The organism is Thermomonospora cellulosilytica, assembly GCF_014138835.1.
Taxonomy (GTDB): domain Bacteria; phylum Actinomycetota; class Actinomycetes; order Streptosporangiales; family Streptosporangiaceae; genus Thermomonospora; species Thermomonospora amylolytica.
In genome coordinates this window covers 4,983,867-5,429,917 of record NZ_JACJII010000001.1, presented here as the reverse complement: position 1 = coordinate 5,429,917, position 446,051 = coordinate 4,983,867, and the positions used below count along the sequence as shown (strand labels likewise).

At 73.0% G+C, this 446,051-nt stretch carries 462 protein-coding genes, 1 tRNA gene, 3 rRNA genes, 1 pseudogene and 1 riboswitch (2 of these 468 cut by a window edge); of the genes and pseudogenes, 298 read left to right on the top strand and 169 right to left on the bottom strand.

The features are described from left to right. The 3 genes from HNR21_RS25615 to HNR21_RS25605 form a co-directional block, all read left to right on the top strand. A protein-coding gene (locus tag HNR21_RS25615; RefSeq protein WP_312881265.1) for a SpoIIE family protein phosphatase crosses the window boundary here: on the top strand, positions 1-1,897 show its 3' portion. It extends 236 nt beyond the left edge of the window; the window shows 1,897 of its 2,133 coding nt (coding positions 237-2,133); its start codon lies off the left edge, out of view; the stop codon is at positions 1,895-1,897. A gap of 69 nt (positions 1,898-1,966) precedes the next feature. Then, positions 1,967-2,287 carry an STAS domain-containing protein gene (locus HNR21_RS25610; RefSeq protein ID WP_119732023.1) on the top strand — a complete coding sequence of 107 codons (321 nt, stop codon included), beginning with the start codon at positions 1,967-1,969 and terminating at the stop codon, positions 2,285-2,287. A 7-nt stretch (positions 2,288-2,294) separates the two neighbouring features. Next, complete coding sequence (locus tag HNR21_RS25605) at positions 2,295-2,663, top strand: ATP-binding protein (protein WP_119730014.1); 369 nt, start codon at positions 2,295-2,297, stop codon at positions 2,661-2,663. Between the two features lie 110 nt (positions 2,664-2,773). Here the strand turns inward: HNR21_RS25605 and HNR21_RS25600 are convergent, their stop codons facing one another. Beyond that, a complete protein-coding gene (locus tag HNR21_RS25600; protein ID WP_119730015.1) occupies positions 2,774-4,123 on the bottom strand; it encodes a class II 3-deoxy-7-phosphoheptulonate synthase in 1,350 nt (449 codons plus the stop codon). 64 nt (positions 4,124-4,187) lie between these two features. Beyond that, the gene (locus HNR21_RS25595; protein WP_119730016.1) at positions 4,188-5,240 is read right to left on the bottom strand and encodes a sigma-70 family RNA polymerase sigma factor; all 1,053 of its coding nucleotides are present in this window, start codon (positions 5,238-5,240) and stop codon (positions 4,188-4,190) included. Between the two features lie 131 nt (positions 5,241-5,371). Between HNR21_RS25595 and trxA the strand changes: the two genes are divergently transcribed. The 7 genes from trxA to HNR21_RS25560 all read left to right on the top strand — a co-directional run bounded on the left by trxA (position 5,372) and on the right by HNR21_RS25560 (position 17,642). Then, on the top strand, positions 5,372-5,725 hold the full coding sequence (trxA, locus tag HNR21_RS25590) for a thioredoxin (RefSeq protein WP_182707209.1): 354 nt from the start codon (positions 5,372-5,374) through the stop codon (positions 5,723-5,725). 42 nt (positions 5,726-5,767) lie between these two features. Next, positions 5,768-6,607 carry a putative RNA methyltransferase gene (locus HNR21_RS25585; RefSeq protein WP_182707208.1) on the top strand — a complete coding sequence of 280 codons (840 nt, stop codon included), beginning with the start codon at positions 5,768-5,770 and terminating at the stop codon, positions 6,605-6,607. Positions 6,608-7,824: 1,217 nt separating this feature from the next. Then, a 16S ribosomal RNA gene (locus tag HNR21_RS25580) occupies positions 7,825-9,341 on the top strand. Positions 9,342-9,789: 448 nt separating this feature from the next. Then, a 23S ribosomal RNA gene (locus tag HNR21_RS25575) occupies positions 9,790-12,906 on the top strand. 192 nt (positions 12,907-13,098) lie between these two features. Next, positions 13,099-13,215: ribosomal RNA gene (gene rrf, locus HNR21_RS25570) — 5S ribosomal RNA — on the top strand. The 16S, 23S and 5S rRNA genes sit together here, the layout of an rRNA operon. A gap of 1,339 nt (positions 13,216-14,554) precedes the next feature. Next, a complete protein-coding gene (locus HNR21_RS35570; RefSeq protein ID WP_312881264.1) occupies positions 14,555-16,012 on the top strand; it encodes a hypothetical protein in 1,458 nt (485 codons plus the stop codon). Between the two features lie 463 nt (positions 16,013-16,475). Next, positions 16,476-17,642 carry an alkaline phosphatase PhoX gene (locus HNR21_RS25560; protein WP_182707207.1) on the top strand — a complete coding sequence of 389 codons (1,167 nt, stop codon included), beginning with the start codon at positions 16,476-16,478 and terminating at the stop codon, positions 17,640-17,642. 42 nt (positions 17,643-17,684) lie between these two features. On the opposite strand, the gene HNR21_RS25555 is transcribed toward HNR21_RS25560, so the two are convergent. Then, entirely contained in the window at positions 17,685-18,623 is a 939-nt protein-coding gene (locus HNR21_RS25555; RefSeq protein ID WP_182707206.1) for an MBL fold metallo-hydrolase, read from the bottom strand. Between the two features lie 77 nt (positions 18,624-18,700). Continuing rightward, the gene (locus tag HNR21_RS25550; RefSeq protein WP_182707205.1) at positions 18,701-20,104 is read right to left on the bottom strand and encodes a DUF1015 domain-containing protein; all 1,404 of its coding nucleotides are present in this window, start codon (positions 20,102-20,104) and stop codon (positions 18,701-18,703) included. 171 nt (positions 20,105-20,275) lie between these two features. On the opposite strand from HNR21_RS25550, the gene HNR21_RS25545 reads away from it, so the two are divergent. From HNR21_RS25545 to HNR21_RS25535, 3 genes are all read left to right on the top strand, one after another. Beyond that, complete coding sequence (locus HNR21_RS25545) at positions 20,276-20,638, top strand: tetratricopeptide repeat protein (RefSeq protein ID WP_119730753.1); 363 nt, start codon at positions 20,276-20,278, stop codon at positions 20,636-20,638. Positions 20,639-20,756: 118 nt separating this feature from the next. Further along, positions 20,757-21,761, top strand: a complete 1,005-nt coding sequence (locus tag HNR21_RS25540) for an HAD-IIA family hydrolase (protein ID WP_182707204.1) — start codon at positions 20,757-20,759, stop codon at positions 21,759-21,761. A 99-nt stretch (positions 21,762-21,860) separates the two neighbouring features. Continuing rightward, positions 21,861-22,922, top strand: a complete 1,062-nt coding sequence (locus HNR21_RS25535; RefSeq protein WP_182707203.1) for a glycerophosphodiester phosphodiesterase family protein — start codon at positions 21,861-21,863, stop codon at positions 22,920-22,922. A 16-nt stretch (positions 22,923-22,938) separates the two neighbouring features. Here HNR21_RS25535 and HNR21_RS25530 read toward each other — a convergent pair whose 3' ends face one another. Then, entirely contained in the window at positions 22,939-23,280 is a 342-nt protein-coding gene (locus tag HNR21_RS25530; RefSeq protein WP_119730750.1) for an SCP2 sterol-binding domain-containing protein, read from the bottom strand. Positions 23,281-23,368: 88 nt separating this feature from the next. On the opposite strand from HNR21_RS25530, the gene HNR21_RS25525 reads away from it, so the two are divergent. The 13 genes from HNR21_RS25525 (at position 23,369) to HNR21_RS25465 (ending at position 38,629) form a co-directional block, all read left to right on the top strand. Further along, a complete protein-coding gene (locus tag HNR21_RS25525) occupies positions 23,369-23,785 on the top strand; it encodes a hypothetical protein (RefSeq protein WP_182707202.1) in 417 nt (138 codons plus the stop codon). A 25-nt stretch (positions 23,786-23,810) separates the two neighbouring features. Then, entirely contained in the window at positions 23,811-24,617 is an 807-nt protein-coding gene (locus HNR21_RS25520; RefSeq protein ID WP_182707201.1) for a TlyA family RNA methyltransferase, read from the top strand. Between the two features lie 70 nt (positions 24,618-24,687). Continuing rightward, the gene (locus HNR21_RS25515) at positions 24,688-25,614 is read left to right on the top strand and encodes an NAD kinase (RefSeq protein ID WP_119730748.1); all 927 of its coding nucleotides are present in this window, start codon (positions 24,688-24,690) and stop codon (positions 25,612-25,614) included. 45 nt (positions 25,615-25,659) lie between these two features. Then, positions 25,660-27,372: a DNA repair protein RecN gene (gene recN, locus HNR21_RS25510; protein WP_182708832.1), complete on the top strand. Its 1,713-nt coding sequence runs from the start codon at positions 25,660-25,662 to the stop codon at positions 27,370-27,372. Between the two features lie 102 nt (positions 27,373-27,474). Then, positions 27,475-28,710: a putative cytokinetic ring protein SteA gene (steA, locus tag HNR21_RS25505; RefSeq protein WP_182707200.1), complete on the top strand. Its 1,236-nt coding sequence runs from the start codon at positions 27,475-27,477 to the stop codon at positions 28,708-28,710. After that, positions 28,707-29,669: a copper transporter gene (locus HNR21_RS25500; RefSeq protein WP_119730746.1), complete on the top strand. Its 963-nt coding sequence runs from the start codon at positions 28,707-28,709 to the stop codon at positions 29,667-29,669. The genes steA and HNR21_RS25500 overlap by 4 nt, the downstream gene beginning before the upstream one ends. Next, positions 29,666-30,562 carry a hypothetical protein gene (locus tag HNR21_RS25495; protein ID WP_182707199.1) on the top strand — a complete coding sequence of 299 codons (897 nt, stop codon included), beginning with the start codon at positions 29,666-29,668 and terminating at the stop codon, positions 30,560-30,562. The genes HNR21_RS25500 and HNR21_RS25495 overlap by 4 nt, the downstream gene beginning before the upstream one ends. Continuing rightward, positions 30,562-32,172 carry a murein biosynthesis integral membrane protein MurJ gene (gene murJ / locus HNR21_RS25490; protein WP_312881263.1) on the top strand — a complete coding sequence of 537 codons (1,611 nt, stop codon included), beginning with the start codon at positions 30,562-30,564 and terminating at the stop codon, positions 32,170-32,172. The genes HNR21_RS25495 and murJ overlap by 1 nt, the downstream gene beginning before the upstream one ends. 4 nt (positions 32,173-32,176) lie before the next feature. Continuing rightward, the gene (locus HNR21_RS25485; protein WP_182708830.1) at positions 32,177-33,325 is read left to right on the top strand and encodes a glycosyltransferase family 4 protein; all 1,149 of its coding nucleotides are present in this window, start codon (positions 32,177-32,179) and stop codon (positions 33,323-33,325) included. A gap of 186 nt (positions 33,326-33,511) precedes the next feature. Further along, the gene (locus HNR21_RS25480; protein WP_182707198.1) at positions 33,512-35,713 is read left to right on the top strand and encodes an acyl-CoA dehydrogenase family protein; all 2,202 of its coding nucleotides are present in this window, start codon (positions 33,512-33,514) and stop codon (positions 35,711-35,713) included. A 121-nt stretch (positions 35,714-35,834) separates the two neighbouring features. Next, positions 35,835-36,362 carry a hypothetical protein gene (locus HNR21_RS25475; protein WP_312881261.1) on the top strand — a complete coding sequence of 176 codons (528 nt, stop codon included), beginning with the start codon at positions 35,835-35,837 and terminating at the stop codon, positions 36,360-36,362. Positions 36,363-36,364: 2 nt separating this feature from the next. Continuing rightward, positions 36,365-37,228 (top strand): AAA family ATPase, encoded by an 864-nt coding sequence (locus HNR21_RS25470; RefSeq protein WP_220501030.1) that lies wholly within the window; start codon positions 36,365-36,367, stop codon positions 37,226-37,228. Positions 37,229-37,234: 6 nt separating this feature from the next. Beyond that, positions 37,235-38,629 (top strand): vWA domain-containing protein, encoded by a 1,395-nt coding sequence (locus tag HNR21_RS25465; RefSeq protein WP_119730743.1) that lies wholly within the window; start codon positions 37,235-37,237, stop codon positions 38,627-38,629. Here HNR21_RS25465 and HNR21_RS25460 read toward each other — a convergent pair. Next, positions 38,597-40,009: an MFS transporter gene (locus HNR21_RS25460; protein WP_182707196.1), complete on the bottom strand. Its 1,413-nt coding sequence runs from the start codon at positions 40,007-40,009 to the stop codon at positions 38,597-38,599. The two genes, HNR21_RS25465 and HNR21_RS25460, sit on opposite strands and share 33 nt — an antisense overlap. 90 nt (positions 40,010-40,099) lie before the next feature. Here HNR21_RS25460 and HNR21_RS25455 point away from each other — a divergent pair, with 90 nt between their 5' ends. Continuing rightward, positions 40,100-40,597 (top strand): winged helix-turn-helix transcriptional regulator, encoded by a 498-nt coding sequence (locus tag HNR21_RS25455; protein ID WP_182707195.1) that lies wholly within the window; start codon positions 40,100-40,102, stop codon positions 40,595-40,597. A 6-nt stretch (positions 40,598-40,603) separates the two neighbouring features. Here the strand turns inward: HNR21_RS25455 and HNR21_RS25450 are convergent, their stop codons facing one another. Both HNR21_RS25450 and HNR21_RS25445 read right to left on the bottom strand, forming a co-directional pair. After that, positions 40,604-41,173, bottom strand: coding sequence for a TetR/AcrR family transcriptional regulator (locus HNR21_RS25450; RefSeq protein ID WP_182707194.1), 570 nt, complete (start codon positions 41,171-41,173; stop codon positions 40,604-40,606). Positions 41,174-41,267: 94 nt separating this feature from the next. Continuing rightward, a complete protein-coding gene (locus HNR21_RS25445) occupies positions 41,268-41,621 on the bottom strand; it encodes an SPW repeat protein (RefSeq protein ID WP_119730739.1) in 354 nt (117 codons plus the stop codon). Positions 41,622-41,825: 204 nt separating this feature from the next. On the opposite strand from HNR21_RS25445, the gene HNR21_RS25440 reads away from it, so the two are divergent. The 7 genes from HNR21_RS25440 (at position 41,826) to HNR21_RS25410 (ending at position 51,790) form a co-directional block, all read left to right on the top strand. Beyond that, positions 41,826-43,463, top strand: a complete 1,638-nt coding sequence (locus HNR21_RS25440; RefSeq protein ID WP_182707193.1) for an adenylate/guanylate cyclase domain-containing protein — start codon at positions 41,826-41,828, stop codon at positions 43,461-43,463. Positions 43,464-43,601: 138 nt separating this feature from the next. Continuing rightward, positions 43,602-44,888 (top strand): ABC transporter substrate-binding protein, encoded by a 1,287-nt coding sequence (locus HNR21_RS25435; RefSeq protein WP_182707192.1) that lies wholly within the window; start codon positions 43,602-43,604, stop codon positions 44,886-44,888. A gap of 69 nt (positions 44,889-44,957) precedes the next feature. Beyond that, positions 44,958-45,944 (top strand): carbohydrate ABC transporter permease, encoded by a 987-nt coding sequence (locus HNR21_RS25430; protein WP_182707191.1) that lies wholly within the window; start codon positions 44,958-44,960, stop codon positions 45,942-45,944. Positions 45,945-45,946: 2 nt separating this feature from the next. Next, on the top strand, positions 45,947-46,795 hold the full coding sequence (locus HNR21_RS25425) for a carbohydrate ABC transporter permease (RefSeq protein WP_182707190.1): 849 nt from the start codon (positions 45,947-45,949) through the stop codon (positions 46,793-46,795). Between the two features lie 62 nt (positions 46,796-46,857). Beyond that, a complete protein-coding gene (yicI, locus tag HNR21_RS25420) occupies positions 46,858-49,194 on the top strand; it encodes an alpha-xylosidase (protein WP_182707189.1) in 2,337 nt (778 codons plus the stop codon). Then, positions 49,191-50,594, top strand: coding sequence for a GH1 family beta-glucosidase (locus HNR21_RS25415; RefSeq protein WP_182707188.1), 1,404 nt, complete (start codon positions 49,191-49,193; stop codon positions 50,592-50,594). Before yicI ends, HNR21_RS25415 begins: the two co-directional genes overlap by 4 nt. Further along, the gene (locus HNR21_RS25410) at positions 50,591-51,790 is read left to right on the top strand and encodes an MFS transporter (RefSeq protein ID WP_182707187.1); all 1,200 of its coding nucleotides are present in this window, start codon (positions 50,591-50,593) and stop codon (positions 51,788-51,790) included. The genes HNR21_RS25415 and HNR21_RS25410 overlap by 4 nt, the downstream gene beginning before the upstream one ends. Here the strand turns inward: HNR21_RS25410 and HNR21_RS25405 are convergent. Then, positions 51,757-52,770 carry a LacI family DNA-binding transcriptional regulator gene (locus tag HNR21_RS25405; RefSeq protein ID WP_182707186.1) on the bottom strand — a complete coding sequence of 338 codons (1,014 nt, stop codon included), beginning with the start codon at positions 52,768-52,770 and terminating at the stop codon, positions 51,757-51,759. The two genes, HNR21_RS25410 and HNR21_RS25405, sit on opposite strands and share 34 nt — an antisense overlap. A gap of 215 nt (positions 52,771-52,985) precedes the next feature. On the opposite strand from HNR21_RS25405, the gene HNR21_RS25400 reads away from it, so the two are divergent. From HNR21_RS25400 to HNR21_RS25380, 5 genes are all read left to right on the top strand, one after another. After that, positions 52,986-55,976, top strand: coding sequence for a glycoside hydrolase family 3 protein (locus HNR21_RS25400; RefSeq protein ID WP_182707185.1), 2,991 nt, complete (start codon positions 52,986-52,988; stop codon positions 55,974-55,976). Positions 55,977-56,123: 147 nt separating this feature from the next. Next, the gene (locus HNR21_RS25395; RefSeq protein WP_182707184.1) at positions 56,124-57,059 is read left to right on the top strand and encodes an SMP-30/gluconolactonase/LRE family protein; all 936 of its coding nucleotides are present in this window, start codon (positions 56,124-56,126) and stop codon (positions 57,057-57,059) included. 88 nt (positions 57,060-57,147) lie between these two features. After that, positions 57,148-58,290 (top strand): xylose isomerase, encoded by a 1,143-nt coding sequence (xylA, locus tag HNR21_RS25390; RefSeq protein ID WP_182707183.1) that lies wholly within the window; start codon positions 57,148-57,150, stop codon positions 58,288-58,290. Between the two features lie 2 nt (positions 58,291-58,292). Further along, positions 58,293-59,678 carry a xylulokinase gene (xylB, locus tag HNR21_RS25385; protein WP_182707182.1) on the top strand — a complete coding sequence of 462 codons (1,386 nt, stop codon included), beginning with the start codon at positions 58,293-58,295 and terminating at the stop codon, positions 59,676-59,678. 32 nt (positions 59,679-59,710) lie between these two features. After that, entirely contained in the window at positions 59,711-61,348 is a 1,638-nt protein-coding gene (locus tag HNR21_RS25380; protein ID WP_182707181.1) for a RecQ family ATP-dependent DNA helicase, read from the top strand. A 24-nt stretch (positions 61,349-61,372) separates the two neighbouring features. On the opposite strand, the gene HNR21_RS25375 is transcribed toward HNR21_RS25380, so the two are convergent. The 5 genes from HNR21_RS25375 to HNR21_RS25355 form a co-directional block, all read right to left on the bottom strand. Beyond that, a complete protein-coding gene (locus HNR21_RS25375) occupies positions 61,373-62,527 on the bottom strand; it encodes a DUF2637 domain-containing protein (RefSeq protein WP_220500293.1) in 1,155 nt (384 codons plus the stop codon). Between the two features lie 158 nt (positions 62,528-62,685). Further along, positions 62,686-63,468: a hypothetical protein gene (locus HNR21_RS25370; RefSeq protein WP_312881258.1), complete on the bottom strand. Its 783-nt coding sequence runs from the start codon at positions 63,466-63,468 to the stop codon at positions 62,686-62,688. A 92-nt stretch (positions 63,469-63,560) separates the two neighbouring features. After that, positions 63,561-64,220, bottom strand: a complete 660-nt coding sequence (locus tag HNR21_RS25365) for an AAA family ATPase (RefSeq protein WP_182707179.1) — start codon at positions 64,218-64,220, stop codon at positions 63,561-63,563. 48 nt (positions 64,221-64,268) lie between these two features. Next, positions 64,269-64,436, bottom strand: coding sequence for a tryptophan-rich sensory protein (locus HNR21_RS25360; protein ID WP_182707178.1), 168 nt, complete (start codon positions 64,434-64,436; stop codon positions 64,269-64,271). 30 nt (positions 64,437-64,466) lie between these two features. Beyond that, positions 64,467-65,132, bottom strand: coding sequence for an MBL fold metallo-hydrolase (locus HNR21_RS25355; RefSeq protein ID WP_119730722.1), 666 nt, complete (start codon positions 65,130-65,132; stop codon positions 64,467-64,469). Positions 65,133-65,283: 151 nt separating this feature from the next. Between HNR21_RS25355 and HNR21_RS25350 the strand changes: the two genes are divergently transcribed. Together HNR21_RS25350 and HNR21_RS25345 are read left to right on the top strand one after the other, a co-directional pair. Continuing rightward, positions 65,284-65,745 (top strand): hypothetical protein, encoded by a 462-nt coding sequence (locus HNR21_RS25350; protein ID WP_182707177.1) that lies wholly within the window; start codon positions 65,284-65,286, stop codon positions 65,743-65,745. Between the two features lie 46 nt (positions 65,746-65,791). Next, a complete protein-coding gene (locus HNR21_RS25345; RefSeq protein ID WP_220500154.1) occupies positions 65,792-67,045 on the top strand; it encodes an IS30 family transposase in 1,254 nt (417 codons plus the stop codon). Between the two features lie 66 nt (positions 67,046-67,111). Here HNR21_RS25345 and HNR21_RS25340 read toward each other — a convergent pair whose 3' ends face one another. Beyond that, positions 67,112-70,537 (bottom strand): phosphodiester glycosidase family protein, encoded by a 3,426-nt coding sequence (locus HNR21_RS25340; RefSeq protein WP_220500292.1) that lies wholly within the window; start codon positions 70,535-70,537, stop codon positions 67,112-67,114. A gap of 217 nt (positions 70,538-70,754) precedes the next feature. Here HNR21_RS25340 and uvrA point away from each other — a divergent pair, with 217 nt between their 5' ends. The 3 genes from uvrA (at position 70,755) to HNR21_RS25325 (ending at position 74,795) form a co-directional block, all read left to right on the top strand. Then, complete coding sequence (uvrA, locus tag HNR21_RS25335) at positions 70,755-73,646, top strand: excinuclease ABC subunit UvrA (protein ID WP_220500291.1); 2,892 nt, start codon at positions 70,755-70,757, stop codon at positions 73,644-73,646. A gap of 66 nt (positions 73,647-73,712) precedes the next feature. After that, entirely contained in the window at positions 73,713-74,144 is a 432-nt protein-coding gene (locus HNR21_RS25330; RefSeq protein ID WP_182707176.1) for a Rieske (2Fe-2S) protein, read from the top strand. A gap of 144 nt (positions 74,145-74,288) precedes the next feature. Then, the gene (locus HNR21_RS25325; RefSeq protein ID WP_182707175.1) at positions 74,289-74,795 is read left to right on the top strand and encodes a Rieske (2Fe-2S) protein; all 507 of its coding nucleotides are present in this window, start codon (positions 74,289-74,291) and stop codon (positions 74,793-74,795) included. Here the strand turns inward: HNR21_RS25325 and HNR21_RS25320 are convergent. Both HNR21_RS25320 and HNR21_RS25315 read right to left on the bottom strand, forming a co-directional pair. Next, the gene (locus tag HNR21_RS25320; RefSeq protein ID WP_233358735.1) at positions 74,782-75,834 is read right to left on the bottom strand and encodes a mechanosensitive ion channel family protein; all 1,053 of its coding nucleotides are present in this window, start codon (positions 75,832-75,834) and stop codon (positions 74,782-74,784) included. The genes HNR21_RS25325 and HNR21_RS25320 overlap by 14 nt on opposite strands. Before the next feature lie 78 nt (positions 75,835-75,912). Beyond that, positions 75,913-76,407 carry a hypothetical protein gene (locus tag HNR21_RS25315; protein WP_182707174.1) on the bottom strand — a complete coding sequence of 165 codons (495 nt, stop codon included), beginning with the start codon at positions 76,405-76,407 and terminating at the stop codon, positions 75,913-75,915. A 159-nt stretch (positions 76,408-76,566) separates the two neighbouring features. On the opposite strand from HNR21_RS25315, the gene uvrC reads away from it, so the two are divergent. From uvrC to HNR21_RS25270, 9 genes are all read left to right on the top strand, one after another. Further along, the gene (uvrC, locus tag HNR21_RS25310) at positions 76,567-78,621 is read left to right on the top strand and encodes an excinuclease ABC subunit UvrC (RefSeq protein ID WP_182707173.1); all 2,055 of its coding nucleotides are present in this window, start codon (positions 76,567-76,569) and stop codon (positions 78,619-78,621) included. Then, positions 78,618-79,502 carry an RNase adapter RapZ gene (rapZ, locus tag HNR21_RS25305; protein ID WP_119730716.1) on the top strand — a complete coding sequence of 295 codons (885 nt, stop codon included), beginning with the start codon at positions 78,618-78,620 and terminating at the stop codon, positions 79,500-79,502. The genes uvrC and rapZ overlap by 4 nt, the downstream gene beginning before the upstream one ends. A 226-nt stretch (positions 79,503-79,728) precedes the next feature. Then, positions 79,729-80,709, top strand: a complete 981-nt coding sequence (locus HNR21_RS25300) for a gluconeogenesis factor YvcK family protein (RefSeq protein ID WP_312881255.1) — start codon at positions 79,729-79,731, stop codon at positions 80,707-80,709. A gap of 63 nt (positions 80,710-80,772) precedes the next feature. Next, positions 80,773-81,753 carry a DNA-binding protein WhiA gene (gene whiA / locus HNR21_RS25295; RefSeq protein ID WP_119730715.1) on the top strand — a complete coding sequence of 327 codons (981 nt, stop codon included), beginning with the start codon at positions 80,773-80,775 and terminating at the stop codon, positions 81,751-81,753. A gap of 479 nt (positions 81,754-82,232) precedes the next feature. Next, a complete protein-coding gene (gene gap / locus HNR21_RS25290) occupies positions 82,233-83,237 on the top strand; it encodes a type I glyceraldehyde-3-phosphate dehydrogenase (RefSeq protein ID WP_182707172.1) in 1,005 nt (334 codons plus the stop codon). Between the two features lie 123 nt (positions 83,238-83,360). Beyond that, the gene (locus HNR21_RS25285) at positions 83,361-84,620 is read left to right on the top strand and encodes a phosphoglycerate kinase (protein ID WP_182707171.1); all 1,260 of its coding nucleotides are present in this window, start codon (positions 83,361-83,363) and stop codon (positions 84,618-84,620) included. Between the two features lie 6 nt (positions 84,621-84,626). Beyond that, on the top strand, positions 84,627-85,424 hold the full coding sequence (tpiA, locus tag HNR21_RS25280) for a triose-phosphate isomerase (RefSeq protein WP_182707170.1): 798 nt from the start codon (positions 84,627-84,629) through the stop codon (positions 85,422-85,424). Between the two features lie 171 nt (positions 85,425-85,595). Further along, the gene (gene secG, locus HNR21_RS25275) at positions 85,596-85,838 is read left to right on the top strand and encodes a preprotein translocase subunit SecG (protein WP_119730711.1); all 243 of its coding nucleotides are present in this window, start codon (positions 85,596-85,598) and stop codon (positions 85,836-85,838) included. Positions 85,839-85,916: 78 nt separating this feature from the next. Then, positions 85,917-86,291 carry an RNA polymerase-binding protein RbpA gene (locus HNR21_RS25270; protein ID WP_119730710.1) on the top strand — a complete coding sequence of 125 codons (375 nt, stop codon included), beginning with the start codon at positions 85,917-85,919 and terminating at the stop codon, positions 86,289-86,291. Positions 86,292-86,356: 65 nt separating this feature from the next. Here the strand turns inward: HNR21_RS25270 and HNR21_RS25265 are convergent, their stop codons facing one another. From HNR21_RS25265 to HNR21_RS25255, 3 genes are all read right to left on the bottom strand, one after another. Continuing rightward, entirely contained in the window at positions 86,357-87,652 is a 1,296-nt protein-coding gene (locus HNR21_RS25265; protein ID WP_182707169.1) for an acyltransferase family protein, read from the bottom strand. A 66-nt stretch (positions 87,653-87,718) separates the two neighbouring features. Beyond that, the gene (locus tag HNR21_RS25260) at positions 87,719-88,243 is read right to left on the bottom strand and encodes a helix-turn-helix domain-containing protein (protein ID WP_182707168.1); all 525 of its coding nucleotides are present in this window, start codon (positions 88,241-88,243) and stop codon (positions 87,719-87,721) included. Beyond that, positions 88,240-89,100, bottom strand: coding sequence for a M23 family metallopeptidase (locus HNR21_RS25255; protein WP_182707167.1), 861 nt, complete (start codon positions 89,098-89,100; stop codon positions 88,240-88,242). Before HNR21_RS25255 ends, HNR21_RS25260 begins: the two co-directional genes overlap by 4 nt. Positions 89,101-89,176: 76 nt before the next feature. Further along, positions 89,177-89,261, top strand: a riboswitch (ZMP/ZTP riboswitch). Between the two features lie 68 nt (positions 89,262-89,329). On the opposite strand from HNR21_RS25255, the gene glyA reads away from it, so the two are divergent. Both glyA and HNR21_RS25245 read left to right on the top strand, forming a co-directional pair. Continuing rightward, positions 89,330-90,601, top strand: coding sequence for a serine hydroxymethyltransferase (glyA, locus tag HNR21_RS25250; protein ID WP_182707166.1), 1,272 nt, complete (start codon positions 89,330-89,332; stop codon positions 90,599-90,601). A gap of 104 nt (positions 90,602-90,705) precedes the next feature. Beyond that, the gene (locus HNR21_RS25245; protein WP_182707165.1) at positions 90,706-92,520 is read left to right on the top strand and encodes a SpoIIE family protein phosphatase; all 1,815 of its coding nucleotides are present in this window, start codon (positions 90,706-90,708) and stop codon (positions 92,518-92,520) included. On the opposite strand, the gene HNR21_RS25240 is transcribed toward HNR21_RS25245, so the two are convergent. Both HNR21_RS25240 and HNR21_RS25235 read right to left on the bottom strand, forming a co-directional pair. Next, a complete protein-coding gene (locus tag HNR21_RS25240) occupies positions 92,517-93,326 on the bottom strand; it encodes a class I SAM-dependent methyltransferase (protein ID WP_312881253.1) in 810 nt (269 codons plus the stop codon). The two genes, HNR21_RS25245 and HNR21_RS25240, sit on opposite strands and share 4 nt — an antisense overlap. A 28-nt stretch (positions 93,327-93,354) precedes the next feature. After that, entirely contained in the window at positions 93,355-94,437 is a 1,083-nt protein-coding gene (locus tag HNR21_RS25235; protein WP_182707163.1) for a GNAT family N-acetyltransferase, read from the bottom strand. A gap of 263 nt (positions 94,438-94,700) precedes the next feature. Between HNR21_RS25235 and HNR21_RS25230 the strand changes: the two genes are divergently transcribed. Genes HNR21_RS25230 through HNR21_RS25205 form a run of 6 tightly spaced genes read left to right on the top strand, consistent with a single transcriptional unit; the run spans position 94,701 to position 100,333 of the window. Next, positions 94,701-95,549: an STAS domain-containing protein gene (locus HNR21_RS25230; RefSeq protein WP_119730703.1), complete on the top strand. Its 849-nt coding sequence runs from the start codon at positions 94,701-94,703 to the stop codon at positions 95,547-95,549. Continuing rightward, positions 95,549-95,938, top strand: coding sequence for an STAS domain-containing protein (locus HNR21_RS25225; protein ID WP_182707162.1), 390 nt, complete (start codon positions 95,549-95,551; stop codon positions 95,936-95,938). The genes HNR21_RS25230 and HNR21_RS25225 overlap by 1 nt, the downstream gene beginning before the upstream one ends. After that, the gene (locus HNR21_RS25220; RefSeq protein ID WP_119730701.1) at positions 95,935-96,339 is read left to right on the top strand and encodes an anti-sigma regulatory factor; all 405 of its coding nucleotides are present in this window, start codon (positions 95,935-95,937) and stop codon (positions 96,337-96,339) included. Before HNR21_RS25225 ends, HNR21_RS25220 begins: the two co-directional genes overlap by 4 nt. Further along, the gene (locus HNR21_RS25215; protein ID WP_182707161.1) at positions 96,327-97,370 is read left to right on the top strand and encodes an anti-sigma regulatory factor; all 1,044 of its coding nucleotides are present in this window, start codon (positions 96,327-96,329) and stop codon (positions 97,368-97,370) included. The genes HNR21_RS25220 and HNR21_RS25215 overlap by 13 nt, the downstream gene beginning before the upstream one ends. 3 nt (positions 97,371-97,373) lie before the next feature. Beyond that, on the top strand, positions 97,374-98,738 hold the full coding sequence (locus tag HNR21_RS36445) for an ATP-binding protein (protein WP_182707160.1): 1,365 nt from the start codon (positions 97,374-97,376) through the stop codon (positions 98,736-98,738). Beyond that, the gene (locus HNR21_RS25205) at positions 98,735-100,333 is read left to right on the top strand and encodes a fused response regulator/phosphatase (RefSeq protein ID WP_182707159.1); all 1,599 of its coding nucleotides are present in this window, start codon (positions 98,735-98,737) and stop codon (positions 100,331-100,333) included. Before HNR21_RS36445 ends, HNR21_RS25205 begins: the two co-directional genes overlap by 4 nt. A 17-nt stretch (positions 100,334-100,350) precedes the next feature. Here the strand turns inward: HNR21_RS25205 and pgl are convergent, their stop codons facing one another. The 7 genes from pgl to tkt form a co-directional block, all read right to left on the bottom strand. Beyond that, on the bottom strand, positions 100,351-101,130 hold the full coding sequence (pgl, locus tag HNR21_RS25200; protein WP_119730698.1) for a 6-phosphogluconolactonase: 780 nt from the start codon (positions 101,128-101,130) through the stop codon (positions 100,351-100,353). Then, entirely contained in the window at positions 101,127-102,053 is a 927-nt protein-coding gene (gene opcA, locus HNR21_RS25195) for a glucose-6-phosphate dehydrogenase assembly protein OpcA (RefSeq protein WP_182707158.1), read from the bottom strand. The genes pgl and opcA overlap by 4 nt, the downstream gene beginning before the upstream one ends. Before the next feature lie 19 nt (positions 102,054-102,072). Continuing rightward, positions 102,073-103,599 (bottom strand): glucose-6-phosphate dehydrogenase, encoded by a 1,527-nt coding sequence (gene zwf / locus HNR21_RS25190; RefSeq protein ID WP_182707157.1) that lies wholly within the window; start codon positions 103,597-103,599, stop codon positions 102,073-102,075. Between the two features lie 136 nt (positions 103,600-103,735). Beyond that, the gene (locus HNR21_RS25185) at positions 103,736-105,394 is read right to left on the bottom strand and encodes a phosphoheptose isomerase (protein WP_182707156.1); all 1,659 of its coding nucleotides are present in this window, start codon (positions 105,392-105,394) and stop codon (positions 103,736-103,738) included. A gap of 115 nt (positions 105,395-105,509) precedes the next feature. Beyond that, the gene (locus HNR21_RS25180; protein WP_182708826.1) at positions 105,510-107,120 is read right to left on the bottom strand and encodes a phosphoglucose isomerase-related protein; all 1,611 of its coding nucleotides are present in this window, start codon (positions 107,118-107,120) and stop codon (positions 105,510-105,512) included. A gap of 35 nt (positions 107,121-107,155) precedes the next feature. Continuing rightward, the gene (tal, locus tag HNR21_RS25175) at positions 107,156-108,271 is read right to left on the bottom strand and encodes a transaldolase (protein WP_182707155.1); all 1,116 of its coding nucleotides are present in this window, start codon (positions 108,269-108,271) and stop codon (positions 107,156-107,158) included. A gap of 30 nt (positions 108,272-108,301) precedes the next feature. Then, positions 108,302-110,407 (bottom strand): transketolase, encoded by a 2,106-nt coding sequence (gene tkt / locus HNR21_RS25170; RefSeq protein WP_182708825.1) that lies wholly within the window; start codon positions 110,405-110,407, stop codon positions 108,302-108,304. Between the two features lie 591 nt (positions 110,408-110,998). Here tkt and HNR21_RS25165 point away from each other — a divergent pair. The 3 genes from HNR21_RS25165 to HNR21_RS25155 all read left to right on the top strand — a co-directional run bounded on the left by HNR21_RS25165 (position 110,999) and on the right by HNR21_RS25155 (position 114,282). Continuing rightward, positions 110,999-111,919, top strand: a complete 921-nt coding sequence (locus tag HNR21_RS25165; protein ID WP_233359213.1) for a heme o synthase — start codon at positions 110,999-111,001, stop codon at positions 111,917-111,919. Positions 111,920-112,044: 125 nt separating this feature from the next. Further along, positions 112,045-113,241: a PrsW family intramembrane metalloprotease gene (locus tag HNR21_RS25160; RefSeq protein WP_182707154.1), complete on the top strand. Its 1,197-nt coding sequence runs from the start codon at positions 112,045-112,047 to the stop codon at positions 113,239-113,241. Between the two features lie 42 nt (positions 113,242-113,283). Next, positions 113,284-114,282, top strand: coding sequence for a COX15/CtaA family protein (locus tag HNR21_RS25155; RefSeq protein ID WP_182707153.1), 999 nt, complete (start codon positions 113,284-113,286; stop codon positions 114,280-114,282). 264 nt (positions 114,283-114,546) lie between these two features. Here the strand turns inward: HNR21_RS25155 and HNR21_RS25150 are convergent, their stop codons facing one another. The 4 genes from HNR21_RS25150 to HNR21_RS25135 all read right to left on the bottom strand — a co-directional run bounded on the left by HNR21_RS25150 (position 114,547) and on the right by HNR21_RS25135 (position 118,592). Further along, positions 114,547-115,698, bottom strand: a complete 1,152-nt coding sequence (locus tag HNR21_RS25150) for an RNA-guided endonuclease InsQ/TnpB family protein (protein ID WP_182707152.1) — start codon at positions 115,696-115,698, stop codon at positions 114,547-114,549. A gap of 241 nt (positions 115,699-115,939) precedes the next feature. Further along, positions 115,940-116,866 carry an EamA family transporter gene (locus tag HNR21_RS25145; protein ID WP_376766602.1) on the bottom strand — a complete coding sequence of 309 codons (927 nt, stop codon included), beginning with the start codon at positions 116,864-116,866 and terminating at the stop codon, positions 115,940-115,942. A gap of 2 nt (positions 116,867-116,868) precedes the next feature. Continuing rightward, a complete protein-coding gene (locus HNR21_RS25140; protein WP_182708823.1) occupies positions 116,869-117,594 on the bottom strand; it encodes an ABC transporter permease in 726 nt (241 codons plus the stop codon). A 71-nt stretch (positions 117,595-117,665) separates the two neighbouring features. Further along, positions 117,666-118,592 (bottom strand): ABC transporter ATP-binding protein, encoded by a 927-nt coding sequence (locus HNR21_RS25135; RefSeq protein WP_182707151.1) that lies wholly within the window; start codon positions 118,590-118,592, stop codon positions 117,666-117,668. Positions 118,593-118,727: 135 nt separating this feature from the next. Between HNR21_RS25135 and HNR21_RS25130 the strand changes: the two genes are divergently transcribed. The 10 genes from HNR21_RS25130 to HNR21_RS25085 all read left to right on the top strand — a co-directional run bounded on the left by HNR21_RS25130 (position 118,728) and on the right by HNR21_RS25085 (position 127,773). Beyond that, positions 118,728-120,185, top strand: coding sequence for an amino acid permease (locus tag HNR21_RS25130; protein ID WP_182707150.1), 1,458 nt, complete (start codon positions 118,728-118,730; stop codon positions 120,183-120,185). Continuing rightward, positions 120,182-121,066 (top strand): universal stress protein, encoded by an 885-nt coding sequence (locus tag HNR21_RS25125; protein WP_312881250.1) that lies wholly within the window; start codon positions 120,182-120,184, stop codon positions 121,064-121,066. The genes HNR21_RS25130 and HNR21_RS25125 overlap by 4 nt, the downstream gene beginning before the upstream one ends. A 108-nt stretch (positions 121,067-121,174) precedes the next feature. Next, positions 121,175-121,963, top strand: coding sequence for a helix-turn-helix transcriptional regulator (locus tag HNR21_RS25120; RefSeq protein WP_376766601.1), 789 nt, complete (start codon positions 121,175-121,177; stop codon positions 121,961-121,963). Continuing rightward, on the top strand, positions 121,960-123,372 hold the full coding sequence (gene sufB / locus HNR21_RS25115; RefSeq protein ID WP_119730686.1) for a Fe-S cluster assembly protein SufB: 1,413 nt from the start codon (positions 121,960-121,962) through the stop codon (positions 123,370-123,372). Before HNR21_RS25120 ends, sufB begins: the two co-directional genes overlap by 4 nt. Further along, on the top strand, positions 123,372-124,505 hold the full coding sequence (gene sufD, locus HNR21_RS25110) for a Fe-S cluster assembly protein SufD (RefSeq protein ID WP_182707148.1): 1,134 nt from the start codon (positions 123,372-123,374) through the stop codon (positions 124,503-124,505). Before sufB ends, sufD begins: the two co-directional genes overlap by 1 nt. Further along, a complete protein-coding gene (locus tag HNR21_RS25105; protein WP_182707147.1) occupies positions 124,502-124,846 on the top strand; it encodes a non-heme iron oxygenase ferredoxin subunit in 345 nt (114 codons plus the stop codon). The genes sufD and HNR21_RS25105 overlap by 4 nt, the downstream gene beginning before the upstream one ends. Before the next feature lie 20 nt (positions 124,847-124,866). Further along, a complete protein-coding gene (gene sufC / locus HNR21_RS25100) occupies positions 124,867-125,634 on the top strand; it encodes a Fe-S cluster assembly ATPase SufC (protein WP_182707146.1) in 768 nt (255 codons plus the stop codon). Continuing rightward, positions 125,631-126,896: a cysteine desulfurase gene (locus HNR21_RS25095; RefSeq protein ID WP_182707145.1), complete on the top strand. Its 1,266-nt coding sequence runs from the start codon at positions 125,631-125,633 to the stop codon at positions 126,894-126,896. The genes sufC and HNR21_RS25095 overlap by 4 nt, the downstream gene beginning before the upstream one ends. Before the next feature lie 50 nt (positions 126,897-126,946). Next, entirely contained in the window at positions 126,947-127,405 is a 459-nt protein-coding gene (gene sufU / locus HNR21_RS25090; RefSeq protein ID WP_119730681.1) for a Fe-S cluster assembly sulfur transfer protein SufU, read from the top strand. Next, a complete protein-coding gene (locus tag HNR21_RS25085; RefSeq protein WP_119730680.1) occupies positions 127,402-127,773 on the top strand; it encodes a metal-sulfur cluster assembly factor in 372 nt (123 codons plus the stop codon). Before sufU ends, HNR21_RS25085 begins: the two co-directional genes overlap by 4 nt. Before the next feature lie 28 nt (positions 127,774-127,801). Here the strand turns inward: HNR21_RS25085 and HNR21_RS25080 are convergent, their stop codons facing one another. After that, a complete protein-coding gene (locus tag HNR21_RS25080; RefSeq protein ID WP_182707144.1) occupies positions 127,802-128,404 on the bottom strand; it encodes a hypothetical protein in 603 nt (200 codons plus the stop codon). A 141-nt stretch (positions 128,405-128,545) separates the two neighbouring features. Between HNR21_RS25080 and HNR21_RS25075 the strand changes: the two genes are divergently transcribed. Continuing rightward, positions 128,546-129,739, top strand: a complete 1,194-nt coding sequence (locus HNR21_RS25075) for a sensor histidine kinase (RefSeq protein ID WP_312881248.1) — start codon at positions 128,546-128,548, stop codon at positions 129,737-129,739. Beyond that, positions 129,736-130,407, top strand: a complete 672-nt coding sequence (locus HNR21_RS25070; RefSeq protein ID WP_119730679.1) for a response regulator — start codon at positions 129,736-129,738, stop codon at positions 130,405-130,407. Before HNR21_RS25075 ends, HNR21_RS25070 begins: the two co-directional genes overlap by 4 nt. Before the next feature lie 11 nt (positions 130,408-130,418). Here the strand turns inward: HNR21_RS25070 and HNR21_RS25065 are convergent, their stop codons facing one another. Both HNR21_RS25065 and HNR21_RS25060 read right to left on the bottom strand, forming a co-directional pair. Beyond that, on the bottom strand, positions 130,419-131,543 hold the full coding sequence (locus HNR21_RS25065; RefSeq protein WP_119730678.1) for an EAL domain-containing protein: 1,125 nt from the start codon (positions 131,541-131,543) through the stop codon (positions 130,419-130,421). Positions 131,544-131,623: 80 nt separating this feature from the next. Next, on the bottom strand, positions 131,624-132,019 hold the full coding sequence (locus tag HNR21_RS25060; protein ID WP_119730677.1) for an ABC transporter permease: 396 nt from the start codon (positions 132,017-132,019) through the stop codon (positions 131,624-131,626). Between the two features lie 93 nt (positions 132,020-132,112). Between HNR21_RS25060 and HNR21_RS25055 the strand changes: the two genes are divergently transcribed. The 3 genes from HNR21_RS25055 to HNR21_RS25045 are packed head-to-tail and all read left to right on the top strand — an operon-like array spanning position 132,113 to position 134,161. Further along, positions 132,113-132,754 (top strand): AIM24 family protein, encoded by a 642-nt coding sequence (locus tag HNR21_RS25055; RefSeq protein ID WP_233358729.1) that lies wholly within the window; start codon positions 132,113-132,115, stop codon positions 132,752-132,754. Position 132,755: 1 nt separating this feature from the next. Continuing rightward, positions 132,756-133,406, top strand: coding sequence for an AIM24 family protein (locus tag HNR21_RS25050; protein WP_119730675.1), 651 nt, complete (start codon positions 132,756-132,758; stop codon positions 133,404-133,406). Positions 133,407-133,411: 5 nt separating this feature from the next. Further along, positions 133,412-134,161, top strand: a complete 750-nt coding sequence (locus HNR21_RS25045; protein WP_182707142.1) for an AIM24 family protein — start codon at positions 133,412-133,414, stop codon at positions 134,159-134,161. On the opposite strand, the gene HNR21_RS25040 is transcribed toward HNR21_RS25045, so the two are convergent. Continuing rightward, positions 134,127-135,179: a DUF2330 domain-containing protein gene (locus HNR21_RS25040; protein ID WP_182707141.1), complete on the bottom strand. Its 1,053-nt coding sequence runs from the start codon at positions 135,177-135,179 to the stop codon at positions 134,127-134,129. The genes HNR21_RS25045 and HNR21_RS25040 overlap by 35 nt on opposite strands. Before the next feature lie 77 nt (positions 135,180-135,256). Here HNR21_RS25040 and HNR21_RS36130 point away from each other — a divergent pair, with 77 nt between their 5' ends. The 6 genes from HNR21_RS36130 to HNR21_RS25015 all read left to right on the top strand — a co-directional run bounded on the left by HNR21_RS36130 (position 135,257) and on the right by HNR21_RS25015 (position 141,094). After that, positions 135,257-135,385, top strand: coding sequence for a hypothetical protein (locus HNR21_RS36130; RefSeq protein ID WP_281402065.1), 129 nt, complete (start codon positions 135,257-135,259; stop codon positions 135,383-135,385). Between the two features lie 224 nt (positions 135,386-135,609). Further along, positions 135,610-137,208 (top strand): ABC-F family ATP-binding cassette domain-containing protein, encoded by a 1,599-nt coding sequence (locus tag HNR21_RS25035; RefSeq protein ID WP_182707140.1) that lies wholly within the window; start codon positions 135,610-135,612, stop codon positions 137,206-137,208. Positions 137,209-137,323: 115 nt separating this feature from the next. Continuing rightward, the gene (locus tag HNR21_RS35560; protein ID WP_012852589.1) at positions 137,324-137,536 is read left to right on the top strand and encodes a helix-turn-helix domain-containing protein; all 213 of its coding nucleotides are present in this window, start codon (positions 137,324-137,326) and stop codon (positions 137,534-137,536) included. Positions 137,537-137,727: 191 nt separating this feature from the next. After that, the gene (locus HNR21_RS25025) at positions 137,728-138,519 is read left to right on the top strand and encodes an enoyl-CoA hydratase/isomerase family protein (RefSeq protein ID WP_220501015.1); all 792 of its coding nucleotides are present in this window, start codon (positions 137,728-137,730) and stop codon (positions 138,517-138,519) included. Positions 138,520-138,798: 279 nt separating this feature from the next. Then, positions 138,799-140,721: an ABC transporter ATP-binding protein gene (locus HNR21_RS25020; RefSeq protein ID WP_376766631.1), complete on the top strand. Its 1,923-nt coding sequence runs from the start codon at positions 138,799-138,801 to the stop codon at positions 140,719-140,721. 199 nt (positions 140,722-140,920) lie between these two features. Further along, complete coding sequence (locus HNR21_RS25015; RefSeq protein ID WP_157996050.1) at positions 140,921-141,094, top strand: hypothetical protein; 174 nt, start codon at positions 140,921-140,923, stop codon at positions 141,092-141,094. On the opposite strand, the gene HNR21_RS25010 is transcribed toward HNR21_RS25015, so the two are convergent. Beyond that, positions 141,078-142,022 carry a sulfotransferase family protein gene (locus HNR21_RS25010; protein ID WP_182707137.1) on the bottom strand — a complete coding sequence of 315 codons (945 nt, stop codon included), beginning with the start codon at positions 142,020-142,022 and terminating at the stop codon, positions 141,078-141,080. The two genes, HNR21_RS25015 and HNR21_RS25010, sit on opposite strands and share 17 nt — an antisense overlap. Before the next feature lie 161 nt (positions 142,023-142,183). On the opposite strand from HNR21_RS25010, the gene HNR21_RS25005 reads away from it, so the two are divergent. From HNR21_RS25005 to HNR21_RS24995, 3 genes are all read left to right on the top strand, one after another. After that, on the top strand, positions 142,184-142,963 hold the full coding sequence (locus HNR21_RS25005) for an SIR2 family NAD-dependent protein deacylase (RefSeq protein WP_182707136.1): 780 nt from the start codon (positions 142,184-142,186) through the stop codon (positions 142,961-142,963). A 67-nt stretch (positions 142,964-143,030) separates the two neighbouring features. Then, the gene (locus tag HNR21_RS25000) at positions 143,031-143,897 is read left to right on the top strand and encodes a DUF1444 domain-containing protein (RefSeq protein WP_119730670.1); all 867 of its coding nucleotides are present in this window, start codon (positions 143,031-143,033) and stop codon (positions 143,895-143,897) included. A gap of 19 nt (positions 143,898-143,916) precedes the next feature. Next, positions 143,917-145,038 (top strand): glycerate kinase, encoded by a 1,122-nt coding sequence (locus tag HNR21_RS24995; RefSeq protein WP_220500290.1) that lies wholly within the window; start codon positions 143,917-143,919, stop codon positions 145,036-145,038. 6 nt (positions 145,039-145,044) lie between these two features. Here the strand turns inward: HNR21_RS24995 and HNR21_RS24990 are convergent, their stop codons facing one another. Further along, entirely contained in the window at positions 145,045-146,517 is a 1,473-nt protein-coding gene (locus HNR21_RS24990) for an MFS transporter (protein ID WP_182707134.1), read from the bottom strand. 140 nt (positions 146,518-146,657) lie between these two features. Between HNR21_RS24990 and HNR21_RS24985 the strand changes: the two genes are divergently transcribed. Continuing rightward, positions 146,658-147,086 carry a CBS domain-containing protein gene (locus HNR21_RS24985; protein WP_182707133.1) on the top strand — a complete coding sequence of 143 codons (429 nt, stop codon included), beginning with the start codon at positions 146,658-146,660 and terminating at the stop codon, positions 147,084-147,086. A 3-nt stretch (positions 147,087-147,089) separates the two neighbouring features. Here HNR21_RS24985 and yczR read toward each other — a convergent pair whose 3' ends face one another. Next, on the bottom strand, positions 147,090-148,544 hold the full coding sequence (yczR, locus tag HNR21_RS24980; RefSeq protein WP_182707132.1) for a MocR-like transcription factor YczR: 1,455 nt from the start codon (positions 148,542-148,544) through the stop codon (positions 147,090-147,092). Positions 148,545-148,649: 105 nt separating this feature from the next. On the opposite strand from yczR, the gene yczE reads away from it, so the two are divergent. Then, positions 148,650-149,414: a membrane protein YczE gene (yczE, locus tag HNR21_RS24975; protein ID WP_246442327.1), complete on the top strand. Its 765-nt coding sequence runs from the start codon at positions 148,650-148,652 to the stop codon at positions 149,412-149,414. Positions 149,415-149,435: 21 nt separating this feature from the next. Here yczE and HNR21_RS24970 read toward each other — a convergent pair whose 3' ends face one another. The 3 genes from HNR21_RS24970 to fdhD form a co-directional block, all read right to left on the bottom strand. Continuing rightward, positions 149,436-150,371 (bottom strand): alpha/beta fold hydrolase, encoded by a 936-nt coding sequence (locus HNR21_RS24970; RefSeq protein ID WP_182707131.1) that lies wholly within the window; start codon positions 150,369-150,371, stop codon positions 149,436-149,438. 91 nt (positions 150,372-150,462) lie between these two features. Next, positions 150,463-151,398, bottom strand: coding sequence for a metal-dependent hydrolase (locus HNR21_RS24965; protein WP_182707130.1), 936 nt, complete (start codon positions 151,396-151,398; stop codon positions 150,463-150,465). 166 nt (positions 151,399-151,564) lie between these two features. Further along, on the bottom strand, positions 151,565-152,377 hold the full coding sequence (gene fdhD, locus HNR21_RS24960) for a formate dehydrogenase accessory sulfurtransferase FdhD (protein WP_182707129.1): 813 nt from the start codon (positions 152,375-152,377) through the stop codon (positions 151,565-151,567). Positions 152,378-152,495: 118 nt separating this feature from the next. On the opposite strand from fdhD, the gene HNR21_RS24955 reads away from it, so the two are divergent. Together HNR21_RS24955 and HNR21_RS24950 are read left to right on the top strand one after the other, a co-directional pair. Further along, positions 152,496-153,455, top strand: a complete 960-nt coding sequence (locus tag HNR21_RS24955; protein ID WP_182707128.1) for an anti-sigma factor RsbA family regulatory protein — start codon at positions 152,496-152,498, stop codon at positions 153,453-153,455. Between the two features lie 172 nt (positions 153,456-153,627). After that, a complete protein-coding gene (locus tag HNR21_RS24950) occupies positions 153,628-154,245 on the top strand; it encodes a DUF4333 domain-containing protein (RefSeq protein ID WP_182707127.1) in 618 nt (205 codons plus the stop codon). Between the two features lie 6 nt (positions 154,246-154,251). Here HNR21_RS24950 and HNR21_RS24945 read toward each other — a convergent pair whose 3' ends face one another. The 6 genes from HNR21_RS24945 to HNR21_RS24920 form a co-directional block, all read right to left on the bottom strand. Beyond that, positions 154,252-155,610, bottom strand: a complete 1,359-nt coding sequence (locus HNR21_RS24945) for a sensor histidine kinase (protein WP_182707126.1) — start codon at positions 155,608-155,610, stop codon at positions 154,252-154,254. Continuing rightward, a complete protein-coding gene (locus HNR21_RS24940) occupies positions 155,607-156,314 on the bottom strand; it encodes a response regulator transcription factor (RefSeq protein WP_182707125.1) in 708 nt (235 codons plus the stop codon). Before HNR21_RS24940 ends, HNR21_RS24945 begins: the two co-directional genes overlap by 4 nt. Positions 156,315-156,327: 13 nt before the next feature. Continuing rightward, complete coding sequence (locus HNR21_RS24935; RefSeq protein WP_182707124.1) at positions 156,328-156,783, bottom strand: DUF5666 domain-containing protein; 456 nt, start codon at positions 156,781-156,783, stop codon at positions 156,328-156,330. A 67-nt stretch (positions 156,784-156,850) separates the two neighbouring features. Next, positions 156,851-157,387: a universal stress protein gene (locus HNR21_RS24930; RefSeq protein ID WP_182707123.1), complete on the bottom strand. Its 537-nt coding sequence runs from the start codon at positions 157,385-157,387 to the stop codon at positions 156,851-156,853. A gap of 109 nt (positions 157,388-157,496) precedes the next feature. Beyond that, complete coding sequence (locus HNR21_RS24925; RefSeq protein WP_182707122.1) at positions 157,497-158,678, bottom strand: zinc-dependent alcohol dehydrogenase; 1,182 nt, start codon at positions 158,676-158,678, stop codon at positions 157,497-157,499. Between the two features lie 15 nt (positions 158,679-158,693). Next, positions 158,694-159,299: a flavodoxin family protein gene (locus tag HNR21_RS24920; RefSeq protein WP_182707121.1), complete on the bottom strand. Its 606-nt coding sequence runs from the start codon at positions 159,297-159,299 to the stop codon at positions 158,694-158,696. 147 nt (positions 159,300-159,446) lie between these two features. Here HNR21_RS24920 and HNR21_RS24915 point away from each other — a divergent pair, with 147 nt between their 5' ends. Together HNR21_RS24915 and HNR21_RS24910 are read left to right on the top strand one after the other, a co-directional pair. Next, on the top strand, positions 159,447-160,313 hold the full coding sequence (locus HNR21_RS24915) for a glycosyltransferase family 2 protein (protein WP_376766600.1): 867 nt from the start codon (positions 159,447-159,449) through the stop codon (positions 160,311-160,313). Positions 160,314-160,344: 31 nt separating this feature from the next. Next, on the top strand, positions 160,345-161,241 hold the full coding sequence (locus HNR21_RS24910) for a glycosyltransferase family 2 protein (RefSeq protein ID WP_312881240.1): 897 nt from the start codon (positions 160,345-160,347) through the stop codon (positions 161,239-161,241). Here HNR21_RS24910 and HNR21_RS24905 read toward each other — a convergent pair. The 5 genes from HNR21_RS24905 to HNR21_RS24885 are packed head-to-tail and all read right to left on the bottom strand — an operon-like array spanning position 161,229 to position 167,326. Next, entirely contained in the window at positions 161,229-162,197 is a 969-nt protein-coding gene (locus HNR21_RS24905; protein WP_182707120.1) for a glycosyltransferase family 9 protein, read from the bottom strand. The genes HNR21_RS24910 and HNR21_RS24905 overlap by 13 nt on opposite strands. Further along, positions 162,191-163,138: a glycosyltransferase gene (locus HNR21_RS24900; protein ID WP_220500289.1), complete on the bottom strand. Its 948-nt coding sequence runs from the start codon at positions 163,136-163,138 to the stop codon at positions 162,191-162,193. Before HNR21_RS24900 ends, HNR21_RS24905 begins: the two co-directional genes overlap by 7 nt. A gap of 8 nt (positions 163,139-163,146) precedes the next feature. Then, entirely contained in the window at positions 163,147-164,205 is a 1,059-nt protein-coding gene (locus HNR21_RS24895; RefSeq protein WP_312881238.1) for a glycosyltransferase family 9 protein, read from the bottom strand. Continuing rightward, positions 164,196-165,704 carry an HAD-IIIA family hydrolase gene (locus HNR21_RS24890; protein ID WP_182707118.1) on the bottom strand — a complete coding sequence of 503 codons (1,509 nt, stop codon included), beginning with the start codon at positions 165,702-165,704 and terminating at the stop codon, positions 164,196-164,198. The genes HNR21_RS24895 and HNR21_RS24890 overlap by 10 nt, the downstream gene beginning before the upstream one ends. Then, positions 165,701-167,326 (bottom strand): carbamoyltransferase family protein, encoded by a 1,626-nt coding sequence (locus HNR21_RS24885; protein WP_182707117.1) that lies wholly within the window; start codon positions 167,324-167,326, stop codon positions 165,701-165,703. Before HNR21_RS24885 ends, HNR21_RS24890 begins: the two co-directional genes overlap by 4 nt. Before the next feature lie 286 nt (positions 167,327-167,612). On the opposite strand from HNR21_RS24885, the gene HNR21_RS24880 reads away from it, so the two are divergent. The 4 genes from HNR21_RS24880 to HNR21_RS24865 are packed head-to-tail and all read left to right on the top strand — an operon-like array spanning position 167,613 to position 171,892. Beyond that, on the top strand, positions 167,613-168,860 hold the full coding sequence (locus HNR21_RS24880) for a glycosyltransferase (RefSeq protein WP_182707116.1): 1,248 nt from the start codon (positions 167,613-167,615) through the stop codon (positions 168,858-168,860). Beyond that, positions 168,857-169,438: a D-sedoheptulose-7-phosphate isomerase gene (locus HNR21_RS24875; RefSeq protein WP_182707115.1), complete on the top strand. Its 582-nt coding sequence runs from the start codon at positions 168,857-168,859 to the stop codon at positions 169,436-169,438. The genes HNR21_RS24880 and HNR21_RS24875 overlap by 4 nt, the downstream gene beginning before the upstream one ends. Then, entirely contained in the window at positions 169,435-170,838 is a 1,404-nt protein-coding gene (gene rfaE2, locus HNR21_RS24870) for a D-glycero-beta-D-manno-heptose 1-phosphate adenylyltransferase (RefSeq protein WP_182707114.1), read from the top strand. Before HNR21_RS24875 ends, rfaE2 begins: the two co-directional genes overlap by 4 nt. 55 nt (positions 170,839-170,893) lie before the next feature. Next, positions 170,894-171,892, top strand: coding sequence for a UDP-glucuronic acid decarboxylase family protein (locus HNR21_RS24865; RefSeq protein WP_182707113.1), 999 nt, complete (start codon positions 170,894-170,896; stop codon positions 171,890-171,892). A gap of 27 nt (positions 171,893-171,919) precedes the next feature. Here HNR21_RS24865 and HNR21_RS24860 read toward each other — a convergent pair whose 3' ends face one another. Together HNR21_RS24860 and HNR21_RS24855 are read right to left on the bottom strand one after the other, a co-directional pair. Further along, positions 171,920-172,153 (bottom strand): EF-hand domain-containing protein, encoded by a 234-nt coding sequence (locus HNR21_RS24860; protein WP_267898961.1) that lies wholly within the window; start codon positions 172,151-172,153, stop codon positions 171,920-171,922. 31 nt (positions 172,154-172,184) lie between these two features. Continuing rightward, complete coding sequence (locus HNR21_RS24855; protein WP_312881237.1) at positions 172,185-172,904, bottom strand: Crp/Fnr family transcriptional regulator; 720 nt, start codon at positions 172,902-172,904, stop codon at positions 172,185-172,187. Positions 172,905-173,034: 130 nt separating this feature from the next. Here HNR21_RS24855 and HNR21_RS24850 point away from each other — a divergent pair, with 130 nt between their 5' ends. Further along, positions 173,035-173,526, top strand: a complete 492-nt coding sequence (locus HNR21_RS24850) for a metallophosphoesterase family protein (RefSeq protein ID WP_182708817.1) — start codon at positions 173,035-173,037, stop codon at positions 173,524-173,526. An 81-nt stretch (positions 173,527-173,607) separates the two neighbouring features. Then, on the top strand, positions 173,608-174,030 hold the full coding sequence (locus HNR21_RS24845; RefSeq protein ID WP_182707112.1) for a DUF732 domain-containing protein: 423 nt from the start codon (positions 173,608-173,610) through the stop codon (positions 174,028-174,030). A gap of 31 nt (positions 174,031-174,061) precedes the next feature. Here the strand turns inward: HNR21_RS24845 and HNR21_RS24840 are convergent. Both HNR21_RS24840 and HNR21_RS24835 read right to left on the bottom strand, forming a co-directional pair. Further along, positions 174,062-174,157, bottom strand: a tRNA-Sec gene (locus HNR21_RS24840). 36 nt (positions 174,158-174,193) lie between these two features. Then, positions 174,194-176,044, bottom strand: a complete 1,851-nt coding sequence (locus tag HNR21_RS24835) for an AMP-dependent synthetase/ligase (protein ID WP_182707111.1) — start codon at positions 176,042-176,044, stop codon at positions 174,194-174,196. A 186-nt stretch (positions 176,045-176,230) separates the two neighbouring features. On the opposite strand from HNR21_RS24835, the gene selD reads away from it, so the two are divergent. Beyond that, positions 176,231-177,226 (top strand): selenide, water dikinase SelD, encoded by a 996-nt coding sequence (selD, locus tag HNR21_RS24830; RefSeq protein ID WP_182707110.1) that lies wholly within the window; start codon positions 176,231-176,233, stop codon positions 177,224-177,226. Positions 177,227-177,300: 74 nt separating this feature from the next. Continuing rightward, positions 177,301-177,567, top strand: coding sequence for a GlsB/YeaQ/YmgE family stress response membrane protein (locus tag HNR21_RS24825; RefSeq protein WP_182707109.1), 267 nt, complete (start codon positions 177,301-177,303; stop codon positions 177,565-177,567). Here HNR21_RS24825 and HNR21_RS24820 read toward each other — a convergent pair. Continuing rightward, complete coding sequence (locus HNR21_RS24820; RefSeq protein ID WP_182707108.1) at positions 177,564-179,021, bottom strand: AMP-binding protein; 1,458 nt, start codon at positions 179,019-179,021, stop codon at positions 177,564-177,566. The two genes, HNR21_RS24825 and HNR21_RS24820, sit on opposite strands and share 4 nt — an antisense overlap. A gap of 109 nt (positions 179,022-179,130) precedes the next feature. Beyond that, positions 179,131-180,579, bottom strand: a complete 1,449-nt coding sequence (locus HNR21_RS24815) for an MFS transporter (protein WP_182707107.1) — start codon at positions 180,577-180,579, stop codon at positions 179,131-179,133. A 176-nt stretch (positions 180,580-180,755) separates the two neighbouring features. On the opposite strand from HNR21_RS24815, the gene selA reads away from it, so the two are divergent. The 4 genes from selA (at position 180,756) to HNR21_RS24795 (ending at position 186,178) form a co-directional block, all read left to right on the top strand. Further along, on the top strand, positions 180,756-182,048 hold the full coding sequence (gene selA / locus HNR21_RS24810) for an L-seryl-tRNA(Sec) selenium transferase (protein ID WP_182707106.1): 1,293 nt from the start codon (positions 180,756-180,758) through the stop codon (positions 182,046-182,048). Further along, on the top strand, positions 182,048-183,805 hold the full coding sequence (gene selB / locus HNR21_RS24805; protein WP_182707105.1) for a selenocysteine-specific translation elongation factor: 1,758 nt from the start codon (positions 182,048-182,050) through the stop codon (positions 183,803-183,805). Before selA ends, selB begins: the two co-directional genes overlap by 1 nt. Before the next feature lie 94 nt (positions 183,806-183,899). Further along, positions 183,900-185,093 (top strand): RtcB family protein, encoded by a 1,194-nt coding sequence (locus tag HNR21_RS24800; RefSeq protein ID WP_182707104.1) that lies wholly within the window; start codon positions 183,900-183,902, stop codon positions 185,091-185,093. 2 nt (positions 185,094-185,095) lie between these two features. Next, positions 185,096-186,178 carry a TfoX/Sxy family protein gene (locus tag HNR21_RS24795; protein ID WP_182707103.1) on the top strand — a complete coding sequence of 361 codons (1,083 nt, stop codon included), beginning with the start codon at positions 185,096-185,098 and terminating at the stop codon, positions 186,176-186,178. On the opposite strand, the gene HNR21_RS24790 is transcribed toward HNR21_RS24795, so the two are convergent. After that, entirely contained in the window at positions 186,135-186,953 is an 819-nt protein-coding gene (locus HNR21_RS24790) for an alpha/beta hydrolase (RefSeq protein WP_182707102.1), read from the bottom strand. The genes HNR21_RS24795 and HNR21_RS24790 overlap by 44 nt on opposite strands. A gap of 112 nt (positions 186,954-187,065) precedes the next feature. On the opposite strand from HNR21_RS24790, the gene moaA reads away from it, so the two are divergent. Next, positions 187,066-188,055, top strand: a complete 990-nt coding sequence (gene moaA / locus HNR21_RS24785; protein ID WP_312881232.1) for a GTP 3',8-cyclase MoaA — start codon at positions 187,066-187,068, stop codon at positions 188,053-188,055. Continuing rightward, a complete protein-coding gene (locus tag HNR21_RS36440) occupies positions 188,052-188,879 on the top strand; it encodes an NTP transferase domain-containing protein (RefSeq protein WP_312881231.1) in 828 nt (275 codons plus the stop codon). Before moaA ends, HNR21_RS36440 begins: the two co-directional genes overlap by 4 nt. Positions 188,880-188,907: 28 nt before the next feature. Here HNR21_RS36440 and HNR21_RS24775 read toward each other — a convergent pair whose 3' ends face one another. Further along, complete coding sequence (locus HNR21_RS24775; RefSeq protein WP_119730635.1) at positions 188,908-189,138, bottom strand: hypothetical protein; 231 nt, start codon at positions 189,136-189,138, stop codon at positions 188,908-188,910. Positions 189,139-189,255: 117 nt separating this feature from the next. Here HNR21_RS24775 and HNR21_RS24770 point away from each other — a divergent pair, with 117 nt between their 5' ends. Continuing rightward, entirely contained in the window at positions 189,256-189,810 is a 555-nt protein-coding gene (locus tag HNR21_RS24770; protein ID WP_312881230.1) for a hypothetical protein, read from the top strand. Positions 189,811-189,832: 22 nt separating this feature from the next. Here the strand turns inward: HNR21_RS24770 and polA are convergent, their stop codons facing one another. After that, entirely contained in the window at positions 189,833-192,481 is a 2,649-nt protein-coding gene (polA, locus tag HNR21_RS24765) for a DNA polymerase I (protein ID WP_182707101.1), read from the bottom strand. A 148-nt stretch (positions 192,482-192,629) separates the two neighbouring features. Between polA and HNR21_RS24760 the strand changes: the two genes are divergently transcribed. The 3 genes from HNR21_RS24760 to HNR21_RS24750 all read left to right on the top strand — a co-directional run bounded on the left by HNR21_RS24760 (position 192,630) and on the right by HNR21_RS24750 (position 195,745). After that, positions 192,630-193,031, top strand: a complete 402-nt coding sequence (locus HNR21_RS24760) for a DUF2267 domain-containing protein (protein ID WP_119730632.1) — start codon at positions 192,630-192,632, stop codon at positions 193,029-193,031. A gap of 121 nt (positions 193,032-193,152) precedes the next feature. Then, positions 193,153-194,286 carry a polysaccharide pyruvyl transferase family protein gene (locus HNR21_RS24755; protein ID WP_182707100.1) on the top strand — a complete coding sequence of 378 codons (1,134 nt, stop codon included), beginning with the start codon at positions 193,153-193,155 and terminating at the stop codon, positions 194,284-194,286. A gap of 22 nt (positions 194,287-194,308) precedes the next feature. Next, a complete protein-coding gene (locus HNR21_RS24750; RefSeq protein ID WP_182707099.1) occupies positions 194,309-195,745 on the top strand; it encodes an FAD-dependent oxidoreductase in 1,437 nt (478 codons plus the stop codon). 240 nt (positions 195,746-195,985) lie between these two features. Here HNR21_RS24750 and HNR21_RS24745 read toward each other — a convergent pair whose 3' ends face one another. Beyond that, entirely contained in the window at positions 195,986-196,336 is a 351-nt protein-coding gene (locus HNR21_RS24745; RefSeq protein ID WP_233358720.1) for a DUF3099 domain-containing protein, read from the bottom strand. A gap of 51 nt (positions 196,337-196,387) precedes the next feature. Between HNR21_RS24745 and HNR21_RS24740 the strand changes: the two genes are divergently transcribed. Beyond that, positions 196,388-196,600: a dodecin gene (locus HNR21_RS24740; RefSeq protein WP_119730630.1), complete on the top strand. Its 213-nt coding sequence runs from the start codon at positions 196,388-196,390 to the stop codon at positions 196,598-196,600. Positions 196,601-196,664: 64 nt separating this feature from the next. On the opposite strand, the gene HNR21_RS24735 is transcribed toward HNR21_RS24740, so the two are convergent. Beyond that, positions 196,665-198,056 (bottom strand): metallopeptidase TldD-related protein, encoded by a 1,392-nt coding sequence (locus tag HNR21_RS24735; RefSeq protein ID WP_182707098.1) that lies wholly within the window; start codon positions 198,054-198,056, stop codon positions 196,665-196,667. Next, on the bottom strand, positions 198,053-199,564 hold the full coding sequence (locus HNR21_RS24730) for a TldD/PmbA family protein (protein WP_312881227.1): 1,512 nt from the start codon (positions 199,562-199,564) through the stop codon (positions 198,053-198,055). Before HNR21_RS24730 ends, HNR21_RS24735 begins: the two co-directional genes overlap by 4 nt. A 186-nt stretch (positions 199,565-199,750) precedes the next feature. Here HNR21_RS24730 and fabG point away from each other — a divergent pair, with 186 nt between their 5' ends. Then, on the top strand, positions 199,751-200,455 hold the full coding sequence (gene fabG / locus HNR21_RS24725) for a 3-oxoacyl-[acyl-carrier-protein] reductase (RefSeq protein WP_119730628.1): 705 nt from the start codon (positions 199,751-199,753) through the stop codon (positions 200,453-200,455). Between the two features lies 1 nt (position 200,456). Then, on the top strand, positions 200,457-201,236 hold the full coding sequence (gene fabI / locus HNR21_RS24720; RefSeq protein ID WP_182707096.1) for an enoyl-ACP reductase FabI: 780 nt from the start codon (positions 200,457-200,459) through the stop codon (positions 201,234-201,236). Positions 201,237-201,335: 99 nt separating this feature from the next. Here the strand turns inward: fabI and HNR21_RS24715 are convergent, their stop codons facing one another. From HNR21_RS24715 to HNR21_RS24700, 4 genes are all read right to left on the bottom strand, one after another. Further along, the gene (locus HNR21_RS24715) at positions 201,336-201,974 is read right to left on the bottom strand and encodes a hypothetical protein (RefSeq protein ID WP_182707095.1); all 639 of its coding nucleotides are present in this window, start codon (positions 201,972-201,974) and stop codon (positions 201,336-201,338) included. 108 nt (positions 201,975-202,082) lie between these two features. Beyond that, positions 202,083-203,807: a helix-hairpin-helix domain-containing protein gene (locus HNR21_RS36125; protein WP_281402063.1), complete on the bottom strand. Its 1,725-nt coding sequence runs from the start codon at positions 203,805-203,807 to the stop codon at positions 202,083-202,085. Continuing rightward, complete coding sequence (locus tag HNR21_RS24705) at positions 203,800-204,738, bottom strand: aldo/keto reductase (RefSeq protein WP_119730624.1); 939 nt, start codon at positions 204,736-204,738, stop codon at positions 203,800-203,802. The genes HNR21_RS36125 and HNR21_RS24705 overlap by 8 nt, the downstream gene beginning before the upstream one ends. A gap of 78 nt (positions 204,739-204,816) precedes the next feature. Next, complete coding sequence (locus tag HNR21_RS24700; RefSeq protein WP_182707093.1) at positions 204,817-205,788, bottom strand: magnesium and cobalt transport protein CorA; 972 nt, start codon at positions 205,786-205,788, stop codon at positions 204,817-204,819. A gap of 70 nt (positions 205,789-205,858) precedes the next feature. Between HNR21_RS24700 and HNR21_RS24695 the strand changes: the two genes are divergently transcribed. The 5 genes from HNR21_RS24695 to mshC all read left to right on the top strand — a co-directional run bounded on the left by HNR21_RS24695 (position 205,859) and on the right by mshC (position 210,231). Further along, on the top strand, positions 205,859-206,554 hold the full coding sequence (locus HNR21_RS24695) for an Rv2135c family putative phosphatase (RefSeq protein ID WP_182707092.1): 696 nt from the start codon (positions 205,859-205,861) through the stop codon (positions 206,552-206,554). Between the two features lie 56 nt (positions 206,555-206,610). Next, positions 206,611-207,171 carry an Rv2134c family protein gene (locus HNR21_RS24690; RefSeq protein WP_119730621.1) on the top strand — a complete coding sequence of 187 codons (561 nt, stop codon included), beginning with the start codon at positions 206,611-206,613 and terminating at the stop codon, positions 207,169-207,171. A gap of 163 nt (positions 207,172-207,334) precedes the next feature. After that, positions 207,335-208,111 carry an SCO1664 family protein gene (locus tag HNR21_RS24685; protein ID WP_119730620.1) on the top strand — a complete coding sequence of 259 codons (777 nt, stop codon included), beginning with the start codon at positions 207,335-207,337 and terminating at the stop codon, positions 208,109-208,111. Between the two features lie 33 nt (positions 208,112-208,144). Further along, positions 208,145-208,936 (top strand): NRDE family protein, encoded by a 792-nt coding sequence (locus tag HNR21_RS24680; RefSeq protein WP_182707091.1) that lies wholly within the window; start codon positions 208,145-208,147, stop codon positions 208,934-208,936. Positions 208,937-208,983: 47 nt separating this feature from the next. After that, the gene (mshC, locus tag HNR21_RS24675; RefSeq protein WP_182707090.1) at positions 208,984-210,231 is read left to right on the top strand and encodes a cysteine--1-D-myo-inosityl 2-amino-2-deoxy-alpha-D-glucopyranoside ligase; all 1,248 of its coding nucleotides are present in this window, start codon (positions 208,984-208,986) and stop codon (positions 210,229-210,231) included. Between the two features lie 53 nt (positions 210,232-210,284). Here mshC and HNR21_RS24670 read toward each other — a convergent pair whose 3' ends face one another. The 3 genes from HNR21_RS24670 to HNR21_RS24660 form a co-directional block, all read right to left on the bottom strand. Next, complete coding sequence (locus HNR21_RS24670) at positions 210,285-210,830, bottom strand: TrmH family RNA methyltransferase (RefSeq protein WP_182707089.1); 546 nt, start codon at positions 210,828-210,830, stop codon at positions 210,285-210,287. Between the two features lie 133 nt (positions 210,831-210,963). Then, on the bottom strand, positions 210,964-211,824 hold the full coding sequence (locus HNR21_RS24665) for a PAC2 family protein (protein WP_119730616.1): 861 nt from the start codon (positions 211,822-211,824) through the stop codon (positions 210,964-210,966). 186 nt (positions 211,825-212,010) lie between these two features. Continuing rightward, complete coding sequence (locus HNR21_RS24660; protein ID WP_119730615.1) at positions 212,011-212,469, bottom strand: universal stress protein; 459 nt, start codon at positions 212,467-212,469, stop codon at positions 212,011-212,013. Positions 212,470-212,603: 134 nt separating this feature from the next. On the opposite strand from HNR21_RS24660, the gene metH reads away from it, so the two are divergent. From metH to HNR21_RS24620, 8 genes are all read left to right on the top strand, one after another. Further along, entirely contained in the window at positions 212,604-216,083 is a 3,480-nt protein-coding gene (metH, locus tag HNR21_RS24655) for a methionine synthase (RefSeq protein ID WP_182707088.1), read from the top strand. Positions 216,084-216,131: 48 nt separating this feature from the next. Beyond that, the gene (locus HNR21_RS24650) at positions 216,132-216,797 is read left to right on the top strand and encodes an HAD family hydrolase (RefSeq protein ID WP_312881226.1); all 666 of its coding nucleotides are present in this window, start codon (positions 216,132-216,134) and stop codon (positions 216,795-216,797) included. A gap of 129 nt (positions 216,798-216,926) precedes the next feature. Further along, on the top strand, positions 216,927-217,358 hold the full coding sequence (locus tag HNR21_RS36120) for a hypothetical protein (RefSeq protein ID WP_182707087.1): 432 nt from the start codon (positions 216,927-216,929) through the stop codon (positions 217,356-217,358). A gap of 386 nt (positions 217,359-217,744) precedes the next feature. Next, the gene (locus tag HNR21_RS24640) at positions 217,745-218,764 is read left to right on the top strand and encodes an ABC transporter permease (RefSeq protein ID WP_182707086.1); all 1,020 of its coding nucleotides are present in this window, start codon (positions 217,745-217,747) and stop codon (positions 218,762-218,764) included. Positions 218,765-218,799: 35 nt separating this feature from the next. Next, entirely contained in the window at positions 218,800-220,542 is a 1,743-nt protein-coding gene (locus tag HNR21_RS24635) for an ABC transporter substrate-binding protein (RefSeq protein WP_182707085.1), read from the top strand. 90 nt (positions 220,543-220,632) lie between these two features. Then, positions 220,633-221,643, top strand: coding sequence for an ABC transporter permease (locus tag HNR21_RS24630; protein WP_182707084.1), 1,011 nt, complete (start codon positions 220,633-220,635; stop codon positions 221,641-221,643). After that, positions 221,643-222,731 (top strand): ABC transporter ATP-binding protein, encoded by a 1,089-nt coding sequence (locus HNR21_RS24625; RefSeq protein ID WP_182707083.1) that lies wholly within the window; start codon positions 221,643-221,645, stop codon positions 222,729-222,731. The genes HNR21_RS24630 and HNR21_RS24625 overlap by 1 nt, the downstream gene beginning before the upstream one ends. A 32-nt stretch (positions 222,732-222,763) precedes the next feature. After that, positions 222,764-223,909, top strand: a complete 1,146-nt coding sequence (locus tag HNR21_RS24620) for an ABC transporter ATP-binding protein (protein WP_446697336.1) — start codon at positions 222,764-222,766, stop codon at positions 223,907-223,909. Between the two features lie 52 nt (positions 223,910-223,961). Here the strand turns inward: HNR21_RS24620 and HNR21_RS24615 are convergent, their stop codons facing one another. From HNR21_RS24615 to HNR21_RS24590, 6 genes are all read right to left on the bottom strand, one after another. Further along, positions 223,962-224,405 carry a VOC family protein gene (locus tag HNR21_RS24615; protein WP_182707081.1) on the bottom strand — a complete coding sequence of 148 codons (444 nt, stop codon included), beginning with the start codon at positions 224,403-224,405 and terminating at the stop codon, positions 223,962-223,964. Positions 224,406-224,510: 105 nt separating this feature from the next. Further along, a complete protein-coding gene (locus HNR21_RS24610; protein WP_182707080.1) occupies positions 224,511-227,012 on the bottom strand; it encodes an ABC transporter permease in 2,502 nt (833 codons plus the stop codon). A 2-nt stretch (positions 227,013-227,014) separates the two neighbouring features. Continuing rightward, positions 227,015-227,806: an ABC transporter ATP-binding protein gene (locus HNR21_RS24605; RefSeq protein WP_233358718.1), complete on the bottom strand. Its 792-nt coding sequence runs from the start codon at positions 227,804-227,806 to the stop codon at positions 227,015-227,017. 237 nt (positions 227,807-228,043) lie between these two features. After that, positions 228,044-228,730 carry a response regulator gene (locus HNR21_RS24600; protein WP_119730604.1) on the bottom strand — a complete coding sequence of 229 codons (687 nt, stop codon included), beginning with the start codon at positions 228,728-228,730 and terminating at the stop codon, positions 228,044-228,046. Between the two features lie 71 nt (positions 228,731-228,801). Continuing rightward, the gene (locus tag HNR21_RS24595; protein WP_182707079.1) at positions 228,802-230,019 is read right to left on the bottom strand and encodes a sensor histidine kinase; all 1,218 of its coding nucleotides are present in this window, start codon (positions 230,017-230,019) and stop codon (positions 228,802-228,804) included. Positions 230,020-230,110: 91 nt separating this feature from the next. After that, the gene (locus HNR21_RS24590) at positions 230,111-231,055 is read right to left on the bottom strand and encodes a RecB family exonuclease (protein WP_119730602.1); all 945 of its coding nucleotides are present in this window, start codon (positions 231,053-231,055) and stop codon (positions 230,111-230,113) included. Positions 231,056-231,183: 128 nt separating this feature from the next. Between HNR21_RS24590 and HNR21_RS24585 the strand changes: the two genes are divergently transcribed. The 5 genes from HNR21_RS24585 to HNR21_RS24565 all read left to right on the top strand — a co-directional run bounded on the left by HNR21_RS24585 (position 231,184) and on the right by HNR21_RS24565 (position 237,610). Next, entirely contained in the window at positions 231,184-232,260 is a 1,077-nt protein-coding gene (locus tag HNR21_RS24585) for a site-2 protease family protein (RefSeq protein WP_119730601.1), read from the top strand. Positions 232,261-232,327: 67 nt separating this feature from the next. Further along, a complete protein-coding gene (locus tag HNR21_RS24580; protein ID WP_220500285.1) occupies positions 232,328-233,257 on the top strand; it encodes a tRNA (adenine-N1)-methyltransferase in 930 nt (309 codons plus the stop codon). A gap of 386 nt (positions 233,258-233,643) precedes the next feature. After that, positions 233,644-235,362 carry a proteasome ATPase gene (arc, locus tag HNR21_RS24575; RefSeq protein WP_182707078.1) on the top strand — a complete coding sequence of 573 codons (1,719 nt, stop codon included), beginning with the start codon at positions 233,644-233,646 and terminating at the stop codon, positions 235,360-235,362. Positions 235,363-235,624: 262 nt separating this feature from the next. Then, complete coding sequence (gene dop, locus HNR21_RS24570; protein ID WP_119730599.1) at positions 235,625-237,142, top strand: depupylase/deamidase Dop; 1,518 nt, start codon at positions 235,625-235,627, stop codon at positions 237,140-237,142. 258 nt (positions 237,143-237,400) lie between these two features. Next, on the top strand, positions 237,401-237,610 hold the full coding sequence (locus HNR21_RS24565; RefSeq protein WP_103939355.1) for a ubiquitin-like protein Pup: 210 nt from the start codon (positions 237,401-237,403) through the stop codon (positions 237,608-237,610). A 117-nt stretch (positions 237,611-237,727) separates the two neighbouring features. On the opposite strand, the gene HNR21_RS24560 is transcribed toward HNR21_RS24565, so the two are convergent. Beyond that, complete coding sequence (locus HNR21_RS24560; protein WP_182707077.1) at positions 237,728-239,182, bottom strand: hypothetical protein; 1,455 nt, start codon at positions 239,180-239,182, stop codon at positions 237,728-237,730. A 314-nt stretch (positions 239,183-239,496) separates the two neighbouring features. On the opposite strand from HNR21_RS24560, the gene prcB reads away from it, so the two are divergent. The 6 genes from prcB to HNR21_RS24530 all read left to right on the top strand — a co-directional run bounded on the left by prcB (position 239,497) and on the right by HNR21_RS24530 (position 244,832). After that, entirely contained in the window at positions 239,497-240,306 is an 810-nt protein-coding gene (prcB, locus tag HNR21_RS24555) for a proteasome subunit beta (RefSeq protein WP_233359207.1), read from the top strand. A 21-nt stretch (positions 240,307-240,327) separates the two neighbouring features. Beyond that, a complete protein-coding gene (gene prcA, locus HNR21_RS24550; protein ID WP_119730597.1) occupies positions 240,328-241,014 on the top strand; it encodes a proteasome subunit alpha in 687 nt (228 codons plus the stop codon). 184 nt (positions 241,015-241,198) lie between these two features. After that, the gene (pafA, locus tag HNR21_RS24545) at positions 241,199-242,557 is read left to right on the top strand and encodes a Pup--protein ligase (protein ID WP_119730596.1); all 1,359 of its coding nucleotides are present in this window, start codon (positions 241,199-241,201) and stop codon (positions 242,555-242,557) included. Between the two features lie 75 nt (positions 242,558-242,632). Next, on the top strand, positions 242,633-243,562 hold the full coding sequence (locus HNR21_RS24540; protein ID WP_182707076.1) for an FKBP-type peptidyl-prolyl cis-trans isomerase: 930 nt from the start codon (positions 242,633-242,635) through the stop codon (positions 243,560-243,562). A gap of 106 nt (positions 243,563-243,668) precedes the next feature. Continuing rightward, positions 243,669-244,334, top strand: a complete 666-nt coding sequence (locus HNR21_RS24535; protein ID WP_182707075.1) for a helix-turn-helix transcriptional regulator — start codon at positions 243,669-243,671, stop codon at positions 244,332-244,334. A 15-nt stretch (positions 244,335-244,349) separates the two neighbouring features. Continuing rightward, on the top strand, positions 244,350-244,832 hold the full coding sequence (locus HNR21_RS24530; protein WP_182707074.1) for a DUF3291 domain-containing protein: 483 nt from the start codon (positions 244,350-244,352) through the stop codon (positions 244,830-244,832). Between the two features lie 3 nt (positions 244,833-244,835). Here HNR21_RS24530 and HNR21_RS24525 read toward each other — a convergent pair whose 3' ends face one another. Next, a complete protein-coding gene (locus HNR21_RS24525; protein ID WP_182707073.1) occupies positions 244,836-245,930 on the bottom strand; it encodes a DUF3866 family protein in 1,095 nt (364 codons plus the stop codon). Between the two features lie 76 nt (positions 245,931-246,006). Here HNR21_RS24525 and HNR21_RS24520 point away from each other — a divergent pair, with 76 nt between their 5' ends. The 7 genes from HNR21_RS24520 to HNR21_RS24490 all read left to right on the top strand — a co-directional run bounded on the left by HNR21_RS24520 (position 246,007) and on the right by HNR21_RS24490 (position 252,663). Further along, positions 246,007-246,972 (top strand): helix-turn-helix transcriptional regulator, encoded by a 966-nt coding sequence (locus HNR21_RS24520; protein ID WP_233358717.1) that lies wholly within the window; start codon positions 246,007-246,009, stop codon positions 246,970-246,972. 14 nt (positions 246,973-246,986) lie between these two features. Further along, positions 246,987-247,964, top strand: a complete 978-nt coding sequence (locus HNR21_RS24515; protein WP_182707072.1) for a helix-turn-helix transcriptional regulator — start codon at positions 246,987-246,989, stop codon at positions 247,962-247,964. Positions 247,965-248,015: 51 nt separating this feature from the next. Next, positions 248,016-248,237: a hypothetical protein gene (locus HNR21_RS24510; protein ID WP_233358716.1), complete on the top strand. Its 222-nt coding sequence runs from the start codon at positions 248,016-248,018 to the stop codon at positions 248,235-248,237. A 25-nt stretch (positions 248,238-248,262) separates the two neighbouring features. After that, the gene (tatA, locus tag HNR21_RS24505) at positions 248,263-248,562 is read left to right on the top strand and encodes a Sec-independent protein translocase subunit TatA (protein ID WP_182707071.1); all 300 of its coding nucleotides are present in this window, start codon (positions 248,263-248,265) and stop codon (positions 248,560-248,562) included. Positions 248,563-248,669: 107 nt separating this feature from the next. Then, on the top strand, positions 248,670-249,497 hold the full coding sequence (tatC, locus tag HNR21_RS24500) for a twin-arginine translocase subunit TatC (RefSeq protein ID WP_198679232.1): 828 nt from the start codon (positions 248,670-248,672) through the stop codon (positions 249,495-249,497). Positions 249,498-249,566: 69 nt separating this feature from the next. Beyond that, complete coding sequence (locus tag HNR21_RS24495) at positions 249,567-252,323, top strand: DEAD/DEAH box helicase (RefSeq protein ID WP_182707070.1); 2,757 nt, start codon at positions 249,567-249,569, stop codon at positions 252,321-252,323. 151 nt (positions 252,324-252,474) lie between these two features. After that, complete coding sequence (locus tag HNR21_RS24490) at positions 252,475-252,663, top strand: hypothetical protein (protein ID WP_182707069.1); 189 nt, start codon at positions 252,475-252,477, stop codon at positions 252,661-252,663. 114 nt (positions 252,664-252,777) lie between these two features. On the opposite strand, the gene HNR21_RS24485 is transcribed toward HNR21_RS24490, so the two are convergent. Together HNR21_RS24485 and HNR21_RS24480 are read right to left on the bottom strand one after the other, a co-directional pair. After that, a complete protein-coding gene (locus HNR21_RS24485; RefSeq protein ID WP_182707068.1) occupies positions 252,778-253,593 on the bottom strand; it encodes a hypothetical protein in 816 nt (271 codons plus the stop codon). Between the two features lie 172 nt (positions 253,594-253,765). Then, on the bottom strand, positions 253,766-254,695 hold the full coding sequence (locus HNR21_RS24480) for a 5'-3' exonuclease (protein WP_182707067.1): 930 nt from the start codon (positions 254,693-254,695) through the stop codon (positions 253,766-253,768). A gap of 100 nt (positions 254,696-254,795) precedes the next feature. On the opposite strand from HNR21_RS24480, the gene HNR21_RS24475 reads away from it, so the two are divergent. The 5 genes from HNR21_RS24475 (at position 254,796) to HNR21_RS24455 (ending at position 261,142) form a co-directional block, all read left to right on the top strand. Beyond that, the gene (locus tag HNR21_RS24475; RefSeq protein ID WP_182707066.1) at positions 254,796-255,917 is read left to right on the top strand and encodes a M24 family metallopeptidase; all 1,122 of its coding nucleotides are present in this window, start codon (positions 254,796-254,798) and stop codon (positions 255,915-255,917) included. Positions 255,918-256,124: 207 nt separating this feature from the next. After that, the gene (locus HNR21_RS24470) at positions 256,125-257,354 is read left to right on the top strand and encodes an ABC transporter ATP-binding protein (RefSeq protein ID WP_119730584.1); all 1,230 of its coding nucleotides are present in this window, start codon (positions 256,125-256,127) and stop codon (positions 257,352-257,354) included. Then, positions 257,351-258,676 carry an ABC transporter substrate-binding protein gene (locus tag HNR21_RS24465; protein ID WP_182707065.1) on the top strand — a complete coding sequence of 442 codons (1,326 nt, stop codon included), beginning with the start codon at positions 257,351-257,353 and terminating at the stop codon, positions 258,674-258,676. Before HNR21_RS24470 ends, HNR21_RS24465 begins: the two co-directional genes overlap by 4 nt. Before the next feature lie 116 nt (positions 258,677-258,792). Further along, a complete protein-coding gene (locus HNR21_RS24460) occupies positions 258,793-260,229 on the top strand; it encodes a carbohydrate ABC transporter permease (protein ID WP_182707064.1) in 1,437 nt (478 codons plus the stop codon). 7 nt (positions 260,230-260,236) lie between these two features. Next, positions 260,237-261,142, top strand: coding sequence for a carbohydrate ABC transporter permease (locus HNR21_RS24455; protein ID WP_119730581.1), 906 nt, complete (start codon positions 260,237-260,239; stop codon positions 261,140-261,142). A gap of 95 nt (positions 261,143-261,237) precedes the next feature. On the opposite strand, the gene HNR21_RS24450 is transcribed toward HNR21_RS24455, so the two are convergent. The 3 genes from HNR21_RS24450 to HNR21_RS24440 form a co-directional block, all read right to left on the bottom strand. Next, positions 261,238-262,962, bottom strand: coding sequence for a zinc finger domain-containing protein (locus HNR21_RS24450; protein ID WP_182707063.1), 1,725 nt, complete (start codon positions 262,960-262,962; stop codon positions 261,238-261,240). Between the two features lie 53 nt (positions 262,963-263,015). Next, a complete protein-coding gene (locus HNR21_RS24445; protein WP_182707062.1) occupies positions 263,016-263,774 on the bottom strand; it encodes a hypothetical protein in 759 nt (252 codons plus the stop codon). A 112-nt stretch (positions 263,775-263,886) separates the two neighbouring features. After that, a complete protein-coding gene (locus HNR21_RS24440; RefSeq protein WP_182707061.1) occupies positions 263,887-264,348 on the bottom strand; it encodes a hypothetical protein in 462 nt (153 codons plus the stop codon). A gap of 242 nt (positions 264,349-264,590) precedes the next feature. On the opposite strand from HNR21_RS24440, the gene HNR21_RS24435 reads away from it, so the two are divergent. From HNR21_RS24435 to HNR21_RS24370, 15 genes are all read left to right on the top strand, one after another. After that, the gene (locus HNR21_RS24435) at positions 264,591-265,046 is read left to right on the top strand and encodes a helix-turn-helix domain-containing protein (protein ID WP_182707060.1); all 456 of its coding nucleotides are present in this window, start codon (positions 264,591-264,593) and stop codon (positions 265,044-265,046) included. Between the two features lie 62 nt (positions 265,047-265,108). Continuing rightward, a complete protein-coding gene (locus HNR21_RS24430; RefSeq protein ID WP_182707059.1) occupies positions 265,109-265,600 on the top strand; it encodes a hypothetical protein in 492 nt (163 codons plus the stop codon). Further along, the gene (locus HNR21_RS24425) at positions 265,597-266,571 is read left to right on the top strand and encodes a YqaJ viral recombinase family nuclease (RefSeq protein ID WP_182707058.1); all 975 of its coding nucleotides are present in this window, start codon (positions 265,597-265,599) and stop codon (positions 266,569-266,571) included. Before HNR21_RS24430 ends, HNR21_RS24425 begins: the two co-directional genes overlap by 4 nt. Continuing rightward, positions 266,568-267,506 (top strand): recombinase RecT, encoded by a 939-nt coding sequence (locus HNR21_RS24420; RefSeq protein ID WP_182707057.1) that lies wholly within the window; start codon positions 266,568-266,570, stop codon positions 267,504-267,506. Before HNR21_RS24425 ends, HNR21_RS24420 begins: the two co-directional genes overlap by 4 nt. Beyond that, a complete protein-coding gene (locus HNR21_RS24415; RefSeq protein WP_182707056.1) occupies positions 267,503-268,291 on the top strand; it encodes a hypothetical protein in 789 nt (262 codons plus the stop codon). The genes HNR21_RS24420 and HNR21_RS24415 overlap by 4 nt, the downstream gene beginning before the upstream one ends. Further along, a complete protein-coding gene (locus HNR21_RS24410; RefSeq protein WP_182707055.1) occupies positions 268,291-268,551 on the top strand; it encodes a hypothetical protein in 261 nt (86 codons plus the stop codon). The genes HNR21_RS24415 and HNR21_RS24410 overlap by 1 nt, the downstream gene beginning before the upstream one ends. 75 nt (positions 268,552-268,626) lie before the next feature. Next, on the top strand, positions 268,627-269,190 hold the full coding sequence (locus HNR21_RS24405) for a hypothetical protein (RefSeq protein ID WP_182707054.1): 564 nt from the start codon (positions 268,627-268,629) through the stop codon (positions 269,188-269,190). A 2-nt stretch (positions 269,191-269,192) separates the two neighbouring features. Beyond that, positions 269,193-269,546 (top strand): hypothetical protein, encoded by a 354-nt coding sequence (locus tag HNR21_RS24400; protein ID WP_182707053.1) that lies wholly within the window; start codon positions 269,193-269,195, stop codon positions 269,544-269,546. Next, complete coding sequence (locus tag HNR21_RS24395) at positions 269,543-269,932, top strand: DUF732 domain-containing protein (RefSeq protein ID WP_182707052.1); 390 nt, start codon at positions 269,543-269,545, stop codon at positions 269,930-269,932. The genes HNR21_RS24400 and HNR21_RS24395 overlap by 4 nt, the downstream gene beginning before the upstream one ends. Next, on the top strand, positions 269,929-270,090 hold the full coding sequence (locus HNR21_RS24390) for a hypothetical protein (protein WP_182707051.1): 162 nt from the start codon (positions 269,929-269,931) through the stop codon (positions 270,088-270,090). Before HNR21_RS24395 ends, HNR21_RS24390 begins: the two co-directional genes overlap by 4 nt. A 7-nt stretch (positions 270,091-270,097) precedes the next feature. Then, positions 270,098-270,430, top strand: a complete 333-nt coding sequence (locus HNR21_RS24385; RefSeq protein WP_182707050.1) for a hypothetical protein — start codon at positions 270,098-270,100, stop codon at positions 270,428-270,430. Beyond that, complete coding sequence (locus HNR21_RS24380) at positions 270,427-270,795, top strand: hypothetical protein (protein WP_182707049.1); 369 nt, start codon at positions 270,427-270,429, stop codon at positions 270,793-270,795. Before HNR21_RS24385 ends, HNR21_RS24380 begins: the two co-directional genes overlap by 4 nt. Next, positions 270,788-270,922, top strand: coding sequence for a hypothetical protein (locus HNR21_RS36115; RefSeq protein WP_281402062.1), 135 nt, complete (start codon positions 270,788-270,790; stop codon positions 270,920-270,922). The genes HNR21_RS24380 and HNR21_RS36115 overlap by 8 nt, the downstream gene beginning before the upstream one ends. A 321-nt stretch (positions 270,923-271,243) precedes the next feature. Further along, positions 271,244-271,531: a WhiB family transcriptional regulator gene (locus tag HNR21_RS24375; protein WP_182708812.1), complete on the top strand. Its 288-nt coding sequence runs from the start codon at positions 271,244-271,246 to the stop codon at positions 271,529-271,531. After that, on the top strand, positions 271,524-271,850 hold the full coding sequence (locus HNR21_RS24370; protein WP_182707048.1) for a hypothetical protein: 327 nt from the start codon (positions 271,524-271,526) through the stop codon (positions 271,848-271,850). The genes HNR21_RS24375 and HNR21_RS24370 overlap by 8 nt, the downstream gene beginning before the upstream one ends. Before the next feature lie 48 nt (positions 271,851-271,898). Here HNR21_RS24370 and HNR21_RS24365 read toward each other — a convergent pair whose 3' ends face one another. Then, positions 271,899-272,288 (bottom strand): hypothetical protein, encoded by a 390-nt coding sequence (locus tag HNR21_RS24365; protein ID WP_182707047.1) that lies wholly within the window; start codon positions 272,286-272,288, stop codon positions 271,899-271,901. Between the two features lie 15 nt (positions 272,289-272,303). On the opposite strand from HNR21_RS24365, the gene HNR21_RS24360 reads away from it, so the two are divergent. The 15 genes from HNR21_RS24360 to HNR21_RS24290 all read left to right on the top strand — a co-directional run bounded on the left by HNR21_RS24360 (position 272,304) and on the right by HNR21_RS24290 (position 279,420). Continuing rightward, on the top strand, positions 272,304-272,615 hold the full coding sequence (locus HNR21_RS24360; RefSeq protein ID WP_182707046.1) for a hypothetical protein: 312 nt from the start codon (positions 272,304-272,306) through the stop codon (positions 272,613-272,615). After that, entirely contained in the window at positions 272,612-273,079 is a 468-nt protein-coding gene (locus HNR21_RS24355; RefSeq protein ID WP_182707045.1) for a hypothetical protein, read from the top strand. Before HNR21_RS24360 ends, HNR21_RS24355 begins: the two co-directional genes overlap by 4 nt. After that, on the top strand, positions 273,076-273,543 hold the full coding sequence (locus HNR21_RS24350; protein ID WP_182707044.1) for a hypothetical protein: 468 nt from the start codon (positions 273,076-273,078) through the stop codon (positions 273,541-273,543). The genes HNR21_RS24355 and HNR21_RS24350 overlap by 4 nt, the downstream gene beginning before the upstream one ends. A gap of 46 nt (positions 273,544-273,589) precedes the next feature. Further along, on the top strand, positions 273,590-273,832 hold the full coding sequence (locus HNR21_RS24345; RefSeq protein WP_182707043.1) for a hypothetical protein: 243 nt from the start codon (positions 273,590-273,592) through the stop codon (positions 273,830-273,832). A 108-nt stretch (positions 273,833-273,940) separates the two neighbouring features. Further along, the gene (locus HNR21_RS24340) at positions 273,941-274,231 is read left to right on the top strand and encodes a helix-turn-helix domain-containing protein (RefSeq protein ID WP_182707042.1); all 291 of its coding nucleotides are present in this window, start codon (positions 273,941-273,943) and stop codon (positions 274,229-274,231) included. Continuing rightward, positions 274,224-274,589 carry a hypothetical protein gene (locus tag HNR21_RS24335; protein ID WP_182707041.1) on the top strand — a complete coding sequence of 122 codons (366 nt, stop codon included), beginning with the start codon at positions 274,224-274,226 and terminating at the stop codon, positions 274,587-274,589. Before HNR21_RS24340 ends, HNR21_RS24335 begins: the two co-directional genes overlap by 8 nt. A 13-nt stretch (positions 274,590-274,602) precedes the next feature. Beyond that, positions 274,603-275,331, top strand: coding sequence for an Lsr2 family DNA-binding protein (locus tag HNR21_RS24330; protein WP_182707040.1), 729 nt, complete (start codon positions 274,603-274,605; stop codon positions 275,329-275,331). A gap of 33 nt (positions 275,332-275,364) precedes the next feature. Then, positions 275,365-275,874: a RusA family crossover junction endodeoxyribonuclease gene (locus HNR21_RS24325; RefSeq protein WP_182707039.1), complete on the top strand. Its 510-nt coding sequence runs from the start codon at positions 275,365-275,367 to the stop codon at positions 275,872-275,874. Positions 275,875-275,992: 118 nt separating this feature from the next. After that, complete coding sequence (locus HNR21_RS24320; protein WP_182707038.1) at positions 275,993-276,547, top strand: hypothetical protein; 555 nt, start codon at positions 275,993-275,995, stop codon at positions 276,545-276,547. 259 nt (positions 276,548-276,806) lie between these two features. Continuing rightward, positions 276,807-277,253, top strand: a complete 447-nt coding sequence (locus tag HNR21_RS24315; RefSeq protein ID WP_182707037.1) for a hypothetical protein — start codon at positions 276,807-276,809, stop codon at positions 277,251-277,253. After that, positions 277,250-277,621 (top strand): hypothetical protein, encoded by a 372-nt coding sequence (locus HNR21_RS24310; RefSeq protein WP_182707036.1) that lies wholly within the window; start codon positions 277,250-277,252, stop codon positions 277,619-277,621. The genes HNR21_RS24315 and HNR21_RS24310 overlap by 4 nt, the downstream gene beginning before the upstream one ends. Continuing rightward, complete coding sequence (locus HNR21_RS24305) at positions 277,618-277,794, top strand: hypothetical protein (RefSeq protein WP_182707035.1); 177 nt, start codon at positions 277,618-277,620, stop codon at positions 277,792-277,794. The genes HNR21_RS24310 and HNR21_RS24305 overlap by 4 nt, the downstream gene beginning before the upstream one ends. 212 nt (positions 277,795-278,006) lie before the next feature. Next, positions 278,007-278,540: a hypothetical protein gene (locus HNR21_RS24300; protein ID WP_182707034.1), complete on the top strand. Its 534-nt coding sequence runs from the start codon at positions 278,007-278,009 to the stop codon at positions 278,538-278,540. 252 nt (positions 278,541-278,792) lie between these two features. After that, positions 278,793-279,146: a hypothetical protein gene (locus tag HNR21_RS24295; RefSeq protein ID WP_182707033.1), complete on the top strand. Its 354-nt coding sequence runs from the start codon at positions 278,793-278,795 to the stop codon at positions 279,144-279,146. Beyond that, positions 279,127-279,420, top strand: coding sequence for a hypothetical protein (locus HNR21_RS24290; RefSeq protein WP_182707032.1), 294 nt, complete (start codon positions 279,127-279,129; stop codon positions 279,418-279,420). The genes HNR21_RS24295 and HNR21_RS24290 overlap by 20 nt, the downstream gene beginning before the upstream one ends. Positions 279,421-279,481: 61 nt before the next feature. On the opposite strand, the gene HNR21_RS24285 is transcribed toward HNR21_RS24290, so the two are convergent. The 4 genes from HNR21_RS24285 to HNR21_RS24270 form a co-directional block, all read right to left on the bottom strand. Continuing rightward, complete coding sequence (locus HNR21_RS24285) at positions 279,482-279,724, bottom strand: hypothetical protein (RefSeq protein WP_182707031.1); 243 nt, start codon at positions 279,722-279,724, stop codon at positions 279,482-279,484. Between the two features lie 42 nt (positions 279,725-279,766). Further along, a complete protein-coding gene (locus HNR21_RS24280; RefSeq protein ID WP_182707030.1) occupies positions 279,767-280,207 on the bottom strand; it encodes a hypothetical protein in 441 nt (146 codons plus the stop codon). Beyond that, a complete protein-coding gene (locus HNR21_RS24275) occupies positions 280,204-280,476 on the bottom strand; it encodes a hypothetical protein (protein WP_182707029.1) in 273 nt (90 codons plus the stop codon). Before HNR21_RS24275 ends, HNR21_RS24280 begins: the two co-directional genes overlap by 4 nt. A 125-nt stretch (positions 280,477-280,601) precedes the next feature. Next, positions 280,602-281,132: a hypothetical protein gene (locus tag HNR21_RS24270; protein ID WP_182707028.1), complete on the bottom strand. Its 531-nt coding sequence runs from the start codon at positions 281,130-281,132 to the stop codon at positions 280,602-280,604. A 257-nt stretch (positions 281,133-281,389) separates the two neighbouring features. On the opposite strand from HNR21_RS24270, the gene HNR21_RS24265 reads away from it, so the two are divergent. From HNR21_RS24265 to HNR21_RS24175, 20 genes are all read left to right on the top strand, one after another. Continuing rightward, the gene (locus HNR21_RS24265; protein WP_182707027.1) at positions 281,390-281,761 is read left to right on the top strand and encodes a hypothetical protein; all 372 of its coding nucleotides are present in this window, start codon (positions 281,390-281,392) and stop codon (positions 281,759-281,761) included. 404 nt (positions 281,762-282,165) lie between these two features. Then, positions 282,166-282,552, top strand: a complete 387-nt coding sequence (locus HNR21_RS24260) for a hypothetical protein (RefSeq protein WP_182707026.1) — start codon at positions 282,166-282,168, stop codon at positions 282,550-282,552. Positions 282,553-282,971: 419 nt separating this feature from the next. Continuing rightward, the gene (locus tag HNR21_RS24255; protein WP_182707025.1) at positions 282,972-283,322 is read left to right on the top strand and encodes a hypothetical protein; all 351 of its coding nucleotides are present in this window, start codon (positions 282,972-282,974) and stop codon (positions 283,320-283,322) included. Between the two features lie 74 nt (positions 283,323-283,396). Next, positions 283,397-284,398, top strand: coding sequence for a hypothetical protein (locus tag HNR21_RS24250; RefSeq protein ID WP_182707024.1), 1,002 nt, complete (start codon positions 283,397-283,399; stop codon positions 284,396-284,398). Positions 284,399-284,413: 15 nt separating this feature from the next. After that, entirely contained in the window at positions 284,414-285,214 is an 801-nt protein-coding gene (locus HNR21_RS24245; RefSeq protein WP_312881217.1) for a GP88 family protein, read from the top strand. 4 nt (positions 285,215-285,218) lie between these two features. Then, complete coding sequence (locus HNR21_RS24240) at positions 285,219-286,151, top strand: ParB/RepB/Spo0J family partition protein (protein WP_182707023.1); 933 nt, start codon at positions 285,219-285,221, stop codon at positions 286,149-286,151. Beyond that, positions 286,148-286,579, top strand: coding sequence for a cupin domain-containing protein (locus tag HNR21_RS35535; RefSeq protein WP_182707022.1), 432 nt, complete (start codon positions 286,148-286,150; stop codon positions 286,577-286,579). The genes HNR21_RS24240 and HNR21_RS35535 overlap by 4 nt, the downstream gene beginning before the upstream one ends. A 15-nt stretch (positions 286,580-286,594) precedes the next feature. Beyond that, positions 286,595-287,383 carry a phosphoadenosine phosphosulfate reductase domain-containing protein gene (locus HNR21_RS24230; RefSeq protein WP_182707021.1) on the top strand — a complete coding sequence of 263 codons (789 nt, stop codon included), beginning with the start codon at positions 286,595-286,597 and terminating at the stop codon, positions 287,381-287,383. Continuing rightward, positions 287,383-287,970 (top strand): class II glutamine amidotransferase, encoded by a 588-nt coding sequence (locus tag HNR21_RS24225; protein ID WP_182707020.1) that lies wholly within the window; start codon positions 287,383-287,385, stop codon positions 287,968-287,970. The genes HNR21_RS24230 and HNR21_RS24225 overlap by 1 nt, the downstream gene beginning before the upstream one ends. Then, on the top strand, positions 287,967-289,355 hold the full coding sequence (locus tag HNR21_RS24220; protein ID WP_182707019.1) for a phosphoadenosine phosphosulfate reductase domain-containing protein: 1,389 nt from the start codon (positions 287,967-287,969) through the stop codon (positions 289,353-289,355). The genes HNR21_RS24225 and HNR21_RS24220 overlap by 4 nt, the downstream gene beginning before the upstream one ends. Continuing rightward, on the top strand, positions 289,352-290,749 hold the full coding sequence (locus tag HNR21_RS24215) for a phosphoadenosine phosphosulfate reductase domain-containing protein (protein ID WP_182707018.1): 1,398 nt from the start codon (positions 289,352-289,354) through the stop codon (positions 290,747-290,749). Before HNR21_RS24220 ends, HNR21_RS24215 begins: the two co-directional genes overlap by 4 nt. Next, a complete protein-coding gene (locus HNR21_RS24210) occupies positions 290,746-292,152 on the top strand; it encodes a phosphoadenosine phosphosulfate reductase domain-containing protein (RefSeq protein ID WP_182707017.1) in 1,407 nt (468 codons plus the stop codon). The genes HNR21_RS24215 and HNR21_RS24210 overlap by 4 nt, the downstream gene beginning before the upstream one ends. A gap of 59 nt (positions 292,153-292,211) precedes the next feature. Beyond that, positions 292,212-292,772 carry an LAGLIDADG family homing endonuclease gene (locus tag HNR21_RS34775; RefSeq protein ID WP_220500283.1) on the top strand — a complete coding sequence of 187 codons (561 nt, stop codon included), beginning with the start codon at positions 292,212-292,214 and terminating at the stop codon, positions 292,770-292,772. Next, positions 292,681-293,184 (top strand): ParB N-terminal domain-containing protein, encoded by a 504-nt coding sequence (locus HNR21_RS24205; protein WP_220500282.1) that lies wholly within the window; start codon positions 292,681-292,683, stop codon positions 293,182-293,184. Before HNR21_RS34775 ends, HNR21_RS24205 begins: the two co-directional genes overlap by 92 nt. Continuing rightward, positions 293,184-294,605 (top strand): aldehyde dehydrogenase family protein, encoded by a 1,422-nt coding sequence (locus HNR21_RS24200; protein WP_182707016.1) that lies wholly within the window; start codon positions 293,184-293,186, stop codon positions 294,603-294,605. Before HNR21_RS24205 ends, HNR21_RS24200 begins: the two co-directional genes overlap by 1 nt. A gap of 72 nt (positions 294,606-294,677) precedes the next feature. Continuing rightward, positions 294,678-295,136, top strand: a complete 459-nt coding sequence (locus HNR21_RS24195; RefSeq protein ID WP_182707015.1) for a hypothetical protein — start codon at positions 294,678-294,680, stop codon at positions 295,134-295,136. Continuing rightward, positions 295,117-296,742: a hypothetical protein gene (locus HNR21_RS24190; RefSeq protein WP_182707014.1), complete on the top strand. Its 1,626-nt coding sequence runs from the start codon at positions 295,117-295,119 to the stop codon at positions 296,740-296,742. The genes HNR21_RS24195 and HNR21_RS24190 overlap by 20 nt, the downstream gene beginning before the upstream one ends. Positions 296,743-296,848: 106 nt before the next feature. Further along, positions 296,849-297,229: a hypothetical protein gene (locus HNR21_RS24185; RefSeq protein ID WP_182707013.1), complete on the top strand. Its 381-nt coding sequence runs from the start codon at positions 296,849-296,851 to the stop codon at positions 297,227-297,229. Between the two features lie 82 nt (positions 297,230-297,311). Further along, a complete protein-coding gene (locus HNR21_RS24180; protein WP_182707012.1) occupies positions 297,312-297,671 on the top strand; it encodes a hypothetical protein in 360 nt (119 codons plus the stop codon). Positions 297,672-297,767: 96 nt separating this feature from the next. Then, a complete protein-coding gene (locus HNR21_RS24175; protein ID WP_182707011.1) occupies positions 297,768-298,073 on the top strand; it encodes a hypothetical protein in 306 nt (101 codons plus the stop codon). Here the strand turns inward: HNR21_RS24175 and HNR21_RS24170 are convergent. Then, entirely contained in the window at positions 298,063-299,715 is a 1,653-nt protein-coding gene (locus tag HNR21_RS24170) for a pentapeptide repeat-containing protein (RefSeq protein ID WP_182707010.1), read from the bottom strand. The two genes, HNR21_RS24175 and HNR21_RS24170, sit on opposite strands and share 11 nt — an antisense overlap. Before the next feature lie 222 nt (positions 299,716-299,937). Between HNR21_RS24170 and HNR21_RS24165 the strand changes: the two genes are divergently transcribed. From HNR21_RS24165 to HNR21_RS24120, 10 genes are all read left to right on the top strand, one after another. Beyond that, the gene (locus HNR21_RS24165; protein ID WP_182707009.1) at positions 299,938-300,264 is read left to right on the top strand and encodes a DUF1360 domain-containing protein; all 327 of its coding nucleotides are present in this window, start codon (positions 299,938-299,940) and stop codon (positions 300,262-300,264) included. Beyond that, positions 300,261-301,619 (top strand): hypothetical protein, encoded by a 1,359-nt coding sequence (locus HNR21_RS24160; RefSeq protein WP_182707008.1) that lies wholly within the window; start codon positions 300,261-300,263, stop codon positions 301,617-301,619. Before HNR21_RS24165 ends, HNR21_RS24160 begins: the two co-directional genes overlap by 4 nt. Further along, positions 301,616-301,843 (top strand): hypothetical protein, encoded by a 228-nt coding sequence (locus HNR21_RS24155; RefSeq protein ID WP_182707007.1) that lies wholly within the window; start codon positions 301,616-301,618, stop codon positions 301,841-301,843. The genes HNR21_RS24160 and HNR21_RS24155 overlap by 4 nt, the downstream gene beginning before the upstream one ends. After that, complete coding sequence (locus tag HNR21_RS24150) at positions 301,836-305,642, top strand: phage minor head protein (RefSeq protein WP_182707006.1); 3,807 nt, start codon at positions 301,836-301,838, stop codon at positions 305,640-305,642. Before HNR21_RS24155 ends, HNR21_RS24150 begins: the two co-directional genes overlap by 8 nt. A 1-nt stretch (position 305,643) precedes the next feature. Next, the gene (locus HNR21_RS24145; protein ID WP_182707005.1) at positions 305,644-305,835 is read left to right on the top strand and encodes a hypothetical protein; all 192 of its coding nucleotides are present in this window, start codon (positions 305,644-305,646) and stop codon (positions 305,833-305,835) included. Between the two features lie 128 nt (positions 305,836-305,963). Beyond that, positions 305,964-307,304 (top strand): PIN domain-containing protein, encoded by a 1,341-nt coding sequence (locus tag HNR21_RS24140; RefSeq protein WP_182707004.1) that lies wholly within the window; start codon positions 305,964-305,966, stop codon positions 307,302-307,304. Positions 307,305-307,882: 578 nt separating this feature from the next. Then, entirely contained in the window at positions 307,883-308,023 is a 141-nt protein-coding gene (locus tag HNR21_RS24135; RefSeq protein WP_182707003.1) for a hypothetical protein, read from the top strand. Between the two features lie 665 nt (positions 308,024-308,688). Beyond that, positions 308,689-310,383 carry a major capsid protein gene (locus HNR21_RS24130; protein WP_182707002.1) on the top strand — a complete coding sequence of 565 codons (1,695 nt, stop codon included), beginning with the start codon at positions 308,689-308,691 and terminating at the stop codon, positions 310,381-310,383. Between the two features lie 80 nt (positions 310,384-310,463). Beyond that, positions 310,464-311,321: a cupin gene (locus HNR21_RS24125; RefSeq protein ID WP_182707001.1), complete on the top strand. Its 858-nt coding sequence runs from the start codon at positions 310,464-310,466 to the stop codon at positions 311,319-311,321. Between the two features lie 16 nt (positions 311,322-311,337). Then, positions 311,338-311,694, top strand: coding sequence for a hypothetical protein (locus HNR21_RS24120; RefSeq protein ID WP_182707000.1), 357 nt, complete (start codon positions 311,338-311,340; stop codon positions 311,692-311,694). Between the two features lie 160 nt (positions 311,695-311,854). Here the strand turns inward: HNR21_RS24120 and HNR21_RS24115 are convergent, their stop codons facing one another. Next, positions 311,855-312,241, bottom strand: a complete 387-nt coding sequence (locus tag HNR21_RS24115) for a DUF6221 family protein (RefSeq protein WP_182706999.1) — start codon at positions 312,239-312,241, stop codon at positions 311,855-311,857. Further along, a complete protein-coding gene (locus HNR21_RS24110) occupies positions 312,234-312,425 on the bottom strand; it encodes a helix-turn-helix domain-containing protein (protein ID WP_182706998.1) in 192 nt (63 codons plus the stop codon). The genes HNR21_RS24115 and HNR21_RS24110 overlap by 8 nt, the downstream gene beginning before the upstream one ends. A 352-nt stretch (positions 312,426-312,777) precedes the next feature. Here HNR21_RS24110 and HNR21_RS24105 point away from each other — a divergent pair, with 352 nt between their 5' ends. The 4 genes from HNR21_RS24105 to HNR21_RS24090 all read left to right on the top strand — a co-directional run bounded on the left by HNR21_RS24105 (position 312,778) and on the right by HNR21_RS24090 (position 315,501). After that, entirely contained in the window at positions 312,778-313,359 is a 582-nt protein-coding gene (locus HNR21_RS24105; RefSeq protein ID WP_182706997.1) for a hypothetical protein, read from the top strand. Between the two features lie 5 nt (positions 313,360-313,364). Further along, positions 313,365-314,087, top strand: a complete 723-nt coding sequence (locus HNR21_RS24100; RefSeq protein WP_182706996.1) for a hypothetical protein — start codon at positions 313,365-313,367, stop codon at positions 314,085-314,087. Positions 314,088-314,164: 77 nt separating this feature from the next. Beyond that, positions 314,165-314,962, top strand: a complete 798-nt coding sequence (locus tag HNR21_RS24095) for a hypothetical protein (protein ID WP_182706995.1) — start codon at positions 314,165-314,167, stop codon at positions 314,960-314,962. Beyond that, the gene (locus HNR21_RS24090; protein ID WP_182706994.1) at positions 314,953-315,501 is read left to right on the top strand and encodes a hypothetical protein; all 549 of its coding nucleotides are present in this window, start codon (positions 314,953-314,955) and stop codon (positions 315,499-315,501) included. The genes HNR21_RS24095 and HNR21_RS24090 overlap by 10 nt, the downstream gene beginning before the upstream one ends. Positions 315,502-315,564: 63 nt before the next feature. On the opposite strand, the gene HNR21_RS24085 is transcribed toward HNR21_RS24090, so the two are convergent. After that, the gene (locus tag HNR21_RS24085) at positions 315,565-316,122 is read right to left on the bottom strand and encodes a hypothetical protein (RefSeq protein WP_182706993.1); all 558 of its coding nucleotides are present in this window, start codon (positions 316,120-316,122) and stop codon (positions 315,565-315,567) included. Further along, complete coding sequence (locus HNR21_RS24080; protein WP_312881211.1) at positions 316,119-318,044, bottom strand: DEAD/DEAH box helicase family protein; 1,926 nt, start codon at positions 318,042-318,044, stop codon at positions 316,119-316,121. The genes HNR21_RS24085 and HNR21_RS24080 overlap by 4 nt, the downstream gene beginning before the upstream one ends. A 427-nt stretch (positions 318,045-318,471) precedes the next feature. Here HNR21_RS24080 and HNR21_RS24075 point away from each other — a divergent pair, with 427 nt between their 5' ends. Beyond that, positions 318,472-318,984: a hypothetical protein gene (locus HNR21_RS24075; protein ID WP_182706991.1), complete on the top strand. Its 513-nt coding sequence runs from the start codon at positions 318,472-318,474 to the stop codon at positions 318,982-318,984. Between the two features lie 376 nt (positions 318,985-319,360). Here the strand turns inward: HNR21_RS24075 and HNR21_RS24070 are convergent, their stop codons facing one another. The 3 genes from HNR21_RS24070 to HNR21_RS24060 all read right to left on the bottom strand — a co-directional run bounded on the left by HNR21_RS24070 (position 319,361) and on the right by HNR21_RS24060 (position 321,512). Further along, a complete protein-coding gene (locus HNR21_RS24070; RefSeq protein WP_182706990.1) occupies positions 319,361-320,155 on the bottom strand; it encodes a protein kinase domain-containing protein in 795 nt (264 codons plus the stop codon). A gap of 146 nt (positions 320,156-320,301) precedes the next feature. Further along, positions 320,302-320,754: a hypothetical protein gene (locus HNR21_RS24065; RefSeq protein WP_220500281.1), complete on the bottom strand. Its 453-nt coding sequence runs from the start codon at positions 320,752-320,754 to the stop codon at positions 320,302-320,304. A 29-nt stretch (positions 320,755-320,783) separates the two neighbouring features. Further along, positions 320,784-321,512 (bottom strand): phytanoyl-CoA dioxygenase family protein, encoded by a 729-nt coding sequence (locus HNR21_RS24060; RefSeq protein ID WP_182706989.1) that lies wholly within the window; start codon positions 321,510-321,512, stop codon positions 320,784-320,786. Between the two features lie 176 nt (positions 321,513-321,688). Between HNR21_RS24060 and HNR21_RS24055 the strand changes: the two genes are divergently transcribed. The 4 genes from HNR21_RS24055 (at position 321,689) to HNR21_RS24040 (ending at position 324,566) form a co-directional block, all read left to right on the top strand. Next, positions 321,689-323,083, top strand: coding sequence for a helix-turn-helix domain-containing protein (locus HNR21_RS24055; RefSeq protein WP_220500280.1), 1,395 nt, complete (start codon positions 321,689-321,691; stop codon positions 323,081-323,083). A gap of 42 nt (positions 323,084-323,125) precedes the next feature. Then, the gene (locus HNR21_RS24050; RefSeq protein ID WP_182706988.1) at positions 323,126-323,506 is read left to right on the top strand and encodes a hypothetical protein; all 381 of its coding nucleotides are present in this window, start codon (positions 323,126-323,128) and stop codon (positions 323,504-323,506) included. A 1-nt stretch (position 323,507) separates the two neighbouring features. Next, entirely contained in the window at positions 323,508-323,924 is a 417-nt protein-coding gene (locus tag HNR21_RS24045) for an HK97 gp10 family phage protein (protein ID WP_182706987.1), read from the top strand. A gap of 93 nt (positions 323,925-324,017) precedes the next feature. Then, a complete protein-coding gene (locus HNR21_RS24040; RefSeq protein ID WP_182706986.1) occupies positions 324,018-324,566 on the top strand; it encodes a class IV adenylate cyclase in 549 nt (182 codons plus the stop codon). Positions 324,567-324,581: 15 nt separating this feature from the next. On the opposite strand, the gene HNR21_RS24035 is transcribed toward HNR21_RS24040, so the two are convergent. From HNR21_RS24035 to HNR21_RS24020, 4 genes are read right to left on the bottom strand one after another with little or no spacing between them, the layout of a single operon-like run. Beyond that, positions 324,582-325,388, bottom strand: coding sequence for an aminoglycoside phosphotransferase (locus tag HNR21_RS24035; protein WP_182706985.1), 807 nt, complete (start codon positions 325,386-325,388; stop codon positions 324,582-324,584). Positions 325,389-325,426: 38 nt separating this feature from the next. Beyond that, positions 325,427-326,272 carry an endonuclease/exonuclease/phosphatase family protein gene (locus HNR21_RS24030; protein WP_182706984.1) on the bottom strand — a complete coding sequence of 282 codons (846 nt, stop codon included), beginning with the start codon at positions 326,270-326,272 and terminating at the stop codon, positions 325,427-325,429. Then, entirely contained in the window at positions 326,269-326,883 is a 615-nt protein-coding gene (tmk, locus tag HNR21_RS24025) for a dTMP kinase (protein ID WP_182706983.1), read from the bottom strand. The genes HNR21_RS24030 and tmk overlap by 4 nt, the downstream gene beginning before the upstream one ends. Beyond that, on the bottom strand, positions 326,880-328,037 hold the full coding sequence (locus HNR21_RS24020) for a radical SAM protein (RefSeq protein ID WP_220500279.1): 1,158 nt from the start codon (positions 328,035-328,037) through the stop codon (positions 326,880-326,882). Before HNR21_RS24020 ends, tmk begins: the two co-directional genes overlap by 4 nt. Positions 328,038-328,258: 221 nt before the next feature. Here HNR21_RS24020 and HNR21_RS24015 point away from each other — a divergent pair, with 221 nt between their 5' ends. The 13 genes from HNR21_RS24015 to HNR21_RS23955 all read left to right on the top strand — a co-directional run bounded on the left by HNR21_RS24015 (position 328,259) and on the right by HNR21_RS23955 (position 337,736). Next, the gene (locus HNR21_RS24015) at positions 328,259-329,488 is read left to right on the top strand and encodes a helix-turn-helix domain-containing protein (RefSeq protein WP_182706981.1); all 1,230 of its coding nucleotides are present in this window, start codon (positions 328,259-328,261) and stop codon (positions 329,486-329,488) included. 136 nt (positions 329,489-329,624) lie between these two features. Beyond that, on the top strand, positions 329,625-329,864 hold the full coding sequence (locus HNR21_RS24010) for a hypothetical protein (protein ID WP_182706980.1): 240 nt from the start codon (positions 329,625-329,627) through the stop codon (positions 329,862-329,864). Between the two features lie 62 nt (positions 329,865-329,926). After that, on the top strand, positions 329,927-330,331 hold the full coding sequence (locus tag HNR21_RS24005; protein WP_182706979.1) for a hypothetical protein: 405 nt from the start codon (positions 329,927-329,929) through the stop codon (positions 330,329-330,331). Next, positions 330,328-330,660, top strand: a complete 333-nt coding sequence (locus HNR21_RS24000) for a hypothetical protein (protein WP_182706978.1) — start codon at positions 330,328-330,330, stop codon at positions 330,658-330,660. The genes HNR21_RS24005 and HNR21_RS24000 overlap by 4 nt, the downstream gene beginning before the upstream one ends. Then, complete coding sequence (locus tag HNR21_RS23995) at positions 330,654-330,932, top strand: hypothetical protein (RefSeq protein ID WP_182706977.1); 279 nt, start codon at positions 330,654-330,656, stop codon at positions 330,930-330,932. The genes HNR21_RS24000 and HNR21_RS23995 overlap by 7 nt, the downstream gene beginning before the upstream one ends. Next, on the top strand, positions 330,929-331,513 hold the full coding sequence (locus HNR21_RS23990) for a hypothetical protein (protein ID WP_182706976.1): 585 nt from the start codon (positions 330,929-330,931) through the stop codon (positions 331,511-331,513). The genes HNR21_RS23995 and HNR21_RS23990 overlap by 4 nt, the downstream gene beginning before the upstream one ends. 9 nt (positions 331,514-331,522) lie before the next feature. Then, positions 331,523-332,317 carry an SAM-dependent methyltransferase gene (locus tag HNR21_RS23985; RefSeq protein ID WP_182706975.1) on the top strand — a complete coding sequence of 265 codons (795 nt, stop codon included), beginning with the start codon at positions 331,523-331,525 and terminating at the stop codon, positions 332,315-332,317. A 32-nt stretch (positions 332,318-332,349) separates the two neighbouring features. Next, a complete protein-coding gene (locus tag HNR21_RS23980; protein WP_182706974.1) occupies positions 332,350-333,222 on the top strand; it encodes an endonuclease/exonuclease/phosphatase family protein in 873 nt (290 codons plus the stop codon). An 11-nt stretch (positions 333,223-333,233) separates the two neighbouring features. Further along, on the top strand, positions 333,234-334,085 hold the full coding sequence (locus HNR21_RS23975; protein WP_312881210.1) for an SAM-dependent methyltransferase: 852 nt from the start codon (positions 333,234-333,236) through the stop codon (positions 334,083-334,085). After that, positions 334,082-334,996: a CPBP family glutamic-type intramembrane protease gene (locus HNR21_RS23970; RefSeq protein ID WP_182706973.1), complete on the top strand. Its 915-nt coding sequence runs from the start codon at positions 334,082-334,084 to the stop codon at positions 334,994-334,996. The genes HNR21_RS23975 and HNR21_RS23970 overlap by 4 nt, the downstream gene beginning before the upstream one ends. Further along, positions 334,993-335,784 (top strand): hypothetical protein, encoded by a 792-nt coding sequence (locus HNR21_RS23965; protein WP_182706972.1) that lies wholly within the window; start codon positions 334,993-334,995, stop codon positions 335,782-335,784. The genes HNR21_RS23970 and HNR21_RS23965 overlap by 4 nt, the downstream gene beginning before the upstream one ends. Positions 335,785-336,630: 846 nt before the next feature. Next, entirely contained in the window at positions 336,631-337,101 is a 471-nt protein-coding gene (locus HNR21_RS23960; RefSeq protein WP_182706971.1) for a hypothetical protein, read from the top strand. Next, complete coding sequence (locus HNR21_RS23955; RefSeq protein ID WP_182706970.1) at positions 337,098-337,736, top strand: hypothetical protein; 639 nt, start codon at positions 337,098-337,100, stop codon at positions 337,734-337,736. The genes HNR21_RS23960 and HNR21_RS23955 overlap by 4 nt, the downstream gene beginning before the upstream one ends. Here HNR21_RS23955 and HNR21_RS23950 read toward each other — a convergent pair. Continuing rightward, positions 337,712-337,939: a hypothetical protein gene (locus HNR21_RS23950; protein WP_182706969.1), complete on the bottom strand. Its 228-nt coding sequence runs from the start codon at positions 337,937-337,939 to the stop codon at positions 337,712-337,714. The genes HNR21_RS23955 and HNR21_RS23950 overlap by 25 nt on opposite strands. Before the next feature lie 347 nt (positions 337,940-338,286). Here HNR21_RS23950 and HNR21_RS23945 point away from each other — a divergent pair, with 347 nt between their 5' ends. The 16 genes from HNR21_RS23945 to HNR21_RS23860 all read left to right on the top strand — a co-directional run bounded on the left by HNR21_RS23945 (position 338,287) and on the right by HNR21_RS23860 (position 352,641). Beyond that, positions 338,287-343,197, top strand: a complete 4,911-nt coding sequence (locus HNR21_RS23945; protein ID WP_182706968.1) for a hypothetical protein — start codon at positions 338,287-338,289, stop codon at positions 343,195-343,197. Positions 343,198-343,209: 12 nt separating this feature from the next. Further along, positions 343,210-344,556 carry a hypothetical protein gene (locus tag HNR21_RS23940; RefSeq protein ID WP_182706967.1) on the top strand — a complete coding sequence of 449 codons (1,347 nt, stop codon included), beginning with the start codon at positions 343,210-343,212 and terminating at the stop codon, positions 344,554-344,556. Positions 344,557-344,559: 3 nt separating this feature from the next. Continuing rightward, positions 344,560-345,618 (top strand): hypothetical protein, encoded by a 1,059-nt coding sequence (locus tag HNR21_RS23935; protein ID WP_182706966.1) that lies wholly within the window; start codon positions 344,560-344,562, stop codon positions 345,616-345,618. Between the two features lie 27 nt (positions 345,619-345,645). Then, positions 345,646-345,846 (top strand): hypothetical protein, encoded by a 201-nt coding sequence (locus HNR21_RS23930; RefSeq protein ID WP_182706965.1) that lies wholly within the window; start codon positions 345,646-345,648, stop codon positions 345,844-345,846. 103 nt (positions 345,847-345,949) lie between these two features. Next, complete coding sequence (locus tag HNR21_RS23925; protein WP_182706964.1) at positions 345,950-347,035, top strand: hypothetical protein; 1,086 nt, start codon at positions 345,950-345,952, stop codon at positions 347,033-347,035. A gap of 8 nt (positions 347,036-347,043) precedes the next feature. Next, the gene (locus HNR21_RS23920) at positions 347,044-347,385 is read left to right on the top strand and encodes a hypothetical protein (protein ID WP_182706963.1); all 342 of its coding nucleotides are present in this window, start codon (positions 347,044-347,046) and stop codon (positions 347,383-347,385) included. 10 nt (positions 347,386-347,395) lie between these two features. Next, on the top strand, positions 347,396-347,989 hold the full coding sequence (locus HNR21_RS23915) for a hypothetical protein (RefSeq protein WP_182706962.1): 594 nt from the start codon (positions 347,396-347,398) through the stop codon (positions 347,987-347,989). Continuing rightward, the gene (locus HNR21_RS23910) at positions 347,986-348,333 is read left to right on the top strand and encodes a hypothetical protein (protein ID WP_182706961.1); all 348 of its coding nucleotides are present in this window, start codon (positions 347,986-347,988) and stop codon (positions 348,331-348,333) included. Before HNR21_RS23915 ends, HNR21_RS23910 begins: the two co-directional genes overlap by 4 nt. A gap of 169 nt (positions 348,334-348,502) precedes the next feature. Continuing rightward, on the top strand, positions 348,503-349,594 hold the full coding sequence (locus tag HNR21_RS23905) for a hypothetical protein (protein ID WP_182706960.1): 1,092 nt from the start codon (positions 348,503-348,505) through the stop codon (positions 349,592-349,594). Positions 349,595-349,599: 5 nt separating this feature from the next. Further along, a complete protein-coding gene (locus HNR21_RS23900) occupies positions 349,600-349,896 on the top strand; it encodes a hypothetical protein (protein ID WP_182706959.1) in 297 nt (98 codons plus the stop codon). A gap of 141 nt (positions 349,897-350,037) precedes the next feature. Continuing rightward, complete coding sequence (locus HNR21_RS23895; RefSeq protein ID WP_182706958.1) at positions 350,038-350,412, top strand: hypothetical protein; 375 nt, start codon at positions 350,038-350,040, stop codon at positions 350,410-350,412. Positions 350,413-350,433: 21 nt separating this feature from the next. Then, positions 350,434-350,577 carry a hypothetical protein gene (locus HNR21_RS23890; RefSeq protein ID WP_182706957.1) on the top strand — a complete coding sequence of 48 codons (144 nt, stop codon included), beginning with the start codon at positions 350,434-350,436 and terminating at the stop codon, positions 350,575-350,577. Beyond that, on the top strand, positions 350,577-351,338 hold the full coding sequence (locus HNR21_RS35530) for a peptidoglycan-binding protein (RefSeq protein ID WP_246442315.1): 762 nt from the start codon (positions 350,577-350,579) through the stop codon (positions 351,336-351,338). Before HNR21_RS23890 ends, HNR21_RS35530 begins: the two co-directional genes overlap by 1 nt. Beyond that, positions 351,335-351,970: a RyR domain-containing protein gene (locus tag HNR21_RS34770; protein WP_220500278.1), complete on the top strand. Its 636-nt coding sequence runs from the start codon at positions 351,335-351,337 to the stop codon at positions 351,968-351,970. Before HNR21_RS35530 ends, HNR21_RS34770 begins: the two co-directional genes overlap by 4 nt. 75 nt (positions 351,971-352,045) lie before the next feature. Then, positions 352,046-352,237, top strand: coding sequence for a hypothetical protein (locus tag HNR21_RS23865; RefSeq protein WP_182706956.1), 192 nt, complete (start codon positions 352,046-352,048; stop codon positions 352,235-352,237). Positions 352,238-352,248: 11 nt separating this feature from the next. Then, positions 352,249-352,641: a hypothetical protein gene (locus tag HNR21_RS23860; protein ID WP_182706955.1), complete on the top strand. Its 393-nt coding sequence runs from the start codon at positions 352,249-352,251 to the stop codon at positions 352,639-352,641. 358 nt (positions 352,642-352,999) lie between these two features. On the opposite strand, the gene HNR21_RS23855 is transcribed toward HNR21_RS23860, so the two are convergent. Then, positions 353,000-353,173 (bottom strand): hypothetical protein, encoded by a 174-nt coding sequence (locus HNR21_RS23855; RefSeq protein ID WP_182706954.1) that lies wholly within the window; start codon positions 353,171-353,173, stop codon positions 353,000-353,002. Between the two features lie 130 nt (positions 353,174-353,303). Between HNR21_RS23855 and HNR21_RS23850 the strand changes: the two genes are divergently transcribed. Beyond that, positions 353,304-353,597: a hypothetical protein gene (locus HNR21_RS23850; RefSeq protein ID WP_182706953.1), complete on the top strand. Its 294-nt coding sequence runs from the start codon at positions 353,304-353,306 to the stop codon at positions 353,595-353,597. Here HNR21_RS23850 and HNR21_RS23845 read toward each other — a convergent pair. The 23 genes from HNR21_RS23845 to HNR21_RS23735 all read right to left on the bottom strand — a co-directional run bounded on the left by HNR21_RS23845 (position 353,594) and on the right by HNR21_RS23735 (position 367,057). Then, positions 353,594-353,809, bottom strand: a complete 216-nt coding sequence (locus tag HNR21_RS23845; RefSeq protein ID WP_220500277.1) for a hypothetical protein — start codon at positions 353,807-353,809, stop codon at positions 353,594-353,596. The two genes, HNR21_RS23850 and HNR21_RS23845, sit on opposite strands and share 4 nt — an antisense overlap. A gap of 122 nt (positions 353,810-353,931) precedes the next feature. Next, the gene (locus HNR21_RS23840) at positions 353,932-354,129 is read right to left on the bottom strand and encodes a hypothetical protein (RefSeq protein WP_182706951.1); all 198 of its coding nucleotides are present in this window, start codon (positions 354,127-354,129) and stop codon (positions 353,932-353,934) included. A 306-nt stretch (positions 354,130-354,435) separates the two neighbouring features. Beyond that, positions 354,436-354,978 (bottom strand): hypothetical protein, encoded by a 543-nt coding sequence (locus HNR21_RS23835; RefSeq protein ID WP_182706950.1) that lies wholly within the window; start codon positions 354,976-354,978, stop codon positions 354,436-354,438. 179 nt (positions 354,979-355,157) lie between these two features. Further along, on the bottom strand, positions 355,158-355,361 hold the full coding sequence (locus HNR21_RS23830) for a hypothetical protein (protein WP_182706949.1): 204 nt from the start codon (positions 355,359-355,361) through the stop codon (positions 355,158-355,160). A 409-nt stretch (positions 355,362-355,770) separates the two neighbouring features. Continuing rightward, complete coding sequence (locus HNR21_RS23825; RefSeq protein ID WP_182706948.1) at positions 355,771-356,577, bottom strand: hypothetical protein; 807 nt, start codon at positions 356,575-356,577, stop codon at positions 355,771-355,773. A 71-nt stretch (positions 356,578-356,648) separates the two neighbouring features. Next, positions 356,649-357,077 (bottom strand): hypothetical protein, encoded by a 429-nt coding sequence (locus HNR21_RS23820; protein WP_182706947.1) that lies wholly within the window; start codon positions 357,075-357,077, stop codon positions 356,649-356,651. Positions 357,078-357,137: 60 nt separating this feature from the next. Then, entirely contained in the window at positions 357,138-357,611 is a 474-nt protein-coding gene (locus HNR21_RS23815; RefSeq protein ID WP_182706946.1) for a hypothetical protein, read from the bottom strand. Positions 357,612-357,698: 87 nt separating this feature from the next. Next, positions 357,699-358,034 carry a hypothetical protein gene (locus HNR21_RS23810; protein WP_182706945.1) on the bottom strand — a complete coding sequence of 112 codons (336 nt, stop codon included), beginning with the start codon at positions 358,032-358,034 and terminating at the stop codon, positions 357,699-357,701. An 80-nt stretch (positions 358,035-358,114) separates the two neighbouring features. Then, a complete protein-coding gene (locus HNR21_RS23805) occupies positions 358,115-358,393 on the bottom strand; it encodes a hypothetical protein (protein WP_182706944.1) in 279 nt (92 codons plus the stop codon). 30 nt (positions 358,394-358,423) lie between these two features. Further along, positions 358,424-358,633 carry a hypothetical protein gene (locus tag HNR21_RS23800; protein WP_182706943.1) on the bottom strand — a complete coding sequence of 70 codons (210 nt, stop codon included), beginning with the start codon at positions 358,631-358,633 and terminating at the stop codon, positions 358,424-358,426. Between the two features lie 114 nt (positions 358,634-358,747). Continuing rightward, complete coding sequence (locus tag HNR21_RS23795; protein ID WP_182706942.1) at positions 358,748-360,511, bottom strand: vWA domain-containing protein; 1,764 nt, start codon at positions 360,509-360,511, stop codon at positions 358,748-358,750. Positions 360,512-360,629: 118 nt separating this feature from the next. Then, positions 360,630-361,844 carry an AAA family ATPase gene (locus HNR21_RS23790; protein ID WP_182706941.1) on the bottom strand — a complete coding sequence of 405 codons (1,215 nt, stop codon included), beginning with the start codon at positions 361,842-361,844 and terminating at the stop codon, positions 360,630-360,632. A gap of 87 nt (positions 361,845-361,931) precedes the next feature. Next, entirely contained in the window at positions 361,932-362,387 is a 456-nt protein-coding gene (locus HNR21_RS23785; protein ID WP_182706940.1) for a hypothetical protein, read from the bottom strand. 11 nt (positions 362,388-362,398) lie between these two features. Then, positions 362,399-362,587 carry a hypothetical protein gene (locus HNR21_RS23780; protein WP_182706939.1) on the bottom strand — a complete coding sequence of 63 codons (189 nt, stop codon included), beginning with the start codon at positions 362,585-362,587 and terminating at the stop codon, positions 362,399-362,401. Between the two features lie 59 nt (positions 362,588-362,646). Next, positions 362,647-362,880, bottom strand: coding sequence for a DUF7848 domain-containing protein (locus HNR21_RS23775; protein ID WP_182706938.1), 234 nt, complete (start codon positions 362,878-362,880; stop codon positions 362,647-362,649). Positions 362,881-362,950: 70 nt separating this feature from the next. Continuing rightward, positions 362,951-363,169, bottom strand: a complete 219-nt coding sequence (locus HNR21_RS23770; RefSeq protein WP_182706937.1) for a hypothetical protein — start codon at positions 363,167-363,169, stop codon at positions 362,951-362,953. Further along, positions 363,169-363,618 carry a hypothetical protein gene (locus HNR21_RS23765; protein ID WP_182706936.1) on the bottom strand — a complete coding sequence of 150 codons (450 nt, stop codon included), beginning with the start codon at positions 363,616-363,618 and terminating at the stop codon, positions 363,169-363,171. The genes HNR21_RS23770 and HNR21_RS23765 overlap by 1 nt, the downstream gene beginning before the upstream one ends. A 30-nt stretch (positions 363,619-363,648) precedes the next feature. After that, entirely contained in the window at positions 363,649-364,014 is a 366-nt protein-coding gene (locus HNR21_RS23760) for a DUF6011 domain-containing protein (protein WP_182706935.1), read from the bottom strand. A gap of 127 nt (positions 364,015-364,141) precedes the next feature. Next, positions 364,142-364,366 (bottom strand): hypothetical protein, encoded by a 225-nt coding sequence (locus HNR21_RS23755; RefSeq protein ID WP_182706934.1) that lies wholly within the window; start codon positions 364,364-364,366, stop codon positions 364,142-364,144. A gap of 38 nt (positions 364,367-364,404) precedes the next feature. Beyond that, positions 364,405-364,644, bottom strand: a complete 240-nt coding sequence (locus HNR21_RS23750; protein WP_182706933.1) for a hypothetical protein — start codon at positions 364,642-364,644, stop codon at positions 364,405-364,407. 104 nt (positions 364,645-364,748) lie between these two features. Next, the gene (locus HNR21_RS23745; protein WP_182706932.1) at positions 364,749-365,447 is read right to left on the bottom strand and encodes a hypothetical protein; all 699 of its coding nucleotides are present in this window, start codon (positions 365,445-365,447) and stop codon (positions 364,749-364,751) included. Further along, positions 365,426-366,124, bottom strand: coding sequence for a hypothetical protein (locus HNR21_RS23740; protein WP_182706931.1), 699 nt, complete (start codon positions 366,122-366,124; stop codon positions 365,426-365,428). Before HNR21_RS23740 ends, HNR21_RS23745 begins: the two co-directional genes overlap by 22 nt. 87 nt (positions 366,125-366,211) lie before the next feature. Next, complete coding sequence (locus tag HNR21_RS23735) at positions 366,212-367,057, bottom strand: ArdC family protein (RefSeq protein WP_182706930.1); 846 nt, start codon at positions 367,055-367,057, stop codon at positions 366,212-366,214. A 256-nt stretch (positions 367,058-367,313) separates the two neighbouring features. Here HNR21_RS23735 and HNR21_RS23730 point away from each other — a divergent pair, with 256 nt between their 5' ends. Both HNR21_RS23730 and HNR21_RS23725 read left to right on the top strand, forming a co-directional pair. Further along, positions 367,314-367,532: a hypothetical protein gene (locus HNR21_RS23730; RefSeq protein WP_182706929.1), complete on the top strand. Its 219-nt coding sequence runs from the start codon at positions 367,314-367,316 to the stop codon at positions 367,530-367,532. 215 nt (positions 367,533-367,747) lie between these two features. Beyond that, positions 367,748-368,299, top strand: a complete 552-nt coding sequence (locus tag HNR21_RS23725) for a PASTA domain-containing protein (RefSeq protein ID WP_182706928.1) — start codon at positions 367,748-367,750, stop codon at positions 368,297-368,299. Positions 368,300-368,407: 108 nt separating this feature from the next. Here the strand turns inward: HNR21_RS23725 and HNR21_RS23720 are convergent, their stop codons facing one another. The 8 genes from HNR21_RS23720 to HNR21_RS23685 all read right to left on the bottom strand — a co-directional run bounded on the left by HNR21_RS23720 (position 368,408) and on the right by HNR21_RS23685 (position 376,223). Beyond that, complete coding sequence (locus tag HNR21_RS23720) at positions 368,408-369,907, bottom strand: hypothetical protein (protein WP_182706927.1); 1,500 nt, start codon at positions 369,905-369,907, stop codon at positions 368,408-368,410. Positions 369,908-370,210: 303 nt separating this feature from the next. Continuing rightward, positions 370,211-372,388: a helicase HerA domain-containing protein gene (locus tag HNR21_RS23715; protein ID WP_182706926.1), complete on the bottom strand. Its 2,178-nt coding sequence runs from the start codon at positions 372,386-372,388 to the stop codon at positions 370,211-370,213. Then, entirely contained in the window at positions 372,388-373,869 is a 1,482-nt protein-coding gene (locus tag HNR21_RS23710; protein WP_182706925.1) for a hypothetical protein, read from the bottom strand. The genes HNR21_RS23715 and HNR21_RS23710 overlap by 1 nt, the downstream gene beginning before the upstream one ends. 66 nt (positions 373,870-373,935) lie before the next feature. Next, positions 373,936-374,295 carry a hypothetical protein gene (locus HNR21_RS23705; RefSeq protein ID WP_182706924.1) on the bottom strand — a complete coding sequence of 120 codons (360 nt, stop codon included), beginning with the start codon at positions 374,293-374,295 and terminating at the stop codon, positions 373,936-373,938. Beyond that, on the bottom strand, positions 374,288-374,716 hold the full coding sequence (locus HNR21_RS23700; RefSeq protein ID WP_182706923.1) for a DUF6907 domain-containing protein: 429 nt from the start codon (positions 374,714-374,716) through the stop codon (positions 374,288-374,290). The genes HNR21_RS23705 and HNR21_RS23700 overlap by 8 nt, the downstream gene beginning before the upstream one ends. An 81-nt stretch (positions 374,717-374,797) precedes the next feature. Continuing rightward, on the bottom strand, positions 374,798-375,121 hold the full coding sequence (locus tag HNR21_RS23695; protein WP_182706922.1) for a hypothetical protein: 324 nt from the start codon (positions 375,119-375,121) through the stop codon (positions 374,798-374,800). After that, positions 375,118-375,519: a hypothetical protein gene (locus HNR21_RS23690; RefSeq protein ID WP_182706921.1), complete on the bottom strand. Its 402-nt coding sequence runs from the start codon at positions 375,517-375,519 to the stop codon at positions 375,118-375,120. The genes HNR21_RS23695 and HNR21_RS23690 overlap by 4 nt, the downstream gene beginning before the upstream one ends. After that, positions 375,516-376,223 (bottom strand): hypothetical protein, encoded by a 708-nt coding sequence (locus HNR21_RS23685; RefSeq protein WP_182706920.1) that lies wholly within the window; start codon positions 376,221-376,223, stop codon positions 375,516-375,518. Before HNR21_RS23685 ends, HNR21_RS23690 begins: the two co-directional genes overlap by 4 nt. Positions 376,224-376,511: 288 nt before the next feature. On the opposite strand from HNR21_RS23685, the gene HNR21_RS23680 reads away from it, so the two are divergent. The 9 genes from HNR21_RS23680 to HNR21_RS23640 all read left to right on the top strand — a co-directional run bounded on the left by HNR21_RS23680 (position 376,512) and on the right by HNR21_RS23640 (position 382,497). After that, positions 376,512-376,844 carry a hypothetical protein gene (locus tag HNR21_RS23680; RefSeq protein ID WP_182706919.1) on the top strand — a complete coding sequence of 111 codons (333 nt, stop codon included), beginning with the start codon at positions 376,512-376,514 and terminating at the stop codon, positions 376,842-376,844. Positions 376,845-376,969: 125 nt separating this feature from the next. Next, positions 376,970-377,716 carry an endonuclease domain-containing protein gene (locus HNR21_RS23675; RefSeq protein ID WP_182706918.1) on the top strand — a complete coding sequence of 249 codons (747 nt, stop codon included), beginning with the start codon at positions 376,970-376,972 and terminating at the stop codon, positions 377,714-377,716. Between the two features lie 111 nt (positions 377,717-377,827). Beyond that, on the top strand, positions 377,828-378,808 hold the full coding sequence (locus HNR21_RS23670) for a helix-turn-helix domain-containing protein (protein WP_182706917.1): 981 nt from the start codon (positions 377,828-377,830) through the stop codon (positions 378,806-378,808). Between the two features lie 613 nt (positions 378,809-379,421). After that, a complete protein-coding gene (locus tag HNR21_RS23665; protein ID WP_182706916.1) occupies positions 379,422-379,718 on the top strand; it encodes a hypothetical protein in 297 nt (98 codons plus the stop codon). Positions 379,719-379,957: 239 nt separating this feature from the next. Further along, the gene (locus HNR21_RS23660; RefSeq protein WP_182706915.1) at positions 379,958-380,692 is read left to right on the top strand and encodes a hypothetical protein; all 735 of its coding nucleotides are present in this window, start codon (positions 379,958-379,960) and stop codon (positions 380,690-380,692) included. After that, a complete protein-coding gene (locus HNR21_RS23655; RefSeq protein WP_182706914.1) occupies positions 380,692-381,117 on the top strand; it encodes a DUF6248 family natural product biosynthesis protein in 426 nt (141 codons plus the stop codon). The genes HNR21_RS23660 and HNR21_RS23655 overlap by 1 nt, the downstream gene beginning before the upstream one ends. Next, the gene (locus tag HNR21_RS23650; protein WP_182706913.1) at positions 381,111-381,413 is read left to right on the top strand and encodes a hypothetical protein; all 303 of its coding nucleotides are present in this window, start codon (positions 381,111-381,113) and stop codon (positions 381,411-381,413) included. The genes HNR21_RS23655 and HNR21_RS23650 overlap by 7 nt, the downstream gene beginning before the upstream one ends. Then, positions 381,410-382,081 carry a hypothetical protein gene (locus HNR21_RS23645; RefSeq protein WP_220500276.1) on the top strand — a complete coding sequence of 224 codons (672 nt, stop codon included), beginning with the start codon at positions 381,410-381,412 and terminating at the stop codon, positions 382,079-382,081. The genes HNR21_RS23650 and HNR21_RS23645 overlap by 4 nt, the downstream gene beginning before the upstream one ends. 29 nt (positions 382,082-382,110) lie before the next feature. Continuing rightward, on the top strand, positions 382,111-382,497 hold the full coding sequence (locus tag HNR21_RS23640) for a hypothetical protein (protein WP_182706912.1): 387 nt from the start codon (positions 382,111-382,113) through the stop codon (positions 382,495-382,497). Between the two features lie 33 nt (positions 382,498-382,530). Here the strand turns inward: HNR21_RS23640 and HNR21_RS23635 are convergent, their stop codons facing one another. Next, the gene (locus HNR21_RS23635) at positions 382,531-383,121 is read right to left on the bottom strand and encodes a Uma2 family endonuclease (protein ID WP_182706911.1); all 591 of its coding nucleotides are present in this window, start codon (positions 383,119-383,121) and stop codon (positions 382,531-382,533) included. A gap of 135 nt (positions 383,122-383,256) precedes the next feature. Between HNR21_RS23635 and HNR21_RS23630 the strand changes: the two genes are divergently transcribed. After that, the gene (locus tag HNR21_RS23630) at positions 383,257-383,610 is read left to right on the top strand and encodes a hypothetical protein (protein WP_182706910.1); all 354 of its coding nucleotides are present in this window, start codon (positions 383,257-383,259) and stop codon (positions 383,608-383,610) included. 52 nt (positions 383,611-383,662) lie between these two features. After that, the gene (locus tag HNR21_RS23625; protein WP_182706909.1) at positions 383,663-383,977 is read left to right on the top strand and encodes a DUF8825 domain-containing protein; all 315 of its coding nucleotides are present in this window, start codon (positions 383,663-383,665) and stop codon (positions 383,975-383,977) included. Positions 383,978-384,082: 105 nt separating this feature from the next. Here the strand turns inward: HNR21_RS23625 and HNR21_RS23620 are convergent, their stop codons facing one another. Then, on the bottom strand, positions 384,083-384,451 hold the full coding sequence (locus HNR21_RS23620) for a hypothetical protein (RefSeq protein WP_182706908.1): 369 nt from the start codon (positions 384,449-384,451) through the stop codon (positions 384,083-384,085). 127 nt (positions 384,452-384,578) lie between these two features. Here HNR21_RS23620 and HNR21_RS35525 point away from each other — a divergent pair. Further along, positions 384,579-384,692: pseudogene (locus HNR21_RS35525) on the top strand (carbohydrate ABC transporter permease); the annotation flags it as partial. A gap of 361 nt (positions 384,693-385,053) precedes the next feature. Then, the gene (locus tag HNR21_RS23615) at positions 385,054-386,151 is read left to right on the top strand and encodes an NAD(P)-dependent alcohol dehydrogenase (protein WP_182706907.1); all 1,098 of its coding nucleotides are present in this window, start codon (positions 385,054-385,056) and stop codon (positions 386,149-386,151) included. A 78-nt stretch (positions 386,152-386,229) separates the two neighbouring features. Here HNR21_RS23615 and fmdA read toward each other — a convergent pair whose 3' ends face one another. From fmdA to HNR21_RS23595, 4 genes are all read right to left on the bottom strand, one after another. Next, positions 386,230-387,477, bottom strand: a complete 1,248-nt coding sequence (gene fmdA / locus HNR21_RS23610) for a formamidase (RefSeq protein WP_182706906.1) — start codon at positions 387,475-387,477, stop codon at positions 386,230-386,232. Positions 387,478-387,519: 42 nt separating this feature from the next. Continuing rightward, entirely contained in the window at positions 387,520-388,155 is a 636-nt protein-coding gene (locus HNR21_RS23605) for an AmiS/UreI family transporter (protein WP_182706905.1), read from the bottom strand. Positions 388,156-388,169: 14 nt separating this feature from the next. Then, positions 388,170-388,451 carry an FmdB family zinc ribbon protein gene (locus HNR21_RS23600; protein WP_119730577.1) on the bottom strand — a complete coding sequence of 94 codons (282 nt, stop codon included), beginning with the start codon at positions 388,449-388,451 and terminating at the stop codon, positions 388,170-388,172. Positions 388,452-388,739: 288 nt separating this feature from the next. Next, entirely contained in the window at positions 388,740-389,348 is a 609-nt protein-coding gene (locus HNR21_RS23595; protein WP_246442311.1) for a group II truncated hemoglobin, read from the bottom strand. 64 nt (positions 389,349-389,412) lie between these two features. Between HNR21_RS23595 and HNR21_RS23590 the strand changes: the two genes are divergently transcribed. Together HNR21_RS23590 and HNR21_RS23585 are read left to right on the top strand one after the other, a co-directional pair. Further along, positions 389,413-389,625 carry a hypothetical protein gene (locus HNR21_RS23590; RefSeq protein WP_119730575.1) on the top strand — a complete coding sequence of 71 codons (213 nt, stop codon included), beginning with the start codon at positions 389,413-389,415 and terminating at the stop codon, positions 389,623-389,625. 95 nt (positions 389,626-389,720) lie between these two features. Then, entirely contained in the window at positions 389,721-390,005 is a 285-nt protein-coding gene (locus tag HNR21_RS23585; protein ID WP_182706904.1) for a tail fiber domain-containing protein, read from the top strand. A 129-nt stretch (positions 390,006-390,134) separates the two neighbouring features. Here the strand turns inward: HNR21_RS23585 and HNR21_RS23580 are convergent, their stop codons facing one another. From HNR21_RS23580 to HNR21_RS23565, 4 genes are all read right to left on the bottom strand, one after another. Beyond that, entirely contained in the window at positions 390,135-390,851 is a 717-nt protein-coding gene (locus HNR21_RS23580) for a peptidoglycan-binding protein (RefSeq protein WP_182706903.1), read from the bottom strand. Continuing rightward, positions 390,851-391,006 carry a hypothetical protein gene (locus HNR21_RS23575; RefSeq protein WP_182706902.1) on the bottom strand — a complete coding sequence of 52 codons (156 nt, stop codon included), beginning with the start codon at positions 391,004-391,006 and terminating at the stop codon, positions 390,851-390,853. Before HNR21_RS23575 ends, HNR21_RS23580 begins: the two co-directional genes overlap by 1 nt. Before the next feature lie 466 nt (positions 391,007-391,472). Next, a complete protein-coding gene (locus tag HNR21_RS23570; RefSeq protein WP_376766599.1) occupies positions 391,473-391,955 on the bottom strand; it encodes an MscL family protein in 483 nt (160 codons plus the stop codon). A gap of 100 nt (positions 391,956-392,055) precedes the next feature. After that, entirely contained in the window at positions 392,056-393,291 is a 1,236-nt protein-coding gene (locus tag HNR21_RS23565) for an ABC transporter ATP-binding protein (RefSeq protein WP_182706901.1), read from the bottom strand. 244 nt (positions 393,292-393,535) lie between these two features. Between HNR21_RS23565 and HNR21_RS23560 the strand changes: the two genes are divergently transcribed. Then, on the top strand, positions 393,536-394,576 hold the full coding sequence (locus tag HNR21_RS23560; RefSeq protein WP_119732086.1) for a LacI family DNA-binding transcriptional regulator: 1,041 nt from the start codon (positions 393,536-393,538) through the stop codon (positions 394,574-394,576). Between the two features lie 9 nt (positions 394,577-394,585). Next, positions 394,586-395,026, top strand: coding sequence for an Lrp/AsnC family transcriptional regulator (locus tag HNR21_RS23555; protein ID WP_119730572.1), 441 nt, complete (start codon positions 394,586-394,588; stop codon positions 395,024-395,026). A 6-nt stretch (positions 395,027-395,032) separates the two neighbouring features. On the opposite strand, the gene HNR21_RS23550 is transcribed toward HNR21_RS23555, so the two are convergent. Continuing rightward, positions 395,033-395,941: a TIGR03619 family F420-dependent LLM class oxidoreductase gene (locus tag HNR21_RS23550; protein ID WP_182706900.1), complete on the bottom strand. Its 909-nt coding sequence runs from the start codon at positions 395,939-395,941 to the stop codon at positions 395,033-395,035. Between the two features lie 380 nt (positions 395,942-396,321). On the opposite strand from HNR21_RS23550, the gene trhA reads away from it, so the two are divergent. Next, positions 396,322-396,990 (top strand): PAQR family membrane homeostasis protein TrhA, encoded by a 669-nt coding sequence (gene trhA / locus HNR21_RS23545; RefSeq protein ID WP_182706899.1) that lies wholly within the window; start codon positions 396,322-396,324, stop codon positions 396,988-396,990. Positions 396,991-397,092: 102 nt separating this feature from the next. Continuing rightward, entirely contained in the window at positions 397,093-397,512 is a 420-nt protein-coding gene (locus tag HNR21_RS23540; protein ID WP_182706898.1) for a YchJ family protein, read from the top strand. Positions 397,513-397,600: 88 nt separating this feature from the next. Here the strand turns inward: HNR21_RS23540 and HNR21_RS23535 are convergent, their stop codons facing one another. From HNR21_RS23535 to HNR21_RS23520, 4 genes are all read right to left on the bottom strand, one after another. After that, positions 397,601-398,140 carry an FHA domain-containing protein gene (locus tag HNR21_RS23535; RefSeq protein WP_119730569.1) on the bottom strand — a complete coding sequence of 180 codons (540 nt, stop codon included), beginning with the start codon at positions 398,138-398,140 and terminating at the stop codon, positions 397,601-397,603. 167 nt (positions 398,141-398,307) lie between these two features. Next, positions 398,308-399,492 carry an acyl-CoA dehydrogenase family protein gene (locus HNR21_RS23530; RefSeq protein ID WP_182706897.1) on the bottom strand — a complete coding sequence of 395 codons (1,185 nt, stop codon included), beginning with the start codon at positions 399,490-399,492 and terminating at the stop codon, positions 398,308-398,310. A gap of 147 nt (positions 399,493-399,639) precedes the next feature. Continuing rightward, on the bottom strand, positions 399,640-400,716 hold the full coding sequence (locus HNR21_RS23525; protein ID WP_182706896.1) for a DUF3616 domain-containing protein: 1,077 nt from the start codon (positions 400,714-400,716) through the stop codon (positions 399,640-399,642). A 99-nt stretch (positions 400,717-400,815) separates the two neighbouring features. Then, complete coding sequence (locus HNR21_RS23520; protein ID WP_182706895.1) at positions 400,816-402,210, bottom strand: KamA family radical SAM protein; 1,395 nt, start codon at positions 402,208-402,210, stop codon at positions 400,816-400,818. A 140-nt stretch (positions 402,211-402,350) separates the two neighbouring features. Here HNR21_RS23520 and kdd point away from each other — a divergent pair, with 140 nt between their 5' ends. From kdd to HNR21_RS23480, 8 genes are all read left to right on the top strand, one after another. Continuing rightward, entirely contained in the window at positions 402,351-403,412 is a 1,062-nt protein-coding gene (kdd, locus tag HNR21_RS23515; RefSeq protein ID WP_182706894.1) for an L-erythro-3,5-diaminohexanoate dehydrogenase, read from the top strand. Between the two features lie 112 nt (positions 403,413-403,524). Beyond that, positions 403,525-404,871, top strand: coding sequence for a DUF2252 domain-containing protein (locus HNR21_RS23510; protein ID WP_246442309.1), 1,347 nt, complete (start codon positions 403,525-403,527; stop codon positions 404,869-404,871). 263 nt (positions 404,872-405,134) lie between these two features. Further along, positions 405,135-406,808 carry a sodium:solute symporter family protein gene (locus HNR21_RS23505; RefSeq protein ID WP_182706893.1) on the top strand — a complete coding sequence of 558 codons (1,674 nt, stop codon included), beginning with the start codon at positions 405,135-405,137 and terminating at the stop codon, positions 406,806-406,808. Positions 406,809-406,823: 15 nt separating this feature from the next. Then, positions 406,824-407,117: a hypothetical protein gene (locus tag HNR21_RS23500; RefSeq protein ID WP_182706892.1), complete on the top strand. Its 294-nt coding sequence runs from the start codon at positions 406,824-406,826 to the stop codon at positions 407,115-407,117. 134 nt (positions 407,118-407,251) lie between these two features. Beyond that, on the top strand, positions 407,252-407,956 hold the full coding sequence (locus HNR21_RS23495) for a CPBP family intramembrane glutamic endopeptidase (protein ID WP_182706891.1): 705 nt from the start codon (positions 407,252-407,254) through the stop codon (positions 407,954-407,956). A gap of 211 nt (positions 407,957-408,167) precedes the next feature. Then, positions 408,168-410,087, top strand: coding sequence for a heavy-metal-associated domain-containing protein (locus HNR21_RS23490; RefSeq protein WP_182706890.1), 1,920 nt, complete (start codon positions 408,168-408,170; stop codon positions 410,085-410,087). A gap of 121 nt (positions 410,088-410,208) precedes the next feature. Then, entirely contained in the window at positions 410,209-411,180 is a 972-nt protein-coding gene (locus HNR21_RS23485) for a TIGR03885 family FMN-dependent LLM class oxidoreductase (RefSeq protein WP_182706889.1), read from the top strand. Then, positions 411,177-412,838, top strand: coding sequence for an alpha-amylase family protein (locus HNR21_RS23480; RefSeq protein ID WP_182706888.1), 1,662 nt, complete (start codon positions 411,177-411,179; stop codon positions 412,836-412,838). The genes HNR21_RS23485 and HNR21_RS23480 overlap by 4 nt, the downstream gene beginning before the upstream one ends. Before the next feature lie 75 nt (positions 412,839-412,913). On the opposite strand, the gene HNR21_RS36435 is transcribed toward HNR21_RS23480, so the two are convergent. Further along, positions 412,914-414,776: a substrate-binding domain-containing protein gene (locus tag HNR21_RS36435; RefSeq protein ID WP_182706887.1), complete on the bottom strand. Its 1,863-nt coding sequence runs from the start codon at positions 414,774-414,776 to the stop codon at positions 412,914-412,916. Between the two features lie 229 nt (positions 414,777-415,005). Here HNR21_RS36435 and HNR21_RS23470 point away from each other — a divergent pair, with 229 nt between their 5' ends. Further along, positions 415,006-415,422 carry a luciferase domain-containing protein gene (locus HNR21_RS23470; RefSeq protein ID WP_182706886.1) on the top strand — a complete coding sequence of 139 codons (417 nt, stop codon included), beginning with the start codon at positions 415,006-415,008 and terminating at the stop codon, positions 415,420-415,422. Here the strand turns inward: HNR21_RS23470 and HNR21_RS23465 are convergent, their stop codons facing one another. Continuing rightward, positions 415,423-417,966: a DUF4132 domain-containing protein gene (locus tag HNR21_RS23465; RefSeq protein ID WP_182706885.1), complete on the bottom strand. Its 2,544-nt coding sequence runs from the start codon at positions 417,964-417,966 to the stop codon at positions 415,423-415,425. Positions 417,967-418,211: 245 nt separating this feature from the next. Here HNR21_RS23465 and kamD point away from each other — a divergent pair, with 245 nt between their 5' ends. From kamD to HNR21_RS23435, 6 genes are all read left to right on the top strand, one after another. Beyond that, positions 418,212-419,807, top strand: coding sequence for a lysine 5,6-aminomutase subunit alpha (gene kamD, locus HNR21_RS23460; RefSeq protein ID WP_182706884.1), 1,596 nt, complete (start codon positions 418,212-418,214; stop codon positions 419,805-419,807). Beyond that, positions 419,804-420,565, top strand: coding sequence for a lysine 5,6-aminomutase subunit beta (gene kamE / locus HNR21_RS23455; protein ID WP_119730558.1), 762 nt, complete (start codon positions 419,804-419,806; stop codon positions 420,563-420,565). The genes kamD and kamE overlap by 4 nt, the downstream gene beginning before the upstream one ends. Further along, on the top strand, positions 420,562-420,948 hold the full coding sequence (gene kal / locus HNR21_RS23450) for a 3-aminobutyryl-CoA ammonia lyase (RefSeq protein ID WP_182706883.1): 387 nt from the start codon (positions 420,562-420,564) through the stop codon (positions 420,946-420,948). The genes kamE and kal overlap by 4 nt, the downstream gene beginning before the upstream one ends. Positions 420,949-421,013: 65 nt before the next feature. Next, positions 421,014-422,627, top strand: coding sequence for an apolipoprotein N-acyltransferase (gene lnt / locus HNR21_RS23445; RefSeq protein ID WP_312881205.1), 1,614 nt, complete (start codon positions 421,014-421,016; stop codon positions 422,625-422,627). 4 nt (positions 422,628-422,631) lie between these two features. After that, the gene (locus HNR21_RS23440) at positions 422,632-423,390 is read left to right on the top strand and encodes a polyprenol monophosphomannose synthase (protein WP_119730556.1); all 759 of its coding nucleotides are present in this window, start codon (positions 422,632-422,634) and stop codon (positions 423,388-423,390) included. Positions 423,391-423,475: 85 nt separating this feature from the next. Further along, entirely contained in the window at positions 423,476-423,970 is a 495-nt protein-coding gene (locus HNR21_RS23435; protein WP_119730555.1) for an FxsA family protein, read from the top strand. A gap of 41 nt (positions 423,971-424,011) precedes the next feature. Here HNR21_RS23435 and HNR21_RS23430 read toward each other — a convergent pair whose 3' ends face one another. The 5 genes from HNR21_RS23430 to HNR21_RS23410 all read right to left on the bottom strand — a co-directional run bounded on the left by HNR21_RS23430 (position 424,012) and on the right by HNR21_RS23410 (position 426,690). Then, positions 424,012-424,470: an SRPBCC family protein gene (locus HNR21_RS23430; protein WP_182706882.1), complete on the bottom strand. Its 459-nt coding sequence runs from the start codon at positions 424,468-424,470 to the stop codon at positions 424,012-424,014. Further along, positions 424,467-424,700, bottom strand: coding sequence for a hypothetical protein (locus HNR21_RS23425; protein WP_220500275.1), 234 nt, complete (start codon positions 424,698-424,700; stop codon positions 424,467-424,469). The genes HNR21_RS23430 and HNR21_RS23425 overlap by 4 nt, the downstream gene beginning before the upstream one ends. Before the next feature lie 256 nt (positions 424,701-424,956). Beyond that, positions 424,957-425,301, bottom strand: a complete 345-nt coding sequence (locus HNR21_RS23420; protein WP_119732081.1) for an RNA polymerase-binding protein RbpA — start codon at positions 425,299-425,301, stop codon at positions 424,957-424,959. Positions 425,302-425,443: 142 nt separating this feature from the next. Next, positions 425,444-426,067, bottom strand: coding sequence for an ATP-dependent Clp protease proteolytic subunit (locus HNR21_RS23415; protein WP_182706880.1), 624 nt, complete (start codon positions 426,065-426,067; stop codon positions 425,444-425,446). Further along, on the bottom strand, positions 426,064-426,690 hold the full coding sequence (locus tag HNR21_RS23410) for a ClpP family protease (RefSeq protein WP_119730550.1): 627 nt from the start codon (positions 426,688-426,690) through the stop codon (positions 426,064-426,066). The genes HNR21_RS23415 and HNR21_RS23410 overlap by 4 nt, the downstream gene beginning before the upstream one ends. An 88-nt stretch (positions 426,691-426,778) precedes the next feature. On the opposite strand from HNR21_RS23410, the gene HNR21_RS23405 reads away from it, so the two are divergent. After that, the gene (locus HNR21_RS23405) at positions 426,779-427,060 is read left to right on the top strand and encodes a type II toxin-antitoxin system Phd/YefM family antitoxin (RefSeq protein ID WP_182706879.1); all 282 of its coding nucleotides are present in this window, start codon (positions 426,779-426,781) and stop codon (positions 427,058-427,060) included. Between the two features lie 39 nt (positions 427,061-427,099). On the opposite strand, the gene HNR21_RS23400 is transcribed toward HNR21_RS23405, so the two are convergent. Next, entirely contained in the window at positions 427,100-428,251 is a 1,152-nt protein-coding gene (locus tag HNR21_RS23400) for a sensor histidine kinase (RefSeq protein ID WP_182706878.1), read from the bottom strand. A gap of 212 nt (positions 428,252-428,463) precedes the next feature. Here HNR21_RS23400 and HNR21_RS23395 point away from each other — a divergent pair, with 212 nt between their 5' ends. The 5 genes from HNR21_RS23395 (at position 428,464) to HNR21_RS23375 (ending at position 433,762) form a co-directional block, all read left to right on the top strand. After that, entirely contained in the window at positions 428,464-429,084 is a 621-nt protein-coding gene (locus HNR21_RS23395) for an L-threonylcarbamoyladenylate synthase (protein ID WP_119730547.1), read from the top strand. Positions 429,085-429,295: 211 nt separating this feature from the next. After that, positions 429,296-430,150 (top strand): tryptophan 2,3-dioxygenase, encoded by an 855-nt coding sequence (locus HNR21_RS23390; RefSeq protein WP_182706877.1) that lies wholly within the window; start codon positions 429,296-429,298, stop codon positions 430,148-430,150. After that, positions 430,143-431,150, top strand: a complete 1,008-nt coding sequence (locus HNR21_RS23385; protein WP_220500274.1) for an amidohydrolase family protein — start codon at positions 430,143-430,145, stop codon at positions 431,148-431,150. The genes HNR21_RS23390 and HNR21_RS23385 overlap by 8 nt, the downstream gene beginning before the upstream one ends. Next, positions 431,147-432,400, top strand: a complete 1,254-nt coding sequence (locus tag HNR21_RS23380; protein ID WP_182706876.1) for a kynureninase — start codon at positions 431,147-431,149, stop codon at positions 432,398-432,400. The genes HNR21_RS23385 and HNR21_RS23380 overlap by 4 nt, the downstream gene beginning before the upstream one ends. 273 nt (positions 432,401-432,673) lie before the next feature. After that, entirely contained in the window at positions 432,674-433,762 is a 1,089-nt protein-coding gene (locus HNR21_RS23375) for a hypothetical protein (RefSeq protein ID WP_182706875.1), read from the top strand. Between the two features lie 128 nt (positions 433,763-433,890). Here the strand turns inward: HNR21_RS23375 and HNR21_RS23370 are convergent, their stop codons facing one another. The 3 genes from HNR21_RS23370 to HNR21_RS23360 are packed head-to-tail and all read right to left on the bottom strand — an operon-like array spanning position 433,891 to position 435,536. Continuing rightward, positions 433,891-434,142 (bottom strand): NAD-binding protein, encoded by a 252-nt coding sequence (locus HNR21_RS23370; RefSeq protein ID WP_182708798.1) that lies wholly within the window; start codon positions 434,140-434,142, stop codon positions 433,891-433,893. A gap of 48 nt (positions 434,143-434,190) precedes the next feature. After that, complete coding sequence (locus HNR21_RS23365; protein ID WP_182708797.1) at positions 434,191-434,658, bottom strand: VOC family protein; 468 nt, start codon at positions 434,656-434,658, stop codon at positions 434,191-434,193. A 5-nt stretch (positions 434,659-434,663) separates the two neighbouring features. Beyond that, complete coding sequence (locus HNR21_RS23360) at positions 434,664-435,536, bottom strand: sigma-70 family RNA polymerase sigma factor (RefSeq protein ID WP_182706874.1); 873 nt, start codon at positions 435,534-435,536, stop codon at positions 434,664-434,666. 130 nt (positions 435,537-435,666) lie between these two features. Here HNR21_RS23360 and HNR21_RS23355 point away from each other — a divergent pair, with 130 nt between their 5' ends. Further along, positions 435,667-436,080, top strand: coding sequence for a VOC family protein (locus HNR21_RS23355; protein ID WP_182706873.1), 414 nt, complete (start codon positions 435,667-435,669; stop codon positions 436,078-436,080). Positions 436,081-436,366: 286 nt separating this feature from the next. Here HNR21_RS23355 and HNR21_RS23350 read toward each other — a convergent pair whose 3' ends face one another. The 6 genes from HNR21_RS23350 to HNR21_RS23325 form a co-directional block, all read right to left on the bottom strand. After that, a complete protein-coding gene (locus tag HNR21_RS23350) occupies positions 436,367-437,167 on the bottom strand; it encodes a glycerophosphodiester phosphodiesterase family protein (RefSeq protein ID WP_182706872.1) in 801 nt (266 codons plus the stop codon). Between the two features lie 66 nt (positions 437,168-437,233). Further along, positions 437,234-437,794, bottom strand: a complete 561-nt coding sequence (locus tag HNR21_RS23345) for a TrmH family RNA methyltransferase (protein WP_182706871.1) — start codon at positions 437,792-437,794, stop codon at positions 437,234-437,236. Beyond that, entirely contained in the window at positions 437,791-438,423 is a 633-nt protein-coding gene (locus HNR21_RS23340; RefSeq protein ID WP_182706870.1) for a class I SAM-dependent methyltransferase, read from the bottom strand. The genes HNR21_RS23345 and HNR21_RS23340 overlap by 4 nt, the downstream gene beginning before the upstream one ends. Positions 438,424-438,464: 41 nt before the next feature. Beyond that, entirely contained in the window at positions 438,465-439,412 is a 948-nt protein-coding gene (locus HNR21_RS23335; protein ID WP_182706869.1) for a VWA domain-containing protein, read from the bottom strand. Continuing rightward, positions 439,409-440,401 carry a DUF58 domain-containing protein gene (locus HNR21_RS23330; RefSeq protein ID WP_182706868.1) on the bottom strand — a complete coding sequence of 331 codons (993 nt, stop codon included), beginning with the start codon at positions 440,399-440,401 and terminating at the stop codon, positions 439,409-439,411. The genes HNR21_RS23335 and HNR21_RS23330 overlap by 4 nt, the downstream gene beginning before the upstream one ends. 20 nt (positions 440,402-440,421) lie before the next feature. Next, positions 440,422-441,432 carry an AAA family ATPase gene (locus HNR21_RS23325; protein ID WP_182706867.1) on the bottom strand — a complete coding sequence of 337 codons (1,011 nt, stop codon included), beginning with the start codon at positions 441,430-441,432 and terminating at the stop codon, positions 440,422-440,424. A gap of 160 nt (positions 441,433-441,592) precedes the next feature. Here HNR21_RS23325 and HNR21_RS23320 point away from each other — a divergent pair, with 160 nt between their 5' ends. The 5 genes from HNR21_RS23320 to HNR21_RS23300 all read left to right on the top strand — a co-directional run bounded on the left by HNR21_RS23320 (position 441,593) and on the right by HNR21_RS23300 (position 445,692). After that, positions 441,593-442,315 (top strand): hypothetical protein, encoded by a 723-nt coding sequence (locus HNR21_RS23320; RefSeq protein ID WP_246442305.1) that lies wholly within the window; start codon positions 441,593-441,595, stop codon positions 442,313-442,315. Between the two features lie 62 nt (positions 442,316-442,377). Further along, the gene (locus HNR21_RS23315) at positions 442,378-442,563 is read left to right on the top strand and encodes a hypothetical protein (RefSeq protein WP_182706865.1); all 186 of its coding nucleotides are present in this window, start codon (positions 442,378-442,380) and stop codon (positions 442,561-442,563) included. A 338-nt stretch (positions 442,564-442,901) separates the two neighbouring features. Further along, positions 442,902-443,273 carry a hypothetical protein gene (locus tag HNR21_RS23310; protein WP_182706864.1) on the top strand — a complete coding sequence of 124 codons (372 nt, stop codon included), beginning with the start codon at positions 442,902-442,904 and terminating at the stop codon, positions 443,271-443,273. Positions 443,274-443,343: 70 nt separating this feature from the next. After that, complete coding sequence (locus HNR21_RS23305) at positions 443,344-445,008, top strand: sensor histidine kinase (protein WP_182706863.1); 1,665 nt, start codon at positions 443,344-443,346, stop codon at positions 445,006-445,008. 15 nt (positions 445,009-445,023) lie between these two features. Beyond that, the gene (locus HNR21_RS23300; RefSeq protein ID WP_182706862.1) at positions 445,024-445,692 is read left to right on the top strand and encodes a response regulator; all 669 of its coding nucleotides are present in this window, start codon (positions 445,024-445,026) and stop codon (positions 445,690-445,692) included. A 138-nt stretch (positions 445,693-445,830) separates the two neighbouring features. On the opposite strand, the gene HNR21_RS23295 is transcribed toward HNR21_RS23300, so the two are convergent. Further along, positions 445,831-446,051: the final stretch of a phosphatase PAP2 family protein gene (locus tag HNR21_RS23295; protein ID WP_182706861.1), read on the bottom strand. The gene runs 481 nt beyond the window's last position; only the last 221 of its 702 coding nucleotides appear in the window; its start codon lies off the right edge, out of view — the gene reads right to left on this strand; its stop codon occupies positions 445,831-445,833.

The following is a 446,051-nucleotide window of genomic DNA, read 5'->3' as shown; positions in this document are numbered from 1 at the left end:
CACCCGGCACATCGCCATGCCGTCGGTCGAGGCCACCAGCGGGCGCGGGCTGCCGTCCATCGACCGGCTGGCCTCCTCCTGGGGCATCACCTACGAGGGCCTGACCAAGGGCGTGTGGTTCCGCCTGGACAAGCCCGGCGCCCGGTCCGGCGAACGCGACACCGCCCCGGTCCTCGGCGTGCCGTCCCTGGCGCTCGACGACGACGCCACCGGCCTGGCCCTGGCCTCCGAGCGGGCGCTGCGCCCCCGGCCGGGGGAGGACTCGCTGGACGGCGCGGTCGAGGCGGTCCGCGACGTGCTGTCGGCCGACGGCGCGGCGGTGCTGCTCGCCGACCGCGAGGGCGACCTGGTGCTCGGCGCCTCCACCGGGGCGATCCCCGACCCGCCCGTCGCCCGGCTCACCGTCGCCAGCCTCGGCCCGCACGCCCGCGTCGGCGACCCCTGGGTGACCGCCGACCCCACCGACCCGGTCGCCGCCGCCCTGTCGGCCCGTTCCCTGGTCGCCGCCCCGCTCCAGGTGCAGGGCCGGCTGACCGGCGTGCTGGTGGCCGTCGCCCGCGACCCCGACCGGTTCGACGAGGCCGCCGGCAAGCGGCTCGGCCGCATCGCCGAGGAGATGGCGCTGTCCATGGAACGCGCCCGCATCGGCGAGCTGGAGCGGTCCTGGCGCGGCTGGCTCAGCTTCGTCGCCGAGGCCAGCGACCTGCTGGCCGGCACCCTCGACCAGGAGCGCACCATGGCCCTGGTCGCCCAGCTGGTCGTGCCGCGGCTGGCCACCTGGTGCGCCGTCTACACCGTCGACGAGACCGGCGCCGCCCGCCCCGCCTACGTCTGGCACGCCGACGAGACCCGCGTGGACGGCCTGCGGGAGCTGCTCGCCGTCGCCCCGGAGCCCCCGGTGGACTCCTCCGGCGCCTGGAACGGCCACACCGCCGCGTCCGCCGCCGCCCGCGCCGTGGCCGGCCCCACCGCCGACGACATGGCCTACGCGTTCCCGCTCATCGCCCGCGGCCGCCGGATGGGCGTCCTGGTCATCGGCCGGCCCGCCGGGGACCGCTTCCCCCAGGGCGCCATCGACCTGGCCGAGGAGCTGTCCCGGCGGGCCGCGCTCGCCATCGACAACGCCCGCCTGTACACCGCGCAGACCACCATGAGCCGCGCCCTGCAGCGCAGCCTGCTGCCGCCGGGCATCCCCGAGATCCCCGGCCTGGAGGTCGAGGTGGTCTACCAGCCCGCGGGAGAGGGCAGCGAGGTCGGCGGCGACTTCTACGACGTGTTCGAGTGCGGCGCCGACCCGGCCGGGCTCGCCCCCGCCACCCGCTGGCGGTTCGCCATCGGCGACGTGTGCGGCACCGGCCCGCAGGCGGCGGCCGTCACCGGGCTGGCCCGGCACGCGCTGCGCATCCTCGCCGCCGAGGACATGCCGGTGCCCGACGTGCTGACCCGGCTCAACCGGCTGATCCTCGCCGAGGGCCCGCGCACCCGGCTGCTCACCCTGCTGCACGGCGAGATCACCCCGCGCCCCGGCCGCGACGGCGTCCGCATCGACCTGGTCAGCGCCGGGCACCCGCTGCCGCTGGTGCTGGACCCCGACGGCGGCGTGCACGAGGCCGCCCGGGCCCAGCCGCTGCTGGGGGTGTTCGACGACGCCGAGTTCACCGCGCAGACCATGGAGCTGCGGCGCGGCCAGGTGATGCTGTGCGTCACCGACGGAGTGACCGAACGCCGGTCCGGCGACCGGCTGCTGGGCGACGGCCACGGCCTGGAGAACCTGCTGGCCGGCTGCCGCGGGCTGTCCGCCGGCGCGGTCGCCGCCCGGATCCAGCGCGCGGTCCGCGACTTCGGGCCCGAGCCGTCCAACGACGACGTCGCGCTGATCGTGCTGCGCGCATCGTGACCGAATCGAACTCCGCCGAACGGCCTCCCGGCATGCCGCGGGCCGCGTGATGTTCTATGGTGAATGACGATGGGCCTCGCTTTGCACACGACGCGACAGGACGGCCGCGTGACCGTATCGGCACGCGGTTCCATTGACCTGCACTCCTCCGACGATCTGCGGCAGCGGCTCGAGGCGCTGGTGGAGGCCGGTCACAAGGAGATCGTCGTCGACCTGACCGCGGTCGACTTCTGCGATTCCTCCGGACTCAACGTGCTCGTCCGTGCCTACAAGAACGCCCGCGACCACAACGCCTCCTTCTCGGTGACCGGCGCCTATGGCAGAGTCGAGAACGTCCTGCACACCACCGGGCTCGACCGGTTCCTCATCGGAGCTCCGCCCGAAGGGTGACCCCCCGGTGTCCGAGACCACCCTGCGCGCCGCGCCGCAGAGCGAGGCGGTCGAGCTCGCCCGCCGGCTCGCCGCCCGCACCATGCGGACCTGGGCCCTCCTGGAACGCGAGGAACAGGTCACCGCGATCGTCGCCGAACTCGTCGCCAACGCCGTCCGGCACGCCGGCACCGTGCTGGAGCTGCGCCTGCTGCGCCGCTCCGACGCCGTCCGGGTCGAGGTGCGCGACCGCGCCTCGGCCATGCCGAAGATGACCGTGCCGGCCCCCCTCGACGAGTGCCACCGCGGCCTGTTCATCGTCGACCGCTTCTCCACCGACTGGGGCGCCGTCCCCGTCACCGGCGGCAAGGTCGTCTGGGCCGAGGTCGCCACCTGACCGCCCGCGGCGGATCGTCCGGGCCGTACGCGCCCGCCGCCGTCGTGCTCCGGTCCCCATGACGGCGAACCCGGGACGGACGACGTCCGCCCCGGGCCCGGCCCGCCGGCTCAGTGGGTGTCGCGGTACATCTCCGCGACCATGAACGCCAGGTCCAGCGACTGCCCGCGGTTCAGCCGCGGGTCGCAGGCCGTCTCGTACCGCTGGTGCAGGTCGTCCTCCACGATCGCGGCCCCGCCGCCCACGCACTCGGTCACGTCGTCGCCGGTGAACTCGATGTGGATGCCGCCCGGGTGGGTGCCCAGCGCCCGGTGCACCTCGAAGAACCCGGCCACCTCGTCCAGCACGTCGTCGAACCGGCGGGTCTTGTGCCCGCTGGGCGCCTCGAAGGTGTTGCCGTGCATCGGGTCGCAGATCCACGCCACCGGCGCCCCGCTCTGCGCCACCTTCTCGATCAGCGGCGGCAGCGCCTCGCGGATCCGGCCCGCCCCCATCCGGGTGATGAACGTCAGCCGGCCCGGCTCCCCGTCCGGGTTCAGCCGGTCGATCAGCGCCAGCGCGTCGTCGGGGGAGGTCGTCGGCCCCAGCTTGACCCCGATCGGGTTGCGGATCCGGCTGGCGAACTCCACATGCGCCCCGTCCAGCTGCCGGGTCCGCTCGCCGATCCACACGAAGTGCGCCGACACGTCGTACGGCAGCCCGCTGCGCGAGTCGATCCGGGTCAGCGCCCGCTCGTACTCCAGCAGCAGCGCCTCGTGGCTGGAGTAGAACTCCACCCCGTGGAACTCCTCGGGGTCGGCCCCGCACGCCTTCATGAACGCCAGCGCCCGGTCGATCTCCCCGGCCAGCCGCTCGTACCGCTGCCCGGCCGGGCTGCCCGCCACGAAGTCCTGGTTCCACGCGTGCACCTGCCGCAGGTCCGCGTACCCGCCCTTGGTGAACGCCCGGCACAGGTTCAGCGTCACCGCCGAGCAGTGGTAGGCCTGCAGCAGCCGGCGCGGATCGTTGCGCCGCGCCTGCGGGGTGAACTCGAACCCGTTCACCGCGTCGCCCCGGTACGCCGGCAGCGTCACCCCGTCCCGGGTCTCGGTCGGCTTGGACCGCGGCTTGGCGAACTGCCCCGCCATCCGCCCGATCTTCACCACCGGCACGCTGCCCGCGTACGTCAGCACCACCGCCATCTGCAGCAGCGTCTTGAGCTTGTTGCGCACCGCGTCGGCGTTCGACCCGGTGAACGTCTCCGCGCAGTCACCGCCCTGCAGCACGAACGCCTCGCCGCGGACCACCTCCGCGAGCCTGTCCTTCAGCTGGTCGCACTCGCCGGCGAACACCAGCGGCGGAGCCTTCGACAGCTCCTCGGTCACCGCCCGGACCTCGTCCGGGTCGTCCCAATCCGGCTGCTGTGCGGCGGGGAGGGCGCGCCAGGCGTCGAGCTCCCCTGCGGCGGTCGTGGTACTCACGGTCCCAAGGCTAGGTCACCGGGCCGACCGCGACATCACGGCCCGGACGTGTCACCGGTGACGGCTACGCGGCCTTCGTGGGAACGGGCGAGGACAGCTTGCGCCGCGGCCTGCGCGGCCCGCGGCCCAGCGGCTCGGGCTGTGCCGCGGGCGACGCCTGCGCCCGGTGCCCGGTCGCCCGCCCGGCCCGGTCGGCCTCGGCCGCCAGCTGGCGCAGCCGCCGCAGCGACCGGTCGGTGATCTGCCGCACCCGGTTGTGGCTCAGCCCGTACCGCGCCCCGATCTGCGCGTACGACAGCGGCTGCCCGTCCTCCATGCCGAACCGCGCCCGCAGGATCGCCGCCTCGCGCTCCGGCAGCCGTTCCAGCAGCCGGCCCAGCCCCGCGATGTCGTCCAGCGCCAGCACCTCGGCCTCCGGGCTGACGCCCTCGGGGTCCTCCAGCAGGTCGCCCATCGGGGTCTCGCCGGCGTCGTCCACCGCGGCGTCCAGGCTCGCCGGGTCCCGCCGCCACCGCAGCAGCTCGTCCACGTGCTCCGGCTCGGCGCCCAGCGCCTGCGCCAGCTCCTCGCGGGTCGGCTCCCGTCCCAGCTCACGGCCCAGCTGCCGTTCGGCGCGGCGCAGCCGTGACAGCTCCTCCTCCACGTGCACGGGGAGCCGGATGGTCCGGGCGGTGTGGCTGAGCCCGCGGCCGATGGCCTGGCGGATCCACCAGGTGGCGTAGGTGGAGAACTTGAAGCCGCGCCGGTAGTCGAACTTCTCCACCGCCCGCATCAGCCCCAGGTTGCCCTCCTGGATGAGGTCGATCAGCGGCAGGGCGTCCGTGGGGTACTTGCGCGCGATCGACACGACCAGCCGCAGGTTCGCCTCGACGAAACGCTGCTTGGCGCGCAGACCGGCGGCCGCGAGCTCCTCCAGCTCCGCACGGCTCACCCCCGCGGGGATCCGGCCCTCCTCCAGCAGGCGCTCGGCGTACAGGCCCCCCTCGATGGCCTTCGCCAGGTCGACCTCCTCCTGCGCGTCGAGCAGGTGGGTACGGCCGATCCTGTCGAGGTACGCACCGACCAGATCCTTGTCCTGCGCCTCGACACTCTCGCCCTTGGTGCGGGTTGCAGCCATCCTGACCCTTCTCCGGTCGAACTCCCTGCCCGTTCAACGCTAATTACGGCTCTGTGATTCCCGATCGGGGAATACCGCGGGCCGGGCCACCGCTTGAGCTGACTGATACCCGTATCGAGGAAGGCAGCGACATGGCGACGGTCACACTGACCGCGAAGGACTTCGACGCCACCGCCGGGGCCGAGGGCATCGTGCTGGTCGACTTCTGGGCGTCCTGGTGCGCTCCCTGCCGGCGGTTCGCCCCGATCTTCGAGGAGGCCTCCGAGCAGCACCCCGACATCGTGTTCGCCAAGGTGGACACCGACGCCGAGCAGGGACTGGCCGACCGCTTCGGCATCACCTCGATCCCCACCCTGATGGCGATCCGCGACGGCGTCATCGTGTACGCCGAGCCCGGCGCGCTCCCGGCCCCGATGCTGGAGAACATCATCGAGCAGGTCCGCGCCCTGGACATGGACGACGTCCGCGAGCGCCTGAAGTCCTGACCGGAGCCGCGGCCGCCCGCGCCGGCGGCACAATGGTGTCCCGTGCTGACCGAGGTACTGGACCTGCTGGCCTGCCCCGTCTGCGGGGAAGGGCTGGCACGGCGGGAACGGGCCCTGCGGTGCGCGTCGGGGCACAGCTTCGACATCGCCCGGCAGGGCTACGTCAACCTGCTCACCGGTGACGCCCGGATCGGCACGGCCGACACCCCGGAGATGATCCGTTCCCGGGAGGCGTTCCTCGGCGCGGGCCACTTCGCGCCCCTGGCGGACGCGCTCGCCGCACAGGCGACGGCCACGCTGCCGCCCGCCGCTCGGATCCTGGACGCCGGCGCCGGAACGGGCTACTACCTGGCCCGCCTGCTCGACCGTTCCCCGGACGCGGTCGGCCTGGCCGTCGACGCCTCCAAGCACGCCCTGCGCCGCGCCGCCCGCGCCCACCCGCACATCGGCGCGGTCGTCGCCGACCTGTGGCGCCCCCTGCCGATCCGAACGTCCGCCGTCGACGCGATCATCAACGTCTTCGCCCCCCGCAACGGCCCCGAGTACCGCCGCGTCCTCACCCCCGGCGGCCTTCTCCACGTCGTCACCCCGACCTCCCGCCACCTGGGCCGCCTCATCCCGGACCTGGGCCTGCTCAAAGTCGATGACCGCAAACGCGAGCGCACCGACCGCGCCCTGGGCGCCCACTTCACCCCACTGACCACAGAATCCCTCGACACCGAGGTCACCCTCGACCACGACGAGGTCCTCACCCTCGTCGCCATGGGCCCCAGCGCCCACCACATCCCCGCCCACGACCTGCACACCAGACTGGCCAAGCTCCCCACCCCACTCACGATCCCCCTGTCGGTCTCCATCACGACCTACCGCCCCGCCCCCTGACCCCCGTCACCAGTCCGCCCCTCGAGGACAGCCGGCCGCACAAGGCCCGCAGGACAGCGACCACCGTCCTAGGTGTATTGATCACGAGCGTTGTTGACGGTGGCGGAGCTGATCACGGCGAGCTGGCCGCGATGCGCGCGCCGACGTCTGCGCGTACTGATCGCCTCGCCGAACGATGCCGACCACACGAACGGTCGGGTCGCCTCCGCTCAGCCGGCCGACGCCATCAGGAGCGCTTTGACGACAGACCCTGGCACTGCAGCCGCACTTCCGCTACGCCGTTCGTAGAGACGCCGGTCACAAGCCGCCCTCCAGTCCCGGCTCTCCACCTATGCGGCGTTGCCACAGATCCCCGACTCTGCTCCGGCCAATGCAGCCGTAGACCCCGGTGTGACTTGAGCCACTGATGCCCGGAAGCCCTCAATGAGACCAAGAGAGGTCAAGGAGTTCCCATAACCGACTCGACTGCCAGGGGCGACCTTGGCGACGGTGAGATGTCGGCCACGAGGAGAGCACCGTAGTTCGGCGGGCAGCCCTTATCCGTGCCGTGCCCGCGGGCTCCCACGATCGGCACGACGACGACTGACAGGCGCCTTCGTGCCACCACGGAGAAGAGCGGAATAGGCCCTTGAGCAGCGGCGTTGCAAGGCGGTCGGCGGCGGTTTGACGGCTTGCCGCCCACTGTCTAAAGTCTTTCCTGCCCCGAGGGATGCGGAACGCCGGGAGGCGGTCGGCCCCGGGGACACCGTCCCGGGTAAATCGTTCGGATCACAGGGTTCGGCGGGGTATGCTGGGAGGGTCGCCCGGAAGGGATGCAGGACGCCGGGGAGGCGGCCGGCCCGAGGGCAAGCCCGTGAATCAACGCTTCGGCAGGCTGTTCGGCCTGTGGGTGGCGGTGGTGTGCGGGGCCTGATCCAGGACGTGGTGGGAGAGCTCTCGTGAGAGGGTTTGACATCGGGTCGGGGTCGGGTAAGTTAGAAGGGTTGCCCCTGCGGGGTGCCTGCCTGGTGGGGTGGGTGTTCTGGGGTGGGTGTCCGTTTCTTGAGAACTCAACAGTGTGTTAAAAGCCAGTGCCTTGTGACAGCCCCTGTGGGGGTTGTTGTCCTCGTCAAGAGGATTTCTTTGAGGCAGCACGCCCCTGATGTGGGGTGTGCGTGCTGGGATTTGTTCCCATTCTGGGTTTCCGCTGCCTCCTGTTGGGGGTGGTGGGTGTGACCTTGATGGAGAGTTTGATCCTGGCTCAGGACGAACGCTGGCGGCGTGCTTAACACATGCAAGTCGAGCGGAAAGGCCCCTTCGGGGGTACTCGAGCGGCGAACGGGTGAGTAACACGTGAGTAACCTGCCCCCGACTCTGGGATAAGCCTGGGAAACCGGGTCTAATACCGGATATGACCACTGCTCGCATGGGTGGTGGTGGAAAGTTTTTTCGGTCGGGGATGGGCTCGCGGCCTATCAGCTTGTTGGTGGGGTGATGGCCTACCAAGGCGACGACGGGTAGCCGGCCTGAGAGGGCGACCGGCCACACTGGGACTGAGACACGGCCCAGACTCCTACGGGAGGCAGCAGTGGGGAATATTGCGCAATGGGCGGAAGCCTGACGCAGCGACGCCGCGTGGGGGATGAAGGCCTTCGGGTTGTAAACCTCTTTCAGCACCGACGAACCTGGACGGTAGGTGCAGAAGAAGCGCCGGCTAACTACGTGCCAGCAGCCGCGGTAATACGTAGGGCGCAAGCGTTGTCCGGAATTATTGGGCGTAAAGAGCTCGTAGGCGGCCTGTCGCGTCCGTCGTGAAAGCCCACGGCTCAACCGTGGGTCTGCGGTGGATACGGGCAGGCTAGAGGCAGGTAGGGGAGAACGGAATTCCCGGTGTAGCGGTGAAATGCGCAGATATCGGGAGGAACACCGGTGGCGAAGGCGGTTCTCTGGGCCTGTTCTGACGCTGAGGAGCGAAAGCGTGGGGAGCGAACAGGATTAGATACCCTGGTAGTCCACGCCGTAAACGTTGGGCGCTAGGTGTGGGGTTCTTCCACGGGCTCCGCGCCGTAGCTAACGCATTAAGCGCCCCGCCTGGGGAGTACGGCCGCAAGGCTAAAACTCAAAGGAATTGACGGGGGCCCGCACAAGCGGCGGAGCATGTTGCTTAATTCGACGCAACGCGAAGAACCTTACCAAGGCTTGACATCACCCGTTTACCTGCAGAGATGTGGGGTCCCTTCGGGGGCGGGTGACAGGTGGTGCATGGCTGTCGTCAGCTCGTGTCGTGAGATGTTGGGTTAAGTCCCGCAACGAGCGCAACCCTCGTTCCATGTTGCCAGCACGTGATGGTGGGGACTCATGGGAGACCGCCGGGGTCAACTCGGAGGAAGGTGGGGATGACGTCAAGTCATCATGCCCCTTATGTCTTGGGCTGCAAACATGCTACAATGGCCGGTACAGAGGGCTGCGATACCGTGAGGTGGAGCGAATCCCTAAAAGCCGGTCTCAGTTCGGATCGAAGTCTGCAACTCGACTTCGTGAAGTCGGAGTCGCTAGTAATCGCAGATCAGCAACGCTGCGGTGAATACGTTCCCGGGCCTTGTACACACCGCCCGTCACGTCACGAAAGTCGGCAACACCCGAAGCCCGTGGCCCAACCCTTCGTGGGGGGGAGCGGTCGAAGGTGGGGCCGGCGATTGGGACGAAGTCGTAACAAGGTAGCCGTACCGGAAGGTGCGGCTGGATCACCTCCTTTCTAAGGAGCACCCTGGCCCGCCCGTTCCTTCAAAGAAGGAAGGGCTGGGTCCAGAGTCGGTCCTTCGCAGCCGAACGCGCTGCGGGACCGGAGCTCATAGAACCGTGGAGCACTGGCTACTCAACCTGCCGGGACCGCCGTCCTGGTCAGTACTGCCCGCATCCCCAGCTGTGCTGGTGGATGGTCTCCGCTTCACTGTGGGGGCCGGGCTCCTTCGGGGGCCGGGGTGTGGAACCTCCGGGTGTGGGGTTCGGGTGGGTTGGACACACTGTTGGGTCCTGAGGAAACGGACCCTCTCCTGGTCTCCTTTGGGAGGTCGGGGGGTTGTTTTCTCTGGGCTGCGGGGCCACGGCCCCTCCCGGGCGTGTGTGTTCGGGTGTGGTGTGGTTGTCCGGTTGTTTTTTGTGAACTGCATAGTGGACGCGAGCATCTTTGATCGCTGTAGGTTTGTTAAGTTGTTAAGGGCATACGGTGGATGCCTTGGCATCGGGAGCCGATGAAGGACGTGGGAGCCTGCGATATGCCTCGGGGAGCCGGCAACCAGGCTGTGATCCGGGGATTTCCGAATGGGGTAACCTGGCACCTGTCATGGGGTGTCGCTGCCGCCTGAATGTATAGGGCGGTGGTGGGAACGCGGGGAAGTGAAACATCTCAGTACCCGCTGGAAGAGAAAACAATATGTGATTCCGTGAGTAGTGGTGAGCGAAAGCGGAGGAGCCTAAACCGTGCGCGTGTGATACCTGGCAGGGGTTGCGTGTGCGGGGTTGTGGGACCATCCGGCCGGTGCTGCCATGCCGGCAAGGAGTGATAAACCGCTGGGGTAGTCGAACGGCTTGGGATGGCCGACCGTAGACGGTGAGAGTCCGGTAGGCGAAACTCTGGTGGCTTCTGGGTGTGTTCCCGAGTAGCACGGGGCCCGTGAAATCTCGTGTGAATCTGCCACGACCACGTGGTAAGGCTGAATACTTCCCGATGACCGATAGCGGACCAGTACCGTGAGGGAAAGGTGAAAAGTGCCCCGGTGAGGGGTCGTGAAAGAGTACCTGAAACCGTGTGCCTACAAGCCGTCAGAGCCGCAGGCCGCGGCCTCTTCGGGGGTTGTGGTTGGTGATGGCGTGCCTTTTGAAGAATGAGCCTGCGAGTTATGGTGTGTGGCGAGGTTAACCCGTGTGGGGTAGCCGTAGCGAAAGCGAGTCTGAAGAGGGCGTATGAGTCGCATGCTGTAGACCCGAAGCGGGGTGATCTAGCCATGGGCAGGGTGAAGCGCCGGTAAGACGGTGTGGAGGCCCGAACCCACCAGGGTTGAAAACCTGGGGGATGACCTGTGGTTAGGGGTGAAAGGCCAATCAAACTCCGTGATAGCTGGTTCTCCCCGAAATGCATTTAGGTGCAGCGTCGTGTGTTTCTTGCCGGAGGTAGAGCTACTGGATGGCCTAGGGGCCTCACCGGGTTACCGAAGTCAGCCAAACTCCGAATGCCGGTAAGTGAGAGCGCGGCAGTGAGACTGCGGGGGATAAGCTTCGTAGTCGAGAGGGAAACAGCCCAGATCATCGGCTAAGGCCCCTAAGCGTGTGCTAAGTGGTAAAGGATGTGGAGTTGCCGTGACAACCAGGAGGTTGGCTTAGAAGCAGCCATCCTTGAAAGAGTGCGTAATAGCTCACTGGTCAAGTGATTCCGCGCCGACAATGTAGCGGGGCTCAAGCACACCGCCGAAGCCGTGGCACTGACACTTGAGGTGTTGGTGGGTAGGGGAGCGTCCTGCAGCCGGTGAAGCCGCCGAGTGATCGAGTGGTGGAGGCTGTGGGAGTGAGAATGCAGGCATGAGTAGCGATTCACACGTGAGAAACGTGTGCGCCGGATGACCAAGGGTTCCTGGGGCAGGCTGATCCGCCCAGGGTAAGTCGGGACCTAAGGCGAGGCCGTGAGGCGTAGTCGATGGACAACGGGTTGATATTCCCGTACCCGCTGGTACGCGCCCATACCGAACCTCCTGATGCTAACCACCCGAACCGCCGCCCGGTCTTCGGACCGGGTGTCTTGCGGGGAGGCTGGGGCCCGAGGGGGTAGTAGGTAAGCGATGGGGTGACGCAGGAGGGTAGCTCAGCCCAGGCGATGGTCGACCTGGGGTAAGCAGGTAGCCCGGATCGTAGGCAAATCCGCGGTCCATGAGGGTGAGATGTGATGCCGAGCCGTTTTAGGTGAAGTGAGTGATCCCATGCTGCCGAGAAAAGCCTCTAGCGAGTGTGCCGGCGGCCCGTACCCCAAACCGACTCAGGTGGTCAGGTAGAGAATACCGAGGCGATCGGGTGAACTGTGGTTAAGGAACTCGGCAAATTGCCCCCGTAACTTTGGGAGAAGGGGGGCCACGCCTGGTGAACGCCCTTGCGGTGGGAGCTGGGGGTGGTCGCAGTGGCCAGGGGGAAGCGACTGTTTACTAAAAACACAGGTCCGTGCGAAGTCGTAAGACGCTGTATACGGACTGACGCCTGCCCGGTGCCGGAACGTTAAGAGGACCGCTCAACCCTCCTCGTGGGGGTGAAGGTGAGAATCTAAGCGCCGGTAAACGGCGGTGGTAACTATAACCATCCTAAGGTAGCGAAATTCCTTGTCGGGTAAGTTCCGACCTGCACGAATGGCGTAACGACTTCCCCGCTGTCTCAACCACAGGCCCGGCGAAATTGCAGTACGAGTAAAGATGCTCGTTTCGCGCAGCAGGACGGAAAGACCCCGGGACCTTCACTACAGCTTGGTATTGGCGTTGGGAGCGTCTTGTGTAGGATAGGTGGGAGACTGTGAAGCCGCCACGCTAGTGGGGGTGGAGTCGTTGGTGAAATACCACTCTGGTCGTTTCGAGCGTCTAACCCGCGCCCGTGAATCCGGGTGGGGGACAGTGCCTGGTGGGTAGTTTAACTGGGGCGGTTGCCTCCTAAAGGGTAACGGAGGCGCCCAAAGGTTCCCTCAGCCTGGTTGGTCATCAGGTGTTGAGTGCAAGGGCACAAGGGAGCTTGACTGTGAGACAGACATGTCGAGCAGGTGCGAAAGCAGGGCCTAGTGATCCGGCATCTCCGTGTGGAAGGGATGTCGCTCAACGGCTAAAAGGTACCCCGGGGATAACAGGCTGATCTTCCCCAAGAGTCCATATCGACGGGATGGTTTGGCACCTCGATGTCGGCTCGTCGCATCCTGGGGCTGGAGTAGGTCCCAAGGGTTGGGCTGTTCGCCCATTAAAGCGGCACGCGAGCTGGGTTTAGAACGTCGCGAGACAGTTCGGTCCCTATCCGCTGCGCGCGTAGGAGACTTGAGAGGGTCTGTCCCTAGTACGAGAGGACCGGGACGGACGAACCTCTGGTGTGCCAGTTGTCCCGCCAGGGGCATGGCTGGTTGGCTACGTTCGGTCAGGATAACCGCTGAAAGCATCTAAGCGGGAAGCCTTCCTCGAGATGAGGTCTCCCTCCCCCTGTGTGGGGGTAAGGCCCCCAGGAGACGACTGGGTTGATAGGCCGGGCATGGAAGCATCGTAAGGTGTGGAGTGGACCGGTACTAATAGGCCGAGCGGCTTAACACACCACTGTTGCAGCGTGGATGTTCGCGTCCCTGTGCGGTTCACAGAAAACAACCCCCGCACCCCGCCGGCCCTTTGTCGGCCGCGGTTGTTGGTAGGTTGTTGGTAACTGAATAACGCGTCCACCACCCCCTCTGGGGGGTGCTGGAACGCCACGGGTTTCCCGCCGTGCCTGGCACGGCCGGGGTGAGGCGTTCCGGTGGTCATGGCGGAGGGGAAACACCCGGTCTCATTCCGAACCCGGTAGTTAAGCCCTCCAGCGCCGATGGTACTGCACGGGAGACCGTGTGGGAGAGTAGGACACCGCCGGAACAACAACCACCGAAAAGGGCCCGGCCCCGCGAAGGCTTCGTCTTCGCCGGGGGGCCGGGCCCTTTTCGCATCCCCCGGCCCCCCGTCCCGGGGCCTTCCTTCGAGGAGCTTTCCACCAGGAGGGTGTGGATGGATGGCGTGGGACGGGTGTTGAGGGCCCGGTTTCCTCGAGGATTCAAGTCCTCGAAGGAACTGGGCTTTTTTGTGTGTTCAGGGACCGGCTGGACGGGGCGGCGTTGCCCGCCGACGACTGGCCGGGGCCGGTGTTGTTTCCGGCGGGCTCCGGATCTCCGCTCGGCCGAGGGGCAGTGTGTCGGCGCGGCTGGTGGGGTGTTTCCGGGGCGGATTCGTGCGGTGGGGGTCAGATCTCCTCGCCGGTCGGGGATGGCGGTGTTGAGGGTGGGGTTTGGTGTTCGGTTGTGTCGGTGGTGATCCGTTGCGGGGTGGGCCTTGGCGGAGGGGATTCGGAAGTGGGCGGGGGAGCCGGTGATCTTCTGGAGCGGGGCGGCGCGGGCGGGGGTCGGGGGCCAATAAGCTGGGAGGGTTCCTGCAGACCACGATGATGACAGTGACGGACGTGATGAGCGCGGAAGAGGATCGTCGCGGCGACGGGAATCGCGAGCGGCGTGGCGGCGGCCAGGGCGACGGCGGGTACCGGAACGCCTCTGGAGGCCAGGGGAAGTCGTTCCCACGAGGACGTGGCGGTGACGGCGGGCCGCGCTCGAACGAAGCCAGGGGCGGAGAGCGGTGGAACCGGGGCGGGAAGTCCCAGGGGGGATCGGCCGGCTCCTGGAAGGCTCGTCGCGGCGGTTCCGGCGGCGGCCGGCCTGCCGGGGATCGGCAGGGCTGGAATCGCGGTGAGGATCGGGAGCGGTCTGAGGAACGCCGTGGCTCTGAGGGGCGGCCGTCCCGGTCCGGTGGGCCGGGGCGCGCCCCGGCGTCGGGTGAACGGGGTGAAGGGCGGCCGTTCCGTCCCTCCGGGAAGGGACGTTGGTCGCAGGATCGTTCGCCCGGGTCCGCCGGTGGGCGCGGTAAGGAGCGCGACCGTTCGGCGGGGCCGCGGAACGATCGGCGTGAGCGGGAGCGGTACGCCGGTGGTGAGGAAGGGGCGCCGGAGGGCACCCGTCCCAGTGGCGGGCGCCCCCAGCGCCGTTCGGGCGAGGGCAGACCGTTCTCCCGGGACGAGCGTCGGTCCGGCAGGCGGGAGGACCGCGGCGGCCGGTCCGGCGGTCCGGGACGCGGCGCGGGCCGGCCGGGCGGCGGGCCGCGCCGGGAGGGTCGTGAGGAGCGGCGGGAACGTCCGGCGCGCGTGCCGGAGGGGCCGGAGCTTCCCGAGGACGTGACCGGTGACGAGCTCGATGCCGAGGCGCGCGCCGAGCTGCGCACCCTGCCCAGGGACCTGGCGACGAAGGTCGCCCGCCACCTGGTGATGGCCGGGCGGCTGATCGACGAGGAGCCGGACGTCGCGTACCAGCATGCGCGCGCCGCCCGCCGGCTCGCCTCGCGGGTCGGCATCGTCCGGGAGGCCGCCGGGCTGGCCGCCTACCACGCCGGCGAGTGGGCCGACGCGCTGGCGGAACTGCGCGCCGCCCGCCGGCTGCGCAACACCGAGGAGGCGTACCTGCCGATCCTCGCCGACTGCGAACGCGGCCTGGGCCGTCCCGAACGGGCGCTGGACCTGGCCAAGTCCCCCGCCGCCCGCCGCCTCGACCAGGCCGACCGCGTCGAGCTGCGCATCGTCGAGTCGGGGGCCCGCCGCGACCTGGGGCAGCACGACGCCGCGGTGGTGACGCTGCAGATCCCCGAACTCCGCGACAAGCAGCTGCGGCCCTGGTCGGCCCGGCTGTTCTACGCGTACGCCGATGCGCTGCTGGACGCCGGCCGCGAGAAGGAGGCCGTCGAGTGGTTCGCCCGCTCGGCGGCGGCCGACCGCGACGGCGTGACCGACGCCCCCGAGCGTTACGCCGAACTCGAGGGTCTGGAGATCATCGACCTCGAGGACGAGATCGGGGGGGAACCCTCGATCTCCGCCGAGGACGCCCTCGCGGGGTCGGTTCTCGGATCCGCCTCAGAGCCGGACGAGGTCGTGGAGGGACCCTCGGTCTCCGCCGAGGGCGCTCCCGCCGCGTCGGCCGCCGAAGCCGCTCCGGGCGAGAGCGTGACGGACTCCTCGGTCTCCGTTGAGGGTGCTCCTGCGGAATCGGCCCGTGGATCCGCCTCGGAGTTGGAAGGGACCGTGGAGGGATCCTCGGTCTCCGCCGAGGGCGTCCCCGCTGCATCGGCTCCCGAAGCCGCTCCGGGCGAGGCCGTGACGGACTCCTCGGTCTCCGTTGAGGGTGCTCCTGCGGAATCGGCCCGTGGATCCGCCTCGGAGTTGGAAGGGACCGTGGAGGGATCCTCGGTCTCTGTTGAGGGTGCTCCCGTCGTATCGGCCGCCGAAGCCGCTCCAGGCGAGAGCGTGACGGACTCCTCGGTCTCCGCTGAGGGCGTTCCACCCGCATCGGAGCCGGGCGAGGCCGTTGAGAGGTCTTCGGGTTCCGCCGGGGATGCCGTTGCGGAGTCGGCCCTTGAAGGCGAGCCGAAGCCGGACGAGCCTTCGGCCCGTGCCGAGGGGGTGGAGGGATCGAGTCTCGAAGCCGGCCCGGCCGGGGCTCCTCCTGCGAACCCGTTCAGTCTGGAGTTCGTGGCGCCGCCGTCCGCCCAGGAGGTTCAGGAGACTCCCTCGGCTTCCGGGCCCGGCGGACCGGAGGACGTCGATGATCAGCGGCCGGACGGCGATGCGCCACGGGCGGACTGACCTCCGAGAGCGGTGAGGCCGAGGCGCCGGCCTGCCCGCCCGATCCATGACCACGGACTTGGGCCGGCCCTCGGCGGTGGTACGCCCTGCTGATCCAGGGCTCGTCGTCGAAGCGGTCATGCGGCGTCCGCGTGTTTCCCGGCTCGCCGCCATGTGCTCGGCCCCTGGCCGATGCCGTCGGGGTCGGCGGGCAACCGAACCGCAGCCGACCGAAGTGCTGCCGGCACTTTGACGACAGTCCCAGGCGTGTCCGACGGGTCCCGCAGGGCGCCTTGCCTCCAGGGCACCGGCCGAGGGCGCCTGGCGCGGTGACCGCGTCCGAAGGCGGCGGGATCCGACTGAGGGGTTGACGTCGTGAGGAATTTTCACGATATTCACCGGGGCATGGCCGGGCGGCGCGGGCGGTGTCATTCGTCGGTGATCGGCTCGGTCTGATCCTGTCCGTCATGGGGTGAGGAGGGCCATGCCGATCGAGCTGAAGCGACGTGCGTTCTTGCGGGGTACGGCCATCGCCGGGGGGACGGCCGCCTTTTCCGGAGCGCTGTGGCAGCGGGCCTTCGCGGAGCCGGCGCAACCCGGGGTGGGGCCGTACGGGCCGCTGCGGGCGGCCGACGCGAACGGGATCCAGTTGCCGGAGGGGTTCACCAGCCGGGTGATCGCGCGGTCCATGCAGCGCGTGCCGGGGACCCGGTACACGTGGCATCCGGCTCCGGACGGCGGGGCGTGCTTCCCTGCCGGGGACGGGTGGATCTACGTCAGCAACTCCGAGGTGCCGCTGGTGGGCGGGGCCTCGGCCGTTCGGTTCGACGCCTCGGGGAACGTCGTCGACGCGTACCGGATCCTCAACGGGACCACGATGAACTGCGCCGGCGGCGCGACCCCGTGGGGGACGTGGCTGTCGTGCGAGGAGTACGACCTCGGCATCGTGTACGAGACGTACCCGCAGGGCGGCAGGTCGGCGGTGCAGCGGCCGGCCCTGGGGCGGTTCACGCACGAGGCGGCGGCCTGCGACCCGGTGCGCCGGGTGGTCTACCTGACCGAGGACGAGGAGGACGGCTGCTTCTACCGGTTCCGTCCCGACACCTGGGGCGACCTGTCGAGCGGGACGCTGGAGGTCCTCGTCGGGTCGGGCACGGGGAAGGTCACCTGGCAGCGGGTGCCCAGCCCGCGGGTCTGGGTCACGCCCACCCGGCACCAGGTGGACGGGGCGATGCGCTTCAACGGCGGCGAGGGCTGCTACTACACCGGGAACGTCTGCTACTTCACCACCAAGGGCGACGGGCGGGTCTGGGCGTACGACGCCGCGACGTCCACGCTGGCACTGGCCTACGACGACGACCTGGTGACCGGCGAGGCGCCGCTGACCGGCGTGGACAACATCACCGGCGCGCGGACCGGCGACCTGTACGTGGCCGAGGACGGCGGCAACATGGAGATCAATCTGATCACTCCCGACGGGGTGGTGACGCCGTTCCTGCGGGTGCTGGGGCACGACGAGTCGGAGATCACCGGGCCCGCCTTCTCACCGGACGGGACCCGGCTGTACTTCTCCTCCCAGCGCGGCACCAGCGGCTTCGCCGGAGGCACCGACGGCTACACCTACGAGGTCACCGGGCCGTTCCGCCGCTGAGCCGGGCGGCCCGCGCCTGGACCCGCGAGAACGACCGCGGGTTCAGGCGTGCCTGCTCAGGGAGTGGATGATCCCGGAGACGTTGCTGACCGCGCTGCTGAGGACCTCGTACTTCTCCTCCAGCTCCGGGTCGGCGTCCGGGCCGAACGCCTTGTACCGCCCGGCGGTGCGCTCCTTGACCGCGGCGACCGCGTGGTCGAGGTCCATGCCCGCCTCGTGGGCGTCGCGGACCGCGTCCACCCAGATCCGCAGCTCCTCGGCGGACCGTTCCAGCGTCTCGTCCACCGCGTCCACCGGGCCGTAGTGGGCGAACAGCAGCCGCTGCGCGCCCAGCGCCCGGAACTTGTCCAGCGACGCCAGCGCCGTGTCCAGGTCGAAGTCCGGGGGCGGCGTCGCCGGGCGCACGTCGGCGGTCTCGGGGATGTAGACGCCCGCCGCGTCCCCCACGTACAGGTCGCCGGTGAGGGAGTCGAGCAGCCCGACGTGGTGCTTGGCGTGGCCGGGGGAGTAGTGGGACTCCAGCCGCCGGCCGCCGCCCAGGTCGATCACCCCGGTCTCCTCCACGGCCCTGATCCGGGTCGCCTCGGTCGGCTTGAGCTCCCCGAACAGCGTGTCGAGCATGTCCCCGTACACCATGCGGGCGCTGCGCATCAGCCGGGACGGGTCGGCCAGGTGCCGCGCGCCCTTCTCGTGGACGACGATCTCGGCGTTCGGGTACATGCGGGCGATGTCGCCGACCCCGCCCGCGTGGTCCAGGTGGATGTGCGTCACGACCACGGTGGCCAGGTCCTGCGGGCCGATCCCCAGCTCGTCCAGCGCCCGCCGGACGTTCGGCGCGGATCCGCTGGTGCCGGGCTCGACCAGGCACGGCCGGTCGGACCGGATGAGATAGCCGGCCGTGATCCCGGAGTACCCGGCCATCCGCGTGTCGATCTCGTAGACCTCGTTCCCCAGCGGGGTGATCGGGCTGTCGGTGCTCATCGCGCGGCTCCGTTCGCATGACCTTCACCAGGGGCCGATGACCGGCTCCGGCCCGGGTTCATCGTAGATCGGGAACGTCATCCCAGGTCCAGCAGCCGCATCACCAGCCCGGTCCGCGGCTTGGGCCCGAACGAGGTGGACTTGCGGGGCACCCGTTCGCCTTCGGCGGCCACCGCCAGCACGTCGGCGACCGCGGGCGGGTTCATGATCACCGCGGTGCCGCCGGAGCGCCGGGCGCGGTGCAGGGCGGCCGCCGGGTCCTCGTGCACGACCTCGACGGTGCGCTCGTCGGCCGGCACGCCCCACAGCCGGTCGATCAGCAGCGTGTCGAGCACCGCGGTGTCCAGCCGCCGCCACCGCGGGGAACGCCCGGCCGGCATCGCCTGGTCCAACAGGCCGGCGTCCGGGTCGGTCAGCAGCCACAGCCCGTCCGCGCCGCCGAGCAGGAACGCCGGGCCGCCGGCGCCGGCCAGCGCCGCCGTCCCGGACTCCAGGTCCGGCATCTCGCGTACGGCGAACGCCTTGGCGGCGCGTTCCACCGCGTCGCGCGGGGGCAGTCCGGGCAGCACCCGGTGGATCGCGCCGAGCCGCGGCGGGTGGCGCCGCGAGTCCACCAGCAGCGCCAGCCCGTAGTCCCAGGGCCCCGGTCCGTCTCCGGCCGCGTGACGGCGCTCCTGCAACGCCCGGTAGGTCGCGTACCGGTGATGCCCGTCGGCGATCATCGCCCGCCTGCCGCGCAACCCGGCCGCGATCCGCTCCTGCACCGCCGGATCGCCCACCCGCCACAGCCGGTGAAGCGTTCCGTCGTCTGCCCGGAACTCCACCACCGGACGCCGGGTCTCCGCGATCTCGTCCACCACCGCCCCGGGATCGGCCTCATCTGCCCCGGCGAAGGGTCCTCCGGCGATGACGGAGGCGTCTTGGCCGATGGAGGCGGGGCCGTGGCCCGGTTCCTCAGGGGAGCGGCCGGCGGGGCCCTCGTAGATGAGGAAGATGGGCTCCAGGTTGGCGCGGGTGGCGGTCATCAGGGCGAGGCGGTCCCGGACGGGGCCCGGGAAGACGTCCTCGTGGGGGAGGATGACCCGGTCGGACTCGGAGCGCAGGCCGACCGCGCCGATCACGCCGCGCAGCAGGGTCCCGTCGGTCGCGACGGTCTCGTACACGTACAGGGCGGGTTCGGGGTCGGCGATCAGGACGCCCTCGGCCAGCCAGCGGCGCAGGGTCTCGGCGGCGCGGCGGTAGCCGTCCTCGCCGGTCGGCAGGGTCAGCCGCACCACGTTGTGGCCGTCGCCGGCGGCCAGCCGCCGGACCTCCTCGGGATCGATCAGGTCGTACGGCGGGCACGTCACCGCCGCCAGGTCGCCCACCGCCTCCGGCGCGAACCGCACCCCCCGGAAGGGGATCAGCTCCAGCCCTCGGACATCCGGGGGCGAACCGTCCGAGGCCGTACCAAAGGGGAGATCGGCGTCCACTGTGGGCATGGTAATGGGAGAGACGGCCGAGTCCGGCGACCGGGTACGGTCGAAAGCAGGGTCGGAGGGGAGGTCCATATGCACATACAAGGAGCACAGGGACCGGAGGATTCCCCCGGCGAAGAACGTCGGACCCCCGACCCGAGCGGGGATTGGAACGGTGCGGAGCCCAGCGGCGGCGTGTACGAGTGGTACACCCGCGGCATGGCCCTGCTGGGCTCGGGCAGCCCGGCGGCGGCGGTGCAGCTGCTGCAGCGGGCGGCCGACGCGGAGCCGTCGTCGCGGAGCATCAGGGAGGCGCTGGCCCGCGCCCAGTACGGGGCGCGGCGGTTCGCCGAGGCGGCCGACAGCTTCCGCTGGATCGTGCAGGAGAACCCGGCCGAGGACTACGCGCTGTTCGGGCTGGGCCTGTCGCTGTCCAGGCTCGGCGACTTCGAGCAGGCCGTGGAGCATCTGGCGCTGGCCGTGGCGATGCGGCCGGAGAACAAGGACTACACCAAGGCCCTGCGGCACGTGCGGGCCACCCTGGAGGCCCGCCGCTGACCCCGGCCCCGTGCGGCGGCGCCTACGATCACCACTGGACTCCCACGTACGGGGGAGGACGACCGGGCCGCGGACCCGGGACGATGAGCGGCACGGTACGAGGGAAGGGGCCATCGACGTGCGCGGGTGCGACCGTCCACTGAGCGAGGCGTACGACGTCGCGCTGCTCGATCTCGACGGGGTGGTGTACGTGGGACACCGCCCCGTGCCGGGCGCGCCGGAGGCGCTGGCCAAGGCGCGCGCCGCCGGGCAGCGCCTGGCGTTCGTCACCAACAACGCCTCGCGGACGCCCGGCGCGGTGGCGGCGCTGCTCACCGGCATGGGGGTGCCCGCCGACGCCGGCGACGTGGTCACCAGCGCGCAGGCGGCGGCGCGGCTGCTGGCCGAACGGCTGCCCGCCGGGTCCAGGGTGCTGGTCGTCGGCGGGATGGGACTGCGGCACGCGCTGTACGCCCAGGGCCTGGTGCCGGTGTCCACCGCCGCCGAACGTCCCGCCGCCGTCGTCCAGGGCTACGACCCGAACCTGTCGTACGGGCTCATCGCCCAGGGCGCCCAGGCGGTGGCGCAGGGGGCGCTGTTCGTCGCCTCCAACGGAGACCTGACCATCCCCGGCGGGGACGGCCCGCCCAGGCCCGGCAACGGCTCGCTCATGCAGGTGATCAGGGCGGCGACCGGGGTGGACCCGATCGTCACCGGCAAGCCCGAACGCCCCCTGCACCACGAGTCGATCATCCGGACCGATGCCCGCGCCCCGCTCATCGTGGGGGACCGGCTGGACACCGACATCGAGGGCGCGCACAACGGCGGCGCCGACAGCCTGCTGGTGTTCACCGGCGTCACCGACCCGCTGACCGTGCTGACCGCGGAACCCCGGCACCGCCCCACCTACCTGTCGGCCGACCTGGGCGGGCTGCTCGTTCCGCATCCCCCGGTACGCGCGGACGGCGACGGCCACCACTGCGGCGGCTGGACCGCCCGCCGGGCCGGCGGCGAGATCGAGCTGACCGGCGAGGGCGACCCCTGGGACGGGCTGCGCGCCCTGTGCGGCGCGGCCTGGCGCACCGGCGAGCCCGCCGACGCCAAGGCCGTCGCCCGCGCGCTGGAACGGCTCGACCTCACCTGAGGTTCGCCGGGTCCTCACCTGGCGCACGCCTGATCGCAGGATGCGTCCCGCAGCGTCGTCCGGACGAGATCGTCCGGACGCTCGAAGGGAACGCATCCGATGAACAGATGGCGCCAGGTCGCGCTGGCCGTCGCCGCCGCGCTCACGCTGGGCACCGTCGCCGCCCGGCCCGCCACGGCCGAGCCCGACCACGACCGGCATCGCAAGGCGTTCGACCTGCAGGCCCACCGCGGGGGTATGGGGCTGGTGGTCGAGAGCACGGTCCCGGCGTTCGCCAACGCCCTCGAGCTGGGGGTCAGCACCCTCGAGCTGGACGTGCAGATCACCGAGGACCGTCAGGCCGTCGTCACCCACGACCGCCGCATCAGCAACCGCACCTGCAAGGACACCGCGCCCGCCTTCCCGGGCGACCCGGAGTTCCCCTACGTGGGCAAGTACGTCCACACCCTGACCCTCGCGCAGGTCCGCACCATGGACTGCGGCTCGACGATGATGCCCGCCCACCCCGGCCAGCGGGCGGTGCCGGGCGAGAAGATGGCGCTGCTGAGCGAGGTGTTCGCGCTCGTCCACCGCTACCGGGCGTACGGGGTGAAGCTGAACGTCGAGACCAAGGTCGAGGCGGGCGCGCCGCACGAGACCGCCCCGCGCGAGCAGTTCGTCCAGGTCACCGTGAACGAGGTCCGCAAGGCGCGGCTGCTGCGGCAGGTCACCGTCCAGAGCTTCGACTGGGGCGCGCTGATGCGGATGCGGCAGGTCGAGCCGCGGCTGCCGCTGGTGGCGCTCACCAACTACGACTTCCTGCAGACCGGGCGGCCCGGTGCGTCGCCGTGGCTGGGCGGGCTGGACATCGACGACTTCGGCGGCGACCCGCTGCGCGCGGTGAGGTCGTTCGGGGCGTCGGCGTTCTCCCCGGTGCACGGCTTCCCGCAGAACGGCAAGGTCACCGACCCCGACTACCGGCCGTACGTGACGCGGGACATGGTCGAGCGGGCCCACCGGATGGGCCTGAAGGTGATCCCGTGGACGATCAACGACGAGCCCACCATGCACAAGCTGATCGACGACGGCGTGGACGGCATCATCACCGACTACCCCGACCGGCTGCGCGACGTCATGGCCGAACGGAGCCTCAAACCGCCCAAGGGTTACCGGGCCCGCTGAGACCCCGGTCCGCCGATCACAGCAGCCTGCGCAGCCGCAGCAGGTCGCGGAAGCTCGCCTCGATCTTGAGCCGGCCGGTCGCCCACGCCCGGCCGGCGTGCAGCTCGTCCTTGGCCAGCGCCACCAGGTCGTCGCTGCCCACCGTCACCCGGACCTGCCCGTCGCCCGTGTCGGCGGTGATCTCGAACGGGTCCAGGCCGCCCGCGTGGATCCGGGACCGCCAGGCCAGTCCCAGGTCCGGGACGCGGCACACGATCGTGCGTTCCACCACGTGGTCGGCGAAGCGCTCGGGATCGACGGCGCCCAGCCGGGTGCGGATCAGGTCCAGCGCCGCCCGGCACTCCTCCTCGTTCGCCATGGTCAGGCCGTTCCCCCATCGGTCGCCAAGGATGTCGCCTCAGGACGGTAGCGTTCATCACGACGTGAACGCGACGTGGAGGAGGCACATGTCCGGCGAACCCCCGGCGGACGCGCCCGGCGCGACGGCCCCGGGAGTGGCCGAGGACGGGACCTGGCGCCCCGCACCGGCCGCCCCCCAGACCCCCGAGGCTCCGCAGGTCGCACCGGCTCCGCAGGCCCCGCAGGCGCCGCGGGCCGTGCCGGCGGGCGCGGTGGTGGCGGCGCTGGGCACGGTGCCCCCGCCGGAGCCGACCGGCGACGAGCGGGTCGACGCCGCGCTCGGCCGGCTGGCGGGGCTGGCCGGGCTGCCGGTGGCCGACCACGTGGAGGTCTTCGAGGAGGTCCACCGCGGCCTGCAGGACGTCCTGACCTCCGTGGACCAGGAGGCGCCGCCGGTGCCGCGGCCGCCCGGTCCGGGCATCCTTCCTCCCCGGCCCGGGCACGTCCATCGGGGCGGAGCATGACGGGAGGGCACCGGGAGGCGGCACGATGCCGGTGACGAGGCGGCGGCTGGACGCGGAGCTGGTGCGGCGCAAGCTCGCCCGGTCCCGCGAGCAGGCCCGCGAGCTGATCGAGGAGGGCCGGGTGCGGGTCGGCGGGCGCACCGCCGCCAAGGCCGCCACCCAGGTGGAGCCGACCGCCGCGATCGTGGTGGAGGCCGCCGGCGCCGAGCCGGAGTACGTCTCCCGCGGCGGCCACAAGCTCGCCGGGGCGCTCAGGGCGTTCACCGCCCTCAAGGTCGAGGGGCGCCGCTGCCTGGACGCCGGCGCCTCCACCGGAGGGTTCACCGACGTGCTGCTGCGCGCCGGCGCCGCCCATGTGGTCGCCGTCGACGTCGGCTACGGACAGCTCGCCTGGCCGCTGCGCACCGACGAGCGGGTCACCGTGCTGGAGCGGGTGAACGTCCGCGACCTGACGCCCGTACAACTGCCCGGAGAACCCCCGGACCTGGTGGTGGGAGACCTGTCGTTCATCTCGCTGCGGCTGGTGCTGGCGCCGCTGCGGGCGTGCGCCGCCCCGGACGCCGACTTCGTGCTGATGGTCAAACCGCAGTTCGAGGTCGGCAGGGAACGGGTGGGGGCCGGCGGGGTCGTCCGCGATCCCGCGCTGCGCGCCGAGGCCGTCCGCGACGTCGCCGGGCACGCCGCCGCGCTGGGCCTGGGCGTCGCCGGGGTGACCGCCAGCCCGCTGCCCGGTCCCTCCGGCAACGTCGAGTACTTCCTGTGGATGCGGGCAGGGGCACCGCCGCTGGACGAGGCCGACCTGGAGCGCGCGATCACCGAGGGACCGTCCTGATGGGCCGGCGCGACACCGGCAGGAGAGGGGGCCGGGCTCCCATGACCGACGACCGCCCGGAGGGCCCGCGATGAGCGGCCGGTCGGTGCTGGTGGTGGCGCACACCGGGCGGCCGGAGGCGTGCCGCAGCGCCGCCCTGGTGATCGAGCGGCTCAGCAAGGCCGGCATCGAGGTGCGGGTGCTCGACGAGGAGGCGCCCGACCTGCACTGCTCGGGGGTGCAGGTGGTGCCGGTCTCCGCGGCCGCCGCCGAGGACGCCGAGCTGGTGATGGTGCTCGGCGGCGACGGCACCATCCTGCGCGCCGCCGACCTGGCCCGCGCGTCGGGGACCCCGATGCTCGGCGTCAACCTCGGCCATGTCGGCTTCCTCGCCGAGGCCGAGCGCGACGACCTGACCTCCACCGTCGAACGGGTCGTCGAGCGCCGCTACCACGTCGAGGAGCGCATGACCATCGACGTGATCGTGCACCGCAACGGCGAGGTCGCCGCCACCACCTGGGCGCTCAACGAGGCCACCGTGGAGAAGGCCGAACGCGAGCGGATGCTGGAGGTGGTCGTCGAGATCGACGGCCGTCCCCTGTCGCACTGGGGCTGCGACGGTGTGGTGTGCGCCACCCCCACCGGCTCGACCGCGTACGCGTTCTCCGCCGGCGGCCCGGTGGTGTGGCCGGAGGTGGAGGCGATGCTGGTGGTCCCGATCAGCGCGCACGCCCTGTTCGCCCGCCCGATGGCGGTCTCCCCGCGGTCGGTGGTGGCGATCGAGGTGCTGCCCGACACCCCGCGGGCGGTTCTGTGGTGCGATGGGAGGAGGACGGTGGGCCTGCCGCCCGGCGCCCGGGTGGAGGTGCGCCACGGCGCGATCCCGGTCAAACTGGCCAGACTGCACCGGACCCCGTTCACCGACCGGCTGGTGACCAAGTTCGGCCTCCCGGTGACCGGCTGGCGGGGCCGGGCCCGGCCCGGCGCGGGCGATGCGGGCGGCCCGGCCGGGGGATAATCTCTGGCCGTCGACCAAGGAGAGGGTGTGACGCTCGTGCGGCCGATGGTCGAGGAGGTACGGATCCAGGGCCTTGGCGTGATCGACGAGGCCGTCCTGGACCTGTCCCCGGGGTTCAACGTGGTCACCGGCGAGACCGGCGCCGGCAAGACCATGGTGGTGACCAGCCTCGGGCTGCTGTTCGGCGGGCGCGCCGACCCGCAGCGGGTGCGGCCGGGCGCGGCCCGCGCCACCGTGGAGGGCCGGATCGTGGTGGACCCCACGGGCCGGGTGGCCGCCCGGGTCGCCGAGGCCGGCGCCGAACTGGACGAGGACACCCTGATCATCACCCGGTCGGTGTCCGCCGAGGGCCGCTCGCGGGCCCATCTGGGCGGCCGGTCGGTGCCGGTCAGCACGCTGCTGACGCTGGCCGACGACCTGGTGGCCGTGCACGGCCAGTCCGACCAGCAGCGGCTGCTGCAGCCCGGCCGCCAGCGCGCCGCCCTCGACCGGTACGCCGGGGACGCCCTGGCCAAGCCGCTGCGCGCGTACACCGCCGCCTACCAGCGGCACCGCCAGGTGACGGCGCTGCTGGAGGAGCTGACCACCCGGGCCCGCGAGCGCGCCCAGGAGGCCGACATGCTCCGGTTCGGCCTGGAGGAGATCGAGAAGGCCGAGCCCAAGGCGGGCGAGGACGCCGAGCTGGCCGCCGAGGCCGAACGGCTGGGCCACGCCGACACGCTGCGCACCGCCGCCACCACCGCGCACGAGGCGCTGCTGGGCGACCCGGACGCCCCCGCGGTCACCCCCGCCGACGTGATGAGCCTGCTGGGCACGGCGCGCGTCGCGCTGGACGGCGTGCGCGGCCACGACGACACCCTGGGCCAGCTCGCCGACCGGCTCGCCGAGGCCGGCTACCTGATCTCCGACGTGGCCACCGAGCTGGCCGCCTACGCCGAGTCGGTGGAGGCCGACCCGGTGCGGCTGGCGGCGGTGCAGGAGCGCCGCGCCGAGCTGGCCGGGCTGACCCGCAAGTACGGCGACAGCGTCGACGAGGTGCTGGCCTGGGCGCAGCGGTCGGCGGCGCGGCTGGCCGAGCTGGAGGGCGACGACGAGCGCATCGAGGAGCTGCGCGCCGAGCACGCCGAGCTGACCGAGCGGCTGCGGGAGCTGGCCGCCGAGCTCACCGCGATCCGCACCCGGGCCGCCGAGCGGTTCTCGGCGGCGGTCACCGAGGAGCTGACCGCGCTGGCGATGCCGCACGCCCGGATCGTGGTGAACGTCACCCCGACCGAGGAGTTCGGGCCGTACGGGGCCGACGAGGTGGAGCTGCGGCTGGTGGCGCACCCGGGCGCGCCGCCGCTGCCGCTGAACAAGGGCGCCTCCGGCGGTGAGCTGTCGCGGGTGATGCTGGCCATCGAGGTGGTGTTCGCCGGCGCCGACCCGGTCCCGACGTTCGTGTTCGACGAGGTCGACGCCGGGGTCGGCGGCAAGGCGGCGGTGGAGATCGGCCGCCGGCTGGCCCGGCTGGCCCGCAGCGCCCAGGTGATCGTGGTCACCCATCTGCCGCAGGTCGCCGCGTTCGCCGACCGGCACCTGCTGGTGGCCAAGTCCGACGACGGCTCGGTCACCCGCAGCGGCGTCACCGTCCTGGACGGCGAGGCCCGGGTCCGGGAGCTGTCGCGGATGCTGGCCGGGCTGGAGGACTCCGAGCTGGGCCGCGCGCACGCCGAGGAGCTGCTGGAGCTGGCCGCGCAGGATCGGCAGGGCGCGGGCTGAGCCCGGCCGGCCCTGGCCGGTAACCGAGCGTGCGCGAACGGACACGCGCGTCCGTTCGTCTTTCACTCGGTACCCTCCCGCGCTCTGGCAGGATGACAGGTGATGAACGAAAGGCCTTCGCTCGCCGTCCGGCGCGCCCGCACCGTCCAACGGCGGCTCTCGCGGCGCGTGCTCGGCCTGGCCAAGGACGACGACCGGCCGGGGGTGCGGGCCGAGGTCCGGCTGGACCGCCGCACCAAGAGGCTCACCAAGCGGCTGCAGCCCGGCGAGGTCGCGGTGATCGACCATGTGGACCTGGACCGGGTCAGCGCCGAGGCCCTGGTGTCCTGCCGGGTCGGCGCGGTGGTCAACGCCGCCCCCAGCATCTCCGGCCGTTACCCCAACCTGGGGCCGCAGATCCTGCTGGAGGCCGGCATCCCGCTGGTCGACGACGTGGGCCCGGAGATCTTCACCCGGCTCACCGAGGGCGAGCAGGTCCGGGTGCACGAGGGCGTGGTCTACCGCGGCGACGAGGTGATCGCCAAGGGCACCGAGCAGACCCCCGAGACGGTGACCGAGTCGCTGACCGCCGCCAAGGCGGGGCTGTCCAACCAGCTCGAGGCGTTCGTCGTCAACACCCTGGAGTACATGCGGCGCGAACGCGAGCTGCTCATCGACGGGGTCGGCGTCCCGGACGTGGCCACCGACCTGGAGGGGCGGCACGCGCTGATCGTGGTGCGCGGCTACCACTACCGCGAGGACATCGCCACGCTGCGCCCCTACATCCGCGAGTACCGGCCGGTGCTGATCGGGGTGGACGGCGGGGCGGACGCGCTGCTGGAGGCCGGCTACAAGCCCGACATGATCGTCGGTGACATGGACTCGGTCTCCGACGAGGCGCTGACCTGCGGGGCCGAGCTGGTGGTGCACGCCTACCGGGACGGCCGCGCGCCCGGCCTGGCCCGGCTGCAGGACATGGGCCTGGACGCGGTGGTGTTCCCGGCCACCGCCACCAGCGAGGACATCGCGATGCTGCTGGCCGACGACAAGGGCGCCAGCCTGATCGTCGCGGTCGGCACGCACGCCAACATGGTCGAGTTCCTCGACAAGGGGCGGGCCGGGATGTCCAGCACGTTCCTGACCCGGCTGCGGGTGGGCAGCAAGCTGGTGGACGCCAAGGGCGTGTCCCGGCTGTACCGCAGCCGGATCTCCGGCTGGTCGCTGCTGCTGCTGGTGTTCGGCGCGTTCATCGCCATGACCGTCGCGGTGCTGGTCTCGCCCATCGGGGAAGTGATCCTGCCCCTGCTGGCCGAGCGCTGGCACGCCTTCCTCTTCTGGCTGACCGGACTGTTCACGTGATCGACTTCCGCTATCACCTCGTCTCCATCGTCGCGATCTTCCTGTCGCTGGCGGTCGGGCTCGTGCTGGGGGCCACCGCGCTGTCGGACCCGCTGCTGGGCACCCTGAAGAAGGAGGCCGAGGCCACCGGCAAGCGCAACGAGGAGCTGCGCAACCGCCAGCGCGAGCTGCTGACCCAGGTGGAGGGCGAGGAGCAGTTCGCCGCCACGGTCGGCCCGCACGTGCTGGCCGGCCGGCTGAAGAACCAGTCGGTGGTGCTGGTGGAGACCCCCGGCGCCGGCTCCGACAGCCTCAACAAGATCGCCGAGCTGCTGGGCGAGAAGTCCGCCGGGGCGACCGTCACCGGCCGGGTCACCGTGCAGAAGAAGTTCCTCGACGACGACCAGGCCGCCACCCTCGACCAGCTGGCCGAGCAGCTCAAGCCCGCCGACATGACGTTCCCCGAGGGCGCCGGGCCGTACGACAAGGCCGCCCAGGTGCTGGCCGCCGCGCTGCTGACCGACGACCCGGCCAAGGCGCTGCGCGACGACGCCTCCGGCAAGGCGACGCTGGAGGCGTTCAAGTCGGCGGGTTTCGTGACCGTCAGCGGCCGGCCCACCCAGCATGCGACACTCGCCGTCATGGTCGCACCCTCCTCCCCGTACCAGCAGGACGGGGCCGACACCGACAACCAGGCGCTGCTGTCGCTGACGCGGGCGCTGGACGCGGCCGGGCGCGGCGGCGTGCTGGCCGGCCCGACCACCGCGGTCGCCGACGGCGGGCTGATCGCGGCGCTGCGCGAGTCCGACACCGGCGAGCGGGTGTCCTCGGTCGACACCATCGACCAGTCCTCCGGGCAGGTCGTCACCGTGCTGGCGCTGGCCGAGCAGCTCGCCGGGAAGGCCGGGCACTACGGCACCGGCGAGGGCGCCCGCGCCTACCTGCCCACCCCCGGCCCGCTTCCGGGGGGCAACGGATGAAGACACTGATCGTCGGCGGCCTGCTGGGCGCCGTCGCCGCCCGCGCCGCCTACACCGCGCTGACCCGCCGCCCGCCCGGCGTGGGCGGGCGCGACGGCGAGGAGGTCTGGGGCCGCACCAACCACCGGGGCGAGCCGGTCACCCTGCTGGAGGGGCCGGCGTTCGTGGCCGGGGCGGTGGCCGGGGGCCTGGCGGTCCCCGGGCTGCCCGGCCGGGTGCGGGCCGCCGCGCTGCTGGCCGGGACGGGCGCCGGGGTGCTCGGCGCCTACGACGACCTGGCGGGCTCGGCGTCCTCGCGGGGCTTCAAGGGGCATCTGGGGGCGCTGGCGCGCGGCGAGGTCACCAGCGGGGCGGTCAAGATCCTCGGCATCGGGGCGACCGGGCTGGCCGCCGCCGCGGTCGCCGGGTCGCCGGCGCCGACCGCGGCGGGCCGGGCGTTCGACGCGGTGACCGGCGGGGCGGTGGTGGCCGCCGCCGCCAACCTGATGAACCTGTTCGACCTGCGGCCCGGCCGGGCGATCAAGGTCGGCCTGCTGGCCGGCGCTCCGCTGGCGGCCACCGGCCCGGCGCAGGCCGCGGTGGTCGCCGCGCCGCTCGGGGCCGCGGTCGCGCTGCTGCCGGAGGATCTGGGCGAACGGGCGATGCTCGGCGACGCGGGCGCCAACGCGCTCGGCGCGCTGCTCGGGCTGGCCGCCGCCCGGTTGCCGCGCGGCCCCCGGCTGGCGGTGCTGGCCGGCCTGGTCGGGCTGAACGCCGCCAGCGAGTTCGTCAGCTTCACCAAGGTCATCGCGGGCAACCCGGTCCTGAACCGGCTGGACATGCTCGGGCGCCGTCCGCCCGCCGCACCGCCGCCCGCACAGCCGACGGCCGGCGAGGTCGCCGAAACCGCCTAGTGAACGACACGGTGCAGTGGCTCACCCGGGGTCTGGCGGGTGCGGCCGTCCTGATCGGCGTGCTGACGGTGCTGGCCCGCCTGGCGGGGTTCGGCCGGACGGTGGTGTTCTCGCAGACCGTCACGGCGCAGTGCGTGGGGCAGGTCTACAACGCCGCCAACATGATCCCCACCATCGTGTTCGAGATCGTCGCGGGCGGCGCGCTGGCCGGGATGGTGGTCCCGGTGCTGGCCGGGCCGGTCGAACGCGGCGAGCGCGAGCACGTCCGCCGTACCGCCTCGGCGATGCTGACCTGGGTGGTGCTGGTGCTGCTGCCGCTGTCGGCGGTGATCGCGCTGGCCGCCGGGCCGGTGATGGCGCTGCTGGTCCCCGGCGACGCGCAGGGCTGCTCGGTGCCGGACGCGATCGCGGTCGGCGCCGACATGCTGGCGGTGTTCGCCCCGCAGGTGGTGCTGTACGGGCTGGCCGTCGTGCTGTACGGGGTGCTGCAGGCGCACCGGCGGTTCACCGGCCCGGCGCTGGCGCCGCTGGTGTCGAGCATCGTGGTGATGGGCGCGTACCTGCTGTTCGTGCCGTGGGGCGCCGATCACCGCGGTGATCTGGCCGGGCTGCCGAGGGCGGCCGAGCTGGTCCTGTCGGTGGGCACCACGCTGGGGGTGGTGGCGCTGGTCGGCACCGCCGTGGTGGCGGCGTGGCCGCTGCGGCTGCGGTTGCGGCCGGCGCTGCGGTTCCCGCCGGGGGTGGCCGCCCGGGTGCGGTCGCTGGCCGCGGCGGGGCTGTCGACGGTCGCCGCCCAGCAGGTCGCCACCCTCGCGGTGATCGTGCTGAGCTGGCGGGGCACGCCCGGGGCGCTGGCCGACTACGGCTACGCCTGGGCGGTGTACCTGCTGCCGTGGGCGATCCTGGCGGTGCCGATCGCCACCAGCGCGTTCCCGGTGCTGTCGGCGCGGGCCGGGGACCGGGAGGGGTTCGACGCCGTCACCGCCTCCACCACGCGGGCGGTGCTGCTGGTGTCGGGGGCCGGGGTGGCGGGGCTGGCGGCGATCGCGGTGCCCGTCGCGTACTTCCTGGACAGCGCGCCGGGCACGCATCCGGAGGTGCTGGCGCGCGGGATCCTGGCGTTCGCGCCCGGCCTGCTCGGCTACGGGCTGGTGGCGCACGTGGGGCGGGTGCTGCTGGCCTGCGGGTGGAACCGGGCCTCGGCCGCGGCGACGGTCGCCGGGTGGGCGACGGTGCTGGTGGCCGACGTGGCGCTGGTGGCCGTGGTGCCGCGGGACTGGGTGGTGGCGGCGTTCGGGATCGGCAACACCCTCGGGATGACGGTGGCGGGCGTGCTGCTGACGGTCGCGCTGGTGCGGGCCCGGGGCCGGGGGGTGCTGGCCGGGTTCGGCCGTGCGGTGCCGGCGGCGCTGGGCGGGGCGGCGCTGGGCGGTGGGGCCGGGTACGGGGTCGCCGCGTTCATCGGCACCGGGAGCCAGGTCGGCAACGTGGTCACGGCGGCGGTGGCGGCGGCGGTGGCCGGTGCGGTGTTCCTGGCGGTCGCGTTCGTGTTCGACGGCCGCGATCTGCGCGCCGTCCTCAGCCGAAAGGTCGCACGTGAAGGAACTTGACGGGATGAAGGTCGCGCTGGTGCTGGGGTCCAGCGCCGGGGGAGTGGGACGGCACGTCCGTTCGGTGGCCGCCGGGCTGGCGGAGCGCGGCGCGCGGGTCGCGGTGTGCGGTCCGGCCGGGACCGAGGAGCTGTTCGGGTTCGCCGCGGCGGGGGCCCGGTTCGCGGCGGTGGACATCGCCGACCGGCCCCGGCCGCTGTCGGACGCCCGCGCGGTGACCCGGCTGCGGCGGCTGCTGGCGGGCGCGGACGTGGTCCACGCGCACGGGCTGCGGGCCGGGGCGCTGGCGGTGGCGGCGTGCGCACGGGTCGCGCCGGGGCCGCTGCGGATCGGCCGCGGCAGGGTCCCGGTCGTGGTGACGCTGCACAACGCGCTGATCGCCGGCGGGGCGATCGGGGCGGCGTACCGGACTCTGGAACGGGTCGTCGCGGTGGGCGCCGACCAGGTCCTGGCGGTGTCGCCCGACCTGGAGGAGCGGATGCGCGCTCTCGGGGCGCGGCGGGTGGGGCGCGCGCTGGTGCCCTCGCCCGTTCCCGCCGGGCCCGCGCCGGGTCTGGCCGAGCGGGAGGCGATCCGCGCGGAGCTGGGCGTGGGGGACCGGCCGCTGCTGGTCACGGTGGGCCGGCTGGCCGAGCAGAAGGGGCTGCCGACCCTGCTGGACGCCGCCGCGGGCTGGGCGCGCCGCACCCCGCCGCCGCTGGTGGCCGTCGTCGGGGACGGGCCGCTGAAGGAGTCGCTGCGCGCCCGGATCGACGCCGAGGACCTGCCGGTCCGGCTGCTGGGCCGCCGCTCGGACGTGCCCGCGGTGCTGGCCGCCGCCGACGTCGCCGTGGTGCCCAGCGTGTGGGAGGGACAGCCGCTGATCGTCCAGGAGATCCTGCGCGCCGGGCGGCCGATGGTGGCCACCCGGGTCGGCGGGATCCCGGTGATGCTCGGGGCCGAACACGGCGGGGAGGCCGAGGCCGGGCTGCTGGTGCCCGCCGGGGACGCCGCCGCCCTGGAACGCGCGGTCGCGCGGATCCTCGACGATCCGGCGTTGGCGGTGCGGCTCGGCGCCGCGGCGGCGCAGCGGGCCACCGCGCTGCCCACCGAGGAGGACGCGGTGACCGAGCTGGCGGGCGTCTACCGGGCGCTGATCGGGCGGGCCGGGTAATCCGCGGCGGGAACTGCGTCGTCACCTGAGTGGCGGCGGCCGTGCGCGTCGGCCGAGCCTGGGAGCCCGCGCGGGAGGATGACTGTCGCTTCGACAGAATGCTGTTCTAGAATCTGCGTCGGAGCGTGCGCGGAACAGAACGGGCCACCCGCACGTCCAGCCACTGACCAGCAGAGAAGGTGACGAATGGCCATCGGGCTGACCGAAGAGCACGAGGCGCTCGCCGAGTCGGTACGCGGGTTCGCCGAGCGGTACATCTCCCCCCAGGTGGTTCGCGCCGCGCTGGACGCCGACACCGAGACCAGGCCGGCGTTCTGGTCCGCACTGGCCGAGCAGGGCCTGCTGGGCCTGCACCTGGCCGAGGAGCACGGCGGGCAGGGCTTCGGCACGCCCGAACTGGCCGTGGTGCTGGAGGAGCTCGGCCGCGCCGCCGCGCCCGGCCCGTTCCTGCCGACCGTGCTCGCCAGCGCCGCGATCGACGCGAGCGGCAACGACAAGGCCAGGGCCGAACTGCTGCCCGGGCTGGCCGACGGCTCCCGGACCGGCGCGCTGGCGCTGGCGGGCGGGCTGACCGGCCGCCGGGAGGGCGACTCCCTGGTGGTCTCCGGCGCCGCCGAGCCGGTGCTCGGCGGCGGGCCGGCCGACGTGCTGGTGCTGCCGGTGGACGTGGACGGCGGCCGGGAGTGGGTCGCGGTGGACGCCGCCGACCTGACCGTCACCCCGGTGGAGAGCCTGGACAAGGTGCGCCGGGTCGCCAAGGTCGAGGCCGCCGACGTGACCGTGGCCGCCGACCGGGTGCTGACCGGCCTGCGGACCGGCCGGGTGCGCGAGCTGGCCACCGTGCTGATGGGCGCGGAGACCGTGGGCGCCGCCTCCTGGTGCGTGACCACCGCGTCGGAGTACGCCAAGGTCCGCGAGCAGTTCGGCCGGCCGATCGGGCAGTTCCAGGGCGTCAAGCACAAGGCCGCCCGGATGCTCATCGCCCTCGAGCAGGCCCGCGCCGTGGTGTGGGACGCCTCCCGCGCCCTCGACGACGAACCGGCCCCCGAGACCGAGTTCGCCATCGCGGTCGCCGGCGCCATCGCCCCCGAGTCGTGCGTGCAGATCGCCCGCGACTGCATCCAGATCCTCGGCGGCATCGGCTTCACCTGGGAGCACGACGCCCACATCTACCTGCGCCGGGTGCTGAGCCTGCGAGCGCTGCTGGGCTCCGCCAAGGACCACGCGGCCGCCGTCGCCGCCCTCGGCCTGGCCGGGCACCGCCGGCCGATCGAGCTGGAGCTGGACGACGACACCCAGCCGCTGCGCGAGCGGATCCGCGCCGAGATCGCCGAGCTGGCCGCGCTCAAGGACGACAAGAAGGCCCTGCACCGCAAGATGGGCGACGAGGGCTGGACCGTCCCGCACTTCCCCCGGCCGTGGGGCCGCGGCGCCGGGCCGGTCGAGCAGATCCTCATCCAGCAGGAGCTGCGGGCCGCCGGGATCAAGCCGCCGAACCTGGTGATCGGCGCCTGGCTGGTGCCGTCCCTGGTCGCCTACGGCACCGAGGAGCAGAAGGAGCGCTTCCTGCGGCCCACGCTGCGCGGCGAGATGGTCTGGTGCCAGCTGTTCAGCGAGCCCGGCGCCGGCTCCGACCTGGCCTCGCTGTCGATGAAGGCCGAGAAGGTCGAGGGCGGCTGGAGGCTGACCGGCCAGAAGATCTGGACCTCGGTCGCCCACATGGCCGAGTGGGGCTTCTGCATCGCCCGCACCGACCCGGACGCCCCCAAGCACGAGGGCATCACCTACTTCCTGGTCGACATGAAGGCCGAGGGCGTGGACGTGCGCCCGCTGCGCGAGATGACCGGCGAGGCGCTGTTCAACGAGGTCTTCCTGGACGGGGTGTTCGTCCCGGACGACTGCGTGGTCGGCAGGGTCAACGAGGGCTGGAAGGTCGCCCGCAACACCCTCAGCAACGAGCGGGTGTCGCTGTCGACCGGCGGCGGCCTGGGCATGGGCGTGCCCGAGCTGCTGCAGTTCTTCGAGGGCGCCGAGCTGGACCCGGTGACCGCCGTGGAGGTCGGCAGGCTGATCGCGCAGGGCCAGTCCATCGACCTGCTGGCGCTGCGCACCACCCTCAAGCAGCTGAACGGGGTGGAGCCCGGCGCCGAGGCCAGCGTCCGCAAGCTGCTGGGCGTGCAGTTCAACCAGGACGTGGCCGACTACTGCTGGGCCGCGCAGGGGGCGGCGGCCGCCACCGAGGTGCCGCTGACCCGCAGCGGCATCGTGGCGCGGGCCATGCTGTTCAGCCGGGCGATGACGATCTACGGCGGCACCACCGAGGTGCAGCTCAACATCATCGGCGAGCGGCTGCTCGGCCTGCCCCGCGACCCCGAGCCCGGCAAGTAACGAGCCGGCGCTGAGCCCCGCGTCCCTCCGCCGCCCCTCCCGCGGGGGGACGCGGGCTCACGGCCGTGCCCGGAACGCCCCGGTTACACTGCGGCAGTCCCCCGACGATCCGGAGGTGCACGTGACCGGTCTGCCCCGCCCGGCCTTCCTGGTGACGATCGCGGCGACGGCGCTGGCCCTGGCGGCCTGCTCCGGCGGCGGTGGCGGCGGCTCCGGTCCGACCGGAGCGGCGGGCGGGCCGAACGGCGCCCCCGGCCGGACGGCCGGCGGCGGCCCGACCAGCGGGGTGCTGCCGTCCGGCGGCCCCGGCGGGCCGGGCCCGGTCACCGGCGCGGACGTGCCCATCACCGGCGCCCCGCTGCCGAAGGTCCGGACCGGCCAGGTCAAGCCCCTGGTCGGCAAGTGGGTCGGCAACGGGCAGGCCCAGGACTACTTCGTGTTCCGGGCCGACGGGACGGGCACCTGGATCGCCCACGGCCGCACCCTGTGGGCCGGCCAGGTGATCCCCGACGGGCCGAACCGGTTCCGTTTCTCCTGGGAGGGGACCGACCCGCAGGAGGCGTCCTTCTGGGGCGTCACGCTGGACGCCGGCGGCGAGCGGCTGGTGTTCGGCGGCACCAACCAGACCTACACCAAGGCGGCTTCGTGACTTTGTTCTCCTCACCGGCGGAGGTCGGACGGCGGCTCGGCGAGGTCGGCTACCTGGCCGACGACGCCATCGCGACCACCGTGTACCTGGCCGACGCCCTCGGCAAACCGCTGCTGGTCGAGGGCCCCGCCGGGGTCGGCAAGACCGAGCTGGCCAAGGCGGTGTCGGCGGCCACCGGCGCGGAGCTGGTCCGGCTGCAGTGCTACGAGGGCCTGGACGAGGCCCGCGCCCTGTACGAGTGGAACTACAAGAAGCAGCTGCTGCGGATCCAGGCCGCCCCCTCCGACCAGGCCTGGGAGACCACCCACGACGACATCTTCACCGAGGAGTTCCTGCTGGAGAGGCCGCTGCTGGCGGCGATCCGGCGGACCGACCCCACGGTGCTGCTGATCGACGAGACCGACAAGGCCGACGTCGAGGTGGAGGGGCTGCTGCTGGAGGTGCTGTCGGACTTCCAGGTCACCATCCCCGAGCTGGGCACCATCGCCGCCGCCCGCCGCCCGTTCGTGGTGCTGACCTCCAACGCCGCCCGCGAGCTGTCGGAGGCGCTCAAGCGCCGCTGCCTCTACCTGCACCTGGACTACCCCACGCCGGACCGGGAACGTGACATCGTGCTGGCCCGCGTCCCCGGCGTCGAGGCCGGGCTGGCCGAGCAGCTGGTCCGCACGGTCGGCGCGCTGCGCGCCCTGGACATCAAGAAGGCCCCGTCCATCGCCGAGACCGTCGACTGGGCCCGCACCCTGCTGGCGCTGGGGCTGGACGAGCTGGACGAGGCGGCCGTCGCGCGCACCCTCGGCGTGGTCCTCAAGCACGTCTCCGACCAGCAGCGGGCCGTCCGGGAGCTGGGGCTTCCGGCCGAGGGCTGAACCGCGATGGGCTCGCTGGTCGACCGGCACACCGGGTTCGTGGCGGCGCTGCGCGACGCCGGGCTGCCGGTGTCGGTGGCCGAGGGGCTGGACGCGGTGCGCGCGCTCGGCGTCATCGACCTGATCGACCGGGAGGCGCTGCGCGCCGCGTACGCGGCCACCCTGGTCAAGCGCCCGGCCCACCGCGCCACCTTCGACATGCTGTTCGACCTGTGGTTCCCGGCCGCGCTCGGCGACGGGGCGGCGCTGGGCGCCGAACGGGCCAGGGGCGCGCGGGTCGAACGGGACTCCTCCGTTCCGCCGGCGCTGGATCCGGAGGTCCAGGAGCACCGGCGGGAGCTGCGGGACCTGCTGCTGGACGGGGACGACGCCGCGCTCGCCCAGTTCGCCCGGGCCGCGGTCGGCCGGTACGGGCGCTCGCCCGGCCAGCGGTCCTGGTTCTCCTCCGGGGTGCTGCGGGCGCTGTCCCCGAGCACCCTGATGGCCTCGCTGCTGAACGCCGTGCTGCAGGGGCGGGAGCGCGGCGGGATGGCCGAACGGGTCGCCCGGCAGCGGTTCCGGGAGCGGATCACGCGGTTCGAGGAGATGGTCGCCACCGAGGTGCGGCGGCGCATCGCCGAGGACAGCGACGTGGAGCGCGCCGCCCGGCTGGCCGTCCGCCCGCCGCTGGAGCAACTGGACTTCAACCGGGCCGCCCGCGCCGACCTGGACGCGCTGCGCCGCGAGGTCTATCCGCTGGCGCGACGGCTGGCGACCCGGCTGGCCCGGCGGCAGCGGCTGGCCCGGCGCGGGCGGCTGGACTTCCGGCGCACCGTGCGGGCGTCGCTGTCGACCGGCGGGGTGCCGCTGACCACCCACCACCGGCCCCGCCGCCCGCACAAGCCCGAGCTGGTCATCCTGTGCGACGCCAGCGACTCGGTGGCCTCGTTCGCGCACTTCACGCTGCTGCTGACGTTCGCGCTGCGGGAGCAGTTCACCAGGGTGCGGGCGTTCGCGTTCATCGACACCACCGACGAGATCACCCGGTTCTTCGCGCCGGGCGTGGACGTGGCGGACGCGATGACCACCCTGGCCCGGGAGGCCGACCTGGTGTGGATCACCGGCCGCAGCAACTACGGTCACGCCATCAAGGTCTTCGACGACAAGTACCGCGACGCGATCACGCCGAAGACCTCGCTGCTGATCCTCGGCGACGCCCGGTCCAACTACGGCGAGCTGTCCCTGCCGATCCTGCGCCGCCTGGTCGACGCCGCCCGCAACGCCTACTGGCTCAACCCCGAGCCGCGCCGCCACTGGAACACCGGCGACTCGGCCGCCGGCGCCTACGGCGAGATCGTGCCGATGTACGAGTGCCGCAACCTCGCCCAGCTAACGGCCTTCATCGAGGACCTGGCGGGCTGACCCGCGCGCCGGCGCGACCGCGAGCGCGGTGGCCAGCGACAGCGCCGCCGTCACGGCCAGGGCCAGATCGACGCCGTGCGCGAGCGCCTCGGGACTCGCCGAGTGTCCCGCGCCCGCCGCGGCGATCGCCGCGACCAGCGCCACCCCGATCGCCGCCCCCGCGTACCGGGCGGTGTTGTTGGCCCCGGACCCCATCGCGGCCCGGTCGGCGGGAACGCTCCCGACCGCCAGCGCGGCCAGCGACGCGTTCGCCAGGCCGCTGCCCACCCCCGCCACGGCGAGTCCCGGCACCAGCCGCCACCACGTGTCGCCGGGACCGGCGCCCAGCATCATCGCCTGGCCCGCTCCGGACAGCAGCATGCCCACCGCGAGCCGGTGGCGTGCGGTGAACCGCACCGGCAGGCGCCCCGCCTGCAACGCCACCGCGAACGCCACCCCCGACCAGGAGACGAACAGCACGGACGCCCCCAGCGGGGTCAGCCCCAGCGTCCGCTCCAGCACCGACGACAGGTAGCTGAACATCCCGATCACGGCGATCCCGGTCATCAGCGCCCCGAGCGAGGCCGCCGCGAACCCCCGGTGCCGCAGCAGCCGCAGGTCCACCATCGGCTCCCGCCGCCGCAGTTCCACCGCGGTGAACGCCGCCAGCAGCACCGCCGCGACGATCAGCAGCCCGATCACGTGCGGGCCGTCCCATCCGCCGCGGCCGAGCGTGAGCGCCGTCATCAGCGCGGTCACCCCCGCGGTCAGCGTCAGCGCGCCCGGCAGGTCCAGCCCGCGCCGCCGCCCGGCCCGCGACTCCGGGACCAGCCGCGCCCCCAGCGCCAGCGGGACCGCCAGCACCGCGGCCAGCCAGTACCACGACCGCCACCCCACCGTCTGCACCGGCAGCGAGGCGGCGATCGGCCCCAGCGCGATCCCCGCGCTGAGCATCGCGCCCCAGACGCCGGTGGCGCGGGTCCGTTCGGCGCCGCCGGGGAAGGCGTGGCCCAGGATGCCCAGCCCGGCCGCCAGGAGGGCGGCGCTGGCGGCCCCCTGCGCGATCCGTCCCGCGACGAAGACCGCGGCGTTGGGCGCCGCCGCGCACAGCGCGCTGGCCAGCGCCAGCGCGACCGCGCCGAGGGCGAACACCCGCCGCCGCCCGTGGTCGTCGGCCAGGCTCCCGGCGACCAGCAGCGTCGCGGTCAGCCCCAGGTTGATCCCGCCGAGCAGCCAGATCCGCGCGGCCTCGCCCGCCCCCAGCCCGGCCGCGGTCGCCGACAGGGTGGTCATCGGCGCGCAGTAGTTCATCAGCGCCAGCAGGGTGGCCGCACCCGGCAGCGCGAGCGCCGCCCGGCGGGCCCCGGCCGTCCGGACGGGCGGCGGCAGCACGGTGGCCATGGCATCTCCAGTTCAATGAACGAACCAAGTGGGTCATGACGGTAGCACGACTCGGTTCGGTCACTGAACCGCCCTGGGTAGGATCGGGACATGGCGCTGGGCAAGGACTACGAGGGGCAGGACTGCGCGCTGGCCCGCGCGCTGGAGATCGTGGGGGAGCGCTGGACCCCGCTCATCCTCCGCGACGCGTTCTACGGGGTGCGGCGCTTCTCCGACTTCCTGGCTCACCTCGGCATTCCCCGCGCGGTCCTGGCGTCCCGGCTGCAGGCGCTGGTGGAGGCGGGCGTGCTGGTCAAGCACGGCCACGACTACGAGCTGACCGAACGGGGCCGGGAGCTGTGGCCCGCCCTGCACGCGCTCGCCCGGTGGGGGGAGCGCCACTTCAGCGAGTCCGGGCCGACCCGTCTCTTCGAGCACGCCTCCTGCGGCACCCGGCTGGACCCCGACGGGACCTGCCCGGTCTGCGGGGGGCCCGTTCCGCCCGAGAGCGTGCGGATGCGGCCCGCGCCCGGCCGCCCGGTGCGGGACGACCCGGTGAGCCGGGCCCTCGCGGAGCCGCGGCGGCTGCTGGAGCCCGTGCGACGGTGACCCCGGTCAGCCGCCCAGGGAACGGGCGATCAGATCGGCGACGGCGTCGGGGTCGACGTGGTGGCCGGTCAGATGGGCCAGGTTCTCCTGGTAGAGCAGGACGGCGGTGAAGGTGGCGGCGGCGGCCTCCAGGCGGGCGGCGTCGCCGCGGGCGCCGGGCAGGGCGATCTCCAGGGCGGTACGGGCGCGGTGCAGGACGGCCCGGTTGAGGGCGTGCAGCCGGTCGCGGACCGAACGGTGGGTGTCGGCCTCGCGGAACAGGATCCGCCGCATCGCGGGGGAGGCGCGCAGCGGGAGACGGCGGGCCAGCCGCGCCAGCGCGCCGGCCGGGTCGCCGGGGGAGCCCTCGGGGACCGGGGAGCCGGGCTCCTCGATGTGGGTGCGCTCCTCGACCAGCGCCACCAGCAGGTCGATCTTCTGCGGGAAGTAGTGGAACACCAGGCCCTTGGGCACCCCGGCGCGCCGCGCCACCCGGGCGGTGGCGGTGGCCTCGTAACCGTCGGCGGCGAACAGTTCCTCGGCGGCGTCCAGGATCCTGGTCCGGGCGTCGCCCCTGCCGCGCCCGCGTCTCCTCATCGGTCCCCCCTTCGCGCGATGCGGTCTCGGTCATGTCCCGGTCATGGCGGAGGCCCCCGGTCGCGCCCGCGCCGGGGGCCGTGTGAGAGCCGGGTCAGGCGGCGGCCCGTTCGCCCGCCGACGACCGCGCCACGGCGGGCTGCGCCGCCGTCCACAGGCCGACCGCGGTCGCCGCGCCGCCGGCCAGCCACGCCGTCCAGGCCGCGGCGCCCTCGCCGGTGAAGCCGAACGCCCACGGCGAGACGAACACCAGCACCGCGAACGCGGTGGTCGTCCACGCCGACGGGCCCGCCGCGCCGAGCAGCGCGTACAGCCCCGCCAGCGCCAGCAGCGCCCCCAGCACCATCAGGGGCTGCCGGCCGGCGTCGTCGGCCCACAGCTCCGGAGCCAGGGCCGCCGCGAGTCCCGCCACGAACGCCACCGCGTCCTGCCACGCGAACCTGCCCATAGGTCACCTCCCGGAGATCCCTTTTGGACTGTTTCGTCCTGTTCTAGGGATGCCTGATCGACCGCCCGGTCAACCTCTCCGGAAGAGAGCAAGACCCTTACCCGGCCCGGGTATCCGGCCGTGCCGCCGCCGTGGCTCCGTCGGCGGGCGACGTGCCGGGACCCCGTCCCTGAGGCCGGGGGGAACGGGCTAGTCTGCACCGGTATGGACTGGGACGGGCCGCTGCCGGTCATGCCGCCGCACCGCCGCTGGAGCCTGCTCGGCCCGCTGCTGCGGCTGATCGACGGTCCGGCCCGCACCACCCCGGCCCGCGTCGCCCAGCGCGCCCGGGTCCTGGTGACCGTCTGCACCGGGATCGCCAACCTCGGCGGCGCCCTGGTGGTCCTGCTGTTCACCATGCTGGTCGTGCCCACCCCGGAGGCCGGCTCGGACCGGCTGCGGCTGGTCAACCTGGTGGTCTTCACCGGCTACGTGATCGCCGCCGTGCCGGTCGGGCTGCTGCTGGGCGAACGGTTCTTCCGCCGGGTGCGGCGGCTGGTGGAGGGCGACGGGATCCGCGACGAGCGCGCCGGGTTCGTGCTGCTGTACGGGCCGCTGCGGCTGATGGCCCTGCACCTGGCGCTGTGGACGGTCGGCACGGTGGGCTGGGTGGTGATCAACGCCCCGTTCTCGGCGCTGCTGGCGTTCAAGGTCGGCATCACCGGCCTGCTCGGCGGGCTGACCACCTGCACCATCGTCTACCTGCTCACCGAGCGGATCCTGCGCCGGGCGGTCACCACCGCGCTGCGCGCCGAGGTGCCGCGCCGCACCGGGCTGCCCGGGGTGGTCGCCCGGTCCATGCTGGCCTGGGCGCTGGGCACCGCGGTGCCGCTGCTCGGGCTGATCGCGCTGGCGGTCGGGGCGTTCCTGATCGACGACCCCGACGTGGAGGACCTGGCGGTCGGGACGCTCGCGCTGGCCTGCACCTCCCTGGCGGTCGGGTTCGGGGTCACCTACGTCGCCGCCCGCGCCATCGCCGACCCGGTCGAGTCGGTCCGCTTCGCCATGGCCCGGGTGGAGCGCGGCGACCTGGCCGCCGAGGTCCCGGTCTACGACGGCAGCGAGATCGGGCTGCTGCAGGCCGGGTTCAACCACATGGTCGCCGGGCTGCGCGAGCACGAGCGGCTGCGCGACCTGTTCGGCCGCCAGGTCGGCGAGGACGTCGCCAAGCTCGCCCTGGAGCGCGGGATCGAGCTGGGCGGGGAGACCCGCGAGGTCGCGGTGATCTTCGTGGACATCATCGGGTCGACCCGGCTGGCCGCCGACCGGCCGCCGACCGAGGTGGTCGGCCTGCTCAACCGGTTCTTCGCGGTGGTGGTCGAGGTGGTCGGCCGGCACGGCGGGTTCGTCAACAAGTTCGAGGGCGACGCCGCGCTGGCCATCTTCGGCGCGCCGCTGGACCTGCCGGACGCCCCCACCCGCGCGCTGCGCGCGGCCCGCGAGCTGGCCGCCCGGCTGCGCGCCGACGTGCCCGAACTGCAGGCCGCGGTGGGGGTGTCGGCCGGGGAGGCGGTGGCCGGGCACATCGGCGCGGAGGAGCGCTTCGAGTACACCGTGATCGGCGACCCGGTGAACGAGGCGGCCCGGCTGACCGACCTGGCCAAACGGACGCCGGAACGGGTGCTGGCCGCCGGTTCGGTGGTCGCCGGGGCCGATCCGGCCGAGGCGGAGTGCTGGGCGCCGGGCGAGGAGGTCACCCTCCGCGGGCGGACCCGGACCACCACGCTGGCCCGCCCCCGCGGGCCCCGTCCGGCCGCCCCGCGGACGTCACCTGCGGGACCGCCTCGGGAAATCGGCGCGTAACACACCATTGACATGTGACCCGTCTCGCTCCTACCGTCCTCCCTATCGCACTGTCGAAGCGCTTCGACAAAGCGCTTCGACACCCCCGACCTGCTTGCCTCGGGGCGCGAGCGGTCACCCCACCGCTGGAGGATACGAATGGTGAAGGTACGCAAGGTCGCGGCCGCCCTGGCGGCACTGGCCGCCGCCGCGACGACGCTGGCGGCCTGTGGAGGCTCGGACGGCGGGTCCGACCCGAACGTGCTGCGGCTGTGGCACTACGAGGGCCCCGACAGCGCCATGGGGGTCGCCTGGAACCAGGCCATCAAGGAGTTCGAGCGCACCCACCCGGGCGTCAAGGTCAAGTTCGAGGAGAAGGGCTTCGAGCAGATCCAGAAGACCGCGCCCATGGTGCTCAACTCCAAGGACGCCCCCGACCTCATGGAGTACAACAAGGGCAACGCCACGGCCGGGCTGCTGTCCAGGCAGGGTCTGCTGACCGATCTCACCCCCGAGGTCACCAAGCGCGGCTGGGACAAGCTCGTCCCCGCCGGCGTCCAGGTCACCGCCAAGTACGACGCCAAGGGCACCATGGGCGGCGACAAGTGGTTCGGCGTCCCCAACTACGCCGAGTACGTGCAGGTCTACTACAACAAGGACCTGTTCGAGAAGCACGGTGTCAAGGTCCCGACCACCTTCGCCGAACTCGTCTCCGCCATGGACCAGTTCGTCGCCAAGGGCGTCACCCCGCTGACCAACGCCGGCGCCGAGTACATGGCGCAGCAGTTCGTCTACCAGCTCGCTCTCACCAGGGCCGACCGTGCCTGGGTCGACTCCTACCAGCGCTACACCGCCAAGGTGAACTTCAAGGACCCCGCCTGGACCTACGGCGCCACCACGTTCGCCGACTGGGTCAAGAAGGGCTACATCGCCAAGACCTCCGTCGGCGCCAAGGCCGAGGACGCCGGGGTGGCGTTCATGCAGGGCAAGTACCCGATGATGTTCTCCGGCAGCTGGTGGTTCGGCCGCGTCGCCGCCGAGGCCAAGTTCGAGTGGGACACCTTCGTGTGGCCCGACTCGAAGATGACGCTCGGCTCCGGCGGCAACCTGTGGGTCGTCCCGCAGGGCTCCAAGAACAAGCAGCTGGCCTACGACTTCATCGACATCACGATGAAGAAGCAGATCCAGAACGCCCTGGGCAACGCCGGCGGCATCCCGGTCGCGGCCGACAGCGGCGCGATCACCAACCCGCAGGCCAAGAAGCTGATCGACAACTTCAACCAGCTGGCCGGCAGCGACGGCCTGGCCTACTACCCCGACTGGCCGGTCGCCGGGTTCTACGACACCTGGGTGTCGGAGGTGCAGAAGCTGATGAACGGCTCGGCCACCCCCGACGAGGTGCTGGGCAACCTCCAGAAGGCCTACGACGAGGGCCTGCCCAAGTAGATCGGCGGGCGGCCCGGGGGCGGGCGAACACCTCCCCGCCCGCCCCCGCCGCGGTGAGAGAGGCCAGAGATGACTCGACCAGCGGACGTGACGGCCACGTCCTCGCCCGGGACCGCCCCGGACCGGCCCGCCCCCGCCGCCGGACCGGTCAAGACCGGCGGCGCGGCGCGCCCCCGGCGGGAGATCCCCTACGCGCTGTTCCTGGTCCCCGGCGGGCTGCTGCTGCTCGCGGTGATCATCGTCCCGTTCGTGATGAACGCCGCCATCAGCCTCACCGAGTGGCCGGGCGTGGGGGACCCGAAGTTCGTCGGGCTGGACAACTACACCGAACTGGCCGGCGACGCGGAGTTCTGGGCGTCGTTCCGGCACAACATCGCGGTCACCCTGGCCATGGCGGTGATCCCGACGTTCATCGGGCTGGTGCTGGCCGCCGGGCTGTTCGACTACATCGGCAAGCGGTTCGGGCCGCGGACGGCGGCGTTCCTGCGGGCCTGCATCTACCTGCCGCAGGTGCTGCCGATCGCGGTCGCCGGGATCGTGTGGAGCTGGATCCTGGCCCCCGAGGACGGCGCGCTGAACGCGCTGCTGGGCGGGGTCGGGCTGGAGTCGCTGCAGCAGGACTGGCTGGGCGACCCGGGCAGGGCGCTGTACAGCGTGATGGGCGTGATGGTCTGGGTGCAGATCGGCTTCCCGCTGGTGATCTTCATGTCCGGGCTGCAGCGGGTGGACCCGGCGCTGTACGAGGCCGCCGAGATCGACGGGGCCTCCTGGTGGCGGCGGTTCTGGCACGTGACGATCCCGCAGATCCGGCCGGAGATCTTCGTGTCGCTGCTGTGGTGCACCATCGCCTCGCTCAAGGCGTTCGCGTTCATCTACGTGCTCACCAAGGGCGGGCCCGGCGGGGCCACCAGCGTCCCGTCGTACTACTCGTTCGAGAACTTCTTCGACAACACCCGGGTCGGGTACGGCGCCGCCGTGGCCACCGTGCTCGCCCTGATCATCATCGCGCTGACCGTGGTGTTCCTGCGGCGGCAGAGCAAGGGCGAGGAGGGCTGAGCATGGCGACCGCACAGGCCGGCGCACGCCGGTACGGGCCGGGCCGGTACGCGGTGCTGACGGCCTACCTGGTGCTGGCCGTGGTGATGCTGGTGCCGTTCGCGATCGTGCTGCTGAACGCGGTCAAGACGCCCCAGGAGTACTCCACCAACGGCCCGCTGGCGCTGCCGGAGGGGATCCACCTGGACGGCCTGGTCGACTTCTGGAACCGGGTCGACTACGGCGAGAAGCTGGTCAACAGCGTGCTGATCAGCGGCTCGGTGGCGGTGCTGGCGGTGGTGCTGTCGGTGCTGAACGCCTACGCGCTGGGCATCGGCCGCGTCAAGGGCCGGCTGTGGATCCTGGTGCTGTTCCTGATGGCCAACACGCTGCCGCAGGAGGCGCTGGTCTACCCGCTGTACTTCCTGGCCAAGCAGGTCGGGCTGTACGACACCCGGATCAGCGTGATCATCGTCTTCACCTGCATCCAGACCGCGTTCGGCACCTACCTGCTGTCGTCGGTGCTGTCCGGGTTCCCCCGGGAGATCCTCGAGGCGGCCCGGATCGACGGCGCGGGCCGGCTGCAGGTGCTGCTTCGGGTGGTGGTCCCGGTCAGCCGGCCGACCCTGGCGGTGCTGCTGGTGTTCTTCTTCATCTGGACCTGGAACGAGTTCCTGATCCCGCTGGTGTTCCTGGTGTCCAACGAGACCCAGACCGTGTCGGTCGCGCTCGGCGTGCTGCAGGGCCAGCGGCTGATGGACGCCACCATGACCAGCGCCTCCGCGCTGCTGGGCGTGCTGCCGACCATCGCCTTCTTCCTGATCTTCCAGCGGACCCTGACCCGCGGCATCACCGTGGGCGCGATCAAGTAGCGATCAAGCAGCCCGCCTCCCCAGAGCAGACGGCTCCCCGTACCGAAAGGCACGCGCTTTTCATGAAGTTCACCGATGGCTACTGGCTGATGCGGCCCGGCGTCCACCCGATCTACCCCGTCGAGGTCCTCGACGTCGCCACCGGCCCCGGCCGGCTGACCGCCTACGCCCCCGGCCAGCACATCCGCGACCGCGGGGACCTGCTCAAGGGGCCGATGGTGACGGTCGAGCTGGCCGCGCCGATGGCCGACGTCGTCAAGGTCACGGTCACCCACTTCGCCGGCGCGGCCGAACGGGGACCGCGGTTCGAGATCGCCGAGGACGAGGGGGCCGCGGCCGCCGCCGTGGTCCGCTGCGACGCCGACTTCGCCGAGCTGACCTCGGGGGCGCTGACGGCGCGGATCGACCGGCGGACCAGGAGCTGGGGGCTGGACTTCCTCGCCGAGGGGCGGGAGCTGACCCGCAGCGGCTTCAAGGCGATGGCGGTCATCGACACCGACGAGGGCCGCCACTTCGTCCGCGAGCAGCTCGACCTGCAGGTGGACCACTTCGTGTACGGGCTCGGCGAGCGGTTCGGCCCGCTGGTCAAGAACGGCCAGGTCGTCGACATCTGGAACGCCGACGGCGGCACCGCCAGCGAGCAGGCCTACAAGAACGTGCCGTTCTTCCTCACCAACGCCGGCTACGGGGTGTTCGTCGACCACCCGGGGCACGTGTCGTTCGAGGTGGCCTCCGAGGCGGTCTCGCGGGTGCAGTTCAGCGTCGAGGGCCAGTCGATGGAGTACTACTTCATCTACGGGCCGACGCCCAAGGACATCCTGCGCAAGTACACCGCGCTCACCGGCCGCGCCCCCCGGGTCCCCGCCTGGTCGTACGGGCTGTGGCTGACCACCTCGTTCACCACCTCCTACGACGAGGACACCGTCACGAGCTTCATCGAGGGGATGGCCGAGCGGGACCTGCCGCTGAGCGTGTTCCACTTCGACACGTTCTGGATGCGCGAGTACCACTGGTGCGACTTCGAGTGGGACCCGCGGACCTTCCCCGACCCGCGCGGCATGCTCGCCCGGCTCAAGGAACGGGGCCTGAGGATCTGCGTGTGGATCAACCCCTACGTCGGGCAGCGCTCGAAGCTGTTCGAGGAGGGCAAGGCCCGCGGCTACCTGCTCAGGCGGCCCAACGGCGACGTGTGGCAGTGGGACCACTGGCAGCCCGGCTGCGCGATCGTGGACTTCACCAACCCCGAGGCGCGGCAGTGGTGGACCGACAAGCTGGACGCGCTGCTGGACATGGGCGTGGACTGCTTCAAGTCCGACTTCGGCGAGCGCATCCCCGCCGAGGACGTGGCCTGGTACGACGGCTCCGACCCGGAGCGGATGCACAACTACTACACGTACCTGTTCAACGAGACCGTCTTCGAGCTGCTGCGCAAGCGGCGCGGCGAGGGCGAGGCGGTGGTGTTCGCCCGGTCGGCCACGGTCGGCGGCCAGCGGTTCCCGGTGCACTGGAGCGGCGACTGCGAGTCGACGTTCGCGGCGATGGGGGAGAACCTGCGCGGCGGCCTGTCGCTGGGCATGTCGGGGTTCGGCTACTGGAGCCACGACATCGGGGGGTTCGAGGGCACTCCCGACGCCGGGATCTTCAAGCGCTGGATCGCGTTCGGGCTGCTGTCGTCGCACAGCCGGCTGCACGGCAGCGGCTCCTACCGGGTGCCGTGGCTGTTCGACGAGGAGTCGGTGGACGTGCTGCGCTCGTTCACCCGGCTGAAGATGCGGCTGATGCCGTACCTGCTGCGCGCCGCCGGGCAGGCCCAGAACGAGGGCGTGCCGATCATGCGGGCGATGGTGCTGGAGTTCCCCGGCGACCCGGCCTGCACCCATCTGGAACGCCAGTACATGCTGGGCGACGACCTGCTGGTGGCCCCGGTGTTCTCCCGGGACGGCGAGGTCTCCTACTACGTGCCCGAGGGGACGTGGACCCACCTGCTGACCGGCCGGACCGTCGAGGGGCCGCGGTGGGTGACCGAGCGGCACGGCTTCGACAGCATCCCGCTGCTGGTGCGGCCCGGCGCGGTCGTCCCGTTCGGGGCGGTGGACGACCGGCCCGAGTACGACTACGCGAGCGGGGTGACGCTGCGGGTCTACCGGCCGGTGGAGGGCGCCGAGGTGGTCACCGAGATCCCGGCGGCCGACGGGACCGTGGCGCGGATCTTCTCCACGACGCGCCGGGACGGCATGATCACGGTGGAGGCCAGTCCCGGCGGTCCCTGGCGGGTCCTGCTGGCGGGGGTCCGCGACGTGCGGTCGGTACGGGGCGGCACGGCGCGCGCCGACGAGCAGGGGGTGCTGGTGGAGGCGCAGGAGGCGACAGTGACGATCGAACTGGGGGATCGGACATGACCGAGCAGGACCTGCCCACCGGCTTCCCGGCCGGCTTCCTGTGGGGGGCGGCCACCGCCGCCTACCAGATCGAGGGCGCGGCGGGCGAGGACGGGCGGGAGCCGTCCATCTGGGACACCTACAGCCATACCCCCGGCCGGGTGCTGAACGGCGACACCGGCGACGTGGCCGCCGACCACTACCACCGGTGGGCCGACGACGTCCGGATCATGGCGGAGCTGGGGCTGATGGCCTACCGGTTCTCCATCGCCTGGCCGCGGATCATGCCCGGCGGGACGTTCAACCCCAAGGGCGCCGACTTCTACTCGCGGCTGGTGGACGCCCTGCTGGAACGGGGCATCGCGCCGGTCGCCACCCTCTACCACTGGGACCTGCCGCAGCACCTGGAGGACGCCGGCGGCTGGCCGGTGCGCGACACCGCGCTGCGGTTCGCCGAGTACGCCGAGGCGATCGGCCGGGTGCTCGGCGACCGGGTGCACACCTGGACGACGCTGAACGAGCCCTGGTGCTCGGCGTTCCTGGGGTACGGGTCGGGCGTCCACGCGCCCGGCCGCACCGACGCCGCCGCCGCGATCGCCGCCGCCCACCATCTCAACCTCGGCCACGGCCTGGCCATTGAGGCGCTGCACTCGGTGGCCGGGCCGCAGGCCCGCTACTCGGTCACCCTCAACCTGCATCATGTGCGGAGCGCTTCCGAGGCCGAGGCCGATGTGGACGCGGCCCGGCGGGTGGACGGCATCGCCAACCGGATCTTCCTGGACCCGATGCTGACCGGTCGCTACCCCGACGACCTGCGCGAGGACACCGCCGCGATCACCGACTGGGGGTTCGTCCGGGACGGCGACGAGAGGACCATCGCGGTCCCGCTGGACGTGCTCGGGGTGAACTACTACGCGCCGACGCTGGTCCGCCGCTGGGATGGGAGCGCTCCCAAACAGACCGCGGACGGGCACGGCGCCAGCGCGCACACCGCCTTCCCCGGCTGCGAGGACGTCGAGTTCCTGGCCCAGCCCGGCCCGTACACCGCGATGGGCTGGCCCATCGACGCCACCGGGCTGACCGAGCTGCTGCTGCGGCTGCACCGCGACCACCCCGGCACCCCGCTGATGATCACCGAGAACGGGGCGGCGTTCGACGACCGGGTGGACGCCGACGGGCGGGTCCGCGACGAGCGCCGCGTCGCCTACCTGCGCGACCACATCGGCGCGGCCAAGGCCGCCCTGGAGGCCGGGGTCGACCTGCGCGGCTACTTCGTGTGGTCGCTGATGGACAACTTCGAATGGGCGTACGGCTACTCGCGGCGCTTCGGGATCGTGCACATCGACTACGAGAGCCAGCAGCGCACCTGGAAGGACAGCGCGCACTGGTACCGGCGGGTGATCGCCGCGAACACGCCATGAGGGCCGTCGCGGCGGTCGTCGCCCTGGCGGTGGCGGCCTTCTGCTTCGGCACGACCGAGAGCCTGCCGGTCGGGCTGCTCCCGCTCATCGCCGGCGACCTGGCGGTCTCCACCTCGGCGGTGGGGCTGCTGGTCACCGGCTACGGGCTGACCGTCGCGGTGGTGTCGGTGCCGCTGACCAAGGTCACCGGGCGGATCCCGCGCCGGTACCTGCTGTCGGGGCTGCTGGCGGTGTTCGCGGCGGCCACCTGCGTGTCGGCGGCGGCCTCCGGGTACTGGGTCCTGCTGGCCGCCCGGGTGGTGACGGCGCTGTCCCAGGCGGTGTTCTGGCCGGTGGCGGTGGTGGCCGCGGCCGGGCTGTTCTCGCCCCGGGTGCGCGGCCGGGCGGCGTCGTTCGTGTTCGCCGGCGGGTCGCTGGCGGTGGTGCTGGGCGTGCCGCTGGGCACCTGGCTCGGCCAGCAGACCAGTTGGCGGGTCGCGTTCTGGGTGCTCGGCGGCGTCGGGATGGTCGCGTTCGCGGTCATCGCCGTGCTGCTGCCGACCAGCGACCCGGGCGACAGCCACGCCGCCACGGCCACCGCCCCCGACGCCCGCCGGTTCCGGGCGCTGCTGGCGGTCATCGCGTTCGGGGTCGGCGGGGTGTTCACGTTCCTGACCTACATCACCGCGTTCGTCACGGAGGTCTCCGGGTTCTCCGAGGCGGCCATCACCCCGCTGCTCATGGCGAACGGCGTCGCCGACGTGATCGGGCTGGCCTGCTCGGCGGCGCTGGTCGACCGGGGCCCGCGCGCCCTGCTGGCCGCGGCGGCGGGGATGCTGACCACGGCCCTGCTGGGGCTGTACGCGTTCGGGCCCCGTCCGGCGATGACGGTGGTGATGGTCGTCCTGCTGGGGTTGGCGCTGCCCTGCCTGGCCACCGCGATACAGGCCCGGGTGCTGGAGGTGGCGCCCGGCAGCACCGACGTGGCGTCGGCGGCCGCGTCGGCGGCGTTCAACGTCGGGATCGGCGGCGGTGCGCTGCTCGGCGGGCTGCTGCTGCCCTGGCTCGGCGTCCGCACGGTGGCGCTGGCCGGGGCGGTCTCGGTGGCCTGCGCGCTGGCGGTGCTGGCCGCCGAACGGGCCGGTGGGCGGGACGGCGGACGAGCGGGCGGGCGGGCCGCCGATCAGGTGCGCGAGGGCGGCGGCGCGGTGCTGTGACCGGGCAGCAGGCTCGGCGGGATCAGCGTGGCGTCCGGCACGTCCCGGCCGTTCAGCTTGTCCATCAGCAGTTCGACCGCGCGGCGGCCCATCTCCTCGGCCGGGATCGGCACCATGGCCGGCGCGGGCGTCACCTGGGCGGCCAGTTCCTTCGGCCCCAGCGCCACCACCGACATGTCCCGCGGCACCGCCACGTCCAGCTCGCGCAGCGCCTGCAGCAGCGGCGGCACGGCCGGCTCGTTGTGCACGACCAGCCCGGTGACCTCCGGGTGCTCGGCGACCAGCTCCTTGGCGGTGGCCTGCACCGCCTCGTGGGACGGCTCGCAGCTGCGCACCACGGCGCGCAGCCCGCGGCGGGCGGCGGCCTCCTCGAACCCGGCGACGGTGCGGCGGGCGAACCCGGTGCCGCGCTCCAGCACCCCGGCCGGGGGGCCGACCAGCGCCACGGCGGTGTGGCCGAGATCGGCCAGATGGTCCACGCACATCCCGGCGGCGGCGGCGAAGTCCAGGTCCACGCAGGTCAGCCCGGCCGAGTCGGCGGGGAAGCCGATCAGCACCGAGGGCAGCCCCAGCTCCCGCAGCACCGGGACGCGCGGGTCGTGCAGCTCGACGTCCATCACGACGACCGCGTCGACCAGGGCCGACCGGGTCACCCGGTGCAGGCCCTCCACGCCCTCGTCGTTGGTCAGCAGCAGCACGTCGTGGTCGTGGCCGCGCGCGGCGGTCACGATGGCCATCGCGATCTGCAGCAGGATCGGCACGTGCATGTCGGTGCGCAGCGGCAGCACCAGCGCCACCACGTTGGCCCGGCTGCTGGCCAGGGCGCGCGCGCCGGCGTGCGGGTGGTAGCCGAGGGCCTTGATGCTGGCCTCCACCCGTTCCCGGGTCGCCGCGGAGATCGCCCGCTTGCCGCTGAGCACGTAGGAGACCGTGCTGGGCGAGACGCCCGCATGCCGGGCGACGTCCGCGATGGTGACCATCGGCTCCCTTCCACGCCGGGGCATCGAAGCGCTTCGATTCGCCGAATCTAAGGCCGCCGCGCTCTCGACGCAAGCCTTCCTCTCACTATGGCACGCCATCGGGCCGGTGCCGGGCGAGGTCTTGACGGCGAACGAGAGCTGTGTCACTTTCTTGATCGCGACCGGGCATCGAAGCGCTTCGATCGTCCTGTCCGCATCCGGCCCCGGAGACCTCCATGTCTTCAGCACCACCCCATCCCACCCGCCGGACCGTGCTCGCGGCCGCGCTGGCCGCCTCGCTGACCGTCGGGCTGACCGCCCCGCCCGCCCTGGCCCGCCAGACGACCCATCCCTTCCAGAACCCGGCCCTGCCGCTGCAGGCCAGGGTCGACGACCTGCTCGGCCGGCTCACGCTGGACGAGAAGATCGCCATGCTGCACCAGTACCAGCCGGGCATCCCGCGGCTGGGCATCAAGCCGTTCAAGACCGGCACCGAGGCGCTGCACGGCATCGCCTGGTCCACCGACCGCAACGCGAACGGGGCCGTGCGCACCGCCCAGGGCACGGTGTTCCCGCAGTCGGTCGGCCTGGGCTCCACCTGGAACCCGGCCCTGCTCGAGCAGGTCGGCACCGTCGTCGGCACCGAGGCGCGCGGCTACAACGCCGTCGACTCCGACGTGTGGGGACTGCAGCTGTGGGCCCCCGTCGTCAACCTGCTGCGCGACCCGCGCTGGGGCCGCAACGAGGAGGGCTACTCCGAGGACGCCCTGCTCACCGGCATGCTGTCCACCGCCTACGGGCACGGCATCCAGGGCGACCACTCCCAGTACCTGCGGGCCGCGCCGGTGCTCAAGCACTACATGGCCAACAACAACGAGATCCGCCGCGACACCACCTCCTCCAACCTGCCGCCGCGGGTCAAGCACGAGTACGACGAGCCCGCGTTCAAGGCGGCCATCAGCGCCGACGCCGCCACCGGCGTCATGTCGGCCTACAACCTGGTCAACGGCCGCCCGATGACCGCGCACTTCGACCACAACGACGTGGTGCGAAAGTGGACCGACAAGACCCTGTTCAACGTCACCGACGCCGGCGGCCCCAACAACCTCACCGGGTCGCAGAAGTACTACGCCACCCAGGCCGAGGCCAGCGCCGCCATCATCAAGGCCGGGCTGGACAGCTTCACCGTCGACGACACCAACTCGGCCAAGACCATCGCCGCGGTCAAGCAGGCCCTGGAGCAGAAGCTGCTCACCGAGGCCGACATCGACCGGGCGGTCGGCCACATCCTCGCCATCCGCACCCGGCTCGGCGAGTTCGACCCCGACGGCGGCCCCTACGGCAGGATCACCAAGGACGTGATCAACGCCCCCGCGCACCGCGCCCTGGCCCGCCGGGCGGCCGTCGAGGGCACCGTGCTGCTCAAGAACGACGGCGCCCTGCCCCTGGACGCCGCCAAGACCGGCAAGGTCGCGGTCGTCGGGCCGCTGTCGCAGACCCTCTACACCGACTGGTACTCCGGCGGCCTGCCCTACAAGGTCACCCCGCTGGACGGCATCCGCGCCCGGCTCGGCGGCAAGGGCACCGTCACCGGCACCGAGGGCGTGGACCGCATCGCCCTCAAGGACGTCGCGTCCGGCAAGTACGTGGTCGCCGGCGCGGACGCCGACGGCGACGCCCTCAAGGCCGCCGGCGACGAGGCCGGCCCCACCGCCCAGTTCGACGTGTTCGACTGGGGCCAGGGCGTGGTGACGCTGCGCAGCGTGGCCAACGGCAAGACGGTCGGCCGGTACAACTGGGGCTCCACCGTGGTCAACGACCAGGAGCAGCCCAACGGCTGGTTCGTGCAGCAGATGTTCACGCTGGAGGACGCCGGTGACGGCCGGGTCCTGCTGCGCTACGCCGGATACGAGAAGGCCTACGACTGGGCCGACCCCGCCACCACCTACCTGAAGGTCGGCGACGGCGGCGTGCTGGAACTGGCCAGGAAGGAGAACGCCTCCACGTTCGCCAAGGAGGTGATCTCCAGCGGCGTCGACAGCGCGGTGAACGCGGTCAGGGGCGCCGACGCGGCGGTCGTGGTGGTCGGCAGCATGCCGTTCATCAACGGCCGCGAGGACCACGACCGCACCACGATGGCGCTCGCCGAGGGCCAGTCGGAGCTGATCAGGGCGGTCCGCGAGGCCAACCCCAACACCGTCGTGATCGTGGAGAACAGCTACCCGACCACGCTGAACTGGGAGCAGGAGAACGTCCCGGCGATCCTGTGGACCTCGCACGCGGGGGCCGAGACCGGCAATGCGCTGGCCGCCGTGCTGTTCGGGGACGCCGACCCGTCCGGGCGGCTGCCGCAGACCTGGTACCGCTCCGAGGACGACCTGCCCAGCATTCTCGACTACGACATCATCAAGCGGGACCGCACCTACCTGTACTACAAGGGCACCCCGCTCTACCCGTTCGGGCACGGGCTGTCGTACGCGACCTTCGAGTACGGCAGGCCGGTCGTCAGCGACCGGTCGGTGTCCGGCCGCGACACCGTCACCGTGAGCGTGGACGTCACCAACACCGGCAAGGTCGCCGGGCAGGAGGTCGTCCAGCTCTACACCCGCCAGCGCACCTCGCGGAACAAGCAGCCGCTCCGGCAGCTGCGGGCGTTCCGGAAGATCAGCCTCGGGCCGGGGCAGAAGACCACGGTCCGGCTCACCTTCAAGGCCGCCGACCTGGCGCACTGGGACGTCACCCGCAACAAGTGGGTGGTCGAGAGCGCCGTCCACGACCTGATGGTCGGCGCGTCCTCGGCCGACATCCGCGGGCGCGCCGCCCTCACGGTGAACGGCGAGAAGATCCCGCCGCGCGACCTGAGCCGCCGGACCCGGGCGATCGACTTCGACGACTACGAGGGCGTCGAACTGGTCGACGAGTCCAAGACGCGCGGCGATGCCGTCGGGGGCTCCTCCGGCGACTGGATCAAGTTCGCCGACGCGGCGCTCGGCAACGGGCCGCGGACGTTCACCGCCAAGGTCGCCAACGCCGGTGCGGAGGGCTCGATCCAGATCCGGATCGGCTCGCCCACCGGACGCCTCGTGGGCACCGCCAAGGTGGCGTCCACCGGCGACGTGTACGCCTACACCACCACGACCGCCGCGCTCACCGGAGCGACCGGGCGGCAGGACGTGTACCTGGTGTTCGACGGCGACATGAGGATCAGCGCGTTCTCGCTGAAGTGACGATTTCGGCCCCGTCCCGCCGCCGTGCGGGACGGGGCCTTTTCGTTCGTCTTTATGCCGGCGCGCCTACCGTGAATCGCTTTCGTCGCGTGCCGTTGAAATGGTCCCGTCGCACCGGACTAGAGTGAGAACGGAAAGGACGACCGCATGAGACGTCACTGGAGAACCGCCGTCGTTTCGCTGGTGTCGCTCGGGGCCCTGGTGGGCGCCGGGCCGGGCGTCCAGGCGCAGGAACGGCGGGAGGGACCGGCGTTCCCGGCCGCCTTCCCGCTGCCGGACGGATTCCAGCCCGAGGGCATCGCCATCGGACGCGCCCCCGTCGCCTACTTCGGGTCGCGGGTGGACGGCGACATCTACCGCGTCGACCTGCGCACCGGCAAGGGCGCCGTGTTCAGCCAGGGTCCGGGCACCCCCTCGCTCGGCATGAAGGTCGACCGCCGGGGCCGCCTGTTCGTCGCGGGCGGCAGCGGCGGGGACGCCCGCGTGGTGGACACCCGCACCGGCCGGGTGCTGGCCTCCTACCGGCTGGCCGAGGGCGCCTCGTTCGTCAACGACGTGGTCCTGCACCGCGACGCGGCCTGGTTCACCGACTCGACCAACAAGGTCCTCTACAAGCTGCCGCTGGGACGGGACGGGGCGCTGCCCGCCGCCGCGCGGCGGCTGGAGATCACGGGCGTCGAGTACGGCGAGGGCATCAACGCCAACGGCATCGTGCCCACCCCGGACGGCCGGAACCTGCTGGTCGTGCAGAGCAACCAGGGGCGGCTGCTGCGCGTCGACCCGCGGACCGGGCGGGCGGGCGTGGTGGACCTGGGCGGGGAGAGCCTGCAGTTCGGCGACGGGCTGCTGCTCAAGGGCCGCACCCTGTACGCCGTGCAGAACCGGCTCAACGTGGTCGCGGAGGTCAGGCTGAACGACGCCGGCACCGCCGGAACGGTCGTGCGGCGGATCGGCGACCCCCGGTTCGACGTGCCGACCACGGCGGCGGCGTTCAAGGGGAGGCTGTACCTGCCGAACGCGCGGTTCACCACTCCGCCCACGCCGACGACCTCCTACAATGCCGTCGCGATCATCGTGCGGTGACCGTTGACACGTTCGTGACGACGCCCTAGCGTCAGGGCCGAGCGCGCTGTCGAAGCGCTTCGAAAGTTTTCGGGCCTGGGGAGGGGCGATGTTCGAGCCGACCAAGAATGACCGGTTCAGCTTCGGGCTGTGGACCGTGGGCTGGCAGGCCCGCGACCCGTTCGGGGACGCCACCCGCCCCGCGCTGGACCCGGTGGAGTCGGTGCACCGGCTGGCCGAGCTGGGCGCCTGGGGCGTGACGTTCCACGACGACGACCTGCTGGCCACCGAGCCGGACCGGGACAAGGCGGTGGCCGCGTTCCGTAAGGCGCTGGAGGACACCGGGTTGGTGGTGCCGATGGCCACCACCAACCTGTTCACCCACCCGGTGTTCAAGGACGGCGCGTTCACCTCCAACGACCGCGACGTGCGCCGGTACGCGCTGCGCAAGGTGATGCGGAACCTGGACCTGGCCGCCGAGCTGGGCGCCCGCACCTATGTGTGCTGGGGCGGCCGGGAGGGCGCGGAGACCGACGCCGCCAAGGACGTGCGGGCCGCGCTGGACCGCTACAAGGAGGCCCTGGACATCCTGTGCGGCTACGTCCGCGACAAGGGCTACGACATCCGGTTCGCGCTGGAGCCCAAGCCGAACGAGCCGCGCGGCGACATCCTGCTGCCGACCATCGGGCACGCGATCGCGTTCATCGGCGAGCTGGAGCACCCCGAGATGGTCGGCCTGAACCCCGAGGTCGGGCACGAGCAGATGGCCGGGCTGAACTTCGTGCACGGGGTGGCGCAGGCGCTGTGGCACGGCAAGCTGTTCCACATCGACCTCAACGGCCAGCACGGCATCAAGTACGACCAGGACCTGGTGTTCGGGCACGGCGACGTCAAGAGCGCCTTCTTCCTGGTCGACCTGCTGGAGAACGGCGGCTACGACGGTCCCCGCCACTTCGACTACAAGCCCACCCGCACCGAGGACATCGACGGGGTGTGGGAGTCGGCGGCGGCCAACATGCGCACCTACCTGATCCTCAAGGAGCGCGCCGCGGCGTTCCGCGCCGACCCCGAGGTGCAGGAGGCGCTGGCCGCCTCCCGGGTGAACGAGCTGGCCGAGCCCACGCTGGCGCCCGGCGAGACCTACGAGGACCTGGCCAAGGACGACTTCGACCCGGACGAGGCCGGCCGCCGCGGCTACCACTACGCCCGGCTGGACCAGCTCGCCGTCGAGCACCTGCTCGGGGCCCGCTGACGATGGCCCTGGTCGCCGGGGTCGACTCCTCGACCCAGTCGTGCAAGGTCGTGATCGCCGACGCCGACAGCGGCCGGATCGTCCGGTCCGGCCGCGCCCCCCACCCGGACGGCACCGAGGCCGACCCCGCCGACTGGTGGGCGGCGCTGCAGGCGGCGATCGCCGAGGCGGGCGGCCTGGACGGGGTGGCCGCCCTCGGTGTGGCCGGGCAGCAGCACGGCATGGTCTGCCTGGACGAGGACGGCCGGGTGATCCGCCCGGCGCTGTTGTGGAACGACACCCGCTCGGCGGGCGCGGCGCGGGAACTGACCGCCGAGCTCGGCGGGCCGCAGGCGTGGGCGAAGGCCACCGGCTCGGTGCCGGTCGCCTCGTTCACCGTCACCAAGCTGCGCTGGCTCGCCGACCACGAGCCGGACGCCGCCGCCCGCACCGCCACGGTCTGCCTCCCGCACGACTACCTGACCTGGCGGCTCACCGGCCGGCTGGTCACCGACCGGGGGGACGCGTCCGGGACCGGCTACTGGTCGCCCGCCGAGAACGCCTACCGGCCCGACCTGCTGCGGATGGCGTTCGGCCGGGATCCCGCGCTGCCGGAGGTCCTCGGACCGGCGGAGATCGCCGGGCGCACCGCCGAGGGCGTCGCGGTGTCGGCGGGCACCGGTGACAACATGGCCGCCGCCCTGGGCCTGGGTCTGGGCGAAGGCGACGTGGCGGTCTCGCTGGGCACCTCCGGCACCGTGTTCGCGGTGTCGGCCGAGCCCGCCGCCGACGCCACCGGCGCGGTCGCCGGGTTCGCCGACGCCACCGGCCGCTACCTGCCGCTGGTGTGCACCCTGAACGCCGCCCGGGTGCTGGACGCGGCGGCCCGGATGCTGGGCGTGGACCACGCCGAGCTGTCCCGGCTGGCCCTGTCCGCCCCGCCCGGAGCGGACGGCCTGGTGCTGGTGCCCTACCTGGAGGGCGAACGCACCCCCGACCGGCCGGACGCCACCGGCTCCCTGCACGGGCTGCGGCTGTCCACCTCGACCCCGGCGCACCTGGCGCGGGCCGCCGTGGAGGGGATGCTGTGCGGGCTGGCCGACGGGCTGGACGCGCTGGTGGCCCAGGGCGCGCGGGTGGACCGGGTGCTGCTGATCGGCGGCGCGTCCCGGTCGGAGGCGGTCCGCCGCATCGCGCCCTCGGTGCTGGGCCGCCCGGTCGTCGTCCCGCCCGCCGGGGAGTACGTCGCCGAGGGCGCCGCCGTCCAGGCCGCCTGGGCGCTGTCCGGCGCGCCCGAGCCGCCCCGCTGGGAACGGCCGGGCGTCGCGCACCACGAGGCCGAGCCCGTCCCCGCGATCCGCGAACGCTACGCCGAGGCCCGCGACCGCATCCTGTCCCGCCCGGTCTGAGTAACCGCGGCCCCCGCGGGAACGTGGGGGCCGTGGACGAACGCACCCGCAGGAGGCGGCTCAGGGAGGTCGCCGAGGAGACCTTCGGGTGGGACCGGCTGCGCCCCGGCCAGCGGGAGGCCATGCAGGAACTGCTGGACGGGCACGACGTGCTGCTGGTGTCGCCGACCGGCAGCGGCAAGTCGGCCGTCTACCAGGTGCCCGGCCAGCTGCTGCCCGGCCCGACCGTGGTGGTGTCCCCGCTGATCGCCCTGCAGCGCGACCAGGTCGCCGGGCTGCGCGACGTGGCGGCCGGCGGGGCGGTCGCGGTGAACTCGACGCAGCCGGAGGCCGAACGGGCCGAGTCGCTGGACAGGGCGGCCTCCGGGGACGCCGAATACGTGTTCCTGTCCCCGGAGCAGCTGGCCAAGCCCGAGGTGCTCGACCGGCTGGCGGCCGCGCGGCCCTCGCTGATCGCCGTGGACGAGGCGCACTGCGTCTCCTCCTGGGGCTACGACTTCCGCCCCGACTACCTGGGGCTGGGACGGGCCATCGAACGGCTCGGCCACCCGCCGGTGGCGGCGCTGACCGCGACGGCCGCACCGCCGGTCCGCGACGACATCGTCCGGGCGCTCGGGCTGCGCGACGCCCGCCAGATCGTGCGCGGCTTCGACCGGCCCAACCTGTGGCTGGAGGTCCGCCGGTTCCTGGACGACGAGGACAAACGCCAGGCGATCATCGCCGACGCCGCCGGCCGCAAGGGCCTCGGCCTGATCTACGTCGCGACGCGCAGGGACGCGGCCTGGTACGCCGAGCGGCTGCGGGAGGCGGGCCGGCGCGCCGAGCCCTATCACGGGGCGATGAGGGCGGCCGAGCGGCGCCGCGTGCACGGGCTGTTCCGCGACGACGAGGTCGACGTGGTGGTGGCGACCTCGGCGTTCGGGATGGGGATCGACAAGCCGGACGTGCGGTACGTGCTGCACGCCGCCCCGCCCGAATCGCCGGACGCCTACTACCAGGAGATCGGCCGGGCCGGGCGGGACGGGGATCCGGCGGCGGCCGTGCTGTTCTACCGGCCGGAGGACCTGGGGCTGCGGCGGTTCTTCACCGGCGGCCGGGCCGACGAGGAGATCCTGGGCCGGGTCGCCGTGCTGGTGCACGCCCACGGCGGGACGGTCGAGCGCGGCGAGCTGCAAAAGACCCTGGACATCAGCGCGGCACGGCTCACCAAGGCGGTCAACCTGCTGGCGCAGGCCGGGGCGCTCGACGTCACCGGGAAGGGCGCGGTCCGCTACGCCTCCGGCGGGCCCGATCCGGAGCGGGCCGTCGCCGCCGCCGTCGAGCTGGACGAGGGACGCCGTCGCATCGACCGGTCCCGGCTGGAGATGATGCGCGCCTACGCCGAGCACACCGGCTGCCGTCGCCGCTTCCTGCTGGAGTACTTCGGCGAGCCGTACGAGCAGGCCTGCGGCAACTGCGACGTGGACCTGGCGGGCGACGGCGCCGAGGAGGAGGACCCGGGGGAGGGGCCGTTCCGGCTGCACGCCGGGGTCGTCCACGCCGAATGGGGCGAGGGGGTGGTGATGCGGCGCGAGCCCGACCGGATCACCGTGCTGTTCGACGAGGTCGGCTACAAGACCCTGTCGCTGGAGGCCGTGGAACACGAAGGCCTCCTCACCCTCAGGGGTTGAGGAGGCCCTGCGGCGGGCGGCGGGTCAGGCGCGCCAGGAGCGCACCAGCGCCTCCAGCGTCGCCGAGTCGAACTCGATGCCGCGCTCGGTCAGCTCCTGCCGCACCAGCGCGCCGTCGCCCTTGTGCTTGGCCAGCAGCCGGTACACCGCGTACGGGAACCAGTGGTTGTCCCGGATCCGCCGGATCTCGTCCTCGCTGGTGGTGTAGCCCTCGGCGCGCACCGCCTCCAGGGTGGCGGCCAGGTCGCCCTCGTGCTGCTCCAGCGCGGTCATCGCCGCGTTGCGCAGGTTCTCCGGGTTGACCGCGGGGGCGTCCGGCTCGGGGGTCAGGGCCGGCTGCTTGAGCGCGTTGGCGTCGATCTCCCCGTGCCCGTTGACGCTGGCCCGGGCGGCGGCGCCGACCACGGCCAGTTCGGGGGCGGGCTCGGGCGCGGCGTGCCGGGGTGAGCGCCCGGGCTTGGGCGCCGGGGCGGGCGCGGGCTCGGCCGCCCGGGCGGCGGGCGCCTCGGCGGCGGCGGGCGCGGGGTCGGCCTCGGCGGTAGCCTGCGCGGCGCGCCCGGCGGTCGTGCCGGACTCGATGGCCTTGTCCGTGCGGCCGGCCCCGACCTGCGGGATGGGGCCGGTCACCCGCATCGGCATGAAGGTGATCTGCTGCAGGGTCACCGGCGCGTTGAGGGCGCGCGGCGCCTCGCCGCCGCCCAGCGGCCTGGGCTGCCGCCCGGCCTCGTCCTCCTTCTGGGAGACGTACCGGTGCAGCGTCCGCAGCAGCACGAACAGGCCCAGCATGGACACGATCGGCGGCACCGCCGCGGTGGCCTGGTAGGAGAACTCCGACCGGCCGACGTGCCCCACGTTGAAGATCAGGCTCGCCGTCCAGCCCGCCATCGCGATGGACAGCGGCAGGACGAAGTCCAGCCAGCTCAGCATGTTGCGGCGGTGGATCACGTAGGCGTCGATCGCCAGCAGGAACAGCCCGAGTTCGCCGACGATGATGAACAGGTCGACCAGCAGCGGGAAGGACTGCGCCTTCCAGCCGGTGAGGCCGTGGTCCAGGGCCCAGTGGTAGAGGCCGGCGTAGGACTGGGCGAAGCCGCTCGCCGTGGCGGTCAGCACCGCGATGGCCATGAGGGCCACGGCTACCCAGCGTACGATGGCCTGGACGCGGTTGGCGGCGGTCATGTGGCGTGCGCTCCCAAGTAATCCGCGAGCAATGAACCGGAGTTGATCTGTCGGAGACTATCGCTCCGCACCGGCCCCGCGCGGCCTTACCTGTCACGTTCTCCACACCGTTATCGGGGTGGCGTCCAATTCGCGAGTTATGTCCTTTTTGTATCCGGTCAGTAGAGACCGAGGACCGCGCCGTCGAGCGTCGTGTAGAACGGCGACCGGGTGAAGTCCGGCCCCGTCTCCTCGCCGATGTAGACGTCGGCGTGGTGCTCGCCGCCGTACCCCGGCGCGAACACGTCCACCACCTCCCAGTACGCCTGCCGGAACCGCTCGCACACCTCGGCGGGGATCGGCCGGCCCGCGTGACCGGTGCCGCATTCGGCGATGACGAAGCGCGAGCCCCGTTCCAGCACCGTCCGGTCGGCGGCGGCCGTCACCCACGGGCGCAGCGGCTTGTTGACGGCGTCCCGGGCGATGTCGTCCAGCCAGAAATGACCGACCCGCCGCGACCAGGCCAGATACTTCCCGGCGTGCGGGCCGCTGGTGATCCGCCCGGCGCCCTCGGTCTGCACCGCCTTGACGAACGACTCCGGGTAGGAGCCCAGGTCCTGCTCCGGCTCCTGGCACCCCGACACCAGGCAGCCCTTCACCCGCTTGCGCGGCCCGTCATGGAACGACTCGACCGCCGTGTAGTAGACGGTGACCCGCCAGCCCTTGGACAGCTTCTTGGGGGTGGTCGTGACCGTCGCCCGCGCCCCGATCGTCGGAGCGGGCGTGGTCGGCGAGGGCGTCGGCGCGGGGAGCGTGGACGCCACGGGCGGCGGGGGAGCGACCGGCGGCGGCACCGACGCCACCGAGGACGCCTCCGAGGGGATCCCGCACCCGGCCAGCACCGCGCATCCCGCCGCCATCGCGGCCACGGCCCGCAGGCCCCGCCGCCTTCCGTTGTCCACGCCCGGCCATCCCTCCGACGAACGGCATCCGGACCAGAATGCCCGTTCCCGTCCCGCCGGGCCACGTTCCGGCGCGATCTCGCCGATGGCGGTCAGCCCTGCGGGCCGAAGTCGATCCCGGGGAGCTTGTCGGCGGCGGCCCGGTCCAGCACGGTCACCGTGTCCGCCGGCGGCACCGCCCCGGCCCGAGCCCGCGCCACCAGCCGGTCCCAGCGGCGGCAGTGCCGGGCGAACGCCACGGTGGTGAGCACCCGCCCGCGGGCCACCTGCCCGGCCCGCGCGACCTCCGGCGGCACGTCGATCAGCACCAGGTGCAGGCTCGTGTCGTGGCGGCGGGCCAGCCAGGCCAGCCCGTACAGCAGGTGCGCCCAGGTGCCCCGGGTGTGCGCGACCACCGGGTGCCCGGCCGTCAGCGCCCGCACGATCCGCAGCACGTGGGTGGTGTAGATGAACGGGATCTGCGCCCGCGGCGGCAGCGGGCGCAGCCGGCGCGCCCACCAGTTGCGGGCCTGCCGGGAGTCGATCACGTGCACCCGCCCGGCCCGCACCGGCTCGGACTCGTCCCCGCGCATCCCGTACAGCCGTGCCAGCAGGGTGCTCTTGCCGGCGCCGGGCAGCCCCGCCACCAGCACCAGCGACCGTCCGGGGAAACGCAGCCCAGGACCGGCGGACTCGGCGACCGGTTCCGCGGCCAGCAGGGGCACGTCATCGCGCTCGGGGATGGGCGGCACTCCTTGGGGGAGGGGGATCATCCACCATATGCGCTCGGTGCGCGGAATCGCCCTCCCGTCATCGGCGGATCAGGGGTTGCGGGGCACGATCGCGTCGTTGAGGGCGGTGGCGAACGCCGTCCACGCCGCGTACGGGACCAGCGGCAGGCCCGCCGTGCGGCAGGCCCGCCAGGCGCGCCGGACCAGCCGCGCGTCGACGGCGTTCAGCACGGCGATCCCGGCCAGGGCGGTGACCATGGCCCGCCCCCGCCCGGGAGCGGGCCGGCGTCACCAGCCCCGTTCGCGCCACTCCGGCAGGCTCGGGCGCTCCCTGCCCAGCGTGGAGTCCTTGCCGTGACCGGGATAGAACCACGTCGCGTCCGGCAGCCGGTCGAAGACCCGCTCCTCCACGTCCGACAGCAACTGGCGGAACAGGTCCGGGTCGCCCCAGGTGTTGCCCACCCCGCCGGGGAACAGGCTGTCCCCGGTGAACAGGTGCGGGGAGTCGGCCAGCCGCCCGCCCGCGTCGTACAGCAGCGCGATCGACCCCGGGGTGTGCCCGCGCAGGTGGACCACCTCCAGTTCGGCCTGCCCGACCCGGATCCGGTCCCCGTGCTCCACCGGCTCGGTCACCGGCTCCGGCAGGCTGGCGGCGTCCAGCGGATGCGCCGTCACCGGCGCGCCCGTCGCCTTGACCACCGGGCTCAGCGCCTCCCAGTGGTCCTGGTGGCGGTGGGTGGTCACGACCCGGCCCAGCGGCCCGTCGCCGATCAGCTCCAGCAGCCGTTCCGGCTCGTTGGCCGCGTCGATCAGCAACTGCTCCCCGGTGGCGGTGCAGCGCAGCAGGTAGGCGTTGTTGTCGTACGGCCCGACCGCCACCTTGGTGACGGTGAGCCCGGGCAGCTCCCGCACCGCGGGCGGCCCGCCGACCTGGACATCTCCGCTGTAGCTCATGGCGCCATCCTGGCGCATCCGCACGCCGTGCCACAGGGGCGGGGCGCCGCCCGTTCCGCCCGCGTGTGCCCCGCGGCACCCCCGGTTTGCGGCACCGATCACCAAATCCGCAGGTCCCTCGGTGTCTGCTGGGAGGGTGGGAGGTGGTGTGTTGCTCACCAGACCGAAACCCGCCGCGGGGGAACCGCGCCCGGGATCGCCCGCCGACCTGCTGCGCGCCGGCGGGCAGGACGCCGCGATCGCCGGGGGGATCCTGACGCTGGTCCTGGCCGGCGTCCTGGTCCGGCTGCTGGCCGGACCCGTCGAACCGCTCGGCCTGCCCGTCCTGCTCGCCCTCGTCGCCACGTCGCTGACCTCGGCGTCGTACGCCGTCCGCACCCGGCTGACCATCCTGCGCACGCTCGGGGAGATCCGCGCCCGCATCGGCGCCCCCCTCCACCCCGGGGTGCCGTGGCTGCCCACCGGGTCGGACACCGCGCTGCCCGAACGGCTGCTGCGCCGCGAGGTGCGCCGCCTGGTCGGCGCCGCCTACCGCTGCCACGACCTGTCCCTGAACGCCCTGCTCTGGGCGTTCGCCTCGGTCGTCCTGCTGGTGATCTGGCTGCTGATCTGACCCGCCGGAACGGACGAAGGCCCGCCGGCTTGGGTTCTAGGGGTCGATGCAACACCTCAGTTCTTGGGGGGTTGTGTTGGACTTCGAGATCCGTGGGGTTCGGTCGCCGCAGGGGCCGGTGAAGCTGGCCGCTGAGCGGGCGGCATACTTCGAGCTCATGCGGCAGGGCCACGGCAACGAGGCCGCGTGCCGGATCGTCGGGGTGAACCCGAAGACCGGCAGGCGCTGGCGGAACGGACGCAGAGCGTCCGGGAAGAACAAGGCGGCTCCACCGGCGAACGTGCCGGTGGAGCCGCCTTCGTGTTCGGGCAGGTACTTGAGCGAGGACGAGCGGATCGTGATCGCCGACCGGCGGCGGGAGAAGATCTCGATCCGGCAGATCGCCGTTGAGCTGGGCCGACCGGCCTCGACGATCAGCCGGGAGATCAAACGCAACCGTCACCCCGGCAGCGGCGACTACCGGCCGCATGCCGCCCAGGCCCGTGCCGACGCCCGCAGGCCCCGCCCGAAACAAGGGAAGATCGCGGCCAACCCGGAGCTCAAGCAAGCGGTGCGGGCCGGGCTTGAGCGGGAATGGAGCCCCGAGCAGATCAGCAACCTGCTGAAGCTGGCCCACCCCGACCGCCCGGAGATGCACGTGTCCCACGAGACGATCTACCAGGCTCTCTACGTCCAGGGCCGCGGCGAACTACGCCGCGAACTCACCAGGGCGTTGCGGACGGGGCGGACCGTCCGCAAACCCCACCGGCGTCCCGACCAGCGCCAACCTCGCTTCACCGGCCCAATGGTGATGATCTCAAAGCGGCCGGCCGAGGCCGACGACCGTGCGGTCCCCGGCCACTGGGAAGGCGACCTGATCATCGGGGCGGGCAACCAGTCCCAGATCGGCACCCTGGTCGAGCGCGCCAGCCGCTACGTCCTGCTCGTCCCGCTGCCCGGCAGCCGGGACGCCCAGACCGTCGCCGCCGCCCTCACCACCACCATGCGCACGCTGCCCGCCGAGCTGAGACGGTCCCTCACCTGGGACCAAGGCGCCGAGATGGCCGATCACCAGCAGTTCAGCCTCGCCACCAACCTGCCCGTCTACTTCTGCGACCCGCACTCGCCCTGGCAACGAGGCTCCAACGAGAACACCAACGGGCTGCTCCGCCAGTACTTCCCCAAGGGCACCGACCTGTCGGTCCACACCCCCGAACACCTCGCCGCGATCGCCGCCCGTCTCAACAGCCGACCACGCAAAACGCTGGGCTGGGAAACCCCAGCCCAGCGTCTCGCTAAGCTACTGGCAACCGCCAGTTGACCATCTGTGTTGCAACGACCCGTTGAATCCGCCCGGGCGTCCGGCGGGCCTTCGCGTGCGGCGGGCTCAGGCGGCGGGCCGTTCCTCGTCGGCCACCGTGACCGGCACCTGCCCGGTGACCCCGTTCACCGTCACGGCCAGCAGGATCCGGCCCGGCCGCAGCGCGGTGAGCCGCCCGGTCGCCGGGTCGAACGCCGCCACATGCCACGGCCGCGCCCGCTCCGGATCACCGACGTGGACGTTCGGCGAGCCGCTCCAGTCGGCGCTCATCGGGTAGACCAGCGGCAGCTCCCGGCCGTGCTGCCGCAGCGTCGCCGACACCTGCACGGTCCGCCCGGCCGTCACCTCGGGCACCCGCACCGACAGCTCGTCCACGTGCGGGCGCACCTCCGCGAACAGCCACTGCCGCGCGGGCAGGAACGGGGCGCGCCGCACCCGCTCCATGTCGCCCGGCGACAGCGGGTCCACACCGAACATCGTCCAGCCGGTGAACCCGCCGTCCGCGGCCCCGGCGGCCGGGTTCTTGCCCGCGTCGCCGTTGATGAAGTGGTGCACCCCGTCCACCCGCGACGCGTGGAACACCCCCACGTGCGCGTTGACCAGGGCCGCGCCCTTGCCGGTGGCCGTGCGGAACTCCGCCAGCCACTTCTCGATCAGCGCCGCCTCCTTGCGGTCGGCGAGCTGGCTGTTCTTGGCGGGCAGCGGATCGCGCGTCGGGTGATGACCGACCACCACCACCGAGCCGACCGCCCCGTCACGCCGGGCTCCGTCCAGCGCCGTGCGCAGCATCCGCAACTGCTCGAACGAACTGGTCCGGTACGCGCCGGTGGAGGAGTCCAGCAGCACGAACCGCGTCCCCTTGTGGTCGAACGCCCGGTACGGCTCCCCGAACACCGCGCGGAAGTTCGCGATGTTCCCCGGCCCGTAGATCTCGTGGTTGCCCGGCACGTAGTAGTACGGCACCTCGCCGCCCAGCTCCTCGTCCAGGATCCGTTTGGCCAGCGCGAAGTCCGCCGGGTAGCCGGTGTCCACGAAGTCCCCGTTGATGACGAGGAAGTCGGGCTCGGCGGCCCTCACCTCGCGCAGGGTGCGGCGGGCCCGCTCGACGTACCCGCTGTCGGGGTCGGCGGCCACGAACTGCGCGTCCGACAGCACCGCGAACCGCCACGTGCGGCCGTTCACCGTGCCGTCCTGGACCACCAGCGGATCGGGGGTCCCGGCGGGCGGGGGCGGGACGTCCACCGAAGGCGGCACCTTGGCCACCATGTCGTCGATCAGCACCTCGCCGGTGTACTGGCGGCTCGCGCTCGTCTCGATCGTGTAGAACCGGTTGACCTTGATCGGGTACGCCACCGACGACGGCACCGCCATCTCGATGTACCGCCAGCCCTTCCAGCGGACGTAGGGGCCGTACAGCGAGTAGGTCTGGCCGTTGGCATCGGTGATGGTGAACGCCGTCCACTCGCCCCTGTCATGCCCGTACACCCAGATGCCCAGCGCCTGCGGCTGGCCCGCCACCTCGATCGGCTTGGGCGGGTACGCGTAGGCGGTACGGGTCGCCGTCGACCGGGTGAAGTCGTACGACAGCCGCAGCCCCGCCCCGTTCCGGCCCTCGGAGACCGGCTCGACCTTGCCGGAGCCCCGCGCGGTGCCGAACCGCCACTGCGCGCCGTCCTCGAAGTCGGCGATCGTCCGCTCCTGTAGCCCCACGCTCACCGGCAGGCTCGCGCGGCGCCCCTGGACCTCGATCGTCACCAGCGTGGACCCGGACTCCCTGCGCGGCCTGACCGTGAACGCGCCGCCCGCGCCCGGCGTGATCTCCAGCAGCGAGGCGTCATAGGTCAGCTTCGCGTCGGACGGCTCGATCGGCGCGGTGAAACCCTCCCGGTCGAACCCGACCACCCCGAACACGCCGGTGCCGTCACCGCCGGGGATGGTCACCCGGTCGGTGGTGACCCCGATCCGGGTGAGCGGGTTCAGCACGGTCAGCCTCACCTGGCCGCGCGCCCTTCCATGGGAGGCGACGACGGTGACCTGCCCGGCCCGCCGCCCGCGGACGACGCCGTCCTGGTCGACGACGGCCGCCCCGCCCTGGGTCATCCACCGCGGCGCGCCCTCGGCGGGGCCGTACGACTCGTCGTGACCGCGCGCCACCAGCCTGCGGGTCAGCCCCGGGAACACCCGGTCGGGACGGCCCCCGCTGGTCGGCCCCGCACCCGGGGCCTGGGCGGGATCGGCCGCGGGCTCCACCCAGAACCCGGTCAGCCGTCCGCTGCCCTCGGCGAACAGGCCGATGCCGTTGGGCGTGGGCCGTTCACCGCCGTCCGAGGGCTGGTTCTCCACCCGTCCCTCGTTCCGGCCGGGCTTGCGGGCCAGCAGGGTGGACGAACCGCCGCCGTCGAGGTTGAGGGCGTTGTGCGCGCCCGCCTCCTTCACCAGGGCGGCCATCTCCGCCAGCGTCACACCCCGGCTGTCGGCCTGGCGGCCGTCCACCGTCATCAGGAACATGCGGCGGCCGTCGGCCGAGAAGCCCACGGCGGTCCGCGGATGCGCGGCCGGATCGTCCAGCGGCTGCACCTGCCCGTCCTTGACCAGGACCTGGTTGCCGCCCACCGCGAACTCGGCCGGGGCCCCCGACGAACGCGGCTTGTAGGCCAGCGTCACCGGGGCGCCCACCTCGAGGGTGCGCAGCAGGTCCCCGCCGGCCTCCCGGCCGACCAGGACGAAGCCGTTCGCCGGGATGTCCCCGGACCCGGGAGCGTCCCTGATCTCGGTGACCTCGCCGTCCACCACCAGCACCTCGGCCATCCGCCGCGCGCCCTGGGACAGGGACCTGCCGCGGGTCGCCGAACCCCACAGGGAGGTGTAGGCGCCGATGCCGTTCTGCTTGATGAAGTGGGCGTTGAGCTGGTCGAGGGTCGCCTTCCGGCCGCCCGGCATGGTGATCTCGCCCTCGAGGAACACCTGGGCGATCTGCCCCAGCCCCTCGGCGGACACCCCGGCGGTGTGGGCGGGCCAGCCGGGCGTGGCCGACTTGACCAGGCCGCCGTCGTCCACGGCCGCCCCGTTCGGCGCGCCGGTGTTGTTGATGTCGAAGAAGTCGCCGTTCACCCCGGCGACGGCCCCGGCACGGCCTGCCTGCCGCGACAGCGGCTCCACCGCCGCCACCTTCCCCGGCGACAGGTAGCCGGCGCGGACCTTGCCGCCGCCGAGGTCCACGCTCAGCAGGTCGCCCCGCAGCCAGCCCTTGGCGTCGAGGCGGTCGAACGAGGTGAGGGTGGTGCCCGGCGCGACCGGGCGGGCGGTGCGGTCGGTCTCCAGGTACGCGCCGCCGGGCTCCTCGGCGGGGAGCACGAGACGGTTCAGGTCGCGCAGGCCGGGGGCGGCCGGATCCGGCGGGGCCGCCAGGGCGGGCGGCACCGATCCCATGAACAGGGCCGAGGCCAGGCCGAACACGACCGCCGGTCGGGCGATGCGTCTGATGGACGGCACGGGGCGTCTCCTCGGAAGGCGGGGACACGAGAGTCGGGCCCAGCGAACCGTAGCCGCGGATCGTCCCGGCGGAGCGCAGATGACCGGAGCGTCAACCGGGTTTTAATGATCACCGCGGTCCGGTGGCGACGGATCTTCGAACACGTGTACGGTTGCGAGCGCACAACGGGGGTGCCGTCCGTCACGGACTAAACGGACGGTGCCCGTGGTTAGCCTGATGTCACTCACGTCGTTTGCGACCAGGCCCACAGGGGAGCCGAGTACCACCGTGCATGACCGACTCATCGTGCGTGGAGCGCGCGAGCACAATCTCAAGGACGTCTCGCTGGACCTGCCGCGGGACTCCCTGATCGTGTTCACCGGACTGTCCGGCTCCGGCAAGTCCAGCCTGGCGTTCGACACGATCTTCGCCGAGGGGCAGCGCCGGTACGTGGAGTCGCTGTCGGCCTACGCCCGCCAGTTCCTCGGCCAGATGGACAAGCCGGACGTGGACTTCATCGAGGGCCTGTCCCCGGCGGTGTCCATCGACCAGAAGTCCACCTCCAAGAACCCCCGGTCCACCGTCGGCACCATCACCGAGGTCTACGACTACCTGCGGCTGCTGTACGCCCGGATCGGGCACCCGCACTGCCCCGAGTGCGGCCGGCCGATCAGCCGGCAGTCCCCGCAGCAGATCGTCGACCGGGTGCTGGAACTGGAGCCCGGCACCCGGTTCCAGGTGCTGGCCCCGGTGGTGCGCGGCCGCAAGGGCGAGTACGTCGAGCTGTTCCGCGAGCTGCAGGCCAAGGGCTACTCCCGCGCCCTGGTGGACGGCGCCCTGGTCCGCCTGGACGACCCGCCGAAGCTCAAGAAGCAGGAGAAGCACGACATCGCCGTCGTGGTGGACCGGCTGTCGGTCAAGGAGGGCGCCCGGCAGCGGCTGGCCGACTCGGTGGAGACCGCGCTCGGGCTGGCCGGCGGCACCATCGTGCTCGACTTCGTCGACCTGCCCGAGGACGACGAGCGGCGCACCCGGATGTTCTCCGAGCATCTGTACTGCCCGTACGACGACCTGTCGTTCGAGGAGCTGGAGCCGCGGTCGTTCTCGTTCAACTCCCCGTACGGGGCGTGCCCGGAGTGCAGCGGCCTGGGCACCCGCATGGAGGTCGACCCCGAGCTGGTCGTCCCCGACCCGGACAAGACCCTCGGCGAGGGCGCGATCCAGCCGTGGTCCAACGGCCACGTGAGCGAGTACTTCCTGCGGCTGCTGTCGGGCCTGGGCGACGCCATGGGCTTCGACCTCAACACCCCCTGGGAGAAGCTGCCCGCCAAGGCCCGCCGGGCGGTCCTGCACGGCCACGACACCCAGGTCCACGTCAGCTACCGCAACCGCTACGGCCGCACCCGCTCGTACTACGCCTCCTACGAGGGCGTCATCCCCTACATCCAGCGGCGGCACGCCGAGGCCGAGAGCGACGCCACCCGCGAGCGCTTCGAGGGCTACATGCGCCAGGTGCCGTGCCCGGCCTGCAAGGGCGCGCGGCTCAAGCCGGTCATTCTGGCGGTCACCATGGGCGGCAAGTCCATCGCCGAGGTCGCCGCCATGCCGATCAGCGAGTGCGCCGAGTTCCTGCGCAACCTCGAACTGGACGACCGCGAGGCCCAGATCGCCGCCCGGGTGCTCAAGGAGGTCAACGCCCGGCTCGGCTTCCTGCTGGACGTCGGGCTGGACTACCTCACCCTGGACCGCGCGGCCGCCACCCTGGCCGGCGGCGAGGCGCAGCGGATCCGGCTGGCCACCCAGATCGGCTCCGGTCTGGTCGGCGTGCTGTACGTGCTGGACGAGCCGTCCATCGGGCTGCACCAGCGCGACAACCACCGGCTGCTGGAGACCCTGATCCGGCTGCGCGACATGGGCAACACGCTGATCGTCGTCGAGCACGACGAGGACACCATCGACGCCGCCGACTGGGTGGTCGACATCGGCCCCGGCGCCGGCGAGCACGGCGGCCAGATCGTGGTCTCCGGCACCGTCGCCGACCTGAAGGCCTCGGAGAAGTCGCTCACCGGCGCGTACCTGTCGGGCCGTCGCAAGATCGAGGTGCCGCGGATCCGCCGGCCCCGCGCCAGGGGTCGCGAGATCGTGGTCAGGGGCGCCCAGCAGAACAACCTCAAGAACGTCGACGTGGCGTTCCCGCTGGGCGTGTTCACCGCCGTCACCGGCGTGTCCGGATCCGGCAAGTCCACGCTGGTCAACGACATCCTCTACAACGCGCTGGCCAAGGAGCTGCACGGGGCCAAGACCGTGCCCGGCAAGCACCGCCGCATCACCGGGCTGGAGCACGTCGACAAGGTCGTGCACGTCGACCAGTCGCCGATCGGCCGCACCCCGCGGTCCAACCCGGCCACCTACACCGGGGTGTTCGACCACATCCGCAAGCTGTTCGCGCAGACCACCGAGGCCAAGGTGCGCGGCTACCAGCCGGGCCGGTTCTCGTTCAACGTCAAGGGCGGGCGCTGCGAGAACTGCTCCGGCGACGGCACCATCAAGATCGAGATGAACTTCCTGCCGGACGTCTACGTCCCGTGCGAGGTCTGCCACGGCGCCCGCTACAACCGGGAGACGCTGGAGGTCCACTACAAGGGCAAGACCATCGCCGAGGTGCTGGACATGCCGATCGAGGAGGCCACCCGCTTCTTCGAGCCGATCACCGCGATCCACCGGCACCTGTCCACCCTCAACGACGTGGGCCTGGGCTACGTGCGGCTCGGCCAGCCCGCCACCACCCTGTCCGGCGGCGAGGCGCAGCGCGTCAAGCTGGCCGCCGAACTGCAGCGCCGCTCCACCGGCCGGACCATCTACGTGCTGGACGAGCCCACCACCGGCCTGCACTTCGAGGACATCCGCCGACTGCTGGGCGTGCTGAACGGCCTGGTCGACAAGGGCAACACGGTGGTGGTCATCGAGCACAACCTCGACGTGATCAAGACCGCGGACTGGATCATCGACATGGGCCCCGAGGGCGGCTCGCGCGGCGGCACCCTGGTCGCCGCCGGCACCCCCGAGGACGTGGCGCGGGTCGAGGGCAGCCACACCGGCGCGTTCCTGGCCAAGCTGCTGGACCGGTGACCCCGGCGGCCCCGCCGGGGCGGGGTGGGTGCCGGGGGTGACCGGGTCGCCCGAGATCATGGCGGTATGAGCGACGACAAGACGGGGGAGCCGCCCGCCGGGCCCGGGCGGCGCGCGGTGCTGTGCGGCGCGGGCCTGCTGGGCGTGGCCGGCGCCGCGGCCGCCTGCGGCGGCGGGCCGCGCGAGGTGGAGCCGTCCGCGGACCTGAAGGGCAGGGAGGTCGCCAAGGTCGCCGACGTGCCGGTCGGCGGCGGCACCGTGGTGCCCGAGCACAAGGTCGTGGTCACCCAGCCGACCGCGGGGACCTTCAAGGTGTTCGACGCCCGCTGCACCCACGCCGGCTGCCCGGTGGACCGGATCCGCCGGGACGCCATCTACTGCCCCTGCCACGGCAGCGAGTTCCGGATCGCCGACGGCACGGTGGCCAAGGGCCCGGCCTCCCGTGCTCTGCTGGAGTACCCTGCGCAGGTCAAGGGCGACGGGGTGGTCGTCGTCTGACCTGTCGTTCCGGGGGGAGCGCCCCCCGGGATCCGGGGGTGCGGACCGCCCGAGCCCGGCCGATCGAACCGCCCGCCGCGTTCACTCGTAGTGGTGGGTGTGAACGCAGGGCGCTCGGCCCACAGGCGAGGAAGGACGACACCCATGGCTCAGGAGACCGGACCGCAGATCGACCCCTCCGACCAGACGGCCCAGGGCAACACCCGGCGGGCGGTCCTGGTGGGAGCGGGCCTGCTGGGGGTGGCCGGTGTCGCGGCCGCCTGCGGCGGAGGCGAGGACGGCGGCACCGCCGGGGGCGGGACGGACACCGGGCAGGACACCGGCGGCGGCCAGGCCGGGGGCGGCTCCGGAGGCGGTGGAGGCGGCGGCGCGCTCGCCCAGACCAGCGAGGTCCCGGTCGGCGGCGGCAAGGTCTTCAAGGACCAGGGCGTGGTCGTCACCCAGCCGACGCAGGGCGAGTTCAAGGCGTTCGACGTCAAGTGCACCCACCGGGGCTGCCCGGTCGACTCCGTGGAGGGCGGCACCATCAACTGCCCCTGCCACGGCAGCAAGTTCAGCATCACCGACGGCTCCCCGCAGGGCGGCCCCGCCGGCAAGCCCCTGGCGGCCAAGCAGGTCACCGTCGAGGGGACGTCGATCAGGCTGGCCTGACCGCGTCGACGGGCAGTTCGGCGCGGAACCGGGGGAGCGCCTGCGGGTGCTCCCGCCGCAGGTAGGCGACGATGTGCTCGCGGGCGTCGCAGCGCAGATCCCAGGCGCTGGCGGCGTCCGCGGCGCTCATCAGCGCCCGCAGCTGCACCAGCCCGTTCGGCAGCACGTCGGTCACCTGCAGCACCCAGTCCCGCTGGTCCCACAGCGGATGCTCGCGCAGGAACCGGTACAGCTCGGTGCGCAGGTCCTCCACCGGCACCGTCCAGTCGACGTGGAACACCACCGCACCGATCACCCGGCTGGTGTGCCGGGTCCAGTTCTCGAACGGCCGCTCGGTGAAGTACGACACCGGCAGCACCAGCCGCCGCTCGTCCCAGGTCCGCACCACCACGTACGACAGGGTCAGCTCCTCGATGCGGCCCCACTCGCCCTCGACGACCACCACGTCGTCCAGCCGCAGCGCGTCGCTGAACGCCAGTTGCAGGCCCGCGAACAGGTTGCCCAGCACCGGCCGGGCCGCGACACCGGCCACCAGGCCGGCGATGCCGGCCGAGGCCAGCACACCGGCCCCCAGCGCCCGCACCGCAGGGAACGAGAACAGCACCACCCCGGTCGCCACCACGACCAGCACCGCGCCGATGACCCGGCGCAGCAGCAGCATCTGGGTGCGCGCCCGGCGGGCCCGGCGGTTGCGCTCGCCCTCCACCCGGGTCAGCTTCTCCAGCGCGGGATCGGTCAGCGCGTAGATGATCCGCAGCAGCAGCCAGGTGGCGGTGGCCACCGCCACGATCCACAGCAGGTGCCGCACCGGCCGGTCCACCGAGGGGCCGCCGAGGTGCTCGGCCGTCGGCAGCGACGCCCGCGCGCTGAACGCGGCCGCCGCCGCGAACGCCGGCGCGGTCACCCGGCGGGCCGCCTGACCGGCACCGGGCCAGCGGTGCGACAGCGGACCGGCCAGCAGCCGGCGGACCACCTCCACGACGGTCACCGAGACCAGGACGGTGGCGGCGAAGATCGTCCACGCCGAGAAGGCGGACACGGGTGAGACCTCCCTGTTTGCCGAGGATCTACCTTCCTGACCGTATCCCCGGGAACAAGGGCCCGAACGAGATCCAGATCACTGCGACCCGGCCGGCGGGCGCCGCGCGCCGTACCGGCCCCGCGCCCACTCGGCCACCGCCGGGCGGCGCAGCAGCAGCGCGGCGGCCAGCAGCGCGCCGCCGACCAGCACCGGGACCACGACGTCCAGCGGGTCGCGGTACTCGTCCGGAAGGCCGACGGTCACCAGCACCGAGCCGACCATGATGAGCGCCCCGAAGCCGGTGGCCAGCGTCACCATCTGCCGGATGGCCATCGGCCCGCCGGCCCAGATCCGCCACATCCACAGCGCCAGCACGGCCGTCCAGCCGATCATGTAGGCCAGCTGGGTGCCGAAATCCTCGTCGCCGATCATGTCCGGCATCCCCACCGTCATGCTGCCCACCCAGAACAGGCCGATGATCGTCAAGGCCGCGGGCACCTGCCAGGGACGCCGGGGGACGGGTCCGGCGGTCCGCGCCCGCGGTTCCGCGGATCCGGGGTGCGCGGGCGGCTCTTCGGACTTGGGGCTCACGGCGACCTCCTCGCGCGACCGGACGAACGCGGATCCGACGAGATCACGACATGCCGGGTTCCGCGGCGCCGGAGCCGGCGGGGGGACGGGAGGAACGCTCACCCGGGACCGGAGCCCGGACAGCCCGGGCTGTCGGTACGGCGGACTAGGCTTTTCGGCGTGGCAGACCCCGCGACCTATCGACCCGCCCCCGGGTCCGTACCGGACTCGCCGGGGGTCTACCGGTTCCGTGACGAGCACGGCCGGATCATCTACGTGGGCAAGGCCAAGAGCCTGCGCTCACGGCTGAACTCCTACTTCGCCGACTTCGCGGGACTGCACCCCCGGACCCAGACCATGCTGCGCACCGCGGTCGGGGTCGACTGGACGGTGGTCGGCACCGAGGTCGAGGCGCTGCAGCTGGAGTACTCCTGGATCAAGGAGTTCGATCCCCGGTTCAACGTTCGTTACCGGGACGACAAGTCCTACCCGTACCTTGCGGTGACCCTCGACGAGGAGTACCCGCGCGTGATGGTGATGCGCGGCGCCCGGCGCAAGGGCGTCCGCTACTTCGGGCCGTACTCGCACGCCTGGGCGATCCGCGAGACGGTCGACCTGCTGCTGCGCGCGTTCCCGGTGCGGACCTGCAAGCCCGGGGTCTTCAAGCGCGCCCGCCAGATCGGCCGGCCCTGCCTGCTCGGCTACATCGGCAAGTGCTCGGCGCCGTGCGTGGGCCGGGTGGACGCCGACGGGCACCGGCGGCTCGCCGAGGACTTCTGCGCGTTCATGGCCGGCGACACCACCCGCTTCATCAGGCGCATCGAAAAGGAGATGTACGCCGCCGCCGAGGCCGAGGAGTTCGAACGGGCCGCCCGGCTGCGCGACGACATGCGGGCGCTGCAGCGGGCCCTGGAGAAGCAGGCGGTGGTGCTGGGGGAGGGCACCGACTGCGACGTGATCGCGCTCGCCGAGGACCCGCTGGAGGCCGCCGTCCAGGTCTTCTACGTGCGCGGCGGCCGGATCCGCGGGCAGCGCGGCTGGGTGGTCGACAAGGTCGAGGACCTGACCACCGCCGACCTGGTCGAGCACTTCCTCACCCAGATCTACGGCGAGAGCGACTCGGTGCCGCGCGAGGTGCTGGTGCCGGTCGGGCCGCCGGACGCCGAGGCGATGACCGAACTGCTGGCCGAGCGGCGCGGCGGCCCGGTGCGCATCCGGGTGCCGCGCCGCGGCGACAAGAAGGCCCTGCTGGAGACCGTCGCCCGCAACGCCGTGGAGGCCCTCAAACAGCACAAGACCCGCCGCGCCGGCGACCTGACCACCCGCAGCCAGGCGCTGCAGGAGATCCAGGAGGCCCTCGAGCTCGACGAGGCCCCGCTGCGGATCGAGTGCTACGACGTGTCCAACCTGCAGGGCACCAACGTGGTCGCGTCCATGGTGGTGTTCGAGGACGGCCTGGCCCGCAAGGGCGAGTACCGGCGGTTCACCATCAGGGCCGTCGAGGGGCAGGACGACGTCCGTTCCATCCACGAGGTGATCACCCGCCGGTTCAGGCGCTACCTGGCCGAACGCGACAAGGTCGCCGAGGACGCCGCGACCGGCGACCACGACGAGGGCGCCGCTGGCGACGTGCTGGCCTCCTACGGCTTCGAGGACGCGGGCGAGGAGGAACCCGCCGCCCACGGCCCCATCGACCCGCGGACGGGCAGGCCCCGCAAGTTCGCCTACCCGCCCAACCTGGTCGTGGTGGACGGCGGGCCGCCGCAGGTCGCCGCGGCCCAGCGGGCGCTGGACGAGCTGGGGCTGCCGGAGATCGCGGTGTGCGGGCTGGCCAAGCGGATGGAGGAGATCTGGCTGCCCGGCGACGAGGACCCGGTGATCCTGCCCCGCGGCAGCAAGGGCCTGTACCTGATGCAGCACCTGCGGGACGAGGCGCACCGGTTCGCGATCGCCTTCCACCGGCAGCGCCGCTCCAAGGCGATGACGGCCAGCGAGCTGGACGGCGTGCCCGGCCTGGGCCCGGCCCGCCGCACCGCCCTGCTCAAGCACTTCGGCTCGCTCAAGCGGCTGCGCGAGGCCACACCCGACCAGATCGCCGAGGTCCCGGGCATCGGGCTGCGCACCGCCGAGCAGATCGCCGCCGCGCTGCGAGGCGCGGACGGCACGGGGGACCCGGCCGGCGGGCCGGGCGGTCCGGCCGCAGCACACCGCACCGCTGATGGGGGAGGCACATGACCGCCGACGGCCACAAACGCATTCCGGACATCGTCATCGTCACCGGCATGTCCGGGGCCGGCCGCAGCACGGCCGCCAAGGCGCTGGAGGACCTCGACTGGTTCGTGGTCGACAACCTGCCGCCGGGACTGCTGGCGACCATGGCCGACCTGGGCGGCCGGGTCAAGGACGCGGTGCCGCGGATCGCGGTGGTGGTGGACGTGCGCAGCCGCGCGTTCACCAGCGACCTGTACTCGGCGATCGCCGAGCTGGAGGCGCGCGGGGTGCATCCCCGGGTGGTGTTCCTGGAGGCCGGCGACGAGGAACTGGTGCGCCGGTTCGAGGCGGTGCGCCGGCCGCATCCGCTGCAGGGGGACGGGCGGCTGGTCGAGGGCATCGCCCGGGAGCGGGAGCTGCTGCGCGCGGTGCGCGCCGAGGCCGACCTGGTGATCGACACCAGCGGGCTGAACGTGCACGAGCTGCGCGCCAAGATCGTCGGCTTCTTCGGCGCCGACAGCGGCGCGCCCAGCCTGCGCGCCACCGTGGTCTCGTTCGGCTACAAGTACGGCCTGCCGGTGGACGCCGACCTGGTGGTGGACTGCCGGTTCCTGCCCAACCCGCACTGGGTGCCCGAGCTGCGGCCGATGAACGGCCGGGACGCCCCCGTCCGCGACTACGTGCTCGGCCAGCGCGGCGCCAAGGAGTTCCTGGACTCCTACACCGAGGTGCTGCGGCTGCTGGCCGAGGGGTACGAACGCGAGGGCAAGCACTATGTGACCCTGGCGGTGGGCTGCACCGGCGGCAAGCACCGCAGCGTGGCGATGGCCGAGCAGCTGGCCGCCCGGCTGCGCGACACCGGCATCGAGGTCCAGGTCGCCCACCGCGACCTGGGCCGGGAGTGAGCGCCCGGCCGGTCCGGGATTGATCCGCCGCTGCCGGGCAAGAACCCACGGCCACCGGCGGGCCGCGCGCGCCGGGTCGCGGGGTCGCCGACGATGTCCGCGATGCTCGAAGATAGTGCCGTTCGTCCGCCCGCCGGGGCGGACGCCGGGTCCGCGGACGGAGGGGCGAGTCGGGAGTGCGAGCAGGACGGACGGCCGGCCGGGCCGATGAGGGCGGGGCGATGGCGTGATCGGACGCGGTGGCCACAGGGTGGTGGCGCTCGGCGGAGGGCACGGGCTGTACGCGTCGCTGTCGGCGCTGCGGCGGGTCACGCAGCGGCTCACCGCCGTCGTGACGGTGGCCGACGACGGCGGCTCCAGCGGCCGGCTGCGCCGCGAGCTGGGGGTGCTGCCGCCCGGCGACCTGCGGATGGCGCTGGCCGCGCTGTGCGGCGACGACGAGTGGGGCCGGACCTGGAGCCGGGTCGTGCAGCACCGCTTCCGCAGCCAGGGGGAACTGCACGAGCACGCGGTCGGCAACCTGCTGATCGTGGCGCTGTGGGAGCTGCTGGGGGAGGGCGAGGCCGGCGCGACCCGGCCGGAGGCCACGGTGGCCGGGCTGGACTGGGTGGGCCGGCTGCTGGGCGCGCAGGGCCGGGTGCTGCCGATGGCGTCGGTCCCGCTGGACATCGTCGCCGACGTGCAGGGCGCCGACCCGGCCAGGCCCGACGACGTCGTGCAGGTCCGCGGTCAGGTGGCGTGCGCCAAGACGCCCGGCAAGGTGCTGGGGGTGTCGCTGGTGCCGCCCGACCCGCCGGCCTGCCCCGAGGCGCTGGCCGCGATCGAGGACGCCGACTGGGTGGTGTTCGGCCCCGGCTCCTGGTTCACCAGCGTGCTGGTGCACCTGAAGGTCCCCGAGCTGGCCCGGGCGCTGATCGGGACCCGGGCGCGGCGGGTGGTCGCGCTCAACCTGGCGCCGCAGCCGGGGGAGACCGACGGGTTCTCCCCGCAGGCCCATCTGGAGGTGCTCCAGTCGCACGCGCCGGACCTGCGGGTCGACGTGGTGCTGGCCGACCGCGGGGTGGTGGAGGACGCCGACGCCCTCGACAAGGCGGTGCGGATGCTGGGGGGACGGCTGATGCTCGCCGACGTGGCGGCCGCCGACGGCACTCCGCGGCACGATCCGGCTCGGCTGGCCCAAGCTTTCGCACAGATATTCACTGACTGAGGCACTGCCCGCCGGGAATCGGCGAGACTGCTGGACGGGTTCACGAGGGGGAGGTATTCGTCTATGGCGATGACCGGCGTGGTGAAGGACGAGCTGAGCAGGCTGTCGATCATGAAGCCCTGCTGCCGCAAGGCCGAGGTGTCGACGCTGCTGCGGTTCGCCGGCGGGCTGCATCTGGTGAGCGGCCGGATCGTGATCGAGGCCGAGCTCGACACCGGTGCCGCCGCCCGCCGGTTGCGCAAGGACATCGCGGAGGTGTTCGGGCACACCTCCGACGTGGTGGTGCTCGCCCCCAGTGGGCTGCGCAAGGGCAACCGGTACGTGGTGCGGGTGTTCCGCGAGGGCGAGTCGCTGGCTCGGCAGACCGGCCTGATCGACAACCACGGCCGCCCGGTGCGGGGGCTGCCGCGGCACGTGGTGGCGGGCGCGGCCTGTGACGCCGAGTCGGCCTGGCGGGGGGCGTTCCTGGCGCACGGCTCCCTCACCGAACCCGGCCGTTCCATGTCGCTGGAGGTCACCTGCCCCGGCCCGGAGGCCGCGCTGGCGCTGGTCGGCGCCGCCCGCCGGCTCAAGGTGCCGGCCAAGGCCCGCGAGGTGCGCGGCGTGGACCGGGTGGTGGTCCGCGACGGCGACGCCATCAGCGCGCTGCTCACCCGGCTGGGCGCCCACGACAGCGTGCTGGCCTGGGAGGAACGCCGGATGCGCCGCGAGGTCCGGGCCACCGCCAACCGGCTGGCCAACTTCGACGACGCCAACCTGCGCCGGTCCGCCCGCGCCGCCGTGGCGGCCGGCGCCCGCGTCGCCCGCGCCCTGGAGATCCTCGGCGACGACGCGCCCGAGCACCTGGTGGCCGCCGGCAAGCTCCGCCTGGAGCACAAGCAGGCCTCCCTGGAGGAGCTCGGCCAGCTCGCCGACCCGCCGCTGACCAAGGACGCCATCGCCGGCCGCATCCGCCGCCTGCTGGCCATGGCCGACAAGCGCGCCAGCGAGGCCGGCATCCCCGGCACCGAGGCCAACCTGACCGCCGACATGCTGGCGCCCTGATTTCGGCCGCGGCGAAGCCGCGGCGGCTCGCGGGCCTTTTGACGCGTGGCCGTGCGGTCGTCGTTTTCAAGATCGCTCGTTCCTCGCGATCTTGAAAGCCTCCTCCCTTACGGCCACACGGGCCCGCTCGCGGTGGCCTTCAGGGTCCTCGGGTGCAGGGTCTCGGGCGCCCTCGGGTGCAGGGGCTCGGGACCGGGACGGTGGGCTTCGGGGTGAATGGTGAGGGCGGGATCGGGAAAAGCTGGAGTTACTGATTGGTCTAGACCACAATGGTTTAGACCAATCCGGTGAGAGCGGTCCCTCTCCCTCGTGGGAGTGAGGGCGGCTCACCCTCGGCTTCACCCTTGGGCGGTGTCGGGGCTCGGCGAGGGGATTGGATAGGGTCGCAAGAGGTGGATCCCGAGGATCCGCCCCAAGAGACGTAGTGCTGCCAGGCCCGGACGACACCGGGCGGGACGAGGTACGAGGAGAGCGGTTCGGTGACCATCCGCGTAGGCATCAACGGGTTCGGCCGGATCGGCCGGAACTTCTACCGCGCCCTGCTGGCCGGCGGGGCCGACGTCGAGGTCGTGGCGGTCAACGACCTGACCGACAACGCCACCCTCGCCCACCTGCTGAAGTACGACAGCATCCTCGGCCGGCTGGGCGAGGAGGTGAAGGCGAGCGCGGACGAGATCGTGGTCGGCGGCCGCGCCATCAAGGCGTTCGCCGAGCGCGACCCGAACAACCTCAAGTGGGGCGACCTCGGCGTGGACGTCGTGGTCGAGTCCACCGGGCTGTTCACCGACGCCACCAAGGCCAGGGTGCACGCCGACAACGGGGCCAAGAAGGTCATCATCTCGGCGCCGGCCAAGAACGAGGACGTCACCGTGGTGATGGGGGTCAACCACGAGCAGTACGACCCCGCCAACCACACCATCATCTCCAACGCGTCCTGCACCACCAACTGCCTGGCGCCGATGGCCAAGGTGCTGCACGACACGTTCGGCATCGAGCGCGGCCTGATGACCACCATCCACGCCTACACGCAGGACCAGAACCTGCAGGACGGGCCGCACAAGGACCTGCGCCGCGCCCGCGCCGCCGCCCTGAACATCGTGCCGACCTCCACCGGCGCCGCCAAGGCGATCGGGCTGGTGCTGCCGGACCTGAAGGGCAAGCTGGACGGGTACGCGCTGCGCGTGCCGATCCCCACCGGCTCGGCCACCGACCTGACCGTCACGCTGGCCCGCGAGACCACCGTCGAGGAGGTCAACGCGGCGATCAAGGAGGCCGCCGAGGGCCCGCTGCGCGGCATCCTCACCTACACCGAGGACCCGATCGTGTCCGCCGACATCGTCACCGACCCGGCCTCCTGCATCTTCGACGCCGGCCTCACCAAGGTGATCGGCGACCAGGTCAAGGTCGTCGGCTGGTACGACAACGAGTGGGGCTACTCCAACCGCCTGGTGGACCTGGTCAAGCTCGTCGGTTCCCAGCTCTGAAGACCCGCTCCCCCGCCGTGACCGCGCCGCCGCGCGGTCACGGCGGTCCTTGTATGACGGGCGGCGGCGCGTCCGCCGCCGCCACGAGGGAGCCGAGTCCCGCCATGAGTGGAAGGACATCGATTGCGCACCATTGACGATCTCGACGTACGCGGGAAGCGGGTGCTCGTCCGCGCGGACCTGAACGTCCCGCTCGACGACGGCGGAGCGAGCGCAGCGAGTGACGCTGTCCCCGAATCGGGGGGTGCGGGGGGTCGTCCCCCCGCAGTGACTCGCCGCATCACCGACGACGGCCGGATCCGGGCCAGCCTGCCGACCATCGACGCGCTGCGCGAGCGCGGCGCCAAGGTCATCGTCTGCGCCCATCTGGGCCGTCCCAAGGGCGAGGTGAAGCCCGAGTTCTCGCTGGCCCCGGTCGCCCGGCGGCTCGGCGAGCTGCTCGGCACCGAGGTCGCGTTCGCCTCCGACGTGGTCGGCGAGTCCGCGTCCCGGATCGCCGGGCAGCTGGCCGACGGCCAGGTCGCGCTGCTGGAGAACCTGCGCTTCGAGCCGGGCGAGACCAGCAAGGACGACGCCGAGCGCGGCGCGTTCGCCGACCGGCTCGCCGCCCTCGCCGAGCTGTACGTGGGCGACGGGTTCGGGGCGGTGCACCGCAAGCACGCCAGCGTCTACGACGTCCCGCGGCGCCTGCCGCACGCCGCCGGCGGCCTGATCGCCACCGAGGTCGGCGTGCTCAAGCGGCTCACCGAGAACGTCGAGCGCCCGTACGCGGTGGTGCTCGGCGGCTCCAAGGTCTCCGACAAGCTCGGCGTCATCGACAACCTGCTGGGCAAGGCCGACCGGATCCTCATCGGCGGCGGCATGGTCTTCACCTTCCTGAAGGCCCAGGGCCACGAGGTCGGCAGGAGCCTGCTGGAGGAGGACCAGCTCGACACCGTCACCGAGTACCTGGCCCGGGCCGAGAAGGCCGGGGTGGAGTTCGTGCTGCCGGTCGACATCGTGGCGGCCACCGCGTTCGCCGCCGACGCCGACCACGACGTGGTCCCCGCCGACGCGATCCCCGCCGACCGGATGGGCCTGGACATCGGCCCCGCCTCCGGGCGGCTGTTCGCCGAGCGGCTGGCCGGGGCGAGGACGGTGTTCTGGAACGGCCCGATGGGCGTGTTCGAGATGGAGCCGTTCTCGCACGGCACCCGCGCCATCGCCCAGGGCCTGATCGACTCCGGCGCGTTCACCGTGGTCGGCGGCGGCGACTCGGCCGCGGCGGTGCGCACCCTCGGCTTCGACGAGGCCGCCTTCTCGCACATCTCGACCGGCGGCGGAGCGAGCCTGGAGTACCTGGAAGGCAAGACGCTGCCCGGCCTGTCGGCACTGGAGGACTGAACGAGCATGGCCCCCGCCAAGACCCCTTCCCGTAAGCCGATCATCGCCGGCAACTGGAAGATGAACAACACCCACTTCGAGGCGATGGCGCTGGTGCAGAAGCTGGCGTTCGCGCTCAAGGAGGCCGACTACGAGGCCGTCGAGGTGGTGGTGCTGCCGCCGTTCACCGCGCTCCGCTCGGTGCAGACGCTGGTGGACGCCGACAAGCTGGACATCCGCTACGGCGCGCAGGACGTGTCCGCGCACGCCTCGGGCGCCTACACCGGCGAGGTGTCCGGCGCGATGCTGAACAAGCTGGGCTGCACCTACGCGGTGATCGGGCACTCCGAGCGGCGCCAGTACCACCGCGAGGACGACGCCCTGGTCAACGCCAAGATCAAGGCGGCGTACGCCAACGAGCTGACCCCCATCCTGTGCGTGGGGGAGGGCCTGGAGGTGCGCAAGGCCGGGCGGCACGTCGAGCACACCCTGGCCCAGGTCGACGGGGCGCTGGAGAAGATCCCCGCCGACCAGGCCCGGTCCATCGTGATCGCCTACGAGCCGGTGTGGGCGATCGGCACCGGCGAGGTCGCCACCCCGGCCGACGCGCAGGAGGTCTGCGCGGCGATCCGCGGGCGGCTGGCCGAGCTGTACGACGAGGAGCTGGCCGCCGGGGTCCGCATCCAGTACGGCGGGTCGGTCAAGGGCGACAACATCGCCGGGATCATGGCCCAGCCGGACGTGGACGGCGCGCTGGTGGGCGGGGCCAGCCTGGACGCCGGCGAGTTCGTCAAGATCTGCCGATACCGGGACCTGCCGGTCTGATCGGCCTGCACGAAAACGAGGTGACACGCCGGTGCGTGGCGGGGTTCTTGCTGAACCAGCGGTCACTTCGTCGTACCCTCGATATCTGACGGGTAAACCGCCCGGCTCCGTCAGCCGTTGTCGACCAGCGCCCCGCGCCGCGGGGCCGGCCAGAGAAGGCGCTGAACAACCGTGATCCTTGGAACCTCGATCGTCCTGATCGTCACCAGCCTGCTGATGGTCCTGCTCGTCCTGATGCACAAGGGCAAGGGCGGGGGGCTGTCCGACATGTTCGGCGGCGGCATCTCCTCGTCCCTGGGCGGATCCTCCGTGGTCGAGCGCAACCTCGACCGGCTGACGATCGGCACCGGGATCATCTGGTTCGCGTCGATCATCGTCCTCGGCCTGCTGCTGAAGTCCAACGGCGCCGGCTGAGCCGGGTCACCCCCCAGGTAGTACGCAGCCGCCGTTGTCCCGCTCGGGGGCGGCGGCCGATGAATCGAGGAGTAGTCCGTGGGTAGTGGCAACGCCATTCGGGGCAGCCGGGTCGGGGCCGGCCCGATGGGAGAGGCCGAGCGCGGGGACGCCGCGCCCCGGGTCTGGGTCAGCTTCTACTGTGCCAACCGGCACGAGACCCGGCCCAGCTTCGCCACCGACGTGGCGATCCCCGACACGTGGGACTGCCCCCGTTGCGGTTTCCCGGCGGGCAAGGACCCCGACAACCCGCCGGCCCCGCCCAAGACCGAGCCGTACAAGACGCACCTGGCGTACGTCAAGGAGCGGCGCAGCGACGAGGACGGGCGGGCCATCCTCGAGGAGGCGCTGGCCAAGCTGCGGGAGAAGCGCGCCGCGGTGAAGGCCGCGATGGAGTCGGCCGGCCGGGGCTGAGCGACCGGACGGCACGGCCCGGGTTCCCGTTCCGCGACGGGGCCCGGGCCGTTCGCCGTCCGGGGCTATCGTCGGGCGACGGTCCGCCGGGGCGCGGCGGGCGTGTCGTCCCTGGCGTCGTGGTGGGATCGGGCCGGCAGCCGGCGGGCCAGCCTGCGGCCGAGGCGGCGGGCCGGTTCCTCCACCGTCCGCTGGGTGAGCAGGCTGGCCGGAACGAGCGCCGCCAGGAACACCGCCAGCCACAGCGGGGCGTCGGAGCCCGGCCGCCCGAACACCGCGTCCGCGGTCACCAGCAGCACCGGGTGCAGCAGGTAGACCGAGTAGCTGATCACGCCCAGGCCGGTGAGCCAGCGGGGCATCCGGCGGTGCCGCAGCGCCATCCCCACCGCGAACGTGACGGCCGCCAGCAGCACCGCGGACGCCCACGCGCGGCGCAGCCCGAGCACCTGGTCGGCGGGCAGGTTCCAGCCGCCCATGTGCCAGAGCCCGGCGGCCACGGCGACCGCCAGCACCAGCCCGCCGCCGGCCGCCGCGGCCCCCACGCCGATCTGCCGGTGCTCGGCGCGGTAGATCGCGGTGCCGGTGAACATCACCGCCAGGATGACCAGGCCCTCCCACAGCGGCACCCGGCCGTTGGCGGTCAGCAGCACGGCGGCCAGCACCCCGCCCAGCACGGTGCCCGCGGTCCGCACCGCCGGGCGGCCGGAGAACGCGCAGCCGATCGCGGCGGCCAGCACCAGCGCGGTGACGGTGACGACCGGGGCGGTCCCGGCGGCGCGGGCCAGCGCACCGGCCGACGGCAGCCCGCCGAGCACCACGGCCGCCCCGGCGGCGGTGGCCAGTCCCGCCGCCACCCCCGCCGAACGGCGGTGCAGGCCCACCGCGAACAGCGCCGCGACCAGCAGGTAGAACACCATCTCGTAGGACAGCGTCCACAGCACGTTCAGCGCGTTGGGCACCGCCAGCAGGTCCTGCAGCATGGTCAGGTGGGCGAGCGCGGCCACCCAGCCGTTCATGTCGCCCAGGCCGTCGCGCAGCGGCCACAGCCCGGCGGCGGCGATCGCCGTGATCGCGGCCAGCGCGAACAGCAGCAGCGGGTAGATCCGGAACGCCCGGCCCACCCAGAACCGCGGCAGCGAGCCCGACCGTTCCAGCGAGGCCGGGATGATGTACCCGCTGACCAGGAAGAAGACCAGGACCCCGTACATGCCCGGGTCGAACCAGGCCGTCAGCCGGGCGCGCAGGTCCGGGGTGTAGTGGTAGGTGGCGTGGTGGAAGGCCACCGCCATGGCGGCCAGCCCGCGCAGCGCGTCCAGCCAAGCCAGACGCGCGGCGGTCCCGTTCGCGTGTGCCGCTCCCATGTCCCAAGCGACCCTATAAGCCCTCCCTGACCGGATGCGCCCCCCGGCGGCCGGATGGGCGGCTTTTCAGCGCTGTGCGGCGGCCAGCACCACCAGGAGCGGGACGACGCGTTCGCCCGGGACGGCGTACTGCCCGCGGGCCGTGGTGCGCAGCCATCCGGCCGCGACCAGCTGGCGGAGATGGTGGTAGAGCTGCCCGGACGTGCCGAGCCGTTCGTGCGCGCCGAGCTCGGCGACGGTGCGGGCGCCGTGCAGGATCTCGCGGAGCAGCAGCAGCCGGATCGGATGGCCCAAAGCGGCCACCGCCGCGGCGGCCTCGCCCCAGTCCCGGTCCAGCAGGTGCTCCGCCGTGAACTCCTGCTGCCACTCGAAGTGCTCGCCGCCGGGCAGCGTCACCGCGCCGGTGAACAGCACCCGGCCGCCGGGCTCGCCGGTGCGTTCCTTGAGCCCCTCCAGGGCCCAGAACGTCCCGGCGTCCGGGACGGCCTCGCCCTCGGCGGGGCGGGCGCGTTCCAGCTCGGCGACGCGGGCCTCCAGCCGGGCCACCCGTTCGGCGAGCGAGGGGTCGCCGTCGGTCGAGGGCTCGGTCAACCGTGCTCCTTGATGCTCGCGCCGATGCTCGTGGCGGTGGTGAACACCTGCATGTTCTTCGGCACACCGTAGTGCTCGGCGCCGTCGGCGCGGAATGCGAAGGCGAACGGCAGCCCCAGGGAGGTCGCCGCCCTGGGGGAGTCCATGAGCTGGAAGTGCAGGTGCGGCTCGGAGGAGTTGCCGGAGTTGCCGCACTCGGCGATCGGCTCGCCCGCCGCGACCCGCTGCCCGGGCCGCACCCGCACCGAGCCGCGCCGCAGGTGGGCCAGGGCCGCGTACACCCCGTCGCCGAGGTCCAGGACGACGTGGTTGCCGAGCAGGAAGCGCGGGCTGAAGGCGGCGGCGAGGCCGCGCACGATGCCCTCGACGAGGAACAGGTAGATCACGCCCGGCCAGGAGTCGCGGCTCCAGTGGTCGCGCTGCCCGTCCACGGCCCGTACCACCACCGCGTCGGCGGGGGCCAGGATCGGCCGGCCGAACGAGGGGAACGCCTCGGGCCGCCGCGCCACCGGCCAGGCTCCCCGCACCGCCTTCCAGCCGGAGCCGTCGTCGGGACGGTGCACCAGGTCGACGGCGTAGGTCTGGCCGAACTCGTGGGTGCCGTGGCTGGGGGTCTTGTCGGCCGGGCTGTTGACCGCCATCCACCGGCCCGTCACCGGCGGGTGGACCCCGACGGGCTCGCGGCGTACCTGCCCGAGCGGCACGAAGAACAGCACCAGCATGCCCAGGACCACCGCCATCCCGATCGAGCCGAGCCAGTCGGCGTCGTGGAACAGCGTGCTGAACGCCAGGGCGAGCCCGGCGACCAGCAGTGGCATCCGGACCCGTGCGATGTGGCGGGGGAGCGAGCCGGTCATGGAAGCCTCCTGCGGTTCGAGTTCTCCTCCACTATTACGAATCTACGTAATTTCTGCAAGAACGTGTCCGCTACGATGGGCCGCACGTGACTGGCGCACACAAGGTGGGATCGACCACCGGGGAGCGAACCGTCCGCACGCCGCGCGCCTGGGCGTACGGGCCCCTGCCGGGGGCTCGTGCACCCTTCCGCACCGCACGGGCCTCCGGCGCGACCCGCACGGAGGACACATGCACCAGCCGCCCATCGGGCACCTGCACGCCGCCGACCCCGACCTGGCCGCGCTCGTGGAGGCCGAGGCCCGCCGCCAGTTCGCCAAGGCCCGGCTGATCGCCTCGGAGAACTACGTCTCGCCCGCCGTCCTGGAGGCCACCGGGTCGGTGCTCACCAACAAGTACTCCGAGGGCTATCCCGGCCGCCGCTACTACGAGGGCCAGCAGAACGTCGACCCGATCGAGACCCTGGCCGCGCAGCGGGCCAGGGACCTGTTCGGCGTCGAGCACGCCAACGTCCAGCCGTACTCCGGCTCGCCCGCCAACCTGGCCGTCTACCTGGCGTTCGCCCGGCCCGGCGACACCGTGCTGGGGATGTCCCTGCCGATGGGCGGCCACCTGACCCACGGCTGGTCGGTCTCGGCCACCGGCAGGTGGTTCAACCCGGTCCGGTACGGGGTGCGCGCCGAGGACGGCCGGATCGACATGGACGAGGTCCGCGACCTGGCCCGCCGGGAACGCCCGAAGATCATCTGGTGCGGCGGCACGGCCGTCCCGCGCACCATCGACTTCCCGGCGTTCGCCGAGATCGCCCGGGAGGTCGGCGCGGTCCTGGCCGCCGACATCTCGCACATCGCCGGGCTGATCGCCGGCGGCGCCCACCCGTCCCCGGTCGGCCACGCCGACGTGATCACCACCACCACCCACAAGACGCTGCGCGGCCCGCGCGGCGCCATGATCATGTCCACCGCCGAGCACGCCTCGGCCGTGGACAAGGCGGTCTTCCCCGGCCTGCAGGGCGGCCCGCACAACCACACCACCGCCGCGATCGCGGTGGCGCTCAAGGAGGCCGCCGCCCCCGACTTCGCCGGCTACGCCCGCCAGGTGGTGGCCAACGCCGCCGCGCTGGCCGCCGCGCTCGCCGAACGCGGCTTCGACCTGGTGTCCGGCGGCACCGACAACCACCTGATCCTCATCGACCTCACCGGCAAGGGCGTGCCGGGCAAGCCCGCCGCGCAGGCGCTGGACCGGGCGGGCATCGAGCTGAACCACAACACCGTCCCGTTCGACCCGCGCAAGCCGTTCGACCCGTCCGGGCTGCGGCTGGGCACCGCCGCCGTCACCACCCGCGGCCTGACCGCCGAGCACATGCCGCGGCTGGCCGAGTGGATCGACCGGGCCGTGCAGGCGGCGGCCAAGCAGGACGAGGCCGCCCTGGACCGCATCGCCGCCGAGGTCGCCGAGCTGATGGCGGCGTTCCCCATGCCGGGCTGGGCGCCCGCCCCCTGAGCCGTTCCCCGGCCGCCCGCCGGTGACGGCGGCCCGTTTACCGCCGTCACCAGCGGGAACGCGCACAGGGGTGACGATGCGGGGTGAGGCGAAAGGGAGAGGGCTTGGCGGCCCACCTCGGTGACGCCGAAGACGCGCACGAGCGCGCGCTCGTCGAGCAGGGCGCCTATGCGATCGCCGCCCGCTTCCAGGTCACGCTGGCCGACGCCTACCGGCACCTGGGCGCGCTCGCCCAGGAGTTCGGGATCTCCATGGGCGAGGCCGCCGAGGCGCTGGTGGGCGGCCGGCCGCCGATCGGATCCGCGCACCGGCCCGGCCCCGCCTCCTTCGACCCGGCCAAGTACCTGCGCCGTCCCCCGCACGAGCTCCCCGGGAGCGGGACGGTCCAGCCCGAACCGATCCCCGAGCCGCCCGAACCGCCCGAGTGGGTCGACGACGTGCTCGCCGGCATCCACGGCAACGCCCTCTACGCGATGCCGCTGTACTCCGGCGGCCGGATCAACGACTTCGTGATCGTCCGGATCAACGACACCGTCGAGTCCCGGCTCGGCGAACCCGCCCGGCAGGCGGTCGGCCGGCGGCTGCAGGACGCCTATCCGCAGGTCCTGACCAGCGGGTTGCTCGGGCAGTACATCCGGGCCTTCGAGACGGGCGAGCCGTTCGCCCGGGGGCCGTTCGAGCAGGTGACCATCAGCCCGCGCGGCCTGGAGCCGGTCTCGGTCGTCCTGCGGGCCGCGCGCGCCGGGCCGGGGCTGCTGCTCACCTGGAGCGACACGGCCGAGGAGGAACGGCTGCTGGCGCGCTGGGAGCAGAGCGAACGGCTGGCCGGCCTGGGCTGGGGCGAGTGGAACCTGTTCACCAACGAGGTCGAGTGGACCCGCCGGATGTACGACATCTTCGGCCGGACCCCGGAGGAGGGCCCCACCCGGCTCGAGGAGATGCCCGGCCTGCTGCTGCCGGAGGACCTGCCGGCCATGGAGGAGGCCGTCCGGACGCTGTTCGAGTACCGGGAGGCGGTGGACACCGAGTTCCGGATCCGGCAGCGCAGCGGCGTCCGGCACGTGCACATGATGCTGGAGCCCGTGCTGGACTCCGACGCCCGGCCGGTGGCGGTGCGCTTCCTGGCCCAGGACGTCACCGACCGCCGCCGCCAGGAGCGGGTGCTGGCGGCCACCCACCAGCGGCTGCTGGAGGAGAACCGGCGCGCCGAGGAGGAACGCCGGTTCGCCGCGCGGCTGCGGCAGGTGATCCTGGCGCTGCGGGACCCGGCCATCAGCGCCCCCGGCATGGACGTCGCCGTCCGCTACCACACCGCCGAACGGATCGGCGGCGACTGGCACAAGGCCAGGCCGCTGCCGGACGGGCGGGTGCTGCTGGCGATCGGCGACGCGATGGGGCACGGGCTGGCGGCGGCCACCCAGATGGCGCAGATGCGGGCGGGCCTGGCCGGCCTGGCCTACACCGGCGCCGAGCCCGGCCGGCTGATGACCTGGCTGAACGAACTGGTGCGCGCCGAGCCGAGCGGGGAGGTCGGCACCGGCACCGCGGTCCTCGGCCACTTCCTGCCCGAGGACCGGACCCTGCGCTGGAGCCGCGCCGGGCATCCCCCGCCGATCCTGGTCCGCGCGGGCCGGGCCCGGCTGCTGGAGGGCGAGGGGGGCCCGATGCTGGGAGTGCTGGAGGATCCGCGGTACCCGGTGTCGGTCACCGCACTGGAGCCCCACGACCTGCTGCTGTTCTACACCGACGGGATCATCGACCGCCGCGACATGGATCCCGACACCGCCACCGCCCGGCTGCTGGCGGCCGCCGCCGGCGCCGACGGCTCCCCGGACGACCGGCTCGACCGCATCATCAAGGAGATCGGCGCCGACCAGATGGAGGACGACGTGTGCCTGATGGCCGCCGTGATCCGCTAGCCGGCCCGGCGCAGCACCGTGATCAGCCGCCAGGCGCCCGGATCGGCCGGGCCGATCCCGGTGAAGTCGCCGTACTGGGCGGCGATCTCCAGCGCCCCCGACAGCCGCACCGCCGCGGTCAGCTCGGTCGCCGTCCAGAACCGGTACGGCACCACGCCCCGGATCACCTCGGCGCGGTCCTGGCGGGTCACCGTGATCGTCACGTGCTCCCGCACCACCTGGGTGATCGGGTCGATCCGGTCGCCGGGCGCGCCCCACCGCACGTCGGCCCGCACCCCGTCGCGCTCCACCGACCAGGCGCCGCCGGTGGACGGCTCGTCGGTGAGCCGGTCGGCCGGATGGCTCATCTCCAGCACGTAGCGGCCGCCGTCGGCCAGATGCCCGGCCACCCGGTCCAGATGCGCCACGAACGCGTCCAGCGTCATCAGGTGCGCGGTCGAGTCCAGCATCGTCACGACCAGGTCGAACCGGCGGCCCAGCGCGAAGTCCGTCATGTCGGCCCGGACGACCTCCAGCGGCACCCCGTCGGCCGCGGCGCGCTCCGCGGCGTACGCGCACATCGCCGGGCTCAGGTCCAGCGCGGTCGCCGCGACGCCCCGCCGGGCGAACTCGCGGGCGTGCTCGGCCGGGCCCGCCGCCAGCTCCAGCACCGAACCCGGCGCCCCCGGGCCGGGCCACCACCCCAGCAGCGCGTCGACCTCGGCCCGGACGTCCCGGAACGCACAGGCCAGGTCGTAGGCCCACGGGTTGTCGTAGATCGGGTTGGCGGCCGTCTCGGCGTTGTCTGCGGTGTGGCGGCGGGACACGCCGCCCATCCTGCCACCGATCCGCCGGTCATCCCGCCCGCGGCGCCCGGTCCGCGGCGCGCCCGTCCACCCGGACCCGCAGCTCCACCACCGCCGGGTCCCCGGCGTACCGGACCCGGCCGCCGGCCCTGGTCAGCAGCCGCCGCATCCGGGCGTTGTCGGCCAGCACGGTGGCGCGCAGCTCCACCAGCCCCCGGTCACGGCCCAGCACCAGCATCAGGCCGGTCAGCTCCCGGCCCAGCCCGCGGCCCTGCCAGGCGTCCTCGACCAGGAACGCCAGCTCCGCCACCCCCGGCTCCAGCACGTGCATCAGGTGCGCCAGCGCCAGGACGGACCCGTCCGGGCCCTCGGCCACCAGCGTGAGCCCGTACGCCGGCTCGCAGAACAGGTCCAGCGCCCGCCGCGGCAGCGCCGGTTTGGGAGAGAAGTACCGGGCCCGGCGGGTCTCCGGCGAGCACCGCTCGTGCATGGCCTGCACCTGGGCGTAGTCCCGCCGTTCCAGCGGCCGGACCACCACCTCGGTGCCGTCGCGCAGCAGCACCCGCCGCGAGGTGGGCCGTGGCCCGTCGGCCGGCAGCAGCGCCCGCACCATCGCGTCCGCCCGGGCCGCCTCGGTCGCGGTGAACGGCAGCCCGTCCCGCCGCAGCCGCACCGCCCGCAACGGCCCGACCGGCACCATCAGCTCGAACGACGGCAGCCCCGCCCCGTCCGGGCGCGCCGTCCGCGGCTCGCGGAGCGCGGCGGCCCCGGTCACCCAGGCCGCCGAGTCGGCGCGCAGCAGATCGGCCAGCACCGCCGGCAGCGACCGGGGCTCGGCCCGCAGCCGGTCGGCCAGCGCCAGCGCCCGGGTCGGCTCGTCGATCAGCTCGTGCGGGCGAGCCGGCACCACCACCGTGTCGCGCCCGCCGGCCGCCTCGATCGCGGCGGTCAGCTCCCGCGGCCACGCCCCGCCCCGCCGCACGTCGACCACGAACTCGTCGACCACGCCGTCGGTGTCCACCTGGACCGACAGGTCGAGGATGTTGGCGCCGTGCTCGGCCAGCGCCGCGGTCAGCCCGGCCAGCCTGCCGGGCCTGTCCTCGATGCGGGTGCGGATGCGCAGCAAGGGCATCGGAACGTTCCCCTCCCGTGAGACCCCCTCACTGTGCCGCGCCGCTGTTACGGGACCGTTGCACGCCCGTGAGTGGCCCGTTTCGGCGCTCCCTCCGCCGCCGGGCCGATGATCCGGTCCGACCTGGTTCGGCCCCGTGACCTGGGTATGTCCTGGCCAGGGACCCGGCGGCCGGGGGGCGTCAGCCGTGCGGCCCCGGCCGGCGGCCGCAGGCGGCGGCCTCCGGCGTTCGGACGAGCACGACGAGCACGGGGAGCGGTGGGATGACGACGGAGCCCGGCGGACAGGCGCACATCGTGGAACTGCTGCGAGCGCGGCGGGACGCGGTACTCGACCGCTGGGTGGAGCTGGCGGGGACCGGGCTGCGGGGGCGGCTGACGGAGGTCGAGCTGCGCGGCGAGCTGGACGACCTGCTCGGCCTGTTACTGCGCACGCTGGACGGGGCGGACGCCGGCACCGCCCACGGCGAGCTGCGGGCCACGCTGTCGGAGATGTCGCGGCGCCGCGCCCGGCAGGCGTTCAGCCCCACCGAGACCGCCTTCAGCGTGTTCGCCCTCAAACAGGTGGTGTACGAGCTGGTTCGTGCGGACGGCCCGGACCGGCGGCGGCTGGCCGAGGAGCTCATCGCCTTCTCCCACACCATGGACGAGCTGGGACTGCTGACGTTCGAGACCTACGTCGCCACCCGCGAGCAGGTCATCTCCGACCAGGCCGAGCAACTGCTGGAGCTGTCCACCCCGGTGGTGAAGCTGTGGGAGGGGATCGTGGCGGTCCCGCTGGTCGGCACCCTCGACTCGGCCCGCACCCAGGTGGTGATGGAGACGCTGCTGCAGACGCTGGTGGACACCGGCTCGCTGTACGCGGTGATCGACATCACCGGGGTGGCGGCGGTGGACACCGAGGTCGCCCAGCACCTGATGAAGACCATCATGGCCGCCCGGCTGATGGGCGCCGAGTGCGTGATCTCCGGGATCCGGCCGCAGATCGCCCAGACCGTGGTGGCGCTGGGCATCGAGTTCGGCGACATCGTCAGCAAGGCCAGCCTCGCCGACGCGCTGGAGTACCTGCTGGCGCGCAGCGGCGTGCGGATCGTGCGCGGGGAGGCGGGCTGATGGACCGGGTGCCCATCCTCAAGGTCGGCGACGTGCTGCTGGTGTCCATCCAGACCGACCTGCAGGACCGCACCGCGCTGGCGCTGCAGGAGGACCTGGCCGAGCGGATCGTGCGGACCGGGGCGCGGGGCGTGGTCATCGACATCACCGCGGTGGAGATCGTCGACTCGTTCATCGGCCGGATGTTCGCCGGGATCGCCGCGATGTCCCGGCTGCTGGACGCCCGCACCGTGGTGGTCGGCATGCGCCCCGCCGTGGCGATCACCCTGGTGGAGCTGGGGCTGTCGCTGGGCGGCGTGCAGACCGCGCTCGACCTGGAGACCGGGCTGCGGCTGCTGGGCGCGGACTCGCTCGAGGAGGGCCCACCGGAGGTGCGGGACCGCAGATGACCGACGTGCACGAGATCCGGATCGACTCCAGCGACGACATCGTGCAGATCCGCAAGGTGGTCCGCACCGTCGCCGGCGACATCCGGATGTCCCTGGTGGACCAGACCAAGCTGGTCACCGCGGCCAGCGAGCTGGCCCGCAACATCGTCGGGTACGGCGGCGGGGGGACGGTCCGGATCGAGCGGCTGACCGGCCCGTCCGGCGTGCCCGGTGTGCGCATGGTGTTCGAGGACTCCGGGCCCGGCATCCCCGACGTGGAACTGGCCCTGACCGACGGCTGGTCCAGCGGGCAGGGCCTCGGGCTCGGCCTGCCGGGCGCGCGGCGGCTGGTGGACGAGTTCGACCTGCAGACCGCCGCAGGCAGGGGAACCCGGGTCACGGTGACCAAATGGACCCGGTGAGCGTGGACTGGAGCACCTTCCCGGCCCAGGACGAGTACCTGTGGACCCGGGTGGAGGACGGCAGCGTCGCCGCCCGGCTGCGCCGCGTGGTCGCCGAGTGGGCGCGGCGGCTCGGATTCGACGCCGACCGGATCGCCAGGGTCCAGCTCGCCGTCACCGAGGGCGTCTCCAACCTGCACAAGCACGCCCGGCAGGGGGAGGTGCTGCTGCGGGTGACCCGCGACGGCCCGGGGACCGCGCTGGAGATGGTGTGCGTGGACTCCGGGCCGGGCATCGCCGACGTGCCCGGCATGATGGTCGACGGGCGGTCCTCGGCCGGCACCCTCGGCGTCGGGCTCGGCTCGATCACCCGGATCGCCGACCACACCGGGCTGTACTCCCTGCCGGGACGCGGCACCGTGCTCACCGCCCGCTTCCAGGCCCCCGGCCCCCGGTCGGCCGTGCCCCGCTACAGCGGGCTGCTCCGCCCCATCACCGGCGAGGAGGAGTGCGGCGACGCCTACGCCGCCTGCCGTGTCGGGGACGTGGTGTACGCGGTGCTGTGCGACGGCCTCGGCCACGGTGCGCTGGCCGCCCGCGCCGCCGCCGAGGCGGTCCGCGTCGCCCGCGCCGAGTCCCTCCCGGCGCGCCCCGCCGACCTGCTGGAACGCGTCCACCGCGGGATCGCCCACACCCGGGGCGGCGCGGTCGCCGTCGCCGCCGTGGACGCCCCGGCGGGCCTGGTCACGTTCGCCGGGGTGGGCAACGTGGCCGGGTGGATCGTGTCCGGGGACCGCCGCCGCGGCATGATCTCGGTCCCCGGCATCGCCGGCCAGCAGGCCAGGGGGCTGCGCGAGCACGTCTACGAGCTGCCGCCGGACGGGGTGGTGGTGATGCACTCCGACGGGCTCACCGGCCGGTGGGGGCCGGCCGACTTCCCCGGGCTGTTCGGCTGCCCGCCGCTGGTGATCGCCGCCACGCTGCTGCGGGACGCCGGGGTGCGCCGCGACGACCAGGCGGTCCTGGTGGTCGGGCCGCCGGGAACGAGGTGAGCCGTGAGCCTCGAACTGCTGCGCCTGCACATCCGCGACCAGGCCGCCCTGTTCGCGTTCCGCCAGGCCGGGCGGGAGGCCGCCGACGCGGTCGGGCTGGCCGGCTCGGACCTGACCCGGGTCGCCGCCGCGATCAGCGAGATCGGCCGGGAGCTGTACGCCGCGCACGGGCCGGTGGAGGCGGCGTTCTGGATCCGGCGGGCCGGTCACCCGGCGCTGGTGGTGGAGATGTGCGTCGCCCGCCGGACGGGCCGGCCGCTGCCCCGGGAGGCGATGGCGATCGCCGCCCGCCTGGTCGACCAGGTCAGGGCCGACGACGAGGGCGACCGCACCGTGGTCCGGGTGTCCAAGGACCTGCCGCCGGGCAGTCCGCCGCCCTCCGACCAGCGGGTGCGCCGGGTCCGCGAGCGGCTGGCCCAGCTGGTGCCCACCTCCGCGCTGGCCGAGCTGGAGCGGCAGAACCGGGAGCTGATCGAGGCGCTGGAGGACGTCCAGCGCCAGCACGAGGAGCTGCAGGCGCTGCACGCCGAGCTGGAGGAGACCAACCGCGGCGTGGTGGCCATGTACAACCAGCTCTCCCAGGAGCTGGAGGAGACCAACCAGGGCGTGGTGGCCCTCTACGCCGAGCTGGACGACAAGTCCGCCCAGCTGCGCAGGGCGGGGGAGGCCAAGAACCGGTTCTGGGCCAGCATCAGCCACGAGCTGCGCACCCCGATCAACTCCATGATCGGCCTGGCCCGGCTGCTGCTGGACACCCGCGGCGACCCGCTCAGCGACGAGCAGCGGCACCAGGTGGAGCTGATCGCGCACTCCGGGCAGACCATCCTGGCGCTGGTGGACGAGCTGCTGGACATGGCCAAGGCCGAGGAGGGCCGGCTGGTCCTGTGCAACGCCCCGGTGGACGTTCCGCTGCTGCTGGAACGGCTGCGCTCGCTGATGGAGCCGATGGCCGAGGAGGCCGGGCTGCGGCTGGAGGCGGACCCCGGGCCCGCCGGCGTGCAGCCGGTCACCGACGAGACCATGCTCACCCGCATCCTGCGCAACCTGGTGGCCAACGGGCTGAAGTTCACCCGCGAGGGGGAGGTGCGGCTGAGCGCCCGCGCCGAGGGAGACCACATGGTCTTCACGGTGTCCGACACCGGGGTCGGCATCCCCGCGGCCGAGCAGGAACGCGTGTTCGAGGAGTTCTACCAGGTGCCCGGGGCCGGGGGCGGCGGCACGGGACTGGGCCTGCCGTACGCCCGGCGGCTGGCCGAGGCGATGGGCGGCGGGCTGGAACTGGACAGCACCGTGGGCGCCGGCACCATCGTGACGGTGCGGATCCCGCTGCGGCCGCCGTCCCGGAACGGCCGGGAGGAACGGCGATGAGCTCCCTGCCGCCGGCACCGCCGGCACCGCTGACCACCCTGGTGGTGGACGACGCCGCGACCAAGCGCTACATCATCGGCAGCTGGCTGCGCCGGGCCGGGCACACCGTCATCGAGGCGGCCTCGGCCGCCGAGGCCTGGGAACGGCTGGCCGACCACGAGCCGGACCTGGTGGTGCTGGACGTGCGGCTGCCCGACGCCAGCGGGTTCGAGGTCTGCGAGCAGATCAAGTCCGACCCGGCCACCGCCTCGCTGCCGGTCATCCACATCTCCGGGTCGGCGGTCGAGGTCGCCGACCGCGCCCACGGGCTGCGCGGCGGCGCCGACGCCTACCTGACCGACCCCATCGACCCGGACGAGTTCCTGGCCACCGTCCAGGCGGTGCTGCGCTACTACCAGGCCCGCCGCACCGCCGAACGGCTCGCCGAGCGGCTGGCCGCGCTCACCCGCGCCTCGCTGGCGATCAACGCCGCCGACACCTTCGACCGGCTCACCGCCGCCGCGGCGCGCGGGGCCGCCGAGGTGTTCGGGGTCCGGTCGGTGGCGATGATCCTGCCGCTGGACGGGCGGCTGCGACGGGTCGTCTGCCTGCCGCCCACCCTGGAGACCTGGCCCCGCAGCGTCCGCCCCGACATGCTGGAACGGATCGGCCGGTTCGTCGCCCTCGGCCAGGGCACCGGGACGGCGGTGGCCATCGTCCCGGGCGAACGCTGGCGGGAGGTGCTGCCGGACGCCGCCATCGCCGACGACGTGTCCATGGTGATGTCGCGCACCAAGGTCGGCCGGCCGCCGGTGTGCCTGGCGGTCGAGGCGCACGGGGTGCTCGACGAGGACGAGTTCAACATGCTGCGCCAGCTCGGCCAGACCGTGGCGGTCGCGGTGGAGGCGCTGCGCAGCTACGCCGAGGAGCGCTCCATCTCCGAGACCCTGCAGCGCAGCCTGCTGCCCACCGCCCTGCCGCACGTGCCGGGCTGGACGTTCGCCCTGCGGTACGAGCCGGCCAGCCGCCAGGCCGAGGTCGGCGGCGACTTCTACGAGGTGCTGCCGATCGGGGACCGGCTGCTCGTGGCGATCGGGGACGTGCAGGGCCACTCGCTGCACGCCGCCACCGTGATGGCCGAACTGCGGCACGCGCTGCGGGCGTTCGCGGTGGAGGGGCACGACGCGGTGCGGATCCTGACCGGCCTCAACCGGGTGCTGCGCCGCTACCACGAGGACCAGACCGCCACCATCTGCCTGCTGACCCTCGGCCCCGCCGACGGCGCCGTCCAGGTCGCCAGCGCCGGGCACATGGCCCCGCTGTTCGCCGTCGGCGGGCGGGCCCGGTTCGGGGCGGGCGGCGGCCTGCTGCTCGGCTTCCCCGCCGAGGACATCAGCGTGGAGGAGGTCCGGGTGCCGCCCGGCGGGCTGGTCCTGCTGCACACCGACGGGCTGGTGGAGGACCGCGGCGTGCCGATCTCCGACAACCTGGAACGGCTGCGCGTCCTGGCCGCCGACGCCGACCCCGACCTGGAGGCGTTCAGCGACCGGGTGCTGGCCGCGTTCGGGCGCCGCGAGGACGACGTGGCGATGATCGTGCTGCGCCGCGACGCCTGAACCCGCCTGAGCCCGCCTTACGGCGAGGCCAGCCGCTCCAGCCCCGGCGGCAGCTTGGCCGCCGCCGCCCGGTCCAGCAGGAACAGCGTCCGCTGCCGGCCGCGCGCCCCGGCGACCGGGACCTGCATCGGTCCCGCCCCGGACAGGCCCAGCCGCACCGCGTCCGCCTTGGACTCCCCGGCCGCCAGCACCCACACCTCGCGGGCCGCCCGGATCGCCGGCAGCGTCAGGCTGATCCGGGTCGGCGGCGGCTTGGGCGCGCCCCGCACCGCCACCACCGGCCGCTCGTCGTGCAGCGCCGGCATCTCCGGGAACAGCGACGCCACGTGCGCGTCCGGACCCACCCCCAGCATCAGCACGTCGAACGACGGCACCGGGCCGTGGTCCTCCGGCCGGGCCGCCGCCCGCAGCCAGGACGCGTACCGCTCGGCCGCCGCCTCCGGGTCGGGGCCGTCCGGCCCGTCGCTGGGCGGCATCGCCCGCACCCGCGCCGGATCGACCGGGACGTGGTCCAGCAGCGCGGCGCGCGCCCCGGTCTCGTTGCGCTCGGGATCCCCGGACGGCAGGAACCGCTCGTCGCCCCACCAGATGTCCAGCCGGCCCCAGTCGATGGCGTCGCGGGCCCCGGTGGCGTTCAGCTCGGCCAGCACCGCGGTGCCCACCCCGCCGCCGGTCAGCACGATCGACGCGGTGCCCCGGGCGGCCTGCACGTCCACGATCCGGGTCACCAGCCGCGCCGCCGCGGCTCTGGCCAGCAGCGTCTGGTCGTGGTGCACCAGCACCGTGGGAGCGGTCATGAGGCGCTTCCCACGGCCAGGTCCTTGAGGTAGCGGGCCGCCGCCTCCTGGTACACCTCGTCGGGGTCCAGCCGGCGCAGCTCCTCGGCCAGCAGCTCCGACATCGGCCGCCGGTGCAGCGACACCTGCCGGTCCGGCTGCCCCGGCCGCGACAGCGTCGCCACCCGGCCGTCCGGGCGGGTGATCGCGATGTCGCCGTCCAGGGTGTGCAGCCGGACCGCGGTCAGCCCCGGCCCCTCGGAGATCTCCCGCCGCACCGGAACGCCCAGCCGGATCGACATCCAGGCGGCCAGCAGCTCGGCGCTCGGGCTGTCCGGCTCGCCCTCCACCACGCCGCCGGTGATCTCGGCGTGCTCCAGGTCCAGCGCCGAGGCCAGCAGCGTCCGCCACGCCGTCAGCCGGGTCCAGGTGAAGTCGGTGTCGCCCGGCTGGTAGCCCTCGGCCAGCCGGGCCAGCGTGCCCAGCCGGTCCTGCGCGGCGTAGGCGTCGGTGATCCGGCGCTGCGCCAGCGCCCCCAGCGGGTCCGAGCCCGGCCGCGACGGCGGCCGCCCGCCCGGCCACCAGGTCACCACCGGGGTGTCCGGCACCAGCAGCGGCACCACCACCGAGTCGGCGTGCTCGGCCAGCGGCCCGTACATCCGCAGCAGCACCGTCTCGCCCGGGCCGGTCTCGCCCATCCGGATCTCGGCGTCCAGCCGCGAGGAGCTGCCCCGCGACTCCCGCGAGATCACCGTCAGCACCCGGCACGGGTTCTCCCGGGCCGCCTCGTTGGCCGCCCGCACCGCGTCGTACTGCGCCGACTCGTCGGTGACGATCACCAGCGTGAGCACCATGCCCACCGCCGGGCCGCCCATCAGGTGCCGGGCCTGCCGCAGCGAGCTCTGGATCCGCCGGGTCGTGGTGTCGGTGAGGTCGATGTTCAACGGTCCGTCCCCCTGGTCGTCACAGCCGCCGCCAGGCGCGCCCGTCGCGCGCCATCAGCAGGTCGGCCGACTCCGGCCCGTAGCCGCCGGACTTGTACTGCTCGGGCTTGCCGTGCTCGGCCCAGTACTCGGTGACCGGGTCGAGGATCCGCCACGACAGCTCCACCTCCTCCTGGCGCGGGAACAGCGGCGGGTCGCCGATCAGCACGTCCAGCAGCAGCCGCTCGTAGGCCTCGGGGGAGTGCTCGGTGAACGACTCCCCGTAGGCGAAGTCCATGTTCACGTCGCGGATCTCCATGGCCGTGCCGGGCACCTTGGAGCCGAACCGCACCGTGATGCCCTCGTCCGGCTGCACCCGCATCACCAGCGCGTTCTGCCCCAGCTCCTCGGTGTCGGTCTCGGAGAACGGCAGGTGCGGGGCGCGCTGGAAGACCAGCGCCACCTCGGTCACCCGGCGGCTCAGCCGCTTGCCGGTGCGCAGGTAGAACGGCACCCCCGCCCAGCGGCGGGACTCGATCTCCAGCTTGATCGCCGCGTACGTCTCGGTGCGCGAGTCGGCCGGGATCCCGTCCTCCTCCAGATAGCCGCGCACCTTCTCGCCGCCCTGCCAGCCGGCCGCGTACTGGCCGCGCGCGGTGGCCCGCGACAGGTCGGCCGGCAGCCGCACCGACGACAGCACCTTGGCCTTCTCGGCGCGGATCGCCTCGGCGCTGAACGAGGTCGGCTCCTCCATCGCGGTCAGCGCCAGCAGCTGCAGCAGGTGGTTCTGGATCACGTCGCGGGCCGCGCCGATCCCGTCGTAGTAGCCGGCCCGGCCGCCGATGCCGATGTCCTCGGCCATGGTGATCTGCACGTGGTCGATGTAGGAGCGGTTCCAGATCGGCTCGTACAGCGTGTTGGCGAACCGCATCGCCAGGATGTTCTGCACCGTCTCCTTGCCCAGGTAGTGGTCGATCCGGAAGATCGACTCCTCCGGGAACACCCGGTGCACGGTGCGGTTCAGCTCCTGGGCGCTGGCCAGGTCGTGGCCGAACGGCTTCTCGATCACCACCCGGCGCCACGAACCCCGCTCGGCCTCGGCCAGCCCCGAGCGCTGCAGCTGCTCGACCACCTGCGGGAAGAACTTGGGCGGTATCGACAGGTAGAAGGCGTAGTTGCCGCCGGTGCCGCGGGTGGCGTCCAGCTCCTTGACCGCCATGGCCAGCGCGTCGAACGCCCCCGGGTCGCCGAACTCGCCCGGCACGAAGTGCATCCCCTGGGACAGGTGCGTCCAGACGTCCTCGCGGAACGGGGTGCGGGCGTGCTCCTTGACCGACTCGTAGGCCACCTGACGGAAGTCCTGGTGCGCCCACTCGCGGCGGGCGAACCCGATCAGCGAGAAGCCCGGCGGCAGCAGCCCCCGGTTGGCCAGGTCGTAGATGGCCGGGAGCAGCTTCTTGCGGGACAGGTCGCCGGTCACCCCGAACAGCACCAGCACGCTGGGCCCGGCCACCCGGGGCAGCCGCTTGTCGCGCGGATCCCGCAACGGATTGGGTCTGATGGTCACCTCTGGGTCCCCCTGCCGGCTTCCTGGACCGTTCCTATCAGTGGTACCGGGCCGTCGCGGCGGGTCCGGCGCCCGGCCGGCGCGCCGCCCGCGGCCCGCGCGTCCGGCGCTCCATGCCGGACATGTGCGGTCAACATCAGGTATACGCCCCTCTTTCCCCGGTCGTTCGGCGCCAAGCGCGGTGATCACCGTCGGTGATCACCTCGACCAGCCGCGCCGCGTCCGCCGCCGGATCGCGCAGATGCAGCCACAGCACCGGCAGCCCCTGGCGGCGCAGCGCCCGCACGTCCGCCAGCGCCCGCGCCGTCCGCAGCCCGCCCAGCGTGTAGGGGCGGCCCGGGACCGGACGGTCGCCGGCGGCCTCCCCGGTGAGGACGAGGAACGCCCCGGTGCGCGGCCCGTCCATGTGGAACGACCCGGTGCCGTGCAGATGCCCGGGCCCCGTCCCGCAGGCGACCGGACGGCCGCTGCGCCGCGCCAGCGCCGCCGCCAGCCGCCGCACCGGCCCCTGGCCGGGCAGATGCCCCACCACCGCCAGGTAACCGGCGGGCGGGACGTCGTCCAGCAGGGCGTCCAGCGCCCCCCGCAGCCCCGGCCGCCCGAACCAGCCGCCCGACGCCGGGCCGCCGCGGACCTCGACGCCGCCGTCCACGAAGTCCGGATCCCCGGCCGGCGGCTCCGCCGGCCGCCGCAGCATGGCCGCCGCGTCCTCCTCGGCCCGCCGCGCCCAGACCGCGCCCTCGTCGAACGGATCGACGTCCAGCAGCCACGCGGCCACCGCAGTGGCGTACTCCCACACCAGGAACTGCGCGCCCGGCGGCCCCCACACCGAGGTGTCGGCGTCATGGCCCGACGCGCCGCCCAGCGCCACCGTGTGAACGTCGGGCGCGCGATCCGGATCCGGACGGCCCGCGGGCTCCAGCGGCAGGATCCCGCGGCCCCGCCCGCCGGTGCCGGTCGCCACCAGTTGCGCCAGCCAGCCGACCAGGCCGTCCGGGCCGAGCAGCACCACCTTGTCGCGGCCCGGGACGCCGGGCCCCGGGCGGGCGCAGCCGCCCAGCACCGCGCCGAGCAGCAGCCCCGGACCGTCCGTGCCCGGCCCCAGCGCGGACAGCGCCGCCGCGGCCTGGTCCAGCAGCGCGGTCACGTCCGCGCCGGCCAGCATCGCCGGCACCAGCCCGTACGCCGACAGCGCCCCGAAGTGGCCGGGCAGGCCCGGATCGGTCAGCCCGACCCGGTAGCCGCACCCGTCGGCGAACCCGTGCAGCGGGCTGCCGTGGTCGGTGATCACCAGGAACCGCGCGGCGATCTCGGCGTCGCCCAGCCCCAGCTCCCGGAACGCCTGCACCAGGATCCGCCGGTGGGCGTCGCCCTCGATGGACACCCCGGCCTTGCTGGCCAGCACCACCAGCGTGCGGTCCAGCCGCCGCAGCGTGCGCTCCAGGGCCGCCGGGTCCCCGCCGTCCAGCACCGTCAGCGCGTCCCCGGCGGCACCGCCGGCCTCGGCGACGGCGCGCGCGGCCAGCCCCTCCGGGCCCACCGCGATCAGCGCCACGTGGTCCAGCCCGTCCCGGCGGGCCTCGGCGGCCGGGACGGCCAGCCGGTCCACCAGCATCCGGGAGGTCTTCGGCAGGTCCAGCCAGCCGAGCCGGGCGCGTTCGTCGGCGCGGCGGCCCCACGGCCGCGGATCCCGGCCCGCCAGCGCCTGCGCCAGCCCGGAACCCGCCAGCCGTTCACGCGCCCGCAGCGCCGCGTCGAGCACGCCGCCGCCGGTCATCACGTCGAAGGCCGCCACCGTTCCTCCCTCCCGATCCAATCGTTCCAGGACCGGGCCCCGCCGCGCAGCGAAAAACGCCCGGATCCGGTGTCGATCCGGGGCATCGGCACCGGATCCGGGCGAACGGTGACGGTCAGGCCAGCGCGGACAGCAGCTGCTCCACCCCGGCGGCGCGGTCCCGCAGGTGCAGCCGGACCGCCGGGCGGCCCCGCGAGCGCAGCGCCCGCAGGTCCCCGAACGCCTGCGCCAGCTGCAGCGAGCGCAGCGTGTACGGCTTGCCCGGCACCGGCACGTCCTGCGCGGACTCCCCGGTGATCTGCAGGAACACTCCGTTGCGCGGACCGCCCTTGTGGTACTGGCCGGTCGAGTGCAGGAACCGGGGCCCCCAGCCGAACGTGACCGCCGCCGGGGTCTTGCGCAGCCGCTCGGTGGCCTGCGCCAGCAGCGGCCGCAGCCGCTCGGCGCCCGCGTCGGCGAACCGGTCCAGGTACGCCATCACCGCCAGGTAGCCGTGCTCGGGGATCGCCGCCACGACCGCCTCCAGCACCCCCGTCAGGTCGGTGGCGCCCCTGAGCAGCTCGGCGGGGGCGTGCACCTCCACCGCGCCGACCACCAGCGCGGGCTCGCCCGCCACCACCGTCGGGGCCTCGCCCTCGGCCGCCCCGCGCAGCAGCGCCGCGGTGTTGTCCTTGGACTCCTGCACGTTGGGCTGGTCGAACGGGTTGATGCCCAGCACCCGCCCGGCGACCGCGGTGGCGTACTCCCACAGCAGGAACTGGGCGCCCAGCGGGCCGGACACGCCCAGCCCGGAGTCCTCCGGCCGGGCTCCCAGCAGCACCCGCCGCACGTCCTCGGCCTCGGCGAACCCGGGCGCGTCGGGACCCTCGACCACCACCGGCAGGATGCCCTTGCCCTCCTTGCCGGTGGACTCGGCGATCAGCTGCTCGGCCCAGTCGCCGAACCCGGTGATCCCCGACCCGTGGTCGGCGATCACCAGCTTGTCGCGCCCGCCGAGCGCCGACGCGCCCAGCGCCGCCCCCAGCGCCAGGCCGGGGTTGTCGTACGGCTGGTGCAGCGCCGGGACCAGCGCCGCCGCCTCGTCCAGCAGCCGGGCCACGTCCACGCCCGCCAGCGCGCTCGGCACCAGCCCGAACGCGGTCAGCGCGCTGTAGCGGCCGCCCACGTCCGGGTCGGCCAGCACCACCGTGTAGCCGGCCTCGCGGGCGGTCTTCTCCAGCGGGGAGCCGGGGTCGGTGACCACCACGAACCGGCGGGCCAGGTCCTCGCCGGTGATCCCGGCGTCGCGGAACGCCTGCTCGAACACCCGCCGGTGGCTGTCGGTCTCGATGGTGCCGCCGCTCTTGCTGGACACCACCACCACGGTGCGCTCCAGCCGGTCCGCGACGACGGAGGCGACCTGCTGCGGGTCGGTGGTGTCGAGCACCGTCAGCTCTGCCCCGGCGGTCCGGGTGATCACCTCCGGGGCCAGCGACGAGCCGCCCATCCCGGCCAGCACCACCCGGTCCAGCCCGTCGGCGCGGACCCGTTCGACGAGGGCGGCCAGCTCGGGCAGCAGCGGCCGGGAGGTCTCCGGCAGGTCCAGCCAGCCCAGCCGCCTGCTCGCCTCCTCGACCGCCTCCGGACCCCACAACTGGGCGTTCTTGGCCATCAGCGAGGCCGGGACCCCGTCGGTGACCAGCCGGTCCAGCACCGCCTCGGCCTCGTCGACCACCGGGCCGCGCATCGTGACCGACACGCCGCCCGCAGTGACGACCGATGTCACCGGGCGCCCCCCTTGTCGGCCAGTTCGCGCTCGACCGTGCCGAGCAGCTCCTTCCAGGACGCCTCGAACTTGTCCACGCCCTCCTCCTCGAGGACCCGTACGACGTCGTCGTAGTCCACGCCGGCCTCCTTGAGGGCGGCCATGTGGGCGCGGGCGTCGTCGTAGGCGCCGCGGACCGAGTCGCCGCGGATCCGCCCGTGGTCGGCCACCGCCTCCAGCGTCGCCTCCGGCATGGTGTTGACCGTGCCGGGCGCCACCAGCTCGTCCACGTACAGGGTGTCGGGCAGGGACGGGTCCTTCACTCCGGTCGACGCCCACAGCGGGCGCTGCGGCCGGGCCCCGGCGTCCTTGAGCGCCTTCCACCGGTCGGAGGCGAACTTCTCCTCGTACAGCGCGTAGGCCAGCCGCGCGTTGGCGACCCCGGCCTTGCCCTTGAGCGCCCCGGCCTCGGGCGAGTCGATCTTGTCCAGCCGCTTGTCGATCTCGGTGTCCACCCGGCTGACGAAGAACGAGGCCACCGAGGCGATCTGGGAGATGTCCCGGCCCGCCGCGCGGGCCTTCTCCAGCCCCTCGAAGTAGGCGTCGATGACCTGGCCGTACCGCTCCAGCGAGAAGATCAGCGTCACGTTCACGCTGATGCCCTCGCTGATCGCCTGGGTGATCGCCGGCAGCCCCTCCAGGGTCGCCGGGATCTTGATGAACAGGTTGGGCCGGTCCACCGTCCACCACAGCGCCCGCGCCTCGGCCACGGTCTTCTCGGCGTCGCGGGCCAGCCGCGGGTCCACCTCGATCGACACCCGGCCGTCGACGTGGTCGCTGCGCTCGTACACCGGCCGCAGCACGTCACAGCCCCACCGGATGTCGTAGGTGGTGATCATCCGGACGGCCTCCTCGACGTCCACGCCGCGCACCGCCAGGTCGCGCAGCTGCCCGTCGTAGGCGTCGCCCTTGCTCAGCGCCTTGGCGAAGATGGTGGGGTTGGAGGTGACCCCGACCACCTGCCGGTCGCGGACCAGTCCCTCCAGGTTGCCGGTCCGCAGCCGGTCCCGGCTGATGTCGTCCAGCCAGATCGCCACGCCCTCGCTCGAGAGCCTCTGCAGTATCTCGCTCACCGGTGTCTCCTTGGTCTGACGGGGGGTGTGTCAGTTCCCGGTCGTCTCGCCGCGGCCCTGGCCCTCCACGCCGGCCTTGATCAGGCTGGCGTGCGCGGCGGCCACCACCCGGTCCGGCGTGAAGCCGAACTGCTGGAACAGCGTCCTGTAGTCCGCGGAGGCGCCGAAGTGCTCCAGGCTGACGATCTCGCCGGCGTCGCCGACGTAGGTCCGCCAGCCCAGCCCCACCCCGGCCTCGACCGCGACCCGGGCGCGCACCGAGTGCGGCAGCACGTGGTAGCGGTACGACTCGTCCTGCGCCTCGAACCACTCCACGCACGGCATCGACACCACCCGGGTCGGGGTGCCCTCGGACTCCAGGATCCGCCGGGCCTCCAGCGCGATCGACACCTCGCTGCCGGTGGCGATCAGGATCACGTTCGGGCGGCCGTTGGAGGCGTCGGCCAGGATGTAGCCGCCCTTGGCGACGCCCTCGGCGGACGCCAGCTCCCCGTCCCGCTCGAGGGTCGGCACCTTCTGGCGGGTCAGCGCCAGCCCGGCGGGCCGGTCGGTGTGCTCCAGGATCGTCCGCCAGGCCACCGCGGTCTCGTTGGCGTCGGCCGGGCGCACCACGTCCAGGCCCGGGATCGCGCGCAGCGACCACAGGTGCTCCACCGGCTGGTGGGTCGGGCCGTCCTCGCCGAGCCCGATCGAGTCGTGCGTCCACACGAACGTCACCGGCAGCTTCATCAGCGCCGCCAGCCGCACCGCCGGCCGCATGTAGTCGCTGAACACCAGGAACGTGCCGCCGTAGGGGCGGGTGCCGCCGTGCAGGGCGATGCCGTTGCAGATCGCGCCCATCGCGTGCTCGCGGACCCCGAAGTGCAGCGTGCGGCCGTACGGGTTGCCCGGGAACGCCTTGGTCTGGAACTCCTCGGGGATGAAGGACGGCTCGCCCTTCATCGTGGTGTTGTTGCTCTCGGCCAGGTCCGCCGACCCGCCCCACAGCTCCGGTAGCACCGGCGCCAGCGCGGTCAGGATCTCCCCGGACGCGGCGCGGGTGGCGACCTCCTTGCCCGCCGGGAACGTCGGCAGCGCGTCGGCCCAGCCCGCCGGCAGCCGCCGCTCGGCGATCCGGTCGTACTCCGCGGCCCGGCCCGGGTGCGCCGACCGCCACGCCTTGTACGCCTTGTTCCACTCGGCGTGCAGCTCACGGCCCCGGTCGATGACCTTGCGGGCGTGCGTCAGCACCTCGCCGGGCACCGCGAAGATCTGCTCGGGGTCCATGCCCATGATCCGCTTGGTGGCGGCGACCTCCTCGGGGCCCAGCGCCGCCCCGTGGATCTTGCCGGTGTTCTGCTTGTTGGGCGCCGGGTAGCCGATGATGGTGCGCAGCGCGATGAACGACGGCCGGTCGGTGACCGCCTTGGCCTCCTCCAGCGCCCGCGCCAGCGCGCCCACGTCCTCGCGGTACTCGCCGTCGGCGGTCCAGTCCACCCGCTGCACGTGCCAGCCGTAGGCCTCGTACCGCTTGAGCACGTCCTCCGACAGCGCGATCGCGGTGTCGTCCTCGATCGAGATGTGGTTGTCGTCGTACAGGACGATCAGGTTGCCCAGCCGCTGGTGCCCGGCCAGCGCGGACGCCTCGTGGCTGATCCCCTCCTCGATGTCGCCGTCGGAGCAGATCACCCAAACGTGGTGGTCGAACGGGCTGGTGCCCGGCTCGGCGTCGGGGTCGAACAGGCCGCGCTCGCGGCGCGCCGCCATCGCCATGCCGACCGCGTTGGCCAGGCCCTGCCCCAGCGGGCCGGTGGTGGTCTCCACGCCCGCGGTGTGCCCGTGCTCGGGGTGGCCGGGGGTGAGGCTGCCCCACTTGCGCAGCCCCTTGAGGTCGCTGATGTCCAGCCCGTACCCCGACAGGTACAGCTGGATGTAGAGGGTGAGGCTGGAGTGCCCCGCCGACAGCACGAACCGGTCCCGGCCCGGCCAGGCCGGGTCGGTCGGGTCGTGCCGCAGGAAGCGCTGGAAGAGCAGGTAGGCGGCGGGGGCCAGGCTCATCGCGGTGCCGGGGTGCCCCGAACCCGCCTCCTCGACCGCGTCCATCGCCAGGGCGCGGATCACGTCCACGGCCCGCCGGTCCAGGTCGGACCACTCCATCGTGCTGCTGTCCGTAGTCACCGGAACGCTCAGCTTCCTCTCTCAGGATCCGCGTCCGCCTCCCGGGAGGCGGACGCCACTTCTAACTCCGCCGTACGGCCCGGACCGCCGTCCGGATCACGCCACCGCTCGCCGCCGTTCCGTTCGCCAGGGCCGGGACCGCCTACGCACCGCGGCTCCGAGCCTATCCAAGAAGCATCCGGGCCGATCGTTCCGCGATGCATCGGGGACGCCCTGTACCGTGGCGTGTCGGCTTGCCCGTCCGACCCTTGCCCCAACCCCTGCGCGCCTAACCACCCGCCGGAGTGAACGCGGGGGTGGGGTCGCCCTCACCCGGCGGGGTGCGTTCCGGCCCTCCGGGCGCCCCTCCCTCCGGTGCCCCGGTGCAAGGACCTCGGGGGTGTCGCACTACAGTGATTGCGCGGTTGACGACAGGCCGCTTCAAGCTTCACAAGCCGAGGTGCGGCCCAGTCGCGGGGGCACCGACGGGGGTCGGAGACCTCCGGGGACGTACATGGACATGGATCAGCTGTGACGGTGCTCATAAACAAGCCCGGGACCGAGATCGCGGGCGCGGCCACGGTCGGCGCGGTGGACGCCGCCGTGCCGGCGCACGCGGCCCGCCGCCCGTTCGGCGCGCTGCTGCGCGCCTACGTGGCGTTGACCAAGCCGCGTGTCATCGAGCTGTTGCTGATCACGACGCTGCCGGCGATGTTCCTGGCGGCCGGGGGACTGCCGCCGCTGGGGACGGTGCTGGCCACGCTGGCGTTCGGCACCATGTCCGCGGGGGCGGCCAACGCGATCAACTGCTACATCGACCGGGACATCGACGCCAAGATGCGGCGCACCCGGCGGCGCCCGCTGGCCCGCGCCCAGGTGACCCCCACCGAGGCGCTGACCTTCGGGATCGTGCTGGCCGCGGCCTCGACCGCCGGGTTCGCGCTGACCGTGAACGCCGCCGCCGCCGCGCTGTCGGCCGGCGCCATCGCCTACTACGTGTTCGTGTACTCGCTGCTGCTCAAGCGGCGCACCTCGCAGAACGTGGTGTGGGGCGGGATCGCCGGGTGCATGCCGGTGCTGATCGGCTGGGCCGCCGTCACCGGCTCGCTCGCCTGGACCCCGTTCGTGCTGTTCATGGTGGTGTTCCTGTGGACGCCGCCGCACACCTGGACACTGGCGATGCGGTACCGCGAGGACTACGCGGTCGCCAAGGTGCCGATGCTGCCGGTGGTGGCCACCGAGCGGCGGGTGGTGCTGGAGAGCCTGGCCTACACCTGGGCGACCGTGCTGTGCTCGCTGGCGCTGTGGCCGGTCGCTCAGATGAGCGTCGTCTACGGGGCGGTCGCGGTGGTCCTCGGCGCGGTGCTGCTGGCCGAGGGGCACCGGCTGCTGCGCGGGGTCCGCGCCGGGCTGGCCGGGGTGAAGCTGCGGCCGATGCGCTTCTTCCACCTGTCCAACGCCTACCTGGCGCTGCTGTTCGCGGCGGTCGCGTTCGACCCGCTGCTGTTCTGACCCTGTAGTTCCGGGGGACGACCCCCAGACCCCGAGTGCGCGGGCCGGACGATCCCCGCTCCGCAGAGCTTTGCCGCGGTCGTCTGACCCGCGGGCGGCGGGCGCCGGTCGACTACGCTCGCTGCATGGTGCGCGTGGATCCCAGGGCGGTGCTGGAGGGCCGGGTCCCCGGACGTCCGCCCGTCGGCCTGATCATCGGCCTGGTCGTCTCGTCGGTGTGCGTGCTGGTCCTGCTCGGCGTGTTCGCCTGGTTCGGCGGGGCCGACTTCGCGGTGGCGCTGCTGCTGGCGATCCTGCCGATCCCGCCGCTGGCCGCGCTGATCCTGGCGTTGGACCGGATGGAGCCCGAACCTCCCCGCACGGTGCTGCTGGCGTTCATGTGGGGCGCCGGGGTGGCGGTGCTGGGCGCGCTGATCCTCAACACGGCCGGGATGATCTACGTCACGGTGCCGGTCTTCGGGGAGACCGAGGGCCACTTCGTCAGCGCCACCCTCGGCGCGCCGCTGGTGGAGGAGACCCTCAAGGGCGCGGTGCTGTTCGGGCTGCTGTGGTTCCACCGCAGCGAGATCGACGGGTTCGCCGACGGGATCCTGTACGCGGCGATGGTCGGGCTCGGGTTCGCGATGATGGAGAACATCACCTACTACATGCGGGCCCTGGAGGAGGGCGGCACCGAGCAGCTCACCGCGGTGTTCGTCCTGCGCGGGATCATCGCGCCGCTCAGCCATCCGCTGTTCACCTCGATGCTCGGCCTGGGCGTCGCCTGGTCGGCCACCCACCGCACCGGCCGGGTCGTCGCGCCGGTGCTGGGGCTGCTGGCCGCGATGACGCTGCACGGCCTGTGGAACGGCTCCACCGTGTTCGGCGCGCTCGGCCTGGTCGTCGTCTACGCGATGGACTTCCTGCTGCTGCTGACGCTGATCGTCGTGGTGGCGGTGGAACGGCGCGACACCGTCCGGCGGATCGCCCGCTACCTGCCCGCCTACCAGCCGACCGGCCTGGTCACCCCGCAGGACGTGCGGATGCTGGAGAGCATGGCCGCCCGCCGGGCCGCCCGCCGCTGGGCCCGCGCCGCCGGCGGCCCGCCCGCGGCGCGGGCCATGAGCGACTACCAGCTGGCCGCCACCGAGCTGGCGCTGCTGCACAAGCGGGCCGAACGGGGGACCGCCGACCCCGCCTGGCTCGTCCAGCGGCGCGACGCGCTGCTGGGGCTGATGGCGGTGACCCGGCAGGCGTTCCTGAGCGCGCCGAGCCTGCGGCCGGTGCCGCAGCCGTGGGCCGGTCCCGGACCGGCCGGACCGGTGCCGCCGCCCGGCGGCTGAGGTGCGGGGGGCCGGTCGGGACCTCGGGGGCGCGGCCATACCATGAGTGCCGTGACCGACCGCATCCGCAACCCCCTGGCCGGACTCCGTGACGCGATCTGGCATCCGACGCCGGGCTCGCTGCGCGCGCTGGCGCTGTTCTCGGTGATCGTCAACGCCGGGATCATCGTCACCGGCGGCGCGGTGCGGCTCACCAAGTCCGGGCTGGGCTGCTCGACCTGGCCCAAGTGCACCCCCGAGAGCATGATCCCGACGCCTTCGCCGGACCACTCGCCGGTGCACATGGCCATCGAGTTCGGCAACCGGACGCTGACGTTCCTGGTGCTGGGCGCGGCGGTGGCGGTGCTGGCCGCGGCGTGGCGCGCACGGCCGCGGCGGCGCGACCTGCTGTGGCTGGCCGCGCTGCAGCCGGTCGGGGTGCTGGCGCAGGCCGCCTGGGGCGGCCTGACCGTGCTCACCGACCTGCACCCGGCGGTGGTGGCCGGGCACTTCATGCTGTCCCCGGTCGTGCTGATCCCGGCGGTGGCCCTGTGGGTGCGGGCCGGGGAGGGCGACGAGCCGGTCCGCCGCCTGGTGGGGGGCCGGCTGCGGGCGCTGTCGCTGGCCCTGGTGGGCGTGACGGCGGCGCTGATGGTGGCGGGCACCATCGTCACCGGCACCGGCCCGCACGCCGGCGACGACCGCGCCGAGCGGTTCTCCTTCGACATCGTGCAGGTCACCCGCGTGCACAGCCTGCTGGCCTGGCTGACCGTGGCGCTCACCGTGGTGCTGCTGGCCGCGCTGTGGCGGACCGGCGCGCCCGGCGCGGTGCGGCGGCGCGCCCTGGAGCTGCTGGCGCTGGAACTGGCCCAGGGCGCGATCGGATACGTGCAGTACTTCCTGGGCGTGCCCGAGGTGCTGGTGGCGCTGCACATGCTCGGTGCGGCGGTGCTGTGGATCGCCGTGCTGCGGGTCTACTTCGCCACCCGCACCCGCGGCCCCCTCGCCGTCCCCGGCGCGGTGCCCGCACAGGCCGAGGGCGCCGTCCCGCAGCCCGCCTGACGTTCTGGGCCGGGGCCGCCCGCCCGGTCAGGCGCGGGCGGACTTGCGGCCCAGGAAGTCCCGCAGCCGTTCCAGCGGCCAGGTGTTGATCACGTCGTCGGGGGTGAGCCAGCCCCGCTGGGCGGTGCCCACGCCGTAGCGGACGTTGCGGAAGTGCCCGATGGCGTGGGCGTCGGAGTCGACGGTTCGTAGGAGCGGATCGTCAGCTTCTCGGCCCTGAATGGTCCGAGCTTGCAGCTCTGACCCGCATCTGGGGGATGCGTGTCAGGCCACGTCGTCGGCAGCGTGACTCACTGCCCGGCCCGTCGCACCGCGTTGGGCGATGTTGCGGGCCGCGTTCACGTCGGCGTGCTCAGCGAAGCCGCACGACGTGCAGCAGAACGTGGTCTGGTCGGGCCGGTTTTTGCGGGAGATGTGGCCGCACGCCGAGCACCCTTGGGAGGTGTGGCGCGGGTCCACGTGCACCACCGGTACCCCGGCGCGCCGGGCCTTGTAGGCGATGAACGCGCCGAGCTGGGCGAACGCCCACGAGTGCAGCGTGACCCGCCGGGGCCTGCGGAGCCGTACCCTCTCGCGGATCCCACCCAGGTCCTCCAGGGCGATCCCACGACAGGTGCGTTGAGCCTCGGTCACGATGCGTTTGGCGATGCGGTGGTTGACGTCGGCCGCGAAGCGCGCTTCGCGGCCGGACAGCTTGCGCAGCAGGCGCCGGGCGGACTTGGTGCCTTTCCTCTGCAGCTTGCGGCGCAGGCGGCGGTTGCGGTGCCGGATCTGGTTGATGTGCTTGCCGGAATGAACGGTGCCGTCGCTGGTGGTGGCGATGTTGGCGATGCCCAGGTCCACGCCGAGGAACCCGTCCGGCTCATAGGCGTCGGGTTCGGGAACCTCGCAGGTGGCGTACAGGTACCACTGCCCACCCCGGTACACCAGGTCGGACTCGCCCCGCCGGTGGGCGGCGAGCATCTTCAACTGCTCCGCCGAGCACACGAACGGAATACCGCCCGCCCGGCCGCGCACCGTCCAGATCGACACGGTCCGCTGGTCGAGTTGCCAGGACAGGCACCGGTCGTCGAACGGCTGGGCGGCGTCCCTGCGGAACCGGATCGGCCTGCTCTCGACCCTGGCGCGGCGCTTCGACCCTTCGGGGCCGTAGTTCCCGGCCTTCAGGTTGGCCTTCAGGGTGGCGTACGCCCCGGCGACCTTCCGGGCCACATGAATCGCGGGCTGGGCCGACAGGCCCATGGCCTTCAGCTCGCCGTACACCAGCCGCTGGAGTGCGGTCCTGCCCGTGATCCGGGTGGCGAACGCCCGCCGGGAGGCGTGGTCGGCGGCCCGGTTGCACAGCTTCAGCGTCTCCCGCAACGCCGCGTCCATGACGGCGTCGGGGAGCAGCTTCACCCGCACCACAAGCTTCACGCCCTGTGACTTTACCGTTTGATTTGCGTGACCGAGAAGAGAACTGGAAGTTGTTGTTCATGAGGGCGGAGCATTGCCCGCGGCCTGCGTGTTCGCCTCGTCAGCAGGCAACCACTGCTGGGCCCTGTCCTGTTGCGGCCTTGAGCACAGCAGGTCGGCCAGCTCCTGGACCAGCTCCGCGGCCTCCTCGTTCGCCCTGGGCATACCGCGAGTCTACGGAGCGCCGCCGGCGCCCTCCGGCTCAGGCCTCGGGGGTCTCCGGGGCGCCCCTCGTGGCGCCGATGCAGGCGACCATGACGCAGCCGACGGCGGCCCACTCGACCGGCGACAGCACCTCCTGCAGCACCACCAGGCCGACCAGCGCCGCCACCGCCGGCTCCAGGCTCATCAGGATCCCGAAGACCCGCGCCGGCATCCGCCGCAGCGCCTCCAGCTCCAGCGAGTAGGGGATCACCGACGACAGCAGGCCCACGCCCAGCCCGAGCAGCAGCAGCTCCGGGCTCAGCAGCGCGGTCCCGCCCGTGGCGGTGCCCAGCGGCAGCATCACCACCGTCGCCGCGACGCTGGCCACCGCCAGGCCCGACGATCCGGCGAACCGCTTGCCGGTGGCCGCGCTGAGCAGGATGTAGCCCGCCCACGCCACCCCCGCCAGCAGCGCGAAGCCCATCCCGACCAGGTCGGCCGGGCCGTCGCCGCGGGCCAGCAGCGCCACCCCGGCGAACGCCAGCACCGCCCACACCAGGTCCAGCGCCCGGCGCGAGGCGGCGATGGCCACCGCCAGCGGCCCCAGGAACTCGATGGTGACCGCCACGCCCAGCGGGATCCGCGCGAACGCCTGGTAGATCGAGGCGTTCATCACCGCCAGCGTCAGCCCGAACGTGACCGCCACGGCCAGGTCCCCGCGGGTGTGGTCGCGCAGCAGGGTCCGCAGCGCCCGGCGGCTGAGGAATCCCAGCACCGCCGCCGAGGTCGCCAGCCGCAGCAGCACCACCGCCGACGGCGGCAGCACCGCGAACAGGTGCTTGGCGATGCCCGCGCCGACCTGCACCGACACCACGCCCAGCAGGACCAGCGCGGGCGGCGGGATCGCTCCCATCGACAGTGCCCGCGCGGACCAGGTCCGCCGGTCCGGGCGCCCGTACGAACCCTGCGCCTCGGCCGGCGCCAACGTCACTCCCACTTGAAGAACAGGGCCGCCAGGACCAGGCCCGCCACCGCCCACACCAGCAGGGTCGCCAGCGCGCCCACCGGCAGCGCCGCGCCCTGCCGCAGCACGTCGCGCAGCCCCTCGGACAGGGCCGCGATCGGCAGCCGTTCCAGCACCGCGGCCACCCCGGCGGGGAAGCGGTCCAGCGGGAACACCACGCCGCCCAGCACCAGCAGCAGCAGGTAGACCAGGTTGGCGGCGGCCAGCGTCGCCTCCGCGCGCAGCGTCCCGGCCATCAGCAGACCGAACCCGCTGAACGCCGCCGTGCCCGCCAGCACCAGCACGACCACCGCCAGCGCGCCGCCGATCCCGCCGTGCGGGCTCCAGCCCAGCGCCAGGGCGACCGCGCAGATCAGCGCCGTCTGCACCAGCTCGACCGCCAGCACCGCGAGCGTCTTGGCGGCGATCAGCCCGCCGCGCGGCAGCGGGGTGGCCCCCAGCCGCTTGAGCGCCCCGTACCGGCGTTCGAACCCGGTGGCGATCGCCTGCCCGGTGAACGCCGTCGACATCACCGCCAGCGCCAGCACGCCCGGCGTCAGGAAGTCCACCCGCGCCCCGGGCCCCAGGTCCAGCAGCGCGGTCGTGGAGAACAGCACCAGCAGCAGCACCGGGATGACCATGGTGAGCAGCAGCTGCTCGCCGTTGCGCAGCATCCCGCGCAGCTCGAACGACGCCTGCGCGGCCACCATCCGGCGCAGCGGCGCGGCGGCCGGGGCGGGCGTCAGGTCCAGCGCCGGCGCCGTACGACCCGGGGAACGGCTCACGGGCGCAGCTCCCGTCCGGTCAGCTCCAGGAACACGTCCTCCAGGGTGCGCCGCTCGATCCGCAGGTCCTCGGTCATCACCCCGTGCGAGGCGCACCAGGCGGTCACGGTGGCCAGCAGCTCCGGCTGCACGTCCCCCTCGATCAGGTAGTGCCCGGCCGGGGACTCCTTGGCGGCGCTGCCCACCGGCAGCGCGGCCAGCAGCTCGTCCAGCCCCAGCCCCGGCCGGGCGCGGAACCGCAGCTGCCGCTCCGCCCCGGTCAGCTCGGCGGGCGTGCCGCGCGCCACCACCCGGCCGTCGTCCACGATGACCACCTGGTCGGCCAGCCGTTCGGCCTCGTCCATGTGGTGGGTGGTCAGGATCACGCTCGCCCCGGCGTCGCGCAGCCCCTCCACCAGCTCCCAGGTGGCGTGCCGGGCCTGCGGGTCCAGCCCGGCGGTCGGCTCGTCCAGGAACACCAGCTCCGGCCGTCCCACCACGGCCGCGGCCAGCGACAGCCGCTGCTGCTGGCCGCCCGACAGCCGCCGGAACGGGGTGCGGGCGTGCGCGGTCAGGCCCAGCCGGTCCAGCAGCGCGGCCGGGTCCAGCGGCCGGGCGTGGAACGAGGCGACCAGCCGCAGCCACTCCCCGGCGCGGGCGGTGCCCGGGACCCCGCCGGACTGCAGCATCACCCCGATCCGGGGCCGCAGCGCGCGGGCGTCGTGGACGGGGTCCAGGCCGAGGACCCGGACCGTTCCCGAGTCGGGCCGCCGGTAGCCCTCGCAGATCTCGATCGTGGTGGTCTTGCCGGCGCCGTTGGGGCCGAGCAGCGCGGTGATCGCGCCGCGCTCGGCGCGCAGGTCGATGCCGTCCACGGCGGTGACCGAGCCGTAGCGCTTGACCAGCGCCTCCAGCTCGACCGCGCACTCGCCGGGGGGAGTCATGCCTCGAGTCTAGGTCGGCCTCCGAACCCCTCCGGCGGCACCCCCGGCGGGGAGAGTTTGCGCCGGTGCCCCAGGGGCATCTGAGCGGTCACCGTCGTCACCCGGCGTGACGACGACGGGGGGAGCCGGGGGGAGATGCAGCGGGCAGCAGGGGGCGGCGGCCCCGGGTGGTTGCGGGACCTGACGCGGACCAAGCCGGTCGACCAGATCGTCGCCGAGGGCGGTCACGGCGAGGGCGGGGAGCTGAAACGCTCCATGGGCCTGCTGCAGCTCACCATGTTCAGCGTGGGCGCCACGCTGGGCACCGGCATCTTCGTGGTGCTCGGCGAGGCGGTCCCGCTGTCGGGCCCGGCGATCGTGGTGTCGTTCGTGCTGGCGGGCCTGACCGCGCTGTTCTCCGCGCTGTCGTACGCCGAGCTGGCCGGGACCATCCCGGTGTCGGGGTCGTCGTACTCCTACACCTACGCCACGCTCGGGGAGCTGGTCGCCTGGGTGTGCGGCTGGTGCCTGCTGCTGGAGTACGCGGTGTCGGTCTCGGCGGTGGCGGTCGGCTGGGGCCAGTACCTCAACGAGCTGGCCGACAAGACGATCGGGGTGACGATCCCGGCCGCGCTCAGCAGCCCGCCGGGCGGGGGCGGGGTGGTCAACGTGCCGGCCGTGGCGGTGGTGCTGCTGGCCACGTTCCTGCTGCTGCGCGGCACCTCCGAGAGCGCCACCGCCAACACGGTCATGGTGTTCCTCAAGGTCGGGGTGCTGGTGTTCTTCTGCGTGGTGGCGTTCATCGCGTTCCGGGCCGGCAACCTCACCCCGTTCGCCCCGCTGGGCATCGCCGGGATCAGCGCCGCCGGGTCGAAGGTCTTCTTCTCCTACATCGGGTTCGACGCCGCCTCCACCGCGGGCGAGGAGGCCCGCAACCCCCGCCGCGACCTGCCGCTGGCCATCCTGCTGTCGCTGGGGATCGTGACGCTGCTGTACGTGGCGGTGGGGCTGGCGGCGGTGGCGGCGCAGCCGTGGCGCGAGTTCGAGGGGGCGGAGGCGTCGCTGGCGATGGTGCTGGACGAGGCGGCCGGGGTGCCGTGGCCGTCGGCGGTGCTGTCGCTGGGCGCGGTGATCGCCATCGCCAGCGTGGTGCTGACCGTGCTGTACGGGCAGACCCGGATCCTGTTCGCGATGGCCCGGGACGGGCTGATCCCCCGGATCTTCATGCGGGTCAGCCCGCGCACCGCGGTGCCGGCCGCCAACACCGTGATCGTGGCGGCGTTCGTGTCGCTGCTGGCGGCGCTGGTGCCGCTGGGCCGGCTGGCCGACGCCACCAGTATCGGCACCCTCTTCGCGTTCGCCCTGGTGAACGTGGGGGTGATGGTGCTGCGGCGGACGCGCCCGGAGATGCCGCGCAGCTTCCGCGCCCCGCTGTTCCCCGTCACGCCGCTGCTGGGCGTGGGGTTCTGCGTCTACCTGATGATCAGGCTGGACGTCGCCACATGGACGGTCTTCGTGCTGTGGATGCTGGTCGGGCTGGCGGCCTACTTCGCCTACGGGCGGCGTCACTCGCGGCTGCGCCGGGCGGAGGCCGCGGCGGGGGAGCGGGCGTGACCCGGGTGCTGGTGGGCTACCTGCCCGACGAGCGCGGCGATGACGCGCTGGCGCTGGCCGCCCTGGTGGCCCGGCAGGGACGGACGCCGCTGACCGTGGCCAACATCTACCCGCCGGGGTGGCCGACCCCGGGGCCGGGCCGGGTGGACGCCGAATGGCTGGGCTATGTGAAGCAGCAGGCCCGCGCCGCCCTCGACCAGGCCGCCGCCCGGCTCGGTGACACGACGCCCGCGGACGCCGTCCACTATGTCGTCCACCCCAACCGGGGCAGCGGGCGCGGCCTGATCCAGGTGGCCGAGAAGGAGGCGGCCCGGCTCGTCGTGATCGGGTCCGCGCCGCGCGGCAGGCCCGGCCGGATCGCCGTGGGCAGCACCGCCGACCAGCTGCTGCACGCCTCGCCGGTCCCGGTGCTGCTGGCGCCGCGCGGGTACGCCGCCGCCCCGCCGGAGGCGTTCACCCGGCTGACGGTGGCGTACCGGCCGCACCGGGGGGCCCGGCTCGAGGTCGCCGCCGCCGGGCGCATCGCCGACTGGCTGGGCGTTCCGGTCCGGCTGCTCACGCTGCTGCTCCGGCCGCCGGGACCGGCCGGCGGGCCGGTCGTCGCCGACCTCATGCGGCGGCAGCGCGAGCAGGCCGCGCGCGACCTGGCCGAGGCCGCCGAGCGGGCCGCGGCCCGGGCCGGGGTGTCGGCCGAGGTGGCCGAGGGCGTCGGCGTGGACGGCGCGCTGCGGCACTGCGACTGGTCGCCGGGGGAGATCCTGGCCTGCATGTCCAGCGCGGAGGGGCCGCTGCGCCGGGTGTTCCTGGGGAGCGTCTCCGGCAAGATCGTCCGTGTCGCGGCGTGCCCGGTGCTGGTGCTGCCGGGCGCCGGCCCGCGCTGACAGAACGACGTTTCCGCAGGTTAGGTAAGCCTTACCTGCGTGAGGTACTGCACCCGTCCGCGTTTGTGCGGCGGGAAGGAATTACGCCACACTGATGTTGTGAAAAACGTGGGCGACCGGACGACCGTGCCATCGCTCGCCGTAACGGCCGACGGCCACGGCGAGCGGGACACGCGTGCCCGCGTGGCCCGGCTCATCCTCGAGCAGGGCCCGATCACCGCGTCGGCGCTCGGCGAACGGGTCGGTCTCACCCCCGCCGCCGTCCGGCGGCACCTGGACGCGCTGCTGGCCGAGGGCATGATCGAGGTCCGGCGGGCGCGTCCGCAGGCCCGCCGGGGGCGCGGCCGGCCGGCCAAGTGGTTCGCCATCACCGACGCCGGGCGCAGCGCGTTCGTGCACGCCTACGACGACCTGGCCAGCGCCGCGCTGCGGTTCCTGGCCGAGAAGGCCGGCAGCGCCGCGGTGGCCGAGTTCGCCCGGCGCCAGATCGCCGACCTGGAACGGCGCTACCGCCCGGTGGTCCGCGCGGCCCCGCCCCAGCAGCGGGTCCGCGTGCTGGCCGAGGCGCTGTCGGCCGACGGCTACGCCGCCGCGGCCGCCGAGGCCCCCCGCGCCGGCGGGCAGCAGCTGTGCCAGCACCACTGCCCGGTCGCGCACGTGGCCGCGGAGTTCCCGCAGCTGTGCGAGGCCGAGACCGAGGCGTTCAGCCGGCTGCTGGGCACCCCCGTGCAGCGGCTGGCCACCATCGCGCACGGCGACGGGATCTGCACCACCCACGTCAGCCCGCGCGACCTGGGCGCCGGGGGCGACACGGGGTCGGACACGGCATCCGGCGAGACATCCGACACGACGCAAGGCAACGGCAACGACGAGGAGTCCGGGAGGACCTCCCTATGACTATCGAAACCCACCCCGAGCTGGAAGGGTTCGACAGGTACAAGTTCGGCTGGGCCGACCCGGACACCGCGGGCGCCTCCGCCAAGCGCGGCCTGAACGAAGAGGTCGTCCGCGACATCTCCGCCAAGAAGAACGAGCCGGAGTGGATGCTGGACCTGCGCCTGAAGGGTCTGCGGCTGTTCGAGAAGAAGCCGCTGCCGACCTGGGGCTCGGATCTGTCGGGCATCGACTTCGACAACATCAAGTACTTCGTCCGCTCCACCGAGAAGCAGGCCACCAGCTGGGACGAGCTTCCCGAGGACATCAAGAACACCTACGACAAGCTCGGCATCCCCGAGGCCGAGAAGCAGCGCCTGGTCGCCGGGGTGGCCGCGCAGTACGAGTCCGAGGTCGTCTACCACAAGATCCGTGACGACCTGGAGAGCAAGGGCGTCATCTTCGTCGACACCGACACCGGCCTGCGCGAGTACCCGGAGATCTTCCAGGAGTACTTCGGCACCGTGATCCCGGTGGGCGACAACAAGTTCGCCGCGCTCAACACCGCCGTGTGGTCGGGCGGCTCGTTCATCTACGTGCCGCCGGGCGTGCACGTGGAGATCCCGCTGCAGGCCTACTTCCGGATCAACACCGAGAACATGGGCCAGTTCGAGCGGACCCTGATCATCGTCGACGAGGGCGCCTACGTGCACTACGTCGAGGGCTGCACCGCGCCGATCTACTCCTCGGACTCGCTGCACTCGGCGGTCGTGGAGATCATCGTCAAGAAGGACGCCCGCTGCCGGTACACGACCATCCAGAACTGGTCGAACAACGTCTACAACCTGGTGACCAAGCGCGCCGTCGCCTACGAGGGCGCCACCATGGAGTGGGTCGACGGCAACATCGGCTCCAAGGTCACCATGAAGTACCCGGCGGTCTACCTGCTGGGCGAGCACGCCAAGGGCGAGACCCTGTCGATCGCGTTCGCCGGCGAGGGCCAGCACCAGGACGCGGGCGCCAAGATGGTGCACGCCGCCCCCCACACCTCCAGCACCATCGTCTCCAAGTCGGTGGCGCGCGGCGGCGGCCGCACCTCCTACCGCGGCCTGGTCCAGGTGCAGGAGGGCGCCGAGCACTCCAAGTCCACGGTCAAGTGCGACGCGCTGCTGGTCGACCAGATCAGCCGTTCCGACACCTACCCGTACGTGGACGTCCGTGAGGACGACGTGGAGATGGGCCACGAGGCCACCGTCTCCAAGGTGTCGGAGGACCAGCTGTTCTACCTGATGAGCCGCGGCCTGACCGAGGACGAGGCGATGGCGATGATCGTGCGCGGGTTCGTCGAGCCCATCGCGCGCGAGCTGCCCATGGAGTACGCCCTCGAGCTGAACCGCCTGATCGAGCTGCAGATGGAAGGAGCCGTCGGCTGATGGGGCTGGAGACCAAGCCTCTGTCGACCCTGCACGAGAAGTCCTCCTACGACGTGGCGGACTTCCCGGTGCCCACCGGCCGTGAGGAGGAGTGGCGGTTCACCCCGCTGCGCCGCCTGCGGAACCTGCACAAGGGCGCCGAGGGCCTCGGCAAGGTCCGCGTCGAGATCGAGGCGGCCCCCGAGGTCAGGGTCGAGCGGGTCGGCCGCGACGATCCGCGCCTGGGCAGGACCTACGTGCCCGGCGACCGGGTGAGCGCCCAGGCCTACACCTCGTTCGCCGAGGCCACCGTCGTCACCGTGCCCAAGGAGGCGGTCGCCTCCCGGCCGACCGTGCTGCGGTTCGACGGCGAGGACGCGGCGCAGGCCGCCTACGGCCACACCACCGTGGTCGTGGAGCCGTTCGCGCAGGCCACCGTGGTGCTGGCGCACCGCGGGTCGGCGACCTACGCCGACAACGTGGAGTTCGCGGTCGGCGACGGCGCCAAGCTGACGGTGATCAGCCTGCAGGACTGGGAGGACGACGCCGTCCACCTGTCCCACCAGCACGCCCGGCTCGGCCGCGACGCCCAGTTCACCGGGTTCACGGTGTCGCTGGGCGGGGACCTGGTGCGGATCGCCCCGTCGGTGTCCTACGAGGCGCCCGGCGGCAACGCCGAGCTGTACGGGGTCTACTTCGTCGACGCCGGCCAGCACATCGAGCACCGGCTGCTGGTCGACCACGCGGTCCCGCACTGCCGCAGCCGGGTCGACTACCGGGGCGCGCTGCAGGGCCAGGACGCGCACACCGTCTGGATCGGCGACGTGATCATCCGCGCCGAGGGCGAGGGCACCGACACCTACGAGCTGAACCGCAACCTGGTGCTCACCGACGGCACCCGGGTCGACTCGGTGCCCAACCTGGAGATCCTCACCGGCGAGGTGGTCGGCGCCGGGCACGCCAGCGCCAGCGGCCGCCTCGACGACGAGCACCTGTTCTACCTGCAGGCCCGCGGCATCCCGCGGGACGAGGCGCGGCGCATGGTGGTGCGCGGCTACCTGGGCGAGCTGGTCGACAAGATCGAGGTGCCCGAGGTCCGCGAGAAGGTGCAGGCCGCGATCGAGGCCGAACTGGATCGGGAGATCGACCGGTGAGCGACGACGGCTTCGTGAAGGTCTGCCCGCTGGGGGACATCCCCGAGGACGGGCCGCTGGCGGTGGAGATCGACGACACCCCGGTGGTGCTGGTGCGCTCCGGCGACGAGGTGTTCGCGCTGCGCGACGTGTGCTCGCACGCCGAGGTGGCGCTGTCGGAGGGCGAGGTCTACGACGGCACGATCGAGTGCTGGCTGCACGGCTCGTGCTTCGACCTGCGCACCGGCAAGCCCACCAACCCGCCGGCCAGCGCGCCGGTGCCCACCTACCGGGTCCGGCTCGACGGTGACGACGTGCACGTGTCGCTGCGGCCCGGCTCCGACGACGACCAGACCACTTAGACAGAGGTTCGAAGACAGATATGGCCACGCTAGAGATCCGCGACCTCCACGTCTCCGTCGGCGACGGCTCCGACGGGTCCAAGGAGATCCTGCGCGGTGTCGACCTGACCGTCCGGTCCGGCGAGACCCACGCGATCATGGGGCCGAACGGCTCCGGCAAGTCCACCCTGGCGTACGCGATCGCCGGGCACCCCAAGTACGAGGTCACCGCCGGCTCGGTCACCCTGGACGGCGAGGACGTGCTGGCGATGAGCGTGGACGAGCGCGCCCGCGCCGGCCTGTTCCTGGCCATGCAGTACCCGGTCGAGGTGCCCGGGGTCTCGGTGTCGAACTTCCTGCGCTCGGCGGTCACCGCGGTGCGCGGCGAGGCGCCCAAGCTGCGGGTGTTCACCAAGGAGATGAAGGAGGCGATGGAGGCGCTGGCCATCGACCCGGCCTTCGCCCAGCGCTCGCTGAACGAGGGCTTCTCCGGCGGTGAGAAGAAGCGCCACGAGATCCTGCAGCTGGAGATGCTCAAGCCGAAGATCGCGGTGCTCGACGAGACCGACTCCGGTCTGGACGTCGACGCGCTCAAGGTGGTCTCCGAGGGCATCAACCGGTTCAGCGCCGCCGGTGACACCGGGGTGCTGCTGATCACCCACTACACCCGCATCCTGCGGTACGTGAAGCCCGACTTCGTGCACGTCTTCGCCGGCGGCCGGGTCGTCGAGGAGGGCGGTCCCGAGCTGGCCGAGGTGCTGGAGAACGAGGGCTACGAGAAGTACGTGAAGGCTGGCGCATCCGCATGAGCGCACTGCTGCCCGAGGAGATCAAGAAGGACTTCCCGCTGCTGTCGAGGACGGTGCGCGGCGGGCGTCCGCTGGTCTACCTCGACTCGGGCGCGACCTCGCAGAAGCCCGTCAAGGTGCTGGACGCCGAGCGGGAGTTCTACGAGCGGCACAACGCCGCGGTCCACCGGGGCGCGCACCTGCTCGCCGAGGAGGCCACCGACGCCTTCGAGGCGGCCCGCGCCACCGTCGCCTCGTTCATCGGGGCGGTGCCCGGCGAGATCGTGTTCACCAAGAACGCCACCGAGGCGATCAACCTGGTGGCGTACTCGCTGAGCAACGCGGCCACCGCCGGCCCGGAGGCGCAGCGGTTCAGGGTCGGCCCCGGCGACGAGATCGTGGTGTCGGAGATGGAGCACCACGCCAATCTCGTGCCCTGGCAGCAGCTCTGCCGGCGGACCGGGGCCACGCTGCGCTGGTTCGGCATCACCGACGACGGCCGCCTGGACCTGGCGAACCTGGACGAGCTGGTGAACGAGCGCACCAGGCTGGTCGCGCTCACCCACCAGTCCAACGTGCTGGGAACGGTCCCGCCGATCGAGCGGATCACCGCGCGGGCCCGCCAGGTCGGCGCGCTGGTGCTGCTGGACGCCGCCCAGTCGGTGCCGCACCAGCCGGTGGACGTGTCCGCCCTGGGCGCGGACTTCCTGGCGTTCTCCGGGCACAAGATGCTCGGCCCGTCCGGGGTCGGCGTGCTGTGGGGCCGCCGCGAGCTGCTGGAGACCATGCCCCCGTTCATCACCGGCGGGTCGATGATCGAGGTGGTGCGGATGGAGGGCTCGACCTTCCTGCCGCCGCCGCAGCGGTTCGAGGCCGGCGTCCCGATGACCGCCCAGGCGGTCGGGCTGGCCGCGGCCTGCGACTACCTCACCGAGCTGGGCATGGACAAGGTCCACGCGCACGAGGAGGCGCTGACCGCCTACGCGCTGGAGCAGATCGGCGAGATCGGCGGCGTGCGGATCATCGGCCCGGCCACCACCGAGGCGCGCGGCGGCACCGTCTCGTTCGTGGTGGACGACCTGCACCCGCACGACGTGGGGCAGGTGCTGGACGAGCTGGGCGTGGCCGTGCGGGTGGGGCACCACTGCGCCTGGCCGATCTGCCGGCGGTACGGCATCCCGGCCACCACCCGGGCGTCGTTCTACGTCTACAACACGCTGTCGGACGTGGACGCCCTCGCCGAGGGCATCCGGCACGCCCAGAAGTTCTTCGGAACAGCCTGACCGCCCCGGCTGTTCCACCAGCAGGACGCTTCGCCGCAGGAAGGACGCCGATGCAGCTCGAGTCCATGTACCAGGAGATCATCCTGGACCACTACCGCAACCCCCACCACAAGGGGCTGCGGGAGCCGTACGAGGCCGAGGTGCACCATGTCAACCCGACCTGCGGCGACGAGGTGACGCTGCGGGTGCACCTGGAGGGCGAGGGGGACGACGCCGTGATCGCCGACGTCTCCTACGACGCGATGGGCTGCTCGATCAGCCAGGCCAGCGCGTCGGTGATGAGCGACCTGGTGATCGGCAAGCCGGTCAAGGAGGCGATGGTCGTCCAGGACGAGTTCCTGGAGCTGATGCAGTCGCGCGGCCAGGGCGAGCCCGACGAGGACGTGCTGGAGGACGCCGTCGCCTTCGCCGGGGTCTCCAAGTACCCCGCCCGTGTGAAGTGCGCCCTGCTCGCCTGGATGGCGTGGAAGGACGCGACCGCCCGAGCCCTGGGAGAGGCATCATCATGAGCGAGACCGAGACCACCGGCCCCGAGCAGGCCGCCGAGACCGAGCGGGCCGTCGGCGAGATCGCGCCCGAGCACGAGGAGATCCTCGAGGCGCTCAAGGACGTGGTGGACCCCGAGCTCGGCATCAACGTGGTCGACCTGGGCCTGGTCTACGGCATCGACGTGGTCGACGAGGTGGCCACCCTGGACATGACGCTGACCAGCGCCGCCTGCCCGCTCACCGACGTGATCGAGGACCAGGCCGCCAGCGCGCTGGACGGCCTGGTCAAGGACGTGAAGATCAACTGGGTCTGGCTGCCGCCGTGGGGCCCGGACAAGATCAGCGAGGACGGCCGCGAGCAGCTGCGCGCCCTCGGCTTCAACGTCTGAGCCGTTTCCTCCGGGGCGACCCGGCGGCTCACGCCGACACCCGTCGTTCCTCCTCGGAGCGGCGGGTGTCGCCGTCCTTGGGCTTGGCGGGCCACAGCATGTAGGTGATCGGCCACAGCGACCAGATCGCCAGGACGACGGTGAGCCGTGCGATCCAGCCCAGCAGCGCCTCGGTGCGCTCGGCGTCGTCGACCAGCCAGATCGCCGCGCCGAGCAGGCCGCAGCTGATCGCCCAGGCGATCACCGCCTTGCCGAACTCCCGCCACTCGTAGCGGGCCCGCGCCATCCCGTACCTGGGCGGCTTGACCGGGGGCGGGCCGTCGGCGAACCGGTGCGCGAACCGCCGGTCGGCCCACCGGATCATGCTGTGCCCGAACGCCACGGAGAAGCCGATGTAGGCGGCGGCCAGCCCGTGCGTGAAGTTCGCGGTGGCCCCGCCGCGCAGGTCGATCACCGTGGCGATCAGCAGCACCAGGTCCACCAGCGGCACGCACACCAGCAGCGCCGCGCTCGTCCGGCGCCACCGCAGCAGGTAGCGGGCCGCCAGCCCGGCCAGCAGCAGGATCCAGAAGCCGATCTCGCAGCCGACGATGATCGCCAGCAGGAAGGTGCTCGTTCCGTCGGTGTCCACCCTTCGATGATGTCGACCGGGCACGACCGGATCATCCGCGCCGATGGCGAAATGCCGGGTACTCCGAAGGATGTACGCCCGCGGGCCCGGCTCCGCGCGGGGGAGGACCGGGACCCCGATGCGGGATGGTGTGATGTAGGGGTGCGTTTCACCACCCGCCAGGACGCCCTGCTCGCCGTCGCGGCGCTGGCCGGCGGCCTGCTGCTGCTGAGCGCCCGGGGGTACTCCCAGTGGGACCCCGACGACCCGTGGCCGCATCCCGCCTGGCGGGTGCTGCCGCTGGTGGGCGTGTGCGCGGCGATGCTGCTGCGGCGCACCCGCCCGGTCGCGGGACTGGCCGTGGCGACCCCGGCGGTGGTCGCCGACATCGTGATGGGCCCCAGCCTGGGCACCATGATGGTCTACACCGACGCGCTGTACGCGGCGAGCCTGTACGGCGGCCGCCGCATGCCCGAGCGGCTGCTGGCGGTCACGACGGCCGCCACGGTGCTGCTGGCGGCCGGGCTGGGACTGTGGGCCGGCGACTGGGCGGCCATGGTGGTCATCGGCGGGGTCGCCGGGATGACCTTCGTGGGGCCGGTGCTGACCGCGATGGTGGTCCGCGCCCACCGGGACCGCGCCGAGCTGGAACGGCAGCGGGCCGACCAGCTGGCCCGGCTGGCCGAGCTGGACCGGCGCAACGCGGTGGCCGCCGAACGCGCCCGGATGGCCCGCGAGCTGCACGACGTGGTCTCCAACCACCTCAGCGCGGTGGCCCTGCACTCCTCGGCGGTGCTGCGGCTGCCCGACCTGGACCGGGCGGCCGTCCACGAGGCCATGCGGGTGATCAGGGAGAACAGCGTGCAGGGGCTGGCGGAGATGCGCCGTATGATCGGCCTGCTGCGGGAGGAGCGGGACACGGACGGCGACCCGCCCGCCACGCCCCGGCTGGCCGACCTGGAAGGGCTGGTGGACCGCGCCACCCGGCCCGACCTGGCGATGGACCTGACGGTGACCGGGACGCCGCGGGAACTGCCCGCGGCGGTGGAGCTGGCCGCGTACCGGATCGTCCAGGAGTCGCTGACCAACGCGCTCAAGCACGCCGGGCCGGGCCGCGTCGAGGTGCGCGTCGAGCACCGGCCGGACCGGGTGTGCGTCACCGTGGACAGCCCGCTGGGCGACGGCCGCGCCGAGCTGCCCGGCACCGGCAGCGGACTGGTCGGGATGCGCGAGCGGGCCTCGATCCTCGGCGGGACGTTCGCCGCCGGGCCGGAGGGCGGCCGCTGGCGGGTGCGGGCGTGGCTGCCGTGCGCCGGCATGGACCGGGTCCGGGCGGGAGAGGAGGGAGCCGCGTGATCAGGGTGCTGGTGGCCGACGACCAGGCCGCCGTCCGGGCGGGCCTGGTGCTGATCCTGCGGTCGGCCCCCGACGTCGAGGTGGTCGGGGAGGCCGCCGACGGGGCCGAGGCGGTCGAGCAGGCCCGGCGGCTGCGCCCGGACGTGGTGCTGATGGACGTGCGGATGCCGCGGCTGGACGGCGTCTCGGCCACCCGCGAGCTGGCCGGCGAGGACGTCGCCGTGCTGGTGCTGACCACGTTCGAGGAGGACGAGTACGTGTTCGGGGCGCTGCGCGCGGGCGCGGCGGGCTTCCTGCTCAAGGACATCGACGCCGACCGGCTGGTGGAGGCGGTGCGGACGGTGGCGGCCGGGGAGGGCGTCCTGGCGCCGGCCGTCACCCGCCGCCTGATCGACGCGTTCGCCGGGCGGCGCCCGCGGGCGTCCGCGGCCGTCCCGCCGCCCGGCCTGGCCGAGCTGACGCCCCGGGAACGCGAGGTGCTGCGCTGCCTGGGCGAGGGGCTGACCAACGCCCAGATCGCCGAGCGGCTGGACATGGCCGAGACCACCACCAAGACCCATGTCAGCCGGATCCTGGCCAAGCTGGACCTGCGCAGCCGCGTCCAGGCGGCCATCCTCGCCCGGGAGCTGGCGGCGGCCCCCGACCCGCACGCCTCCGGAACGGGCTGACCCGCCGGGCCTCAGGGCGACAGGCTCCGGATCAGGTCGCCCACCCGCACGATGCCCAGCGTCCGGCCGACCTCGTCGGTCACCACCAGGTCGTCGTACACCCGGTCGTCGTCGCGCCCGGCGGCCCGCAGCGCGGCGATCGCCGGGACCGTCTTGGGCACCAGCCGCGGCGGGTCGGCCAGCCTGGCCGCCGGTTTGTGGGCGTGCAGCGCGTGCCCGTACGCCCCCGACAGCTTCAGCAGGAACCGGGTCCGGTCCACCGTGTGCCGGGGCCGCTGGTACTCGTCGACGAGCACGATGCTGGAGGTGCTCGGCTCGGCGTTGAAGGCGTTGAGCACCTCGTCGGCGGTCGCGCTCGTCGGCATCGTCACCGCCGGCAGCGTGAACTCCGACACCCGGGGCCCGACGTCCGGTCCCATGGCCGGGGCGGCCGGCTCCTCCCGCGCGGCGACCGGCACCGTCACCCGCATCCCCGGCCGCCACTCCGGCGGCGCCAGCGCCGGGCCCTGCACCAGCCGCACGCCCAGCCGCCGCGCGTGCAGCACCTGCTCCTCGGTGGCCAGTCCCGGGGCCAGCACGTGCGTGCCGATCCGGTGCGCCAGCTCCACCAGCGAGGCCACCAGCGCCGACCGCCGCGGATCCGACACCGCCCGGCGGGCCAGCTCCTGGTCCAGCCGCACCAGGTACGGCGAGGCGTCCGCCAGCAGGTCCAGCGGGGCGTGGACGGCGCCCAGCCCGGCCAGCCCCACCAGGTAGCCGGCCTTGCGCAGATCGTGCAGCGCGGCGCTCACCAGCGGGCGCTGGGCGGGCGCGAACCCGCCGGTGACGCAGAAGATGATCTCGCCGGGCCGGCGCCCGGTCTCGGCCAGCCGCTGGTGCAGTTCCACCAGCGTGTGCCGGCCGTGGGCGATGGTCTCGGCACGCAGCGACAGCTGCAGCGGCAGTGACGTCCCCAGCTCCACGACGGCGCGCGCGGCGAGCACCGCTCGCCGGACGTCCTCGCGGGCGGGATCGGCCATGGGATACGCGGGGGGCGGGCCGGCCGGTTCGCAGTGCGCCGCGACCGCCACCACGGCACCGGTGCCGAGGTCCACCACGGGGTGGAACACGGCGGGCGCCGGCAGCAGGACATCCATGGGGGACACAGCCGAATGATGCCGCGCCGAACTGGGCAAACGACGCGGCAGGGGAGAAGTTAACGCAGAATTCGGCTACCCTACACGCCGCGCCCCGCGACCAGGGCTGACACTGTGTAAACAATCCCGGCAAGACCGGCCAGCCACAGGTAGGGCGCCACCTCGCCGCCGCGCAGCGTCTGCACCACCACCGCGCCCACCACCACCGCCACCAGCACGTCCCCGGTGACGGCCGCGGCCCGCAGATGCGAGCGCGCCCGGTGCCCGCTGCCGAACGCGGCGCTGACCGGCAGCGCCGGCTCGTCCCGCCGGTACGCCAGATGCGCGGCGTACCCGCCCAGCACCGCCAGCGCGGCCAGCCCGGCGCCGAGCCGGTCCTGCAGCGCCAGCGACACCGCCAGCCCCAGTCCCACGGCCAGCGTCAGCCCGGGCACGATCCAGCGCCGCCCGCCACGGCGCTCGGCTGCGAACCACATGGGGACATCTTCCACGATCCGCCGCGAACCGGGTACCGATCGGCGTGCGCGTCTCCAGGGCCAACGCAAGATCGGCCAAGTATGTTGACCCCCGTGGCGCAATTCAGGCTGAACGGCTCGAAGATGCTCGCCGTGGATCTCATGGGCGAGACGATCAGGGCGCTGAACGGATCCATGGTCGCCTACGAGGGCCAGATGACGTTCAAGCGCCAGGGGATGACCGGCGGCGAGGGGCTGCGCGGGGCGCTGCGCCGCCGGGTCGCCGGCGAGAGCATGACGCTCATGGAGGTCACCGGGCACGGCACCGTGTACCTGGCCAGCGAGGCCACCGAGGTGACCCTGATCCCGCTGCAGGGCGACACGCTGTACGTGGAGTCCGAGAGCCTGCTGGCCCTCGACGCCCAGCTGCGGACCGGGGTGCAGTTCGTCGGCCTGCGCGGCATGGGCTCCGGGCAGGGCCTGGCCACCACCAAGGTGGAGGGCCACGGCATGGTGGCGATCCTGTCCGACGGGCCCGCGGTGGCGCTGGAGGTCGTCCCCGGCGAGCCGCTGTGCGTGGACCCGCACGCCTACGTCGCCCATCGCGGGCAGCTCCAGCAGGACTTCGTCACCGACGTCAACTGGCGCACCGTCCTCGGCCAGGGGTCGGGGGAGAGCGTGCAGTTCCGGTACCAGGGCCACGGGGTGGTCTACGTCCAGCCGGCCGAGCGCGGCGGCGGAGTGATGGAGATCTGAGATGCCTGCATTCAGCCCGATCAACCCCAAGATGCTCCAGGCGCCGGTCGGGCCGGGCCGGGAGCTGTACAGCAAGCGCGGCTCGATGCTGGCCTACGTCGGCCAGGTCCGCTTCGAGCCGACCGTCACCGCCGGCGCCGGCCTCGGCGGCGCGCTGGGCCGCGCCATGGCGGGGGAGAGCGCCCCGATGATGCACGTCACCGGCCAGGGCACGGTGATGTTCGGGCACGGCGGCCTGCACGTCACCGTGATCGACCTGCAGGGCGACACCCTGTACGTGGAGGCCGACCGGCTGCTGGTCTACGACGCCTCGCTGCAGTCGGGGACGATGTTCCTGGGCGAGCAGGGCGGGCTGTCGGGGGTGATCCGCGGCCAGGTGACCGGGCAGGGCCTGTTCACCACCACCCTCACCGGTCACGGCTCGGCCGCGGTGCTGTCGCACGGCGGCGTCGTCGAGCTGCCGATCACCCCGCAGCGCCCCGTCCACGTCGACCCGCAGGCGTACGTGGCGCACCGCGGTCACGTGCAGAACAGGCTCAGCACCTCCATGGGCCTGCGGGACCTGATCGGCCGGGGCTCCGGCGAGGCGTTCCAGCTGGAGCTGTCCGGCCAGGGAACGGTGTACGTGCAGGCCAGCGAGAAGAAGATCTGAGGGCGATGACCACTCCCACCTTCAACCGGTTGTCCCTGCCGTCCAACGACAACGTCAACCCGTACGTGTTCTGCGTGGACCTCGACGGCCAGTGGTTCACCCAGAAGGGCAAGATGATCGCCTACTACGGGCAGATCCGCTTCGAGGCGCTGTCGGCGGGCCCGCTGGACGCGCTGGTGGCCGCGCACTTCCACTCGCCGCTGTACGCCCACGACTGGATCGTGGCGCAGGGGCGGGGCAAGCTGCTGCTGGCCGACCGGGGCTTCGACGTCAACTCCTACGACCTGACCGACGGCAACCTCACCGTCCGGGCGGGCAACCTGCTGGCGTTCGAGCCGGGCCTGGACCTCAAGCAGTCGATCATCCCCGGGTTCCTCACCCTGATCGGCACCGGCCGGTTCATCGCCGCCTCCAACGGCCCGGTGCACTTCGTGGAGCCGCCCATCCGGGTCGACCCGCAGGCGCTGCTGGGGTGGGCGGACTGCCCGTCGCCGTGCCACCACTACGACCACGGCTACATGCGCGGCGTGCTCGGCATGGCCCGTTCGCTGTTCGGGGTCGGCGGGACGTCGGGGGAGGAGCACCAGTTCGACTTCACCGGCCAGGGGACCGTGCTGATGCAGTCCTCGGAGACCGTGATGGACACCGACACGATGCTGCGGGACCTGGAGGGTCAGATCGGCATGCTGGGCGTCGGCGGGCTGCAGCGCCTGCAGAGCGTCATCGCCCAGCGCCTCGCCTCCGAACGGCAGTGACGGCCACGGCCGCCGCGGCGAGCACGCCGGCGGCCACCAGCGCGCGCCCCGCCGGGACGCCGAGCACCTCGACGTACTCGTCGACGTACACGACCTCCCGGTGGGGCCGGTCGGCGGTGTAGCGGTACCGGAAGTCGTCGTCGACGTCCTGCGGTTCCAGCCCCTGGTTGACCACCTCGGTGAGGAACATCCGCCCGCCGAGGAACTCCCGCAGCCGTGCCGATGCCACCTGCCGCGGCTCCACCCAGCCCGCGAACGTCACGCCGAAACCGCGTCCCTCCGGTCCCCGGTGCTCCACCCGGTGCGCGCCCAGCACGTACAGGTGCACGGACTGGTCGTTGTCGGCGAGCCGCGACAGCCGCATCGGGTAGACGATCTCGTCGCTGCGGAACGACACGTGCAGCGGGTCCAGCTCCCCGTTCAGCTCCGCGCCCGCCCCCGGCGCGAGCTTCACCGCCACGTACGTCCACCCCATCCGCACGTACGGCCGCAGCGCCTCGTCCAGCCGGTCGCTCAGCCGGTACCCGTTCCGCTCCAGCCAGCCCGCCAGCGCCCCTGAGTCGTCGGCGGCCAGCGTCGCCACCTGGAACGGCCCCAGCCGCCTCTCCTCCAGCACCGACACCCCGCCCCCCGAGGCGCCGGGGGGCGCCCCGGCACTGGCCCCGTCCCCGCCGTCGCCGTCCCACCAGTGCCGCCGCTTGACCACCTTGGGCGCGGTCAGCCGTTCCAGCTGCCGGAACCACGTCTGGTCCCCGAGCCGCACCCGCGCCCGCGACGGGGTGGGAAAGAGCCATGCGGCGTCCCGCGCGTCCGACCGCACGGCCAGCCGCATCACGATGTCCTCGGTGCGGGTCCGGTCGTCGTACCGGACGATCGAGGTCTCCCGGTCCACCCGCAGGTCCGACCCCGCGGTGATCATCGCCCCGCATCCGCACGCCCACGACGGCCGCACCAGCCCGCCGCCCGACCACACCGCCAGCAGGCAGACGACGGCGAACACGCGCACCAGGACCCGCATCGAGCACCTCACAAGATCACGGCGTGCCCCCTTGGACGCCGCCCGCCCGCCCACGGTTCCGCCGGGAGGGTTGACAGATGATCATTTGCCGGGACCGGTTCTTCGGTGCGGGGGCGCCGTTCGCCGAAGGCCACCAGGAGGCCATGGAGTACGCCGCAGGACTGATCGCCCTCATCGGCATCGCCGCCGGGCATCCGCGGCGCTGAGGCGTCCACAGGGGCCCGGCGGGGCCGCTCGGCCCCGCCGGGGTCCCGTACACTGATCGGGTGCCGCTCCCGACCTGACAGGAACCTCCGGACGCGCCGTGGTGATCACCCGGCGCGTTCCGTCATGCCCGGGCCCGGATCGTCGCGGCCGGGCCGCCTGTCACCCCTGCCACCACCCGACCACGCGCCCGCGAGCGGCCGTCTCTCTGGGGAGCCCTGTCACTGTGATCAACGCCACCGACATCGAGCTGCGCGCCGGATCCCGGCTGCTGATCGAGAAGGCCACGTTCCGGGTCAACCCCGGCGACCGGGTCGGGCTGGTGGGCCGCAACGGCGCCGGCAAGACCACCCTGACCAAGGTGCTGGCGGGAGAGGCGCTGCCCGCCGCCGGGCAGGTGACCCGTTCGGGCAGCATCGGCTACCTGCCGCAGGACCCCCGTGGCGTGGACCTGGAGGAGCTGGCCCGCGACCGCATCCTGTCGGCCCGCGGGCTGGACGAGGTGCTGCGCGGGCTGCGCGCCGCCGAGGAGGCGATGGCCACCGCCACCGGCGCGGAACGGGACCGGGCGGTCAAGCGCTACGGGCGGCTGGAGGACCGGCTGCACGTGCTCGGCGGGTACGCGGCCGAGGCCGAGGCCGCCTCCATCGCCTCCAGCCTGGGCCTGCCGGACCGGGTGCTGGGGCAGCCGCTGGGCACGCTGTCGGGCGGGCAGCGGCGGCGGGTGGAGCTGGCCCGGATCCTGTTCTCGGGGGCCGAGACGCTGCTGCTGGACGAGCCCACCAACCATCTGGACGCCGACTCCATCGTGTGGCTGCGCGAGTTCCTGCGCTCGCACTCCGGCGGGCTGGTGGTGATCAGCCACGACGTGGACCTGCTGGACGCCGTGGTCAACCGGGTCTTCCATCTGGACGCCAACCGCTGTGTGATCGACGTTTACAACATCGGCTGGAAGGCATACCTGCAGCAGCGCGAGACCGACGAGCGGCGCCGCAAGCGCGAGCAGGCCAACGCCCAGCGGCAGGCGGCGGCGCTGCTGTCGCAGGCCGACAAGATGCGCGCCAAGGCCACCAAGGCGAAGGCGGCACAGCAAATGGACCGCCGCGCGCGGCAGCTGCTGGCCGGAGTGGAAGGGGAACGGAAGGCCGACCGAGTCGCGAAAATCCGTTTTCCGGATCCGGCGCCCTGTGGACGGACACCGCTCACCGCCGAAGGTTTGTCGAAATCCTACGGATCCCTGGAGATTTTCACCGATGTGGATCTGGCCATCGACCGCGGCAGCCGGGTGGTCGTTCTCGGCCTGAACGGCGCCGGGAAAACCACGCTGCTGCGGCTGCTGGCGGGTCTGGACAAGCCCGACACCGGCCGGGTGGTGGCCGGGCACGGGCTGCGGCTGGGGTACTACGCCCAGGAGCACGAGACGCTGGACGTCGGGCGCACGGTGCTGGAGAACATGCGCTCGGCGGCGCCCGACCTGCCCGAGGTGGAGGTCCGCAAGATCCTGGGTTCGTTCCTGTTCACCGGGGATGACGTGGACAAGCCCGCCGGGGTGCTGTCGGGCGGGGAGAAGACCCGGCTGGCGCTGGCGACGCTGGTGGTCTCCAGCGCCAACGTGCTGCTGCTGGACGAGCCGACCAACAACCTCGACCCGGCCAGCCGGCAGGAGATCCTGGCGGCGCTGCGCACCTTCCGCGGCGCCATCGTGCTGGTGACCCACGACGAGGGCGCGGTGGAGGCGCTGAGCCCGGAAAGAGTGATTTTGCTGCCTGATGGTGTCGAGGACATCTGGAGTGACGAGTTTGCCGATCTGGTGGCACTTGCGTGACCCGCTCGGCAAACAGACAGATCTTTTCTGGCGTAGTGGGTAGCCGATCGGGCGGGAATGACTGATCATGGCGGGGGATAACGCAGCGGTCACCACATCACTACGGGAGGTACTCGTGGCCGAGACCCTCAAGAAGGGCACCCGCGTGACCGGTGCCGAGCGCGACAAGCTGGCAGCCGAACTCAAGAAGAGGTACGACTCCGGCGAAAGCATCCGCGCCCTGGCTGCCGCCACCGGCCGCTCTTACGGCTTCATCCACCGGATCCTCACCGAGTCCGGGGTCAACCTGCGCGGGCGCGGGGGCGCGACCCGCGGCAAGAAGTCCTGACGGCCGGTCCGGGGGGCCGCCCCCGGGCCCCGGTGCGCCGGCGCTCGGCCGACCGACCGCCCGGCCGCACCGCCCTCGGTGCGAGCGTACGCCTGGACCGCCGCCGCACCGCGACCGAGTAAGGTTCGGTCGCGGCGGCGGTCAGGCGGGCGCCCGGCCCGTCGTCCCGCCGTGACGGGAAAGGAGACGTCCTGGTGGACGCGAGGGCAGAGCAGGGCCAGGCGCCGGTGGCCGTCGAGACGCCGGCGGAGGCCGGGCTGCGGCTGGACGTGGCGGGCCCGGTGGCGACGATCACGCTGGACCGGCCGGACAAGCGCAACGCGATGACGTTCGCGATGTGGCGCGCCCTGGCGCGGATCGGGGAGACGCTGCCCGGCTCGGTGCGGGTGGTCGTCGTGCGCGGCGCCGGCAAGGCCTTCTCGGCGGGCATCGACCTGGGGATGTTCTCCGGCGGCGGAGGACCGTCCGGCGAGCACCCGCAGGACGACGACCGCTTCATCGCCGAACTGCAGGCCGGGTACACCTGGCTGCGCCGCCCGGAGGTCGTCACGGTCGCCGCGGTGCACGGCTACGCCATCGGCGCCGGCTTCCAGCTCGCGCTGGCCTGCGACCTGCGGGTGATGACCGACGACGCCTGGTACTGCATGAAGGAGCCGGCGCTGGGCCTGGTGCCCGACCTGACCGGCACCAAGCCGCTGGTGGAGATCGTCGGGCTGAACCGGGCGATGGACATCTGCCTGACCGCCCGCAAGGTCCCGGCCGCCGAGGCCGAACGACTCGGCCTGGCCGAACGGGTGGTGCCCGCCGCCGAACTCGACACGGCGGTGGACGAACTGGTGTCGGCGCTGCTGGCGGTGAACGCCGACGCCGCGGTCGCCACCAAGCGTCTGCTGCAGCAGGCCCCCGGCAACACCCTGGAGGAGCAGTGCGCCGCCGAGCGCCGCGAACAGCTCCAGCGCCTCCGCTCGATGCGCCAGGGCTAGACATGTCACCTGTGGGGGGCGACCCCCACGCCCCCCGAATGCCGGGCGGGCCGTCCTCGCTCGCTGGCGCTCGCTGCGGTGGTCGTGTTGCTTGTGGGGGCGGACCCCCACGCCCCCCGCGTCCCGGGCGGGCCGTCCTCGCTCGCTGGCGCTCGCTGCGGTGGCCCGCCCGGGAGGGGTTTTCGCCCTGAGCTGATCGGGGAAGCGGGCGGGTGCCCGGTACGTTGATGCCGGGTGCCGGTCTGATTACTTGATTACGCGGGGAGGGCGTCGATGGGGATGCCGGGGATGCCGGGCAACGGCTGGCAGGTGATGGCCTCGTTCCGCCGCGACCGGTCGGTCACCAGCACCAGGCTCAAGCCCGGGACGGTCCGCCGGATCGCCGGGTACGCCCGTCCCTACGTCCGTGAGCTGGTGCTGTTCCTGGCGCTGAACGCGCTGGCGGCGGTGATCGTGGTGGCCGGGCCGCTGCTGCTCAAGGCGATCATCGACCACGGCGTGCTGCCGCGCCGTTCGGACGTGGTGGTGTGGCTGGCGCTGGCGGTCGCCGGGCTGGCGCTGGTGGAGGCGGTGCTGTCGCTGGCGCAGCGCTGGTACTCGGCGCGGATCGGCGAGGGCCTGATCTACGACCTGCGCACCCAGGTGTTCGACCACGTGCAGCGGATGCCGGTGGCGTTCTTCATGCGCGCCCAGACCGGATCGCTGACCAGCCGGCTCAACACCGACGTGATCGGCGCCCAGCGCGCGCTGACCACCACCCTGCAGTCGGTGGTCTCCAACGTGATCAGCCTGGTGCTGGTGCTGGCGGCGATGTTCTGGCTGTCCTGGCAGGTCACCGTGATCGCGCTGGTGCTGCTGCCGATCTTCATCGTGCCGGCCAAGTGGGTGGGCAAGCGGCTGCAGCACATCAGCCGGGAGCAGATGCAGCTGGACGCCGAGATGAGCTCGCTGATGACCGAGCGGTTCAACGTGGCCGGCGCGATGCTGGCCAAGCTGTACGGCCGCCCGGAGGACGAGTCGCGGATGTTCTCCGAACGGGCCGGGCGGGTCCGCGACATCGGCGTCGTCTCGGCGATGTACGGGCGGGTGTTCTTCGTCGCGCTCACCCTCGTCGCCGCGCTGGCGACCGCGATGGTGTACGGCGTCGGCGGCGTGCTGGTCGTGCAGGGCGGCTTCCAGCTCGGCACCCTGGTCGCCCTGGCCGCCCTGCTCACCCGCATGTACGGCCCGCTGACCGCGCTGTCCAACGTCCAGGTGGACGTGATGACCGCGCTGGTGAGCTTCGACCGGGTCTTCGAGGTGCTGGACCTCGAGCCGATGATCGGCGAGCGGCCGGACGCCGTCCCGCTGCGCCGGTCCGGCGACCGCGAGGCCGTCGCCGTCGAGTTCGACCACGTGGGGTTCCGCTACCCGGCCGCCGACGAGGTCTCGCTGGCCTCGCTGGAGTCGATCGCCCGCACCGACGTGGCGCCGGGCCGGCAGGTGCTGCGCGACGTGACGTTCACCGCGCGGCCGGGCGAGCTGGTGGCGCTGGTCGGGCCGTCGGGGGCGGGCAAGACCACCATCACCCACCTGGTGTCCCGGCTGTACGACGTCACCGAGGGGGCGGTGCGGCTCGACGGGCGGGACGTGCGGGACGTCACCCTGCAGTCGCTGCGCGACACCGTCGGGGTGGTCGCCCAGGACCCCCACCTGTTCCACGACTCCATCCGGGAGAACCTGCGGTACGCCCGCCCGGACGCCACCGACGAGGAGATCGTCGAGGCGCTGCGCGGTGCGCAGATCTGGGACCTGGTGGAGGCGATGCCCGACGGGCTGGACACCGTGGTGGGGGAACGCGGCTACCGGCTGTCCGGCGGGGAGAAGCAGCGGCTGGCCATCGCCCGGCTGCTGCTCAAGGCCCCCTCGGTGGTGATCCTGGACGAGGCCACCGCGCACCTGGACTCCGAGTCCGAGGCCGCCGTGCAGCGCGCGCTCAAGACCGCCCTGGCCGGGCGGACCTCGCTGGTGATCGCGCACCGGCTGTCGACGATCCGGGAGGCCGACCAGATCCTGGTGGTCGACGGCGGGCGGATCGCCGAGCGCGGCCGGCACGAGGAGCTGCTGCTGGCCGGCGGGCTGTACGCGGACCTGTACCGCACCCAGTTCGCCCAGCAGGCGTCCGGCGACGGCCGGCGGCCCGCCCGGCTGGGCGCCGAATGACCTGATCATTACCGCCGGCCGGGCGAGCCGACCCGCCCGGCCGGGTACCGCACCGCAGTGACCGCCGTGACCGGCGGACGTCACGGCCCGGGTTCGCCTGCCCGAGAGACGGCCGCAAACCGCCCGTCACCGGGCGGCGTCATAGTCGGGACGTCATCGAGCGACAGGACGCGATCACTGCGATGTGGAGGTGAGCGGAATGCGTCCGGCCATCCTTCCGGCCGTCCGCCCGGGCCTGCGGGTCGGCAACCCGCTGCGCAGCGGAGTCGGGCGGTACGCCGTGCTGTTCGTCGGCCTGGGGGCGGCGGGCGTGGTGATCGGCTGGGCCGGTCCCGACGCCCCGGGCGTCGGCAGGCTCATCCGGCGACGCTGAGCGTGTAGCCCAGCCGCCGCAGCTCCCGGCCCGCCACCCGTTCCACCTGCACGAGCTGCCGTGGGGTCAGCCGGTCGCGCCAGGCCCCCACCGCGCCGGGCCCGCGGTCGGCGACCCGCACCAGCTCGGCCCTGCTCACCGGGGCGATCTGCGCGCCCAGATAGGCCGACACCCGCTCGGTGACCTCCTTGGGACGCGTCACCAGGTCCTCGTAGCGGACCGTGTAGAGCTGGTCCTCGGGGGTCTGGGCGCGCAGCCGGGCCGACAGCCGCACCGAGCCGCGCCACCGCAGCGCGCACTTGACCGCCGGGGCCGCCTTCGGCCACCGGTCCCGGTCGACGACCTCCTCCACCCCCAGGAACGGGTTGGGGAACACCTCGTCCAGGTTGGCCACCCCGGGCTTGAACCAGGCCAGGCAGCGTTCGTCGTTCAGCATGTCGGCCACCACGTCCCGGCCGTCCCTGATCACCTGCAGCAGCTGGGCGTCGGGGAACGCGTCCAGCAGCACGTCGGCGCTGTAGAGCAGGTCGGGGGCCGCGTCGGCGTACCGGTACACCCCGCGGGGCCGTTCGCAGGTCTGCGGCGCGGTCCGGGCGGCGGGGGAGTCGGCGGGCGGCAGCCCCGCCGCGGCGCGGCACTCCGGCGGGCACTGCGCGCAGCCCTGCGGGGTGATCTGCCAGGTGGCGGCGTAGGCGTCGCGCAGCACCCGGGCCGCGCCCCGGCCGCGCTCGCCGGCGATGGCCGGCCGGCGGGCGAAGGCGTAGGTGACCCGGAGCAGCTCGGGGCGGCCGTGCGTCAGATGGAAGCCCGGCGACCGTTTCACGGCACGGGCCAGCAGCTCGGTGCCGGAGTGCGGGGCGCCCAGGATGAACACCGGCCGGCGGACCTTGGTGCCGTTGATCACCAGGATGTGCGGGGTGGGCCTCATAGCGATCTCCAGTGTCCCACTCGAGACCGGGTCCTGCGGCCTGTGCCGCGGCATGACGTGGATCCATCACCCACGGTGACGGCCCCGGCGTGCCGTGGCGGGTCGCGGCCGGGCCGGACACATCACCGCATGCCCGGCGCCCGGACCCCTAACCTTGGGGCATGGACCTGCCCGACTCCCTCGCCGCCTGGCTGCCGCAGGCCCGTTCGATCACCGTGCTCACCGGCGCGGGCATCAGCACCGACAGCGGCATCCCCGACTTCCGCGGCCCGCAGGGCGTGTGGACCAGGGATCCGGCCGCCGCCGCGCTGTCCTCCATCGATGCCTACCTGTCCGACCCGGCGGTGCGGCGCCGCTCCTGGCAGGCCCGGCTGCACCATCCCGGGCTGACGGCCCGCCCCAACGCCGGGCACGCCGCCCTGGTGGAGCTGGAACGCGCCGGCCGGCTGCGCGCCGTGGTCACCCAGAACATCGACGGGCTGCACCAGGCCGCCGGGTCCGGGCCGGGCACCGTGATCGAGATCCACGGCACCATGCACGAGGTCGAGTGCCTGGCGTGCGGGCTGCGCACTCCGATGCGCCAGGTGCTGCGGCGGGTGGAACAGGGCGAGGAGGACCCGCCGTGCCCCGAGTGCGGCGGCATCCAGAAGTCGGCGACGATCTCGTTCGGGCAGGCGCTCAGGCCGGACGTGCTGGAGGCCGCGGTGCGGGCGGCGCGGGAGTGCGACCTGTTCCTGGCGGTGGGCACCTCGCTGACCGTGCACCCGGCCGCCGGACTGTGCCTGGAGGCGGTCGAGCACGGCGCCCGGCTGGTGATCGTCAACGCCGAGCCCACCCCGTACGATCCGGTCGCCGACGCGGTGGTGCGCGAGCCGATCTCCGCGTCGCTGCCCCGGCTGGTGCGGGCGATCGCCGGCGCGCCGATCGACGGTGCTTCGTGACCGGCGGGACTTTCCTTCGTGACCTTCGCCTGCCAAGCTCTATCCGTTGCGGAGCAAGGAGGGGTGGATGCGCGGGGGCGCTCTGAACGGGGCGGACGGCGCGTTGGACTCGCTCGTCGTCCTCGTGGCGGAGAGCCTCGGATACGCCTGCCGGAGAATGCCCGGCGACGTCATGCTGCTGGAGGGGGCCAGCCGGCTGCACGTCAGCATGCGCAACCTGCGCCAGCTGGCCCGGCTGGTGCCGCGTGACGACTGGCCGGCGCTGGTGTCGGACCACGTCTCCACGATCGTCACCGCGATCGAGGAGCCGCTGGACCTGTCGGACTTCGAGCTGGCCCAGCACCTGCTGCGGACCCGGATCTACCCGGCCGAGGCCGACAACGGGATGCTGGCGTCCCGGCCGTTCGCGCCGGGGCTGATCGAGGCGGTGGTGGTGGACACCCCCACCACGGTCCGCACGGTCACCGTCGAGGAGATGAACGGCTGGCCGGTGTCCGGCGACGCGCTGTTCATGCTGGGCCGGGCCAACGTGCGCGCCGACGGGCCGCTGCAGGTCGACGACTCGGTGCTCGGCGGGGTGCCGGTGGCGGTGCTGCACGGCTGGAGCTTCTACGCCGCCACCCATCTGGCCTGGCTGGAGGAGTACCTGGACATCGGCCCGTGCGGGGCGCTGGTGGTCGCGCCGAGCCGCAGCCTGATCATGGCCCATCCGATCCGGCCGCGGGCCGGGTACCGGGCGGCGCTGGCGGCGGCGCACGAACTGCAGGTGCAGGCGCGCCAGGCGTACGAGGAGGGGCCCGGGTCGCTCAGCCCGCACCTGTTCTGGCGGCGCGGCGGGGAGATGACCTGGCTGGAGACCCGCTACGAGGGCGGCTCGCTGGTGCTGCCGCGCGACTTCGTGAACGTGCTGACCACACTGGCCGCCGAGTCCTAGCGGGAGCCCCGGATTGCGCGTGGTGGTGGCTCCGGACTCGTTCAAGGGCAGCCTGGACGCCGCCGCGGTGTGCGCGGCGGTCGAGGAGGGCGTGCGGCGGGCGCGGCCGGACGCCGAGGTGCTGCGGGTGCCGATGGCCGACGGCGGCGAGGGCACCCTGGACTGCTTCCTCGGCGCGCTCGGCGGCACCGAGGTGTGGCTGGAGTGCGCCGATCCGCTGGGACGGCCGGTCCGCGCCCGGTACGGGCTGTCGGGGGACGGCCGGTCGGCGGTGGTGGAGCTGGCCGCCGCGTCCGGGCTGCCGCTGGTCGCCGAGGACGAACGCGACCCGCTGCGCGCCGACACCTCCGGCACCGGCGCGCTGATCGCCGACGCCGTGCGGCGGGGCGCCCGTGAGGTGCTGGTGTGCCTGGGCGGCAGCGCCACCAGCGACGGCGGCACCGGGCTGCTGCGCGCGCTGGGCGTACGGTTCCTGGACGCCGGCGGGCGGGAGCTGCCGCCCGGGGGAGGGCCGCTGGCGCGGCTGGCCGACATCGACGACTCCGGCGTGCCCGAGGCGGTCCGCGCCACGCGGCTGCGGGTCGCCTGCGACGTCACCAACCCGATGGTCGGGCCGGACGGGGCGGCGGCGGTGTTCGGCCCGCAGAAGGGCGCGACGCCCGAGCAGGTGCGGGAGCTGGACGCGGCGCTGGGGCGGCTCGCCGACGTGATCGCCGCCCGGTTCGGCGTGCGGGTGCACGACCTGCCGGGCGCCGGGGCCGCGGGCGGGGCCTGCGGCGGGCTGGTCGGCGTGCTCGGCGCCGGGACCGCCCCCGGCGGTGACCTGGTCGCCGACCTGGTGGGGCTGGACGCCGCGGTGGCCGGGGCGGACCTGGTGATCACCGGGGAGGGGCGGCTGGACGCCCAGAGCGCCGCCGGGAAGGTGGTGTCGGTGGTCGCCGGGCGGGCGGCCCGGGCCGGGGCGCCGGTGGTGGCGCTGGCCGGGGCGGTGGCCGGTCCCCTGGCGGAGCTGCACGCCCGCGGGCTGACGGCGGCGTTCAGCATCGCGGACGGGCCGCGCACGCTGGCGGAGATGACGGCGGACGCGGGCCGGCTGCTGGCCGACGCCGCCGAGCAGGCGGTACGGCTGCGGCTGGGCTGACCCGGGTCAGGCCCGGACGGCGCCGCGTTCATCCTCGGCCGACAGCGGGCGGGCGATGTCCTCCAGCGACCGGCCCGCCGCCTCCACCCCGATCACCAGCTCCACGATCCCCGCCGCGATCATCAGCGCCGCGCCGATGAAGTACCCGGTGGCGACCGCGCCCAGCTCGCCGGTCTCCACCAGCCGCCCGAACAGCGCCGGGCCGATCACGCCGCCCAGCCCGGTGCCCACCGCGTAGAACGCCGCGATGGCCATCGCCCGGGTCTCCATCGGGAAGATCTCGCTGACCGTCAGGTAGGCGGCGCTGGCCCCCGCCGAGGCGAAGAAGAACACCGCGAACCAGCAGGCCGTCAGCGTGGTCGCCGACAGCAGGTCGGCGCGGAACAGCAGCCCGGTGCCCACCAGCAGCACCCCGGACAGGATGTACGACCCGGCGATCATCGGCTTGCGGCCCACGGTGTCGAACATCCGGCTCAGCGCGAACGCGCCCAGGAAGTTCCCGATCCCGATCGGGATCAGGTACCAGCCCACGTCGGCCGACCCCACCCCGAAGAACTCCGCCAGCACCAGCGCGTAGGTGAAGTACACCGCGTTGTACAGGAACGCCTGACCGACGAACAGCGCCAGCCCCAGCAGGGTGCGGCGGGGGTGACGGCGGACGGCGGTGTGCACGATCTCCCCGAACCCGACGGCGCGGCGCTGCCGGATGCGGAGCCGCTCGCCCGGCTCCTCCAGCTCGCGGCCGGTCTCGGCGCGGACGGTGTCCTCGATGCCGCGCACCACCCGCTCGGCCTGGTCGTCGCGGCCGTGGATGAACAGCCACCGCGGGCTTTCCGGCACCGTCCGCCGCACCCACAGGATGCCCAGGCCCAGCACCGCGCCGAGCGCGAACATCGCCCGCCAGCCCACGTCCTCGGGCAGCACGTCGCCGTTGAGGATCACGATGGACAGCGCGGCGGCGATGGTGGTGCCGATCCAGAACGACCCGTTGATCACCACGTCGACCCGGCCGCGCACCCGCGCCGGGATCAGCTCGTCGATGGCGGAATTGATGGCCGCGTACTCACCGCCGATCCCGGCGCCGGTGAGGAAACGGCACGCGTAGAACCAGGAGGCGTTGAACGAGAAGGCGGTGGCGACGGTGGCCGCCAGATACAGCGCCAGGGTGAGCAGGAACAGTTTCTTGCGGCCGAACCTGTCGGTCAGATAACCGAACCCCAGCGCCCCCAGGCAGGCCCCCACCACGTAGAGGGAGGCCGACAGCCCGACCTGCGCGTCGGTCAGGCCCAGCCCGCCCGCCGGGTCGGTCAGCCGGGGCCCGATCACCCCGACCACCGTGACCTCCAGCCCGTCCAGGATCCACACCGCGCCCAGCCCCAGCAGCACGGCCCAGTGCCAGCGGGCCCACGGCAGCCGGTCCAGCCTGGCCGGGATGTCGGTCTCGATCGTGCGCAGTCCCCGCGTTCCCGTCGTCGCCATGATCTTCGTTGTGCCCGGTGCATCGCGGTTATGCGGATCGGCTGACGGAACACCCTGCCACATGGGCCTTTTCCGGAGGGCCGGAACGTGCGACGGTGTCAGCAACAGCCTTGCGTCGAACCCCTGGCGGAGTGTGGGCCATGCGCATTAGCGACATCTTGCGGAAGAAAGGCAGTGCGGTCGCCACGGTGCGCCCGGACGCCACCGTCCGGGAACTGCTGGCCCGGCTGGCCGAGCTGAACATCGGGGCGGTGGTCGTCTCCCCGGACGGCGCCGCGATCGCCGGGATCGTCTCCGAACGGGACGTGGTCCGGCGGCTGCACGAGCACGGCGCCGCGCTGCTGGACGCCCCGGTGTCGCAGATCATGACCGAGCAGGTCCGCACCTGCGCCCCCGAGGCGGCCGTGGCCGACCTGCGCAAGACCATGACCGAGCACCGCATCCGGCACGTGCCGGTCGTCTCCGACGGCCGCATGGTCGGCCTGGTCAGCATCGGCGACGTGGTCAAGAGCGCCATCGACGAACTGGAGACCGAACGCGAACACCTCGTCGGCTACCTGCACGGGTAGCCGTCACACGTAGGCGGGGAGCGGGCGGGGCGGTGGGGCCGTCTCGGTCTCGCGGTGGGCGCCGGCCAGGCGTTCGACCGCGGTGCGCAGCCGGTCGGGCGGGAGCACGTACGGCAGGCGCAGGCAGTCCTCCAGGACGCCGTCGACCGCGAACGCCGGGCCGGGCACCACGCGGACGCCGCGCCGCCACGCGGCCTCGGCGACGGGGGTGGCGATGGGAGCGCCGAGCTGCGCCCAGAGGGTCATGCCGCCGCCGGGGAGGGTGAACCGCCAGTCCGGCAGCAGTTCGCGCAGCGCGCCGGCCAGGGCGTCGCGGGAGGCGGTCAGGGCCCGCGCGCGTTCGGCGCGGACCTGCTCGATCCGGTCCATCAGGCGGGCGGCGATCAGCTGGTCGACCACCGGGCCGGCGATGTCGACGGACTCGCGGGCGGTCGCCAGCCGGCGCAGCAGCGGGGCGGTGGCCCGGATCCAGCCGACCCGCAGGCCGCCCCACATCAGCTTGGAGGCCGACCCGACGCTGATCACCCGGCCGCCGGCGTCGTGGCAGGCCACCGGGTGCGGCCGGGGGGCGTCCAGATCGAGCGCCAGCTCGGCGAAGGTCTCGTCGACGATGAGGAACGCGTCGGCCGCCCGCGCCGCCTCCACCAGCGCGGCCCGCCCGGCGTCGTCCATCAGGTGGCCGGTCGGGTTCTGGAAGTCGGGGATGACGTAGGCGGCGCGGACCGCGGCCTGCCGCATGCTCGCCGCCAGCAGCTCCAGGTCCCATCCGCCGGTGACGCCCACCGGCACCAGCCGCGTACCCCGGCGGCGCAGCGCGTCCAGCGCGTGCGGGTAGGTGGGCCGTTCCACCAGCACCGGGTCCCCGGGGTTCAGCAGCGTCTGGGTGAGCAGCGAGATCGCCTGCTGCCCCCCGGTGGTCACCATGATCTGGTCGGACCGGGTGGGCACGCCCAGCTCGGTGTAGCGGGCGGCGACGGCCTCCCGCAGCACCGCCAGCCCGGCGGGCTCGTACCCGGCGCCGCGGGCGTACCCGGGCAGTTCGGCGACGGCCTCGGCGACCGCCTCCTCGAAGACGGCGGGGGCGGCGGGCGCGGCGCAGCCCAGGTCGATCGTCTCCGCGTCGCCCTCGGGGGCGGAGGCGATGCCGAACCGGGTGACGGCCTGGCGGGTGGTGGCCGGTCGCGTCTCCGGCAGCGCGGTCCAGCTCCCGGCGCCCTGCCGGCTGGCGATGTAGCCCTCGGTGCGCAGCTCGTCGTACGCGGCGGTGACCGTGGTGCGGCTGACGCCGAGGGCGGCGGCCAGGTCCCGCTCGGCGGGCAGCCGGACCCGCAGCGGCAGCCGCCCGTTGAGGATCAGCCCGCGGACCGCCCGGGCCAGGGCGGCGTAGTACGGGCGCTCCTGCGGCGGATCGCCGAGCAGCCGGGCCAGCTGGGTTCCGCTGATGTAGCGCGCAGTCATGCAGACCACTTTCAATGATTGGCTCTTAAAAGGCAAGCCAATCCAGGCCAGTCTGGGGTCAGCGGCCCGCAGTGGCCGGAAACCCCTTGACGAGGAACGACGCTCATGCTGCTCATGCTCGCGCTTCTGGTGGCGCCGGCCCTCCTGGCGCCGCGGTTCGGCGCCGACTCCCGCGACGGTCTGGACTGGACCCCGGGCCACTTCTGGCTGCCGAGGCGATACCGGCCCCGGCGCAGGCCGCCCGACGGCCGGAGAAGGCTATTGGCCCGGCGACTGGTCCAGTTGTACGGCGGATTGGCCCTCTACGGCCTCGGCATCGCCCTGCAGGTGGACTCCGGGCTGGGCAACGACCCCTGGGACGTGTTGCACCAGGGGCTGGCACTGCGGTTCGGGCTGTCCATCGGCGCCTGGATCATCATCGCCGGGGCGCTGGTGATGCTGCTGTGGATCCCGCTGCGGCAGCGGCCCGGCCTGGGCACCGTCAGCAACGTGATCTTCGTCGGGCTGTTCGCCGACCTGTTCCTGGCGGTGCTGCCCGACCCCGAGGTGACCGCCGCGCGCTGGGCGTACCTGATCGCGGCGATCCTGGTCGGCGGGTTCGCCACCGGCTGTTACATCGGCGCGGGCTTCGGCCCGGGCCCGCGCGACGGGCTGATGACCGGCCTGGCGGCCCGCGGCCACTCCATCCGCGTGGTCCGCACCGGCATCGAGCTGGCCGTCGTGACGGTCGGCTGGCTGCTGGGCGGCACGGTCGGGATCGGCACCCTGCTGTACGCGGTGACCATCGGGCCGCTGGCGCACGTGTTCATCCCGGCGCTGGAGATCAAGCGGCTCCCGGCACCCGAGGCGCCGCAGCCGTCCCGGGCCTGAGCGTCCGGCGCGGTCCCGGCGTCACGGCCGGGGCCGCACCCGGGCCCGCTCCAGCGAACGCCGCTCGTCGTCCGTCAGCGGCCCGCCCTCGACCCGGGTGACGTGCTCGCGGATCCAGCGGGCGATCAGGCCGGGGTGGGTGCGCGGCACCCAGTGGCCAGCCCTGAGGGTCCGCAGCGACAGGTCCGGGGCCCGTTCCGCCAGCCCGCCCACCAGGTGCGGCGACACGAACAGGTCCCGGGTCGGCACGATCACCTGCACCGGCACGTCGGTGCGCCGGTCGCGCGGGTTGCGCAGCCGTTCGCGCATGTTGGCCCGGTACAGCCCGAGGCCCGCCACCGCGTCCCGGGTCAGCGTCCGCGCCGGATGCCCGGGCCTGGGCCGCACGCCCTCGCCCCGCAGCGCGGTCGTGAAGAACCACCCGCCGACCCGCCACACCGCCTCCGGGAGCACCGGCGCCCGGAAGAACGCGATGTACCACGAGCGCAGCGCCTGGCCCGCCGCCTGCCGCCGGCCGCGCAGCGACCGCCCGGCCAGTCGCGCCCGCATCCAGTGCCCCACATGGTCCAGGCACGGCCCCGAGATCGAGGTGAACGAGGCGAACCGCCCGGGCATCGTGCAGACCGCCTCCCAGCCCTGGATGGACCCCCAGTCGTGGCCCGCCAGGTGGACGCGGCGGTCCCCGGCGACCGCGTCCAGCACCGCGCCGAGGTCGGTCATCAGATGCTCGAACGCGTACGGCTCGACCCCGGCCGGGCGGGAGGAGTCCCCCGCGCCGCGCACGTCGTACCGCACGACGTGGAAGTGCTCCGCCAGCGCCTCGGCGACCTCGTCCCACACCGCGTTCGTGTCGGGATAGCCGTGCACCAGCAGCACGATCGGCCGGGACGGGTCGCCCTGCCGCCGGACGGCCAGCCGCACCCCGCCGGGAGCGGTCACCACCTCGTCGCGCACCATCGCATTATTGGACACTGCGTTAATGAATCGTGCGGCGGTTCCGCAGGTCAAGCGACGCGCCGTGCCGGTACGGGACCAGTACTAGCGAGTACTAGTACGGGTCGTATCCCGCGGCGCGGGCGGCGGGGGAGCGCATCAGGTAGTCCAGCGCCTGCCGGGTCGAGCACACCTTCGACGGGTGGTGCGACGGGCGCAGGTAGACCGGGGCCTCGCCGAGCAGCAGCTTGAAGATCCCGGGGATCAGCCCCTTGCGCACCGAGCGCCGGTAGGACCGGTAGACCCGGCGCAGCGTCACCTCGCCCTTGATCGTCGGGTCCTGCTTGAGGAACAGCAGGGTCCCTCCGATCAGCGCCCAGTACAGGAAGAACAGCGACACCACCCAGGACGCCACCCGCATCGGGTACCCGCCGCCCAGGTGCGTGTAGACGTCGAACACCACCGACCGGTGCTCGACCTCCTCGGCGCCGTGCCAGCGCAGCAGGTCCAGCATCGTCGGGTCCACCCCGGCCGCGTCCAGCCGGTCGTTGTCCATGATCCACTGGCCGAGCACCGCGGTGTAGTGCTCGATCGCCGCCACCGCCCCCAGCTCGAACAGCAGCCGCCTGCGGAACAGCCGGGGCCGCCGCCGCTCCAGCTCGGCCATCCGGGCGGGCCACTCGGCGTTCCCCCGCCCGGCCGGCTCGGTGATCGGCGTGACGTCGATGCCGTTGGCCGCCAGCAGGCCGTCCAGCACCCCCTGGTGCGAGCGGGAGTGCACCATCTCCTGTCCGATGAAGCCCTTGATCTCCTGCCGCAGCCGCTCGTCGGTGACGTACGGCAGGGCCGCCCGGACGCAGTTGATGAACCACTTCTCGCCCTCGGGCAGCACCACGTGGAACGAGTTGATCATGTGGGTGGCCACCGGATCGCCGGGGATCCAGTGCAACGGCGTGTCCGCCCAGTCGAACGACACCCGCCGCGTCCTGATCGGGGGATGCCGCTCGTCGATCTCGAACGCGGCGCCGCCGGATCCGCCCGGACTCGTCATGCCCTCTCCTCACCTCGGCCGCAGTACCGGAAGAGTGCAGGTCGTCACTGCAGTCCCAGGCAGAGCAGTCAAGCCGGGGCCGAAGGCGCCGTCTTGCCCGCCAGGCCACAAGTTCCCCGGGGCCCTTAGCGGTCCGATGACAAACGAGGGAATGAACCGGTCCAGGTCAGACCATGATCCGGCGGGCCCCGGAGTAGACGTTCATGGACTCCCCGCGCAGGAACCCCACCAGCGTCATCTGAGTCTCCTCGGCCAGCGACGCGGCCAGCGAGGACGGCGCCGACACCGCCGCCAGCACCGGGATCCCCGCCTGCAGCGCCTTCTGCGCCAGCTCGAACGAGGCCCGCCCGCTGACCATCAGGATCCGCCCGGTCAGCGGCAGCAGGTCCGCCCGCAGCGCCCACCCGACCACCTTGTCCACCGCGTTGTGCCGGCCCACGTCCTCGCGGATCGCCAGCAGCTCGCCCGAGGCGTCGAACAGTCCCGCCGCGTGCAGCCCGCCGGTGCGGTCGAACACCCGCTGCGCGGCCCGCAGCCGGTCCGGCAGCCCCGCCAGCACCCGCGGATCCACCCGCACCGCGTCGGCGGCCAGGTCGTAGCGGGCGAACGTGCGCAGCGCCTCGATGCTCTGCTTGCCGCACACCCCGCACGCGCTGGTGGTCTGGAACGCCCGCGCGGCCAGCGCGTCCGGCGGCGCCACCCCGGCGGCCAGCGTCACGTCCAGCACGTTCTGCTCGACGGTGTCGGCGCAGTACCGCATCGCCCGCACGTCGCCCGGCCCGGCGATCACCCCCTCGGCCGCCAGGAACCCGGCGACCAGGTCGAAGTCGTCGCCGGGGGTGCGCATGGTCACGGTCAGCGGCCGGCCGCCGACCCGGATCTCCAGAGGCTCCTCGACGGCCAGCGTGTCGGGACGCCGGATCGGCTCCCCGGTCACCTTCAGTTTGAGAACCGGTCTGCGGACGGTAACTCGGCCCATAATCGCGACCGTACCCCGCCCGCCGCGGGGCGGGGCCGGTGATCTGGCAGTATGGTGGCCCCGGGCGAGCCCGCAGTCCCCGATGTCCACGTTCCGGGCTCCCCCCAGAGGTTGGGGTGTGGCAGTGCAGGACGGCTTCACGCACCACACATGCGTCTACTCCTCCGACGAGGAGTTCCTGGCCATGGCGGTGCCGTTCGTCGAGGGCGCGCTGCGGCGGTCCGAGCCGGTCCTGGTGACCACCACCTCGCACAACCTGGCCCTGCTGGACGCCGCCCTCGGGGCGGACGCGACCCGGGTGGACCGCGCCGAGAGCCTGTACTTCGGCCGCCGGCCGCCGCAGCGGGTCGCCGCGTTCCACCGCTGGTGGCGGCGCCGCGCGCGGGGCGGCGGCCGGCCGCGGATCCTGGCCGAGCCGATCTGGCCCGGCAGGTCCGCCCGCGAGCAGCTGGCCTGGCGGCGGATGGAGTCCGGGCTGAACGCCGTGCTGGCCGGCACCGGGATCTGGATGATCTGCCCGTACGACACCCGCAACGCGCCCGCCGAGATCGTCGCCGAGTCGCTGTGCACCCATCCCGGGGCGATCACCGGGACCGAGGTGAGCCCCAGCGGCGGCTACGTCGACCCGCACGAGTTCGCGCTGCGCTGCGACGCCGAGCCGCTGGACCCGCCGCCGCCCGGGGCCGCCGCCTTCGCCTTCGACGGGGCGCTGCGGCCGCTGCGGCGGTTCACCGAGGAGCAGGCCCGGGCCTGCGGGCTGACCGGGGAGCGGGCGGCGCTGACGGTGACCGCGGTGTCGGAGATCGCCGCGCACATCCGCGACCACGGCCACGGCGACGGCCGGGCCGCCGTGCGGATCTGGACGCGGGGCGGCGCGGTGATCTGCGAGCTGCACGAGCCCGGAGGCCGCGCCGACGACCCGTTCCTGGGCTTCCGGCCGCCCACCCTGCAGGCCCGGACCGGGGACGGGCTGTGGCTGGCCCGGCAGGTCAGCGAGTTCCTGGACATCCGCGACGACGCCGGCGGCTGCGCGTACCGGCTGCAGATGGCCGGGGCGCGCGTCTTCGAGGCGATCTGAGAGCCGATCCGGGCGGCGGGCGGCCCGGGGCACCGGTCCCGGCCCGCCCGCCGCACGTCCCGGTTCCGCGCCGCGGCCGGTCCGTACGGCGACGGGACCCCGGACACTGGGCGGCGGGACAGGCCGCGGGCGAAGGTCGGGTGGTACGAATCCGACTTCGCAAGGAACGTTGATGCGCAAGCTCCTGGCCCCCGCCCTGCTCGGCACCGCGCTGGTCGCCGGCCTCACCACCGGATGCACCGAACTGTTCGCCAAGACCGTGGACGCCTCCGTGGTCGAGGGGCAGATCGCCGACAAGCTGTCCGGTCAGCTCGGCGGGCGGCCGCGCTCGGTGAGCTGCCCGCGCGACCTGACCGGCGAGGTCGGCGCGATGCTGCGCTGCGACCTGGTCACCGCCGAGGGCGTGCAGCGGGTCGTGAACGTCACCGTGACCTCGGTGAACGGCGACGTGGTCGACTACGACATCAACTCGCCCGCCCCGCAGCGGACCGCCCCCACCCAGCCCGACACCCCGCCGGCGAACCAGCCGGACGCCCCGGCCGGTGGGGACGTGCCGGTGGTGGCGCAGGCCGCCGTGGAGGCCGAGGCGCTGCGGCAGCTCGCCCCGCAGCTCGACGGCACCCCGCAGTCCGTGGTGTGCCCGGGCGACCTGCGCGGCGAGGTCGGCGTGACGATGGAGTGCACCCTGCACTTCACCGACGGGACCTGGCGGGCGACCACCCTCACGGTGACCTCGGTCGTCGGCACCACCGTCAACTTCGACATCCGGCTCGGCGGCGCGGACGGCTGACCGTCCTCACCCGCCCGGCGGGCGGTCCGGCAGCTCGATCCGCACGCAGGTGCCCGCTCCGGGCGCCGACCGCAGCGCCGCCCGTCCGCCGTGCGCCACGGCGATGGCCTCCACGATCGCCAGCCCCAGGCCGGAGCCCCTCCCGGACGTCCGGGAGGCCCGGTGGAACCGGTCGAACGCCCGGGCCGCGTCCTGCGGCGCCATGCCCGGCCCCCGGTCCTCCACCTCCAGCACGACCCCGCCCGCCCGCCGTGCCAGCCGCACCTCGGCCGCGGTGCCGGGCGGGGTGTGGTCGCGCACGTTGGCCAGCAGGTTGGCCAGCACCTGCCGGATCCGCGCCTCGTCGACCTCGGCGACCAGCTCCGCCGGCGCGCGCAGCGCCACCGGACGGTCCGGATCGACCGCCCGCGCGTCGGCGACCGCGTCGCGCGCCAGCGCCGCCAGGTCCGCCGGCGCCGGGCGCAGGCCCGCGTCCCGGTCCAGCCGCGCCAGCTCCAGCAGCTCCCCGACCAGCCGGCTCATCCGCCCGGCCGCCTCCTCGATGCGGCGCATCGCGTCCGGCAGGTCCTCCAGCGCGCCGTGCCGGTACAGCTCGGCGTAGCCCTGGATGGTGGTCAGCGGGGTGCGCAGCTCGTGCGAGGCGTCGGCGGCGAAGTCCCGCAGCCGCCGCTCCGACCGGGCGCGGGCGGCGAACGCCTCGGCGATCCGGTCCAGCATCACGTTGATCGCCACCGCCAGCCGCCCGACCTCGCCGTCCGGCCGCCCCACCGGCATCCGGGCGCTCAGGTCCCCGCCCGCCGCCACGGCCTGCGCGGTGGAGGCCATCCGGTCCAGTGGCGCCAGGCCCCGCGCGATCAGCCACCGGCCCGCCACCGCCAGCCCCGCCACCAGCACCGCCCCGGTCACCAGCTCGGTGACCACCAGCCGCCGCACCGCCGCGTCGATCTCGTCCAACGGCGCCGCCACCACCGTGACCGCGCCGGTCCGGTCCATCCGGGCGACCGCCCGCGCCCCGTCCAGGCCGAACGGCTCACCGGACGCGGCCAGCCGTGCCAGCGCCGCCGGACCCACCCGGCGCAGCTCGTCCAGAACGGGGGAGGGGTCGGGGTCCGTGCCGCTGTGGACCCGGATCTCCCCGTCGGGCCGCACCCCGACCACCACGTACGGGGCGGGGGCCATCCCCTCGGCGGGCAGGCCCGGCCGCACCAGCCGGACCACCGCCCGGTCCCGCGCCGCCTCCAGTTGCGCGTCGACCCGGTCCAGCAGGTAGCCGCGCAGCACCAGCGCGCTCACCGCGCCGAGGATCAGCAGGCCCGCGCCGGTCACCGCCAGCAGCCCGGCGACCAGCCGGGCGTTCAGGCTCACGGCCGCAGCGCGTAGCCGACCCCGCGCCGGGTGTGGATGACCGGCGGGCCGTGCGGATCCAGCTTGCGCCGCAGATAGCTGATGTAGGTCTCCAGGATCTGCGCGTCGCCGCCCCGGTCCCAGCCCCACACGTGCTCGACGAGCTGCGCGCGGGTCAGCACCCGCCCGGCGTTGCGCATCAGGTACGCCAGCAGCCGGAACTCGGTCGCCGACAGCTCCACGACCGCGCCGCCGCGCCGTACCGTCCAGCCCGCCTCGTCCAGCTCCAGGTCGCCGACCCGCAGCACCTCCTCGCCGTCCCGCGGCGCGGGCGGCGGCGCCGCCCGCCGCAGCACCGCCCGGATCCGCGCCACCAGCGCCTCGATCGAGAACGGCTTGGTGACGTAGTCGTCGCCGCCCAGGGTGAGCCCGGTGACCGTGTCCGAGGGGGTGTCCCGGGCGGTCAGGAAGATGACCGGCACGTCCCGCCCGGCGGCGCGCAGCCTGCGGCACACCTCGAACCCGTCCAGATCCGGCAGCATCACGTCCAGCACCACCAGGTCGGGCCGCTCCCGCCCGGCCAGGCGCAGGGCCTCGGCCCCGGTCGCCGCGGCGACCGGGGAGAAGCCGTGGAAACGCAGCGCCACCTGCACCAGGTCACGGATGTCGGGCTCGTCGTCGACGACGAGCACCCGCTGCGGGCGGCCGTTCTCTGCTGCGGTCATGACGCAAATGGTGCTACGACCGGCGCGGCACGATCACCCCCTCGGCGGTGCGGGCCGTGCCGGCACGGGTGCCGACCACCTTGACCCGGTCGCCCTTGGCCAGGGCGGACGCCGCGGCCTTGTCGCCGTTCTTGCGGATCCGGGTCCCGGAGTCCAGGGTCCACTGCCAGGTGACCCCGTCGGCGCTGCGGACCGTGACCGAACCGGCGGACACCGCGGTGATCTCGCCGTTCTGCCACGCCACCGTCACGAAACGGCCGTCGCGGCGCACCACGGCCTCGCCGCGGACGCCCCGCCCGGCCCGGTTGCGCAGCCGCTCGAGGGGACGGCGGTCGCCGTCACCGGGCGCGGCCGCGACGGGGGACCGCTCGGGGGTGGTCGCGAGGGCGGGGACGGCGGCGTACAGGCCGGCGCCGAGCAGGCCGGTCGCCGTGACGACGGCGGTGGTGGTCTTGATGTCGACTCTCATGCCGTACAGCCAACCGGGCGAGGCTGGGATCAAGACCCCGCGAAACCTGGGAGGAACCTGGGAACGGTCAGCCGTCGGTCTCGTGGCGGCGGCCCCACAGCCGGCGGCGGGCCGGACGCTCGCCGTCGGCGCCGGGGACGGTGAGCGGCCCGATCGTCGGCGGCACCACGCAGATGAACGTCGAACGGGCGTGCGCGGCGCAGTGCCGGTGCACCGACGGGCGCACCAGCCGCGACAGCAGGCCCCGCGAGCTGCGCCCCACCACCAGGATGTCCTCCTCGCGGGCCAGCCGCACCAGCGCGTCGCCGGGCGCGCCGAGCAGCGTCATGCCCGACACCCGGGCCGGGTCGCAGCCGCCGCTGGAGCGCAGCTCGGTGAGCAGCCGGGTGATCAGCTCGCCGCCCGCCTCGCGCAGCCCGCACACCGTGCCGTGCCCGGGCACCCCGGCCGCCGCCGCGTACGAGGGCACCGGGGCGACGTGCACCAGCAGCAGCTCCATCCCGCGCAGCCGGGCCTCGCCGAGCGCCCACGACAGCGCCCAGCGGGAGGCGTCGGAATCGTCGACTCCGACGATGACGCGCGGCGGGGCGGAAGGTGCGAACACGGCGGCCTCCTGGAGTGCGGGGTTCCAGGTTCCCGGCGCAGGCGGCTCGGCGGAAGGACCTCACCGCGTTTCCAGCTTACTTGCGCGAGACCCTGCGATCACCCCCCGTTCACGGCTTCAGCAGTACCTTGATCGCCCCGTCCCGCTTCTTCTGGAAGATCTCGTAGCCGTGCGGGGCCTGGTCCAGCGGCAGCCGGTGGGTGGCCAGGTCCTCGGTGCCCAGCGGGTCGGCGGGGTCGGTCACCAGCGGCATCAGGTCGTCGATCCACCGCTTGACGTGGGCCTGGCCCATCCGCAGCGTGACGCCCTTGTCGAACAGCCGCAGCATCGGCAGCGGGTCGGTCATCCCGCCGTACACCCCGATGATCGAGATGGTGCCGCCGCGCCGGACGATGTCGATCGCCTGGTTCAGCGCCGCCAGCCGGTCCACCCCGGCCCGCTGCATCAGCCCGGCCGCCGCCCGGTCCGGCATCAGCCCGGTCATGGTCTGCGCGAGCTTGGCGCCGGGGGAGCCGTGCGCCTCCATCCCGACCGCGTCGATCACCGCGTCGGTGCCGCGCCCGTCGGTCATGTCGCGGATCTCGTCGCCGGCGACGTCGGCCCGGCCGGGGTCCAGCACCTCGATGCCGTGCCGGCGGGCCATCTCCACCCGCTCGTGGACCCGTTCCACGCCGATCACCCGGTATCCCAGGTGACGGGCGATGCGGGCGCACATCTGGCCGATCGGGCCCAGCCCCAGCACGGTCACGCTGCCGCCCGGGGGGATGTCCGCCCACGCGACGGCCTGCCAGGAGGTGGGCAGCACGTCCGACAGGTACACGAACCGCTCGTCCGGCATCCCCTCGGGCACCTTGATCGGCCCGAACTGGGCCTGCGGCACCCGCAGGTACTCGGCCTGCCCGCCGGGCACCTCGCCGTACAGCTTGGTGTAGCCGAACAGCGCCGCGCCCATCCCCTGGTCACGGACCTGGGTGGTCTCGCACTGCGCGTACAACTGCAGGCCGCACATGTGGCAGTGCCCGCAGGAGATGTTGAACGGGATCACCACCCGGTCGCCCGGCCTGATGTGGGAGACCTCCGGGCCGACCTCCTCCACGATCCCCATCGGCTCGTGGCCCAGGATGTCGCCCTCGCCGATGAACGGCCCGAGCACCTCGTACAGGTGCAGGTCCGACCCGCAGATCGCGGTGGTGGTGATCCGCACGATGGCGTCGGTCGGCTCCTTGAGCGCCGGGTCGGGCACCTGCTCGACCCGTACGTCGCGCTTGCCGTGCCAGGTCACTGCCTTCATCAGCGTTCCTCCAGCTCACTGCGGGGGCGCCGGGATCGGCCGGGCGGCCAGCGCCTCGGCGACCGCCACCAGGTTGGAGGCCATCGCCCGGCCGGTCCTGGCGGCCCAGTCGTGCCCCTCGTCGTCGTCCAGGTAGTCCGGCCCGGGGCCCGGCCCCAGATGCCAGTAGGTCCACGCCTGGCCGGGGATCGTGTAGCCGATGTCGGCGAGCGCGCCGCTGATCTGGCCGATCACATGGTGGGCGCCGTCCTCGTTGCCGGTGTTGACCACCCCGGCGACCCGGTTGTAGGCGACCGGACGGCCCTCGTCGTCGGTCTCCGACAGCATCGCGTCCATCCGCTCCAGCACCCGCTTGGCCACCGAGGACGGCTGGCCCAGCCAGGTGGGGGAGGCGATGATCAGGATCTGCGACTCCAGCAGCATGTCGTGCACCCGCGGCCAGTCGTCGCCCTCGCCCATGTCGGTCTGCACGCCGGGCTTGATGTTCAGGTCCACGGCCCGCACGGTGCGGACCTCCACCCCGCGCTGCCACAGCTCCTTGGTGACCACCTCGGTGAGCGCCTCGGTGTTGGACGGCTCCGGTGACGGTTTCAGCGTGCAGTTGATGACCAGGGCGCGCATGCACGGATCCCTTCGGTCGGCGTTGCGTACTCCGGTGCGCCTACCCGCCGGGCGCCGTCTAAACGGCGCTCCCGTACGGCGTGCCGCCGCCCGCGGGTTTGTCCTCCGGTGGGCGGGTAGATCGCCTCGCCGGGAGGGAGGGTGCGAGTGGACGAGCGTGTCACCGTCGTGATCGCCACGCGCGACCGGCGGGCGGAGCTGCTCCGCACGCTGCACGAGCTGACGGCCCTGCCGGAACGACCGCCGGTCATCGTGGTCGACAACGCCTCCGCGGACGGCACCGCCGAGGCGGTCCGCGCGCAGTTCCCCGCCGTCGAGGTCATCCGGGAACCGCGCAACCTGGGGGCGCTCGCCCGCACCGTCGGGGTGCGGGCCGCCCGCACGCCGTACGTGGCGTTCAGCGACGACGACTCCTGGTGGGAGCCGGGCGCGCTGGGCCGCGCCGCCGACGCGTTCGACGCCTGCCCGCGGCTGGGGCTGATCGCGGCGCGGACCCTGGTGGGGCCCGAACGGGCCGACGACCCGATCAACAAGGCGATGGCCGACAGCCCGCTGCCCGGCGACGGGGACCTGCCGGGTCCGCCGGTGCTGGGGTTCCTGGCCTGCGCGTCGGTGCTGCGGCGGGAGGCGTTCCTGCAGGCCGGCGGGTTCGACCGGGTGCTGTTCTTCGTGGGGGAGGAACGGATGCTGGCGATGGATCTGGCCGCGCGCGGCTGGGCGCTGGCGTACGTGCCGGAGGTGGTGGCGGTGCACGAGCCGTCGGCGCACCGCCCGCCGTCCCGGCACCGGGTCCGCGCGGAGCTGCGCAACACGCTGCTGACCGCCTGGATGCGCCGGCCGGCGAGGGTGGCGCTGGAACGGACCGCACGGCTCGCGGGGGCCGCCGTGCGGGACCCCGACGCCCGCGCCGCCCTCGCCGGCGCGGCCCGCCGGCTGCCCGCCGCGCTGGCCGCCCGCCGGCCGCTGCCCGCCCCGGTGGAGGAACGGGTCCGGCTGCTGGAGTCCGCCTCATGAGCGGGCCGGAGACGAACGGGGGGCGGGTCTCGTGAGCGATCCCAGGATCAGCGTGGTGATCATCACCCGGGACCGGCGGCCGGAGCTGCTGCGGACCCTCGCCCACATGACCGCGCTGCCGGAACGTCCCGAGATCATCGTCGTGGACAACGGCTCCCGCGACGGCACCACCGCCGCGGTCCTCGACGCCCATCCGAAGGTCCACGTGATCCGCAGCCGCCGCAACTTCGGCGCGGTGGGCCGCAACCTGGCCGTCGAACGCGTCACCACCCCGTACGTGGCGTTCTGCGACGACGACACCTGGTGGGAGCCGGGCGCGCTGACCCGCGCCGCCGACCTGCTGGACGCCTGCCCCCGGCTGGCCTCGGTCACCGGGCGGATCCTGGTCGAGCCGGACGGCGTCGAGGACCCCATCACCCCCGAGCTGCGGCACTCCCCGGTGCCCGCCCCGGACTGGCTGCCGGGCCCCGCGCTGCTGAGCATCCTGGCGGGCGCGTCGATGCTGCGGGTGTCGGCGTTCCGCGAGGTCGGCGGGTTCTCCAGGCGGCTGTGGATCGGCGGGGAGGAGGAACTGCTCGGCATGGACCTGGCCGCCCGCGGCTGGTGGATGTGCTGGGCCGAGGACGTGGTCGTCCACCACCACGCCTCCACCGTCCGCGACCCCAGGCAGCGGCGCAAGCTCGGCATCCGCAACACCCTGTGGACCACCTGGCTGCGGCGGCCCGCCCGGTCGGCGCTGCGGCGCACCGTCACCCTGCTGCGGTCGGTGCCGCGCGACCGGGCCAGCGCCGAGGCGGTCGCCGCCGCGCTCGCCGGACTGCCGTGGGTGCTGCGGGAACGCCGGGTCGTGCCCGACCACGTCGAACAGGGCCTGCAACTGCTGGAGGCCCCGCAGTCCAGCTCCCCGGCCCGCCGTTACGTCGGCTGAGGCAGCACCCGGCGGGCGGCGTCCACGACCTCCTCGACGGTGATCCGCAGGAGTCTCGGATCGGGGACGGCGCCCCAGGCGTCGCCGGGGCGGCCTCCGGCGCCGTGCCACAGGACCGCATGCTGCGGTTCGCCCGGCGGAGGCCCCCACAGGGCGGGGGAGACCGGACCGTACAGGGTCACCGAGGGCCTGGCGTAGGCGAACCCCAGATGCGCCATGCCGGTGTCGTTGCTGACCACCAGCCGCGCCCGGGACACCAGCGCGGCCAGCTCGGCCAGCCCGGTCCGGCCCGCCAGCACCGCGTCCGCCGACAGGCCCGCCCGTTCGGCCACCTCATGGGCCAGCGGGCGTTCCCGCCCCGACCCGGTGACCACCACGCGTTCGCCCATGTCCGTGAGCGCACGGGCGACGGCCGCGTACCGGTCGGCGGGCCAGCGGCGGCTGCCGCCGGCCGCGCCCGGATGCACCACCACCGCCCCCTCGGCGGGAGCGGGCACGTCGGGCGGGTCCAGGAGAAGATCGCGGGGGTCGGCGGGGATGTCCCACCACTCCAGCAGCCGGCACCAGCGGGACACCTCGTGCTCGTCGTCGTCCCACCACGGGCCCTTCTCGTGCGGGGCCGCCTCGGAGGCGTACACCATCAGCGTCCGCGCCCCCGTGGCGGCCACCAGCTCGTGACTGGCCGGGCCGTTGCCGTGCAGGTCCACCCCGACGTCGGGCGGCGGGCCGGCCCACTCGATCGGGGCCAGCTCGCCGGTGGGCAGCAGCCGGTCGATCGCCCCGCACAGCCGCGCCAGCGGCGCCAGCGCCGACGGGGCCGCCAGCACCGTCTCGTGCTCGGGATGGGCGGCGCGCAGCGCCCGGTAGGCGGGCACCCCCGTGAGGAAGTCGCCCAGGCCGAGCGCCCGCAGCATCAGGACGGCGGGCCGGTTCACCAGGTTCTCCCGGTTCACCATGTCGCCTCGGTGAGCACCCGGTCCCAGTCGTCCAGGAACCGGGCCAGGCCGTACCGCTCCAGCGCCGCCTCCCGCGCCTTCTTGCCCATCTCGGCGGCCTCGGCCGGGTCGTTCATCAGCCGCCGCAGCGCCGCCGCCAGCACGTCCGGGTTCGTGGACAGCACCCCCGCGCCGGGCGGCACCGCCTCCACGACCTCCGTGGTCGCCAGCGCCACCACCGGCATGCTCAGGTGCATCGCCTCCAGCAGCGACAGCCCCAGCGACGTCCACCGCACCGGGTGCAGGTAGGCGCGGCGGCGGGCCAGCTCCTCGTGCATCCGGTGCTGCGGCAGGTCCTCGTACGCCTGCGCCGCCGGGATGTTCAGCCGCCCCGGCAGCTCGGTCACCCTCATCCCGAACACGTCCAGCGGGGTGCCGGCGGACACGAACGGCAGCAGGTCGGTGCCGACGTACCGGCCGCGCCGCAGCGGCTCGTTCACCACCACCGCCGCGTGCGCGATCTCCCCGGTCCAGCGGGGACCCGGGTCGACGACGCCGTGCTCGACCACCCGCGCCGGGGTCGTGCCGTTGTCCCAGAACAGCTTGTTGAAGTGGGTGACGTGCACCAGCAGCAGGTCGGGCCGGTCGGCCATCGGATGCCGGGTCAGCGGCACGTCCCCCCACGGCGCGTCGTGCTCCAGGTAGACCGCCGGGACGTCCCTGCCGGGCCGCCGCCCCAGATGGCGGCGGACCAGCTCCTCCTCGTGCGGGCGCTGCAGGACGACCACGTCCACCTCCTCGTCGCGGAGGCGGTCCAGCGGCACCTCCACGGCGGACGGAGGCCAGTCCCAGGTGCGGGCGCGCCCGCGCCCGTCAGGTCCCCGGTCGGGGGTCACCGGGATGAGGTAGGTGTGCGGGCCCTGCACGAACGCCGTCATGTAGGAGCCGTGCACATGCCACATCAAGATCCTCAACGAGGCTCACTCCCGTCTTCGCTGTAGGCGGCGAGCTTGTCCACCGCGTCCGCCACCTCCGCCGCGCCCACCCCCGCCAGGCAGGGATGGCCGGGCACCGGGCAGACGCGGGCCCGGGTGTCGCGGCAGGGCGCGAGCTGGTCGCCCAGCAGCACGTGCGGCACCCCGTACGGGGCCCACCGCACGGCCGGCACCACCGGCGAGAACAGCGACACCACCGGCGTGCGGACCGCCGCCGCCAGGTGGGCGGGACCGGTGTTGCCGACCACGACCGCGGAGGCCCCCGCCAGCACCGCGGCCAGTTCCGGCATCCCGGTCCGCCCGCCCAGGTCGATCCCGTGCCCCCCGGCGACGAACGCGGTCAGGTCCCGTTCCGAACGCCCCCCGGTGACCACCACCCGCCGGCCCCGGGCGGCCAGCTCGGCGACCGCCTCGGCGCACCGCTCGGGCGGCCACCGCCGGGCCGGGACCGCCGCGCCCGGATGCACCACCACGTACGGCCCGTCGCCGGTGAGCGCCGAGACGTCGGGCAGCGGGCCGCGCACCGCCAGCCGCCCGTCGTCCCCCGGCGGCAGCGGATATCCGGCGGCGGCGGCCAGCGACAGGGCGCGTTCGGGCTCGGGGATGTCGTCGTCGACCCGGTGCCGCACGTCCAGCAGGCTGCCGGGGTAGTCCACGCTGATCGCCGAGATCCGGCCGATCCCCGCCAGCCGCAGCACCAGCGCCGTCGGCAGCGGCGACTGGTGGAACGAGGTGAACACCACCGCGTCGTCGAACCGCCCGGCGGCCAGCCGCTCCACCAGGCCGTGCACCGCCTCGGGGCGGACGGGCGGCGGGTCGGCGAGCACCCACGGAGCCGACCACACCACCACCTCGTCCACCCCGGGCAGCATCCGGGCGGCGGCCTCCCCCAGCGGGCCGACCAGCATGGTCACATGCCCGCTGCGGGCGGCCACCGCCCGTACCGCCGGTCCGGCCAGCAACACGTCCCCTGCGCTGTCCAGGCGCACCACGAGCGCCCGGCCCCGCGGGCCCGCCCCTTCCTTCAGGCCCACAGGGACGCTCCAGGCGTGTCGCCGGCCGCGAACCGGACGGCGTCCATGAGGTTGTCCGCGACCCGGGCGCCGGTCAGCTCCTCGGTCCGGGTCTGCGGCGTCGGCACCAGCACCGACCGCGCCCCGGCGGCCCGGGCGGCGGCCACGTCGGCGCCGATGTCGCCGATCATCACGCACTCGTGCGGGCGCACCCGCAGCTCGGCGGCGGCCCGTTCCACCATCCCCGGCGCGGGCTTGCGGCAGCCGCAGCCGTCGCCGTCGCCGTGCGGGCAGATCTGCCAGGTGCCGAACGGCCCCAGCAGCTCGGCCACCCGCCGGTTGACCGCGTCGACCTGCTCGCGGGTCAGCAGCCCCCGGGCGATCCCCGACTGGTTGCTGACCACCCCGACGGCCAGGCCCCGGCGGCGCGCCAGCTCCACGGCCTGGCGCGCACCCGGCATGAGCTCGACCTTCTCCGGGTCGCCGTTGTAGGGCACGTCCCGCACCAGCGTGCCGTCCCGGTCGAACAGCACCGCCTTCGCCGGTCCCGGCCAGGGACGCGCGCCGCGCGCCCGCACGAGGCCGCGCAGCCAGTGCCACACGGCGGCCGGGGGGATCGCCGCGCTGGTCGCCGCCATCGCCGCGATCTCCCGCGCGGTGCGGGGACCGGGCGCGATCCGCGCGGCGGCGAACTCGCCGACCCCGGCCAGCGCTCCCGCGGCGGCCAGGGCGGCGGCGCGCCGCCTGCCGGCCGCGGCGAGGCCCGCGGCGGCCAGTCCCGCCGCGGTGATCGCCAGGTGCCCGCTGCGGCGGCCGGGCGTCTCACCGGCCCGCTCGTACCAGCCGGGGCCGTGCACCGCCCGCATCAGCGCGTCGTCGGCGTTGCCGGCCTGCTGGCGGACGCTGATCCACCAGGGCGCGGGCCGCACCGGGTGGACGGTGCGGCGCGTCCCGCGCGCCAGCGTCCACCCGTCGTCCTCCAGCCGCAGCGCCAGGTCGGCGTCCTCGCGGAACGCGCGCGGGAACCGCTCGTCGAAACCGCCGGACTCCACCAGCGCGGTCCGCCGGTACGCCATGTCGGCGGTGATCCACAGCGCCCCCGCCAGGCCCGCCGTGCCGCGTTCCCAGTCGGTGGGCCGCCGGCCTTGCGGCAGCGGAACCTCGATGCGCCCCTGCACGCCCGCCACCTGCGGCGGCCGGTCGGCCAGGTCGGCGGCGAGGCGTTCCGGCCAGTCGGCGGTCACCCGCACGTCGTCGTCCAGGAACGCCACCCAGGGCGTCGCGGTGCACCGCCAGCCGAGGTTGCGGGCGGCGGCGGGGCCGACCCCGCCGCTCGCCACCACCTCGGTGATCTTCGCCAGCCCGTCGGGCACCTCCAGCCGGGTCCCGCCCCGCGGTGCGGGCCGGTCGTCGACCAGCACCACCCGCTCGGGCCGCGGCCCCCGCGCCCCGGCCAGCGCGTCCAGGCACGCCGCCAGGCAGGGCCGCCCCAGCGTCGGGATGACCACCGAGTAGCTCATCGCCGCACCGTGAACGGGCCGATCGCCAGCATGTCGACCGGGGTCGAGCCGAAGCACTCCAGCGCGTCGCGGACGTCGTCGACCATCGGCCGCCCCGCGGTGTTGAGACTGGTGTTGACCAGCACCGGCAGGCCCGTGCGGCGTTCGAACGCCGTCAGCAGCCGCGCCACCAGCGGCTCGGCCGCCGGGTCGACGGTCTGCACCCGCGCGGTGCCGTCGACGTGCACCACCGCCGGGATGCGGTCCTGCCAGTGCGGCGCCACGTCGTGCACGAACAGCATGTACGGGCTGGGGATCGGGCCGCGTTCGAAGATCTCGGGGGCACGGTCCAGCAGCACCATCGGCGCCACCGGCCGGAACTGCTCACGGCCCTTGACGTCGTTGAGGCGCTCCAGGTTGACCCGCCGCCCCGGGTGCGCCAGCAGCGACCGGTGCCCCAGCGCGCGCGGCCCGTACTCGGCGCGGCCCTGCACCCAGGCCACGATGCCGTCGCCGGCCAGCACCTCGGCCGCCGCCTCCGCCACGTCGGCCGGGCGCTCGTAGGGCACCCGGGCGCGCCGCAGCGCCTCCTCGATCTGGTGCTCGTCGAAGCCCCGGCCCAGGTCGGCGCCGGTCATCGTCCACGGCGGCTCGCCGCCCGAGGCGGCCAGGTGCAGCGCCGCGCCCAGCGCGGTGCCCGCGTCACCGGCCGCCGGCTGCACCCACACCTTCTCGAACGGCCCCCGCTGGGCGAGGACCGTGTTGGCGACGCAGTTCAGCGCGGTGCCGCCGGCCATCGCCAGGGTGGTGTCCCCGGTCCGCTCGTGCAGCCAGGCCGCCAGGTCCAGCAGCACCTCCTCCAGCCGCCGCTGCACGCTGGCGGCCAGGTCGGCGTGCGCCTCGGTCCACTCCTCGCCGGGGTCGCGGGCCGGGGCCAGCTCGCCCCAGTCGATCCGTCCGGTGACGAAGCCGCCGTCGTCGGTGGCGCGGACCCTCTCGCGCAGCAGGTCCAGGTGGCGCGGCTTGCCGTAGGAGGCCAGCGCCATGACCTTGTACTCGTCGGAGGACCGCAGGAACCCCAGGTGGGCGGTCAGCTCCTCGTACATCAGGCCCAGCGAGTGCGGCAGCCGCTGGCTCGCCAGGGTCTCCAGCCTCCCGTCGCGGTAGCGGCCCGACAGGTGGGAGTGGGCCTCGCCGCGCCCGTCGCACACCAGCACGCTGCAGGACCGGTCGCCGACCGCCAGGCCCGCCGACGCGGCGTGCGCCACATGGTGCGGCAGGAACGTCACCTTCGCCGGATCCAGTCCGGGCAGGGCGTCGGCGAGGAACCCGGGGGCCTGCCGGGCGAACTCGGTGCGCAGATGATCCCAGGGGTCGTGCAGCCCCAGTTCCTCGATCGGGGGCACCAGCGCCGGGTCGTAGGAGAAGCCGACCAGGTCGACGTCCTCGGGCCGCAGCCCGGCCCGCTCCAGGCACCAGGCCGCCGACAGCGCCGGCTGCTCCCAGGCCGAGAAGGGCACCGGACGCTTGCCGTGCTTGCGGCGGCTGAAGCGTTCCTCCTCGGCCGCCGCCACGACCCGCCCGTCGATCACCAGCGCCGCCGCCGGATCGTGGAAGACGGCGTTGACGCCCAGGATCCGCATTCTGCCTCCCAGCGTGAATGCAACCTTTCGTGCCGCCTTGTCTCCGAACCGGAGCGACTCAAACACCGCACGCGACGCCACCGTCACAGCGCCCGTCCCGGGCACCGGAATCCGGTCCGTACGGATGGGGCGTTTCAGGCCGCTGTTTCGGGAGAGTCCTGTTGCGTGCGCCGCCAAGGCGCACCGGCCGCCACCGGCACCGGTGGCGAGGGGGCCGCAGCCCACGGGCTGACCGGCGGCCGGATGCCGGGCGCATCCGCGAAGCGAACCTCGCGAGGAGAAGCCTTTGATCATCCACATGGTTTCCGAACACGCCAGCCCGCTGGCGGTGCTGGGGGGTGCGGACGCCGGGGGACAGAACGTGCACGTGGCCGCCCTCGCCACGGCACTGGGGGCGCGCGGCCATCAGGTCACCGTGCACACCCGGCGCGACGCGCCCGACCTGCCCGCCCGGGTCCCGCTGGCCCCGGGCGTGGTCGTCGAGCACGTTCCGGCCGGCCCGCCCCGTCCCGTCCCCAAGGACGAGCTGCTGCCGTACATGCCGGAGTTCGCCGAGGAGCTGGGCCGCCGCTGGCTGGACGAACGACCCGACGTGGTGCACGCCCACTTCTGGATGAGCGGGTACGCGGCGCTGCTGGCGGCCCGGGACCTGGACGTCCCGGTGGCGCAGACGTTCCACGCGCTCGGCTCCGTCAAGCGCCGTCACCAGCGCGAGGCCGACACCAGCCCGCCCGAACGGCGCTGGCTGGAGCCCCGCGTCGCCCGGGAGGCCGACGCGGTCATCGCCACCTGTTCTTCTGAGGTCCAAGAACTATGCGCGTATAGAGTCCGCCCGGACTCTGCGGTGGTCATCCCCTGCGGCGTGGACCTGGACCTGTTCCGGCCGGACGGGCCCGTCGCGTTGCGCGGCGACCGGCCCCGGGTGCTCAGCATCGGCCGGATGGTGCCGCGCAAGGGCGTCGACACCGCCATCGAGGCGATCGCCGCGGTCCCCGACGCCGAGCTGGTCGTGGCCGGCGGGCCGGGGGCCGAGGAACTGGACGCAGACCCCGAGGCCCGGCGGCTGCGGGCGCTGGCCGACGAGCACGGCGTCGCCGACCGGGTGACGTTCCTGGGCCGGGTGCCGCACGACGAGGCCCCGGCCCTCATGCGCTCGGCGGACGCGGTGGTCAGCGTCCCCTGGTACGAGCCGTTCGGGATGGTGCCGGTCGAGGCGATGGCCTGCGGCACCCCGGTGGTCGCCTCGGCGGTCGGCGGGCACCTGGACACCGTGATCGACGGCGTCACCGGCCTGCACGTTCCGCCGCGCGACCCGGCGGCGCTGGCCGGGCGCCTCACCGAGCTGCTGGCGGACCGCCGCCGGCGGACCCGGCTGGGCCGGGCGGGCGCCCGCCGCGCCCGCGCCCTGTACTCGTGGGACCGGATCGCCGCCTCCACCGAGTCGGTGTACGAGCAACTGGCCGGGTACGGCCCGCGGGCCGCGATGGCCGGGCTGGTCGGGCTGGCCGGGGGCACGAAGGGAGCGAGGTCATGACCGAGGCGCATCTGACCCGGCTGGAGACCGCGCTGCGGCGGCTGCGCCGGCGCACCGCCCTGGTGGAGGACTGGGGCATGCGGCTGGCGGCCGTGCTGGACTCCGGCGGGCGCCTGCTGGCCTGCGGCAACGGCGGCAGCGCCGCGCAGGCCCAGCATCTGACCGCCGAGCTGGTGGGCCGGTTCGAGAGCGAGCGGCGGCCGCTGTCGGCGATCCCGCTGCACGGCGACACCTCCGCGCTCACCGCGATCGGCAACGACTACGGCGCCGACGAGGTGTTCGCCCGCCAGGTGCGCGCCCACGGCCGCCCCGGCGACGTGCTGATCTGCATGTCGACCAGCGGCACCAGCCGGAACGTGATCGCCGCCGCCCGCGCCGCGCAGGCGATCGGGATGCGGACCTGGGCGATGACCGGGCCCGCCCCCAACCCGCTGGCCGGGATCTGCGAGGAGGCGCTGGCGGTCGACGCCCCGGTCACCGCCACCGTGCAGGAGATCCACCTGGCCGTGGTGCACATGCTGTGCGCCGTGGTGGACCGGGTGATCTGCGAGGGCGATCGGCAGGCGGTGCGCACGTGAGGGCCGGGCCGCTGGTCGTCGTCGGCGACGCCCTGCTGGACGTGGACCTGACCGGCACCGTCGAGCGGGTGTCCCCGGACGCGCCGGTCCCGGTGGTCTCCGACGTGCGCGAGCACCGCCGCGCCGGGGGCGCCGGGCTGGCCGCCACGCTGGCCGCCCGGATGTCGGGCCGGGAGGTGGTGCTGGTCGCCCCACTCGGCGCGGACGAGTCCGGCAAGGCCCTGGCCGGGCTGCTGGAGGCCGAGGTCGGCCTGGTGCGGCTGCCGCTGGACGGGCGGACCGTGCGCAAGACCCGGATCCGCGCCGCCGGGCAGTCCCTGGTCCGCGTCGACCAGGGCGACGGGCGGATGGCCGACGGCGCCCCACTCGGCGATGGCGTCGCGGAGGCGCTGCGGGACGCCGCGGCCGTGCTGGTCGCCGACTACGGGCGGGGAACGACCGCGCACGAGGACGTCCGGCGGATCCTGGCCGGGCTGCCGAAGGACGTGCCGGTCGTGTGGGATCCGCATCCGCGGGGCGCGCCGCCGGTCCGCTCGGTCCGGCTGGCCACCCCGAACCGTTCCGAGGCGCGGGCGTTCGCCGGCACGCCGGAGCAGACCCGTGACCCGCTCGGGCAGGCCGCCCGGGACGCCGCCGCGCTGGTGGCCCGGTGGGGCGTCGCCGGGGTCGCGGTGACGCTGGGGGAGCGGGGCGCGCTGCTGTCGGTCGGCGACGACGTGCCCTACGTGGCGACCGCGCCGCAGGTCACCGGGCCGATCGACCCGTGCGGTGCGGGGGACTGCTTCTCGGCCGCCACGGCGCTGGCGCTCGCGGACGGGGCGCTGCCCAGCGAGGCCGTCACCGACGCCGTCCGCCGCGCCGCCGAGTTCGTCGCCTCCGGGACCGTCCCGCAGGCCCGGCCCGACCAGGCCGTCGCCGCCGGCGACCCGTGGGAGCTGATCGAACGGGTCCGCGCCCGGGGCGGCACCGTGGTCGCCACCGGCGGCTGCTTCGACCTGCTGCACCCCGGCCACGTCAGCCTGCTGCGCCAGGCGCGGGCGCTGGGCGACCTGCTGGTGGTGTGCCTGAACTCCGACGCCTCGGTGCGCGCCCTCAAGGGCCCGGACCGGCCGGTGATGCCCGAGCAGGACCGCGCCCGGGTGCTCGGCGCGCTCGACTGCGTCGACGCCGTGCTGATCTTCGCCGAGCGCACCCCGGAACGGCTGCTGGAGCGGCTGCGGCCGGACCTGTGGGTCAAGGGCGCCGACTACGCGTCCGCCGAACTGCCCGAGGCCCGGATCGTCCGCCGCCACGGGGGCCAGGTGGTGCTGCTGCCGTACCTGGAGGGCCGGTCCACCAGCCGCCTGGTCGAACGGGTCCGCGCCCACGCGGGACACGCACGAGACGAAGGAGCGGCATGAGCGCCGTTCTCGCCGGGGGGTGCGGGGGGTCGTCCCCGCACAGGGAGGAGACCGCATGACGGGCAACGCATCACGGCGCCGCATCCGCCGCGCCGTGGTCACCGGGGGAGCCGGGTTCCTCGGCTCGCACCTGTGCGAACGGCTGCTGGACCGCGGCGTCAGCGTCGTCTGCATGGACAACTTCCTGACCGGGACGCCGCGGAACGTGGCGCACCTGATGGGCAGGCCCGGGTTCCGGGTCGTGGAGTGCGACCTGACCGGGTTCGTGCACGTGCCCGGCGACGTGGACCTGGTGCTGCACTTCGCGTCGGCGGCCTCGCCGATCGACTACCTCAAGCTCCCGGTCGAGACGCTCAAGGTCGGCGGGCTCGGCACGCTGCACGCCCTCGGCCTGGCCCGCGAGAAGGGCGCCCGGTTCGTCCTGGCCTCCACCAGCGAGGTGTACGGCGACCCGCTGCAGCACCCGCAGCGCGAGGACTACTGGGGCAACGTCAACCCGGTGGGGCCGCGCAGCGTCTACGACGAGGCCAAACGGTACGCCGAGGCGCTGACCACCGCGTACCGCAACAGCCGGGGCGTCGACACCGGCATCGTGCGGATCTTCAACACCTACGGCCCGCGGATGCGCCCGCACGACGGCCGGGCCATCCCCACCTTCATCCGGCAGGCGCTGGCGGGCGAGCCGCTGACCGTCGCCGGGGACGGCTCGCAGACCCGGTCGATCTGCTACGTCGACGACACGGTGGCCGGCGTGCTGGCACTGGCCTGCAGCGACCTGGCCGGGCCGGTCAACATCGGCAACGCCGAGGAGACCTCGGTGCTGGCGCTCGCCGAGACCATCCGCGAGCTGGCCGGGTCCGACTCGCCGATCGAGTTCGTCGAGCGGCCCACCGACGACCCGTCGGTGCGCTGCCCCGACACCACGCTGGCCCGGGAACGGCTCGGCTGGGAGCCCCGGGTGCCCAACACCGAGGGGCTGCGCCGCACCATCGCCTGGTTCGCCGCCGAGCTCGGCGTGACCGGCGACCGCACCCGGGCCGCCGCCGGCGGCTGACCGGCCCCCGGCCGGTCCCGGCCCGCCTCAGCGTCCGGCGTACCGGGACATGAAGGCGGTGAACTCCTCCAGCGACATCTTCCCGTCGCGGCTGCCGTCGGCCTCCACCATCACCTCGACCGCGCGGACGTGGTCGATCTCCTGCCCGAGCGCCCTCATCAGGCTCTTCAGCTCGTCCACGGAGATGAACCCGTCCCCGTCGAGGTCGACCATCCGGAACGTCGCCGCGTACTCGTTCACCGGTTCGTTCGCATCGCTCACGGCGGGCACGCTAGCAGGCCCGCCGGAACGCTCAGTCCTCGACGCAGCCGGCGGCGAACGCCCGCAGCCCCGGCAGGTCCAGCACCGTGACCTTGCGGTAGGCGGTCTGCACCAGGCCGCGGTCGCGCAGCTCGCCGAAGCCGCGGGCGGCGGTCTCCCGGGAGGCGTCCACCCAGCTGCCCAGGTCGGCCTGCGACAGCGGCGGCAGGATCGGGATCCGGCCGTCCGGCCCCGGCTCGGTGTACCGCAGCGACACCTCGGCCAGGTGCACCAGCAGGTGCGCCAGCCGGCAGGTGCCGTCGGCGCTGGCCTTGACCCGCAGCCGGTTGCCCAGCTCGCCCATGCGGTCCACGATGGTCGCCATCAGCGGCCACCAGCTGCGCGGATGCTGGTCCAGGAACGCCTTGAACCGGCCCGCCGGCACGCTGAGGGCGCGGACCGGCGCCAGCGCCTGCACGGTCGCGGTGCGGGGCCGGTCGAACATCGCCGAGATCTCGCCCACCATGTCGCCGGGCCCCCGCACGGCCAGCACCACCTCACGGCCGGAGTCGGTGGGGGAGACGACCTTGGCCCAGCCGTCCAGGATGACGAGCATGTGCGCGGAGACGTCCCCCTCGAAGGTGAGCGGCTCACCGCCGGGACGGAAGGTCCGCACGCGGCCCGCCCGGCTCAGCGCCTCCCGCTCGGCGGGGGTGAGCTCCTCCCAGAAGGGGCGGTTCACCGGAACCCGTTCCATGGGTCCTTCGCGCACGGACGCCTCCGCTCTGTCGTGCCCCCCGTCGGGAGGCGGACGGACCGTGAAAGCAATTGACCCATCTCCCGCTCTGTGTGACAAGCGTTGTCAGCCGCGTTCGTGACGCTACCGTGGGCATGCCGTGACCATGAAGGTGATCGTCCTGTCCGACACGCACGCGCCACGGCGCTGGCGCGGCTGCCCGCCCGCCGTGGCCGAGCACCTGCGCGACGCCGACCTGATCCTGCACGCGGGCGACGTGTGCACCGCCGACGTGCTGACGGAGCTGTCGCGGTACGCGCCGGTCCGCGCGGTGCTGGGCAACAACGACGGGCCCGACGTGGCGGCCTGGGGCGCCCCGGAGACCCTGGAGCTGGACCTGGCCGGGCTGCGGGTGGCGATGATCCACGACAGCGGCCCCGCCAAGGGCCGGCTGAACCGGATGCGCCGCCGCTTCCCCGACGCCGACCTGGTGGTGTTCGGCCACTCGCACATCCCGCTGGACGAGTCCGGCGGCGGGCTGCGGATCTTCAACCCCGGCTCGCCCACCGACCGGCGCCGTCAGCCGCACGGCACGATCGGGGTGCTGCACATCGCGGACGGGACGCTGACCCGGGCGGAGATCCTCCCGGTCACATGAGGTTCCCGGCCGGACTGGGAATCGCGACAATGCCGCCTGCGGAGCCGGGACGGGAGTGACGTACGGGGCTATCGTCCCCCCATGCGACGGATGGTCACTTCTGTGATGGTGTGCGGACTGCTGGTCGCCGGATGCGGCGGCGAGTCCGGCGGCGGCGACGCCGCCCCGAGTCCCACGGCCCCGGGACCCGCGACGAGCGCCCCCGCCGCGGGCGGCTCCGGCGGCACCGGAGGCTCGGGCGGCTCGGGCGGCGGCGGGACCGGGAGCCTGCCGCCCAACGAGCGGCTGGCGTACATGACCAAGCTGGTCGAGATCAACCCCGCCCTCGCCGAGAACGAGGGCGAGGCGATCCGCAACGGCCAGGCCACCTGCCGGGACATCGCCAAGGGCGCGACCCCGCAGCAGCTCGTGGAGAACGTGCGCAGCCGCTTCGGTGAGAACCTCGCCCCGGCGCAGGCCGACCAGGTGCTCGGGGTGGTCCGGCAGTACCTGTGCAAGTCCTGACCGGCCGGAGGACGCCGGGCGCGGGCGGACGTGGCGGAGGCGTACGGGAATCGAACCCGCCGACCCGAGATGCTCGGGTCCGCCGGCTTTGAAGGCCGGGGAGCCCACCAGGCGCTCGCACGCCTCCACCGCCGACCCTACGCGATCGCGGCGCCGCTCCTGCTCAGGACCGGTACAGCTGCTCGATGACGTCGGCGTACTTGGCGTGCACGACCCGCCGCTTCAGCTTGAGGGTCGGGGTCAGCTCCTCGCTCTCGGCGGTCCACTCGGTCGGCAGCAGCCGCCACTTCTTGACCTGCTGGACCCGTGCCAGCCGGGCGTTGGCGTCCTCCACCGCCCTGCCCACCTCGGCCAGCACCACCGGGTGCTCGGCCAGCGCGGCCAGGTCGGTGGTGTCGATCCCGGCCGCGGCGGCCCACACCGGCGCGACCTCGCCGTCCAGGGTGATCAGCGCGACCACGTAGGGGCGGCGGTCGCCGTAGGCCAGCGCCTGCCCGACCAGCGGGTGCTCCTTGAGCAGGTTCTCGATCAGCGACGGGGCGATGTTCTCCCCGCCCGCGGTGATCAGCAGCTCCTTCTTGCGGTCCACCACCTTGAGGAACCCGTCGGCGTCCAGCTCGCCCACGTCGCCGGTGTGCACCCAGCCGTCGGAGTCCTTCAGCTCGGCGGTGGCGTCGGGGCGGTTCAGGTAGCCGGGGGTGCAGGTGGTGCCGCGGATCAGGATCTCGCCGTCCTCGGCCAGCCTCAGCTCCACGCCCGGGAACGGCCGGCCCACCGTGCCGAGCCGGAACGCCTCGTCGGTGTTGGCGGTGACCGCGCCGGTGGTCTCGGTCATCCCGTACACGTCCATGATCCGGATGCCCAGGCCGGCGAAGAACCGGGCCACTTCGATCGGCAGCGGGGCGGCGGCGCTGAGCGCCTGCTCCACCCGGTCCAGCCCGAGCAGGGCGCGCATCGGCCGCAGCACCGCCGCGTCGGCCCGGTCGAAGGCCGCCTGCACCTCGGGGGTGACGGTGTTGCCGTACTCCCGGCCCCGCACGTACGCGCGGCCGGCCTCCATCGCGGCGGCCACGGCGGCCTTCTTGGCCTCGTCGGTCTCGGCGCCGAGCACCGCCTGGACGCCCGCCATGATCTTCTCCCAGACCCGCGGCACGCCGAAGAACGAGTGCGGCCGCACCTGTCCCAGCACCGAGGTCAGCTGGGCCGGGTCGGGGCAGAAGTGGATGTGCGCGGCCCGGACCACCGGCAGGTACATGCTCAGCACCCGGTCGGCGATGTGCGCGAACGGCAGGTAGGAGATGGCGGTGTTGTGCGGCGGCAGCTCCGAGACCGCCTCGGACACCGCGGCCTCGTACAGCGCCATCCGGTGGGTGATCAGCACGCCCTTGGGGTTGCCGGTGGTGCCGGAGGTGTACAGCACGCACAGGGTGTCCTCGGGCGTGATCGCCTGCCAGCGCCGGTCGATGGCGGCCGCGTCGGCGGCCAGCCGCTCGCGGCCCAGCGCCATGAAGTCGTCCCAGGTGATGAACCTGTCGCCGGCGGGGCAGGCGGCGGCGTCCACGACGATCACCTTGCGCAGCGCGGGCAGCCGGTCCAGCACCGGCGTCCACCGGTCGAGCTGGTCCCGCCCGTCCAGCACCGCGTACGCGGCCGAGCAGTTGCCCGCCACGAACGCGACCTGGTCGGGGGCCAGGGTGGCGTAGACGGTGGTGGGCGTCCCGCCGGCGTGCACGGCGCCGAAGTCGGCCAGCACGTGCTCGGACCGGTTGGGCATCATCAGCGCCACGACCTCGCCGGGCTCCAGGCCGAGCGCGACGAACCCGGCCGCGGCCTCCAGCGCCCTGCGCCGGGTCTGGCCCCAGGTGAGGGTGATCCACTCGCCGTCCGCCCCCCGGTCGGAGTAGGCGGGCAGATCCGGATGCCGTTCGGCCGTGTCGCGCAGCCGGGTGCACAGCGTCATGCCGTCGATGGCCCGCTCGAACTCGGCTCTCCGCTCGAGGATCTCCGCCTGCATGGGCGCCCCTTCGATGTCAGTGACTACTTGCGGCGGGGGTATCGCACCACACCGAACGTCGTTCGGACAACCCTTGTGATCCACCCTTGATCTGGCCGTGTGCGGCTGCACAGGCCCGGACCCCGGGGCGGACGCGGGCTGGCGCCGCACGTTGCCCGGTGGCGGGCCCGGTGCGATAGTGGCCGGGTGACGTCCGTACGGCTGACCGGCTACGCCCACGGCGGAGGGTGCGCCTGCAAGATCCCCCCGGGTGAGCTGGAGGCCATGGTCGCCGGGCTGGGCGCCGTCCCCGGCGCCGCGGACGGGCTGCTGATCGGGCTGGACGACGGCGACGACGCGGCGGTGCTGTCCATCGACGGCGACCGGGCGGTGGTGTCCACCGTCGACTTCTTCACCCCCGTGGTCGACGACCCCTACGACTGGGGCCGGATCGCCGCAGCCAACGCCCTGTCGGACGTCTACGCGGTCGGCGGGCGCCCGCTGATGGCGGTCAACCTGCTGGGCTGGCCGCGCGACACGCTGCCGATGGAACTGGCCCGCGAGGTGCTGCGCGGCGGCCACGACGTCGCCGCCCGGGCCGGCTGCCACGTGACCGGCGGGCACAGCATCGACGACCCCGAGCCCAAGTACGGGATGGCGGTGACCGGCCTGGCCGACCCCGGCCGGCTGCTGCGGCTGGACGCCGCCCGCCCCGGCCTGCCGCTGTCGCTGAGCAAGCCGCTGGGCATCGGGGTGCTCAACACCCGGCACAAGGCCACCGGGGAGCCGTTCCCCCAGGCCGTCGCCGCGATGACCACCCTGAACGAGGACGCCGCCCGGCTCGCCCTGGAGGCCGGGGCGCGGGCCGCCACCGACGTGACCGGTTTCGGCCTGCTCGGCCACCTGTACAAGATGGCCCGTGCCAGCGGGGTCACCGCCGTGGTGAACGCCGCCGCCGTGCCCTACCTGGAGGGCGCGCGCGAGGCGGTCCGCGACGGGTTCGTCTCCGGCGGCACCCGCCGCAACCTGTCCTGGGTGGCCCCGCACACCGACTTCGGCCGGATCGCCGAGCCCGAACGGCTGCTGCTGGCCGACGCCCAGACCTCCGGCGGGCTGCTGGTGGCCGGGGAGGTCCCCGGCGCGGCGGTCATCGGCGAGCTGGTCGAACGCGCCCCCGACGGCCCCGTCATCGTCGTCCGCTGACCGGCGGGCCCGCCGGTTGCCGCCGGTCACCCTGGGTAGGCACCGTCTGCGGACGCGACGGAAGGGGGACCGTCATGGCCATCGGGGGCATTCTCACCGCGATCGTCTTCGGCGCGATCATCGGGGCGCTGGGCCGGCTGGTGGTGCCGGGCAAGCAGCACATGTCGATCTGGCTGACCATCCTGGTCGGCATCGTCGCCGCCATCGTCGGGACCTGGCTGGGGCAGGTGGTGTTCGGCTGGGGCCAGGCCTTCAGCTTCCCGGTGGCGCTGCTGCAGATCCTGCTCGCCGCCATCGGCGTGTTCGCGGTCACCTCGCTGTGGCCGCACCGCGGCGTCTAGCCGCCGGAGCGCCCCGTCACCCAGACCCGGCCGCGCTCGTCCACGCGGCCGGTCGCGCCGGTCAGGCAGTGGCCCGGATACCGTGACAGGTACGTCTCGACGAACCGGCCGTCCTCGCGCCACAGCGTGGACAGCGCCCCGGGCGGCAGCGGCAGCCGGACGGCCAGCGCCCCCGGCTCGCCCGGCGGCACCGGCTCTCCCGCCGGGTCCAGCACCCGCAGGTCGAACCCTGGCGCCGGCAGCCCGGCCGAACCCGCCGGGACCGGCGGGGGCTCCAGCCCGTACGGCACGCAGGCGAGCGGACGGCCGTACTCCGGCTCCGCCCACGCCCCGGCCACCGGGCGGCCCAGCACCCGCGCGGCCCAGCGGGCGATCTCCCCGCCCGGCGCTCCCCCCGGCAGGAACAGCGCCTCCAGCGGCGTCAGGTCGCAGCCGGCGGGCGGTGCCCCGTCCGGGCCGGCCGCCCTGAGGGCCGCCAGTTCCGCCCGGGTGATCAGCATCCCCTTCACCCGGTGCCGGGCGATCGCCCGCCAGGGGGCGGCGCCCGCCGGGCACAGCACGATCGTGCACCCGGTCAGCAGCGGCGCGTACACCGCGCACGACAGCGCCGCCGCGGGCGGCACCGCCGTGGTCGCCCCGATCGCCTCGCCGGGCCCGATCCCGTACAGGTTCTCCAGCGACCAGCGCAGCGCCACCGAGAATCCGCCGTTGTCGCGCACCACGCCCTTGAGCGGCCCCGTACCGCCGGGGGCGAACACGATGTGCAGCGGGTCGGTGGCGGCCACCGGCGTGCATCCGGCCGGGCGCGCCGACGCCATCGCCTCGTCCCAGTCCACGTCGCGCGGCGGCATCGGCCCCGCCCCGCCGCCCGGCCGCCGCCACAGCACGCAGTGCGCCACCCGATGCGCCGCCAGCCGCAGCGCCGCCGCCACCGCCGGCTTGCCGGCCCCGGTCCCGTCCGCGGCGGCCACCACCGCCTTCGGCCCGGTCGCGTCGATCATCGCGGTCAGCTCCTCGGGCGCCGGGCCGGCGCCCGCCGGGACCACGTGGACCGCCCCCAGCCGGGCGCACGCCAGCATCGCGACGACGGCGTGCGCCCCCGGCGGCAGGTGGACCAGCACCCGGTCCCCGCGCGCCACCCCCAGCCCGGCCAGCACCCCCGCGAACCGCGCCGTCAGCGCGGTCAGCTCCGCGTACGTGTAGGTCCGCGCGTCCTCCGCCGTTCCCGCGACGACCAGCGCCGGCAGGTCGCCGCGACCCTCCTCCACATGCCGGTCCAGCGCGTTGTCGCAGGTGTTCAGCTCACCCCCGGTGAACCACCGGTAGAACGGCGGAGCCCCGTCGTCCAGCACCCGGTCCGGCGGCGCCAGCCAGCGCACGTCCCGGGCCGCCAGCCCCCAGAACCGGGTGGGATCGGAGATGCTGTGCTGGTAGACGGCCGCGTAGGCGCCCATGCGGTCCTCCGGGGGGCGGGGTGCTGCGACTGGCGCATCCATGGGGACGTGCCCCCCATGGGGCATTCCCGGGGGCGCGTCCGTCAAGGGCCGCGACCGTACCCGGCCGTCAGGAGATCCCGTGGTGTTCCCCGCCGCGGTGCCGCACGCCGTGCAGCGCGGCCACCGCCGCCGCCAGCCCCGCGCCCACCGCGGCGATCACGAAGCACAGCACGTACCCCCGCAGCTCGGGGGCGATCGCGCCGGGAGGGGTGCAGGCGGCGATCACCGAGGCGGTGGCGGCCCCGCCGACGCTGCCGCCCGCCACCCGCACCAGCGAGTTGATCCCGCTGGCGATGCCGCTCTGGTGCATCGGCACGTGCTGCACCGCCAGCGTGCCCATCGCCGCGTACGCCGTGCCCAGGCCGAGGCCCTGGATCGCGCCGAACATCATGATGTCGACCGGGCCGTCGTTCCACAGCGCCAGCCATCCGAAGCTCAGCGCGGTGAACGCCGCCCCGCCCGCCAGCGCGAACGCCGAGCCGAGCCACAGCACCAGCCGCCCGGCCAGCATCGAGGCCGCCAGCATCGTCACCGTGCTGGGCAGCGACAGCAGCCCCACGTCCAGCACCGAGCCGCCCATTCCGTACCCGGTGGCCTCGGGGGTCTGGATGAACTGCGCCGACAGCGTGAACCCGGCGAACATCGCGAAGCCCAGCAGCAGCGCCGTCAGGTTCGCCGCCAGCGACTGCGCGCCCGCCAGGAGCCGGACGTCGACCAGCGGCGCGCGGACCCGCAGCTCCACCAGCGTCCAGACCGCGCATCCGGCCGCCGCGGCGGCGAACAGGCCCAGCACCCCGGGCGAGGCCCAGCCCCAGGAGTTGCCCTGGCTGATCCCCAGCAGCAGGCACACCAGCCAGCCGCCGAGCAGCACCGCGCCCGGCACGTCCGGCCGCCCGCCCACCCGGGCGCCCACGTCCCGGGCGCACGCCGCCACCAGCGCCAGCACCGCCGCGGACAGCGCCACGTTGATCCAGAACACCGGCCGGTGGCTGTCGGTGCGGGCCGCCACCAGCCCGGTCACGATCATCCCGAGGGTCCCGCCGATGCCCATGGTGGCGCTGATGAAGCCGATCGCGGTGGCCACCCGGTGGCGCGGGAAGGTGTCCCGGATCAGCGCGATGGCCAGCGGGATCAGCGCCATCGAGGTGCCCTGCAGGGCGCGCCCGGCGATCAGCGGGCCGAGCGAGCCGGACAGCGCGCACACCGCCGACCCGGCCAGCTGCAGCCCCAGCGCCACCATGATCATCGGCTTCTTGCCGTACAGGTCGCCGAACCGGCTCAGCAGCGGGGTGGTGATCGCACCGGCCAGCAGCGACACGGTGAACACCCAGGTGACCGCGGTGACCGAGGCGTCGAAGGCGGCCATCAGCCGGGGCAGCAGCGGCAGCACCAGGGTCTGCTGCACCGACACCACCAGGCCGGCCGCCGACAGCGCCGCCAGCTGGGCGGCCATGCCGCGGCCGGTGCCGGTCCGTCCCCCGGCGACGTCGGACACCGCGGGAACGGTGGCGGCCATCGGCATCCTCCCTGGTCGATCGCCGCAGCAGCATACAATTCGCTTAACTTGGGTAACGACCCCCATCCCGGCATGCGGGACGGCAGGGCACGCGGCGGGGCAGGACGGACCGCCACCTGCACCGATCCGCGCCGTGTGCTTTGAAAGGCCCGGCAAGGTCCATAAAGTTACGTCGCGTGGACTCCAGGCGACAGGTGCCTCGTACCGACGCCGTGCTGGCCGACCCGCGCCTGGTGGAGGCCGCCGAGCGGCTCGGGCGCGCCCTGGTGAAGGCGGCCGTCGCGCGGGCGCAGCAGCGGGCCCGCGACGGCGAGATCCCGCCCGCGGCGGTCGCCGACGCGGCCGCCGCCGACCTGCCCGAGCACGCCACCACGCTGCGCCCGGTGGTGAACGCGACCGGGGTGCTGCTGCACACCAACCTGGGCCGCGCCCCGCTGTCGCCCGCCGCCCGCGACGCGGTCGCCGCCGCCGCCGGATGCACCGACGTGGAGTACGACCTGGCCACCGGCCGGCGCGGGGTCCGCGGCCGGGGGACGCTGGAGGCGCTGCGCGAGGCCTGCCCGGCGGCCGAGGCCGCCGTAGTGGTCAACAACAACGCCGCCGCGCTGGCGCTGGCCGCCACCGCGCTGGCGGCCGGACGCGAGATCGTGCTCAGCCGCGGCGAGATGGTGGAGATCGGCGACGGCTTCCGCATCCCCGAGCTGCTGGCCGCGACCGGCGCGCGGCTGCGCGAGGTCGGCACCACCAACCGCACCACCGCCGCCGACTACGCCGCCGCGCTCGGCCCCGACACCGGGTTCGTCCTGAAGATCCACCCGTCCAACTTCCGCATCGAGGGGTTCACCGCCGAGGCGTCGGTCGCCGAGCTGGCCGCCCTGCCCGCGCCCGTCGTGGTGGACATCGGCTCCGGCCTGCTGGCGCCCGAGCCGCTGCTGCCGCGCGAGCCGGACGCCGCGACCGTGCTGGCCGCCGGCGCCGACCTGGTCACCGCCAGCGGCGACAAGCTGCTCGGCGGCCCCCAGGCGGGCCTGGTCCTCGGCCGCGCCGAGACGGTGGCCCGGCTGCGGCGGCACCCGCTGTACCGGGCGCTGCGCGTCGACAAGCTCACCCTCGCCGCCCTGGAGGCCACGCTGCGCGGCCCGCGGCCGCCCGTCGCCCGGGCGCTGCGCGCCGACGCCGCCGAACTGCGCCGCCGGGCCGAACTGCTGGCCAAGGAGCTGTCCGCGCAGGGCGTGGCCGCCGACGCCGTCGACAGCGAGGCCACCGTCGGCGGCGGGGGAGCGCCCGGCGTCACCCTGCCCAGCGCCGCCGTCGCCCTGCCCGGCGGCTACGCCGGGCCGCTGCGGGAACGCGGCGTCGTCGGCCGCGTCGAGCACGGCAGGCTGCTGCTGGACCTGCGCGCCGTGCCGCCGGACGAGGACGCGCCGCTGGCCCGCGTCGTCGCGGCCGTCGCCCGCGGGGAGTCCTGATGCAGGTCGTCGCCACCGCGGGGCACGTCGACCACGGCAAGTCCGCGCTGGTCCGGGCGCTCACCGGGATGGAGCCCGACCGGCTGGAGGAGGAACGCCGCCGCGGCCTGACCATCGACCTCGGGTTCGCCTGGACCACCCTGCCCTCGGGCGGCCGGATGGCGTTCGTGGACGTCCCCGGGCACGAACGGTTCGTCACCACCATGCTCGCCGGGGTCGGCCCGGTGCCCGCCGCGATGATGGTGGTCGCCGCCGACGAGGGCTGGATGCCGCAGTCCGAGGAGCACCTGGCCGCGCTCGACGCCCTCGGCGTCCGCTACGGGCTGCTGGTGATCAGCCGTTCCGACCTGGCCGACCCCACCCCGGCGCTGCGGCAGGCCCGCGCCCGCCTCGACGGCACCGGCCTGCGCGGCGTGGAGTCCGTCGCGGTCAGCTCCGTCACCGGCGCCGGCCTGGCCGACCTGACCGCCGCGCTGGACCGGCTGGCGGCCCGGCTGCCGGTCCCCGCCCCGGACGCTCCGGTCCGGCTGTGGGTGGACCGCGTGTTCACCGTCAAGGGCAGCGGCACCGTCGTCACCGGCACCCTCGCCGCCGGCACGATCTCGGTCGGCGACGAACTGGTGCTCACCCCGTCCGGCCGCCGGGTGCGGGTCCGCGCGCTGGAGTCGATGAAGGAGCCCGCCGACACGGTCCGCGGGGTGTCCCGCGTCGCGGTCAACCTCCGCGGCGTCGACCACGACCAGGTGCGGCGCGGCATGGCGCTGGTCGCCCCCGACCGGTGGACCATGACCACCTGCGTCGACGTGCGGATCGGCTACGCCGAGGCGTCCGGGCGGCTGCCCCGCCAGATGATCCTGCACATCGGCTCGGCCGCCGTCCCGGTGCGGCTGCGCCCGCTCGGCCCCGACACCGCCCGGCTCACCCTCAACGCCCGGATCCCGCTGCACGTCGGCGACCGGGCCCTGCTGCGCGACCCGGGCCGCCGCGCCGTCGCCGGGGTCCGGATCCTGGACGTGCGGCCGCCCGCCCTGGTGCGGCGCGGCGCGGGGGCGCAGCGCGCCCGGGAGCTGGCGGCCTGGCCCGACCGGCCCGGCGGCGACGTGCTGCTGCGCCGGCACGGGGTGCTGCGCGAGCAGGAGCTGGCGCTCATGGGCTGCACGCCGCCCCCCGGCGCGGTCCGGCTCGAGCCCGACTGGCTGGCCGACCCCGACCACTGGGAACGGCTGCACCGCAGGCTCGCCGAGGAGGTCGACCGGCAGGCCGCCGAGCAGCCGCTGGCCCCCGGGATCACCCTGGAGGCCGCCCGGCTGCGGCTGGGCCTGCCGTCCCGGCGGCTGGTGGCCGAGCTGGTCCGCCCGCCGCTGCGGCTGGCCGGCGGCCGGGTGCACGGCCCGCGCACCGGGCCGCCGCCCCAGGTCACCGAGGCGGTGGAGCGGCTGCGCGCCGAGGTCGCCGCCGCCCCGTTCCACGCCCCCGACGCCGGCCGGCTGGCCGAGCTGGGGCTGACCGGCCGCACCCTGGCCGCCGCGGTGGCGGCCGGGGCGGTGCTGCGGCTGGCCGACGGGGTGGTGCTGCCGGCCGGCTCCGACGAGCAGGCCGTCCGGGTGCTGGCCGCGCTGCCCCAGCCGTTCACCGCCGCCCAGGCCAAGCAGGCGCTCGGCACCAGCCGCCGGGTGGCGATCCCGCTGCTGGAGCATCTGGACCGGCGCGGCCTGACCGAGCGCGACGGCGACCACCGGCGGGTGCGCGCCCGCTGAAGATCGCGGAAAACCGGTTGCCGCGAATGCGGCGTTTCTGGCCTCATGGAACCCGTTCACGAGAACCGGCATCCATATTCGGAGAGGAGCTGAGATGCCGTACACGACCCTGCGGGGCGGCCACGTTCCGATCCGCATGTGGACCGACCCGGCCGAGGTGGAACCGGCCGCCCTCGACCAGCTGCGCAACGTGGCCGAGCTGCCGTGGGTGCACGGCGTCGCGGTGATGCCCGACGTGCACTACGGCAAGGGCGCCACCGTCGGCTCGGTGATCGCGATGCGCGACGCGGTGTCCCCGGCCGCCGTGGGCGTGGACATCGGCTGCGGCATGACCGCCGTCCGCTCCAGCCTCACCGTCGAGGACCTGCCCGACGACCTGTCCCGGCTGCGGTCCGGCCTGGAGAAGGCGATCCCGGTCGGCCACCACGCGCACAAGACCCCGGTCGACCCGTCGGCGGTGCCCGGGCTGCGCGAACGCGGCTGGTACGAGTTCTGGAAGCGGTTCGACGAGCTGATCCCCTCGGTCCGCGACCGGTTCGGCCGGGCCCGCGCCCAGATGGGCACCCTCGGCGGCGGCAACCACTTCCTGGAGGTGTGCGCCGACGACGACGGGGCGATCTGGATCGTGCTGCACTCCGGCTCCCGCAACATCGGCAAGGAACTGGCCGAGCGGCACATCGAGGCGGCCCGCCGGCTGCCGCACAACCAGGACCTGCCCGACAAGGACCTGGCGGTGTTCCTCGGCGGCACCCGCAAGATGGACGAGTACCGCCGGGACCTGTTCTGGGCGCAGGAGTACGCGCGGCGCAACCGGGCCCTGATGATGGCGCTCGCCCAGAACGCGGTGACGCGGTTCTTCAGCGGCCGCAGGATCGAGTGGACCGAGCACATCTCCTGCCACCACAACTACGTGGCCGAGGAGGAGTACGACGGCGTCGAGCTGCTGGTCACCCGCAAGGGCGCGATCCGGGCGGGGGCCGGCGACCTGGGCATCATCCCCGGCTCCATGGCCACCGGCACCTACATCGTGCGCGGCCTGGGCAACCCGCAGGCGTTCAACTCCGCCTCGCACGGCGCCGGCCGCCGGATGAGCCGCAACAAGGCCCGCAAGACCTTCACCGTCGAGGACCTGCAGGCCCAGACGCAGGGCGTGGAGTGCCGCAAGGACGCCGGGGTGCTCGACGAGATCCCCGCCGCCTACAAGGACCTGGAGTCGGTGATCGCCGCCCAGTCCGACCTGGTCCGCGTCGAGGCGCACCTGCGCCAGCTCGTCTGCGTCAAGGGCTGAGGATGGCGACGGCGACCGCACGGCAACGGCCCGCCACCGCGCGGGCCGTCGCCGACGGCCTCAAGCTCCACCGCCGCGTCCTGCGGCTGGCGGGGCGCGAGTACACCGTGATCGGGCTGCGGCCCGGCACCGCCGTGCGGTTCAGCACCAACCACTTCCACGAGACCTGGCACATCCTGTCCGACCAGCGCGGGGCCAGGCTGCTGGCCCGGCTGATGTGGGGGCTGTCCTACCAGGCCCGCCCCCGCACCCTGCTGCTGGTCGACCGGCCGTTCCTGGTGCCGACCCCGTTCGAGGCCGACCCGCCCGACCCGTTCGTGATCGTGCCCGGCTGGCACACCGCGCTGGACGGGCGGGCGGCCCGCGCGCTGGCCGCCCGCCTCCCGCTGCGGTCCGCGCCCGACGGCACGGTGCGCTGGCGCACCCACGGGCTGGACGCCGCACGAGCCGACGAGCGGCCGTTCTGGGAGCGGTATCCCGACCACCGGGTGCCCGACCGCGGCCAGGTCACCCGGCTGCCCGGCGGCCTCATCGCCTTCGTCCCCCGCAGTCCCGACGAGCTGCGGTACTGGGCGGAATCGGTCGACAGCCTGCGCGTGACGGGCACGTTCGACATGGACTACCGCTACATCGGGCCCTGGGACCACGGCCATTCGGGGGAGGTGCAGATCTTCCGGACGTTCCACCGGGACGTGGGGATCGCCCGCCGCGCCCGCGCCGACGTGCTGGCCCGCCCGCACGCCCCCGCCGACCCGACCGGGCTGCGGGTGCGCATCTGGCGGCAGTGCGGCGCGATCAAACGGGGGAGGAACATGAAGATCGCCAACTGCCGCAACCTGGGTCCCCGCTCCGCCGAGCAGCTCGCCCTGGTCGGCATCGACACCCTGGACGACCTGGCCGCACGCGGGGCCGTACAGGCATATCTGGACCTGCGCGACGCCGGCGTGCCCGGCCTGACCCGCACCATGCTGTGGGCGATGGAGGGCGCGATCACCGGCACCGACTGGCGCGCCCTCCCGCCCGGCCGCAGACAGGAACTGCTCAGCGAGCTGGAACGCGCAGAACGCGATCCACGAAGGCGGTGACGTCGCCCAGCACCTCGGCCGAGTTGGTCTCGTTGAACACCTCGTGCCGGGCCTGCGGGTAGATCCTCTCGGTCAGGTCCGAGCCGCGGATCGCCTCGATCCCGGTCCGCGTCCCCGCCGGCGGCACGAGCTGGTCGTCCTCCCCGTGCACCCACAGCGTCGGCAGGTCGCCGAGCGAGCCGTGCTCGTTGATGGTCCTGATGCAGCGGTCCAGCGCCTCCAGCGTCGGCCGCTTGAACGGCCCGTGCCACACCAGCGGGTCGGCGGCGTACGCCTCGCCGACCGCCGGGTCCCGCGACAGAGTGGTCGGGTCGATCGGGATCTCGGGGATCTCCTCCAGCCCCAGCAGCATCTGCAGCGCGTCCCAGCGGCCCAGCACCGGCCCCGACAGCACCAGCGCCGTCAGCTCGTCGCGGTGCAGCTGGGCGTACCGGGCGGCGATCATCCCGCCCATCGAGTGGCCGATCAGCACCACCGGGAGGCCGGGGGCGTCGGCGCGGGCGTCGGTGACCAGCGTGTGCAGGTCGGCCACCACGTCCTCGAAGTCGGTGATCAGCACCCGCTCGCCGGCCGACCTGCCGTGCCCGACGTGGTCCAGGCCGCACACGCTCGCCCCGTGGTCGGCCAGCGCCCGCACCACATGGTCGTACCGGCCCAGATGCTCGCCGTACCCGTGCACCAGGACCGCCAGGTAGCGGGGATCGGGGCGCGGCCAGGAGCGGGCGGCGACCGCCCCGTTGCGTCCGGCGAACTCCCATTCCCGCGGCGTGACCATCGCGACCTCCTCGTCCACCGGGATGACAGGTGATCAACGGTGCCCCGCGGGGAGCCGAACGTCAATCGCCCGAATAAAGTGGAGCGAGCCACGTCGACAGGAAGGGGCGCCCGTGCTGGTCGACGGTTTCGGCCGGATCGCGACGGACCTGCGGGTCTCCCTCACCGACAGGTGCAACCTGCGGTGCTCGTACTGCATGCCGCCCGAGGGCCTGCAGTGGCTGCCCAAGCCCGAGCTGCTCACCGACGACGAGGTGGTGCGGCTGGTGGCGCTCGGGGTGACGCGGCTGGGCATCACCGAGGTCCGCTTCACCGGAGGGGAGCCGCTGCTGCGCCGCGGGCTGCCGGACATCGTCGCCCGCACCGCCGCGCTGGAGCCCCGCCCGCAGATCTCGCTGACCACCAACGGCATCGGCCTGGACCGGCTGGCCCCGGCGCTGGCCGAGGCGGGCCTGGACCGGGTGAACGTCTCGCTGGACACCCTGGACCCGGAGACGTTCCGGCGGCTGGCGCACCGCGACCGGCTGCCCGACGTGCTGGCCGGGCTGCGCGCCGCCGCCGAGACGGGCCTGCGCCCGGTCAAGGTGAACGCGGTGCTGATGCGCGGGCTCAACGAGCACGAGGCGGTCCCGCTGCTGCGGTACTGCCTGGAGCACGGCTACGAGCTGCGGTTCATCGAGCAGATGCCACTGGACGCCCAGCACGGCTGGCGGCGCTCGGACATGGTCACCGCCGAGGAGATCCTGGACCTGCTGGCCGAGGACTTCGACCTGGTCCCCGAGGAGCCCGAGGCCCGCGGCAGCGCCCCCGCCGAACGGTTCCTGGTCGACGGCGGCCCCGCCCGGGTCGGCGTGATCGGCTCGGTCACCCGCCCGTTCTGCGGCTCCTGCGACCGGGTCCGCCTCACCGCCGACGGCCAGATCCGCAACTGCCTGTTCGCCACCGAGGAGTCCGACCTGCGCGCCGCCCTGCGCGCCGGCGCCACCGACGACGAGCTGGCCGAACGCTGGCGCGCCGCCGTCCGCACCAAGAAGGCGGGCCACGGCATCGACGACTCCGGCTTCCTCCAGCCCTCCCGCCCCATGTCGGCGATCGGCGGGTGACCGATGTGACCGGCGGCGGGTTCGATGCCGTGATCCTCGCCGGGGGACGTGCCCGGCGGATGGGCGGCGTGGACAAGCCCGCCGAGGTGGTCGCCGGGCGGTCGTTGATCGGGTGGACGGCGGACGCGGTCACGGGGGCCGGGCGGCTGGTGGTGGTGGGGCCGCCGCGGCCGGAGCCGGCCGGGGCGGTGTTCGTGCGGGAGGATCCGCCGGGGGGCGGGCCGGTGCCGGCGCTGCGGGCCGGGCTGGCCGAGGTCGCCGCGCCGTGGACGGTGCTGCTGGCCGCGGATCTGCCGTTCCTGCGGGCCGGGCAGGTGGCGGAACTGCGCCGGGCGGCCGCCGGGCACGGGACGGGGGCCGTGCTGGTGGACGGGGACGGGCGGCCGCAGTGGCTGATCGGATGCTGGAGCACCGGGCGGTTGCGGGCGGCGCTGGACGGGTATGCGGGCGGATCGTTGCGGGGGCTGATGGAACCGCTGGGCCCTGCGGAGGTGGGGGCCGCGGCGGGTGAGCGGCCCCCCTGGTACGACTGTGACACCCCGGAATCACTGGGGCGGGCGCGACGCATCGCGGAGGGTCGGATGCTGGAGGAGTGGATCGAGGCGGTCTGCCGGGAACTGGGCCTGGACCGGGAGCAGATCGACCGGGACCTGGTCCTGGACCTGGCGCGGGACGTGGCGCACGGCGTGGCGCGCCCGGCCGCGCCGCTGACCGCCTACCTGCTCGGCCTGGCGGTCGGCCGCGGCGACGCCGCCCGGGACGCCGCCGCGCGGATCACCGACCTGGCCGAGAGCTGGGCCGACCGGCCCGCCGCCCGTTCCTGACCGGCCGCGGCGGGCTGGCCGGCCGTTCCTAGCCGTCGTGCTCGGTCAGCTCCTCGACCGGCACCACCTCGCGCAGGAAGCCGCGGCGGCCGAGGAAGTCCGCCAGATGCTCGCGGTGGTCGGCGCAGGCCAGCCAGACCTTGCGCCGCTCCGGTGTGTGGATCTTGGGGTTGTTCCACCGCAGCGCCCACACCGCGGTCTCCCGGCAGCCCTTGGCCGAGCACAGCAGCGGCTCGGCGGCCTCGTCGCTCGCGTTCACGGGTCCCAGTCTGGCCTCCGTCGTGCGGCGGCACGGCGGCGGGGCGCGCGTCACATGCATGAACAGCGGTTTTGGTGGCATGTGCAGGGCCGAGGGGACCCGACGGTTGGAGGGGACGTGGGAGAGCGGACGGTGACGCGGCGGCTGCGCCGGCGTCGGACGGTGGGGGTTCCGGCCGAGCCGGAGCTGCTGGGGATCTACCTCAACGACCATCTGGCCGGGGCGACCGCCGGCGTCGAGCTGGCCCGGCGGCTGGCCCGGGCGCACCAGGGCACGCCGGCGGGGCCGGAGCTGGCGCGGCTGGCCGCCGAGATCGCCGAGGACCGCCGGTCGCTGCAGGCCATGATGGAGTCGCTGGGGGTGCGGGTGCGGCGCTGGATGATGCTGGCGGGCTGGCTGGGGGAGAAGGCCGGCCGGCTCAAGCCCAACGGCCGGCTGCTGTCCCGGTCGCCGCTGAGCAGCGTGATCGAGCTGGAGGTCATGCGGCTCGGGGTGGAGGGCAAGCTGGCGGCCTGGCGGCTGCTGCGCACGGTCGCCGACCACGACCGGCGGCTGGACCGCGCCCGGCTGGACCGGCTGGCCGAACGGGCCGAACGCCAGTCGCGGCTGCTGGAGGAGCTGCGGGTGCGTTCGGTGGAGGACATCATCGGGGCCGGCGAACCCGTGAAGTGATCTACAGCGTAAAGGCGGCGGCTCAGTGCCCCGCCGCGTCCCAGTCCGGACCGGCCCCCACGGACGTCTCCAGCGGCACCGCCAGCGGATAGGCGCCGGACATCCGCTGGCGGACCAGCACCGCCACCGCGTCCCGCTCGCCCGGGGCGACCTCCAGGACCAGCTCGTCGTGCACCTGCAGCAGCAGCCGGCTGCGCAGGCCGGCCTCCTGCAGCGCCGCGTCCACGCCCAGCATCGCCAGCTTGACGATGTCGGCGGCCGACCCCTGGATCGGGGCGTTCAGCGCCATCCGCTCGGCCGTCTGCCGCCGCTGCCGCTGGTCGCTGGTCAGCGCGGGCAGGTAGCGGCGGCGGCCCAGGATCGTCTCGGTGTAGCCGGTGCGCCGCGCCTCCTCCACCACTCCGTCCAGGTAGTCGCGGACTCCGCCGAACCGCGCGAAGTAGGCGTCCATCAGCGGCCCGGCCTCCTCCACCGGGATGCCGAGCTGCTTGGCCAGCCCGAACGCCGACAGCCCGTAGGCCAGCCCGTACGACATCGCCTTGATCCGCCGCCGCATCCCGGCGTCCACCGCGGCCGGCGCCACCCCGAACACCTGCGCCGCCATCGTGGTGTGCAGGTCCTCCCCGGAGGAGAACGCCTCCAGCAGCATCGGATCGCGCGACAGGTGCGCCATCACCCGCAGTTCCAGCTGGCTGTAGTCGGCCGTCAGCAGCTCCGCGTACCCCTCGCCGGGCACGAACGCCCGCCGGATCCGCCGCCCCTCGGCCGTGCGGATGGGGATGACCTGCAGGTTCGGCTCGGTGGAGGTCAGCCGCCCGGTGGCCGCCACGGTCTGCTGGAACGAGGTGTGCAGCCGCCCGTCGTCGCCGAGCTCGCGGATCAGCCCGGCCACCGTCATGTGCAGCCGGGCGATGTCGCGGTGCCGCAGCAGCACCCGGGGCATCGGGCTGTCGGTCCGCGTCGCCAGCCAGGCCAGCGCGTCGGCGTCGGTGGAGTACCCGGACTTGATCCGCTTGGTGGGCGGCAGCCCCAGCTCCTCGAACAGCACCCGCTGCAACTGCTTGGTCGAGCCCGGGTTGAACGGGTGCCCGACGATCCGCGCGGCCTTCTCGGCGGCCTCGGCCATCCCGGCGGCGAACCGGGCCTCCAGCTCGCCCAGCATCCGCCGGTCCACCCGCACGCCGGTGCGCTCCATCCGCGCCAGCAGCCCGGCCAGCGGCAGCTCCACGGTCCGCAGCAGGCCGCCCATCCCGGTGGCCTCCAGCCGGGGCGCCAGCAGCCCGGCCAGGTCCAGCACCATCCGGGCCCGCACCATCAGCGCCGAGGCCCACTGCGGCCCCTCGGCGACCGGCGGGCGCCGCCCCAGGTACCGACCCGCCAGGTCGTCCAGGGCGTACGCGGCCAGGCCGGGCCGCAGCAGGTACGCGAGCATCGAGGTGTCCTCGGCGATGCCCGCCACCCGCCAGCCGTGCTCGGCGAACACCCGGTGCACCGCCTTGGCGTCCTCGACGACCTTCGGCGCGGCCGGATCTGCCAGCCACCCGGCCAGGGCCCGTTCGTCGGCGCCGGTGAGCCGCCCGGTCTCGAACGCGGTCGCGTGCCCGTCGCCGGTCGCCAGCCCCATCCGGGCCACCCGCCCGGTCCCGCGCGCCCACTCGTGCACCGTCGCGATCCCCACCGGCGCGCCGGCCCGGGCCGCCAGCCAGCCCGCCAGGGCGCCCGGCGTCAGCTCCGCCCCGCGGATCCGCACCGTGGGCGACTCCCCGTCCCGGTCGCGCCCGCCGCCCGGATCGGCGGCGAACAGCCGTTCCCGCAGGCTGGGGTTGCGGAACTCCAGATCGTCCAGCAGCGCGGTGAACGCGGCCAGGTCGTAGGGCCGCCGCCGCAGGTCCTGCGGCCCCACCGGCAGGTCGACGTCCCGCACCAGCTCGGTGAGCCGCCGGTTGAGCCGCACCGTGTCCAGGGCGGCGCGCAGCCGTTCCCCGGCCTTGCCCGGCACCTCGTCCGCCCGGTCCAGCAGCGCGGCCAGGGAGCCGTACTCGCGGATCCACTTGGCGGCGGTCTTCTCCCCGATGCCGGGGATGCTCGGCAGGTTGTCGGACGGGTCCCCGCGCAGGGCCGCGAAGTCCGGATACTGCCGGGGCGTCAGGCCGTACCGCTCGGCGACCCGTTCGGGCGTGCAGCGGGCCGGCTCGGCGGCCCGCGTGTAGTACAGCACCGTCACGCGCTCGTCGACGAGCTGCAGCACGTCCCGGTCGCCGCTGAGGATCAGGACCTCCAGGCCCTGCCCGCGGGCCTGCTCGGTCAGCGTGGCGATGATGTCGTCGGCCTCGTGGCCGGGCGCCCGCAGCGCCGGGATCCGCATCGCCGCCAGCAGGTCGTCCAGGATCTTCAGCTGCCCGCCGAACTCCTCCGGCGACCTGGCCCGCCCCGCCTTGTACTCGGGGAACAGCTCCGTCCGGAACGTCTGCCGGGACACGTCGAACGCCACCGCCACATGGGTGGGCCGCTCGTCGCGCAGCGCGTTGGCCAGCATCGAGGCGAACCCGTACACCAGGTTGGTCGGCTGCCCGCCGGTGGTGCTGAAGTTCTCCACCGGAAGCGCGTAGAACGCCCGGTAGGCCAGCGAGTGCCCGTCCACCAGCAGCAGCCGTCCCGCCGGATCGTTCATCGCGCCCTCCTTTCCCGCAGACACTACGCCGCGCCGGGGACAGGATCGGGGCCGCGCCGGCGACCTGGGCCGCGGCCGGTTAGTCCGCCCCGACAGCGGGCACCCCGACAACTCGCGAAGGACCAATCCGGAGAAAGGAGCGGTCGACATGCAGCATGACGAGTTCATCGGTCTCGTGCAGAACCGGGCCCGGCTGTCCAGTCGCGGGGAGGCGGAACGGGCGTGCCGGGCGGTCCTGGAGACGCTCGGCGAGCGGGTGCCCGAGGGGCTGGCCGACAAGCTCGCCGCGCAGCTGCCCCACGAGATCGGCGAGCATCTGCGGCGCACCGAGGTGTTCGGCGGGGCCGGCACCGGCGAGCGGTTCGACCGGCACGACTTCATCGAGCGGGTCGCGTCCCGCGCGGGCGTGGACGAGCCCAAGGCCGCCTACCTGGCCCGCACCGTGCTGGAGATCGTGCACCAGGCCACCGAGGGCCGGATCATCGAGAAGGTCGAGGAGAGCCTGCCGCCCGACATCCGCCGGCTGGTCACCTCGGGCAGCAAGGGTTGAGCGAAGGCCGGGGCGACCGGGCGGGAGACGGCGATCACATCCGGCGGCCCGGCGATTGCCCGCCCGGCCGCCGGGTATCGCGGCCACCGTCCCGGACCACGGAAGAGACCGCGTGAGGATGATGACCGCACCTACGCTCCACGACCGGTCGCCCACGATCGGCCTGCTGGGCTCCTACGGGGGCCTGAACCTCGGTGACGAGGCCATCCTGGAGTGCGTGCTGAGCTGCCTGCGGCATCACCGGCCCGCCGGGCGGCCCGTGGTGTTCAGCCGCAATCCCGAGCACACCCGCGCCCACCATCGGGTCGCCGCCACGGTGGCCTGGCAGCGGGTGGGCCGCGAGCACGTCCGCGGGTCGATCCGCCGCCTGGACGGGCTGGTGCTCGGCGGCGGCGGCATCATCTACGACGGCGAGGCCGGCGGCTACCTGCGCCTGGTGCGCGACGCCCAGGAGCACGGCATCCCGACGTTCGCCTACGCGGTCGGCGCCGGGCCGCTGCGCGACGCCGAGGACCGGCGGATCGTCCGCGAGGTGATGAACGACCTCACCGACCTGACCGTGCGGGACGAGGAGTCCAAGCTCGTCCTGGAGGACGTCGGCGTCACCCGGACGATCACGGTGACCGCCGACCCGGCGATGCTGATGGAGCCGGAGCCGTTCACCCGGGAGATGCTCCGCGACGAGGGCGTCCCGCCGGACGCCCGGCTGATCGGCATGTCGGTGCGCGAGCCGGGCCGCGCCGCCGAGCACCTGGACGTCGACAGCTACCACGCGCTGCTCGGCGAGGTCGGCGACTTCCTGGTGCGCCGGCTGGACGCCCATCTGCTGTTCGTCCCGATGGAGGCCGACGACGTCCGGCACTCCCACGCGGTGCTGTCGCACATGACCGCCGCCCGGCGCGGCCGGATCCTGCACGGCCAGTACCGCCCGGCGCAGATCCTCGGGCTGGCCCGGCATCTGGACCTGGCGGTGGGGATGCGGCTGCACTTCCTGATCTTCATGGCGCTGGCGGGCGTGCCATTCCTGCCGTTGCCGTACGCTGGGAAGGTCTTCGACTTCGCGCAGGTCGTGGGCGCCCCCGCACTGACCGGGGTGGCGCGCTCGGAGGCCGGGCCGTTGCTGGCCGAGGTCGACCGGTTGTGGGACGAGCATGCCGACCGGATGCCCGTCCTGCGCGAACGGGTCGCCGCGCTCCGCGAGCGGGCCCGGATGACCTGCGAACGCTTCGGGGACTTCATCGACAAGATCGGCTGACCTGATCCCGAGGAGACCCCCCATGCCGGTGCTGCGACCGCCCGCGGACGCGGTGCACGTCACGCTGCCCCCTCGCCGGGCCCGGTACGCCGCCCGCACCCAGGTGCTCGTGGTCGGCGGGGGACCGGCCGGGCTGGGCGCCGCGCTCGGCGCCGCGGCCGCCGGGGCCCGCGTCGTGCTGGCCGAACGGTACGGATTCCTCGGCGGCAACGCCACCGCCGCCCTGGTCATGCCGCTGATGTCGTTCCACAACGAGAAGCGGCAGCAGGCCCCCGGCGACGACACCCGGCTGTTGCCCACCGACCACGGCGAGGGCGACCCGATGGTGGGGGGAGTGCTGTGGCGGCTGCTGGAACGGCTCACCGCCCGCGGCGGCGCCGTCACCCCGTCGGTGCGGACCGGCTACACGGTGCCGTTCGACCCGGAGCTGTTCAAGCTGGTCGCCCTGGACCTGATCGACGAGGCCGGCGTCGAGCTGCTGCTGCACTCGCTGGCCTCCGACGTGCTGACCGGCCCCGACACCCGGCGGGTGGTGTTCGAGACCAAGTCCGGCCCCGTCGTCGTCGAGGCCGACGTGGTGATCGACTGCACCGGCGACGGGGACGTGGCCGCCGCCTCCGGGGCCCGGTACGAGGTGGGCCGCCCCGAGGACGGGCTGGTCCAGCCGATGACCCTGATGTTCCGGATGGTGGAGTTCGACCAGCCGCGGTTCGCCGGGTACGTGCGCGAGCATCCCGACCAGTGGCGCGGCGTGCACGGCCTGTGGGACCTCATCGAGCAGGCCACCGCCGCGGGCGAGCTGGACCTGCCCCGCGAGGACCTGCTGTTCTTCGCCACCCCGCATCCGCGGGAGGTGAGCGTCAACAGCACCCGGGTGACCAGGGCGCTGGGCACCAGCGTGTGGGACCTGACCCGGGCCGAGTGCGCCGGGCGCCGCCAGATGGAGCAGATCACCCGCTTCCTGCGCGACCGGGTGCCGGGGTTCGAGGACGCCTACGTCGTCCAGAGCGGCGTGCAGATCGGCGTGCGCGAGACCCGCCGCATCATCGGCGACCACGTGCTGACCGGCGAGGAGGTCCTGGGCGCCCGCAAGTTCGACGACGCGATCGCCCACGGCGCCTACCCGGTCGACATCCACAACCCCCAGGGGACCGGGACGACGCTGCGCCGGCTGCCGCTGGGGGAGTCCTACGACATCCCGCTGCGGTGCCTGCACCCCGTCGGGGTGGAGCGGGTGCTGGTGGCCGGGCGCTGCATCTCCGGCACCCATGTGGCGCACTCGTCCTACCGGATCATGCCGATCTCCATGGCCACCGGCCAGGCCGCCGGCGTCTGCGCGGCGCTGGCCGTGCGCTCCGGCAAGCCGCCCCGCGAGGTGCCCGCCGCCGCCGTGCAGCGGGAGCTGCTGGTCCAGGGGGCGGTGCTGCGCGAGGACCTGCGCCGCGCGGTGGCGGGATGAGCGGGTAAAGAACGAGTAAAGCCTTCCGCCGGGCCGGGTCACGGGAGGTTCGACGGCCGGTACGTCGCAGGTCAGGGCGGAGAAAAGGCGACGCCGGGTGGATACGGGGGCAATCCACCCGGCGTCGCGTCATCGGTGTTCCGACGGGGGCCCGGAACACCGGCACGGGCGCTCCGACGGGGGACCAGAGCGCCGGAACAAATCGTACACCGAAACCCCCCGCGGTTAGTCAAGGAAAAGTCACGCACCGATTTCCGGAGGGTGTCCGGAAATCTGTTTGCGGTCCGTCCCCTGGTGGGCGGCATGGCCGGCCAGGTCGTCGGCCACGTCCATCCTCGGCTGCGGCTCCCGCCCCCCGTTGGCCATCACCACGCTCACGTACGGCAGCACCACCGCGCCGACGACCAGCGCGAGCGCCACCCAGACCGGAGCCCCCGCCGCCGCGGTGACCACGGCCGCCACGAAGCACACCGTGCGGACGCCCATGGAGAGCAGATAGCGCCGCTGGCGATGACCGATGTCCTGGGACATCGGCACCGGGGCGTCGGTGACGGTGTACACGTCGGCGCGTCTGCGGGGAAACACCTTCACACGTCCACGTTAGGCGCAGGTCGTACGCGCCACGACAGCAGGGGAGCAGTCATGACCGACCGCACGTACCGGGTGACCGAGATCGTCGGCACCTCGCCGGACGGCGTGGAGCAGGCCATCCGCAACGGCATCGCCCGGGCCGCGCAGACCCTGCGGCACCTGGACTGGTTCGAGGTGACCGAGGTCCGCGGGCAGATCGAGAACGGCCAGGTGGCGCACTTCCAGGTCGGCCTGAAGGTCGGCTTCCGGCTCGAGGAGGCCTGAGCGCCCGGCGGGCCACCGTGGCCCCGCCCTGACGGCGAGGCTCACGGTGACCTGTCCGCGGCCGTCAGGACGCCTGGCTGACCGTCGACATGTTGAAGTCGGCCACCCGGACCGGCGGCATCGCCGCGCGGGTGAAGTAGTCCGACCACTCGCGCGGCAGGGTCCGCCCGGTCGCGCCGACCTCGGTGATCCGCGACAGCAGGTCGACCGGGCTCTCGTTGAACCGGAAGTTGTTGACCTCGCCGACCACCTCGCCGCCCTCCACCAGGTACACCCCGTCGCGGGTGAGCCCGGTCAGCAGCAGCGTCTGCGGGTCCACCTCGCGGATGTACCACAGGCAGGTCAGCAGCAGCCCCCGCTCGGTGCGCGCCACCATCTCCTCCAGCGACGCCGACGCGCCGGCCGGCCCCCGCATGATCAGGTTGTCGGCGCCGGGGGTCAGCGGCAGCCCGGTCAGGCCCGCCGAGTGCCGGGTCTGGGTCAGCGCCGCCAGCGTGCCGTCGCTGATCCAGTCGGTGGCCCCGATCGGCAGCCCGTTGTCGAACACCGAGGCGGTCGGGCCCGAGGCGTGCGCGACCACGAACGGGGCGCACTCCAGCCCCGGGGCCGCCGGGTCGCTGGACAGCGTGACCGGCAGGTCGGCCAGCTTCTCGCCGACCCGGGTGCCGCCGCCCGGCGCGCTGAACACCGTCCGCCCGTCGTGGGCGTCCCGCGCCCCCGCCGTCCAGTACAGGTAGATCATCAGGTCGGCGACCGCGCTGGGCGGCAGGATCGTCTCGTACCGCCCGGCCGGCAGGTCCACCCGGCGGCGGCTCCACTCCAGCCGCCGGGCCAGGTCGCCGGCCAGCGCGGACACGTCCACGTCGGTGAAGTCGCGGGTGCCCACCCCGGCCCACGCCGACCCGCCGCCGGCCGCCCCGGCCAGCTTGGCGTTCAGCTCCACCAGCCCGGTCGGCTGGTCGTGCCGCAGCCGCAGCCCCCCGGACGTGCCGAGGTACGTCGAGGTCACCATGTGGTTGGCGAACCCGTACAGCCGCCGCCCGGCGGCCTCGGCCTCCGCGAACGCCTCGCCGAGCGCCGGGGCGACGCCGGAGAACACCCCGATCTCGGTCTCGGCGGGCGGGGAATCCCACGCCCCGCCCCCGGCCATCTCGGTGACCAGCGGCGCGGCGTCCTCGGCGGGCCCGCTGGCGGCGGCGACCCGTTCGGCCTGGCGCACCACGTCCTCGATCTGGTGGTCCGGCACCGCGGTCCGCGACACCGCCCCGGCGGCCATCCCGTCCCCGGCCCTCCTCAGCGCGATCACGGTGAGCCGCCGCGACCGGGTGACGCCGTTGGTGGTCAGCGTGTTGCCCGCCCACCGCAGGTTGGCCGTGCTCGACTCCTCGGCGATCACCACGCAGTCGTCGGCCCGCGACAGCGCCAGCGCCTTCTCCACGGTCTCCTGCGGGGTCACTGACCGGCCTCCTTCACCGCGTTGAGGATGTTGACGCCGCGGAACAGCGCCGACGGGCAGCCGTGGCTGACCGGGGCGATCTGCCCCGGCTGGCCCTTGCCGCAGTTGAACGCCCCGCCCAGCACGTAGGTCTGCGGGCCGCCCACCGCCTCCATGGAGTTCCAGAAGTCGGTGGTGGTGGCCTGGTAGGCCACGTCCCGCACCTGCCCGGCCAGCCGCCCGTTCTCGATGAGGTGGAACCGCTGCCCGGTGAACTGGAAGTTGTACCGCTGCATGTCGATCGACCAGCTCTTGTCGCCGACGATGTACAGGCCGCGCTCCACCCCGGCGATCAGCTCCTCGGTGGACGGCCCGTCCGGGGCGGGCTTCAGCGACACGTTCGCCATCCGCTGCAGCGGCATGCTGGACGCCGAGTCGGCGAACGCGCACCCGTTGCTGCGCTCCTGCCCGGTCAGCCGGGCGATCCGCCGGTCGAGCTGGTAGCCGGTGAACACGCCCTCGGTGACGATGGGGAACTCCTGGGTCCGCACGCCCTCGTCGTCGTAGCCGATGGTGGCCAGCCCGTGCTCGGCGGTCCGGTCCCCGGTCACGTTCATCACCGGCGACCCGTACCGCAGCTCGCCCAGCTTGTCGGGGGTGGCGAACGAGGTGCCCGCGTAGGCCGCCTCGTAGCCCAGCGCCCGGTCCAGCTCGGTGGCGTGCCCGATCGACTCGTGGATGGTCAGCCACAGGTTCGACGGGTCGATCACCACGTCGTAGCGGCCCGGCTCCACCGACGGCGCCGCCAGCTTCTCGGCCAGCAGCTCCGGCAGCCGCGCCAGCTCCCCGTCCCAGTCCCAGGCGCCCGACCCGGGACGGCCGGTGAGCCACTCGTACCCGCGGCCGACCGGCGGGGCCAGCGTCCGCATCGTGTCGAACCGGCCGCCGGCGACCGCCACCGCCTCCAGCACCGAATGCAGCCGCACCCGCTGCTGGGTGGTGACCGTCCCGGCCAGGTCGGCGTAGAACTTGTTCTCCCGCACCTGCAGCAGCGCGGCGTCCGCGTGGTCGACGCGCCCGTCGGCCAGCAGCCGGCGGCTCCACTCCTCCAGCAGCGCCACCTTGTCGGCGGTGGCCACCGTGAACGGATCGACCTCGTAGGCCGACACCCAGGTCCGTTCGCCGTGCACCGGCTCGGGGGCCAGCTCGATCGGCTCGCGGTTGACCGGACGGGCCACCTCCGCGACCCGGACCGCCTGTTCGGCGACCTTGGCGGCCCCGTCGGCGGTCAGGTCCACCCCGGCGGCGAACCCCCAGGTGCCGTCCTTGACCACGCGGACCGACAGGCCCAGGTCGTCGGCGTCCAGGGCGGTCTGCAGGTTGGCGTCGTGCAGCCGCAGCGTCTGGCTGCGGATGCGTTCCAGGCGGAAGTCGGCGTGCGCGGCGCCCAGCTCGCGGGCGCGGGTCAGCGCCGCGTCGGCCAGCGCGCGCAACGGCAGCGCGGTGAAGGCAGGATCGATCTCGTGCACGGTCCCGAACCTACCGGCGTACAAAGGCGCCGGAGGGTTCTTGTCGGTATGCCACATCTCACCGGGGGCGGCCCCGCCACTAGTCTCGAACGCTGACGCAGCGCCCGGTCGACGCACCGGTTCGCCTGTCACGCAGCGCCTCCCGCGGGCCCGAGCGCCGCGCGGGGACGATCCAGGAGGTATGAGATGAGTCGGTCCGTCCTCGTGACGGGGGGCAACCGCGGGATCGGCCTGGCGATCGCCCGGGAGCTGGCCGCCGCCGGCGACGCGGTGGCCGTCACCTACCGCTCCGGGGAGCCGCCCGCCGGCCTGTTCGGGGTCAAGTGCGACGTCACCAGCGCCGAGGAGGTCGACGAGGCGTTCGGCAAGGTCGAGGCCGAGCAGGGCCCGGTGCAGGTGCTGGTCGCCAACGCGGGGATGACCAGGGACACCCTGCTGGCGATCATGAGCGAGGAGGACTTCACCTCCGTTCTGGACACCAACCTGACCGGGGCGTTCCGGGTCGCCAAGCGCGCCGCCAAGCAGATGATGCGCAAGCGCTACGGCCGGATCGTGCTGGTGTCGTCGGTGGTGGGCCTGATGGGCTCGGCCGGGCAGACCAACTACGCCGCCTCCAAGGCCGGGATGGTGGGCTTCGCCCGGTCGCTGGCCCGTGAGCTCGGCTCCCGCAACGTCACCGTGAACGTGGTCGCGCCCGGCTTCGTCGACACCGACATGACCCGCGCGCTCGACGAGGAGCGGCGGGACGCGATCAAGTCGCTGGTCCCGCTCGGCCGGATCGCCGAGCCGGAGGAGGTCGCCAAGGCGGTGCGGTTCCTGGCCGGCGACGACGCCTCCTACATCACCGGGGCCGTGATCCCGGTGGACGGCGGACTGGGGATGGGGCACTGAGATGGGACTTCTCGAAGGCAAGCGGATCCTGGTCACCGGCGTCCTGACCGACGCCTCGATCGCCTTCCACGTGGCGCGGCTGGCCCAGCTGGAGGGCGCGCAGATCGTGCTGACCGCCTACCCGCGGCCCACGCTGACCCAGCGGATCGCCAGGAGGCTGCCGTCCGGGCTGGAGGGCGACCCGCCGCCGGTGATCGAGCTGAACGTCACCGACGACGACCACCTGGCGGGGCTGGCCGACCAGGTCCGCGAGCACATGGACGGCCTGGACGGGGTGGTCCACGCGATCGGGTTCGCGCCCGAGACCGCGCTGGGCGGCAACTTCCTGGAGACCCCGTGGGAGGACGTCGCCACCGCGGTGCACGTGTCGACGTACTCGCTGAAGTCCCTGACCATGGCCTGCCTGCCGCTGATGAAGGACGGCGGGTCGGTGGTCGGGCTGGACTTCGACGCCAGCGTGGCCTGGCCGGTCTACGACTGGATGGGCGTGGCCAAGGCGGGCCTGGAGTCCACCGCCCGCTACCTGGCCAAGTACCTCGGCCCGCAGGGCATCCGGGTCAACCTGGTCGCCGCCGGGCCGCTGGGCACCATGGCGGCCAAGAGCATCCCCGGCTTCAACGAGATGCGCGACCTGTGGCCCAAGCACGCCCCGCTCGGCTGGGACGTGGCCGACGCCGAACCGGCCGCCAAGGCGTGCGTGGCGCTGCTGTCGGACTGGTTCCCGGCGACCACCGGGGAGATCGTGCACGTGGACGGCGGCGTCCACGCGGTCGGCGCGTAGTCGCCTGAGGGGAGCGACCCCGGACCCCGGGAACGCGTCAGGCGATCACTCTTCCGGGCCCCGTCTCCGTGCCGGAGCGGGGCCCTGGCCATGTCCGGGCTAGCCGGCCGCGCGGCGGCGCAGGCTGCGGGACAGCACGCTCAGGTGCAGCGCCCCCACCACCCCGGCGGCGCCGGAGGCGATCGCCACCCACATCATCTGGTCGCCCTGCCGCGGCCCGGCGGCGGCCATGGGGGCGATCCGGGTCCGCTCCAGCGTCCGGCCCGAGGGCGCGGGGCCGCCGGGGGCCACCTGCGGGGCGGGCAGCGTCCCGGGGAACTCCGGCACGTCCTGGGACTCGTACGAGCGCAGGTCGCCGTTCACGGTGGGAACGTCGGCCGCGGACCCGCCGGCGGACACCCGGCCCGGCGGCCGTGTGCGCCGCTGCGCGGGCCTGTTCTCCGGACGGGTGGTCTTCTGGCCGGTCTGCCTGGGCTTGGTCGAGGTGGTCGGCTTGGGCGCGGCGGGCTTGGCGGGCGCGGGAGCCGAGGGGGAGGCCGTGACGGGCGGCTTCCACAGGTTGTTCCACTGGCATTCCCAGTTCTTCAGCGTGCTCTCCAGGTCGGTGCCCGGAGGGCACGGCTCGGCCGCCAGGGCCGGGGCCGCCCCGACCGCCACCGCGAAGGTCCCCGCCGACATCACCGTGGCCACCCTGCCGATCCGCCGTCCGGTCCGCCGCAAGCGCACGTGCTGGGACATCGCCCTCCTTCGCCGAGGCCGCTGTTGACAGCAAGTCTAAAGAAACGGTCGGGGAAAGGCCACGCTCCCGGCGATCCGATCGCGGCGTGGCGGCGGCGTCCGGGGCGGTCACTGCCGCAGCAGCCGCGCCAGCCTGGTCTCGCGCGGCGCGCCGGTCTGCTCGCGGACCGCCCGCGCCAGCGCCGCCCCCGCGTTGTGCACCACCGACAGATGCCGCCGGGCCAGGCCGAACGCGGTCACCGCCAGCGGGCGCGACAGCGATCCGGCCGCCTCCTGCGGCAGCACCGCCACCACCGCCGGCGGGCGGGCGGCGCGGGCCAGGCCGGGCACGGCCGCCCAGCCGTGCCGCAGCCGGGGCAGCGCCGCCGCCGGGATCGCCACCGGCTCCGCGCCCGCCGCGAACGCCACCCGCAGCCCGGCGGGGGAGGCGTCGACCACGGTGCCGATCTCGCCCGCCGCGACCCCCTCCACCGGCACCGCGACGATCACCCGGTCACCGGGATCGAACCCGCCGCACACCCCGGGGCCGGGGTTCAGGCGCTCCTTGAGGGCCGCGTTCAGCGCCGCGGCCCCCGCCTGGCCCCCGGCCAGCGGCGTCACCACCTGAACGTCCTCGACGGGGATGCCCAGCGCCCGCGGGATGGAGTCGGTGACGAGCTGGACCGCGCGGTGCACCGCCTCCTGCTCCGACCCCGCCGGGACCACCACGACCTCCCGGCCCGGCGCGTCCACGGTCGCCAGCTCGCCGCGCCGCGCCGCGGCGGCGAACTCCGCCAGCGGCCCGCCCTCCGGCTCCAGGTCGATCACCGGGACCGTCTCGGATCCGGCCAGATCCGCCAGCACCCGGCCCGGCCCCACCGACGGCAGCGCCGCGGGATCCCCGCCCAGCACCAGATGCGTCCCGTCCGCGCACGCCTCCACCAGCGCGGCGGCAGTCTCCACGTCCAGCGCCTGCGCGTCCGGAACGACCACCAGCCCGGCCTCCAGCGGCCGCTGCTCGCCGCGCCCGAACGCCACCGCCCCGCCCGGAGCCCCCGGCGGGCACGCGGCCTCCAGCAGGCCGTACAGTCCCGTGCCCCCGCCCAGATACCTTGCCGCCGTCATCGTGGCGGAGGCCACCGCGACGTCCACGCCCTGCCCGGCGAACGCCCGGGCGATCAGCACGGCGGTCCGTTCCACGTCGCCGGGAGCGCCGTGCAGCACGCTCACGCCGGTCCGGGCCGCCGCCGTGACCGCCAGCGCCCGGTCCTCGGGCAGGCCCGAGCGCAGCGAACGGACGGTCTCGTCGGGCAGCAGCGGCCCGGCCGTCGCCGTCAGCCGCCGCAGCCCCTCGGCCGCCGCCTCCTCGGCCAGCGCGTACCGGGCCAGGCCCAGCGACTCCTCCGGCTCGGGCAGGTCCTCGTCCTCCTCCAGCGCGTCGAGGTCGGGCTCCTCCAGCAGCGGCACCACCTCGGCCTCGTCCAGCGCCGCCTCGATCGCCCGGTCGGGGTCCGGCACCCGCAGCGCCCCCAGCGCCGACCGCACCGCCTGCGGCGTCATCGCGGTGTGCCCCCGCCGCGCCGCCTCGGTCAGCACGTGCACCACCAGCGCCCGGCCGCGCCGCGGGTCGTCGGGACGCGGCTGCTCGCCGAGCCGCTCCAGCACCCGGCGGGCGAAGTGGTCGGCCTGCTCGGGCCGCACCCCCGGCACCCGCAGCAGCCGCCACGGGTCCTCGCGCAGAAGCTCGGCCGCCCGCGCGCCGAGCCGGTCGGCGGCCCGCCGGGCGTACCCCTCCGGAACGCCCGCGGTCGCGAACAGCTCCGCCAGGGCGGGATCGAGGACCGGCTCAGACATCGGAGATGTCGTCGAGGGCATCGCGGATCTCTTCCGGCAGGGTCACCTGTTCGGTCGCCAGGATCGCGGTCAGCTGGGCGGGGGTGCGCGGGCCGACGATCGGGGCCACCACCCCCGGCCGGTCCCGCACCCACGACAGCGCCACCGCCAGCGGCGACACGCCCAGCCCCTCGGCGGCCGTGGACACCGACTCCACGATCAGCCGGCTCTGCTCGCCCAGGTACGGGCGGACGAACTCGGCGTACCGGGTGGTGGCCGCGCGCGAGTCGGCCGGGATCCCGGTGCGGTACTTGCCGGTCAGCACCCCCCGGCCCAGCGGGGACCACGGCAGCACCCCCACCTCGGCGTCCTCGGCGGCCGGCAGCACCTCCCGCTCGATCTCCCGGTGCAGCAGCGAGTACTCCATCTGGGTGGACACGATCGGGGCGCGGCCCGGCCAGGCCCGCTGCCAGGCGGCGGCCTTGGCCAGCTGCCACCCGGCGAAGTTGGACACCCCCACGTAGCGGGTGCGGCCGGAGGCCACCGCCTCGTCCAGCGCCGCCAGCGTCTCCTCCAGCGGGGTCACCGGATCGTAGGCGTGCAGCTGCCACAGGTCCACGTGGTCGAGGCCGAGCCGGTCCAGCGAGGAGTCCAGCGCCGCCAGCAGGTGCCGGCGGGAACCGTCGTAACTGCCGTCCGGGCGGATCGCGGCCTTGGTGGCGATGACCAGGTCGTCGCGGCGCACCACCTCGCGCAGCAGCCGGCCCAGCACCCGCTCGCTGTCGCCGTCGCCGTAGACGTCGGCGGTGTCCACGAAGTTGCCCCCGGCCTCCACGAAGGCGACCAGCATCGCGGCGGCGTCCTCGGGAGGGGTGTCCTGCCCCCAGGTCATCGTGCCCAGGCCCAGCCGGGAGACCGCGAGCCCGCTCCGCCCGAGGTGACGCAGTTCCATAGGTGCGCAGATTAGCGGTCACCGGCCGGAACGTCGGCACGGCGGGCCGCTACCGGCCGCCCGGCCGCCACCCGGCCGCTACAGCCAGCCGCTGCGGCGCAGCCGCCGGTACAGCACCAGGCAGGAGGTCACCACGAGCGCCCACACCGCCGGATAGGCCCACGGCCACTTCAGCTCGGGCATGTGCTCGAAGTTCATCCCGTAGATCCCGGCGATCGCGGTCGGCACCGCGATGATGGCGGCCCAGGCGGAGATCTTGCGCATGTCCTCGTTCTGCCGCTTGCCCAGCAGCGCCAGATGCGCGCTCAGCACGCTGGTCAGCAGCTCGTTGTGCGCGTCGACCCGGGTGTCGACCCGCAGCAGGTGGTCCAGCACGTCGCGGAAGTACTCCAGGGTGCCCGCGCACTCGGGCACCCGGCCCTTGACGATCTCCTGCAGCACCGGGATCAGCGGGTCCTCGGCCGCACGGAACTCCAGCACCTCCCGCTTGAGGGAGTGGATCCGCTCGGTGACGTCCGGGCCGTGCGGGGAGAACACCGCCCGTTCCAGCTCGATGATGTTGCCCTCGACCTGGTGCGCGATCGTCTCGTACCGGTCGACCACCTCGTCGAGGACCGCGTACAGCACGGCGGCGGGACCGAAACCGAGCAGCTCGGCGTCGCCCTCCAGCCGCCGGCGCACCGGCCCCAGCGGGTTGCCCGGACCGTGCCGCACCGACACCACGAAGTCCGGGCCGACGAACAGCATGATCTCGCCGACCTCGATGTCGGCCGTGACCTCCCGGTACACCAGCGTCTTGATGACGCAGAACAGGATCTGCCCGTAGCGTTCCAGCTTGGGCCGCTGGTGGGCGTGCACGGCGTCCTCGACCGCCAGCGGATGCAGCCGCAGCTCCTCGGCGACCAGCGTGAACTCCTCGGCGGTCGGCTCGTGCAGGCCGATCCACAGCCAGCACTCGCCCTCGGCGCGCGCGGCGTCGAACGCGTCGCTGATGTCGCCGTCGACGTCCTTGCGCCGGCCCCCGCAGTAGATGGCCTTGTCCACGATCACGCGCCCATTGTGTCGGTTGCGGGGGATCCGGGGTGATCGTCGGCACCGGATCTTGCGTAGAGTCGGGGCCGTGACCACGCTTCTGCTGGTGCGGCACGGCCTCACCGAGCTGACCGGCCCCGTCCTGGCCGGCTGGACCCCCGGGGTGTCCCTGGACGACCGGGGCCGGGCCCAGGCGCGGGCGGTGGGGGAGCGGCTGGCGTCGGTGCCGCTGGCGGCGGTGGTGTCCAGCCCGCTGGACCGCTGCCTGCAGACCGCCGAGGCGATCGTCTCCGCCCCGGGCCGCGACGGCCCCCGCGAGATCCACCGCGACGAGCGGTTCGGCGAGGTCCGCTATGGCGACTGGACCGGACGGCCGCTCAAGGAGCTCGCCGGAGAACCGCTGTGGAAGGTCGTGCAGGCCCATCCCAGCGCGGTCACGTTCCCCGGCCCGGAGGGCGAGGCGATGGCCGCCGCGCAGCACCGGGCGGTCGCCGCGGTCCGGGACTGGAACGCCCGGATCGCCGCCGAGGCCGGCCCGGGCGCCGCCTACCTGGTGTGCAGCCACGGCGACATCATCAAGGCGATCGTCGCCGACGCGCTCGGCCTGCACCTGGACCAGTTCCAGCGCATCCACGTCGAGCCGGCGTCGCTGACCGTGATCCGCTACACCGAACTGCGGCCGTTCGTGATCCGCCTGAACGACACCGGCGGGGGCACCGACGGGCTGCTGCCGCCGCCGGACGCCGCGCCGGAGGGCGACGCGGCGGTGGGCGGCGGCGCGTAAGGTCTGCCACATGACGTCGATGCCACCGGTCGGCACCTGGGAGGGGAGGTCCCGTCATGCCCGTCATCAGCTATGACCTGCCGGACAGGTTCGTGGCCGGCGCCGTCGGGCGGCCGGGCGAGCGCACCTTCTACCTGCAGGCCCGCGCCGGCCGCCGGATCACCAGCGTGGGGCTGGAGAAGTTCCAGGTGACCATGCTGGCCGAACGCCTGGAGGAGCTGCTGGACGAGGTGCTGCGGCGCAGCGGGGGCAGCGCCCCGGTGCCCGCGGTCACCCCCGCCGAGCTCCAGGACGACGGGCCCCTCGACCAGCCGGTGGAGGAGGAGTTCCGGGTCGGCACCATGGCGCTGGCCTGGGACCCCGAGGACGAGCGGGTGATCATCGAGGCCCAGGAGGCCACCGACGAGGAGGGCCCCGAGCCGCTGACCGCCGAGCCCGGCGAGGACGAGCCGCCGATCGCGGTGCTGCGGGTGCGGATCACCGCCGGGCAGGCCCGCGCGTTCGCCGAGCGGGCCCTGAAGGTGGTCTCGGCGGGCCGGCCCCCGTGCCCGCTGTGCGGGCTGCCGCTGGACGCCACCGGGCACGTGTGCCCCCGGCAGAACGGGCACCTGCGCTGACCGGCCGCTCCGGGGACGTGCCCTCGGACCTGCGGAAAGGCGGATCGGGCGATCCCCGCTCCGCGGAGCTGCGCCGCGGTCGCCCGGCCGCGGCGCGACGGCGGCACGGATCCGGCGGCGGGCCCGGTTGGATGCCGCCCGCCGCGGTCAGGACAATGAGCCCATGACGCAGCCCTCCCGCGATCCCGCCGCAGCGTCCGGCGGCACCGTCGACCCGGCCGACGTGGCGACCGCCGAGCGGCTGCTGGCCGAGGGCCGGCTGACCGTCGAGGGCCGCCTGGTGCAGGCCTCCAACGCCACCCTGTACTGCGCGATCGAGCACGACGGGCTGCGCGCCGCCTGCGTCTACAAGCCGGTGGCGGGGGAGCGGCCGCTGTGGGACTTCCCCGACGGCACGCTGGCCGGCCGGGAGGTCGCCTCCTACCTGGTGTCGGAGGCGATGGGCTGGCACATCGTCCCGCCCACCGTGCACCGCGACGGCCCGTACGGGCCCGGCATGGTCCAGCTGTGGGTCGAGTCCGACCCGGACGTGGACGTGGTGGCGCTGTCGCGCTCGCAGGACCCGGCGATCCGCCGGATGGCGGTGTTCGACGCGGTGATCAACAACGCCGACCGCAAGATCGGGCACCTGCTGCCGCCCGGCGACGCCCGCCCCGGCCACGTGTACGGCTGCGACCACGGGGTCACGTTCTCGGTGGACTACAAGCTGCGGACGGTGCTGTGGCAGTGGCGGGGCGAGCCGCTCACCGACGAGGCGCTGGAGGCGCTGCGGCGGCTGGACGGGCGGCTGCGGTCCGGGCCGCTGCGGCAGCGGCTCGGCGAGCTGCTCACCGCCGAGGAGGTCGACGCCACCGTGCACCGGGTGGAGCTGATGCTCAAGCACCGCATCCACCCGTATCCGCCGGAGGACTGGCCCGCCATTCCCTGGCCCCCGCTCTGAGCGCACGCCGGCCGCAATGATCCAATGGGGGGCATGTGCACGGCGGTGGTGGCGTTCGACCCCCTGTCCCCCTTTCCTGTGCTCCTGGCCGGTGTCCGCGACGAGTTCGCCGACCGGCCCTGGCTGCCCCCCGGTCCGCACTGGCCGGACCGTCCCGGCCTGATCGGCGGCCGTGACCTGCAGGCGGGCGGCACCTGGCTGGCCGTGGACCCCGGTGCGCCCCGGGTGGCGTGCGTGCTCAACGGCCACGGCCGCCCCGCCCCCCCGGACGGCCGGATCTCGCGCGGCGAGCTGCCGCTGCGCGCCGCCGCCACCGGCGAGATCGACGACCTGGACCTGACGCGGGTGGACCCGTTCCACCTGGTCTGCGCCGAGCCCACGGTGGTGCGGCTGTGCACCTGGGACGGGGTGGAACTGGCCGAACGCAAGCTCCCGCCGGGCCTGCACATGATCGTCAACACCGGGCTGGAGGGGCGGGGCCCGCGCGGGGAGGTGCACCCGGACGCCGCCGCCCAGATGGCGGCGCGGATCGCGCACTTCCGGCCGCTGCTGGAGGCCGCCCCCCGCCCCGAGCCGGGCGCCGGGACCGCCGCCGAGGCGTGGGGCGCCTGGCTGCCGCTGGTCGAGGGCGGCGGGCTGGACCGCGGGGACCACCGGGCCCTGGTGCTGAGCCGCGACTTCGGCGACGGGCGGCTGTGGGGGACCTCCTCGGTCAGCCTGGTGGCGCTGGCGCAGGGCGGCGTCCGCTACGACTTCACCGCCGGGCCCGGCGACGGGAACGCCTGGACGACGGTGTTGTCGTCCATCGAACGGGACGGCGCGTAGCGATCTCCGCTTCAAGGTCGATTCGGTGCACGGATAAGCTTTCAGGCATGCGATCGTGGCCCGCCCCCGAGGTACCCCGCCTGTCCGACGCCGGCCTGACCGGCCCCGCGGTGCCGCTGCACCTCCACGACACCGCCTCCGGCGGGATCCGGCCCGTCGAGCCCGGTGGCCCGACCGCGCGGATGTACGTGTGCGGCATCACCCCCTACGACGCCACCCATCTCGGCCACGCCGCCACCTACCTGGCGTTCGACCTGGTCAACCGGGTGTGGCGGGACGGCGGCCACGACGTTCGCTACGTGCAGAACGCCACCGACGTCGACGACCCCCTGTTGGAACGTGCCCAGCAGACCGGCGAGGACTGGCGGGCGCTGGCCGACCGGGAGATCGCGCTGTTCCGCCAGGACATGACCGCGCTGCGGATCCTGCCGCCGGACGAGTACGTCGGCGCGGTGGAGGCCATCCCGCTGATCATCGAGATGGTGGAGCGGCTGCGCGCCCGCGGCGCGGTCTACGAGGTGGACGGCGACCTGTACTTCCCGATCGGCGCCGACCCCGAGTTCGGGCAGGTCAGCGGGCTGTCCCGGGAGCAGATGCTGCCGCTGTTCGCCGAGCGCGGCGGCGATCCGGGCCGGCGCGGCAAGAAGGACCCGCTGGACGCGCTGCTGTGGATGGCGCAGCGGCCGGGCGAGCCGGGCTGGGACTCCCCGTTCGGCCGCGGCCGCCCCGGCTGGCACGTGGAGTGCTCGGCGATCTCCGTCCGCTACCTGGGCATGGCGTTCGACGTCGAGGGCGGCGGCTCGGACCTGGCGTTCCCGCACCACGAGATGGGCGCCTCGCACGCCCAGGTGGCCACCGGGGAGCGCCCGCACGCCAGGGCGTACGTGCACGCCGGCATGGTCGGCCTGGACGGCGAGAAGATGTCCAAGTCCCGCGGCAACCTGGTGTTCGTCTCCCGGCTGCGGGAGGGCGGCGCCGACCCGATGGCGATCCGGCTGGCGCTGCTGGCCCACCACTACCGCTCCGACTGGGAGTGGACCGACGGCGACCTGACCCGCGCCGCCGAGCGCCTGGACCGCTGGCGCGCCGCCGTCCGGCTGCCCGCCGGTCCCGACGCCGCCCCGGTCGCCGCCGAGGTCCGCCGCGCGCTGGCGAACGACCTGGACGCCCCCGCCGCCCTCGCCGCCGTCGACCGCTGGGCCGACCGGGCCCTGGCCGACGCGGGCGACCCGGACGAGGCCGCCCCCGCCCGGATCCGCGCCCTCGCCGACGCGCTGCTGGGCGTCGAGCTCTAAGCGGGGACGGCGCGCACCGCCCTGGGCGACGCGACGGCGGGAGAGGCGCCTCGCTACACCAGCCCGGCCAGCTTGTAGAGCACCAGCGACCCGGCCACCGCCACGTTCAGGCTGTGCCCGGTGCCGACCATCGGGATCTCCACCGCCGCGTCCAGCAGGTCCAGCGCCTCGGCCGGGATCCCGTACTGCTCGTGCCCCAGCACCGCGACGGTACGGGTCCGCGCCGGGGGCAGGTCGGCCAGCCGCACCGCGTTCTCGGCCAGTTCGACCCCCACCACCCGGCCGCCCTCGGCGCGCTGGCGTTCCAGCCAGGACACCGGGTCGCCGACCCAGTGCACGCAGGCCGGATGCCGCAGGGTGTTGCCGCGCCGCAGCGCCTCGGGCACCCACGGCAGCCGGGGCACGGCCAGGCAGGCGCCCACCGCGTCGCAGGTGCGCAGCAGCGTCCCCAGGTTGGCGCCGTGCAGCGGCCACAGCGGGGCGGCGATCAGATGGTCCCAGCAGGAGTGCGACCGGCGGCGGCGCTGACGGCGCAGCTCCCGGCGGGGCCGGACGCGGAGCGCGGGGGAGGCGGGCCGCCCGGCCCGCACGCCGGTCATCGAGCCGAGGGGTGCACGCCCCTCCGGCAGGTCGGAATGCTCATCTTCGGCGCACTTGTCGGCGTGCGCGGACCATCGACGGCGAAGGGCCGGCGGAACGATCGTCCACCGGCCCTTCAGTGTAGATCAGCCGTCAGCCGGTCTCCCGGCCCCGCAGATAGCGCTCGAACTCGCGGGCGATGGCGTCGCCGCTGGCCTCCGGGAGCTCGGCGGCGTCCTTCTGCTCCTCCAGCGCCCGCACGTACTCGGCCACCTCGGTGTCCTGCTCGGCGAGCTCGTTGACCCCGTGCTCCCAGGCGCGGGCCTCCTCCGGCAGCTCGCCCAGCGCCACCGTCAGGCCCAGCAGGTCCTCCACCCGGCGCAGCAGCGCCAGCGTCGCCTTGGGGGACGGCGGGTGGGACACGTAGTGCGGCACCGACGCCCACAGCGACACCGTGTCGATGCCGGCCTTGGCGCAGGAGTCCTGCAGCACCCCCAGGATGCCGGTCGGCCCCTCGTAGCGGCTGGGCTCGTACCGGTTCGGCTCCAGGTGCAGGCCGCTGCCCGCGCCCGGACCGGAGGTGGCGCCGCTCACCGGCACCGGACGGGTGTGCGGGGCCTCGGCCAGCAGCGCGCCCAGCAGCACGCCGGTGCGCACCCCGAGCCGCTCCAGCACCTCGATCAGCTCGCGGCAGAACGACTTCCAGCGCATGTTGGGCTCGATCCCGCGGATCAGCACCACGTCGCGCTCCGAACCGGCCGGACGGGCCCACGAGATGCGGGTGGTGGGCCAGGTGATGCTGCGGTGGACGCCGTCGGCCAGCTCCACCACCGGACGGGTCACCTGGAAGTCGTAGTAGTCCTCCGGATCCAGCTCCGCGACCGGGGACGCGTCCCAGGCGGACTCCAGATGCCGGATCACCCCGCTGGCCGCCTCCCCGGCGTCGTTCCAGCCCTCAAAGGCGGCCACCAGGACCGGGTCGACCAGCTCGGGCACGCTTTCGAACTCGATCACCCCGTGCCTCCTTCCGACCTAGGTACAGCGTCCCGGCGCGCGCCGTTGTTCCCGGCCGGGGGCCGGGGGCCCGGCGGCTGCGGTCGGCCGCTCATGATCGAATGACGCCACCCTACGTCCTGGAACGGTCTTCCGTCCCCCGGCGCGGACCCCGGCCCCGCGGGCCCGGAGTCCGCGCCGACGGGGCTACTTGCCGTCGGTGGTGTGCACGATGAGGATGTCGCAGGGCGCCCGGTGCGACAGGTTGGCCGGCACCGAGCCCAGGATCCGCCCGGCCAGGCTGTTGAGGCCCCGGTTGCCGACGACCACCAGGTCCGCCCCGCGCTCCTTGGCCACCTTGGCGAGCACGTCCACCGCGTCGCCCTGCACCGCGACCTCCTCGATCGCCGTGGCGCCGGCCGCCACCGCCCGCTCCCGCGCGGCCCGCAGCGCGTCCTCGGCCGGGGTCGCCCCCTGGACCTTGTAGGCCAGGTCGCCCAGCCGGTCGGCCGCGCTGAGCCGTTCGCGTTCGCTCATCGGGTGGTACGCCGTCACGAGCACCAGGGTGGCCTCGGCGTCCGCCGACAGGCGCGCGGCGGCATCCACCGCGCGGAACGAGGAATCCGAGCCGTCGGTGCCGACGAGGATGGTGCGGTACGAGCCCATCGCCGCTCCTTACCGGGGAGTTAGTTACCGGGAGGGAAACTTATCCGTTCCAGTACCGTTCCGTCACGGGGTGCAGTGTTATACGCATCCCAGGAGGAAGAGTCCCGGGGGCGCTGCGGCTAGAGTTACGGGCTATGAGTGCATCCCCACAGTCGTTGCGTCAGGCCCTCCGGGAACGAGTCGTCGTGGCGGACGGCGCGATGGGGACGATGCTCCAGGCGCAGAACCCCACCCTGGACGACTTCCAGGGCCACGAGGGCTGCAACGAGGTCCTCAACGTCACCCGTCCCGACATCGTCCGCGCGGTGCACGCCGCCTACCTGGACGCCGGCGTCGACTGCATCGAGACCAACACCTTCGGCGCCAACCTGGGCAACCTCGGCGAGTACGGCATCACCGAGCGGATCGAGGAGCTGTCGGAGGCCGGCGCCCGGATCGCCCGCGAGGTCGCCGACGCCTACTCCACGCCCGACCGGCCCCGCTGGGTGATCGGCTCCATCGGCCCCGGCACCAAGCTGCCGACGCTCGGCCACGTCACCTACACCGAGCTGCGCGACGCCTACGAGCGCAACGCGGCCGGGCTGATCGCCGGGGGCGCGGACGCCCTGCTGGTGGAGACCTGCCAGGACCTGCTGCAGGCCAAGGCCGCCCTCAACGGCGCCCGCCGGGCCATCGCCGCCGCCGGCGCCGACACCGTGCTGATCGGCCAGGTCACCATCGAGCAGAACGGCGCGATGCTGATGGGCTCGGAGATCGGCGCCGCCCTCACCGCGCTGGAGCCGCTGGGCCTGGACCTGATCGGCCTCAACTGCGCCACCGGCCCGGCCGAGATGAGCGAGCACCTGCGCTACCTGGCCCGGCACGCCCGCATCGGCCTGTCCTGCATGCCCAACGCCGGGCTGCCCGAGCTGACCGCCGACGGCGCCCACTACCCGCTGACCCCCGGGGAACTGGCCGACGCCCACGACGCCTTCACCCGCGACTACGGCCTGTCCCTGGTCGGCGGCTGCTGCGGCACCACCCCCGAGCACCTGCGCCAGGTCGTCGAGCGCGTCCGGGGCCGCGAGATCGCCCCGCGCAGGCCGCGTCCCGAGCCCGGCGCCTCCTCGCTGTACCAGCACGTCCCGTTCCGCCAGGACACCTCCTACCTGGCGATCGGGGAGCGCACCAACGCCAACGGCTCCAAGGCGTTCCGCGAGGCGATGCTGGCCGAGCGCTGGGACGACTGCGTGCGGATCGCCCGCGACCAGGCCCGCGACGGCGCCCACATGATCGACCTGTGCGTCGACTACGTCGGCCGCGACGGCGTGGCCGACATGAAGGAGCTGGCGTTCCGGTTCGCCACCGCCTCCACCCTGCCGATCGTGCTGGACTCCACCGAGCCGGACGTGCTGCGCGCCGGGCTGGAGATGCTGGGCGGCCGGGCGCTGGTCAACTCGGTCAACTACGAGGACGGCCGCGGCCCCGACTCCCGGTTCCACCGCACCATGACCGCCGTCCGCGAGCACGGCGCCGCGGTGGTGGTGATGTGCATCGACGAGCAGGGGCAGGCCCGCACCGCCGCCGACAAGGTCCGCATCGCCTGCGAGATCATCGAGGACCTGACCGGCAACTGGGGGATGCGGATCGAGGACATCGTCGTCGACTGCCTGACCTTCCCCATCGCCACCGGCCAGGAGGAGACCCGCCGCGACGCGCTGGAGACCATCGAGGCGATCGCCGAGCTCAAGCGCCGGCACCCGGACGTGCAGACCACGCTGGGCGTCTCCAACGTGTCGTTCGGCCTCAACCCGGCCGCCCGGATCGTGCTCAACTCGGTGTTCCTCAACGAGTGCGTCAACGCCGGGCTGGACTCGGCCATCGTGCACGCCTCCAAGATCCTGCCGATGGCGCGGATCCCCGACGAGCAGCGCCAGGTCGCCCTCGACATGGTCTACGACCGGCGCCGCGACGGCTACGACCCGCTGCAGCGGTTCATGGAGCTGTTCGAGGGCGTGGACGCCAAGGCGATGCGCGCCTCGCGGGCCGAGGAGCTGGCCGCGCTGCCGCTGTGGGAACGGCTCAAGCGGCGCATCATCGACGGCGAGGCCAACGGCCTGGACGCCGACCTGGACGAGGCGCTGACCCGGCGGCCCGCCCTGGAGATCATCAACGACGTGCTGCTGGACGGCATGAAGACCGTCGGCGACCTGTTCGGCTCCGGGCAGATGCAGCTGCCGTTCGTGCTGCAGTCCGCCGAGGTGATGAAGACCGCGGTGGCCTACCTCGAGCCGCACATGGACAGGGTCGAGGGCGACGAGGGCTCCAAGGGCCGGATCGTGCTGGCCACCGTCAAGGGCGACGTGCACGACATCGGCAAGAACCTGGTCGACATCATCCTGAGCAACAACGGCTACGAGGTGATCAACATCGGCATCAAGCAGCCGATGTCGGCCATCCTCGAGGCCGCCAAGGAGCACCGCGCCGACGTCATCGGCATGTCCGGGCTGCTGGTCAAGTCCACGGTGATCATGAAGGAGAACCTGGAGGAGCTCAACGCCCGGGGCCTGGCGCACGAGTGGCCGGTGCTGCTCGGCGGCGCCGCGCTCACCCGCGCCTACGTCGAGCAGGACCTGGCCGAGCTGTTCGACGGCGAGGTCCGCTACGCCCGCGACGCGTTCGAGGGCCTGCGGCTGATGGACGCCTTCATGGCCGTCAAGCGCGGCGAGGAGGGCGCCCAGCTCCCGCCGCTGCGGCAGCGCCGCGTCAAGACGGGCGCGACCCTCAAGGTCACCGAGCCGGAGGAGATGCCGGCCCGGTCCGACGTGGCCACCGACAACCCGGTGCCCGAGCCGCCGTTCTGGGGCGACCGGATCGTCAAGGGCATCCCGATGGCCGACTACGCGGCGTTCCTGGACGAGCGGGCCACCTTCATGGGCCAGTGGGGCCTCAAGCCCGCCCGCGGCGCCGACGGGCCCAGCTACGAGGAGCTGGTGGAGACCGAGGGCCGTCCCCGGCTGCGGATGTGGCTGGACCGCATCCAGTCCGAGGGGCTGATCGAGGCGGCCGTCGTCTACGGCTACTTCCCGGCCGTCAGCGAGGGCGACGACCTGGTGATCCTGAACGAGGACGGCTCACAGCGGGAGCGGATCACCTTCCCTCGGCAGCGCCGCGACCGGCACCTGTGCCTGGCCGACTTCTTCCGGCCGCGCGAGTCCGGCGAGACCGACGTGGTCGCCTTCCAGCTCGTCACCGTCGGGTCCAAGGTGTCGGAGGCCACCGCGGAGCTGTTCGCCAAGAACGCCTACCGCGACTACCTGGAGTTGCACGGCCTGTCGGTGCAGCTCACCGAGGCGCTGGCGGAGTACTGGCACGCCCGGGTGCGCGCCGAGATCGGGTTCGGCGAGCAGGACCCCGACGACCTGGACGGCTTCTTCAAGGTCGACTACCGGGGCGCCCGCTACTCGTTCGGCTACCCGGCCTGCCCGGACCTGGAGAACCGCGCCACGGTGGTGCGGCTGCTGCGGCCGGAGCGGATCGGCGTGACCCTCTCCGAGGAGTTCCAGCTGGTGCCCGAGCAGGCCACCGACGCCCTCATCGTGCACCACCCCGAGGCCAAGTACTTCAACGTCTGACCCGATCCAGCGCCGATCCCGGGCCCGCGCCCGGGGAAGGGAGAACGCGTGCCCGACGCCGGGCCGCAGGCCGTCCTGTTCGACATGGACGGCCTGCTCATCGACTCCGAACGGATGTGGCTCGAGGTCGAGACCGAGGTGATGGCCTGGCTCGGCGGGCCGTGGGGCCCCGAGCACCAGGAGAAGATGGTCGGCGGCTCGCTGGGCCGGGCCGCCGCCTACATGCTGTCCCTGACCGGCCCGGTCGCCCCCCGGGAGGAGGTCGAACGGCGGATGCTGGACGGCATGGTGGAGCGGCTGAGCGAGTCGGCCCCGCTGATGCCCGGGGCCAAGGAACTGCTCGGCGAGGTCCGCGCCGCCGGGATCCCCACCGCCCTGGTGTCCTCCAGCCACCGGGTGCTCATCGAGGCCGTGCTGGACGGCGTCGGCCGCGAGTACTTCGACGTCACGGTGGCCGGTGACGAGGTCGCGCGGCACAAGCCCGATCCCGAGCCGTACCTGACCGCCGCCGCGAGGCTGGCGGCCGACCCGCGGCGCTGCGTCGCCCTGGAGGACTCCCCGACCGGTGTGGCGGCCGCCGAGGCCGCCGGATGCGTCACGGTCGCGGTGCCGGGGGTCGTCCCGGTGCCCGCCGCTCCTGGCAGAACCGTCGTCGAATCGTTGCGGGACCTCGACCTGGCCGTGCTGCGGAGCCTGGTCGCCGGGGTCCCCTAGGGGAGGGCTACCGCCGCGGGAGGACTTCCGGGGATCGGGAACCCTTCGCCCGGATGAGGAGTCTTTCGTTATGTACGTGTGACGATGGCCGTAGGCGCGTACGCGGAGGACGAAGGCGGGGGACCCGGCATGGGAGACGAGATGCTCTTCATGATCAGCCTCGGGATCACGGTGCTGGGGCTGGCCGTCAGCTACGGCGTGGGCAAGCGCCGCGGCGTCGCCTCGGGGATGCGCGGCGCCTCCCTGTCGCTGATCCCGCTGGCCGCCACGATGACCGGCGTCACCGGGTTCGTCGCCGACCTGGTGTTCAGCCCCGCCCGGTGGGCCGGCGTGGTCCTGGCCGGGCTCGCGGTGCTGCTGTACCTGGTCTCCGGCGTGATGCTCGGCCGCCGGGCCTCCGGCGGGGGCTCCGCCCCGGCCGCCGGGACCGGCGGGCGCAAGGAGCGCAAGGAGCAGGGGGCGGGCCGTCCCCGGCGGGCCGTCGAGCGCTCCGCGGGTCCGGCCGCCGACCCGGAGATGGCCGAGATCGAGGAGATCCTGCGCCGCCGCGGCATCAGCTGATCCGCGGCCGATCCGTCGGCCACGTCCCGAGATTCTCCTTCGGGGCGACCAGCCCGGCGGATGATCGGTATCGGGTCGGACTCGGAACGGTAAAGCTTCCCGAGGCGACCCCGGTTCGGTTTGGCATCGGGTACCTACTCGCACGTAATATCTGGGCGTTTTGTCCTCTCGGGCGGTTCGGCCGCCTGTATCCCAGATGACGACGCGATCACAAGTCGGACACGGGTACTTACGGGGTCCGTTCCCGGGATGGACGCTCAGTGCTGGAGGACTAGGTTTCCCTCCAGCGAACGCGCCGCCAGGAGCAGGCGAACCACGGGTGTCCTCATCCGGTCCCGTGTCCTGGCTGCTCGGCAGCGTTGCCGACGTGCAGGGAGGTACCGAGCGTGACCGCACCGATCGAGGTGTCCGGGTCTGAGGCCCAGGCCCAGCCCGAGGCCGTCCTCGCGGGCGTGGGGAAGAAGGCGGTCCAGGGGCGGTCGCTGGGCCAGATCGCCTGGATGCGCCTCAAGCGCGACAAGCTCGCCCTGGGCGGCGGGGTCGTGGTGCTCCTGCTGACCCTCATGGCGATCTTCGCGCCGGTGCTGGTCAAGCTGTTCGGCCACCCGCCCGACCAGTTCCACCGGGAGCTGCTCGACCCGATCTTCCGCACCCCCGCCGGCCCCTGGGGCGGGATGAGCCGGGAGCACCCGCTGGGCCTGGAGCCGATCAACGGCCGTGACATGTTCAGCCGGATCGTCTACGGCGCCCGCATCTCGCTGCTGGTGGCGTTCCTGGCCACGCTGGTGTCGGTGGTGATCGGCGTGGTGGCGGGCATGGCGGCCGGCTACTTCGGCGGCTGGGTCGACTCGGTGATCGCCCGGGCCATGGACGTCTTCCTGGCCTTCCCGCTGCTGCTGTTCGCGATCGCCCTGGTGGGCGTGGTCCCCGACGACGCCTCGTTCTTCGGCCTGTTCACGCTGAAGGACAACACCCTGCGGGTGTCGCTGCTGATCTTCATCATCGGCTTCTTCAACTGGCCCTACATCGGGCGGATCATCCGGGGGCAGACCCTGTCGCTGCGGGAGCGCGAGTTCGTCGACGCCGCCCGCAGCCTCGGCGCGCGCAGCCCCTACATCCTGTTCCGGGAGATCCTGCCCAACCTGGTCGGCCCGATCCTGGTCTACGCCACGCTGCTGATCCCCACCAACATCCTGTTCGAGGCGGCGCTGTCGTTCCTGGGCGTGGGCGTCAACCCGCCCACCCCGTCCTGGGGCGGCATGCTGTCGGACGCGGTGCGCCAGCAGCTGTACCCCATCGCGCCCCACTTCATGATCATCCCCGGTCTGGCGATCTTCATCACGGTCATGGCCTTCAACCTGTTCGGTGACGGCCTGCGCGACGCGCTCGACCCACGTGCGCGCTGATCATCCATCTCGCGATTGAGAGGAACAACCCGGTAATGAAACGTACGTGGAGAACCGCCGGAGTCGCGGCCACCGCGGCCCTGGCCCTGGTGCTGTCCGGCTGCGGCGGCGGCGGCGGCACCGGTGGCGACGACACCGTCAACACGACCTTCAACCAGGCCGTGAACACGATCGTCAACCAGGACGACAAGGCCGGCGGCACGCTGAAGTTCGCCATCACCGACGCCCCCGACTCGGTGGACCCGGGCAACACCTACTACGCCTTCAACTGGGACTTCACCCGGCTGTACGCGCGGGCCCTGCTGACCTTCGACAACAAGCCGGGCAAGGCCGGGCTGAAGGTCGTCCCCGACCTGGCCGAGGGTCTGGGCACCCCCAGCGAGGACGGCAAGACCTGGACCTACAAGATCCGCAAGGGCATCAAGTACGAGGACGGCACGGAGGTCAAGGCCGCCGACGTCAAGTACGCCATCGCCCGCAGCAACTACACCGACGAGCTGACCAGCGGTCCCAAGTACTTCGCGCAGTACCTGGACGCCGGTGACTACAAGGGTCCCTACAAGGACAAGAACCTCGACAACTTCAAGGGCATCGAGACCCCGGACGACTACACGCTCGTCTTCAAGCTCAAGCAGCCGTTCTACGAGTTCGACTACCTGCTGACCAACCCGCAGTCGGCTCCGGTCCCGGCGGCCAAGGACACCGGCCTGAAGTACCAGGAGCACCCGGTCGCGACCGGCCCCTACAAGGTGGAGAGCCACCAGGTCGGCAAGTCGCTGGTGCTGGTGAAGAACCCCATGTGGAACCAGGCCAGCGACCCGATCCGCAAGCAGAACGTCGACCGCATCGAGCTGGCGATGGGCGTCAACGGCGCCACCCTCGACGAGCAGCTGCTGGCCGGCACCACGCACGTCAACCTCGGCGGCACCGGCGTGGAGGCCGCCGCCCAGGCCAAGATCCTGCGCCAGGACAAGCTCAAGCGGGCCGCCGACAACCCGCTGACCGGCTTCCTGCGCTACGCGATGCTGTCGACCAAGGTCAAGCCGTTCGACAACATCGAGTGCCGCAAGGCCGTCCAGTACGCGGTGGACAAGACCGCCATCCAGGGCGCCTACGGCGGCCCGATCGCCGGTGACATCGCCTCCACGGCGCTGCCGCCGACCGAGACCGGCCACACCAAGTACGACCTGTACCCGACCCCGGGCAACAAGGGCGACCTGAACAAGGCCAAGGCGGCGCTGCAGGCGTGCGGCCAGCCCAACGGCTTCGAGACCAACATCGCGGTGCGCGAGGACCGGGCCAAGGAGGTCGCGGCGGCCGAGGCGATCCAGCAGTCGCTGGCCAAGGTCGGCATCCGGACGCAGATCAAGAAGTTCCCCTCGGGCGACTACACCTCGCAGTACGCCGGCAAGCCGGAGTACGTGCACAAGAACAACCTCGGCATCATCATCGCCGGCTGGGGCTCGGACTGGCCGACCGGCTTCGGCTTCCTGTCGCAGATCGCGCACGGCGAGGCCATCAAGCCCTCCGGCAACTACAACGAGATGGAGCTGAACGACCCCGAGGTCAACCGTCTGCTGGACGAGGGCATCCGCAACCCCAACCAGGCCGAGCGTGAGAAGGCCTGGAGCCAGGTGGACCGCAAGGTCATGGAGTCGGCGGCGCTGCTGCCCTTCATCTACGAGAAGGTGCTGACCTACCGTCCGCCGTCCCTGACCAACGTGTACTTCCACGAGGCCTACAAGATGTACGACTACACCGCCCTCGGCGTGAAGTGAGCCAGTCGTAGGCCGAATCTTGCAGAAGGCAGGTGAAGGCACCGGTGGCCGGGCGGGCAGCCGCCCGCCCGGCCACCATCGCCGCCCGCAGTGATCGCATTCGTTGTGCGCCGTCTCGTGGCCGCCGTAGCGCTGCTCGTGGTCGTCACCATGGTGACGTTCGCGATCTTCTTCCTGGTGCCGCGGCTGGCCGGGGCGACCCCGGACGACCTGGCGTCCCGGTACGTCGGCAGGGACGCCACGCCCACCGCCGTGCAGGCCGCCAAGAAACGCCTGCATCTGGACGACCCGGTGCCGGTGCAGTACGGCCGGTTCGTCAAGAGCCTCGTCGCGGGGGACACCTTCGACTACGGGCCGACGACGGTGAAGTGCCCGGCGCCCTGTTTCGGATACTCGTTCCGGAACTCCCAGAACGTGCTGGACCTGATCAAGGACCGGTTCCCGGTGACGTTCTCGCTGGCTCTCGGGGCCTCGGTGTTCTGGCTGGTCACGGGCGTGCTGATCGGTGTGCTGTCGGCGCTGCGCCGCGGCTCCCTGTTCGACCGGGCCGCGATGGCGATCGCGCTGGCCGGCGTGTCGCTGCCGATCTACTTCACCGGCCTGATCACGTTGAGCCTGCTGGTCTACCGGTGGGAGCTCTGGCCGGAACCGCAGTACGTGGGCCTGCTGGAGAATCCCGCCCTGTGGGCGCAGAACCTGCTGCTGCCGTGGATCACGCTGGCCTTCCTGTACGCGGCGATGTACGCCCGGCTGACCCGTTCGGGGATGCTGGAGACGCTGAACGAGGACTTCATACGCACCGCACGGGCCAAGGGACTTCCCGAACGCACGGTCATCACCAAGCACGCGCTGCGCGCCACGCTGACCCCGATCCTGACGATCTTCGGCCTGGACTTCGGGCTGCTGCTGGGCGGCGCGGTGCTCACCGAGACCACGTTCAACCTCAAGGGGCTGGGCGAGCTGGTGGTCAACGCCATCCGCGGCAACGACCTGCCGGTGGTGCTCGGGGTGGTGATGTTCACGGCGATCTTCGTGGTGGTGGCGAACCTGATCGTCGACGTGCTGTACGCGGTGGTCGACCCGAGGGTGAGGTTGGGCTGATGGCGGACGAACGACCGGCCGAGACGCTGGACGGGGCGCCGGCCACCATGACCGAGGGCTCGCCCCCGCCGACCGCCTTCCTGGAGGTGCGCGACCTGCGCATCCACTTCCCGACCGACGACGGGCTGGTCAAGTCGGTCGACGGGCTGTCGTTCACGCTGGAGCGCGGCCGGACCCTGGGCATCGTGGGCGAGTCGGGCTCCGGCAAGTCGGTGACCAGCCTGGGCATCCTGGGCCTGCACAACCGGCGCAACGCCAAGGTCTCCGGGGAGATCTGGCTGGCCGGGCAGGAGCTGGTCGGCGCCCCTCCGGAGGAGGTCCGCAGGCTGCGCGGGCGCCGGATGGCGATGATCTTCCAGGACCCGCTGTCGGCGATGCACCCGTTCTACACCGTCGGCGACCAGATCATCGAGGCGTACCGGGTGCACAACGACGTCAGCAAGAAGGTCGCCCGCAAGCACGCCATCGACATGCTGGGCCGGGTCGGGATCCCCAAGCCGGAACGGCGGGTGGACGACTACCCGCACCAGTTCTCCGGCGGCATGCGGCAGCGCGCCATGATCGCCATGGCGCTGTCGTGCGACCCCGAGCTGCTGATCGCCGACGAGCCCACCACCGCGCTGGACGTGACCGTGCAGGCGCAGATCCTGGACCTGATCCGGGACCTGCAGGCCGAGTTCAACTCCGCGGTCATCATGATCACCCACGATCTGGGCGTGGTGGCCGAGCTGAGCGACGAGATCCTGGTGATGTACGCCGGGCGCTGCGTCGAGCGGGCCAGCGTGGAGGACGCCTTCCACCGGCCGCTGCACCCCTACACCTGGGGGCTGCTGGGCTCGATGCCGCGGCTGGACCGTGACCGCACCGAACGGCTGCTGCCGATCAAGGGCACCCCGCCGAGCCTGATCAACGTCCCGGTCGGCTGCGCCTTCAGCCCGCGCTGCGCCTACGCGGAGCTGAACGAGGGCCGCAGCGAGACCGAACGACCCGAGCTGGTCGAGGTGGAGCCGGGGCACCGGGTCGCCTGCCACCTGCCGCTGGAGCGGCGCAGGCAGATCTGGGAGAACGAGATCCGGCCGAAGCTGTGAGCACCACCGGCGCGAAGGAAGGCGAGAACACTGTGAGCACCTCGCAGACGGGGGCCGACGAGGGCACCGCCACGGTGTCGCGGAGCGCGGCCGGCCGGCCCGAGCGGTCCGGCGAGCCGCTGCTGGCGGTGGAGAACCTGGGCAAGCACTTCCCGGTGACCTCCGGGCTGCTGCGCCGCCAGGTCGGCGCGGTCAAGGCGGTCGACGGCGTGTCCTTCACCGTGCACAAGGGCGAGACCCTGGGCCTGGTGGGGGAGTCCGGCTGCGGCAAGACCACCACCGGACGAATGATCATGCGGCTGCTGGACCCCAGCTTCGGCAAGATCACCTTCGAGGGCGTCGACATCACCCATCTGCCGCAGCGCCGGATGCGCCCGCTCCGCCGCGACCTGCAGATGATCTTCCAGGACCCGTACTCGTCGCTGAACCCGCGGCAGACCGTCGGCGCCATCGTCGGCGCCCCGTTCCGGCTGCAGAAGATCCAGACCGAGCAGGGCGTCAAGAAGGCCGTGCAGGACCTGCTGGAACTGGTCGGGCTCAACCCCGAGCACTACAACCGGTACCCGCACGAGTTCTCCGGCGGCCAGCGGCAGCGCATCGGCATCGCCCGCACGCTGGCGCTCAAGCCCAAGCTGATCATCGCCGACGAGCCGGTCTCCGCGCTGGACGTGTCCATCCAGGCGCAGGTGATCAACCTGCTGGAGGACCTGCAGGACGAGCTGGACCTGACCTATGTGGTGATCGCCCACGACCTGTCGGTGGTGCGGCACATCTCCGACCGGGTCGCGGTGATGTACCTGGGCAAGATCGTGGAGATCGGCGAGGCCGACGACCTGTACGGCTCGCCCATGCACCCCTACACCAACGCGCTGCTGTCGGCGGTGCCGATCCCCGACCCGGCCAAGCGCCGGGGGCGCGAGCGGATCCGGCTGACCGGCGACGTGCCCAGCCCGCTGGACCCGCCGCCGGCCTGCCGCTTCCACACCCGCTGCTGGAAGGCGCAGGAGATCTGCAAGCGGGTCGAGCCGCCGCTGGTGGAACTGCGGCCGGGGCACCAGACCGCCTGCCACTTCCCGGAGAACGCGCCGGAGGGCGCCACCGAACTGGTGGCCAAGGCCGCCGCCGAACGCGACGGGGCCGCCGCCACCGGCGAGCCCGTCACCGTCGTCAAGGACTGACCGGCGCGTATCCCCGATCCCGGGCGTCCCTCACGGGGGGCGCCCGGGATCGTCAGTTCAGGTCGAACTCGTTGCCCTCCGGATCGCGCATCGCGATCGCGTAGTGGTCGACCCCCGGCTCGGCCAGCACCCGCACCCTGGTCGCCCCCGCCAGGACCAGCCGTTCGGCCGCGGCCTCGATCCGCCGCCGCCGCTCGTCCAGGGGAACCTCCCGTCCGCCGCCGACCCGCAGGTCCAGGTGGATCCGGTTCTTGACCACCTTGCCCTCCGGCACCCGCTGGAACCAGATCCGCGGACCGCGGCCCTCGGGATCGACGATGGAGTCGGCGCCGTCCCCGAGGTCCTCCTCGGCCACCCCCACGCTCCGCCAGTAGTCGTTCCAGTCCGCGAACCCCGCAGGCGGGCCCTCGAGCCCGTAGCCGAGCGCGGCCGCCCAGAACCGCGCCATCCGGTCCGGGTCGGCGCAGTCGATCGTGATCTGGAACGGGACCGTCATGGGGCCTCCTCTCCTCGCCTGCCCGACATCCTGCCCGGCGGATACGACAGACGGCGCCCCGTCCCGCCTCCACCGGGGACGGGACGGGGCGCCGCCGAGGGCCGGTCACTCGGTGGAGATCGCCTTGAGGACGTCCATCCGCCCGGCGCGCCAGGCCGGCCACAGCGCCGCCAGCACCCCGATCACGGCCGCCACCACCAGGTAGACCGCCAGCGTGCCGACCGGGATGCTCAGCACGTTCAGGCCCTCGTCGGACAGCGCGTTCTGGATCGCCGCCCCGAACACCACCCCGATGGCGATGCCCAGCAGCGCCCCGAACACCGCGATCACGATCGACTCCAGCCGGATCATCCGGCGCAGCTGGCGGCGGGACAGCCCGACCGCCCGCAGCAACCCGATCTCCCGGGTCCGTTCGATCACCGACAGCGCCAGGGTGTTGATCACGCCGACCGCCGCGATGATGATCGACATGGTGAGCAGCACGGTCAGGAAGCTGACCAGCCCGTCGATCTGGGAGCTGGCCTCCTCCTTGAACGCCGCCCGGTCCTGCACCTCCAGCGCGGGGTAGGCGGCCAGCGCCCGCTGCAGGGCCTGCGTGGTCGCCGCGTCGGTCCGGGCGGTGTTGACCACCAGGGTGAACGGCGGCTCGCTCTCGTGCGCCCGGTAGACCGCCGTCGGCAGCACCCGCGCGTCCAGGAACTCGTTCTTGGCGTAGGTGCCGGCGATCCGCAGCCGCTCGACCTTCTGGTCGCTGAACCGCACCTGGACGACGGTGCCGACCTTCCAGCCCTTGGACTTGGCCACGTCGTCGGCGACCAGCATGCCGTCGTCGCCCATGCCCGTCGTCCCCGACACCAGCTTCACGGTGGTCCCGGCCTTGAGGGTGGCCTCGTCGGCGGCCACGTAGGAGCCCTTCTCGCCGTCGAACCGGCCCTGGCCCCAGTAGACGGGCAGCGCCTGCTCCACACCGGGCACGGACTGCACCGCCTTGATGGCGGTGGCGTCCACACCGGCCTGGCCGCCCTGCACGGAGACCAGGTAGTCGGCGCCCAACTGGGTGTCGACCGCCTGGTTCACCGACGACCGCATCGACGCGCCCAGCACGTTCACCACGGTGACCAGGGCGAGCCCGATCATCAGCGCGGCGGCGGTGGCGGCGGTGCGGCGCGGGTTGCGCAGGGCGTTGCGCTGCGCCATCCGGCCCGGGGCCCCGAACAGCCGGGGGTAGGCGGCGCCGAGCACCCGCACCACCGGGCCGCTGATCACCGGGGCGAGCATGGCCACCCCGAGGAACACCGCGAACGCCCCGGTCCCCACCGGGATCATCGCGTTGCCGCCCAGCTCCACCCCGGCCAGGCCCAGCGCCATCAGCGTCGCGCCGGCCGCGGTGAGCAGCCCGCCGACCGCCACCCGGATCCGCATCGACCGCTGCGGCAGCGCCACGTCGTCGCGCATCGCCGCCACCGGCGGGATCCTGGCGGCCCGCCGCGCCGGGAAGTACGCCGAGATCACCGTGACGCCGATGCCGACCACGTACGACCAGATCACCGGCGTCGGCCCGAACACCAGCCCGTCGTCGGCCTCGATGCCCACCAGCTCGCGCAGCAGCACCGCCAGCCCCGCGCCGGCCACCAGGCCCAGGGTGGAGCCGACGAAGCCGACCGCCACCGCCTCGCCGAGCACCGCCCGGGTGACCTGGCGGCGGGCCGCGCCGATGGCGCGCAGCAGCGCCAGCTCCCGGGTGCGCTGGGCGACCAGCATGGAGAAGGTGTTGAAGATGATGAACGCCCCGACGAAGATCGAGATCAGCGCGAACACCAGCAGGAACGTCCGGAAGAAGCCCAGCAGGGCGGCGATGTCGCTCTTGGCCTCCTCGCGCAGCTCGGTCCCGGTGACGGCCTCGAACCCGGCCGGCAGCACCGCGGCCACCCGGTCGCGCAGCGTGTTCTCGTCCACCCCGTCCGCGCGGATCGCGATGTCGGAGAAGTGGCCCGGCTTGAGCAGCAGCCGCTGCGCGGTGGCGGTGTCGAACGCGGTCACCGAGGCGCCCATCAGGTGCCCGGCGTCCATCAGCCCGACCACCGTGGCCTGCTGCGTCGGGTGGTTCTTGACCACCAGCCGGACCCGGTCGCCGACCCGGTACCCGGACCGTTCGGCGGTCCCGGCGTCCAGCACCACCTCGCCGGCGGCCTGCGGCCTGCGGCCCTCGGTGAGGTCGAAGTCGCCGTCCACCCAGTTGATCCCGAGCGTCGGCGCGCCGTTGCCGGTCATCACCTTGCCGTCCTTGCCGACCAGCGCGGCGTAGCCGGTGACGTTCCCGAACGCGCCCTGGACGCCGTCGACCTCTTGCAGCGTGCCGATCAGGGACGCGGGGACCGGCACGACGGGGCCGGTCCCGTCGTCGGCGTCGCCGGAGTCCCGCTTGGCCCGGACGTCCACCGCGATGTCCTGGCTGACGGTGGCGAACAGCTTGTCGAACTGCCGGTCCATGGTGTCGGTGAAGATCAGGGTGCCCGCCACGAAGGCGACCCCCAGGATCACCGACACCGCGGTCAGCAGCAGCCTGATCTTGTGCGCCGCCAGATTGCGGAGCGTGACCTTGAGCATCATCAGGACCCGGCCCCCGGCAGGTCGAAGCCCTTCATCCGCTCCAGCACCTTCTCGGCGGTCGGCGCGGCCATGGTGTCGGTGATCCGCCCGTCGGACAGGAAGACCACCTCGTCGGCGTAGGCGGCGGCCGCCGGGTCGTGGGTGACCATCACGATCGTCTGGCCCATCTCGCGCACCGAGTCGCGCAGGAACCCGAGCACCTCCGCGCCGGACCGGGAGTCCAGGTTCCCGGTCGGCTCGTCGGCGAAGATGATCTCCGGCCGGGAGGCCAGCGCCCGGGCGCACGCCACCCGCTGCTGCTGCCCGCCCGACAGCTGGTTGGGCCGGTGCCCCAGCCGGGGCCGCAGCCCCACGGTGTCGATGACCCGGTCCAGCCACTCCCTGTCGGGCCTGCGGCCGGCGATGTCGAGCGGCAGCGTGATGTTCTCCAGCGCCGTCAGCGTCGGCACCAGGTTGAACGCCTGGAAGATGAACCCGACCTTGTCGCGGCGCAGCCGGGTGAGCCGCTTGTCGTCCAGCTTGTTCAGCTCCACGTCGCCGATCAGCACCCGGCCGGAGTCGATCGAGTCGAGCCCGGCCATGCAGTGCATCAGCGTGGACTTGCCGGACCCGGACGGGCCCATGATGGCGGTGAACCGGCCGCGCGGAATCCCCAGCGTCACACCGTCCAGGGCGGTCACGCGGGCGTCGCCGCTGCCGTACACCTTGGTGATCCGCAGGGCGCGCGCGGCCAGATCGCCCGCACCCGGCTCGGCGAGCGCTTCGTCGGTGATCGGGGCGGTATGCGTCACGAGAACTCCTGATCGGGGGAAGGAACGTGCTCCAACGGGCCCGGCCGCCCGGCCGCGGCCCATGGCCTCACGCTACGGGTCCGGGATGCCCGGCAGATGAGCCTGCGGACGGGAATCGGCGGTCCTGCCTGCGCAGGACCGCCCGCCCGGCCGGTCATCCTCCGGAAGTACCGGCCGGACGCCCCAGGTAGGGGACGCCCCTGATCGAAGGTAGGGGGACTGCGGCGAACCCGCAGCTCAGGCCGGGTCGTGCTGGCCCGGGCGGCTCATCCCCGACTCGTAGGCGTACACCACCGCCTGCACCCGGTCGCGCAACCCCAGCTTGGCCAGCACGTTCCCGACATGGGTCTTGACCGTGGTCTCGCTGACCACCAGTTCGCGGGCGATCTCGGCGTTGGACAGCCCGCGCGCCACGTGCCGCAGCACCTCGCGCTCGCGTTCGGTCAGCGTCTCCAGGCCCGGCGCCGGCGACGACTCGCGCACCGACGGCAGCCGCGAGGCGAACTTGTCCAGCAGCCGCCGGGTCACGCTGGGAGCCACGATCGCGTCGCCGGCCGCCACGATCCGGATCGCCGACACCAGATCCTCGGGCGGGGAGTCCTTCAGCAGGAACCCGCTGGCGCCCGCCCGCACCGCCTCGATCACGTACTCGTCCAGGTCGAACGTGGTCAGGATGAGCACCCGCGGATCGTGCGTGGCCACGCCCTCGCGGACGATCCGCCGGGTCGCCTCGATGCCGTCCATGCCCGGCATCCGGATGTCCATCAGCACCACGTCCGGCAGCATCGACCGGGTCAGCTCCACCGCCGCCGCGCCGTCCCCGGCCTCGCCGACCACCGTCAGATCGGGCTCGGCCTCCAGGATCAGCTTGAACCCGGTGCGCAGCAGCGGCTGGTCGTCGACGAGCAGGACGCGTACGGTCATGGGGTCATTCTCCCGTCCCGGGCGACCGGTCCGTACCCGCGGGGCCGACTCCGGTCAGCCGGCGGCCCGCCTCACGCCTCCAGCGGGAACCGGGCCCGCACCCCGAACCCCCCGCCGACCCGCGGCCCGATCCGCAGCTCCCCGCCGTACAGCGCGACCCGCTCGTACATGCCGACCAGCCCGTGGCCCGGCCGGTCGCCGTTGCCCGACAGCAGCGTCTCCGCGCCGCGGCCGTTGTCCTCGATCTCCACCGTCAGGTCGGCGTCGGTGTAGCGCAGCCGCACCCAGGCGCGGGCCTGCGGGCCGGCGTGCTTGAGGGTGTTGGTCAGCGCCTCCTGGATCAGCCGGAACGCCGCCAGGTCCACCCCCGGCGACAGGGCCCGCGCCTCGCCCTCGATCCACAGCTGCACCGACAGCCCGGTCTCGCGGACGTGGTCGACCAGCTCGCCGAGGTCGGCGATGCCCGGCTGCGGCGACAGCTCCCCGCCGGCCTGCTCGGGATCCCGCTCGGTGCGCAGCACCCCGACGATCCGGCGCATCTCGCTGAGCGCGGTCCGCCCGACCTCCTCGATGGTGGCCATCGCCTCCCGGGCGCTGTCGGGATCGCGGTCCAGGATCCGGCGGGCCGCGCCGGCCTGCACGGTCATCACGCTGACATGGTGGGCGACCACGTCGTGCAGCTCCCGGGCGATCCGGGAGCGCTCCTCCACCCGGGCCGCCCGCGCGTCGGTGCCGCGGGCCTTCTCCAGCCGGGCCGTCCGGTCCTCCAGCTCGGCCAGGTAGGCGCGGCGCAGCCGCAGGTTGCGGCCCAGCGCCCACACCCCCACCAGCAGCACGCCGTCGGTGACGTAGTCCAGCAGCGAGATCCCGCCGTTGTACAGCAGCAGCATCGCGTTGAACGTCGCGAACGCCGCCAGCCCGCCGAGCGCGCTGTGCGCCAGCCCCCGATGCGCCGCCACGCTGTAGATCGCGATGAGGAACGCCGCCACGTCCGCCGACGACGACGGATAGCCCAGCACCGCCAGCACGAGCAGCCCGGCGGCCGTCCACGCCAGCACCGTCATCGGCAGCCGGCGCCGCCAGGTCAGCCCCAGCGTCATCGCGACGACGATGGCGACGTTGCGCGCGTCCGGCTCGGCGAACCGCTCCGCATAGGGCTCGGGCAGCTCGGTCAGCAGGAGCTGCGGCAGCCCCACCGCCAGCAGCAGCAGCGCCAGCAGCAGGTCGGCGACCTGCGGGCGGGCGCGCAGCAGACGGCGGCCCTCGGCGATGCGGATGCGGGGTGACACGTGACTCACCCTAGGACGTCGTGCCCGGACGCGACCCCTCCTGCACGGGGAGGTCCGGTCCTCCCTGAGGAGGATCCCGCGGAGGGAGTCGTCACAGGTCGTCGGTGCGGTCCAGCCGCGACGGACCCGGCTCCAGATCGGCGGGGGAGCGGCGCTGCGGCGGGTCCGCCGGCAGCGGCGGCGGCGTCCCGCCGAACTCCGGGCAGCGCTCCTTGTGGTCGCACCAGTCGCACAGCCGGCCCCGCCGCGGCCGCCACTCGCCGGTGTCCATCGCCCGGCGGATCGCCTGCCACAGCGCCTCGACCTTGCGTTCGGTGGCCCGCAGGTCCGCCTCGTCGGGGACGTACCGCAGGATCTCCCCGTTGCCCAGGTACATCAGCTGCAGCATCCGCGGCACCGTGCCGTGCAGCCGCCACAGCACCAGGGCGTAGAACTTCATCTGGAACAGCGCCCGGGCCTCGAAGTCGGCGCGGGGCGCGGTGCCGGTCTTGTAGTCGACGATGCGGATCTCCCCGGTGGGCGCGACGTCCACCCGGTCGATGTAGCCGCGCAGCTTCAGCCCCGAGTCCAGCACCGTCTCCACGTACAGCTCCCGCTCGGCCGGCTCCAGCCGCCGCGGGTCCTCCAGCGTGAAGTAGCGCTCCACCATCTCCCGCGCCCGCGCCAGCCACGCCTGCGGGTCGGCGTCCGGGTCGCCGGCCGTCTCCGGGTCCGGCTCGTCGGGGAACATCGCGCCCAGCTCCGGCTCCTCCGACAGCAGCCGCTCCCACTGCGGGCCGAGCAGGTCCAGCGCCGCGGCCACGGTGCGCCGCTCGGCCGGCAGGTCGTACAGCCGCTCCAGCACCGCGTGCACCAGCGTGCCGCGCACCGCGGCCGGGCTGGGCCGCTCGGGGATCTGGTCGATCACCCGGAACCGGTACAGCAGCGGGCAGGTCATGAAGTCCCCGGCCCGCGACGGCGACAGCGCCCCGGTGACCGCCGGGGCGGCCGGGCCGGTGCCCGCAGGGGGGTGGGAGGGGGCTTCGGCGGTGGTCATGGCGACAGGGTAGGCGACGCCTGTGACGGAATCCGGCAGGTGCGGCCCGTAGCATCGATGGCGTGGCAGACACCCCTCCCGGGACCGGGACCCCACCGCGCAGCGCGGAACCCCGGCCGGGATTCCCCATGGGCAGGCCGTTCGGCGTCCCGGTGTACGTGTCGCCGAGCTGGTTCCTGGTCGCCGTGGCGATCACCGTGCTGTTCGAGGACCAGGCCCGGGCGGTCGTGGACCCGCCGCTCAGCTACGCGGTGGCCTTCGCCTACGCGGTGCTGCTGTACGCGTCGGTGTTCGTGCACGAGCTCAGCCACGCGGTGACCGCCCGGCTGTTCGGGCTGCCGGTCCGGTCGGTCACCCTGCACATCCTCGGCGGGGAGACGCTCATCGAGCGCGAGTCGCCCACCCCGGGCCGGGAGTTCCTGATCGCGTTCGCCGGCCCGCTGACCAACCTGGTGCTGGCCGCGGCGGGACTGCTGGCCTGGCTGGCGCTGCCGCTGCCGCCGGTGGCCGAGCTGCTGGTCACCGCGCTGACGCTGGCCAACCTGCTGGTGGGGCTGTTCAACCTGCTGCCGGGGCTGCCGCTGGACGGCGGCCGGCTGGTGCGCGCCTCGGTGTGGAAGGTCACCGGCCGCGGCCGGGACGGCACCGTGGTCGCCGCCTGGGTCGGCCGCGGCATCGCGCTGTGCACCGTCGCCGCCGGGGCGCTGGCCGTCTCCCTCCCGGCCGGCGGCTGGCCGGTCCTGCTGTGGTCCTCGCTGGTGGCCTCGTTCATCTGGGTCGGCGCCACCCACGCGCTGCGCGCCGAGCGCGTCCGCGCCCGCATCCCCGCCCTGCACGCCCGCGCCCTGGCCCGCCGCGCCGCTCTGGTCACCGCCGACCTGCCGCTGTCGGAGGCGATCCGCCGGGCGCGCGAGCAGGCCGCCGGCGCGCTGGTGGTCGTCGACCACCAGGAGCGGCCCGTGGCGCTGGTCAGCGAACGGGCCGTCACGGCGGTGCCCGAGCACCGCCGCCCCTGGATGACCGCCGGGGAGGTGTCCCGCGGCCTCGCGCCGGAGCTGACGCTGCCCGCGGACCTGTCCGGCGAGGAGCTGATCGACGCGCTGCGCCGGGCCCCGGCCTCGGAGTACCTGCTGGTGGAGCCGGACGGGCGGGTGTACGGGGTGCTGACGGCCGGTGACGTCGACAGGGCCTTCGCCGGGGTGTGACCGTCCCCCCGCCGCCGGGCCGCGAGCCGGTCCGAGCGGGTGACCGGCCCCGATAACCTTGACGACCATGACCGAACCGCAGCCGACCGGAAATCACGGACCCGACGAGGCCCCCGCCGCCCCCGCGCACCGGGCCGCCGGGCGCATCCCGCACGGTCCGTTCCGCGCCGGCGACCAGGTTCAGCTGACCGACCCCAAGGGCCGCGTCAACACCATCACCCTGCAGCCCGGCAAGCTGTACCACTCGCACAAGGGCGCCATCGCCCACGACGACGTCATCGGCAGCCCCGAGGGCAGCGTGTTCCGCTCCACCGGCGGCGTCGAGTACCTGGCGTTCCGGCCCCTGCTGGCCGACTTCGCGCTGCGCATGCCGCGCGGCGCCGCGGTGGTCTACCCCAAGGACGCCGCGCAGATCGTGGCGATGGCCGACATCTTCCCCGGCGCCCGCGTCGTGGAGGCCGGCGCCGGATCCGGGGCGCTGAGCTGCTTCCTGCTGCGCGCGGTCGGCGAGCACGGGCTGGTGTCGTCCTACGAGCGCCGTGAGGACTTCGCCGAGATCGCCCGGCGGAACGTGGAGACCTTCTTCGGCGGCCCGCACCCGGCGTGGCGGCTGACCGTCGGGTCGCTGGAGGACGCGCTCGCCGAGACCGAGGTCGACCGGGTGGTGCTGGACATGCTGGCCCCCTGGGAGTGCCTGGAGGCGGTGGGCAAGGCGCTGATCCCCGGCGGGCTGGTGTGCGCCTACATCGCCACCACCACCCAGATGTCGCGGATCGTGGAGGCGCTGCGGGCGCACGGGTCGTTCGCCGAGCCGTACGCGTTCGAGACCATGCTGCGGTCCTGGCACGTCGACGGGCTGGCGGTGCGCCCGGACCACAGGATGGTCGGCCACACCGGGTTCCTGGTGACCGCCCGGCGGCTGGCCGACGGCGTCACCCCGCCGCCGCGCCGCCGCCGCCCCGCCAAGGGCGCCCACCCGGCCCCCGAGGAGGGCTGACCGGCTCGCAGCTGCGGGAGTGCCGCAGATCACACCGGGCGGCCTCCGGGGGCCGCCCGTGAAACTGTTACGACGAATTCACATATCCGGTCAGGATTTTCGGTCCCTCCGCGGGTACCGCTTCCGACGCGAGAACCTCGTGCCGGAGCGGGGAATGAAGGCAGATCCTCGCGGCGTTCCAGTATTTTCCGTGACGTGTTCGCGGGTCGCGAAGCGCCGGGAAATGGCCCCCTCGGTCGGTCCGGCACGACACGAGCACCCCAAGGGCAGGTTACGGAAGCCCTCCGGATAGGTAGGGTCTGAGTAGGTCGTCGGCTCTCTTCTTGAGGAGGTGACGGGGCGTGGCCGCTCGTGATGATGCTGGGGCGCGTAAGGCGCAGCACGACATGGAGGTACGTGACCTTCAGACGCAGGTCTCCATCCTGGAGGAGGAGATCTCCGTGCTGCGCCGCAAGCTCGCGGAGTCCCCACGTCAAGTTCGTGTGCTGGAAGACCGCCTCCACGAGGCACAGGCCAACCTGGCCGCCGTGACCGGGCAGAACGAACGCCTTGTCGCGACCCTCAAGGAGGCCCGGGAACAGATCATCGCGCTCAAGGAGGAGGTCGACCGGCTGGCGCAGCCGCCGTCCGGCTTCGGCGTCTTCCTGGAGGCTCGCGACGATGGAACGGTCGACATCTTCACCGGCGGCCGCAAGCTGCGGGTGAACGTCTCGCCGGCCGTCGACGTCGCCGAGCTGAAGCGCGGCCAGGAGGTCATGCTCAACGAGGCGCTCAACGTCGTCGAGGCGCTGGACTTCGAGACGCAGGGCGAGGTCGTCATGCTCAAGGAGCTGTTCGACGACGGTGAACGCGCCCTGGTGATCGCGCACGCCGACGAGGAGCGCGTGATCCGGCTCGCCGAGCCGCTGCGCGGGGTTCCGCTGCGGGCCGGCGACTCGCTGATGCTCGAGCCCCGTTCCGGCTACGCCTACGAGAAGATCCACAAGGCCGAGGTCGAGGAGCTGGTGCTGGAGGAGGTGCCGGACATCTCCTACGAGGAGATCGGCGGCCTCGGCCCGCAGATCGAGCAGATCCGCGACGCGGTGGAGCTGCCCTACCTGCACGCCGACCTGTTCCGCGAGCACCACCTGCGGCCGCCCAAGGGCGTGCTGCTGTACGGCCCGCCCGGCTGCGGCAAGACGCTCATCGCCAAGGCCGTCGCCAACTCCCTGGCCAAGCAGGTCGCCGAGAAGACCGGCCAGGAGGGCAAGAGCTTCTTCCTCAACATCAAGGGCCCCGAGCTGCTCAACAAGTACGTCGGCGAGACCGAGCGGCACATCCGGCTGGTGTTCCAGCGGGCCCGCGAGAAGGCCTCGGCCGGCACCCCGGTGATCGTGTTCTTCGACGAGATGGACTCGATCTTCCGCACCCGCGGCTCGGGCGTGTCCTCCGACGTGGAGAACACCATCGTCCCGCAGCTGCTGAGCGAGATCGACGGTGTGGAGGGGCTGGAGAACGTCATCGTCATCGGCGCCTCCAACCGCGAGGACATGATCGACCCGGCGATCCTGCGGCCCGGCCGGCTGGACGTCAAGATCAAGATCGAGCGGCCCGACGCCGAGGCGGCCAAGGACATCTTCTCCAAGTACATCCGGCCCGACCTGCCGCTGCACCCCGACGACCTCAAGGAGCACGGCGGCTCGCCCGAGGCCACGGTCGAGGCCATGATCCAGCGGGTCGTGGAGCGGATGTACGCCGAGACCGAGGAGAACCGCTTCCTGGAGGTCACCTACGCCAACGGTGACAAGGAGGTCCTGTACTTCAAGGACTTCAACTCCGGCGCGATGATCCAGAACATCGTCGACCGGGCCAAGAAGATGGCCATCAAGCAGTTCCTGGACACCGGCCAGAAGGGCCTGCGGGTGGCGCACCTGCTGGCGGCCTGCGTGGACGAGTTCAGCGAGAACGAGGACCTGCCCAACACCACCAACCCCGACGACTGGGCCCGCATCTCCGGCAAGAAGGGCGAGCGGATCGTCTACATCCGCACGCTGGTCTCCGGCAAGGCGGGCACGGAGGCCGGTCGTTCCATCGACACGGTCGCCAACACCGGCCAGTACCTGTAAGGGCCGGCACCCGTCCGGACGCGGCGGTCACCTCCGGGTGGCCGCCGCGTCCGCGTCGCGGGGGTCTGCGGTGAGATCGACAGGTAAACGTCCGGGGCCGGGGTAATAACCCGGCGATGTCGTACAGCAGCGATGACCAGGGACGGAGCGCCGCCAGGCGCCCGGGGCGCCGGGACCGGCGGCCGGGCGGGCCGGCGGCGGCGCCATCACTATCCGGTTCCGCCTCTCCGAGGAGGCGCCGATCGGCACTAGGCTCGACGATATGAGTGTTCGGCGGGTGATGGGGATCGAGACCGAGTACGGCATTTCCGTGCCCGGTCAGCCAGGGGCCAACGCGATGGTGACGTCATCGCAGGTCGTCAACGCCTACCTGGCGGCCTCGGCGGCTCGGGCCAGACGGGCCCGCTGGGACTTCGAGGAGGAGAATCCGCTGCGCGACGCGCGCGGCTTCGACCTGGCCCGTGAGGTGGCCGACCCGAGCCAGCTCACCGACGAGGACCTGGGGCTGGCCAACGTCATCCTCACCAACGGGGCGCGCCTGTACGTCGACCACGCGCACCCGGAGTACTCGGCGCCCGAGTGCACCAATCCGCGGGACGCCGTGATCTGGGACAAGGCGGGGGAGCGGGTGATGGCCGACGCTGCCCGCCGCGCCGCGATGGTGCCGGGCACCCACCCCATCCAGCTCTACAAGAACAACACCGACAACAAGGGCGCCTCCTACGGCTGCCACGAGAACTACCTGATGAAGCGGGAGACCCCGTTCGCCGACATCGTCAAGCACCTGACGCCGTTCTTCGTCTCCCGGCAGGTGGTGTGCGGCGCGGGCCGGGTCGGCATCGGGGTGGACGGCCGCGGCGACGGCTTCCAGATCAGCCAGCGCGCCGACTTCTTCGAGGTGGAGGTGGGCCTGGAGACCACCCTCAAGCGGCCCATCATCAACACCCGGGACGAGCCGCACGCCGACCCCGACAAGTACCGGCGGCTGCACGTCATCATCGGCGACGCCAACATGAGCGAGATCTCCACCTACCTCAAGCTCGGCACCACCGCGCTGGTGCTGGCGATGATCGAGGACGGGTTCCTCACCGTGGACCTGTCGGTGGACATGCCGGTGGCGGCGCTGCGCGCGGTCTCCCACGACCCGTCCTGCAGGCACCTGATCACGCTGCGGGACGGCCGCAAGATGACCGCCGTGCAGCTGCAGATGGAGTACCTGGAGCAGTCCCGCAAGTACGTCGAGGACCGGTTCGGCTCCGACGTCGACGAGCACACCCGCGACGTGCTGGACCGCTGGGAGTCGGTGCTGCACCGGCTCGGCGAGGACCCGATGCAGCTGTCGCGGGAGCTGGACTGGGTGGCCAAGCTGGAGCTGCTGGAGGGCTACCGCAGCCGCGACGGCCTGGACTGGTCGCATCCGCGGCTGCAGCTGGTGGACCTGCAGTACACCGACATCCGCCCCGACAAGGGCCTGTACAACCGCCTGGTGGCGCGCGGCCGGATGGAGCGGATCACCACCGACGCCGAGATCGAGGCGGCGGTGGAGGACCCGCCGACCGACACCCGCGCCTACTTCCGCGGCCGGTGCCTGCGGCAGTACGCCGACGCGGTGGCCGCGGCCTCCTGGGACTCGGTGATCTTCGACGTGCCGGGCCGGGAGTCGCTGCAGCGGGTCCCCACCCTGGAGCCGCTGCGCGGCACCGAGCAGCACGTGGGCGCCCTGCTGGACCGCTGCCGGACCGCCGCCGAGCTGGTCGCCGTGCTGACCGGGGAGAACTGAGGCCCCCGCCGGGACCCGGTGGGACCCGGTGGGACCCGGTGGGACCCGGTGGGACCCGGTGGGACCTGGTGGACTCGGTGGACTGGCGTGGCCGATGCGTGGTCGTGACCGGTATGACCGTTTCAGCGGGGGTAGGGCGGGCGATAACCGTGTCAAGGCAGCCCCCGGACGCCACGAGGCGCATCGGACATCGAAGTCCGCTGGCCGTCGGTGATCGCAGGTAGGGTTGAGGGCACCGGCAGTGAGTGGAGGTAACCGATGGCCACTAAGGACACCGGCGGTCAGAAGCAGACCACGCGTCGCGACGAGGAGGTCGAGGAGACGCAGGCGGCGGTCGGTGAGGACGTCGCCGAACGCCACGAGAAGCTGTCCGACGACGTCGACGCCATCCTCGACGAGATCGACGAGGTGCTGGAGGAGAACGCCGAGGACTTCGTCCGCTCCTACGTGCAGAAGGGCGGGCAGTAACCGCCGCCGCGGGCCGATCGCCTCCCGTCCGCCGGGGCCGCCCGGCGGTGCGGATCTCGCCTCCCGGGCCCGGTGACGCGACCGCGTCGCCGGGCCCGCGCGCGTCCGCGGCCGGTCTCAGCCCGCCGGCGCCTCCCCGGCCGCCGGCTCGGCCAGCGCGGCGGCGAACGCGTCCGGGACGGTGAAGCCGTCCGGCGGGATCGGGATCTGGTGCGCCAGCCGGCACCAGGCCAGGTCCACCGCCGCCGCCGCGCTCATCGCCCGCAGCGCGACCTCGGCGTCGGCGGGCCGGAAGTCCTCCGGCAGCCGGCCGCGCACCGGCCACAGCCGGCGCAGCCCGTGCCCCGGCTGCTCCAGGACGTCGGCCAGCAGCCCGCGCAGCTCGGGGTCCAGCCAGTTGCCGACCTGCGGCGCCAGGTCGGGCCGGTAGCCGGCCATGTCGGCGGCCAGCAGCGCCACCGCGGCGTGCCGCGGCTCGGTGAAGTCCGAGCCCTCCGGGTCCCCGCACATCGGGGTCAGCGCGTCCGCCAGCTCGTACACCGCCATCTGGAAGCGCCGCCCCGGCGCGGCGTCGGAGAACAGGGTGGCGCCCAGCCCCGGCGGGCAGCGGCTCATCCACTCCCGTTCCAGCGCCTCGTCCCCGTACGGCAGCGCCCGGTGGTCCAGCGCCGGGTTGGCCTGCAGCGGCTCGATGATCGACAGCAGCGCCTGGGCGCGGACCTTGAACCGCGGGTCGTCGCGCAGGGCCTGCGCGGTCATCACCATGCAGCGCACGATGTGCCCGGCCGCGTCGGGCCGCCCGGCCCGCATCCGCTCGGCGTACAGCGCGATGATGGTGCGCAGCAGCGGCGGCACCAGCCAGCGCAGCCGGCCGTGGTCGTCGAACGGCCGCGACAGGTACGGCTCCCACAGCCGCAGCAGCCCGGTCTGGGCCTCGTTCTCCAGGTCGGGGTCGAACACCGGGACCGCCGCGCACCACAGCATCGCGCTCCAGGTGGCGGCGACGGTGCTGGGGGTGCCGTGCAGGAAGTAGCTCCAGCCCAGCGGGTAGTCCAGCGGCGGGGCGGCCGCCGCCTCGGCGATCACCGAGCGCAGCCGGTACAGCAGCGCCCCCGACACCGGCCGGCCCGCCACCGCCAGCGGCGGCCCGTAGTCGTAGGCGAAGTCGGGCCCGGCGGGCAGGATCTCCACCGGCATCGCCGGGGGGTTCAGGCCCGGCTGGGCGGGCCGGGCGGAGCGGCGCACCTGCGCGCTGCGCGGCGGGAAGCAGGGGAACCAGCGGCCGTCGGCGGGGTGCCAGCGGTACCAGCGCGCCCACGCCCCGTACATCCACCAGGAGCCGTCGGGCAGATGCACCAGCCGGGCGACCAGCGCCTGCTGCCGGTGCACCGGGGCGGCGGTCGCCCACCAGGGGGCGGCCACGGTGGCGCGGGTGTCGTGCTCGGCCCGTTCGAACGGGTCGCCGTCCCCGGGGGCCGGGGCCTGCTCGCCCGGCGGCCCCGGATAGGGCGGCGGGGCCGGATAGGGCGGGACCGGCGGACCGGGCAGCGGCGGCGGCCCGCCCTGCGGCACGGGCGCACCCGGCCATACCGGCGGTCCCTGATCGCCGGGCCATGTCGGCTGCCCGTGAGGGCCCGGCCAGCCCGGCTGCCCGGGCGGCGGGCCAGGAGGTCCCCAAACCACGCCGTCATCGTAGTGTCCCGCGGCCGGGTTCGCCGTGGGCGGACTCCCGGACCGATCACCGGATATGCGCCTCGCGCTGGTTGAACGTTAGGGTCGTAATCGTCCGCGCCGGTGAGACCCCTGGGGCCGCCGGTGCCATGGTGGAGGGAAGGAGTCGCGTGGCGTCCCACGATTCGCACACCGGACGTCTTCCGGGGGTGTTCATGAACCCGGGCACGTCCTCGTTCACCGAGTTCCTCGGGTCCTACGCCCCCGACCTGCTGCCCGGCCGCCGCATGAGCAACCTCGCCGGGGGAACTCCGGGGAACGTGGAGATACCGCATGCCACCACGATCGTGGCGGTGACGTTCCCGGGCGGGGTGGTGATGGCCGGCGACCGGCGGGCCACCGCCGGGAACATGATCGCCCAGCGCGACGTGGAGAAGGTCTTCCGGGCCGACGAGTTCTCCGCGGTGGCGATCGCCGGCACCGCCGGGATCGGGATGGAGATCGTCCGGCTGTTCCAGGTCGAGATCGAGCACTACGAGAAGATGGAGGGCCGCACCCTCTCGCTGGAGGGCAAGGCCAACCGGCTGGCCACGATGATCCGCGGCAACCTCGGCATGGCGATGCAGGGCCTGGTGGCGGTGCCGCTGTTCGCCGGGTACGACACCGACCGCGGGGTCGGCCGGATCTTCAGCTACGACCCGGCCGGCGGCCGTTACGAGGAGCAGGACTTCCACTCGATCGGCTCCGGCTCGGTGTTCGCCCGCGGCGCGCTCAAGAAGCTGTGGCGGCCCGACCTGGACGCCTCCGACGCCGCGCTGGTGTGCGTGCAGGCGCTGTACGACGCCGCCGACGACGACTCGGCCACCGGCGGGCCGGACCTGATCCGCAGGATCTACCCGGTGGTCGCGACGGTCACCGGCGACGGCTACCGCCGGCTGGCCGAGGAGGAGATCGCCGACCTGGCCCAGACCGTCGTCGACGGGCGCCACGACTCGCCGGGCGGGCCGACCGCCCCGCTGCGATAGAAGGGACCCACTCCGGTGAGCATGCCGTTCTACGTCTCGCCCGAACAGATCATGAAGGACAAGGCGGACTACGCGCGCAAGGGCATCGCGCGCGGCCGCAGCGTCGTCGTGCTGCAGTACGACGGCGGGATCCTGTTCGTGGCCGACAACCCCTCGCGGGCGCTGCACAAGATCAGCGAGATCTACGACCGGATCGCCTACGCGGCGGTCGGCAAGTACAACGAGTTCGAGACGCTGCGGCTGGCCGGCGTCCGGTACGCCGACGTCAACGGCTACCAGTACGACCGGGGCGACGTGACAGCGCGCGGCCTGGCCAACGCCTACGCCCAGACGCTGGGCACGATCTTCACCGACTCCAGCAAGCCCTACGAGGTGGAGCTGGTGGTCGCCGAGGCCGGCGAGGACGCCGACTCCGACCAGATCTACCGGCTGACGTTCGACGGGTCGGTCCGCGACGAGCACGGCTACGTGGCGATGGGCGGGCAGGTGGAGGCCGTGGAGCAGGCCCTCAAGGACCGCTTCGAGGAGGGCCTGTCGCTGTCGGCGGCGCTGCGTGCGGCGGTGCAGTCGCTGGAGGCCCAGGAGGCCGACCGGCGGCTGGAGGCCAAGGCGCTGGAGGTGGCGGTGCTGGACCGCAGCCGCGAGCACCGGCTGTTCCGCCGGCTGCCGGCCCCGCGGATCGAGGAGCTGCTGGCCGAGGAGTCCTGACCCGGCCGCCTGACCGACGCGTTCCCCCCGATCCCCCGCCCGCGCCGCGGGCGGGGGATCCGCCGTTGCCGGGGCCGGTCCGGAGGCTCTTGATCTACAACGTAAAGGCGCCGGATCGTGATCATCCGGCGCATCAGCACCCTGGGCACTGTCGGGCGGGCCCGCCGCCGCATAGGGTCGAGGTGTGGACAGGCGCATTTTCGGGCTCGAGAACGAGTACGGGGTCACCTGCACCTTCCGCGGGCAGCGGCGGCTGTCACCCGATGAGGTGGCGCGCTACCTGTTCCGCCGGGTGGTGTCATGGGGACGCAGCAGCAACGTGTTCCTGCGCAACGGCGCGCGGCTCTATCTCGACGTGGGCAGCCACCCCGAGTACGCCACGCCCGAGTGCGACAGCGTCATCGACCTGGTGACGCACGACAAGGCGGGCGAGCGGATCCTGGAGGGGCTGCTGGTCGACGCCGAGCGCCGGCTGCGCGAGGAGGGCATCGCCGGCGACATCTACCTGTTCAAGAACAACACCGACTCGGCCGGCAACTCCTACGGCTGCCACGAGAACTACCTGGTGGGGCGGCACGGCGAGTTCGGCCGGCTGGCCGACGTGCTGATCCCGTACCTGGTCACCCGGCAGATCATCTGCGGGGCGGGCAAGGTGCTGCAGACCCCGCGCGGCGCGGTGTACTGCGTGTCGCAGCGGGCCGAGCACATCTGGGAGGGGGTCTCCTCGGCCACCACCCGGTCCCGCCCGATCATCAACACCCGCGACGAGCCGCACGCCGACGCCGAGCGGTTCCGCCGGCTGCACGTGATCGTGGGCGACTCCAACATGAGCGAGACCACGATGCTGCTCAAGGTCGGGGCGACCGACCTGGTGCTGCGGATGATCGAGGCCGGGGTGGTGATGCGCGACCTCACCCTGGAGAACCCGATCCGCGCCATCCGGGAGGTCAGCCACGACATGACCGGCCGCCGCCGGGTCCGGCTGGCCAACGGCCGGGAGGCCTCCTCGCTGGACATCCAGAAGGAGTACTACGGCAAGGCCCGCGACTTCGTGGACCGCCGCGGCGGCGACGCGGTCGCGCTGCGGGTGCTGGACCTGTGGGAGCGGACGCTGCGCGCGGTGGAGACCGGCGACCTGGACCTGGTCTCCCGGGAGATCGACTGGGTCACCAAGTACCAGCTCATCGAGCGGTACCGGCGCAAGTACGACCTGCCGCTGTCCTCGCCCCGGGTGGCCCAGCTGGACCTGGCCTACCACGACGTGCACCGCGGCCGCGGCCTGTACTACCTGCTGGAGAAGCGCGGCTCGGTCGAGCGGGTCACCCGCGACCTGGACATCTTCGAGGCCAAGTCGGTGCCGCCGCAGACCACCCGGGCGCGGCTGCGCGGCGAGTTCATCCGGCGGGCCCAGGAGAAGCGCCGCGACTTCACCGTCGACTGGGTGCACCTGAAGCTGAACGACCAGGCGCAGCGGACGGTGCTGTGCAAGGACCCGTTCCGCTCGGTGGACGAGCGGGTCGACAAGCTCATCGCCGGGATGTGACGTGAGCTGCCCTCGGGGGTGACCAGCCGGTAAGGTGAGCGCTCAAGTCCGCTCCGTCACCCCCGAAGGACGCTCATGCGCCGTCGTCTGGTCCCGCTGGCGGCCGCTTTGGTGGCCGCGCCGCTGCTGCTGTCGGCCTGCTCGCTGGGCGGCGGCATCCCGGTGGAGGTGTCCGGGGAGTACGGCAGACAGCCCGACGTGAGGTTCGACTCCAAGGCCGAGCCGGGCGACGAGCTGAAGATCGAGACCCTGGTGGACGGCGAGGGCGCCGAGGTCCGCAAGGGCGACCTGGTGGTGGCCTCCTACGTCGGCTACCGCTGGAACGGCGCGGGGACCAAGCTGGTGGCCAACAGCTACACGACGGGCAAGCCGGGCGCGTTCCCCTCCGGCAAGCTGGTGCCCGGACTGGACAAGGCGCTGGTCGGCAAGAAGGTCGGCAGCCGGGTCGTCGCGCTGATCCCGCCCGACCAGGGGTACGGCGACCGGGGCGACGAGCGGCACCAGATCGGCCCGAACGACTCGCTGGTGTACGTGCTGGACGTGCTGGCGGCCTACGGCAAGGACGCCGCCGCCAAGGGCTCCCCGCAGCCGCTGGCCGACGCCCGGCTGCCCCGGGTCGCCGACGCCGGCGCCGGTCGCGCGCCCCGGGTGACCGTTCCGCGCACCGCGCCGCCCGCCAGGCTGCAGGTCCGCACGCTGGTGCAGGGCACCGGCCCGGCGCTGCGCGGCAACCGGCTGGCGGTGCTGCACTTCACCGGGGTGCTGTGGCGGACCGGCGAGGAGTTCTACTCCACCTGGGGCGAGGGCCGTCCCGCCGGGGAGATCATCGGCGTCGGCCAGGACATCAGGGCGTTCGACGAGGGCCTGGTGGGGCAGCGGATCGGCAGCCGCATCCTGCTGGTGGTGCCGCCCGCCTGGGGCTACGGCACCAAGGGCCTGTCCCACTACGGGATCAAGGGCAACGACACCCTGGTCTACGTGGTCGACATCCTCGGCGCGCACTGAGCCCTCTACGGACGACCGCGGCGTGCTCTGCGAGCGGAGGCCGACCGTGATCCCGCCCGGCTCGCGTCGTTCTAACGTCGAGACCGGTTGTTCTTAGACTGGCCGGGTGGACGATGTCGAGGCGATGGCCGCGCTGCGCGACCCGGTCCGGCGGCGGCTGTACGAGTACGTGAGCGCCCAGGACCACGAGGTCGGGCGGAACGAGGCGGCCGAGGCGGTCGGCGTCCAGCGCACCCTGGCCGCGCACCACCTGGACAGGCTCGCCGAGGCCGGCCTGCTGGAGACGACCAGCCGCCGGCTGAGCGGCCGGTCGGGACCGGGGGCGGGACGCCCGGCCAAGCTGTACCGGCGGGCGGCGGGGGAGCGGACGGTGTCGCTGCCGCCCCGCGACTACCGCACGGCCGCCGAACTGCTGGCCGAGGCCGCCGAGGAGAGCGGGCTGGACGAGCCGCTGCACCGGGCCGCGCGCAGCCGGGGCCGCCAACTGGCCGAACGCGCGGGACCGGTCGGGGACCTGGAGGCGGCAAGGGCCCTGCTGGCCGCCCGCGGCTATGAGCCCGTCGTCGAGGAGACGCCGGGCGGCGCGGTGCTGCGCATGCGCAACTGCCCGTTCCACGCGCTGTCGGAGGAGTTCCCGCCGCTGGTGTGCGGGATGAACCTGGCGCTGCTGGAGGGGCTGTTCGAGAACGCGCCCGGCCTGGCGCCCCGGATGGACCCCCGTCCCGGTTGGTGCTGCACGGTCCTCGGGGCTTCTAAAAATAATGAGCGTTGACATATGCTGCCGGGCATGACCGACTTCCATCTGGCCCAGTTCAACATCGCCCGTCTGAAGGCGCCCCTGGACGACCCCTCGATGACCGGATTCCTGGAACTGCGCGACCCGCTCAACGCCCTGGCCGACGGCGACCCCGGCTTCGTGTGGCGGCCGGTGTCCCCGGTCGACGGCGCCGACGAATGGCCCTACGGCCCGGACATCCTGATCAACTACTCGGTGTGGCGGTCCCGCGAGGCCCTGTGGGAGTACGCCTACCGCAGCGGCCACCTGGAGGCCATGCGCCGCCGCCGCGAATGGTTCGACCGGGTCGCCGAGACCTACCAGGTGCTGTGGTGGATCCCCGCCGGGCACCGCCCCGGCCCCGACGAGTGCGTGGACCGCCTGGAACTGCTGCGGCGCGAGGGACCCACCCCGCGGGCGTTCACGTTCCGCGACCACTACACCGCCGAGGAGGCGGCCCGCGCCGAGGCCGAGCAGGCCGCCCGGGTGGGCTGACCGCTACAGCAGGGACGCGGTGTGCCGGCCGGCGGCCGCGGCGGCCAGGAAGTAGGCCAGGTCCTCGTCCAGGCGGCGGCCCATGGTCGACAGCCGCACCCCCCAGTCCCGTTCGGCCGTCCGCAGCTCGTCGGCCAGCCCGTCCACCGGCACGCGCACCAGCTCGTGCCGGTCGGCCAGCGTCCCGGCCTGCCGGGCGACCCGTTCGCCGAACTCTCCGGGCAGGTCGGGCACCACCACCTGAGCCCGGGCCAGCGCGACCCGCCCGTAGGCGGTCAGGCTGTGATGGGAGACCCCCACGTGCCGTTCCCGCTTGTCGCCCTCGCTGACCCGCAGCGACGCCACCGGCCGTCCCGACAGCACGGCGGCGGCGTTGACCGCCTCGCCCGCCGAGACCCCCGAGAACCCCCAGCGGGTCCCGGTGCCCAGGTTGCCCGGCCCCTGCGCCAGCACCACGACCTCGGCGTCCAGCACCAGCCGCGCCGCCAGCAGCCCGGTGTGGACCGTCACCGCCTCCAGGTCCCCGCCGAACGCCTGCCCGACCGTGACCGTGGCGGCCAGCGCGCCCGCCGCCTTCAACTGCCCGATGGCCATCGAGAACCAGGCCGGCAGCGCGCCCCCGTCCGGCATCACGTACACCACGCGGGTGCCGGGACGGGCGGCCAGCAGCCCGGCCAGGATCGGCGGCAGCGCCGAGTGCAGGTCCGCCACGATCACCGGCATCCCGTCCAGGGAGTCGGCGTCGCGCAGCAGTTCGTGGTGCGGGGAGTCCTGCTCGTCGGCGCCCAGCACGGTCGCCTGCAGCGGCGTGTACCGGGCCTTGACCAGGTGCCCGGGACCGGACGGGTCCGGCGGCAGCCGGTCGGGGACCGCGACCACCATGGCGTACCCGCCGGTGCCCAGCCCCAGCGCCAGCGCCGTGGTGTTGAGCAGCACCGCGTCGCCCGGCTCGGGGCGGCCGACCAGGGCGGGATAGGCCAGCGCGCGCACGATCTCCCCGTCGCGGCCGGGCTCGCCGTCGACCGCGACCTCCAGCTCGACCGATCCCGGCCATTCCCGGCGAACGCGTTCCACCCTGCCTTTACGCCATCGGATCACGCCGGAAACGGTAGCGTCTTGACCTGAGGGTTGGAGCACTCCTCGGAGGATCCGGGGGCGCCCGAGGATCGAGGTGGTGGCGTTGTCGCGGCGCAAGACCGAGCGCCTGCTGAACCTGGTGGTCTGCCTGCTGGCCACCCGGCGCTATCTCACGGCCGAGCAGATCCGCCGGGCGGTGCCGGGCTATCCCGACTCCGGCGAGGCGTTCAAGCGGATGTTCGAGCGCGACAAGGAGGAGTTGCGCGAGCTGGGGGTGCCGCTGGAGGTCGGCAGCGAGGAGGAGACGGGGGAGACCGGCTACCGGATCCCGCCGCACGACTACGAGCTGCCGGAGATCCACCTGACCCCGGACGAGACCGCGGTGCTGGGGCTGGCCGCCCGGGTGTGGCAGCGCGCCGCCCTGGCCGAGGCCGCCTCCGGGGCGCTGCTGAAGCTGCGGGCCGCCGGGATCGACACCTCCGAGACCGACTCGCTGGGCATCGAGCCGCGGGTGGACACCGACGAGCCGGCCTTCCCGGCGCTGTGGGAGGCGGTCAAGAACGGCCACCCGGTCGCGTTCGACTACCAGGGCGTCGGCCGCACCGCCGCGGCCCGCCGGCACGTGCAGCCGTGGGGGGTGATCAGCCGCCGCGGCCGCTGGTACCTGGTCGGGTACGACACCGACCGGCAGGACACCCGGGTGTTCCGGCTCAGCCGGATCGTCGGCGAGGTCGCCGCCGACGGCCCGCCCGGCAGCGTCACCGTCCCGGAGGGCGTGGACATCCGCAAGATCGCCTTCGAGCGGATCGAGGCGCCCGCCGAGGCCCGCTCGGCGACCGTGCGGCTGCGCGCCGGGGCGGCGCAGGGCCTGCGCCGCTGGGCGTCGGACGTGCGGCCGGACGGCCCCGGCTGGGACACCGCCCGGCTGTCGTTCAGCGAGGCCGAGCGGTTCGCGCCCTACCTGGCCCGGTTCGGCGCCGACGTGGTGGTGCTGGACCCGCCCGACCTGCGCGACGCGGTGATCCAGCAGCTCAAGTCGGTGCTGGCGGGACACGACCGGTGAGAGGGGAACGCGACGTGAGCAGGCACACCACCTCCAGCGACCGGCTGGCCCGGCTGCTGGCCCTGGTGCCGTACGTGGTCAACCGGGACAGCGTCGCCCTGGACGAGGCCGCCGCCGCGTTCGGGGTCACCGAGAAGCAGCTCATCGACGACCTGAACCTGCTGTGGTGCGTGGAACTGCGCGCCCCCGACCCGTACTGCCCGATCGACCTGTCCTACGAGGGCGGGGAGATCACCGTCAGCGAGGCCGAGTCGATCGCCCGGCCGCTGCGGCTGAAGGTCGACGAGGCCGGGGCGCTGCTGGTGGCGCTGCGGATGCTGGCCGAGATCGGCGACCCCCGCGACCGGGACGCGCTCAGCCGGGTGATCGCCAAGCTGGAGAACGCCGCCGGGGAGGGCGCCGCCGCGGTCAGCAGCCAGGTGTCGGTGCAGGTGGACCCGGCCGGGGGGATGCCCGCCCGGGTCCGCGACGCGATCGCCCGCGGCCGCCGGCTGCACCTGACCTACTACGTGCCGGGCCGCGACGAGAACACCGAACGCGACGTGGACCCCATGCGGCTGCTGGTCGTCGACGGCCAGCCCTACCTGGAGGGCTGGTGCCGCCGCGCCGAGGGGGTCCGGCTGTTCCGGCTGGACCGGGTCGTGGAGCTGACCGTGCTGGACGTCCCCGCCGAGGTGCCCGCCGACGCCGAGCACCGCGACGTGCGGGCCGGGCGGCTGTTCAGCCCCTCGCCCGACGACATCCGCGTCACGTTCGAGCTGACCCCGGCCGGGCGGTGGGTGGCCGACTCCTACCCGTGCGAGAGCGTGGAGGAGCTGGGGGAGGGGCGGCTGCGGGTCGTGCTGCGCACCGCCGACCAGCGGTGGGTGCGGGGCCTGGCGCTGCGGCTGGGCGACCAGGGCCGGATCACCGGCCCGCCGGAGCTGACCGAGGCCGTCCGCGCCGACGCGGCCCGGGCGCTGGCGCATTACGAGACCGCACCGGCCCGATGAGGCGGCCGCCGCGGGCTGTCGCGGTTCCCGGCGATTCGCTACCGTGGCGGCGTGGGTTGGGCTCAGGTCTTCGTCGCGGTGGCGTCCGCGGGACTGCTGGTGCTGGCGCTGTGCGCGGCCAAGGTGTTCCGGGCGGTGCAGGGACTGGGGCGTGAACTCGAGCGCACCCGGCGGCGACTGGACGCCGAACACTCGACGCTGCGCGGTGAACTTCGCCGGCTGCGGGAGACGGGGGAGTCCGATACCTCCGCCGACGGCGTACGATCGTCATGAATGGCACCTGCTGAGAAGGAATGACATGGCTGGACTTGGCTGGACCGAGATTCTGATCATCCTCGCGGTGGTCATGCTGCTGTTCGGGTCCGCGAAGCTCCCGCAGCTCGCGCGTTCGCTGGGCCGGTCCGCCCGCATCCTGAAGGCGGAGACCAAGGGGCTGCGGGAGGACGACGAGACGCCGCAGCCGGCGCAGCCCCAGGCGCAGCAGCCGCCGGTGCAGCAGCCGCCCGCGCAGCCGTACGCCCCGCCGCAGGGCCAGCTGCCGCCCGGGCAGCCGATCCAGGGTGTGCCGGTCGACCCCAACCAGGCCCGCAAGCACTGATCCCCGGTCACGGACGTGACCGGCAGGCATTGACCGACAGGCGGGATTGACCCACCCCGATGCTGAAGCTGACCAGGCGGCGGCCACCGGCGGACCCGGAAGGCCGCATGCCGCTCATGGACCACCTGCGCGAGCTGCGCAACCGGCTGATCAAGGCCATCCTCGGCCTGGTCGCCGGGATGGTCGTCGGGTTCGTCTTCTTCGACCCGGTCTGGAGCTTCCTCCAGGAGCCCTACTGCGAGCTGGACGCGGCCTACCGCGCCAGCGGCGGCCGTGAGTGCAACCTGTACACCAACGGTCTCACCGAGGGCTTCTTCCTGCGGATCAAGATCGCCCTGATGATCGGCGCGGTGGTGTCCGCACCGATCTGGCTGTACCAGCTGTGGGCCTTCGTGGCGCCCGGCCTGTACCGCCGTGAACGCCGGTGGACCTACGTCTTCATGGCGGCGGCGGTCCCGCTGTTCCTGCTGGGCGCCGTGCTGTCCTACGTCACCCTGGACAAGGGCCTGAGCATCCTGCTGGGGTTCGTGCCCGACAACACGGTCCCGCTCGTCACCATCACCAGCTACCTCGGCTACGCCACGGCGATGCTGCTGGTGTTCGGGCTGACGTTCGAGCTGCCGCTGTTCGTGGTGGTGCTCAACCTGGCCGGAGTGCTCAGCTCCGCGCGGATCCGCCGGTCCCAGCGGATGATCATCTTCGGGATCTTCGTGTTCGCCGCGGTGGCCACCCCCAGCGCCGACCCGTTCACCATGCTGGCGCTGGCGCTGCCGACGATCCTGCTGTTCGAGGTCGCCGCCTTCCTGGCGTTCCTGAACGACCGGCGGCGCGCCCGGCGGCCCGACCCGTACGCCGAACTGGCCGACGACGAGGCCGCTCCGCTGGACCTGGAGGAGATCGACGCGGAGCTGGAGAAGGGCGAACGCGCCCGCTGACCTCACCCCGGGGCGACGGCGTCGGCGGCCGGTTGGGAACGTCCGACGCGAAACCATAGGCTCGACACCATGAGTTCCCCTGGTACCACGCCCGCCGAACGCTACGCCGCGCATCGCGCGCGCGTCCGCGAGAACGGGCCCGCGCTGCTGGACTTCCAGACGCTGTACGACTTCGAGCTGGACCCGTTCCAGCTCGAGGCGTGCCGGGCGCTGGAGGCGGGCAAGGGCGTGCTGGTGGCCGCCCCCACCGGATCGGGCAAGACCATCGTCGGGGAGTTCGCCGTCCACCTGGCGCTGGCGAACCGGCAGAAGTGCTTCTACACCACCCCGATCAAGGCGCTGTCCAACCAGAAGTACGCCGACCTGGTCCGCCGCTACGGCCCGGAGAAGGTCGGCCTGCTCACCGGTGACAACAGCGTCAACGGCGAGGCCCCGATCGTCGTCATGACGACCGAGGTGCTGCGCAACATGCTCTACGCCGGGTCGCACACCCTGGCGGGGCTGGGCTTCGTCGTCATGGACGAGGTGCACTACCTGGCCGACCGGTTCCGCGGCGCGGTGTGGGAGGAGGTCATCATCCACGTCCCGGACTCGGTCCGGATCGTGGCGCTGTCGGCCACCGTCTCCAACGCCGAGGAGTTCGGCGAGTGGCTGCAGGAGGTCCGCGGCGACACCGCGGTGATCGTCGACGAGCACCGGCCGGTGCCGCTGTTCCAGCACATGCTGGTCGGCAACCGGCTGTACGACCTGTTCGTCGACACCGGCGACCCGAACGACCGCCCCAGGATCAACCCGCAGCTGCGCAACATCGCGGTCGACGAGGTCCGCCGCGCCAAGATCAACCAGGGCCGGCGCACCGGCCGCAAACGGGTCTCCCGGCCGCCCCGGTTCCGCCCGCCGGCCCGCCCGGACGTGATCGAGCGGCTGGACCGGGCCGGGCTGCTGCCGGCGATCACGTTCATCTTCAGCCGGGCCGGCTGCGACGCGGCCGTCATGCAGTGCCTGTACGCGGGGCTGCGGCTGACCTCCCGCGAGGAGGCCGAGGAGATCCGCGCGCACGTCGAGCTGCGCACCGCCGACATCGCCGACGAGGACCTGCGGGTGCTCGGCTACGACGAGTGGCTGGACGGGCTGATGCGCGGGATCGCCGCCCACCACGCCGGGATGCTGCCGACCTTCAAGGAGGTCGTGGAGGAGCTGTTCACCCGCGGGCTGATCAAGGCGGTGTTCGCCACCGAGACGCTGGCGCTGGGCATCAACATGCCGGCCCGCACCGTGGTGATCGAGAAGCTCGACAAGTGGAACGGCGAGACCCACACCGACCTGACCCCCGGCGAGTACACCCAGCTCACCGGGCGGGCCGGGCGGCGCGGCATCGACGTGGAGGGCCACGCGGTGGTGATCTGGTCGCCCGGCATGGACCCGTTCGCGGTCGCCGGGCTGGCCGGCACCCGCACCTACCCGCTGAACTCCAGCTTCCGGCCGTCGTACAACATGGCGGTCAACCTGGTCGGCGCGGTCGGCCGCGAGCGCGCCCGCACCCTGCTGGAGGAGTCGTTCGCCCAGTTCCAGGCGGACCGGGCGGTGGTGGGCCTGGCCCGGCAGGTGCACAAGAACACCGAGGCGCTGGCCGGGTACGCCGAGGCCGCGACCTGCCATCTGGGCGACTTCATGGAGTACGCGGCGCTGCGCCGCCGGCTGTCGGACCGGGAGGCGGAGCTGGCCCGCGAGCGGGGCGCCGCCCGCAAGGCCGAGGCGGTCCGGTCGCTGGAGCGGCTGCGGCCCGGCGACGTGATCGTGGTCCCGGCGGGACGCCGCGCGGGCCTGGCGGTGGTGATCGACCCGGGGCTGGGCAAGCGGTCCGACGGGCCGGCGCCGCTGGTGCTGACCGCGCAGCGGTCGGTGCAGCGGCTGTCGCCGCTGGACTTCCCGCAGCCGGTGGAGCCGCTGGAGCGGATCCGCATCCCCCGGTCGTTCAACCCGCGCAGCCCGCAGCAGCGCCGCGACCTGGCGTCCACGCTGCGCAACAAGGTGCCCGAGCCGGACCTGAAGACGCACCGCCCCCGCCGGGGCGGCGGCCAGGCCGCGGGGGAGGACGCCGAGATCGCCCGGCTGCGGCGCGAGCTGCGGCAGCATCCCTGCCACGGCTGTGACGAGCGGGAGGACCACGCCCGCTGGGCGGAGCGGTACTTCCGGCTGGAACGGGAGACCGAGTCGCTGCGCCGCCGGGTGGAGGGCCGCTCCCAGGTGATCGCGCGCACCTTCGACCGGGTGTGCGGGGTGCTGGAGCAGCTCGGCTACCTGGAGGGCGACACCGTCACCGAGGAGGGCCGCCGGCTCGGCCGGATCTACAACGAGCTGGACCTGCTGACCGCCGAGAGCCTGCGCGCCGGGCTGTGGGAGGACCTGGACCCGGCGGAGCTGGCGGCGTGCGTGTCGGCGCTGGTGTACGAGTCCCGCCAGCCCGACGACGCGTCCGCGCCGCGGACCCCGCCGGGGGCCGCGCGGGACGCGCTGGCGGCGATGGTGCGGCTGTGGGGCGAGCTGGACGCGATCGAGAAGGACAACCGGGTGTCGTTCCTGCGGGAGCCGGACCTGGGGTTCGCCTGGACCGCCCACCAGTGGGCGTCGGGCCGGCCGCTGGACGAGGTGCTGCTGGAGGCGGACATGACCGCCGGCGACTTCGTGCGGGCGGTCAAGCAGCTGATCGACCTGCTCGGCCAGGTCGCCGACGCCGCCCCGGAGGACAGCCGGATCCGCAAGGTCGCGGGCCGGGCGATGGACGCGATGCGGCGCGGGGTGGTCGCCTACTCGTCGGTGGCCTGATCCGGCGCGCAAACCTCGGCCCGGCCCGAAAACCGGACTTACTATGTAAAGGGTCGGGCCGGAAACCGGAACCGCGGTTCGCCGGAGCAAGATCGGACATCCACGGGGCGTGCCGCCGCGAACGCGGCGGCCCGACCCGATGGAGGAGACCATGCTCGCGGTTGCCGCGGCGATCATCTTCGGCCTGGCCCTGCTGTTCGACCTGGCCGACATCCAGTCCGACCCGTTCGACTACGCCACCCTCGTCACGCTGGGACTGCTGCTGCTCTCCCTGCACCTGGCCGGTTTCGGCGGCACCACCGCGAGCTGGCGCGCCCGCTCGCGCTCCCGCCACCGCTGACCGCGCCGGGCCGATCGGCGCCGTGACCGTCCGGTCGGCCGGCCGTCGCCGACCGCCGGTCCGAGCCGCAGCCGTCCCGGCTGTCGTGCCCGGCGGCGCGGCCGTCCCGGCCGGTCAGCCGTCGCCGCGGACGATCTTGTCCCCGGCGACCACGTCGCCGTGCACGGTCACGTTCCCGAAGAACGCGATGCCCCCTCCCGGCCTCCCGGGGCCGGGGGCGGGAGCGGGCGGCGCCGGGGGAGCGGTCCGGGCGGGGGCCGCGGCCTCGCGCAGCGCCGGGGTGCCGGCGGGGGAGTGCGGCAGGTGCACCCAGCCGCGCGCCCGGGTCTGCTTGACCTCCACCGTGACCGGCCAGAACGCGGCCGGGTCCACCGTCCCCTCGGCGTGCCGGACCACGCTGTCGTAGAAGTAGTCCGAGGCGATGAACGCCAGCTCGCCGCCGGAGTCGTCCAGCGCCCGTTTCAGCGCCGGCGCGTCCAGCAGGCGGAACAGGTGGTTGACCGCGGTGCCGGCCAGGCCGTGCGCGTCGTGGTGGACCTCGCCGATGTGCGCCGCCGCCCGCAGCCGGACGGCGTGCGGGCCGGACGCCGACCGGTTGTGCCGCCGCAGCCGCTCCGCCAGCCGGTCCAGCAGCGGATCCACCACGGTGATCGTCGGCATCCGGGCCGGGATCACCACCAGCATCCCGTCCCCGCGGTCCTCGTGCAGGCAGCCGTCCCAGCCCAGCGGGCAGTCGTCGAACGCGCCCGGCACCACGTCGTACAGCGCCTCGCGGATCGCCAGCTGCACCCGGTCGGTGCGCGCCGGGTCGGTGAACGCCGCCACGTCCACGGCCAGCAGCACGCAGTGCTGGGAACGCCGGGGCCCGCCCGCGGCGCGTTCGCCGGGCCGGTCCGGCAGCCCGTGCGCGGCGTCACCGAAGATGTTCATGCCCTGCCGTCCCGAGCCGTCCCGACGGGGAGGCCGGCGCCCTGGGCGAAGGGGGAGTGGGTGTTACCGCCCCGGACGCCGACCCGCTGAGCGACCGGCCGCGGAAAGTCGGTCACCCGCCATGCTGCGCCCGCCCCGTCCGCGTGGTCTGCGTCATGTGACACACGCCGGTTCACGCCCGCGCCGCCAGCGCGTTCAGCAGCCGGTTGACCGGGCCGCCCAGGTTCCACTCGTCGGCCAGCGCCACCAGCGTCTCGGGGTCGCGCGGCGCGGACGGCAGCGCGTCGTCCAGCTCCGCCAGCTCGGGCGCGTCGATGTCGGTGACCACCTTGACCACGGTCTCGGCGGCGGCCAGATAGTCGCGGGCCGCGGCCAGCTTCAGCCGGCTGCCCGCCGGGAACCCGTCGGTGACGCCCTCGTCCAGCGCCCGGAGGATCCCCTCGATCGACCCGAACCGGGTCACCAGGGCGGCGGCGGTCTTGTCGCCCACCCCCGGCACGCCCGGCAGCCCGTCGCTGGGGTCGCCGCGCAGCGTGGCGTAGTCGCCGTAGGCGCGGCCGGGGATGCCGTACTTGGCGGCGACCTCCTTCTCGCCCATCACCTGCAGGTTGCGGATGCCGCGCGCGGTGTAGAGCACCTGCACCGGGCCGCGCTCGTCCACCAGCTGGAACAGGTCCCGGTCGCCGGTGACGATGTCGACCGCGCCGCCCTCGGCCGCGCACCGCGCCGCCAGCGTGCCGATTACGTCGTCGGCCTCGTATCCGGGCACCCCGGCGCGCACCAGGCCCACCGCGTCCAGCACCGCGTCGATGATCGGCAACTGCGCCGCCAGCGGGTCGGGGGTCTGGTCCCCGCCGTCCTCGGCGACCCGGTGCGCCTTGTACGACGGCAGCGCCGCCACCCGGAACGCCGGCCGCCAGTCGGCGTCCATGCAGCACACCAGCCGGGCCGGGGCGCGGTCCCTGACCAGCCGGGCGATCATGTCGACCAGCCCGCGGACCGCGTTCACCGGGGTGCCGTCCGGGGCGGTCACCGACTCCGGCACCCCGAAGAACGCCCGGAAGTACAGCGACGGCGTGTCGAGCAGCATCAGCGCACTCATGAGGTCATCGTGCCACGCGCCGGGGACGTCCCCGCCGCGATCGCCCGGCCCCGGTGCTGGAATGCTGTAACCACGCCAAGCGACGAAGGACCGTGAACTGATGAAGCCGGATGTGACGACGGAGTTGTATCCGCCCGCCCGCCTCGCCCGCGTCCGCGAGGCCACCGCCGAGGCCGGGCTGGGGGCGCTGCTGCTGACCCCCGGCCCCGACCTGCGCTACGCGACGGGCTACGACGCGATCCAGCTGGAACGGCTGACCTGCCTGGTGGTCCCGGCCGACGGGGACCCGTTCCTGGTGGTGCCGCGGCTGGAGCTGGCCGCCGCGCAGGCCTCCCCGGCCGGCGCGCTCGGCGTGGAGATGGTGCCGTGGGAGGAGACCGACGACCCGTACGCGCTGGTGGCGCGGCGGCTGGGCGGCGGGATCGACGCGGTCGGGGTGGCCGACCGGATGTGGGCGGTGATGGCGCTGCGGTTCCGCGACGCGATGCCGCAGGCCCGGCAGGTGCCGGCGGGCCGGGTGATGGGCCGGCTGCGGATCCGCAAGAGCCCCGCCGAGGTGGCCGCGCTGCGCGAGGCCGGCGCGGCGATCGACCGGGTGCACCGCCAGGTGCCCGCCATGCTCAAGGCCGGCCGCACCGAACGGGAGGTCGGCCGCGACATCGCCGAGGCGATCGTGGCCGAGGGGCACGCCCGGGTGGACTTCGTGATCGTGGGGTCGGGCCCGAACGCCGCCAGCCCCCACCACGAGCTGTCGGACCGGGTGATCCGGCCGGGCGACCCGGTGGTGGTCGACATCGGCGGCACCATGCCCAGCGGCTACTGCTCCGACGAGACCCGCAACTACTGCGTCGGCGAGCCGCCCGCCGACTACCTGGCCTACTACGAGGTGCTGCGGCGCGCCCAGGAGGCGGCGTGCCGGGCGGTGCGGCCGGGGGTGACGCCGGAGGCGGTGGACGCCGCCGCCCGGGAGATCATCGCCGAGGCCGGGTACGGCGAGCACTTCATCCACCGCACCGGGCACGGCATCGGGCTGGAGACCCACGAGGACCCCTACATCGTGGCGGGCAACACCGAGCCGCTGGAGCCGGGCATGGCGTTCTCGGTGGAGCCGGGCATCTACCCGGGCGCGCACGGCGCGCGCATCGAGGACATCGTGGTGTGCACCGAGGACGGCTTCGAGAGCATGAACCACGTGGACCGCGACCTGGTCGTCGTGGACTGACCGTTCGCCCGGGGGCAGGGCCGGAACGCGCGTTCCGGCCCTGTTGCGCGTCCATGACCGGTCGATAACGATCTCTTCACGAACCGGCCTGCTCGCGCATGATGCTTGCGCCCCCGGACAGGACAGGGGTACGCAATTACGTGTTCCGCCGGGGTTACGTGCGGATGTCTGCAATGTTGCGGTAAGTACGCCCAAGAAGGAGACGTCGTGGCCGAGGTCGTCCTGGCAGGAGTCGGCAAGGTCTACCCCGACGGAACCCGGGCGGTCACCGACCTGAACCTCGACATCGCCGACGGGGAGTTCCTCGTGCTGGTGGGCCCGTCCGGCTGCGGCAAGACCACCGCGCTGCGGATGGTGGCCGGGCTGGAGGGCATCTCCGAGGGCGAGATCAGGATCGGCGACCGGGTCGTCAACCGGGTGCCCTCCCGTGACCGTGACGTGGCGATGGTGTTCCAGAGCTACGCGCTGTACCCGCACCTGTCGGTGCGCGACAACATCGGGTTCGGGCTGTCGCTGCGCAAGGTCCCCAAGGACGAGATCCGCCGGAAGGTCGAGGACGCCGCCGCACGGCTGGGCCTGACCGACCACCTGGACCGCAAGCCCCGCAACCTGTCGGGCGGCCAGCGGCAGCGGGTCGCGATGGGCCGGGCGATCGTCCGCGAGCCGCAGGCGTTCCTGATGGACGAGCCGCTGTCCAACCTGGACGCCAAGCTGCGCGTGCAGATGCGCGCCGAGATCGCCCGCATCCAGCGCGACCTGGGCGTCACCACCATCTACGTCACCCACGACCAGACCGAGGCGATGACCCTCGGCGACCGGGTCGCGGTGATGAAGAAGGGCGTGCTGCAGCAGGTCGCGCCGCCGCAGGAGCTGTACGACCGGCCCGCCAACCTGTTCGTGGCCGGGTTCATCGGCTCCCCGGCGATGAACATGCTGACCGGCCGGCTGACCGGCGAGGGGGACGCGCTGCGGGTGGAGTTCCGCGGCGGCCAGTCCCTGCGGGTGGCGCCGGAGTCGCTGACCGCGCGCCCGGCGCTGCGCTCCTACCTGGACCGGCCGGTGGTCGTCGGGATCAGGCCGGAGGACATGGAGGACGCCGAGCTGGCCCCCGGGCCCGAGGACGCCCGGCTGACCTGCGTCGCCGACCTGGTCGAGGCGATGGGCTCCGACGTGCTGGTGCACTTCTCGGTGGACGCCGACCTGGTCGTCACCGACGACACCCGGGAACTGGCCCGTGACGCGGGCGCCGACGCGCCGCAGCAGGCGGCGCAGGGCGGTGCCCCGCTGGTCGCCCGGTTCAGCCCCCGTACCCGCGTCAAGGTCGGCGACCCGGTGGCGGCGCAGGTCGACACCGCGCGCATGCACTTCTTCGATCCCGAGACAGGCGCCTCGATCTGGGACTCGGCGGCGCCTTCCCCGAGGAAGGAATCCGAATGAGGGACGTAATGTGGAGCCGCCGGCGGATGCTGGGCGTCACGCTGGCGGCGGGCTTGGCCGTCTCCACCGCGGCCGCCTGCGGCGGCGGGGACGACGACGGCGGCGGCGACGGGCCGCTGAAGGGGCAGACCATCACGGTCGCCTCGATCTGGACGGGGTCCAACGAGGGGGCCAAGTTCCAGAAGGTCCTGGACGCGTTCAGCGAGCGCACCGGCGCCAAGGTCACCTACACCCCCACCGGCGACAACGTCGCCGCCTACCTGGGCTCCAAGGTGAACGGGAACGCCGCCCCGGACGTGGCGTTCCTGCCGCAGCAGGGCGTGCTGGTGGAGTTCGCCAGCAAGGGCTGGATCAAGCCGCTGCCCGCCGACACGCAGAACGCCGTCAAGCAGAACTTCTCCCAGGTCTGGCAGGAGCTGGGCTCGCACAACGGCACGATGTACGGGGTCTACTTCAAGGCCTCCAGCAAGTCCACCGTCTGGTACCGCAAGCAGGCCTTCACCGACGCCGGCATCGCCCAGCCCCCCGCCACCTGGGCGGACTTCGTGAAGACGGCGCAGACCCTGTCGGACTCCGGCGCCACGCCGATCTCGGTCGGCGCGGCCGACGGCTGGGTGCTGACCGACTGGTTCGAGAACGTCTACCTGTCGGTGGCCGGGCCCGAGAAGTACGACCAGCTGTCCAAGCACGAGATCCCCTACACCGACGAGACGGTCAAGGAGTCGCTGCGCAAGCTGGCCGAGATCTGGGGCAAGGACAACTTCCTGGCCGGCGGGCGCGACGGCGCGCTGCAGACCGAGTTCCCCGCCTCGGTGCCGGCGGTGTTCGGCGACTCGCCGAAGGCCGCGATGCTGCCGGGCGCCGACTTCATCGCCTCGGAGATCAGCACCAACACCAAGTCCAAGATCGGATCCGACGCCGACTTCTTCCCCTTCCCGGCGGTCGGCGCCAAGGCCCCGGTGGTGGGCGCCGGTGACGTCGCGGTGATGATGAAGGACACCCAGGGCGCCCGCGAGCTGATGAAGTTCCTCGCCTCGCCCGAGGCCGCGGAGGTCTGGGCCAAGCAGGGCGGCTTCATCTCCCCGAACAAGGCGGTGGACCTGGCGTCCTACCCCGACGAGGTGCAGCGGCGCATCGCCAAGGCGGTGATCGACGCCGGCAACGACTTCCGGTTCGACATGTCCGACCTGGCGCCGGCGGCGTTCGGCGGCACCAAGGGCGCCGGCGAGTGGAAGATCCTGCAGGACTTCCTGGCCAACCCGTCTGACGTGGACGGCACCGCCGAGAAGCTGGAGGAGGCCGCAGCCAAGGCGTTCAAGTGACCCGCCGGTGACCGTGCGGGACGGGCCGCGGTGTCCCGGCCCGTCCCGCCCAGCGGTCCCCGTGCCCGCCCGACCTCTCGTTCCACCCGCCGAGCAGCTCTCCGGGAGAGTGTGCGATGACAGACACCTCCGACCCGCCCGCGCCGCGCGAGCAGCGGCCGGACGACGCGTCCGGCGCCGGCTCATCCCCGCCCGCCCCGGGTCCGGCCGGCGACCGCGCCGCGGCGGTCGCCGGAACCTCCGCGGCGAAGGGCGGCGCCGCAGCCGAGAAGGGACGGCTGGGACCGCCGCCCTGGCTGGCCGGGGGTTTCCTGGCCCCCGCGTTGATCCTGCTGGGCCTGCTGGTGGTGTACCCGATCCTGTACACGATCTGGCGGAGCCTGTTCGACGCCGACGGGGACACGTTCGTCGGGCTGGACAACTACACGGCGATGTTCACCGACTCGGCCACCTTCACGGCGCTGAAGAACAACGCCATCTGGGTGGCGGTGGCGCCCGCGCTGATCACCGCCTGCGGGCTGATCTTCGCGGTGCTCACCGAGCGGATCCGGTGGGCCGCCGCGTTCAAGATCATCGTGTTCATGCCGATGGCGATCTCGATGGTCGCCGCCGGCGTGATCTTCACCCTGGTGTACGACCACTCGCCCGAACGCGGCGTGCTCAACGCGATCGCGGTCGGCGTGCACGACACGTTCGCCTCCCCGTCGCCGTATCCGGGGGTGCGGCCCCGTGAGCAGGGCAGCCCGCTGCGGCCGGACGGCGGCGGGTTCTCCACCACCGCGCAGGTCCGGCCCGGGCAGCCGGTGACGCTGCCGCTGGTGGCGCTCGCCCCGGCCAAGCAGCAGGGCCTGAAGGCCGCGAAGGCGGCCACCGCCGAGCCCGGCGCCGTCACCGGCACCGTGTGGGCCGACTTCGCGCCCGGCGGCGGCAAGCCCAACCAGATCGACGGCAACGAGAAGGGCCTGCCCAAGGTCGAGATCGAGGCGCTGCAGGGCGGGAAGGTCGTGGCCACCACCACCTCCCGCGACGACGGCACCTTCCGGCTCGCCGTGCCCGACGGGTCCTACACGCTGCGGCTGGCCGAGTCCAACTTCACTCCGCCCTACGGCGGGGTGACCTGGCTGGGGCCGAACCTGGTGACCCCGGCGATCATCGGCGCGTATGTGTGGATGTGGGCCGGGTTCGCCATGGTGCTGATCGGCGCCGGGCTGGCCGCCATCCCGCGGGACGCGCTGGAGGCCGCCCGCGTCGACGGGGCCACCGAGTGGCAGGTGTTCCGGCGGGTGACGATCCCGCTGCTGGCGCCGGTGCTGGTGGTGGTGTTCGTGACGCTGGTGATCAACGTCCTGAAGATCTTCGACCTGGTGTACATCATGGCGCCCGGCTCCTCGATCCAGGACGCCAACGTGCTGGCGCTGCGGATGTACCTGGTGTCGTTCATCGGGGAGAGCCCCGACCAGGGGCTGGGCAGCGCGATCGCGGTGGTGCTGTTCCTGCTGGTGCTGCCCGCGATGATCTTCAACATCCGCCGATTCCGGTCCGAACAGGGGTGAGCCGCCGATGACCGTCACCACCAAGGCCGAACCGGGCACCGGACGGGCGGCGGGCGCGCCGCGCCGGTCGGTGGCCTCCCGGATCGTCGGCCGGCTGGGCGGCGGGGCCGTGCAGGCCCTGCTGGTGCTGATCGCGCTGATCTGGCTGGTGCCCACCATCGGGCTGTTCGTGGCGTCGCTGCGCAGTTCGGCCGACAGCGGCAGCAGCGGCTGGTGGACCGCGCTGACCGCGCCCGCCCAGCTCACCCTGGCCAACTACGGCAACCTGCTGGAGAACGACTCGATCGCGCGGAGCTTCGTCAACACCTTCCTGATCACCGTGCCGACCACGCTGCTGGTGGTGGTCGTGGCGGCGCTGGCGGCCTACGCGTTCGCCTGGATCGAGTTCCCCGGCCGCGACTGGCTGTTCCTGGGCGTGGTGGCGCTGCTGGTGGTGCCCGTCCAGGTCGGGCTGATCCCGCTGATCAGCCTGTTCGGCGACATCGGCCTGTTCGGCACGGTGCCGGGGATCGTGCTGTTCCACACCGCGTTCGGGCTGCCGTTCGCGATCTTCCTGCTGCGCAACTACTTCGCCGGGATCCCGCGGGACCTGCTGGAGGCGGCGCGGATGGACGGCGGCACCGAGTGGACCATCTTCCGCCGGGTGATCTTCCCCCTGGGCGGTCCGGCGATCGCCTCGCTGGCGATCTTCCAGTTCCTGTGGGTGTGGAACGACCTGCTGATCGCGCTGATCTTCGGCGACGAGGACTCCTACCCGCTGACCGTGGCGATCCAGCAGCAGACCCGCCAGTTCGGCGCCAACATCGACATCATCTCCTCCGGGGCCTTCCTGTCGATGCTGGTCCCGCTGGTCGTCTTCTTCGCCTTCCAGCGCTACTTCGTGCAGGGCGTCCTGGCCGGCTCGGTCAAGTAGACCAGCTTGACCTGCGGAAATATTGATGTCCCCGGGGCCGCGTTCGGCCCCGGGGACGCTGCTTCCCGGCTGCCGGAGACCATCACCGGCCATGATCATCCACGCGGATCCGTCGTTCGCTCCGCCGGTTGGGAGACGATTGGGAGACGAACCGGGGCAGATATCTGCGTTTGGGAGACGAGTAGGTCCCTGAGTACCGCGACCGTCGAGGTGGCGGACATCCGCGCCCGCTGACGCAGCGCCGTCTCCCACCGCTGCTGCAGCTTCTCCACCAGCTCTTGTCGCATGCTCTCCGACACGTGCGCGTAGGTGCCGCCAATCCCCGGCATCGAATGCCCGAGCCGGTCCAGCTTCGCCACCTCCGGGATGCGATCCTCGTCCATCCATACGCGGAGGCTATGCCGCAGCCCGTGAGGGGTCAGGCCCGCCTTGATCGGCAGCCAGGTCGCCAGCCGCCGCTCCCGGACATGACCTTGCTCGACCGCGGCGGTCAGGCGGCCGGCGTGCGGCTGCCTCTTTGGCAGCCCATTGACGGACCGGCACTCCTCCCCGGGGCGGGCTCCGCACTTGCGGTTCGGGCAGGGCAGAACGTGCGCGTCGATGACCGGCAGGTCCCAGCGCGGCTGCCCACGGCCCCGGGGCGGAGTCCAGTCCGCCCCCTCGACCGCCCGCCACGCCGGTTTCAGCTCCACGCCGGGCCAGCCGTACGCCATGTCGACCAGCACTGGTCGCTCCGGGCCGGACTCGGGAGCCTTCCCATGACAGGCCGCCCGCCAGGGGAACTCGCTGTAGTTGCGGTGGCGGATGTGTCCCCCCTCCTGGGCCAGGAACAGGAACCGGCCGGCGCCGCACAGGCCGTCGCAGTGGCACTCCAGCCGCCGCCGCCGCTCGATCTGCCGCCGCAGCAGCGCCTCCAAGAACGGCGGCAGGTCTAGCGCCCCGAAGAACCTCGGATCGTCGTTGCGGAACGACCCGTCCTTGGGATCGGAGAGCAGATGCCGCTGATCCAGCTCGATCAGCTGGGCATCGACGATGAGCTTGCCGTCACGGATCCGGTCGCCGCGGACCGCCATCAGCTCACCCCAGCGCAGCCCGCACCAGGCGTCGGTGATCCACATGACGAAGTCGTCGTCACGGCCAGTCAACGCCGCGCACCGCTCGGCCAGCAGCAGCACCTGCAGCGGCGTCAGCCACTCCCGGACCTTCTTCGTGCGTCCCTTGCGCTGCTCGGCGACCTTGCCGCGGCGTCGCCGCCGCGCTGCGGCGTTCACATCGACCAGGCCGGCGTCCCTGGCGTCGTTGAGGAGGGTTGTAAGCAGGCTCCGGGTGTTGCTGACGGTGTTGTCCATGTACCGCGTGCGGAGCTGCTTCTCCCACAGGTTGATCTCTTCGAAGTCGGTCAGGGTGTAGAGGGGGCGGTGCCCGAAGGTGGGGAGGATGCGGTTCCTGAGGTGCTGCCTGTAGTTGCGGATGCTGAGCACCGCCAGATCCTGCGCGGGGAGCCACTTGGTCTCCACCCACTCCTGCAGCGTGATGGCGCCAGCGGTGAGGTCGCGTTCACCACGGGCGCGCCGCTGGGCCTGCAGCATCCGCAGCCACTCCCCGAAGGGGACGGGCGGATCGGGGACGGGCCCTTGCCACTCATTGGCCAGGCGGTGCATCTCCGCCTCTTTGTTCTGCGCCGCCCGCAACGCATCGGTCTTCCTGAAGAACGGTTCCCCGTTCAGGTTTTCGGATACTGTTCCCCATTTCGGTCGGACACCTGGCGGGTTTCTGTAGCGTCCTCGATAAAATTTTCCACGTGACTCGGTGTACGCCATGAGCAAAGGCCGGGGCGAGCCGCCCCGGCCTTCCTCCTTCCTGCAGCTCGGGCTTATTCCCCGTACCGCCCGACGCAGATCTCGATCGCTAGCAGCCGACCCACCTGGGCCGACAGCTCGATGATGCAGTGGGAGACCGGGTCACCCGCCGGAGGCGGGGACGAGGTCGGGGGCGGGGGTGAGGGGTGGGGACGTTGGGGCTTGTCGGGGTCAGCGGGGCGGGGGCGTACGGGGGTCCGCGAGGGGCGCGCCGTGCCCTCAGGAGTGGTCGTCTGCGACGGCGCGGGCGACGCTCCCGGCAACGTCCCGCCCGACGGCACCACGGGCGGGACGGGCCGGGGGCTGCCCGATGTGGACGGGGTGCGGGTACCCGGCGAGGCGGAGGGGGTGCCCGGCGCCGTGGGCATCGCCGCCGGCGGGGTCGGTGGGCTTATGGAGCGCTTGTCCTCTGCCGACATGTTGATCGCCGCTATCGCGCCGGTCGTCACTGCGGCGGCGGCCCCTGCCGCCAGCAGGACTCCCTGCCGGGACTGCAAGGCTTGCCGCGCCCTTCGCGTCCTGTGGCGGCTGGCGGCCATGGCCGCCACGGGTGCGGCGATGGCTCCGGCTCCCCCCTTGATCACGTAGAACACGCGGCGCCGCCATCTCGCGCGTTCCTCGTAGTCCTCCTGCAGCACTCTCAGTGCAGCCCGCATGGCGACCAGGTCGGCCTGCGCCTGGATGCGCTCCTCCTGCGCGTGCGCGGGCAACTCGGCGAGACGTGCCTCCAGGGTGTTGATTCGTTCCTGCAGTACGTCGATGCTTCTTCCCACCAGTCTGTTTACCCCCAGTCTGTCCTTCTCGACAGACGGGTAGCAAAGCAGCAAACCGACTATTACGGCGCATAAAACCGACGTTTTTACTCATCCGTTATGACCGTTACTGTCATTCTGCCTGACGGAGTCGGATGACGCCCGTTTCAAGGGCCTCGCGCGCCGCGTCCAACGCCGCCCGCCGCAGCTCCTGCACCGCCCTGACGGCCGTGCGGCGCTCCAGGTCGCTGGCCTCGGGGTAGTCCCAGATGTACTCCAAAAACGGGTCGCCGCCCACGCCTTCTGGGTAGCGGTCGGCGTCCCTCTCCTCCGTGCGCCGGGGAACGGGCGGGCCACCCTGCAGGACCCGCTTGATGCTGCCCGGCTCCCACTGGTAGGCCAGCTCGATCTTCGCCAGCATCTGGGGGCCGAAGTTGCTTCGCTTGGCCAGCTCGATGTCGGTGACCGTCTTGTAGTTCAGTCCGGTCGCTTTGCACCAGGCGCTGCGCTCCTGGTAGCCGAGTTCGACCCGGCGGGAGATCAGCAGATCCCCCAGGCGCTGCCAGTCGCCCTGGGGTATCGAGGTGGCCGCCATCAGAGCCCTCCGTCGACGCCGGCGCGAGCCCGAGCCGGAGTGAGCGAGTCGGAGTGAGTAGGACTCGCTCAGGCTAGCCCTGAGAGCCGTTGATCGCAGCATCTCGTTTCGGTGATGGAAACAACACCATCCCCCTCTACCGCCCCCTCGCGACCACCGACGACCTATCACGACTCCCTGTGACTCTCATCAACTCTCACTAGCTCTTGCGTTGACTCTTAATGAGTCCTACTCTCTCCCACATGCCTCCAACACGTGTGGTCTCTCCCAACGTGCTGCGCCTACGGGAGCTGTGCGGCACGGCCGAGGACATCCGCAACCTCGCCGAGCGCTCCGGCCGGCACCCCAGCACGGTGCGGTCGGCGCTCCGCGGACGCCCGGTGTCCCTGCACGTCATCCGGGACTTCGCCAGGGCGGCCGAGGTGTCGGAGGAGGAGCTGATCGGAGCCGACCCGCAGCTGGCGGCCATCGAGGACTGCACGGTCACCATCGCGCACACCCACACCCCTGAATACGTCGCGGCGCTGCTCCCGGGGGTGTCCGCGCGGACCCTGCGGAACCGGGCCAGCCAGGGCCAGATCGCCTACACGCAGGTCGGCCGCGAGATCGGCTTCACCCACGAGCAGATCGAAAAGCTCGTCGCCGACGCCGCCCGCGAGCCCGCCCCTCCGCGCCGGGACTCCCGACGCCGCTCCTGACCAGCACGTTCGTGTCTCCACCACGAACGTTCGTGTCCCCACCACGACCCGAAAGGACAACCGTGCCCCTCACGCAGATCCCTGAAAATCCGCCGCCGGTCGAGCGGCCGGTGATCTTCCCGCAGACGTTCGGCCAGCAGCCGCGCTGCGAGGTCTGCTTCACGGCCCGCCCCGCCGACTGGCAGCGAGGCCGCCCGTTCCTGGCCACGATGCTCAACCCCGACCCGGACGGGCCGCCGCTGCTGGACGGCTGCCCCGGCTGCTACCGGGCGCTGCACGGGACCGGCGAGATCGTCCTGCCGACCGCGGCCGAGCTGCCGCAGGTCTGGATGGACCTGGCCCGCGACGCCTTCAACCGCGACCTGGCCGAGGCCACCATCACGCGGGCGCTGACCACCCTCGCGCCCGGCCTGCCGACCGCCGCCGCCCGCGCCGTGTTCACCGCCCTGCAGACGGCGCTGTACGCCGCCCAGCAGAACGGCGACGCCTACGCCCGCCGCGTCAAGGAGACCCTGGCCGTCCTGCTGGCCGCCGCCCCGGAGGGCACGCGATGACCCCGGCGCTGCTGCAGGCCGATCTGGGCGGGATGTGCCAGGTGCTACTGGAGCCGGACGCGCCACGCCCGGTGTGGCTGCAGGCCCGCCGGACCGGCATCGGCGGCTCCGAGGCGCTGGCCTGCCTGGGCCTCGACCCCGACAAGAGCCGCCTGGAGGTCTACCTGGACAAGCTCGGCCGTCTGCCCGAGCGGCGGCCCAACAACAGGATGCGCTGGGGGCAGATCGTGGAGCCCGCCATCCGCGAGTGGTTCACCGAGCGGACCGGCCTGCCCGTCGTCAAGCCGGGGATGCTCCGCAGCCGCCAGCGTCCCTGGCAGCTCGCCAACGTCGACGGCCTCACCCCGGACGGCGGGGTGCTGGAGATCAAGAACACCAACTACTGGCGGCGCGGAGAGTGGACCGGCGACGAGGTCGCTGACGGTGCGGAGGCGCAGTCCCAGCACTACATGGACGTCACCGGCCGCACCCACGCCTGGGTGATCGCCCAGGTCGGAGGTGAACCCCCGGTTATCCGACGCGTGGAGCGGGATGAGGGGCTGATCGCCGACATCCGCCTCATGGAGGCGGACCTGTGGCAGCGGGTCGTGGACCGCAACCCGCCGCCGCTGGAGGGCGAGGCCGCCGAGGACCTGGTCGACCGCCTGTTCCCGACCGGCATCCCCGGCAAGCGGGTGGACGTCGATGAGGCGTTCATGGCCCTGCTGGAGGAGTACAGCCAGGTCCACGAGCAGTGGAAGAGCGCCGACGCCCGCAAGGCGGAGCTGCGCGCCCAGATGTCCTACGAGATGGGCGAGGCCACCGAGGCGTATCACGACGGCGTCCTGGTGGCCACCCGCAACAACCGCGCCAAGGCCAGGGCCGACATCAAGGCCCTGCGGGAGCGGCACCCCGACGCCGCCGCCGACACCGTCACCGAGACCCGATACCGCCAGTTCGACTCCAAGATCCTCCGGAAGGCTGCCCGATGACCTCCAGCCTGGCCACACGCGCCCGCAAGAAGGCCGACGAGTACCGGCCCGCCGACACCGACACCGACACCGACGCCGGCGCCGACACCGACGCTGGCGCCGACGCGGACCCCCGCGCGCTGCGTAAGCAGGTGCGTTCCCTCAACGAGCAGATCACCGCCATGGAGGCGGCGTTCCGGGAGGCGATGCCCGAGGGCACCAGCTCCGCCCGCCTCATCCGGGACGCCCTCACCTGCATCGGCGGCACCCCCGAGCTGGCCCGCTGCGATGCCCAGACCGTCGTCGGCGCGCTGATGACCTGCGCGCAGCTCGGGTTGCGGCCCGGAGTCCCCGGCCTCAACCACGCCTGGCTGATCCCGGACGTCAACCCCCTCACCGGGCAGTACGAGGCCACTCTCCTCATCGGCTACCGGGGGTACATCGAGCTGGCGTACCGGCACCCCGACGTCAAGGCCATCTCCACCCGCACCGTCTACAGCAAGGACGAGTTCTTCTCCGAGTTCGTGGTGGAGAACGGCCAGTGCCGCGACCGGCTGGTGCACCGGCCGAGCATGGACGACGACCGCGGCCGCCCGTCGAAGTACTACGCGGTCGCGCAGCTCGACGGCGGCGTGGTCGTCACCGAGCACTGGTCCCAGCAGCGCATGGAACAGCACCGGGACAAGTACGCGCGCCGCACGAACGGCCAGATCACCGGCCCGTGGATCACCCACTTCGAGCAGATGGCGCGCAAGACCATGATCCGCGGCCCGCTGGTCAAGGACCTCCCCATCAGCGCGGACCTGGGCGTCGCCCTGGCGGTCGACGACGGAGTGCGCGAGGACCCCGACCCTAAGGCCGACCCCGTCGAGGTCACCATCCGCCGCACCGTCGACCAGGCCCAGCCGAACGGCGACGCCCCGGCCGCCAGCACCGCCGAGGAGGCCCGGTCATGACGATCGCCTGGACCGCCTACATCCGCCCCATCAAGGGGGACCACCCGCAGGTGCCGCAGCCGCCCCAGCGGCAGGCCCCCGAGGAGATCGGCCCCTGGGCCACCCCGGTAGAGGCCATGACCGCCGCCGACACCTGGCTGCTGGGCAACTTCGTCCGCACCGAGGGAGCCGTCTGGGAGGAGCACGGCTCCCACCAGTACCGGCTGACCAGCGCTGACACCGGCCGCCCCTGGGTGTTCCCGCACCCCAAGCGGCGAGGCCACTGGGAAGTGGTCGTCGCTGCGGTCGAGGTCCCCGACCACCAGATCCGACGCGACGCCCCCCGCCCCCCGGGCATCACCTACGCGCTGATCACCCCGGACGGTGACCTCGAGATCAAGACGGGGGAGTGGCGGGCAGAGCTGGACGGCGACGCGACCCGTATCCCGCTGCACCCCGGACCCGGGCTGGTCGGCTGGGTCGCCCGCAACGCTCAGGCCCAGCCGGACCGCTACCCCCGCAACCTGGTCGGGTCCGTGCTGACGCGGGTGTTCGGCGCGGACGTGTGGGTGTGCGCCGGGCCGGTCGTCCTGACCGGCTGGCAGGTGCGTGACGACGGCGGCCACCCCGCGTCCCTGCCGACCGTAGACGACCTGACCCAGATGCACACCCAGGTACGGCGGGCCCTCGGCATGGACCCCGGCAGGTGCTCCCTGCCGGTCTGGCTGGCCGACGCGGTCCGCCGCGCCGCCGACGACGCCACCGCTGCCACCGTCACCGCCCTGCCGATCGGAGGCGGTTCCTGATGTGGGCCGTGCTCATCACCCTCGAGGAGGGCCGGATCGCCTACGGCCCGTTTGCCCGGGAGCGGCTGCCGCTGGCCGAGCGGTTCGCCGAATGGATGACCGCCGAGATCGAACCGGCCCGGGTCGTCCCCGCCGACACCCTCGACCGGGTGACCTGGCGGAGCCCGGTCGAGGAACTCCTGAACTGGCTGGAGACCCCCAGCCCCCGCCAGGCGGCCGACGCCGCCGACCAGCGGCCCCCGGACAGGGAGCCGACCTGACCCGGCTGAGGGGGTGCCCCGCCCGCTCGCGGCACCCCCTCAGCCGCCGCCCCCCAACTGATTGGAGCAACAACCATGCGTATCAGCCGCCCCAACTCCTCCGTCGGCCAACTGGACAGCACCAACGGTGCCCCGGCCACGACGTCGAACGGCACCCCGCAGGTGCCGGTGCTGTCGTTCAAGTCCCCGGGCACCATCACCCGCTTCTTGGACATGTACCGGCAGCTGCTGGCGACCCAGCGGGACGGCGCCCGCCAGATCACCCACCTGAACGAAGAGATCGGCGAGGTGCAGCGCCACATCGGGGACCGCGAGGCCGAGATCACCCGGCTGGAGGCCGAGCTGGCCCGCACCCGCCAGGACGCCGAACGGGCTGGCCAGGTTCTGCAGGTCAAGACCGCCGAGCGCGACGGCCTGGTCATCGCGCACAAGGAGACCAGCGACCAGACCGAGGACCTGCGGCACCTTCTGCAGCTGATCGCGCCCGACCGGCTGGAGGAGGTGGAGGAGTCCCAGCGGCAGACCCCGCCGCAGGGACAGCCCGCCTACCCGGCCACGCCGAACGTCCCGCCGGCCCCGGCCGGGGACCGGCCCGTGGCCGGAGCCGACGCGCCCCGCACCGCACCGGCCAGGGCGTAGCCGTGGGCGCGCTCCTGCTGTTCGCCGTGCTGCTGGGCTGGCCCGCCAGCCTCGCCGCCACCTGGACGCTCGCCAGGATCTACCCGCCCCGCCGCGGCCTGTACGTGGCGGTGGCGCAGGTGCAGCAGGAGCGGTGCGGCGGCCTCGCCGACCAGCTCGACCTCGCGGTCGCGCAGGCGGAGGCGGCCCGCACCCGCATCACCCACGCGCAGGACCAGCAGCGCGCCGCCGAGCAGGCTCGGGACGCGCTGCTGGCCGCCCTCCAAGACCTCCTCGCCCGCGCCGACACCCCCGAGGAGACGACGCGGGACCTAAACCACCTGATCGACCGCTACCACCCTGGAGGCTCCCTGTGACTCGCCGGGTCGCTCTCGCCGGCGGCGCCGTCCTGGTCGCGCTGGTGCTGGCCGCCGCCCCCCTCGCGGGACCGGCCGTCACCCCCACCAGCACCCCTGCCCCTGGCGTGACGGCGCGGAACGTGGACGCTGAGGCCGCCTACACCGCCCAGGTGCGCAGGTGGTCCCGCCAGATCGGCAACCGGCCCTACGACGAGCTGGTCGCCATCGGGCAGGGAATGTGCGGCGGGCTCCAGATGCGCCCCGAGCCCACGGTGACCCCCGTCCCGGTCAGCGGGATCAGCGCCTACGACACCCGCGTGGTGATCCGCGCCGCCACCCAGCACCTGTGCCCGGACCAGGCCCCCAAGGTCCGCAACTACCTGACCGGCGGGGGCCGCCGATGAGCACCCCCACCACCGGCAGCGGCGGCGACCGTGCGGGCCGCGCCCAGGCCGACACCCCGCCGCCGGAGGACGGGCCGCGCCTGACCGACCACGCCCGCCCCCTGCCCCCTGACGTCATCGCGCGCAGCGCCGACACCGGCTCCGCCCACGGGAGGTGAACACCTGATGCCCTCCGTTCCCGTCTCCTGGACCCGCATCGGTGACGGCCGATACGAGGCCCGCACCGAGCACGGCACCTGGATCCTCATGAGGCACCAGGCCAGCGCCGTCTACGAACGCAACGGCTGGTACCTGCACCGCAGCACCCCCATCAGCGACCAGCAGGGGGAGTGGATGTCCGCCAGCCGCCGACTGGCCGAGCGGCGCGCGACGCTGCGCGCCCTGGGCTGGCAGCCCATCGAATCCGACACCTGGGACGGGGTGGTGCTGCAGCGCGGCACCGAGCGCCGCCGGGAGTCCGCCCTGCTGCTGGCCCTCAGCTGCGGAGAGACCCCATGACCACCGCCCTGCTGGATGAGGGCCTGCACCGCAGGATCTCCGACCGGGTCCGCCAGGGCGTCCTGCTCCGGCTCGGCCCGAACGCCCTGCTGATCGCCATGGACGGCGGCGCGGTCCACCTGTCCGGCGGTGAGGCCGACGCCATCGCCACCATCGCCGTGGACTGCGTCTGGGAACAGCTGCAGCAGGAAGGCGACGACGTCGCCCTGGCCCGAGCCCGCGCCGCCCGCCTTCACGCCCTGCAGCGGCACGCCGCACGCCGGGGCGACCACCGTGCCGCTGACGCCCTCGGCCGGGTCGCCCGTGGGGTGGACGCCATCACGGACCTGCTGACGCACACCAGCAGGGAGGCCGGCCATGCCTGACCCGGGACTGCTGGTGGCGGCCGTCGCCGTCCTCGCCGCGGTGCTCGCGGTGACCCGGCCCGGCAGCGCCACCGGCACCGACCTGTGGTGCGACCGCGCCCCCCACCACGACCGCGACGACCAGTAACCCCCTTCTCTCGACTCCAGGGACGGCAGAGATGACCAGCAGCGCTCCGGACCGGCACCCCACCCGCCGGTCGCTGGTCGCCTGCCGAGCCCTGGACGCGCTGGAGCGCGGGCTGCCGCATACCCGACCCCTGCGGATGTGCCCCTCCAGCGCACCCGGAGCCGCCCCCTGGGGGGCGGGCGGTTCCGGGACGGCCCGGCCACACCTCCCCACCCTCCCCGGGTGTGGCCGGGCCCCTCAGCACCCGCGGCTTGGCCGTGACCGCTCCGGCCAGGCCGCGGGCACCACCGGCAACACCACCCGCCGAGGAGGGCGGTGACTATGGACGACCGCTGGATGAGCCGCGCCGCCTGCAAGGACGCCGACCCCAACCTGTTCCAGCCGCGCGGTGAGGGCGACCACATTCCCAAGGGGCAGCTGGAACGTGCACGGGCCGTCTGCCGGCCCTGCCCGGTACGCCGCCAGTGCCTGCGGTACGCGCTGGACAACCCGCGCCTGACCACCTCGGGGGTGTGGGGCGGATCCACCCTCAGCGAACGCGAGGCGTACCGCAAAGCGGCCAAAGCGGCCAAGGCCCGGGAGAAGGCCGGGGAGGTGGCGTATGGGTAGGCGCCGCCGTCCCCACCGCAGCGCACCGACCTGTGACCTGTGCGGGGAGCCGATTCTCTGGGCCACCACCCAGGCCGGATACCGCCAGCCCCTCGACCCGACCCCGAACGCAAAGGGATCGGTGCTGGCCTACAAGGACCACCACGGCGTGCTCCGATCCCGAGCCGTCTCGACCGCCGGGCCCCGCCAGAACTGGCACCCCCTGGAGAAGGTCTACATGCCCCACCAGGCCACCTGCCAGCTCAAGCTCCAGCACCCGCCGACCAACGTTCCGCTCACCAAGAGCACCAGCAGCAGGAGGAGGGGCCGTAATGGCTGACCCGCCCACCCCCGCCCGCCCCGTGTGGGTGGGGCAGCACACCCCACGTCACGCCGCCCCGCCCCGCCTCAGCGAGTCGCTGACCATGGGCGCGGTCGCGGTGGCGGCCGGTCTGCTGCTGACCGCCGCCGGGCACGCCGCGGCATCCGCGCTGACCGGCGGCCAGCCGAAGCCCGCCCGCGGCGACGCCCCTGCCGCTGCGGCGCCCACCAGCCCGGCCGCCCCCTCGACGGTGGTCACCCCGAGCCGGACGGCCCGGGAGAGCGACACGGCCACGCCCCGCCCCCGGCCGGTCCCGCCGCGCGGCTGGAGGCCCCGGCCTCCCGCTCCCAGCACGGCCACCTCCCGGCCGCCGCGGCGGGACCGGCCGAAACCGGATCCGACCAGCGGACGACCCACCCCCAGCACTGCGCCGTCCACCCCGTCACCGACTGACACGAGGAACCCATGACCGTGACCCTGCGAACCACCACCGCTGTCCTGGCCACCGCCGTGACCGCGGTCGCCCTGGGGGCCTGCGGCCCCGCGGAGCGGCACTGCGAGCACGACGCCACCGACCGGGACGTGCCCGCCTCTCACTGCGACCAGGGCATCCCCGGATACGAATGGGAGGACGGCCCCGCCGACCCGCCGCACCGGTCCCGCTCATCCACCGGCCCCAGCACCGGCACCGGCGGCGGTGGTGGACGCACCACGACCGGCAAGAACAACAACGGCGGCGGGACCGGCGGCGGGACCGGCCGCACCAGGACCGGCCGGTCGTGACCACCTTCGCCGGTGGCCGGATCACCGTCACCCGCTACATCTGCCCCTGGTGCATCGGCACAGGCCGCGCCTGCGACGGGCAGTGCGTCGAGTGCGGCGGCACCGGCCTGGTCGACGGCCCCCAGCTGGGTGTCGACCTGACCTGTGACGGCGATCCGGCCGAGATCGAGGCCGTGCCGCTGCCCGTCCCGCCCGGCGTCATGCGCCGGGCGTGCGGGGACTGCGCGTACCGGCCCGGCAGCCCGGAGGCAGACGCCGGCACCGTCCCCGCGGTCGAGGACGGCCCCTTCTACTGCCACCACGGGATGCACCGCACCAGCGAGGGCTACCAGCCGGTCGCCTGGGCGGACGACAGACCGCTGGGCTACCTGATCTGCGCCGGATGGTGGGCGCTGGCCACCGGCCAGTCCCTCCCCGAGACCCCCTACCGAGACCCCGACCACCGCAAGGAGACCCCTCGTTGAACCCGCGTGAAGCCCACGACTGGGACCGGGCCGCCCGCGCCCTCCTCCGCCTCGGCCACCCGGCCCCCGATGCGTCCGGCACCGCCCTGGACGCCGCGCTCCGGCTGACCGAACGCGCGAACACCGTCCTGGGCGGCGCCGCCCTGACCCCCCAGAAGGTCCGCGCCGCCTGGCCCACCGGCAGCGGCGGCGAGGAGGAGGCGACCTGCCGGGGGTGCGGCTGCACCGAGAACGCCCCGTGCGAGGGCGGCTGCCAGTGGGCGCCCGACCCCCACCTGCTGGGGGACCTGTGCAGCCGCTGCGCCGACGCCACGGCGGTCATCACCGTCACGTCGGTGGCCACCGGGCGGCGGCAGGTCCTGCACCTGGACCCGCACGACTACGCCGCCCTGACCTACGTCGTGGACCTCGACCCGCACGACGTCGCCGTGCCCGCCGCACTACCGGCAGGCCCGGACGTCTGAAACCCGCACCACCTGACCGCACGACCAGACCGGAAGGGAGGGGCCGGTGGCGACGCTGCTGCTGCTGCGCGCGGCCGGATCAGTCGCCGGACGCTGCGACGCCAGCTGCTACGACGCCACCACCGGCCCCGACCACTGCACCTGCGTGTGCGGCGGCATCAACCATGCCGCCGGGCTCGAGCAGGCGATCGACAACACCGGCCGCCTGAACCCCCAGCGGATCGTCCAGACCGCCGCCGGACGCGGCATCAACGTCTACCGGCCGCCCATCCAGCTCCCCCTGTTCTGAGAGGACACCCGCCATGCGACGTGACCACCGCGCCCACCGCCCCCGCCGACGCCGTCTGGGCTGGCTGGGGGACCTGGCCGAGACCCTGGTCGAGCTGGTGACCGGCTGGTGGCGCTGACGATGACCACGCTCACCCGCCACCGGCCGCCCCATCCCACCCCTCCCGGCCCTGGCCCCGGGCCGCGACAGTTCGATCCGCGTGACCTGCACGTGGTGCTGCGGCGCCGCCGCAGGGACCTGCGCATGTCCCAGCGGCAGGTCGCCGAGCGGCTGGGCTACTCCCGTGAGCTGATCGGCCAGTGGGAGCGGGGCGTCGCGGATCCGCACTGGACCAACGCGCTGCGGTGGGCGGCGGTGCTGGGCGTGAACATCCTCGCGCTGGAGGAGCCTGGTGGATGACCAGGAGCTGGCCCGCCTGCACCCCCGCTACCGCACCCCCTGCGAGCAGTGGCTCCGAGCGGAGGGCCGCTACTGCGGGCAGATCCCCACCCGCCGCTACGACCAGGGCTACAAGTGTCGGCAGCACACCCCATCCGCGCTGGAGGGCAAGCCGGAGCCGCCGCCCGGGTATTGCGCGCCGGGCCGCTGCTACTGCGGACGCGGTACCTGCCCTGCCTTCGAGACGTACCGGCAGGCGGACACCTACGCCGACAACCCCTACGCCTGGCAGGTGGACGCCGAGGCCATCGCCTCCGGCAAACGCCGCTCCAGCCCCACCGCCTACGCCTCGGCCCGCGCCAGCCTGACCAAGACCTGACCACCGGGACGCCATGACCATGAACCGCACCAGCGAACCCGCCCAGACCCTCGAACCGGCCGGGGACTCCCTGCCCGCCAGCGCCGACCTCGTCAAGCGGCTCCTGGCGGACGGCTGCACCGTGCACCAGGCCGCCCAGCAGGCCGCCTGGCCCCGCGACCACATCCTCGCCCTCGTCAACGGCATCCCCGGCTGGCGCTACCAGCCGGACACCGACACCGTCTACATCAACCCCGACCCCGACCCGGCTCCCGCCCCCGCCCCTGCTCCCGTTCCGGCGGCCCCGGCCGGGAGCGGCGGCCGGTCCGGCAGGCGCAGCACCGCCAAGCCGCCCAGGCCGCCCAGGACGGACGCGACCGCTCCGGCGGTCACCGCCGTGGACCGGATGCTGACCGACGCCCAGCAGATCAACGACCCCGCCGTCCGCCGGACGCTGGAACGCGCATGGAAGGCGCTGGCGGACCTGCGGGACGCCGTCGACCACTACAAGCGGCGCCAGGCGGCCGAACGCGAGGTGGCCGAGCTGGAGAGACGACTGGCCGCCGCCAGAACCCGCGCCAAGGAACTGGCCGGACGCCGGCCGTCCCGCACCCCCCGCACGGCCCGCCCACCACAGGCACGCCCCAGGGACAGCGAGGTCCGCGCCTGGGCCAAGGCCCACGGCATCCCCGTCAACGACCACGGCCGGGTACCCGGGGACCTGGTCCGCCAGTACGAGGCCGCGCACACCGCCGGCAGCTGACCCAGCCCCCGCGCCCACCTGGAAAAGGCCAACGTGACCGTACCCACCGATCTCCCGCCCCGGGAGCCCCGCCTGATCGCCCGCTTCGTGGTGGACGGCGAGCCCCTGTCCAAGGAACGGGCCCGCGTAATCCATCGGGACGGCAAGGCCCGCAGCTACACCCCCGACCGCACCACCCAGGCCGAGGGGCGGGTCGGCTGGGCGTTCCGGCAGGCCGCCGGACCACACCGCCCCGACCCCGACTCCGCCTACAGCGTTCTGGTGACGTTCCATCCCGGCACCCGCCAGCGCCGCGACATCGACAATATGCTCAAGCTCGTCCTGGACGCCCTCAGCGGGATCGCCTGGGCCGACGACGACCAGGTCGTGCACGTGGCCGCCGACAAGGCCGCCCCCTCACCCGGTCAGGCCCGCACGGAGGTCACCGTCTACCAGGTCGGCCCCTACCAGCGGCCCACCCGCGGCGGGACCTGCGAGGTCTGTCAGGGCCCGACCAGCCGCGAGACCGTCCGCCGCTGCCGCCGCTGCCGGAACGCACGATGACCCGCCCGAGCGCCCGCGCGCCGCTGCTGCAGGTGGGCCGATATAGACGCCCGCGACCACCCAGGGACGGGGAGACGCGACCGGATGGCCGCACGAAGACGGGCAGGAGAGACGGCCGGTGCAGGAACCAGAGTCGGCCGGGCAGCCGGGGCAGGCGGAGCTGGACGCCCCAGGCATCACCCCGCTGGGCCGGTTCGAATGGGAACGCGCGATCCGGCGCGTACGGCTCGGGTTCTACGACTCGCCGCGCCAGGACCCGAAACGGTGGGTGCGGCACGCCACGGTGCAGCAGGTCGCCCTCGTCATCGCCACCTACGGCGACCTGGACGGCAGCCGCGTGTTCCCGAGCGCGGAGCGGGTGGCCCGGGTGTGCGAGCTGGACGTCCGCACCGTGGAGACGTGCCTGCGCCGGCTGCGGGCGCTGCATCTGCTGCAGATGGTGCGGCCCCGCCGCTCCCCAGGACGCCGCGGCGGCCCCGGCCGCCCCGCCGAGTACCGGCTGACCGCCCCCACCGACCTGCTGGAGCGGGTCGCCTACCTGGACCCGGAGGAGAAGCTGCTGGTCGTCCCGCCCGGCGCCGTCACCGGCCCGGCCCGCAAACCCCGCGCCCGCCGGCAACCCCGCCAGGAGCAGGAACAGCTGTGGACGGCCGGGGAGACGCCGCCGGAATGACCGGGGGCTGCCCCCGCCCATTCCGAATGACCGGGGGCATCCCCCGGTGAATCCGGAAATGACCGGGGGCTGCTCACAAATGACCGGCGGCATCCCCCGGTAACCAGAACAGGAGACATGCACCAGAGAAGAACACCAGGAACACAACGAACTACAGACCAGACCAGCTAACTCGTGGTTGCTGTCGTCACGGGCTGAGGTGGAAGCCGCCCCGGCCTGTGCAAAACCCGCCGCCACGCCCCCCATGGAAAGAGACACGATGATCGACATCACCCGCGACAGCTACCCGGGCGTCCTGCAGGCCCTCGCCAGCCTGTGCGGCCAGCTCCTCACCGCCGTCAACCAGGTCGACCTGGCGCGGATGCGGCAGATCTGCGAGGAGTTCCAGGCCACCGCCCCCGTCCTCGCGCCCAGCGACTACCAGCAGGGCGGCATGACGCGCCTCGACGACCAGGCCACGTTCCTGCGGGCGCTGGAGGAGTTCGTGGGCACCCTGCGGACTCTGGACCGCCGCCCCACCGCCGCGGCGGACGCCGACGCCCGGCAGGAGCCCCAGATGGACGCCGACAGCAGGGTGATCAACACCGGCCACGGGACCTTGCGCGTCCCGGGCGACATCCTGCGGACCTGGGAGCAGTTCGGCTGGCCGACCGAGGACGCGCTGAAGCGCATGGTCCAGGCCGGCACCGTCGAGGCCATCCGATGACCGCCCGGGAGGAGTGCGGCTGCAGCGGCCCCCACGGCGGCCACCGGCTCGCGCGGGAGGCCCGCCGCGCCGAGCGGATCTTCCGCTCCGGCATGTACCTGGAGCTGGCCGGATCCGCCGCCCAGCACTGGGAATGGATCGACACCGGCACCGGTCCCGTCCCGCCCTGGCAGGCGCTGGCCACCCTGGCGGCCGTGCCGATCTCCGCCGTGCTGGCCGTCCGGTGGGGCCGCCGCGCCCGCTGGTACGAGACCACCCCCCGCTGGTGGCAGCGGCTGGAGGAGGCCCCCACGGTGCTGCCGCTCCCGGGACTGGCCCGCTGGCTGGACCGGCCCCGCCTCCTCCCCAGGCAGGGGGAGGGGCGGTGACGCCATCGCTGGGTGACGTCGTGTTCGTGTGCGAGGTGGTGGCGGCCGTGGTCCTGCTGGCCATGTGGGGCCGCCGGGCGCGGCGCCCGGAGACGTCCCCGGACCGCTCCGGTGATCTACGCCGTCAAGGCCCCAAGCCGCGATCAGGAAAGGAGGCCCCCTATGGGGGTTGACCTGCGCACCAAGCCCGACGAGGACGACCGGAAGCGGCGGCTGCGGGAGCTACTGCGCGAGGCCCTGGACCGCCCCGTTCCCTGCCCCCGCTGCAGCGGCACCAGGCCGTGCCGCTGCTACGTGCCCGCGGAAGACCGCCAGGCCGCCCGCGTGGACGTCCTGCTGGAGGTGCTGCGTCCGCACCTCCTGCCCCAGCAGCCTGCCGCTCCCAGTGGGCGCCGCGACCCGCTACCACACCGGCCGCCTGCCGTGCGGAACGCGCGGAACGGGCAGAGAGCACCTGTGCCGCGCCTGCCTGAACTGCGACTACGCCTGGGCGGAGGCCCTGGCCGACGTCGCTGGCACCCAGTCCGGGCGGGACGAGGTGCGGCCGGTAACCCGGGTTACCGTCACCTGCCACGGCCTCACGGAGATCCTCGAGTTTCCCACCGGCCGCCTGGCGGAGGCGACCGAGCTCGAACGGGTCAACGCTGAGCTGCGTGCCGCCGGCATCGAGCACCCGCCCGGCGCCCGCGGTGTCCACGACCTGCGTGGTGTCCTGTCCGGCCAGCAGGAACGCGCACGGAAGGCCGAGGCCGTCCTCGACCAGGTGAGGGCGATCCCCCGGACGCCGCAGGGCACGCATGACGCGGCCTACGTCCAGGGCTGGCAGGACGTCCGCGACCGCATCGACCGCGCCCTGGCCCCGGAGGTCCACGCCCAGCAGCAGGACTGGGAGGGCCGGTGCTCACCGTCCTCCTCGTGACCGGGGCGCTGCTGGGTGGTGCGGCCGGGTACGCGACCGGCCGCACCAGGCCCCTGTACCGGGCCCGGTACTGGGCGGAGGGCCATCTGGTGTGGGGGACCGGCGGCCGTCTGCGGACGCTGGTGGTCCACCTGCTGCTGCCGGACGTGACGGCAGCGGACTGGTGGCGTTTGTGCCGATCCAGATGGACGCGCCCCCCGCGCACCGCTTCACTGATCACCGCAACCACGACTGAGAGGGACCAGCGAGACCATGACCGCCACCAGCACCGAGACGCTCGAGACGCCCGTCGACCAGCTGCGGCCTAACCCGCGGCTGGTCGACGTCACCAACGTGGTGTACGTCCGCACCGGACCGAACGGCCGCCTGCAGAACATGTCCGTGTGCATCACCAGAGAGAGCGACGAGCGGGTGAACGCCCTGCTGGACCAGGTCAGCGTCCCGGTGGGCGCGGACACGCCCGAGGACCTGCGGATGGGTGACCTGACCAAGGTCGTCTACATCGGCACGGACCGGCGCGGGTTCATGACCGTGCGGACCGCGTGGGTCCGGCACGCCGACGAGCCCCGCGTGCGGGAGCTGCTGGATGAGCTGCGGGTCGGCTGACCCCCGGCCGGGCGGCGCGGCCCGGCTGCTGCGGCTGGTGTGGCCGCCGCCGCTGGAGCTGCTGATCCTGGTGGTGCAGGGCGCGCTGGTGTGGCTGCTGCTCGGCCTGGACCGGCCCGACCTGTCGGCGGGGGAGCGGATCGCCCTGCACGCCGCGGTGGTGCTGGTGTGCGTGACCGGCATCCGGAGCATGGCCCGGCTCGGGCAGACCCGACGCGCCCAGCTGCTCGGGCGGCGCCACCGCGCCCGTACCGAGGCGGACCGGCCCTGCTGACCCCGGGGACGCGCGACGGCCCGGCGACCGCTCTGGTCGCCGGGCCGTCTCGTGTGCGCTCCTACCGGGTGCGGGGGTCATCCAGCAGCTGGAACCCCGACAGGGTCCCGTCCTGCGCCCGGTGGGCGGTGAACTGGCGGCCGGGCAGTTCGCCGGCGGGCAGGCCGGTGTCGCGGGTGATCTGCTCGGCCGGGACGCGCAGCGGGTTGTCAGCGGAGTGGGTGGGGGTGACCAGCTCGGCCTGGTCCCCGAACGTCAGCAGCACCCGCACCTTCACGCGGTCGGTGCCGGTCACATCGTTCATCGTGTCCTCCTGGAGGGGCTGTTCAGCCCTGTTCGGTTCTGTTCAGGTTTGTTCAGGACGGGGCGGCGGGTTCTTGCGGGGTCGGCCGCCGCCGACGCCACGGCCGGGCCGTTCGGCGAGCTGCCGGTTCAGCTCCCGCCGGGGCATGTGCAGCACACCGCACACCTCCACCCAGCCGACCAGACGGCCCTCGGCGCGTTCCTTGCGGACCGTCGCGTACTTCACGCCCCGCACCGCGGCGATGTCCAGGTCGTCCAGCAGGTCGGTCTCGTGCTCACCCTTGGGGAGGACCGGCATGGGGTCCCCGGACCAGTAGGCGGCGACCTGCTCGGCGTCGTACAGGGCCGTGCGGCGGCCGGGGTTGACCGGCTGGGGGAAGGCGGGCTGGGCGGCGATGCGCTTGTTCCGGAACGTCTGCAGCGACATGCCGCCCATCGCGGCGGCACCGGCCGCGTCGACGACCTTACGGCCACGCGGGATCAAGGGGTCACCTCCTCGGGCTGCTCATCGAGTTCGGACAGGGGACTGGCGTAGGGGCCGGTCGGGTCGGGTGCGTACACCAGCCACGTCACCGGGCCGTCCCCGCCGCGGATCTCGAATCGGTGGGTCATGCCGCGGACGCCCTCGCCGTTGGCGACCGCCTGGTCGTGGCGGCGCCGGCATTCGCCGTCCAGCGCGGCGTGCGCCTCGTCCAGGCCGGCGGCCCTTGTGATCAGGCGGGGCGGGTCGCCGGTGTCCCAGACCTCGTACATGGGTTCCCTTTCGGTTTCGTGGCTGGTCTCCACAGTGGCCCCGGGATGGGTGCGGCGGCGACACTGGCGCGGATGTGTGGATAACCCTGCCGGGGGCGGGGCCGCCGCCCCCGGCAGGGCTCCGGTCAGGACTTCCGCTCGGCGAGCAGCCGGAGGATCACCCGCTCGCGGTAGTTCTCCTCGGCGCTCGCGACGTCCCACAGCCTCCACGTCTGGGCGGCGACGGTGTACGCCTGCCGCCATCCGTGGTACTGGGCCCTCCATGCCGCCGGACCGTCGCAGATGATCGCGAAGGTCCGGTACCGGATGGTGATCTGGCCGTATCCGCTCGGGCTGGTGGCCCGTGACTTGGCCAGGACCGTTGGGCGCGGGTTCCGTCCCTCGAGCTTGACGGCGGCGTGGATCTGGGGCGCATTGCTCCCCGGGTAGATCCCGCCGGTCGGCTCGACCTTCGGGCCGAACACCCGCTCCGCGAGCACGTTGCCCTCAACGAAGGCGCGGAAGATCGCCCTCATCGAGTCCCGGTCCATGAGCGTGATGACCGCGTGGGGCATCATCACCTGGACCGGCTCACCTCCCGTCACGATCACCTCGTGGTGCCCGTAGTAGCGGAGCGCCAGCGTGGGCTCGTGGAAGGTGGGTGCCTGGTAGGCCATCCCGGTTCCTCTCTGGAGTTGTCAACCTGCGGTTGTCCGGGGCTCGGGGTTCCACTCCCTCACCCTGACACCAACAACTATACCACATTCCCATACCTGGGCAAGCTGGCCGGGTACCCTAATCTGCAAGGCGTTCTACGGGGTGGACTTGCCCGACAGGTATGTGACTGTGGTATAGTTGCTCATGTCGGGACGGGGTGTGGAACCCCCGGCCTGGACAACCGCAGGTTGACAACTCCACACAGAGAGGACGTCCCATGGACGACCACGAGAGGCGGCACCTGGTCGCCGAGGATCAGCTGCTCATCGCCTACGGCGTGATCATGCGGGTCCTGGCAGCCCTCCCTCTGCCGATCAAGATCCCCTCCGCTGCGAACATCCACGGCGACCACGTCCACCACTCCCTGCTCCGGGCGTACGACCTCATCGGGGACATCCCCATGAAGGACTCGACCCGGGAGGTCATCAGGGAGATGGTCCTGGACTGGGTCATCGCCGAGGAGATCGTCGAGGACGACGGGAAGTATCCGGCGCGCTGGAAGCTCGACCTGGCCGACACCCAGCACGCCCGGATCCTCGCGGCGGCGGATCAGGCGAAGGTGGAGCTGGAGCTCCCCAGCGAGGAGTGAGCCGCCCGGCCGCCCCGGCATCCGGCCGGGGCGGCCCCCTCTGCGCGGAGCCACGACCAGCGGAAAAGCAACGGGACCGGCGGGGGCAGGCTGCAAAGCCTGGTGGAACACCCGCCGGTCCCTTGTGCAGGTTGACCCTCGCGAGAGGAGTCGCCGCCAGCATAACCTCGCGTCGCCGGCCCCTCGGAGCGAACACCGGCGGTCGGCGGGCGGGCCGTGCCGGTGGCGGCCCGGGTCCCCGGCGCGTCCGGCGCGTCGCCGGGTGTCGGCCTGCTTCGGGTCGGGGGTCTGTTCCTCGAGACCCCCACTCCGGTATGTGACTGTGGTATAGTTATTGGTGTCGGGACGGGGGGTGGCAGCCCTGGACCGGCAGGCATCTTGACAACTGCAGAGAGGAGACACAGGTGGACGACTCCTTCGAGGAGAAGTTCGAACGGCTCAAGGTCGAGCTGGCAGCCACCTACACGCTGCTGGCCCGGCTCCTGAGCCGCCTGCCCATCCCGATCGGGATCCCGCCCCTCGAGGAGGAGTGGGACCCCGAGGAGGCCATCGAAGTGCTCGCCCGGACCCGGACGAGCCTGCTGGGGCCGCAGCCCATCGAGGACTGGCCCCGTGGCCTGATCGACGAGGCGGTCCTGATGTGGCTGACCGCCTACGAGGTCGGCAACACGATGGTCATCGGTGCCCCAGACCCGTGGAAGTACGACGCGGTCAGCAGGGTGCTGATGCGGGTGATCTCCCTGGCGGACGCAGCCGCCAGGGAGCTTGGATTCGAACTCGACTCGGAGTGACCTGCGCCGCCCCCGGCACCCAGCCGGGGGCGGCCCCCACCGTCTCCCTGCGTGTTCCAGGTGCCAAAGCGAGGCCGGCGAGAATCTCCCCGCAGGGCGGGGGTGGCAGTCTCGCCGGCCTCTGCATCTTGACCTCTCACAGAGAGGACCTTCATCGTACGGCCCCCGGACGTTCCCGCGGCGGCCGGTGCTTGACACCACCGCCCCCGACCTGATGATCATGGATGCGTGTCGCCCGGCGGCCTCAGCCCCCGCCGGGTTCCCTCGTCGTCGGGGGGGGCGTGTCAGGTTCGTGGCCTCCGCTGATCGGGGGGTCGCCGGGGCCACGAACCACCCCGGCCGACATGGGGGAAACCCCGCAGGTCACCGCGAAAAATGCCGCCCCCACTCCATGATCGTTGCGCACTAGCCTGCCTGGTATGACCGTTTCGGGGGAGTGTGCGTCCTGCCGGGAGATCCTGTGCCAGGTGCACACGATGGTGCTGCGCGCCCTGGACATCGCGGGCAAACGCATGGTGACGTCCCGGCTGGAGTACAAGGACCTCCCCAATCCCACCTGGCTACGCCACACCCACCGCAAGATCTACCGGTCCCAGCTGGACATCCTCATCCGCCCCGGCGACTGGGACCTGCTGGCCGCCGCCATCCCCGGCCGCCCCGAGATCATCCGGGTCGCCGACACCTACGTGCGGGAGCTGCTGATCGCCGGCATCCCCCACGACATCTCCTACCTGGAGGCCGCGTTCGAACAGGCCGGAATCGCCCCATAGCCACCGACCTGCACCGTTCACATGTCCGGGCGGCACCACGGGGCCGCCGCCTGCCGCTCATCAGGGGGGAGCGCATGACCGAGGTGTCCAAGGTGGCCTCAGCCACCTACCTACGGACCGCCACCGTTCCGCTGGGCGAGCTGACGCCCTACCCGGGCAACGCCAAACGCGGGGACGCCGCCACGAGCCTGGAGAGCCTATGCAGCAACGGCCAGTACAGGTCCCTGGTGGTCCGCGAGGTCGAGCCGGACCAGCCGGACCAGCCGGACCAGCCGGGGCGGCTGGTGGTGCTGGCCGGAAACCACACCCTGCAGGCGATCGCCGCGCACGGCCCAGGCCCCTGCGGCATGACCTACACGGTGGGGGAGGAGGAACGTCCCTGCGGACTGTGCGGCGGCAAGCCGTGGGAACCGGCCGCGCGCTGCGAGATCGTCACCTGCAACGACGCCACCGCCCGCCGGATCAACCTGGTGGACAACCGGTCCGCTGATCTGGGCACCTACGACGACACCGCGCTGCTGGAGCTCATCGCTGGCCTGGACGGCGACCTGATCGGCACCGGCTACACCGACACCGACCTGGGCGACCTCCTGGAGGTCCTGGAGATCGTCCAGATCGAGGAAACCCCCTACGACGAAGACGAGGCCGACGAGGGCGAGGAGGGCGGGGGCCAGGAGAACGGCCGCGAGCCCCAGCAGGGACAGGCCGACGACGTCCCGGCCGCGCAGGGACCTGCAGGAGCCGCTGACGGCCCCGCCGCCGCCCCTCCTGCCGGGCAGCCCGCCGCCCCCGCCCAGGGCGTCCAGCCCACCACCCAGCCCGCCCAGCCCGCCCAGCCGGTCCTGCCGCAGCCACCGGGCCAGGTCCATCTGATCCTGACCTACCCGCCAGAGGACCGGGACGAGGCGAACCGGCTCATCGCCGCCGCCCGCGAGGTCCTGCCCGCAGCGGGCACGCCGGAGATCGTCCTGCGGGGGCTGCGGACGCTGGTCGCCGTCCTGGACTCCCGCCACGCCCCGGACGGAACGGTCACCGTGGCGTCCCTGCTGCGCGCCGCCGACGTCGAGCTCCACTGACCGGAGGTGCCCACCGTGACCACCACCGCGACCCTGCCCACCCCCACACGCCGGCGGCGTCGCCGGCGTCTGCGCCGCCCGGACCGGCTGCTCGGCCAAAACTCGGAGCTACGCGCCGATGGGGTGTGGAACTGGACCCTCCCGGCGCTGGCCACCCGCCTGCCGGACGGCCGCACCGTCTCCACCTGCCCGGCCGCCGGGGTCTGCGCCCTGGCCTGCTACGCACGCAGCGGCACCTACAACTTCCCCGCCGTCGCCGAGCGCCACCAGGCCAACCTCGCCTACGTCCTGGACGACCTGCCCGGCTGGCAGCGGCAGATGGCCGCCGAGCTGGCCCACCAGCGGCACCGCGGCGGCTGGATCCGCATCCACGACAGCGGGGACTTTTTCTCCGACCACTACCTGGCGGCCTGGCTGCGGATCATGGCGTTCCGCCCCTACGTCAACTTCTACTGCTACACGAAGGAAGTCTCGAGGTTCCGCAGGCTGGTGGAGCCCGCCCCGCCCCGGAACTTCTGGTGGGTCTACTCCTACGGCGGCCGCGAGGACCACCTGATCCGCCCCGGTATCGATCGGGTCGCCGACGTGTTCCCCGACGAGGAATCGATCCGCGCGGCGGGCTGGCACTCCCAGAACGCCAGCGACCTGCTGGCCGTCCTCGGCCCCGCCCCGGTCGGCATCCCCGCCAACAACATCCCGCACCTGCGGCGCCGCCAGGGCGACCGGACCTTCCGGCAGTGGCAGGCCGAGCTGGACGCCCGCCGCGCCGCCCGCCGCCGCGCCCACAGCCCGCACACCGCACAAGGAGAGAGGTAGCCGAATGGCCCAGACCGCCCAGACCGCGCAGGTCACCTATCTACGGACCGCCGAGGTCCCGCTGAATGACCTGACCCCGTATCCGGGCAACGCCAAGAAGGGCGACGTCGAGGCGATCCTGGCCAGCCTGCGCCGCAACAGCCAGTACCGGTCCCTGGTCGTCCGCGAGGTGAAGAAGGGCCGCCTGGTCGTGCTGGCCGGCAACCACACCATGCAGGCCCTCAAGGCGCACGGCCCCGGGGACTGCGGCCAGACCGTCAAGGTCGGCGACGCCGAGCAGCCCTGCGGCATCTGCGGCAACAAGGCGTGGACGCCGACCGCCCGCTGCGAGGTCATCCGCTGCGACGACGACGCCGCACGCCGCATCAACGTCGCCGACAACCGCACGTCCGATCTGGGGGAGTACGACGACAAGGCGCTGCTGGAGCTGCTGGGCGAGCTGGGCGGTGACTACACCGGCACCGGCTACACCCCCGAGGACTACGACGACCTGTTGAAGGTGACCGGCGCCCTGGCGGAGGAGACCACCGAGTTCCTGTCCGCCTTCACCGCCCCGAAGGACGATCCCGCCCAGCCCTCCGCCCCGCCGTCCGGTCCGGCCGCCGGACCGGACGGGGCGGTCGGCGCTGCCAGTCTGCCCCCCGGCGGCGCGCCCAGCCCGGGCCCCGCCGCCGCGGCGCCGGGACAGCCCACCCCCGCCCCGGCGGCCGGACCAGCAGCCGCTGCGGCGGCGGCGCCGGTGGTGGGCGGGGTGAGCCCGATGCCGCCGCCGCAGACCACCGTGCCGATCCAGTGGGTCGTCACCCTCCCGCAGCGCGACACGATCCGCGCCGCCCTCAAGCACGCCCAGGCCGCCGGCGGCTTCGAGACCGCCGCCGAGGCCCTGACCGACATCTGCCAGCAGTACCTGTCCACCGTCAGCGAGGAAAACCAGTGACCCGCCAGACCAGCAGCGACCTGTCGATCATCAACCTCCGCGCCGCCACCCTGGCGGTCGCCGAGCAGGGCGTCCCGGTACACGGCGCCGACGCCCTCGGCCTGGCCCTGCACACCAACGGCCACCTCGGCGCCGACCTGCTCAAGGTCCCGCCGCACGCCCGGTTCCCCATCCACGTCCACCCCGGCGACCACCTGCTGCTGTGCCTGGAGGGGGAGGGCACCATCAGCATCGACGAACGCACCTACCAGGTCCGGCCGGGCGACATCTACATGGTGCCCGGCCAGGTTCCGCACGCGGTCGGCGCCGGAGAGGCCGGGCACACGCTCCTGGCCATCGGCGCCCCCCACAAGCCGGTCGACTCCCCGGAACGGATGTCCTTCACCGACTGGGCCGGCACCGTCAGCGACCTCCCGCTGTTCGCCTGATCGGGGACCACGCTCGTGGCGATTCCACGTAAGCAGACCCTCCCCGACTCCGAGACCTGGCGGCGGGCACGCGCCCAGGCCCGCGCCGAGTGGCCGGACGAGCGGCTGGACCAGCTCATCGACCAGACCGTCGAGGCGATCCGCGCGCAGACCCGCGGCAAGCGGGCCGCCTACGCCTGGTCCGGCGGCAAGGACTCCATCGCCCTCGGCCATGTGGCTGAGCTCGCCGGCGTCGAAGACTGCTGCCTGGCGATCTCCAACCTGGAGTTCCCGGCGTTCCTGACCTGGGTCACCGACCACATGCCGGGCGGCCTCACCGTCATCAACACCGGCCAGGACCTCGCCTGGCTCGCCCAGCACCCCGAGATGCTGTTCCCCCAGGGCTCCTACGGGACCCGCTGGTTCAGCATCGTCAACCACCGCGGCCAGGCCCGCTACTACCGGCAGAACAACCTCGATCTGCTGCTGCTCGGCCGCCGGACTGCGGACGGCAACTACACCGGCCCCAAGGGCCAGCACATCTACACCAACAAGGAGGGCATCACCCGCTACAGCCCCCTCGCGGCCTGGCCGCACGAGGCCGTCTTCGCCCTCATCGACCGCGAACAGCTCCCGATGCCGCCCTGCTACGACTGGCCCCGCGGCTACCAGGTCGGCACCGGCTCCTGGCCCGCCCGCCAGTGGACCCGCGACCGCGATCACGGGTTCGAGGAGGTCTGGGAGATCGACCCCGACGTCATCCGCGCCGCCGCTCCCGACCTGCCCGCGGCCGCGGACTGGATGCGCCGCACCGGCAGGCAGTGATGTGCGGGATCTTCGCCTACCTCGGCCCCGCCAGGCCCGATCCGGACCTGCTGGAGGCGGCCGCCACCGCGGCCGCCTCCAGGGGGCCGCACGGGCACGGCTGGGCCACCAGCGCCAGCACCACCCGCCACGAGTTCGGGCCCCTCCCGCCGGCGGCGGTGCGCGATCTGACCGACCGCGCGGTGATCGGCCACGCCCGCCTGGCCACCACCGGCGACTACCGCGACCGCACCGGCCTGCAGCCGGTCGCGGCCGGCGGGCACTGGCTCGCCCACAACGGCACCGTCCGCAACTGGCGGACCCTCACCCCCGACGCGGCGTCGGACAGCGTCGCCCTGGCGGAGCTGTACGCCCACCACCGCCGGCAGCTCGACGGGCCGCACGCGCTCCGGGCGGCCCTCGCCGATGCGGACACCGCCGCCTGGGCGCTGCTCGTCCTCGACGTTGACGGGAGTCTCGTCGTCTGGCGGCGGGGACTGCCGCTCTGGCAGCACCGGCATCCGACCGGCCTGTACCTGGCGTCCCGCCGGTTCCACCCCGACGCCGCCCCCGTCCCCGAGGACACGATCTGCCAGGAACACCCATGACCGACACCAGCAGCGCCCTGCCGGACGGCTGGCTGCCGGAGGGCACCGTCATCCAGGGCGAGGAACACGTCCGCGGCTACGTCGCCAAGAACAACCGGCCCCGCGTCGCCGCCAGCGCGGACGTCTACACCCTGGCGTGTGAGCGCATCGCCTACGTGATGGACAACCACGACCGGGTCGCCGTCTCCTTCTCCGGCGGCAAGGACTCCACCGCCGTGCTGAACATCGCCCTGCAGGTCGCCCACAGCGATCCCCGCTTCGAGCGGCACCTGCCGCTGCGGGTGGTGCATTTCGATGAGGAGGCCATCCCCATCGAGACCGAGGAGTACGTCCGCCGCGTCGCCCAGCGACCCGACGTCGCCCTGGAGTGGTACTGCCTACCGGTCAAGCACCGCAACGCCTGCTCCCGCCGCCATCCGTACTGGTGGCCCTGGGCGCCGGAGGACCAGGAGCGATGGTGCCGGCCGCTCCCGCCGGAGGCGATCACCAGCCACCCCGCCTTCCCGGTCTGGCCGCCGTCCGCGCGCATGTCCATCCCGCAGTTCAACGGGCCGCTCTGCCCACCGCCCCACACGACGGCGATGCTCATGGGCATCCGCGCGCAAGAGTCCCGGATCCGCGCGATGGCCGTCCGCCGCCGCCCCATCGACAACTACATCGTCCCCTACGGGGAGGGCCTGACCGCCCAGGGCAACATCTGGAAGGCATACCCGATCTACGACTGGCGGACCGAGGACGTCTGGGCCGCCGCCCGGGTGCACAGCTGGGACTACAACCGCGCCTACGACCTCATGGAAATGGCCGGCGTCACCCCCTACCAGCAGCGCTGCTCACCGGCGGTCGGTGAGGAGCCGCTGCAGAAACTCCACATGTACGCCCAGTGCTTCCCGGACGTGTGGGCGCGGATGGCCGAGCGGGTGCCCGGTGTCGGCGCCGCCTACCGCTACGCCCGCACCGAGCTGTACGGGTTCCTCGCCAAGCCGCCCAAGCCGGACGGGATGACCTGGCCGGACTTCATCACCCACTACCTGTCCAAGCACGACCCGCGAGCGCAGCCCCAGATCGCCGAGCGGATCCGCGAGGCCATCGCCCGCCACTACCGGCAGACGACCCATCCGATCCTCCCCAAGTCCCCACATCCGGCGACCGGGCTGAACTGGAACTTCCTGCTGAACCTGGCGATGCGCGGTGACTTCAAGAAACGCCGCCAGGAGGTCACCCAGCTCATGGACGCCACCGCCGCCGCGTACTGGCGCAAGTACACCCAGGAGCTGGCGCAGATCCTCACCGCCGGCACCGGCGCGGAGCTGGGCCACCCGCGCGCGCTGCCGTCCGATCCGTACGCCCTCATCCCCGCCGAGTACGCCCACCAGGAGCGCCCGTGACCGACGCTGCTCTGCCGGACGGCTGGGTGCCGGAGGGCACCCCGATCGACCGGCATGACGACGCCTACGAGCTGAAGGCCACGCTGCCGCGCGTCGCCGCCGGCTCGGACGTCTACACCCTCGCCTGTGAGCGGACCGCCTACGTGATGGACACCCACGACCGGGTGTTCGTGGCATTCTCCGGCGGCAAGGACTCCACCGCGGTGCTGAACGTCGCGCTGGAGGTCGCCCACAGCGACCCCCGCTTCGAGCGGCACCTGCCGCTGCGGGTGGTGCATTTCGATGAGGAGGCGATCCCGCAGGAGACCGAGGAGTACGTCCGCCGTATCGCCCAGCGTCCCGACGTCGCGCTGGAGTGGTACTGCCTGCCGGTGCAGCACCGCAACGCCTGCTCGCGCCGGTATCCGTACTGGTGGCCCTGGGCGCCGGAGGACCAGGAGCGATGGTGCCGTCCGCTGCCGCCGGAGGCCCTGACCACGCTGCCCGGGTTCCCGCTCTGGCCGCCCGAGGAGCGGCTGACCATCCCGAACACCAACGGGCTGCTCGCCCCGCCCCCGCACACGACGGCGATGCTCATGGGGATCCGCGCGCAGGAGTCCCGGATCCGAGCGATGGCGGTCCGCCGCCGCGCCGTCGACAACTACATCGTCAAGTACGACGTCGCCGCCCAGGGCCGGCAGGCCGCCGCCGTCGATCACGGCAACCTCTGGAAGGCCTACCCGATCTACGACTGGCTCACCGCCGACGTGTGGGCCGCCGTACGGGTCCGCGGCTGGGACTACAACCGCGCCTACGACCTGATGGAGATGGCCGGCGTCGGAGTCTCCGGGCAGCGGTGTTCCCCGGCGTTCGGTGAGGAGCCGCTGCAGAAGATCCACGTCTACGCCGAATGCTTCCCCGACGTGTGGGCGCGCATGGCCGAGCGCGTCCCCGGCATCGGCGCGGCATACCGGTACGCCCGCACGGAGCTGTACGGGTTCAACAGCCGCCCCAACAAGCCGGCGGGGATGGCATGGCGGGACTTCATCCTGCACTTCCTGTCCAAACACGACCCGAAGGTGCAGCCCACCATCGCCGAGCGGATCCGCGACGCCATCGCCCGCCACTACCGCAAGACCACCCAGCCGATCCTGCCCACGGCCCCGCATCCGGTCACGGGGCTGAGCTGGAGGTTCCTGCTCACGCTGGCGATGCGCGGGGACTTCAAGAAACGCCGCCAGGAGCGGAACCAGCTCATCGATGACGACGAGGTCACCTACTGGCACCGCTACGCCACCGAGCTGGCCCAGGTCCTCGCCGATGGCGTCACCCCGGCCGAACTCGGCCACCCTCGCCCGCTCCCCGCCGACCCGTACGCCCTCATCCCTCCGCATCTCCGCCAGGAAGCACCATGACCGACACCACCACGTCCCGCGAGGGCTGGCTGCCGGAGGGCACGCCTCTCGACGGCGAGCATGTCCGCGGCTACATCGCCAAGCAGAACCGGCCGCGCATCGCCGCCGGAGCCGACGTCTACACGCTGGCCTGCGAACGCATGGCCTACGTCATGGACACCCATGACCGCGTCGCTGTCGCGTTCTCCGGCGGCAAGGACTCCACCGCCGTGCTGAACATCGCCCTGGAGGTCGCCAACCGGGAGCCGCACCTACGCCGGCATCTGCCGCTGCGGGTCGTGTTCTTCGATGAGGAGGCGATCCCGCAGGAGACGGAGGAGTACGTCCGCCGCGTCTCCCAACGCGATGACGTCGCCCTGGAGTGGTACTGCCTGCCCGTCCAGCACCGCAACGCCTGCTCGCGCCGGTATCCGTACTGGTGGCCGTGGGCGCCGGAGGATGAGGCGAAGTGGTGCCGCCCGATGCCGCCGGAGGCCCTGACCACGCTCCCGGGGTTTCCGCTCTGGCCGCCCGAGGAGCGGCTGACCATCCCGAACACCAACGGGCTGCTCGCCCCGCCCCCGCACACCACGGCCATGTTGATGGGCATCCGGGCGCAGGAGTCCCTGATCCGCGCCCACGCCGTCCGGGTCCGCAGCGTCGACAACTACATCGTCAAGTACGACCTGGCCAGCCAGGGCAAGCAGGCGGCGGCGTTCAACGGCGGGAACCTCTGGAAGGCGTACCCGATCTACGACTGGCGGACCGAGGACGTCTGGGCCGCCGTCCGCGTGCACGGCTGGGACTACAACCGCGCCTACGACCTCATGGAAATGGCCGGCATCGGCCCCTCCTCGCAGCGGTGCTCTCCGGCGTTCGGTGAGGAGCCCCTGCAGAAGATCCACGTCTACGCCCAGTGCTTCCCCGACGTGTGGGCGCGGATGGCCGAGCGCGTCCCCGGCATCGGCGCGGCGTACCGGTACGCCCGCACCGAGCTGTACGGCTACGGCAAGAAACCCCCCAAGCCGGAGGGGGTGACCTGGCCGGACTTCATCACCCACTACCTGTCCAAGCACGGCGGCAAGGCCCAGGCCAAGATCGCCGAGCGGATCCGCGACGTCATCGCCCGCCACTACCGCAAGACCACCCACCCGATTCTGCCCACGGCCCCGCATCCGGTCACGGGGCTGAGCTGGCGGTTCCTGCTCACGCTGGCGATGCGCGGTGACTTCAAGGAACGCCGCCAGGAGTCCAACCAGCTCATGCACGCCGACAAGGCGACGCTCTGGCGGAACTACGCCGCCGAGCTGGAGCAGATCCTCACCGCCGGCACCGGCCAAGAGCTGGGCCACCCGCGGCCGCTTCCTGCCGACCCGTACGCCCTCATCCCCAGCGAGATCAAGGAGTCAGATATGCGCGAGTGAGATTAAGCGCACAGCCCAAGCCTAAATAGGTCCCTGTGTGATGAGTTAGCCTTTCGCTCATGAAAGAGACTGAATTGGCTTGGCTTGCGGGTATCTGGGACGGTGAAGGGTCGGTTGGCGTGAGCCGGTATAGGAGGCCGGGAAACGTCAACCAGGTCATCGCGCCCCAGGTGCAAATCCAGATGACCCATGAACCGACCGTCGTGAAGACCGTGGAGATCCTTCGGGAGATGGGGCTCACGGCCACCGCGTACACCTGGCGCGAGCGCAAGGCCCACCACAAGGACATGTGGGGCTACAACATCTCGCGTACCGGCTACGTGCTGCGGATGGCTACCCTCCTCCTCCCGTACGCGGTCACCAAGCGGGAACACTGGACTCTCATCAAGGAGTTCTGTGAGATTCGCGTCGGGCGGATGGGTCTTGACGACCAGGGCCGCCTCCGGAAGGGCGGCAAACCAGGATGGTGGGTTCCCTACAGTGACCGAGAACTCGAACTCGCAGACCAGCTTTCGCGCCTCACCCGGCGTGGAAAACCAGCCCCTGTGGAACGTCCAGTGGATCGACAGGACGCTACTGTCCAAAAATCTCTGGAATCCCAACCGGCAGGCGCCGCCTGAGCACCGCCTGCTAAAGACGAGCATTCTCGAAAACGGCTGGACTCAGCCGATCGTCGCCCGGGAGATCGACGGGGAGCTGGAGATCGTGGACGGCTACCACCGCTGGACCGTCAGCGAGGACCGCCAGGTCTACGCCCTCACCGATGGAAAGGTTCCCGTCGTCGTCCTGCCGCCGACCGATCCGGCGACCGCCCGCATGGCCACCATCCGCCACAACCGCGCTCGCGGCACCCACCACGTCCTCGGCATGGCCGAGATCGTCGCGGACCTCCTCGCCGAGGGCCTGTCGCCGGAGGAGATCGGCCGTCGGCTGGAGATGGACGACGAGGAGGTCGAGCGGCTGGCCGACCGCGGCAACATGATCAAGCGGCACGCCCCCGACACCTTCAACCAGGGCTGGACGGTCGCCTGATGTCCAGCACCCCCACGCTCACCTACGACCACCTCTACATCGGCGGGACCTGGACCCCCGCGACCGGCGGGGGCCGCATCACGGTCATCAACCCCGCCACCGAGGAACCGGTCGGGTCCTGCCCGGCCGCCACCTCCCGCGACATCGACCGCGCCGTCCACGCCGCCCGGACCGCGTTCGACACCGGCCCCTGGCCGCGGATGACCCCCGCCGAGCGGGCCGCCGCCCTCGCCCCCCTCGCCCGGCTCTACGCCGAGCTGGCACCGGACTACGCGCGGCTGATCACCGCGGAGATGGGCTCCCCGGCCGCGTTCACCGCGCAGACCGAGCATCCCCGCCAGATCATCGACTACTACAGCGATCCGGGGAACCTGACGCCGCTGAACCCCGAGCCCCGCGACGGCTTCACCCTCACCCACGAGCCCGCCGGCGTCCTGGCGGTGATCACCCCGTGGAACATGCCGCACAAGACGATCCTGATGAAGGTCATCCCGGCGCTCGTCGCCGGCTGCACCGTCATCGTCAAACCCGCCCCGCAGACCACCCTGGACGCGCTCGCCCTGGCGGAGGCGTTCGAACACCTGAACCTGCCGCCCGGGGTCCTGTCCGTGGTGCCCGCGGACAACACGGTCGCCGAACACCTCGCCGCCCACCCGGACGTCGACAAGATCGCCTTCACCGGCTCCACCCGGGTCGGCGCGCACCTGGCCCGCATCGCCGCGACCTCGATCCGCCGCATCTCCCTGGAACTCGGCGGCAAATCGGCGATGCTGCTGCTGCCCGGCGCCGATGTCACCGCCGCGGTCGCCACCGTCCCGGACGCCAGCCTCGCCAACAGCGGGCAGATCTGTTCGAACCAGACCCGCATCCTCGTCCACACCAGCGACTACGCCCAGGCCACCCGGCAGCTGACCGACCTGCTCGCCTCGCTGCCGGTCGGTGACCCCACCGACCCCGCCACGGTCATCGGCCCGCTCGTCACCCGCCACCAGCGCGACCAGGCCCTCCGCCACATCCACGCCGCCCACGAGGACGGCGCCCGCCTGGAGGTCGGCGGCCTGCCCCTCTTCCGTCCCGGCTGGTACGTGGCCCCGACCCTCTTCACCGACGTCCACCCCGCATCCCGCCTCTTCCAGACGGAGGTGTTCGCCCCCGTCCTGGCCCTCACCCCCTACACCACGATCGAACAGGCGATCGAATACGCCAACGGCACCGCCTACGGTCTCGACGGCTCTGTCTGGGGCGATCCCGACCGGGCCCGCCAGATCGCCGCACGCCTGCGCACAGGAACCGTCCGTATCAACGGCGCCCCGACCGGCATCCACGCCCCCATCGGCGGATTCAAACGCTCCGGCATCGGCCGCGAACTCGGCCCCGAGGGGCTGCTGGCCTTCACAGAAACCAAGATCACCGCAGCCTGAACGGCCCGCACACTAGGTCATGTCCACACCGGCATGAATCGGACACGTGCGAACCAATAGGGACGTGCAAACATGAGCGCCTCCAAAGCCCAGCAGGCGGCCACCGCCGAGCGACGCCGCAAGGCGATCGCGATGCGCATCGCCGGCGTCGACTGGCAGAGCATCGCCGACCAGCTCGGCTACGCCTCCCGCGGCGCCGCCTGCACCGACGTCACCCGCGCCCTCAAGGCCAACCGGCGCGCCGAGGCCCAGGAGGTCGAGCTGCTCCGCGACATCGAGGGCCAGCGGCTGGACCGTCTGCAGGCCGCCTACTGGGCGCCGGCGCTCAAGGGCGACCACCGGTCGGCGGAGGTGATCCTGCGGGTGATGGCGCAGCGCGCCCGCCTGGAGGGGCTGGAGGCGCCGACGAGGGTGAGCGTGGAGGCCCAGCAGCTCGGGGACGAGATCCTGGAGCTGCTGGGCGTGTCCCGCCCCCACAACGACGGCGACGCCGGTGACGGTGACGGCGGCGATGTCGAGCCGGAGTCCTGACCCGGAGCGCATCCGCGCCCAGGTGCAGGAGCTGGTCCGCGCCGGGGACGTGAAGACGCTCCGGGAGCTGCGGGAGCGGCTGCGGCAGGAGCAGGCCCGCCGCAACGCCCACCGGGCCGTCCGCTATCTGCGGGACCCGGTCGGGTGGGCGCGGGACGTCATCGACTGGCCGGACGGGCAGGCGCTGGCCTCCTACCAGGAAGAGGTCATCGGGGCGCTGCCCGTCAAACGGCGGGTGGCGGTCCGCGGACCCCATGGTCTCGGCAAGACGGGTGTGGCGGCGATCGCGGTCCTGTGGTTCGCGACCACCAGGGAGGCGGCCGGGCTGGACTGGAAGGTCCTGACGACCGCCTCCGCCTGGCGGCATCTGTCGGTGTACCTGTGGCCGGAGATCCACAAGTGGGCACGCCGCATCAAGTGGGAGGTGCTGGGGCGGCCGCCGTTCAGCGATATCCGGGAGCTGCTGGCCTACAACCTCAAGCTGTCCCACGGCGCCGCCTCCGCGGTGGCGTCGAACAAGCCGGAGCTGATCGAGGGCGCCCACGCCGACAGCCTGTTCTACCTGATCGATGAGGCGAAGATCGTCCCGAACGGCACCTGGGACGCGATCGAGGGCGCGTTCTCCGGCGGCCGGGAGACCGGCTATCCGGAGGCGCTGGCGCTGGCGATCTCAACCCCGGGGCCGCCCGCGGGCCGGTTCTACGACATCCACCGGCGTGCCCCAGGGCTGGAGGACTGGTGGGTCCGGCACGTCACCCTCGCCGAGGCGATCGAGGCCGGGCGCATCTCCCGGACCTGGGCGGAGCAGCGCCGCCGGCAGTGGGGCGCGGACTCCGCCCTGTACGCGAACCGTGTGCTGGGGGAGTTCCACGCCTCGGATGAGGACTCGGTGATCCCGCTGGCGTGGGTTGAGGCGGCGGTGGAGCGCTGGCACGTCTGGGATCAGGCCGGCCGCCCTCGGCTGACCGGCAAGCGGGTCCTGGGCGTGGACGTGGCGCGTGCGGGCGGGGACTCCACCGTCCTGGCGCACCGCGTCGGCGTGGCGATCACCCGGCTGGACATCCAGGACCGGGAGGACACGATGCAGACCACCGCCCGCGTCCAGGCCGCCCTGGGGGAGGACGAGGAGGCGGTGCCGGTGGTGGACTCGGTCGGGGTCGGCGGCGGTGTGGTGGACCGGCTGCGGGAGCTGGGGGTTCCGGTCGTCGCCTACACCGGCTCCGCCAAGACCCAGGCCCGCACCCGCGACCGGGAGTACGGGTTCGTCAACCTGCGGTCCGCCGGGTACTGGCGGCTGCGGGAGCTGCTGGACCCGGCGTTCGACTCGGAGGTCATGCTGCCGCCGGATGACCTGCTGCTGGCGGATCTGACGACACCGACCTGGAGCATCACCACCGGCATCCCCCCGAAGATCAAGATCGAGCCGAAGGAGGACGTGCAGGCGCGGCTCGGCCGGTCCCCGGACCGGGGGGACGCGGTGGTGATGGGGCTGGCCGCGGAGCTGCTGGCGGTCACCCGGCGTGTTCACTCTCCGGCCCGCCAGACCTCTGGGGCGGGGGCGGGGTCGAGCGCGGCGTCCCGGTACTCCCGCTCGCTCGGCCGGTAGGGCGGTCGCTGTTCCCGCTGGTATGCCACCACCTTGATATGCAAAACGTGTTGGGCCTAACATGTATGGCATGAGGGCGGAACGGCGACCCGGAAGGAAACCCCTGGTGACCGAGATGACCATCGACCAGCACCGCAAGGCCCTCGCCGAGATCAAGGCCCAGATGGCCGCGCTGCGCCGGGAGTACGGGATGAACGCCCTGGAGGGCGCCCGCGACCACGCCGACGCCGCCCTGGCCGCCGACGCCGCCGAGGCCGCCGCCGCGCTGGTCAAGGTCTCCGGTGCGCTCGCCGCCGCCGGACCGCGGCTGGACGAGTACTGGCGAAAGGGCGAGGAGCTGCGCCGCCGGGCCAATGAGCACATCCGCGCGATCAACGCGAAGGTCAAGGCCGCTCGGCAGGAGCGTGAGAACGCCGCTCAGGCTCGCGCGATCCGCGCGAAGACGTGCGGGAGCTGCTTCACCGTGCACGCGGGTGAGTGCTACTGAGCCGCCCCGAGGGGACGCCCCCGGCCCGCCGCCGGGCGCGTCCCCGCTCCCGTGGGCGATGCGAACGGAAGGAGAGGCCGTCATGTTGTGGCGTCCCGGCGACCCGCCCATCCCCACCCGGCCGACAACGGTCGAGTGGTACTTCGGGGTGTACGACGGCAACATGCCCCACCATGTCGACACCGCCCCCTGTGTGTCCGTCCCGCCCGAGCTGGCCAACCGGGTCGGGGAGGCCCTGAACCTCACCGGCTGGTTCGAGGAGGTCGCCTGGGGTGGGGAGAGCCCGCTGGAGGACTTCGCCGCCCGGCTCGCGCGCTGGCCGGACGGCCATCCGGACCCGGACGTCCACCGGGCGCTGGCGGAGCTGCTGTGCGTGGTCGGCTACGGCCGCCGTTTCCGCGACGTCCCGCCCGGCTGCCGGCGCTGGATCTGGTGGGAGTGATCCCGCCGGACTCTGCCAACCCCCTTGATGTGCCAGACATGTTTGGCCTAACATGTATGCCATAAGGACGGAGTAACGACCAGGAGGGACACCCCGATGACCACCGCCACCACCGCCATTAGCACCGCCACCACCGGCAACGGCTACCGCGCCGCCGCCCTGCGCCGCGACTACCTGGCCGCCCGCGACCTGGCCAACAAGCTCCGCGACAACAACGGCACCGCCGAGGCGATCCTGGCCGTGATCGACGTCATGACCAAGCTCAACGACCAGCACCGCGAGCTGACCGGCAAGTACATCGAGAAGCTGACCCCCGCCCCCGGCAGGACGCGCCCCCCGACCCCCTGGGGGCGCGTCCTATTCCCTTGTGCACACCCTCCGGGACCGCCGGTCAGCGTTTGACCTGATTGCGGATCGCCAGGATCGCCAGACCCAGCAGGATCGGCCCCAGGATCCGCACGGTGATGTTGAGGTAGCGGCCGGCGGTGGTCAGCTCGGCGTCGGGGCTGCGGAAGATGACGGCGTTGACGGTGACCTCGACCGCCTTCTCCAACCGCTCGGGCAGGGGCTTGACTGGTTTGGACTGCTGGATGGTCAGGCGGATGTTCTGCGGCCCGGTAGGGGTGGTGACGGTGCCGGTGGCCTGCTGGGTCTTGGCGGTCTGCGGGAACCCGAAGGCGGCCATCCCGGCGATGCTCAGCACCGCCACGACCGCCACCCAGGCCAGGGCGCGGCGGGCGCGCAGCCCGTACCCGGAGATCGCCCAGTACAGCCACAGCAGCGCCCGATCGGCGCCGCGGGCCGAGGCGCGGCGCATCTGCATCTCGCCGTAGTAGAAGTGGGCCGCGCCCGGCTCGTTTTTGCCCTCCTCGAGGGCTTTGCGGAGCTGCCGGTAGATCACCTCGATCCGCCGCGGCCCGATCACCTCCACCCCGTCGGGAGCGGGCCGCCAGGGGCCGGGATCACCGCGGCGGGCGGTGCGGCGTTCGGCCCGCCAGTGGTGCTCCTCGGCCAGCACCCGCCGCCGTCCCCTCGGGCCGGGCGCGAAGCGGCAGTGGCCGTCCAGCTGGATCTGATCGGCCCGGTGCAGACCTGCGAACAGGCACTCGCTCAGCTCCACATCCGTCAACGTCAGCGACTCGGCGTCCACCCCGCGCAACGAGATCGCCATCACCCTGGTGGGGCCGTCCAGGTCCGGCACGTTGGGGATCGGCTGGGCCAGGGCGTGCACGCTCACCGGCCCGCTGCACACCAGCTCGGTCAGGTTCACCCGCGCCGACCTCAGCCGCAACGCGACCCGGCCTGTCGACCGCAGCCGCCGGGCCGACACCTGGCCGGCCGCCGCCTCCACCCATACCTCCCCCTCGGCCACCACGCCATCCAAGGACAGGACCCCGATCCGGCAGGAGAGCCACCGTGCATCACCGGCAAACCTCGCCCCGACAAAGTCGGCGTTCCCGGAGAACGACACCCCGCCGAAGTAGGCGTCCCCGGAGAACGACGCCCCCATGAAGTGGGCGTCTCCAGAGAACGACGTCGAAGAGAAGCGGGCGTCCCCGGAGAACGACGCCCAATGGAAGCGGACGTCCCCGGAGAACGACGTCCCGCCGAAGTGAACGTCCCCGGAGAACGACGCTCCGCCGAAGCCAGCGGCTCCGGAGAACGACGCCCTGAGGAAGCCGACATCCCCGAAGAACGACGCTCCGCCGAATTCAGCGTCCCCGGAGAACGACGTCGAAGAGAAGCGGGCGTCCCCGGAGAACGACGCCCCGTCGAAACGGGCCCGGCCAAAGCAGGGGCGGGCGTCGGCCTGGGGGTCACGGACGGCTTCAAGGAGCCGGTTCAGCAGGTCCGCGGTGAAGGGCACCCCACGCATGTCGATGGCCGCACCGGGGGCCAAGCCGGCCAGGAACTCCTCTCGGGCCTGCTCGCCGGCATGGGCCAGGCACCGGTCGCCGCCGGGCAGGCAGACGGCCCCGCACGCCTGCGACGGATCATCGGTACGGGGCTCCCCGCAGCGCTCAACGCCGATATCGGTGGCCATGGGCCGCTCCCGCCTTTCTCGCAGCACCCAGTGTTGTCCCGGGTTGGATCGCCAGGTGCCGCATGGCCGTTCCCGGCATGGGTGTTTCGGCTACCCGTTCCTTCTGATCCGGGCGGCCCCTACCAGGGTGTGTGGTGGGCGCAGGCTGCCGCTGGTGTTGCGGGCTAGTCTGATCATGGAGCCGCTGGCCAGGGGCCGGGCATCACTGCGGGGGAGCGCCCCTTGCTCAGCCTGCTCGAACTCCTCGTCCTAGCCCTGGCCGGGTACCGTGCCACCCAGCTGGCCGTCCACGACAGCATTCTCGACCCCGCCCGCGGCGCCGTTCACGCCTGGCACGCCCGCCGCCCCGAATCCAGGGTGCGCACGGCCGCGGTGATGCTGATCGGCTGCGTGTACTGCACCGGCTGGTGGCTGTCCGGCGCCATCCTCGCCACCTACCTCCTCGCCGCAGGCAGATGGGACGACGCCCCGCTGCTGGTGCACGGGATCGAGTGGCTGGCGGTCGCCGGCGCCGCCGTCCTCGCCAACCGGTGGGACGACTCCCGATGACCAGCCGCCGCAGGCGCGGCCCCCGGGAGCTCACCGCCGCGGCGGCCCGGTTCGTCGAGCGCCGCCTCAGCCGCGCCAAGGAACCCAACCAGTCCTGGCAGGAAGCGGCCTGGGAGTACTACTCCACCACCCCCGAGGTCCGCTTCGCCGCGACCTGGGCGGGCAACGCCATGGGCGGCGCCCGCCTGTACGCGGGCCGCCGGTCAGCGGACGGCACCAGCATCGAGCCCGCCCCGGACGGCCACCGCGCCACCGAGATCGTCGCCGCCATCGCCGGAGGACCCCTCGGCCAGTCCCAGCTCCTGGCCGCGTTCGGCCCGCACCTAGTGGTCGCGGGGGAGGGCTGGATCCTCATCCGCCCCACCGAGACCCCCACCGGCGACGGGGACGGCCAGGAATGGCGGGTGCTGTCGGTGCTGGAGATGCGCCGGCAGGGCAACGACCTGACCGCCGAGATCGACGGGGAGGAGGTCAAGATCCCCGCTGGCGACCCCGATCGCATCGACCCCGAGGGGCCGGTCGCGATCCGGGTCTGGGACCCGCACCCCCGCAAGCATCTGGAAGCCGACTCACCCGTCCGCGCCTCCCTCGGCCTGCTGGAGGAGCTGCGGGTGCTGTCGGCGTCGGTGATCGCCATCGCCCGGTCCCGCCTCGCTGGCCGCGGTGTCCTGCTGCTGCCGCAGGGGGCGCGGTTCCCCTCCTCGGGAGAGCCGGGCGGCGACGAGGACGACCTGATGGAGGTGTTCTTGGAGGTCGCGCAGGCCGCCATCCGCGATCCGGAGTCCGCGGCCGCGGCGGTGCCGATCCTGCTGGAGGTCCCCCCGGAGACGATCGGGCAGATCCAGCGCCTCACCTTCGAAAGCGCGTTCGACGATACGGCGATCCGGCTGCGGGAGGAGGCCATCCGCCGGTTCGCGACCGGCCTGGAGGTCCCCGCGGAGATCCTGCTGGGCCTGGGCGACGCCAACCACTGGTCCGCCTGGGCGCTGCAGGAGGAGGCGATCCGCCTGGGCGTGGAACCCAAGCTCGCCACCGTCGCCGACGCCCTGACCACCCAGTGGCTCCGCCCCATCCTCGAGGCCGAGAACGTCCCGGACGCCCACGAGTGGCTGGTCTGGTACGACACCGCGCCGCTGCGGGTCCGCACCAACCGGGCGCAGGTGGCGCTGGAGGCGTTCGGGCTGGGCCTGATCTCCGGAGCCGCCGCCCGCCGGGAGACCGGGTTCGATGAGGCCGACGCCCCCACCGCCGCCGAGGCCGCCCAGGCGCGGGCGACCGCTGGCCGCCGCGGCGGGGATGGTGAGGGCCTGCCGGTCGAGGAGACCACCAGGCCGCCCGAGGAGCCGGCGGCATGAGCGCCGAGTTCGTGGCGCCGGTCGCCTCGGTATCGGAGGTCCGCTGGATGGCCTGCCCCGCCTGCCGCGCCCCGGAGGTCCTGGCGACGAGCGAGATCACCATGCTCGGCCCGTCCGGGACGCTGACGGTGGGCGGCTGGGCGCTGTGCTCCCGCTGCGCATGGACCCCCGGCCCCCCGGACACCAGCGCCGACGCCGTCCCCAGGGAGGCCCGCCGTGGCTGAGCTGGACACCGCGCGGCGGGCGGCCGAGCGCACGCTGACCGGCCTGGAGGCGATGATCGAACGGCAGGTCTCCGCCGCCCTGGAGGAGATCGCCGCGCTGTTCGAACGCGAGTTCACCGCCGCCGCCCTGGCGGCGGCTGATCCGTCCGACCCGGGCGCGCTACGCCGGCTGCGGGACTGGTGGACCGCCCGCATCAAACAGGTGGTGGCGCCGCTCCTGGCCGTCTACGAGGCCGCCTATAAAGCCCTATACAGGTGGATGCGGACGCCCCCACCGGCGGGGGCGGACGACCTGCCCGGCCGCTACCTGGACGACCCGCACGACCCCGCCGACCCCGCAACCCCCGCCGAGCCCATCGAGGTCCCGGAGCTGGCCCGCCGCTACGTCCTGGAGGCGGAGAACCGGCTCGCCGGTGTCGGCGACGCCCTGTGGGACGCCGCCCGCCGGGCCCTCGCGGACGGCATCGCCACCGGCGACACCCCGAACGAGCTACGCGACCGCGTGCGGGACGCCTTCCGCGCCGGGGGCGTGCAGCTGGGGGAGGCCCGCGCCGCGCGCATCGCCCGAACCGAGACCGTGGCCGCATGGAACCGCGCCGCCCTGGCCGCCGCCCGCGCCCAGGCCGAGCAGGTCGGCGTGGAGCTGGTGAAAGGCTGGCTCGCCACCCTCGACACCCGCACCAGGGACGCGCACTTCGCCGCAGACGGCCAGCGCGTCGCCCTGGGCGAGACGTTCACGGTGGGCGGTGTGGCGATGGACTGCCCCGGCGACCCCACCGCACCCCCCGACCTGGTCATCAACTGCCGCTGCGTCCTGCTCATCTCCGACGCGGACGGCTCATGGCCACCGCCCGACGCGGGCCGCCAGTACCTGACCGACCAGCAGATCGCCGAGGTCATCAAGCACTACGAGGAGCGAGGGACCGTGCGTACCGCCCATACCGCAGCAGCCACACCCGACGACGGCCAGGAGGTGACCGCCGCCGGCTCCTACAGCGGGGCGATGATCGCGCTCATCCCCAGCGACGACGACCTCGCCCGCCTGGCCCTCGACGGCGGGGAGCCGCCCGAGCAGCTGCACGCCACCCTCTACTACCTCGGCAACGGCGACGACTTCACCCCCGAGGAGCGGGACCGGCTCATCGACCTCGTCACCGCCTACACCGCCACCCACCCGCCCGTGCAGGCCCGCGCCTTCGCCGCGTCCGCGTTCAACCCCGGCGGCGACTCAGAGCAGGAGACGGCGCTGGTGCTGGGCCTGTCCGGCACCGGCCTGGCGATGGTCCACGACGCCGTCTGCGAGGCGGTCGGGGAGTACGGACCGGACGGCCTGCCGGAACAGTACGAGCCGTGGATCCCGCACGTCACCCTCGCCTACAGCCCCGACCTGTCCCGGCTGGCCGAGGTCGCCCAGCGGGTCGGGGACGTCACCTTCGACCGGGTGCGGGTGGCGTTCGCCGGCGAGGCCACCGACATCCCCCTCACCGGCCGCCTCGACCTCGACCTGCCCGCCATGGCGGGGGCGGTGCGCTGGTCCACCCCCGACGGCACCGCCCTGGCGTTCGAGGACGAGGAGACCGGCGACGGCCGCCTGTTCGCCCCCGGAGCCCTCTACTGGGCGGAGGGGCCGTGGCCGCTGCAGTTCGCCGACGAGATGCTCGGCGGCCACCAGGGCGCCGTCCTCGCCGGGTCGATCGAGTCCTTGGGCCGCGACGGCGCCCGCATCACCGGCGCGGGCGTGCTGTACCCGGACCGGGACGCCGGAGCCGCTGCCCTCGCCCTGCTGCGGCGGGGCGCCCCGCTGGGGGTGTCGGTGGACCTGGACGACGTGGACGTGGAGGTCATCGACCGCCGCACCCCCACCCAGCACGACGAACAGCAACAGGAGGAGGGGGAGGGGGCGCCGGTGCTGCTGGCGTCCCTGGCCAGCGCGCAGGTGCTGCAGCGGCCGGACGGCACCTGGACCATCCGCGCCACCCGCACCGTCGAGTGGACCACAGGCGAGGCCGGAGACGTCACCCCCACCGGCCTGTCCGCCGCCCTGTCCGCCGCCGGACTCCCCGCCGCCGCCCTGTCCGCAGCGGCCGGGGACCGGGACAGCGGCGAGGGTGAGGTGCTGTTCAGCGAGGGCGCCGGGGACTACGTCATGCGGATCACCCGCGCCCGCGTCCGCGGCGCCACCCTCGTGGCGATGCCGGCGTTCGACCGGGCCCGCATCGTCCTCGACGAGGAGGTGACCGCAGCGGCCGGGCCGCGCGGCGAGACCATGCGCAGCGTCGTGGAACTGGTGACCTCCGCGCCGGCCCCGGTCGGCGCCGCCTACGTCGCCCGCTACACCGGCCTGAGCGTGGCCAGCGCCCGCGGCTACCTGGCCCGCGCGGCACAGGCCGGATGGATCACCCGCGTCTCCCCGGGCCGCTACACCGGCGCCGCCACGTTCCCCGAGGAGGGGGAGACCACCGCCGCCGCCCGGCCGGGGGAGGTGGTGGCGGCCATGAGCGGGGACCTGGACCTGCCGATCCACCCCGACCGCGACCACCCCTGGGATGGGGACGCTGCCGCCTCCCGCGTCCTGGAGTACGCCACCGGCCCGGATGGCGAGGTGGACCCGGACGCGCTGGGACGGGCGTTCCTGTGGCGGGACGAGTCCGCCGACCCGGCGACGCTGGCGGCCTACAAGCTCGGCGTCGCCGACGTGTGGGACGACGACCAGCTCCGCATCATCCCCCGCAGCGTGTTCGCCGTCGCGAACGTGCTGCAGGGCGGCCGCGGCGGCGTCGACATCCCCGACCAGGACGTTGAGCGGCTGCGGGACCGGGTGGAGGACCTGTACGAGCGGCTGGCCGAGGAGTTCGACGACCCGAGCCTGCGCGCCCCCTGGGACCAAAACGAGGACCGCGATGAGGACCGTGATGAGGACGAGGAGGGGGACGGGATGGACGAGGTGATGGCCTCGGCGTGGGCGCAGTTCCAGCAGCTTCCGCCGCTGCCGGCCGCATGGTTCGCCGAGCCGTCGCCGGAGGAGCTGCCCACCGACGACGGCCCGGTGCACGTCACCCCCGAGGGCCGCATCTTCGGCTGGGTCGCCCGCAAGGGGGTGTGCCATGACGGCTACTCCGGCCAGTGCCTGACCATCGACTCCCTGGGGGACGTCGACACCACGCACTTCCTGCGGTCCCGGATCCAGCTCGATGACGGGCAGACCATCCGGGTCGGGGTGTTCACCATGAACACCGGCCACGACAACGACGGCACCGACACCCCCAGCGTCCGCGCGCTGTTCGACAACACCCGGACGGTCGCCGGGCTGGTCACGGTCGGCACCAACGACCGCGGCATGTGGTTCTCCGGAGCCGCCGCCCCCTGGCTGTCGGAGTGGGACCGGGCCGTCTTCCAGGCGTGCGCGCCCTCCGGGCATTGGCGGCAGAACGCGGACGGCCGCTGGTCCCTGCGGGCCGTCCTGTCGGTGCCCGTCCCCGGCTACCCGACCCCGCTGGCCGCCTCCGCGATCGGCGCGGTGATCTCCCGCTCGAACCTCGCGCTGACCGCCTCCAGCGCCCCCACCCAGGAACCGGCCGGAGCCTCGGCCGGGACGCCGGCGGGAGTGGAGGGGCTGGCCGCCGCCCTGGCGCCGGAGCTAGTGGCCGCGCTCATGCCCACGCTGGTCCCCGCGGTGGCCGACGAGCTGGAACGCCGCGAGCAGGCCCGCCGGGAGATCGCCGAGCTGGAGGCCTCCCTGCAGCCGGTCCGAGCCGAACTGGTCGCCTCCCTGGCGGCCGAGATCCACGAAGGAGTCTGAGATGGCCTGTTCCTGCAGCCAGCGCAACCGCACCCAGTACGAGGTCGTCACCCCCGATGGCGCGGTCAAGCTGACCAGCCCCAGCAAGCCCGCCGCCGACGCGGTCGCCAAGCGGTACCCGGGCGCGGTCGTCCGGGAGAAGGGCAAGACCACCCCCGCCGCCCAGCCCGCCCGGCCGACCGCCACGAGCTAACCCCACGCCGCAGCCTCGACGGCCCCTGCCCCATCTGACGGGCGGGGGTCGTCGCCACGTCCACGCCGCCATGCAGGTTCGCGTGTTCGCCCTCCACGCCCCCCGCTGGGGGAGGAGAATCCACGGTCGTGATAGTGCTGCTGGACGCCAACGCCCTCGTACAGAATCCGTGGCTGGACTCCGTCTCCTGGAAGATCATCCTCGGGCAGGCCGAGCCATGGGGGATCGAGCTGCGCGTGCCCCAGGTATCGCTGCTGGAGGCCACCGGCCGTCTACGCCGCCGCTACCGTGACGACGCCGCAGCCGTCGAGGAGCTGGCCAAGGAACGCAGGAGCAGGGCGCTCCGCCGCGCCGCCGACGACCTCCGGGAACGCGCCGAACAGCTCGTCCAAGAGGTCACGGACGCCATCGCCGCCGCCGGCGCGACCCTCATCGACCCCGTCCCGGTGCCCCACCTGGAGCTGGTGCGGCGCCAGGTCGAGCGCCGCAAGCCCTGCAAGAAGGACGGCAATGGCTACCGCGACACCCTCAACTGGCTGACCATCCTGGAGACCGCCCGCGCCAACCCCGACCGCCGGATCGTTTGGGTTTCCGATGACGGCGACTTCTGCGGCGACGGCAAGGAAGGCAAGAGGTCGTTCCACCCGGACCTGCTCCGGGAGGCCGAGGCCGCCGGCGTCGTGGACCGGATCAACCTCTACCCCAGCGAGGTCCGGCTCGCCCTCGATCTCCTCGCCGAGAACGGCATCCACGGCGACCTGTCCCAGGGCCGCTTGGAGCTGTGCACGAAGACGATCAGTCAGTACGTCATCGACACGGTGCTGCCGGCGTTCCTGGACAGCGTCGGCTCTGCTTTGGAGCGTCGGGGGGCCGTGGTCAGGTTCGACCACACGAAGGTCACCGTGGAGGAGCAGGGGCGCGTCGACCGCGGCACTGTCTGGACGTTCACCGCCACCATCGACCTGCTGGTGCCCGAGCCCGCCGACGAGCCCCAGGCCATCCAGGCCCCCCGGCCTGTTCAGGTGTCCGGGCTGGTCACCACCGATGAGCGGGACCGCATCACTGACCACGAGATCAGCGCCATAGATGCCCCGCACGGGTGGGCGTTCACCATGGGCATCGACAGTGACGCTCTGAGGGACGCAGGCTTCATGATTGCCGCCGTGACTGGCCACTTGAACGCCTCCGTTGACATGGAGGACATCGCGCATACCCTCTCCATCTTCAAGAAGGCGCTTGAGGGCGTACGGGCGTACAACGAGATGACCATGCCCTGGAGGGATCTCGTACAGCAGGTTGCGATGATGCGGCGTCAGCAGCTCCTGGAGAACCCCGACTCCCCAGCCATGCAGAAGTACCTGCGGCAGATGTGGCAGACCCGGCCTGACTCCGGCGACGACGGCGAGCAGGACCGCAGGGGAGATAGGCACGAGCAAGGCCATGGGGAGGCTGAACAGGACGGCGACTGAGATGCGGTGAGGCGCGACGCACCTGCCACGAGGGTGCGACCTTCCGGGAGAAGAGCACGCCCCCGGCCGCCCGTCCACAACAGCAGCCATCTGGAGGGCATCCGGTGCCGCGTACGGCCCGGGTGCTCTCTGCTGCGGTGCTCGTCTGGGGCATCCCGGCCTCATCGCTGGCGGCAGCCGCACCCTGTCCTGCGAGCCGGTCAACATCTGAGCGTGTCGGCGCAGGGAGGAGGTGCCCCGGTCCTCCCGGCGCCAGCCTGGACGGTTTCCGCAGGTGGATCGGTGGTTCGTCCATCGCCGCCCTCCCTGCATTGCGCGTTAATTGCTAACCCAAGTGCATAACTGCTGCAGGACGGCCCATGTATGCGCCACGAATCTTCTCGAGTAGAGACAGATATCGATGGGATCGGTCGCTAGACTCACGCGGTGAGGCGACCTCGACTGGCAGCTGATCTCGGTCCGCCCCTTGAGCGCATGCCCGAGGGAGGGCCGGGCCGACGTCATTCGACCTGTGGGCTGGATGGCGTCGGCAGACCGGGTGCCGTCCACTGGCACCCCTGGCCAGAGAGGAGCTGGGCGTGTCCCAGATGCAGAGGTCGCCTGAGGGAGGACGAGATCAGCCCTGGTGGCGGGACGTGGCGCTGCTGACCCTGTGGGTTGCGGCCATCGACACCGGATTGAGGGTGATCGAGATCCTCCTGAGGGCGCTGGGGGCCTGACCGGCGAGCCGGCAGGCCACCCAACGCCCCACGCGGTCGGCTCCGTGCTCCCCACTGTCCATGCCGGGGCACGGGGCCGGCTTCGTGTTTGCGCAGGTCAGAGCCTTGACGGTGTTCACCTGCGCGCTTCGATGCTAGCACTGGCGTTATCTACATGCTCTGAACACCGCACAGTTCCCCACATCCCCCTCCGGTCGTATTCGGCAATATGCGTCTGGGGGATTATGCAAGTAATGGTCGAGGGGGACCCGTTTCCTATAGGGCGCATCCCCACCCCCGGAGAATAGCGACCTTTCCGTTCCCGGGGAATGGTTGCCTCCCCACCTCCAGGAATAGGTGCCCCCTCCCCCTGGGGAGTAGCAACCTGGTAGGTCTTTCCTTGTGGTTCTCCTACGCCCCTGTAAATTAGCCATCCTCCAGGTTGCTGCTGTCACCGCAGGTCATGGGCCTGCCGGTAGGTGACGACGCCCGAGGCTTCGACGCCCTTGAGGAGCCCCGGCGTCCTCCCCGCCGGCCCTCGCCGGGACGCCCCGGTCCCGTCACGCGCCGCAGGGACGTCGGCCCAGGCGCGTCGGCGCAGCATCCGGCCACGGGCGGACACCTGCGGCTACCATGATCCGTAGCCGCTGGCCAGGGGCCGGGTTCGATGTGAGGGAACCCGCCTCATGGATCGCTTCGAACTCCCCGACGACTACACCACCCTGACGGACGAGGAGCTGGACGCGCTCCTCGCCAGCGCCGTCCAGCAGTTCGACGCCAAGGCCAGCGCCACCACCATCAGCGACCGCGATCTGGCCGACATGCGGCAGCTCACCGCCGCCGTCAAGGCCATCCGCGCCGAGAAGAAGGCCCGCCTGGAGGCCGCCGCCGCGGCCGCCGCCGAGATCGACGAGCTGGCGGCAGAGGTCCGCGGCGAGGACGACCCCGGCGACGCCACCGAACCCGAGGGCGAGAACGACGTCGAGGGTGAGAACGACGGCGACGCCGGCGACGGCACCGGCGAGGCCGAGGGCGGCGAGACCACCGCACAGGAGCCGCAGCCGGAGGGAGAGGTCAAGGAAGGCACCGTCGTCGCCTCCACCGGGGGGCCGCGCCGCGCCGTCCTGGACCTGTCCCGCGTCCGCGCCCGCCAGCCCCGCGTCCTGCCCGAGCCGACCCCAGCCGGGCCGGAGATCACCGCGTCGGTGGACGTGCCCGGCTACCAGCCCGGTCAGCCCCTGGACATGGAGGGCGTCACCGAGGGCATCATCCGCCGCGCCAACGCCCTCAAGACCGCTGGCGGCGGTGTGGGCTTGACGGCCTCCTACCGGCTGCCGTTCGACAAGTCCCTGATCATCAACGACTCCAGCTCGGGCACGGAGGGCACCCGCGCGGTGGTGCTGGCCGCGGACCAGTCCCGCCTGCCGCAGGGCGACCTGGTCGCCTCCGGCGGCTGGTGCGCCCCCTCCGAGACCGTCTACAGCCTCACGTCGATGGCGTGCCCGGAGATGCTGTGGGACCTGCCGGAGATTCAGCTCGCCCGCGGCGGCCTGCGGTTCTTTCCGATGCCCAGCTTGGACGTCGGGGCGATGACCTGGGTGCACACCGAGGCCGACGACATCTCCGGCGCGACCAAGCCGTGCTTTCAGATTCCCTGCCCGGACCCCGTCGAGGTCCGCTGCGACGCGGTCGGCGTCTGCCTGGAGTCCGGCATCCTGACGCAGCGGCACTTCCCGGAGCTGGTCGCCCACTACCAGCGGCTCGCGATGATCGCGCACGAGATGCGGATCAAGCAGGAGCTGTTCACCAAGGCCGTCGCCCAGTCCACAGCGGTCACGATCCCCGCGACGTTCGGGGCGTTCTCCGCGATCTTCGCGGCGGTCGCGCTGCAGGCCGCCGACATGACCGAGCGGCTGTCGCTGTGCGAGTCGATCAACATCGAGGTCGTCTTCCCCTGGTGGAGCCGCGGCCTGATGCTCGCCGACATCGCCCGGCAGAACGGCGTCTCCGCCTGCGACGTCTCCCCGCAGTGCATCATCGACGCGTTCGCCCGCCTGGGCGTGTCCGTCCAGTGGGCGCGGGGCCTGGGCCCGGCCGTGCCCACCGACATCGGCGGCGCCACCCCCGCGGCGGACTGGCCGGCGCAGATGCGGTTCCTCATCTACCCGGCCGGGACCTTCGAGGCCGGCCGCGGTGGCGAGATCAGCCTGGGCGTGATCCACGACAGCGCCAAGTTCTCCACCAACGACTACACCGCGCTGTTCAGCGAGGAGTGCGTGGCCCTGATCGCCCGCAACGACGAGGCGCGGATCGTCACCGTCCCGGTCTGCCCCGACGGTCGTACCGGGGAGCAGATCGGCATCACCTGCCCCATCGCCTGACCCCCCGTGACCCTCAGGAACGCCGGGGCGCGGACCGCCCCGTGCCCCGGCGCCAAATCCCCATGTGAGGAGGTGGGCGGATGCCACCGGCCGGTATGCAGCGCCGGGTCGAGGCCATCGGCGGCAGGCCGCTGCCGTACGGGATCCTCGGCGGCTGCACCACAGTGCTCGACGTCACCGACCCGCACGAGCTGCTCGGCGTGGAGTGGATGGCGCTCGGGTGCTGCCCGGTCCTGGACACCGACTGGTGCCCGCCCGAGGAATCCCCGGGGGAGGAGTCCCCGGGGGCGGAGTCGCCCGGCGCTCCGCCGGGGGGCAAGCATTTCTGCCGTCCCCTCCCCGAGGCGGCCCAGCCGGTCACGGTCTATACGGGGGTGGAGTGCTCCACCCCCGGCTGGTCCTATGAGGAGGCCGTCGCTCATGTCCGCGCCGCCCTGGAGCTGGGCGAGCAGCAGGCGGTCGAGTCCGCGTTCTGGCGTTACCACCTCGCCCCCCGCGCCGCGGACCTGACCCCCGCCGCGGGGGCGGTGTCCCTGGCGGAGGGCGTCGCCGCGCTGGAGGGCTGCCTGGCCGAGCTGTACGGCGGTATCGGGACCCTGCATGTGCCGGCGGGGGCGGCGGCGCTGCTGGGCTGCTGCAACCTCGCCCACCGCGACGGCGCCAGCCTGCGGACGCTGGCGGGGAACTGCGTGATCGTCGGCTCCGGCTACTCCGCCGTCAACAGCGGGCCGGACGGGACACCGGCACCGGCGGGGGAGGTGTGGCTGTATGCCTCCGGGCCGGTGGTGGTGCGGCGCGGCCCGATCGATGTCATCCCCGACCGTCCCGGCGCCTCCATCGACCGCAGGTACAACGACCGGCGTGTCCTGGCCGAGCGCACCTACGTCCCCGCCACGACCTGCACCGTCTGCGCCATTCGCGTCTCTGTCCGCCCCTGATGACATGGAGGATGCCGTGGCTGCGGTGATCCGCGTCCAGCCCGCCGCCCAGCGGCGCCGCGACTTCGCCCGCTGGGCCGTCTCCCAGACCCCCAAGATCCGCACCGTCTCACCGCACGAGTTCGCCGTCCCCGCCGACCTGTTCGAGCACGTTCCGGAGGAACTGCTGCTCGACGCCCGCGTCGAGGGCCAGCCGTATGTACCCGCACCCCAGCCGGAGCCCCAGTCGGAGCCACAGGAGGCCGTCCGGGAGGAGACGGCCAGCGTCCAGGACGACGGTCGGCTGGTGTGCGGCGTCTGCACCCGCGACTTCGGCAGTGAACGCGCCCTCCGCTCCCACCAGCGCCAGGCACACCCGGACAGCGAGGAGTAGCCCGCGCCCAGCCTCTCCTATACAGACCTGGGGGCGGACACCTGCGCAGGGGCCTCATACCTGCGACTCGAGCCCCATGTGGCCGGGAGCAGTTCTTCGGCACGGGAGCGACTGAGGGCTGCGGCTACCGGTTGCGCCGCCTATGGATGCGCCACCATCGCTACCGGACCGGCTGCTCCTGGCGGGCCGTGTTGTCCCGGGCCAGCAGTTCCAGGATCCGCATCGCCAGCGGCAGCCCATCCGTCTCCGCCGTCTCCGTCTCGCACAGCGCGACCACCTGTCGCAGGGCTTCCACGTCGGCCAGCACCCTGGCGGGGTGGTGACGTGCGATGTGCCGGGCGTCGCCGGGGCTGATGCAGCGGGCGGCCTCCAGCCAGGGCCAGTCCTTCCCATAGACGGCGACCATCTCCGGCTCCTCCCCGGCCAGCGGGACGGCGGGCATGGGCGCCTGCCAGACGCCGTGGGTGGTCACCTGCCGGGCCGCATCCTCATCGGCGCGCAGCCACACCCGGGCGGCCTGGGCGAGACGTCGCCGGACGTCATCCATCCGCCACCCCCGTGGCGTTCGTGGCGGGGACGGAGCCGGCGGGGATACGCCACTGCCGACCGACCTTGACGGCGCCGGCGAACTGTCCGGCGGCGGCCAGGCGCCGGACGGTGACGGGGTGGACCCGCAGCTGCGCGGCGACCTCGGCGACCGTCCAGAACTCGGGTGGGGGTGGGCTGGCCATCGCGGGGTCCTCCCCGGTGTGGGCTCGGCCCCTGGCCAGCAGCTATCTGACAGCAGTCTAAAGCACACAATGCAACACGGCGATAAATAGCGAACATGAAACGCCGTGCATAGCGTGCAGAACGCAACACGATAAAGCATAAAGTGCGCCGGTAGCGGGTCCGTGGAATAGGCGGGCCGGGGCGATAATCTGGCATTGAGCCGCTGGCCAGGGGCCGGGTCTCCAGAAGAGGTCCAGCCCCATGACTGTCTGCTGGAACAGCGTCCGCGGCCGGCGCCTGCGCGCCACCAGGGTCGACGTATGTGGCGTCCCCGTCCCCGGCCAGTGCTCTCAGGTCGTGACCGATGGGTTCGTGTCCATCGAGTTCAGCCCGGAGATCGCCGAGGGCGAGGACATCGAGGTCCGCAAGGCCGACGGGACCCTGTGCATCTCGGACCAGGGGTGCCCGGAGCTGCGGTGGATCAACATCGAGGCCCAGTTCTGTGCCGTGGATCCCGACCTGTTCAGCCTGATGACCGGGTACGAGACGGTGCTCGACCATGCGGGCGAGGCGGTCGGTAACCGCATCAGCAGTGAGGTCCAGTGCGACGAGGGGTTCGCGCTGGAGCTCTGGTCGGATATTCCCGGGCAGGCGTGCGGCGTGACCGGCGCCAAGCCCTGGGGGTATTTCCTGCTGCCCTGGGTCGCGTCCGGGGTCATCGGTGATTTCACCATCGAAAACGACGCCACGACATTCACATTCAGCGGCCGGACGAAGGCCGGCAGCGGATGGGGCGTCGGCCCGTACAACGTTGACGCCGTCAACGCCACGAACACCGCGGGGCCGCTGCTGACCCCGATTGGGCCGAAGGACCACATGGACATGCACCTGACGACCATCGCGCCTCCGCCGGTGCTGTGCGGGTGCCAGCCGCTGACCGTGGACGAGTCCTAACGGCCATGGACTGGGTGATCCCGGTCCGGGTCGGGGAGCCCGCCGAGGAGCTGCGGTTCGCGCTGCGCAGCATTGCCGCGCACGCGCCGCATGACCGGATCTGGCTGGTGGGGTACCGGCCGTCCTGGGCGGTGGGGGTGGAGCACATCCCCACCCGCCAGACCGGCACCAAGTACCAGAACAGCACCCTCGCGGTCCGGGTGGCGTGCGAGCACCCCGACATCAGCGACCCGTTCATCCTCAGCAACGACGACATCTACGTCATGCGGCCCATCGATCGGGTGCCGGTGCTGCACCGCGGGCCGGTGCGCGACGTGGAGGTGTACTACGCGCGCCGCTCCTCTGGGGCGTACCTGCGGGGGATGCGGGAGACCCGGGACCTGCTGGCCAGCCTCGGCTGCCCGGATCCGCTGTCGTATGAGCTGCACGTCCCAATGCCGGTGGACAAGGCAGGGATGCTCGCCGCCCTGGAGGTCGGCAAGGGCCTGGACGTGGTGCACAAACGGACCCTGTACGGCAACCTCGCCGGGCTGGGCGGCTGGCGGGCCCCGGACGTCAAGGTCATCCACGCCGGCGGGTTCCCCACCAGCGGGACGTTCCTGAGCACGATGCCCACCAGCTGGCGGGGGGCTGCGGGGCGGTTCGTTCGTGGCCGGTTCACCCGCCCCAGCCCGTACGAGCAGACCCCGCCGCCGGTCCCGCCCCGCAGGTATCCGGGGCGGCGGTAAGGCGTGGTGCGCCCGCCCGAGGGCTCGGGCGTGTGCGGGGCGGGCGCACCACCACACATCACGGAGAGGAGGGCGGCGTGGCGATCCGGGTCGAACCCTGCCAGTGGCCGATCGACGCCGGCTGCTGCGACGCATGGGAGGACGCCTCGGAGGAGGACCGGGAGTTCGCCCGCCGCGTCGCCACCGAGATCCTGTGGCGGCTGACCGGAATGCGCTTCGGCCTGTGCCCGGTGACCGTCCGGCCGTGCCGCCGCAAGTGCGCCGACCAGGCCGCGCTGCCGGTATGGGCGGGCAGCCCCGCCGCGCCGCCCTTCATCCCGTACATGCGGGACGGCGTCTGGTGCAACGCCCGCTGCGGCACCTGCACCACCGAATGCGGCTGCTCCCCGCTGTGCGAGGTCCTGCTCCCGGCACCGGTCCATGACGTGACCGAGGTATGGGTGGACGGGCAGCTGGTGGACCCGGGCGGCTACCGGGTGGACGACCACCGCCTCCTCATCCGCACGGACGGGGAGTGCTGGCCGGACTGCCAGGACTTGGAGATGCCGCACGACGCGCCGGGCGCGTTCGCCGTCACCTACACCTGGGGCGTCCCGGTCCCTCCGGCCGGACAGTACGCCGCCGGCGTCTACGCCTGCGAACTCCTCAAAGCCTGCACAGGTGGGCCGTGCCAGCTTCCGAAGCGGGTCCAGCAGATCACCCGCGACGGCGTGCAGATGACCGTCGTGGACCCGATGGACTTCCTGGAGCAGGGCCTGACCGGGATCCCTGAGGTTGACACCTGGGTGAAGGCCGTCAACCCTCACCGGCTGACCGGCCGCTCCCGCGTCTACAGCCCCGACTACCGGCCCCCGAGGAGAACCACGTGGCCGTGACCGATGCCGTGATGCCGCTCGCGGAGCGGCTGCTGAACTGCTTGTGCGCGCAGCTGCCCGGGACGGTGGGCGGGGCGGCCTGCCGCTGCTGCGTGTATCCGGGCGCCACGGTTCCCGTCGACCACTGCTGCGGCTGTGAGGAGGGGGAGGGGCAGGCGTGGGTGCAGGTGCGGAGGATCTACCCGACGACCGCTGCCCGGTTTCCGCAGCCGTCCACCACCCTGGAGCCCTGCGACGCTGCCGGCGGCTGGGGTATGGAGCTGGTGATGGGCGTCTACCGGTGCGTGTCGGTGCTGGACGACCAGGGCAATCCGCCCAGCTGCGCCGACGTTTTCGATGACGCGGAGAAGCTCCTGTCGGACGCGGCTGCGATGCGGCAGGCCCTGGCCTGCTGTTTCCCCTACACTGGCAACGACGGCCTGGACGTGATGGCGGGGGAGTATACGCCGATGGGTCCGGACGGCGGCTGCGCCGGCGGCCAGCAGACCGTGTACGTGCGTTTCACCGAGTGCTGCCCCGACCCGGAGGACACCCCTTGACCCACCGGGCTGCCGCACAGGGGTAGTCCGCAGTCAGATCGTTGGAACCCCCAAAACCGAAGGTCATTCATCCAGCAGTTGCCGAAGCTCTGCGAGCTGCTCGGGTGACAGGTTCTTGCGGAGGGTGCGGGCGATCGAATCGGGGCGATCGCCGCGGACGGTGAAGGTCTTGGGGCGGAACCCAGCCTTGATCATGGCTGCGTGTGCGGAGAGTTCTCCGGCGAGGACTTGGGCGTGAAGGTCTGGCCTGTCCTTGCGTAGGCGCCGAAGCGCCTTCGCCTGCGAGGTCCCCTCTGGCCTGCTGGGTATATTATTACCGGCATGGTGAGATGATGGATTCTGCAACGCCTGATCGAGAAGGTCGAGCGCTTGCGTGTCGTCCGCCACGAGCCGACGCACCAGGTCCACCGTCGCGCCGATACCTCTTGTCGGCGGAGCGGTGACGAAGTCCACGAACCGGTCATGACGGACAAGCTCGCCGCGTGGTGTCACGAACTCTCGCCAAGCCCCTTCGGCAAGGATCTGCTTGACCAGGTCCGGGACCTGCTTCAGGGCGTTTCCTCCGTACCTGAGGGATGAACTGAGCGCTTCGACCAAGACCGCGTTGGCCTTCGGGCTCATGCCTGCTCCAGCCACTTGTCGAGCTGGTCCAGACGCCCGGTCAGCGTCTGAACGGTTGCGGTCTTGGCGTCATCGCCGAAGATCCGGTTCAGGGTGGCGTGCACGTGAGAGTGCTGTTGGCCAGTGGCGTACACGAGCCTGCCGACCTTCTTATTGATGAGGCGTCGGAGCGTGGCCTTCTGGTCCGCCAGCGTGCGACCCTGATCGGACCCGGAATGAGGGGCTTGCACGGTGGCTGTACCGATGACTCGCCCGGCGCCTCCCATCCGCAGCAGCTGAGCGACCTGGGCGGGAGAGACGCTGGAGGGGAGCCCGACCTGCTCGGCTGCGGCGCTAGCGCGTTGCAGCTCAGCCTCGGTGAACTCCTCGCCCGACAGGATCGTGGCGTGGTGGACGGCCTCGGAGGAGTCGAGCGGCTCAACGAGGTCGACTTGCAGGGAGGTTTGAACTCCGCCTTCTTTGAGCTCCTGCCGCACACGCTCCTCTTCTTCGGCCAGGGCGATGTTGACGGTCTTCTCGATCTCCTGGGCGTACCCGTACAGAGGCTGGACGGAGGGGATGAACAGGGTCGCGACCGTTTCGTCCTCGGTACCACGCATGCGAACGAAGCGCCCGACAACTTGGCGAAAGAACATCTCCGTCCGGATGCGGGAGGCGTAGACACCAACCGCCAGGCGTGGGATGTCGACGCCTTCGGAGACCATCTGGACGGCGACGATCCAACGCGTGCTGTCCTTGGCGAACCGGCTGATCAGCTCGGAAGCGTCCGGGTCATCGGAGATCGCCACCGTCGGCTCCTCTCCGGTGATCCTGGCGAGGATCTGCGCGTAGGCTCGGGCCTTGCCCTGGTCGGCGGCGACTACCAGGCCGCCGGCATCGGGCACCTCACTACGCTGGCGGGTCAACTCCTCGTCGGCACGTCGCAGGACCGAAGGGATCCACTCTCCGGTCGGGTTGAGCGCGGATGCCAGCGCCTTGCTGAGCCTCTCGTCATCGGCATCGGCGAGGTCGAGGGAGACCGTGGCGCCGGCTTCGCGGTAGCGAACCTGGCCTGTCAAGGCGGGGAAGGCGATGGGCCGTACAACCTCTCTGTCCATGAGGGCCTGCCCATAGTCGTAGTTGTAGCTGGGGACCGCCTTCCGTTCCTCGTCGTAGCGTACAAAGGGGATGGCCTTGCGGTCTGAGCGGAACGGGGTCCCCGACAGCAAGATGCGCCGGGCGGCCTCCTCGAACGCGTTCTTGAGTGCCGGACCCCACGTCAAGTGGTCGTCGTCGCCGGCGTGGTGCACCTCGTCCAGGATGACCAGAGTGGGCTTAGTGGTGCAGATGCGTCGCCACAGCAGAGGACTGGCCGCCACGGTCTGGTAGGTGACGGCGACGCCATCGAAGTCCTTGGCCACGACCGTGTTGCCGTTGGTGAAGCGGTGGTCCAACTGGATGCCCATACGCGCGGCTGCGGTGGCCCACTGGCGACGCAGGTGCGAGGTGGGAACAACGACGATGATGCCGGTGATCTCTCCTCGTTCGATCAGCTTGCGGGCCGCGGTAAGCGCCCAGGTGGTCTTGCCCGCCCCCGGGGTGGCGACGCACAGGAAGTCGGAAGGGTTGCGGAGCAGGTCGACCAGAGCATCGGCCTGCCACCTGCGCAATTCGGTCACTGAGCTGCCTTTCTTGAGATTGCAGGCGGGGCAGAGAGCCTGACCGTTGATCACGTCGGTCTCGCCGTCGCGCGAGTATGGATGAACATGATCGGCATGCCAGCCCGGGAGTAGCTCGGTGCCGCAAGACGTGCATGCTCCGCCGGCCGCCAGGTACAAGGCAACGCGCTCGGAGCCGCTGAACCGGCGGCGGCTCAATCCACTCTCCGGATGATCTTTACCTTGAGGCGGTCGCCGCGCTCGGTGATCTTGCAGAGAAGACACGCAGGGAAGCCGTGTGGGCGGTATCGCTGCACGCGCCACAAGGCGTTGCTACGCTCAGCCACGTTCTTCCTTCCACACAAGGAACGAACCACGGCCCCGGCGGCGCCTACCGCGCGGGGCTATATCTTGTGTCGACCAAGAGTGCCACAACTTTGATGTGCTTGCACAAGTGCTTACCGCTTCTTGTGGCAACAGGCCTTGCGAAGGCTTTCACAAGGTGTTAATGGCGCAAACGCAAGAGTTGTCCGTATTGCAGGGATTTGTGTCACTTTCATTGGAAAGTCCCTGGCTCTGCTGTCCTGTCCCAGCCACGCTCGTGTTCGGGCGTTCCGGCGGTGCGGCGGGTGCGGCTGTTGTTAGCGTGCGGGCCGTCGAGTCGGCGCCCTGTCTGGGCGTCCGAAACCTGTGGGGGTTCTTGATGCGTCGGGTGCTGTCTGCTGTCTTGCTGCCGGTTCTTGCCGTCGTCACCGTGGGGTGCGGCGGGAACGGCTCCGGCGGAGGGGACGCTGCTGCCGCCCCGTCCAAGGCCGCCCCGGCGCCGGCCTCGTCGGCGCCGCAGCAGCCGCAGACGGAGGCCGCCGCCCGCCAGGCCGCCCAGGAGCACGCCGACGCCTACGCTGCCGGTGACTATGAGGGCACCTGGCAGCTGTGGGCCCCCGAGGCACAGAAGGTTCTCAGCCAGCAGAACTATGTGCGGCTGTTCGAGCTGTGCCCGCAGCCGGCGCAGAACGTGCCGATGAAGGTTGAGGCGGTGCGGCTGTCGGCGGACAAGACCACCGCGACGGTGCGGATCGACCGGCTGGGCTTCAAGTTCTCCTATCGGTACGTGTACGAGGGCGGCCGGTGGGGGTTCATGCCGGACAAGAAGACCCTCGACGGGTATCGGCTCGGGGTCGACAAGCTCGCCGCCCAGAAGAAGCAGCGGGGCGAGTGCGGCTGACCCGCGTAGGCTGCCCGACGTGACCCACCGTAGGACGCCGGACCAGGGCGATGATCCGCTGGACGCCGTCCTGGTCTCCCCTCTGGCTCGTCTGGAACCGGACTGGATGGACGACGTCCTGGCCGCACGGCGCCGGGACGTCCAGGAGCCGCTGCCCGTCAGGACGCTGCCGATGCCGGAGCTGCTGCGTGGTGGGGTGCTGCGGTACCGGTGCCCGCTCGGCTATCCCTGGTGGCACGACGAGGACCCGGGCCGGGAGGAGCCGAGTCCCCTGCTGCTGCCCGCCGGCTACACCAGCGAGGACCTGGCCGCCGCCCTCACCTCCGCCGCCGAGGTCCGCAACAACGCCCTCCGACGAGCGCTTGAGGCATCCCGCTCAGGCCCGGGGGAATCGGGAGGCCAGCTCCTTGGCGGTGGGCCGGCTGCCGGGGTCGGCCGCCAGGCACGCCATGATGAGTTCTTCGAGTTGGGGGAACGGCCACGGCCGGGTGGAGGTCAGGTCGGCGCGGCGGGCGGCGGCGACGTCGGCCAGTAGCTGCGGGCGCCGGGCGGCCGGGTCGGTGTAGGCGATCGGCGTGGTACGGGTCCAGGACCACCAGAGCGAGGCCCCCAGGGACCAGATGTCGGCCTGGGGGGTGGTGGCGACGTGGTCGTCGGAGGTCAGGATCGCCGTGGCGATCTCGGGTGCGGTGGTGTGGGCCAGGCCGCCTCGGTGGACGTAGAACGGCACGTCGGCCGGGCCTTGGGCGCAGGCCAGGTCGATGAGGTGGGTGGTGTCGCCCTCGAAGATGATGTGGTCTGGTTGCAGGTCTCCGTGGGTCCAGCCCACTGCGTGCAGGTCGGCCAGGGCGCGTACGGCCGCGCCGACTTTGGTGAGTATCCGGTGCCGGGTGGCGGGGGTGACGTCCTGGTGGGCGGGGTCCAGTGCGTCCCACAGGCTGATGCCGTCGATCCAGCGGAGGGCCAGCCAGGACCGTTCGCCGTCCCAGCCGTGGTCGCGGTAGGGCTCGGCGCCCAGGACTCGCAGGATCTCGCCCTCCCTGCCGGCCATGAGCCCGCTGGTGATCTTCACGGCGGTGTCGCCGGCCCGGTAGAGGGTGGTGCCTCTGCGGTCGTGCAGGAGCTGCGGGTCGTGGTCGGCGAGCCCGAGACGGGTGAGGATCGGGTTCACGAGCGGCCCCTTCGGTCACGGCGACAGTGCAGTGACCAGTGTGGCCGGTGGAAGGTCTGGGAGAGGCCAGGCGACCGAAGATACAGGAAAGCGAGCACCCTCCGGCCGTGTTCCGGCCGGAGGGTGTCCGGTGGGGTGGGGTGGGGTCAGTTGGTGAGGGCGGTCCAGTGGGTGACCGTGATGTTCTCCAGCGGCACGCCCAGCTCCTGGTAGATGCGGGTGTGCATGGCGCCGAACCAGGCGTCGCGGCGGTCGGCGAAGAACGCGGGGTCGAACCAAGCGACGCCCAGGTGGACGGTCCCGCCGCCGTTGGGGTTGCCGGGCTCGGGCTCCCACCAGGTGCACTCCCAGTCCCAGAGCATCAGTTCCTCGGGGCGGTTCCGCAGCCGCTCGTCGGAGGCCTGCAGGGCGGTGATGACGCGCTGGGCGGTGGCCTTGTCCGGGCAGTAGTAGCGGCAGTCGGACTTGGCGATCGGGGTCTTGCCGGCCAGCCGTACGGGGTCGGCGTCGGCGCCGACCAGGACGCGGATGCGGATCGGCAGGCCGTCGAGGTGGTCGAGGTCGACGGCGCCCGTCGCCGTGGTGGTGGGCGTGTGCATGGGCTGCTCCCTTGGGTTGAGGTGGGTGGTCACCAGCCGGTTCCCGTGAGCGGGGTGAGGCTGGGGGTCGTGTGGTCGCGCATCCGCAGGCCGCCGGGGGCGACGTAGCGGACGTTGAGCCCGACGCGGGCCTGGTCGGTGGTGTTGCTGCCGGAGCGGTGCAGCAGGCGGACGTCCATGAGGACGGCGTCGCCCGCAGCGACGGGGATCGCGACCGCCTCGTGCTCTCCGGTGAAGCCTGCGGAGCGGCCTGCCCTGCCGCGCGCGGCCCCGTGATCGTCTTCCAGCTCGTACGGCAGGTACCCGAGGCGGTGGGAGCCGGGGGCGATGTGCAGGCAGCCGTTGGCGGGGGTCGCGTCGGTGAGGGCCAGCCACGCCGCCACCGACCGGCCGGGGTCCAGCTCGATCCGCCGGTCGATGCCGTCCTGGTGCCAGGGGACCTCGAACGCGGTTCCGGGCCACTTGATCACCAGGAAGGTGTTCTCGATGGCCACGGCCGGGCCGATGACCGCCTGGACGGCGTCGAGCAGGCTGGCGGCCGCGTCACGGAACCAGCCGATGTCGAGGTGGGGGTTGCGGATGATCTCCCGCCGGGCGGCGGCGTGGTCGGCCAGTACCCGGCCGGCCAGTTCACGCGCGGTTTCGGTGGTCGTCCACGGCACCGGGTGACTCACGCCCTGGGATCGCAGGTCGGCGGGAATCTCGGCGGTCGGTGCGGCTTCGCCGGCAGCGGTGGCGGTGGGGTGCGTGATCGTCATGGCGACTGCCTCATGTCGGAGGGCTGATGAGTCCTATGAACCGTCATCACGCCGCCGCGAGCGAGGCCGCATGTCCCGGTGCGCAAACGGTTTGCCGGTTATGCAAAGGCCCTGGTCGATGATCACGGGGTGGTCTACGTTGGCCGGGGAGTCGGTCTGCCCACCGGGGGGCGGCGATGGACGATCAGCTGTGGTCGACGCCAGAGATGCGTCAGGCGCGGGCCAGTGGGGACGTCGGCGCGATCGTGCGGCTTACACGGCAGGCGCGACGGCTCACGCTGGCCCAGCTCGGCGCGTTGTGCGGGTATTCGGCGTCCCAGGTCTCCCGCTACGAACGCGGCGTGGCCCCGCTCACCGATGTGGTGGTGCTGCGGCGGTTCGCCGACGCCCTCCAGATCCCTCCGCATCTGCTGGGCCTGGCGCCCGCCCCGGGACCTGCCGGTGGTGCCGCCGGGACGGCGGCAGCCGGTGGGGTTACTGTGGCCAGAGGCGGCGGTCGGGAGGGCGGTGACGATCCGGTGCGGCGACGGCAGTTGCTGGCCAACCTGGCGGTGACGGCTGCTGCCGCGGTCGGGCCCTGCCTGCCCGCCCCGGTGACCGTTCAGCCGGTGGACACGGGGGAACTGCTGGTCGGCCGCCTGCGGGACACGATGCTCGGCCTGCACCCCCAGCCGCCGGCGCCGCTGCCGGTCGACCGGCTGCGCGCGCTGCTCACCACAGCGCTGAGCGATTTTCACGCCTGCCGGTACGGGCGGCTGGCCGACGTCCTGCCCCGCCTGCTCGCCCACGCCCACGCCACCACCGCCGATGACCGCGATGACCGCGAGGCGGCGGCCGTGCTGGCGCAGACCTACATCCTGGCCACCCGGATGCTCATCAAACTCGATGATCCGCAGCTGGGGTGGATGGCCGCCGATCGGGCCCGGCTGCTGGCCAGCGCAGCCGACCAGCCCCTGACCGCCGCCGAGGCCGCCCGGAACCTGGCCATCCTCGCTCGCCGCGCCGGCTGGTACGACCAGGCCGCCTCGCTCGTGCTGTCGGCCGCCGACACGATCGGGCTACGCGCCGACGATCCCGCCCACACCGCTGAGCGGGGGCTGCTCCTCATGTCGGCCGCCTACACCCTCGCCAAGCAGGGCGACCGGTCCGGGATGCGGGAACTCACCGACGACGCCGCCGCCATCGCCGGCCGCCTGGGGGCCGCCCGAGGCGGCACCCTGCTGCGGGACCACGGCGGCGGATTCAGCGCCGCAGCAGTCGCCTTGCACCGGATCTCCGCCGAGTACTCCGCCGGGGACCCCGGAGCCGCCATCGCCGCCGGCCGGTCCATCCACCCCGGCAGCCTGCCCACCGTCGAACGCCGCGCCCGCTACCACACCGACATGGCCCGAGCGTTCGCGCAGTGGGGGCGCCGCGAGGAATGCCTGCGGGCGCTGCTGGCCGCCGAACGCGCGGCACCGGAGGAAACCCACGCCCGCCCCGCCGTCCGTGATCTGGTGTCCGGGCTGCTGCTGTCCGGGCGCACCAGCCCACCACTGCGGGGCCTGGCCGCCCGCTGCGGCATCACCTGACCTCCCCCGGCGGCGAGCTGACCAGCGGCTATGCTCATGATCATGAGCAGTGAGCCCACCGCCCCGGCCAGCTCCACCGACCCCACCGCCCCCACCGATCCCGCCACCACCGTCGCCGCTTCCGAGCCGGGTAGCGGGGAGGGGATGCCGGAGCGGGTCATCGCCACCTGGCAGACCAACGTCCTGGGCCAGCGCCGCGGGCACGTCGAGGAACTGGACGTCACCCCCGCCGTGCTGGGCGCTGCCGCAGACGGCAAACTCTCCCTGGCCACCCTGGACGGGGAGCCCGTCCCGATTCCGCGGGTGGTACGAACGAGCGCCGCGCGGCGGGTGGACCCGCCCAGCGCCAGGAACGCCGCCCGCACCCAAGCGGCGCCGCGCCGCCCCGCCCGCTCAGGCCGTGCGGGCAGGCGAGGAGGCTGAGATGGCGGCCAGGGTGCGGCTGGACCGGGCCGCTCTCGATCGGCTGCTGCGGCAGCCCGGCGGCCCGGTGCACGACCACGTCACCGCCCTGACCCGCCGCACCGAGACCCGGGCCAAGCTGAACATCCGGGTCCGCACGGGGACGACCCGGGCCAGCATCACCAGCAGCGTCCGCACCCGCGGCACCCTCGTGATCGGCCGGGTCTGGACACCCTCGAAGGTCGGCTGGTGGCTGCACGAGGGCACCGGCATCTACGGGCCGCGCGGCCGCCCCATCCGCCCGGTCCGCGCCCAGTTCCTGCGGTTCGAGGTCGGCGGCCGGATCGTCTACGCCCGGCAGGTCCGCGGGATGCCCGGAGACCAGTGGCTGGTACGGGCACTGCGACAAACGGTGCCCTACCCGGTGGTCGAGCGCTGACCCCAGGTCTTGGGTGGGATGGCCGGAACAGGCCGCGCCCCGGCGGTGAGGCTGGTTAGGCTGCCGTGGTCCTTGTGAACAAGGAGGCGGCTGGTGCAGGAGATCGAGGTCAAATACCGGGCCGGTGACGTGGCGGCGTTGGAGAAGGCGCTGGCGGCCCGCGGCGTACTGCTGTCCCTCCCGGTGCTGCAGGACGACCAGGCGTTCGCGCCGGCGTCCTGGTCGTACGGGGACTCCAAGGTGGGGATCGCGTTCGCGCGGCTGCGGACCCAGGACGGGGTCCACCTGTTCACGGTCAAGCAGCCGGTGGACAACGAGATGGCGTGCCTGGAGCACGAGACCACCGTGGCCGACCGGGAGGAGATGGCGCGGGCGCTACAGCTGATGGGCTGGCGGCCGACCGTGCGGATCGTCAAACGGCGCCGCACCGGCCGCCTGGGAGAGATCGGCATCTGCGTGGACGAGGTCGAGCACGCCGGCTGTTTCGTGGAGCTGGAGCGGGTGGTCAGGCCGCAGGAGTCGGGGGAGGCGGTGCAGGCCGAGCTGGACGAGTGGGCGCGGTCGCTGGGCGAGGAGGTGGGGCTGGAGCGGACCAGCGACACCTACGACTCCCTGGTCCGCGCCGCCCTGTCCCACGCCTGACCGCCCTGCGGCTGGTCAGGCGTAGGTGAGGAGCCGATACGCCAGCCGGGTCAACGGCTCCCGCAGCGGCCCGCAGTCCGGGTGCCGGGTGAGCTGGATGCACACGCACAGCTGCGCGATCCGGCCGTCCGGGCTGTCCAGCACATGGCGGAACTGCCGGTAGACCTCTGCGGCCACGTGGGGGACCAGGAGGCTGGTGCAGTACAGGGTGGCGGCGTCGGTGCCGGCGGGGGCGAGCCCCCACAACTCCCAGTCCAGCAGGTAGGGGGTGGTACGGGTGAGGTTGCACCAGCGCAGGTCCCCGTGCTGCGTCACCCACCGCTCCACCCGCGTGGGGACGTCCGGCCCGTACGCCTGCCGCAGCGCCACGGTGATCTGCTCCGGAGGGCGGGGCATCCGCTGGGTGGGATGCTCGGCGAGCCGGTCCAGGGAGGCGTGCAGCCGCTCCCACCATCCGGCGGGCAGCCGCGGATCGTTCGTCAGGGTCTCGTGCGCGGCACAGGCCGGCTCGATGATCCGTTTCCAAACCTCCGCCCGGACCACATGCCCGTGCTCGGCCCAGGTCAGGCAGTGCATCAGCCGTGGCCGGTACACGCCAGTGACCTCCTGGGAGGTGACCGGCCCCTCCCACACAGGGCCGTGTGCCAGGTCTTCCGGGACCGCCAGCACGCGGAGCCAGACGGCGTCCCCGCGGGGAGTGGCGGCGGGGCCGCTGAGGGTCCGGTCACCGACCCCGCGCACCGCCTCCCCGCAGACGGTCAGGTGCAGGTCGCGGGCGGCGGTGGCGAACCACTGTTCCATCAGCGCAGCACGATCGGCCATACGAGCTGGACTTCCGTTTCGGTGAGGTCAGGGGAGGGTCAGAACAGAGCGAGGTCGTCGTCGGCGGTGACGGCCTGGACCGGAAGCCGCTGGACTTGGTCCAGGCGCAGGGTCGCGGTGACGGCGGCGTGGTCGGTCAGCCGGTTCTGGCGGGTGGTGTGCAGGTAGGCGCAGCCGGTGATCCGGCCTGCGAGGGGCCGGGCGAGGTGCAGGTAGTCGTAGCGGTAGCCGTCGCCGGTCCGCCCGATCCAGGAGTGCGGCTGCGGGGCGTCGGGGTGATGGTGGTCGTGGACGTCCACCAGCCCCAGGGCGTGCAGGTGGTCGAGGAAGTCGTACTCGAACGGCAGGAATCCGGGCAGGGACGGCTGGTGGGTGCGGGCGATGACGTTGTAGTCCCCGCCCAGCAGCAGCCCGTCCCGCTGGTGGTCCGGCAGCGTCGCCAGCGCGTCCTGCAGCGAGGTCAGGAACCGGTGTTTGCGGTCGGTCTTGTCGGTGCTGCGGTCGCGGCTGGGCACGTACACGGCGGCCACGCACAGCCGGGGCCGGGTGTCCAGCACGGCGGCGGCCACCCGCCCGGGGATGGTCACCGTCTTGAACTGCACCGGCTGGTCCAGGACGGGGATGCGGGTGATGAGCGCCGCGCCGCGGTCACCGTGGTCGGGGGTGTTGACGATGGTGTAGCCGGCGCGGGCGAAGTGGTCCAGCAGGTAGGCGGTGCCGGGTCCGGCGCTGGTCTCGGTCAGCAGGACGACGTCGTGGCCGGCATCGTGGCCGGCGTCGACCAGCCAGGTGAGGAGCTGCTCGGCGCGGGGGCGGGCGGCGGCGCCGATGTTGAGGGTCAGCACCGACACCTCCCGCGTGTCCCGCGTGCTGCCGTGGGTCATGGTGCCGGGTCCTTTCGGGGCAGGTGAGCGAGGATCCGCGCGGCCACCTGATCTGCGGGCAGGTCCCGGCAGTCGATCGTGATCTGCCGCCATCCCTGCCCGTCCAGGAAGCGCCGTGCCTGCTGGTACAGGGCCAGCTCCCGGTCCGGGCTGCCGGCCTGTTCCAGCCGGGACCGGCGGGGCCGCTGGGCGAGCCGGGCCCCGATCGTAGCGGGGGCGGTGATCAGGTAGACGGTGATGTCCGGGATCGGCCGCAGCGCGGCGTTGTAGGACCAGACCTCCCGCGGGTCCAGGCCGTCCAGCTGCTGGAGGACCAGGGAGGAGGGGATGAACCGGTCGCAGATCACCGTGGCGCTGGCGGCCAGGGCGGGGACGATTTCGGTGTCCAGGTGGTGGCTGCGGTCGGCGGCCACCGCCAGCGCCAGCGCCCGCCCGGTCAGCTCGGCCTCGTGGGCGCGGATCAGGCGGCCCAGCGGAGCGGTCGAGGGCTCACCGGTCACGTGGACGCGGTCCCCGCGGCTGCGCAGCAGGTCGGCCAGCGCGGCGGCGGTGGTGGTCTTGCCCACGCCGTTGGGGCCCTCCAGGACCAGGAACCGGCCGGTCGCGGTCATGCCGACCCAGCCGGTCGGGCCGGGCGGGTCGGGGGGCGGCCGATCTGCAGCAGCGGACCGGCGGGAGCAGGGCCGGTGACGGGGCACTGGCCGGTGTCCACGCCGCCGATGCGGCCGCCGGAGGCGATGACGGCCGCCGGGCAGCCCTTCCCGCACCGGCTGTTCATGCCACAGGAGGTGCAGGTGGGGTTGACGCCCATGGCCAGACGGCCGGTGTCGTAGCCGTCCAGCGCATCCGCCACCGCCGTGTCCGCGATGGCGGGGTCCAAGATGTTGCCGACCAGGAAGTCGCTGTCGGGATGCTGGGAGTGGGGGGTGCGGGCGGCGAACACCAGGTAGGGGCACACGGCGACCTCGCCGTCGGCGAACACGTAGATCAGCTTCCCGGCATCGCAGCCGCTCAGCGGCTTGCCCTCCTGGCCGCCGTTGGGGAAGCGGATGTGGACCACGTCGACGCCCTGGCCGCGGAACCGGTCGGTGAGGCGGCGGATCTCGTCCATGACGGCAGTGTCGGCCGCCATCCGGTCCTTGCTCTTGACCCCCCGCCCCATGGACGACAGCGGGTTCATCAGCACGTACTCCGCGCCGACCTCGACGGCGAACGCGCACAGCTCCTCGAACTCCCGGGGGAAGGTCAGGGCGTTGGGGGTCGACAGCAGCCCCTGCAGCAGCCCGGCGTCCGCCAGGCGGCGGATGGTGTCCACGGTGATCTGGAAGGAGCTGCGGTTCCCGCGGAACTTGCCGTGGCTGTCGGCAGAGAAGCCGTCCAGGCTGACGTTGACGTGCACGCCGCCCAGCGCGGCCAGCTCGGCGATCTGCTCGTCGCTGATCAAGGTGGCGTTGCTGCAGATGCCCACCGGCAGGCCCAGCCCGGTCAGGTGTCGGCAGAGGCGCAGCAGGTCCGGGTGGGCGAACGGCTCACCGCCGGTCAGGGTGATGCGACGCACCCGGGCCGCCAGCAGCCGCGGCACCACCATCTCCACCAGATCCTGATAGGCCATGTCCAGGCCCTCCCGGGTGGAGGACACGAAGCAGTGCGCGCAATGCAGGTTGCAGCGCTCGGTGATCTGCACCAGGGCCTTACGGCCGTCACCGGGCACCGAGGTCCGGAAGTAGCACGAGGCGGCGTGCGTATCGACGATCAGCCGTTTCACTGGCGGCCTCCCAGGGAGGGCTCGGGGTTCCCTACGACGCCCTTCACTGTGACCCGAGCCGCACCACGGGTGAAGGTGCGGTTCGTGGCCGTTCGCGGACGCCGCCCGCCAAAGGGATACGGAACGTAGCCCCTGAGGAGAAGTCATGGCCTATCCCTAACGTAATTAGGCCCTGCGCCGTAGCCTGATGGTGACGGAACATCAAGAAAGGTGCAGGGCCTATGGAGGAAGGTACCATTTCCGACCGCGTGCGTAACCTCCGGCGCAGCCGGGGGATGACCCAGGAAGAGCTGGCTGAACACAGCGGTCTCAGCCTCGCCGTGATCAAGAAAATCGAGCAGGGCGGCACGGCGCGGATGGAGACCTACCACAAGCTGGCCAAGGCGCTAGGAGTGCGGACCGTCTGGTTCGTGTCCGCGTCCTCCCCGGAACCCGTCGAGGCCGCCGTGGACGACACGGTGCTGGCGGACATGCGGTCGGCCATCAACCCCCCGATCGGGCTGGCGGGCAAGCCCCTGTACGGGACGGCGGATGCGGAACTGGTGGACCTGCGCAGCTTGAAGCAGGCCATCTCCTCCGTCGCGGCGGCCTACCACGGGGACCGGTATGACGACCTGGCGCAGATGATGCCGGCGCTCGTGCGCAGCGCCCATCACCACGTGGACTACTTCGACAGCGAGGGGCCGGACCGGCGGGAGGCGCTGCGGCTTCGGGCGGACATCACCGGGCTGACCGGCCGCTACCTCATCCAGATCCGCGCGCATGACCTGGCGCTGATCGCGCTGCACGCCTCTTTGCGGGACGCCCTGGAGATCGGCCACACCCCGCTGGCGGCGGCGGCGGTGTGCAGCCAGGCATGGGCGATGATGCGGCAGGGAAGGCTGTCGGAGGTTGAGCAGCTGTGTGTGGCCACCGCCGACCAGATCGAGCCCAAGATGTCAAAGGCCACCCCGGATGAGCTGTGCGGGTGGGGCTACATGTTCCTGCGCGCCGCCGCCGCAGCTGCCCGCAACAACCGCATGGAGGAGGCCCGGGAGTACGCCTCGATCGCCTCCACTGCGGGCACCCGGCTGGGACGCCAGTACCAGGACCTGTCGGGGCACAAGGCGTTCGGCCCCATGAACGGCCCCATGCTGGCCGTGGAGATCGAGATGCTGGACGACCGCCCCGACAAGGCCCTGGAGCTGGCCGCGGGAATCCCCCGTGACGTGGGACGGGGCAACACGTCCGGGTGGGACCGGCACCGCCTGGACCTTGCCGTCGCTCATGCGCGCACGGGGAACGTGGAGAAGGCGGAGGACATCCTGACGGCCATCCGGCGGGAGCACCCGCACTGGCTGCGCTACCAGCAGTACGCCCGCGACGCGGTACGGGAGCTGATGGACGCGCGGCCGCGGATGCCCAGCCAGCGCACCCGGGAATTGGCCGACTTCATGGGCATCAACATGTGAAGGGATACGTAACGTAGCCCTTCCGGATGGGGCGTGGCCAAACGGCCACGCCCCATCGCTGTTACGGGGCGGTGACGCTTCGTACCGTCAACGGCATTCAACGGCATTGAACAAGCCGGGGGAGTCGGAGACGGTCATGGAGCTGGTCATGGCAGTGGACGCACCTCAGCCCAGCCCCGCCGAGCGGCTGATCGCCGAATACGGGCACGAATGGGATATATGGCGCGTATTGGAGGCCGGTGGAAAACACGGGCCATGGAAGGCCCGTAAATGGAACGACCCCGGCGCCGAACTGACCGCCGACACCATCCAGGACTTGGCCGACGCGCTCCAGGCCGCCCAGCAGCCGGATCCCGGAACGTCCCCCGACAGCTAGCGACCCCGGCCCGGTGTGCGCGCACCGGGGCCCCGGGGCCTGACCACGAAGGAGCCGTGGCTATGCCAGAACCTACCAGCGGAACCGGCGCGGGCCTGCTCCCGGCGACAACCACCGTCCTTAACCGGCAGCCGGGCCTGCCGGGTCCCACCGGGATGTTCTCCTGGACGGTCGTTGAGCCCGGCGAGACCCCGCGTCTGGGTGCGGTGGGCGTCTGCGACGACCGTGACCGCGCCGTCCGCCGGTTGGTGGAGGCCATGCAGGACTCCCCGGCCGGGGCGGTCGGGGTGCTGCACCGCGTCCATCTGGGCATGGGGGGCGCCTACTACTACGACCGGCTGCTGGCCGGGATGCGCCGGGACGGTGACGTTCTCCGGGTGGAGGAGTGGGGGGCCGGTGGCCTGCCCGGCGCGGCCGGTGACCTGTACGACGAGATCAAGCGGCTGCCCGCCGGGATGGCCGCATGACCGGGCTGGGGGTGCTGGGCCCGGCCCCCACCGAGGGGCTGGACGGCGACCTGCGGCAGGCCGTGGTGGAGGACCTGGCCCGGCTGCTGCGCGAGCGGGGCCATGAGGTCACCGTCCGGCCGTTGGGTCTGACCGCCGCCCGGGACGGCAGAACGGCGGAGTTGTGGGCGCTCTGCCGGACATCCGACCAGCGGGTGTGGCTCTGTCAGCCCGGAGCCCCGTTCTGGGTGTGCGCGGCCAGCGACCTGCAGGACGCCGTCCGGCACGTTCAGCAGTTGCTGACCCCCTCCGACCCGCGAGAGACCTCCCCGCCCACGGCGGGGTGCTGAGCCGGCGCGGCGGCCCTGAGCACAACCCCCTGGACATCGCCGGGGCCGCCGCGCCTCCCAACCCCGCCGACATGGTGCTGGTGCGGGTGGCGTGGCTGCGGGCGCTGATCGCCGTGTTCGGGCCGTGGACCGCCTCCCATGCGGTCGGTGCGACCTGGCGGCGGTGGGCGGCCGAGCTGGTGGCGGCGGCGCATCGCGAGCTGGCCGAGCACACGGGCCGGCGCACGGACGGCACCTGGAAACCGGCTATAGACGAGAAGGAGCCCTGGTGAGATCCGGTGAGACCATCGAGGCCATCCGTGACCGGGCCCGCCACGATCACCCGGCGCTGCTGGCCGGGTTCGACGCCACCCTGGACGTGCTGGCCCGGGTGCGTCAGGACATCGAACGGCATCTCGCCAGCCCGCAGATCACGCGGATCACCGCGTTGCAGCTGGGCTACCTGCGCGGCAGCGGCACCGTCGCCGGCGACATCTGCCGGGCCCTGTACGGGGCGTTCCGGCTGTGGCCCACCGAGGGCCAGGACGAGGACCTGCCGGGGCTGCTGGGCCGCCTCCCGGATCCCGGCCTGGTGATCGAGGTGCCCGACACCCGCTGGGGGGATCAGGACGTCCTGGCGGCGTTGGAGAACCTTTCCCTCCCCGAGCCGGTCGAGCTGCCCCCGGGCCTGGGAGAGGACCAGGGCGTGGTGGAGCTGCCGGACCCTCCCCCCACCCCCGAGGAGGACGCCGGGTTGCCTCCCGGGTTGTGGAGCACGGTGGTCGCCGCCCTGGCTGAGGACGCCACCCCGACGCAGCGGGCGGCCGTCCGTCGGCGGCTCATGGAGCAGACACGACGATCCCCCGACAGGTGAAAGGGCACCATGAGCTACGAGGAAGACGAGGACCTGGACGGGTTCGATCCCGTCACGCCGCATCCGGCTCGGTTGTGGGACTACTGGCTGGGTGGCAAAGACCACTACGAGGCCGACCGGGCTCTGGGTAAGCGCATCGCCGAGGTGTTCCCCGGTGTGGTCGACCTGGGCCGTTGGCGGCGGCAGTTCATGATCCGCGCCGTCCGCTACCTGGTGGAGGAGGCCGGGATACGGCAGTTCGTGGACGTGGGGGCCGGGCTGCCGTGCATCACCAACACGCACGAGGTCGCCCAGCATTACGCGCCCGGCGCGCGGGTGGTCTACGTCGACAACGACCCGCTGGTGGTCATGCACGGCCGGGCGCTGCTGACCGATGCCGGCTGCCATGTGGTGGCCGCCGATCTGGCCGCCCCCCGGGTGCTGGTGGAGGAGACGGTCCCGCTGCTGGAGGCGGACCGGCCGGTGGGGGTGCTGATGTGCGGGGTGTTGCCGCACCTCGGCGATGACGCCCTGGCCCGCAGCGTCGTGGCGGAGGTCATGGCCGGGATGCCGCCCGGCAGCCACCTGGCGTTGAGCCACATCACCGCCGTCAGCAAGCCCGAGCTGATGCAGCAGGTGGCGCGGCTGTGGAACCGGCGGGCCCGCCCCCTGATCAAGCTGCGGCTGCCCCGCACCATCGGCCGGTTCCTGGACGGCCTGGCCGTCGTGGAACCCGGGCTGGTGCCCACCTGCCGGTGGCGGCAGGACGGGCACGTGCTGCAGGCGGGTGACGTGGACGAGTGGGCCGCCGTCGCCCGCAAATGAAACACCCCAACCCCGAGAACGGAGCGTGATCTGTGCCGATCACTGTGCTGAGCTGGAACATCTGCCGGGCGGGCACCCGCGGCCCCAACGGAGAGCGCCAGGACCGGTGGCCGCTGCTGATGGACGTCATCAGCCGCGCGGCCCTCACCCCGAGCGACCCGGACCGGCCCGGCATCCCCGATGTGCTGCTGCTGCAGGAGGTCCACGATCCCAACCGGCCGGACCTGCTGGAGATGATCGCAGAGCACCTGCCGGGCAAGAGGCTGCTGCGCCCGGACTCCCCGACCGGCGGGAACGTGGTGGCCGTTCCCCAGGAGTGGGAGCTGCGGTTCTGGGACACCACCCTGTCCCACGCCACCCTGTACGGGTTCGGGGTCGCCACGGTGCGGGTGCCGGGGGTGGACTTCCCGATCTCGTTCTGCTCCGCTCACCTGACCCCCTACAGCGCCGCCGCAGCAGCGATAGAGATGCAGCACATCCTGGGGCGGGTGACCCGTAACCGGCGGATCGGGCTGGTGGGGTTGGACGGCAACCACATGCCCCGCGACTGGAGGCTGGACCCGGACCCGGACTGGTCCCAGGCCCAGGACCACAACCTGGCCGGCCGCACCCACCCCGGCCACCAGCCGCCGGTGGGAGACCGGATCGTCGGGCGGGTCATCCACCAGGGGCGGCTGACCGACCTGGCCGAGCACTTCGCTCTCATGACCGGAGACAAGTCGCTGTGCGCCCCCACCGGGCACGGCGGGATCCGCGTGGACTGGATGCTGGCCACCCGGCCCGTCGTGCCGGGGGTCCGCAATTTCCGCCCCTTGGACCCGCAGGGTGCCAGCGACCACTGGGCCCTGTACTGCGAGCTGCACCCCGAGCACATCGACCTGTCCCAGACCTACGACTTCGTGTAAAGGACCCCGCGGTGACCCCCCACGACATCCCCCATGACATCCCCCGCGGCTCCGGCGGTGAGGAGCAGCCGCCCACCCCGCGGATCGACACGTCGGTGCCGCATTCGGCGCGGATCTGGAACTACTGGCTGGGCGGCAAAGACAACTACGCCGTCGACCGCGCGGCCGGCGACAAGATCAAGCGGATCTTCCCCGACATCCAGATCATGGCCCAGGACGGCCGCGCCTTCCTCGGCCGCGCGGTCCGCTGCCTGGCGGCCGAGCACGGCATCCGCCAGTTCCTGGACCTGGGCACCGGGCTGCCCACCGACGACAACACCCACCAGATCGCCCAGCAGGTCAACCCCACCGCGCGGGTGGTGTACGTCGACAACGACCCCGTCGTGCTGGTCCACGCGCGGGCGTTGCTGACCAGCAGCCCGCCCGGGGTGTGCCAGTACATCGACGCGGACCTGACCGACCCGCGGCGGGTCCTAGACCAGGCCGAGCGCACCCTGGACCTGGAGGAGCCGGTCGCCGTCATCCTGGCGTCGGTCCTGCCGCACATCCCCGACGACGGGGACGCGGCGTGGACCGTGTGGCAGTACATGGATGCCGTTGCGCCGGGGAGCGCCCTGGTGATCTCCCATGACGCCCCCGAGCCCAGCCTGGTGGAGGCGGCGCGGGAGTTCGTCGCCCGGGGCGGACCGGTGGTCAAACCCCGCACCTACGAGCAGGTCGCAGGGCTGATCCCGGACGGGGTGCACGTGGTGGAGCCGGGCGTCACCGCGACCTGGGCGTGGCGGCCGAACGCGCAGACGCCCCAGCGGAACACGACCCTGCAGTACGGGCTGGTGGCCGTGAAGGCGGGAGAGGACCGTTGACCGCATCTCCTCCTCGGCTGGCGGCCTCGCCGGAGCCGCTGCTGTGGCTGCAGCCGTCCCCGGACCGGCGGCTGCCCCCGATGTCCCTGCGGCTGGCGTGGCCGCCGTTGGCCGGTCTGCTGACCATCCTCCTCGGCTGGGACCTGGTGGAGGGCGTCCTGCGGTTCGCGGCCCTGGCCGGGTGGGCGCAGATGCCCACCCTGCCGGTCAACCCGGCCGCGCTGTCCCTCATCGCCGCAGGCCTGTGGCTGGCGTATCTGGCGTGGCTGTACGGACGCCGCCGCATCTGGGCGGCGGTCGCGCTGGCCGTGCTCGGGGCCGGGCTGCTGCCCCACACGGGTGAGGCCGCCCGCGTGGTGGGCACGGCCACCCTGGCGGTCGCCACGGTGTGGCTATGCCTGGACGTGGCCGAGCACCACCACATGCCCCGCCAGATGGTCGGGATCAGGCCGCGGTGGGCGGCGGGGCCGGGCGGGCACCTGCAGGCCCTGGCCGTAGGGATGACCACGGCCCTGGCGGCCGGGGTCACCGCGTGGCTGGCCATCGGGCTGTCGCTGCTGCCGGGACCGGGCCTGACCGCCGCCCGCGACCAGGCCGCCGCCCTGGGCCTCTCCCAAGGGGCGGAGCTGGTCGTCACGGCGATCGGCTCGGCGGTCCGGGAGGAGATGCTCCTGGCCGCCGTGGTATTGCTGCTGGGCGCGGCCGACCGTCCGCTGTGGCAGGTCTACCTGCTGGCCGCCGTCATTCGTGTCCTACCGCACGGCTACATGGGGCTGCCAGCGCTGTCCATGGCGGCGCTGGCCTGCGTCAACGTCTGGCTGTACTGGCGCACCCGCAGGGTGGTCCCGCTCATGGCCGGGCACGCCGCATGGTTCCTGATCGTGCAGGCCGTGAGAGGCGGCGGCCTGTGACCACCACATCCCAGGACGCCACGCGAAACGTCTGGACACTCCGGCGCGGCGCCTACGGCTTTTTGAGGAGCCACGCCGCCCGCGCGTGGCTGAGCGGCTACAGCGACCAGGCGTGGCTCATCGACGTCCCACCCGATCTGGAGGACCTGCCGCCCGCCCGCCGCTACCAGCAGCACGCGCGGCAGGAAGCGCGGCGGATCGCCGACGCCGCCCTGTACGTCCTACGGCCCGAGGCCACCGCGCGGGCCGTCGCCGCCAGCGCCGACCTGCACACCGCCGGCGGTATCGAGCCGCCCACCCGTACCGGCTTCCTGGTCTGGGAGGGCCCCTCCGGGGTGGGGGAGAGCGACCCGGAGGTGCCGCTGGTCGCCTGCCACTGGGGGCCGTGCCAGGGGGCCGGCCTGTGGGTGGTGTGGTGGGCGGACATCCGTGCGGTGGGCCGCTTCTACCGGCGGCAGGCGGACGCGGACGCGCCGGGGGCCTGGTCCGCCATGGTCGGCAGCCGGGGCTTGCAGGAGGTCTTCGGCCCGCTGTTCTACCGGGACCAGGTTTCCCTGCGCACGGCCCGCTGGCCCCACCATGTTCCCCTGGACGCCGGGATCGACCCGGCGCTGCGGGGTCTGCTGCGCACCACCCTGGCCACCTGGCGGATGGTCGGGGTCCCCACGGGGCTGCAAACCTTCTGGACGGAGCCCCCACAGGAGGAGGTCGTCGCCGACCGTGAGGCGGGTCTGCGGCCCGAGGCGGCGCTGGTGGTGTCGGATGCGCCGTCTGCGCTGATGCGGTAGGCACCGCTCTGGTAGGCGGTAGCGTCAAGGTCACATGACACAAACAACCTTTGCGGTTCTTTGGCGTTGTCCCGCACTGTTCCGGGTGACCGGCCTACCATGCAACACGCTGACGGCTGAGAATCACACCCTGTCGGCCGTCGGTGAAAAGAGTGGGGCCTGGTACCCGCTGGGTGGCCATCCTGCTGCGGTACCAGGCCCCGCGGCCCCTTACGAGGCCGCTACCGCCACCCGGAGGCGAGCCAGAGACCCAGGATCCACAGCAGGAGCTGCACAAGCTCCAGCAGGGCCAGGATCAGCCTGAATCGCCACTCGTCCGGGTCAGCGGGTTCCCTCTTGTCGGGAGGCTCGCCCATACGGACGGTTCCCCCTTCCCCCGGCGCTTGACGGGCGTCCGGGTCGGCCCGCGCCAGGCGATGACCACCTGGCGCGGGGTACCAGGCGGGCATGTCACAAGACGCAGACGATGCGGAGACTAAGGCACCAGACGCCCACATGATGGGCGAATCGCAGACGGCGATCGTACGCCTGCATGTGCAGGGGAGTTTCCGCAGGTCACAAGCGCGCAGTTAAGAATCTGCAACCTGGCTGTAATGGTCTTGACGTTCGGAACTCACGTTTACCCGGTAGGGATGTCATGGTGCCGCCTGCTGCGACAAAACCCGCAAATACGGCAATCGGGTCCACGAGTGGGAATAGCGGATTTGTTGTTCCGTCGAACGTTACTCGGCGGACGGCCACGCTGATCTTCTCCGGCCCCTGGGGCGGGATGATCCCCGGCGGGGCGGCTAGCCTGATCGGTGACGCCGCTGGCCAGGGGCCGGGCCTTGTGTACGGAGGCTCCCCATGCCCGGCACAGCCGCCCCCGACGCCCTTGAGGACGACGCCCTCACCGCTCCCGCCGATGATCTCCAGGACGACGATCTGGAGCTGCCGCCGGTGCCCGAGGAGCTGGTGTTCACCACCAGCGCCAAGGACCGGCCTGCCGCCGATGAGGGGGACCGGGAGCTGCCCTTTGAGATCGACGGGGAACGGTACGTTGCGCACCGCCCCGCCGACTCCTCCTTCGCGCTGGTGATGTCCGCCGGGGCGCGGACCATGTCCGCCCCGAACCGGATGGCGGCCATCACCCGGTTCCTGGACAGCACCCTGAGCCCTGAAAGCCGGGACCGGCTGCTGGACCGGCTGGAGGACCCGGACGACCCGTTCGAGCTGGAGGATCTGACCCGCGTCCTGGTGGCGCTGGTGAAGCGCTGGTCGGCGGCGTCCCGGCCTGGTAAGGCCCGGCAGCGCGCCGGTTCCCGCCGGCGGCGGTGACCGGCGGCCCGGCCGGTCTGCTCGCCGAGATCGCCCGGAGCGGCCCGCCCCGCTCCTACGTCCTCGACAACGAGGTCTATGCGCTGACCGGCTCCTGGTGGCCGCTGACCAGCCGCCTGATCGAGCAGGTCACCGGGTGGCGGCTGCTGCTTTTGCTGGAGCTCACCGACCCTGAGGACGGGGAGGTCCTGGTGGAGCGGCTGGACGACCCCGACGACCCCCTCGAACCCGAGGACCTGGACCAGGTTGCGGAGACGCTGGTGCTGCAGGCGACCGGCCGCCCCTGGTGGGTGACCGGCCGTCTGCTGGCCACCGCCCTGGCCCGGTGGGCGGAGCTGGATGGGGAGCTGATCGGCCGGGGCGTGGACCTGGCGCAGATGGTGGACCGCGCCCCCGCCCGCGCCTGCAACCTGGTGTACGCGTGGCTCATTCAGGGCGCGGACCGCAAAGAGCGGGACAAGCTCGACGCCAAGCTGACCCGCCCGCCCGTTCAGGAGTTGCGGGCGGCTAGCCCCCGCACCCAGCAGTGGCTGGCCGAGGAGGAGGGTGCGGCGTTCATGGCCGCGATGGGCGCGGCGCAGTCCTCTGGAGCGCTGCGGCTGCCGCCAGGTCAGCCGCCGAACCGCCCCACGTAGCCGGCCTCCCGCAGCCGCCGGTCGGTCGTGCACTGGGCGACGGCCTCAAACGCGACCTGGGCGCAGGGCATGCACCAGTCGAACCGGCCGTTGGGCAGGCCCCCGCCGCCCAAGCCGTTGGTGCGCTCCCCGCTGATGGCGTGGTCGCTGCTGCCGGGCTTGAACGTGTTCCCGCACCCGTTGCACTGGACGATCATCGACACGAGGAGATCCTGCCACGGGCCCGGCCGGCCTGATCTGCGCAGGGGCGGGGCTGTCCACGCCCTGCCCCCGTTCCCATGGGTGATGGGTGGGCGAAGGCGCGGACAACCCGTGCGCGGGCAGCCTCGGAGTGGCACGGACACGGCCTGTTTGAAGCCGGGCCGGCCTTCCAGCGGCGTGGCTGCCCACGCTGGTGTCGGGATTGCCGGGCGGCTGCCCGGCTACGCACCCTCACCGGTCCGCAGACGGCAAAGGCGAGTGGCGGCGCTGCCGCTGGTCGGGAGGCTAGCCTGATCATTTAGACGCCGTCTGTGCCAGGGGCCGGGCCACTCCCTGTCGGGAGCGCCCGGTGGCCAACACCCTCGGCGAGGCGGCCGTCGAGATCATCGCCGAGACCGGCGAGTTCGACGATGACCTGCGCCGCCGCCTGCAGGAGGCGATCGACGACGCGGTCGATGAGATCGGTGATGATCTCGATCGGATCGCCCGGCAGGCCGAGGACACCGGACGGCGGCTCGCTGATGCGATCGGTGACGGCGCCGATGACGCCTCCCAGCAGGTCGAGCGGCTGGCGGAGGTCGCCCGCGCCGCAGACGCCGCGTTCGACTCCCTGGATCCGGAGGAGCTGCGGCGGGTCGCCGAGGAGGCCGCCCGGTCCCGCGCGGAGATGGCGGACCTGGCGCGGGCCGCCCGCGACGCCGATGGGGCCTTCTCCTCGTTCGATCCGGAGGAGCTGGCGCGGATCGCCCGGGAGGCCCGCGAGGCCGCCTGGGACATGGAGCGGCTGGAGCAGCAGGCCCGCCGCGCCGCCTCCGAGATCGCCCGCTTCTCGGACGGCGACGAGGTCCGCCGCCTGGCCGAGGAGATGCAGCGGGCGCAGCGGGAGGCCGAACGCCTGTCCCGCACCCGCCTGCAGCAGATCCAGCATGAGGCCCGCCAGGCGGGCCGGGCCATCTGGTTCGCGTTCCGCGGTGCGAGCGAGGACGCCCGCCGCGCGCTGGACCGCATCGACAACACCCGGTTCCGGGAGATCGTCCGACGCGCGACCGAGGCGGGGGAGCGGATCCGCCGGGCGTTTCGGAACGTCGACACGGACCGGCTGGGCCGCAACCTCGCCGGGCTCGCCCGGATCTTCCTAGGACTGGCCGGAGCCGCGGCCGCGGTCGGTGGCCTCGGGGCGGCGCTGGCCGGGCTGACGGCGGTCGCGGCCGGGCTGATCGGGGTGCTGGCGCCCACCGTGGAGATCCTGGCGGGTCTGCCGGCGGCGGTGCTGCTGGCCGGGGCCGCGTTCGGCACCCTCCGCCTAGCCCTGCTGGGGGTGGGGGAGGCGTTCTCCACCGCCCTGACCGGGTCGGCGGAGGAGTTCGAAAAGACCCTCGAAAACCTCTCCCCGGCCGCGCAGCGGGTGGCCCGCGAGGTGCGGGCGCTGCAGCCGGAGTTTGAGCGGCTGCGCAACACCGTCCAGGACGCCTTCTTCCAGCAGCTCGAAGGCGACATCACTGCGGTCGCGCGGAACCTCGGCGGCCCCCTGCGCCAGGGCATGGCGGGGACCGCCGCCGAGTTCGGGCGGCTGGCCGATGCCGCGCTGCAGTTCGGGCGGTCCTCGGAGGCCGTCCGCCTGGTCGACAGGGTTTTCGGCACCCTGCGCCGGAACCTGGCGCAGGTCCGGTCGGACTCGATCGAGAACCTGCTCGGCGCCCTGTCCCGCTTCACGCGGGCGACGCTGCCGGCGTTCAACGGGATCGGGTCGGCCATCAACGGGGCCCTCGGCCGACTGACCGGGTTCCTGGACCGCGCCGCCGCCAGCGGGGATGCGCTGCGCTGGGTGCGGGAGGGCGCCGCCGCCGTCCGGCAGCTCGGCGCCCTGTTCGCCGACCTCGGCCGGATCGTCATCGGCGTTGTCCGCGCCATTCAGTCGGCCAGCGGCAGCGCCCTCGGGTCGATCTCCGCCCTAGCGGACCGGCTGGCGAACTTCGCCAACTCGGCACGGGGCCAGGCGCAGCTGGTCGAGGTGTTCCGCGCGGTCAACGCCATTGCGAGCCAGACCGGCCCGGTCATCGAGGCCCTGATCGGCGGGCTCGCCACCTTGGGGCCGACCGTCGCCGCGCTGGCCCGGCAGATTGGCCCGACCCTGACCGCGGCGATCGAGGGCATCGTGCCCGCCCTCCAGGGGCTGGGGATCGGGCTGGTCGACGTCCTCGTGGGCGTCCGCCTCGCCGTGGAGCGGCTGGCCTCGTCGGGGGCGCTGGGCGCGCTCGGCCGCGCGTTCGGGGAGCTGCTGTCGGCCGTCTCCCCGCTGCTGCCGGCGCTGGCGAACGTGCTGGTGTCGGCCCTGCAGTCGGTGGCGGTCGCCGCGCAGCTCCTGGCCCCGGTCCTGTCGGTGGTCGCCCAGGGGCTGGCCGCCCTGGCGGACTCCCCGCTGGGCACCGCCCTCGGCCCGCTGGTGGCGGCGCTGGTCGCCGCGCGGATCGCCACCGGCGCGTGGGGGGCGGCGCTTACCGCGCTCATGCCCGCCCTGCGGTTCGCCAGCAGGGACGCGGCCAGCCTGGGCCGCACCCTGGTGACGTCGCTGGCGCGGCACCCGATCGCCGCCATCGTCCTCGCCGTGGCGGCGGCGTTCGGAGTGCTGGCCTCCCAGTCGGAGACCGTCCGGAACTTCCTGGGCCGGCTGCGAGACACCATCGCCGACCTGTTCGGACGGCTGCGCGCCTTCGGCACCAGCCTGGTCCAGACGTTCCGGACCGAGGGCGCCGTGGCGGCGCTCCGGCAGCTCGGCTCCGGCATCGCGAACTTCGCCGCGGAGGCGATCCCGGTCGCCGCCCGCGCCCTCGCCGGGCTGGCCGCCGCCGTCCTGTCCGGGCTCGCGCGGATCGCGGTCGGCATCCCCGCAGCCATAGCCGACCTCGCACCCCGCATCATCTCCGGCCTCACCAGCGCGTTCACCCGTGCGGTGGCCGCCCTGCCGGGGCTGATCTCCTCCTTCATCTCCGCGCTGCGGTCCGGGCTCGCCCGGCTGGCCGACGTCGGCCAGCAGATCGGCCAAGGGCTGCGGGAGGCGTTCACCCAGGTGGTGGCGTCCCTGCGCACCGAGGGGCCGCGGATCGCCGCCGGGATCCGGGACCTGCTGCGAGCCGCGTTCCAGTTCGCCACCCGGGACCTGCCGGCGATCGGCCAGGAGATCGGCCGGGCCATGAACCTGGCCCTACGCGCGCTGCTGCCGATGGTCGCCCAGGGCATCCGCTCGGCCGGGGACGCCGTGGTCACGCACCTGCCCGGCCTGGCCCAGCGGATCGCAGACGGCCTGTCGTCGCTGATCCGCCGGGCCGGTGAGGTCCTGCCACAGGTCATCAATGAGATGGCCGCCCAGCTCGGCCAGGGGGTGGACCGGGCGGCGGGGCAGGCCGCCACCGGCGCCCGCACCGGACCCGGCGGGCAGCAGCTCCGCCAGTCCCTCGTTGACCTCCTCCTGGATGTGGCGGTCGCGTTCGCGCAGCAGATCCCCCGGCTGCTGCCGGTCATCGGGCAGGCCATCGCCACCATCGGCGCTGCCGTCATCCAGGCCGGCGCCGCCGCCGCACCCGGCATCCTCGCCGCGGTCGGGCGGCTCCTGCTGGCCCTGGCCCAGGCCCTGATCACGCAGATGTTCCAGTGGGGCGTCCAGGCGATCCTCGCCCTGTCGCGTGGGATCTTGTCGATGCTCGGCGGGCTGGTCTCGCTGGTCGCGTCCATCCCGGTGCGGTTCGCCGCCGCCCTGGCACCGCTGGCCGCGCGGATGTGGTCGATCGCGACCGGCGCCATGTCCCGCATGGGCGCCGCGATCTCGGCCGGGGTGTCGCGGGCGGTGTCGTTCGCGGCGCAGCTCCCCGGCCGGGCCGCGGCCGCGATCGCGTCTCTGCCGGGACGGCTGGGCTCCCTCGCCACCAGCGCCATGGCCCGCATGGGCGCTGCGTTCTCCTCCGGGGTGTCCCGGGCGGCGTCGGTAGTGCGGGGACTGCCGGGCCGCATCACCGGCACCCTCGCCGGCCTCGGCTCCGCCCTCTACTCCCTGGGCGTGCAGGCGATGCAGGGGTTCATCTCCGGGGTGCAGTCCATGGCCGGGCGGATGGTCGCCGCGGCGACCGCCCCCATCCGCAACGCCATCAACGCGGCCCGGTCGCTGCTGCGGATCGGCTCGCCGTCGAAGGTGTTCCGTGACATCGGCAAGTTCGTTGGCCAGGGCTTCGTCCAGGGTCTGACCGGCGAACAGTCCAAGATCGAATCGACGATCAACGCGCTGGTCAAGAAGATCCAGACCGCGTTCGCCGGCCGCCGGACCCGCCTGGACGACCAGCTCATCGCCCGGCTGCGTGGCGCCAACCGGCGGCTGCAGACCCTGGCCGCCGAGCGCTCGCGGATCACGGACCTGATCAAGGCCGCCAACGAACGCGCCGCCGAGGTCACCCGCCAGGCCAGCGACTTCGCGTCCCTGTCCGGGGTGCTCTCCTCGCTGGGCAGCAGTGTCCCCCGCACGGCCGAGGCGCTGGCCACCGCCCTGCGGAACCGGCTGGCCCTGCTCAAGGAGTTCCAAAGCGACGTGGCGGCGCTGGCCAGGAGGGGGCTGTCGCGGGACCTGCTGGACCAGATCATCGCCGCCGGACCCGAACAGGGCGCCGCGCTGGCCGATGCGCTGCTGTCCGGACCGGACAGCGTGATCCGGGACCTCAACCGCACCAGCAAGGAGATCGCCACGACGGCCCAGTCGCTGGGACGGCAGTCGGCCGACCTGCTGTTTGACTCCGGCCGCCGGGCGGGGGCGGGGTTCCTGGAGGGGCTCAAGGCCCAGCAGAAGGACATCGAGAAGCTGATGCGGCAAATCGCCGAGCAGGTCGCCGCCACCGTCAAACGCACCCTCAAGATCAAGTCGCCGTCGCGGGTGATGGCCGGCCTCGGTGAGGACACCCTCGCCGGCTACCTGCGCGGACTGGACCGGCTCGCACCGCAGATCACTCGCAGCCTGGAGCAGGCCCTGGCCCTACCGCAGCTGCAGGTGCCCGCCCCCGACATCGACCGGCTGCCGGTGCGCTCCCGGCAGGCGCTGGAAGCGCTCCAGCCGGCCGCCGCCTCCCGCGCCACCGGCGGCGGGCAGGGCGGGGATCGGCGGTCGCGGCCGGTGCGGCAGGTGGAGGTTCACGCACCGGTCACCGTCCACATGCCCACCGCCGATCCGGACGCCGTGGGCGGCGCCGTGTCCCGCCGGATCGCCGCAGCCGTGGCTCGATAGGAGGCACCCACGTTGGCTCTGTTGGACTGGCTCTGCCTGGGCGGCACGGAGATCGCCAATGCCGCCCGGACCATCGCCTACGCCCGCAACGGGCTGAAACCGCACACGATGACGGTGCGGGACTGCTACTGCTCGGACCTGCCGCTGATCCTGGGAGACGGGGAGTACCGGCTGCCCGTCCTGGACACCCACGCACCGCCCCCATGGCTCGACCACGCCGTCCCCGAAAGCTACGAGTTCGCCGGGCTGCTGGTGACCGGCGTCGAGGGTCTGGACGCGGCACCGGTGGAACGGCCTGTCGTGCAACGGCTGGGGGACGGCGCGGTGGCCGGACGCCGCCGGTACGGGCCCCGCACGATCGTTGTGACCGGCATCCTGCTCGGCTCGACCTGCTGCGGCATCGACTACGGGATGCGCTGGCTCGCCTCCGCGTTGCGGGGGTCGATGGCGTGCGGGCCGGGCGGCGGCTGCTCCGGAGACGACCTGCGATACCTGAGCTGCTGCCCGGAGGTCTGCGAGGACGCCCCCGCCTTCACCACGGTGGAGGACTGCGCCGCCCCCCACTGGCGGACGCTGCGGGACGTGACGCTGATCGACGGGCCGAAGGTCACCGGCGCCGTGGGCGCGTCCTGCGGCTGCTGCCAGTCCTGCCCGCCCAAGCAGGTCGAGTTCACCCTGCTCGCCGGCAGGCCGCACGCGCTGCGGGATCCGATCACCGTCACCGCGCCGGGGGAGACCTGGACCGAGGAGGACCCGGAGGCCGCGTGCGTCACCTGGTCCAACGATCCGGACTGCGTGGCCACCCAGGACGGATGCGAGCCCGTGACGGTCTCGTGCCTGGATGTCGCGCTGGCCGGGCTCGGCTGCGCGCCCACCGCACCGCCGGACCTGCCGGTGCCCGGTAATCCGTGCGCCTGCGAACCGCTGTCCCGCAGACGGCATTGCATCGACATCCCCTCCAGCGTGCTCACCCCCATCTGGTCGGACGTGGTTCCGGACATCGAGATCTACGCCGGCGGCAACGCGCTCCGCAGCGTGCGGGTGCGGTTCTACCCCAACCCCCTCGGCCGGACGATCGAAGAGCTGGAGGAGTGCGGGTGGTGCGCTGAGGTCAACGTCACCGTCATCCCGGAGTACTCGACCCTGCGGATCGACGGCACCCGCCGCCGAGTCACCGTCACCTGCCCCGGCAGCCCCGAAGCCCCCGCCGGGGCGGCGGTCACCGGCACCGGAGGGATGCCGTACACCTGGCCCGTCCTGGACTGCGGCGTCCCCTACATCGCGTGCGTGGAAGCCGCCAGCGGCACCATCGCCCCCGACGCCACGATCACCATCCGCGTCATCTCCCGGGAGGTCTGACCGATGGCCGGTCCGCTCGGCTGCGCCGAGACGTATGAAGTGGCGTTCCACGACCGCACAGGCAGCGTGCCGTTCGGGGGCGCGCTGGAGCCATCCGCCCTGGAATGGGGCCGCATCCTGGACGACACCAGCGAGGCCAAGGTCACCATCCCCGTGGCGGACGTGGAGTGCTGCGACACCCTCGCCGCCGTCCGCACCTGGTGCAACGACCTGTCCATCTACCGGGACGGCAGCGAGCTGGTCTGGCAGGGACCGGTCGTGCACCTCGACCACGGGCCGGGGGAGACGGTGGTGACCGCGCGGGACGTGTCCGCCTGGCTGTCCCGCAGGGAGATCCCCACCCTCATCGACCGCACCACCGCTACCGGCACCGGCCCGGCCGACCTGACGGCGATCGCCGAGGAGGTCATCCGCGCCGCCCTCGCACCAGATGATCCGAACATCCTGCCGTACCTGTACGTGCTGCCGTCCGGCGTCACCGGGGAACGCAGATACGAGCCGAACACCTCCTACGCGGGGGATGAGCTGCGGGAGCTGGGCCGGACCGGGATCGACTGGACGGCGCTGGGGCGGCGGATCATCCTCGCCGGGGAGATGCCGTTCGCGCGCCTCCCGGCGCTGACGGATGAGGACTTCCTGGGGGACGTCCGGGTGATCGAGGACGGCCTGGCCGCCGCCACCCGTGCGATCGTCATCGGAGAAGGGATCACCGCCACCGCCGGCGGCCCCGGCCCGTGCGGGCTGCTCACGGTGATCGTCAAGGAGGACTCCATCAAGGACCAGGCGTCGGCGCAGGCGGAGGCGGACGCGCTGGTCGCCTCCCGCAACCCGGCGCCGCTGATCGTGGACGTCCCGGACGGAGCCCAGCTCGACCCCCAGGCCCCCGTGGCGATCCGGGACCTGGTGCCCGGCGTGGTCGTCCCGGTCACCGCCACCCAGAGGTGCCGGCAGGTCGCCACCGACCTGCGGCTAACCCGCCTGGCCGTCACCTACACCAGCAACGCGGGCGAGGCCGTCAAGGTCACCCTCGCCCCCGCCGGCCTCGAAACCACCACCGTCTGAGCAGCCGTCTGAACAGGAGGCCCCGCCATGGTCGTCCGCGACCCCCGGCCCCGCACCCTGGAGGAGGTGCTGCGGCAGATGGAGGACCGCATCCGCCGCCTGGAGGCCCGCACCAGCACAGTGGTGGGCGCCGGCGACCGGGCGTGGGTGGTGGAGGTCGATGCGGCCGGGCGGCTGGTCGCCCGGCATGTGGCCACCGGCGCCGTCACGATCATCGCCGCCCCCTGAACGGCTACCCTGATCATGTAGCCGCTGGCCAGGGGCCGGGCGACTCCCAGGAGGGAGGCCCGGCATGGCACGTTGTGGGTGTAGCTCACAGTGCACCTGCGCGGTGACCGCAGGTGCGGGAGTAGCCGTCGCGGGCACGGGATCACCCAGCAACCCCTACGTCATCTCCGCCGAGGGCGCTGGCCTCCAGGTTCACGACACCCCCACGGTGGACATGACCCTGCTGGGGGCGGGCACCGACGCCGATCCGCACATCCTCTCGGCCGCCGTCCGCATCGCCACCACCCCCGGCAACCTCCTCACCCAGGGGCCGGACGGGCTGACCGTCGCCTGTGAGGCGGTGCAGGACTGCGTCGGTGAGGCGCTGGCGGACGGCCTGGAGTACGACGACAGCGCCAACCAGATCAGAGCCCGTGTCTCCACCCAGGCCGGCAACTCCCTGAGCATCGGCCCGGACGGCGGCCTGTTCGCGCCGCAGGGCGGCGGCAACCCCGTCACCACGGCGGACACCGACTGCATCCAGATGGAGGGGGACGGGTCCGGGGCGCCCCTATCGGCGTCCCCACGGCTGGACTCGGCGGCCGGGAACCTGCTGTCGTGTGGACCGGGTGGGCTGCGGGCGGCGGTGACGACCGGGACATGCGGCCTGACCGGTAATGGGACGGCCGCCGCGCCCCTGCAGGCGCGGACGCAGGCATGGCCCTACGCGGGCCCGGTGGACGCCAACGCCGGCGGCGTGTACTGCGACTCGGCCGGCGCCCTGCGGTCTGAGCCGCGGGGGCGCTACGACTTCGTGCAGTCCCAGGAGAACGTCACCTACCCCTCCCCGGCCGTCCCCTCCGGGGCCGACAACGTGGTGACCACCAGATCCCTGACGGTGACCAACCCCGACCCATGCCGCCCGGCGGCCGTGATCTTGGAGGTCGAGGCCGACGTCGACTTCGACCTGCCCGCCGGGGCAGCGGGAGCGATGGGGATCACCACCGACGAGATGGTGTTCCACCGCAACACCGGCAGCAGCGCCATCAGCGACTGGCATGTGCAGGTCACCAAGATGGCCAACATGATGCCGATCCCGCCCGGTGGCAGCGCAACGTTCAGCATCGACATCACGATGGGCCGCGGCGCCGGCGGCGCCACCTACAACCGCATCCAGACGTTCCTCCGCGCTTTCGTTTTCGTCCTGTAGGAGCCGCCATGCAGACGACGGTGTACTACCGCAACCCCGATGGCTCGGTGGGCCAGGTGACCGTGGAGCGGCCCGACTGGACCGGCGAGCCGCCCGGCGACGAGCCCCCCTACCAGCTGCCGCCCGGCGCAGTCGAGATCACTCGCGAGGAGTACGAGCAGACGCTCGCGGACATCCAGGCGGCGATCGAGGAACAGCGCCGCCAGGTCGCCGAGGCCGAGGCCGCCCGCGCCAAGGCGGACTATGAGGCGCTGCGCGCGGCCGGTATCCCGGAGGAGATCGCCCGGCGCCTGTCCGGCTACACCCCCCCGGACCCGGAGTCGCAGGACGCCGCCGGGCAGGGCAGATAGGGGCGCCCCGATGACGACCGTGTGCATCGGCCCGGAGATGCGGCCGGACGAGCAGGGGCGGCTGCGGATCTCACTGGCGGGGGCTCCGGCCGAGCAGGCATGGCCCTACCCGTGCGCCCCCGCCGCCAGCCCGCTGCGGATCGATCCGGCGCTGGGGCTGTGGGCGCCGCCTCCGCCCAGGCTGGCGGTGGTGACCGCCAGCGGCAGCAGCGGCACCGTCAACAGCGTCGTGCCGTCGGCGTTCACCATCGTGGAGACCGCGGCCATCACCATCACCAATCCGTCTGCGTGCTACCCGGCGACGGTGCTGCAGTTCGTGCATGTGGATGTGGATCTGAACCTGCCACCGAACGGGGACGCCACCGCGGCCGCCCGCGTCGACACCAACGAGTTCCTGCGGGTGACCAACGCCGCACCGGCCGGTGGCACGAACATGCAGAACCACTGGGAGTTCGTGGAACCCAGCTTCCAGGTCGCGGTGATCCCCGCCGGGGGATCGGCGAACTTCAGCCATCCGATCGAGCTCGGCGGCGGCACGGGAGGTGCGCGATGGACACGAGCAGCCTGGACGATCAAGGCCGTGGTGCTGGCGGGACTGACATGACCACCCCCACCCCCACCACCGGCGGCGGCGGTCAAGGCGACGGCCCGGTGCCGGTGTGGGAACGCTGGTATGCCCATCCGGACGGGCGGGTACTGCACCGCTGCCTCCAGGCTGCGGCGGGCATCGATCCCGCCGGCGTGCGGATGTCGATCCCGGCCGGGTGCCGGGAGATCAGCGCCGAGGAGGCGCAGGCGCTCCTGGAGCGGGCGCGGCGCGAGACCGAGCAGGCCGCCTCCGCGGCAGCCGCCCAGGCCGCCGCGGAGGCAGAGGAGGGGTACCGCACCCTGACCGGTATCGGGATACCCGCCGCCCTGGCCGCCCGGCTTACCGGGCACCGCCCCTGACACCACCGGCCCCCGACACCACGGCCGTCAGCATGGCCGCCCGATACGCGATGATCATCGGCGCAGCGGCTACCCTGATCATGTAGCCGCTGGCCAGGGGCCGGGCGACTCCCAGGAGGGGAGGCCCGGCGTGGCACGTTGTGGGTGTAGCTCACAGTGCACCTGCGCGATGAGCGCGGGCGCGGGAGTGACCATCGAGGGCACAGGATCCCCCGGCAACCCCTACGTCATCTCCGCCGAGGGCGCTGGCCTCCAGGTTCACGACACCCCCACGGTGGACATGACCCTGCTGGGGGCGGGCACCGACGCCGACCCCCACATCCTGTCCGCCCAGGCCCGCCTGTCGACCGCACCCGGCAACCTCCTCACCCAGGGACCGGACGGCCTGACCGTCACGTGTGAGGACGTGCAGGACTGCGTCGGGCAGACGGTGGCGGACGGCCTGGAGTACGACGACGGCTCCAACCAGATCAGAGCCCGTGTCTCCACCCAGGCCGGCAACTCCCTGAGCATCGGCCCAGACGGCGGCCTGTTCGCGCCAGAGGGCGGCGGCGCCACGATCATCACCTCCGACACCCCCTGCATCGCCCTGGACGGTGACGGCGCTGGCACGCCGCTGTCGGCCACCCCGATCGTCGACCCGGCCGCGGGAAACCTGCTGCAGTGCGGGCCGGCCGGTATGCGGGCGGCGCTGACGGCCGGGGCGTGTGGCCTGACCGGCGACGGCACCGCCGCCGCCCCCTTGGCCGCCAAGGTCGCCCCCTGGCCCTATGCGTGCGACATCGCCGCCAACGCCGGCGGCGTGTACTGCGACGGCACCGGGCAGCTCCGCAGCGAGCCCCGCGGCAAGTTCACGATCGTGCAGGCCGACCAGCAGGATGTGCTGCCCACCCCGCAGCCGGTGCCGACGGGCACCGCGCCGACCCTGCAGTCCCAGCGGACCATCAACGTCCAGAACCCCGACGCCTGCCGCCCCGCCCTGGCGATCATCTCCGTCCAGCTGGACGTCTACTTCAACTTCCCGGGCGGCGGCAGCGCCGGCTCCGTGTGGCTGGACGGCGACGAGCTGCAGTACCTGTTCAACAACGGCACCAGCGCCGTCAACGGCGTCCACTGTCAGGTCGTCAAGTTCTACCGCGTCACCGTCCCACCCGGCGCGACCGTGACGCACACCTTCAACGTCCAGCTCAGCCGCGGCAACGGCGGTTCCCAGTACCGGGAGGTCACCACATGGGCGACAGCGTGGATCTTCGCCCTGTAGACGCCGTGTCCTACACCGTCTACTACCGGCAGCCTGACGGATCGGTGTCGTCCCGGTCCGTGGCCGGCGCGCACGCCGAGCCCCCGCCGATCCCCGAGGACGCAACGGAGATCACCGCCGACGAATACCAGGCCGCGTTGGAGCAGATCCGCGCCGCCCACAGCGAACAGGACCAGCGCGTGGCCGAGCAGGACCGGCAGCGTCAGGAACAGGACTATCAGGCGCTGGTGGCGCTGGGACTGCCGGCCGAGACCGCCCAGCGCCTCACCGGATACGTCCCCGATGACCGCGCCGACGACTAGCGCGCTATGACGGGCTCGGAGGGTCGCCGACCTCGGAGAAAGTGCGGCGCTGGGCGGCTACGCCTCCACCCCCCGAGCAGAAGGCGGACGGTCAACCCTCCGCCCGTGCCCCTTTCCGGCCACACGACCCTCTTGGACGCCATGACTACTCCCGAAGCCCGGCTGGAATTGGCCATCACCGAGCTACGAGGCAGTATGGACGCCTCCCTGGCGCGCATTGAGGGACGCCTGGACCTGCTGGTGCAACGCGCAGAGCACGGTGACGCCCGCGCGGCCGACCACGCCGCCGCCATCCAGCGTCTGGACGACCGCGGCGACCGCTTCGAGCGCGACTACATCACGCGCGCGGAGATGGAAACCAAGATCACCGATCTCCGCGAGGAGATGAACCGCAAGTTCACCCAGCAGGCCGAGGCCCAGGCCCACAAGGAGCGGCAGCGGCTGGCCGCCTTCGCGATCGTCGCCACCCTCGTGGGCGCCGCAGCCGGCGTCATCGCCACCCTGATCACCACGTGAACGCCTAGAGGAGAGACGCGCATGGCCCAAATCCCCATTCCCGAGCCCCGGGACAAGGGCGCCCCCACCGAGCCCGACGAGGAGCGGATGCTGGGGGAGATGTACGGCGAGCCCGGCCCGGACGGCGTGTACCGCGACCAGCAGCCGGGGGAGGTGACCGGCTGATGGGCACCGCAGCGGGAATGCTGGCGGCGGCCCGCGCCGACCTCGGGCTGGCCGGGCGGCCGAACTGGATCACCCGCTCGTACTCGGCGCGGCACGGCGACGAGTACCTGCGGGCGGCCTGGTGCGACATGGCGATCACCGAGTGGGCGATCAAGTCCGGCAACCGGGCGGCGGTGCTGCCCGCCGGGCTCGACCGCGCTTACACGGTGTGGCACGCCCAGGACTTCCAGAAGATCGGCCGCTGGCACCCCGGCACCGTGGCCAACCTCAACCGCGCCAAGCCGGGGGACATCGTGTTCTTCGACTGGGGCGAGAGCGATCGCATCAGCAACATCGACCATGTCGGCCTCATCGAGGCCGTGCTCGGCGGCGGACGCGTGCAGACGATTGAGGGCAACACCGGCGACGCCGTCCGCCGCCGTGTCCGCTCCGCCGCCGTCATCGCTGGATACGGACGGCCCGCCTACGGAACCCCCGACGACGACGCCGAGGAGCCGGAGCGGCCGGTGGAACGTCCGGGCACCACGGCGCCGCCGTGGCCCGGCCGGTACATCACCCAGCCGCCGATCATGACCGGATCGGACGTGCGGCGCTGGCAGGCGCGCATGTCGCATCGGGGCTGGCCGATCACGGTGGACGGCGCGTACGGGCCCCGCTCGGAGGGGATCTGCCGGGCGTTCCAGGCCGAGAAGGACCTGCAGGTCGACGGCGTCATCGGGCCGGAGACCTGGCGGGAGTCCTGGGAGGCCCCGATCACATGACCACCCCCGAGGACATCGCCCGCATCGCGCGGGTGGCGCACGAGGCCAACCGGGCATGGCAGATCGCCACCGGCGACCCCGACCCGTCCCCGCCGTGGGAGCAGGCCCCGGCCTGGCAGCGGGACAGCGCCGTCGCCGGCGTCACCCAGGCGCTGGCCGGTGCCGGACCGGAGGAGCTGCATGAGGCGTGGGCCCGCCGGAAACTGGCCGAGGGCTGGCAGTACGGGCCGGCCAAGAACGCCCAGGCCCGCACCCATCCGTCTCTGGTGCGCTATGACCTCCTGCCGGAGACCGAGCGTCGTAAGGACGAGCTGTTCGCCGCGGTGGTCCGCGCGCTCACCGGTGGCCTGCAGGACCCCGTCCCCTCCCGCCAGCAGGAGCAGGGGGAACAGCAGGTGCCGAGCGTCGGCCGGATCGTGCACTACGTCTCGTACGGCACCCCCGGCGGGGAGTACGCCTCGCAGTGCCGGGCGGCTGTCGTCACCGAGGTCAACGTCGAGGAGCCTCTGCAGGTCGGGCTGTGCGTGCTCAACCCGGGCGGGGTGTTCTTCCGCCCGCTGGCCGAGGGCGGTTGTTTCCAAGCCGAGGGCGAGCGCCGCGGCGGCACCTGGCACTGGCCCGAGCGCACCTGAGACCCGGAGCGCGTGTGCTACCCGCACCACTTCGTCGGGGCAGCACACGCCACGTCATACGAGAGGACGAGCGTGATGTGCCATCCGGAACGGTGCGTCGACATCGCACGGCAGGACCGGTGGACCAACCCGGCCACCGGCCGGATCATCGCCCACCCGTACGAGGCCAGCCCGCACAGCGGCGCCGGCAACTGCTGGTGCGGACGTGCCGCCCAGCACCGCCTCCACACCACCACCACCGCGGCGGCCTCGGCCGCCCGTATGTAGAGGAGTCCCGTATGAAGGTGTTGGGTCGTGACCCGGCCGCGTGGCTGGCGCTGGTCGCCGTCGCCGTCCAGTTCCTGGTCGCCTGGGGCGCGGATCTGACCGAGGAGCAGCAGGCCGGGATCAACGCCGTCGCCGCCATGGCGATGGGCCTGGCGATCTCCTGGGCGGTCGCCCGCGACAAGGCCATCCCGGCAGCGGCCGGGCTGCTGACCGCCGTGCTGAACCTGATGATCTCCTTCGGATGGGACGCCACCCAGGACCAGGTGGCCAGCGCCGGCGCGCTGCTGACCGCCGCCCTGGCGTTGTATCTGCGGACCCAGGTCACCGCGCCGATCGCGCAGGACGGCACCCGCGTCTACCCACTGCCGAAGCGGCGGCCGGTGGAGGACTGGGAACGGCTGTAGCCTGGCCGTTCCCCAACGGGCTCCCACACAGGAGTGACGTTCAGGGATGGGTATCCAGCCCCGGCCCGTGGCCGCAGCGCTGGTGGGCTCCCCCAAGCCCGAAGCGGGGGCCCTGTCACCCCGCCCATGGTGAAGGCCCGGCGCCCATGCCACGGCTGGGGCGCCGGGCCGTCCCCTTTCCTGTAGCCTGGCGTCGCGGGCTCGACCGCCGTGAGGGCGGCCCCGGGCACGCCCCGACCGGTCGCCTATGCCGGTCCTCGTACGCCCCCGTACGCGATGACCCCGCCTCCTGATGAAGGGCCCCCTGGGTCCAGGGACGGCGGGGCTTCGTCGTGTCCGGGGGCGGTTCCTCGTGGTGTCAGCGGTAGGGGCAGTAGGGGTTGTTGGTGATGTCCGCCAGGGCACGCTCGACCTCGTCCGCGTACGGGTCGCGGTCTCGGTTGCTGAGGTACCAGATCTGCGACCACCGCATCGTGGTGGAGCGCTCGCCGAGCTTGGCGTCCAGGTCCGACTTGGCCAGGCGGTAGGTCACGCAGACCATCTCCGCCGAGACGGCCTCCACGTCACAGGGAAACGGGACCGCCCAGGTCGGCGGGCAAGCGTGAACCGAGCGTGATCGGCGGCTCTGCCGCCCTCAGTGGTCCTGTGCGACTCTGTCTTGCATGGACACGGATCAGGAACGGCAGGAGCGGGAGCACCTGGCCCAGGCCGCCGCCACAGCCTCCCCCTGCGAGGCCATCGACGCCGACGCCTTCCTGGACGCCATCATCGCACCGACCGCCGCGGTGGACGTCCTGCGGGGCCTGGCCGCCCGGCTGGTCGCCGCCGGTGTCCTGGAGATCGACCCGGCCGCGCGGGCGCTGCACGAGCTGGCACGGCGGGACGGCCGGCGACTGGCCGCCGCCAGGGGCAACGCGATCCGCTGGGCGGCCCAGCAGCACCGCCGCCGCTACTAGCCGCCCGGCGGGAGCGCCCGCCGCCCGCCCAGACGCCCCCGGCCACGCTGCGGCTGGTCGGCGCGTTCGGCTTTCACACGGATCACCGTGGGCGGCGGGGGCTGCCGGGCCAAGGCGACCTCCACCACCACCCGCAAGCCGGGCCCGCGACGGTTGTGCAGCTCTTGGGGGTCCCCCACCATCAGGCCAGGATCGGTCCTCAGGATCGCCAAGATGCGGTCCGTAACCGCTCGGGCCCGGTCGGGATCGGTGGTGTCCATGATGCGGACCTGGACCATCGGGGGGTTCTCCTCCAGAGCGGGGGGCGAGGTGTTCCACCGTAGTGGCGGGGGTGTCAGGGCCTGTGGACCAGAAGCCCGGTGCGCTCGTCGAGCACCAGGTCCGGGCGGGACGCCAGGAAGGCGTCCCGCTCCTCGATGCAGTGCGGGCAGGACACGAACCCGCTGCACCGCGCCACCACGCCCGGGGCGTCGGGGTCGTCCTCGGGTTCATCCCCGGGGCCCATCCAGTGGCCGTCTGAGGTGTAGGGCATGCCCCGAAACCGTAGTGGCCCAGAACAGACGGCAGGAAGGACAAAAACCCGGCGATTACCGGACACGAGTGGTCATGGACCTCACTTGGAGTTTGCGCGGGCCAGGAGCTGCTGCACACGGGCGTGATTCATGCCGGTCTCGGCTGCCAGAGACCGGTACGTCCGTCCGCGTGGTTGCCCGGATAGCGGCACCGGCGCCCTTGGCGCGGGCGCTCGATGCGCTGGGGTCAGGCGTACACCCGACAAGGGCGAACCGCGCTGCGGCTGCGGACCCCCGCTCAGCGGGGCGGTTCCGGCCGGGGCGGGTCAGGCAGTCGGGTTGCCCGGGTAGCCGTGGCAGCCGTAGGGGTCGGCCAGCAGCTCCTCGATCTCGGCGGCGTCCAGTCCGGACAGCCGGGCGGCCTCCTCGACACCGACCTGGCGGGCCAGGTCGGTGGCCTGCTGCTGGAGCTGGCCCCGGTGCCAGGCCATCTTGAGCCGTTCCATCACCAGCGCCGCGGCCGGGCCGCGCACGGGGCCGGCGACGGCCAGGGCGTGGTGGGGGTCGCCGGGGTTGTTACGGGAGCTGGGACGTCCGGGCAGCCGGTAGGGGCGCATGTCCCAGACCAGCACCCAGACGTCGGCTGGTGCGCCGTCCTCGATGAGGCCGTCGCGGACCTGGCGGGCGAGCTGGGAGGGGCTGACCCCGGTGACGCTGCGGCGGGTGTCGCGGACGCCGCCGGCGTCGAGCTGGTCGGGGGTTCCCGACCAGATGACGTAATCGACGGCGGCGGCGGGGACGCGGGTGTCCATGTGCGGCTGGGGGAAGGCCATCTCCTCCCAGGGCGCCGGAACGGTATGGGTGCTCAAGGGGCCTCCTTGGCGTGGTCGCGGTGAAGGTCCCTCGTAGGGCTGATGAGCGATGTCCGGCGTGAGTCGGATCGGGTAACGAATCGCCCCGGCCGGAGGTCCCGAACGGGATCATGCTAGCGACCCGGAACCCGTCCCGCACGAGCCCAGGGGCGCGTGGCCCCTGGGACGGCGGGTGGTCAGAGCTGGGCGGGTCCCAGGAGAGCGGTCATGTCGGTGATGAACCGTTGCAGGCCCTCCCGCTGGGCGCGGGTGTCCTCGGTGGCGACCCCGTCGTAGTGGCGGGGCTCGGTGATCTGCAGGACGTAGCGGGTCGCCTGCTGGTGCTCGGCGCGGGCCGCCGTCACCAGGTCCTCGCCGTTGACGGCGTGGCGGTCCAGCACCCGCCGGTAGGGGGCGGCTGGTGTGGCGGTCCTCGCTGTCGCGCAGGCGGGCCTTGAGGACCTTGTCGTACTGGGCGCGGGCCGCCACGACGATGTCCTCGCCGCGCTCGAGGGCGCGGGCGATCTCCTTCCAGGGGGCGGCGATTCCCTGGGCCCGCAGGAGGGGGAGGGCCATGTCGGCGGTCAGGTCCCGTCCGGCGGCGAGGGACTCGGCCAGCGCGGCGCGGACCTCGTTCTCCTCGTCGATCGCCATCCGCATCTGGAAGGCGATCCGCTCGGTGGCCTGGCCGTGGGTCAGGGGCTGGCTGGTCATCGGTTTCTCCGTTCATCTAGGACATCGGCGGTCGGGCGGTGCGGGATGAAGGGCGGTCCGGGGTCCGCCACCGCGGCGGCGGACCCCGGGGGGCGGTCACCCGGCCTTGGCGCGCTTGCGGCGGCGCAGCTCCCGCTCGCGGGCCTCCAGGGCCGTGGGGAGCGCCAGCCGGGCGCGGGCGGCGGCGGCGGGGTTGGCCCGCTCCGCCCGAGCCCGCAGACGCGGCAGGGCCTCCTGCAGGCCGCGCAGCTCCGCGTCCAGGTCCTCGAAGCGGCGGCGGCGGCGCTCCAGGTTGTCCCGGATCGACTGCCGGGTGGACCGGGTGGCCATCCGGGCGTAGCTGTCGTAGGCGTCGCGGGCCGACTCAACCTGGGCCGGCAGCCCGTGCAGCCGGGCCAGGGCCTTGCGGTAGGCGTTGACCTCGGGGGAGGCGGTGGCCACCTGCACGTCTCCGGGGGCGGGCGGCTCGACGGCCCCGACGATCTCGGGGTAGCGGGTGCGGGCGGACTGGCCGGTGTAGGTGATGGAGGTGCGGCGCACCTGCCGCAGCACGTCACCCTCGCCGTCGACGCCAACCAGGGAGTACCGGCCGGTGACGGGGTTGCGGGCCAGCACGATGTACTCCCGGCCGTGCCGGTCCAGGATCGATCCGTGGTAGACCACGACGTCCTCCCGCTCCAGCTCGGGACGGGCGTTGTCGATCAGGGAGGCGGCGGTGATCTCGCCGTCGCCGGACAGGACGTGGCCGTGGCCGGAGCGCGGGACGGCCATGCCGCGCGCCACCAGGGCGCGGGCGGTCTGGATGCGGCAGGACAGCACCGCCGCGCCGTCGTGCAGGTCCCGGTCCAGGTAGGCGCCGGTGAGGGCCTTCTGCATCGCGGGGGAGAGCTGGCGGCGGGTCATCGTGTCCTCCGTGTGGTCCGTGCCGTTCCGTATGCCAAACATGTTAGGCCAAATCTGTTTGGCATGTCAAGTCATTGCGAGGAGATCGTCCGGCGCCGGTCGACCTCCCTGGCCAGGGCGACCAGCCGCGGCAGCGGCAGCCCCTCCAGCCGCAGCTCGCGGCGGCACCGGTCGGCCAGCCGGCGCATCACCGCCGGATCGGTGACCAGGCCCCTGCGGACGTCGTCGACCGCCGTCACCGCGACCTCGCACGCCGTCCGCCGGTCGGCGCGCATCCACGCCTCGACCTTCGACAACGCCACCAACTCGTCCACGACCTGGCCGTACCGGGCGACGCACTCGGCGTAGGACATGCGCGGCTCCGGCGGCGGCGCCGGGATGTCGGGGCTGCCGCCGCAGGCGAAGCAGGCGCCGTAGGCGACGTGGCTGTAGGCGTCGATGCGGCCGGTGCCGCCGCAGCGGGGGCAGCCGGAACCCTTGCGGGCGGGTCGGCGGGTCATCGCGTGCGTCCTTCCGTGCGCGCGGGGGCTGCCCAGAGGGGCCGTCCCGGGCGGGCGGGTTCAGGTGGCGGGGGCGGCCAGGGTCGCGCCGGAGTAGCGGGCGGCGATCTGGGCGGCGACCTCCGCCTCGACCTGCGGGTCGTACCGGCGGACGCGGGACTCCGGGCGGTGCGCGGAGCCGTACCTGCCGTTGTCCTGCCTGGTGAAGAACCGGATCACGGTCACGGTGCGCAGGTCGCCGGTGATCGCCATCCCGGTCGTCGTGGTCTCGGTCTCGATCTGGTCGATGCAGCGGGGGCGGCCGTCCTCGTTGAGGACCTGGCCCTCCTCGACCTGGTCGGCGCGCAGGCCCAGGCGCGCGTCCAGGGCGAGTTCGTAGGCGCGGTGGGCGGCGCGGCCCCGGCGGGACAGCTGCACCTTGGAGCCGCCGCACTTGGCGCAGACGCCGCCGGCGACGTGGCCGTACTGCTCCAGGCGGCCGGTGCCGCCGCAGCGCCCGCAGGGCTCGGTCTCGAAGGTGATCGGCGTGGTCATGGTTGCGTTCCCTTCCGTTCCGCCATACTCCAAACAGGTTAGGCCCAACGTGTTTGGCATATCAAGGCATGCCAGAGACGCCGGACGTCAGGTGGAGCGGCGGCGCAGCCGGTCATCGCCCAGCAGCTCCGCCAGCGCCTCGTCCACCCGGGCCGACCAGTCGGCCTCATGCTCGCCGGGCCGCTCCAGGACGCCGTCCTCCTGCCGCCGCCGGTTGTCCAGGCAGGCCAGCAGCTCCGCCCACCAGGCGGCGCGGTGCGCGTCGCCGATGCCGCCGGTCAGCTCGGCCAGCGCGGCGGTGACGTCCTCCTCCTGCAGGGCGCGCTCGGCCAGCGCCTCCAGCCGGTCCGCCAGCTCCAGCAGCCGGGCGGGCGGGGCGGCCGGCGTCGTGCGGGCGCACAGGGCGTCGAGGGCGGCGTGCATGGCGGGTCCTTTCCGTCGCGGGGGTCGGGTAGAGGTCGCACCGCCCCAGGGCGTGGCGGGGCGCTCTGAGGCGGTGGGGTTCACGGCTGCGGGGCCAGCTCCGCCAGCACCACGTCCAGGTCCTCGCCCAGGCGGGCGGTCCGGGCGTAGGCGTCCCAGACGGCGTTGACGTCCATGCCGGGGATGGACGCCAGCGCGGTCCGGTAGGCGTCGGCCACCTCCTCGAATGGGCGGGTGCCGTCGATCGCGGTGCCGTTGCGGGACAGCCGCTGGTCGGCGGCGTTGCGCATCATCCGCAGCGCGACCAGGAGCTGACCGGCGATCTCGCGGGCGGTGTAGGTGCGGTCGGTGGTGTGCATGGCGTGTCCTTCCTGCTGGTGGGGGAGGGGTCAGCGGGCGTCGATCTTGCTGTTCCAGAGGGTCTGGGCGACTCCCCGGCGGTTCTCGATGACCTTGACCTGCTCGATGCCGTCGGCGATCTTGCGGGTGCTGGTGATCTGGCGGGCCTGCTCGATGGCCTTCACCCGGTTGCCGGCGGTGTTGCGGAAGCTGCGGGTGTAGCTCTTGCCGTTCACCGTGATCGTCAGGTGCAGGTTCATCGGGGTCCTTCCGGGTCGCGTCGTTCCATATGGCAAACATGTTAGGCCAAACATGTTTGATATGTCAAGGCCGACCGGGGCCAGGGAATCCGGCCCCGGTCGGCAGGGGTGGAGTCAGGCGGTGCGCAGCGCCCGGACCGCGGCCTGCCCGATCACCGCGGCGGCCTTGGAGGGATCGTCCAGCTTCACCAGGTGGGCACCCTCCAGCGGGAACGCCTCGCCCAGCGCGATCCACAGGACCGCGCAACCGGACTTGACCAGCCGGGTGACCTCCTTCTGCGCGGCCCGCTTCTCGTGCTCGCTGTAGCGGCCGTCAGAGACGATCACCAGCAGCCGGGCGGCGCCGGGCTTGTACAGCCCCAGCGCGATGTCCAGGGCCTGCACCGCCGCGCCGAGCTGGTGGCAGCCGTCGACGGCGGCGAACTCCCGCACCTTCGTGGGGGCCTCGCCCGGGAAGGTCACCGCCCGCACCTCGTAGCCGTAGATCACGGTCGCGGCCACCGCGTCGGTGACGTGACTGGCGGCCTTGTTCAGCACGTAGGCGGTCGAGGCGATCGGGTCCTCGAACGGCTTCATCGAGCCGGAGACGTCACAGGCGATCCCGACTCGCAGCGGCGGGTTGGGCACCTGGCGGCGGGTGACCTGGACGAACGGCTCGGCGGTCGGCATCTGACCGGCCGCCCGCTGGGCGGCGGCGGCCAGCGCCCCCCGCATCCGCAGCCGACCCGGCGGGACCGGGGAGGTCGTGACGGTGGTCGCCCGCTCCCGGTGGGCCGCGTTGCGCAGCTGCCTGGCCAGCTGACGGGCCATGGCGTCCTCGGCGGGCAGCGGCCTGCGGGTGCCGACGATCCGGGTCGCGCCGCCGTAGCCGCCGGGGTTGGCCCCGCCGGGCTCGCGGTTGAACACCTTGGCGGCCTGCTCGCGGGCCCGCTCGGCGTCCGCGATGGCCTTGGCGGTCTGCTCGGCCGCCCGGCGCTCCTTGGAGTGCTTGCGGTCCTCGGACTTCTGGACGGCCCGCACAGCCTCACTGACGGCCTTGCCCAGCGGTGACGCCGGGGCCGGACCCTGCTGCCCCTGCTGCTCCTGCTGGCCGGGGTTGCCGGAGGGGTTGCCGTTGCCCTGCTGGCCGTCGCCGGAGCCCTCGCGCGGCTGCTCGGGGTCCTGGCCCAGCAGCTTGCACCAGCGGCGGCCCAGCTCCAGCATCCCGGCGGCGTCCTCATCACCCGTGGCGAGCGCCGCCCTCCAGATGTCCTGCAGGTCGCGCAGCAGGGGGGCGCCGAGGACGAGGGCGATGGCCTGCTCGACGTCCTTGACCTCGCGGTCGGTGAACACCCCGGCGTCGCGGCGTCCCAGCATCAGGGCAGCGAGGTGGGCGGCCTGCCAGGCGTCCATCTGCTGGGAGGGGTCGAAGTCGTCCAGGACGATCTTTCCGGCCGAGGAGCGCAGCCAGCGCTGGTCGACGGGGCGGCGGGTCAGCTGGCGGCCCTCGATGCGGGGCTCCTCCAGCAGGATCGCCGCTTCGACCTGGGCGCCGTCGACGCCCTGGGGCGGGTCCCAGCGGGTGTGTCGGGCGTGCGCGGCCTCGTGGGCGAGCACCCCCCACAGGGCCGGGTAGCGGCTGATGTCGCCGGACCGCAGCGGGTTGCAGGTGTTGACGTCGACGCTGCCCAGGTGGGTGCCGTCGATCTCGATCTGCGCCAGGTTCGGCAGGAAGCAGCCGGGGGCGCCGCGGCCGGCATTAGGGGCGCAGACGACGGCGAGGTCGTCGCGGTCGGCCAGGTCCACGACCATCTCGGCCATCGCGGCCGACAGGCGCAGCCATGCGCCGGTCGGGCGGACCTGCTGGTCGGTGCCGGGGTTGAGGTGGGTGGCGCTCATCGGGATCGGGCTCCTTCCGGGGTCGTCATTCCGTATGGCCAACATGTTAGGCCAAACATGTTTGGCATGTCAAGGCCGACCGGGGCCAGGGAAGCCGGCCCCGGTCGGCGGGGGAGGATCAGACCTGCTTGCCCAGGGTCAGGGGCTCGTGCTTGTCGCCGAAGGTGGTGGCCACCACCTGGGCGACCACGTCCCGGTCCTCCTCGGGGGCGATCCCCACCAGGTTGGACGCGGCGGCCTTGATCCCGAGCACGTCCGCGATCTTCTGGAAGGCCAGCAGCTCCCGCAGCTGCGGCGCCCAGCCGATCTCACCGTTGGCCTGCTTGGTGGCCAGGTTCCGGGCGACCCGCACGGCGGCCCGGTTGATCTTGAGCTTGTCGGCCAGCTCGTAGTCGCTGGTCACCTCGATGTGCGCGGCGAACCGGGAGGCCAGGGCCTCGGTGAGGATCGCGCCGTGCACGCCGGGGTTGTGACCGGCGGCCACGAAGAACCCCGGCGCGGCCTTGATGACCTCGCCCTTGTGGGCCTTGACCACGATCTCGCGGCGGCCGTCCATCGCCGGGTAGACCACGGCGAGGACCTTTGGTGAGATCAGGGTGGCGTCGTCGATGAACAGGCACCGGCCCTCGACCATGGCTCGGATCAGCGGCCCGTACACGAACTCGAACGTGCCATCCGGCTTCTGGGTGTACTCGCCCACGAAGTCGGACACGGTGGTGTCGCCGTCACCGGCGATGGTGATCGCGTCCGGGTAGGCGGCCTCGATCAGGGAGGTCTTGCCGGTGCCGGGAGGGCCGTACAGCAGCACCGCGACCCCGGCCTCGCGCAGCTTGCGCAAGGCGTTGACGTCCGAGGTGCCCGCCAGCTCGCGCGGGTAGTAGGTCGTGCCGTTCGGGCGCTTCACCGGCCCGTTGGCGGGCTGGAACGAGTAGGCGCGGGGGGCGGGAGCCGCCGGAGCCGCCGGGGCGGCCTTGACGGCCTCGGCAGACTTGCCGGTCGGAGCCGCCGAGATGGGGCTGATGGCACCGGAGGCGACCTGGGAGGTCTTGGCGTTGGCGGTGTACTTGGCCGGGCTGCTCTGGGCCTCGTCGACCAGGCCCTGGTCGGCCATGGCCCGCAGCGCCTTGGTCACGTTCGACACCCACTTCCAGCCCAGGCCCGTGGTCACCTGCCCGGGGGTGTACGCCTTGCCGGAGTTGTCGGCCAGGAACTGCGCGATCTTGCGGCGCATCTCGCCGGGGGACATCCGGCTGCCGGTCGCGGGGGCGGTGGCGGTGCTGGCGGTCGGGGCGGTGCTGGTCGGGGCGGTGGTGGTGGGGGTCGGCGTGGTCATCGTGTCCTCCGTCTCGGTTCGTGCCGTTCCGTATGCCAAACATGTTAGGCCAAACATGTTGGGCAATGCAAGCTGGATTGAGACGATTCACCAAAAACGCCCACCACCTGCGGTGATACCGCGTGCCAGACGGTGGCCCTCCGGCGTGAAGGCGGCCGGGCAGGGACGCAGCACCCGCATCACCGCGTCCGTCTCGGCGACCACGGGCAGCCCGTACAGCTCCGCCGCGAAGTGCAGGGCCACGTCCAGCCGCAGCGAGGGGTGCACCGGGAGCGCCGCGTACCCGACGCCCAGCCGACGCGCCCGCCGCCACCGCGCGGCCTCGACCTCGATCGACCACTCCATGCGGAAACGGAGCCGGCCGTCCCCCGCCTGACGTGGACGAGGGGACGGCCGGCTCCGGGGCATGGCATCCGCCTCCTGCACCATGGGCAGCCAGCGGATGCCGTCCGACAGGTAGAACGGCAGCTCGACGGCGCAGCGCCGCGCCTCCATCCCGGCGGCGGCGGCCCAGGACCGCGGGCAGACGTCCCAGGCGGTCACCAGCCGCACGATCACCGCGCGGCGCTCTGCACGGCGTCCTGGCGGGCCGGGACGACGCGGCGCCAGCGCACCTCCCGCAGCTGCTCCCGCCAGGTCGCGTCCGCGACCTTGGCCTTGCGGATCCGGATGGACCGGCGTACCGGGTCGTTGGCGAGGTTCCGCTTGATGGCCCGGCTTCCGTGCCGGTGGGACAGGGCCATGGCGATGCTCCTTCCTGGGAGGGGCCGGGCGGCCTGAGCGGGCCGCCCGGCGGTCGTGGTCAGAAACGTCCGGTGCGGGCGGTGCTGCGGCTGACCGACCAGGTGTAGACGTTCGGGTGGCCGACGTTGTCGAAGTGCTCCATGGCCCACTCGTAGTGACGGCTGTTGCCGCGGTCGCGCATCCAGCCGGAGGAGTCGCCGCAGGTGCGGCACTCCAGCATCACGAACGTGACCGGCGACTCCTCCGGGTCGATCTCCGGCAGGGCGGGCAGGCAGGCGGGCTGCTGGGACATGCAGGGCTCCTTTCGAGGGGAGGGGACGCCGCCCGGCCCGGGGCGGGCCAGGCGGCCGTGACGGAAGGGTTCAGGGGCGGCCCAGGTCGGCCAGGGCGTCCAGGTGGGCGATGGCCTCCTGGGCGGTGTCGCAGACCCGGCAGGAGCCGAACGCGCCGCGGGGCGAGCAGAACGCGCGGTGCTCCACCAGCGCGGCGCCGGCATCGGCGGCGGCCTGGTCGAGCCGGGCGCGCTCGCGGGCGGTGAAGGGTTCCCGGAGCAGGTCGGCGAGTTCGTCGGACAGGAACATCAGCTCTCCTCGCCGGGGTCCGGGGCGGGCTCGAAGGCGTCGGCCAGCCAGGTCGTCGGCCAGCCGCTGCCGCCGTCCAGGACGATCTCGATGACCAGCTCGTCGCCCCGGGGACCGGTGGTGCACGGGACGTCGAGCAGGACCCCGGTCCGTCCGGCGGTCTTGTGGCGGACGCGGGAGCCGAGCGGCATCCGCTCCAGCAGCTCACCGACCAGGTCGACCAGGACGGCGCCGGGGTCGAGGTAGCGGACGATCTGGGAGTGGGTCAGCCGGGCGGTGGCCTCGTCCATCGGGTAGGGCAGCCGCACCCGCGGCTGGCCCGGCTCCAGGCGGCATTCGATGGTCCACGCCTCCAGGCTGGGCTCGGTGGCGGGCTCCAGGTCCGCCTCCCGGTCGGGGCCGCAGGGGTCCATGCACAGCTGCGTGCAGGACTGAGGGCAGGTCTCCATGGCGATCCGTCTCCGTTCCGTTGTGTCGGGTCAGGCGGCCAGCCCGAGGGCGGCGGTGTAGATGTCGGCGGCGATGCGGTGGTGGCACAGGTAGGGGCGGGTCCGCAGACCGGCCCGGCAGTTGCAGGCGTCCGGGTGGGACAGGTACTGGTCGCCCCGGCTGCCCACGGTGCGGCAGACCCGGCCGCGGACCAGCACGATCCCTCCGGCCTCCAGCAGCTCCTCGGCCTTGGCAACCAGCTGCGGCTTGTGGGCGTAGCGGGTGCGGGCGGCCTCGCGGGCCTGGCGGGCCACCTTGGCGCGGCACTTGGGTCCGCGACCGGCGGCGACGCTGCTCGCCGCGCGCAGCGGGCGGCCACAGCTCGCGCAGCGGGTGGTGGTGGCCTGCTTCTGCATCGGGGTCTCTTCCTCGCATCCCGTCTCCGTATGCCACACATGTTAGGCCAAACGTGTTAGGTATGTCAAACGTGTTGGGCGTAAGAGGCGGAACGGCGGAGCAGGCCGCGCGGGCGGGGACGCCCGGTCAGTAGACGTCCTGCCCCAGCACCTCCAGCAGCTCCCAGGTGGCCCGCCACAACTCCAGAGCCCGCGGGTAGGGCATCCACCGCGACCGGCCCTCGACCGTGCCGACGATGCGCCCGTACCGGCCGGTGGCATCGGCCTGCAGCCGCAGGGTGCGGCGGTCGCCGGCGGGTCCGTACTCCAGGGCGGCGTGCACCTCGACCGGCAGCGCCGGGCCATCGGTCACGGCGGACTCCTCTCGGGGCGCCCGGGGCGGCGGGGATGTCAGGCGGCGGGCTGCTCGTCCGCGACGGGGGCGTCGTCGTAGATCGCGCTCAGGACCTCGATGGCCTCCTCGGCGGTCTCGCAGACCGGGCAGCCCTCGGGGTCCTCGCACTCGTTGGTGTGCTCGAAGCGGGCGGAGTCCGCGAAGTAGATCGCCTCGTCGATCATCTTGCGCTCACCGGCGGTGAGTGGCTCGCGGAAGAGGTCGGAGATGTTCGCGGCGAGTTCGGCGAGGTCCATCGGGGTCTCCCTGGTGCTATCCCATTCCCTGTGCCATACATGTTAGGCCAAACATGTATTGCGTGTCAAGGTGGTGGGAAGCCCCCGACCCCGGCCGAGCCGGATCACCCCCTGGCGGTTCCGCGGTTCCGCGGCTCCGCGCGCTGGATCGCGTCCCGGATGCGGCCGTGGTCGAGGGAGGCGGCGTACAGCTCCCGCACCAGCTCGATCAGCCGCCGGTGGTGGGAGCCCAGCGCCTGCCCCGGCACCCGGGGGCCGGCGTCGCCGTCCCGGCACTCCTGCACGATCGCCCGGGACACCTCCCCGAGACGGCGCGCGGACGCCCGGTAGGCCTCCACCAGCAGGGGCGCGGCACCGGCCACCGCGGCGTCGTCGAGGGCGGTGGGGTCCTCGTTCAGCAGGGTCTCGCCGGTCGCCGAGACCGAGTCCCGCCGTACGCGCGCCAGCTCCCGCGAGGCGTTGTAGGAGTCGAGCAGGACCAGGCGGCCGTCGCGGTCGGTGCACATGACGATGTACTCCCAGCCCCGCTCGTCCTCCCGCGACCCGTGGTAGACGACCACGTCACCGGGCCGCAGCGTCTGCCCGCGGTCGAGCAGCCGCGCGGCGACCAGGACGCCCTGCGGGGTGAGGGCGGCGTACTTGCGGCCGTCCGGGCCGGTGTCCTCGTACGCCAGGCCCCGGCGGATGAGGGCGGCGACGGTGGGCGGCCCGAACCCCAGGACGGCCAGACCGTTACGCCGGTAGACCAGGGCGTCGGTGAGCAGGGTCCGCATCGGGGCGGTCAGGCGGACGGCTGAGGACATGGCGGTGCCTCCTGAGTGCTGTGGGGGATGGGGGATGGGGATGCGGGTGAGGTCTGGGCGGGCGGCATGTCGGCCAGGACGCGGGCGGCGGTCAGCGATTCGCGGAGCCGCTGCAGCCGGGCCAGCTCCTCGGCGACCAGTTCCTCCTGCCGCTTGATGTCCCGCTGGATGTTGGTGCTCAGCCGCCCGGCGTGGCGGCGGCAGGCCGCCAGCCGCAGCGCGAGGTTGTCCGGCCGGGTCGCCCAGTGGAAGACGAGCGCGTGGACGACCAGCGCGGTCCGCTCGTTCGTCGGCTGCGGCGCCGGCGTGTCGTGCCACTTGCCGATCGCCTTGCGGCAGTTGACGTCCCGCCAGCCCAGCCGCCGCTGCCGCATGACGTCGAGGTCGACGTAGGCGGCGCCGACCAGCGATATCCCGTTGACGACCGGGCGGTCCGGGCGTTCCCAGCCGTGGAAGTAGTGGCGGCCGGGGACGTGCGCGCCGTAGTCGATCCGGACACGGGGGCTGTCGGGGTCCAGCGGCCTGCCGGTGTCCCACTCCTCGGCCAGGGCGACCGCGAACGCACCGGTCACGCGGGGGGCGGTCACCGTGTAGGTGGTGACGCCCTCCTCCCAGTCGTCGGTGTAGGCGGCGCGCAGCCTCCCCAGGCCGGGGATGTCCAGGTTGATGCGCTGCATGGCATCTGGCTCCTGATCGTCGGTTCGGGCGGACCCGGCCGGGGAGAGAACGGCCCTGGGCGGGTGGCGTTCTCTCCCCGGCCGGGGTTACAGGACCGTCAGGGTCGGCACCGCCTCCTCGGCGGGCCGCCGGTTGCGCTGCCCGGCGGGGCGGGGAGCGTCACCGCTGGCCTTCCGCTCCCGCTCCTGCTCTCGCGTGGAGGTCTGCTCCGCCAGCATCGGGGCCAGGACGTTCACCAGGTGCGCGACGGCGGTCTGGTCGTCGTCGGAGTGGATCGTGACGGTCCCGGCGTCGTGGTCCACCTGGACGGCCTGCTCGTGGGGCTCGTCGGCCGGGAGCAGGCAGACCGTCAGGCCCAGCCGCTCGGCGTCCTCCAGCAGGGACTCCATCAGCGTCTCGAACGCGGTGGTCTCCTCGACCTCGGTCTCCTCGGCCGCCGCCGTCTCCTGGGTCTCCTCGTCGGGGTCCGCGGGGGGCTGGGCGTCCTGGATCGGGTCCGTCTGGCTGATGTCGAACCGCCGCACGGCGCGGAACTTGACCCGGCGGGTCTTCTCCTCGCCGTCCTCGTTTTCCTCGCCGTCCTCGTTCCGGCGGCGGGAGCCGGTGATCGGCCGGTTGATGTACAGGGCCTTCTCCCCACTGCGGACCTGCCGTCCGAGGTCCTGCCATTCCTCGTAAGAGGCGACGGCGGTCAGGGTCATGCCGCGCTTGGCGGCCTGGCTCATCAGCAGGGCGATGTTCCGCAGGCTGTAGCGGAACAGGCTGGGCGTGGCGGTCGGCAGCAGGGCGGCGACCTGCTGGCCCAGGGTCGGGTCGTTCAGGGTGTCCTGGGCCATCTGCTGCAGCTCGGCGTCGCGCTGTTGCGCGGCGGCGACGCGGGCGGGGCTCGCCTTGCGGCTTTTGCCCTTGGCGGACTTGCTCCTAGTGGGCATGGACCGTCCTTTCACGTGTGGGGCGCGGGGGCCGGCTTCGTTTTCGGTCGGGCGTCGGGCGAGGGGCCGCCGGGGCCTTCCGGTTCAACAGCCGATCACCACGATCCGTTGACGCAAAACACGTTAGGCCAAACATGTTAGCATTGTCAAACGTGTTTGGCCTTATACACTTGGCTGCCGTCGCACGGCACGAGACACGAGAGGAGCGGACATGCCCAGGAAGGTCGTTAACAGAGACGCGCAGTATCAGGAGCTGATGAAGCAGGCCGCCGAGGCCCAGCAGGACTACGAGGAGGCCCTGCGCAAGCTCCGGGAGGAACGTGACGCCAAGTGGCGCGCGCTGGCCGAGCAGGGAGTCCTGCAGGGGGACATCGCCAAGGCCGCCGACGTGTCGAGGGAGACCGTCCGCCTGGCCCTCAACCCGGAGGCCCGCCGGGAGCAGTTGGAGCGCCGGCTCAAGACGCCCAGGTCATGAGCCGGCCGCGTCGGCGCGTCAGCGCCGGGTGAGGCAAGGGGGCCGTTCCGGCATCAACTGGAAATTGGGCCGAGGGCGGCATGAACGGCACGTAGCGCCGTGCTTCGGGCTTCCCATGGCGCCACACTCGCCTCACCCGGTAACCCGTAGGCGGCAGGGGGCGCGTCTCATCGGCGCCCGCAACCCGAGTCCGAAACCCCTACGGGAGCCGATACATGCATCCACAGCCTCCGCAGCCCGGCCAGCCCTCACAGCCCCCGGCCGGGCCGCCTGGCTACCCGACCCCCGGCGGCCCGGCCGCGCAGCCGGGCACCATCACCGTGCGCCGCAGCGTCGCCGTCATCGTCTCGACGCTCGTCCTGGGGGCGGTCGCGTTCGTGTCCTGCGGTGTGGGCGCCGCGGTGATGGCCACCGACCCCCAGGCCGGCGCCCAGCCGGGCCAGTCGGCCAAGCCGCGGCCGCGGGTCACCGTCACCAAGACCATCACCGTGACCGCCAAACCGGCCGCGCCCTCCACCCCCTCCACCCCCAAGCCCAGCGAGCCCGCGACGGTCGCGGTCCCGAACGTCGTCGGCAAGAACGGCGCCATCGCCCGCGACACCCTCGAGCGGGCAGGGTTCAGCAACATCGAGTACGCCTCCGCCGACCCTGACGACACCGTTGTCCTGCTGCCGGTGAACTGGAGGGTGACCAAGCAGGAACCCGCCGCCAGCAAGAAGGTCGACCCGAAAGACCTGGTCGTGCTGACCCTGGTGAAGATCAGCTGATGCTGTATCTCGCCGTCGCTGCCGGCGTCCGCTGGAGCCCTGACCGGCCAGAGAACACGCAACGGCCCGCCCCCACACCGGGGGCGGGCCGTTGACGTTGGTGGCGGGTCAGGCCGAGATCACCTGCAGCTGGGTCTGAGCCGGCTCCTGCCCGGTCGCCTCCCGCAGTTCGCGGGCGAGGTAGTTCAGCCGCTGGGTGCTGGTGGAGACTCCGTTCTTGCGGAGGTCGCGCCAGGTGATCCGGTCGCCCCTGTCGTTCAGGGTGACGGCGACCTGGACGGCCTTCTCGATCACGCCCCGGGGGATGTCGGAGCGGGCTGCGGCCAGCCGCTCGACCGTGGCCGCGACGTCCAGCTGCCCGCCCACCAGCGGGGACGAGGTCTGGTGGGAGGTGGCGTCGTTTGCGGCGGTGGCTGGCCCGTGGTCCCGCCGGTCCCGCCGGTCCTGGTCCTGGTCCCCGTGATCCTGGCGGTCCCGCCGGTTCTGGTCCTGCTGGTTCTGGGGGGTGGTTCCGCTGGTCCCGCCGGTCGGGACCGGGGCCGGTGCGGACACGGGGGCGGGGGCCTTCGCGGGTGCTGCGGGCCGCTCCACGGCGGCCGGGGGGACCGGCGGCGGGACCGGCACCTGCACCGTGACCGAGGTCGGGACCTGCACCGGGCCCCGGGCAGGGACCTGAGCCGGGGCCGGGAGGTACCGGGCGATCTCCTCTGGGGGCAGGTCCACGCCCAGGCCGGCCAGGTGCGCCTGCACCCGGGCGACCTCGCCGGGATCCACCGGCGGCACCGGCTCCGCAGCAGGCGCGGCGGCGGGGGCGGTGGTGAACACGTCGTCGGCGACCGCCAGGGCATGCAGCCGCTCCTCATCGACGGCGGTGACCTTCTGGGCCTGGTCGTGCATGGCCTCCGCGGACTGGTCGGCCACGATGTGCGCGAACACGCTCCACAGGGCGGCGCCGACGCTGCAGGCCATGCCGAGCACCCCGGCCGCCGCGACGTTGGCGGCGATGGAGGTGCCCAGCGGCGCGAACGTGAAGGTCCACAGCGCCCAGTTCTGCCAGCCGGTCACCCGGCGGCTGCTGTACCGGGCCAGGTGTGACCGGTACAGGATCACCGCGGTGGTCAGCCCGATCAGGCCGAGTTCGGCGACCCACCCGGCCAGCGGGTGCATGCCCAGGCGGTCGGCCAGCGCGGCCACTCCGGTGGCCGACCCGGCGCCCAGCAGCAGCGCCGCGGTGACGGTGAACGCCAGGAATGAGCGGCGGCCGCGGTGCAGCGCGAGCAGGGACCGGTAGGGGGCGTGCGTCTCCTTGGCCTTGCGCAGCACCCGGAGAGTCTGCTCGGCGTCGGCGGCCTGGCGGACGGCGACGCGGACGCGGCGTTTGGCCTGCTGGTGCTGGGCGCGGAGCCGGAGGCGGTGCTGGCGGGTGCGGAGCCGGTCCACCATGCCCCGCAGCCGCGGGTGCAGGCGGGGGTCCTCCAGTCGGGACTGGCCGGTGACGGCGGCCAGCTGCGCGGCCTGGGCGGCGTCTCGCCGCACCTGCTCCACAACCCCACCACGGCGGCGGTGGGGGAGGGGGAGGCGGCGGAGATCGGGGGGTCTCAGCTGCATCGTCGGGGGTCCTTTCGATCGACCCGCTTCACCCTGCACACCCGGCCCGTGCGGGGCGTTCGGGGGTGGTGTCGGCGGGGTGGTTGCGGGGCTGGTATCGGGGGAGTGGAGGGAGACGGCGCACACCCTGCCTGTGCGGGGTGTGCACGCTGGTCAGGGCAGGTTTTCGGGGGTGTGCGGGCGGGTGCGCGGTCGGGTGTGCGGGCGGGTGTGCGCACACCCGCCCGCACACCCGGTGCACACCCGTTCCTGCGGGGTGGGTGTGCGGGAGTGTGCGGTCCCGCCGGGGTGTCGCCGGGTGGGTCATGGGGTGCCGTCCTGGTCGTCGGGGAGGGGCTTGGTGGAGGTCCAGGCCGCGACCTCCGGGGGGACCTGCAGGGCGCCGGCGCGGATCGCTTCGACGGCGTTGCGGATGTCGGCCAGGGCGTAGCCGCGGACCCGCCCCTGGCGGCCTGGGTAGCGGAACGGATTCTTGAGGGCGTACACGCCGATCTGGGGGAGGAGGCGGCCCATGTCGCTCTTGGCGGCGCCGATGAACGCCGCCAGGTCCTCGGTGGGCATCTCTTCGTGGCCGGTCGCCTTGAAGGCGGCTTGGAGCCGCACCAGCAGTTCCGGCTCCAGGCCGAAGCCCGCTCCCGCGATGACGTCCTCGAAGCGGTCCTCCGGCCGCCCTTCCCCGCCGGTCCCGCCGGTCCCGCCGGTCCCGGTCCCGCCGGGTCCGCTGGTCTCGTCGGGACCGGGCTGCCTGCCGACCTTGCGGATCCGGTCCCGGGCGTTGCGGAGGTTGTCCAGGGCCTCCTGGACGGAGGGCCGCCGACCCCGCCCGGTCCCGCCGGTCCCCGCCCCCGCCCCGGTCCCGGTCCCGGTCCTGGTCCCGCCGGTCTCGGTCCTGGTCCTGCCGGTCCTGGTCCCGCTGGTTGCGGCGGGGGCGTGGCCCCTGCGGTTCCACAGTTCCAGCCACCGGCGGACCAGCGCCTCGGGCATCAGCTCCAGCGATTCGGGCTCCAGACCGGCCGGACGCCACCCAGCGGTGCGGATGGCGCACTCGCGGGCCGATTGGGGGGTGGTCCGGTAGAACTTCATCAGGAACAGCGCCTGCCCGGTGATGCGGACGTTCCCGAACCCGGGCGGCAGGGCGGTGATGGCCGGGCGCTGCTTGTCGCGGACCACGTTGTCGGCCTCGCCGGCGTCGTTGACGCCGAGGATGAACCGGGCGGTGCCCTGCGCCAGGATCGGGCGGGGCAGGTGCTTGTCACCCGTTCCACGCAGCGCGGTGTAGACGATGCGGATGCTGCCGCCGCGGCTGCGGTTGCTGACGTCGATCAGACCCTGCTGGATCCGGTTGGGCAGGGAATGGCTCTCGTCGACGAGGACCACGATTTGCGGCACCCGGTTGCTGACGGGGACCTTGTCGTCATCGACGGCGACCATCGCCTCGTACTGGGAGCGCATCCGGGCGCTGATGAGCGCTTGGAGGAACTCCACGACGAACGTGATCTCCTCCTCGTCGCTGGCGACCAGGAGGGGGCGGCGGTCGATCAGGCCCTCAACCCACGGGTCCAGGTACGGGCGGGCGACACCGCCGCCGTTGGGGTCGATGACGATCGCCAGCGCGTCCTCGCACTCCAAGAGACGGTTGATGATCGTCCGCACCAGGTTGGTCTTACCGGAGCCGCCCGAGCCGACGATCACCCAGTTGTGCCAGCGCAGCGACACGGCCCCCTCGGAGATGTCGCGGCGCTTGCCGAGCCGGAGGGGATCGTTGATGGTGGACGGCCCCGCCTGGGTGATCGGGATGACCGGGCCGAGAGCGTTGTAGGTGGCGACCTCCAGCAGGACCCGCCAGGGGTCGGCGCCCTGCAGAACCTGCACCTCACAGCCCCAGGGCAGCCGGGATGCGTTGGTGAGGCGGGCGGCGTACTTGGCGATGTCCTCGTGGCCGGTCCCGTTGTCGGGCAGCTCGATCTCGACGGTGTAGCCGACCTCGCGGCCGGCGTCGTTGAACTGCCGCTCGATCCCCAGCACCCGGACCCGGATCCGGCAGACGGACCAGATGCGGTCCTCCCACTCGGTGGCCAGCTTCCGCAGCTCCATGCTGCGCAGGTGCCGCAGGTGCTCCTGCCGCTTGTGCTGCCGGTGGGCGTGGATGGGGGCGGCGGCGGCCCCGGCGACCGCCGCCCCGACCGCCAGAGTGAACGTGGTGTTCCAGCCGAGGCCGTTGACCTGGGTGTACAGCAGCCATCCGGACCCGGCCGCCCAGGTGCCGCACTGGTAGGCCATCGTCCGGGCGGGCAGGCCGGTCAGGCGGCCCCGCCACCACAGCAGGCCCAGCCCGGCCGCCGCCCCGGCGGCGGTCCAGCCGAACGGCAGGTCCAGCGGCGTCCAGTGGGAGACGGCGGCGGTGGTGAACAGTCCGGCGGCGGCCTGGACGGGGAGCATGACGGGGCCGTGGCGGGGGCTCCAGCTGATACGCGGGCTCATCACTGCCCCCGGTCCCACATGACCTCGTCGGGGTCGTCGCTGGTGATGTGCTCGACCAGCTCGGGGTGGAGCCGGTCGAACTCGCCGACCAGGCCGTCCGCCTCCTCGGCCATCGCGTCCTGCAGCTGCCCGAGTGCCTCGAGGAAGTCCCCGAAGGACTTGTCGATGGGGGTCTCGTCGGTGATCCGGCCGCCGAGGGAACGCCATGCCTGGGCGATCTCCGCCATCGCCTTGGGCAGCTCGATGAGGTCACCGCGGAACTGCGCCATCGCGCCGGCCTCCCGCTCCAGCTGGTAGCTGCGGATGGCGGCGGCGGCCTCGTACAGCGCGGTGATCATGGGGGACTGCTGGTACTCCACGTCTGCCTTTCCAGTGGTGGTGCTCGAACCGGCGCCGTCGCCGGCGGCGGTGCCGGGGGTTGGTCGAATGACGAAGTCGCGGACCGTCCGGTAGTCGCGGGCGGCCTGGCGGCGCGCGGCGCGGGCCTCCGCCGGGAGGCTGGCCAGCAGCTGCCACCACCACGCCCAGACGATCCCGGCGACGGTGGCCGTGCCCGCCAGGAGCAGGCGGCTGGCCAGCCGCCCCGCCGGGGTGGCGGTGGCGGCGTGGCGGGCGGCGCGTGCCGCCGCGCGGGGCCCCTGGCCCTTGCGGGCGGCGCGGTGCGCGGCAGCGGCGGCGCGGGCGCTGCGCTCGGCGGCCCGCCCGACCCGTGCGGCGGCGCGTCCGGCCGCGCGGCGGGCGGCAACCCTGCGCGCCCCGCCCGCACCGCCGCCGAGACGACCTCCCGCACCGGTAGTGCGGCGGCCTGCCCGGCCGGTGCCGGCACGGCCACCGCCGGTGGTGCGGCCGAACGACGGGGGAACCCCCGCAGCCCGGCTGCGGGCGCGGGCCTTGCGACCGGCACCGCTGCGGCTGCTGGTCCGGCCGCCGCCGAGGATGCCGCCGAGACGACCCCCGCCGCCGCGGCTGCTGCCGCCGCGCCCACCCGCCCGGCCGCCACCACCGCGGCGGCTGCCGGAGCCGCTGGTGCGGCCGGTGCGGCTAGTGCGGCTGGTGCGGGAGCTGCCGGACGAGCGGGAGGACCGGGGCGTCGACGGCCGCCGAGCCCCGGCACCGCCGCCGTACCGGCGTCGGCTGCCGCTCCGGCGGTTCTGCAGACGGCGGGAGACCGCCCAGCCGGTGGCGCCCGCGGCGCCGACCGCCGCGGCGGCCAGCCCAGAGGTGCCAGCGACGTGCCACAGGTAGGCGCCACCGGACAGCAGGCCGCAGCCGCCGAGCAGCAGCAGCGGCACCGCCGGGATCACCAGCTCCCGCCCACCGCCACCGCCGTCGTCGCCGTCGCCGTCGTCCTGGGCGGGCTGGGTGGGGGGAGGTCGCCTGGGGTCCTGGTCCGGCGTGACCTCGCCCTCCTCCTCGGCCAAGTCCTCGACCAGCTCCACCTCCTGGTCGCCGGTGGTGGGCTGGGGAGTCTTCTCGGACATGGGCTGGTCTCCGTTCGTCTCGCAACGACCAACCCCCACCACAGGGGTGGGGGCCGGCCACGGGGGTCAGTTCTCGCCGTCCCGGCGTCGAGATCGCCAGCGGTGCCGGACGCTGGAGGCCGCGGCGACCGCGCCGGCGACGACGATGACCGCGATCAGCGCCACCATCACGCCCAGCACGATCTGCTCCACCACGGGCGGGGCCAGGCTCACCGCCACCACGGCCAGCACCGCCCCGGCCCACACCGCCAGGCCGCGCAGCATGGACGCCAGCCGGGGGTCCGGACGGCTGCCTGCCTGTGTCCGCTGCTGGCGCAGCATCCGGTCATAGGCGGCGCGGGCCGAGCGGAGCTCACCGCCGTCCGGCAGCTCATCCGCGGGACCGTAGTAGCCGGGACTGGCGTTCTTGCCGGGGCCGTCACACACCGCACATCACCTCCGGCGCCGCCAGCCGCACCGCCTTACGGATCAGCGCGGACAGGTCCAGCGGATGACCGCACCCGTCCGCCAGCAGGTCGGCCACCTGCAGCGCCTGCTGGGGGGACAGGTCCTCGACCATCCGCGGCAGCTCGGGGGTGGCCAGGGTCAGGGTCAGGGTGACCTCACCGGTCTCCCAGCCCAGCCGAGGCTGCCCGGGAAGCAGCTGGGCGTCGATCCGCAGGCCGTCCACGACGGCCAGCGGGGTCCCGCCCGGGGCGCGGACACCGGCCAGCTCCCCGACATGGGAGCGGGTGGTCTCCGGAACGTCACGCGCGTGGCGGCTGCGGCACCAGCCCGGACACGCCGGCACCGCAACCGGCGGCCCGCCGGGCGGCGCCGGTGCGGCGAGAACCGTAGGATTCGCCATGAGATCGGGTCTCCTTCGTGAGGGGCAGATCTGATCACCGGCCCCGGGCGGCGGAGTGGAGCCACCGCCCGGGGCCTCCTGCTATCGGCGGCTGGTCCGGGACCGGTAGCCGGTCCGCGGCCGGACACCCGCGGCGGCCGTCCACTCCTGGCGCTCGGGAGAGGACGCCTCCTGTGAGGCGGGGGCCAGCGCCGCGGCGGCGGCGTTGGCCAGTCCCGCGTGCACCAGGCCGATCGCGGCGAGCGTGTTGGCGCGCTGGAGGTCCCCGCGCCGGAAGTAACCCATGGCCAGCTCCGCCAGGACCTGCCCGGTCTGGTAATGCTCCGGGCCGGTCCGCGGCCTCTCAGCCACCCGCGCGGCCAGCTCCTCGGCTGCCTGGTCGGACTCGTTGTTGTGGCTGGTCACTGCTGCCCGTCCTTGTCGGCGGGCTGGCAGACCTGCGTGTGCAGCCGGTGGGCCCGGTCGACGTTCCGCAGCCGCCGCGCGACCTCCGTCAGGTCCTCCTGCATGTCCGCTGCGTTGGTCCCGCTCAGCTCCAGGTCGTCCAGCTCGTCACCGGCCAGCCTCTCCAGCGACCCCTGGATGCGCGCGACCAGCTGCAGGGCCTGCTGCAGGTCCTCGTCCAGACGCTTGTGCTCGGCGGCGAGGTTCAGGTCGTAACGCCTGTGCCCGTCGCAGCCGTCGCACAGCTCCCCCTCCGGCAGTGCCGGGTCCAGCGGCGTCCCGCAGCGGCCGGCGTTCCCCCCGTAGCCGGGGCACGTCCGCCGTGCCTGCGGGACGACCTCGGTCTCGGTCGCGGTCATGAACCGTTCTCCTTCCTCGTGGTGGTCACGGCCGGGGCGGCGGACCGGCAGCCGGTCAGGTGCTCGTCGTGGACCCGCCGCGCGTTCTGCAGGTGCCGCACGGCCGCCCCCAGCTCCTGCCGCAGGTCCAGCCCGTCCTCGGGGCCCTTGACGTTGTGGGACCGGCGGTCCAGCCGCTCCGCGGTTCCCTGCGCGTCCACGACACCGTGCAGGGCCTGCTCGATCTCCCAGGTGAGGTTCTTGTGCTCGTCGGTGATCGTCCGGTCCTCCAGCAGGTGACCGTGGCAGGTGTCGCACAAAGCGACCTCCGGCGCGAGCACGGCATCGCACTTACCGGCGGTCGGCCCGTAACCGGGGCACGTCTCATCGCCGTACCGCAGGAACTCCTCACGGGTCCGCTGCGTGTTCTCCAGCCGCGCGATGACCTTCCCCAGCTCCTGCCGCAGCTCCTCCGCCATGCCGCCCCGGGCCAGCCCGGTGTCCTCCATCCGCGCCACCAGCTCCAGGCCCTCACGGACCTGCCGAAGCGCCTCGGTGAGGTTGTCGCCCAGCAGGCCCAGCAGCCCGTTGCGCTCCTGCACCACCAGCTCGGTGCAGGCCCCGCAGCGCGCGGAGCCCTCCCCGATCGGCTCGCCGCAGGGAGAGCCGTGGCCGGGACAGGTCCTCGCGGATCCGGTGACGGTCTCCGTCTCGGTTGTGGTCATGGACCGTCCTTCCAGTGATCACGGGCCACGCCAGGTACGTCGCGAACGCAGCCCACGCCAGCAGCCCGACCAGCGACAGTGCCGGCACGGTCACGTCGGCCTGCGCCAGCACGTAGACCAGCGCGGTCGCCGCGATCACCACGGCGGTGCGGGTCCTGGTCGTCATCGCGTCTTCCCTGGTCCCCTGCTTGCGGTTTCTGTCCACCCAGAATAAGTTTACGGGGAGTCGAAATCAAACGTGTAGGGACAGCGATGAGAGAACCGCCGTACAGATGCGAAGATGGGCGCATGCCACGCCCGCGCACCGGAGAGACGCCTAAGCGGAACCTGCGCATCGGGGACCCGATTTGGAACCCGGCGCTGGAGCGGGCGCAGGCAGAGGGCAGGACACTCACGCAGGTCATCCGCGACTACCTGGTCACCTACGGGGCGCAGTCGAGACCGGACGCCTTGTCCGTGGACCCCTGGGATGTGGTGAACCTGGTCGTCCGGGAGTTGACCGGCAGCCGGGTCGGCCCGGACACGGACCTGCCCCGGGCCGCCGAAGCGGCGGCCGAACTCCTGCGTGCCCTGGGCATCACGCCCACTCAACCGGCGAGCCCCAGCGCCGACGACGAATGATCCGCGCGCATCTGACCTGCGCGCGCCCTAGCCGCTGAGGACGCGGCCCTTCCCCTACCTGCCGTAGGTGGCGGCCCATGCTGGCCGTCGCCTGACCTGGCATGTCCAGAACGAGGGAGTCCTGGATGTCCACGGCATCAGCCGACCTGGGGCCGCACACGGTGTGCGCGACCCATACCGATCACAAACTGGCCTGCGAGGAGTACGACGCGCTACGCGCACGGGCCGGCGACCGCTGCGAGATCTGCGGCGAGACTTCGGCCCTGACGCTCCACATCGACCACGACCGGCGGATCGACGCCATCCACGCGGTGCGCGGCCTGCTGTGCGCCGCGTGCAACGTGTTCATGGGACGTGTCGACCAGGGGGCCAGGGACTGGCCTGCGGCCGAGGAGTACGAGCGGAACGCCTGGTACCTGGGCCGGACCTACGTCATGCCGCAGCACGGCGTGCACCCGCGCTGGAGGGCGGAGGCTCTGGAGACCGCCCGGTGCCTGGGCATCGGCCTCCGCACCGGGCGGCACGCGGTGACGCTGCCGGATGACCGGCGGCGGTGGGTGGACGCCTTCCGCCAGGTGTGCGCGGCCCGGCAGCCCTCCCGGGTGGAGACGCTGCGGTTCTGGCACTACCTGCGGCATCAGTTCTGGCTCCGGCCGCTACCGGAACCGCTGGCGGGCTCGATGGACCGGGTCCTGACGCGGGTGTTGCAGCGCCGGGAGGCCGTCCTTGCCCTGGCCTCGACGCTGGAGTGCCCGTACTGCGGGGTGATGTCCGGGCCGTGCGTGGCGGGTCGATCGCGGAAGCCGAGCGCCCATCTCCACGAGGGGCGCCGTCTGCGCGCCCAGCGCCAGTACGACGACGCGCCCCTGTAAACGCCGCGGGGCGGTGACCCTTGCCCGGTCACCGCCCCGTCGCAGGCGCTACGTCAGCCAAACGGTACGCCTGCGCATCCGTCTGGAACCAACAGACTTCTGGAGTATCGCATGAACTCCTCGCCCTCGTGGGTGAGTGTCGCAGGTGTGGCATGGGTCATTGATGACGCGCCCGTGCCCGCCGATCTGTTCCCCGTCCTGCTGGTGATCGCCCGGCGTGCCGATGAGCACGGCCGGGGCTCTTACCAGTCCGTCTCGACGGTCGCGGAGAAGACCGGCAAGTCGCCCGATCAGGTGGCGCGGGACATCCGGCGTCTGCTGGACCTGGGCCTGATCGTGCCGGGGGACCAGAGCTTGCCGGAGCGGCACGGGGTGCCGGCGGGGCGGCGGCCGGTGGTGTACGACCTGGTCCTGGAGGTGTGCGGGCCGAAGCCGCGGAAGACGTCGAGGAACCCGTCCGGCCGCCGCAGGCGGCAGGTGCCGGAGCCGCCGCCGCAGGACCTCCGGCCCGAGCCGGAGCAGGGTGCGGGCGTGGGGGAGGAGCCGTCCGGGGTTACCCCTGGCATGGATGCCGCCCCACCCGCCGCGGGTGACCCCTCGCATGGATGCGCCCCCAGCCCTGGCATGGATGCGGGGGGCACCCCCTGCATGGATGCGCCCCCACCCCTCTGCATGGATGCGCCCCGAACAAGACAGGAAAACCCTGGGAGAAATCCATCCAATCCAGCGCGGGCGCGCGAGGTCGCGCTGCTGCGGGAGCGCACTGACGTCCGGCCGGATGAGACCGGGGGGTTCCTGGACTGGGTGACGGGCCGGTACCGGCCCCGGTCGCTGAACGCCTACCTGGTCGCGTTGGCCGGGCGGGGGCATCTGCAGGAACGGCTGGATGAGTGGCGCATTGTCGGCAAACCCACCTCCCACGGTCTGGCGGACCGCACGGTCGCGGAGGCCATCGCGGAATCGACACCGGCCCCTCCGTTCGTCGAGGGCGCGGGTCCGGTGGACCGGGCGGCGCTGCTGGCGCAGGTCCGGGCGATCAAGGCGCGGAAGCGGGGCGAGCGGGCTCGGCCGACTGCGGGGAGGGCGGCGTGAGCGCTCGTCTTGTCGCGCTGCCCGGCGGGAGCGTCCAGGCCCGGCCCGCGAGCCGCCGCGGCGGGTGGGCCGCCGCCTGCGGGTGCGGGACGCCGCTGGGGACGCTGCTGACCGGTGAGGGGCTGCCGCGCTGCCCGATCTGCCGTCATCACCTGGTCCGCTGCGCCGAGGGGCCGGCGTCCTGCTCGCGGTGCCGGACGGTCCGGCAGGCGTGCGGCCTGGACGTCCCGCCCGTGGAGCAGACCGGCCCGGACGGTCCCCCAGACGGTCCCCTGGAGGGGTCGCCGGTCGGCGGGCGGGCGGGGGAGCGGCAGGTGGTGGTGGTGGAGCTGCGGGACCGGCTGCCGGGCTGCCCGCACGGCCGTCCGGGTGGAGCTCACCCGGACGGGGACGGGCGGCCGTCCTGTCCGATCTGCCGGGCGCATCTGGTGGCGTGCCGCCGCGGCGGCGGGTGCGGGACGTGCCGGGCGATCTCGGAGCACTGCCCGGCGGAGGGGGAGGGGCGGAGCGACCCCACTTGGCTGCCAATCATGTTTGGCCTAACATGTTTGGAACAGTGGGTTTCGAGCCCCACCCCATCACCACAACCACCCGGACCAGGAAGGACGCTGCCGTGAAGCCGCAGACCCAGGCCCTGCGCGACGCGCTCGCCGCCCTCGGCGTCACCGGCGCCACCGTCCGCACCCCCGGCGGCGTCACCAGCGCCGCCACCCTCGACCCCCGCGAAGTCGAGATCATCGAGGCGAGCGCCGACCGGCTCACCGGCGGCGACCGCTACGGCGTGATCATCACCCGCCGCCCGGACGGCACCCCCTTCCAGGCCCTCGTGACCACCAACCCCCGCTACGCGGGCCGCGTGCACCGCAAGACCCTCGACGTCCCCACTCGAAAGGAGCCCGTACGTGGCTGACACCACTCCCGGCCGTCCCCTCGAAGCCGAGCCGCCCAAGCCCGCTCGGCTCTCCTCCAAGTACCGCGCACGGCGACCCGATCCTGCGGTCCGGCACGCCCGACCTCTTCACCAGCCCCCGCAAGGTCTCCGCCGTCTGGCAGATCGACGGCGCCGTCTGCGGATTCGCGGTCGAGGAGCACTTCGACAGGATCGAGGTCCGGGCCTGGGCGGACACCGGACCCGCCCGCCAGACCAGCGTGTGGTGCCGCTCCTGGGAGGACGCCGAGCAGACGCTGCGGACGATCCTGCCGGCCGCCTTCCGTGTCAACCGCGGCCCCTGCCCCTGCGGCACCGCCACGCCCCCGGAGCCGACCCCCCTCCCACGCCGCGGGGACCGCCCGGCCGCCGCCGAGATCGACGCCGCACTGGTCCCGCTGGTCTCCTCCCCGCAGTGGCGCCGCAAGCTCGTGCGCGCGCTGGAGCCGCTGGCCACCGAGCTGGATCAGCTAAGGACCCGCCCCTGGGTGGTGCACGGACCCGAGCTGACCGAGGACCTGGTCGCCCTGCTCGGCAAGGGCCAGGCCCCCCAGGACGCGGCGGCATCGATCATCACCCTGCTGACCATGCGGGGCGTGGTCGCATCCGACTGGCACGCCGCGGCCCAGCGCACCAGGACCGAGGTCGACCGGCTGCAGGTCGACCTGGCCGACGCCCGGCGGGAGCTGACCCGGGAGCAGAACGCTCACCGGCGGACCACCGCGCAGCTCGCCCACGAGCGGGCCGAGCGGGACCGGATCAGCGCCCGGATGCCCACCGACCAGTTCGAGGCCCGCCAGTCCGACGACCCCGCCAAGCGTGACCTGGAGCTGACCTGCATCCGCTGCCGCAGGGTCGTGTGCGACATCGAGCACGGAGACAGCCTCCTCGTCCTCGCCGACACCGCCGCCACGCACACCTGCCCGGACGACCCGGAGGAAGGAGAGAAAGACTGATGCAGCCCTCCGCCTCCCCGCTGTGCGGCATCACCGAAGAAGAAGCGGAGTGGATCCGCACGCACGTGTGGACCGGCGCGATGCGCAAGACGTTCCGGGACGTCCCCGGCCACTACACGGCCTGCGCCTGCCAGTACGGGGCGACGCAGGCGTGCCGGGGCGGCCAGCACGACCGCTGCCACCGCGTCACCTCGCAGATCGCCTGGGCGACCGTCATCTGCGGCCGGGACGGCGTTCACCCGCTGCTCTTCGCCGAGGACTACAAGCACCCCTGCCGGGCCAGCGCGACCGGCCCCCACCCCACAGCCCTGCCGCTGGTGTGGCTGGCGGACCGCACCTGCCGGTGGGTCTGCGACTGCACCTGCCACACCGAGCCCGCTCCGCCGGTTCAGCTCGACCTGCTCCAGGAGGTGAGGGCATGGTGAACGCCGAGGACCTGCTGGCCCGGGTCGACACCGCCAACCACCGCCACCGGCGGAGGCTGGAGCAGATGCCGGAAGACACCGCGGAGCAGGCCGCCGCCAAGCGGGCGGTCGCCCGCGCCCTGGCGTTCGTGATCGAGCTGCGCACCGTCCTGAGCCTGTCCCTGCGGGAGCGTGACGAGGTTCTGGCGGAGCTGGAGGAGACCCGCCGCCAGCGCGACGAGCTGCAGGCCCGCCTGGACGCCCTCCAGGGGCACCCGCCCGACGACCCGACCGACCCGACCGGGAACCGCCGATGACCGTGTGCCTCACCCCCGCCCCCGCGGCGCCGCCGTGGGGGCGGGCCCCCCTCTACCTGACACCTCCCTCCAGCCCGTCCGTCCACGCCCACCTGGACGCCGGCGCGCTGGGTGCGATCATCACCCCCGCCTCCGGCAACCACGTCCGCGAGGGCTGGTGGTGGGCCGCCGACAACGGCGTCTTCTCCGGCAGCTACCCCGGCGACGACGCCTACCTGGAATGGCTGTGCCGCTGGCGGCCGTACGCCGACCGCTGCCTGTTCGTGGTCGCGCCCGACGTCGTCGCCGACCACCACGGGACGTACGCCCGCGCCCGCCAGATGCTGCCCCGCATCCGGGACCTGGGATATCCGGCAGCGTTCGTCGCGCAAAACGGTTTCGAGTATGAAGCCTGGTATTTGTGGGACGAATTCGATGCCCTTTTCATCGGCGGCACCACCGCCTGGAAACTCGGCTCGGACGCGGCGCTGCTGGCCCGCACCGCCCACGACATGGGCAAGTGGGTGCACATGGGCCGCGTCAACTCCCACCTGCGGCTGGCCTACGCCGACGCCGAATGCTGGGCCGATTCGGTGGACGGCACCTACCTGACCTACGGCCCGGACAAGAACCTGCCCAGGCTCCTGAGCTGGACCCGCGCCGTCTCCAACCAGGAAACCCTCTTCTGAAAGACCCGACCACAGCAAGGGGAGAACCCATGCCGGACATCCATCTGGAGCTCCAGGCCGCCGCCTACACGCTGCGGCACGGCCTGCCCGACCGCCTGACCGGCCGCGCCCGGGTCGTGGAAGCCTCCGACGGGCTGGTCGACGCCGTCGCGATCTGCTCCGCGCCCGACGACCATCCCGACTACCTGCCGCACCCGGACCACACCGCCTGCAACGGCTGCCACGTCATCGAGGTCGGGCACCCGAAACTGGCGGAGCTGGTCGCCGCTCTGCTCAATGCCCGCCACGTCCTGGCCGAGGAGCTGACCGACACCGCCGGCGACCTGGAGATGCCGGGCCGGACCGGGCCGGACACCTCCAACGAGGTCCACGCCCTGGCCCTGGCCAGGATCATCAACGGCACCGACCAGGAGTAGACGCGACGGCCCGAGCCCTGCCCCGGGCCGTCCTCACCTGCTGCGGCGCCCCACCTGCGTGAGATCGATCGTGAGGGCGTAGGGGACGGTGACCGCCAGCCGGTCCCGGTGGATCCCCGTCAGCGCGTAACCGCCGGTCGCCGGGTCCAGCTCGTACACGTACACCACCGTCCGGCCGCCGTCGTTCTCCACCCGCCAGAAGTGGCGGATGCCAGCGGCGGCGTACTTGCGGGGCTTGGTGTCCCGGTCCCGGTCCTCAGAGTCCGGCGTCACGGCCTCCACCGCCAGCACCAGGTCCTCAGGGAAGTAGTGCGTCGACGGGGCCTGCCGCTCGTAGGCGTCCCGGGTAACGACCAGGACGTCCGGCTGCGGGGCCTGCCGCTTGGCCAAGATGACGGTCATCTCCCGGTCGGCCCGCAGCTCGTCCGGGGCCTGGGCGTCCAGCTCCTCGAGGAGGAGCGTGATGACGCGGCTGTGCCACTTGGTCTGCGGAGCGGCGAAGACGAGACTGCCGTCGATCAGCTCCGTGTGCCGGGGCAGGCCCTCCATCCGGAGGAAGCCGTCGACGGTGAACCCGTCCGGCGGTGGGATCAGCCAGTCCGGCAGCGGCGCGATGGTGTCCATGAGGTCACTTTCTCCAACGGAGAGTGATGAGCGGGCAGGGCGCGGTCATCTGCGAACAACCTAACGCGCTGGCGTCCGGGCCACCGGCGCCTTCGAGACAACCGGATCACCCAGGGAACCGATCAGGAGGAATCTGTGACCCCCCAGCCCCCCGCCGCCGAGGAGCTGCGCCACCAGATCGAGCAGGCGCTGCGGAACCTGCCGGCAGGTCTGATCATCCGCGGTGCCGCCGACGCCGTTCTGCCCATCCTGGAGCAGATGCGCGCCGACCTGCAGGCCGACCGCGACCGCGTCATCCAGGAGGTCGAGGCCGCCATCGCCGCCGCCCGCGCCGATGCTGAGCAGCTCGCCGCGTCCTCCCGGCAGGCCCGCGCCACGGGCCGGCACGGTGAGGCCAACCGGCTGGACGATGTCCGGGTCACCATCGACCGCCAGGCCGACCGGTTCCAGCACGCCCTGGACGCCGCCGCCGGTGGCGACCGCAGCTGACACGCTGGGGTGCTGCGCCGGGCGGCGCGGCACCCCTTCTACGCTCACCTGAGTGAGCTACGAATTCCCGCCTGACCTGCTGCGACTGCAGAAACAGTTCTGCGCGTTGGACCGGCGCTGCGAGGAGCTGGCCGCCGAGCTGCCCACCGGCACGGCGATCGCCGCCGGAGAGGCGACGCTGACCGGCCCCCGCGCCGACGAGTACGCCAAGGCCCGCGCCGACCGCATGAAGACCCTGACCGAGATGCGGAACCACTGGTGGTGGGAGGGAAAGTCCAGCGAGGACGCGCCCGCCGACCCGGACGCCCCGCAGGTCCGCGACCGGGCCGCGGCCAAGCTCGCCCTGCAGGAAGCCGCCAGAGCGTAGACACCAGAACGGCCCGCCGCGCGTGGGCGTGCGGCGGGCCGTTCAACCCCGAAATTGACCTCCGTGATCCGCCACCCCTGGCGAACCCCTGTGCCGGACCCCAGCCTACGGGCCTCGACGGCAGCACCGCTCCGCACGAGCGGAAATGGTGATCACGATCCCATCGACCAGGCCCCGTGCGCGCAGGTGCCGGCGTCCCCGCCGGCACCGTTCCCGCTGGGTCGTCAACCGCAGATGCCGTGCCCAGGCGGTGAAGTCGTCCCGCGCGCTGCGCCGGTCGAGGGGGGTGCCGTGCAGGGCTCCGTCGTCGGTCACATGCCACCGCAGCACGGGCAGCCGGTTCAGCGGCTGCCGCACCAGGATCTCGACGGCCCGGACCCGGCGGACGCACTGCTCGACGCTGACAGCCGCCGGACCGGCCGTGCCGGGCAGGGGAGCGGGGGAGAGGCTGGGAGACGATGGGGAGACGATCATGGGACTCACAAGGACTCGGAAGAGATCACGGGGAATCGGAAGGGATCATAAGCGCTTCATCGCCGCAGGTCAGTCCCAGCGGGCGCGATATCGCCCGGCAGATGACCCATGAAAGAGTCTCCCAGACAATAGCGACATCATCTCCTCCGGGGCGTTCCTGTCGATGCTGGTCCCGCTGGTGGTCTTCTTCGCCTTCCAGCGCTACTTCGTGCAGGGCGTCCTGGCCGGCTCGGTCAAGTGACCCGCGCCGACCTGCGGTGACGCCGGTGCCACAGGGCTCATGGCGGCTCCTGTGGCGCCGGCCCCGCCGGCGGTCCCCCTTCCGGGTGATCGCCTGAAAATGGGGTGCCGACAATGTCGACACCCGGCGGCGTGTCCTCGACCGCCGTGCATCGCCGTCCCCGTCGCATCGTCCGAAGCCCCGGCGGAGGCGGGCGCGCCGTCGCTCCCGGCGAATCCGTTCGACATGGTCGACACGTGTTCGTTGTCTCCCGGGTGAAGCCGACCTAGCTTCCACGCATGGCAGTCGTGTTCCGGGTCACACGTGATCGTCTTCCGGCTGGCCGACCGACCCGTCCCGGCGAGGAGGAGGAACGAGGACCATGCGTATCAAGGCCGCGGTGCTGCGAGCACATGACGCCCCCCATCGGATCGAGGAGGTCGAGCTCGCCGCCCCGGGGCCGGGGGAGGTCCTGGTGCGGATCGCCGGTGCCGGGCTGTGCCGCACCGACCTGCTGCCTCGGGTGCCCGGCTTCCCGGCCGCACCGCCGATCGTCTGCGGGCATGAGGGCGCGGGCGTGGTCGAGGAGGTCGGCCCGGAGGTGGGCCGGCTCGAACCCGGCGACCACGTCGTGCTGTCCTACGACTCCTGCCGGTCCTGCGCCGACTGCCTGTGGGGGCGCCCGGCGCACTGCGAGACGTTCTTCTCCCGCAACCTGACCGGCACCGGCGTCGATGGTCCCGGCCCGATGCGCGACGAGCGGGGCGCACCGGTCGCCGCGCGCTGGTTCGGGCAGTCGTCCTGGGCCACCCACTCCCTGGTGGCGGCCCGCAACACGGTGAAGGTCGACCGGGACCTGCCGGTGGAACTGCTCGGCCCGCTGAGCTGCGGGATCCAGACCGGCGCCGGAGCGGTGCTGCACACCTTCAACGTGACCTTCGGTTCCAGCGTGATCGTCTGCGGCATGGGAAGCGCGGGGCTCGGCGCGGTCATGGCGGCCCGCGTCGCCGGGGCGGACACGATCGTCGCCGTCGACGCCGACCCGGACCGGCTGGACCTGGCCCGCGGGCTGGGCGCCACGCACGGCTTCGACGGCGCGCGGGAGGACCTGCCGGCGCTCCTGCTGGAGGCGACCGGGGGCGGTGCGCAGTACGCCCTCGACACCACCGGGCTGCCCTCGATGATCAGCATCGCGGTCCACGCGCTGCGCCCCGGCGGCACCTGCGGCCTGGTCGGCGCCCAGCAGGGCGATCTGGTGCTGGACTCCGAGGCCCTGACGGCCGGTCGCACCCTGACGGGGATCGTCGGAGGAGACACGGTCCCGCAGGTCTTCATCCCCCAGCTGATCCGGCTGTGGCGGCAGGGCCGCTTCCCCTTCGAAAGGCTGATCACGGCCTTCCCCCTCGAGGAGATCGACCGGGCCGAGGAGGCCGTCCTCAAAGGCGAGGTCGTCAAGCCCCTCCTCGTCCCCGCGGCCTGAGGGGACGGGTCGAGGGGCCCGGCCGCGGGCGAGCGCGACCGGGCCCCTGGCCGGATCACGGGATCCGGCCGGTGGTGTTCAGGACGAGATCGCGCACTGACCCCGGTCGGCCCGGCGGGGTCCCTCGGCCGTCGGGCGGATGTCGAAGTCGAAGATGGCGGTCGGCAGGTACAGCGAGCAGCAGGCGTTGGGGATGTCCACCACCCCGCTGACGCGCCCCTCGATCGGCGCTGCGCCCAGCAGCAGGTACGCCTGCTCGCCGCTGTAGCCGAAGGTCTTGAGGTACTCCACGGCGTTCAGGCAGGCGTTGCGGTAGGCCACGGTGGCGTCGAGGTAGTAGTTCCTTTCGCCCGCGTGGTCGACCGAGACGCCGATGAACGACAGGAACTCGCTGTAGCGCGGCTCCACGTTGCCGGGCATGAAGATCGGGTTCGTGGTCACGCCGTACTTGCTCATGCCATCCTTGATCAGGTCGACGTGGAAGTCGATGAAGCCGCCCATCTCGATGGCGCCGCAGAAGGTGATCTCGCCGTCCCCCTGGCTGAAGTGCAGGTCGCCGCCCGACAGCAGCGCCCCGGGCACGTGCACCGGGTAGAAGACGCGCGAGCCGCGGCTGAAGTTCTTGATGTCGTGGTTGCCCCCGTTCTCCCGGGCCGGCACCGTACGGGCGCCCTCACGGCCGACCCTGGCCAGGTCGTCCCCCTCGAGCGTCCCGGCGAGCACCCCCCGCTCCACCGGCGGCAGCGCCAGCGGCGGTATCCGCTCCGGATCGGTGTCGATCAGCGCCTGCTCCCGGGCGTTCCACTTGGCCAGCAGTTCCGCCGAGGGCGCCGTGCCGAACAGCCCCGGGTGGGTGATGCCGGTGAAGCGCACTCCCGGCAGGTGCCGCGAGGTGGCCACCTGGCCGTGGAAGTCCCAGATCGCCTTGTAGGCGTCCGGGAAGTAGTCGGTGAGGAAGCCGCCGCCGTTCTGCTTGGCGAAGATCCCGGTGTACCCCCAGCCCTGGCCGGGGGCGTCGCCGACCTGCTGTGGAACGGGACCGAGGTCGAGGATGTCGACGACCAGCAGGTCGCCCGGCTCGGCGCCCTCGACGGCGATGGGGCCGCTGAGCATGTGGGCGAGGTGCAGGTCGACGTCGCGGACGTCGTTGGCCGAGTCGTTGTTGCCGATCTGGCCGTCGGTCCACTCCCGGCACTCGACCCGGAACTCCGAGCCCGGCCGTACCGTCGCGACCGGCGGGATGTCGGGATGCCACCGGTTGTGGCCGGGCGGGGACTGGTCGGCCATCGAACGGGACTGGTCGACGCTGAACACGACTTCGGGCATGGTGAGCCTCCTGGTGAGAACACGATGAAGCTGTTCCGGGCGTCAGCGCCCGGTGGGGGACTCGGTCGGTGCCGTGGGACGAGAACGCGTGCGTGCCGGTCCGGCGACGACCCACAGAAGAGCGAAGACGACGACCGCGAACACGGCCAGGCCGATGGCCCATGCCGCCGACGGCTCGTACAGGCCGGTCAGGATCAGGAACGCGGGGACCACCGCGGTGACCCACGCCTGGACGAGCGTGACCCAGCCGGTGTACCGCGTGAACTCCTCCCGTTTGAGCCCGAGGGTCACGAAGAACAGGAACCACAGGAACGACCACATCAGCCAGATGACGCCGAACGGGTGGTCGCGCAGCTCGAAGAAGTTGATGAGCGCGAACACGATCGCCGCGATCGACACGAACAGCGAGAACCAGCCGACGCCCGTGGTGTCGAGCCCGGCCAGCAGGCCGATCCCGACGTACAGGTAGGTGAATCCGAACAGGTAGATCCCGGCGGCCGCGCTGATGGCCTTGATGTCGCCTCCCGCCTGCAGGATCAGCAGGGTGGGCAGGACGACCTGGAGCGCGCCGACGAACAGGTTCAGGATCGCCGCCGCCTTGCCGTCGACGCGGTCGAGCAGCAGCAGGGCGTTGACGAAGAGCACCGCGCCGACGTAGAGCAGACCCACGCTCGCCATGGCGTCTCCTCCGGTCAGGTTCCGGTGGGGCGGCGGCGTGCCGGGGGATCGGCCGAGGACGCGGGGCGGCGCCCGGGCGGCACGCGATCGACGACTGCGGGCTCGTACGCGCTCGCCTCCTGCGCGGCGAGGGCGCGGGCCAGCGGGCGGGGGGTCCGCACGAGCATCGGGGCCGTGAACACCCGGCGGGCCGTGCCACCGCACCCGCCGCAGCGCTGGGACCGGCCGGCCTCTCCCAGCGGTCGGATCACCTCGAAAGGCCCGCACTTGGGGCATCTGTACTGATATATGGCCATGACGATCTCCTGGGATGGATTCTGGGGGAAGATCGTTTTTGTCCCGACGTGCGCGTCGATGGCTGGCCCTACCCAGGGCCGAGGCGTTCTCAACTTGGGAGCCGGCACCTGAAGTGCGGGAAGGCGGTCACGGGCCGCGGTGCGGCCGGGCCCGGCTGGAAGGGCATCACCCGCCCGCACGGTCCGGCGTGCCCGGTGCGGGGCATCGCGGCTTGCTCGGCGGTTCCGGCGATGCGCGGCGGCGGGCGCGTACGGACCGTCCTCGGGGACGTCGGACGCCCGTGAGGCTCAGCCGGTGTACGGCGGCGCCACGCCCCAGCCCCAGCGCGGGACCGGGGCCTGCATCGGCGGGGAGGCGTCCGGCTGGGAGTTGGCCAGGGCCAGCCGGGTGCCCCACTCGATGTAACCGGCGAACGCCGCGCGGAACTCCGGATCGGACGGCAGGCCCACCTCGTCGGCCGCGTCCATGAGCAGGCTCACCCAGCGGCGCCGCTGCGGCTCGGTGATCGCCTTGCCCAGGTGCCGGGTGAGCATGTGGTGGTAGCCGCCCCGTTCACGGGTGTACCGGTCCGGGCCGCCGAAGACCTCGGCCAGCCACATCGCGACGTACCGCGGGTGGCCCGGGTCCATGTGGGCGAACAGCGGCCCGACCAGGTCGTCGGCGAGCACCTTGGCGTAGAAGGTCTCGGTGAGCCGTTCGAACGCCTCGGTGCCGCCCTCCCACGCGTACAGGCTGGGCACGGACCCGCCGGCGCCGCGCACGGCGGTGCGCTCGTAGTGCCGCATCTCCTCGATCCGCTGCACGTACGGCCGGATCTCGGCGAAGAACGCCGCGAAGTGCTCCCCCCCGTAGGGTGTGGTGATTACTTTGCGTATCTGATCGTTACGGATCGTCATGCGGTGGGGAAGCCTGCTTGGACGTCCTCGTCGGGGACGCCCAAGCGAAGGGAGCAGCGCTCTTATGTCCGTCCGAACGCGGATCATCACCTTGCTGTCGGGGGCCGGGGCGGCCACCGGGCTGGCGGCCGTGACCGCCGCCCCCGCCCACGCCCAGGCCCCGGTTCAGGTGCCGGGACTGTTGGACCCCGTGAGCGGCCTCGTGCAGGCCCTTCTCAGCCTCGTGAGCGACCGCGAGGTCAAGACCGACATCGCCCCGGTGCGCTGGGATCGATGAGACTCCTTCGCTTCGGGCGAAGCCGCCGGTGGGGGCGTTCGAGCAGTCGGACGGCCCCACCGGGTGTCGCCACCACGGCGCCGGCGGCGGACGCCGTGCCGGTCAAGCCGGTCAACGGGTACGACGTCCTGGACAAGGTCGCGGCCCTGCCGATCAGCACCTGGCGCTACCAGTGGGAGCCCGAGCACGTCCGGCACCTGGGGCCCATGGCCCAGGACTGGCACGCCGCCTTCGGCCTCGGCGACACCGACACCACGATCCCCCTGGTCGACGCCCACGGCGTCGCCCTGGTGGCCATTCAGGCCCTGCACCGCCGCGTCACCGACCTCGAGCAGCAGCTCGCCGCGCTCACCGGCGCGTCCTCCTCGTCCCGTCCTTGACGGCCGGGCCGCGTTCCACGGCACCGTCCCCGCTGCGGCCGTGCTTCTGGCGAACACTGATGAGTCGTGATCGGGCCCCGTGGGCGCCCGGGGCCGCTCCGGGCGCCTCTTCACGGGCGGCCGGGCAGGTCAGGGCCGCCGGGCGAGGGCCGCCCGGGTCTCCGAGCCGATGATCCCGTCGACCTCCAGCCGGTGCAGCTGCTGGAAGGTCCGCACCGCCTCGTCGGTCTTCTGGCCGAACACGCCGTCGACGACGAGCTCGGGGTCGGCGCCGTGGACGTTGAGGCGGCGCTGGGCCTCCTCGACGTCCTCGCCCTCCATGTGCGGCGTGGTCAGCCGCAGCAGGCGCGGCTCGGCCCGGCCGCCGCCGCCGTCCTCGGCGTAGGCGGGCCGCCCGTACCCGGCGATGTGGTTCGCCGAGCGGACGCGCCGCAGGCACCGGTCCCCGGTGTTGCCCTCGATCGTCTGCACCCTGCCGCCGCCGAGCGCCTTCTCCACCACGCCCACGTGGTCGATGGCCCCGATGGCGTTCGACTGCCCCCAGTCGAAGAACACGATGTCGCCGGGCTTGGCCCGGTCGACGTTCGCGGCGGTGCCGGTGTGCCAGCGGCCGATCCGCTGGAAGTCCTGGGCGTGCCAGACGGTGTAGGCCCGGTCTCCGCCCGTCAGGACTGCCCGTTCGTTGTTGCTGTTGCGCGCCCAGTAGGTGACGGCCATGTCGCACCAGGGCGCGCGCAGGAATCCCGAACCGTGGCGGGCGGCGTAATCACGGCTGATCTTGTTCGGCCGGCCGGACGTTCCCAGGGACGCCCGCGCCGCATCCAGCATTCCTTTCGCGCTTCCCATCACGCCCCCGTTCCGTGGTAGACGCCGTCCGGATCGGGCTCGCCGTACAGTTCGCGCAGCACCTGCTCCTCGTCCGGCTCGGTCGCCCGATGCGCGTCGGCGTTCCGGTCCACCTGGTCCATGTGGGTGACCTCGTCACCCTGCTGTTCGGTCATGGACTTCTCCCTCGCGCTCACCGGTCGCGCCGGGCGAACGCATGTCCGCCGCGCGATCCGTTCACGCGTCATCCGCATGTCTCGTTGTTCGGCCGCATGGCATGTCCTGTGCGGACCCGTCCATGGCCCGGCGCGACGGAAAGCAGAGACGGCATTCCTCGCGGGATGAGCGACGGCGGCTTCGCTTTCCAGCCGCTCGGTGACCGGCCTCGCCGGCGCTATCACCATGGGCCCGGGACTCGTCGCGGCACCGCCATGACGCGACGGCGCGCTCATGGTCGCGGTGCGGGGCGAGCGTATGTCGATGACGGCCGGAGTCGAATGGTCGATGCATCCACCGGCCTTACTGACAGATTTCGCCTCCGACAGCTCGGCTGTCAAGAAGCCTGGAGGGAGATGGGGGTGTCTGTACCCGATCGGGGTGTTCCGCCCGGGGCGGCCTCGGTGGCGCCGCCCCGGGCGGGCGTCAGCGCGGCGGCGCCTCGGTCGCCGGGAGGACCTCGGCGGTGCAGTGACGGCAGCGCCGGGCCTCCAGCGGGATCGGGCTCAGGCAGTGCGGGCAGTCGCGTTCGGTCGCCGTCTGCCCGCGATGCAGCCGGGCCAGGAGTTTGGCGGTGGGCAGGACCAGCAGGAAGTAGACGATCGCGGCGGTGATGACGAAGGACGTCGCCGAGGTCAGGAACACCCCGTAGGGGAACCGGGTGCCGGAGACGGTGAAGCTCAGCCGGGAGAAGTCGGGCTCGCCGCCCAGCAGGGCCAGCAGCGGGGCGATGAACGCGGTGACGAAGTCCTTGACCAGGCCGGCGAAGGCGGCGCCGACCACGAAGGCGACCGCCAGGTCCACCAGGTTGCCGCGGACCAGGAAGCTGCGGAAGCCGCCCAGCGTCTCGACGCCCGACCTGCGCAGCTCGACCAGGTCGGGGCGGTGGGGGACAGGGGGAATCCTCATGCGCCCCCCTTTACCCTCTGTTGGCCGGACCTCACCGGTCAGGTACGAAGGCGAGCCCGCGGGGCCGGGGCGGTCCCGCGGGCTCGGCGCGTTCGGGCGTTCAGGAGGTCTTGGTGATCCGGGCCTTGGCGGCGGCGCTGTCGGGGTGGCCGATGGCCAGGCCGGTGTCGGGGTCGAAGAAGTGCAGCCGGTGGGTGTCGACGGCCAGTTCGACCGGGCGGCCCGGGCGGACGGCGGACCGGGCGTTGACCCGGGCGGTCCACAGCGCCCTGTCCTCGTTCAGCGGGATCGCGGCGTCGTCCTCGCCCTCCTCGTCGGCGGCCAGGTCGGCGGTGTCCTTGTGCTCGACCGGCGGGGCGTCGATGGTGAAGATCACGTTGATCTCGCTGCCCAGCTCCTCGATCACGCCGGCCTCGACGGTGAAGGTGGCCCAGTCGGGCTTGGCGTGGGCGGCGTCCTCGAAGTCCGAGGGGCGGATGCCGAGGATCACCTTGCGGCCCAGGTAGCCGTCCAGGCCGGGCTTGGTGGTGAGGGTCTCCTCGGGGACCGGCAGCCGGACGCCGGCGAACACGGCGTGCACGCCCTCGTCGCGGACCAGGTCGGCGGTCACGAAGTTCATCGCCGGAGAGCCGATGAACCCGGCCACGAACAGGTTCACCGGGTGGTCGAACAGCCGCTGCGGGGTGTCGACCTGCTGCAGTCTGCCGTCGCGCAGCACGCAGACCCGGTCGCCGAGGGTCATCGCCTCGATCTGGTCGTGGGTGACGTACACGGTGGTGACGCGCAGCCGGTCGTGCAGCTGGTTGAGGGAGGCCCGCATCGACACCCGCAGCTTGGCGTCCAGGTTGGACAGCGGCTCGTCCATCAGGAACGCCTTGGGCTCGCGGACGATCGCCCGGCCCATCGCGACCCGCTGCCGCTGGCCGCCCGACAGCGCGGCGGGCTTGCGGTCCAGGAACTGCTCCAGGCCGAGCATCTTGGCGGCCTCCTGGACGCGGCGGTTGCGCTCCTCCTTGGGCATGCCGCGCAGCTTGAGGCCGAACGCGAGGTTCTGCGCGACGGTCATGTGCGGGTAGAGGGCGTAGTTCTGGAACACCATGGCGATGTCGCGGTCCTTGGGGGCCAGGTCGTTGACCACCCGGTCGCCGATGGTGATGGTGCCGGCGCTGATGTCCTCCAGCCCGGCGATCATGCGCAGCGCGGTCGACTTGCCGCAGCCCGAGGGGCCCACCAGCACCATGAACTCGCCGTCGCGGATCTCCAGGTCGAGTCCGTCCACGGCCTTGACGCCGCCGGAGTAGACCTTGTCGACCCCGTCCAGCACGATCTGCGCCATCGCAACCTCCGGTGAATACGTTTCCACCGAACTTCATCAGGACGCCTGCCCGCTGTCAAGAGTGGTATGGACCAATCTCCGGCATAGCTGACCGGATAAGGCCAAGTGAAGCCGAGGATGGCCCTGCTCGGTCCTGCGGTTCGCGCGGCCGGCCGCGGTACTGTGTGGAATCGTTTCCAACAGTCTTCACGTGGGAAGATGTGTGCGGGCCGAGCATGGGGAGGACGATGTCCGGGAGCGGGCGGTGAGCCGCGCGGCGACGATCAAGGACGTCGCCCGCCGCGCCGGGGTCGGCGTCGCCACGGTGTCCCGGGTGCTGTCGGGCTCGGGCCCGGTCAGCCCGGCCACCCGCGACCGGGTGCTGGCGGCCGCCCGGGAACTGGAGTACCGGCCCAGCGCGCTCGGCCGCAGCCTGAAGACCCAGCGCACCGGCACCCTCGGCCTGGTCGTGCCCGACGTCACCGACCCGTTCTGCGCGGAACTGGCCGCCGGGGTGCTGGACTGCGCCCGCACGTTCGGCGAGAACGTGCTGCTGGACGCCGCCCACGACGACCCCGGGCGGGAGGCCGAGATCGTCGACCGGCTCGTCGAGCAGCGCGTCGACGGCATCATCGCGGTGCCCGCCGGGGAGGAGGCCGCCTGGCGGGCGGCGGTGCGGGCCGGCGTCCCGGTGGTGTTCGCCGACCGGGCCCCGGCGGGCCTGCCGGAGGTGCCCACGGTGCTGGCCGACGACGCCGCCGGGGTGCGCGCCGCGGTGGAGTACCTGGCGGGGCTGGGGCACCGGCGCATCGGGTTCCTCGGCACCACCGCCGCCGACACCGGGGTGCGGGAGGAGACGTTCCGCGCCACGCTGGCCGAACGGGGCCTGGCGGTGCGGGAGGAACTGCTGGTCCGCGCCCGGCCGCACCGCGACAGCGCGTTCGCCGCGGCGGCGGGCCTGCTGCAGAGCCGCCCGGACATGACCGCGGTGCTGGCCGCCACCCACCTGCTCGGCGAGGCGGCCGTGCTGGTGGCCCGGGAGCTGGACCTGCGGATCCCCGCCGACCTGTCGATCGCGATGGTCGACGACGTGCCGTGGGCGGAGCTGTGCGACCCGCCGCTGACCGCGGTGGCGCGGCCCGGACGGCGGATCGGCTACCAGGCGTGCGAGGTGCTGCTGCGCGACCCGGCCCGGCGGGACCGGTCCCGGCCGGTGGTGCTGGCGGCCGAGCTGGTGATACGCGGCAGTTGCGGGCCTCCGGCCGGATTGCCCGGCGGTGCCGCGCGACCGGCGCGGACACGCTAAATTTCCTCCGTGGAGGAGATCGACCGCCAGATCATCGCCCTGCTGGCCCGGGACGGCCGGATGAGCTTCACCGATCTGGCCAAGGAGACCGGGCTGAGCGTGTCCGCGGTGCACCAGCGGGTGCGGCGGCTGCAGAAGCGCGGCGTGGTCAAGGGGTTCACCGCGCAGCTGGACGCCGAGCAGATCGGGCTGCCGCTGACCGCGTTCGTGTCGATCAAGCCGATCGATCCGGCCGCGCCCGACGACGCCCCCGAACGGCTGGCGCACCTGGCCGCGATCGAGGCCTGCCACTCGGTGGCCGGGGACGAGAGCTACATCCTCAAGGTCCGCGTCGCCACCCCCAACGACCTGGAGGACCTGCTGCAGCGGATCCGGGCGGCCGCCAACGTCTCCACCCGCACCACCGTCGTGCTCAGCACCCCCTGGGAGGACCGGCCGCCGCCGCTGTGACCGCGGTCAGCGGCCCGGCCGCAGCGCCTCCAGCACCTCCTCGGCCCGCCGCATCGACGCGGCCGGGTCGGCGTCGGGCCCGACGATCTCCGGGTCGAAGTTCAGGTCGACGAACAGCTCGGTGACCCCCCGCCCGGCCAGCCAGGCGATGTCGCCGGCGATCTCGTCCGGCGACCCGGTGAGCCGGCGGCGGTCCGCGCGCCCGGCGGGCCGCACCCGGACCGCGCCCCGGCACACGAACCGCAGCGCGTCCGGATCCCGCCCGGCCTCCTCGGCGGCGGCGCGCACGACGCCGATCTGGTCGGCCAGCGTGTCCAGGTCGGCGCGGCTGGCGCTGACCCACCCGTCGGCCAGCCGCCCGGCGCGGCGCAGCGCCGGCGCGGCCGCGCCCCCCAGCAGGATCGGCGGCCCCGGCCGCTGCACCGGCTTGGGCTCCATCCGCACCGGCGGGACGTGGTGGAACTCCCCGTCGAACGCGACGGTGTCCTCGGTCCACAGGGCCCGCAGCACGGTCAGGAACTCCTCGGCCCGGTCGCCGCGCCGCTCGGTGGCGGCGCCGGTGGCGGCGAGCTCCTCGGGCATCCAGCCCAGGCCCAGCCCCAGGTCCAGCCGGCCGCCGCTGACCCGGTCGAGGGTGGCGGCCGTCTTGGCCAGCAGCGGGGGAGAGTAGAACGGCATGTTCACCACCGCCACCCCCAGCCGGATCCGGCTGGTGCGGCCCGCCAGGTACGCCAGGGTGATCAGCGGGTCGGGCACCGCCCGGTAGGGGCCGGGGTCCTCGCCGGCGGGGGTGAGCAGCCGCTGCAGCGTCCACACCGAGTGGTAGCCGAGCTCCTCGGCGCGGCGGGCGATCCGCTCCTGGTTCTGCGGGGTCGCCCAGGCCCCCGACATCGGCACCGCGAACCCGATCAGCATCCGTGCTCCTCTCCCCGCTCCGCCGAGCTGAACCTTACAACGTCAAGGCGCGCGGCGATCACCAAAAAATCTCCACGGAAGAACATGGGAAGGCGTCGCCACCTCCCTCTGAAGGCTCCACCGGAAAGACCCGCCGCACCCCGGCATCCGCACGAACGCCTCGGACCTGTCGTCGAAGTGCCCGGACGGCGGCGGCCGGCCGGTCGTGGCGCGGGGCGTTCGGTGGAGGAACGCTCCTCTGGCTGCGGTGATGGATGGTGATCGTTGGTCACTGGTGGTGAAATCGAGGCGTCGGAGGGCAGATCCGCCCTCGGGGAGAGTAGCCAGGATCACCCGGAGTGGTCGTTGATGGGCCATTACGCTTGCGGCGGGAGGTGCTGATGCGAAGTCGCGAGCAGCTTGTCGACTCGGTGAAGCCCAGGCTGCGCGGCTGGCTGCATCTGGGGACGTTCCCGCTGGCGCTGATCGCCGGCATGGTGCTGGTGGCGCTGGGACCCACGGTGCAGGCCCGGCTGGTGGCCGCGGTGTACGCGCTGACCTCGGCACTGCTGTTCGGGGTGTCGGCGCTCTACCATCGGGGCCGCTGGTCGGCGCGGATGGAGGGCCTGCTGCGGCGGCTGGACCACGCCAACATCTACCTGATCATCGCCGGGACCTACACGCCGTTCGCGGCGCTGATCCTGGACGGCGCGGCACGGGTGATCGTGCTGTCGGTGGTGTGGGGCGGCGCGACCGCCGGGGTGCTGTTCCGGGTGCTGTGGGTGGGGGCGCCGCGCTGGCTCTACACCGCCCTGTACATCGGGCTGGGCTGGGTGGCGGCGTTCTTCGTGCCGCAGTTCCTGGAGGGCACCGGCTGGGCGGTGGCGGCGCTGGTGGTGATGGGCGGGGTGCTCTACAGCCTCGGCGGCCTGGTGTACGGGCTGCGGCGGCCGGATCCGTCGCCGCGGTGGTTCGGCTTCCACGAAGTGTTCCACGCGCTGACGGTGGCGGCGTACGTGCTGCAGTACATCGCGGTGTCGGTCGTGGTCTACCGCGCGGGACCGCTGTGACGGGGGGCGGGCTTCGCGGGCTGCGGTGCCCCAGTGGGCGGCTGCCGTGACCGGCCACCGGGCGGGACGAGTGCCGCCGGTGCGGTCCGGCACAATGAGGACGTGACCAAGCGTCGCCGTTCCCCGTCCGTCCGCCCGTGCCCGTGCGGGCTGCCCGCGTCGTACGAGGAATGCTGTGGGAGGTTGCACCGGGGCCGGGCGCAGGCGGTGACGGCCGAGCAGCTCATGCGCTCGCGGTACAGCGCGTTCGCCGTGGGAGACGTGGCGTACCTGCACCGCAGCTGGCATCCCGGCACGCGGCCGCCCCGGATCGACCTCGACCCGGGGACGCGCTGGGAGGCGCTGGAGGTTCTGGGCACCACCGGCGGCTCGGCGTTCGACACCCGGGGAACGGTCGAGTTCCGCGCCCGTTACACCGAGCGCGGCGAACCCGGCCACCTGCACGAGGTCAGCAGTTTCGTGCGGGTCGACGGCGCATGGGTCTACCTGAACGGCAGGCCCGGGACACGTCCCGCCGGGTAACGCGGCCGGGACCGGCCGTAGCGGGGCAGCGGGCAGGTACCGCCGGACGGTTCCCTCCGCGCGGGCCACCTGATCGTCGGCGGCGGGCTCAGGCCGGGGTGACGATGAAGGTGGAGTTGCCGAAGCCGACCTCGTCGCCGGGGCGCAGCCGGGCGGGGCCGGTCAGCCGCCAGCCGTTGATGCGGGTGCCGTTCATCGAGCCGAGGTCGGCGAGCATCCACTCGCCGCCCTCCTGGAACAGCTCGGCGTGGAAGCGGGAGACGGTCAGGTCGGCCAGGACGAAGTGGCAGCCGGGGGCGCGGCCGATGACGATCCGGCCGACGTGGGCGGGCGGGAGCCGGAACCGGGGCAGCCGGGGCGCCCGCCAGGCGGCCTCGATCCGCGCGGTCATCGCCGACACCGAGGAGACCAGGCCGGTGATGCGCTCCACCACGCCGTGCCGCGGGGGCAGGTCGTGCACGATGTCGTCGAGCTCGGCGCGGCTGCGGGCGGCCAGCACCTGGTCGACGCGCCGTTCGAAGGTGTCGTGGGACATCCGGCCCTCGGCGACACGGTCGCTGAGCACCTGCAGCACCCGGTCGCGTTCGCTGTCGGACGCCCGAACCGGGTACGAGGCCTGACCGTCCATGATTGCGAGTATCCAGTTCCCCTCGGCGGCTGTCCAGATGAGCGCACCGGTGGCACCGGCCCCCGCGCCGAGGCCGGCGCCACCGACGTTTCCGACGCCTGCGGCGCCCGTTTTGTTCGCGGCGGATCGCCCGGACGCCGGGCGGGGGCCGTGACCTGCGGGACGGTTCAGCGGGACAGCAGGTCGCGGGCGATGTGGGTGATCTGGATCTCGTCGGTGCCGGCGTAGATCTGGAACGACTTGGCGTCGCGGGCCAGCTGCTCGACGCGGAACTCGCTCATGTAGCCGTTGCCGCCGAACAGCTGGACGGCCTCGGAGGTGACCTCGACGGCGGCCTGCGCGGCGTACAGCTTCATCGCCGACGCCTCGGCGAGGGTGGGGGTGCGGCCGGCGCGCTGCATCTCGATGTGCCGGAACACCAGGTTCTGCACGTTGAGGCGGGCGACCTCCATCTTGGCGAGCTTGAGCTGGATGAGCTGGTACTCGCCGATGGGCTTGTCCCACAGCACCCGGGTCCTGGCGTACTCGACCGACAGGCGCAGGCATTCCTCGATGACGCCGAGGGCCATGGCGGCCAGGCCGGCGCGTTCGGTGACGAAGTTCTGCCGGGCGGACTCCTTGCCGCTGCCGCCGCCGGTCAGCAGCCGGTCGGGGCCGACCCGCACGTCGGACAGGAACAGTTCGCCGGTGGGGGAGGAGTGCAGGCCCATCTTGCGCAGCGGCCTGCTCTGTTCCAGGCCGGGCATGCCGCGGTCCAGCACGAAGCACAGGATCTCGCGTTCGCGCGGGGGCCGGCCGTCGTCGAGCTTGCAGTAGAAGACGATGGTGTCGGCGTGCGGGCCGTTGGTGATGAAGGTCTTGCTGCCGTTGAGCACGTACTCGTCGCCGACCCTGCGGGCGGTGGACTGCATGCCGCCGAACGCGTCGCTGCCGGAGCCGGGCTCGGTGATCGCCCAGGCGCCGACCTTGTCGAAGGTGAGCAGGTCCAGGCCCCAGCGTTTGCGCTGCTCGGGGGTGCCGCGCTTCATGATGGTGCCGGCGGCCAGGCCGAGGCTGACGCCCATGGCGGTGACCAGGCCGGGGGAGACCTTGCACAGTTCGATGATCGGCAGCATGGTCATCGAGGCGCTCCGCCCGCCGCCCGGCCCGCCGGGGTCCTCGCCGGAGGCGCGCCTGTCGAACGAGGCGCGCGCCATCTCGTCCATGCCGAAGGTGCGCATCAGCCCCCGGATCAGGTCGTACGGGGGGATCCGCCCGGAGTCGAGGTCGTCGAGGCGGGGGCGCACCTCGGCGTCGACCCAGTCGCGGACGGCGTCGCGGATCATGAGGTCTTCCGCGGACCATTCGATCATGCTCGGTTCCTTTCGCCCGGCCCGGTGCCGAGGCCATCCAAGCAGACCGCGCAAGCGTCCGCTTACCCGGGGTTTCCCTGTCGCGGCGCCCGTTCCAGGGCGGGCAGGGCGCGCAGCAGGGCGGCGCCCTGGTCGGCGGGCGGGCGGTCAGCGGGTGAAGGAGACGACGTCGGCGCGGATGCCGCCGTCGGGGGTGAGCCGCTCCCCGGCGGGGCTGTCGTAGACCACCAGCAGGGTGGGGCCGGGGCCGTGCGACTCGTCGAGGACGGCGATGCCCTCGGCGTGGTCCTCGCCGTCGCCGTGCGGCAGGTCGCCGACGTGGTCGAGTTCGTGGCGGTGCACGATGTCGGGGGCGGCGACCTTGGCGGCGCCGCGCCAGCGCAGCACGCGGACCGGGCCGCTGAGCGCCATGGTGGGACCGGCGAGGATGAGCAGGTCGTCGCCGTCGGGGCACAGGTCGCGGATGCCGAGGCCCCCCAGGTCCAGGAAGTGGGTGCGGTAGCGGTCGCCGCCGTCGATGCGGCGCAGCCTGAGCCGTCCCGGGTCGTCGGGGTGGGTGTCGGGCCAGATCTCCACCAGCACCGCCCAGCCGCGCAGCACCGGGCCGCGGAACCCGATGTAGAGGCGTTCGCCGACGGCGGCGATGCCCTCGACGTCGATGCCGTTGTCCTTGCTGGGGATGTTCAGGAACGGCGCGAGGTGGGGGTCGTCGGCGAGCAGGTCGGTCAGGGAGTCGCCGCGCCCGCCGAGCACGGCGGCGGTGCGGTCGCCGTCGGCGCGGACCGGCTCGGGGAGCCCGTCGGGGCCGGTCACGAGCGGGATCCGCACCAGGACGTGCCGGTTCTCCTCGCGCACGACGGTGGCCAGCCGCCTGCGGGCCTTGGCGTCGGGCTGGCCCTCCTTGATCCGCTTGCGCTTGAGGCTGTGCGACCCGACCGCCCACAGCCAGCCGTTCGCGCGGGCCAGCCCCTCGATGTCGGCCTCCTCGTCGGGGCCGGCGGGCAGTTCGACCAGGTCGGCGAGCGGGACGGTGCGCTGGTCGCCGTAGCCGGTGACGTTGCCGTCGGCGTCGAGTTCGGCGGTGAGCCGTTCGACGGTGGCGGTCTCGTCCCCGGCGACCCACAGGCAGCGGCCGTCCTGGCGCACCGCCGACAGGTTGACGTGCGTCTGGGCGGCCTGGCTTTCCGGGGCGAACCGCAGCTCGACCTGACGTTCCACGATCATCCGTCGATGCTGCCACAGGAACGCCCGCCCCGGACAGTTGATCTACAATGTAAAGGTCACAGGTCAGATGCGTCGATCAGTTCCCAGGCCCGGGAACGATCACCGGGCGGCGGCCTGCTCGGCCCACCAGGCCCGCCCGGCGGACGGGAGGGTGTGGATCGGGTCGTAGTACTCGTAGCGGCGGGTGAGGGCGTCGGGATCGGCGGCCTCCAGGGCGGTGCGGTAGTTCTTGGTCCAGTAGGAGATGCCGCGTTCCCGGTCGTAGTCGGCGGGCTGGTGGACCCAGCGCTTGCCGACGTACGGCACGTCGCACACGATCCGCGGGGTGGCGAACCCCGGCAGGTAGCCCATGATCGCGTGCTGCAGCTCCTGGGCCCGCCACAGCGGCAGCCGCCAGTGCTCGCTGCCGGGGATCATGTCGCACATGTACAGGTAGTACGGCATGATCTGGGCCTCGTCGAGCAGGGCGAACGACAGGTCCAGCAGGTCGGCGGGGGTGTCGTTGACGCCGTGCAGCAGCACCCCCTGGTTGCGGACGTCGCGGATCCCGGTGTCCAGCAGGGCGCGGGCGGCGCGGGCGACCAGCGGGGTGAGCGACCGCGCGGTGTTGACGTGGGTGTGCACGGCGATCTGGACGCCGCGGCGGCGGGCCTTGGCGGCCAGCCGTTCCATGCCGGCGCGGACCTCGTCCTGCAGCCAGTGCTGGGGCAGGCCCATGAGGGCCTTGGTGGCCAGCCGGATGTCGCGGACGGAGTCGATGTCCAGCAGCGCGTCGACGAACGCCTCCAGCCGCGGCCAGGGCAGGTTGGCGACGTCGCCGCCGGAGACCACCACGTCGCGGACGCCGGGGGTGCGGCGCAGGTAGTCGAGCATCGCGGCGTGCCGGTCGGGGTTCTTGAGGGTGAACCGGTGCTTGGCGACGGCGGGGGTGGAGGTGCCGACCAGGTCCATGCGAGTGCAGTGCCCGCAGTACTGGGGGCAGGTGGGCAGCAGCTCGGCGAGGACCTTGGTGGGGTAGCGGTGGGTGAGTCCCTCCACGGCCCACATCTGCGCCTCGTGCAGGGAGTCGCGGGTGGCGCGGGGGTGGGAGGGCCAGTCGGCGCGGCGGTCGCTGAACACCGGGATCATGTAGCGGCGCACCGGGTCGGCGTAGAACGCGTCGGTGCCGCCGGTGTCCATGGTGTTGAGCATCTGCGGGGTGACCAGCATCGACATGGTGGCGTGGGTGGCCTGGTCGCGCTGCAGGTCGGCGTAGAAGGACTCGTCGATCAGGTCGCCGAGGACCTCGCGCAGCTGCCGGACGTTCTTGACGCAGTGGGCGCGCTGCCACTGGGCGGACTCCCATTCGGCGCGGGTGACGTCGCGCCAGCCGGGCAGGCGCCGCCAGTCGGGTTCGGTGAGCGGGCGGCGGCGGTAGGGGTAGGGCTGGGACGCGGGGTCCGGGGCGGCCGTTCGCGGCGCGGCGGTGGTCGCGGTGCTGGTCACGGTGGTCATGGCACCCTCCGTTGGGTGTCGACGCCCAGTGGAATCCGTATATGTTCCAGTCTTGATCTGACCGTACGGGAAGAATTCCGTCGAGACCAGAGATACCCCGGATGTTCTCAAGTGAACAGGGGGCGGGCTACCGTGAACGGATGGATCACCGGATCATCTCCGCATCATCCCCGCTGGGCCTGCACCGGGTCGTGGACCCGCCCGGGGTGCTCCCGCAGGCCGCCCGCCGCCTGGACCCCGACCCGCGGATCGGCCCCGACGAGGTCCGGGTCCGCGTCGAGCGCCTGAACCTGGACGCCGCCTCGTACCGGCAACTGCACGAGCGGCACGGCGGCGACGGGGCGGCGATCCGCGCCGCGGTGCTGGAGATCGTCGCCGAGCGCGGCAAGATGCACAATCCGGTGACCGGGTCGGGCGGGATGCTGGTCGGGACGGTCGAGGAGGTGGGCCCGGACTCCCCGCTGGGCCTTGCGCCGGGGGACCGGGTCGCCACGCTGGTGTCGCTGACCTGCACCCCGCTGGCGATCACCGACGGGCTGGCCCGCTGGGACGGGCTGGACGAGCAGGTCCCCGCCGACGGGCACGCGATCCTGTTCGCCCGTTCGATCGCCGCGGTGCTGCCCGGCGACCTGCCGACGCCGCTGGCGCTGGCGGTGCTGGACGTGTGCGGCGCACCCGCGCTGACCGGCCGGGTGGTGCGCGCCGCCGGGGCCGCGCCGGTGGTGGCGGTGCTGGGGGCGGCGGGCAAGAGCGGGTCGCTGTCGCTGGCGGCGGCCCGGCGGGCGGGCGCCCGCACGCTGATCGGGCTGGTCCGCGACGACCGCGAGGCCGGGCTGCTGGCGGCGGCCGGGCTGGCGGACCGGGTGACGGTCGCCGACGCCCGCGACCCGGTGGCGGTGGAGGCGGCGGTGCGGGCGGCCGGGGGACCAGCGGACGTGACGGTGGTGTGCGTGGACGTGCCCGGCTGCGAGCACGGCGCGATCCTGGCCACCGCGCAGGGCGGGACGGTGGTGTTCTTCTCGATGGCCACCTCCTTCACCGCGGCGGCGCTGGGGGCCGAGGCGCTGGCGGCCGACGTGACGATGCTGATCGGCAACGGGTACGTGCCCGGCCACGCGGAGGCGGCGCTGGACCTGGTGCGCTCGTCGGCCGGCGTTCGCGATCTTTTCACCGCCAGGCTGGGACATTCTCCGCAAGAATGAGTCGACCTTCCCGGCGCCGCCGTCTCATGACGGAGCACCCCCGGGGGCCGGGCACGGCGTCACCGGGGAGGATTCGGTGATCCCCGCGGGGGACGAGCGGAGGGAGCGGGCATTGAGCATCGTGGAGTCGCTGCGGCGGCGGGAGCCCGAGGACCGGCAGGCGCAGATCGTGGACGTGCTGGTGGAGGCGTTCGCCGACCTGATGCGGCGCAGCCCGGCGGAGTTCCGCCGCCGGTTCCGCAAGATGGCCTCCGATCCGTTCGCGTTCTACCGGGGCAGCGCCTGCCTGTACTACGCCGACATCGTGCACGACGAGGACCCGTGGGCCGACGAGCGCACCTCGCGGGTGTGGATCCAGGGGGACCTGCACGCGGAGAACTTCGGCACCTACATGAACGACGACGGCGTGTTCGTCTTCGACGTCAACGACTTCGACGAGGCGTACGTCGGGCACTTCACCTGGGACATCAAGCGGCTGGTGGCGAGCGTGGCGCTGCTGGCGTGGATCAAGGCGATCTCCGACGACGACATCCGCCGGCTGATCGCCGCCTACGTGCGGGCCTACGTCGACCAGGTCCGCTACTTCCACACCAACCCCGGCGACAGCAGCTGGGCGATCACGCTGGACAACGCCGAGGGCTATGTGCGGGAGGTGCTGATCCAGGCGCTGGCGTCGACGCGGATCGAGCTGCTGGAGCGCAAGACGCTGGTGGAGGAGCACGAGCGGCGGTTCAAGTCCGGGCCGGGCGTGCGGCGGCTGGACGACGCCGAGCGCGCCAAGGTGGAGGCGGCGTTCACCGAGTACCTGGACACGATCCCGGCCGAGAAGCGGTTCTCCAGCATCACCTACCGGGTCAAGGACATCATCGGCAGCTTCGGGTTCGGGATCGGGTCGGCGGGCCTGTCGGCGTACAACATCCTGGTGGAGGGCCGCACCCAGGCGCTGGAGAACGACGTGATCCTGTCGATGAAGCAGGGGAACGTGGCGGCGCCGAGCCGGGTGGTGGACGACGCCCGGATCCGGGAGTTCTTCCTGCACCACGGGCACCGCACCGCGGTGTCGCGGCGGGCGCTGCAGGCCAACACCGACCCGTGGCTGGGCCACACGCAGATCGACGGGGTCGGCTACGTGGTGCAGGAGCTGTCGCCGTACGAGGAGGACCTGGACTGGTCGGGGCTGACCGAGCCGGCGGAGATGCTGCCGCTGCTGGAGGACCTGGGCCGCGCCACCGCCAAGATCCACTGCGTGTCGGACCGGGACTCGGACCACTCGCTGGTGGACTTCCAGGTGGAGGACGCGATCATGGAGGTGATCGGGCGAACCGGCGAGGACGCGTTCGTGGACGCCATGGTCTCCTTCGGCATGGGGTACGCCGAGATCGTCCGCGACGACCACCGCCTTTTCGTCGACGCCTTCCGTTCCCAGCAAGGGCCTTTGAAGCTGCTCCTGGAGTCGTGACCCGACGACGCGAAGGCATTCGTCCACACCGCATCAAAGCGGGTGTCCCGCCGGTCGCCGCCGTTCACGGCCGTGTCAGCCGGGACCGCCGCTCACGGTTCGTCACGCCATTACTCCAGAGCGGGCTTTGGGCGTGATCGGCCGCCTTGACAGCTCCTGCCGATCGGATAGTACGTTGGCGCCACTTTGAGCCGCGAACGTGCTACGGGCCCGAGCAGGGCAGCCGCCGATGTGGGAACCGTGACGACTTCGGGGAGCTGAGTGTGGTCCTCGCCCAGGAAACAAGCCTTCGTCTCGACGCCGGGGTGATCGACTACGCGATCATCGCGCTCTACTTCGCGTTCGTGCTCCTCATCGGCTATCTGGCGCGGCGGGCGATCTCCAACAGCCTGGACTTCTTCCTTTCCGGGCGCTCGCTACCGGCCTGGATCACCGGGCTGGCGTTCATCTCCGCGAATCTCGGCGCCGTCGAGATCATGGGCATGAGCGCCACCGCCGCGCAGTACGGGATGCCGACCATGCACTACTTCTGGATCGGCGCGGTCCCCGCAATGCTGTTCCTGGGCATCGTGATGATGCCCTTCTACTACGGGTCCAAGGTGCGCAGCGTCCCGGAGTTCATGCTGCGTCGCTTCGGTCCCGGAGCGCACCTGGTCAACGCGGTCAGTTTCGCGTTCGCGCAGGTGCTGATCGCCGGCATCAACCTGTTCCTGCTCGCCCGGATCGTGAACGTGCTGCTGGGCTGGCCGCTGTGGGTCGCCGTGATCGTGGCCGGGCTGATCGTGCTGCTCTACATCACCGCCGGCGGGCTGTCGGCGGCGATCTACAACGAGGTGCTCCAGTTCTTCGTGATCGTGGCGGCGCTGGCTCCGCTGACCATCGGCGGCCTGATCCAGGTCGGCGGCTGGGACGGGCTGGTCGATCGGGTCAGCGCGGGCCCGGGCGGGGCCGAGCAGATGAGCGCCTGGCCCGGGAACGAGCTGGCGGGCTTCGACTCCAGCGTCCTGTCGGCGATCGGGCTGGTGTTCGGGCTGGGCTTCGTGCTGTCGTTCGGGTACTGGACGACGAACTTCGTCGAGGTGCAGCGGGCGATGGCGTCCAACAGCATGAACGCGGCACGGCGGACGCCGATCATCGGTGCGTTCCCGAAGATGTTCGTGCCGTTCATCGTGATCGTGCCCGGCATGATCTCGGCGGTGCTGGTGCCCGAGATGATCGCGGGCAAGGCCGGCGGCGACGTCGACTACAACAACGCGCTGCTGTACCTGATGCGCGACATGCTCCCCAACGGCATGCTGGGACTGGCGATCGCCGGGCTGCTGGCGTCGTTCATGGCCGGCATGGCGGCCAACATCAGCGCGTTCAACACGGTGTTCAGCTACGACATCTGGCAGGGGTACGCGGTCAGGCACCGCTCCGACGACTACTACCTGCGGGTCGGCCAGGTGGTCACCGTGCTGGCCACCGTGGCGGCCATGGGCACCGCGTTCATCGCGGCCGGCTACAGCAACCTGATGGACTACCTGCAGCAGCTGTTCTCGTTCTTCAACGCCCCGCTGTTCGCCACCTTCATCCTGGGCATGTTCTGGAAGAGGATGACCCCGACGGCCGGGTGGCTGGGACTGGTCAGCGGTACCGTGGCCGCGGTCGGCGTCTTCCTGATGAACGAGACGGGCGTGATCGACCTTCCCGGCCAGGGCGCCAGCTTCATCGGCGCCGGGGCGGCGTTCGTGGTCGACATCGTCGTCAGCTGGCTGGTCACCATGGTCACCCGCTCCAAGCCCGAGCGCGAGCTGGCGGGCCTGGTGTACTCGCTGACACCGAAGGAGAGCTTCCGGGACCCGCGCGACGCGCGCGAATCCTGGTACCAGCGGCCCGGCCTCCTGGCCGGTGTCGCCCTGGTCCTGGTGATCGGCCTGAACGTCGTCTTCGGCTGAGCAAGGAGACCACAGATGTCCACGCCGCACAGCGACCCGCAGCGCGACCGCCCGCGCAGGGAACGGGCGGGGGTCTTCGACATCCGCACCATGATCGGCCTGCTGATGGGGATCTACGGGGTGATACTCGTCGTCACCGGCCTGGTCGGGACGACGGAGGAGGATCTGGCCAAGGCCGACGGCATCAACCTCAACCTCTGGACCGGGATCTCGCTCATCGTGGTGGCCGCGGTGTTCTTCGTCTGGGCCCGGCTGCGTCCGATTCTCGTGCCCACCGATCCGCCCCCAACGGAACGGGACCCGGACTGAACCCTTCTGATCGACGGCCTGAAGCGAGCCGGCTGACCCCGCCGGCGCGATGCGGGCGATGGTCTCGGCGTGCACCGCCCCACCGCGCCGGCCATGTCCCCGCTTTGACGGCGGGCCTAGGCTCGAAGGTGGTCATGCCTGTTGCCTCGCACGTCGCGGTGGCGGCGGTTGTCATCGTGCTGACGCTGGTCAACGTGCTGAACAACCGCCTGTTGCCCGCTGCCTACGTGCTCACCTCGATCGTCGCGACCGCGGTGCTGCTGGTCCTGCTCAGGTCGGCCGGCGTCGGCTGGGACCAGGCGGGGCTGGGCCGCGACGCGGTGCGCCGCGGAGTGACCTGGGGTCTGCTCCTCGTGGTCGTGGTGGCGGTCTGTTACCTGGTGTGCGCGCTGCTTCCGGCGACGCGGGATCTCTTCCTCGACCGCCGGGTCGGCAGCGCCGACCCCGGCAGGCTGGCCTTCGAGGTCCTGGTGCGCATACCCGTGGGCACCGTTCTGCTGGAGGAGGTGGCCTTTCGCGGAGTGTTGTACGCCCTGGTCAGATCCGAGCACGGCGTGGCGTGGGCGACCGTGGTCTCCTCGGGGCTGTTCGGTCTCTGGCACGTCGTGCCCGCCTCCGGCATCAGCACGGTCAATCCCTTCTTCACGCGGATCTTCGGTGCGGGGCCGCTGGGTGCGGTGATCGCCACGGCGGTGGCGGTGGCCGCCATGGCCCTCGCCGGGGCGGTCCTGTGCGAGTTGCAACGCCGCAGCGGCAGCCTGCTCGCACCCGCGGCGCTGCACTGGGCGGCCAACGGGCTCGGGTTCATCACGGCCTATCTGGTCATCAACTTCCGCTGAGCCACGTGCGGGCTGTCCCGCCGCGCGGATCGCCGGACGAGATCCGGGCGCGTGAGACCGGGAACGTCCGTCCCGGGCCGCCGGGCCCGTGCCCGGGAAGGACGTTCTGCCTGGAATAGGTCGCGGCCATCGGGGTAATTCGCGCGCGATGCTGGGGTACACGGTCCGGCTCGCCGGGCGAGCGACGTCACTGCCGCGGCGGGGCGCGGACATGGCACTGCGCACCGCCGAGGCGACGGCCGCTGCCGGTGTGCGCGCGGCGGCCGGGGCGGCGACCCTCGGGAAGGCGACGGTGGCCGGGGCGGTCGGGCAGGCCGACACGGCCCTACGATCGGTGGCGCGACGGGGACTGGACGCCGCCGCCACGGCGCCCCGGGAGATCGCCGAGGCCGAACGCTCCCTGATCGATTTCCACGAACGTCGCCGCCGGCGGCGGGTGTGGGCCGAGCACGGCCGGGCCTACATCGAGGTGCGCGGGATCGGCGGGCACGACGAGCGGGCGCGCAAGGTGGCCGGCGATGCGACCAGATCGCTGCGCGGCCTTCGGGGAGTGCGCTGGGCCGAGGTCAACGCGGTGACCGGCCAGGTCCTGGTGGCGTTCGACGAGGACCGGGTGGACGTCGAAACGCTCCTGGACGCGGTCCGTGCGGTGGAGGGGGCGCACGGCACGCGGGATGAGGACTTCGCCTGGGACCAGGTGGTCCTGCCCGGCGACAGGACCCCCGTGATCGTGGCGGCGACCGAGCTGGCCGCCGACTGCGCGGCCCTGGCGGCCGCGGCGGTCGGCACGCTGCTGGGCCTTCCCGCGCTGCCGCACCGCGCACGGCTGGCCGTCGCCCTGTTCGAGGTGGAGCACGGCCTGCGCCGGCGCCTCAAGCGGCGGATCGGCCCGATCGAGACGGACCTGGTGATCTCGGTCGCGAACGCCGCCGTCCACGGCCTGTCCGAAGGCATGCTCGCGCCCGTGGTCGACGGCATGTACCACGCGTTGCTGCTGGGCGAACGGTGGGAACGGCGGCGGGTCTGGGGACGCCGCGAAGGCGAGCTCGTCGGCCCGGCGAGCGTTCCGCACGAGCCGCCCCTGCGGTCTCCGCGCCCGCGTCCCCGCCCGCCGGGCCCCATCGAGAGGTGGGACGAACGGCTCGGCCCGGTCGCCCCCGCCGCGGCGGCCGGCGCGCTGGCCCTGACCCGCGACCCGGGCCGGGCGATCGACGCCTTTCTCGCCGCGGTGCCGAAGGCCGCCACCTACGGGCGCGGAGCCTTCGCCGCGGCGGCGGGCTGGCAGCTGGCCCGGCGGGGGATCGTGCCGCTGAACGCGGCGGGCCTGCGGCGGCTCGACCGGGTGTCGACGATCGTGGTCGACTCCGCCGCCCTGCGCCGTCTTCACGTCCTCGACGCCGAACCCGACCCCGGCGTCGACCGGGACCAGGTGCTGCGGGCCGCGTCACACGTGCTGCACGGCATGCCGCGGCCGGACCTGACCGGAGCCGGTCCCTGGCGTCAGGGCGATCATCGCCTGGAACGCGTCCCGGGCGATCATCGGCTGGGGGTGCACGAGAACGGCCGGCGGCTCGGCCGCGTCACCGTCGGACCGCGGCCGGTGCCGCTCGCCCGGGAGATCCTCGCCGCGGCGGGCTCCACCCGGGCCGGCCTGCTGGTCACCGACGGGCCGGGCGTCGCCGAACTGCTGCCCCCCGCCGGCCGGATCCTCAACGCCGGCGACGACCTCGCCGGACACGTACGGCGGCTCCAGGAGGCCGGCGACGGCGTCCTGGTCATCTCGGCGGCCGACGACGCGGCACTGGCCGCCGCCGACGTCGGCGTCGCGCTCGCCATGCCCGGCAGCCCCGTGTTCTGGTCGGCGGACCTGGTGTGCGGACGGCAGTTGACCGACGTGTGGCGCGTCCTGCGCGTGGCCTCGGCCGCCCACACGGCCAGCCGGCAGGCGGTGTACTTCAGCCAGGCGGGCACCACGCTCGCCACCGTCCTCGCGGTGACGGCCCGGGGCCGCCTCACCGCGGTCGCCCTTACCCCGGTGCACATCGCGGGAGCCGCGGCCATGATCCTGGGCGCCGCCACCGGCCTGCGGGCGGCCAGAGCCGCCGCACCGCAACCCTCCGCCACCGGCTGACACCTGACCCTGGGGCGTGCTCCGTCCTTTCGCGGCCGGTCAGGCGGTTCGCGGAACGGGGCCGCGCGGCCGTGGGACACACCCGCGGATATGCCCCCGTTTACGGGGTAATGGCCCGCGCATGACCGGCTACGGAATCCACGCCTCCCACGAGCAGATCGCACCCGGGGCGCTCCTGGCGGCCGTGGTCCACGCGGAGGAGGCCGGCTTCACGGCGGCGATGTCCTCGGACCACTTCTCGCCGTGGAGCGCCCGCCAGGGCCAGTCGGCGTTCGCCTGGTCGTGGCTGGGAGCGGCGCTCCAGGCCACCGGGCTGCCGTTCGGCGTGGTCAACGCGCCCGGGCAGCGGTACCACCCCGCCATCATCGCGCAGGCCATCGGGACGCTGGCGGCGATGTACCCCGGCCGGTTCTGGGCGGCGCTGGGCAGCGGCGAGGCCAGCAACGAGCACATCACCGGGGAGCCGTGGCCCCGCAAGGACGTCCGCAACGCGCGGCTGCGCGAGTGCGTCGACATCATCCGGGCGCTCCTGGAAGGCCAGGAGGTCAGCCACGACGGGCTGGTCACCGTGGACCGGGCCCGGCTGTGGACCCGCCCCGAGAGCGTGCCGCCGCTGTTCGGCGCGGCGGTCAGCGAGGCCACCGCCCGCTGGTGCGCCGAATGGGCCGACGGCCTGATCACCGTCAACGCCCCCCTGCCCACGCTGCGCAGGATCGCCGGCGCCTACCGCGACGCCGGCGGACGCGGCCCGCTGGCCCTCCAGGTCCATCTGAGCTGGGCACCGGACGAGGAGGAGGCCGCCGCCATCGCGCACGACCAGTGGCGCAGCAACGTGTTCGCCCCGCCCGTCTGCTGGGACCTGGAGATGACCGACCACTTCGACGTGGTGTCCGAGCACGTCACCGCCGCGCAGGTCGCCCAGGTCGTCAACGTCTCGGCCGACTTGGGCAGGCACGCCGCCTGGCTGCACGAGTACGCCGAACTCGGCTTCGAACGCATCTACCTGCACCACGTCGGGCAGGACCTCGGCCCGTTCATCGACGCCTTCGGCGCCAGGGTGCTGCCCCAGCTCACCGGGGACCACACGCCATGAGACTGACCAGAACCTCGGACCTGTGGTGGAAGAACGCGGTCGTCTACTGCCTGGACGTCGAGACCTTCCGGGACGGCGACGGGGACGGCTGCGGCGACTTCCGCGGGCTGACCCAGAAGATCGACCACCTCGAACGGCTGGGCGTCACCTGCATCTGGCTGATGCCGTTCTACCCGTCGCCCGACCGCGACGACGGCTACGACATCACCGACTTCTACGGGGTGGATCCCCGGCTCGGCACGCTGGGCGACTTCGTGGAGTTCGTCCGTACCGCACGGGACCGCGGGATGCGGGTGATCGCCGACCTGGTGGTGAACCACACCTCCGACCGGCATCCCTGGTTCCGCGACGCCCGCGCGAGCCGGGACTCGCGGTACCGCGACTGGTACGTGTGGGCGGACGAGCCGCCCGCCGACGGGCCGAAGGGCGTGGTCTTCCCGGACAAGGAGGACAGCCTCTGGCAGTACGACGAGCACACCGGGCAGTACTACCTGCACCGCTTCTACAAGCACCAGCCGGACCTCAACGTCGCCAACCCCGAGGTGCGCGACGAGATCGCCCGGATCATGGGCTTCTGGATGGAGCTGGGCCTGTCGGGCTTCCGGGTCGACGCCGTCCCGTTCATGCTGGAGACCAGCGGGCAGACCGACGCGTCACGGCTGCCCGACCCGCACGACTACCTGGCCGACCTGCGCTCCTTCCTGTCCCGCCGCAACGGCGAGGCGATCCTGCTCGGCGAGGTCAACCTGCCCTACGCCGACACGATGCCCTTCTACGGCGGCGCGGACGGCGAGGAGCTGACGATGTGCTTCGACTTCGTCGGCATGCAGAAGATGTACCTGGCGCTGGCCCGCCGGGACGCCCGGCCGCTGGCCGAGGCCCTGACGGCACGGCCCACGCCGCCCAAGGACGGGCACTGGGCCACGTTCGTCCGCAACCATGACGAGCTGACGCTGGACCAGCTGTCCGACGCCGAACGCCAGGAGGTCTTCGAGGCGTTCGGTCCCGAGCCGGGCATGCGCCTGTACGGGCGGGGGCTGCGCCGGCGCCTGCCGCCGACGCTGGGCGGCGACCTCGAGCGGTTGAAGATGGTCTACAGCCTGCTGTTCTCCCTGCCCGGCACCCCGGTGCTGTTCTACGGCGAGGAGATCGGGATGGGGGAGGACCCGGAGGCCGAGGGCAGGCAGGCGGTCCGCACGCCCATGCAGTGGCGGCCCGGACGCGGGGCGGGCTTCTCGGAGGCGGAGCCGTCGCGGTTCCCGGCGAGGGTGGTGCAGGGCCGGTACGGGCCGGATCATGTCAGCGTGGCGGCCCAGCGGCGGGACCCCGGCTCGCTGCTGTCGTGGATCCGGATGCTCATCGAGCGCTACCGGGAGAACCCGGAGCTGGCCTGGGGCGACTTCACCGTCCTCGACACCGGGTCCGAGTCCGTGCTGGCGCACCGGTGCACCTACGAGGGCGGCACCGTCGTGGCGCTGCACAACTTCTCCGCGGACGCCGTCGAGGTCGGTCTCGTGCTGGACGGGTTCGACTCGTCCTGGTCGCTGACCGATCTGCTGGGGGAGGGCACCACCGAGATCGCCCCGGACGGCCGCGCCGTGATCGGCCTGGACGGGCACGGCTGCCGCTGGCTGCGTCCCCGCCCCACCGGCGCCTGATACCGAACGCCGTTCGCCGGCATGACCCGTGCGGACGGGCCAGCAGGCCGGGGACGCGCCGGTGCGCGTGGGAGATCACCTCTGGTCGGGCTGGCAGGGAGCGGAGAGCAGGGAGCCGGGGGTGAGGCAGGGGGGAGATCCCGCCTGCTGGAGGAGCCTCCTGGCGGAGTCACCGGCGAGGAAGGTCAGGAACGCCGAGGCGGGGCTGCCGTTGGGGGGAGGCCCGTGGGTGTAGAAGACCTCGGGAGCGACGAACGGGTAGCGGGCTCCCGCCGACGAGACGTCCGCCTTCATGCCGTCGAGGGTGAGGATGCGCACGTTGGGGTAGCGGCGGGCGTTCGCGGCGACGTGCAGTTCGGCGTAGCCGATCGCGCCGGGGACCTGGTCGACCGTGTCGAGGACCTGTCCCTGGCTGCTGCGTTCACAGCGGATGATGCGGGCGGCGGCGCGGATCTCGTCCTTGCGCCGGCAGTCCCGGGACGACAGTTCCGGTTCGGGCTCGTTGAGCACCCGCTCCTCGAAGATCGTCCGGGTTCCCGAGCCCTCGGTCCTGCTGACCAGCCGGATCGGCACGTCGGCGCCGCCCCTGAAGTGCTTCCAGCCGGTGGGGCCGCCGTCGCGGGCGTAGATGGAACGCAGTTCCCGGACCGACAGGCCGGTCACGTTCGCGTCCTTGTGGACGATGACGGCGAACGCGACCAGCGCGACCGGGAACCTCCGGAAGCCGCGCACCCTGATCTCGTCGGAGTCGGGCCGCAGGTACCCGTCGTGCATCGCGATCGTCGAGGCGGCGTTGGCGGCGGTGAGAGCGCGCACTCCTTCGTTGGAGCCGATGGCCCGCACCTCGATGTCCGCGTCCTCGCACAGGGCCTCGTAGCCCCGCCGGAGAGCCTCGGCCGTCCGTTCGAAGGCGGTGGAGCCGATCAGGTGGAGCGTGCCGCGGAAACAGACCGGACCGCCCGCCGCCGAGCCGTCCCCGCCGACCGCCGCGCCCATCCCGACGCCGCCGGCGAACAGCAGCGCGGCGACGACCGCCGACAGCGCCCGGCGCCCGCGGTCCCGCCGCGTGTCCCGGGCGGGCGGGGGCCGGTGCGCGGGCCGCCGGTTCTCGGCGGCCGCCAGGCGTTCCCGCAGGTCCGCCGCCTCCGCCTGGACGGCGGCCAGCCGCCGCCGCAGCTCGGCCGCCTCGGCGCGGGCATGGGCCAGGTCGTCGGGCGGGGGAACGTGCCGCAGCCGTTCGTACGCCTCGACCCAGCGTGCGACCTCGGCTTCGGGCAGCCCGCAGGCCGCCGCGAAGTAGCCGATCCGGGTGCGCTCGCGGTCGCTGGTCGTGCGCCAGCGGTCCTTCTGGAACATCGCGCTGATCGTGGCGTCGGGCAGCGCGCCCCACGAGCGTTTCTCGATCTCGGACTGCCGGGGCGAGCCCGCCCAGGCCCTCAGGTCCGCCAGCAGCGCGTAGAAGTCCCGGATGTCGCCGGCCGTGGCCGGATCGGGCAGTGTCCGGTCGGCGGCGAACGTCGGCACGGTCCACGGCTCGAAGGTCACCGGATGCCGCGCGGTCAGCCGCCGCCAGGGCACCTTCGCCCGGTGGGCCTCGGCCACCTTCGCGGGTTTGCCCTGCCTGTTCTGCTCGAACGCCGCGCGCAGATCGTCGCCTCGCTCGTCCCACAGGGCCTGCTCGGCCGCGGCCCACCGGCCGCGCACCTGTGCCGCCGCGCCGCCGTCGACGCCCGCCGCGGCCAGGCAGGCGCTGACGACCTCCCACGACATCAGCTCGCCGTCTCCGGCCAGCAGCGCCCGGACCGTCTCCTCCAGCAGCCCGGTGCGCCGCGCCAGCGCGCCCGGCTCGTTCCCGCCCAGGCGGGCGACCAGGTCACGGGTGAAGGCCGCCTTCCGGTCGAGGTAGGAGTCCAACGCCGCTCCGTCCGTCTCGCGCACCCCCGGCACCCGCCGTGAGGCGACCATCCATGATCGGGTCCGGGCGGATGCGGCGTCGGCGAGTTGTCCTGAAGTTCGCGTTCTGGTGTCCGTCCGTGCGACCGGTGGTCGCGTCCAGGACGCTTCCGGGAGCGTTCCGGGATTCCCGGAAGGGACCAGGAACCGGCGGATCCCACCAGGACGGCCGCGGAGCGATCACACGGCCCGGTGCTCGGCCACGCTGGGAGCCATGAGCCGAGGACGCAGCACCCGCTCCGTTTCGTACGCCGACCTGGCGATCGACCGATTCCGGAACTGGCCGCTGACGGCCTGCCGCGCCGACTGCCCGCCCGGCCGCGCCCTGGCCCTGCCCGGCCTGCAGATCGTCCACCTCCATCAGGGAGACCTGGCCGAGGTCCTCCTCACCCAGAAGGTCATCTGCCGTCTCAGCACGACCCTCACCGCCTCCGGCCGCGTCGACACCTGCCGGGACACCGGCTGGGTCCAGGTGCATCTGGACACCGACGGCGACCTGTTCCTCCTGCAGTCCCTGGTCAGCCTGGCCATCCAGGCCAACGCCCCCGGCGGCCGCCCGCCTCGCCGCGCCGCCGCGGCCTGCCCCCACGCGGCCCGGACCCGGTGGGGCGCGTCCGGCGCCGACCGGTGATCACGGCGGGGTGCCCCGGGTGATCTGGCGGAGGATCGAACCGTCGGTGATCTCGGTGTCGGCGGCCAGCAGGAAGGCCTTGCTGAGGATCAGGGAGAGCCGCTCGTCCTCGAACGGCAGGTAGAGCCCGCCGCCGGTGGAGCGGCGGGCGGGGACGATGCACAGGTAGGAGTCGTCCGGCTCCATCAGGACGTTGGCGGAGCCGAGATGGATCTTGTAGATGCGCAGGTCGCCCCGGACGACCAGGTGGCGGTCGTCCAGCCGGCAGCGGTCGGCGATCCTGGTGCGGGGCAGGATGCGGGCCAGCGCGTCGCGGCGCACCTCGGCGCCGGCGGTCAGCTCACCGAAGCTCGCGCTGCGCCAGTAGGCGGCATAGCGGTCCTCGCCGCGGTCGGCCCAGTCGGGGTCGGCCGCGATCGACGTCACCGCGACGAACATGTCCACATCCCGCATGGCCTCGCTGAACACGATCGCGGGCACCTCCGCCAGCGGCACCCGGCGCCAGGTGCGGCCGGTGCGCCGCTCGAAGCGGACCTGGTCGGTGGCGGCGTAGTCGGGGCGGTGGTCGACGTCCTCCGCTTCGACGCTCTCGTGATAGAAGCACGCCTGCCATTCGCCCTCGGCGAAGGTGCCGCGGGCCTCGCCGTCGTGGCCGCCGTCGTAGGGGCCGAGGAAGTTCGCCCGCCAGCCGCGGGTCTTGAACAGTGCATACAGCCGCGGGTAGTGGACGATGTGCGCGGCGAACCTGTTGGAGTAGCCGCCGGTCTCCAGCTCGGCCGGGGTCGGCAGGTAGATCTCGCGGAACGCTTGCTTGAACGGCTGGCGCATCCGGCGGCCGGTGACGAACTCCCGCCAGGCCGTGATCTCGTCGGCCGCGGCCCGGATGGGATGCCACAGCCGGACGGGCGTGTGCGCCGCCGGTGGGGGCAGCTCGCGCCCGTCGGCCCGCAGCAGGCCCGGCCCGGACGGCACCGCCGCCGTCCAGGCGCCGTCCGGGCCGGCGAACTCCCAGATCAGGTCCCTGGTGACGGCCCCGGTGACGGGGTGGTCCCGGTAGTGGCGGCTCCACTCCTGGTAAGTCCAGCGGCGTTCGGCGGACATCAGCCCTTCGAGCCGGGCCCGCTCGCCCGACAGCGTGCCGCGGATCTCCTTGACGAGGGACTTCAGCTCCTTGAGCTCCTCGGCGTACGGCTCCTTGAGCGCCGCGGGCACCGTCCGGGCCCGCCGCCCGTCCGGCAGGGCGAAGGACAGCCGCACGGTCGCGGCGTTCTCGACCGACACCACGGCCCGGTGGTCGCCCAGCTCCCGGGTCGCCGACCCGTCGGCCGCCAGGCCGTGGGCGGGCACGCTGCGCTCGATCAGCTGCTCCGGGGTGATGCCCTGCCGTCCGGCGGCGGTGCGGAGCGCCGTGTCGAGCTGTTTGCGCAGACCTCGGTGGCGGATCGTCCGTTGCAGCCGCCAGAGCGCTTCGAGCGTTGACGGGCCGTCGATGCCGCCCAGGGCATTGACCGCCGCCCCGGCGAGTTTGAGCTGCTCGACGACGTCGCCGTCCGGCCCCCCGGTGCGCAGGGCGAGCGCGACCAGGTCGTGCACCGTCGCGGCCCCGTCCACCAGCGCGGCCGACCACACCAGGCCCCGGGCGAGGTCGACGTGGGTGGGGCGCACCAGGTAGTGGTGGTGATGATCGAACGGCCACGACGGCAGCGGCCCGTGCTCCCGGCTGCACAGCGCCTCGCCTTCCGCCAAGCCGCGCAGGCAGCGGGAGGGGAGATCGACGGCGCCCGTGGCATCGAGCAGTTCCAGGCAGCGCCGCCGCCACCGCTCCGACGGCCGTGGCCCGGACAGGGCGGCCAGATGCAGGACGAGGTCGACCAGCTCGGGCGTCGGGGAGGCGTTCGCGTGCTCGCGCAGCGGCTCGGCCCAGGGGTCGTGGTCGGGGATCGTCCCGGCGGGGAACCGCGTTCCGTCGACGTTCTTGAGCAGCCTCCATATCCGCCTGGCCAGGGCGCTGTAATGTCCCGCGCCGACGCCCTCCTCGTCGATGAGCCGCCGGTGGATCCGTTGCAGCAGGGGCGCGACGGTCCTTTGATCGTCCACGTCGAGCGCCTCCGCGGCGGTCAGCGCGAACCCCAGGGACCTGGCGAACCAGAACGCCATGTGGCATGCCTCCACGTGGGCCAGCAGCGCGGACGCCTCGGGCGCCGACCATCCCCGGGTGCCCGGGACGACCAGCGCCAGCTCCTCGTCGTAGTCCCAGAGCGTGTCGGTGAACTCCGCCGCCAGCGTCAGGACGACGGCCGCCGCCCGCCGCTCGTCATGCCCGCAGGAACCGAGTCCTTCCCGGATCTTCGTCCCGATCAGGTCCATCTCCGTCGAGAGCCGCTCGTGGCGCTCGCGGTCACGGCAGGCGAGCTGCTCGGTCCAGTTCTCGCGTTGCCGGTCGAGCAGGTCCACCAGCCAGCGGACCTTCTCGATCGCGTCGGTCCGGACGGCGTCGAGGCCGTCGCCCGCGCGCGCCTTCGCCGTCAGCCGCTCGTACAGCATGCCGGGATCTTGGCAGGCTGGTCTGACATCGCCGGCCCGCCCGGCGGCCCGGCGGCCCGTGACCGGGCGGGGCGGGAACGCGGTGACGGACGTCCTTGACCAGGCCGGGGCGGGCGGCGTTCCTCCGGTCCACGATGTCCGATTTCTTCTTGGGAGTGCCTCCGTTCCATGAAGAATCTTGCGGAAAAGCCGGTTGAGGGCGGAGGATCCTTCGCAGGGGTTTCGTTCTCTGCGAGGAGGCGCCGATGGGCAAGCTCGGCCTGGACCCGGACGTGGTGCGGCGCGCGCGCAGACTGGCCGCGCGCGCCGCCGAGCCGATCATCGACATGGCCCGCACCCACACCACCGTGTCGGTGGAACGGGCGCTGCTGCGGCTGGCCGGCCTGTCCGGCGCCGACGAGGGCGGGACCCCGTGGGTCAACCACCTCGCCGACGCCGTCCGCGACCAGGTCGGCATCGAGCACGGCGTGGCCCTGCCGGTATGGGACGCGCTGGTCACCGGCCCGCACCGCACCCTGCGGGAACTGGCCGAGGCCGCCGCCGCGGGACAGGCGGCGTTCCGCATCCCGGAGGGGGCCGACGCCGACGCCGCCCGCACCGCCGCGCACCGGGACGCCGCCGCCGGGATCGCCCGGATCGACGCGCGCCGCGCCGAACGCGACCGGCTGCTGCGCACCGTGGGAGACCCGCCGCACCCGTGGATCTACCTGATCGTCGCGACCGGCGACATCTACGAGGACATCCCGCAGGCGCAGGCCGCCGCCCGCGAGGGCGCCGACGTCATCGCCGTGATCCGCTCCACCGGGCAGTCCCTGCTGGACTACGTGCCCGAGGGCGCCACCCGGGAGGGCTACGCCGGCACCTACGCCACCCGGGAGAACTTCCGGCTGATGCGCGCCGCCCTCGACGAGGTGTCGGCCGAGCTGGGCCGCTACGTGCGGCTGACCAACTACGCCTCCGGGCTGTGCATGCCGGAGATCGCGGTGCTGGCCGGGCTGGAACGGCTGGACATGATGCTCAACGACTGCATGTACGGCATCGTGTTCCGCGACATCAACCCCCGCCGCACCTTCATCGACCAGCGGTTCTCCCGGCAGATCCACGCCCGCGCCGGCATCGTGATCAACACCGGCGAGGACAACTACCTGACCACCGCCGACGCCGTCGACGCCGCCCACACCGTGATCGTCAGCCAGCTGCTCAACGAACGGTTCGCCCACGAGGCGGGCCTGACCGACGGGCTGCTCGGCCTCGGGCACGCCTTCGAGATCGACCCGGCGCTGCCGGACTCGTTCCGGCTGGAGCTGGCGCACGCCCAGCTGGTGCGGGAGCTGTTCCCCGCCGCCCCGCTGAAGTACATGCCGCCGACCCGGCACATGACCGGCGACATCTTCGCCGGCTACCTGCTGGACGCGTTCTTCAACCTGGCCGCCGTGATGACCGGCCAGTCGATCATCCTGATCGGGATGATGACCGAGGGCATCCACACCCCCTGGCTGTCGGACCGGGACCTGGCGCTGCAGAACGTCCGGTACGTGCGCAACGCGTGCGGGCGGCTGGCCGAGGACTTCACGCCCCGCCCGGACGGGTTCGTCGCGCAGCGCGCCCGCCGGGTGCTGGCCGAGTCGGTGGAACTGCTGGAACGCATCTGCGACGACGGGCTGCTGGCCGCGATCGCCGACGGCACGTTCGGCGTCACCCGCAGACCCCCGGACGGCGGCAAGGGCCTGGACGGGGTCGCCGAACGCGCCGACGGCTACTACAACCCCGCCATCGACATCCTCGAAGGCACCGCCGACCCGGACCTGGCCGGTCCCGCCCCGGCGGAGGTGACCGCATGACCACCGCACCGCAGATCATCCGCCCCTACGGCGACACCACCGGCGACGGGCTGGTGCAGGTGTCGTTCACCCTGCCCGTCCCGCACGGCGCGCGCGCCGAGGCCGCGGCGCTGCGGCTGGCGGCGGCGATGGGCCTGGACCCGGCGCACGTGGTGCACGCCAAGCCGATGGGGCCGGACTTCACGTTCTTCATCGTCTACGGCCGGGTCCGTCACCTGATCGACTACGCCGACATCCCCGAACCCGAGGGCCGCGCCTACCCGCTGCTGAGCGCCGCCGACGTCAACCTGGCCATCCGCCGCACCCTGGGCCGCCGCCTGGTGGTGGTCGGCGCGTGCATCGGCACCGACGCCCACACGGTCGGGATCGACGCGATCCTCAACGTCAAGGGCTTCGCCGGCGACAAGGGCCTGGAGTACTACCGCGAGATCCAGGTCATCAACATGGGCGCCCAGGTGCCGGTGGCCGAACTGGTGGAGCGCGCCGTCGCCGAGCACGCCGACGCCGTCCTGGTGTCGCAGGTCGTCACCCAGCGGGACGCGCACCTGCACAACACGCGGCAGATGGCCGAGGCGTTCGGCGCGGCGTTCCCCGACGCGCAAGGGCCCGGCAGGGGACGGCCGCTGCTGGTGGTCGGCGGGCCCCGCTTCGGCTCCCTCACCCCCGCCGAACTGGGGGTCGACGCGGTGTTCGGCAAGGGCACCACCCCCGGCGAGGTCGCCTCCTACCTGGTGCACGCCCTGCTGGAGACGCCATGACCGTGGGACTGACCGTCACGCACCGCCGCTACGTGCCCTACTCCCACGCCCACTACGGCGGCGCCCTGGTCGACGGCGCCTACGTGCTGGGCATGTTCGGTGACGTCGCCACCGAGGTGTGCATCCGCACGGACGCAGACGAGGGACTCTTCGCCTCCTACGACGACGTGCAGTTCCGCGCCCCGGTCCGGGCGGGGGACGTGCTGGAGGCCACCGCCGTCGTGGTCGCGGCGGGCCGCCGCAGCCGCCGCCTGGAGTTCACCGCCCGCGTCGTGTGCCGCGCCGACCCCGAGCGCGGCCCCTCGGCGGCCCGGGTCCTGGACGAGCCGATCGTCGTGGTGACCGCCACCGGCACCGTCGTGGTGCCGCCGCCCGGGACGTGATGGCCCGGACAGTCCGGCGGGGGCGATAACGTTCGGCCAAGAAGCCCTTTTCACCGAGGAGCGACGTGGCCCCGAACACCCTGCCCGGCACGCAGCCCGCCGACACCGAGGCCGTCCCGCCCCGGCGGCCCGCGCGGCTGTGGCGCGGCGGCCGGGCCGGGTGGCCGCGGACCCTGGCCGCTGCCGCCGCCGGGCTGGTGATGTGGCCGGCGTTCCCCCCGTACGACCTGTGGCCGCTGGCCCCGGTGGGGGTGGCGCTGCTCACGATGGCGCTGTACGGGCTGGGGCCGCGCGCGGCGCTGTGGCCGTCGCTATGGTGCGGGGTGGTGTTCTTCCTGCCCGCCCTGTCGGGCATCGTGAAGATCGGCCCCGACGGGTGGATCCTGCTGAGCGTCGTGCAGGCCCTGTACTTCATGCCGATGGGCGCCGGGATCGCGCTGGCGGCGCGGCTGCCGGGCTGGCCGGTGTGGACGGCGGCGCTGTGGGTGGCGCAGGAACTGGTGCGCGGGCGGGTCCCGTTCGGCGGGTTCCCGTGGGCCAGGCTGGTGTTCAGCCAGACCGACGGCCCGTTCACCGGCTACGCGGCCGTGGGCGGGGCGCCGCTGGTGACGTTCCTGACCGCCCTGTGCGGGACGCTGCTGGCGTACGCGCTGCTGCGGGGGCCGCTGCCGGCCGTGGTGGCGCGCCGCCTGCCCGGCGCCGGTCCCCGCACCCTCCGGCCGCTGGCCGTCGCGGCCGCCGGGGTGCTGGCGATCGGCGTCGCGGGGCCGCTGGTGCCGACCCCCACCGGCGGGCGGCCGGTCACCGTCGCCGTCATCCAGGGCAACGTGCCGCGGCTGGGCCTGGACTTCAACGCCCAGCGCCGTGCCGTGCTCGACAACCACGTGCGCCGCACCCACGAACTGGCCGCCCTCGTCCGCGCCGGCAGGGTCGCCCGCCCCGAGCTGGTGGTGTGGCCGGAGAACTCCAGCGACCTGGACCCCTACACCGACCCCGAGGCCCGCGCCCTCATCGACGCCGCCGTCAAGGACGTCGGCGTGCCGGTGCTGGTCGGCGCGGTCGTCGACTCCGCCGACCCGCGGCACGTGGAGAACCGCGGGATCGTGTGGGACCCGGCCGGCGGGCCCGGCGCCTACTACGTCAAACGGCATCCGGTGCCGTTCGGGGAGTACCTGCCGTTCCGGCCGGTCCTCACCAAGCTGATCACCCGGTTCGAGCGGATCCCCCGCGACTTCACCCAGGGCGGCCCGCCCGGGCTGCTGCGCCTGGGGCCCGTCCGCGTCGGCGACGTCATCTGCTTCGAGGTCGCCTACGACGAGGTCGTCCGCGACGTCGCGGCGGGCGAGCTGCTGGTCGTGCAGACCAACAACGCCACCTACGGCCGCACCAGCCTGCCGCCGCAGCAGCTGGCGATGTCCCGGCTGCGGGCCGTCGAGCACGGCCGCACCGTGCTGGTCGCCGCCACCAGCGGGATCAGCGCGATCATCGCCCCCGACGGGCGGCTGATCGACCGGTCGGCCGAGTTCGTCCCCGACATCCAGGTCGCCGCCGTCCCGGCGCGCACCGCGCCCACCCTCGCCGACCGGCTGGGCCCGTGGCCGGAACGCGCGCTGGCCCTGCTGGCCGTCGCCGCCGTCGCCGTCGCGGCCCGCCGCACCCGCACCACCGAAGGAGCCTGACCCGATGCCCACACCTCGCGGTCCACGCCGGGATCCCGGCCGTGTCCTGGTCATCATCCCGACCTACAACGAGCGGGAGAACCTGGAACGGATCGTCGCGCGGGTGCGGGCGGCGGCCCCCGCCGCGGACGTGCTGGTCGTCGACGACGCCAGCCCCGACGGCACCGGCGAGCTGGCCGACCGGCTCGCCGCCGGCGACTCCCACGTGCACGTGCTGCACCGGTCCGGGAAGCAGGGGCTGGGCGCCGCCTACATCGCCGGTTTCCGCTGGGGCCTGGAGCGCGACTACGACGTGCTGGTGGAGATGGACGCCGACGGCTCCCACCAGCCCGAGGAGCTGCCCGCCCTGCTGGACGCCCTCGCCGACGCCGACCTGGTCATCGGGGCCCGCTGGATCCCCGGCGGCAAGGTCGTCAACTGGCCCCGCCACCGCGAGGCCCTGTCGCGCGGCGCCAACGTCTACGCCCGCCTCATGCTCGGCACCCCCCTGCACGACGCCACCGGCGGCTACCGGGCGTTCCGCGCCTCCACCCTCCGCAAGATCGGGCTGGACGGGGTGGACTCGCGCGGCTACTGCTTCCAGATCGACCTGGCGCTGCGGGCCCTGCAGGAGGGGCTGCGGGTGCGGGAGGTGCCGATCACGTTCGTGGAGCGCGAGCACGGCGCCAGCAAGATGAGCGGCGACATCGTCGCCGAGGCCATGTGGAAGGTCACCCGCTGGGGCGTCCGCGCCCGGCTGGGTCGCCGCCCCGGCCGCTCGTGAGGCGTGCGGAACGATCCGGGGCCCGGCGACGTTGACCGGTCAGCGGTGTCCGTCCCTGTTCGAGTCCCGTCGTGAAGCTGGTGTCATGCTCCCGCTGCTGATGTTCCTGGCGTTCCTGCTCGTGCCGGTCCTGGAGATCTACCTGATCCTGCAGGTCGGGTCGCTGATCGGCGGCTGGGCCACGGTGGCGCTGCTGCTGGCGGTCAGCGTGCTGGGCGCCTGGGTGGTGCGCCGGGAGGGCCGCCGCGCCTGGCGGGCCCTCACCGAGACGTTCGGCCGCGGCCAGGTCCCCGAGCGCGAGCTGGCCGACGCCGCCCTGGTCCTGGTCGGCGGGGTGCTGCTGCTGACCCCCGGCTTCGTCACCGACCTGGTGGGCCTGGCGTTCGTGCTGCCGTTCACCCGCCCGCTGGTCCGCCGGCTGCTGGTGCTGTACGCGACCCGCCGCGTCCGCGCCGCCGAACGCCGCCTGGCCGAGCAGGGCGTCATGCCCGGGATGTTCCCGCCCGGCATGCACGTCCCCGCCGACCGTCCCGACGCGCAGGGCCCCGTCATCCGCGGCGAGGTCATCCGCGAGGACTGACCGCGGGACCGCCCGGTGGCACGGACCGCCTCGCGGGCGGCTCAGCGGGTGGGGGGAGCCGGATCGTTCGACTGCAGTGATCGGGTGATCGCCTCCTGCCAGGAGTGCAGGAACGACCGGTAGCCGGCGGCGAAGGCGCTCAGCTCCTCGGCGGCGTCGGGGGTCAGTGCGGTGAGGTCGTAGACGACCTGGACGCTCGAGTGCCCGGTGGGGTCCTCCTCGACGGTGACGGTGACGGTTCCGGCGCGCGAGCCGGGGGTGACGCGGGCGTAGGAGATCCGGCGCCCGTGGTCGCGTTCGAGCACGACCCAGATCGTCTGCTCGCCGTGCGAGGTCTGGAAGACGGTTCCCGGTGCGGTGTCATCGTGCGCCGGGGCCGGGAAGTGCGGTCGCCAGCCCTCGACCCAGCGTTCCTCGCCGCGGGGCGTGAACAGCGCGAAGGCCTCCCGCGGCGGGAGGGCGAGGGTGAACCGTCCCTCCAGCGTGCGGCGGGCGGTCATTTCTCGGCCAGCCGGTGGGCGTCCTCGGCGGTCAGCGTCAGCTCGTAGACGGCCTTGAGCTGCTGGATCTTCTCCATCGTGGCGGGGGAGAAGGGCGCCTTGCCCTCGAAGGCGTGCAGCGCGACGCCCTCCACCAGATCCCCCAGCGACATGTCCAGGTACTCGGCCAGGCCCTTGAGGACCTTCAGCAGCCGCCGTTCGATCCGCAGCCCGGTCTGAACCCGTTCCACTGTTACCATGGTAACAATGTATCAACGAACCGTGCCTTCGCCTGGTGGCTCGACGCCGCCGAGAAGGTCGTCTTCTCCACCACCCTCGGCGAGACGACCTGGAAGAACTCCCTCATCGCCGCCGCCGGCCCGGTGTCCGCGGTCCGGGATCTGAGCCGGCGGGGGGCGGCGGCGCTCGGGCGCGAGGGCTCCGGAACGGCGCCGGGCCCGTACCGCGCGTGTGCGGCACGGGCCCGGCGGACGTTGGTCGAATCGGTCAGGCGGTCTTCTTGCGCTGAGCCCGCAGGATCGCCAGACGCTCGGCGAGGACCTCCTCCAGGTCCTCGATGGTGCGCCGTTCCATCAGCATGTCCCAGTGGGTGCGCGGCGCCTTGCCCTGCTTGGGCTGGGGGATCTCCCCGTCCACCCGCAGGGCGGTGGCGCCGCAGTTGCGGCATTCCCACGTCATCGGCACCTCGGCCTCAGCGGCGAGCGTCACGGTGAACCGATGGCCCTTGGCGCAGGTGTAGTCCACCTCTTGCCGTGGAGCCAGATCGGTGTTGCGATCGTTCTCGTAGCTGGTCGCTCCGAGTCGGGTGCCGCGAAGTGCGCGCTCGGCCATCGTCACGTGCCTCCCAGACGGCTTGCGGTCTTATGTCGACCAACGCTGAATCCCGTCACAAGATTCCCGCCCCCGGCCCTGTCCAACCCTGCCGGTTTGCGCGCCACGCCCGCCACGACCGCAAGATCGACGCCTTCGCAGGTCAGCCGCCCGGACGGCGCCGGGTGGTGAGCACCTCGTCGATCAGGCCGTACTCCAGCGCCTGCTCGGCGGTGAAGAACCGGTCGCGTTCGATGTCGCGGCGCACCCGCTCGAGGTCCTGCCCGGTGTGCCGGGCGATGATCTCCTCCATCTGGGCGCGCATCCGCAGGATCTCGCGGGCCTGGATCTCCAGGTCCCCGGCGCTGCCGCGGCCGCCCTCGGTGGCCGGCTGGTGCAGCAGGATCCGCGAGTTGGCCAGCGCCGCCCGCCGCCCCGTCGCGCCGGCCGCCAGCAGGATCGCCGCGGCCGAGGCGGCCTGCCCGATGCAGGTCGTCTCCACCTGGGGGCGGATGTACTGCATCGTGTCGTAGATCGCCATCATCGCGGTCAGCGACCCGCCCGGCGAGTTGATGTACAGGGCGATGGGCCGGTCGGGGTCCATGCCCTCCAGCGACAGCAACTGCGACATCACGTCGTTGGCGGCGGTGTCGTCGACCGGGGTGCCCAGGAACACGATGCGGTCCTCGAACAGCTTGTTGTACGGGTTCATCTCCTTGACCCCGTACGTGGTGCGCTCGACGAACGACGGCACGATGTAGCGGCCCTCGCCGCGCGGCCCGATCACGACCCCACCCGGTCGGTGGTGTCGATGACGTGGTCGACGAACCCGTACTCGCGGGCCTGCTCGGCGGTGAACCAGCGGTCCCGGTCGGAGTCGGCCTCGATCTGCTCCACGGTCTTGCCGGTGTGGAAGGCGGTCCGCTCGGCCAGCACCCGCTTGAGGTACAGCGACTGCTCGGCCTGGATCTTGATGTCGGAGGCGGTCCCGCCGATCCCGCCGTGCGGCTGGTGCATCATCACCCGGGCGTGCCGCAGCGCGTACCGCTTGCCGGGCGCGCCCGCGCACAGCAGCGTCTGCCCCATCGAGGCGGCCATCCCGACGGCGACGGTCGCGACGTCGTTGGGCAGGTACTGCATGATGTCGTAGATCGCCATCCCGGCGTCCACGACCCCGCCGGGCGAGTTGATGTACAGCGTGATGTCCCGCTCGGCGTCCTGGGCCGCCAGCAGCAGCAGCTGCGCGCACACCCGGTTGGCCAGCTCGTCGTCGATCTCCGAGCCCAGCATCACGATCCGCTGCGCCAGCAGCCGCTGGTAGACGTGCTCGGTCGCGATCTGCGGCAGCTCCGTCACCGTCGCCCGCGCCCGCGGCGCGAACGTCTCCGGCCGTCCTTGGTTCGGCACCATGGCTCCTCCTGTACGTTTTGAATAAAACGTACATTTTCAGCATCTTGTGCGCTACAGGCCGGCCGTGCTGTTCGCTTAGGATGAACGGGTGAGGATTCCGGTGACGAAGGCCCGGCAGGTCCTGGCGGACCTGGTGAACCGGGTCGCCTACGGCGGAGAGCACGTGGTGCTGACCCGCCACGGCCGGGTCGTCGCCGCGATCATCCCCCCGGAGGATCTGGAACTGCTGCAGCGGCTGCGCGAGGGCCGCATCGATCTGTCCCGCGCGGACGGCGGTGCCGCTCCCCAGGAGGGCCTCGACGCCCCCGCGCCGCACGGCACGCCGCTGCGCATCGCGGCCGAGTACCGCCCCCCGGGTTTCAGGCGCTGACCGCCGCCGGCACGTGCACGCCGGGGACCGTTCGCCCCGTCAGCCGCCGTAGAGGGGGAGACGCAGGACGAAGCACGTGACGGGGTGCGGGTCGTCGTGGGCCTCGATGGTGAGGGTGCCGTTGTGGGCCTCGGCGATGAGACGGCTGATGGGCAGGCCCAGTCCCGTGCCGCCGGGATCGCGGTCGCGGGAGGCCTGCAGGCGGGTGAAGCGTTCGAAGACCTTCTCGCGCTGTTCGGGCGGGATGCCGTCGCCGTCGTCGATGACCCTCAGGACCGCCGCGCCCTCGTCGGCGGTGACGGCGACGGTGACCTGCGTCGCGGCGTGGCGCTGGGCGTTGTCGAGCAGGTTGGTCAGCAGGCGGGTGATGAGCAGCGGGTCGCAGTCGACCGTCACCGCCTCGCCCAGGTCCGAGGCGATGGGGATCCGGCCGGCGGGGCGGGCCCGCAGTTCGGCGCCGGTCAGCCGGGTCAGGTCGGTGCGCTGCAGGCGTATCGGCCCGCCGGTGTCCAGCCGGGCCAGGCTCAGCAGGTCGGTCACGATCGCCTGCTGGCGGTCCACCCCGGCCAGCACGTCGGCGGCGGTCCGCGGCCAGTCGACGTCGCCGGGATGCGCCAGCGCCTCCTCCAGGCGCGTGCGGATGCCGGCCAGCGGGCTGCGCAGGTCGTGGGAGGCGTCGGAGGTGAATCGCTGCAGGTCGTCGAACGCGATCTCCAGCCGGTCCAGGGCGGCGTTCATCGCCCCGACCATGTCCCGCAGCTCCGGGTGGTCGGGCACCGGGATCCGCCGGCTCAGATCGGTCGCGGTGATCTCGGCGAACTCCCTGCGGATCTGGTCCATCGGGGTCAGGACCCGGCCCGTGTCCCGGTAGGCCATCGCGAAGGCCACGGCGGTCGCCGCGGCCGACACGGTGGTCGCCGCGATGACCAGACGCGCTGAGCCGTACCAGGGGACGCGGGAGGCCACCGCGCAGACCAGCACCGGGCCGCGCCCGCTCCGCGGCCGGTGCGGCTCCGGAACGGTGAACACCGGGCCGCAGGTCGCCGGCCGGGCCCGCCGGCGGCTCGGCAGGGCCCGTTCCCTGCCCATCGACCGGAGGAACAGCAGACTGAGCCCCACGGCCTCCGCCGCGGTGAAGGCCGCCGCGGTGAGAGCCGAGCTGACTCGCAGTGGGAGATGCTTCCAGGCCATCGCGCGCTCCTTTGAGCCGTATCAGCGCGCACTACCCACCCTATACCCGGCAATCCGGATCACCGGCGTGCCCGCGGCCCGGTCATGGGCGCATGGAACGCCCAACGGCCACGCCGGCCCGCTCCGCGAACGCATCGACGGAACACGAGGCGTGCCGGAACACAAACCGCCCCCGTCCATCGGCGAGGGCGGATGCTTCTAGGCTCCGATGTATGGCGAAGTACTTCGACGTGCATCCGGACAACCCGCAGCCGCGGGCGCTGCGTCAGGTGGTGGACCTGATCCGCGCGGACGGGCTGATCGTGTACCCGACGGACTCGTGCTTCGCGCTCGGGTGCCGGCTGGGCAACAAGGAGGGCCTCGACCGGATCAGGGAGATCCGCGACCTCGGCGGCGGTCACCACTTCACCCTGGTGTGCAAGGACTTCGCCCAGCTCGGCCAGTTCGTCCACATCAGCAACGCGCTGTTCCGCTCGATCAAGGCGGCGACCCCCGGCAGCTACACGTTCATCCTTCCGGCGACGAAGGAGGTGCCGCGCCGGCTGCTGCATCCCAGGAAGAAGACCGTCGGCGTCCGGATCCCCGACCACGTCGTCGTGCAGGCGTTGCTGGCCGAACTCGGCGAACCGCTGCTGTCCAGCACGTTGCTGCTGCCCGGTGAGGAAGAGCCCATGACCCAGGGCTGGGAGATCAAGGAGAGGCTCGACCACGTGGTGGACGCGGTGGTCGACTCCGGCGAGTGCGGTGCCGTGCCCACGACGGTCGTCGACTTCTCGCAGGGGGAGGCCGAGATCGTCCGCAGGGGCGCCGGAGACCCGTCCCCCTTCGAGTAGGGCGAGCACCGCCGGACGAGGAGCCGGCACTGCGGCCACCGGCCACCGGCCGCCGGAGCAGGGTTCCGACGGGCCGACCGCGTTCGGCGGCCCGGCCTCGGGTCCGGTGCGGTCGCCGTCCGCTTTGCACCGGTCCAGATCTGCGGGTTCGATTGCTAACGTTCGTCACAGTTCCGGCAAATGTCGACCCGCGGATACAACGGAGTGCCCGATGTCGATCGAGAACGGGGTGCGCAGCCTCGAGGACGGCGTGCACACGGACTTCAGCTCCACCATGAGCTACGGCAGCTACCTCGAGCTGGACGTGCTGCTGTCGGCCCAGCATCCCAGGAGCGAGCCGCCGCATCACGATGAGCTGCTGTTCATCATCCAGCACCAGACGGCCGAGCTGTGGCTCAAGCTCGTGGTGCACGAGCTGCTCGCGGCGCGCAGGCTGCTCGACGCCGACGAGCTGTCCCCGGCGCGCAAGAGCCTGGCCCGGGTCAAGCACATCATCCGCACGCTGACCGAGCAGTGGTCGGTGCTCGCGACGCTCACGCCCAGCGAGTACGCCGAGTTCCGCGGTGCGCTGGGTTCGGCCTCCGGGTTCCAGTCCTACCAGTACCGCGCGATCGAGTTCCTCCTGGGCAACAAGAACCCGCAGATGCTCGCGGTCTTCAGGGCGGACCCGGCGGCGCACGCGATGCTCTCCGACATCCTGGAGACCCACACGGTCTACGACGCGTTCCTGCGGCTGCTCGCCCGGCGCGGCCACGACGTCCCCGCCGAGGTGCTCGACCGGGACGTCAGCGCGGCCTGGGTCGAGGCGCCCGCGCTGGTGCCGGTGTTCCGCGCCATCTACGAGGACACCGCCGCCCACTGGGAGCTGTACGAGACCTGCGAGGACCTCGTCGACCTGGAGGACGCCATCCAGGTCTGGCGCTTCCGGCACCTGCAGACCGTCCAGCGGACCATCGGACGCAAACCCGGCACGGGCGGCTCCTCCGGGGTGAAGTTCCTGCAGCGGGCGCTGGAGCTGACGTTCTTCCCCGAGCTGATCACGGTCAGGACGGAGATCGGTGGCTGACGAAGCCGGCGTCTCGACGCCCTTCCTCGTCGACGGCGTCTGGCTCGGCACCCGCATGGGCGCCACCGTGCTCCGCGTCGTCGACGGCCGCATCGAGCGGGCCGAAGTCCCCGCGGCGCGGGTCCCCCGCCGCCGGATCACGATCCTGCCCGGGGTCGTCGATCGGCACGTTCACCTGGGTCTGGTGGACGGGACGCGGCTGGCCGGCGGCCCCGTCGTCGAGGTCCACGACCTCGGCTGGATCCCCGAGGTCGCCGTGGGCTGGCGCGCGCATCCACCGGCGGGCGTGACGGTCCGGGTCGCCGGACCGTTCCACACGGCGCCGGGCGGGTACCCGTCGGGCCGTCCCTGGGCCCCGGACGCGGCCGTACGGGGCGTCGCGGACACCGCGGACGCGTTCGCCGCGGTCCGGGCCGCGAAGGACCGCGGGGTCGACGCCGTCAAGATCGCCCTGCACACCGGGCTCCCGCTGCTCGGCGATGACGTGCTGCGCGCCCTGGTCGACGCCGCCCACAGGGCGGGACTGCCGGCCCTCGTGCACGCGGAGGGACCGGGGCAGGCCGCCCGCGCCATCGACGCGGGCGCCGACGTCCTCGTCCACGCCCCGTGGTCCGAACGGCTCCCCGACGACGTGCTCGCCCGGGGCAGGCACATGACCTGGATCTCGACCCTGGCCATCCATGACCGCCACGACCGCAGCACGGCGATCGACAACGTCCGGCGGTTCCGGTCCTCAGGCGGCCGGGTCGTCTACGGAACGGACATGGGCAACGGCCCCACTCCCGTCGGCCCGAACGAGGCCGAGATCCGAGCACTCCACCAGGCCGGGCTCGACGGCGACGAGCTGATCACCGCGGTCGTCGGCGCCGTCGGCGCCTCGATCCCCCTCGACCGTGCGCTGGTGTCGCCGCTGCCGCTGCCCGGATCGGGCGAGGAACTGGTGACCTGGCTTTCCACCGCCCGGCGTTTCGACACCGTCTACCCCCAGGATGCCCCGTGACCTTCGACGACGTCGCCACCCGCGTTCCCGCCGCCATCCGTGAGAGGGCGGCCGCCTTGGACGCCGCCGATCCGCTCGCCGGATACCGGGCGGCCTTCATCGAGAGCCAGGACGTGGTCGCCTACCTCGACGGCAACTCCCTGGGCCGTCCCCTCAAGGCGACCCGCGCGAACCTGACCCGGTTCGTGGACGGGCCCTGGGCCGATCGCCTCATCCGGTCCTGGGACGAGGGCTGGATGAACGCCCCCACCGAACTGGGCGACCTCATCGGCCGGGTCGTGCTCGGGGCGGGGCCGGGGCAGACGGTGGTCGCCGACTCCACGACGGTCATGCTCTACAAGCTCGTGCGGGCCGCGGTGGACGCCCGTCCCGGGCGCGACGAGATCGTCATCGACAGCGAGAACTTCCCCACCGACCGGTTCGTCGTCGAAGGCGTCGCCGCCGAGCGGGGCCTGACGATCCGCTGGATCCACCCGGACCCGGCCGCCGGGGTGCGGACCGAACAGGTCCGCGCGGCGGTGGGACCCCGCACCGCGCTCGTCCTCCTCAGCCATGTCGCCTATCGGTCGGGATATCTGGCGGACCTCGCGGCGATCACCGCGGTCGCGCACGAGGCGGGCGCGCTCATGCTCTGGGACCTGTGCCATTCGGCGGGAGCGGTGGAGCTGGCGCTCGACGAGCACGAGGTGGACCTGGCCGTCGGGTGCACCTACAAGTACCTCAACGGCGGACCCGGAGCGCCGGCTTTCGGCTATGTCGCGCGGCGCCTGCAGGACCGGCTGCGTCAACCGGTCCAGGGGTGGATGGGCGCCGCCGACCCGTTCGCGATGGGCGATCGGTACGAGCCGGCCACGGGCATCAGGCGCTTCATCAGCGGAACCCCGCCGATCGTGGGCATGCTCCCCATGCGTGACATGCTCGAGCTCATCGACGAGGCCGGCATGCCCGCGATCCGGGCGAAGTCCTCGAAGCTGACGAGCTTCGCGATCGAGGTCGCCGACGAGCTGCTCGTCCCGCTGGGCGTGCGACTGGCCTCCCCGCGCGCGTCCGGCGAGCGGGGCGGCCACGTCACGTTCGATCACCCCGACTTCAAGCGCGTCACCGAAGAGCTGTGGGCCCGGGGGGTGATCCCGGACTTCCGGCCGCCTCATGGGCTGCGGGTCGGCCTCTCCCCGCTGAGCACCAGTTTCTCCGAGCTCGCCGTCGGGCTGACCATGGTCGCGGAGGTCCTCACACAGGAACGATCATGACGGACGTCGATCCGTACCACGGTGCGCACCAGGGCGGCCGGTAGGGGAGTGCCCGAACGGCTCTTGCCCCGGAATGGGTGCTCTGCCGGGCCTGCGGCGGCCTTCCCGGGCCCAGCAGGATGTGTACGACGCACCCGCTGAAGGCGCTGCGCGGCATGCTCGAGGTGGTCGTCGACAACACGCTGAGCCCGGGTCTGCGCAGCCGAGCCGCCGGAGCGGTGAACGTGCAGAACTTCCGGCGGGGGCGGGAGGGGTTTGCTGCATACTGCCGGGATGACGATCGGCGCTCAGATCCACCTCGGTTCCATCACCTGCCCGTCCGGGCGGCTGGTCATCGCCGACACCGGCTACCTGGGCCTGTGGTCGGGCGGCGCGCCGCCGGTGGCGGACGAGAGCCTGCTCGCCGGCGTGGACGACCCGGCGCTGCGCGAGAGCATCCGCGCCGCGGCCGACCTGGTCGTGGTCGGCCCGGACGCCGAGCCTGCCGCCCGGTCCTTCGACCGTCAGGCGGGCACGTGGCTGTACGACATTCCCGGGCACGGCGTCGAGGAGTTCACCGCCGCCTTCACCGAGCACTGCCGCGCGCACGGTTTCGACGCCCGCCTCGAACGCGAACGGCCGCGGGTGCCGCATCGTGAACGCGCCGAACGCTGTGTGCGGGCCGGGGGCCTGGAGTTCGTCATGCACGGCGTTCCGGTCGTGGCGATCGGCGGCCTGCCCACCGACCGGCCGATCGAGGTGACCGCGACCCGCCGGGACTTCGGCCGGATCGGCGCCCGCTGGGAGTCGGTCGTCATCGCCGTGGGGGCGGGAGAGCCCGTCTCGTCCAGGCTGGTGGGCCATGTCGGAGTGGACGCGGCCCGGCTGAGCCTCGTCGACGCCGACGGGCTGGCGGCGTGGCGGCACGAGGAGCCGATCGACGGGCTGGCGGACGTGGCGTTCTGGGGAAGGTCGGACCAGGAGGCCGCCGCCCGCTTCGGGGCCTCGCTGCTGCCGTACCCGGGGGAGGACGGGACGTACGGGTGGGTGGACCTGCCCGTCGACGAGGCCGTCGACCGCGCGATCGCCCTGCGGGACTGGCAGGCGGCCGATCCTGAACGGCGTCTGATGGTCGACTTCCGGCCGCACTCCCACCACTGGCAGGTGATGGCCCAGGTACGGGCCACCGAACACGAGAGCGGAACGATCGAGGTCGGCGGCACCCGCACGATGTGCTTCATGACCAGTTGGGGCGACGGCTTCTTCCCCGTCCACGCCGACGAGGACGCCGCCGGAGACCTGGTGCGGATCCGGATCGTCCTCGGCGACCCGGAACGCCGGGTCCGGCTCGAGGCGATGTACGACCGGTGGAGCCTGGACTGACCCGTCGCACGACCACCGGCACGCCCCGGCAGGCCGAGCACCCGGCTCCGTGATCCGCCTTCGCCGCCGACCATGACCTGATCTACAGTGTAAAGCCACCCGGCATGTTGATCTGCCCAGAATGCACGTCAGAAGCGCTCAACGAAGGAAAAGACGCAGGTGAAGTCGGCGCCGGGTTCGGCCGCGCCGAAACGTTCCCACAGGGCCGCGGTGACCGTGCCGATCGTGGTGGGGCCGTCCTGCCCTTGGACGGCGTTCAGGTAGAGCCGCACGTCCTTGCTCATGAGGGTGTTGGCGAACCCGGAGGCGTAACGGCCGGTGGGCATGTGGTCGGGGGACTTGTCCCTGGTCGCCCCGTTCCGGCCGCTGGAGACGTTCAGAGCCGAGGCGGCCGAGCGGTTCCGGCCTCCCGGTGTGAATCGGGGAACTCATTCCTGATCATGCGGTGGCTGTATGCCGGCGGCGCGGAGTCGGTTGCGTTCGACCGGCCACGGCTGGGCGAAGCGCAGCATGTTGCCGGAGGGATCGAGGAAGGCGCAGTCGCGGACGCCGTCGGGCCGGTCGATCGGTTCTTGCATCACTTCGGCGCCCGCGGCCTCGATGTGCTCGAAGGCGGCGTCGCAGTCGTCGGTCACGAAGACGAGACGGCCCAGCAGTCCCTTGGCCATCAGGTCCTCGATCGCCCGCCGGTCGGCCGGCGGGACATCCGGGTCCGCGCCGGGGGATTCGAGGAGGATCTGCACGTCCGGCTGTGACGGCGGGCCGACGCCCACCCGCCGCGTCCCCTCGAATGCGACGTCATCGCGTATCTCGAAGCCGAGCACGTCACGGTAGAAGCCGAGCGCCTCGTCAACATCGTGGACGGCGAGAGCGCAGGACGAGAGCCTGAGGTCCATGCCGGTCAACGCCGCTCCTTGTCGCCGACGGGAAGAAAGACGATGGCGAGGTCGCGGAGCCGGTCCGGGTCGGTGTCGATGGCGATGCGGGTGATCTTCTCGTTGCTGACGGTGAACGTGAAGACGGCCTTCGGTCGGCCGCGGTGCGACCAGACGGCCGCCGGGACACCGTCGACCAGAGCGAGCCGGGCGGCCTGAGCCCGTCCGGCGAAGAAAGCCGCCACCGCGTCGGCGCCGCGGGCCTCGCCGGCCACGGCGTCCGGGTCGAGCAGTTCGAGCAGGGCGGTGAAATCCCCGCTCCGGGAGGCGGCGAGGAAGGCGGCGACGATTTCCCGCTTCGCCGATCGCGCGGCATCGGATGCCCCGGCCGCTCCTTGCACCCGGCGCCGGGCCCGGCTGGCGAGTTGCCGGGCCGCCGCCGGGGAGCGGTCGACGATGGCGCCGATCTCGCCGAACGACACGGCGAAGACGTCGTGCAGGACGAACGCGAGCCGCTCGGCGGGAGTCAGCGTGTCCAGCACCACCATCAGCGCCACACCGACCGAGTCGGCCAGCAGCGCCTCGTCCTCGGGGCCGGCCCGGCCGCTCGGGTGGGGGCTCGCGTGCGGGGCGGCCGGCTCGGGCGGCAGCGCCCCGGCCGACTCCTCGCGCCGGGCCCGGCGTGCCTCGAGCATGTTCAGGCACACCCGGGCGACGACCGTGGTCAGCCATCCGGCCGGATTCTCCACCTGGCCGGTGTCGGCGCGGCTGACCCGCAACCACGCCTCTTGCACCGCATCCTCGGCCTCACTGGGTGAGCCGAGCATCCGGTGGGCCACCGCGTGCAAGCGGCCCTGGTGCTCGGCGAACCGCTCGCTCAGCCAGTCCTGCTCGACCATCTGTCACATTCCTTCGTCGCGTCCTGTCATACCGATTGACCGGCGAACCCACGCCGATGTGACAGGCGGGCCCGGCCTGGACGCCCGGCCTGCCGGTTCAGGCAGCACCTCGAGCACAGGGAGACAAGGTATGAAGGCGCACGTCAGCTCGATCCTCCTCGGCGTCCGGGACATGGACCGGGCCAAGCGGTTCTACACCGAGGGACTCGGCTGGAAGATCAAGAACGACTACGGCGTCTCGGTGTTCTTCGAGTCGGACGGAGCCTCGCCCGTCGGCTTCTACGGCCGCGAAGGCCTGGCCGACCAGGTGGGCACGAGCCCGGAGGGCAGCGGCTTCAGCGGGCTGGTCCTCACCTACGTCGTCCGCAGTGAGGCGCGGGTCGACGAGATCATGGCGGAGGCCGAGAAGGCGGGCGCCGCGATCCTCAAGCCCGCCGGCGCCCTGCCGTGGGGCGGGTACGGCGGCACCTTCGCGGACCCGGACGGCTACATCTGGAGTCTCGGTTACAGCGCCCGGGGAACGGACCAGCCCTACGCGGAGTAGCCGCTGAGAAAGGCCTCTGGCGAGTGCGGGCGACGCGGCCACTACCGGGCACGCCGGCCGGACTCTCTGGACGGATGGTCCCTCGGTATGACCGGCGTGACCGGCACCGAGGAGCAGGTTCGGCGTCGACGCGGGATCGTGTCGACGCCGAACCACCGCGCGTTGTCGGACGGCGCGGCCAGAGCCAGGGGGCGCACCCTGGTGGCGATGGTGGCGGCGTCCGGCCTGGACCAGGTCCTTCGTTCTGTGCGGAGACGTGGAGGTGGCGCAGGGATGCGGGGGAGTGTCAGCGGAGGGCGTGGTGGGGGGTCCACAGGTCGCGGCGGGTCATGACGTCGCGGAGGGTGAGCAGGTCGTCGGTCATGACGCCGTCGACGCCGAGGTCGAGGAGGCGTTCCATGTCGGCGCGGCGGTTGACGGTCCAGGCGTGCACCTTGAGGCCGAGTTCGTGGGCCTGGGCGACGAAGGACTCGGTGACGAAGGGGACGCGGCCGAGGGCGTGGGGGACCTGGGCGCAGGCGACTCCGGTGGCGGCCAGGCGGATGAGCTTGGCGGCGGGGCCTCCGGCGGAGCGGGCGCGCAGCGCCATGACGCCGCGGGGGCCGAGGGCCATGCACACGTCCTCGTCGGTGAACAGCGGCAGCCTGGCGCGCAGGGCGGCCAGGCGGCGGGTGGAGAACGAGGTGATGCACACCCGCCGCCACGCCTGGGTGCGGTGCAGGGTGCGGGCCAGGGGGGCGATGGCGGGGGCGTCCTTGATGTCGATGTTGACGCGGATGTCGGGCCAGCTGCCGAGGATGTCCTCCAGCAGGGGGATGGGTTCGACGCCGGCGATGCGGGCCTTGGCGACCTCGCTGTAGGGCATGCGGGCGATGGCGCCGTGCCGGTCGGTGACGCGGTCGAGGGTGCGGTCGTGGAAGGCGACCAGGACGCCGTCGGCGGTGGCGTGCACGTCGGTCTCCAGGTAGCGGTAGCCGAGGTCGACCGCGTACTGGAAGGCGGGCATGGAGTTCTCCAGTCCGTGGCGGGCGCCGCCGCGGTGGGCGAACGGGATCGGCCCGGGATGGTCGAGGAACTCGTACGGCACGTAGGCGAGTATCGCCCGTCGGCGCGGGTGGGGACGATCCGCCACGCCACCTCGCGCCTTACTTTGTCAAGGCGCGGGGTTGGTAGCCCATTCCCGCCGCCGGATCTCGGCCAGGGCGACGGCGGTGGCGACGGCGACGTTCAGGGAGCCGACGCGGCCGATCTGGGGGATGTAGGCGACCGCGTCGGCGGCGGCCAGCAGGGCGGGGGAGCAGCCGTGGTCCTCGCCGCCGACGGCCAGGCAGATGTCGCCGTCCAGGGGCGCGGCGTGCAGCGGGACGGCGTCGGTGGCCAGTTCGAGGGCGACGACGCGGAACCCGTCGGCGCGGGCGGCGGCGACGGCGTCGGCGGCGGCCGGGGTCTGGTCCCAGGGGACGAGGCGTTCGGTGCCGAGGGCGGTCTTGCCGACGTTGCGGTGGGTGGGGAGGGTGGCGTTGCCGGCCAGCCACAGGTGCTCGACGCCGAACGCGGCGGCGCTGCGGAGGATGGACCCGGTGTTGAACGGCTGGGTGACCGACTCGACGATGAGGGCGAGGCGGCCGTGGGTGCGGCGGCGCCAGTCGCGGTTGAGGCGTTTGACGTCGGTGGGCCGCAGCTGGCGGCGCCGGTCGGTGCGGGGCGCGGTCATCGGGTGTCCTCGTCGGATGCGGGTCGGGTGGTGCCTCGGGAGGTGACGGCCAGGACCCGGTAGGCGGATCGGGACGCCACGCGGCGGGTGGGCCAGCCGTGGGTCTCCAGCCAGCGGTGCAGGCTGTCGGAGCCCAGGTGCTTGGAGACGACCAGGTGGGCGGTGCCGGTGGGGGTGAGCCGGTCCAGCCAGGTGGCGAGCAGGTCGTGCAGGGCGGTCTTGCCGATGCGGATGGGCGGGTTGGACCACAGGGCGTCGAACCGCAGCTCGGGGTCGATCTCCTCCGCCCGGATGAACCTTACGTTGTCAAGCCCGGCGGTTTGGGCATTCTGCTCCGCAAGCCGAAGTGCGCGAACGTTCACGTCCACCCCATAGACGGTCGCCCGGGGCGATCGGGTCGCCATGGTGCAGGCGATGGGCCCGTACCCGCAGCCCAGGTCGAGGAGGTTCCCGGTGGGCGGGGGCGGGGGGACGGTCTCCAGCAGGATGCGGGTGCCGGGGTCGATGCGGTCGGGGGAGAACACGCCCCGGTCGGTGGCCAGCCGCAGGTGTAGGTCGGGCAGGACGAGGTCGACGGTGCCGGGGCGGCTGGCCGTCTCGGGACGTTCGGTGAAGTAGTGATCCCCCACGTCCGGTGACCGTACCAGCCCCGGGCGGGCGGGCGTGCCGGTCAGGGCAGGCGGGAGAACCAGGCCAGGGACGCGCCGGCGGCGGCGAGGGCGAACAGCAGCGCGATGCCGGTGAAGCGGGCGGCGATGTCGCGGTGTTCGATGCGCCAGCCCAGTGAGGTGCCGATGTTGGCGTACACCTGTGACAGCTGGTCGCGGTCGGCGGCCTCGTAGGCCTTGCCGCCGGTGCCCTGGGCGAGGTCGGCGAGGGTGAGTTTGTTGACCTCGACGGGGGTGGTCTCCCCGTCGATCTCGACGGTGCCGTAGGGGGTGCCGAACGCGATGGTGGAGACGGGGACCTTGGCGGCGCGGGCGGCCTCGACAGCTTCGGGGACGGACCGGCCGGTGGTGTTGTCGCCGTCGGACAACAGGACGATGTGGGCGGGCGGGGGGTCCTGGCCGGCCTGGGCGTCGAAGCCGCGGATGGCCTGCAGGCCGGTGAAGACGGCTTCGCCGATGGCGGTGCGCTTTTCCAGGGTGAGGTTGTCGATGGAGGCGATGGCGGTGGCGCGGTCGCCGGTGGGGGAGGCGATGACGTTGGCGCTGCCGGCGAAGGCGATGACGCCGACGTTGAAGCGGGCGGGCAGGTCGCCGATGAAGCGTTTGGCGGCGGACTTGGCGGCCTCGAGCCGGTTGGGGGCCACGTCGCGGGCCATCATGGACAGCGACACGTCGATGGCGACGATGACGGTGGCGCGGTCGCGGGGGACCTTGACGGCGGTGGCGGGGCGGGCGAATCCCAGGCACATGAGGGTGATCATGACCAGGAACAGCCCGGCGGCCACGTGCCGCCGCCAGCCGGGGTTCTTGGGGGCGACCTGGGACAGCAGTGCGAGGTTGGTGAAGCGGACGACGTAGCGGCGGCGGCGTGCCTGCAGCAGCACGTAGACGGCGACCAGCAGCGGGACGACGGCCAGGACCCATAGGCGGCCGGGTGACAGGAAGGTCATGGGCGTGCCCCCGTGGTGGTGCGCCCGGTGGTGCGGCCGGCGGTGCGGCGTTGCCGCAGGGCGAACCGGGCGATGTCGGTGATCCAGTCGCGGTCGGTGCGCAGTTGCAGGTGGTGGGCGCCGCAGCGGCGCAGGGCGGCGGCGACGGCGTGGCGGTGGGCGGTGGCGGCGGCGTTGTAGGCGGCGGCGGTCCTGCGGTTGAGGGCGATCTCGTGGACGTGGCCGGTTTCGGGGTCGGCCATGTGGACCAGTCCGATGTCGGGGAGGGCGAGTTCGCGGGGGTCGATGATCTCGACGGCGAGGACCTGGTGGCGGCGGGTCAGGCGGCGCAGGGGCCGTTCCCAGGCGAGGGGGGCGCCGGGGGCGGGCTGGTCGAGGAAGTCGGAGATGACGACGCGCAGGCCGCGGCGGGTCTGGCCGCGGCCGAGGGAGGCGATGCCGTCGGCGAGGGTGACGGGTCGTGCGCGGGGGTCGGCGGGGGGTTGGGCGGGGGTGTCCAGGAGGGTCTGCAGCAGCGCGTACATGGCGGCCTTGCCGGTGCGGGCGGGCCAGCGGCGCAGTCCGCCGGGGTGCATGAGGTAGGCGCCGGTGCGGTCGCCGAGCCGTACGGTCAGGAAGCCGACGGCGGCGAGGGCGGCGACGGCCAGGTCGCGTTTGGGGAGGGCGGCGGTGCCGTAGTCCATGCTGGGGGTGAGGTCGATGAGGGCCCAGGTCTCCAGTTCGTGGTCGGCGACGAGGTCGCGGACGTGGGGCTGGGTGGTGCGGGCGGTGACGGCCCAGTCCATGTGGCGGACGTCGTCCTCGCCGGGCTGGTAGGCGCGGGCTTCGGCGAGTTCGGTGCCGGGGCCGGGCAGCAGCCCGAGGTGTTCGCCGTTGAGGAGGCCGTCGAGGCGGCGGGTGACCGACAGTTCCAGGCGCCGCAGGGTGCGTTCGGGGGCCAGCCGGGTGAGTCTGTCGCCGTGGTGCTGGCGGTGCGGTCGGTACGGCATGACGGTGCGGCTTCGGGCGGTCAGGCGTGGGCGGCCTGGTCGTGGTTCCACACGACGCGGGGTGGTGGGACGGCGGCGAGGATCTGGTCGATGATCTCGCCGGTGTGGACGCCGTCGGCGAGGGCGTCGAAGGTGAGCACGATGCGGTGGGCCATGACGTCGCGGGCGACGGCGCGGACGTCGTCGGGGAGGACGAAGTCGCGGCCGTGCAGCAGGGCCAGGGCGCGGGCGGCGGCGACCAGGCCGAGGGTGGCGCGGGGGCTGGCGCCGATCTCGATGACGCCGCGCAGGTCGGGGAGCCGGTAGTGGGCGGGTTCGCGGGTGGCCATGACGAGCCGGACGATGTAGTCGGCGACGAGTTCGTGGACCGACACCTCGGCGGCGGTGCGCTGCAGGGCGGTGAGCCGTTCGGGGTCCAGGACCTGGGCGGGTTCGGGGGGTTCGACGCTCATGCGCTGCAGGATCTGCAGTTCGTCGTGGGCGCCGGGGTAGCGGACGTCGACCTTCATCAGGAACCGGTCGCGCTGGGCTTCGGGGAGGGGGTAGACGCCTTCGGACTCGATGGGGTTCTGGGTGGCGATGACCAGGAACGGCCTGGGCAGGGGGAAGGTCTTGCCGGCCAGGGAGACCTGCCGTTCGGCCATGACCTCCAGCAGGGCGGACTGGACCTTGGCGGGGGCGCGGTTGATCTCGTCGGCGAGGACGAAGTTGACGAAGACGGGGCCGAGTTCGACGTCGAACTGTTCGGTGGAGGGGTGGTAGATGCGGGTGCCGACGATGTCGGAGGGGACGAGGTCGGGGGTGAACTGCAGGCGGGCGAAGGTGCCGCCGACGACTTTGGCGAGGGTGCCGACGGCGAGGGTCTTGGCGACGCCGGGGACGCCTTCCAGGAGGCAGTGGCCCTGGGCCAGGAGCGCGACGATCATCCGTTCGACCATGTGCTCCTGGCCGACGATGACCTTCTTGACCTCGGCGACGGTGCGCTGCAGCAGGGCTGCGGCCTGGTCGATGTCGTGGGCGGCCAGGGTCATGTCGTGTGGACCTCGCTGTCTCGCTGTGAGTGGTGCCGACGGTCGCGGTTATGACCTTATGTGATCTCTCCTACCCGCCGGGAGCGTGCTCGGTGTGCCGGGGCGGGTGGGGCGGCGTTAGTGTGGCGGCATGTCGAGGCCGTTGCCGTCTGGTGATCCTATGCGGTTGGGGCCGTTCCGGTTGTCGGCGCGGCTGGCGGAGACGCCTGCGGGGATCGTGTTCTGGGGTGAGGACGAGCGGGGCCGGCAGGCGACGGTGGCGGTGCTGCGGCAGGGGGCGGCGGCGGATCCGGCGGCGCGGGAGCGGTTCCGTGCGGCGATCTTGGCGGCCGTGCCGCAGAACGGCTCGGGGAACGGTGACGGGCCGCGGGTGCTGGCGGCGCAGCCGGAGGGGCCGGCGCCGTGGGTGGCGGTGGCGTACGAGCCGGATGCGGGGGGTGTGCGGCCGGCGGGGGCGGAGCGGTTCTTGGAGCCGGTGGCGTTGTCGGGTGGCCGGTGGTGGCGGCGTGGCCCGTTGTTCCTGCCGTATTGGGCGGGTGGTGGCGGCCCGGCGGTGCAGGCGGCGGCCCCGGTGGGGGGTCCGGTGCCGGATGGGCGGGGTGAGCGGGGGCTGGCGGCGGCGGTGCTGGCGTTGGCGGTGATGCTGCTGGTGCTGGCGGTTTTGATGCTGTTGTTGTTCGCGTGCCGGCCGAAGGTGGATCCGCCGCCGCCCGATCCGCCCGCGGATTCGCCGTCGCAGTCGCAGCCTCGGTCGCAGCAGCCGTCGCCGTCCCCGTCGTCGCCGGGGCGGTCGCCGTCGCCGTCGCCGTCTCCGTCGTCGGGGTCGCCGTCGCCGGGTGAGCCCGGTGAGCCGGTGGGTCCCGGGGACGGCGGCGAGCTGTAGCCCTTGCAGCCCCCGGGGTCATCCCGATTGCGGGGGCGGGGGGCCGCGGTCACGATGGGGTGGTGGAGGGTCTGGTCGCGTTCTGCGGTGCGGCAGTGTTGATCTCGACGGCTCCCGGGCCGACCACGGTGGTGATCTTGCGGGAGGCGGCCCTGCCGGGGCGTGCCGGGGTGCGGCGGGCTCTGGAACGGGTGTCGGGGGTGGTGCTGGTCGGGTCGGGGGCCTGGCCGGCCGCCGGGGGCCGCTGACGCGCCCGAAAGGTTTTCGAGGGGTGGTGCCGGGTGGAGTGCCCGTCGTGTGGGACGAACGCGGCGGCCGGGCCGCGGTGCGCCCGCTGCAACGCGCCGCTGCCGCAGACGTCCGGGCAGACGGCGACCGTTGAGGATCCGCCTGCGCCGGGCGTGCGGTGGGCCGGGCGGGGGGAGAAGCTGCCGTGGCCCGACCCGCCGCGTCCGGCAAGCCGCCGGCGGGGCCGGGCGGGGGCGTACCTGCCGTGGGTGCTGACGGCGTGGACGGTCGCGGTCGGGGGGTCGCCGCGGTCCTGGTCCTGTGGCCTGAGGGGCCTGGTGGGAACGCGGGGGGAGGGGTGACGCCGGGCCCGCACGTGGCCGTTCCCACCTCGGCGTCGCAGGCGCCTGGTGCGGGGCCGTCCGAGCCGCCGACGCAGCGCCGCTACTGGGTGGACACGTTCACCGACGCCGAGGGGCACCGCGAGCCGGGGGCGGGCCCGCCGGTGGGGGTGCTGCGGGCGGGCACGCATTATGTGTTCTGCAAGGTGTGGGGGCCGCGCCGGTCGCGGGGCGACGCCCACAACCACTGGTGGCTGCTGACGGACCTGGACGAGGTGTATTCGGGTGGCGGGCCCCGCGCCTACGTGCCCGCGCTGTACCTGACGCACTGGGGCGACGACGAGGCCAAGGACAACGACGGGGTGGAGATCCCGACCTGCCCGTCGTGACGGGACGGGGTTGACTTTCGGCAGTGCCGGGCGCGGCGGGGGCGGCGGTAGCGTCGCGAGGGTGACCGCCATGCCCCGATCCCGCCTGTTCCGCCGCCTGCCCGGTGGCCTGGTGCGCGGCGCCGTGCTGCGCGGGGGGCTGTTGTGGGCGGTGGCGGCGCTGCCGGTGCTGGCGGGGCTGCCGCGGGCACCGGCGGTGGCGGCGGCGCAGCTGGCGGGGCTGGTGGTGCTGGGCGGGGCGCTGGCGGCGTGCCGGCGGCCGCTGGTGGCGCTGCCGGCGGCGTTCGCGCTGCCGCTGCTCAGCGGGAACTTCGCGTTCGGGTTGCCGCTGGTGTCCTACCGGGTGGGGCGGCGTTCTGAGCGGGCCCGGCCGGTGGTGTGGGCGTTCACGCTGATCTGCGGTGGTGGTGCGGCGCTCAACGTGGTGCGGGGCGTGCCGGTGACGGTGTGGTTCCCGCTGACGGTGTGGCTGGTGCTGCTGGGGGTGCTGCCGTGGCTGGCGGGGCGGGCGTGGCGGCAGTACACCGCGCTGGTCCGCGCCGGGTGGCAGCGGGCCGAGCAGCTGGAACGCGAGCAGCGGATCGTCGCCGAGCGGGAACGGCTGCGGGAGCGGTCCCGGATCGCCCAGGACATGCACGACTCGCTGGGGCACGAGCTGAGCCTGATCGCGTTGCGGGCCGGTGCGCTGGAGCTGGCCGCCGACCTGGACGAGCGGCACCGGGCCGCGGCGGCGCGGGTGCGGGAGGCGGCGGCCACCGCCACCCAGCGGCTGCAGGAGATCATCGGGGTGCTGCGCGAGGACGCCGAGCCGGCGCCGCTGCGGCCGGGAGGCGGGCCCGCGGCGCTGCGGGAGCTGGTGGAACGGGCCGCCGCGTCCGGCATGCCCGTCGCCTTCGACCTGCGCGGGGACGCCGAGCCGGCGCCGCCGCTGGTGGAGGGGACGGTGTACCGGGTGGTGCAGGAGGCGCTGACGAACGCCGCCAAGCACGCCCCCGGCGCATCGGTGACCGTCGAGGTGACCCGCTGCGGGGACCGCACCCGGGTGGTGGTGGTCAACACCGCCCCCGCCGGTGCGGGGGAGCCGGCGGGGGCGGGCGGCGGGCTGGGGCTGGCGGGGCTGCGGGAACGGGTCCGCCTGACCGGTGGGACCTTGCGGGCCGGGCCGCTGCCGGGCGGGGGGTTCGCGGTGCGGGCCGACCTGCCGCACACCTCGCCGGCCCGCCTCCAACCCCCGGCGGACGCCTGCGCCCCGGACCCCGCGGGGCCGGACGGCGATCCGGGCGGCGGGCCGTACGACGGGCCGGACACGGTGTCGGGGCGGCAGCTGGCGCGGTGGCGGCACCGGCTGCGCCGCGAGCTGGTCACCGGCGCCGCCGCCCTGGCCGCGCTGCTGGCGGGGCTGGGGGCGGTGATGGCCGCCTACTACGTGTACGTCACGATCAACTCGGTGCTGCCGCCGTCGACGTTCGCCCAGATCACGGTGGGGCAGACCCGCGCCGAGATCGATCCGCTGCTGCCGCGCCGCACCCTGTGGGGCGGCGCCGCCCCCTACGACCCGCCCGCCCCGCCCGGGACGGACTGCGCGCTGTACCGGCCCGACGCCAACCCGCTGGGGCTGGGGCAGGTGTACCGGCTGTGCTTTGCGGGCGGCCGGCTGGCCGCCAAGGACGTCATCACGCGGGCCGGGCCGGGACCGTCGTCCCCGGCCCCGGCCCGGCCCGCGTCCGACGAGTGAGAGGGGTCCGACGTCGTGACGATCCGGCTGCTGCTGGCCGACGACGAGACGATGATCCGCGCCGGGGTCGCCGCGATCATGGCGACCGACCCGGACCTGGAGGTGGTCGCCGAGGCCGCCGACGGGCGCGCGGCGGTGGAGGCGGCCCGCCGGCACCGGCCGGACGTGGCGCTGCTGGACATCCGGATGCCGCGGATGGACGGGCTGGCGGCCGCCGCCGAGATCCGCCGCGCCGTCCCCGCCACCGCGGTGATCATGCTGACGACGTTCGGGGAGGACGACTACATCGCCCGTGCCCTGACCGGCGGGGCGGCCGGGTTCCTGCTCAAGTCGGGGGATCCGCGGGAACTGCTGGCGGGCGTGCACGCGGTCGCCGGTGGGGCGGCGTTCCTGTCCCCGCGGGTCGCCCAGCGGGTGGTCGCCCATCTGGGCGGGGGGTCGCGGCTGTCGCGGGCGGCGGCGGCGCGGCGCCGCGTCCAGGCGCTGACGGCGCGGGAACGGCAGGTGCTGGGGCTGGTGGGGGAGGGCCTGTCGAACGCGGAGATCGCCCGGCGGTTGAACGTGGTGGAGGGCACCGTCAAGGCGTACGTGAGCGCGATCCTGGCGCGGCTGGACGTCCGCAACCGCGTCCAGGCGGCGATCCTGGCCTACGAGGCGGGCCTGGTCGGCGACGACGGCCCCTGAGCACGCGGGGGCACGTCACCTGGGCTGGGGGCGGGCGCCTGCGCCCGGTGGTGCGGCCGTCCCCCGGGGGTCTTGCCGTGGAGCGGGCGTGGGCCCGGCACCGCCGCTCAGGGGTGCCGGGCCCACGCCCGCTCGTTCTCACACGCCGGTGCCGTCCCGGGCGTCACCGGCCGTCATGGCAGGGACCGGCCGCGAATCCCGCGCCGTCCCCACCGAGCCCACCGAGCCCGCCGGGACGGTGGGGCCCGCCGACAGCAGCGGCCCGGTCACCGGCAGCGTCCGCAGCGTCGTCACCAGCCGCGCCGCCCACGGCGCCACCGCCACCGCCAGCAGCCCGGCCACCACCGACCCGACCACGA

What these genes read in the sequence shown, in the direction of transcription:
- HNR21_RS24065 (WP_220500281.1), bottom strand. Translation starts at nt 320,754, where the DNA reads ATGCACACGCCCACCACCACGGCGACGGGCGCCGTCGACCTCGACCAC.
- HNR21_RS25595 (WP_119730016.1), bottom strand. Translation starts at nt 5,240, where the DNA reads ATGGCTGCAACCCGCACCAAGGGCGAGAGTGTCGAGGCGCAGGACAAG.
- HNR21_RS23910 (WP_182706961.1), top strand. Translation starts at nt 347,986, where the DNA reads ATGACCACCCCCACCCCCACCACCGGCGGCGGCGGTCAAGGCGACGGC.
- steA (WP_182707200.1), top strand. Translation starts at nt 27,475, where the DNA reads ATGAACGAAAGGCCTTCGCTCGCCGTCCGGCGCGCCCGCACCGTCCAA.
- HNR21_RS23320 (WP_246442305.1), top strand. Translation starts at nt 441,593, where the DNA reads ATGCGGTTGGGGCCGTTCCGGTTGTCGGCGCGGCTGGCGGAGACGCCT.
- HNR21_RS25060 (WP_119730677.1), bottom strand. Translation starts at nt 132,019, where the DNA reads ATGTGGTTCGCAGCCGAGCGCCGTGGCGGGCGGCGCTGGATCGTGCCC.
- kal (WP_182706883.1), top strand. Translation starts at nt 420,562, where the DNA reads ATGACCGTGGGACTGACCGTCACGCACCGCCGCTACGTGCCCTACTCC.
- HNR21_RS23325 (WP_182706867.1), bottom strand. Translation starts at nt 441,432, where the DNA reads ATGACCCTGGCCGCCCACGACATCGACCAGGCCGCAGCCCTGCTGCAG.
- tatA (WP_182707071.1), top strand. Translation starts at nt 248,263, where the DNA reads ATGGCTGGACTTGGCTGGACCGAGATTCTGATCATCCTCGCGGTGGTC.
- HNR21_RS23810 (WP_182706945.1), bottom strand. Translation starts at nt 358,034, where the DNA reads ATGCACGCCGCCCTCGACGCCCTGTGCGCCCGCACGACGCCGGCCGCC.
- HNR21_RS25005 (WP_182707136.1), top strand. Translation starts at nt 142,184, where the DNA reads ATGGACCTGCCCGACTCCCTCGCCGCCTGGCTGCCGCAGGCCCGTTCG.
- HNR21_RS25425 (WP_182707190.1), top strand. Translation starts at nt 45,947, where the DNA reads ATGGCGACCGCACAGGCCGGCGCACGCCGGTACGGGCCGGGCCGGTAC.
- HNR21_RS25155 (WP_182707153.1), top strand. Translation starts at nt 113,284, where the DNA reads ATGAGTGCCGTGACCGACCGCATCCGCAACCCCCTGGCCGGACTCCGT.
- HNR21_RS24485 (WP_182707068.1), bottom strand. Translation starts at nt 253,593, where the DNA reads ATGAACATCTTCGGTGACGCCGCGCACGGGCTGCCGGACCGGCCCGGC.
- selB (WP_182707105.1), top strand. Translation starts at nt 182,048, where the DNA reads ATGCAGGTCGTCGCCACCGCGGGGCACGTCGACCACGGCAAGTCCGCG.
- HNR21_RS24935 (WP_182707124.1), bottom strand. Translation starts at nt 156,783, where the DNA reads ATGAGAGTCGACATCAAGACCACCACCGCCGTCGTCACGGCGACCGGC.
- HNR21_RS25040 (WP_182707141.1), bottom strand. Translation starts at nt 135,179, where the DNA reads ATGCGGGTCCTGGTGCGCGTGTTCGCCGTCGTCTGCCTGCTGGCGGTG.
- HNR21_RS25555 (WP_182707206.1), bottom strand. Translation starts at nt 18,623, where the DNA reads ATGAGCACCGACAGCCCGATCACCCCGCTGGGGAACGAGGTCTACGAG.
- HNR21_RS23710 (WP_182706925.1), bottom strand. Translation starts at nt 373,869, where the DNA reads ATGTCCGAGAAGACTCCCCAGCCCACCACCGGCGACCAGGAGGTGGAG.
- arc (WP_182707078.1), top strand. Translation starts at nt 233,644, where the DNA reads ATGGAGGTACGTGACCTTCAGACGCAGGTCTCCATCCTGGAGGAGGAG.
- HNR21_RS23790 (WP_182706941.1), bottom strand. Translation starts at nt 361,844, where the DNA reads ATGACCACGCCGACCCCCACCACCACCGCCCCGACCAGCACCGCCCCG.
- HNR21_RS24540 (WP_182707076.1), top strand. Translation starts at nt 242,633, where the DNA reads ATGCGCCGTCGTCTGGTCCCGCTGGCGGCCGCTTTGGTGGCCGCGCCG.
- HNR21_RS24900 (WP_220500289.1), bottom strand. Translation starts at nt 163,138, where the DNA reads ATGTGGCATGTGCACGGCTCCTACATGACGGCGTTCGTGCAGGGCCCG.
- HNR21_RS24865 (WP_182707113.1), top strand. Translation starts at nt 170,894, where the DNA reads ATGACGGGCAACGCATCACGGCGCCGCATCCGCCGCGCCGTGGTCACC.
- HNR21_RS25065 (WP_119730678.1), bottom strand. Translation starts at nt 131,543, where the DNA reads ATGGATGTCCTGCTGCCGGCGCCCGCCGTGTTCCACCCCGTGGTGGAC.
- HNR21_RS23935 (WP_182706966.1), top strand. Translation starts at nt 344,560, where the DNA reads ATGGCCGGTCCGCTCGGCTGCGCCGAGACGTATGAAGTGGCGTTCCAC.
- HNR21_RS23685 (WP_182706920.1), bottom strand. Translation starts at nt 376,223, where the DNA reads ATGACCACAACCGAGACGGAGACCGTCACCGGATCCGCGAGGACCTGT.
- HNR21_RS23355 (WP_182706873.1), top strand. Translation starts at nt 435,667, where the DNA reads ATGAAGGCGCACGTCAGCTCGATCCTCCTCGGCGTCCGGGACATGGAC.
- HNR21_RS23535 (WP_119730569.1), bottom strand. Translation starts at nt 398,140, where the DNA reads ATGGACGGTCAGGCCTCGTACCCGGTTCGGGCGTCCGACAGCGAACGC.
- HNR21_RS23775 (WP_182706938.1), bottom strand. Translation starts at nt 362,880, where the DNA reads ATGTCCCAGCAGCCCGCCTGCCTGCCCGCCCTGCCGGAGATCGACCCG.
- HNR21_RS24060 (WP_182706989.1), bottom strand. Translation starts at nt 321,512, where the DNA reads ATGACGATCACGCACCCCACCGCCACCGCTGCCGGCGAAGCCGCACCG.
- HNR21_RS24210 (WP_182707017.1), top strand. Translation starts at nt 290,746, where the DNA reads ATGACCGACACCACCACGTCCCGCGAGGGCTGGCTGCCGGAGGGCACG.
- HNR21_RS25325 (WP_182707175.1), top strand. Translation starts at nt 74,289, where the DNA reads ATGGCTCAGGAGACCGGACCGCAGATCGACCCCTCCGACCAGACGGCC.
- HNR21_RS25365 (WP_182707179.1), bottom strand. Translation starts at nt 64,220, where the DNA reads ATGATCCCCCTCCCCCAAGGAGTGCCGCCCATCCCCGAGCGCGATGAC.
- uvrA (WP_220500291.1), top strand. Translation starts at nt 70,755, where the DNA reads ATGTCACTCACGTCGTTTGCGACCAGGCCCACAGGGGAGCCGAGTACC.
- HNR21_RS25000 (WP_119730670.1), top strand. Translation starts at nt 143,031, where the DNA reads ATGCGCGGGGGCGCTCTGAACGGGGCGGACGGCGCGTTGGACTCGCTC.
- HNR21_RS24755 (WP_182707100.1), top strand. Translation starts at nt 193,153, where the DNA reads ATGACCGCACCTACGCTCCACGACCGGTCGCCCACGATCGGCCTGCTG.
- tmk (WP_182706983.1), bottom strand. Translation starts at nt 326,883, where the DNA reads ATGACCGCGACCGGCCGGTTCCTGGTCCTGGAGGGCCCCAACGGCGTG.
- metH (WP_182707088.1), top strand. Translation starts at nt 212,604, where the DNA reads ATGAGTGCATCCCCACAGTCGTTGCGTCAGGCCCTCCGGGAACGAGTC.
- HNR21_RS24715 (WP_182707095.1), bottom strand. Translation starts at nt 201,974, where the DNA reads ATGTCCCAGCACGTGCGCTTGCGGCGGACCGGACGGCGGATCGGCAGG.
- HNR21_RS24010 (WP_182706980.1), top strand. Translation starts at nt 329,625, where the DNA reads ATGGAGCTGGTCATGGCAGTGGACGCACCTCAGCCCAGCCCCGCCGAG.
- HNR21_RS25050 (WP_119730675.1), top strand. Translation starts at nt 132,756, where the DNA reads ATGCCTGCATTCAGCCCGATCAACCCCAAGATGCTCCAGGCGCCGGTC.
- dop (WP_119730599.1), top strand. Translation starts at nt 235,625, where the DNA reads ATGAGTGTTCGGCGGGTGATGGGGATCGAGACCGAGTACGGCATTTCC.
- HNR21_RS24045 (WP_182706987.1), top strand. Translation starts at nt 323,508, where the DNA reads ATGGCGGCCAGGGTGCGGCTGGACCGGGCCGCTCTCGATCGGCTGCTG.
- HNR21_RS25360 (WP_182707178.1), bottom strand. Translation starts at nt 64,436, where the DNA reads ATGGTCACCGCCCTGGCCGGGATCGCCGTGCTGAACGCCGTCGACGCG.
- HNR21_RS25445 (WP_119730739.1), bottom strand. Translation starts at nt 41,621, where the DNA reads ATGGGCAGGTTCGCGTGGCAGGACGCGGTGGCGTTCGTGGCGGGACTC.
- HNR21_RS23605 (WP_182706905.1), bottom strand. Translation starts at nt 388,155, where the DNA reads ATGGCGAGCGTGGGTCTGCTCTACGTCGGCGCGGTGCTCTTCGTCAAC.
- HNR21_RS24530 (WP_182707074.1), top strand. Translation starts at nt 244,350, where the DNA reads ATGACCGACTTCCATCTGGCCCAGTTCAACATCGCCCGTCTGAAGGCG.
- HNR21_RS24035 (WP_182706985.1), bottom strand. Translation starts at nt 325,388, where the DNA reads ATGGCCGATCGTGCTGCGCTGATGGAACAGTGGTTCGCCACCGCCGCC.
- HNR21_RS24160 (WP_182707008.1), top strand. Translation starts at nt 300,261, where the DNA reads ATGACCAGCCGCCGCAGGCGCGGCCCCCGGGAGCTCACCGCCGCGGCG.
- tatC (WP_198679232.1), top strand. Translation starts at nt 248,670, where the DNA reads ATGCCGCTCATGGACCACCTGCGCGAGCTGCGCAACCGGCTGATCAAG.
- HNR21_RS24920 (WP_182707121.1), bottom strand. Translation starts at nt 159,299, where the DNA reads ATGCGCGCCCTGGTCATCAACTGCACGCTGAAACCGTCACCGGAGCCG.
- HNR21_RS25560 (WP_182707207.1), top strand. Translation starts at nt 16,476, where the DNA reads ATGCCGATCGAGCTGAAGCGACGTGCGTTCTTGCGGGGTACGGCCATC.
- HNR21_RS23485 (WP_182706889.1), top strand. Translation starts at nt 410,209, where the DNA reads ATGACCGGCTACGGAATCCACGCCTCCCACGAGCAGATCGCACCCGGG.
- HNR21_RS36120 (WP_182707087.1), top strand. Translation starts at nt 216,927, where the DNA reads ATGGGAGACGAGATGCTCTTCATGATCAGCCTCGGGATCACGGTGCTG.
- fdhD (WP_182707129.1), bottom strand. Translation starts at nt 152,377, where the DNA reads ATGGGCCGAGTTACCGTCCGCAGACCGGTTCTCAAACTGAAGGTGACC.
- HNR21_RS25160 (WP_182707154.1), top strand. Translation starts at nt 112,045, where the DNA reads ATGGTGCGCGTGGATCCCAGGGCGGTGCTGGAGGGCCGGGTCCCCGGA.
- HNR21_RS24195 (WP_182707015.1), top strand. Translation starts at nt 294,678, where the DNA reads ATGAGCGCCTCCAAAGCCCAGCAGGCGGCCACCGCCGAGCGACGCCGC.
- HNR21_RS24265 (WP_182707027.1), top strand. Translation starts at nt 281,390, where the DNA reads ATGGACGACCACGAGAGGCGGCACCTGGTCGCCGAGGATCAGCTGCTC.
- HNR21_RS23725 (WP_182706928.1), top strand. Translation starts at nt 367,748, where the DNA reads ATGCATCCACAGCCTCCGCAGCCCGGCCAGCCCTCACAGCCCCCGGCC.
- HNR21_RS25205 (WP_182707159.1), top strand. Translation starts at nt 98,735, where the DNA reads ATGAGCTCCCTGCCGCCGGCACCGCCGGCACCGCTGACCACCCTGGTG.
- HNR21_RS25480 (WP_182707198.1), top strand. Translation starts at nt 33,512, where the DNA reads ATGGCCATCGGGCTGACCGAAGAGCACGAGGCGCTCGCCGAGTCGGTA.
- HNR21_RS25440 (WP_182707193.1), top strand. Translation starts at nt 41,826, where the DNA reads ATGGACTGGGACGGGCCGCTGCCGGTCATGCCGCCGCACCGCCGCTGG.
- HNR21_RS25435 (WP_182707192.1), top strand. Translation starts at nt 43,602, where the DNA reads ATGGTGAAGGTACGCAAGGTCGCGGCCGCCCTGGCGGCACTGGCCGCC.
- HNR21_RS23890 (WP_182706957.1), top strand. Translation starts at nt 350,434, where the DNA reads ATGGCCCAAATCCCCATTCCCGAGCCCCGGGACAAGGGCGCCCCCACC.
- HNR21_RS25375 (WP_220500293.1), bottom strand. Translation starts at nt 62,527, where the DNA reads ATGACCGCCGCCAACCGCGTCCAGGCCATCGTACGCTGGGTAGCCGTG.
- HNR21_RS25460 (WP_182707196.1), bottom strand. Translation starts at nt 40,009, where the DNA reads ATGGCCACCGTGCTGCCGCCGCCCGTCCGGACGGCCGGGGCCCGCCGG.
- HNR21_RS24465 (WP_182707065.1), top strand. Translation starts at nt 257,351, where the DNA reads ATGAGGGACGTAATGTGGAGCCGCCGGCGGATGCTGGGCGTCACGCTG.
- HNR21_RS24795 (WP_182707103.1), top strand. Translation starts at nt 185,096, where the DNA reads ATGGCGACGGCGACCGCACGGCAACGGCCCGCCACCGCGCGGGCCGTC.
- HNR21_RS24705 (WP_119730624.1), bottom strand. Translation starts at nt 204,738, where the DNA reads ATGGAACTGCGTCACCTCGGGCGGAGCGGGCTCGCGGTCTCCCGGCTG.
- HNR21_RS23750 (WP_182706933.1), bottom strand. Translation starts at nt 364,644, where the DNA reads ATGGACCTCGCCGAACTCGCCGCGAACATCTCCGACCTCTTCCGCGAG.
- HNR21_RS25355 (WP_119730722.1), bottom strand. Translation starts at nt 65,132, where the DNA reads ATGAGCTACAGCGGAGATGTCCAGGTCGGCGGGCCGCCCGCGGTGCGG.
- HNR21_RS23720 (WP_182706927.1), bottom strand. Translation starts at nt 369,907, where the DNA reads ATGCAGCTGAGACCCCCCGATCTCCGCCGCCTCCCCCTCCCCCACCGC.
- kdd (WP_182706894.1), top strand. Translation starts at nt 402,351, where the DNA reads ATGGATCACCGGATCATCTCCGCATCATCCCCGCTGGGCCTGCACCGG.
- HNR21_RS23365 (WP_182708797.1), bottom strand. Translation starts at nt 434,658, where the DNA reads ATGGACCTCAGGCTCTCGTCCTGCGCTCTCGCCGTCCACGATGTTGAC.
- HNR21_RS23895 (WP_182706958.1), top strand. Translation starts at nt 350,038, where the DNA reads ATGACTACTCCCGAAGCCCGGCTGGAATTGGCCATCACCGAGCTACGA.
- HNR21_RS23675 (WP_182706918.1), top strand. Translation starts at nt 376,970, where the DNA reads ATGTCCACGGCATCAGCCGACCTGGGGCCGCACACGGTGTGCGCGACC.
- yczR (WP_182707132.1), bottom strand. Translation starts at nt 148,544, where the DNA reads ATGACTGCGCGCTACATCAGCGGAACCCAGCTGGCCCGGCTGCTCGGC.
- HNR21_RS25415 (WP_182707188.1), top strand. Translation starts at nt 49,191, where the DNA reads ATGACCGAGCAGGACCTGCCCACCGGCTTCCCGGCCGGCTTCCTGTGG.
- HNR21_RS24685 (WP_119730620.1), top strand. Translation starts at nt 207,335, where the DNA reads ATGACGCAGCCCTCCCGCGATCCCGCCGCAGCGTCCGGCGGCACCGTC.
- tkt (WP_182708825.1), bottom strand. Translation starts at nt 110,407, where the DNA reads ATGGAGTGGTCCGACCTGGACCGGCGGGCCGTGGACGTGATCCGCGCC.
- HNR21_RS24130 (WP_182707002.1), top strand. Translation starts at nt 308,689, where the DNA reads ATGGATCGCTTCGAACTCCCCGACGACTACACCACCCTGACGGACGAG.
- HNR21_RS23435 (WP_119730555.1), top strand. Translation starts at nt 423,476, where the DNA reads ATGCTCCCGCTGCTGATGTTCCTGGCGTTCCTGCTCGTGCCGGTCCTG.
- HNR21_RS24820 (WP_182707108.1), bottom strand. Translation starts at nt 179,021, where the DNA reads ATGGGCGCCTACGCGGCCGTCTACCAGCACAGCATCTCCGATCCCACC.
- HNR21_RS23640 (WP_182706912.1), top strand. Translation starts at nt 382,111, where the DNA reads ATGCCGGACATCCATCTGGAGCTCCAGGCCGCCGCCTACACGCTGCGG.
- HNR21_RS24965 (WP_182707130.1), bottom strand. Translation starts at nt 151,398, where the DNA reads ATGACGAGTCCGGGCGGATCCGGCGGCGCCGCGTTCGAGATCGACGAG.
- HNR21_RS24270 (WP_182707028.1), bottom strand. Translation starts at nt 281,132, where the DNA reads ATGGCCTACCAGGCACCCACCTTCCACGAGCCCACGCTGGCGCTCCGC.
- HNR21_RS25235 (WP_182707163.1), bottom strand. Translation starts at nt 94,437, where the DNA reads ATGCCCTTGCTGCGCATCCGCACCCGCATCGAGGACAGGCCCGGCAGG.
- HNR21_RS24925 (WP_182707122.1), bottom strand. Translation starts at nt 158,678, where the DNA reads ATGAAGGCAGTGACCTGGCACGGCAAGCGCGACGTACGGGTCGAGCAG.
- HNR21_RS25255 (WP_182707167.1), bottom strand. Translation starts at nt 89,100, where the DNA reads ATGACCGGCTCGCTCCCCCGCCACATCGCACGGGTCCGGATGCCACTG.
- yczE (WP_246442327.1), top strand. Translation starts at nt 148,650, where the DNA reads ATGCTGCTCATGCTCGCGCTTCTGGTGGCGCCGGCCCTCCTGGCGCCG.
- HNR21_RS23865 (WP_182706956.1), top strand. Translation starts at nt 352,046, where the DNA reads ATGTGCCATCCGGAACGGTGCGTCGACATCGCACGGCAGGACCGGTGG.
- HNR21_RS24275 (WP_182707029.1), bottom strand. Translation starts at nt 280,476, where the DNA reads ATGTACGAGGTCTGGGACACCGGCGACCCGCCCCGCCTGATCACAAGG.
- HNR21_RS24740 (WP_119730630.1), top strand. Translation starts at nt 196,388, where the DNA reads ATGACCGACCGCACGTACCGGGTGACCGAGATCGTCGGCACCTCGCCG.
- HNR21_RS24835 (WP_182707111.1), bottom strand. Translation starts at nt 176,044, where the DNA reads ATGCAGGCGGAGATCCTCGAGCGGAGAGCCGAGTTCGAGCGGGCCATC.
- HNR21_RS23655 (WP_182706914.1), top strand. Translation starts at nt 380,692, where the DNA reads ATGCAGCCCTCCGCCTCCCCGCTGTGCGGCATCACCGAAGAAGAAGCG.
- HNR21_RS24015 (WP_182706981.1), top strand. Translation starts at nt 328,259, where the DNA reads ATGGAGGAAGGTACCATTTCCGACCGCGTGCGTAACCTCCGGCGCAGC.
- HNR21_RS23345 (WP_182706871.1), bottom strand. Translation starts at nt 437,794, where the DNA reads ATGACCGCGCCCCGCACCGACCGGCGCCGCCAGCTGCGGCCCACCGAC.
- HNR21_RS24615 (WP_182707081.1), bottom strand. Translation starts at nt 224,405, where the DNA reads ATGACGGTCCCGTTCCAGATCACGATCGACTGCGCCGACCCGGACCGG.
- HNR21_RS24385 (WP_182707050.1), top strand. Translation starts at nt 270,098, where the DNA reads ATGCCCTCCGTTCCCGTCTCCTGGACCCGCATCGGTGACGGCCGATAC.
- HNR21_RS23635 (WP_182706911.1), bottom strand. Translation starts at nt 383,121, where the DNA reads ATGGACACCATCGCGCCGCTGCCGGACTGGCTGATCCCACCGCCGGAC.
- HNR21_RS25265 (WP_182707169.1), bottom strand. Translation starts at nt 87,652, where the DNA reads ATGGGAGCGGCACACGCGAACGGGACCGCCGCGCGTCTGGCTTGGCTG.
- HNR21_RS23650 (WP_182706913.1), top strand. Translation starts at nt 381,111, where the DNA reads ATGGTGAACGCCGAGGACCTGCTGGCCCGGGTCGACACCGCCAACCAC.
- HNR21_RS25455 (WP_182707195.1), top strand. Translation starts at nt 40,100, where the DNA reads ATGGCGCTGGGCAAGGACTACGAGGGGCAGGACTGCGCGCTGGCCCGC.
- HNR21_RS23745 (WP_182706932.1), bottom strand. Translation starts at nt 365,447, where the DNA reads ATGTCCTCAGCCGTCCGCCTGACCGCCCCGATGCGGACCCTGCTCACC.
- HNR21_RS24495 (WP_182707070.1), top strand. Translation starts at nt 249,567, where the DNA reads ATGAGTTCCCCTGGTACCACGCCCGCCGAACGCTACGCCGCGCATCGC.
- HNR21_RS25140 (WP_182708823.1), bottom strand. Translation starts at nt 117,594, where the DNA reads ATGGTGGCCGCGCAGGCGTCGTTCGAGCTGCGCGGGATGCTGCGCAAC.
- HNR21_RS23825 (WP_182706948.1), bottom strand. Translation starts at nt 356,577, where the DNA reads ATGACCCGCCGCCAGCTCTCCCCCGCGATGCAGAAGGCCCTCACCGGC.
- HNR21_RS36130 (WP_281402065.1), top strand. Translation starts at nt 135,257, where the DNA reads ATGATCATTTGCCGGGACCGGTTCTTCGGTGCGGGGGCGCCGTTCGCC.
- HNR21_RS24290 (WP_182707032.1), top strand. Translation starts at nt 279,127, where the DNA reads ATGAGCTGCGGGTCGGCTGACCCCCGGCCGGGCGGCGCGGCCCGGCTG.
- HNR21_RS24845 (WP_182707112.1), top strand. Translation starts at nt 173,608, where the DNA reads ATGCGACGGATGGTCACTTCTGTGATGGTGTGCGGACTGCTGGTCGCC.
- HNR21_RS23465 (WP_182706885.1), bottom strand. Translation starts at nt 417,966, where the DNA reads ATGCTGTACGAGCGGCTGACGGCGAAGGCGCGCGCGGGCGACGGCCTC.
- HNR21_RS24680 (WP_182707091.1), top strand. Translation starts at nt 208,145, where the DNA reads ATGTGCACGGCGGTGGTGGCGTTCGACCCCCTGTCCCCCTTTCCTGTG.
- HNR21_RS24220 (WP_182707019.1), top strand. Translation starts at nt 287,967, where the DNA reads ATGACCGACACCAGCAGCGCCCTGCCGGACGGCTGGCTGCCGGAGGGC.
- HNR21_RS23495 (WP_182706891.1), top strand. Translation starts at nt 407,252, where the DNA reads ATGCCTGTTGCCTCGCACGTCGCGGTGGCGGCGGTTGTCATCGTGCTG.
- HNR21_RS23765 (WP_182706936.1), bottom strand. Translation starts at nt 363,618, where the DNA reads ATGGAGACCTGCCCTCAGTCCTGCACGCAGCTGTGCATGGACCCCTGC.
- HNR21_RS23430 (WP_182706882.1), bottom strand. Translation starts at nt 424,470, where the DNA reads ATGACCGCCCGCCGCACGCTGGAGGGACGGTTCACCCTCGCCCTCCCG.
- HNR21_RS24660 (WP_119730615.1), bottom strand. Translation starts at nt 212,469, where the DNA reads ATGGGCTCGTACCGCACCATCCTCGTCGGCACCGACGGCTCGGATTCC.
- HNR21_RS25225 (WP_182707162.1), top strand. Translation starts at nt 95,549, where the DNA reads ATGGACCGGGTGCCCATCCTCAAGGTCGGCGACGTGCTGCTGGTGTCC.
- HNR21_RS23930 (WP_182706965.1), top strand. Translation starts at nt 345,646, where the DNA reads ATGGTCGTCCGCGACCCCCGGCCCCGCACCCTGGAGGAGGTGCTGCGG.
- HNR21_RS24145 (WP_182707005.1), top strand. Translation starts at nt 305,644, where the DNA reads ATGGCCTGTTCCTGCAGCCAGCGCAACCGCACCCAGTACGAGGTCGTC.
- HNR21_RS25330 (WP_182707176.1), top strand. Translation starts at nt 73,713, where the DNA reads ATGAGCGACGACAAGACGGGGGAGCCGCCCGCCGGGCCCGGGCGGCGC.
- HNR21_RS24800 (WP_182707104.1), top strand. Translation starts at nt 183,900, where the DNA reads ATGCCGTACACGACCCTGCGGGGCGGCCACGTTCCGATCCGCATGTGG.
- HNR21_RS24950 (WP_182707127.1), top strand. Translation starts at nt 153,628, where the DNA reads ATGCGCAAGCTCCTGGCCCCCGCCCTGCTCGGCACCGCGCTGGTCGCC.
- HNR21_RS25020 (WP_376766631.1), top strand. Translation starts at nt 138,799, where the DNA reads ATGCCGGGGATGCCGGGCAACGGCTGGCAGGTGATGGCCTCGTTCCGC.
- kamD (WP_182706884.1), top strand. Translation starts at nt 418,212, where the DNA reads ATGGGCAAGCTCGGCCTGGACCCGGACGTGGTGCGGCGCGCGCGCAGA.
- HNR21_RS23470 (WP_182706886.1), top strand. Translation starts at nt 415,006, where the DNA reads ATGAGCCGAGGACGCAGCACCCGCTCCGTTTCGTACGCCGACCTGGCG.
- HNR21_RS23420 (WP_119732081.1), bottom strand. Translation starts at nt 425,301, where the DNA reads ATGGCCGAGCGCGCACTTCGCGGCACCCGACTCGGAGCGACCAGCTAC.
- HNR21_RS24405 (WP_182707054.1), top strand. Translation starts at nt 268,627, where the DNA reads ATGCGTATCAGCCGCCCCAACTCCTCCGTCGGCCAACTGGACAGCACC.
- HNR21_RS24970 (WP_182707131.1), bottom strand. Translation starts at nt 150,371, where the DNA reads ATGGTGCGCGACGAGGTGGTGACCGCTCCCGGCGGGGTGCGGCTGGCC.
- HNR21_RS24240 (WP_182707023.1), top strand. Translation starts at nt 285,219, where the DNA reads ATGGCCCAGACCGCCCAGACCGCGCAGGTCACCTATCTACGGACCGCC.
- HNR21_RS25535 (WP_182707203.1), top strand. Translation starts at nt 21,861, where the DNA reads ATGAACAGATGGCGCCAGGTCGCGCTGGCCGTCGCCGCCGCGCTCACG.
- HNR21_RS24455 (WP_119730581.1), top strand. Translation starts at nt 260,237, where the DNA reads ATGACCGTCACCACCAAGGCCGAACCGGGCACCGGACGGGCGGCGGGC.
- HNR21_RS23795 (WP_182706942.1), bottom strand. Translation starts at nt 360,511, where the DNA reads ATGAGCGCCACCCACCTCAACCCCGGCACCGACCAGCAGGTCCGCCCG.
- HNR21_RS24905 (WP_182707120.1), bottom strand. Translation starts at nt 162,197, where the DNA reads ATGGTGAACCGGGAGAACCTGGTGAACCGGCCCGCCGTCCTGATGCTG.
- HNR21_RS23525 (WP_182706896.1), bottom strand. Translation starts at nt 400,716, where the DNA reads ATGATCGTGGAACGTCAGGTCGAGCTGCGGTTCGCCCCGGAAAGCCAG.
- HNR21_RS25465 (WP_119730743.1), top strand. Translation starts at nt 37,235, where the DNA reads ATGGGCTCGCTGGTCGACCGGCACACCGGGTTCGTGGCGGCGCTGCGC.
- HNR21_RS24330 (WP_182707040.1), top strand. Translation starts at nt 274,603, where the DNA reads ATGACCATGAACCGCACCAGCGAACCCGCCCAGACCCTCGAACCGGCC.
- HNR21_RS23530 (WP_182706897.1), bottom strand. Translation starts at nt 399,492, where the DNA reads ATGATCGAATGGTCCGCGGAAGACCTCATGATCCGCGACGCCGTCCGC.
- HNR21_RS23760 (WP_182706935.1), bottom strand. Translation starts at nt 364,014, where the DNA reads ATGCAGAAGCAGGCCACCACCACCCGCTGCGCGAGCTGTGGCCGCCCG.
- prcA (WP_119730597.1), top strand. Translation starts at nt 240,328, where the DNA reads ATGCCGTTCTACGTCTCGCCCGAACAGATCATGAAGGACAAGGCGGAC.
- HNR21_RS24990 (WP_182707134.1), bottom strand. Translation starts at nt 146,517, where the DNA reads ATGGCGACGACGGGAACGCGGGGACTGCGCACGATCGAGACCGACATC.
- HNR21_RS25220 (WP_119730701.1), top strand. Translation starts at nt 95,935, where the DNA reads ATGACCGACGTGCACGAGATCCGGATCGACTCCAGCGACGACATCGTG.
- HNR21_RS24635 (WP_182707085.1), top strand. Translation starts at nt 218,800, where the DNA reads ATGAAACGTACGTGGAGAACCGCCGGAGTCGCGGCCACCGCGGCCCTG.
- HNR21_RS23330 (WP_182706868.1), bottom strand. Translation starts at nt 440,401, where the DNA reads ATGCCGTACCGACCGCACCGCCAGCACCACGGCGACAGACTCACCCGG.
- HNR21_RS25215 (WP_182707161.1), top strand. Translation starts at nt 96,327, where the DNA reads ATGGACCCGGTGAGCGTGGACTGGAGCACCTTCCCGGCCCAGGACGAG.
- HNR21_RS23905 (WP_182706960.1), top strand. Translation starts at nt 348,503, where the DNA reads ATGAGCGCGGGCGCGGGAGTGACCATCGAGGGCACAGGATCCCCCGGC.
- HNR21_RS24885 (WP_182707117.1), bottom strand. Translation starts at nt 167,326, where the DNA reads ATGCGGATCCTGGGCGTCAACGCCGTCTTCCACGATCCGGCGGCGGCG.
- HNR21_RS24170 (WP_182707010.1), bottom strand. Translation starts at nt 299,715, where the DNA reads ATGGCCACCGATATCGGCGTTGAGCGCTGCGGGGAGCCCCGTACCGAT.
- HNR21_RS24610 (WP_182707080.1), bottom strand. Translation starts at nt 227,012, where the DNA reads ATGCTCAAGGTCACGCTCCGCAATCTGGCGGCGCACAAGATCAGGCTG.
- HNR21_RS24200 (WP_182707016.1), top strand. Translation starts at nt 293,184, where the DNA reads ATGTCCAGCACCCCCACGCTCACCTACGACCACCTCTACATCGGCGGG.
- pgl (WP_119730698.1), bottom strand. Translation starts at nt 101,130, where the DNA reads ATGACCGCTCCCACGGTGCTGGTGCACCACGACCAGACGCTGCTGGCC.
- HNR21_RS23735 (WP_182706930.1), bottom strand. Translation starts at nt 367,057, where the DNA reads ATGCCCACTAGGAGCAAGTCCGCCAAGGGCAAAAGCCGCAAGGCGAGC.
- HNR21_RS24480 (WP_182707067.1), bottom strand. Translation starts at nt 254,695, where the DNA reads ATGAGTGCGCTGATGCTGCTCGACACGCCGTCGCTGTACTTCCGGGCG.
- HNR21_RS24050 (WP_182706988.1), top strand. Translation starts at nt 323,126, where the DNA reads ATGAGCAGTGAGCCCACCGCCCCGGCCAGCTCCACCGACCCCACCGCC.
- HNR21_RS23700 (WP_182706923.1), bottom strand. Translation starts at nt 374,716, where the DNA reads ATGGCGAATCCTACGGTTCTCGCCGCACCGGCGCCGCCCGGCGGGCCG.
- trhA (WP_182706899.1), top strand. Translation starts at nt 396,322, where the DNA reads ATGCGAAGTCGCGAGCAGCTTGTCGACTCGGTGAAGCCCAGGCTGCGC.
- HNR21_RS36115 (WP_281402062.1), top strand. Translation starts at nt 270,788, where the DNA reads ATGCCTGACCCGGGACTGCTGGTGGCGGCCGTCGCCGTCCTCGCCGCG.
- HNR21_RS25400 (WP_182707185.1), top strand. Translation starts at nt 52,986, where the DNA reads ATGTCTTCAGCACCACCCCATCCCACCCGCCGGACCGTGCTCGCGGCC.
- HNR21_RS24005 (WP_182706979.1), top strand. Translation starts at nt 329,927, where the DNA reads ATGCCAGAACCTACCAGCGGAACCGGCGCGGGCCTGCTCCCGGCGACA.
- HNR21_RS23985 (WP_182706975.1), top strand. Translation starts at nt 331,523, where the DNA reads ATGAGCTACGAGGAAGACGAGGACCTGGACGGGTTCGATCCCGTCACG.
- HNR21_RS24390 (WP_182707051.1), top strand. Translation starts at nt 269,929, where the DNA reads ATGAGCACCCCCACCACCGGCAGCGGCGGCGACCGTGCGGGCCGCGCC.
- HNR21_RS25515 (WP_119730748.1), top strand. Translation starts at nt 24,688, where the DNA reads ATGAGCGGCCGGTCGGTGCTGGTGGTGGCGCACACCGGGCGGCCGGAG.
- kamE (WP_119730558.1), top strand. Translation starts at nt 419,804, where the DNA reads ATGACCACCGCACCGCAGATCATCCGCCCCTACGGCGACACCACCGGC.
- HNR21_RS24425 (WP_182707058.1), top strand. Translation starts at nt 265,597, where the DNA reads ATGACCCCGGCGCTGCTGCAGGCCGATCTGGGCGGGATGTGCCAGGTG.
- HNR21_RS23805 (WP_182706944.1), bottom strand. Translation starts at nt 358,393, where the DNA reads ATGCACACCACCGACCGCACCTACACCGCCCGCGAGATCGCCGGTCAG.
- HNR21_RS23690 (WP_182706921.1), bottom strand. Translation starts at nt 375,519, where the DNA reads ATGACCGCGACCGAGACCGAGGTCGTCCCGCAGGCACGGCGGACGTGC.
- HNR21_RS24415 (WP_182707056.1), top strand. Translation starts at nt 267,503, where the DNA reads ATGACGATCGCCTGGACCGCCTACATCCGCCCCATCAAGGGGGACCAC.
- HNR21_RS24850 (WP_182708817.1), top strand. Translation starts at nt 173,035, where the DNA reads ATGAAGGTGATCGTCCTGTCCGACACGCACGCGCCACGGCGCTGGCGC.
- sufC (WP_182707146.1), top strand. Translation starts at nt 124,867, where the DNA reads ATGGCCACGCTAGAGATCCGCGACCTCCACGTCTCCGTCGGCGACGGC.
- HNR21_RS34770 (WP_220500278.1), top strand. Translation starts at nt 351,335, where the DNA reads ATGACCACCCCCGAGGACATCGCCCGCATCGCGCGGGTGGCGCACGAG.
- HNR21_RS24875 (WP_182707115.1), top strand. Translation starts at nt 168,857, where the DNA reads ATGACCGAGGCGCATCTGACCCGGCTGGAGACCGCGCTGCGGCGGCTG.
- HNR21_RS25015 (WP_157996050.1), top strand. Translation starts at nt 140,921, where the DNA reads ATGCGTCCGGCCATCCTTCCGGCCGTCCGCCCGGGCCTGCGGGTCGGC.
- HNR21_RS25530 (WP_119730750.1), bottom strand. Translation starts at nt 23,280, where the DNA reads ATGGCGAACGAGGAGGAGTGCCGGGCGGCGCTGGACCTGATCCGCACC.
- HNR21_RS23770 (WP_182706937.1), bottom strand. Translation starts at nt 363,169, where the DNA reads ATGTTCCTGTCCGACGAACTCGCCGACCTGCTCCGGGAACCCTTCACC.
- HNR21_RS23565 (WP_182706901.1), bottom strand. Translation starts at nt 393,291, where the DNA reads ATGGCGCAGATCGTGCTGGACGGGGTCGACAAGGTCTACTCCGGCGGC.
- prcB (WP_233359207.1), top strand. Translation starts at nt 239,497, where the DNA reads ATGAACCCGGGCACGTCCTCGTTCACCGAGTTCCTCGGGTCCTACGCC.
- HNR21_RS25095 (WP_182707145.1), top strand. Translation starts at nt 125,631, where the DNA reads ATGAGCGCACTGCTGCCCGAGGAGATCAAGAAGGACTTCCCGCTGCTG.
- HNR21_RS24295 (WP_182707033.1), top strand. Translation starts at nt 278,793, where the DNA reads ATGACCGCCACCAGCACCGAGACGCTCGAGACGCCCGTCGACCAGCTG.
- HNR21_RS24190 (WP_182707014.1), top strand. Translation starts at nt 295,117, where the DNA reads ATGTCGAGCCGGAGTCCTGACCCGGAGCGCATCCGCGCCCAGGTGCAG.
- sufB (WP_119730686.1), top strand. Translation starts at nt 121,960, where the DNA reads ATGACTATCGAAACCCACCCCGAGCTGGAAGGGTTCGACAGGTACAAG.
- HNR21_RS24490 (WP_182707069.1), top strand. Translation starts at nt 252,475, where the DNA reads ATGCTCGCGGTTGCCGCGGCGATCATCTTCGGCCTGGCCCTGCTGTTC.
- HNR21_RS23715 (WP_182706926.1), bottom strand. Translation starts at nt 372,388, where the DNA reads ATGAGCCCGCGTATCAGCTGGAGCCCCCGCCACGGCCCCGTCATGCTC.
- HNR21_RS23375 (WP_182706875.1), top strand. Translation starts at nt 432,674, where the DNA reads ATGACGATCGGCGCTCAGATCCACCTCGGTTCCATCACCTGCCCGTCC.
- HNR21_RS25495 (WP_182707199.1), top strand. Translation starts at nt 29,666, where the DNA reads ATGAAGACACTGATCGTCGGCGGCCTGCTGGGCGCCGTCGCCGCCCGC.
- HNR21_RS23820 (WP_182706947.1), bottom strand. Translation starts at nt 357,077, where the DNA reads ATGACCCGCCGACCCGCCCGCAAGGGTTCCGGCTGCCCCCGCTGCGGC.
- HNR21_RS23600 (WP_119730577.1), bottom strand. Translation starts at nt 388,451, where the DNA reads ATGGCCATATATCAGTACAGATGCCCCAAGTGCGGGCCTTTCGAGGTG.
- HNR21_RS23575 (WP_182706902.1), bottom strand. Translation starts at nt 391,006, where the DNA reads ATGACCGAACAGCAGGGTGACGAGGTCACCCACATGGACCAGGTGGAC.
- rapZ (WP_119730716.1), top strand. Translation starts at nt 78,618, where the DNA reads ATGACCGCCGACGGCCACAAACGCATTCCGGACATCGTCATCGTCACC.
- HNR21_RS25525 (WP_182707202.1), top strand. Translation starts at nt 23,369, where the DNA reads ATGTCCGGCGAACCCCCGGCGGACGCGCCCGGCGCGACGGCCCCGGGA.
- HNR21_RS23400 (WP_182706878.1), bottom strand. Translation starts at nt 428,251, where the DNA reads ATGGCCTGGAAGCATCTCCCACTGCGAGTCAGCTCGGCTCTCACCGCG.
- HNR21_RS36125 (WP_281402063.1), bottom strand. Translation starts at nt 203,807, where the DNA reads ATGTCTGAGCCGGTCCTCGATCCCGCCCTGGCGGAGCTGTTCGCGACC.
- HNR21_RS23520 (WP_182706895.1), bottom strand. Translation starts at nt 402,210, where the DNA reads ATGACCACCGTGACCAGCACCGCGACCACCGCCGCGCCGCGAACGGCC.
- HNR21_RS23780 (WP_182706939.1), bottom strand. Translation starts at nt 362,587, where the DNA reads ATGGCCCTGTCCCACCGGCACGGAAGCCGGGCCATCAAGCGGAACCTC.
- HNR21_RS24115 (WP_182706999.1), bottom strand. Translation starts at nt 312,241, where the DNA reads ATGGATGACGTCCGGCGACGTCTCGCCCAGGCCGCCCGGGTGTGGCTG.
- HNR21_RS24435 (WP_182707060.1), top strand. Translation starts at nt 264,591, where the DNA reads ATGCCTCCAACACGTGTGGTCTCTCCCAACGTGCTGCGCCTACGGGAG.
- fabG (WP_119730628.1), top strand. Translation starts at nt 199,751, where the DNA reads ATGAGTCGGTCCGTCCTCGTGACGGGGGGCAACCGCGGGATCGGCCTG.
- HNR21_RS23440 (WP_119730556.1), top strand. Translation starts at nt 422,632, where the DNA reads ATGCCCACACCTCGCGGTCCACGCCGGGATCCCGGCCGTGTCCTGGTC.
- HNR21_RS23550 (WP_182706900.1), bottom strand. Translation starts at nt 395,941, where the DNA reads ATGCTGATCGGGTTCGCGGTGCCGATGTCGGGGGCCTGGGCGACCCCG.
- HNR21_RS24225 (WP_182707020.1), top strand. Translation starts at nt 287,383, where the DNA reads ATGTGCGGGATCTTCGCCTACCTCGGCCCCGCCAGGCCCGATCCGGAC.
- HNR21_RS24175 (WP_182707011.1), top strand. Translation starts at nt 297,768, where the DNA reads ATGACCACCGCCACCACCGCCATTAGCACCGCCACCACCGGCAACGGC.
- xylB (WP_182707182.1), top strand. Translation starts at nt 58,293, where the DNA reads ATGGCCCTGGTCGCCGGGGTCGACTCCTCGACCCAGTCGTGCAAGGTC.
- HNR21_RS23570 (WP_376766599.1), bottom strand. Translation starts at nt 391,955, where the DNA reads ATGAGGATTCCCCCTGTCCCCCACCGCCCCGACCTGGTCGAGCTGCGC.
- HNR21_RS24180 (WP_182707012.1), top strand. Translation starts at nt 297,312, where the DNA reads ATGTTGTGGCGTCCCGGCGACCCGCCCATCCCCACCCGGCCGACAACG.
- HNR21_RS23590 (WP_119730575.1), top strand. Translation starts at nt 389,413, where the DNA reads ATGTCCGTCCGAACGCGGATCATCACCTTGCTGTCGGGGGCCGGGGCG.
- HNR21_RS23680 (WP_182706919.1), top strand. Translation starts at nt 376,512, where the DNA reads ATGCCACGCCCGCGCACCGGAGAGACGCCTAAGCGGAACCTGCGCATC.
- HNR21_RS23615 (WP_182706907.1), top strand. Translation starts at nt 385,054, where the DNA reads ATGCGTATCAAGGCCGCGGTGCTGCGAGCACATGACGCCCCCCATCGG.
- polA (WP_182707101.1), bottom strand. Translation starts at nt 192,481, where the DNA reads ATGAACGATCCGGCGGGACGGCTGCTGCTGGTGGACGGGCACTCGCTG.
- HNR21_RS25450 (WP_182707194.1), bottom strand. Translation starts at nt 41,173, where the DNA reads ATGAGGAGACGCGGGCGCGGCAGGGGCGACGCCCGGACCAGGATCCTG.
- HNR21_RS24380 (WP_182707049.1), top strand. Translation starts at nt 270,427, where the DNA reads ATGACCACCGCCCTGCTGGATGAGGGCCTGCACCGCAGGATCTCCGAC.
- fmdA (WP_182706906.1), bottom strand. Translation starts at nt 387,477, where the DNA reads ATGCCCGAAGTCGTGTTCAGCGTCGACCAGTCCCGTTCGATGGCCGAC.
- HNR21_RS23595 (WP_246442311.1), bottom strand. Translation starts at nt 389,348, where the DNA reads ATGACGATCCGTAACGATCAGATACGCAAAGTAATCACCACACCCTAC.
- HNR21_RS24475 (WP_182707066.1), top strand. Translation starts at nt 254,796, where the DNA reads ATGAAGCCGGATGTGACGACGGAGTTGTATCCGCCCGCCCGCCTCGCC.
- HNR21_RS25130 (WP_182707150.1), top strand. Translation starts at nt 118,728, where the DNA reads ATGCAGCGGGCAGCAGGGGGCGGCGGCCCCGGGTGGTTGCGGGACCTG.
- HNR21_RS23840 (WP_182706951.1), bottom strand. Translation starts at nt 354,129, where the DNA reads ATGCCCTACACCTCAGACGGCCACTGGATGGGCCCCGGGGATGAACCC.
- HNR21_RS24580 (WP_220500285.1), top strand. Translation starts at nt 232,328, where the DNA reads ATGACCGAACCGCAGCCGACCGGAAATCACGGACCCGACGAGGCCCCC.
- HNR21_RS23580 (WP_182706903.1), bottom strand. Translation starts at nt 390,851, where the DNA reads ATGGGAAGCGCGAAAGGAATGCTGGATGCGGCGCGGGCGTCCCTGGGA.
- HNR21_RS23800 (WP_182706943.1), bottom strand. Translation starts at nt 358,633, where the DNA reads ATGAACCTGCACCTGACGATCACGGTGAACGGCAAGAGCTACACCCGC.
- HNR21_RS25520 (WP_182707201.1), top strand. Translation starts at nt 23,811, where the DNA reads ATGCCGGTGACGAGGCGGCGGCTGGACGCGGAGCTGGTGCGGCGCAAG.
- HNR21_RS24460 (WP_182707064.1), top strand. Translation starts at nt 258,793, where the DNA reads ATGACAGACACCTCCGACCCGCCCGCGCCGCGCGAGCAGCGGCCGGAC.
- HNR21_RS25135 (WP_182707151.1), bottom strand. Translation starts at nt 118,592, where the DNA reads ATGACTCCCCCCGGCGAGTGCGCGGTCGAGCTGGAGGCGCTGGTCAAG.
- HNR21_RS24750 (WP_182707099.1), top strand. Translation starts at nt 194,309, where the DNA reads ATGCCGGTGCTGCGACCGCCCGCGGACGCGGTGCACGTCACGCTGCCC.
- HNR21_RS24285 (WP_182707031.1), bottom strand. Translation starts at nt 279,724, where the DNA reads ATGAACGATGTGACCGGCACCGACCGCGTGAAGGTGCGGGTGCTGCTG.
- HNR21_RS24255 (WP_182707025.1), top strand. Translation starts at nt 282,972, where the DNA reads ATGACCGTTTCGGGGGAGTGTGCGTCCTGCCGGGAGATCCTGTGCCAG.
- HNR21_RS24085 (WP_182706993.1), bottom strand. Translation starts at nt 316,122, where the DNA reads ATGAGCCCGAAGGCCAACGCGGTCTTGGTCGAAGCGCTCAGTTCATCC.
- HNR21_RS25550 (WP_182707205.1), bottom strand. Translation starts at nt 20,104, where the DNA reads ATGCCCACAGTGGACGCCGATCTCCCCTTTGGTACGGCCTCGGACGGT.
- HNR21_RS25045 (WP_182707142.1), top strand. Translation starts at nt 133,412, where the DNA reads ATGACCACTCCCACCTTCAACCGGTTGTCCCTGCCGTCCAACGACAAC.
- HNR21_RS24100 (WP_182706996.1), top strand. Translation starts at nt 313,365, where the DNA reads ATGGACTGGGTGATCCCGGTCCGGGTCGGGGAGCCCGCCGAGGAGCTG.
- HNR21_RS23620 (WP_182706908.1), bottom strand. Translation starts at nt 384,451, where the DNA reads ATGATCGTCTCCCCATCGTCTCCCAGCCTCTCCCCCGCTCCCCTGCCC.
- HNR21_RS24420 (WP_182707057.1), top strand. Translation starts at nt 266,568, where the DNA reads ATGACCTCCAGCCTGGCCACACGCGCCCGCAAGAAGGCCGACGAGTAC.
- HNR21_RS24625 (WP_182707083.1), top strand. Translation starts at nt 221,643, where the DNA reads ATGGCGGACGAACGACCGGCCGAGACGCTGGACGGGGCGCCGGCCACC.
- HNR21_RS24315 (WP_182707037.1), top strand. Translation starts at nt 276,807, where the DNA reads ATGATCGACATCACCCGCGACAGCTACCCGGGCGTCCTGCAGGCCCTC.
- HNR21_RS23500 (WP_182706892.1), top strand. Translation starts at nt 406,824, where the DNA reads ATGTCCACGCCGCACAGCGACCCGCAGCGCGACCGCCCGCGCAGGGAA.
- HNR21_RS24825 (WP_182707109.1), top strand. Translation starts at nt 177,301, where the DNA reads ATGGCCATCGGGGGCATTCTCACCGCGATCGTCTTCGGCGCGATCATC.
- yicI (WP_182707189.1), top strand. Translation starts at nt 46,858, where the DNA reads ATGAAGTTCACCGATGGCTACTGGCTGATGCGGCCCGGCGTCCACCCG.
- HNR21_RS23960 (WP_182706971.1), top strand. Translation starts at nt 336,631, where the DNA reads ATGCCCGGCACAGCCGCCCCCGACGCCCTTGAGGACGACGCCCTCACC.
- HNR21_RS24760 (WP_119730632.1), top strand. Translation starts at nt 192,630, where the DNA reads ATGCAGCATGACGAGTTCATCGGTCTCGTGCAGAACCGGGCCCGGCTG.
- HNR21_RS24815 (WP_182707107.1), bottom strand. Translation starts at nt 180,579, where the DNA reads ATGGCCGCCACCGTTCCCGCGGTGTCCGACGTCGCCGGGGGACGGACC.
- HNR21_RS25405 (WP_182707186.1), bottom strand. Translation starts at nt 52,770, where the DNA reads ATGGTCACCATCGCGGACGTCGCCCGGCATGCGGGCGTCTCGCCCAGC.
- HNR21_RS24375 (WP_182708812.1), top strand. Translation starts at nt 271,244, where the DNA reads ATGGACGACCGCTGGATGAGCCGCGCCGCCTGCAAGGACGCCGACCCC.
- HNR21_RS23915 (WP_182706962.1), top strand. Translation starts at nt 347,396, where the DNA reads ATGACGACCGTGTGCATCGGCCCGGAGATGCGGCCGGACGAGCAGGGG.
- HNR21_RS24585 (WP_119730601.1), top strand. Translation starts at nt 231,184, where the DNA reads ATGGGCAGGCCGTTCGGCGTCCCGGTGTACGTGTCGCCGAGCTGGTTC.
- recN (WP_182708832.1), top strand. Translation starts at nt 25,660, where the DNA reads ATGGTCGAGGAGGTACGGATCCAGGGCCTTGGCGTGATCGACGAGGCC.
- HNR21_RS24410 (WP_182707055.1), top strand. Translation starts at nt 268,291, where the DNA reads ATGTGGGCCGTGCTCATCACCCTCGAGGAGGGCCGGATCGCCTACGGC.
- HNR21_RS23670 (WP_182706917.1), top strand. Translation starts at nt 377,828, where the DNA reads ATGAACTCCTCGCCCTCGTGGGTGAGTGTCGCAGGTGTGGCATGGGTC.
- HNR21_RS24565 (WP_103939355.1), top strand. Translation starts at nt 237,401, where the DNA reads ATGGCCACTAAGGACACCGGCGGTCAGAAGCAGACCACGCGTCGCGAC.
- HNR21_RS24440 (WP_182707061.1), bottom strand. Translation starts at nt 264,348, where the DNA reads ATGGCGGCCACCTCGATACCCCAGGGCGACTGGCAGCGCCTGGGGGAT.
- HNR21_RS24055 (WP_220500280.1), top strand. Translation starts at nt 321,689, where the DNA reads ATGGACGATCAGCTGTGGTCGACGCCAGAGATGCGTCAGGCGCGGGCC.
- HNR21_RS24000 (WP_182706978.1), top strand. Translation starts at nt 330,328, where the DNA reads ATGACCGGGCTGGGGGTGCTGGGCCCGGCCCCCACCGAGGGGCTGGAC.
- HNR21_RS25485 (WP_182708830.1), top strand. Translation starts at nt 32,177, where the DNA reads ATGAAGGTCGCGCTGGTGCTGGGGTCCAGCGCCGGGGGAGTGGGACGG.
- HNR21_RS24600 (WP_119730604.1), bottom strand. Translation starts at nt 228,730, where the DNA reads ATGACCGTACGCGTCCTGCTCGTCGACGACCAGCCGCTGCTGCGCACC.
- HNR21_RS24690 (WP_119730621.1), top strand. Translation starts at nt 206,611, where the DNA reads ATGCCCGTCATCAGCTATGACCTGCCGGACAGGTTCGTGGCCGGCGCC.
- tpiA (WP_182707170.1), top strand. Translation starts at nt 84,627, where the DNA reads ATGGCCCCCGCCAAGACCCCTTCCCGTAAGCCGATCATCGCCGGCAAC.
- sufU (WP_119730681.1), top strand. Translation starts at nt 126,947, where the DNA reads ATGCAGCTCGAGTCCATGTACCAGGAGATCATCCTGGACCACTACCGC.
- HNR21_RS25395 (WP_182707184.1), top strand. Translation starts at nt 56,124, where the DNA reads ATGAGACGTCACTGGAGAACCGCCGTCGTTTCGCTGGTGTCGCTCGGG.
- HNR21_RS24370 (WP_182707048.1), top strand. Translation starts at nt 271,524, where the DNA reads ATGGGTAGGCGCCGCCGTCCCCACCGCAGCGCACCGACCTGTGACCTG.
- HNR21_RS23360 (WP_182706874.1), bottom strand. Translation starts at nt 435,536, where the DNA reads ATGGTCGAGCAGGACTGGCTGAGCGAGCGGTTCGCCGAGCACCAGGGC.
- HNR21_RS25230 (WP_119730703.1), top strand. Translation starts at nt 94,701, where the DNA reads ATGACGACGGAGCCCGGCGGACAGGCGCACATCGTGGAACTGCTGCGA.
- HNR21_RS23860 (WP_182706955.1), top strand. Translation starts at nt 352,249, where the DNA reads ATGAAGGTGTTGGGTCGTGACCCGGCCGCGTGGCTGGCGCTGGTCGCC.
- HNR21_RS24030 (WP_182706984.1), bottom strand. Translation starts at nt 326,272, where the DNA reads ATGACCCACGGCAGCACGCGGGACACGCGGGAGGTGTCGGTGCTGACC.
- HNR21_RS25180 (WP_182708826.1), bottom strand. Translation starts at nt 107,120, where the DNA reads ATGCGCGGCCCGGTGGTCGACGAGGCCGAGGCGGTGCTGGACCGGCTG.
- HNR21_RS24250 (WP_182707024.1), top strand. Translation starts at nt 283,397, where the DNA reads ATGACCGAGGTGTCCAAGGTGGCCTCAGCCACCTACCTACGGACCGCC.
- HNR21_RS23850 (WP_182706953.1), top strand. Translation starts at nt 353,304, where the DNA reads ATGGACACGGATCAGGAACGGCAGGAGCGGGAGCACCTGGCCCAGGCC.
- HNR21_RS23410 (WP_119730550.1), bottom strand. Translation starts at nt 426,690, where the DNA reads ATGGTGCCGAACCAAGGACGGCCGGAGACGTTCGCGCCGCGGGCGCGG.
- HNR21_RS23740 (WP_182706931.1), bottom strand. Translation starts at nt 366,124, where the DNA reads ATGCAGCGCATCAACCTGGACATCCCCGGCCTGGGGAGGCTGCGCGCC.
- HNR21_RS24590 (WP_119730602.1), bottom strand. Translation starts at nt 231,055, where the DNA reads ATGACCACCGCCGAAGCCCCCTCCCACCCCCCTGCGGGCACCGGCCCG.
- HNR21_RS23490 (WP_182706890.1), top strand. Translation starts at nt 408,168, where the DNA reads ATGGCACTGCGCACCGCCGAGGCGACGGCCGCTGCCGGTGTGCGCGCG.
- HNR21_RS23730 (WP_182706929.1), top strand. Translation starts at nt 367,314, where the DNA reads ATGAAGCAGGCCGCCGAGGCCCAGCAGGACTACGAGGAGGCCCTGCGC.
- HNR21_RS25430 (WP_182707191.1), top strand. Translation starts at nt 44,958, where the DNA reads ATGACTCGACCAGCGGACGTGACGGCCACGTCCTCGCCCGGGACCGCC.
- HNR21_RS23395 (WP_119730547.1), top strand. Translation starts at nt 428,464, where the DNA reads ATGGCGAAGTACTTCGACGTGCATCCGGACAACCCGCAGCCGCGGGCG.
- HNR21_RS24985 (WP_182707133.1), top strand. Translation starts at nt 146,658, where the DNA reads ATGCGCATTAGCGACATCTTGCGGAAGAAAGGCAGTGCGGTCGCCACG.
- HNR21_RS23390 (WP_182706877.1), top strand. Translation starts at nt 429,296, where the DNA reads ATGTCGATCGAGAACGGGGTGCGCAGCCTCGAGGACGGCGTGCACACG.
- HNR21_RS23305 (WP_182706863.1), top strand. Translation starts at nt 443,344, where the DNA reads ATGCCCCGATCCCGCCTGTTCCGCCGCCTGCCCGGTGGCCTGGTGCGC.
- HNR21_RS23335 (WP_182706869.1), bottom strand. Translation starts at nt 439,412, where the DNA reads ATGACCTTCCTGTCACCCGGCCGCCTATGGGTCCTGGCCGTCGTCCCG.
- HNR21_RS24110 (WP_182706998.1), bottom strand. Translation starts at nt 312,425, where the DNA reads ATGGCCAGCCCACCCCCACCCGAGTTCTGGACGGTCGCCGAGGTCGCC.
- HNR21_RS23920 (WP_182706963.1), top strand. Translation starts at nt 347,044, where the DNA reads ATGCAGACGACGGTGTACTACCGCAACCCCGATGGCTCGGTGGGCCAG.
- HNR21_RS24670 (WP_182707089.1), bottom strand. Translation starts at nt 210,830, where the DNA reads ATGACCGGCGTGCGGGCCGGGCGGCCCGCCTCCCCCGCGCTCCGCGTC.
- HNR21_RS25610 (WP_119732023.1), top strand. Translation starts at nt 1,967, where the DNA reads ATGGGCCTCGCTTTGCACACGACGCGACAGGACGGCCGCGTGACCGTA.
- fabI (WP_182707096.1), top strand. Translation starts at nt 200,457, where the DNA reads ATGGGACTTCTCGAAGGCAAGCGGATCCTGGTCACCGGCGTCCTGACC.
- HNR21_RS25410 (WP_182707187.1), top strand. Translation starts at nt 50,591, where the DNA reads ATGAGGGCCGTCGCGGCGGTCGTCGCCCTGGCGGTGGCGGCCTTCTGC.
- HNR21_RS25345 (WP_220500154.1), top strand. Translation starts at nt 65,792, where the DNA reads ATGCAACACCTCAGTTCTTGGGGGGTTGTGTTGGACTTCGAGATCCGT.
- whiA (WP_119730715.1), top strand. Translation starts at nt 80,773, where the DNA reads ATGGCGATGACCGGCGTGGTGAAGGACGAGCTGAGCAGGCTGTCGATC.
- HNR21_RS24790 (WP_182707102.1), bottom strand. Translation starts at nt 186,953, where the DNA reads ATGGTCACGCCGCGGGAATGGGAGTTCGCCGGACGCAACGGGGCGGTC.
- HNR21_RS24450 (WP_182707063.1), bottom strand. Translation starts at nt 262,962, where the DNA reads ATGGCGTACACCGAGTCACGTGGAAAATTTTATCGAGGACGCTACAGA.
- HNR21_RS25085 (WP_119730680.1), top strand. Translation starts at nt 127,402, where the DNA reads ATGAGCGAGACCGAGACCACCGGCCCCGAGCAGGCCGCCGAGACCGAG.
- HNR21_RS25010 (WP_182707137.1), bottom strand. Translation starts at nt 142,022, where the DNA reads ATGAGGCCCACCCCGCACATCCTGGTGATCAACGGCACCAAGGTCCGC.
- xylA (WP_182707183.1), top strand. Translation starts at nt 57,148, where the DNA reads ATGTTCGAGCCGACCAAGAATGACCGGTTCAGCTTCGGGCTGTGGACC.
- HNR21_RS24890 (WP_182707118.1), bottom strand. Translation starts at nt 165,704, where the DNA reads ATGAGCTACTCGGTGGTCATCCCGACGCTGGGGCGGCCCTGCCTGGCG.
- HNR21_RS23645 (WP_220500276.1), top strand. Translation starts at nt 381,410, where the DNA reads ATGACCGTGTGCCTCACCCCCGCCCCCGCGGCGCCGCCGTGGGGGCGG.
- HNR21_RS35530 (WP_246442315.1), top strand. Translation starts at nt 350,577, where the DNA reads ATGGGCACCGCAGCGGGAATGCTGGCGGCGGCCCGCGCCGACCTCGGG.
- HNR21_RS24155 (WP_182707007.1), top strand. Translation starts at nt 301,616, where the DNA reads ATGAGCGCCGAGTTCGTGGCGCCGGTCGCCTCGGTATCGGAGGTCCGC.
- sufD (WP_182707148.1), top strand. Translation starts at nt 123,372, where the DNA reads ATGGGGCTGGAGACCAAGCCTCTGTCGACCCTGCACGAGAAGTCCTCC.
- HNR21_RS24125 (WP_182707001.1), top strand. Translation starts at nt 310,464, where the DNA reads ATGCCACCGGCCGGTATGCAGCGCCGGGTCGAGGCCATCGGCGGCAGG.
- HNR21_RS23480 (WP_182706888.1), top strand. Translation starts at nt 411,177, where the DNA reads ATGAGACTGACCAGAACCTCGGACCTGTGGTGGAAGAACGCGGTCGTC.
- glyA (WP_182707166.1), top strand. Translation starts at nt 89,330, where the DNA reads ATGCACCAGCCGCCCATCGGGCACCTGCACGCCGCCGACCCCGACCTG.
- HNR21_RS23815 (WP_182706946.1), bottom strand. Translation starts at nt 357,611, where the DNA reads ATGACCACGCCGATCACCTTCGAGACCGAGCCCTGCGGGCGCTGCGGC.
- trxA (WP_182707209.1), top strand. Translation starts at nt 5,372, where the DNA reads ATGGCGACGGTCACACTGACCGCGAAGGACTTCGACGCCACCGCCGGG.
- HNR21_RS34775 (WP_220500283.1), top strand. Translation starts at nt 292,212, where the DNA reads ATGAAAGAGACTGAATTGGCTTGGCTTGCGGGTATCTGGGACGGTGAA.
- HNR21_RS24310 (WP_182707036.1), top strand. Translation starts at nt 277,250, where the DNA reads ATGACCGCCCGGGAGGAGTGCGGCTGCAGCGGCCCCCACGGCGGCCAC.
- mshC (WP_182707090.1), top strand. Translation starts at nt 208,984, where the DNA reads ATGCGATCGTGGCCCGCCCCCGAGGTACCCCGCCTGTCCGACGCCGGC.
- HNR21_RS24940 (WP_182707125.1), bottom strand. Translation starts at nt 156,314, where the DNA reads ATGACCGCAGCAGAGAACGGCCGCCCGCAGCGGGTGCTCGTCGTCGAC.